General features: G+C 56.5%; 337 protein-coding genes, 3 tRNA genes, 2 pseudogenes and 1 riboswitch (1 of these 343 only partly in view). Of the genes and pseudogenes, 186 read left to right on the plus strand and 156 right to left on the minus strand.

Features of this window, described 5'->3' with window-relative positions:
* Nucleotides 1-95: 95 nt before the first annotated feature.
* Both AB1L30_RS23190 and AB1L30_RS23195 read right to left on the minus strand, forming a co-directional pair.
* Entirely contained in the window at nucleotides 96-725 is a 630-nt protein-coding gene (locus AB1L30_RS23190; RefSeq protein WP_367016476.1) for a hypothetical protein, read from the minus strand.
* Nucleotides 726-737: 12 nt separating this feature from the next.
* On the minus strand, nucleotides 738-1166 hold the full coding sequence (locus tag AB1L30_RS23195; protein ID WP_367017902.1) for a hypothetical protein: 429 nt from the start codon (nucleotides 1164-1166) through the stop codon (nucleotides 738-740).
* Here AB1L30_RS23195 and AB1L30_RS23200 point away from each other — a divergent pair.
* Nucleotides 1126-1230: a type I restriction enzyme endonuclease domain-containing protein gene (locus AB1L30_RS23200; RefSeq protein WP_367017871.1), complete on the plus strand. Its 105-nt coding sequence runs from the start codon at nucleotides 1126-1128 to the stop codon at nucleotides 1228-1230. The two genes, AB1L30_RS23195 and AB1L30_RS23200, sit on opposite strands and share 41 nt — an antisense overlap.
* A 431-nt stretch (nucleotides 1231-1661) precedes the next feature.
* Here AB1L30_RS23200 and AB1L30_RS23205 read toward each other — a convergent pair whose 3' ends face one another.
* The 6 genes and pseudogenes from AB1L30_RS23205 to AB1L30_RS23230 all read right to left on the minus strand — a co-directional run.
* Nucleotides 1662-2327, minus strand: coding sequence for a hypothetical protein (locus AB1L30_RS23205; protein ID WP_367016478.1), 666 nt, complete (start codon nucleotides 2325-2327; stop codon nucleotides 1662-1664).
* A 383-nt stretch (nucleotides 2328-2710) separates the two neighbouring features.
* A complete protein-coding gene (locus tag AB1L30_RS23210; protein WP_367016480.1) occupies nucleotides 2711-3319 on the minus strand; it encodes a transposase in 609 nt (202 codons plus the stop codon).
* Nucleotides 3320-3491: 172 nt separating this feature from the next.
* Nucleotides 3492-4187 carry a hypothetical protein gene (locus AB1L30_RS23215; protein ID WP_367016482.1) on the minus strand — a complete coding sequence of 232 codons (696 nt, stop codon included), beginning with the start codon at nucleotides 4185-4187 and terminating at the stop codon, nucleotides 3492-3494.
* Nucleotides 4187-5428, minus strand: coding sequence for an RHS repeat-associated core domain-containing protein (locus AB1L30_RS23220; protein ID WP_367016484.1), 1242 nt, complete (start codon nucleotides 5426-5428; stop codon nucleotides 4187-4189). Before AB1L30_RS23220 ends, AB1L30_RS23215 begins: the two co-directional genes overlap by 1 nt.
* A 3-nt stretch (nucleotides 5429-5431) precedes the next feature.
* On the minus strand, nucleotides 5432-5773 hold the full coding sequence (locus tag AB1L30_RS23225; RefSeq protein ID WP_367016486.1) for a hypothetical protein: 342 nt from the start codon (nucleotides 5771-5773) through the stop codon (nucleotides 5432-5434).
* 222 nt (nucleotides 5774-5995) lie between these two features.
* Nucleotides 5996-6094: pseudogene (locus AB1L30_RS23230) on the minus strand (RHS repeat domain-containing protein); the annotation flags it as partial.
* 1261 nt (nucleotides 6095-7355) lie between these two features.
* On the opposite strand from AB1L30_RS23230, the gene AB1L30_RS23235 reads away from it, so the two are divergent.
* From AB1L30_RS23235 to AB1L30_RS23250, 4 genes are all read left to right on the plus strand, one after another.
* Nucleotides 7356-8171 (plus strand): AraC family transcriptional regulator, encoded by an 816-nt coding sequence (locus AB1L30_RS23235; protein ID WP_367016488.1) that lies wholly within the window; start codon nucleotides 7356-7358, stop codon nucleotides 8169-8171.
* 312 nt (nucleotides 8172-8483) lie between these two features.
* A complete protein-coding gene (locus tag AB1L30_RS23240) occupies nucleotides 8484-9509 on the plus strand; it encodes a DUF1559 domain-containing protein (protein ID WP_367016490.1) in 1026 nt (341 codons plus the stop codon).
* 196 nt (nucleotides 9510-9705) lie between these two features.
* A complete protein-coding gene (locus tag AB1L30_RS23245) occupies nucleotides 9706-10023 on the plus strand; it encodes a hypothetical protein (protein ID WP_367016492.1) in 318 nt (105 codons plus the stop codon).
* Between the two features lie 172 nt (nucleotides 10024-10195).
* Nucleotides 10196-11710 carry a thioredoxin fold domain-containing protein gene (locus AB1L30_RS23250; protein ID WP_367016494.1) on the plus strand — a complete coding sequence of 505 codons (1515 nt, stop codon included), beginning with the start codon at nucleotides 10196-10198 and terminating at the stop codon, nucleotides 11708-11710.
* 804 nt (nucleotides 11711-12514) lie between these two features.
* On the opposite strand, the gene AB1L30_RS23255 is transcribed toward AB1L30_RS23250, so the two are convergent.
* Nucleotides 12515-12588: transfer RNA gene (locus tag AB1L30_RS23255), tRNA-Met, on the minus strand.
* Nucleotides 12589-12884: 296 nt separating this feature from the next.
* Here AB1L30_RS23255 and AB1L30_RS23260 point away from each other — a divergent pair.
* Nucleotides 12885-15032, plus strand: coding sequence for a hypothetical protein (locus tag AB1L30_RS23260; protein WP_367016496.1), 2148 nt, complete (start codon nucleotides 12885-12887; stop codon nucleotides 15030-15032).
* 89 nt (nucleotides 15033-15121) lie between these two features.
* On the opposite strand, the gene AB1L30_RS23265 is transcribed toward AB1L30_RS23260, so the two are convergent.
* From AB1L30_RS23265 to AB1L30_RS23275, 3 genes are all read right to left on the minus strand, one after another.
* On the minus strand, nucleotides 15122-15310 hold the full coding sequence (locus AB1L30_RS23265; RefSeq protein WP_367016498.1) for a YqaE/Pmp3 family membrane protein: 189 nt from the start codon (nucleotides 15308-15310) through the stop codon (nucleotides 15122-15124).
* A 65-nt stretch (nucleotides 15311-15375) separates the two neighbouring features.
* The gene (locus tag AB1L30_RS23270; RefSeq protein WP_367016500.1) at nucleotides 15376-15846 is read right to left on the minus strand and encodes a PA2169 family four-helix-bundle protein; all 471 of its coding nucleotides are present in this window, start codon (nucleotides 15844-15846) and stop codon (nucleotides 15376-15378) included.
* Between the two features lie 308 nt (nucleotides 15847-16154).
* On the minus strand, nucleotides 16155-16481 hold the full coding sequence (locus AB1L30_RS23275) for a hypothetical protein (protein WP_367016501.1): 327 nt from the start codon (nucleotides 16479-16481) through the stop codon (nucleotides 16155-16157).
* A 375-nt stretch (nucleotides 16482-16856) separates the two neighbouring features.
* Here AB1L30_RS23275 and AB1L30_RS23280 point away from each other — a divergent pair, with 375 nt between their 5' ends.
* The 4 genes from AB1L30_RS23280 (at nucleotide 16857) to AB1L30_RS23295 (ending at nucleotide 21565) form a co-directional block, all read left to right on the plus strand.
* Complete coding sequence (locus AB1L30_RS23280) at nucleotides 16857-17012, plus strand: DUF3309 domain-containing protein (protein WP_367016503.1); 156 nt, start codon at nucleotides 16857-16859, stop codon at nucleotides 17010-17012.
* Nucleotides 17013-17194: 182 nt separating this feature from the next.
* Complete coding sequence (locus tag AB1L30_RS23285; RefSeq protein WP_367016505.1) at nucleotides 17195-20464, plus strand: response regulator; 3270 nt, start codon at nucleotides 17195-17197, stop codon at nucleotides 20462-20464.
* 260 nt (nucleotides 20465-20724) lie between these two features.
* Nucleotides 20725-20895 carry a DUF1328 domain-containing protein gene (locus AB1L30_RS23290; protein ID WP_345092941.1) on the plus strand — a complete coding sequence of 57 codons (171 nt, stop codon included), beginning with the start codon at nucleotides 20725-20727 and terminating at the stop codon, nucleotides 20893-20895.
* Between the two features lie 169 nt (nucleotides 20896-21064).
* Nucleotides 21065-21565, plus strand: coding sequence for a hypothetical protein (locus AB1L30_RS23295; protein WP_367016507.1), 501 nt, complete (start codon nucleotides 21065-21067; stop codon nucleotides 21563-21565).
* A 31-nt stretch (nucleotides 21566-21596) separates the two neighbouring features.
* Here the strand turns inward: AB1L30_RS23295 and AB1L30_RS23300 are convergent, their stop codons facing one another.
* A complete protein-coding gene (locus AB1L30_RS23300; protein WP_367016509.1) occupies nucleotides 21597-23063 on the minus strand; it encodes a sigma-54 dependent transcriptional regulator in 1467 nt (488 codons plus the stop codon).
* A gap of 447 nt (nucleotides 23064-23510) precedes the next feature.
* Between AB1L30_RS23300 and dps the strand changes: the two genes are divergently transcribed.
* Together dps and AB1L30_RS23310 are read left to right on the plus strand one after the other, a co-directional pair.
* On the plus strand, nucleotides 23511-23987 hold the full coding sequence (gene dps, locus AB1L30_RS23305) for a DNA starvation/stationary phase protection protein Dps (RefSeq protein WP_367016511.1): 477 nt from the start codon (nucleotides 23511-23513) through the stop codon (nucleotides 23985-23987).
* A 267-nt stretch (nucleotides 23988-24254) separates the two neighbouring features.
* Nucleotides 24255-26810 carry a protein kinase family protein gene (locus tag AB1L30_RS23310; RefSeq protein WP_367016513.1) on the plus strand — a complete coding sequence of 852 codons (2556 nt, stop codon included), beginning with the start codon at nucleotides 24255-24257 and terminating at the stop codon, nucleotides 26808-26810.
* On the opposite strand, the gene AB1L30_RS23315 is transcribed toward AB1L30_RS23310, so the two are convergent.
* Complete coding sequence (locus AB1L30_RS23315) at nucleotides 26807-28816, minus strand: VWA domain-containing protein (RefSeq protein WP_367016515.1); 2010 nt, start codon at nucleotides 28814-28816, stop codon at nucleotides 26807-26809. The two genes, AB1L30_RS23310 and AB1L30_RS23315, sit on opposite strands and share 4 nt — an antisense overlap.
* A gap of 190 nt (nucleotides 28817-29006) precedes the next feature.
* Between AB1L30_RS23315 and AB1L30_RS23320 the strand changes: the two genes are divergently transcribed.
* Nucleotides 29007-32636, plus strand: a complete 3630-nt coding sequence (locus AB1L30_RS23320; protein WP_367016517.1) for a caspase family protein — start codon at nucleotides 29007-29009, stop codon at nucleotides 32634-32636.
* Between the two features lie 159 nt (nucleotides 32637-32795).
* On the plus strand, nucleotides 32796-33002 hold the full coding sequence (locus AB1L30_RS23325) for a hypothetical protein (RefSeq protein WP_367016519.1): 207 nt from the start codon (nucleotides 32796-32798) through the stop codon (nucleotides 33000-33002).
* Between the two features lie 6 nt (nucleotides 33003-33008).
* On the opposite strand, the gene recQ is transcribed toward AB1L30_RS23325, so the two are convergent.
* Entirely contained in the window at nucleotides 33009-35195 is a 2187-nt protein-coding gene (gene recQ / locus AB1L30_RS23330) for a DNA helicase RecQ (RefSeq protein WP_367016521.1), read from the minus strand.
* Nucleotides 35196-35362: 167 nt separating this feature from the next.
* On the minus strand, nucleotides 35363-36523 hold the full coding sequence (locus AB1L30_RS23335) for a DNA-binding transcriptional regulator (RefSeq protein WP_367016523.1): 1161 nt from the start codon (nucleotides 36521-36523) through the stop codon (nucleotides 35363-35365).
* Between the two features lie 216 nt (nucleotides 36524-36739).
* On the opposite strand from AB1L30_RS23335, the gene AB1L30_RS23340 reads away from it, so the two are divergent.
* The gene (locus AB1L30_RS23340; RefSeq protein WP_367016525.1) at nucleotides 36740-37888 is read left to right on the plus strand and encodes a Gfo/Idh/MocA family oxidoreductase; all 1149 of its coding nucleotides are present in this window, start codon (nucleotides 36740-36742) and stop codon (nucleotides 37886-37888) included.
* 202 nt (nucleotides 37889-38090) lie between these two features.
* Here the strand turns inward: AB1L30_RS23340 and AB1L30_RS23345 are convergent, their stop codons facing one another.
* A complete protein-coding gene (locus AB1L30_RS23345; protein WP_367016527.1) occupies nucleotides 38091-38282 on the minus strand; it encodes a hypothetical protein in 192 nt (63 codons plus the stop codon).
* Between the two features lie 218 nt (nucleotides 38283-38500).
* Between AB1L30_RS23345 and AB1L30_RS23350 the strand changes: the two genes are divergently transcribed.
* The 4 genes from AB1L30_RS23350 (at nucleotide 38501) to AB1L30_RS23365 (ending at nucleotide 43847) form a co-directional block, all read left to right on the plus strand.
* Nucleotides 38501-39022, plus strand: a complete 522-nt coding sequence (locus tag AB1L30_RS23350) for a shikimate kinase (protein ID WP_367016528.1) — start codon at nucleotides 38501-38503, stop codon at nucleotides 39020-39022.
* 369 nt (nucleotides 39023-39391) lie between these two features.
* A complete protein-coding gene (locus tag AB1L30_RS23355) occupies nucleotides 39392-40720 on the plus strand; it encodes a DUF5690 family protein (protein ID WP_367016530.1) in 1329 nt (442 codons plus the stop codon).
* A 17-nt stretch (nucleotides 40721-40737) separates the two neighbouring features.
* Nucleotides 40738-41901, plus strand: coding sequence for a TIGR03364 family FAD-dependent oxidoreductase (locus AB1L30_RS23360; RefSeq protein WP_367016532.1), 1164 nt, complete (start codon nucleotides 40738-40740; stop codon nucleotides 41899-41901).
* A 65-nt stretch (nucleotides 41902-41966) separates the two neighbouring features.
* On the plus strand, nucleotides 41967-43847 hold the full coding sequence (locus AB1L30_RS23365; RefSeq protein ID WP_367016534.1) for a LamG-like jellyroll fold domain-containing protein: 1881 nt from the start codon (nucleotides 41967-41969) through the stop codon (nucleotides 43845-43847).
* Here the strand turns inward: AB1L30_RS23365 and AB1L30_RS23370 are convergent.
* The 3 genes from AB1L30_RS23370 to AB1L30_RS23380 are packed head-to-tail and all read right to left on the minus strand — an operon-like array spanning nucleotide 43838 to nucleotide 49052.
* Complete coding sequence (locus AB1L30_RS23370) at nucleotides 43838-47005, minus strand: efflux RND transporter permease subunit (RefSeq protein ID WP_367016536.1); 3168 nt, start codon at nucleotides 47003-47005, stop codon at nucleotides 43838-43840. The two genes, AB1L30_RS23365 and AB1L30_RS23370, sit on opposite strands and share 10 nt — an antisense overlap.
* Nucleotides 47006-47026: 21 nt before the next feature.
* Nucleotides 47027-48349, minus strand: coding sequence for an efflux RND transporter periplasmic adaptor subunit (locus AB1L30_RS23375; protein WP_367016538.1), 1323 nt, complete (start codon nucleotides 48347-48349; stop codon nucleotides 47027-47029).
* On the minus strand, nucleotides 48318-49052 hold the full coding sequence (locus tag AB1L30_RS23380) for a TetR/AcrR family transcriptional regulator (protein ID WP_367016539.1): 735 nt from the start codon (nucleotides 49050-49052) through the stop codon (nucleotides 48318-48320). The genes AB1L30_RS23375 and AB1L30_RS23380 overlap by 32 nt, the downstream gene beginning before the upstream one ends.
* A gap of 318 nt (nucleotides 49053-49370) precedes the next feature.
* Between AB1L30_RS23380 and AB1L30_RS23385 the strand changes: the two genes are divergently transcribed.
* A complete protein-coding gene (locus AB1L30_RS23385; RefSeq protein ID WP_367016541.1) occupies nucleotides 49371-51365 on the plus strand; it encodes an SHD1 domain-containing protein in 1995 nt (664 codons plus the stop codon).
* 19 nt (nucleotides 51366-51384) lie between these two features.
* Here the strand turns inward: AB1L30_RS23385 and AB1L30_RS23390 are convergent, their stop codons facing one another.
* Complete coding sequence (locus AB1L30_RS23390) at nucleotides 51385-52122, minus strand: AraC family transcriptional regulator (RefSeq protein WP_367016543.1); 738 nt, start codon at nucleotides 52120-52122, stop codon at nucleotides 51385-51387.
* Between the two features lie 134 nt (nucleotides 52123-52256).
* Between AB1L30_RS23390 and AB1L30_RS23395 the strand changes: the two genes are divergently transcribed.
* The 18 genes from AB1L30_RS23395 to AB1L30_RS23480 all read left to right on the plus strand — a co-directional run bounded on the left by AB1L30_RS23395 (nucleotide 52257) and on the right by AB1L30_RS23480 (nucleotide 86065).
* On the plus strand, nucleotides 52257-53204 hold the full coding sequence (locus AB1L30_RS23395; protein WP_367016545.1) for a dihydrodipicolinate synthase family protein: 948 nt from the start codon (nucleotides 52257-52259) through the stop codon (nucleotides 53202-53204).
* 40 nt (nucleotides 53205-53244) lie between these two features.
* A complete protein-coding gene (locus AB1L30_RS23400) occupies nucleotides 53245-54507 on the plus strand; it encodes an FAD-dependent oxidoreductase (RefSeq protein ID WP_367016547.1) in 1263 nt (420 codons plus the stop codon).
* A 174-nt stretch (nucleotides 54508-54681) separates the two neighbouring features.
* Nucleotides 54682-56190, plus strand: coding sequence for a sulfatase (locus tag AB1L30_RS23405; RefSeq protein WP_367017873.1), 1509 nt, complete (start codon nucleotides 54682-54684; stop codon nucleotides 56188-56190).
* A 183-nt stretch (nucleotides 56191-56373) separates the two neighbouring features.
* Entirely contained in the window at nucleotides 56374-58962 is a 2589-nt protein-coding gene (locus AB1L30_RS23410; protein WP_367016549.1) for a sodium/solute symporter, read from the plus strand.
* A gap of 91 nt (nucleotides 58963-59053) precedes the next feature.
* Nucleotides 59054-59773, plus strand: a complete 720-nt coding sequence (locus tag AB1L30_RS23415) for an AraC family transcriptional regulator (RefSeq protein WP_367016551.1) — start codon at nucleotides 59054-59056, stop codon at nucleotides 59771-59773.
* Nucleotides 59774-59927: 154 nt separating this feature from the next.
* Nucleotides 59928-63452 (plus strand): bifunctional proline dehydrogenase/L-glutamate gamma-semialdehyde dehydrogenase, encoded by a 3525-nt coding sequence (locus AB1L30_RS23420; protein ID WP_367016553.1) that lies wholly within the window; start codon nucleotides 59928-59930, stop codon nucleotides 63450-63452.
* Nucleotides 63453-63551: 99 nt separating this feature from the next.
* A complete protein-coding gene (locus AB1L30_RS23425; RefSeq protein ID WP_367016555.1) occupies nucleotides 63552-65000 on the plus strand; it encodes a sulfatase in 1449 nt (482 codons plus the stop codon).
* A gap of 103 nt (nucleotides 65001-65103) precedes the next feature.
* Nucleotides 65104-65673 (plus strand): sigma-70 family RNA polymerase sigma factor, encoded by a 570-nt coding sequence (locus AB1L30_RS23430; RefSeq protein WP_367016556.1) that lies wholly within the window; start codon nucleotides 65104-65106, stop codon nucleotides 65671-65673.
* Complete coding sequence (locus AB1L30_RS23435; RefSeq protein ID WP_367016558.1) at nucleotides 65670-67097, plus strand: DNRLRE domain-containing protein; 1428 nt, start codon at nucleotides 65670-65672, stop codon at nucleotides 67095-67097. The genes AB1L30_RS23430 and AB1L30_RS23435 overlap by 4 nt, the downstream gene beginning before the upstream one ends.
* Before the next feature lie 40 nt (nucleotides 67098-67137).
* Nucleotides 67138-69615, plus strand: a complete 2478-nt coding sequence (locus AB1L30_RS23440; RefSeq protein WP_367016560.1) for a hypothetical protein — start codon at nucleotides 67138-67140, stop codon at nucleotides 69613-69615.
* Between the two features lie 148 nt (nucleotides 69616-69763).
* Nucleotides 69764-71206, plus strand: a complete 1443-nt coding sequence (locus AB1L30_RS23445; RefSeq protein WP_367016562.1) for an SWIM zinc finger family protein — start codon at nucleotides 69764-69766, stop codon at nucleotides 71204-71206.
* 36 nt (nucleotides 71207-71242) lie between these two features.
* On the plus strand, nucleotides 71243-73069 hold the full coding sequence (locus AB1L30_RS23450; RefSeq protein ID WP_367016564.1) for a hypothetical protein: 1827 nt from the start codon (nucleotides 71243-71245) through the stop codon (nucleotides 73067-73069).
* A 62-nt stretch (nucleotides 73070-73131) separates the two neighbouring features.
* Entirely contained in the window at nucleotides 73132-74256 is a 1125-nt protein-coding gene (locus AB1L30_RS23455) for an AAA family ATPase (RefSeq protein ID WP_367016566.1), read from the plus strand.
* On the plus strand, nucleotides 74253-76586 hold the full coding sequence (locus AB1L30_RS23460) for a DUF5682 family protein (RefSeq protein WP_367016568.1): 2334 nt from the start codon (nucleotides 74253-74255) through the stop codon (nucleotides 76584-76586). Before AB1L30_RS23455 ends, AB1L30_RS23460 begins: the two co-directional genes overlap by 4 nt.
* 14 nt (nucleotides 76587-76600) lie before the next feature.
* The gene (locus AB1L30_RS23465) at nucleotides 76601-77806 is read left to right on the plus strand and encodes a VWA domain-containing protein (RefSeq protein WP_367016569.1); all 1206 of its coding nucleotides are present in this window, start codon (nucleotides 76601-76603) and stop codon (nucleotides 77804-77806) included.
* Nucleotides 77807-77995: 189 nt separating this feature from the next.
* Complete coding sequence (locus AB1L30_RS23470) at nucleotides 77996-80743, plus strand: response regulator (RefSeq protein WP_367016571.1); 2748 nt, start codon at nucleotides 77996-77998, stop codon at nucleotides 80741-80743.
* A gap of 248 nt (nucleotides 80744-80991) precedes the next feature.
* On the plus strand, nucleotides 80992-83733 hold the full coding sequence (locus tag AB1L30_RS23475; protein WP_367016573.1) for a glucosidase: 2742 nt from the start codon (nucleotides 80992-80994) through the stop codon (nucleotides 83731-83733).
* 370 nt (nucleotides 83734-84103) lie between these two features.
* On the plus strand, nucleotides 84104-86065 hold the full coding sequence (locus AB1L30_RS23480) for an MBL fold metallo-hydrolase (RefSeq protein ID WP_367016575.1): 1962 nt from the start codon (nucleotides 84104-84106) through the stop codon (nucleotides 86063-86065).
* A gap of 65 nt (nucleotides 86066-86130) precedes the next feature.
* Here the strand turns inward: AB1L30_RS23480 and AB1L30_RS23485 are convergent, their stop codons facing one another.
* The 3 genes from AB1L30_RS23485 to AB1L30_RS23495 form a co-directional block, all read right to left on the minus strand.
* Entirely contained in the window at nucleotides 86131-88029 is a 1899-nt protein-coding gene (locus tag AB1L30_RS23485; protein WP_367016577.1) for a CotH kinase family protein, read from the minus strand.
* 56 nt (nucleotides 88030-88085) lie between these two features.
* Entirely contained in the window at nucleotides 88086-88784 is a 699-nt protein-coding gene (locus tag AB1L30_RS23490) for a DUF4956 domain-containing protein (RefSeq protein WP_367016579.1), read from the minus strand.
* A 502-nt stretch (nucleotides 88785-89286) separates the two neighbouring features.
* Nucleotides 89287-89360 (minus strand) — tRNA-Met (locus tag AB1L30_RS23495).
* Nucleotides 89361-89615: 255 nt separating this feature from the next.
* On the opposite strand from AB1L30_RS23495, the gene AB1L30_RS23500 reads away from it, so the two are divergent.
* Nucleotides 89616-92144, plus strand: a complete 2529-nt coding sequence (locus AB1L30_RS23500; protein ID WP_367016580.1) for a cytochrome c3 family protein — start codon at nucleotides 89616-89618, stop codon at nucleotides 92142-92144.
* 40 nt (nucleotides 92145-92184) lie between these two features.
* Here the strand turns inward: AB1L30_RS23500 and AB1L30_RS23505 are convergent, their stop codons facing one another.
* Complete coding sequence (locus AB1L30_RS23505; RefSeq protein WP_367016582.1) at nucleotides 92185-92685, minus strand: DinB family protein; 501 nt, start codon at nucleotides 92683-92685, stop codon at nucleotides 92185-92187.
* A 205-nt stretch (nucleotides 92686-92890) separates the two neighbouring features.
* Between AB1L30_RS23505 and AB1L30_RS23510 the strand changes: the two genes are divergently transcribed.
* The 4 genes from AB1L30_RS23510 (at nucleotide 92891) to AB1L30_RS23525 (ending at nucleotide 97499) form a co-directional block, all read left to right on the plus strand.
* Nucleotides 92891-93994 carry a glucose 1-dehydrogenase gene (locus AB1L30_RS23510; protein ID WP_367016584.1) on the plus strand — a complete coding sequence of 368 codons (1104 nt, stop codon included), beginning with the start codon at nucleotides 92891-92893 and terminating at the stop codon, nucleotides 93992-93994.
* A 219-nt stretch (nucleotides 93995-94213) separates the two neighbouring features.
* The gene (locus tag AB1L30_RS23515; RefSeq protein WP_367016586.1) at nucleotides 94214-96397 is read left to right on the plus strand and encodes an FdhF/YdeP family oxidoreductase; all 2184 of its coding nucleotides are present in this window, start codon (nucleotides 94214-94216) and stop codon (nucleotides 96395-96397) included.
* Nucleotides 96398-96509: 112 nt separating this feature from the next.
* The gene (locus AB1L30_RS23520) at nucleotides 96510-96956 is read left to right on the plus strand and encodes a MarR family transcriptional regulator (RefSeq protein WP_367016588.1); all 447 of its coding nucleotides are present in this window, start codon (nucleotides 96510-96512) and stop codon (nucleotides 96954-96956) included.
* A gap of 24 nt (nucleotides 96957-96980) precedes the next feature.
* On the plus strand, nucleotides 96981-97499 hold the full coding sequence (locus AB1L30_RS23525) for a DinB family protein (protein WP_367016590.1): 519 nt from the start codon (nucleotides 96981-96983) through the stop codon (nucleotides 97497-97499).
* Here the strand turns inward: AB1L30_RS23525 and AB1L30_RS23530 are convergent.
* The 7 genes from AB1L30_RS23530 to map all read right to left on the minus strand — a co-directional run bounded on the left by AB1L30_RS23530 (nucleotide 97496) and on the right by map (nucleotide 105666).
* Nucleotides 97496-98158, minus strand: a complete 663-nt coding sequence (locus tag AB1L30_RS23530) for a metal-dependent transcriptional regulator (RefSeq protein WP_345093080.1) — start codon at nucleotides 98156-98158, stop codon at nucleotides 97496-97498. The genes AB1L30_RS23525 and AB1L30_RS23530 overlap by 4 nt on opposite strands.
* Nucleotides 98159-98209: 51 nt before the next feature.
* A complete protein-coding gene (locus AB1L30_RS23535) occupies nucleotides 98210-99409 on the minus strand; it encodes a glycosyltransferase family 61 protein (RefSeq protein ID WP_367016592.1) in 1200 nt (399 codons plus the stop codon).
* Nucleotides 99410-99591: 182 nt separating this feature from the next.
* Nucleotides 99592-101523 (minus strand): sulfate adenylyltransferase subunit CysN, encoded by a 1932-nt coding sequence (cysN, locus tag AB1L30_RS23540; protein ID WP_367016594.1) that lies wholly within the window; start codon nucleotides 101521-101523, stop codon nucleotides 99592-99594.
* Nucleotides 101524-101573: 50 nt separating this feature from the next.
* Nucleotides 101574-102482: a sulfate adenylyltransferase subunit CysD gene (gene cysD / locus AB1L30_RS23545; RefSeq protein WP_367016595.1), complete on the minus strand. Its 909-nt coding sequence runs from the start codon at nucleotides 102480-102482 to the stop codon at nucleotides 101574-101576.
* 170 nt (nucleotides 102483-102652) lie between these two features.
* Nucleotides 102653-103339 (minus strand): 16S rRNA (guanine(527)-N(7))-methyltransferase RsmG, encoded by a 687-nt coding sequence (rsmG, locus tag AB1L30_RS23550; RefSeq protein ID WP_367016597.1) that lies wholly within the window; start codon nucleotides 103337-103339, stop codon nucleotides 102653-102655.
* A 111-nt stretch (nucleotides 103340-103450) separates the two neighbouring features.
* Entirely contained in the window at nucleotides 103451-104767 is a 1317-nt protein-coding gene (locus AB1L30_RS23555) for a hypothetical protein (RefSeq protein WP_367016598.1), read from the minus strand.
* A gap of 101 nt (nucleotides 104768-104868) precedes the next feature.
* On the minus strand, nucleotides 104869-105666 hold the full coding sequence (map, locus tag AB1L30_RS23560; RefSeq protein ID WP_367016600.1) for a type I methionyl aminopeptidase: 798 nt from the start codon (nucleotides 105664-105666) through the stop codon (nucleotides 104869-104871).
* A gap of 321 nt (nucleotides 105667-105987) precedes the next feature.
* Here map and leuS point away from each other — a divergent pair, with 321 nt between their 5' ends.
* From leuS to AB1L30_RS23575, 3 genes are all read left to right on the plus strand, one after another.
* Nucleotides 105988-108819 (plus strand): leucine--tRNA ligase, encoded by a 2832-nt coding sequence (gene leuS / locus AB1L30_RS23565; protein WP_367016602.1) that lies wholly within the window; start codon nucleotides 105988-105990, stop codon nucleotides 108817-108819.
* A gap of 168 nt (nucleotides 108820-108987) precedes the next feature.
* Nucleotides 108988-109536, plus strand: a complete 549-nt coding sequence (locus AB1L30_RS23570; protein WP_144973769.1) for an inorganic diphosphatase — start codon at nucleotides 108988-108990, stop codon at nucleotides 109534-109536.
* 165 nt (nucleotides 109537-109701) lie between these two features.
* Nucleotides 109702-110994, plus strand: a complete 1293-nt coding sequence (locus AB1L30_RS23575; RefSeq protein ID WP_367016604.1) for a glucose-1-phosphate adenylyltransferase — start codon at nucleotides 109702-109704, stop codon at nucleotides 110992-110994.
* Between the two features lie 92 nt (nucleotides 110995-111086).
* Here AB1L30_RS23575 and AB1L30_RS23580 read toward each other — a convergent pair whose 3' ends face one another.
* The 8 genes from AB1L30_RS23580 to rpsD form a co-directional block, all read right to left on the minus strand.
* The gene (locus AB1L30_RS23580; protein ID WP_367016606.1) at nucleotides 111087-113543 is read right to left on the minus strand and encodes a WD40 repeat domain-containing protein; all 2457 of its coding nucleotides are present in this window, start codon (nucleotides 113541-113543) and stop codon (nucleotides 111087-111089) included.
* Between the two features lie 125 nt (nucleotides 113544-113668).
* Nucleotides 113669-114076: a hypothetical protein gene (locus AB1L30_RS23585; protein ID WP_367016608.1), complete on the minus strand. Its 408-nt coding sequence runs from the start codon at nucleotides 114074-114076 to the stop codon at nucleotides 113669-113671.
* A gap of 63 nt (nucleotides 114077-114139) precedes the next feature.
* Nucleotides 114140-116218, minus strand: coding sequence for a zinc-ribbon domain-containing protein (locus tag AB1L30_RS23590; protein WP_367016610.1), 2079 nt, complete (start codon nucleotides 116216-116218; stop codon nucleotides 114140-114142).
* A gap of 449 nt (nucleotides 116219-116667) precedes the next feature.
* Complete coding sequence (locus tag AB1L30_RS23595; RefSeq protein ID WP_367016612.1) at nucleotides 116668-117072, minus strand: hypothetical protein; 405 nt, start codon at nucleotides 117070-117072, stop codon at nucleotides 116668-116670.
* 137 nt (nucleotides 117073-117209) lie between these two features.
* Nucleotides 117210-118592, minus strand: coding sequence for a dihydrolipoamide acetyltransferase family protein (locus AB1L30_RS23600; RefSeq protein ID WP_367016614.1), 1383 nt, complete (start codon nucleotides 118590-118592; stop codon nucleotides 117210-117212).
* Between the two features lie 84 nt (nucleotides 118593-118676).
* The gene (gene aceE / locus AB1L30_RS23605) at nucleotides 118677-121394 is read right to left on the minus strand and encodes a pyruvate dehydrogenase (acetyl-transferring), homodimeric type (RefSeq protein ID WP_367016615.1); all 2718 of its coding nucleotides are present in this window, start codon (nucleotides 121392-121394) and stop codon (nucleotides 118677-118679) included.
* Between the two features lie 273 nt (nucleotides 121395-121667).
* Nucleotides 121668-123098 (minus strand): dihydrolipoyl dehydrogenase, encoded by a 1431-nt coding sequence (lpdA, locus tag AB1L30_RS23610; RefSeq protein WP_367016617.1) that lies wholly within the window; start codon nucleotides 123096-123098, stop codon nucleotides 121668-121670.
* Between the two features lie 199 nt (nucleotides 123099-123297).
* Nucleotides 123298-123906, minus strand: a complete 609-nt coding sequence (rpsD, locus tag AB1L30_RS23615) for a 30S ribosomal protein S4 (protein ID WP_345093133.1) — start codon at nucleotides 123904-123906, stop codon at nucleotides 123298-123300.
* Nucleotides 123907-124292: 386 nt separating this feature from the next.
* Between rpsD and AB1L30_RS23620 the strand changes: the two genes are divergently transcribed.
* Nucleotides 124293-125594, plus strand: a complete 1302-nt coding sequence (locus AB1L30_RS23620) for a Gfo/Idh/MocA family oxidoreductase (RefSeq protein ID WP_367016619.1) — start codon at nucleotides 124293-124295, stop codon at nucleotides 125592-125594.
* A 148-nt stretch (nucleotides 125595-125742) separates the two neighbouring features.
* Here the strand turns inward: AB1L30_RS23620 and AB1L30_RS23625 are convergent, their stop codons facing one another.
* Nucleotides 125743-126144 (minus strand): VOC family protein, encoded by a 402-nt coding sequence (locus AB1L30_RS23625; RefSeq protein WP_367016621.1) that lies wholly within the window; start codon nucleotides 126142-126144, stop codon nucleotides 125743-125745.
* A 256-nt stretch (nucleotides 126145-126400) separates the two neighbouring features.
* Here AB1L30_RS23625 and tdh point away from each other — a divergent pair, with 256 nt between their 5' ends.
* The 5 genes from tdh (at nucleotide 126401) to AB1L30_RS23650 (ending at nucleotide 133479) form a co-directional block, all read left to right on the plus strand.
* Nucleotides 126401-127435 (plus strand): L-threonine 3-dehydrogenase, encoded by a 1035-nt coding sequence (gene tdh / locus AB1L30_RS23630; protein WP_367016622.1) that lies wholly within the window; start codon nucleotides 126401-126403, stop codon nucleotides 127433-127435.
* Between the two features lie 111 nt (nucleotides 127436-127546).
* Nucleotides 127547-128734 carry a glycine C-acetyltransferase gene (locus AB1L30_RS23635; RefSeq protein WP_367016624.1) on the plus strand — a complete coding sequence of 396 codons (1188 nt, stop codon included), beginning with the start codon at nucleotides 127547-127549 and terminating at the stop codon, nucleotides 128732-128734.
* Nucleotides 128735-128954: 220 nt separating this feature from the next.
* Nucleotides 128955-130262 carry a homoserine dehydrogenase gene (locus AB1L30_RS23640; protein WP_367016626.1) on the plus strand — a complete coding sequence of 436 codons (1308 nt, stop codon included), beginning with the start codon at nucleotides 128955-128957 and terminating at the stop codon, nucleotides 130260-130262.
* Between the two features lie 161 nt (nucleotides 130263-130423).
* Complete coding sequence (locus AB1L30_RS23645) at nucleotides 130424-131626, plus strand: cofactor-independent phosphoglycerate mutase (RefSeq protein ID WP_367016627.1); 1203 nt, start codon at nucleotides 130424-130426, stop codon at nucleotides 131624-131626.
* A gap of 71 nt (nucleotides 131627-131697) precedes the next feature.
* A complete protein-coding gene (locus AB1L30_RS23650) occupies nucleotides 131698-133479 on the plus strand; it encodes an aspartate kinase (RefSeq protein ID WP_367016629.1) in 1782 nt (593 codons plus the stop codon).
* Nucleotides 133480-133558: 79 nt separating this feature from the next.
* Here AB1L30_RS23650 and AB1L30_RS23655 read toward each other — a convergent pair whose 3' ends face one another.
* The 5 genes from AB1L30_RS23655 to truB form a co-directional block, all read right to left on the minus strand.
* Nucleotides 133559-133960 carry a bifunctional nuclease family protein gene (locus AB1L30_RS23655; RefSeq protein WP_345093156.1) on the minus strand — a complete coding sequence of 134 codons (402 nt, stop codon included), beginning with the start codon at nucleotides 133958-133960 and terminating at the stop codon, nucleotides 133559-133561.
* 149 nt (nucleotides 133961-134109) lie between these two features.
* A complete protein-coding gene (locus AB1L30_RS23660) occupies nucleotides 134110-137268 on the minus strand; it encodes a valine--tRNA ligase (RefSeq protein ID WP_367017875.1) in 3159 nt (1052 codons plus the stop codon).
* A 95-nt stretch (nucleotides 137269-137363) separates the two neighbouring features.
* The gene (cimA, locus tag AB1L30_RS23665; RefSeq protein WP_367016631.1) at nucleotides 137364-138986 is read right to left on the minus strand and encodes a citramalate synthase; all 1623 of its coding nucleotides are present in this window, start codon (nucleotides 138984-138986) and stop codon (nucleotides 137364-137366) included.
* Between the two features lie 329 nt (nucleotides 138987-139315).
* Nucleotides 139316-142156, minus strand: coding sequence for a DNA translocase FtsK (locus AB1L30_RS23670; RefSeq protein ID WP_367016633.1), 2841 nt, complete (start codon nucleotides 142154-142156; stop codon nucleotides 139316-139318).
* A gap of 180 nt (nucleotides 142157-142336) precedes the next feature.
* The gene (gene truB, locus AB1L30_RS23675; protein ID WP_367016634.1) at nucleotides 142337-143227 is read right to left on the minus strand and encodes a tRNA pseudouridine(55) synthase TruB; all 891 of its coding nucleotides are present in this window, start codon (nucleotides 143225-143227) and stop codon (nucleotides 142337-142339) included.
* Between the two features lie 286 nt (nucleotides 143228-143513).
* On the opposite strand from truB, the gene AB1L30_RS23680 reads away from it, so the two are divergent.
* Nucleotides 143514-144968 carry a catalase gene (locus tag AB1L30_RS23680; RefSeq protein WP_367016636.1) on the plus strand — a complete coding sequence of 485 codons (1455 nt, stop codon included), beginning with the start codon at nucleotides 143514-143516 and terminating at the stop codon, nucleotides 144966-144968.
* Nucleotides 144969-145069: 101 nt separating this feature from the next.
* On the opposite strand, the gene AB1L30_RS23685 is transcribed toward AB1L30_RS23680, so the two are convergent.
* The 4 genes from AB1L30_RS23685 to AB1L30_RS23700 all read right to left on the minus strand — a co-directional run bounded on the left by AB1L30_RS23685 (nucleotide 145070) and on the right by AB1L30_RS23700 (nucleotide 150222).
* Entirely contained in the window at nucleotides 145070-145483 is a 414-nt protein-coding gene (locus tag AB1L30_RS23685; RefSeq protein WP_367016638.1) for a carboxypeptidase-like regulatory domain-containing protein, read from the minus strand.
* 43 nt (nucleotides 145484-145526) lie between these two features.
* A complete protein-coding gene (locus tag AB1L30_RS23690) occupies nucleotides 145527-146495 on the minus strand; it encodes a DUF1559 domain-containing protein (RefSeq protein ID WP_367016640.1) in 969 nt (322 codons plus the stop codon).
* 391 nt (nucleotides 146496-146886) lie between these two features.
* Complete coding sequence (locus AB1L30_RS23695) at nucleotides 146887-148851, minus strand: hypothetical protein (RefSeq protein ID WP_367016642.1); 1965 nt, start codon at nucleotides 148849-148851, stop codon at nucleotides 146887-146889.
* Nucleotides 148852-149124: 273 nt separating this feature from the next.
* Nucleotides 149125-150222: an alkene reductase gene (locus AB1L30_RS23700; protein WP_367016644.1), complete on the minus strand. Its 1098-nt coding sequence runs from the start codon at nucleotides 150220-150222 to the stop codon at nucleotides 149125-149127.
* A gap of 420 nt (nucleotides 150223-150642) precedes the next feature.
* Between AB1L30_RS23700 and AB1L30_RS23705 the strand changes: the two genes are divergently transcribed.
* On the plus strand, nucleotides 150643-151011 hold the full coding sequence (locus tag AB1L30_RS23705) for a hypothetical protein (protein ID WP_367016646.1): 369 nt from the start codon (nucleotides 150643-150645) through the stop codon (nucleotides 151009-151011).
* Between the two features lie 159 nt (nucleotides 151012-151170).
* The gene (hemL, locus tag AB1L30_RS23710) at nucleotides 151171-152454 is read left to right on the plus strand and encodes a glutamate-1-semialdehyde 2,1-aminomutase (RefSeq protein WP_367016648.1); all 1284 of its coding nucleotides are present in this window, start codon (nucleotides 151171-151173) and stop codon (nucleotides 152452-152454) included.
* Between the two features lie 72 nt (nucleotides 152455-152526).
* On the opposite strand, the gene tsaB is transcribed toward hemL, so the two are convergent.
* Nucleotides 152527-153207, minus strand: a complete 681-nt coding sequence (tsaB, locus tag AB1L30_RS23715; protein ID WP_367016650.1) for a tRNA (adenosine(37)-N6)-threonylcarbamoyltransferase complex dimerization subunit type 1 TsaB — start codon at nucleotides 153205-153207, stop codon at nucleotides 152527-152529.
* 326 nt (nucleotides 153208-153533) lie between these two features.
* Here tsaB and AB1L30_RS23720 point away from each other — a divergent pair, with 326 nt between their 5' ends.
* From AB1L30_RS23720 to AB1L30_RS23830, 23 genes are all read left to right on the plus strand, one after another.
* Nucleotides 153534-154286 (plus strand): metallophosphoesterase, encoded by a 753-nt coding sequence (locus AB1L30_RS23720; protein ID WP_345093190.1) that lies wholly within the window; start codon nucleotides 153534-153536, stop codon nucleotides 154284-154286.
* Between the two features lie 51 nt (nucleotides 154287-154337).
* A complete protein-coding gene (locus AB1L30_RS23725; protein WP_367016652.1) occupies nucleotides 154338-155087 on the plus strand; it encodes a metallophosphoesterase family protein in 750 nt (249 codons plus the stop codon).
* 237 nt (nucleotides 155088-155324) lie between these two features.
* Nucleotides 155325-156428 carry a DUF1559 domain-containing protein gene (locus AB1L30_RS23730; protein ID WP_367016654.1) on the plus strand — a complete coding sequence of 368 codons (1104 nt, stop codon included), beginning with the start codon at nucleotides 155325-155327 and terminating at the stop codon, nucleotides 156426-156428.
* A 79-nt stretch (nucleotides 156429-156507) separates the two neighbouring features.
* Complete coding sequence (locus AB1L30_RS23735; RefSeq protein ID WP_367016656.1) at nucleotides 156508-156966, plus strand: hypothetical protein; 459 nt, start codon at nucleotides 156508-156510, stop codon at nucleotides 156964-156966.
* 43 nt (nucleotides 156967-157009) lie between these two features.
* Nucleotides 157010-157522: a sigma-70 family RNA polymerase sigma factor gene (locus AB1L30_RS23740; protein ID WP_367016658.1), complete on the plus strand. Its 513-nt coding sequence runs from the start codon at nucleotides 157010-157012 to the stop codon at nucleotides 157520-157522.
* Nucleotides 157523-157525: 3 nt separating this feature from the next.
* On the plus strand, nucleotides 157526-159208 hold the full coding sequence (locus AB1L30_RS23745) for a LamG-like jellyroll fold domain-containing protein (protein WP_367016660.1): 1683 nt from the start codon (nucleotides 157526-157528) through the stop codon (nucleotides 159206-159208).
* 300 nt (nucleotides 159209-159508) lie between these two features.
* Nucleotides 159509-160345: a glycerophosphodiester phosphodiesterase gene (locus AB1L30_RS23750; protein WP_367016662.1), complete on the plus strand. Its 837-nt coding sequence runs from the start codon at nucleotides 159509-159511 to the stop codon at nucleotides 160343-160345.
* 195 nt (nucleotides 160346-160540) lie between these two features.
* A complete protein-coding gene (locus AB1L30_RS23755; protein ID WP_367016664.1) occupies nucleotides 160541-161425 on the plus strand; it encodes a hypothetical protein in 885 nt (294 codons plus the stop codon).
* 245 nt (nucleotides 161426-161670) lie between these two features.
* Nucleotides 161671-162078, plus strand: coding sequence for a carboxypeptidase regulatory-like domain-containing protein (locus AB1L30_RS23760; protein WP_367016666.1), 408 nt, complete (start codon nucleotides 161671-161673; stop codon nucleotides 162076-162078).
* A gap of 181 nt (nucleotides 162079-162259) precedes the next feature.
* The gene (locus AB1L30_RS23765; protein ID WP_367016667.1) at nucleotides 162260-163240 is read left to right on the plus strand and encodes a DUF1559 domain-containing protein; all 981 of its coding nucleotides are present in this window, start codon (nucleotides 162260-162262) and stop codon (nucleotides 163238-163240) included.
* A gap of 419 nt (nucleotides 163241-163659) precedes the next feature.
* Nucleotides 163660-165972, plus strand: coding sequence for a YidC/Oxa1 family insertase periplasmic-domain containing protein (locus AB1L30_RS23770; RefSeq protein ID WP_367016669.1), 2313 nt, complete (start codon nucleotides 163660-163662; stop codon nucleotides 165970-165972).
* 32 nt (nucleotides 165973-166004) lie between these two features.
* Nucleotides 166005-167363, plus strand: a complete 1359-nt coding sequence (locus AB1L30_RS23775) for a GTPase (RefSeq protein WP_367016671.1) — start codon at nucleotides 166005-166007, stop codon at nucleotides 167361-167363.
* A 269-nt stretch (nucleotides 167364-167632) separates the two neighbouring features.
* Nucleotides 167633-168985, plus strand: coding sequence for a Gfo/Idh/MocA family oxidoreductase (locus AB1L30_RS23780; RefSeq protein ID WP_367016672.1), 1353 nt, complete (start codon nucleotides 167633-167635; stop codon nucleotides 168983-168985).
* 188 nt (nucleotides 168986-169173) lie between these two features.
* Nucleotides 169174-169827, plus strand: coding sequence for a sigma-70 family RNA polymerase sigma factor (locus AB1L30_RS23785; RefSeq protein ID WP_367016674.1), 654 nt, complete (start codon nucleotides 169174-169176; stop codon nucleotides 169825-169827).
* Nucleotides 169820-174070 (plus strand): PQQ-binding-like beta-propeller repeat protein, encoded by a 4251-nt coding sequence (locus tag AB1L30_RS23790; RefSeq protein ID WP_367016676.1) that lies wholly within the window; start codon nucleotides 169820-169822, stop codon nucleotides 174068-174070. Before AB1L30_RS23785 ends, AB1L30_RS23790 begins: the two co-directional genes overlap by 8 nt.
* 199 nt (nucleotides 174071-174269) lie before the next feature.
* Nucleotides 174270-175412, plus strand: a complete 1143-nt coding sequence (locus tag AB1L30_RS23795; RefSeq protein WP_367016677.1) for a squalene--hopene cyclase — start codon at nucleotides 174270-174272, stop codon at nucleotides 175410-175412.
* A 27-nt stretch (nucleotides 175413-175439) separates the two neighbouring features.
* Nucleotides 175440-177863 (plus strand): BatA domain-containing protein, encoded by a 2424-nt coding sequence (locus AB1L30_RS23800; protein ID WP_367016678.1) that lies wholly within the window; start codon nucleotides 175440-175442, stop codon nucleotides 177861-177863.
* Between the two features lie 13 nt (nucleotides 177864-177876).
* On the plus strand, nucleotides 177877-180351 hold the full coding sequence (locus AB1L30_RS23805; RefSeq protein ID WP_367016680.1) for a hypothetical protein: 2475 nt from the start codon (nucleotides 177877-177879) through the stop codon (nucleotides 180349-180351).
* Nucleotides 180348-182021 carry a hypothetical protein gene (locus tag AB1L30_RS23810; RefSeq protein ID WP_367016682.1) on the plus strand — a complete coding sequence of 558 codons (1674 nt, stop codon included), beginning with the start codon at nucleotides 180348-180350 and terminating at the stop codon, nucleotides 182019-182021. Before AB1L30_RS23805 ends, AB1L30_RS23810 begins: the two co-directional genes overlap by 4 nt.
* Entirely contained in the window at nucleotides 182018-185713 is a 3696-nt protein-coding gene (locus tag AB1L30_RS23815; protein ID WP_367016684.1) for a hypothetical protein, read from the plus strand. Before AB1L30_RS23810 ends, AB1L30_RS23815 begins: the two co-directional genes overlap by 4 nt.
* A gap of 57 nt (nucleotides 185714-185770) precedes the next feature.
* Nucleotides 185771-186802, plus strand: a complete 1032-nt coding sequence (locus AB1L30_RS23820) for a MoxR family ATPase (RefSeq protein ID WP_367016686.1) — start codon at nucleotides 185771-185773, stop codon at nucleotides 186800-186802.
* A gap of 29 nt (nucleotides 186803-186831) precedes the next feature.
* Nucleotides 186832-187740: a DUF58 domain-containing protein gene (locus AB1L30_RS23825; RefSeq protein WP_367016688.1), complete on the plus strand. Its 909-nt coding sequence runs from the start codon at nucleotides 186832-186834 to the stop codon at nucleotides 187738-187740.
* 297 nt (nucleotides 187741-188037) lie between these two features.
* A complete protein-coding gene (locus AB1L30_RS23830) occupies nucleotides 188038-189213 on the plus strand; it encodes a helix-turn-helix transcriptional regulator (protein WP_367016690.1) in 1176 nt (391 codons plus the stop codon).
* 86 nt (nucleotides 189214-189299) lie between these two features.
* On the opposite strand, the gene AB1L30_RS23835 is transcribed toward AB1L30_RS23830, so the two are convergent.
* From AB1L30_RS23835 to AB1L30_RS23845, 3 genes are all read right to left on the minus strand, one after another.
* The gene (locus AB1L30_RS23835) at nucleotides 189300-190022 is read right to left on the minus strand and encodes a DUF1080 domain-containing protein (protein ID WP_367016692.1); all 723 of its coding nucleotides are present in this window, start codon (nucleotides 190020-190022) and stop codon (nucleotides 189300-189302) included.
* Nucleotides 190023-190080: 58 nt separating this feature from the next.
* Nucleotides 190081-191436 (minus strand): Gfo/Idh/MocA family oxidoreductase, encoded by a 1356-nt coding sequence (locus AB1L30_RS23840; RefSeq protein WP_367016694.1) that lies wholly within the window; start codon nucleotides 191434-191436, stop codon nucleotides 190081-190083.
* Between the two features lie 236 nt (nucleotides 191437-191672).
* Nucleotides 191673-193115: an aldehyde dehydrogenase family protein gene (locus AB1L30_RS23845; RefSeq protein ID WP_367016696.1), complete on the minus strand. Its 1443-nt coding sequence runs from the start codon at nucleotides 193113-193115 to the stop codon at nucleotides 191673-191675.
* A gap of 336 nt (nucleotides 193116-193451) precedes the next feature.
* Here AB1L30_RS23845 and AB1L30_RS23850 point away from each other — a divergent pair, with 336 nt between their 5' ends.
* Nucleotides 193452-194564, plus strand: a complete 1113-nt coding sequence (locus tag AB1L30_RS23850; protein ID WP_367016698.1) for a hypothetical protein — start codon at nucleotides 193452-193454, stop codon at nucleotides 194562-194564.
* Between the two features lie 126 nt (nucleotides 194565-194690).
* Here AB1L30_RS23850 and AB1L30_RS23855 read toward each other — a convergent pair whose 3' ends face one another.
* Nucleotides 194691-194942 (minus strand): hypothetical protein, encoded by a 252-nt coding sequence (locus AB1L30_RS23855; RefSeq protein WP_367016700.1) that lies wholly within the window; start codon nucleotides 194940-194942, stop codon nucleotides 194691-194693.
* Between the two features lie 2 nt (nucleotides 194943-194944).
* Nucleotides 194945-195565, minus strand: a complete 621-nt coding sequence (locus tag AB1L30_RS23860; RefSeq protein WP_367016702.1) for a sigma-70 family RNA polymerase sigma factor — start codon at nucleotides 195563-195565, stop codon at nucleotides 194945-194947.
* Between the two features lie 190 nt (nucleotides 195566-195755).
* On the opposite strand from AB1L30_RS23860, the gene AB1L30_RS23865 reads away from it, so the two are divergent.
* A complete protein-coding gene (locus AB1L30_RS23865) occupies nucleotides 195756-197189 on the plus strand; it encodes a hypothetical protein (protein WP_367016704.1) in 1434 nt (477 codons plus the stop codon).
* 3 nt (nucleotides 197190-197192) lie between these two features.
* Here the strand turns inward: AB1L30_RS23865 and AB1L30_RS23870 are convergent, their stop codons facing one another.
* The 16 genes from AB1L30_RS23870 to AB1L30_RS23945 all read right to left on the minus strand — a co-directional run bounded on the left by AB1L30_RS23870 (nucleotide 197193) and on the right by AB1L30_RS23945 (nucleotide 218123).
* On the minus strand, nucleotides 197193-198242 hold the full coding sequence (locus AB1L30_RS23870) for a tetratricopeptide repeat protein (protein ID WP_367016706.1): 1050 nt from the start codon (nucleotides 198240-198242) through the stop codon (nucleotides 197193-197195).
* 215 nt (nucleotides 198243-198457) lie between these two features.
* Nucleotides 198458-198988 carry a hypothetical protein gene (locus tag AB1L30_RS23875; RefSeq protein ID WP_367016708.1) on the minus strand — a complete coding sequence of 177 codons (531 nt, stop codon included), beginning with the start codon at nucleotides 198986-198988 and terminating at the stop codon, nucleotides 198458-198460.
* A 160-nt stretch (nucleotides 198989-199148) separates the two neighbouring features.
* Nucleotides 199149-200117 (minus strand): type II secretion system F family protein, encoded by a 969-nt coding sequence (locus AB1L30_RS23880; protein ID WP_367016710.1) that lies wholly within the window; start codon nucleotides 200115-200117, stop codon nucleotides 199149-199151.
* Between the two features lie 7 nt (nucleotides 200118-200124).
* Nucleotides 200125-201090 carry a type II secretion system F family protein gene (locus AB1L30_RS23885; protein WP_345093283.1) on the minus strand — a complete coding sequence of 322 codons (966 nt, stop codon included), beginning with the start codon at nucleotides 201088-201090 and terminating at the stop codon, nucleotides 200125-200127.
* Nucleotides 201091-201116: 26 nt separating this feature from the next.
* Nucleotides 201117-202436 (minus strand): CpaF family protein, encoded by a 1320-nt coding sequence (locus tag AB1L30_RS23890; protein WP_345093286.1) that lies wholly within the window; start codon nucleotides 202434-202436, stop codon nucleotides 201117-201119.
* 312 nt (nucleotides 202437-202748) lie between these two features.
* The gene (locus AB1L30_RS23895) at nucleotides 202749-203996 is read right to left on the minus strand and encodes an AAA family ATPase (protein WP_367016712.1); all 1248 of its coding nucleotides are present in this window, start codon (nucleotides 203994-203996) and stop codon (nucleotides 202749-202751) included.
* 96 nt (nucleotides 203997-204092) lie between these two features.
* The gene (locus AB1L30_RS23900; protein ID WP_367016714.1) at nucleotides 204093-205736 is read right to left on the minus strand and encodes a pilus assembly protein N-terminal domain-containing protein; all 1644 of its coding nucleotides are present in this window, start codon (nucleotides 205734-205736) and stop codon (nucleotides 204093-204095) included.
* Nucleotides 205737-205795: 59 nt separating this feature from the next.
* Nucleotides 205796-207013, minus strand: coding sequence for a Flp pilus assembly protein CpaB (gene cpaB / locus AB1L30_RS23905; RefSeq protein ID WP_367016716.1), 1218 nt, complete (start codon nucleotides 207011-207013; stop codon nucleotides 205796-205798).
* Between the two features lie 187 nt (nucleotides 207014-207200).
* Nucleotides 207201-207719, minus strand: coding sequence for a TadE/TadG family type IV pilus assembly protein (locus AB1L30_RS23910; protein ID WP_367016718.1), 519 nt, complete (start codon nucleotides 207717-207719; stop codon nucleotides 207201-207203).
* Entirely contained in the window at nucleotides 207716-208282 is a 567-nt protein-coding gene (locus AB1L30_RS23915) for a prepilin peptidase (protein WP_345093300.1), read from the minus strand. The genes AB1L30_RS23910 and AB1L30_RS23915 overlap by 4 nt, the downstream gene beginning before the upstream one ends.
* Before the next feature lie 339 nt (nucleotides 208283-208621).
* Nucleotides 208622-208822 (minus strand): Flp family type IVb pilin, encoded by a 201-nt coding sequence (locus AB1L30_RS23920; RefSeq protein ID WP_105332387.1) that lies wholly within the window; start codon nucleotides 208820-208822, stop codon nucleotides 208622-208624.
* A gap of 180 nt (nucleotides 208823-209002) precedes the next feature.
* Nucleotides 209003-209080, minus strand: a riboswitch (cyclic di-GMP riboswitch).
* Nucleotides 209081-209417: 337 nt separating this feature from the next.
* Nucleotides 209418-210719 carry a nucleoside permease gene (locus AB1L30_RS23925; protein WP_367016720.1) on the minus strand — a complete coding sequence of 434 codons (1302 nt, stop codon included), beginning with the start codon at nucleotides 210717-210719 and terminating at the stop codon, nucleotides 209418-209420.
* 108 nt (nucleotides 210720-210827) lie between these two features.
* Complete coding sequence (locus AB1L30_RS23930; protein ID WP_367016722.1) at nucleotides 210828-212282, minus strand: sulfatase; 1455 nt, start codon at nucleotides 212280-212282, stop codon at nucleotides 210828-210830.
* A 120-nt stretch (nucleotides 212283-212402) separates the two neighbouring features.
* Complete coding sequence (gene pckA / locus AB1L30_RS23935) at nucleotides 212403-213989, minus strand: phosphoenolpyruvate carboxykinase (ATP) (protein ID WP_367016724.1); 1587 nt, start codon at nucleotides 213987-213989, stop codon at nucleotides 212403-212405.
* Between the two features lie 188 nt (nucleotides 213990-214177).
* Nucleotides 214178-215653, minus strand: a complete 1476-nt coding sequence (locus AB1L30_RS23940; protein ID WP_367016726.1) for a DUF1501 domain-containing protein — start codon at nucleotides 215651-215653, stop codon at nucleotides 214178-214180.
* A gap of 73 nt (nucleotides 215654-215726) precedes the next feature.
* Nucleotides 215727-218123 (minus strand): PSD1 and planctomycete cytochrome C domain-containing protein, encoded by a 2397-nt coding sequence (locus AB1L30_RS23945; protein WP_367016728.1) that lies wholly within the window; start codon nucleotides 218121-218123, stop codon nucleotides 215727-215729.
* A gap of 462 nt (nucleotides 218124-218585) precedes the next feature.
* Between AB1L30_RS23945 and AB1L30_RS23950 the strand changes: the two genes are divergently transcribed.
* From AB1L30_RS23950 to AB1L30_RS23965, 4 genes are all read left to right on the plus strand, one after another.
* Nucleotides 218586-219740 (plus strand): DNA-binding transcriptional regulator, encoded by a 1155-nt coding sequence (locus AB1L30_RS23950; RefSeq protein ID WP_345093329.1) that lies wholly within the window; start codon nucleotides 218586-218588, stop codon nucleotides 219738-219740.
* A gap of 191 nt (nucleotides 219741-219931) precedes the next feature.
* A complete protein-coding gene (locus AB1L30_RS23955; RefSeq protein ID WP_367016730.1) occupies nucleotides 219932-220636 on the plus strand; it encodes a methyltransferase domain-containing protein in 705 nt (234 codons plus the stop codon).
* A gap of 277 nt (nucleotides 220637-220913) precedes the next feature.
* Nucleotides 220914-221933, plus strand: a complete 1020-nt coding sequence (locus AB1L30_RS23960; protein WP_367016732.1) for a DUF1559 domain-containing protein — start codon at nucleotides 220914-220916, stop codon at nucleotides 221931-221933.
* A gap of 56 nt (nucleotides 221934-221989) precedes the next feature.
* The gene (locus AB1L30_RS23965) at nucleotides 221990-222307 is read left to right on the plus strand and encodes a hypothetical protein (RefSeq protein WP_367016734.1); all 318 of its coding nucleotides are present in this window, start codon (nucleotides 221990-221992) and stop codon (nucleotides 222305-222307) included.
* A gap of 96 nt (nucleotides 222308-222403) precedes the next feature.
* On the opposite strand, the gene AB1L30_RS23970 is transcribed toward AB1L30_RS23965, so the two are convergent.
* On the minus strand, nucleotides 222404-223402 hold the full coding sequence (locus tag AB1L30_RS23970; RefSeq protein WP_367016736.1) for a methyltransferase: 999 nt from the start codon (nucleotides 223400-223402) through the stop codon (nucleotides 222404-222406).
* Between the two features lie 315 nt (nucleotides 223403-223717).
* Here AB1L30_RS23970 and AB1L30_RS23975 point away from each other — a divergent pair, with 315 nt between their 5' ends.
* The 4 genes from AB1L30_RS23975 to AB1L30_RS23990 all read left to right on the plus strand — a co-directional run bounded on the left by AB1L30_RS23975 (nucleotide 223718) and on the right by AB1L30_RS23990 (nucleotide 226525).
* On the plus strand, nucleotides 223718-224368 hold the full coding sequence (locus AB1L30_RS23975) for a hypothetical protein (protein WP_367016737.1): 651 nt from the start codon (nucleotides 223718-223720) through the stop codon (nucleotides 224366-224368).
* A gap of 433 nt (nucleotides 224369-224801) precedes the next feature.
* Nucleotides 224802-225890 carry a DUF1559 domain-containing protein gene (locus AB1L30_RS23980; protein ID WP_367016739.1) on the plus strand — a complete coding sequence of 363 codons (1089 nt, stop codon included), beginning with the start codon at nucleotides 224802-224804 and terminating at the stop codon, nucleotides 225888-225890.
* A 50-nt stretch (nucleotides 225891-225940) separates the two neighbouring features.
* Complete coding sequence (locus tag AB1L30_RS23985; protein WP_367016740.1) at nucleotides 225941-226336, plus strand: carboxypeptidase regulatory-like domain-containing protein; 396 nt, start codon at nucleotides 225941-225943, stop codon at nucleotides 226334-226336.
* A gap of 117 nt (nucleotides 226337-226453) precedes the next feature.
* Nucleotides 226454-226525 (plus strand) — tRNA-Cys (locus AB1L30_RS23990).
* A gap of 82 nt (nucleotides 226526-226607) precedes the next feature.
* On the opposite strand, the gene AB1L30_RS23995 is transcribed toward AB1L30_RS23990, so the two are convergent.
* The gene (locus tag AB1L30_RS23995) at nucleotides 226608-227102 is read right to left on the minus strand and encodes a VanZ family protein (protein ID WP_367016742.1); all 495 of its coding nucleotides are present in this window, start codon (nucleotides 227100-227102) and stop codon (nucleotides 226608-226610) included.
* A 115-nt stretch (nucleotides 227103-227217) separates the two neighbouring features.
* Between AB1L30_RS23995 and AB1L30_RS24000 the strand changes: the two genes are divergently transcribed.
* A complete protein-coding gene (locus AB1L30_RS24000) occupies nucleotides 227218-227961 on the plus strand; it encodes an SGNH/GDSL hydrolase family protein (RefSeq protein WP_367016744.1) in 744 nt (247 codons plus the stop codon).
* A gap of 21 nt (nucleotides 227962-227982) precedes the next feature.
* On the opposite strand, the gene AB1L30_RS24005 is transcribed toward AB1L30_RS24000, so the two are convergent.
* Entirely contained in the window at nucleotides 227983-228741 is a 759-nt protein-coding gene (locus AB1L30_RS24005; RefSeq protein WP_367016746.1) for a hypothetical protein, read from the minus strand.
* 284 nt (nucleotides 228742-229025) lie between these two features.
* Between AB1L30_RS24005 and AB1L30_RS24010 the strand changes: the two genes are divergently transcribed.
* Nucleotides 229026-229799, plus strand: a complete 774-nt coding sequence (locus tag AB1L30_RS24010) for a helix-turn-helix domain-containing protein (RefSeq protein WP_367016749.1) — start codon at nucleotides 229026-229028, stop codon at nucleotides 229797-229799.
* Here AB1L30_RS24010 and AB1L30_RS24015 read toward each other — a convergent pair whose 3' ends face one another.
* The 5 genes from AB1L30_RS24015 to nrfH form a co-directional block, all read right to left on the minus strand.
* A complete protein-coding gene (locus AB1L30_RS24015; protein WP_367016751.1) occupies nucleotides 229800-230906 on the minus strand; it encodes a vWA domain-containing protein in 1107 nt (368 codons plus the stop codon).
* Nucleotides 230907-231247: 341 nt separating this feature from the next.
* Entirely contained in the window at nucleotides 231248-232975 is a 1728-nt protein-coding gene (locus tag AB1L30_RS24020) for a methyl-accepting chemotaxis protein (RefSeq protein WP_367016753.1), read from the minus strand.
* 375 nt (nucleotides 232976-233350) lie between these two features.
* Nucleotides 233351-234058 carry a hypothetical protein gene (locus AB1L30_RS24025; protein ID WP_367016755.1) on the minus strand — a complete coding sequence of 236 codons (708 nt, stop codon included), beginning with the start codon at nucleotides 234056-234058 and terminating at the stop codon, nucleotides 233351-233353.
* Nucleotides 234059-234314: 256 nt separating this feature from the next.
* Nucleotides 234315-235910 carry an ammonia-forming cytochrome c nitrite reductase subunit c552 gene (locus tag AB1L30_RS24030; protein WP_367016757.1) on the minus strand — a complete coding sequence of 532 codons (1596 nt, stop codon included), beginning with the start codon at nucleotides 235908-235910 and terminating at the stop codon, nucleotides 234315-234317.
* Nucleotides 235911-235922: 12 nt separating this feature from the next.
* Nucleotides 235923-236405 carry a cytochrome c nitrite reductase small subunit gene (gene nrfH / locus AB1L30_RS24035; RefSeq protein ID WP_367016758.1) on the minus strand — a complete coding sequence of 161 codons (483 nt, stop codon included), beginning with the start codon at nucleotides 236403-236405 and terminating at the stop codon, nucleotides 235923-235925.
* Between the two features lie 451 nt (nucleotides 236406-236856).
* On the opposite strand from nrfH, the gene amt reads away from it, so the two are divergent.
* From amt to AB1L30_RS24070, 7 genes are all read left to right on the plus strand, one after another.
* Nucleotides 236857-239181 carry an ammonium transporter gene (gene amt / locus AB1L30_RS24040; RefSeq protein ID WP_367016760.1) on the plus strand — a complete coding sequence of 775 codons (2325 nt, stop codon included), beginning with the start codon at nucleotides 236857-236859 and terminating at the stop codon, nucleotides 239179-239181.
* 168 nt (nucleotides 239182-239349) lie between these two features.
* Nucleotides 239350-239856 carry a MarR family transcriptional regulator gene (locus tag AB1L30_RS24045; protein ID WP_367016762.1) on the plus strand — a complete coding sequence of 169 codons (507 nt, stop codon included), beginning with the start codon at nucleotides 239350-239352 and terminating at the stop codon, nucleotides 239854-239856.
* Between the two features lie 45 nt (nucleotides 239857-239901).
* Nucleotides 239902-241143: an NAD(P)/FAD-dependent oxidoreductase gene (locus tag AB1L30_RS24050; protein ID WP_367016764.1), complete on the plus strand. Its 1242-nt coding sequence runs from the start codon at nucleotides 239902-239904 to the stop codon at nucleotides 241141-241143.
* A gap of 206 nt (nucleotides 241144-241349) precedes the next feature.
* The gene (locus AB1L30_RS24055; RefSeq protein WP_367016766.1) at nucleotides 241350-242354 is read left to right on the plus strand and encodes an alpha/beta hydrolase-fold protein; all 1005 of its coding nucleotides are present in this window, start codon (nucleotides 241350-241352) and stop codon (nucleotides 242352-242354) included.
* 245 nt (nucleotides 242355-242599) lie between these two features.
* The gene (locus AB1L30_RS24060) at nucleotides 242600-244012 is read left to right on the plus strand and encodes a sulfatase-like hydrolase/transferase (RefSeq protein ID WP_367016768.1); all 1413 of its coding nucleotides are present in this window, start codon (nucleotides 242600-242602) and stop codon (nucleotides 244010-244012) included.
* A gap of 143 nt (nucleotides 244013-244155) precedes the next feature.
* Nucleotides 244156-244488: a rhodanese-like domain-containing protein gene (locus tag AB1L30_RS24065; RefSeq protein ID WP_367016770.1), complete on the plus strand. Its 333-nt coding sequence runs from the start codon at nucleotides 244156-244158 to the stop codon at nucleotides 244486-244488.
* A gap of 236 nt (nucleotides 244489-244724) precedes the next feature.
* On the plus strand, nucleotides 244725-245294 hold the full coding sequence (locus AB1L30_RS24070; RefSeq protein ID WP_367016772.1) for a hypothetical protein: 570 nt from the start codon (nucleotides 244725-244727) through the stop codon (nucleotides 245292-245294).
* Here the strand turns inward: AB1L30_RS24070 and AB1L30_RS24075 are convergent.
* A complete protein-coding gene (locus tag AB1L30_RS24075; RefSeq protein ID WP_367016774.1) occupies nucleotides 245275-251421 on the minus strand; it encodes an MG2 domain-containing protein in 6147 nt (2048 codons plus the stop codon). The genes AB1L30_RS24070 and AB1L30_RS24075 overlap by 20 nt on opposite strands.
* A 535-nt stretch (nucleotides 251422-251956) precedes the next feature.
* Between AB1L30_RS24075 and AB1L30_RS24080 the strand changes: the two genes are divergently transcribed.
* The 6 genes from AB1L30_RS24080 (at nucleotide 251957) to aroA (ending at nucleotide 262046) form a co-directional block, all read left to right on the plus strand.
* Nucleotides 251957-254344: a hypothetical protein gene (locus tag AB1L30_RS24080; protein ID WP_367016776.1), complete on the plus strand. Its 2388-nt coding sequence runs from the start codon at nucleotides 251957-251959 to the stop codon at nucleotides 254342-254344.
* Nucleotides 254345-254574: 230 nt separating this feature from the next.
* The gene (locus tag AB1L30_RS24085; protein WP_367016778.1) at nucleotides 254575-256548 is read left to right on the plus strand and encodes a multiheme c-type cytochrome; all 1974 of its coding nucleotides are present in this window, start codon (nucleotides 254575-254577) and stop codon (nucleotides 256546-256548) included.
* Nucleotides 256549-256559: 11 nt separating this feature from the next.
* On the plus strand, nucleotides 256560-258203 hold the full coding sequence (locus AB1L30_RS24090) for a hypothetical protein (RefSeq protein WP_367016780.1): 1644 nt from the start codon (nucleotides 256560-256562) through the stop codon (nucleotides 258201-258203).
* Nucleotides 258204-258337: 134 nt separating this feature from the next.
* Nucleotides 258338-259480, plus strand: a complete 1143-nt coding sequence (locus AB1L30_RS24095) for a hypothetical protein (RefSeq protein ID WP_367016782.1) — start codon at nucleotides 258338-258340, stop codon at nucleotides 259478-259480.
* 26 nt (nucleotides 259481-259506) lie between these two features.
* Nucleotides 259507-260721: a PQQ-binding-like beta-propeller repeat protein gene (locus tag AB1L30_RS24100; protein ID WP_367016784.1), complete on the plus strand. Its 1215-nt coding sequence runs from the start codon at nucleotides 259507-259509 to the stop codon at nucleotides 260719-260721.
* 44 nt (nucleotides 260722-260765) lie between these two features.
* Nucleotides 260766-262046, plus strand: coding sequence for a 3-phosphoshikimate 1-carboxyvinyltransferase (gene aroA, locus AB1L30_RS24105; RefSeq protein ID WP_367016786.1), 1281 nt, complete (start codon nucleotides 260766-260768; stop codon nucleotides 262044-262046).
* Between the two features lie 131 nt (nucleotides 262047-262177).
* Here aroA and AB1L30_RS24110 read toward each other — a convergent pair whose 3' ends face one another.
* The gene (locus tag AB1L30_RS24110) at nucleotides 262178-262423 is read right to left on the minus strand and encodes a hypothetical protein (RefSeq protein WP_367016788.1); all 246 of its coding nucleotides are present in this window, start codon (nucleotides 262421-262423) and stop codon (nucleotides 262178-262180) included.
* A 376-nt stretch (nucleotides 262424-262799) separates the two neighbouring features.
* On the opposite strand from AB1L30_RS24110, the gene AB1L30_RS24115 reads away from it, so the two are divergent.
* Entirely contained in the window at nucleotides 262800-263453 is a 654-nt protein-coding gene (locus AB1L30_RS24115; RefSeq protein WP_367016790.1) for a hypothetical protein, read from the plus strand.
* On the opposite strand, the gene AB1L30_RS24120 is transcribed toward AB1L30_RS24115, so the two are convergent.
* The 4 genes from AB1L30_RS24120 to AB1L30_RS24135 all read right to left on the minus strand — a co-directional run bounded on the left by AB1L30_RS24120 (nucleotide 263430) and on the right by AB1L30_RS24135 (nucleotide 267980).
* Nucleotides 263430-264152 (minus strand): peptidylprolyl isomerase, encoded by a 723-nt coding sequence (locus AB1L30_RS24120; protein WP_367016791.1) that lies wholly within the window; start codon nucleotides 264150-264152, stop codon nucleotides 263430-263432. The genes AB1L30_RS24115 and AB1L30_RS24120 overlap by 24 nt on opposite strands.
* A gap of 179 nt (nucleotides 264153-264331) precedes the next feature.
* A complete protein-coding gene (locus tag AB1L30_RS24125) occupies nucleotides 264332-265927 on the minus strand; it encodes a hypothetical protein (protein ID WP_367016793.1) in 1596 nt (531 codons plus the stop codon).
* Nucleotides 265914-266882 (minus strand): glycosyltransferase family 2 protein, encoded by a 969-nt coding sequence (locus tag AB1L30_RS24130; protein ID WP_367016795.1) that lies wholly within the window; start codon nucleotides 266880-266882, stop codon nucleotides 265914-265916. Before AB1L30_RS24130 ends, AB1L30_RS24125 begins: the two co-directional genes overlap by 14 nt.
* A 27-nt stretch (nucleotides 266883-266909) precedes the next feature.
* A complete protein-coding gene (locus AB1L30_RS24135; RefSeq protein WP_367016797.1) occupies nucleotides 266910-267980 on the minus strand; it encodes a lysylphosphatidylglycerol synthase transmembrane domain-containing protein in 1071 nt (356 codons plus the stop codon).
* Between the two features lie 248 nt (nucleotides 267981-268228).
* Here AB1L30_RS24135 and AB1L30_RS24140 point away from each other — a divergent pair, with 248 nt between their 5' ends.
* A complete protein-coding gene (locus AB1L30_RS24140) occupies nucleotides 268229-269893 on the plus strand; it encodes a hypothetical protein (protein WP_367016799.1) in 1665 nt (554 codons plus the stop codon).
* A gap of 127 nt (nucleotides 269894-270020) precedes the next feature.
* Here the strand turns inward: AB1L30_RS24140 and AB1L30_RS24145 are convergent, their stop codons facing one another.
* The 4 genes from AB1L30_RS24145 to topA all read right to left on the minus strand — a co-directional run bounded on the left by AB1L30_RS24145 (nucleotide 270021) and on the right by topA (nucleotide 275022).
* Nucleotides 270021-270794 (minus strand): hypothetical protein, encoded by a 774-nt coding sequence (locus AB1L30_RS24145; protein WP_367016800.1) that lies wholly within the window; start codon nucleotides 270792-270794, stop codon nucleotides 270021-270023.
* A gap of 86 nt (nucleotides 270795-270880) precedes the next feature.
* Nucleotides 270881-271687, minus strand: coding sequence for a hypothetical protein (locus AB1L30_RS24150; RefSeq protein ID WP_367016802.1), 807 nt, complete (start codon nucleotides 271685-271687; stop codon nucleotides 270881-270883).
* A gap of 100 nt (nucleotides 271688-271787) precedes the next feature.
* Complete coding sequence (locus AB1L30_RS24155) at nucleotides 271788-272105, minus strand: hypothetical protein (RefSeq protein WP_367016804.1); 318 nt, start codon at nucleotides 272103-272105, stop codon at nucleotides 271788-271790.
* A gap of 148 nt (nucleotides 272106-272253) precedes the next feature.
* Complete coding sequence (gene topA / locus AB1L30_RS24160) at nucleotides 272254-275022, minus strand: type I DNA topoisomerase (RefSeq protein WP_367016805.1); 2769 nt, start codon at nucleotides 275020-275022, stop codon at nucleotides 272254-272256.
* A 429-nt stretch (nucleotides 275023-275451) separates the two neighbouring features.
* Here topA and AB1L30_RS24165 point away from each other — a divergent pair, with 429 nt between their 5' ends.
* Nucleotides 275452-277911: a hypothetical protein gene (locus AB1L30_RS24165; RefSeq protein ID WP_367016807.1), complete on the plus strand. Its 2460-nt coding sequence runs from the start codon at nucleotides 275452-275454 to the stop codon at nucleotides 277909-277911.
* Nucleotides 277912-278311: 400 nt separating this feature from the next.
* Entirely contained in the window at nucleotides 278312-278968 is a 657-nt protein-coding gene (locus AB1L30_RS24170) for a hypothetical protein (protein WP_367016809.1), read from the plus strand.
* Nucleotides 278969-279040: 72 nt separating this feature from the next.
* On the opposite strand, the gene glgB is transcribed toward AB1L30_RS24170, so the two are convergent.
* Nucleotides 279041-281149 carry a 1,4-alpha-glucan branching protein GlgB gene (glgB, locus tag AB1L30_RS24175; RefSeq protein WP_367016811.1) on the minus strand — a complete coding sequence of 703 codons (2109 nt, stop codon included), beginning with the start codon at nucleotides 281147-281149 and terminating at the stop codon, nucleotides 279041-279043.
* Between the two features lie 189 nt (nucleotides 281150-281338).
* Nucleotides 281339-281863: a hypothetical protein gene (locus tag AB1L30_RS24180; protein ID WP_367016812.1), complete on the minus strand. Its 525-nt coding sequence runs from the start codon at nucleotides 281861-281863 to the stop codon at nucleotides 281339-281341.
* A 345-nt stretch (nucleotides 281864-282208) separates the two neighbouring features.
* On the opposite strand from AB1L30_RS24180, the gene AB1L30_RS24185 reads away from it, so the two are divergent.
* The 4 genes from AB1L30_RS24185 to AB1L30_RS24200 all read left to right on the plus strand — a co-directional run bounded on the left by AB1L30_RS24185 (nucleotide 282209) and on the right by AB1L30_RS24200 (nucleotide 284951).
* Nucleotides 282209-282460, plus strand: a complete 252-nt coding sequence (locus AB1L30_RS24185) for an acyl carrier protein (RefSeq protein ID WP_367016814.1) — start codon at nucleotides 282209-282211, stop codon at nucleotides 282458-282460.
* A 27-nt stretch (nucleotides 282461-282487) separates the two neighbouring features.
* A complete protein-coding gene (locus AB1L30_RS24190) occupies nucleotides 282488-283075 on the plus strand; it encodes a DJ-1/PfpI family protein (protein WP_367016816.1) in 588 nt (195 codons plus the stop codon).
* Nucleotides 283076-283667: 592 nt separating this feature from the next.
* Nucleotides 283668-283973 (plus strand): hypothetical protein, encoded by a 306-nt coding sequence (locus tag AB1L30_RS24195; protein WP_367016818.1) that lies wholly within the window; start codon nucleotides 283668-283670, stop codon nucleotides 283971-283973.
* Between the two features lie 78 nt (nucleotides 283974-284051).
* A complete protein-coding gene (locus AB1L30_RS24200; RefSeq protein ID WP_367016820.1) occupies nucleotides 284052-284951 on the plus strand; it encodes a DUF1559 domain-containing protein in 900 nt (299 codons plus the stop codon).
* A gap of 117 nt (nucleotides 284952-285068) precedes the next feature.
* On the opposite strand, the gene AB1L30_RS24205 is transcribed toward AB1L30_RS24200, so the two are convergent.
* The gene (locus AB1L30_RS24205) at nucleotides 285069-286298 is read right to left on the minus strand and encodes an anhydro-N-acetylmuramic acid kinase (protein ID WP_367016822.1); all 1230 of its coding nucleotides are present in this window, start codon (nucleotides 286296-286298) and stop codon (nucleotides 285069-285071) included.
* A 133-nt stretch (nucleotides 286299-286431) separates the two neighbouring features.
* On the minus strand, nucleotides 286432-287211 hold the full coding sequence (locus tag AB1L30_RS24210) for a gamma-glutamyl-gamma-aminobutyrate hydrolase family protein (protein WP_367016824.1): 780 nt from the start codon (nucleotides 287209-287211) through the stop codon (nucleotides 286432-286434).
* A 511-nt stretch (nucleotides 287212-287722) separates the two neighbouring features.
* Between AB1L30_RS24210 and AB1L30_RS24215 the strand changes: the two genes are divergently transcribed.
* The gene (locus AB1L30_RS24215) at nucleotides 287723-288841 is read left to right on the plus strand and encodes a 3-oxoacyl-ACP synthase III (protein ID WP_367016825.1); all 1119 of its coding nucleotides are present in this window, start codon (nucleotides 287723-287725) and stop codon (nucleotides 288839-288841) included.
* A gap of 21 nt (nucleotides 288842-288862) precedes the next feature.
* Here the strand turns inward: AB1L30_RS24215 and AB1L30_RS24220 are convergent, their stop codons facing one another.
* Nucleotides 288863-290224: an MATE family efflux transporter gene (locus tag AB1L30_RS24220; protein WP_367016827.1), complete on the minus strand. Its 1362-nt coding sequence runs from the start codon at nucleotides 290222-290224 to the stop codon at nucleotides 288863-288865.
* A gap of 236 nt (nucleotides 290225-290460) precedes the next feature.
* The gene (locus AB1L30_RS24225) at nucleotides 290461-290748 is read right to left on the minus strand and encodes a PAAR domain-containing protein (RefSeq protein ID WP_367016829.1); all 288 of its coding nucleotides are present in this window, start codon (nucleotides 290746-290748) and stop codon (nucleotides 290461-290463) included.
* Nucleotides 290749-291145: 397 nt separating this feature from the next.
* Here AB1L30_RS24225 and AB1L30_RS24230 point away from each other — a divergent pair, with 397 nt between their 5' ends.
* The 4 genes from AB1L30_RS24230 (at nucleotide 291146) to AB1L30_RS24245 (ending at nucleotide 294580) form a co-directional block, all read left to right on the plus strand.
* Nucleotides 291146-291661, plus strand: coding sequence for a hypothetical protein (locus AB1L30_RS24230; RefSeq protein ID WP_367016831.1), 516 nt, complete (start codon nucleotides 291146-291148; stop codon nucleotides 291659-291661).
* A 249-nt stretch (nucleotides 291662-291910) separates the two neighbouring features.
* Entirely contained in the window at nucleotides 291911-293662 is a 1752-nt protein-coding gene (locus AB1L30_RS24235) for a hypothetical protein (protein WP_367016832.1), read from the plus strand.
* A gap of 89 nt (nucleotides 293663-293751) precedes the next feature.
* The gene (locus tag AB1L30_RS24240; RefSeq protein WP_367016833.1) at nucleotides 293752-294366 is read left to right on the plus strand and encodes a class I SAM-dependent methyltransferase; all 615 of its coding nucleotides are present in this window, start codon (nucleotides 293752-293754) and stop codon (nucleotides 294364-294366) included.
* A 40-nt stretch (nucleotides 294367-294406) separates the two neighbouring features.
* Nucleotides 294407-294580 carry a hypothetical protein gene (locus tag AB1L30_RS24245; RefSeq protein WP_367016835.1) on the plus strand — a complete coding sequence of 58 codons (174 nt, stop codon included), beginning with the start codon at nucleotides 294407-294409 and terminating at the stop codon, nucleotides 294578-294580.
* Between the two features lie 180 nt (nucleotides 294581-294760).
* On the opposite strand, the gene AB1L30_RS24250 is transcribed toward AB1L30_RS24245, so the two are convergent.
* Both AB1L30_RS24250 and AB1L30_RS24255 read right to left on the minus strand, forming a co-directional pair.
* Nucleotides 294761-295771, minus strand: coding sequence for a hypothetical protein (locus AB1L30_RS24250; RefSeq protein ID WP_367016837.1), 1011 nt, complete (start codon nucleotides 295769-295771; stop codon nucleotides 294761-294763).
* 231 nt (nucleotides 295772-296002) lie between these two features.
* Nucleotides 296003-298486, minus strand: a complete 2484-nt coding sequence (locus AB1L30_RS24255) for a heavy metal translocating P-type ATPase (protein ID WP_367016838.1) — start codon at nucleotides 298484-298486, stop codon at nucleotides 296003-296005.
* Between the two features lie 495 nt (nucleotides 298487-298981).
* Here AB1L30_RS24255 and AB1L30_RS24260 point away from each other — a divergent pair, with 495 nt between their 5' ends.
* On the plus strand, nucleotides 298982-299350 hold the full coding sequence (locus AB1L30_RS24260; protein WP_367016840.1) for a hypothetical protein: 369 nt from the start codon (nucleotides 298982-298984) through the stop codon (nucleotides 299348-299350).
* 97 nt (nucleotides 299351-299447) lie between these two features.
* Here AB1L30_RS24260 and AB1L30_RS24265 read toward each other — a convergent pair whose 3' ends face one another.
* Entirely contained in the window at nucleotides 299448-300533 is a 1086-nt protein-coding gene (locus AB1L30_RS24265) for an alpha/beta fold hydrolase (RefSeq protein WP_367016842.1), read from the minus strand.
* Between the two features lie 656 nt (nucleotides 300534-301189).
* Between AB1L30_RS24265 and AB1L30_RS24270 the strand changes: the two genes are divergently transcribed.
* Both AB1L30_RS24270 and AB1L30_RS24275 read left to right on the plus strand, forming a co-directional pair.
* Nucleotides 301190-302572: a circularly permuted type 2 ATP-grasp protein gene (locus tag AB1L30_RS24270; protein ID WP_367017877.1), complete on the plus strand. Its 1383-nt coding sequence runs from the start codon at nucleotides 301190-301192 to the stop codon at nucleotides 302570-302572.
* 16 nt (nucleotides 302573-302588) lie between these two features.
* Nucleotides 302589-303539 (plus strand): alpha-E domain-containing protein, encoded by a 951-nt coding sequence (locus tag AB1L30_RS24275; protein WP_345093526.1) that lies wholly within the window; start codon nucleotides 302589-302591, stop codon nucleotides 303537-303539.
* A 145-nt stretch (nucleotides 303540-303684) separates the two neighbouring features.
* Here AB1L30_RS24275 and AB1L30_RS24280 read toward each other — a convergent pair whose 3' ends face one another.
* The 6 genes from AB1L30_RS24280 to AB1L30_RS24305 all read right to left on the minus strand — a co-directional run bounded on the left by AB1L30_RS24280 (nucleotide 303685) and on the right by AB1L30_RS24305 (nucleotide 315990).
* Nucleotides 303685-304626: a transglutaminase family protein gene (locus AB1L30_RS24280; protein ID WP_367016844.1), complete on the minus strand. Its 942-nt coding sequence runs from the start codon at nucleotides 304624-304626 to the stop codon at nucleotides 303685-303687.
* A gap of 17 nt (nucleotides 304627-304643) precedes the next feature.
* Nucleotides 304644-307193, minus strand: a complete 2550-nt coding sequence (locus tag AB1L30_RS24285) for a circularly permuted type 2 ATP-grasp protein (protein WP_345093531.1) — start codon at nucleotides 307191-307193, stop codon at nucleotides 304644-304646.
* 51 nt (nucleotides 307194-307244) lie between these two features.
* Nucleotides 307245-310658: a transglutaminase family protein gene (locus AB1L30_RS24290; protein WP_367016846.1), complete on the minus strand. Its 3414-nt coding sequence runs from the start codon at nucleotides 310656-310658 to the stop codon at nucleotides 307245-307247.
* 273 nt (nucleotides 310659-310931) lie between these two features.
* Nucleotides 310932-312917 (minus strand): alpha-amylase family glycosyl hydrolase, encoded by a 1986-nt coding sequence (locus tag AB1L30_RS24295; protein WP_367016848.1) that lies wholly within the window; start codon nucleotides 312915-312917, stop codon nucleotides 310932-310934.
* Nucleotides 312901-315033 carry an HAD-IIB family hydrolase gene (locus AB1L30_RS24300; protein WP_367016850.1) on the minus strand — a complete coding sequence of 711 codons (2133 nt, stop codon included), beginning with the start codon at nucleotides 315031-315033 and terminating at the stop codon, nucleotides 312901-312903. Before AB1L30_RS24300 ends, AB1L30_RS24295 begins: the two co-directional genes overlap by 17 nt.
* 60 nt (nucleotides 315034-315093) lie before the next feature.
* Entirely contained in the window at nucleotides 315094-315990 is an 897-nt protein-coding gene (locus AB1L30_RS24305; RefSeq protein ID WP_367016852.1) for a PfkB family carbohydrate kinase, read from the minus strand.
* A 98-nt stretch (nucleotides 315991-316088) separates the two neighbouring features.
* On the opposite strand from AB1L30_RS24305, the gene AB1L30_RS24310 reads away from it, so the two are divergent.
* The 3 genes from AB1L30_RS24310 (at nucleotide 316089) to AB1L30_RS24320 (ending at nucleotide 318463) form a co-directional block, all read left to right on the plus strand.
* Nucleotides 316089-316877, plus strand: a complete 789-nt coding sequence (locus AB1L30_RS24310) for an HAD-IIB family hydrolase (RefSeq protein WP_367016854.1) — start codon at nucleotides 316089-316091, stop codon at nucleotides 316875-316877.
* A gap of 118 nt (nucleotides 316878-316995) precedes the next feature.
* Nucleotides 316996-317850 carry a DUF4105 domain-containing protein gene (locus tag AB1L30_RS24315; protein ID WP_367016856.1) on the plus strand — a complete coding sequence of 285 codons (855 nt, stop codon included), beginning with the start codon at nucleotides 316996-316998 and terminating at the stop codon, nucleotides 317848-317850.
* A gap of 193 nt (nucleotides 317851-318043) precedes the next feature.
* Nucleotides 318044-318463, plus strand: a complete 420-nt coding sequence (locus AB1L30_RS24320) for a hypothetical protein (protein ID WP_367016858.1) — start codon at nucleotides 318044-318046, stop codon at nucleotides 318461-318463.
* Here AB1L30_RS24320 and AB1L30_RS24325 read toward each other — a convergent pair.
* The gene (locus tag AB1L30_RS24325) at nucleotides 318460-318936 is read right to left on the minus strand and encodes a DUF309 domain-containing protein (RefSeq protein ID WP_367016859.1); all 477 of its coding nucleotides are present in this window, start codon (nucleotides 318934-318936) and stop codon (nucleotides 318460-318462) included. The two genes, AB1L30_RS24320 and AB1L30_RS24325, sit on opposite strands and share 4 nt — an antisense overlap.
* Before the next feature lie 76 nt (nucleotides 318937-319012).
* Between AB1L30_RS24325 and AB1L30_RS24330 the strand changes: the two genes are divergently transcribed.
* From AB1L30_RS24330 to AB1L30_RS24340, 3 genes are all read left to right on the plus strand, one after another.
* Entirely contained in the window at nucleotides 319013-319699 is a 687-nt protein-coding gene (locus AB1L30_RS24330; protein WP_367016861.1) for an SDR family NAD(P)-dependent oxidoreductase, read from the plus strand.
* A 7-nt stretch (nucleotides 319700-319706) separates the two neighbouring features.
* The gene (locus tag AB1L30_RS24335; RefSeq protein WP_367016863.1) at nucleotides 319707-320222 is read left to right on the plus strand and encodes a peptide chain release factor-like protein; all 516 of its coding nucleotides are present in this window, start codon (nucleotides 319707-319709) and stop codon (nucleotides 320220-320222) included.
* An 80-nt stretch (nucleotides 320223-320302) separates the two neighbouring features.
* Nucleotides 320303-323092, plus strand: coding sequence for a hypothetical protein (locus AB1L30_RS24340; protein ID WP_367016865.1), 2790 nt, complete (start codon nucleotides 320303-320305; stop codon nucleotides 323090-323092).
* Nucleotides 323093-323101: 9 nt separating this feature from the next.
* Here AB1L30_RS24340 and nadE read toward each other — a convergent pair whose 3' ends face one another.
* Nucleotides 323102-325102, minus strand: coding sequence for an NAD(+) synthase (nadE, locus tag AB1L30_RS24345; protein WP_367016867.1), 2001 nt, complete (start codon nucleotides 325100-325102; stop codon nucleotides 323102-323104).
* 111 nt (nucleotides 325103-325213) lie between these two features.
* Nucleotides 325214-325636 carry a metallopeptidase family protein gene (locus AB1L30_RS24350; protein ID WP_367016868.1) on the minus strand — a complete coding sequence of 141 codons (423 nt, stop codon included), beginning with the start codon at nucleotides 325634-325636 and terminating at the stop codon, nucleotides 325214-325216.
* Nucleotides 325637-325792: 156 nt separating this feature from the next.
* Between AB1L30_RS24350 and AB1L30_RS24355 the strand changes: the two genes are divergently transcribed.
* The 5 genes from AB1L30_RS24355 (at nucleotide 325793) to AB1L30_RS24375 (ending at nucleotide 331543) form a co-directional block, all read left to right on the plus strand.
* Nucleotides 325793-326080, plus strand: a complete 288-nt coding sequence (locus AB1L30_RS24355) for a hypothetical protein (protein ID WP_367016869.1) — start codon at nucleotides 325793-325795, stop codon at nucleotides 326078-326080.
* Between the two features lie 3 nt (nucleotides 326081-326083).
* Complete coding sequence (locus tag AB1L30_RS24360) at nucleotides 326084-328354, plus strand: hypothetical protein (protein WP_367016871.1); 2271 nt, start codon at nucleotides 326084-326086, stop codon at nucleotides 328352-328354.
* A 3-nt stretch (nucleotides 328355-328357) separates the two neighbouring features.
* Nucleotides 328358-329305: an ABC transporter ATP-binding protein gene (locus tag AB1L30_RS24365; RefSeq protein ID WP_367016873.1), complete on the plus strand. Its 948-nt coding sequence runs from the start codon at nucleotides 328358-328360 to the stop codon at nucleotides 329303-329305.
* Nucleotides 329302-330921 (plus strand): hypothetical protein, encoded by a 1620-nt coding sequence (locus AB1L30_RS24370; protein ID WP_367016875.1) that lies wholly within the window; start codon nucleotides 329302-329304, stop codon nucleotides 330919-330921. Before AB1L30_RS24365 ends, AB1L30_RS24370 begins: the two co-directional genes overlap by 4 nt.
* A gap of 142 nt (nucleotides 330922-331063) precedes the next feature.
* Nucleotides 331064-331543, plus strand: a complete 480-nt coding sequence (locus AB1L30_RS24375) for a hypothetical protein (RefSeq protein WP_367016877.1) — start codon at nucleotides 331064-331066, stop codon at nucleotides 331541-331543.
* Here the strand turns inward: AB1L30_RS24375 and AB1L30_RS24380 are convergent.
* The 12 genes from AB1L30_RS24380 to AB1L30_RS24435 form a co-directional block, all read right to left on the minus strand.
* Nucleotides 331540-333357 (minus strand): secretin N-terminal domain-containing protein, encoded by a 1818-nt coding sequence (locus AB1L30_RS24380; RefSeq protein WP_367016879.1) that lies wholly within the window; start codon nucleotides 333355-333357, stop codon nucleotides 331540-331542. The two genes, AB1L30_RS24375 and AB1L30_RS24380, sit on opposite strands and share 4 nt — an antisense overlap.
* Nucleotides 333358-333449: 92 nt before the next feature.
* The gene (locus AB1L30_RS24385; RefSeq protein WP_367016880.1) at nucleotides 333450-334094 is read right to left on the minus strand and encodes a hypothetical protein; all 645 of its coding nucleotides are present in this window, start codon (nucleotides 334092-334094) and stop codon (nucleotides 333450-333452) included.
* Nucleotides 334081-335595 (minus strand): PilN domain-containing protein, encoded by a 1515-nt coding sequence (locus AB1L30_RS24390; RefSeq protein WP_367016881.1) that lies wholly within the window; start codon nucleotides 335593-335595, stop codon nucleotides 334081-334083. Before AB1L30_RS24390 ends, AB1L30_RS24385 begins: the two co-directional genes overlap by 14 nt.
* A gap of 7 nt (nucleotides 335596-335602) precedes the next feature.
* Nucleotides 335603-336010 (minus strand): hypothetical protein, encoded by a 408-nt coding sequence (locus AB1L30_RS24395; RefSeq protein WP_367016883.1) that lies wholly within the window; start codon nucleotides 336008-336010, stop codon nucleotides 335603-335605.
* 5 nt (nucleotides 336011-336015) lie between these two features.
* Nucleotides 336016-336531, minus strand: coding sequence for a prepilin-type N-terminal cleavage/methylation domain-containing protein (locus AB1L30_RS24400; protein ID WP_367016885.1), 516 nt, complete (start codon nucleotides 336529-336531; stop codon nucleotides 336016-336018).
* The gene (locus tag AB1L30_RS24405; protein WP_367016886.1) at nucleotides 336521-336949 is read right to left on the minus strand and encodes a hypothetical protein; all 429 of its coding nucleotides are present in this window, start codon (nucleotides 336947-336949) and stop codon (nucleotides 336521-336523) included. The genes AB1L30_RS24400 and AB1L30_RS24405 overlap by 11 nt, the downstream gene beginning before the upstream one ends.
* A gap of 148 nt (nucleotides 336950-337097) precedes the next feature.
* Nucleotides 337098-337604 carry a prepilin-type N-terminal cleavage/methylation domain-containing protein gene (locus tag AB1L30_RS24410; protein WP_367016887.1) on the minus strand — a complete coding sequence of 169 codons (507 nt, stop codon included), beginning with the start codon at nucleotides 337602-337604 and terminating at the stop codon, nucleotides 337098-337100.
* A 10-nt stretch (nucleotides 337605-337614) separates the two neighbouring features.
* Nucleotides 337615-337941 carry a prepilin-type N-terminal cleavage/methylation domain-containing protein gene (locus tag AB1L30_RS24415; protein ID WP_367016888.1) on the minus strand — a complete coding sequence of 109 codons (327 nt, stop codon included), beginning with the start codon at nucleotides 337939-337941 and terminating at the stop codon, nucleotides 337615-337617.
* Nucleotides 337942-338070: 129 nt separating this feature from the next.
* On the minus strand, nucleotides 338071-339213 hold the full coding sequence (locus tag AB1L30_RS24420; protein ID WP_367016890.1) for a type II secretion system F family protein: 1143 nt from the start codon (nucleotides 339211-339213) through the stop codon (nucleotides 338071-338073).
* A 9-nt stretch (nucleotides 339214-339222) separates the two neighbouring features.
* Nucleotides 339223-340914, minus strand: a complete 1692-nt coding sequence (locus AB1L30_RS24425; RefSeq protein WP_367016892.1) for an ATPase, T2SS/T4P/T4SS family — start codon at nucleotides 340912-340914, stop codon at nucleotides 339223-339225.
* A gap of 27 nt (nucleotides 340915-340941) precedes the next feature.
* Complete coding sequence (locus AB1L30_RS24430) at nucleotides 340942-341331, minus strand: response regulator (protein WP_367016894.1); 390 nt, start codon at nucleotides 341329-341331, stop codon at nucleotides 340942-340944.
* 157 nt (nucleotides 341332-341488) lie between these two features.
* Nucleotides 341489-343243 (minus strand): glycosyltransferase family 39 protein, encoded by a 1755-nt coding sequence (locus AB1L30_RS24435; protein ID WP_367016896.1) that lies wholly within the window; start codon nucleotides 343241-343243, stop codon nucleotides 341489-341491.
* 165 nt (nucleotides 343244-343408) lie between these two features.
* Between AB1L30_RS24435 and AB1L30_RS24440 the strand changes: the two genes are divergently transcribed.
* Together AB1L30_RS24440 and AB1L30_RS24445 are read left to right on the plus strand one after the other, a co-directional pair.
* Nucleotides 343409-344215, plus strand: a complete 807-nt coding sequence (locus AB1L30_RS24440; protein ID WP_367016898.1) for a phosphatase PAP2 family protein — start codon at nucleotides 343409-343411, stop codon at nucleotides 344213-344215.
* A gap of 90 nt (nucleotides 344216-344305) precedes the next feature.
* Nucleotides 344306-344896: a hypothetical protein gene (locus AB1L30_RS24445; protein ID WP_367016900.1), complete on the plus strand. Its 591-nt coding sequence runs from the start codon at nucleotides 344306-344308 to the stop codon at nucleotides 344894-344896.
* 61 nt (nucleotides 344897-344957) lie between these two features.
* Here AB1L30_RS24445 and AB1L30_RS24450 read toward each other — a convergent pair whose 3' ends face one another.
* Complete coding sequence (locus tag AB1L30_RS24450; protein WP_367017878.1) at nucleotides 344958-345602, minus strand: FKBP-type peptidyl-prolyl cis-trans isomerase; 645 nt, start codon at nucleotides 345600-345602, stop codon at nucleotides 344958-344960.
* A gap of 150 nt (nucleotides 345603-345752) precedes the next feature.
* Nucleotides 345753-347162 carry a DUF1570 domain-containing protein gene (locus AB1L30_RS24455; protein WP_367016902.1) on the minus strand — a complete coding sequence of 470 codons (1410 nt, stop codon included), beginning with the start codon at nucleotides 347160-347162 and terminating at the stop codon, nucleotides 345753-345755.
* A gap of 391 nt (nucleotides 347163-347553) precedes the next feature.
* On the opposite strand from AB1L30_RS24455, the gene AB1L30_RS24460 reads away from it, so the two are divergent.
* On the plus strand, nucleotides 347554-350985 hold the full coding sequence (locus AB1L30_RS24460; RefSeq protein ID WP_367016903.1) for a secretin N-terminal domain-containing protein: 3432 nt from the start codon (nucleotides 347554-347556) through the stop codon (nucleotides 350983-350985).
* A 91-nt stretch (nucleotides 350986-351076) separates the two neighbouring features.
* Here AB1L30_RS24460 and AB1L30_RS24465 read toward each other — a convergent pair whose 3' ends face one another.
* The 5 genes from AB1L30_RS24465 to AB1L30_RS24485 form a co-directional block, all read right to left on the minus strand.
* Nucleotides 351077-353569 (minus strand): response regulator, encoded by a 2493-nt coding sequence (locus tag AB1L30_RS24465; RefSeq protein WP_367016905.1) that lies wholly within the window; start codon nucleotides 353567-353569, stop codon nucleotides 351077-351079.
* Nucleotides 353570-353623: 54 nt separating this feature from the next.
* Entirely contained in the window at nucleotides 353624-354535 is a 912-nt protein-coding gene (locus AB1L30_RS24470; RefSeq protein ID WP_367016907.1) for a response regulator, read from the minus strand.
* A 242-nt stretch (nucleotides 354536-354777) separates the two neighbouring features.
* Nucleotides 354778-355473, minus strand: coding sequence for a pentapeptide repeat-containing protein (locus tag AB1L30_RS24475; RefSeq protein ID WP_367016909.1), 696 nt, complete (start codon nucleotides 355471-355473; stop codon nucleotides 354778-354780).
* Nucleotides 355474-355670: 197 nt separating this feature from the next.
* Nucleotides 355671-356633 (minus strand): hypothetical protein, encoded by a 963-nt coding sequence (locus tag AB1L30_RS24480; RefSeq protein WP_367016911.1) that lies wholly within the window; start codon nucleotides 356631-356633, stop codon nucleotides 355671-355673.
* A complete protein-coding gene (locus AB1L30_RS24485; protein WP_367016913.1) occupies nucleotides 356627-356932 on the minus strand; it encodes a hypothetical protein in 306 nt (101 codons plus the stop codon). The genes AB1L30_RS24480 and AB1L30_RS24485 overlap by 7 nt, the downstream gene beginning before the upstream one ends.
* Before the next feature lie 476 nt (nucleotides 356933-357408).
* Between AB1L30_RS24485 and AB1L30_RS24490 the strand changes: the two genes are divergently transcribed.
* From AB1L30_RS24490 to AB1L30_RS24540, 11 genes are all read left to right on the plus strand, one after another.
* On the plus strand, nucleotides 357409-358107 hold the full coding sequence (locus tag AB1L30_RS24490) for a hypothetical protein (protein ID WP_367016915.1): 699 nt from the start codon (nucleotides 357409-357411) through the stop codon (nucleotides 358105-358107).
* Between the two features lie 276 nt (nucleotides 358108-358383).
* Entirely contained in the window at nucleotides 358384-360105 is a 1722-nt protein-coding gene (locus tag AB1L30_RS24495; protein WP_367016916.1) for an ATPase, T2SS/T4P/T4SS family, read from the plus strand.
* A 40-nt stretch (nucleotides 360106-360145) separates the two neighbouring features.
* On the plus strand, nucleotides 360146-361351 hold the full coding sequence (locus AB1L30_RS24500; protein WP_367016918.1) for a type II secretion system F family protein: 1206 nt from the start codon (nucleotides 360146-360148) through the stop codon (nucleotides 361349-361351).
* A gap of 65 nt (nucleotides 361352-361416) precedes the next feature.
* Nucleotides 361417-361827 carry a type II secretion system major pseudopilin GspG gene (gspG, locus tag AB1L30_RS24505; protein WP_367016920.1) on the plus strand — a complete coding sequence of 137 codons (411 nt, stop codon included), beginning with the start codon at nucleotides 361417-361419 and terminating at the stop codon, nucleotides 361825-361827.
* A gap of 123 nt (nucleotides 361828-361950) precedes the next feature.
* Nucleotides 361951-362610, plus strand: a complete 660-nt coding sequence (locus AB1L30_RS24510; RefSeq protein ID WP_367016921.1) for a prepilin-type N-terminal cleavage/methylation domain-containing protein — start codon at nucleotides 361951-361953, stop codon at nucleotides 362608-362610.
* A gap of 3 nt (nucleotides 362611-362613) precedes the next feature.
* The gene (locus AB1L30_RS24515) at nucleotides 362614-363096 is read left to right on the plus strand and encodes a hypothetical protein (protein ID WP_367016923.1); all 483 of its coding nucleotides are present in this window, start codon (nucleotides 362614-362616) and stop codon (nucleotides 363094-363096) included.
* Complete coding sequence (locus AB1L30_RS24520) at nucleotides 363096-364085, plus strand: hypothetical protein (protein WP_367016924.1); 990 nt, start codon at nucleotides 363096-363098, stop codon at nucleotides 364083-364085. Before AB1L30_RS24515 ends, AB1L30_RS24520 begins: the two co-directional genes overlap by 1 nt.
* Complete coding sequence (locus AB1L30_RS24525) at nucleotides 364082-365659, plus strand: hypothetical protein (RefSeq protein WP_367016925.1); 1578 nt, start codon at nucleotides 364082-364084, stop codon at nucleotides 365657-365659. The genes AB1L30_RS24520 and AB1L30_RS24525 overlap by 4 nt, the downstream gene beginning before the upstream one ends.
* Before the next feature lie 61 nt (nucleotides 365660-365720).
* Nucleotides 365721-367439, plus strand: coding sequence for a hypothetical protein (locus tag AB1L30_RS24530; RefSeq protein ID WP_367016927.1), 1719 nt, complete (start codon nucleotides 365721-365723; stop codon nucleotides 367437-367439).
* Nucleotides 367436-368632 (plus strand): hypothetical protein, encoded by a 1197-nt coding sequence (locus AB1L30_RS24535; protein ID WP_367016929.1) that lies wholly within the window; start codon nucleotides 367436-367438, stop codon nucleotides 368630-368632. Before AB1L30_RS24530 ends, AB1L30_RS24535 begins: the two co-directional genes overlap by 4 nt.
* A 269-nt stretch (nucleotides 368633-368901) precedes the next feature.
* On the plus strand, nucleotides 368902-372618 hold the full coding sequence (locus AB1L30_RS24540; protein ID WP_367016931.1) for a secretin N-terminal domain-containing protein: 3717 nt from the start codon (nucleotides 368902-368904) through the stop codon (nucleotides 372616-372618).
* A gap of 982 nt (nucleotides 372619-373600) precedes the next feature.
* On the opposite strand, the gene AB1L30_RS24545 is transcribed toward AB1L30_RS24540, so the two are convergent.
* On the minus strand, nucleotides 373601-374026 hold the full coding sequence (locus AB1L30_RS24545) for a BON domain-containing protein (protein WP_367017880.1): 426 nt from the start codon (nucleotides 374024-374026) through the stop codon (nucleotides 373601-373603).
* On the opposite strand from AB1L30_RS24545, the gene AB1L30_RS24550 reads away from it, so the two are divergent.
* Nucleotides 373911-374252: a hypothetical protein gene (locus tag AB1L30_RS24550; protein WP_367017903.1), complete on the plus strand. Its 342-nt coding sequence runs from the start codon at nucleotides 373911-373913 to the stop codon at nucleotides 374250-374252. The two genes, AB1L30_RS24545 and AB1L30_RS24550, sit on opposite strands and share 116 nt — an antisense overlap.
* A 461-nt stretch (nucleotides 374253-374713) precedes the next feature.
* On the plus strand, nucleotides 374714-376510 hold the full coding sequence (locus tag AB1L30_RS24555; protein WP_367016933.1) for a hypothetical protein: 1797 nt from the start codon (nucleotides 374714-374716) through the stop codon (nucleotides 376508-376510).
* Nucleotides 376511-376591: 81 nt separating this feature from the next.
* On the opposite strand, the gene AB1L30_RS24560 is transcribed toward AB1L30_RS24555, so the two are convergent.
* Nucleotides 376592-377152, minus strand: a complete 561-nt coding sequence (locus tag AB1L30_RS24560) for a dihydrofolate reductase family protein (protein WP_367016935.1) — start codon at nucleotides 377150-377152, stop codon at nucleotides 376592-376594.
* A gap of 235 nt (nucleotides 377153-377387) precedes the next feature.
* Between AB1L30_RS24560 and AB1L30_RS24565 the strand changes: the two genes are divergently transcribed.
* Both AB1L30_RS24565 and AB1L30_RS24570 read left to right on the plus strand, forming a co-directional pair.
* Nucleotides 377388-378383 carry an alpha/beta hydrolase gene (locus AB1L30_RS24565; protein ID WP_367016937.1) on the plus strand — a complete coding sequence of 332 codons (996 nt, stop codon included), beginning with the start codon at nucleotides 377388-377390 and terminating at the stop codon, nucleotides 378381-378383.
* Nucleotides 378384-378472: 89 nt separating this feature from the next.
* Nucleotides 378473-379162 carry a DUF2461 domain-containing protein gene (locus AB1L30_RS24570; protein WP_367016938.1) on the plus strand — a complete coding sequence of 230 codons (690 nt, stop codon included), beginning with the start codon at nucleotides 378473-378475 and terminating at the stop codon, nucleotides 379160-379162.
* 79 nt (nucleotides 379163-379241) lie between these two features.
* On the opposite strand, the gene AB1L30_RS24575 is transcribed toward AB1L30_RS24570, so the two are convergent.
* Complete coding sequence (locus AB1L30_RS24575) at nucleotides 379242-380573, minus strand: hypothetical protein (RefSeq protein WP_367016940.1); 1332 nt, start codon at nucleotides 380571-380573, stop codon at nucleotides 379242-379244.
* Between the two features lie 252 nt (nucleotides 380574-380825).
* On the opposite strand from AB1L30_RS24575, the gene AB1L30_RS24580 reads away from it, so the two are divergent.
* The 12 genes from AB1L30_RS24580 to AB1L30_RS24635 all read left to right on the plus strand — a co-directional run bounded on the left by AB1L30_RS24580 (nucleotide 380826) and on the right by AB1L30_RS24635 (nucleotide 392291).
* Nucleotides 380826-381680, plus strand: a complete 855-nt coding sequence (locus tag AB1L30_RS24580) for a hypothetical protein (RefSeq protein WP_367016942.1) — start codon at nucleotides 380826-380828, stop codon at nucleotides 381678-381680.
* 43 nt (nucleotides 381681-381723) lie between these two features.
* Nucleotides 381724-382485 (plus strand): DUF1080 domain-containing protein, encoded by a 762-nt coding sequence (locus AB1L30_RS24585; RefSeq protein ID WP_367016944.1) that lies wholly within the window; start codon nucleotides 381724-381726, stop codon nucleotides 382483-382485.
* Nucleotides 382486-382525: 40 nt separating this feature from the next.
* Complete coding sequence (locus AB1L30_RS24590) at nucleotides 382526-383077, plus strand: hypothetical protein (RefSeq protein ID WP_367016946.1); 552 nt, start codon at nucleotides 382526-382528, stop codon at nucleotides 383075-383077.
* A gap of 265 nt (nucleotides 383078-383342) precedes the next feature.
* The gene (locus AB1L30_RS24595) at nucleotides 383343-383732 is read left to right on the plus strand and encodes a response regulator (RefSeq protein ID WP_345093661.1); all 390 of its coding nucleotides are present in this window, start codon (nucleotides 383343-383345) and stop codon (nucleotides 383730-383732) included.
* Between the two features lie 15 nt (nucleotides 383733-383747).
* Nucleotides 383748-384272, plus strand: a complete 525-nt coding sequence (locus AB1L30_RS24600) for a hypothetical protein (RefSeq protein WP_367016948.1) — start codon at nucleotides 383748-383750, stop codon at nucleotides 384270-384272.
* Nucleotides 384273-384898: 626 nt separating this feature from the next.
* Nucleotides 384899-386953, plus strand: a complete 2055-nt coding sequence (locus AB1L30_RS24605; RefSeq protein WP_367016950.1) for a serine protein kinase — start codon at nucleotides 384899-384901, stop codon at nucleotides 386951-386953.
* A gap of 369 nt (nucleotides 386954-387322) precedes the next feature.
* Nucleotides 387323-388426 (plus strand): DUF444 family protein, encoded by a 1104-nt coding sequence (locus AB1L30_RS24610; protein ID WP_367016952.1) that lies wholly within the window; start codon nucleotides 387323-387325, stop codon nucleotides 388424-388426.
* Between the two features lie 25 nt (nucleotides 388427-388451).
* Nucleotides 388452-388655: a hypothetical protein gene (locus AB1L30_RS24615; RefSeq protein ID WP_345093669.1), complete on the plus strand. Its 204-nt coding sequence runs from the start codon at nucleotides 388452-388454 to the stop codon at nucleotides 388653-388655.
* Nucleotides 388656-388684: 29 nt separating this feature from the next.
* Complete coding sequence (locus AB1L30_RS24620; protein WP_367016954.1) at nucleotides 388685-390211, plus strand: SpoVR family protein; 1527 nt, start codon at nucleotides 388685-388687, stop codon at nucleotides 390209-390211.
* A gap of 110 nt (nucleotides 390212-390321) precedes the next feature.
* Nucleotides 390322-390795, plus strand: coding sequence for a hypothetical protein (locus AB1L30_RS24625; protein ID WP_367016956.1), 474 nt, complete (start codon nucleotides 390322-390324; stop codon nucleotides 390793-390795).
* Between the two features lie 173 nt (nucleotides 390796-390968).
* Entirely contained in the window at nucleotides 390969-391814 is an 846-nt protein-coding gene (hemQ, locus tag AB1L30_RS24630; RefSeq protein ID WP_367016958.1) for a hydrogen peroxide-dependent heme synthase, read from the plus strand.
* A 27-nt stretch (nucleotides 391815-391841) separates the two neighbouring features.
* Nucleotides 391842-392291 (plus strand): hypothetical protein, encoded by a 450-nt coding sequence (locus tag AB1L30_RS24635; protein ID WP_367016960.1) that lies wholly within the window; start codon nucleotides 391842-391844, stop codon nucleotides 392289-392291.
* Here the strand turns inward: AB1L30_RS24635 and AB1L30_RS24640 are convergent.
* A complete protein-coding gene (locus tag AB1L30_RS24640; protein WP_367016962.1) occupies nucleotides 392271-393206 on the minus strand; it encodes a YdjY domain-containing protein in 936 nt (311 codons plus the stop codon). The genes AB1L30_RS24635 and AB1L30_RS24640 overlap by 21 nt on opposite strands.
* Nucleotides 393207-393350: 144 nt before the next feature.
* Between AB1L30_RS24640 and AB1L30_RS24645 the strand changes: the two genes are divergently transcribed.
* From AB1L30_RS24645 to AB1L30_RS24665, 5 genes are all read left to right on the plus strand, one after another.
* Nucleotides 393351-395153 (plus strand): hypothetical protein, encoded by a 1803-nt coding sequence (locus AB1L30_RS24645; RefSeq protein WP_367016964.1) that lies wholly within the window; start codon nucleotides 393351-393353, stop codon nucleotides 395151-395153.
* A 15-nt stretch (nucleotides 395154-395168) separates the two neighbouring features.
* A complete protein-coding gene (locus AB1L30_RS24650) occupies nucleotides 395169-395870 on the plus strand; it encodes a YggS family pyridoxal phosphate-dependent enzyme (RefSeq protein WP_367016965.1) in 702 nt (233 codons plus the stop codon).
* Nucleotides 395857-396165, plus strand: coding sequence for a DUF167 domain-containing protein (locus AB1L30_RS24655; RefSeq protein WP_367016967.1), 309 nt, complete (start codon nucleotides 395857-395859; stop codon nucleotides 396163-396165). Before AB1L30_RS24650 ends, AB1L30_RS24655 begins: the two co-directional genes overlap by 14 nt.
* 152 nt (nucleotides 396166-396317) lie before the next feature.
* On the plus strand, nucleotides 396318-397655 hold the full coding sequence (locus AB1L30_RS24660) for an efflux RND transporter periplasmic adaptor subunit (protein WP_367016969.1): 1338 nt from the start codon (nucleotides 396318-396320) through the stop codon (nucleotides 397653-397655).
* Between the two features lie 18 nt (nucleotides 397656-397673).
* Nucleotides 397674-400892, plus strand: a complete 3219-nt coding sequence (locus tag AB1L30_RS24665; RefSeq protein WP_367016970.1) for an efflux RND transporter permease subunit — start codon at nucleotides 397674-397676, stop codon at nucleotides 400890-400892.
* Nucleotides 400893-400979: 87 nt separating this feature from the next.
* Here AB1L30_RS24665 and AB1L30_RS24670 read toward each other — a convergent pair whose 3' ends face one another.
* The 6 genes and pseudogenes from AB1L30_RS24670 to dnaG all read right to left on the minus strand — a co-directional run bounded on the left by AB1L30_RS24670 (nucleotide 400980) and on the right by dnaG (nucleotide 408086).
* Nucleotides 400980-401711, minus strand: coding sequence for a hypothetical protein (locus AB1L30_RS24670; protein WP_367017905.1), 732 nt, complete (start codon nucleotides 401709-401711; stop codon nucleotides 400980-400982).
* A 143-nt stretch (nucleotides 401712-401854) separates the two neighbouring features.
* A pseudogene (locus AB1L30_RS24675) lies at nucleotides 401855-402754 on the minus strand (PmoA family protein); the annotation flags it as partial.
* 135 nt (nucleotides 402755-402889) lie between these two features.
* Complete coding sequence (gene greA / locus AB1L30_RS24680) at nucleotides 402890-403375, minus strand: transcription elongation factor GreA (RefSeq protein WP_367017881.1); 486 nt, start codon at nucleotides 403373-403375, stop codon at nucleotides 402890-402892.
* 191 nt (nucleotides 403376-403566) lie between these two features.
* The gene (locus AB1L30_RS24685) at nucleotides 403567-404280 is read right to left on the minus strand and encodes a phospholipase (RefSeq protein WP_367016972.1); all 714 of its coding nucleotides are present in this window, start codon (nucleotides 404278-404280) and stop codon (nucleotides 403567-403569) included.
* A 173-nt stretch (nucleotides 404281-404453) separates the two neighbouring features.
* Entirely contained in the window at nucleotides 404454-406127 is a 1674-nt protein-coding gene (locus AB1L30_RS24690) for a sigma-70 family RNA polymerase sigma factor (RefSeq protein WP_367016974.1), read from the minus strand.
* Between the two features lie 102 nt (nucleotides 406128-406229).
* A complete protein-coding gene (gene dnaG / locus AB1L30_RS24695; protein WP_367016975.1) occupies nucleotides 406230-408086 on the minus strand; it encodes a DNA primase in 1857 nt (618 codons plus the stop codon).
* 298 nt (nucleotides 408087-408384) lie between these two features.
* Between dnaG and aat the strand changes: the two genes are divergently transcribed.
* Entirely contained in the window at nucleotides 408385-409071 is a 687-nt protein-coding gene (gene aat / locus AB1L30_RS24700; RefSeq protein ID WP_367016977.1) for a leucyl/phenylalanyl-tRNA--protein transferase, read from the plus strand.
* Here aat and AB1L30_RS24705 read toward each other — a convergent pair.
* Nucleotides 409068-410255, minus strand: a complete 1188-nt coding sequence (locus AB1L30_RS24705; protein ID WP_367016979.1) for a CinA family nicotinamide mononucleotide deamidase-related protein — start codon at nucleotides 410253-410255, stop codon at nucleotides 409068-409070. The genes aat and AB1L30_RS24705 overlap by 4 nt on opposite strands.
* Before the next feature lie 286 nt (nucleotides 410256-410541).
* On the opposite strand from AB1L30_RS24705, the gene AB1L30_RS24710 reads away from it, so the two are divergent.
* The 3 genes from AB1L30_RS24710 (at nucleotide 410542) to AB1L30_RS24720 (ending at nucleotide 413521) form a co-directional block, all read left to right on the plus strand.
* A complete protein-coding gene (locus AB1L30_RS24710; protein ID WP_367016981.1) occupies nucleotides 410542-411336 on the plus strand; it encodes a YkgJ family cysteine cluster protein in 795 nt (264 codons plus the stop codon).
* A gap of 160 nt (nucleotides 411337-411496) precedes the next feature.
* Nucleotides 411497-412375, plus strand: a complete 879-nt coding sequence (gene murB / locus AB1L30_RS24715; RefSeq protein WP_367016982.1) for a UDP-N-acetylmuramate dehydrogenase — start codon at nucleotides 411497-411499, stop codon at nucleotides 412373-412375.
* 258 nt (nucleotides 412376-412633) lie between these two features.
* Entirely contained in the window at nucleotides 412634-413521 is an 888-nt protein-coding gene (locus AB1L30_RS24720) for a hypothetical protein (RefSeq protein ID WP_367016984.1), read from the plus strand.
* A gap of 10 nt (nucleotides 413522-413531) precedes the next feature.
* Here the strand turns inward: AB1L30_RS24720 and AB1L30_RS24725 are convergent, their stop codons facing one another.
* The 6 genes from AB1L30_RS24725 to AB1L30_RS24750 form a co-directional block, all read right to left on the minus strand.
* A complete protein-coding gene (locus tag AB1L30_RS24725) occupies nucleotides 413532-413762 on the minus strand; it encodes a carbon storage regulator (RefSeq protein WP_367016986.1) in 231 nt (76 codons plus the stop codon).
* A 255-nt stretch (nucleotides 413763-414017) separates the two neighbouring features.
* On the minus strand, nucleotides 414018-415487 hold the full coding sequence (locus tag AB1L30_RS24730; protein ID WP_367016988.1) for a hypothetical protein: 1470 nt from the start codon (nucleotides 415485-415487) through the stop codon (nucleotides 414018-414020).
* 51 nt (nucleotides 415488-415538) lie between these two features.
* A complete protein-coding gene (locus AB1L30_RS24735) occupies nucleotides 415539-418103 on the minus strand; it encodes a c-type cytochrome (protein ID WP_367016990.1) in 2565 nt (854 codons plus the stop codon).
* Nucleotides 418104-418496: 393 nt separating this feature from the next.
* Nucleotides 418497-420743 (minus strand): ATP-binding protein, encoded by a 2247-nt coding sequence (locus AB1L30_RS24740; protein WP_367016992.1) that lies wholly within the window; start codon nucleotides 420741-420743, stop codon nucleotides 418497-418499.
* 22 nt (nucleotides 420744-420765) lie between these two features.
* Complete coding sequence (locus AB1L30_RS24745; protein WP_367016994.1) at nucleotides 420766-422253, minus strand: sigma-54 dependent transcriptional regulator; 1488 nt, start codon at nucleotides 422251-422253, stop codon at nucleotides 420766-420768.
* Nucleotides 422254-422536: 283 nt separating this feature from the next.
* On the minus strand, nucleotides 422537-424117 hold the full coding sequence (locus tag AB1L30_RS24750; protein ID WP_367016996.1) for an alginate export family protein: 1581 nt from the start codon (nucleotides 424115-424117) through the stop codon (nucleotides 422537-422539).
* Between the two features lie 458 nt (nucleotides 424118-424575).
* On the opposite strand from AB1L30_RS24750, the gene AB1L30_RS24755 reads away from it, so the two are divergent.
* The 11 genes from AB1L30_RS24755 (at nucleotide 424576) to AB1L30_RS24805 (ending at nucleotide 439360) form a co-directional block, all read left to right on the plus strand.
* Nucleotides 424576-426075, plus strand: a complete 1500-nt coding sequence (locus AB1L30_RS24755) for a CmpA/NrtA family ABC transporter substrate-binding protein (protein ID WP_367016998.1) — start codon at nucleotides 424576-424578, stop codon at nucleotides 426073-426075.
* Nucleotides 426076-426177: 102 nt separating this feature from the next.
* Nucleotides 426178-427881 (plus strand): ABC transporter permease subunit, encoded by a 1704-nt coding sequence (locus tag AB1L30_RS24760; RefSeq protein ID WP_367017000.1) that lies wholly within the window; start codon nucleotides 426178-426180, stop codon nucleotides 427879-427881.
* 40 nt (nucleotides 427882-427921) lie between these two features.
* A complete protein-coding gene (locus AB1L30_RS24765) occupies nucleotides 427922-428767 on the plus strand; it encodes an ABC transporter ATP-binding protein (RefSeq protein ID WP_367017002.1) in 846 nt (281 codons plus the stop codon).
* Nucleotides 428768-428787: 20 nt separating this feature from the next.
* On the plus strand, nucleotides 428788-429693 hold the full coding sequence (locus tag AB1L30_RS24770) for an ABC transporter ATP-binding protein (protein ID WP_367017004.1): 906 nt from the start codon (nucleotides 428788-428790) through the stop codon (nucleotides 429691-429693).
* Between the two features lie 23 nt (nucleotides 429694-429716).
* On the plus strand, nucleotides 429717-430580 hold the full coding sequence (locus AB1L30_RS24775; RefSeq protein ID WP_367017006.1) for a hypothetical protein: 864 nt from the start codon (nucleotides 429717-429719) through the stop codon (nucleotides 430578-430580).
* 14 nt (nucleotides 430581-430594) lie between these two features.
* Nucleotides 430595-432205, plus strand: coding sequence for a DmsC/YnfH family molybdoenzyme membrane anchor subunit (locus tag AB1L30_RS24780; protein ID WP_367017007.1), 1611 nt, complete (start codon nucleotides 430595-430597; stop codon nucleotides 432203-432205).
* A gap of 10 nt (nucleotides 432206-432215) precedes the next feature.
* Nucleotides 432216-434444, plus strand: coding sequence for a molybdopterin-dependent oxidoreductase (locus tag AB1L30_RS24785; RefSeq protein WP_367017009.1), 2229 nt, complete (start codon nucleotides 432216-432218; stop codon nucleotides 434442-434444).
* A gap of 237 nt (nucleotides 434445-434681) precedes the next feature.
* Nucleotides 434682-436682, plus strand: a complete 2001-nt coding sequence (locus tag AB1L30_RS24790) for an FAD-dependent oxidoreductase (protein WP_367017011.1) — start codon at nucleotides 434682-434684, stop codon at nucleotides 436680-436682.
* 3 nt (nucleotides 436683-436685) lie between these two features.
* Entirely contained in the window at nucleotides 436686-438038 is a 1353-nt protein-coding gene (locus AB1L30_RS24795; protein ID WP_367017013.1) for a cytochrome c3 family protein, read from the plus strand.
* A gap of 69 nt (nucleotides 438039-438107) precedes the next feature.
* On the plus strand, nucleotides 438108-438716 hold the full coding sequence (locus AB1L30_RS24800; RefSeq protein ID WP_367017014.1) for a DUF3365 domain-containing protein: 609 nt from the start codon (nucleotides 438108-438110) through the stop codon (nucleotides 438714-438716).
* A 158-nt stretch (nucleotides 438717-438874) separates the two neighbouring features.
* The gene (locus AB1L30_RS24805; RefSeq protein ID WP_367017015.1) at nucleotides 438875-439360 is read left to right on the plus strand and encodes a hypothetical protein; all 486 of its coding nucleotides are present in this window, start codon (nucleotides 438875-438877) and stop codon (nucleotides 439358-439360) included.
* A gap of 22 nt (nucleotides 439361-439382) precedes the next feature.
* Here the strand turns inward: AB1L30_RS24805 and AB1L30_RS24810 are convergent, their stop codons facing one another.
* A complete protein-coding gene (locus AB1L30_RS24810; protein ID WP_367017017.1) occupies nucleotides 439383-440798 on the minus strand; it encodes a hypothetical protein in 1416 nt (471 codons plus the stop codon).
* Nucleotides 440799-441111: 313 nt separating this feature from the next.
* Complete coding sequence (locus tag AB1L30_RS24815) at nucleotides 441112-442401, minus strand: DUF6666 family protein (protein WP_367017018.1); 1290 nt, start codon at nucleotides 442399-442401, stop codon at nucleotides 441112-441114.
* Nucleotides 442402-442755: 354 nt separating this feature from the next.
* Here AB1L30_RS24815 and AB1L30_RS24820 point away from each other — a divergent pair, with 354 nt between their 5' ends.
* Nucleotides 442756-443325, plus strand: a complete 570-nt coding sequence (locus AB1L30_RS24820) for a hypothetical protein (protein WP_367017019.1) — start codon at nucleotides 442756-442758, stop codon at nucleotides 443323-443325.
* A 102-nt stretch (nucleotides 443326-443427) separates the two neighbouring features.
* Here the strand turns inward: AB1L30_RS24820 and AB1L30_RS24825 are convergent, their stop codons facing one another.
* Both AB1L30_RS24825 and AB1L30_RS24830 read right to left on the minus strand, forming a co-directional pair.
* The gene (locus tag AB1L30_RS24825) at nucleotides 443428-444573 is read right to left on the minus strand and encodes a PLP-dependent aspartate aminotransferase family protein (RefSeq protein WP_367017021.1); all 1146 of its coding nucleotides are present in this window, start codon (nucleotides 444571-444573) and stop codon (nucleotides 443428-443430) included.
* A 147-nt stretch (nucleotides 444574-444720) separates the two neighbouring features.
* Nucleotides 444721-445920 carry an aminotransferase class I/II-fold pyridoxal phosphate-dependent enzyme gene (locus tag AB1L30_RS24830; protein ID WP_367017023.1) on the minus strand — a complete coding sequence of 400 codons (1200 nt, stop codon included), beginning with the start codon at nucleotides 445918-445920 and terminating at the stop codon, nucleotides 444721-444723.
* Between the two features lie 510 nt (nucleotides 445921-446430).
* Here AB1L30_RS24830 and AB1L30_RS24835 point away from each other — a divergent pair.
* Nucleotides 446431-446973 carry a CAP domain-containing protein gene (locus tag AB1L30_RS24835; protein WP_367017025.1) on the plus strand — a complete coding sequence of 181 codons (543 nt, stop codon included), beginning with the start codon at nucleotides 446431-446433 and terminating at the stop codon, nucleotides 446971-446973.
* Nucleotides 446974-447073: 100 nt separating this feature from the next.
* Here the strand turns inward: AB1L30_RS24835 and AB1L30_RS24840 are convergent, their stop codons facing one another.
* From AB1L30_RS24840 to AB1L30_RS24850, 3 genes are all read right to left on the minus strand, one after another.
* A complete protein-coding gene (locus AB1L30_RS24840) occupies nucleotides 447074-447433 on the minus strand; it encodes a hypothetical protein (protein WP_367017026.1) in 360 nt (119 codons plus the stop codon).
* Nucleotides 447434-447496: 63 nt separating this feature from the next.
* Nucleotides 447497-447979, minus strand: a complete 483-nt coding sequence (locus AB1L30_RS24845) for a carboxypeptidase-like regulatory domain-containing protein (RefSeq protein ID WP_367017028.1) — start codon at nucleotides 447977-447979, stop codon at nucleotides 447497-447499.
* A gap of 29 nt (nucleotides 447980-448008) precedes the next feature.
* Nucleotides 448009-449040: a DUF1559 domain-containing protein gene (locus AB1L30_RS24850; RefSeq protein WP_367017029.1), complete on the minus strand. Its 1032-nt coding sequence runs from the start codon at nucleotides 449038-449040 to the stop codon at nucleotides 448009-448011.
* A 265-nt stretch (nucleotides 449041-449305) separates the two neighbouring features.
* Here AB1L30_RS24850 and AB1L30_RS24855 point away from each other — a divergent pair, with 265 nt between their 5' ends.
* From AB1L30_RS24855 to AB1L30_RS24865, 3 genes are all read left to right on the plus strand, one after another.
* Nucleotides 449306-450142 (plus strand): hypothetical protein, encoded by an 837-nt coding sequence (locus AB1L30_RS24855; protein ID WP_367017030.1) that lies wholly within the window; start codon nucleotides 449306-449308, stop codon nucleotides 450140-450142.
* 201 nt (nucleotides 450143-450343) lie between these two features.
* Entirely contained in the window at nucleotides 450344-450649 is a 306-nt protein-coding gene (locus tag AB1L30_RS24860; protein WP_367017032.1) for a hypothetical protein, read from the plus strand.
* Between the two features lie 7 nt (nucleotides 450650-450656).
* The gene (locus AB1L30_RS24865; RefSeq protein ID WP_367017034.1) at nucleotides 450657-451388 is read left to right on the plus strand and encodes a family 16 glycoside hydrolase; all 732 of its coding nucleotides are present in this window, start codon (nucleotides 450657-450659) and stop codon (nucleotides 451386-451388) included.
* Between the two features lie 16 nt (nucleotides 451389-451404).
* Here the strand turns inward: AB1L30_RS24865 and AB1L30_RS24870 are convergent, their stop codons facing one another.
* From AB1L30_RS24870 to AB1L30_RS24880, 3 genes are all read right to left on the minus strand, one after another.
* A complete protein-coding gene (locus AB1L30_RS24870) occupies nucleotides 451405-452070 on the minus strand; it encodes a DUF2293 domain-containing protein (protein WP_367017036.1) in 666 nt (221 codons plus the stop codon).
* A 56-nt stretch (nucleotides 452071-452126) separates the two neighbouring features.
* Nucleotides 452127-453533: an AI-2E family transporter gene (locus tag AB1L30_RS24875; protein ID WP_367017037.1), complete on the minus strand. Its 1407-nt coding sequence runs from the start codon at nucleotides 453531-453533 to the stop codon at nucleotides 452127-452129.
* A 93-nt stretch (nucleotides 453534-453626) separates the two neighbouring features.
* On the minus strand, nucleotides 453627-455501 hold the full coding sequence (locus AB1L30_RS24880; protein ID WP_367017039.1) for a sulfatase-like hydrolase/transferase: 1875 nt from the start codon (nucleotides 455499-455501) through the stop codon (nucleotides 453627-453629).
* A gap of 188 nt (nucleotides 455502-455689) precedes the next feature.
* Between AB1L30_RS24880 and AB1L30_RS24885 the strand changes: the two genes are divergently transcribed.
* Nucleotides 455690-456592: an amidohydrolase family protein gene (locus tag AB1L30_RS24885; RefSeq protein ID WP_367017041.1), complete on the plus strand. Its 903-nt coding sequence runs from the start codon at nucleotides 455690-455692 to the stop codon at nucleotides 456590-456592.
* 91 nt (nucleotides 456593-456683) lie between these two features.
* Here AB1L30_RS24885 and AB1L30_RS24890 read toward each other — a convergent pair whose 3' ends face one another.
* On the minus strand, nucleotides 456684-460472 hold the full coding sequence (locus tag AB1L30_RS24890) for an Ig-like domain-containing protein (RefSeq protein WP_367017043.1): 3789 nt from the start codon (nucleotides 460470-460472) through the stop codon (nucleotides 456684-456686).
* A 690-nt stretch (nucleotides 460473-461162) separates the two neighbouring features.
* Nucleotides 461163-461373 carry the 3' end of an SDR family oxidoreductase gene (locus tag AB1L30_RS24895; protein ID WP_367017044.1) on the minus strand. 599 nt of this gene lie beyond the right edge of the window, so the window shows 211 of its 810 coding nt (coding positions 600-810); the start codon falls outside the window, past its right edge; it ends in the stop codon at nucleotides 461163-461165.

The following is a 461373-nucleotide window of genomic DNA, read 5'->3' on the forward strand; positions in this document are numbered from 1 at the left end:
CGTGCGAGTAGGGCCGCATAAATTTGCCCGCCAGCTTCATGCTGAGGCGAGCCACGGCGATCAGGTTGTTTTGCTTCGTGCTCATGCCTGATAATCTAACGCTGGGGAATTGAAAACGGAAGATTGGTTTTCAACAGGGCATAATAGTTTGAAAATGACTCAAGATCGCACTCGGGCTTTTCCTTGATGGGATACCCGTAGCCTTGGTTATGAATCGCATCGATTGTTATCAAATGGATCTTCGGATTGCCTCCAAGAGTTTTAATTTCTTCTGCTAAATCTCCTGCCAGGTCCGTTGCAGCGCCACCACCATAGCTATGGCCCACCACGATGATGGTTATATCCAGCGACTTATTTCGCTTCTTCAAAGACTCTATTTGCCGTTTTATCTCACCCTTCAACTGCTGCAATTCGTTTCCTTTAGCGGCAAGTTCGTATATGTCTGCCGAATGCTTCTTACAGTCATTAAGGATTTGATTGATGCCTGACTTTGGGTTTCCAGGGGGAGTGTTTCGACCTGGAATCCCTATAATGACTACGCCGGTATTTGGGTTTTGATCTTTGATGATGTCGATGTCATCGCCATCTACTACGCTTGTCGGTTCATTTTCGTCTTCACTGCCCCAGGTGAGCCCCGTGGGATCAATGAAGTTCGTCGCCTGATTCCCCACATACCGATAAAGATTCCCATCCCCCGCCTCAAACTCAATCGGGTCCTGGCTCATCCACCTTCCCAGTTAGGCGTTGTACCACCGGTTGGTATTGTACTGCAGACCGGTGGCTTCGTCGAAGTAGCGGGCGGTGTAGCCTAGAGGGAGGGTATCGAGCGAACTGTCGGTTTCGCTCAAGACGTTGCCGAAGCTGTCGTAGGCGATGTGGTTGACGACGCTGGTCGTGTCGGTCGCTTCGTCGTATTCGATCCAGTCGCGGACCGTGTTCAGGTGATCGGTCAACGCCCACAGCACATCGCCGCTGGCGTTCTCGTCAGCCAGAAGCTGGTCGACACTTGGCCCCCACAACAGGCGGTGATCGACGTCTCCGCTATCGTCCAACTCTAGCAAGATCTGATTGCCGTCGTAAATGAAGGTGCCTGACTCGTCGACGGTCACCGAAGTCCGCAGCAGCGTGACGATCGACTGGCAGCACCGCGAAAACGCCCGAGCCAAGATCCGCATCCTCGTCCGCCGAGTCCTCCGAAAGCACGGCTATCCGCCTGATTTGGAAGCGTAAGCGACGAAACTGGTTTTGGAGCAGGGGGAGGCTTTGTTCTCTAGGCGGAGTTCCTCTTCAAGGTGAAGCCTGATTGCAATGCTACTCGCGATATGGCTTCGTTGTTTGACGCGAAGCGAAGCTTCCGCGATGCAAACATCTCGCTGCACAGGCTCAGCCTAACCCGTGTGATCGACCTCCTGCAAGAAGCAATGCGCGAACGACTATCAGGCCACTGCCACACGGACCTCGACTTCGTAGCCTGCCTGAAAACCGACGAATCACATCCGCATCACACGCCAGCAGAGCCGCAACTACCTAAAGAGAAAGCAACCGCTCTGTTGCGGCTTCCCCACCATAAAGAACGCCATTGACACGCTAATCGCTTAAGCGAGAGAGGTCTTGCAGAAGCATTACCGGCCTAGATCGCATCCATTCGTAAAACATGGTCGCTACTTTTCCTCGTTGCTATCTATGCTATGGCAGATTGCCCGCACCATGTCCATATTTAGCCCGTTACTGCTATTGGTGTTATATAACAGTGTGATATACCGCGTTGAACCAATAGCATGCCATTGAAAGGTTGCCCGACATCCTTCAACAACCAAAAGTCCTTCCCCCTGGTGCGACCGATAGACTTCGACAAAGTCTCCAGCATGCCCCAATCTTAATGAAGCACAAAACGAGTGCCAAGCAACGTCGTCCGCCGACATGCTCCAAGAAAAATCTCGCAACTGGACTTCGTAAAGTTCCTTCCGGAAATCAATCCATGACAGCGGGCTCTCGTGGGGGTACAAGTTTTTTGCTATGGATAACACCGGAGTATTGTCAACGTCAATTGTCTGGGATTCCATTACTCCAATCATTAACGGCTGTGATTCGAAGATTGTAACGGAATCAGAACGTTTGACAGCAACTTGGTCAAACATCGCAGGTGGAAGCCTAAAGCTGATATGGCCCGTGGTAGCCTCGACCCACTCTTCCGGACAGGTTACCACCGGCATCGAAGTAACAGGAATGTCTCGTTCCGAGTCAGCGTCAATCTGTGGCTCATAATAGAGCTTCCACATTAAATGCTGACGATAGGAGTAGGTCATTGCCAATGCGGCAACAGCCATGACCCCTGCGGTAAGCAGTCCAAGCCTCCAGTGTTTAAATTTTCTCAATTGGCAAAGCTCCAGGCAAGGTGCTCTCAAATGGCATTCAAAAATACATTTGCATGGCGTTCAGTTAATTCCAAGTCATTAAATATCATTTTTATAGTGCTTTTCGGCATAGTCCATTGCTTGAGATCTGATCGCGGCAATATCCTCTGGTGTCAATTCGAAAAGCGATAAAAACCCGAGGTTTGCACTTATCCCGGAGGCGGCTGGCTTCCAGTCGAGTGATTTATAGTCAACCTCGATCCAGTCGGCTGGGTGGCACTGCTAATCCAGTCATTTGTCAAGCTTCAGGGTGTGCCACTGCTGCCCTCAGCAGTGTGAACCTGCCAATCGGCCCATCAACTGTTTTCCTTCTGAACCCCGAAACCGTTCCACCAACTTGGATCCGGTAGTGTCAGTCTCGGCCACTCAGGCCTTGTGGTTCTCTCTTCGTAGAACTTGGCACTGGACCATTTCCAGTCGACGGGTCTACGGCAAAGGCCTCGTTTGACTGGGTTGTTATGAATGTACTCGATACTGGCGGCGACGGCTTCGGGGCTGTACAGGTTTCGGTCGAAGCCGCCTCCCTCTTGCCAGAATCGGAAGGTCTGTTGGCCTGGGCGTTGTTGGATGGTTAACTTGGCCAACAGGGGTGACTGGTGCTGGAGCAGTAGTTGCTTGATCCCTACCGACGATTGACGCTTGGTCCAGGCCAGTAGCTTGCTGACGGTTGCCGAGGATTCGGTCGGGTCAACCAGCAAGTGAACATGCTCGGGCATGAACACGAATGCAAACAAGTGAAACCGAGCCAGTTCACAGCCGGAATCGAGTCTTGCCGCCACGATCCTCCGCCAGGGATCACTCGTCAGCAAAGGAAACCTTCGGTAGGTGGAAAAGGTCAACTCATGCAGGTGACTTGAGCCTTTGTAGCGCCTGACCTGTTTCCGATGGGCGGATGAACGTTTCATGGGCTCATCGTAACGAGTCGGAAGAGGGAAGAGGGAAGAGAATGTTCTGCTGGTGAATTGAGTCGATTGGCACTTCACACTGCTGAGGGCAGCAATCATTCCGTAAGGTCAAACACGATTGCCGCGAGATTGGCCAAGTTATCGCGACGCAAGAGGACGGCAGCGATGACTCCTAATCGTTTACATGATATTGTTTCAATGTGATTTCGCGGTTCGGCAAGCTTTCCTCGGCCCCTGTATGTTCGACGAGAACCCTTGTTGGTGTGTATTCAGATAACCACCACATCTCGCCATCGGCAAATACTGCTAAGATACCATCAGGAGACATGTCACCAACAACTGATCCCTTTGTTAAGCGTTGAAACTCTTTTAAGTCGTCTGCCAGGTACCATTTTGATGACAAACTGGACGACCCAATAAGTGTCATCCGATTAATATTTCTTGACGGCCTATGATCATCGGTAGGCCATACCCCAATAAAAGTCATCCTGGAGTCTTCCGAAGTAGTTCCGAGCATGGCATCCTCAACCAAGTCAGAAAACCGTTGACAATCCACTTCTTGCTGTGAGGCGATAGAGTCTAGTATATCACTCGCAGGTCCTCCCTTAGGCTCAATTGACGCCGCCATTTCCATTTGCCAGCCTATACGGTCTCCGCACGAAGATGTGCCAATGCAGTATGGGGGAAAGTGCGCGTGCCGGAAACGATAAGACTCGACGAATATCATAGCATTGCGGCAGTCCAGCATTATGCGATTGCGCTCTGCCTGTTGCACGGCATTATTCGTTGCCATTGCAATCAGAGTAACTGATGCTATTGCGGCCATCGCTAATCCGGAAAGCAATAATAACCTGGGAGCCTTTATCATTACTCTAGCTCCTCAAGGCATATGTTGTCAGCTGGGCCCTGCGGGCCTTCGCCAGCCGATACGACGAAGTAAACGACATAAACTGCATTTTGCCAGCTCCAGCCTGGCGTCGGGCCAGTAAGTGGGTCATAGTAGACGCCACCAAATATATTGGCCGCGTGAATCAAATGTCCCTCCGGAGAGATAATTACTGGTTTTCCTTGGCGTCCATTTATGACAGTGATGCTATCGGTAGCGCCAAACCATAGGTTGCGTTCAGGATCGTAATACTGAAAATCGTAACGCCGACCGGGAGCTGCGGTGTCGATAGAAACGGTCCCATCTGCGCGAATATGAATCGCTGGCTGAGTCGTCTCTGTGACTTTGTATCCTGGAAATGTTAAGCTGATAATCTCAAATGTCGCCGATGGATTATCCCTCTCAAGCTTCATTTTTGCGGCCATTGCCCTGCCAAATGTCGGATATCCATATTTGCCTTGAAGTGGGTATCTCAGCACTTCTTGTTGAGTGCGATTAATACCAAGTCCAGTGACGCCAAAGCATCCAAGTTCAGTCTGTGTCTTCCACGCGTTATTCGCTGGAGCCAAAAACACGGAAGTTGACGATGAGCTCGGATAACCATCCTTAGCAATTAAAGGAAACACATCCCGGTGCGCTTCAGCCCAGCTAAAGGTGGATTCTTTTCCAAGGGCTTTTACCAACTGCCACCCGGGCTTCTTTAAAGATACAAACTCGGCATCTGAGTATCCATTAAAGAGTGGTGGCTTATTTATGAAATCGATTCTTTCGAAGGACATGCCCAGGTCATTAAATGTTACTCGTTTTATTTTAAGGATCTTCAATCCACTCGGATCCGAATGGGCCAGGGGATTAGCAAAAACATAGCGACTCAGGTTTACGTCACCCGCCCCAAACCCAATCGGGTCTTCGCTAATCCACTTGCCAACTGCGGCGTCGTAGTACCTTGCCCGATTGTACTGCAAATCATTCTCTTCATCTCGTTCCCGCCCAGTAAACGCGAACAAGAAGTCAACGGCTGAACTCGTCTCAGAGACAATATTCCCGAACGAATTATACGCCAAATGATTCTGAACCGTGGTTGTATCGGTTCCAGCATTGTAATCGACAAGGTCACGAACCGTTCCTAAATGGTCCGTCAATGCCCACAGAACATCCCCAGCGGAGGAGGTACTGGTTACCTCTTCGCTGGCTAGGATCTGATCAACGTTCGGGCCGTACATGAATCAGTCGGTCAGGTCGTCGTTTTCGTCGAATGCGAGCAAAATGTGGTCACCGGCGTTACCCATTTCTTCTCGTAGACCGTCGTAAATGTAGGTTTCCTCGGTGGCGGTTCCGCTACCAGCTCCGTCGGAATCGATTGTTTTGACGATGCGGCGATTGAAGACATCGTAGGTGTACTCGACTTCATGGGTGACCGTACCGCCGCTGGTATTCGTGGTGATTCCAACCAGGCGGTTACGGTAGTCCCAGGTATACTCGATCACTTCACCGGTGCTGATGTTCGTCTTGGTGAGGCGGTTTCCTTCGTCATCGTACATATAGTTGTAGGTGCCGTCTGACAGCAACCGATTGTTGGCTCCGGTGCTGTACCCGCCGCCGGTGCGGTTGCCGTTATAGTCGTAGTTGTATTCTTCATCATTTGCGGTGCCGGCTCGGTGGGCATCGGTAAGCTGATCCGCGGCGTCGTAAAAGTAGTTCGCATCTTCATTGGCATGGCCATAGACCGTGAAAGAGGTCAGGTGATAGACGGAATCGTAGCCGAACGTGTAGCCGGCAAGCGTTGTGCTGCTTGCGTCGGCATGTGTCAGGCTCGTCAGGTTATCATTCGCGTCATAGGCGTACTCCGTTTCACCACCTTCGGCATCGGTCTTCTTAATCAGGCGAACCTGGTTGTCGTACGCATAGCTGGTCGGTTTCTTTCGTCATCGACACGATCGACTATGGTGATCTCTTACTGCCGGTAAACGTCTCTGGCGTTTCTCCCTATGGTGTGTGGGGAGCATTGGGATCTAAGTCGGGCGGTGAAACGGCCAACCTACCGTAGTCTCACGCTCACAGAAAAGTGCACTCGTCTCCGGAAACGTCCGATCCGGGGACGGCGATAACCGATGTCCAAGGCCACGTGGAGATGGGGACCGTCATGCCTGGTGACGGTGTCCTTCCCAGTAAATACTCAGTCACCGTCAGCAAGTCGATCGATGATCCAAAATTGAAGAATCGGAGGAAGCCCCGACGGGACGCTATTACTCAATCCCGCAGCTCTACCACGTGCCCAAGAAATACCTCGACCCAAAATCCTCTGGCTTGACGGCAACCGTTCAGAAAGGCGAAACAAATACCGTGCAACTCGATCTCAAGAACCAGTAACAAAACAGTTCGCCGGGGTTTCCAGATCAGCTTCTGGTAGAAGTACTACCGGATGTATGACGCTTGGTTGTTTTTTCCCCAAGGGCTGAATAGCACTGGCCACTCCCACTCACCTAGCCCATGACGAACGGGAGCAGTCACATTAGGTGACCAACGTGCTGGATGGTTGCTCGATCCTTGCTAGATCGTCGGGCCGACGCGTCCACCTTGATTCAGAAAATGAGTGTAAGTCACGGTGGTGTGAACGCCCTACTGGCCCAGCCGGATCAATTGATGCCATCCCGCCAATGGGCTTAGCCCGGGTTGAGCCATCGAACTTCAAATACGCTCAGGTCGAACCACCTTCGGTCAATCCGATTCGGCATCTGATGCTTATCCAAGAATCTCTGCCTAATTGTATTGGAGCGTGCTGACGTCGATTCGACGAACAGAAGCTGCGAATTGTGAAACAGCTTCTTTGTCGCGCTATGCTGCAAAAGTTGATGGCAATGGTTTGAGCTTACGCACAACTACCTTCGGTTGCTTAGAGCACCCATCTAGGAAAAGTCTCAGTTGAGCGGAAAAAAACGGACTTACCATGGAGTGGACTTCAGGTAACACTGTAATGGAGTCAGTTTCGTTTTCGTGAGTATGGGGAAAAGCGACGATCGCACCATGGATGCAGCTCAGTTTGTCCAGATCCGAGACCAGCTAAGAATGAGTCCAGGGAGCTGGAGCAAGATTAGCGATAGTTCTCAAGCAGTGGTCGAACGATTCGTAGGGCTCCATCGTATTTCTCACATGTCACGACGCTGGGAGTTTTCCGAGCAGTTGATGTCGGAAGCGTTCCTGGCAAAGTCCTCGCCCAACGATGATTTCTTCCTCTCCCTCGTCGCGACTAGCCGGCAATCGGGGGGCGTAGAACACGACTTCGGTGCGGGCGCCTTCGTGCGCCCACACATGCGGGGAAGCATGACGTTCGGGGACGAGCGATACGAACATCGCTGTCAGGGTAGTGGTCCGATCCACTCCTATCTCATGTTTTGGCGTAGGGATTGGGCCCTGGAACGGATTCGAGATATTACGCAGGGAAATCCTTTCTCATTGGAAATATTGCACTCGAAGACCATTCGAGATGAAGGTCTGGAAATCTTGATGCGGAAAATGGCGACCAAAGCCAAGTTGGCTGTTTCCCAAGATGACATTCTGGAGCTTGATGAAATTCAAGACATGATTTTCACGCGTCTTCTCTCGATTGCCCAGACAAAACTCCCTCAGCGTTCGATGGCCACTCCTCGTAATTCGCGTATGTTTAGCGCGATTATCGACTACATCCAGGCCAATTTGAGCGGCTCGTTGACCCTCGAGGAATTAGCCGCGGTGGCTGGCGTAAGTCGCAGTCAATTCACCAAGATATTTCGCCAGACCATGCAGATGTCGGTCCGGCAATACATTCTTTACGTGCGAAGCGAACGAGCCAAACAACTTCTTCGACATTCGGCAGACGATCTTCAGACGATCGCCAAAGCATGTGGCTACCATGATCACCCCCACTTTTGTCGAGAGTTCATCAAACACGTCGGGGTGAGCCCCAACACATTCCGGCAGCAATGCTAAAGCCGTTCGCGCTGGCGGCTTCTCCCTTGGCCAGCTTCTATGCCTAGTTTCGCAGCACTCTCTCTGGGCACGACGCCAGCGCTGTGGCCGAATTTACAAGCCCCGCAGCATCACAGCGATTCTCGAACGCGGCTTGTCATTCTCAGGCTGTCTCTCTGATTGCCGTAAATAAAAGGTCATCAATAACTTACGGACTTCACCGGAAGAACTACCGGAATCGATCTGAATCTGAGTTGGCATATCGATTGCGATTGTTGCATCGCAAATCGGCGTCCCCAATTCCATCCTTTCTCGCATTATTTTGAGGTACGTATGAAACGCCCTGCTTTTACTCTCGTGGAACTCTTAGTCGTCATTGCTATTATCGGTGTCCTCATCGCTTTGCTACTGCCAGCCGTACAGCAAGCTCGCGAAGCCGCTCGGCGTATGAGTTGCAGCAACAACTTGAAGCAACTCGGTCTGGCCTGCCACAACTACAACGATACCTTCAAAGTGTATCCTAACGCGTCGATCGATCAGGAATGCGGCATTACTCGTGGCAACTACCAATCGGCGCCCTTCCCCGGTGGTGGCACATCGCAATGGTCTTGGGGAGCGACGCTTCTTCCTTTCATGGAGATGTCGGGCCTATACGAGACCCTGCAACCTGGAAACAATCGTCTGGCCGATCTACTGGATGACCAGACCGCATTGGGCATCATGCAGCAGCACTACCCGCAATTCCGCTGCCCTTCCGATACGGCTCCTGATACGAATGAGAACCGCACGCTGATGAGCCGTAGCGGAAAAGAAGTCGCCACGTCCGTGTCGAACTATATCGCCGGCAATTGTTCGTTTGACTACAGTCTCTTTCGCGGAGATGTTGCGAGCAACGTCGATTGGCCGAATGGGGTTTTTAACTGGGGGCTATATGCCAATGGAGCGATGCCATCGCACGGAAACAACCGGACTGCGGAAATGACCGATGGCCTGTCGAACTCTGCCTTATTCAGTGAGCGAACCTGGACGATGAATCATCCTGCATCCAGTACGACGCTCATTCCCACCAACGCCGCAGTTCTATTTGGCAACAACGTGTCAACCGGCAGCTATGGCCTGCGAAGCCAATTGGCAGCCGTTATCTTCGGAGCCAGCTATGGAGTCAATGACCCGATCTACGGGAAATATGGCGGTGTCAGCAGCCAACATCCCGGTGGCGCGATGATGGCACTCTGCGATGGATCAATTCGTTTTATTCCCGAAACCATCGAACTGACCACGGGCGATCTGAACTTTACTAACAGTGCCTACGAGCAACTCGTGGGAGTCAATGATGGACAAGTACTGAGCGATTTTTAAATCCCCCGACGAGCAAGTGTAGTCGTCCGTTATCCACTGCCTTCCGCAAAACACAAGAACAATGATATCAATTTGTTATTCAAACGTTCGGTTTGGTGTCCTGCTGCTAGGATTTCTTCTGGTAATCGGCGGGTGCTCGCAACCACCCGTAGAGTTGGGATATGTCTCTGGTTTCATCACGGTGGATGGTGAACCAATGGACAACGTAAACATCTCGTTTCGCCCTATGGATGGAGGTCGTCCTTCGTTTGGACTGACCGATTCGAAAGGTTACTACACGCTGTATCACACCAGCAAGTTTCAAGGGGCAGAACTGGGAGAACACAAAGTTGAAATCGACCTAATGCCCAACTCCTCGTTCTATGCCAAGACGAAGTTGACACCCAAGATGGGGCCGCAGCTTGGCGATGGCTCAGGGGTCTCTTTAGGCAAAGAGATGTCGAAGAAGATGGTCGAGTCTGGCTCGCAGACCTACGATTTCGAACTTAGCCAGTCGCAGCTTCCTAAACCATAGTCTTGGAACGTGATCGTCAACTTCTAGTTAACTTCAGCTCGCCGCTACGATCCGATCCGCGGTGAGCCCCAGGCTCGGATAGTTTTTCAATCTTGGTTCCAGCCGCAACCGGGCTTCGATAGTGGGAGCCTGTGCGTGCCAAGTATGCCTCGCGTTCGCTGAAAGTCTATTTATGTTTCGGTTTTACCAATCCATCTGCCTGTCGCTCACCCTACTGTTGGCTGCTAATGCTCCTTGCTTGTCCGGCGAAGAATCGGATTCGGCTATCCACTGGCGGACCGACTTTGCCACCGCCCAAGAGGAAGCAAAACAGAACAGCAAGGCAATTCTTTTGTTTTTTACGGGATCCGACTGGTGCGTTTACTGCAAGAAACTGGAACAGGCTGCTTTCCACGACGAGACATTCATTCAATCGATCGAGGCAAGTTTCATTCCAGTTATGCTCGACTTTCCCACCGGATTTGAACTGGAAGAAAAGCTCACCCAGCAAAACGAGCAACTGCGGGATCGGTACGGAATCCAAACCTATCCGACGTTGCTTTTCACAGACGCCGATGGCCGGGTCTTCGGTTTGAAGCTTGGGTTCAATGGAGAGAAGGAAGAGTTGTTGGCGAACCTTGAGCAGATGGATTCCGCCGGTCAAATACTGAGCAAAATCGCTCAGGGTGGTGGTCCCGACAACGTGGAAGATCCGCAACTGCTGGCTGACTTTCTGGGGCAACTCTCCCGAAGCGTCGTGGGTCAACATTGGCAGGACGTCCTGGAGAAAGCAATTGAATTGTCCGCTTCGTCCAACCCAGACTTGCATCAGAAGCTGGAGCAAGAGAAAGATGCAATTGCCAAACAGGTTGCCGTCGACGCCACAAGCAAGAAGATCCAGGAGATGTTCAGGTCGGGAACCTCTGCGGAAGAGCAAGTGAAGATCCTTGAGACAATGTTGCCGGCAGCCGAGCAGAATGACGAGATGAAAAAGCTCGTCTATCTGCAATACAGCGCTATGCTCTCGCATAGTGGGCAACACGAAAAGTCGCTCGCCTGGGCCAAGAAGGTGGCCGATGCTCCCTGGGCTGGCCGGCGAGAGAGATTTCTGGCATTCGACTTTCAAGTAAAGCAGTATTTTCGTCTGGGCCAATTGGATGAAGGCATGCAACTGATTCCACACATGTGGGATGAGTATCCTGGAAAGCCTTCCTCGCCCAAAGAAGTCTGGATTGCGGAAACCGCTACCCAGGAGTTATTCTTCGCGGGTAAGCATGACAAGTGCCTAGACCAGGTTGAACTACTTCTGCGGAAAGCGGAGCCTGGCAGCTCTGAACAAGCCAAAGCGTACCTATTTGGTAGTCGCAGTTTGGCTGCCCTGGGAACCAATTTTCCCCTGCGGGCCGCTTATCTGGAAAAGCTTGCACCCAGTCAACGATCCAACATTGATAGGGCCTTCACCTGGGCCGAAGCCGCTGTTTGTTATCGAATAGGCGGTAACGAAGAGAAATCGCGTCAGCTGATCGAGTCGATCGACGAAGACCTCCTGGCCAATGCTGACCAGACGCAACAAGCGAAATGGAAACGTGCTCAGAAAGCGGCTCTCGGAACGCCAATCGACGCCGTGCGATACTTGATGACGCTGCCCGGTGCCCCTAAGCAGAAGTTAGGAGCTCGGATTGAACAGCTGAAGTCTGGCTCAAGTTGAACGAATGATGAAAACAATCAGGTGAACCTGGGTTCCGTCCATTTGTCAATCTAGCTTGTTCGCGTGCTATGTTGTAGAGATTGTTTTCAATTCCCTAAGAGTGTCTTCTCGCCTAAAGCAATAATCATTTCGCAGACATGTTCTCTTGTCCGCGGTCCTATTTTCCGATTGAGTTGAGATCCACAAGGTTTCTTCAGTTTGCTGGGCGAAAGCAGGAACTTCTGTCGTTTGATGATTGTGTCAATCTCATGAACAATCTTTCCAAGCTTCGCGCCGAACTTAGCGAGTCAGTTTCTATCATGAGCGGTCGGCTCCTGATCCGCTTGGCCAATCTGGACCGGGTATTTCATTTTTGGTTTTCAAGATTTGACCTACCGTCCCGTACCAATACATTGAGTGCTGGAAGACTTCCCTAGAGGCCCGAGTCGAGCCATATTTCGAATCCCCCTTCTTGCCCTAGGAAGAACCATCATGCGTCGGCAACGGCTACGGATAATGCGACGTGAACACAAGCAGCTTATACACAGGTTTGCGTCTGCCTCACTCTAAAGAGCCCAACACCCTATTAACCCGGCGGTAGTGTCTCTGCAAAATTGGTGAGACAAAGGCCAAATTCAGCCTCTGAGTGCTCATGTTCAGAACTGCCGGGTTATGTCTCTCTTAGACAGAGACAACCACGTAAAGAAAACGCGTCCACGCAACTCGTTGCGTGTTCACGGGATAAAACGACGAACTTCCATCCCTGCCTCAGCGAAGGCACGAAAAAACCCTGGTTGAGCGTTATTCGCTAAACCAGGGTTTAAGTGGCGGGGGCCGGATTTGAACCGACGACCTCGAGGTTATGAGCCTCGCGAGCTACCTAGCTGCTCCACCCCGCGTCAATGAGTACACACGAGTCAGGTACTCGTTCGTTGAGTTGTTGAATTTTAGGTAAAGGGCATTCTTTGTCCAGGGGGCCTACGGGTCTTTTTGGTCGAGAATCGATTTACTGCGGCACTTCTCTGGCTTTCACTCTGGAATTTCTGGCACAATCGTTAATTCCGGTCCCTTCAGTCATGTGTTGCTGGTCGTTAAGGGATATCATTGCTTTGGCGCCGCCGAATTCGGCACCTAGATTCTCCTAAGCGCTACGATTGCAAAGGATTGCGGATTTTTTTAGGGAGTTCACGAGTACGTGACCGGAGATGATCAAGCTTCGCCAGGGGGTTCGCAGGACGATGCGAACTCGCGCGAAGGCAAAGGGCCGGCCAACGATGGCCCCAAGAAGGCACCGATTTCATTCGGCGGTACTCCTGCGAGCGCAGATGCATGGAATGTGGTTCCGACGTCCACTGCCCCGTCGGCCAACCCGCATGCTCAGCCGCTGAAGATGCCGCCGGCGAAGAAGGCGGACAAGGCACCTCTTTCTCCCACGACGCCACCTCCAGCTCAGTCGTCGCCAGAACCAAGTCCTTCCCAACCTTCCGCACCGGAACCTCCCAGCGCGAAGCAGGCACCTCAACCGGTCGAAGAATCCAAGCAGCCCACTAAGCCTGAACCGGCGGCCCGGAAGCCGGCAAAAGAAAAGCCAAAGTCGAAGAAAGCTGCTCCTCAGGAACAACCTTCGGCCGAAAAGACCGTCAAGCCGCCCCCCTCGCCTCCGCCGAAGCGAGAGAAAAAGCCCGCCACAACCAAGTCGCAGGCCGAGAAGCCCAAGCCCGCCCAGCCGAACGAGAAGCCATCGACAACGTCCGCTGCCCAACAGGTCGAGCCACCGAAACAGAATCCCCCTAAGCGACCTTCCGCGGCGCCCGATTCCAGCGATATTCCCCCGAAAACGAAGCGACGCCATCCTGATATTCCGATCGTCGAAAAACAGGACCCACCTCCTTCCTTGGTCGATGCTGAGAAAGAAGAGGAGGCCTTAGTCGAAAAAGTTCGCGGGATCGCAATTCATCAAACGCCTGCTTGGCTGGTCAGCTTGATCATTCACTTCGCGGCGGTGATCTTGCTCGCCTTGTTCACAGTCGTCTCGTATCAGAACGAGCCGATGACCGTTGAAGCGACCTATTCCGAGCAACTGGGCGAACAGCTCGAGTTCGAGATCATGGTGCTCGATACACAGGAATTCGAAATCGATGCCAACTCCGGCGCTCTCGAGAGTCTGACCAATTCGCAAGAGCTTCCGATTCCTCGGTCGTTGACACAGATCGATTTAATCGGAACCGAAGCAGCTCGGCTCGAAGAACAGGAAACTCCAGGCGTCGATCTTCAAGCACGTGGCGAAGGGGCGACCCGCCGGGCCATGCTCAAGGCCTATGGTGGTAACGCAACCACCGAACAGGCCGTCGCTGCCGCACTCGAGTGGCTGAAGCGAAACCAGATGAAAGATGGTTCGTGGAGCCTCAAAGGAGATTACACAGATGGATCAGGCGTCGAGAATACCATCTCGGCAACCGCGATGGCGCTGCTTGCCTTTCAGGGAGCTGGCCATACCGATCGCAGTGGTACCCATGCCAAGACGGTGGCAAAAGGTTGGAACTACCTTTTGCGTCAACTGGATGCCGACGGAAGCTTCATAGAACGAGCTGCCATCCCGAATCAGCATCGCCCTTACACCCAAGCCCAGGCCACCATCGCACTGTGCGAGCTTTATGCGATGACCGGGGATGAAGAGCTTCGCCCGAAAGCACAAGCGGCGATCGACTTTGCGATTGAATGGCAGGCCCCGGAAGGTGGCTGGCGGTATCAACCGCAAGTTGAATCAGATCTTTCGGTGACTGGCTGGTTCCTGATGGCACTGCAAAGTGCACGGATGGGCAACCTGGATGTTCCCGACAAGGTTTTCGCGAACGTCGATGGCTTCCTGGAAACCGTGGCGACAAAGCCCGAGTCCGAGCAATCGTTCGCAGTAGGAAGCCGCTATCAATATCGAGACTCTCGCGCTGAAAAAGCGACGCCCACGATGACGGCAGAGGGCTTGCTTTGCCGGCAATACCTCGGTTGGAACCAGAACGACCCACGACTTGTCGCTGGGATGGGCTACCTGCTCGACAATCCCATCAACTGGAACGAGCCCAACGTCTATTACTGGTATTACGCCACCCAGGTCGCCCATCACATGGAAGGTGATGCCTGGCGGAACTGGAACAAAGACATGCGTCAGATCATCCCTGAGAATCAGGTTCAAGGGGGACGCGAGAAAGGAAGCTGGAGTCCAGCACGTGATGACAACGGGGTGAAAGCAGGCCGTTTGTTCATGACCTGTTTGTGCACGTACATGTTGGAAGTCTATTACCGCCACTTGCCTCTCTACAGCAAGCATCAATTGATCGGCGGTTGACCATCGAGATGATGGTCAAGAAAAAGAGAACGCCCGGGCCTTCCTGCCGGTGCAGGCAAGCCCGAGCGTTACTCTCTCGTTGGAATTTCTTACTTCCGCAGAATAATCCAGACCGCGTGGATGATACCGGGGACGTAACCAAACAACGTCAACAGAATATTCAGCCAGAAGTGCAGACCAATACCGACCTCGAAGAACACACCTACCGGTGGCAGGATGATGGACAAGAGGATTCGCAGGACGTCAGCAGTTCCTTCGTTTTTAGCGACCGTGGTCATTGCTATTGCTCCTAAAATGCAAGTGATATTTCAAACCGAGATCAAAGGGATCGGGTGTTACCCGATTAATTGGCACGTCGATGAGCATCACGGATCGCACGTACGCGATCGTGAGCGACTCGAACGCCGCCATATTGTCGATGAAGAATATCGCTGACCGCCGAGCCAGGGTCACGGGTCAGGATCTCCTCGTATTTCTTTTGAATCTTGTCTTCCGCACTCTCTGCTTCGTCGAGCATGGCGGTCGTCCCGGCACCGAGCGTTGATCGAAGACTGATTAAGATTCGATGACAAGCCGCGGCGAACGTACCAGTCTCATTTGGCTTCGCCTGATTGCTGTTAAGCAGGGCTTCCAACTCGGCAACGTTACGATTGCGTTCACTGGCGAGCTCGCGAAACATAATGGCAACCGAAGCATTTGTCGTGCCATCGGCGAGTTCCTGAAACGTATCGCGACTATCGACATTGATGTGGATCAATTCTTGAAGGCTTGCGAGCGTGGCGTCCGAGAGCTTCGTTTTCGTTTCGAGAGTCATTGGTTTCCTCCACCACTGGGCTTGAGTTATTTCCCGCTATTCGACGGTCCCTCAAGCTTCTTGGGCTTCTTGGGATGTTGCTAACTAAATAACGCAAGCGGCATGCCACAGCGTAAAGTTCTCAATATTGAAGCATTCTGGACGAAGTGGTTGGCTTCTAAGCGATCGACCAGCGCTTTCGAAACTCACCTCTTTGGCGAGTGATCCATTGCCATCAAGAAACAACAAAGGCCTGCCTCGAGTAATCAAGGCAAGCCTTCGCTTGAAACCTGGTCCCCACGATCCTAGATGGATCATGTCAGGAGTAATTATTCCGGCGAACCCGTTTCAGGTTCGGCGGTTCGATCAGGGTTGGGGACTGGGGTGATTGTGTCCGAATTGTCGTCTGGCGTTACTTCTTCAACACCCTCTTCGATCGATTCGGCTGACTTGTTAATAAACTCTTCGGTCGCTTTCACTGCCTTGTCGGTATCTTCCTTGAGCTCTGTCTTGTTGATCTCAATGGTGCTCTTGTCAGGAGAGTCGCTCATCTCGACCCAGCCCATGCTCAGACCAATACCAGCAAACAGCAGAACCAGAACAGCGATCGTGGCGAGGAGACCAGCGACGGCCCCACCTTTTCGTGAATTTTTCATCGTTACATTCCTTCTTTAGCGGTTGATAGTGCGTCGATCGAAACCAGTTTGGCCGAGGGCGACGCGGTGTCTCGCAAGGTGGTAATGCAGGTGGTATGCCAAACGCGATCTTTCGCCGACTTTCCCTTGCGTATTCGGGTTACGGCGAGGTTTACCCACCAGCGGGTCGAAGGCAGGTCACCTTGACCGTATTTCGCTCATCCCGTCAGGACTGGGTTGGGCTCAAAGCTCTCAATTCGCCCCGTTATGGGTGGTGGCGTTACGGGATACCGAGCTCCACTTCAGCTCCGGCACGCAAGTTGCTGACTTGACGTAATGCTAATTCAGCAACCAACAACTTGAGCCAATACCGCTAAAGGCGGAGGAGATGAAAAGATGGGTATCTTAGAATTACTGCTACTGATCGTGCTGATCATGGTGCTGCTGGGTGCCCTTCCCGCCTGGCCCCATAGCCGTTCGTGGGGCTACGCCCCGAGTGGTGGCGTTGCGACAATCCTTGTGATCGTGCTGCTATTAATTCTGCTGTTCTGATCGCCCCAAACTCGCGAGACCACGCAGCCTGGTTTTCTTGGGTGCGTGGTTTCATTTCAGCGCGAAAATGGTAAGGTCATTCGGCTAAGGATGATGTGATTTCGTGGTCTCCCTGAAACCGATCGCGAGTCGCAGGCTAATCACCATCATGTGATGCAATAAGAGATAGGCAAACCTCGCTGATGTCGTCTAATACGCCCACCGGAAAACTTTGGGACGCAAGGTTACGGTCTATTCTTGACGCATCGCCTGACGCCATCATCGCTATTGACGAATCGGGCGACATCGTCGACTGGAACAAGCAGGCAAACACCACGTTCCAGTGGCCGCAACAGGTTTCTCGACTGCGCCTCTCCGACCTCTTTAAAACAGAGGATCTGCACGAGATCATTTCGAGCATCATGACGCTGACCGATGCCGAAGCGAGCGGTCAACGCATCGAACTGGTCGCCCGCCGAGCCGATGGTAACCTTCTGCCGGTTGAGCTTTCCATCGGTCGCGTCGCGATCTCTGGCAAGACTTACTTCAACGCCTTCGTACGTGATATTACGGAATGGCGGCAAGAGGAAGAACTGCACAGCCGCAAGTTGCTGGAAGCCGAACTGGTCACCCAGGCCACCACCCACGCAGCCACCGCTCAGACGTTCACCGAATCGCTGCAGAAGCTTTTGAACATTGTCTGCACGCAGATCAACTGGCCGTTCGGTCATGTCTGGATGCCGTACGATTCTGGCTTGATGCTCGCCTCGTCGCACATCTGGTATCAAAACTCGGATCTCGACATCTCTGAGTTCATTGAAAAAACGCAAAGCACACAGTTCCGCTACGGTGAGGGCCTGCCTGGCATCATCTGGAAACGGCGAGAGCCCGTTTGGATGAACGAGTCCGATATCAGCAACATGGTTCGGATGAGTTCGTATCAGGGTACCCCCATTCGATCCGCATTCGGTTTCCCTGTAATCGCGGACGGCGACGTGGTGACGATCCTCGAGTTCTTCCACACCGAATGCGTCGAACAGGACCAGGCTCTGCTCGATATTGTCCGCCGAGTCGGCGAAGAGATCGGCAAGATCGCCCAATCGCGACGATTTGAACAACAACGAGCCCGCTTGGCAGCCATCGTCGATTCTTCGTACGACGCCATCATTGGCAAGACGCTCGATGGTCGTATTTCTAGCTGGAATTACGGTGCCGAGCTTGTTTACGGGTACAAGCAAGAAGAAGCCCTGGGACGTACAACGAACTTCCTGCTACCAGAACAACAGGAAACAGAAGAGCCAGAACTGCTGGAGGCGATGCGGAGCGGCGAACGACTCGAAGAGTTCGAGACCGTCCGAGTCCGCAAAGATGGCCAGACGATTCCGGTCAGCGTGACCCTTTCCCCTGTCGTCGATTCTTCCGGTCAGATTGTCGGGTCTTCGACGATCGAGCGCGACATCACCGAACGTCGCCGGGCAGAAGAAGAACTGCAGCGGGCACGCGACTCCGCCATCCGTGCCAGTCGAACGCGAGCGGAGTTTCTAGCGAACGTCAGCCACGAACTTCGCACGCCAATGAACGCCATCATTGGTATGACGTCGATGGCCTTAGACGAGCAACTTTCGCCTCAGCTCCGCGACTATTTGACGACCGCCAAAGACTCGGCCCACTCGCTGTTAACGCTCCTGAACGACATCCTCGATTTCTCAAAGCTGGAATCGGGCAAGTTCTCGATCGTCAAAGAGCATTTTATTCTGGCGGACGTGGTCGAAGAATCGATCAAAACGCTTTCCAATCAGGCCTTCGCGAAAGGTTTGGAATTGGTTTGTCGCATTCCGCGGAATCTCCCTCGCGAAGTGATCGGAGATGGCATTCGGCTTCGCCAGGTGCTGACGAACCTGATCAGCAACGCCATCAAATTCACCGACCAGGGAGAAATCGTTGTCGCAATCGAAGTGGTGCGAATCTGGCCAGATGAAGCCCGGTTCCGCTTCTCGGTTACCGATACTGGGATTGGAATTCCGGCGGAAGAACAGCAGCGGATCCTGGAACCTTTCACCCAGGTCGACTCGTCCTCGACTCGCGTGCATGGCGGGACAGGTCTTGGCCTGGCCATCAGCTCTGAGCTTCTCCGCATGATGGGTGGGCGGCTTTCGCTGGTAAGCGAAGTGGGACAAGGAAGTAACTTCTCGTTCCGTCTCTCCTTTGAACTGCCTACGGTTCAAGGAACCGACACAATCGACTCACTGCCGTTCGACAAACTGGATGGCCTGCCCGTTCTGGTGGTCGACGATAACGCGACCAACCGAAAGATCATCGCTGAAACCCTGACGATGTGGGGGATGAAGCCGCTGACCGCCAACGATGCACCTCAGGCCATCGGCATCTTGCAGCAGAACCTAGAGAACAACATGTCATTCCCATTGGTCATCGTCGACGCACTGATGCCAGGGATGGATGGTTACGAGCTGTCGAAAGAGATTGGCAAGCTTCGTCCCGAATCGGAATCGCCTGTGATTCTGATGGTGTCTTCGGCCGATCGTCGTGAATTCCGCGATAACGAAAGCAACGTCAATATCTCTGCGTTCGTCCAGAAACCGGTCACGCAAACCGATTTAATTCGCTCGATTTTGCGGGCCCTGCGACTCTCGCCTCCTTCCCAGTCGTTGCCGGTCAACAGCAGCATCGGGGTGCCCTTGGCTTCGCTATCGGTCTTGCTGGCCGAAGATACCCCGGCCAATCAGAAGGTGGTGACCACCATGCTGAAGAAGCGCGGGCACTCGGTCACAGTCGCTCAGAATGGACGCGAAGCAGTCGAACTGTTCAAAAAGCAACGATTCGACGTTGTGCTGATGGACGTGCAGATGCCGATTCTCGACGGCTTTCAGGCAACGAGCGTCATCCGAGCTTTGGAACGAGGATCGAACACGAACACGCCAATCATCGCCATGACCGCACATGCTATGCGAGGCGACCGCGAAAAGTGCCTGGAAGCAGGGATGGACGCGTACGTTGCCAAGCCGCTTGATGTGAAGCAGCTGCTGGGCCTGGTCGAGAGCGTGGCGGAAGATCACCAGCCCGCCACTTCCGAAAGCCCCGAGAACGGCGGTTCTGCGAAAGCGATGGGAGAACCATCGACGCCGGTGGTCGATTACGCAGGGGCGATGACAAGGCTTGGCAACGATGCCGAGTTGTTCAGCGAGTTCATTATTTACTACGACGAAGACTCGAAACAACTCATCGAAGAGATCGCCAACGCGATCCAAACCCAGGCGACTGGGGACCTTCATCGCGCCGCCCATAATCTCAAGGGTTTGGCCTCGAATCTTGGCGCACAACGCGTTGTTAATGCCGCCTATCGCCTGGAACGCCTCGGGAAGAATGGCGAGCTCTCGCAAGCCCCTGCGGCTCTGGAAGACTTGCGCACCGAAATGGCGCGTCTGAATAAGGCCCTGGAAAACTATCGCGATTAGGTCAACCTGACGCGACTGGTTCTTCGCAGACCACTTCTTTGCTGTTTTGGACTGACAGCGACCACTTTGCTATCAGCAACAATGGCTAAAGAGCGAATCCAGGCCGTTTTTACCCCGGTTTCTCGATTCGTCTCCACCTTAGTTATGAATTGGCACGCCATCTGCGATTAGTTCTTTCCAGAATCAACTGGCTAGTCCAACCCAAGGATGGCCAGTCACTTACGCAAACGACTTCTGAATTTCAAATAAGGAATGAAGCCATGTTGAGTTGGGCTATTATGTTTCTGGTTATCGCACTGATCGCTGCTGCTCTTGGTTTTGGTGGTGTCGCTGGTGCGGCGACCGGTATCGCCAAGATCTTGTTCTTCGTGTTCCTGGTCTTGTTCCTGATCAGCTTGCTGTCGGGTGCAATCCGTCGACCAGTTTCCTAAGCGACTTAGCGGCGTTGCCAGGAGGGTCGCTACAAGACCCTCCTTTCCGAGCACGTTGAGGCCCGCAAGGGTACACGAAATCCAGCCAAGGAGTTTCGATTTAAACCATCACGCATCAGCCCATTCAGGTTGATGCGTTTCGTAATTGTTGAGGCAGCAGACAATTCCCATGGACGCTCCATCCCATCCCAAGCCGGAAGTCCAAAATCTAGTCGCAGAAATCGTGGAAGGTCTTCGCGAGTACCAATCCGTTCTCGTGGATTCGGCAGGTAAAGTAACAGACTCCGACGTCGCCAAGAAGCTTTACGCGTTGGCAGGCGAGCATGCAGAGATGGAAGGCCAACTCCGCTACTTCGGCGGACAGAACATTTCCACAACCGCTCGCTCAAACTCACCATTTCTGAATCAAATCCGATCGCTCGTTCAACGGCTTCGGCGGTTCGGCGACTTCTCGAAATCGCAGCTTCTTCTCTGCGAAATCATACAGACGGAAGACCGGATGATCCGCCGATTTAACGCGTTGATCGATCAGATCTCAGATTTGAAATGGCGCAGAAGGCTGACGGTTCAACTGAATCAACTATTGAACATGCGCGACGGGCTCGGAAGAATGAGCCAAGCCAAGCGGGCTGAACGCCCAGCGCCCGGCAACCATTTGTCACCGGGCTAAAGTCGCGTTCTCAACGGAACGAACTCGGACTCTATTCGTCCGAATTGATCACGTGGTCGATCGAAATATTTAGCGATCGAATCTTATTTCTCAGGCTGCCACGGGTAATCCCCAGCTTCTCGGCTGCCTTGGACTGATTGCCTTCGGTGGCCGTCAGAACGCGCGTCAACAGTTGGCGTTCCATCCACTCTAGGGCCTCAGCGTACATGTCGGAGGAGTTCGCCGATTCCAATTGCAGCAAAAAGCTTTGAAAATCAGCACCCGTTCCGCCATTGCTAACGACCGGAGCCTCTCCGATCGGAGCCGCCACCGGGCTGACGGGTGTATCGCCTTCATGCAGCTCGCCGGGGAAGAATTCCGGAACCAAGACGGGGCCCACCGCCATCAACATGGCTTTTCGCAACACGCCTTGCAGCTCGCGGATATTGCCCGGCCAGGCATAGTCCAGCAACAGCCGAACCGCATCGTCCGAAATACCAGAGATCTGCTTGTTGAGTGACTTGTTGAACCGCGACAGGAAATGCTCCAGCAGCAAACGCACGTCCTCGCCACGTTCACGCAGCGGCGGCAAATTGATTTGGAACGTGTTCAAGCGGTGATAAAGGTCCAGGCGGAACTCGCCATCCTCGATCATCTGTTCCAGATCGCGATTGGTAGCCGAGATGATGCGAACATTCGTCTCGATCGTTTCAGTGCCACCAACCCGCTCGAACTTTTGTTCTTGCAGCAGTCGCAGTACCTTGCTCTGAGTGGAAGGAGACATATCCCCGATTTCGTCGAGGAAGATCGTTCCGCCATTGCACTGCTCGAACTTGCCGATGTGGCGACGATCGGCGCCGGTGAAGGCCCCTTTCTCGTGGCCGAACAACTCGCTTTCCAGCAGGGTGTCCGACAACGCCGCACAGTTGATCGCCATGAAGCACTCGTTGCGGCGCGAGCTGTGGTGATAAATAGCCCGGGCGATCAGTTCTTTACCCGTTCCACTTTCGCCGAGAATCAGCACGGCGACATCTTGCGGTGCGACACGCCCAATTTTCTTGTAGACGTCCAGCATGCCCTGACTGCGACCGACCAGCAGGTCCCCCTTTTCGGTACTGGGGGCAGCTTCCTGCATATGCACCGGCGACTGCATCAGGCGGCGGGTATCGAAGGCCCGATCGACCAGGTCTTGAACTTCCTGCTTGTTGAGTGGCTTCAGCAGGTAGTCGTACGCCCCCCGCGACATCGCCTGGATGGCTGTATCGCTATCGTTCATCGCGGTGATGAAGATAATAGGCAGCTTCGGGTCGAGATGGCGAATCTGCGTCGCCAATTCCAATCCGTTCGCTTCGTGCAGCATGATGTCCAGAAGGAGGGCATCGGGCGATTCTCGTCGAATCAAATCGATCCCTTCTTCCGCGACGCTACACGTAAGAACCGAGACATCGGTCTCTTCAAACGTCTTCTCCACCAAACGGTGGACGGTTCGATCGTCATCGATCACTAACAATTTGGGCATAGAGGGCTCCTGGCCTGGGCTTTGCCTAATTGTAGATAAATGCCGAAGTGTCTGAAATGGGCAGAACTCGAAGGAGCGTCAAAAACTCGTTCGGCAAACCACTTTAGGAACAACTTCCAACAAACAACTCAATCAAACAAGGGTCGCTTCCCTGCCACTGCGATCGATTTTGGATCAGCCCCCTCGTCTTGCCCTCGAGGATTAGCCGTCTGCGTCGATCCGCAACTTATCAATCTATAGATGCCATAGACCCTTATGTTACCGGTCTCTAGCAGCTTTCAATATCGCCTAAAAGGCCACCAAATTTCAATCGCTAATCGTGAAGTCCGAAGGTCCGGCATCGTTTTGGGCAGCTTGGCACGAGATTTTCTTATCTCCTGGTCAACGCCCCCTGGTATTGGAAATACCAAGGCACCGTTCCCTGAATCAACAACCAGGAGCCTGATCATGACCATGGAATTCAAACGACACGTTCTCCCTGAAGGCAAAGCCAAGCCAACCGCCGAGCATCTCCAGAAAAACTTGATTGCGCTAATCGACCTTTCACTGGTCTTAAAGCAAGCGCACTGGAATGTCGTCGGCAAGAACTTCCGAGCCGTCCATCTGCAACTCGACGAGATCCTGCTGACTACGCGAGAAGCGACAGACACCGTCGCCGAACGCATTGTGATGATTGGCTTCTCGCCAGATGGCCGCTCAAGCACGGTTGCCAAAGAGACACCCCTCTCGGAATATGCCACCGGCTTTGTTGGCGTCGACGAGACCGTCAAGGCAGTTGCCGACGCGCTGCAAAAGACGATCTCCGAGCTTCGCGACTCCATTGAAGTCCTCGACGACTTGGACCTGGTGAGCCAGGATCTGCTGATCGCGACTTCCAGCGAACTGGAAAAGCATCTCTGGATGGTTCAGGCTCAAGAGCTCTAAACGATCAAGGCTAGTCCAAAGCCTCGAGCACGCCGGCGTAATTTGTCTCCCTCGCTTCCGCCGGCGTGCTTATTTTCTTGATCCACTGCCGACGAACGGCTTCTCTTGCGAACCTCTCAAACTCTCCAGGTTCCGGTAAATCTCGCGAAATCCCCTTGCCTCGCCGCCCCTGTTCGGTCGAAACTTCAACCTATGCTAGTAGTGCCTGGTAACGATCAGGCTCGCTTGTTCAGGAGCTGACTCGTCTAACCAAACCAGGAATCTGGAATGTTCAATCAGGGAGATAAGCCGATCGCCGGATATCGGCTGGAGCGATTTCTCGGCCGTGGTCAATTCGGCGAAGTCTGGGCAACCGAGGGCCCCGGCGGATCGCTTGTCGCCTTGAAGTTCATTGCCCTTCAGCAGAAGACTGGCATCCGCGAGTTAAAATCGATCCAGGCCGTAAAACGCATCAAACATGCAAACTTGTGCAGCGTAAATGCAATGTGGTTGGTCGGGCACGATGGCACTGTGCTGGATGACTACGAAATTGATCTGCTAATCCGCAATCAATCACGAGAAGCTCCCAATCAGACACTGGTGATCCAGCAGACCCAGGTTCTGCACAATCCGCAGTATCTGGTCGTCAGTATGACCTTGGCCGAAGGAAGTCTGGACGAACGCCGGGAAAGCTACGGAACCGGAGGTATTCCGCGCGAAGAATTGATGGATTACATGCTTCAAGCCGCGCGTGGCATCGACTATTTGAACTCGCCGGTCCATCAAGTTGCGGGCGAAGTGGTCGGCATCCAACACCGCGATATCAAGCCTGCCAACTTGCTTTACGCTGGCGACTCGGTCCTGGTGGGCGACTTTGGCGTCGCCTCGGCATTTGGTGAATACGACACCGAAGCCACCAGCGTCGTCGGGAGCCTTTGCTATATGGCTCCGGAGTCGATCAAGAAGACTCCTTCGCATAACTCCGACCAATATGCGCTGGCAATTACCTATTACCAACTACGAACGGCTGCCCTGCCCTTCGAGCCGACCGTTTCGTTTGCCGAACTGGTCGAAATCCATGTCCGCGGCAAGCTGCAATTTCCCCTGGTGACCGACGTCGAAAGAGCTGCCCTCGCCCGGGCAACCTCAACCGACCCCAAACAACGTTTCCGGAGCTGTGTCGAGTTCGTCCGGGCCCTTGATGAAAATACTCAACAAACAGCGGCCGCCAACCCAGCCGCCGCCGGACTGCCGCTGGGTGCGATCATCGGAAGTGCGATCACAACCGTCGTGCTGATCGTCCTGCTCGTCTGGTCTGCCTTTGGAAGAGGCGCAGCCGAAGGGACCACGACACCTCCAGCCGGAACTTCGCCAGAACCGCATACCCTGGTCTTCGCACCTGAACAAACGGAATATGAAATCACCATCGTTCCACTAAAGCCAAGGGAACACTTGCAGACCAAAGGAAAGGGGGCGGCGACCCTCGATTTGTTGCCGACCGACAAGCTGCATATCGTTGCCAGCAGCAAAAACCCGCTCTATCAGTCGTACGATCAAGAGATCAGCTTCGACGATCTGGTACGTGACGACTGGAAGCTGCAGCTTAAGCCGCTTCCCGCTGATGAGATGCTGAAACAGATCACAAAGCTGGCGGCCAACGATCAGTGGAACGAAGCCGCCCAGTTGTTTGCGAAAGCGGTCGCCATCCATCCCGATATTCAGTCCGACCTCTCTCCTGAATCGGTCGAACTGCGGGGAACGCCGGCCGCCATTGGCCAATCGCACGCCCACCAACGTCTGGCGACCGCGATCAGTGGTGATGCTTCGAGTTCGCTCGGAATCCTACCGCTCAACCAGCCCGTCGAAGCGGCCCAGGAAGTCGCGATCACTGGGATTCCGTACCAGATCCATCTTCCGTCGAAAGCCCCATGCGCCGTGCTGATGCAAGATAGTGTCGCTTCGGTCGTCTCGCTTGGCCCCTTCGACGAACCGTACGAAATCAACCTCGGAACCGACCAGCCGACCGACATCGCCTATCGCCAGATCACGTCGTCGGCGCTGTCTCCTCAGGCCGAAGCGATCGTCGTTGGGCACGATGCCAACAAGGTTTCGCTGCTGACGATTGGCAACGGAGATCGCCCCGTGCAGAAGTCGGCTGAAGCTTCTTTCCCGTCGCGCGTCGACGCCGTCGCGTTCGATCCTGCGGGCAAGTACTGCTTCGCTATTAGCCAAGAAGGGGAAGGACGCCGTTGGCCGTTGACAGACTTTAGCGACGCGTCGGCCAACGCATTCCATGTCGATGGACTCGACGAAGAAGTCTTAGCAATCCATCCGGTTTCGGAATATCGCTTCTTTGCGTTTACCGAAACACGTCTGCTCTCGATTACACTGCAAGACGACGGAAAGACTGCGGTCGAGCCCGTCACCGACATGCGTGCCACTTTGATGGTGAGCCGCCTGACGAACGACCACAAGCATCTGGTATTCTCGACGCAAAGCGAGGCCCAGCCCCTTTCGATCGTGCCGGCCGATAAGCAGGAAGCGGCCAGTGCCAAACCGCCGGTAATTCGGGGGATGATCGAAGACTTCGATATCTCGGCCGATAGCCGCTGGCTGATCTACGTCGATTCCGACGGAGCGATCTTTGGAATCGACCTCCATGCGCAATCACACGAGCCGAAAATGCTCCTCGCTTCGCAAGGGGAGCGTATCAAATACATTCGCCTCTCGTCGAGCGGAATGGATGTGGTAACGCTCTCGGAAGATGGCACGACCACCTGGTGGAACCTTGCCCAGTTAATCCTGACCGCCGGAATGATCGACGGCGAGTCGACGTCCAACTAGTTGGATGTCAGCAGCAGTTCCCCTTCTTTGGGGAAGTAAGGCGTTCCGGTCTTGCCGTCTTGCGCATCCCATCGCATGTATTTGCGAATGACCTGCGCCTCTTCCGATTCGGGCCAGAACGCAAGGATGTGAATCAAATGCTCGCGGGCCTGTGCCGGATCTGGCTGAAAATCGGTCGCGGCACTGGCTCCCCAATCACCACACTGCAGCCCTGCCAGCATCCAGTGCGACCGGAGCGACATCTTCAGCTTCGACGCCTCGCTGAACTCGGCGATCTCTTGATAACGCCGCACTGCAGCCAGAAAGTCCTTTCGCACCAACAGAGCGTAGTCCGCTTCGATTTCTGCCTGTAACAGGCGATCGTTCAAACTTCGCCGCGCGTCGTAGGCCTTGCTCAAATAGGCGATCGCTTTCTGCATTTGGATCCGCGCCGCGTCGACGTCCCCTTCTTCTTCCTGAGTCTTGGCCAGGTTGTAGTTGGCGCTGGCCAGCAAGGCAAAGGTGAAGCCATTCGCTTTCGGATCGTTGGCCATCGGCGTCAACAGGTCGGTCGCCATATCGAGGTTCTTCACCCGCAATTGCGGATCGACCGAGATGTCGACCGACTTCTCGATCATATCCATTGCGGAGACCAATTCCGCTTGTTGCTTGGGTGACAGTTGGCCCAGAATCCCAGGCCAGAAATCCCGCAGGTCGGTCCCCTGCTCACTTCCTGCAGCCTTCGCCAACTGAGCAATCGCGGCGTCTTGCGGTTGCGTTTGCGAGATCGCTTTCAGGTACGAAGCGATCAAGATGTCGTCTTTACCACTCGCCGAAAACGACGCAACCGGCTTCGGCGAATTTGGCACATAGACTTCCGACTGAACGTCTTCCAACTCGCGATTCGCCCGCAGGTCACCAACAATCAAAATGTCGGCTCGCAGGCGAAGGCAGAGTGCTTGCGGCCACTGAGCAGGATCGACTGGCCCTGCCTTAAGCCGCAGGAACTCTTGCTCGATCTGACGACTGGAAATCGCTTTGATGTTCGGCAAGCGTCCCAGCGAATAGCGAAGCTGCGTGGCGAATCGGACGCCTGGGTCTTCGTGATAGAAGGTCATCGCGTTCCACGGCACGTGCGGCATCACCGCGACGCGAAGCGTTTTCTCAGGGCCGAACTTCTCGCTGGCGATCTGCCTGGCGGCATGGATATCTTCTTCAGTGATCGCCCCCACGAAGGTGAAGTCGGCCCGCGGACGTCGCGCGGCATCGACTACCTTCTGTTTAATCTGCGAGAACGACAGGTCCAGCATTAAGCCGCCAGTCCGCGAAGTCATCTGGCCCATAAAGTTTCGGGTTTTGTCGACGACTGCCGTAAACGCATCGAGTTCTTCCGGGCGGCTTTCGCAAAGCAGCCCATGCACGTTAATCCCTCGCTGATTGGCCAGATTCACCAACGCGTCAGTTTCGTACCAGCGGCGCGACTGCGTGGTCGCTTCTTCAAACGAAGAATCGTACGGGGGCGCATCGGTGATCAACATCAGCCAACGGGTCGCCTTCGGATCATCCGACCATTTCAAGTCTTGAATCGTCTTGAACAATGCCAGATCGACCGCCTCTGGAAAGTAAGGACGCCCAGATTGAGGCTGCAGCGATGCGATCATCTTCGCAACGCTCTTGTCGTCGGCCGAGAATCCCTGCGAGATCCCCACCAACGGTTTATTGCTTTGACCACTATCGGCGAACGAGATCACAGCGACTTCCACTTTCGCGCCGCTGGCTCGCTTCAAGTCGGCGATGACCTGGGGGATTTTCTCGCGAATCCCAGCAAGCTGATGTGCCATGCTCTCGGTGGTATCGACCAGAAAGGCAACCTGAATCGCAGGCGTCTCTGGCCGGATCGCGTCGAGAAAGCTTCCCTGGAAGATGCCCATGCTCTTTGCTTCAGGAGCGGTGCGAACGTTGAATATCGAATCGAGTGCGGCGGCGGCAGTCGGCTGATTCTCTTGAGCCTGAAGGGTGGAAACCACCCAGACATTCACAATTAGTACGCAACCCAACAGTCCAGCGATCGATAATCGAGAGCGTCGAAACGATTCAGTGAGACGCACGTTACGTACCTCGTGTTGCTTAACGTGGCAAAATTGGCTGGCCTTGGTTTCGCCGGTCATTGTAAACTGCCTCACGTGGGCCTGGGAACGGTTAATCCGAAAGTGCATCATGTTACGACTCCTCCAAGCAAATCTGATCGCCTTGCTGGTGGTTATCGCTACGAACCCCCTGGCGGTTGCTCAAGAAATCTTGCCGGCGGAAAGTATTTTGCCCGGGCAAGCCGATCGGCCGAAGTTTCCGCCCGAGATGCTTCCCGCCGAGTCGGTCGTACCCGGCCTTCCGGTGAAGTCGAACTCGCCACAGCCGATGCCGAAGGAAGACCCCTCCCCGAGCGATGCGAATGCGCTGCCGGGCGAAGACCAGCTTCCCAACGTGAAAACGGTGCAACAGGTAATCTTGCCGGAAGATCCTCCGTGGCTGCGACTGAACCTGGATGGCCCCACCGCGCCGGTCCAATCGGTGGCGTTCTCGCAGGATGGGCAACATTTGCTGGCAGGCGGTAACGATAAAATGCTGCATAGCTGGCTCGCCGCGCCGGCCATGGCAGGTCAGGCCCCACGCTGGATTTACGAGAATCCGATTCGCTGGCAAGTGCAAAGGGCGACACGTGGCGACATTCATGCGCTCGCCGCACTCGATGGTAAGCTCGCCTTCGCGGGAATCGGCGCTTCGGCACTGACCGGCGAGATCGTGCTTGCCGATCAAGGACGCATGGCGTTCGAGCGGACCTTGTTCGACGTTCAGAAAGGCCCTCGCTCGCAGATCCTCGACCTGGCAGCCACATCGACCGGGCTCTTTTCGCTCGACTCGGAAGGAAACGTGCAGTACTGGTCCGCTGATCCGATGACCGGCAAATGGTCGTTCCGCCCTGGGACCTCGCCCAAACCGGCCGTGCCGTTCGACGCCGCTCAGCTTCGTTCGTGGCGACTTCGCGGTAGCCGTGTCGCCTCGACCGATGATCGAACGCTTTTCTTCCCCGTCCTGGTTCGCGATGACCGCGGCATCCCCTTCTGGCGAATCGCTCGGTGGAAATCAGATGGCCAGAACGCCGCTCTTTTACCGCAACTAACGCACGAGTTCCCAGGCGGAATCGGAGCGATGGCGTGCAGCCGAGACGGCCAACGGATTGTCGCGGCCGATATCAGCGACTCCGGCACGCTTCTGCTGGTCGACCTCAGCGAACCCCAAAGTACGCTGGCCATTCCCGCTGCTGCGAATGTGCGCGATGTTGCCATGTCGGCCGATGGCACGAAGGTCGCAGCGGTCGTCGCGCGTTCATCCCAGGGACCATTCGAGCTGCGGATTTGGTCGTGGCCCGTCGGACAGAAGCCTGCGCCGGTCGCGACGCTTCCTTTATCGACGATTGCCACCGGCTGTGCCATGCGAAGAGATGGCCGCTTGCTGGCAGTCACGCAGGAATCGAGTCTTGTTGTCTATGACTTGAACGACTTGAACAGCCCCCTTCGATTAACGACACCAATTGTGACACCGACGAAAGTCGCGTTCACCCTCGCTGCCGACTATCAATTGCTGATCGATCAGAGCTCCACAGGAAACGCACCGGCCAATTCGGCCATTCTGTTCGATACCGCCAGGCGGGGTTATTCCACTGTTGATCAGCGACCGGCGGTGGTCCCCTCGAATCCCTGGCAAGGGAAATGGTCACTTGCCCAAAGAGCGGTCGACCGAGGTACCCGTCTCGTCTACGACCTCACCCAAGATGGCAAGCCGTACGCCACCATTCCCGAAACCATCTTGAACGGCTCGCGCGTCGTTTCGGTCTGCTGGCTGGCGATGGGAGAAGACCGCGACGCTCCGACGCACATCGCCGTCGGGACAGTCGGCCGCAACCATGCCTATCTGCTCGACATTCGCAATCCCGAGAAAATCACGGTCGTGCGTGAGTATCGCGGACACGCGTCGGCGATTCGTGCCATTGGCGTTTCTGCCGATCAGAAGTACCTGACAACCGGCAGCGACGACGGGCTGGTCAACATCTGGAAGCTAACTGAAGAGCAGCCATCGACGGCGCTGCAAAACCAATGGGGTGCCAATTTCCAGCAGATCGGCGAGCAGTTGGTGGTAGCCGAAATCATTCCGGATGGTCCGCTTTACTATCACGGGGTCCGCAATGGCGATGTCGTTCAATCGGTCGCCATCCGTGAGGACGCCAATCCCGACGCACCGCTGGACGATCAAGCCGCCAGTGAGAAGTTGATCGCTGACGTTGCCGCGCTGCAGAAAGTCCTCCGTGAAACGCGTGGCGACACGATGCTTCGTTTCCAGATCGTTCGCAACGGTGCCCAACAAAAACCGTTCTACCTTCACCCGGCCTGGCAGCCGCTTGCTTCGCTGGTAGCCACCAACGATCGCGAGTGGGCCTACTGGACGCCTTATGGTTATTACGATGCCTCGTTCAATGGGCACAAGATGTTCGGCTGGCAGATCAACCGTGGCATCGATCAGGCCCCCGACTTCTTCCTGGCTGCGGAACTAAAGCAACAACTCGAAAAGCCGCGTGTGATGGAAAAGCTGTTGAAAGCAGGCAGCCTGAGCGAAGCGATGCGCGTCGCGAAGGCGGAGGTTCCTTTCAATTTACACAATCGTCTAGAGGCCCTGGCTTCGCTGCGACCTCAGATCACGATCGATTCCCCCACGGCAGAGAGTGACCTCGCAGGCGGCGAAGTGATCGTCGAAGCCACGATCGAGGTGCCAGCCGGTTCGCAACTGCTGACGCCGAAAGTCTTCGCCAACGGAGTTCCGGCCGTGGGAACGTTGGATCATGAAGTCGGGCCCGGACCAGCGCAGGCGAAACAACATAAGCTGCGCTGGCGTGTCGCGTTGCCGCCAGACCCGCGCGTTCGCCTGGAAGTCATCGCCGCCACCGCCGATGGAATCACCGCGAATCAGTCGCTGACGGTAGCTCAGTCGACACCTGACCGAGTCATTCCGCCTCGGATCTTCGTGATCGCGGCCGGCGTGAGCCAATATGCGGACCAGCAGATTCCACAGCTCGACTTCGCGGCCCAGAACGCCAAAGCGTTTACCTCCGCTATCCAGCAGCACGCGCAACAGTCGAATGTCGAAGCAATCGTGTTAACCGACTCCAACGTAACGCAGCCGCTCTGGAACGTTGCCGCCGATACCATCTGGCAGCAACTTGCCGAGTCGGCTCGGCCGCAAGACGTGGTGCTGTTCTTTCTGTCGGGGCATGGCATCCGCGACGTTGAATCTCAGCGGTACTTCTTCCTGACGAGCGATAGCCAGTTTAACGATGTCGCTGGAAGGCGGTACGAGCGTTGCCTTTCATCAGAAGACTTCCAGCGGTACTTCGCCGGAATCCCATGCCGCAAGGTCGCGATCCTCGATACCTGCCACAGTGGTGCGATCCAGCCTCTGCGGCAAGACGATTTGAAGGTGATGCTGCGAGCCCTGGAAGAAGACGTTGTCTTCACGATCACCGCCAGCGAAGGGAATGAAGAAGCCTTTGAATCGCGCGATCGGCAATTGGGGCGGTTCACGGCCCGGCTTGTCGAAGCGATCTCCGGCGGCGCCGATCAATCGCAATATGCGGGCAATGGCGACGGCCAGATCAGCCTTAGCGAAGTGGCCGCGTACGTTCAGGCAACTGTCCCTCAGGATGCGGCCGCTGCCGGGCAATCGCAGCACCCGACCATCTTTCCCCGCGACCTGTTTCCACTGATCGACGTCACCCTTTCCCGCAGCGAGACAAAATAGCTTGCTCACCACAACGACTCGTGGCTGGTTCGTTCGCTTCACGAAACCTCGTTTATCGTGGTTACACCCGAACCTGGCCCCGCCTGGGGGCGTCTACTCGGAAGCTTATCGACACATTGTTTCGACGATCCTGTTTCACACTCGGTTAAGGAATACGCCATGTCGTGTGACTGGAAGCAATTTTTGCAGCGAGAACTTGCCCTACTCAGCGATCCCCGCGAATCGGCTTCGCTGGGACCAGGTCTGAGTCCGGCCTTATCTACCAACAGCTTCCGCAAGCAACGACATAATCCGGTGCAATCGCCACCACCCTGGCTTTGTCGCCGCATGAAACGTCCCGCCCAGCGCGGCGGACCGCGGGTTTAGTCGGCGTCAATCGCGGTTTTGCAGACATGCGATCACAATCCGAATTTCCTCGTACGAAACGTCCCCACCCAGATGCTCGTGGATGGGGCGTAGCGCACGCTGACCGCACTCGTGCACGGCGTCTTCGATACGTCGTGCCGTGGCGCCAGTTACCCACGCGGTCGGATCTTCCAGCTTCTGTTCGCGGACGAACTGTTCTAAGTAGCCCTGCACCGTCGAGTTCGCTCGGCCAATGATCGAGGCAACTTCGTCGACTGTCTTGCCTTTGGCAAACAGCGTGAACGCATCTTTTAAGGCCGGGGCCTGATTCTTAGGAGGCTCGCGCCGAGGGGCCGCGATCACTTCCGTCTCCATGGCGTCGACTTCCAGGCCTTCTTGCTGACAATAGCTTTGGATGTGCTGCGTGAAGTCGGCTCCATAGTCAACGCACTTCTTTTCGCCCACCCCTTTGATCAAGCGGAAGCTTTCCAGAGTGGAAGGGCGATGGCGAGCCATCTCGCGGAGGGCACTGTCGCCGAAGACGATGTAGGCCGGAATGCCTGCTTCCTCGGCTTTCTCGCGTCGCAAGCTTCGCAACGACTCGAACAAGCCGCGATCGACTCCTTCCCAGTCGTCGCCACGTCGCTGCTTGCGCGGTCGCTCGTCTCGTTCGCCGTCTGGCTTGGTTAGCTTCGGGATCACTTCGCCACGAAGAAGTTCGCGTCCGCTGGCGGTCAACTTTAAGACATTGAACTCGCCGGTTTTGCTGAGGAATCGCTGTCCTACCAGTTGTTCGATCCAGGTACGCACCGCGCGGATGCTTTGATCTTGCAGCAGCCCGTAGGTACTTAGATCGTCGTGCCCAAGTTCCAAAATCCGCTTGTCTTTCGAGCCGCAAAGTACCTTCGCGTTATGATCCGCGCCGAAGCGTTCGCCGGTGCGGATGATGCACGATAAGATCTTCTGACCGAGTATCAAACTGTCTTCGACCAGATCGACGGTGCCGAGGCAGACATCACATGCCTCGCATTCTTCCTCTTCCAATTCTTGCCCGAAATAGCTCACCAGCATTCGGTGGCGGCATTCAGTTCCGATGCAGAAATGATCGAGTGCTTCCAGCGAACTGAAGGCGGCCTGTTGCGCGGTATCAGGCAAGTCGCCGAGCATTCGTTTCCAGGTCACGAGGTCGCCGCTGGAATAAAGCAGCACGCATTCCGCTTCCAAGCCATCTCGGCCAGCTCGACCACTTTCCTGCTGATAGCTTTCCAGGCTCTTGGGCATGCCGGCATGCACCACGTAACGGACGTTCGACTTATCGATCCCCATCCCAAACGCCACCGTCGCCACAATGACGTCAACGCGTTCCTGGATGAAATCGTCTTGATGGGACTGTCGTTGTTCGTCGCTTAGCCCAGCATGATATGGCAACGCCTTAATGCCGCTTTCGTTGAGTTGTTCTGCAATCGATTCAACATCCGCGCGGCGAATACAATAGACCACGCCCGACTCGTTGGGATGGCGAGCGACCACTTCGCGGATCTGCTCGAAGCGGTCTTTGCGGCGTTCAACCCGATAGACCAGGTTTGGTCGATCGAACGAGCCGACCAGAAACTCCGGCCGGACCAGGCCAAGCTGGGAAGCGATATCGTCACGAACGCGCGGAGTTGCTGTGGCGGTATAGGCGTGGATGCCAACGCCTGGGAAGCGATCTTTCAGCATCCGCATCATGCGATACTCAGGGCGGAAGTCGTGCCCCCATTCGCTGATACAGTGCGATTCGTCGATCGCGAAGAACGAGACGTCGACGCTGGCCAGAAAGTCGAGCGTTCGATCGGAAAGCAACCGTTCCGGAGCGAGGTAAAGCAGTTTGGTCTCGCCACTGCGAATATCGGCGGCGATCGCCCTTCGCCCTGCGGGACTGACGGTGCTGTTGATGCATGCGGCCTTGATGCCGCACGCATTGAGGGCGTCGACTTGATCTTTCATCAACGAGATCAACGGCGAGGCGATCACAGCCAGGCCCGGTTTGCAGAGGGCGGGTACCTGGTAGCAAAGCGATTTACCGCCACCGGTCGGCATGACGACGACCGAATCGCGATCGTCGAGCACCGACTGCATCGCCTCTTGCTGAAGCGGACGGAAGCCGCCATAGCCCCAATACTGCTGCATCGTCGCCAGCAAATTCTCGCTGGTTACCGGCGAAGAAGAATCCATGGGGGCAGCCTAATCCTATCGTTGCGTCGACCTCGAACCTCGCCCCCGGCACATCCACTGCGATACCGCAGGCAAGGCCATTCAGTGTAGAGATGTCCACGCAAAGTGACAACCGCTTGACCTTTTTGGCGGTTGCCTTGAGAACCTTGCCGTCGGCTGTCAAACGCTTAGTTTGGCTGAACTTTGCGGCGATAAGCGGTCGGTGAAAGTCCCGTTTTTTTGCGGAACGTGGCGCTCATGTACTCGACATGCTCGAACCCGGCCCGATCGGCGATGTCACCAATGCTGAGGTCGGTGTCGTGCAGAAGCTGACGCACCTTGTCTAGGCGTTGATGGACGATCGCTTCGTGCGGGGTCTGCCCGGTAATCTGCTTGAAGCGGTACTCGAGAATTCGACGGGTACTGTCGACCGCCTTCAGAACGTCACCCACATTGATCCCATCACAGGCATGCTCGCGAATGAACTGCATCGCCATACCCACCAGCGGATCCTCGGTCGCCAACACATCGGTCGATCGACGAGTCGCGACCCCCAGCGGTGGAATCAACTTCTTATGATGCTGCGGCGATAGCCCCTTCATCATTTGATCGAGCAGCTTGGCCGCCTCGAAACCGGTGCGGCGACTGTCAGGGATCACGCTCGACAAGGGTGGCGAACAAAGGTCGCACAGCAATCGGTCGTTGTCGACGCCAATCACCGCGACTTGACGCGGAACGTCGATTTCAAGTTCGCGACATGCTTCCAGCAGCAGTTGCCCGCGGATATCGAAGCAAGCCATGATACCGATCGGCTGCGGCAAACGTTCGATCCAGCGGTCGAGCTTCTGGACATTCTTCGGCGTCGAGTTCTTACCATCTTCGCCGGTCGGCATATCGAGCACATGACAAACATGACCATGCTCGGCCAATGCTTCCACGAAATACTTTTCGCGAAGCTTGCTCCAAGCAAACGACGAATCGCCGCAGAACGCGAAGTTCGAGAAGCCACGCTGCAGAAGATGTTCTACCGCCATCTGCGCGATCGCCTGGTCGTCCGTTTCGACCCAAGGCAACTCTGGCAACAACCGCGCCGCGCTGACGTCAACAATCGGAATATCGAGAGGTTTCAAAGCGGCGGCGATCTCGGGATTCTCGACCCGGGCAATGATGCCATCCCCTCTCCACTGCTTTAACCACTTAGGCGGCTTGGCTCCGCGTCCTTGCTCCGGAAGAAAGATCGACCAACGCTGGTACTCTTCCATGTAACGCACGACTCCGTCCAAGAGCCCACGTGCGTACTCGTTGGAGGTCTCGATCAATAACGCGACCTCTTTGCGAGGTTGGATCATGGTCGTCCTCTGGGTTGTAAATCAAAGTGCGGACAATTGGGAAAAGGGGACGGAGAGTCATTATGATAGCCAATTTACGGCGGAAAATCCCCCTCATGTGTGAAATACCTCTTATAGAGTGCAAGTTTTCTCATGGCTATTCGTGAGAAGGTTTGTACTCTAAGTACATAAGCTTCTGCCTATCACCTCGTCTTCCTACCCCCACCAGGTACCAAAATGAGCGAAAGAACCATTAACGTTGCGATGATCGGTTTGGGATTCGGAGCAGAGTTCATTCCGATTTACCAGGCTCACCCCAACGCAAACGTCATCGCCATTTGCCGCCGCGACGAAGCTTCCTTGCAGAAGACCGGCGACATGTTCGGAATCGAAAAGCGATATACCGAGTACGACGACGTTTTGGCGGACCCAGACGTCGACTTTGTGCATATCAATTCGCCGATTCCGGATCATGCCTGGATGTCGCTGCGTGCCCTCGACGCCGGCAAGCACGTGATGTGTACCGTTCCGATGGCCACCACGATTGACGAATGCCGCCAGATCGTCGAGAAAGTCGCTGAAACCGGCTTGAAATACATGATGGCCGAAACGGTCGTCTACAGCCGCGAATACCTCTATATCAAGCAGCTTTACGAATCGGGCGAATTGGGCAAGGTTCAGTACATGCAGGCCTCGCACCCGCAAGACATGCAGGGCTGGCCAGAATATTGGGAACGCATGATCCCAATGCACTACGCGACCCACGTCGTCAGCCCCGTTCTCGGCCTGGTGGATGGACTGGCCGAGTACGTGAGCTGCTTCGGTTCTGGTTCGATCAACAATGAACTGGCCAAGAAGTCGGGCAATCCGTACGCCGTCGAATCTTGCCATATCAAGATCAAAGACAGCGACACGGCCGCTCACATCTGGCGATTTCTGTTTGATACGGCTCGTCAGTACCGCGAAAGCTTCGATGTCTACGGCACGAAGAAGAGCTTCGAATGGTCGCTGGTCGAAGGGGAACCGCACGTTCTGCACACCGCGAAGCTGCCCGAGCACGAAATCGCCTCGCACGTCGAGATCCCTGATTTCGCTCACTTGCTGCCAGAACCAATCCAGAAGTTCACCCAGTCGATCGAAGACGCCGGGCATCTCTCGTTCATCCAGGGCGGCGGCCATGGTGGCTCGCACCCTCACCTGGTGCACGAGATGATCAGCTCGCTGCTGGAAGACCGCGATCCGCTGCCAAACGCGGTGACTTCGGCCAACTGGACCTGTGTTGGCATTTGTGCCCACGAGTCGACCATGAAGGGTGGCGAACTGGTTCGTTTGCCAGAATTCACCCTGCAGAAACCACAAGTTCGCAAGACGGTGGGTGCTTCGTAAGCGAAGCATTCAACCTCGAACGAATCGTTCTTACGGAACGGGAAGACCTGCCTCGGTTATCCCGTTCCGTTTTTTTATGCGCCGATACTCGGCTTCGAAATGCAAGACGCTCGGGATGCCAGAACCTGGCGCGCCGAGCGTCCAATCTTGGGATGGGGTACCGAACCGAGTTCGGTTCCGGGGTGCCTGAAGGCCATTCGGCCTACAGGGCTTTGCCGATCACGAGTGCTTGTCGCTTGTAGCATTCGCTACGACGCATGAACTTGGCCTTGGCTGGTTGGCTTTTGGTCAAGTCGGCCAGGTGGCGATACTTCGCACAGAGGGCCTGTTTAACAGCAAGTTTGTTTTCGATCTCGGTCTTTGTCGTCATATAGAACGATGCCTCTAGGGACATATGGATGGATTCACGCGAATCCGAACCGGCTGATTCTACCTCCAGGGTGCCCTAATTACCTATCCCTGTTTGCCTGTCAGGAACCAAATTCGGGAAGTCCCAGAAAACTGCTTCTTTTCCGCGCGATTTTGGACATTCGTCCCTTGGCAATCGCCCCTGGTTTAAGCGATATAGAAAGGAGTGATTCCACGCAAACGTTCCCCCCTTTCAGAGATCCTATGACGGCTGCAGCAGGTTCGAATGTCACGCTGATCGGTATGCCAGGCTCCGGCAAAAGCACCATCGGTGTTGTGCTGGCCAAACGCATGAACCTACAGTTCGTCGATACCGACCTGATCATTCAAACGACGCAGCAGCGGACGCTTCAGCAGATCATGGATGCCGACGGCTTCGACAAGTTCTGCCAGATTGAAGAGTCGGCCGTGCTCACCCTCGACGTCGAAAAACATGTGATCGCGACCGGGGGCAGTGTTTGCTATGGCCCGGACGGGATGGCCCACCTCAAGTCGCTTGGCAAAGTGGTCTTCCTGAAGACGAGCCTGCAAACGCTGGAGAAGCGACTTTCGAACATGGCAACCCGGGGCATCGCCCTGAAACCAGGTCAGACGCTCGAAGGACTCTTCCACGAACGCAACGCACTCTATACCCAATACGCTGACCTCACCATCGATTGCGATGGCCTGAACGTCGAACGAATTAGCGAGCAAATCGAGGCAGGCCTCGCGCCCCCTTCCACTTAGGCGGTTTCAGCTTGCTCTTCACGCTTAACGCATGCCATCGCGTCTGGATCGTAATGATCGCAGGGTGTACCGGCGCTGCTACCGACCACGTAACCCTTTCTCTCACAGCACCTTAGGACATCACCCGTTTCTATCGAGGCACTTATCCGGCAGCAGATTGCTGTTAAGGCGTGATGAAGCCCGCCGGGGGAACTCTCAATAAAGTCAGCGCAAAACGTCATCGGCGTGGGCAGGTCGTTTTCGGATAATAGAGTCCGAGCATGCATGTTGTTCGCCCGTGTCTTTGGGGCCGATAACGCCGCTCGATCGTGACGGACAACGAACCTCGCCGAACCATTGCTGGCCCTGATTCGCCGCTGAAATTCAACCGTGAATTCCGCCCACTCCGCCCCTGAGACCGACTCGAATCCTTCTCGCTGGCGCGTCATTTTGACGGCGGCAGCGGCTGGCTTTCTGACCTACTTCGCGATGTACGCCTTTCGCAAGCCGTTCACCGCGGCTCAATATTCAGGCGAAAGCTTGTGGGGAAGTGGCGTCGAATTGAAGACGTCGTTCGTCATCGCCCAGATCATCGGCTATGCGGTCTCGAAGTATCTGGGGATCGACCTTTGTACGCGGATCCCAGATCGTTTTCGGGCGGTCGCATTGATCGGACTGATCGGGATCGCCGAACTTGCCCTGGTGCTGTTCGCCGTCGTGCCGGTTCACTGGAAGGTACTCGCAATCTTTCTCAACGGCTTACCGCTGGGCATGGTCTGGGGCCTGGTGGTGCGTTACTTGGAAGGACGCCGCGCGAGCGATTTGCTGCTGGCTTGCCTTTGCTGCTCGTTCATTGTTTCCAGCGGCGTGGTGAAAGATGTCGGTCGCGGCTGGATCGATTCAGGCGTCGATCCTTACTGGATGCCGGCCGTCACCGGTCTTTGCTTCGTGCCAATGTTTTTGATCGCCCTGGCGATGCTGGCTTGGTTGCCCGCCCCGGATGCGTCCGATATCAAGGCCCGGTCGAAGCGCGGCGAAATGAGCACGACCGACCGTTGGCAATTTGTTCGCAGCCAATGGAACACCCTGTGGCCGCTGCTGCTGTTCTATACCGGCCTGACCGCCTATCGCGATTTCCGTGACAACTATTCGGTCGAGATCCTCAATAACCTTGGCTACGCTGAAGCCCCGGCGATCTTCTCGCGGATGGAACTTCCGGTCGCGTTGGTCGTGACGTTGGGGCTCGGACTGTTGATTCTGGTGCAAAACCATCGTCACGGTTTGGTGGCGATTTATAGTTCGATGTTGGCTGGTATGCTGCTGGTCGGTATCGGCACGGCTTTGATTTTCTCAGGAGCAATCTCTGGCCTGACCTGGATGATCCTGGTTGGTGTCGGCAGCTACCTGGCCTACGTTCCCTTCAACGCGGTGCTCTTCGAGCGGCTGGTTGCCCTGCGGGGAACTGGCAGTGCTGTGTTTGGCATCTACCTGGCCGATGCCCTCGGCTATACCGGAAGCATCGGTGTGCAACTTTATAAAGACCTGGGAGCCGACTCGATCGATCGATTGACCTTCTTCCAGAACTATTCGCTGATCCTGGCCGTCGCAGGCTTCTGCTGCCTTTTGATCAGCGGTTCAGCAATCTTGATCGGCAACTGGCAAGACTCGGCCGTGACGATTGCTCCACACCAGTCCGCTGCCGACGCGGCTTCTTCCTAGCAGTGAAACGAGAGAATATGCATTACGATTTAATCGTCATCGGTGCCGGCATTGCTGGTCTTGGACATGCGTGGGCCGCGGCCAAACAGGGACTTTCGGTCGCGGTCTTCGAAACGAACGCTCGGGCCGAAGGTGCCAGCATTCGCAACTTTGGCATGGTGTGGCCAGTCGGTCAGCCTGCAGGTCCTCAACGAGCCTTGGCCCTGCGAAGTCGAACTTTGTGGCGTGAACTTGGCGCAGCCGCTGGCTTTCCGGTCCATACCTGCGGATCGATCCACCTGGCCCACCACGACGACGAACTCGCCGTGCTGCAAGAGTTCGCTCATTCGTCAGCCGCCGATGGTCTGGATATCGAACTGGTGACGCCAGAACAAATCGCCAGGCTGACCCCCGCCGTGAACCCAACTGGTTTGAAAGGTGGACTCTACAGCCATACCGAACTTCGCGTGACCCCGCCGATCGCTGTCAGTTCAATTGCCGCGCATCTGGCGGATGCCCACAACGTTCAGCTCCATTTCAATACGCCGATCACCAAGGTTGAATCGGGCCTGGTGCTTTCCGCGCAAGGCGAAAGCTGGACGGCCGATCGGATCGTGATCGCGTCGGGCGCGTATTTTCAGCATCTATTCCCCGAGATCCACCGCGAAGAACGTTTGCTCCTATGCAAACTGCAGATGCTGCTTACCGAGCCGCAGCCAGCCGACTGGCAACTTGGTCCTCATATTGCCAGTGGCTTGACGCTGCGGCATTACCCTTCCTTCCGCGATTGCCCTTCGCTGTCGGCCGTGAAGGAACGCTTCGCGAAAGACTCGCCCCGACTCGATCGCTTTGGCATCCATGTCATGGCCTCGCAGGCCGACGGCGGTGGCTTGATCCTGGGTGACTCGCACGAATATGGCGACGACATCGAGCCCACCGACAAATCCGAGATCGACGCACTGATGCTCGCAGAATTGCAAAAGATCATGCAGGTTCCCAACTGGAACATCGCCCGGCGCTGGCATGGTCTCTACGCGAAGCATCCCAGCAAGATGTGCTTCGTCCGCGAAGTTTGTCCTGAAGTGCTGGTCGTGAATGGCTTCGGCGGCAACGGCATGACGCTTTCGCTGGCCTTCTCGGAATCGATCATCCATCACTGGAAGAACTCGGCGCAGTGGGAAGTGTTGCACGGCACGAACTAGCCCTGCCACCCGCACCTTCCTTTCCCCTTGCTGGACCGCACCTGACCAATTGAAGAGGCAACTCGATGAAAACTACCGTTCTCCCGATCCTGGGACTACTTACACTACTTGCGACAACCGCTTTCGCCCACGAAGGACCCGATCCGCTGGCGCGGTGGCGGTTCGATTCCGATGCGATTTCGCAGCAAGGCGATCAGACCAAGATCCTTCCACGGCGCGGCCCGACCGGTGTGCTCATTGGCAAGTTCGAGATGCTCGGCGAAAAACACGATGAGACCCTCTTCTTAAGCGGCAATCAGTCGGCAGTCATCATTGCTGAAGACCACAACGAGGCCAGCAAGTACCTGCCGACCGAAGCATTGACGGTCTCCACCGTCGTGTCGATCTCGCAGCCGGAACAATGGGGTGGACTGATCGGCGCGATTGAAGACAACGGTTCGCAGGAATCAGGCTGGCTGGTCGGCTACGACGAGAAAACTTTTACCTTCGCCCTGCGTGGGAAAGAAGGCACTGGCCGTCTGACCTACCTGAAAGGAAAGACACCTTACGAAGCAGGCAAGTTATATCACGTGGTGGCGGTCTACGACGGCGAGACGATGCAGTTGTACATCAACGGCAAGCTCGAGGCGGAAAGCAAAGAACAATCGGGGTCGATTCAGTACCCTGCCAAGACGCCGTACATGCTTGGTGCCTATCGCGATAGTGATGAGTTCCAATCGCTCAAAGGACGACTCCGCGAAATCGTGCTGTACGATCTCGCCGCGAAGAAAGAGTGGGTCGACCACGACTTCGAACACAATGCCAGTCTCGCAGCACTTCCTGCGATGGAGTCGAACGATCCGCTCGACTTTGTGATCGAGCCTTACCTGCAGTTCGGTACGCAGAACAGCATGACGGTCATGTGGCGAACCAATCGCAGGGCTCTCGGCACGCTGTACTTTGGCGAGTCGGCCGAATGTCCGAATCGCATCGACATTCCGGAAGGGAAAGAGATTCATGAGATCACGATCGAGGGGCTCGAGCCGGAGACGCAGTACTTCTATCGCACCGAATCACGCTTGAAGCCTGACGCCGAACCGTTGGTCAGCACGCCGGCCACCTTTCAGACGGCCGTGAACCGCGACACGCCGTTCGCGTTTGCGGTGATCAGTGACACGCAAGGCAACCCGGCCGTGAGTGGCAAGCTGGCTCAGTTTGCCTGGGGTCAGCGTCCCAGCTTCCTGCTTCACCCAGGCGATCTGGTGGAAGTTGGTCCGCGCGATTCGCATTGGACGCAGCATTTCTTTCCGAGCATGAACCCGCTGATTCGCCACGTTCCGTTCTTTCCGGTGCTGGGCAACCACGAACGGAATGCTCAACACTTCTACGACTACGTTTCCTTGCCGAAGCCGGAATACTTCTACCAGTTTCGATTTGGCAATGCCCATTTCTTCATGATCGACTCCAATCGCAACCTGGATCCCGATTCCGAGCAGTACCAATGGCTCGAAAAGCATCTTTCCGAATCGGATGCAACCTGGAAGTTTGTTTGCCATCACCACCCGCCTTATTCGTCCGACGAAAACGACTACGGCAATTTGTGGAAGACAAACAAGGGAACGCGTGGCGATCAGAATGCCCGTCAGTTAGTGCCGCTGTACGAGAAGTACCACGTCGACATCGTTTGGAACGGGCACATTCATTCGTACGAACGTACCTGGCCGATCCGCGAAAATCGGGCGGTGAAAGAAGGTGCTCCAATTTACATGATCACCGGTGGCGGTGGCGGTCCGCTGGAAACGCCCGGGCCGATCCGTCCGTTCTTCATGAACACGGTTCGCCGCGGGCACCATTACTCGATGGTTCGCATCAACGATACGAAGCTTGAGTTTCAAGCATACGACCTCGAGAACCGTCTGTTCGATCAGATGACGATCTCGAAGCAGACGGCTGCCGCTCACGAATAGAGCGGCAAGCCTTCTTCCTGCAAGTGGTCGCCTGACTCTGGCTCTGGCGACCGTTCGCGGGAACGCTTGCTTGGCCAGCGAATCCGCAACACAGCAGGGTTCACCATCACCATGTGCATTGTTGGCACAAAGGTCAACGCAAGCATCGTGGCTCCGATCACGCCGCCAGCGATCGAAATTGCCAGTGGTGGCCAGAAGCCTCCCCCGGCCAGAACCAGCGGTAAGAATCCGACCACGGTGGTTGCCGTCGTGGCGATCACGTGGCGGGTTCCTCGCATTACCACATCACGCACCGCAACCGGATCACCGACGCGGGCCTTCTCATCTTCGCGAAGCGCGGCCAACACAACGATCGAGTCGTTAATCGCCACACCGATCAAGCCCATCGTTCCAACGATCGCCATAAAGCCGAATGGGAAACCAAACAGCCACAGTGCGATCAGCCCCAAACCAACGGAAAAGAATCCGACCGCGCCAATCAAGATTGCCGCACGGAACGAACTGAACGAAAGCACCAGCGTCGCTACCATCAGCACCATCAGCACGCCGACGCTCGACATCAAGTTGCCGACCGCCTGATCGCGACCGTCCGCTTCACCACCGAGCTTCATTTTGTAACCCACTGGGAACTCGAATCCTGCCGCTTTCATCCGTTCGTCCAGCTTGCTGATCACCACCGAAGGTAACACGCCTGCTTTGACGTACGCTTTTACTTCGTTCATTCGCAAGTTGTTCAGCCGCGTGACCGCAGAGATCTCAGGCTTCAACTCCAACGATCCAATCGCCGAGAACGGAATCGTTGCCAGCCGGCGATCGCTTCCTGCTTGCGACGTCACCAGGTCGAGCGAAGCGATATCGGAAAGTTCGGCCCGCTGCGACTCTGGCAGACGCACTCGCACCGGAAGTTCTTCGGTCTCTTCGAGCACGGTGCCACCCAATGCCCCTTCGGTCGAAGCGGCCAGCTGTTGTGCGATCTGCATGCGATTCAGCCCGGTCAGCCGAACCTTCTCTTCGTCTAGCACCAAGGCAAACTTCGGCAAGTCGTCCCCCAAGTCGCTCCGCGTGTGGGTGACTTCCGGAATCTGGGCCAGTTCGGCGCGGACTTGTTCACCAAGCGAACGCAGCACGTTCAAATCGGGACCAAAGATCCGGAGCTCAACAGGGGCATCGAAAGGAGGCCCCTGTTCGAGCTGCCGGGCCAGAATGCGAGCCTCAGGGACTTCGCGATCAAACTCCACTTGAAGTTGATTGATCACGTCCGCCGTCCCTTCGGCCGACTTCAGTTCAACGATTGCCTGGCCATAGGGTGCGTTGTTTTCGCGACGACGCACAATGTTGTAATAGAACGAAGGTACGCTCTCGCCCAGGATCCAGTCGATCCCGGTCACTTCCGGATGGCGTTTGGCAATCTCGCTCACCTTCCGCGCGGTCGCTTCGGTATGGAAGATCGACGCTTGCGGCGGCAATTCCAACTCAATCTGAAACTGATTGCGATCGGCCGGTGGAAAGAACTGCTCTGGCAGATGCCTTGCCTGCACGAAACCAACGATCGGCAACACAATCGAAATTGCGATGCTGAGGATCGGTCGAGCCAGTAGGAAGTCGACCACGTTCTGCCATGCCAGCGCTAGCTTCGGACTTTGAAAGCCACCACGCCACCAATGCTCGCCCGGGCGATGATCTGGGTCGGCAAACAACGCCGCCAAGGCAGGTGTCACCGTCATGGCCAACAGGAACGAACTGGTGATCGCCAGCATCACACTGATGGCGATCGAACCGACGAACTCGCCGGCTGGGCCAGGCATCAACGCGATCGGCGCGAAGGCTAGCCCCGTGGTTAGAGTGCTGCCGAAAAGCGGAATCGCCAGATGGCGTGTCGCCGCCGCGACCGAGTGGCCAGCCGAGTCCCCTTCTTCCATGCGGACCTTCACTTCGTCGACCATCACGATCGCATTGTCGATCAGCAGCCCCAGGGCGATAATCAACCCAGTGATCGACATCTGATGCATCGGAATTTCCAGCATCCGCATGCCGGCCAATACCATGAACGCCGACAACGGCAAAGCGGCCCCGACCACGATCGAGCTTCGCCAGCCCATCAAGAAGAAGATCACCGCGACAACCGCCGCCCCACCGATCGCCAGGTTCCATAGCAGATTGTTGAGCCGAGCTTCGACGTAAGGGCTTTGCTCGAACAAACGCTCCAGTTCGACGCCGCGTGGCAGTTGCGATTCAAATTCAGAGATCGACTCCTGAGCCGAAGCATTCCACAGATCAAGGCGATAATCACTACGGACCAGCGTCCCAATGGTGACCGCCATGCGATCGTCGATAATCGCCATGCTCCGCGGAGGCTGCACGATTCCTTTATGGACTTCAGCGATATCTCCGAGTCGGACGAACTTGCCATCAGTTCCGTAGCGAATCGGTGTGGCCGAGATACGGTCGATCGAATCGAGTTCGCTGTCGACTTCCATCAGAAAATCGGACTCTCGGGAACGAATCAGACCAGCGGAAAGCTTCGCGTCACTCGCCGATAGCTGCTGGGCGACGTCGGCAGCGGTCAATCCAATACTGGCAAGCTGTGCCGGTTGAACTTCCACGGCGATCTCTTCTTGCGGATCGCCAAACATCTCGACATCTTCGGTGCCTGGTACACTGCGCAGACGATCTTCCAACTGCTCGGCCAGACGAAGCAAGATGGCATAGCTTGGCTTTTCGTCCTGGGTCCACTTCAGTGCCAGGATCGAAGCGTATGCTTTTGTCGTGATAAGTTCGATGTCAGGCTCGCCGACTCCGTCGGGGAATTCGGCCTGAGCGTCGTCGATCTTATCGCGGATCCGCGACCAGATTTCTCCCACCTCGTAGACGTCGTCGCGCAGCTCGACCACCATCACCGAAGCACCGGCTCGGCTGGTCGAGCGAATTTCTTTGATCTCTTCGACCTCTTGCAGCTCTTCTTCCATGCGGTCGGTGACCAGCACTTCCACGCGATCGCCACGGGCCCCAGGGAACAGCGTAGTGACGATGGCAAAGCGTGGTGTCAGCGTCGGGTCTTCCAGCCGCGGCAACACGAAATAAGAGGACAACCCCGCCACAATGATGACGGCGATACTTAGCATCAAGAGTCGCTTGTCGCGATAGAATGCGTCGAACATCGCAGGTGCCTTCGAGCCGATTTATTCGGAAAGTGGTTGGGTATGAACCTGAACGCCAGGAACCAAACGATTGATTCCCGAGGCAACGATTTGATCGCCATCGACGATCGTTCCGCGGACGAAGCTCCGCTGGCTATCGCTGTAGATCACTTCAACTTCGCGGCGGCCAATGGTGCTATCCGCCTCGACCACATACAGCGACCAAAGCCCACGCGATCCTTGCAAGAGCGATGCATTGGGAACCCAGAAACCGGTGGCCTGGCGGGTCGTACCGATTTCCAGACGAGCGACCTGGGCAGGCACCCATTTTCGCGAAGCTTCCGGGCTGAGGGTAAACACGACCGTCTGAGTACGAGTCGTCGAATCGAGTTCCGGGATGATGCCGCTAACCGAGGCGACTTGCGTTTGCCCATCCACGACGATCGGATGCTGCTGACCGACTTCCAGCGACGCGGCCGTTTCGGGAGGCAAGCCGAACCAGGCCTCGAGCGGTTCATGCTCGACCAGCCGAAAGACCGACTGGCCAGGGCTGACGACCGTTCCTTCGTCGATCGAACGACGAGCAATCTTGCCAGAAAATGGCGCCACGAGTTGCGTATCTTCTTTCTCGTGCATCAAGTCGGCCAGGTCTGCTTCCAATCCGGCAACGACCGCCTTCTGAGCTTCGATTTGCTCCGGACGTGTTCCTTCACGTAGTTCCTCCAGCCGGCTTTCGGCGGCCTGAAATCTTCCCTGGGCCGCTTGCGTTCCGTAGATGGCATCTTCCAGGGTCTCTTGCGAAATGGCACTCCGCTTGATCAGTTGCTCGCGACGACCTCGGTTGGCCTCTTGCAGTTTCAGTTCTGCCGAGAGTTGACGCACTTCGGCTTCGGCCGCCTCGATCACTTCGCGACGCGGGCCGGCGATCAGTTCCCGCAGAATGGCCGCTTGCTGGTCCCGCTGCGCCTCGGTCTTGCGGATCCGCGCCGCTAAATGGCGATCGTCGAGCGTGGCCAGTGTTTGACCTTGCTTGACGGTATCCCCTTCGTCGACCGTCAGGCGAATGACTTTGCCAGCCAGCTCGAACGAAAGTTCGCTGGTTCGTGCCGCGACCAAGACACCGGTGTAGGTTCGCCGCGCAGCATAGGTTGGCTGCGACTTGGCCGCGAACACTTCAACCGGAGTCGGTTCCGCTGTGGGTGGAGGTAACGGAACCGACTCGGCAGAAGTGAACTTCCAAGTCATCAGCGCCGCGAGGACGGCGACACCGACGACTCCGAAGAAACGCAGGGTCCAAAGTTGACGCTTCGTCCACTTTCGTGCAAAAAAGGACTCACGACTGGACGAGGAGCTGCTGATATTCATCGGCAAAGGTCTCCGTAAGGGCCTTATGAAAGACTGCTTCGTAGTCGTGGTCGGTGGACAACGCTTGCCATCCGAAACCATCGAGCATGTGATTCAGGCAATTTCGAATTGCCAAAGGTGGATTGACGATCCCAATCTCGCTCAGTGAATTGCTGGTCGACATCAGTGTGAACGATCCGAAGTTGATCGCCCACATTCCGAAGACCATATCTTCCGGTGTCATTTCACCCGGAAGGGTCACGTCGCCTTGAGCGATCGCATCGCGGACGATTCCCGCCACGATTCCCATGCAGGCCTGTTCGCAGGTATGCATGATATTCTGACGTTTCTCCGAGGTCTTTTCCCAAATCGACGAGAGCCGAACCACTTGTTCAACATGGAAATGACTCGGATAAAGACGTACGAACAACTCGCACGCCACTGCGATGGCTGTCAGCCGTTCGCGGGACTTGCCCTTGAACAGCGACGCTCTTTGAAACAAAGCGGTTCGCTTCTTCTGAGTCTCGACCGCCAGTGCGAGGATGATGTCCTCTTTGTTGGGGAAGTGACGGTAAACGGTTCCTTTGCCGTATTCGACGGCTTCGGCAATGCGATCCATGCTTAAACCGAGGTACCCATCGCGCTGCAACATTTCTCGTGCAACCGACAGAATTTGGGCTTCACGCTCCAGGATCTCACGCTGTTTACGGCTTAGTGGGTTCATCAGGGACTATTTTGGACGCTTCGTCCACTTTTTGCAAGCGATGATTCGGTAAAGATTTTCTCTCCTACAACCCCAATTTACCTCCATTGGGTGAAACGCAGACGACTGAATCGACAGTCGCAGGTCGATTTCTTACATTTATGGCAACATTTCTCTAGGCTCGCCATCCCTCGATCCCCTCAGCCCCCTAAACATGGTTGCACCATGCCACTTGGCGGTGTCTACTTGGGGCGATTATTGGCAATCAAGCAGAAACTCCATCGGCTGGTTGCCAGGCCATGCTTTCATCATCCCTCAGGTAACTGGTAATTGTTTCTCATGTTTCATCCTCGAGCGCTCCGCGGGCAACGCTTTTGGCTTGCATCTCTCTTCCTTTGTGCCATTCCGCTGCCGACGTTTGCTGGCGAACCAACGGGGGCGCTCGTTAAGTTCGCTGAAAGCCGAACCTGGAGCGACGACTCTGGCAAGTTTCAGATTGGTGGCAGTCTGAAGCTGGCGACCGAAAACGAAGTCCAAATATTGAAATCGGACGGTCTCGTCGTCACGGTGCCGCTGAATAAGCTGAGCGCGAACGATCAGAAGTTCATCGCCGACTTTTTAAAAGCCGAAGCCGCCCAGAACGATCCCTCGAATCCTTTCGCCGGGGGTGCCCCGTCCAACCCGTTCTCTGGTGGCAAACCAGCCGCCGCGATGCCTGCCACAGCAACACAGCCCCCTGCGGCGAATGGTAATTTGCCAAAAGTCAGCGCGGCGACCGCCGGCGCGCGTCCTTTGAACATCACCGCAGGCCGGGCCTTCTGGTCGGTAAAGCCTCCGATCGCACTGCCAAAGGTAGAGTCCCAAGACTCGGTTTTGCCGATTTCGTTTCTGAAGCCACGCCGTGGCAAGATGGTCGCCGCGGCGGCGGGTCGTTCGCCGACAATCTTCTTGAATGTCTACGAGGAAGGACGCCGCGCCGACGAGAACTATGGACGCTTCGCTTTGGTTGATCCCAAGTCAGGCCAGACATCGCCCGTGACCGACTTCCCGCAGGCCTGGAAGATGCTGTGCGTTGCCCCCAATGGCAAGATGATCGCGGCCGTGGAAATAAAGGGCTTCGACAAAGGGAACGAACTGGGCATCTTCAAAGTGGAAGGGACCACCGTGATTCCGGTGGTTCAGTTCACTGCCGGTGGTGGCGACTGGGCCGAAATTCAACAGGCTAACTTCCTGCCGAACGATCGTATTGTGGTCATCGATCAGAAGAAGAAGCTTACCGTCTGGGATATCTCGAATCCAAACGCCGTGCGAGCCCTCGTTCAGGGCGAACTGCAATCGACGAACGTCAAGTCCACCCCGGCCGGCGAACTGATGATCGTGCCGATGAAAAACAACATCGCCGTTGTCGATACCAACACCTTTGAGGTCGCTGGCGTGATCAATGTGGGCGAAGATATCTCGCACCTTGGCGTCTCGGCCGATGGTAAACGCCTGGCAGCGAAGCAGTGGAATAACCTCGTAATTTGCAGCATGGAAGATGGCTCGGTCATCAAAACAATTCCTGCCGACAGCGGCTCGCATTTCGCTGTCGAATGGGTGGGAGACTACGTAAAGGTGGGCGAGGTCCTCTACGACGTGAACCTTGGAATTCCTTACTGGAAGTACGATAACTGGGCGATGGCCAAGGTGCTGTACGATAACGTTCTTTTCTCTTTGTTCGATGAACGCGACGGCACCGTTATGGCGATCAACACGCTGCCCCACAAGACGGCCATTCAATCGGGTGAAGGGATCGATCCGAAATCGGTTTTCGCAATGACGCCTGGCAGCAAAGTTCGCGTGGTCACCAAGACCGATTCGATCTCGGCGGAAGAGCAGCAGAAGCTCCAGGAGGCGATCGCGGCATGTATCACCAAAGCAGGCTGGACGCGTGACGACTCATCTTCGATCGTGATGGAATTCTCGATCCAGCAAGGCGAAGAAAAGGAAGAAGAGTACGTCACCCAGAAAAACCGCTTCGGTCCTGGCATGATTCCTCCTCCCTTCATGGGTGGCCGACCTTCCGGCCCGACCGAAAAGGTGAAGTTCCGACCCTGGAATCATTCGGTGGAAGTCAAAGAGAATCAGTCGGTGCTCTACCGCAACAACTACCAGGTCGGTGCCCCGAGCCGCTTCCAATCGGAAGAAGGGGAATCGACCCAGCAAGCCGTGCTGAAGCTGATTAAGCCGCGTCCGAGTTGGTTTGAAGGGGTGAACATCCCTTCGCACTTGATGAAGGCAGGCAACCAGTCTGGGCTTGGCAAGTCGTCGATCACCGCGACCGGTTTGAAATAACTTCGACCGCCTCGGTTCATTACGTCGCGCGACGGGCACTTCGATAGTCGCGCGGCGACATGCCGGTCGCTCTTCGAAACTGCCGGGTAAACGCACTCTGGTCGGCGTAGCCTGCTTCCATGGCAATGCTCGAAATCGAATCTTCGGTCATCCGTAGCCGACGCTGCGCCAGGTCGATCCGAAGTTTCAACAGCCACTGTCCGGTCGTCAGTCCGAAGACCCGCCGCATACGACGATCCAACTGGTAAGGCGACATTTCGGCAATCTCGGCCAACTGGGCCACGCTGGGTGGGTTCTCGAGGTTGGCTTCCGCGTAGTTGATCGCGTTGATCACATGCTGGTATTCATCGGTCGCCAGATCAGGCAATCGCAAGTCTTGCGACACCCCCACCAGCCCTACGACTTCGGCTGCCTTGTTGCGAAGTGGTAATTTGCTGGTAAGGCACCACCCCACGTCGCGCGAAGCGTAGAAGTGAAGTTCGAGCTGACCAATCAGCGGTTGGCCTGTTGCCAGAACTTTCCGGTCCTGGTCTTCAAAACTTTGCGCAAGTGGAGGACGCAGGACTTCGCCAGGCGTCTTGCCCAGCAGATCCGATTTCGCTTTGACACCGCATCGCTGGACCAACGTATTGTTGACCACCAGGTACTGCCCCATCGTGTTTTTGATGAAAAATACGATGTCTGGTAGGTGGTCAAACAACATCTCGCCGGTGAAGGGCTGGTCGAGCTGCGTCAGGATATCTTCGATTTGTGCCATGGAATTCTCTTTCGGAACTATGCGCAAATTCAAGTCGCGATTGACGCCTTTGTCAAGACATTCCAGGTCAAATGTGGCTATGATCAAGGAACCTTGAACAAACTCACTTTGTCCTCCCTCAGCAGAGAAGTGGCGTGACCGACAAATCTGACGTGTTTCGTGGCTGTATTCCAGCCTTGATGACCCCCTGCCATGCCGATGGTACGCCTAATTTCGAGGCCCTGGTCGCGAAAGGGAAAGAACTGATCGAAGTCGGCATGACCGCGGTCGTCTATTGCGGTTCGATGGGGGATTGGCCTCTGCTGACCGACGAACAACGGCAGGAGGGGGTTCGTCTCTTGTGCGAAGCTGGTGTGCCGGTGGTCGTTGGAACCGGAGCCCAAAACCCAAAGCTGGCCGCCGCCCATGCCGCTCATGCTCAAAGTGTGGGTGCTGCCGGCCTGATGGTAATCCCCCGCGTCTTGTCGCGAGGCACCTCGAAGATTGCCCAGAAGAATCACTTCTCGGCGATCCTGTCGGCGGGCAACGAACTGCCGTCGGTGATCTACAACAGCCCTTATTACGGCTTTGAAACCAAGGCCGACTTGTTCTTCGAGCTACGGAACGAGTTCTCGAATCTGGTCGGCTTCAAAGAATTCGGCGGGGCGACCTCGCTGACCTATGCCGCGGAACACATCACCGGCACCAATCCCGACCTGGTCCTGATGGTTGGCGTCGATACCCAGGTTTACCACGGCTTCCTCCGCTGCAACGCCAAGGGTGCGATCACCGGCGTGGGCAATGCGTTGCCAAAAGAAATTCTGCGGCTGATCGACTTGTGCGAGAAAGGTGCCGCCGGCTGTGCCGAGTCGCGTCGCCTGGCTTGGGAACTGAACGAAGCGTTGACCGTGTTGTCGACCTTCGACGAAGGCCCCGACCTGGTGCTGCACTACAAGTACCTGATGGTGCTGGAAGGTAACCCAGAGTACGAGCATCACTTCAACGAGAGCGACAAGCTGAGCAGCAGCCAGCGTGAATACCTGAAGGCCCAGTGGGAACTGTTCCGCAAGTGGTGGGATTCGTGGCCAGGCTCGAAGGCTTAAGTTCGATTCTCTATCACTTTGCAACCTGGGAACACGCTCGATGATTTCGGCATCGCGTCCTGAACATGTGCTGATTGTTGGCTCTGGCATCGTAGGTATCGCCTGTGCGCATTACCTCAGCAAACAGGGCTTGAAGGTGACGGTGATCGATCGTTCGACCATCGCCGGCGCGTGTTCCCATGGCAATTGCGGCTACATCTGCCCTAGCCACGTTCTTCCCTTGACTGAGCCCGAAGCCCTCGGCACGGCGTTCAAGTCGCTGTTTCAGCCGAACGCTCCGTTCCGAGTCAAACCTCGCTTCAGCCCTGCGATGTGGAACTGGATGTGGCAGTTCGCTCGGCGCTGCAATCATCGTCAGATGCTGACCGCTGGCGTGGCCTTGAAAGCGATCCTGGACTCCGCCATGAGCGAGTATCGCGAATTGCTCAAGAGCGAGCCAATCGAGTGCGAATGGAAAGAGACCGGACTGCTTTACGTCCTGCAAACGGCCAAGGGGATGCGCGCATTCGCCGAAACTGACCGGATGCTGACCGATCACTTCGGAGTCTCGGCGCGGCGGATTGATGGCAGTGAACTTGCCAACTTCGAGCCCGCCCTGAAAGATAATCTTGCCGGAGCGTTTCATTATGAAGGAGACGCTTCGGTTCGACCTGACTTGCTCAATTCGCAGTGGGCGGAACTCTTGAAACAGCGCGGCGTGACGTTCCTCGAAAACTGCGAACTGAAGCATATCGAGAAAGCAGGCGGGCGAATCGTTCGCCTCCATACATCACACGGCGAGCTCGAGGCGGATCGTTTTGTGATTGCGACCGGTGCCTGGAGCACGCGGCTTGGCAGAGTCTTAGAGTGCCGGATTCCGATCGAGCCTGGCAAGGGCTATTCGGTCACGATGTCACGTCCCGATCCTTGCCCACGTTATCCGATGCTTCTACCAGAGCACAAGGTAGGCGTCTCGCCGTTCGACGGGGGCTATCGCCTTGGATCGATGATGGAGTTTTGTGGATATGACGAATCGATTCCGGAAAACCGGATCGCGCAGCTTCGTTCGTCCGCCGAGCCCTACTTGCGATCCCCTTCCACGAACGAAACCCAGCAAACCTGGTATGGCTGGCGACCGATGACCTGGGACAGCCTGCCGATCATCGGCCGCACACCGCGTCTCGAGAATGCATTTCTGGCAACCGGGCATAACATGCTGGGGCTGAGCATGGCCACGGCGACCGGCAAACTGGTCGCCGAGCTGGTGACGCATGTTTCGCCGCATATCGATCCTCTCCCCTATTCGCCGGCCCGGTTCGTCTAGTCACGTTCGGCAATTCAGGTGCGGAGTTTTTACCCAAATCACCACTGCAATGGGTGGTTATTTGGGTTAAGATGGACGTGCTTTCCTCAAATCCCCCTGCCCTGAACGCTCTATTCGACGAGGTGCTCCTTGAATCGCACGCCCCAATCGCTTGCGCGACATCTCTTTTTGTTGATGTTGGTTTTTCTTCCTACGGCTGCCTGTCTGGGCGCGGAAGATGCCAAGCGGCCTGATCGCAATGTTATCTTCTTCATCACCGACGATGAGAGCCCCACGCTCGGCTGCTATGGCGATCCGGTCGCCAAGACACCGAACATCGACAAGCTGGCCGCCGACGGAACCGTGTTCCTTAACGCGTTCGCCACCACGGCCAGTTGCAGCGCCAGTCGCTCGGTGGTGATGACCGGTCTGCACAATCACATGAATGGGCAGTATGGGCACACACATCACTTCCACAAGTTCTCGTCGTACCACGACGTGGTGAGCCTGGCCCTTCCCCGTTTGATGGCCGACGCCGGATATCGCACGGCGCGCTGTGGCAAATATCACGTCGCCCCGGAAGCGGTCTTTCATTTCGAGAAAACCATTCCAGCCAACGAACGTTCGACGGTCGAGATGGCGGAAAACTGCCGCGAGTTCATCACGGAGAATAGCGAACAACCATTCTTCCTTTACTTCGCCACCAGCGATCCACATCGTGGCGGAGGCGTCGACAAGACTTCGACGCTGGAACTGAAGCCAAACCTGTTTGGGAACAAGCCGAACAAGAAGGCTTACCCTGGCGTCGATGAAGTGTTCTACGATCCTGCCGAAGTGCCGATCCCCGAATTCCTTCCTGACACGCCAGACACACGCGAAGAACTGGCGCAATATTACCAATCGGTCTCGCGTATCGACCAGGGCCTAGGACGATTGGTCGAGATTCTGAAAGAGAATGGTCTGTACGATAAGACGATGATCGTTTTCACCGCAGACCATGGCATGGCGTTCTCCGGCGGTAAGACCACCGTTTACGAAGGAGGCTTGCGGGTTCCTTTCGTGGTGCGTAACCCGTACGAAAAGAATCGCGGCATCAAAACCGAAGCGATGATCAGCCACGTCGACATCACTCCATCGCTACTCGACTTTGCCGGTGCCCTTGATCGAGAAGCCCACCGTCCTAAGAACCCGATTAACGCGAATGCGTTCTGGAAGCAACGCGGTGAAGCGTTGCAGGAAAACCGTAGCGGTGGCAACAAGTTCAACGAGTACCACGGCCGCTCGTGGATTCCGCTGCTGGGCGATCCAGAAGCAACGACGCACGATTCGATTTTCGCGTCGCATACCTTCCACGAAATCCAGATGTATTACCCCATGCGAGTCTATCGCGATAAGCGATTCAAGTTGATCTGGAACATCGCGCACAAGCTCGACTATCCCTTCGCTTCGGACCTGTGGGCTGCTTCCAGTTGGCAGGCTCAATACCAAAAAGGAGAAGACGCACCATACGGTACGCGAACCGTTGGCGAGTACATTCATCGCCCGGAATTCGAGCTCTTCAACATGGAAACCGACCCGCACGAATCGCTGAACCTGGCCAACGATCCAGCCTATGCCGAAGTGCTCGAGCAGTACAAAGCGAAGCTGAAAGCCAAGCAGAAAGAGCTGGATGATCCTTGGATCATGAAGTGGGATTACCAGTAATTTATCTTTCTGCCGACGACCCTGAAGGCCCTTTTGCCCGAGCGAGAGGGCCTTTTTCATGCGCTCGCGCAGACAGAAATATATTCGGCCGATTGAGTTTTTCTCGGTAGTTTGCCAGTATGGTTTGGCACCCTTCGCTTCCCCTCTTGGATTACCCCACTCGTCACGCCAAGAAAGCCTTCGATGCCCCACCGACGCCCACCCTGGCTAGAGCTTGCTGCTGGCCTGCTTCTATTATTATGCCCTTACGTTTGCCAGGCAGAAACGCAACTTCAGTGGGAAGAGCTCCCAGCCCTGCCGAGCGATTTGGGTGTGGCAGGGCCAATGGCAGGCGTTCACAACGACTGCTTGATTGTCGGCGGCGGAGCGAATTTTCCGCGACCGGTCTGGGAATCGGCCAAGCAGTGGGTCGACGACGTCTACGTTCTTTCGCGGACAGAAGATGCCTACCAATGGCATAACGCCGGCAAGCTTCCTCGTCCGATCGCTTATGGCGCCGCGGTCTCGACAGCGCAAGGCGTATTGTGCATCGGTGGGTCGGATGCGGAGTCCGTTTATGCAGACTGCTACTTCCTGAGTTGGTCGAACGACAAGCTTTCGACTACCGAGGTTGCTCCCCTCCCACAGCCAATGGCTTATGGTCAGGCTTCACGACTTGGCGATAAGGTCTACGTAGCATGTGGGCAGTCAGAGACTGGGCTTTCCAGCGCGACGAACAAGCTGTGGTCGCTCGACCTTACTCAGTCTGGCCAGCCGAAAGTCTGGAAGTGGAACGAGCTGCCCGCGCTGCCTGGTCCAACCCGGGCCTTCAACCTGGTGGCCGCCCAGCACGATGGCTTCGACGCGTCGCTCTACGTGATTGGTGGCCGGCGCGAAGAAGCCGGCCAGGTCGAGTTCCTTCAAGATGTCTGGCAATATAATCCTCGCACCAACGTCTGGAAGCAGCGCACAGATGCTCCCCGCGTGATGATGGCGGGCGAAGCAGCCGCCGTCGGGCAGAGCCATATCTTCGTGCTGGGCAGTGCCGACGAGAGCAACTGGGATCGCGTTGACCAGCTGAAGGACGATCACCCAGGCTTCCCGCGCGAGGCGTTCGCTTACCATGCCATCACCGATACCTGGAACCGCTTGGGGGAAACGCCGGAGAACCTGGTTACGACCATTGCTGTTCCCTGGGGTGATTCGATCATCTTGCCCAGTGGCGAAGTCCGTCCCCGTGTTCGGTCGCCCCATATCTGGAAGATCACGCCACACACCACAGGCAAAAGCTTCGGCGTGGTCAACTACATCGTGCTGTTTGGTTACTTGCTGGCGATGGTCGGGGTTGGGGTGTACTTCACGCAGAAGAACAAGAACACCGACGACTACTTTCGTGGCGGGAAGCAAATCCCATGGTGGGCGGCTGGATGCAGCATCTTCGCCACGATGCTCAGCTCGCTGACTTTTACCGGATTGCCCTCCAAGGCGTTTGCCCAAGATTGGGTCTACGCGCTGGGCAACTTCACGATTCCGATCGTCGCGATTTTGGCCGTTTATGTTGCCCTCCCCTTCTATCGCCGAATCGACGCGACCAGTGCTTACGAATACCTCCATAAGCGTTTCGGTTATGGCACGCGAATTCTGGCCAGTACCAGCTTCGTGTCGTTTCATTTATTTCGCATGGCGATTGTGATGTCGCTTACCGCGTTGGCGTTGGCCGTGGCGACGCCTCTTTCGCCGGTGCAGTCAGTCTTGCTGATGGGTGTCCTCAGCATCGCCTACTGCACGATGGGTGGCATTGAAGCAGTCATCTGGACCGATACCATCCAAACCTTTGTGCTGCTGGGCGGGGCGATCCTGGCGATTGCGTTGCTGATTGCCGGCGTCGACGGCGGGATAGCAGGGTTCTGGGATATCTCGCAATCGGCCGACAAGTTCAACCTGGCTAACTGGAATCTCGAAGTCGGCACGGCCCAGGTCGCCTTCTGGGTGATTGTCTTGGGGGCGGTCGCCCAGAACATCTCTTCATATACTGCCGATCAAGCAGTCGTGCAGCGTTACGTGACGACCCCGACCGAAAAGCTCGCCGCCCGATCAATCTGGATCAGTGCCGTATTGACCATACCGGCGACGCTGCTGTTCTTTGGAATCGGGACGGCGCTCTATGCGTTCTATCACAGCAATCCGGAACGACTCGACGCACTGATCACAACCGATCAGATCTTTCCGCTATTCATTGCTCGGGAAATTCCGATTGGTCTGGCCGGTTTGATCGTGGCAGGCGTTTTCGCCGCGGCCCAGTCGACGATCTCGACCAGTATGAACTCGTCGGCGACGACCATCATTGTCGACTTCCTTCGTCCCAATAACTTCTGCCAATCGGAACGAGCTTATCTGAACGCTGCCCGGGCATGCACCTTTCTGGTCGGTGCGATCGGCACGATGCTCGGGTTGCTGTTTGTTGATCCGGCGATTCGATCTCTATTCGACTCGTTCATCTTGATTGTCGGGATCTTCATGGGAATTCTGGGCGGCCTCTTCCTGCTCGGAGCATTCACCCGCCGCACCAATCAGGCGGGAGCCTTGGCCGGGGCGATCGTCGGTGCGGCGGCCATGGTCTGCTTGTGGAAATTCTCCAGCTTCAACAGCTTTGTCTTTCCCGTTGCCGGTTTGACCGTTTGCTTCGTGGTTGGCTACGTCGCTAGCTACGTCTTCGGTCCTGCCCCGAAAGACCTCGCAGGGCTCACCGTTTACGACTTCCCCCCTTCCGAGAGCGAAACTGCCAGCACGTAGTTCGCTAGAGCGGTGCTGGTAGAAAATGGATCCACGCGATAACAATAGACGATTCGAAAACTGTGCCCTCTCGAATTGAAGCTGGATGCCGATGAATCGCGAGTTCCAAGATGGCCTGGTCGATCAACTATTTGATTGCCTGGGTGACGTCGTCTATTGCGTGAAGGATACCGCAGGACGTTATACCTTCGTGAATCATGCGTTCGCCGAACGCCTGGGTGTCTCGGACCCGGACGAACTGATCGGGAAGACTGCGTCCGACTATTTCCCGGCCGAACTTGCCAAGGTCTACGACGACCAGGATCGCGAAGTCCTCCGCACTGGTCAGCCGCTACGTGACCAACTCGAATTGATCTCGAACGTCGACGGAACGCTCGGCTGGTATCTCTCGAATAAGTTCCCCATCCTGACCGACGATGGCGAGACCACCGGCCTGGTCGGGGTATCGCAGGACCTGAAGCACCCCAACGACAGCGATTTGGAGCTGGCCGACCTGCGGGTAACCGTCGATTACATCCGAACGCATATTTCGGAACCGCTCAAAACGGAAGAGCTGGCCGAGCAAGTCGGCCTTTCCACAACGCAGCTCGATCGACGGATGCGACGTGTGTTTCGGCTTTCGACAAAGAAGTTCGTGATGAAGGTCCGCCTCGACCTGGCGACGCAACTGCTGACCTCGACCGAACAGTCCTTGTCAGAGATCGCTTTAGCCTGTGGTTTTAGCGACCAGAGTGCCTTCACGCGGCACTTTGGCGCAGCGGCAAACCAAACGCCATTGGCGTACCGAAAGTCCCACCAGAAGCCGGGTTAGGGAAATTGGAGCCTTTTCTCCGTTTCGTTTTTTGGCGGAAACGGGCGTCGATGACATTCAAAATGTTCAATACTGCGCAGAGCCCTTCTTTCTAGAATCTAGGAAATGGATTTCTTCCCAGGCTCACTCGCAGTTGTTACTCGTGTCGACAGTAATGCATCCCGAACAAACGTTGAATGGTTTCGATCTTGATCAGCTTGCTCGCGAGGCTGTTCAACTCGCCGCCGAGATCCTTCAGGCATCCAAGGCTCGCGAAACCGCGGAGGACCGCGCCAACCTCGCCAAGGTCGCTGGTCTGATTGAAGATCACGAAGGCAAAGAACTGACCGTCGCCATGGCGGACCAGGTGCTGCGGATCAAGAACCCGCGGCGCTCGGCTCACCAGCTCAAGGCACTCGTGCAGCAGCATGGCCTGCCGAAGTACTTCAGCCCGATGGATCGCATCCTGCTGCAGCTAGGCGTCTGGGCGGCCCTGGTTGCACCCGGCATTGTAATGCCACTGATCCGTAAACGAATCCAGACTGATTCGTCGCACGTGATCATCTCGGCCGAGCCAAACTCGTTCGCCAACTATCTGCAACAGCGCAAGAAGGATGGCATCCGCATCAACTTAAACCAGTTGGGCGAAGCGGTTCTGGGTGCGCAGGAAGCAGAACGCCGGTTGGAATCGTACCTCAAGCGTCTGGAAGACCCTTCGATTCGCTACGTCTCGGTGAAGCTCTCGTCGGTCGCCGCCCATATCAGCTTGATCGGCTACGAAGCGACACTGAAAGAGATCAAGGATCGCCTTCGTATTCTGTATCGTGCCGCACTGGCCGATCGAGAAAATCCGCGATTCATCAATCTTGATATGGAAGAATACCGCGACCTCTATCTGACGGTCGACGTCTTCCGCGCTGTGCTCGACGAACCAGAGTTCGCCCGACTGCCAGCCGGCATCGTGCTTCAGGCCTACCTGCCAGACTCGTTTGAAGTCTTACAGTCGCTGACCCAGTGGGCCAAAGATCGCGTTGCTAACGGTGGCGCCGAGATCAAAATTCGCCTGGTCAAAGGGGCGAACCTGGCGATGGAACAGGTCGAAGCTTCACTGAACGGCTGGCCACAAGCTCCTTATCACACCAAGACTGAAACCGACGCCAACTATAAGCGGATGGTCGAGTTCGCCTTCCGGCCGGAAAACATGACCGCTGTGCGGATCGGTCTGGCGAGTCACAACTTGTTCGATGTCGCCTTCGCCCTGCGAATGGCCCAGCAGCGCGAGGTGACAGCGCGGGTCGAGTTCGAGATGCTCGAAGGAATGGCCAACGCCCAGGCCCGCGAGATGCGCGATCGCACCGGCGACCTGTTGGTTTACGCCCCCGTTTGTTACGACGCCGACTTCGATTCGGCGGTGGCGTATCTGGTCCGTCGCTTTGACGAGAACACCCAGCCAGGTAGCTTCCTTGGCTCGTTGTTCGGCCTGGAAGTCAGCTCGGAAGCGTGGAACACGCAAAGCAAGTTGTTCCTCGATGCTTGCCGCTTGGTTCAGTCCGATCAATTGAACGCGAAGCCAAATCGTATCCAAAATCGCGCGGAGGAAGATCATCAACCAACGCAGGCAGACCAACCGTTCGACAACGCTCCGAATACCGACTTCTCGATTCCAGCCAATCGCAAGTGGATCGCCGAGTTGGTTAGCGAATGGAAGAACAGGACCTTCGGGATCGTGCCGCTGCAAGTCGCCGGCGTGGAGGCAACGACTGAGATCGTTTCGGAAGGGCACGATCCTTCGCGCCCAGGACTGAAGCTATATCAATACGCCAACGGATCTCTGGAGCATGTCGAGTCGGCCTTAAGCTCCGCCGTGCAGAGTCAGACCACATGGGAACAGCTGGGCACTGTCAAACGTGCCGAGATCCTGCGCAACTTCGCCGCCGTGGCCGCCCAACAGCGTGGCGACATGATTGGGGTGATGATGGCCGACGCCGGCAAAGCAGTCACCGAGAGCGATGCCGAAATCAGCGAAGCGATCGACTTTGCCGAGTACTACAGCCGCTCGCTCGCCACGGCTGGTTGGGACGATGGAACCACTTCGACTCCCGTAGGCGTAGTGGTCGTGACGCCGCCCTGGAACTTCCCTTATGCCATCCCGGCGGGTGGCTGCCTGGCCGCGTTGATGGCCGGGAACAGTGTCATTTTGAAGCCCGCTCCGGAAACCGTTCTGACGGCATGGCATCTGGCTTGCCAACTATGGGAAGCAGGTGTTCCTCGCGACGTGCTGCAGTTTCTGCCGGTCGAAGATGGTCCTGTCGGTCAATCGCTGCTCAGCGATCCTCGTGTGGCGGTGGTTGTGCTGACCGGAGCCTATGCGACGGCCCAGCTATTTCAGTCGTGGCGTCCAGAACTGCGACTCTATGCCGAAACGAGCGGCAAGAATAGTATGATTATTTCGTCAGCGGCTGACCTCGATCTGGCCGTGAAAGACCTGGTGCGAGGAGCGTTCGGCCATGCGGGGCAGAAGTGCTCGGCCACGAGCCTGGCGATTGTGCAGCGCGATGTTTACGAGAGCCCGCAGTTCCGCAATCAGCTTCGGGACGCGGCAGCCAGTCTGCATGTCGCTCCGGCGTGGGATCTTTCGGTCGACGTGACGCCGATCATTCGACCACCACACGACGAGCTGAAGCGCGGCCTAACTCAGCTTGATGAAGGGGAAGAATGGCTGCTTGAGCCGCAGATGCTCGAGGGCAATCCTTGCCTCTGGAGCCCTGGCATTCGTCTCGGCGTGAAGCCTGGCAGTTGGTATCACCGCACCGAATGCTTCGGCCCAGTGCTCGGTATCATTCCTGTCGATACCTTCGAAGACGCGATTCAGATCCAAAACAACAGCGAGTTCGCCCTGACTGGTGGACTCTATTCGTTGGACGTGACGGAAATCGAAACCTGGCGAAGCAAAGTCGAAGTCGGCAATGGCTACATCAATCGCACCACGACGGGGGCAATTGTCCAGCGCCAACCGTTTGGTGGCTGGAAGAACTCGTCGGTTGGTCCTGGTGCCAAGGCTGGTGGTCCGAACTACGTCGCCGCCTTCCGCAACTGGACCCAGGTCGCGTTGCCAGCGACAACGTCGAAGGGAGATGCCCTTCCGGCCCAATTGCTGGAACTGCTGCCAACCGAACGTGATCGGGTCGAACTTCAAACAGCCGCTGCCAGCTATCGCTACTGGTGGAACGAGATGTTCTCGAAACAGCACGATCCGTCGCAGCTTCATGGCGAAACGAACGACTTCCGCTATCGTCCCTTGCCACAGCATGTGGTCCGGGTCGAATCGGACGATGTTCGCTTGCTCGACGTGCTGAAGAGCCACGTCATTTGCCAGATGGGCAACGTGCCATGGAAACTGAGCGTCGCCCCAGGCGTATCTCTATTCAACAAGGCTCCATCGAAGGTTCAGTCACAGATTCAAGCGGAATCGACGCAGGCCTTCCTCGAACAGCTTCGCCGCAACACGCCTGGCAGTGTCCGCGTGCTGGGTGCCGCTCCGGAAGTTGCTTTGAAGGCAAAGGGCTTCGGACATCGGGTTCTCGCTGGTGAAGCGATGGCCAACGGTCGCCTCGAATGGCTCGGTTACCTGCGGGAACAATCGATCACCGAGATCGTTCACCGCCACGGCAATACGACCTCACGAGCACCTCGCCGGTAAAAGCACGACATCGGCCGGAATCGATGGTAGGATAAGGGGCAACCGGAAACGTCAGGTTTCCTTGCCCCATCCCCTGCCCCATGCAATTCGATCCCAGTCATGCCTTTGCTCTTCCTGAAATCTCTGCGCGCCATTGCCGTGGTAGTTGTCCTTTTCGCCGCTGCCCAACCAGCGATTGCCGAAGACCGCCCGAACATCGTTTGGATCATCGCCGACGATCTGGGACCGGAACTGGCCTGCTACGGATACGAGGGTGTCAGCACGCCTCAGATCGATCGGATTGCAACGGAAGGGCAACTCTTCCGCCGGGCTTTTTCCACCGCGCCAGTTTGCTCGTCGTCCCGATCGGCATTTATCACCGGCGTCTATCAGACCCGGACCGGTACGCATCAGCATCGGACCGAAGTCAAACGCCCGCTGCCGGCGCCTGTCGTGCCGATCACCAAGCTTCTACGTGACGCCGGCTACTTCGTCACGAACTCGAACTCCACCTTCAAACGCCCTGGAAAAGAAGACTACAACTTCACCCACGATGGCAAACTGTTTGACGGGACCGATTGGTCGAAGCGAGCCAAAGGGCAGCCGTTCTTCGCACAGATTCAAATCCACGAACCGCATCGCGACTTCGTCAAGACAGACGACATCCATCGCGCCGACAACGTCAAGATTCCTTCATATTATCCAGAACATCCGGTCATTCGCGCTGACTGGGCCGAATACCTCGCCACGATCGAAGTGCTCGACCAGCATGTTGGCGAGGTGCTGGCCAAACTGGAAAAGGAAGGCGATCTCAACAACACGATCGTCTTCTTCTTCGGCGATCATGGACGCCCGCACTACCGCGGCAAGCAGTGGCTGTACGAAGGTGGTTTGCACACGCCTCTGATCGTTCGTTTGCCCAACAAGCATCACGCCGGGCAAACTCGCCAGGAACTGGTCAGCTTGCTCGATGTCTCGGCCGCGACCGTTGCGGCGGCTGGTCTAACGGTGCCAGAATGGATGGACGGTCAGAACCTTCTTGCGAACGACTTCGCCGGGCGAGAGATCATCTTCGGCGCCCGAGACCGCTGCGGCGACGCGGTCGATCGAATTCGTTCGGCACGCACCGACCAGTTCAAATACATTGTGAATGACTTCCCGGAACTCCCTTACTCGCAGCGAAGCGGTTACAAGGAACTGCAGTACCCGGGTATGACGGTTGCCCGAGTCTTGAAACAGCGGGGTGAATTGACTGGCCCCCCGGCGTTGTTCTGGGAAGAGACCCGTCCAGCGGAAGAACTGTACGACTTAAACGCAGACCCAGAAGAAATCAACAATCTCGCCGACAACCCAGCGTATGCCAAGCAACTGAAGCAGCTGCGAGCCGAAGTCGAAGCCTGGCGTGCGGAAACACGCGACCAAGGTCTGCTGCCAGAACCTCGTTTGAAAGAGACCCTTGAGGCAAGTCGACGCTGGGCAGACAACGTGCTGGAGCGGCGGGGGCTCGCGCCGGAGATCTCGCCCGAAGAATACTTAAAGTGGTGGGAGCAGGAATTAGGGGTCGAGTAGTTCACCTTATTAGGCCAAATCAGTCGACTAATGTGAATTCCGGTTTTTTGAAAGAATCCATGTCCAATTCCGTTCGGGTTGGCTCTTCTTTATTGGAGTCCACATGATGCCAAATTCCGAACAGCCGACGCCCAGCACTTCCTCGGAAGCGAGTTCCGAGCGTGATGCCCGTTTCGTCCAGCTCTTCGCCCAGAACCAGCAACGGATTGCGATCTATCTGAAGACGTTGGTCCCTGATCAGAGTGCGGCCGACGACATCTTTCAGGAAACGATGCTCGTGCTGTGGCGCGAGTTCGATCGCTTCGAGCACGGCACGAACTTTGTCGCTTGGAGCTGCACGGTTGCCCTCAATCAGGTACGAGCATGGCGGAAGAAACAGCAGCGGGATCGCCTGCAGTTCTCGGACGAGTTCCTTGAAGCGTTGGCCCATGATCTGGATGCCCAGGAAGAGCAGTTGCATCACCGCTATCAACTGCTGAACGATTGTCTGGCTGATCTGCCCGACCATCATCGGCAATTGATCGCGTATCGCTATTCTGCGGGACAAGCGGTCGACGAGATCGCAAAGCAAACTCAACGGAGCATCGACGCAGTCTATCGCCTGCTCAGCCGAGTGAGAAACACACTTCAGCAATGCGTCGATAAGAAACTGATTGCGGAGGAAACCGCATGAGCGACGGTTCCCTGGAACTCCGACGTCTGAGCGATAAGCTCTTCGACGGTCAGATCACGGCCGAAGAACTTTCGCGACTGGAAACGCTCTGCCTGGCCTCGCCGGAACTACGTCGGCAGTTTATCGAGCTTTCGCACTTGAATGCCTCTCTCCAGCATCTGGGAACGTCGGTAGAGACTCCATCGACTGCACGCCGCTCGCAAGGCTCTTCATCCGTCGCCGATCGTCGTCCGACTTCCACTTTGATTTCAGGCGTCTCCGTGGCGGTCGCCGCCCTTGCCTTGTCGCTGCTGCTTTTGTTTCAGCTTCTGCCCGGCGAAAGCGCTTCGTCAACCTTCGCCGCGATTTCGACCACCCCTGGAAGTCACTGGGTGTCGGCTTCGATCCCTACCTGGAACGAATCCCGCATCGGCGCTGGCCATGTTCAGCTTGCCGACGGCATCGCTCGGTTCGCTTTCGACAACGGCGCGACCGTCGAGATCGAAGGCCCTGCTGAGCTCGAGATTCTCGACGCAATGCATTGCCGACTCGTTCACGGCAAGCTGGTGGCAACCATTACGCCAGAGTCACAAGGCTTTCGGGTCGACACTCCGGACGCGGTGCTGATCGATCAGGGAACGAGTTTCGGCGTGAATGTCTCGGACGAAGGTCTTTCCAGCATGCAGGTCTTCGAGGGGCTGGTCGATGTCGAGCATCGTGCATCCGGCACGCGTCTTTCTGTCAAACAATCGGAAACCGCGACGATCTCGGCTGATGGTGTGGCGAAGTTTGCCGACGTTAACGAAGCCTTTCTCACCAGCGATTCCGCACCCCCTGCCCCGAAGCCGCAAGTCCAAGTCACGACAGCAACCGGCGGCGGGAAAGATCAATGGATCATCCGCGACGCCGAGCTGCGTTATGGCCCCGAAGATCTGCTGATGATCAAGCTCGCCAAAGAAGGGTTCTCTGGCTTTGACCGCAAGATCTACCTGCAGTTCGATCTCACCGAAATCGATCTTTCGCAAGTGAGTGAAGCCACCTTCGACATTACCGCGGCCCCCACCGGCATTGGCTTTGCCTCGCGCATGCCTGATGCCACTTTCGCGGTTTATGTCCTCACGGGCGATCAGCTCGACGACTGGCAGCCGGAGACGCTGACCTGGGAGAATGCCCCGGCCAATATCGACGCTGGCAATCAGCTTGCCGCGGAAGCTGCCCGCCTGGTTGGCCAGTTCACGATTCCTCGCGGACAGAAGCAAGGTACGTTCCGTATCGACTCGAACGATCTTGCGGAAACGATCCGTTCTGATACGGACGGTCGCGTGACGATCGTCCTCGTCCCCCAGACGCGCGAAGCCATCAGCGGTGCGCTGGTGCATGGCTTTGCCGGCTCGCTTCACCCCACTTTACCACCTCCGACGCTGCGATTGATTTTAAGCGATTAGTCGTCGCGACTTGTCCCCTACCCCCATGGATGCCCAACCCATGCAAAAGATGCATATCGCTACGACGCTCGCTGTCGTGGCACTAGTTTGTGCGGCTGTTTGCCCTGGTCCAGCTTCAGCGCAACCACCGCGAAGTATCAGCGGAATCTACCCGAACCTGGCTTACTGGAATAACCTTGGCGAGTGTGGCACTGGCGCGGTCGTTCCGTGGGCAGGCAAGTTGTGGGTGATCACCTACAGTCCTCATTCACCCAAGGGATCTTCCGACAAGTTGTACTCGGTGACAAAGGATATGCAGCTCGAGCCGTTCGCCGATAGCGTCGGTGGTACGCCTGCCAATCGGATGATTCACCGCGAAACAAATCAACTGCTGATTGGTCCGTACGTGATCAGCCATGAAGGCAACGTTCGTGTACTGACGCCAGAAGCGATTCCAGGTCGTCTCACCGGCAACGCGCGCCACCTGTTCGACCCGGCGAATAAGGTCTATTACGCGACCATGGAAGAAGGGCTCTATGAAGTCGACATGAACTCGCTGGAGGTGACTCCGCTGTTTCAAGACGATCAGTCGCACGGCAGCAAACTGGGCCCCGATCCCACCGCTTACGAAGTTCCCTTCGCTGCGCTACCCGGCTATCACGGCAAAGGGCTTTACTCAGGCCAAGGGCGTTTGATCTATGCCAACAACGGCGAATACTCGAAACAAGCTCAGTCCCGCCCCGACGTTCCTTCCGGCTGTCTCGCCGAATGGGATGGCAAGAGCAAGACCTGGAATGTCGTGCGAAGAAACCAATTCACCGACGTTCGCGGTCCTGGCGATCTGCTTGGCAACCCGAATCCGGAAACCGACCCGGTCTGGGCGATTGGCTGGGATCATCGTTCGCTCATCTTGATGCTGCTGGACGACGGCGAGTGGGTCAGCTATCGCTTGCCAAAAGCTTCGCACTGCTACGACGGAGCCCACGGCTGGAACACCGAGTGGCCACGAATTCATGACATCGGCGAAGAGGACTTTGCCATGACGATGCATGGCATGTTCTGGCGATTTCCTAAAACGTTTACCAAAGCGAACTCGGCTGGCATCGCGCCACGATCGACCTACTTGAAGGTAATTGGCGATTATTGCCGTTGGAATGATCAACTGGTTTTCGGCTGCGACGACGCCGCGCAGAGCGAATTTCTGAACACGCGAAAAGTGAAAGGGAAAGTCGCCGGGCCTGGCCAATCGCACTCGAACCTTTGGTTCACTTCGCCTGACATCCTCGATCAGTTGGGGGCACCGCTGGGCCGTGGCAGCGTCTGGGCCGCCGATCCAGTCCAGGCCAACGACCCTTCCGATCCTTTCCTGTTTTCCGGCTTTCAGCATCGCTCGCTCTGTCTGCTGCATGGCAACAAGCAGCCGGTGACCTTTACGCTGCAAGTCGACCGAGAAGGCAATGACCAGTGGTCGGAGCTGACGCAGATCACGGTGCCCGCAGGCGAAACGGTCTGGCACGCGTTAGACGCGAAGGAACCAGGCGTCTGGTTGCGAGTCGTCGCCGATCAGGCCTGCGACCAAGCCACCGCGCAATTCCAATATCGCAACGACGATATTCGGAACCCAGCCGACGCTGCGATCTTCAATGGTGTTCGCACCGGCGATTCGGTCAATTATAGCGAAGGACTCGTCCGGGTACGTGGCGACCGCCTGCAAACCCTCGGTTTCGCGGCAATGCAAGTCGAAGATGGTAAGGTCGTCCATGAAGGGATGTACGAACTGGACGGCGATTTGAAGCTGGTCGACATCAAGGACGCAACAGCCTTGAAGTGGACGCGTGACAACATCGCCATTCCCGAAAACGTGCTGACGATCGACGATGCTTCGATCTTGTACATCGACGACAACGGCAATCGCTGGCGGCTCCCCAAGCAGAAGACTTCGGCCGCGAAGTCCGGCGACTTTGGGCCAGTCCGTATCTCACGAGAAGTCGCGACCGAGCGTGACTTGCTTCACTGCGGCGGCAGCTTTTACGAACTGCCGGCCCGAAACGCCGGGGGAATCGCCAAGGTTCGTCCGATTTGCAGCCATCCTTTCGCTATCCACGACTATTGCAGCTACCGCGGCATGATGGTTTTGACCGGGGTTGATACCAACGCCGAAAGCGAGCACATCATTCGCTCGGAAGATGGACGCGTGGCGGTCTGGGCCGGGGTGATCGACGACCTTTGGAAGCTGGGCAAGCCGGTCGGCCAAGGTGGCCCCTGGAAGGAGACCGCCGTAGAGGCAGGCGTCGCTTCGGATCCTTACCTGCTGACTGGCTACGACCAGCGTGCGCTGACAGCAAGCAGCGACAAGGCAACCGACCTTCAACTGGAAGTCGACATCGACGGGACCGGCAACTGGCAAACGTTCGAGACGCTTTCGCTGGAAGCGAACCAGCCGCAGACCTACGAGATTCCTTCGCAGGTCCAAGGCTATTGGATCCGTTTCACGTCGACCAACGATGCCACTATGTCGGCGCAGTTGACGTACGAATAACAGATTTTGTCTGACAACCTGAAGGGGTGAACGTTTGGTAAAGTTTGACCAAACCTTCACCCCTAACTTGATTCCTGTACACCACCCGGCCAAAATGCGTTCGTCTTGGATGGACGTCTTTTCTTATCGATGGCGTGGGATGGATGGAATGATATCGATCGACGAAGATTTCATCGCTGCCGCAGCCCCCAACGCGGCGGCTGCCAATAACGGTCGTGGTCTTGTTTTGAAGAATAAGTTCGTTGCCCTGCATCACTCCGACGACAACACGTTGTTGTTCGGCGAATGCCAGGGAAGCGGCAAGACTCCTTATCACTGCTCTGCCGACTTCACGAATCCTGCCGCGGTAACCTATCGCTGCAGTTGTCCGAGTCGACAGTTTCCCTGCAAGCACTCGCTTGGCCTGCTTTACGCCTATGTCGATGGCAAATCGTTCACGCCGGCGGAAGTCCCAGAATCGCTCGCCAGCAAACGCGAGAAAGCCGCTGTCCGGGCCGAGAAAAAGAAGGTCGACGCCGACAAGCCCCGCAAGGTCAACAAGTCGGCACTCGCGAAGAAGATCAAAGCCCAACTCGAAGGACTCGATCTGCTCGAGAAACTGACGCTGGATCTGGTTCGCCTTGGCATTGGCAACATGAACGCCAAGTCGGCCCGTGATATTGAGAAGCAAGCAAAGCGTCTGGGGGATTCTTATCTGCCCGGGGCCCAAACGGCCCTGCACCATTACACGAAGCTGTTCTTCAACGACGACGAAGCGAAGAGTTCTGCCCAGCAGGAACGCATCTACAGCGAAGCCCTCGACCAACTTGGCCGCTTGCACTCGCTTGTCAAACAAGGTCGCAACTATCTGAACTCGCGCCTGGATGATCCGGAACTCGCCCCAGAGATCGAATCGGCCATTGCCGCCTGGCTGGGCCACGCGTGGCAACTACGCGAGTTAAAAGACGCCGGCCTGGTGCAAACCGATGTCGAACTGGTTCAGCTATCGTTCAACAGCTACGACGATGTCGCCCGTCGCGAATGGGTCGATACCGGTACGTGGATGAACCTGAAAACGGGAGCGATCCAGCTCACCCAAAACTTCCGCCCCTATTCCGCCGCGAAGTACATCAAGGAAGAAGACAGCTTCTTTCAGGTGGCCCAGGTCAGCGAACTTTGCGTTTACCCGGGCGACGAGAACCCGCGTGTTCGTTGGGAAACGATGACAATGCGGCCCTTAGCCGGTGGAGATTTCCCGAAGATCCAAAGCTTCGGCCATGCCAGCTTTGCCGACGTGATCAAGAAAGTGAAGACGCAACTGAAGTCCCCGCTCGCCGATCGCCTTCCAGTCTATGCCCTCAATTATCAGCAGATTGGTCAGATCGGCGACAAGCTGGTGGCCGTCGATGCCAAGGGAGAACGCCTGGTGTTGACCGAACAAGGTTTGGATGAAGAGCCTAATACGTGCAGTCTGCTGCCGATGCTTCCGCCGCCTTTGCTTCAACAGCAAACGCTGATCGCTCGCTTCCGTCACGACCTCGATTCCCGCAAGCTCGAGATCAAACCTCTCTCGATCGTCAGCCGCGACGCTATTCATCGCTTGACGTACTAACTTCGTTTTCCGCATTGGTTTGTAGGAGTCCAACCGATGAGTATCGCCGTGCTCGGCCAGGTCTATAACGAAGTCCGACGCCTTTCCATCGCCGGAAGTAGCGTCGCCAGTGGTGACTTCCGACTGCAGAAATTGATTGCTCCGCTTGAGAAGTCAGGCGAGAAGGCCCCCGTCTTTAAGAAGGTCGCCGAGGCGGTCACGCGGTTAGTCGAAAGCACCGAGAAGACATCCGCCGAAGCACTGCTCGACCTTAGCACATTAGTCAACGCGATCCTTTACACGCAAGGCCAAACCGGTCTAGAAGGCGAGCTTGAGCCCGTGACCCTAGTCGGCACCGGCATCCTGCCAAAAAGGACACCATCGAGCATCTTGAAAACGTTAAACATCGCACTCACGCAAGCAGGCTCGGGTCGGTTGGAGGTAATCCAAGAGTCGCTTCGGCGCGAACCTTTCCCAGATCCTCGCTTGCTGGAATCAGCGATCGACGCCCTCGATGGCACTTACCACGAAGTGAGCGATCTGGTCGAAGAGAAGATCTTACCGCAATATGGCATGGCGATCATTCCGCTGCTGCGCGAGAAATACGACCTGAAAGGCAAAGCGGCCGATGCCCGTCGGCTGTCGGTCTTGCATCGCGTCGATCCGGAAGGGACCAAGCCCCTGATTCATGAGGCGCTGGAAGATGGCTCTAAAGAAGTCAAGATCGAAGCGATCTCGAAACTGCGTGAGCCGACCGATCTTCCGTTTTTGATTGAACAATCCAAGGCCAAGGCTGCCGCTGTCCGTGACGCCGCTTTTACCGCACTTGCGGAGATCGAAAGCCCCGAAGCGGCCGAGGTCATCGTGCAAGGGCTCACCGGCAAAGCGTCGCTAAACCATGTCCGTGGCGGGCTGACCAGTCGCCATCCGCATGTCCTGGAAACGATCATCTCCGAGATTCGCAAGTCGAGCCAAAAGATCACCACGGCATCTCCGGCCGACCGCAAGTTAAAGCCGCATGTCAACGAATGCGAGCGACTATGCGGTTTGATCGATGCATTGGCCGAGCGAACCGATCCCCAAACCGAAGCGTTACTTATCGAGCTTTTCAGTCAGCGCGACCAAATTACGAAGGCAGAAAGCAAAGACACCGTCTATCGCAGCGAGCCGAAGATCTTGCAGCGGATGAATGAATGCACCGACCAGACCCGTGAACTGTTGATTCAGGAACACGCAAGCCTCGACGAAACAGGCCTCCAACTCGCCGTAATGGCCGCGATGCAGGTCGACAATCCAAAGCGCTTTTATGACTTGTTTCATGGCTACATCGAGAACGGCAAGTCGGCTTCCACCAAGAAACGCGATGCTCGTAATAAAGCAGACCTAATCGCAACCACTATTCGCAACCACGTCGAATATGGGCATCGCTATTGGCATACCGATCGGACTTCCGAGAATCAAATCGCCACGCGACGCGATGCGATCGACCCGCGTTGGCTCGATCTGGCGCTCAAGCATGACGAGATGGTCCTTCTGATTCCACTGGCACGCCCTGGGCATAAGAAATCGCACGATCGCCTTGCGGCCGAGATGAAGAAGATGCTGAAATCCGCCAAGCGACCGGACTATCAAATCGGCGACGTCTTGTCGGCCATATTGCGGTCCGATCACCCGCAAAAGGTTGACCTGGTGATCGAAACGATTCACGCGATGGTCAAGTGGGGCCACGCCTACTACTTCTACATGATCTCTGATCTGATCCCGCGATTGTCGAAATCGGAGGCTCCTCGCTTCGAGGCGTTGTTGGCCGAACTGCCGGACGCGATGGCAGATCGCCTGATTCAAAGCATCGCGGAACTCAAAAACAAATCCGAAGCAAGCTAACTGGCTTATCCGCTTCGACCTGAACGCATCAACCGAACTCTTCCAGACGCAAGGACCCGCCCATGGCGAAAAAGTCAACGGCGAAAGCAACATCTCCTTCCGATTCCAACAGCGACCTTCGGGCCCCGGCCGAGCAAATGTATGCCGAGGAAATCGAAGCGCTCATTCAGGAAGACAAGCACGATAAGCCACCCGGCTGGAAAATGTCGGCCCGCGCGGTGCATACGTACATCTGCGGCGGCAAGGCAGGCAAGCTGACCATCACCCCGAAGTATATCGGGCACAATCGCCTGGTCGAGATCGCGATTGCCACGCTCGTTACCGATCGTGCATTGCTCTTGATCGGCGAACCAGGGACCGCCAAAAGCTGGCTATCGGAACACCTTGCCGCCGCGATCAATGGCGACTCGACCAAGGTGGTTCAAGGCACCGCAGGCACGACCGAAGAACAGGTCCGCTATACCTGGAATTACGCCATGCTGATCGCACATGGCCCCAGTCGCGAAGCGTTGATTAAAAGTCCAATCTTCCGCGCGATGGAATCAGGCACGCTCGCCCGCTTCGAGGAAATCACCCGTTGTGCGTCCGAAGTTCAAGACGCCATGATCTCGCTCCTTTCCGAAAAGCGGCTTTCCGTTCCCGAACTGGCAGTCGAAGTCCCGGCGCAAAAGGGCTTTTCGATCATCGCTACCGCCAATACTCGGGACCGCGGCGTGAACGATATGTCGGCGGCCCTCAAACGGCGTTTCAACATCATCGTGCTGCCGACGCCAAGTTCGATTGAAACCGAGATCGAGATCGTCGGGAAACGTGTTCAAGAGTTGGCCTCGAACCTGGCCCTGAAGTCCGAACTTCCCGCCGCGGATGCGATCGAACACGTCGTCACCATCTTCCGTGAACTCCGCAGCGGCCAGACACTCGATGGCAAGAACAAGCTGAAGTCCCCGTCCGGCGTCCTTTCCACGGCCGAGGCCATTTCGGTGCTGGCCAACAGCATGGCTTTGGCCGCCAGCTTCGGCACCGGGACCGTTTCGGCCGAAGACGTCGCCGCAGGTTTGCAAGGGGCGGTCGTCAAAGACGAAGAGAAAGACCGCATCGCCTGGCAAGAGTATCTTAGCAATGTCCTGAAGAAGCGAGGCACGACCTGGCGTCCGCTGTACAACGCCTGTTCGGAGCACAACGCGTGAGTTGGAAGATCCACGTCTTCGGCGTGCGTCATCTCTCCCCCATGGGAGCGTGGCAGTTGCGTCATTACCTTGACGAGATCCGACCCGATGTCGTCCTCGTGGAAGGTATCGACGACGCGACTCCGTTGATCGAAGACATGACGCGTAAGAATACGCGCCCTCCGATTGCGATCCTTTCGTATACCGATTCACTACCGGTCCGGACGATCGTGACGCCGTTTGCCCGCTACAGCCCGGAGTATCAAGCGATCTTGTGGGCGAAGGAGAACGGCGCGGAGGCTCAGTTTTTCGATCTCCCTTCGGCATGCTTTCTCGGACTGCTCGACGCCGAGTACGACCTGCGCGATAAAGAACGCCGCGAAGCCCTTGAAAGAGAATCGAAGGAATCCGAAACGCCGGAGCCAGTCGATCTTGCCGAGCCAGAGCCCAAGCTTTCCCTCTACCAACAAGTTGCCCAACAGGCAGGCGAAAGCGATTTCGATACCTATTGGGAACGCTACTTCGAGCACAACACGGCCCAGGGAAGTTACCAAGGATCCTCGTTTGAGTTCGGTCAGGCCGTCCGTGACCTAGAAGAAGACCAACCACGTTGGCGGGCCGAGAACCTCGTTCGTGAAGCGTACATGCGGCGTCGAATCGAAGAGACAATCGCGGCCGGAACGCCTCCGGAAAAGATCGTCGCCGTAGTAGGGGCCTTTCACGCACCGGTACTGCATGGCGACTTGCCCGCCATGACCGACGACGAGCTGGCATCGCTGCGTCGGCGATCGAGCAAGTTGACCTTGATGCCTTACTCTTATTTCAAGCTTTCTTCTCAATCGGGCTATGGAGCAGGCAACAGGGCCCCTGCCTACTTCGAACTCCTCTGGAGTTCGCTGAACGAAGGGAACGTCAGGGGGCTTTCGCATCGCTACCTATCGCAGGTCGCAACACATCTTCGCGCCGGCGGAACGCATCGCTCGACGGCCGAGGTGATCGAAGGGGTTCGCCTCGCCGAGACATTGTCCGCTTTGTACGAAGGTCAGGCGCCGACTCTTTCCGACCTGCGAGACGCGGCCGTCACCTTGCTGGGTCATGGTGAACTGGTCACGGTCAAAGATGCCCTGGTTCGCGTCGATGTCGGTACCGAGATTGGCGAGTTGCCAGAAGGAGTCAGCCAAACTTCGATCCAGGCCGACTTCGAGCGTGAGCTAAAGCGGCTGAAGCTCAACAAGTACAAGACGGCCGTTCCGCAGCCACTCGACCTCGACCTTCGCGAGAATCGCCAGGTCAACAGCGAAGAGGCAGCGTTCCTCGATTTGAATCGCTCGTCACTGCTGCATCGCTTGCTGATGCTGGATATTCCTTTCGCCTCGCTGCAACCAAGTCGACAGTCGGCGACTACCTGGTCCGAAAAGTGGGAGATTCAGTGGACGCCCGAAAGCGAAATCGCCCTGGTCGAAGCGGTGCTCGAAGGGGAGACGATTCTGCTGGCGACCGCCTTCCGCTTCAACACGCTGCTCGATCGCTGCACGACGATCGCCCACGCTGCTGTCCTGGTCAACAAAGCTTGCCAATGCGGAATGATGGAAGCGATGGATCAGGCTCGCCGTCGTTTGCAGGAACTGGCCGCCGGGACGTCCGATCTTGTAGCGTTGGCTCGAGCCATGTACGAACTGTCGCTGGTCGTTCGCTACGGCAGCGTACGTCAATTCGATCCGCAGCCGCTGATTCCGTTGATCGAAGAGCTATTCGTTCAAGCGTCATTGGCGCTGTTTGCTTCGTGCGGATGCGACGATTCCGCGGCGGTCGAAGTGCGGCACGCAATCGACCTGATCAATCAGGTCTCGCTCGAGTTTTCCGAGCACGTCGACGAAGCAATGTGGGTCGACAAGCTGCGGTTGCTTTCGGACGCCGACGATCGAAACCCGCAACTTTCGGGATATGCCTGCGCAATCTTGCTGGAACGGGGACTGATTCCGAACGAAGCCCTTTCGCGAGAAGTCTCGCGGCGGCTTTCTCCCGGTGTCCCTTCCGACCTGGGCGCTGGCTGGTTTGAAGGTCTCGCTCAGCGGAATCGCTATGCACTGCTGGCTCGACAAACCTTGTGGGAGCAGTTGGCCGAATATGTTACATCGCTGGACGACGACCAATTTGTCCGCGCGTTGGTCTTTCTGCGGAGGGCTTTCTGCACGTTCCTTCCGCGGGAACGACGCCAGATTTGCGAGAACCTGGGCGAGCACTGGGGCTTGAATAAAGATCAAGCGGCCGAGCTGCTCGAGGCACCTCTTTCGGAAGAAGAGGAAGCCAAGCTCGATGAACTGAACGATTTCGATTTCGACGACCTGTAAAGAGCGAACTGACTATGGATGCCGAACAACTCGCTCGCTGGCGACTGATCCTGGGTGCTGCCTCGCAAGAGACGCTGGGGAACATGGGTGGTGGCTGCACGCTTTCTTCGACGCAGATGGAAATGGATGCGGCCCTGGCCGAGATCTACGGCGGTGGTGACGAAGAGCTCTCGCAGGAAGAGTGGGCCGAGGGGGACAAGTCGAGTATGCCTTCGAGCATCAAAGGACGCGTCACGCCGAAGGTAGCCAAGTGGCTCGACCAGGTCCGAAACTTCTTTCCGACTGATGTCGTGACGCTAATCCAGCATGATGCGATCGAGCGACGTGGCATGAAAGAGCTGCTCTTCGAGCCAGAGATTTTGTCGAAGGTGGAACCATCGCTTGATCTGGCCAGCACCGTTCTGCAGCTCAAGAACCTGGTGCCCGAGAAAGCCAAGGACGCCGCACGCGAGCTGGTGCGTACCGTCGTGGAAGATATCCGCAAGCGGCTGGAACAACGCTTCGTGCAAGCCGTTCGCGGAGCCTTGAATCGCAACCGCCACTCGCCGTTTCGTAGCCTGCCAAATCTCGACTGGCCGCGGACAATCCGCCAGAACATCAAGAACTACAACCCAACCGTCAAGACGATCATTCCTGAGCAGATCTCGTTCTTCAGTCGCCAGCAGCGGCAAAACGACTGGAACATTATCATCGCGATGGACCAGTCAGGCTCAATGCACTCGTCGCTGATTTTCGGCGGCATCATGGGGGCGATCCTGGCGAGCATGCCTGCGGTGGAAACGCATGTCGTTGCATTCAATCATGAGGAAGTGGTCGACCTGACCGAGCTTTGTCACGATCCGGTTGACCTGCTGTTTGGTGTCCAGCTTAGTGGTGCTGAGGACTATTGGATGGCGACATCCTACTGCGAGCGTTTCATGCACACGCCCGACAAAACGCTGTATATCGTCCTGGGCGATCTGTACGACACGAGCCCCAACGAGAACCGTTTCGTCCGGAAGATGGAAGCGCTGCTGGAAGGTGGTTTGCACGCGATCGGCCTGCTGGCGATTTCGGACCATGGGAAACCGTCGTTCAACGAAAACCTGGCGAACAAGTTGGCCAAGCTGGGGATGCCTTGTTTTGCCTGCACACCCAACCGATTGCCCGACATGCTGGAAGCAGTCTTGCGGCACCAAGACCTCCATAAGTTCGCCGAGACCGCCGCGACGAAGGAATAATAGGACCTTTGCGGCGACTTTCACGCCGAAAGAATCTCACCAATCCCTTTCCGGCGTCATGGTTCCACCTAAAATAGAAGTGGTAGCCCTGGCCTTTTCCCATTCGGCTGTTGGCTTTCCGCCTCAAACCCCACAACCTCATGCCGCTTCCTGGGACGCGCCTCTGCCCAGGGAAGGACGTATTGGCTTATGCCCCCATCGATACGGATCCTTCTGATTGAAGATTCTTCCGACGAAGCTGGTCAGATCCAGCAGTTTCTCAGCGAAACGGAGGAACAATTCTCGCTCGCCCACGTCGAGCGTCTCGAGGATGGTCTGTCTCATCTGCGGCAAGGGGAAGTCGATGTTGTGCTGCTCGATCTCGATCTGCCCGATAGCGCCGGGGTCGCCACAATCCAGTCGGTTCACAGCCAGTTCCCCCGTGTTCCGATGGTGGTGCTGGCGAACCGTTCCGACCGGGAACTTGCTTCGCGGGCGATCCAGGAAGGTGCCCAGGACTGCCTTCCCAAAGAACAAATCGATTCCGGATCACTGACGCGATCGATCCGCTACGCCATCGAACGAACGCACCGGCAGTTGGCCGAATCGACCCTCGAAAATTCCGAAGCACGCTATCGCGGGCTGGTCGATACGCTGCCGGTATGCGTACTGCAAAAGGATCTCGACGGCCGGTTCATCTTCGCCAACCAGGCCTACAGCGAGTTCACCGGACATGTCGTCGCCGATATCCTCGGCAAAACGGACTTCGATCTTTCGCCCCATGATGTCGCCGAGAAGTTTCGCGAAGACGACCGCAAAGTCGCCGAATCAGGTCAACAGTTTCGCGACATTGAAGAGAACACCACCGATGGCCACACGACCTGGGTCGAGGTCATCAAGTCCCCTATTCGCGACGCCCAGGGAACCATCGTCGGCACCCAAGCGATCTTCTGGGACGTGACCCAGCGCCAAATGGCGATCGAAACCTTGCGAAACGCCAAGGAAGCCGCCGAAGAGGCGAACCGGGCCAAGAGCGAATTTCTGGCAAACATGAGCCACGAGATCCGTACGCCGCTGAATGCTGTGATCGGCATGGCCGAACTGCTTCTAGATACGTCGCTCACCCAGACGCAGCGGGACTATCTGAAGATGGTCCACGAGTCGGGTGAGTCGCTTTTGTCAGTCATCAACGACATCCTCGACTTCTCGAAGATCGAAGCCGGCAAGCTCGATTTGATCTCGAAGCCGTTCGACATTCGCGAAACGGTTGGCGATATGATGAAGCCGCTCGGGATCCGAGCCGGCAGCAACGGGCTGGAATTGACCTGCCATTTTGCCCCAGAAGTTCCTGCGGTGATCGAGGGAGATTCACATCGATTACGTCAGATTGTGGTGAACCTGGTTGGCAATGCGATCAAGTTCACCGAACAGGGCGAAATCGACTTCGACGTCTCGGTCGAATCGACCGATGGCGATAACGTGTTGCTTCACTTCCAGGTTCGCGATACCGGCATCGGTGTACCGGAAGACAAACTGAGCACCATCTTCGAGGCATTTGAACAAGCCGATTCCGGATCGACCCGGCACTATGGCGGTACCGGTCTGGGACTGGCGATCTGTGCTCGGCTCGTCGATTTGATGCGCGGCGAGATCTGGGTCGAGAGCGAGGTTGGCACTGGAAGCACATTCCACTTTAAAGCTCCCTTCCCGATCAATCGCGTTAGCCCAATCGGTCAGCCGCGATCGGCGGCACGCATCCAAGGCACGCATGTGCTGATCGTCGACGACAACGCCACCAATCGAACCATCCTCGACGAAATCGTTCGCAGTTGGGGAATGCGGGCCCAGTCAGCCGCGAACGCGGAACAGGGTCTGACCATGCTGAAGGAAGCCAAGTCAATCAACGATCCTTACGCGATCCTGCTGACCGATGTCGAAATGCCGGGACGCGATGGGCTCGATCTGATTACCTCGATGCGGGCGATCCCCAGTTTGGAGAAAACGCTGGCGATCGTGCTCAGTTCCTCTGATCGACCTTCGACGCGTGGCCGCGGCGAGAACCTCGACATCAGTGCCTTCCTGATGAAACCGGTGAAACAGTCTGAACTGTTCGACGCGATCATTGTCGCTTTGGGCGTCGCCGCGCCCGAGGACGATCACGAAGGATCGACCGCAAGTCGACTGCCTCGGATTCGTCCGTTGAATGTCCTGCTGGCCGAAGACAACCGAGCCAATCAAAGGCTGGCCATCGCGCTTCTGGAAAAATGGGGGCATACGGTCACCCTTGCCACCACCGGTAAAGAAGCGGTCCAGATGTGGGAAGCCAATACGTACGACTTGATCGTGATGGACGTACAAATGCCTGAAATGGACGGCCTTCAGGCGACGCAGACCATCCGCCAACACGAACAAACTCGGGGGGGACACATTCCGATCATTGCGATGACTGCTCATGCGCTGTCGGGCGATCGTGAGAAATGCCTTGCCGCCGGAATGGATGGCTATACGTCGAAGCCACTACGAATCCAGGAACTGCACGACGCTATTTCGCAGTTCTTTGCTTCTTCAGAGCCAGCCGCGGTGTCGCCGCCCGCCGCCAAGAGGCCGAGTTCGATGGATTGGTCGCATGCACTTCGGGCTTGCGATGGCGACAAAGACCTGTTATTCGACTTGTTGCATCTGTTTTTGGAAGAAACGCCAGAACTGCTCAGTCAGCTCGACCAGGCGATCGCCGGCAGGCAAAAGGACTCGATCTATCGAGCAGCCCACACAATTGTGGGCTCGCTGCGGATTATCGGGCCAACCGAAGCAGGCCAGATTGCAGTCGAGATCGAGAAACGTGCCCGCAGCGAGAACATCGAAGGAGTCGAAAAGCTTTCGCAAGAGTTGCGAGGTAGCCTGGACCACCTGCTATCATTGGCTGTCAACGTCGTTGAGGGCCGCGAGACGTTACCCTAAACCGCTACTGTAGGGGGATGCATGCGGCTGAACACGCATGTGTGCCAGTTATGACGTTTCCGCAATCTGTGCGGCCCCAAATTCAGGATCCACTTTCGCGAATGGGAATAAGATTCGCATAGATTGGGATCTACATTTCCTGGACGTGTTACAACCGTGAGGAACACGGAAACACGCTAGATTAGCGCGCACGATTAGCATCTTTTGTGGGCATCCCACGGGGACCCGCAGAATAAGACGGGAGAAGTATGCCAGAAGCGGAATGGGAACGGTTGTCCTCGGAAGCCCAGAGGGAAAAGGGTGCCAACTGGAGGCGTTGGGGACCCTACCTGGCGGAGCGTCAGTGGGGCACCGTTCGTGAGAGCACGGCCGAAAGCGATCCATGGTTGAATTTCACCCACGAGGAAGCCACCTGGCGAACCTATCGATGGGGCGAAGACGGCCTGTTGGGCATGTGCGACCGCCAGTGTCGCCTCTGCTTTGGCCTGGCCTTATGGAACGAGAACGATCCGATCTTGAAGGAACGTCTGTTCGGGCTGACCGGTCCGGAAGGGAACCACGGGGAAGACGTCAAGGAAGCGTATTACTACCTCGATTCGACTCCCACCCATTCGTACATGCGGGCCCTGTATAAGTACCCGCAAGCCGAGTTCCCTTACCAGCATCTTCGCGAAGAGAACGCCCGTCGATCGCGCCAAGAGCCAGAGTACGAGCTGACCGATACCGGCATCTTTGACGAGAAACGCTACTTCGACGTCCAAGCGGAGTACGCCAAAGCGACCGCTGAAGATGTCCTCATTCGCATCACCATTTCGAACCGTGGTCCGGAAGACGCCCCGCTGCATTTCCTACCCACCTGGTGGTTCCGCAATACTTGGGCCTGGGGACCAACGCTCGAGAAGCCAGAAAAGAAACCATCTCTCACCCTGGTCGGTCCAGACGAAGTTGAAGTCAAGCACGAGACCCTCGGACAATACCGCATCTACGTCGACGCCGGGCCCGATGGCGAGCAGCCAACATGGATGTTCACTGAAAACGAAACGAACACCTGGCGGTTTGAAGATCCCAACAGCCGGCGTCCTTCCTGCAAAGATGCTTTCCACCTGTCGGTGGTTGAAGAAGTCGATGGAGTCGTCAATCCAACACCATCCGGCACCAAGGCCGCTCCGCACTTCAAGTGTGTCGTTCCAGCCGGTCAGGCGGTGCAGTTCCGCTTACGTTTGGCTCCGATCGATGATCTGCCGGTGCAGCCATTCGGTGCCAGCTTCGATGATGCCTTCGATCAACGTATCGACGAAGCCAACCGCTACGCCAAGTCGCGTGTCGCACCAGGGCTTTCGGTCGAGGAACAAATGATCCTTCGCCAGGCCGATGCCGGTTTGCTGTGGACCAAGCAGTTTTATCACTACGTGATCCCGCGTTGGCTAGAAAGCAAAAACAATCCCAAGAAAGACCAGGCACATCCAATGCCAGGGCAACCAAGCCCTCGCAACGCGGACTGGGGGCACTTGTACAACCGCAACATCATCTCGATGCCGGACAAGTGGGAATATCCCTGGTATGCCGCGTGGGATTCGGCGTTCCACTTGATTCCGTTCGCCAAGATCGATCCGTTCTTCGCCAAGGATCAGGCCATTCTCTTTCTGCGAGAATGGTACATGCATCCCAACGGGCAACTGCCGGCGTACGAATGGAACTTCAGCGACGTCAATCCGCCGGTTCACGCTTGGGCCTGCTGGCGGGTCTATCAGATGACCGCCGCTGAAGGAATGCCAGACCGTGTCTTCCTGGAACGGGTCTTCCAGAAGCTGCTACTGAACTTCACCTGGTGGGTGAACCGCAAAGATATCCGTGGCAAGCATGTCTTTAGCGGTGGGTTCCTCGGGCTCGATAACATTGGGATCTTCGACCGCTCGAAACCGCTGCCGACGGGTGGCCACCTCGAACAAGCCGACGGTACGGCCTGGATGGCGTATTTCTGCAGCAGCATGCTGTCGATCGCCTTCGAGCTGGCCGATGGCAACCCTGCCTACGAAGATATGGCGTCCAAGTTCTTCGAGCACTACGTCTCGATCGCGGAAGCGATGAACTCGCTTGACGGTACCGGACTGTGGGACGAAGAAGATGGCTTCTATTACGATCACTTGCACCTCAACGGTCGCAGCATTCCGCTGAAGATTCGCTCGATCGTCGGGCTGATTCCTCTGCTAACGGTCGACGTGCTGTTCGATCGCACGATGGAGAAGCTACCTGAGTTCCGCAAGCGTATGGAATGGTTCCTGAAGTTCCGTCCTGAATTGGCCAAGTTCATGACCTACATGGAACACGAACCGAACGGCTCGGACGAAGGTCGCCGCCTACTCGCAATTCCAACGAAGGAACGCTTGCTGCGAATGCTGCGTTACCTTTTGGACGAAGACGAATTTCTCTCGGCGTACGGAATTCGCTCGCTGTCGAAATACCACGAGCAGCATCCGTTTGAATACGAACTCAACGGCGAGAAGCTGTGCGTCCAGTATCAGCCGGCTGAATCGGACAGCGGTTTGTTCGGGGGCAACTCGAACTGGCGTGGCCCGATCTGGTTCCCACTGAACTACCTGATCATCGAAGCACTCGAACGTTATCACCAGTTCTATGGCAACACGATGCGTGTCGAATGCCCTGCTCGCTCAGGCAAGTACATGAATCTGCAAGAGGTTGCCGACGAAATTCGGAAGCGTCTATCGAAGTTGTTCCTGGCCAATGCCGAAGGGGATCGACCGAGCTACTGCCGCAGCGATGTCCTGTTGAGCGATCCGAACTGGCGTGACCTGGTGTTGTTCTACGAGTACTTCGATGCCGAAACGGGCAAGGGTCTCGGGGCAAGCCACCAGACCGGTTGGACCGCGCTGATTTCGCCGATCCTCGATACGCTCGCCACGCGGCGTCATCACAACAAGACACCAAAGCAGCCTGTCGAACAGCCGATGCCGACCGAAGAGCACGTTTGAACCTCGTAGTCAGCATCAGAAACACCTTTCGGGGCAGGCCTTTGGTCTGCCCCGTTTTTTTGTGGATGTCGACGAAACGCTTTCCCACCGCATTCCCCTGAATCTAGTCGCCGCTCTGGTGGGAAGGAACAGGGCGATCAACGATCCCAATTTCACGATTACTACAGTCAACTTGACCAGCGCCAGTCGCGTTCGCTTCAGCTCGACCATCTCGGCATCTCTCCGCATTGGTTTCGATTTTCGCCTCTCTCGCGAACCCGCAACTACGCCGTCTGCAATCCCTGAGACCTCAAAACGTTTTGCATTGCCCGAATTGCGAGAGTAGATTGAACGCCAACTGCCTGAAGCCTTTCCCTTTGCGAGCCACGCCATGCGAAACTGGATCGGGATCTTTCTGCCGTCGTTTTGCCTCGCTTTCGTATCGATCGCCACCGCTGCACCAGCGGAACTGACTCGCCCGCTGCCAGATCGCTTTCCTAACCTTTATGCCTGGCGAGATACCTGCAATGTTTACGTCTGGAAGCATCAAGATGAAGCCTTGCTGGTCAACATCGGCGCTGGCTCCGTCGTTGATCAGTTGCCCAAGATTGGCGTGAAGAAGGTGACCTGTCTGCTGGTAAATAATCACCATCGAGAGAACCTGCAAGGAATCGGCCGGCTCGATCTGGAAACCGTTCAGGTCGTTGCTTCGCAGATCGAGGCCGAGATCCTGGCTTCGCCGACCACGTTCCGCAAATGGCATCCGAAGCTTGGCGACAAGTATTCGGTCTATGGCGCCAGTTATGTTCGTCCACCCAACACTCCGGTGGAATTCGATCAAGTTCAAACGGCTGACTCGCAGATAACCTGGTACGACTTGACGTTCGATTGCCTCGCGACGCCAGGCCATTCCCCAGGCGAGATGACCTACGTGATTCGCCAGCACGACCAAGCCGTCGCCTTCAGTGGTGGGCTGATGCACGATGGTGCCCGGCTTACCAACTGGTTCGATTCTGAATGGGACTACGGCTTTGCCGCCGGCATCGATGCGCTGCTCACGTCCGTCGAGCAGCTAACCAATCGCAAGATCGACGTCATTCTTCCAGTCCAAGGGCCCCCGATCCATAACGCCACGCAGCAACTGGAAGCCTATCGTCAGCGGTTGCAGCAGTTTCGAGCGGCTTACGTACGCGGGTACCCGGTCTTCGACAAAGATCCCGCTAAACGGGACCGTATCTCCGTTCCGACCAAGGTGCCCCATCTGAACCAGATCACGCCTCACCTCTACAAGCTGAGTCATGATTTTCAGGGGCGTAATTTCGCGATGCTGATCTCCGATAAAGGGCACGGGCTGATCCTTGACTGTGGCCTGATTCCCGCCCAGGTCCTCGACGAAATCATCGTTGGGGCGCGGCAACACTTGGGACTGACGAAGATCGATGCTTTCTGGATCTCGCACATGCATGGCGATCACTTCCTGCTGGGGCCCATGCTGAAGGAGAAGTACGGGGCTGAGGCGTGGACGCTCGACAAGATCGTCGACCGCTGCGAGAATCCGGGCCGATACGACTACGCGGCGCTGGTGAACACCTACGGCGATGGTTTCGACGGAATGAAGATCGACAAAGGCTTTCGTGCCGGCGAGCGAATCGACTGGCAGGGCTACCAGATCCAGGTCGACTGGCTGCCGGGCCAAACCGAGTTTGGTTGTTGCTTGTGGCTCGACATCGATGGCAAACGCATTGCGTTCACCGGCGACAATCTCTTCGGCGATCCAACCGATGAAAACCAAACCGCCCACGACTGCGTCGTCTGCCGCAACAGCGCCATTCTGGAAGAAGGGCACATTCTAGGGAGCCAATATTTGCTCGACCTGAAACCCGATATCGTGATGGCCGCCCACTCGTACGTGATGCCGGAGCCGGAAGGCATCTTGCGGCGATACCATGCCTGGTCGAAGCAGATGGCACAGCTCTATCGCGACATGCTACCGGAAACGAACTACGAATACCTTTTCGATCCGTACTGGGTCTCAGCCTATCCCTACCGAGTCGACCTAAGCGATGGTCAGCCAAAGAAGGTCGAGGTGACGGTTCGCAATTTCCGCGATTCCCCACAACAACATCGCATCGAACTGGTTCTTCCGCCTGGCATCACGGCCAGGCCTGTGGTGCTCGAAGGAACCGTTCCGCCTCGAAGCCGGCAAAAGTTTTCGATCGAGTTGCAAGCCAGCGACGAGCTTTCCCGGCCAGGCATTCAGATTATTCCGTTCGACATCGAACTCGACGGAAAGCATTACGGCCAATGGTTCGATATCATCGCTCGAACCGAAAAGAGTTCGCCCGCACAATGATCGGGCGGGAAGGGAACAGTGGCGCGAGGCGGATTCGCGTCGAGCCACTGTTCGATCTCCAAGACCTAGGGTCGGGCTGAACCGGGGTCTTTGTAATCCAGCAGGAACTGACGTCGTTCCTGGAAGAACTTCTTCAGCGACGATCCCTGGCTTTCGCGACCTGATCCGTCGACCGTGGTCACTTGTTGGAAGCCTTCGAGCGAACCAAGTTTCCGCGTGTCGGAGGCGACATCCGCTTCAATCAACTTGGCGTGCTGCTTGATCACTGGCTCGATCTCGCCGGGGGCCATCGACTTTTCGGCGATCTCGCGGACGTACTCTAAATACTTCTTTCGCAGGCTTGGCACCGCCAGAAGCTTGCTGCGAAGAGGCATCCGTGGATTATCGATCGACACGAGCGGATCGAGTTCGACACCACCATGACCGGGGCCGCCAGGGCCGCCCATGCCACCTCGCCCGCCAGGACCACCTGGGCCTCCGCGGCGGAAACCACGTTCGTTCGGCTCGCCACCCGGAGGGCCGAACCCTTGCGGTGGATTATTGCCCGGCTGGGCCTCACCACGATTACCTTCGCGATTGGGTGGCCCCTGGAACCCGCCTGGTCCCATGCCTGGAGGTGGACCTTCGGCACCACCCCGTCCCATTCCCATCGGAGGTCCTTCACCACCACGGAACATGCCGCGCGGTGGACCGCCCGGCCCACCGGGACCACCGGGACCACCGGGACCACCGGGACCACCGGGACCACGACCGCCGCCGCGACCATCTGCGAACGCTTCGTTCATATCGTGAGGGATCAGGTGAAAGCGTTTGTCGCTATCGAGGAACAGGTAGTAGTCGCTCGCTCGCGTCCAATAGCCGTCGCTGTTGACCAAGGCCACGTCCAACGCAAGGAACTTCAACGTTTCGTCGATGTCGAGCAGCGGCTCCAGTTCGCGTTCCAGCTTTTCAGGTGGGGTTTCTTCCAGCGTGCGGCAAAGTCGAATGAGAGCCGCCCATGCCTTCTTGCCATCGTTCGACTTCATGTCGTAGCGGCGTTCGTACTCTTCAGTCGATTCGCCCATGTAACGCAGACCACCGTCACCATTGGGACTTCCGCTGACCTTCCAACGGGTCCCCTTCGAAGGATCGAAGTGTTCGGAAATGAAGGTCTTATCGAACTGCTGAACGTTCGCATAAACGCCCCAGCTTTCGCCATTGATGACCACGCGAACGTGATTCGCTTTCGGAACCGGGATGTATTGACTGGCGATGTGCGAATAAAGCACCGTGCTGAGCAGCGATTCATCGCCGGCACAGTTGAGCAGGTTCAGCGTTTTGTATCCAAGGAGTTCCTGATCTTCATCAGCCAGGTCAAGCTTGACGTTGAACGATCGCTTGTAGCCGGTCGGCACCATGCCGTACGAGGACATCCCTCGAAATCGCATTCCGACGTTCGGATAGACTTTGCCATCGACCGTCAGCTTCGCAGGCACCTCGACATCGGTTCCGTGGAAGTCTTCCAATTCCTTTTCCCAATCTTCGTTCTCAAACTCGAAGAAGAGGGTGCGTAAGGCAGTTGGATCGTATAGCCCCGCATCGGAATAAGTTTTGACGTCTGCCGGAGCAAGCTTCGGGCCTGGGCTCGGGGCGGGTCGATTCCCACCTCCACGACGGCCGCCACCACCTTCCGATTTGACCTCTTCACGGGCTTTCGCGCGTTCGGCTCGATCGAGCCAACCGTTCTCGTCCAGGTCGAACTCTTTGACCAGCTTGCGATCTTCACGACCACCCCCAAAACCAAATCCCCCGCCAAAACCGCCGGGACCTCGGAATCCCCCTTGGCGACCACCGGGTCCGCCAGGGCCACCCTGATCGCCGGGGCCACCAGGGCCTCCAACACCAGGAGGTCCTTGGGCAACGGAAGTTGTTGTGAAGAGGGATACCAACAGGAGTAATCCCAGCGAAATGATCGAACGTTTCATAAGGTAAACTCTCGAGTCTTGATGCCGAAGGTGCAACTTCGTAGCGGCCTTGGCCGTTAAGCTTGATTCTCTGGATTCGGGCCGGATGGCTTCACCCAGATAGTGAGCGTGGCTTTGTTTTGGGGTAGATCGATCGTTTTGATTTCGACTTGAACGACATCCAGGCCCGTTCTCTGTCGTAAGTCATTCAACAGCATTTCTCGATGGTCATCTCCCAACCACTCGAGGCGGTCGTATTCGATGCTGTACTTGGGAAGCTTGTCCTTCTTATTTGCCTTGCCGTTGCCGTTGGTGGGTTCCTTTTCGCTGCCTGTGGTGGGCTTCACCTTTTCCGGATCCGCTCCTACCAAGGTCTCCTTCAGCAGCATCGAAGCAAAAATCACCGAGTTCACCACGGCGACTTCGGTGTAGCTGGTCTTCTTATTCGCCAAAGAGTTGATGACTGCGATCCCAATCACGATGAACAAGTACGTCATCTCTTTGGGCCGAATCGAATCGGTTCGATACCGCAACACGCCGAACACCGCGAACAGCCCCAGCGCGAGGCCGAGGTCAAGCTCGAGCTTCTTCATCGTGAAGCAGATGAAGAACACCACGATGTTCAACATCACCGCCGTGAAAGCGAACTCTCGCTGCCGCTGACTGGGATAGATCCCAAACACAACAATCAGCGAAAGAAAAAACAGGTTGATCAGGAACCGGACCAGCAACTTGAACAGGTCGGCATCGAAGAGAGGGACTTCCAGGAATTCCATAAGCGCACGTAAAGGTCTGTTTCGGATCGAGTGATTCGACCGACGGAAATCGGCTGAAGACAGGCGGTCATCGTTCCACGTGGCGAGAAGATGTGCCAGAAAGGCCAAGGGCTGGTGGATAACGAACCGCGATAGAATGTTAAACCTGCGTTAAGATCGCAAGTTCCGGCCAGCAGGAAAGAAAAGTCCGGTTTTTACCGTTGATTGGGCCAAACGTTCCCTTGAAGGAGCAAATAACCCCCGCGCATTCCGTTGCATGGTCCCCTGCCTGAAAAGGGTTCGTCACGATGGCCATCGGCGAAGGGGAACCTCGCAGTCGGCCGAACGCGGACGGCAGTGGCTCCACCTTGGAGCTAGCACTCGACAAGCCATCCAACCCCAGTCCACTCTTGGAACGCGCACCCGGGGTCGAGTTTCTTTACGGAACCGCGCAACAAAAAAACCGGACTGGCAATTACCAGACCGGTTTGATGTAAGTTGAGGCTGTCAAACAGCTTAAAAGTAGCGGCAGAGGGACTCGAACCCCCGACACGCGGATTATGATTCCGCTGCTCTAACCAGCTGAGCTATGCCGCCTTAGGAACTCTAGAAGTTAATTTTTCCGGTCTAGTTCGTCAACGGGGTGCCGTCCTCTTGCTAAACAAAGTTGTCTGCGGGGCGGCTCACCATTGGAAAATGCGGAATAGATCGACCGTTTGCTCCAGTCGCGCGGCTGTTTTGCGGAATTGATGCCTGGGCGTCATGCAGTTGGTTTCCTATTGTCGCGGCTGTCCGTAATAATGGAATGTTTCCCGCCGCGCTAATCCCTTTGCCTACTTCTCTTAGCACTCCATGGCATCTCGCAAGCAAAAACGCAAGCAGTCCCCTGCCCCTTCCCAAACGATGCCGCGCTGGATGTTGGCAGCCGGGGGTAGTCTTCTTCTGATCCTGGTTCTGGGATCGCTCGTCACCGCCGATTGGTACTACGCGATGCCCGCCGACACGAAGGTCACTTATGTGGGGGCGAATACCTGCATCAAGTGTCACGAGAAAGAACACGCCGAGTGGGCCGGGTCCGACCACGATCTGGCGATGGACCTGGCAACCGACGAAACGGTGCTGGCCGACTTCAACAACGCGGAACTTCCGCATCACGACCTGACATCCAAGATGTTCCGTCGCGATGGCAAGTTCATGATCAACACCGAAGGCCCTGACGGCCAGATGCACGACTACGAAATCAAGTATGTCTTCGGCGTGCATCCGCTGCAGCAATACATGGTCGAAATGGAGCCGCCGACGCCTGGTTCGCCTCCCGGTTCGATTGGTCGCGTGCAAGTCTTGCGCGAATCTTGGGACACGGTTCTAAAAAAGTGGTTCTATCTTTCGCCTCCGGATGTGAAAGAGAAGCTCGCCGTCGACGATCCGTTGCACTGGACCGGTCGCACACAGAACTGGAACCACTACTGTGCCGACTGCCACTCGACCAATCTGCAGAAGAACTTTGATCTGGCCACAAACAGTTATCACACGACCTTCACCGATATCGATGTCAACTGCGAGACCTGCCACGGTCCTGGCAGCGCGCACGTGGAACTGGCCAACGCGACCAGCTTGTTCTGGGATCGTAACCTTGGCTATGGTCTCCGCAAGCTGAAGGGGGATTCGACCGAAGCGCAACTTACCCAGGTCGAAACCTGTGGAACGTGTCACTCGCGCCGCCAAGTGATCTGCCCGAGCTATCAACTGGGCGATAACTACTACGATCAGTACAACAACGAACTGATCGCCCCGCAGACCTATTACTGCGACGGTCAGATCATGGAAGAAGACTATGTATACGGCTCGTTCCTGCAGAGCAAGATGTTCCACAAAGGGATCCGCTGCACCGACTGCCACGATCCACACACAACCAAGCTGAAGTTCGAAGGCAACTTGCTGTGCACTTCGTGCCATCAGCATCCCGCCGGTAAGTACGATACGCCAGCCCATCATTTCCATAAGACCGGCTCGACAGGGACCTCGTGCGTCGAGTGTCACATGCCAGAGACGACTTATATGGAAGTCGACCCACGACGCGATCACAGCATTCGTATCCCGCGTCCCGATCTGTCGGTTGAACTGGGAACCCCGAACGCGTGCACCAAGTGCCACCTCGACAAAGCCGATCTACCGCGCGAAGAGCATCCCGATGTTACCCGTTACGATCAGTGGCTGGCCCTTGCTCGGGCCGGTGACGAAGACGTGAAGGCCGGCTTGGCAGGCGTGGATCGATGGGCATTGGATGCTGTGAACCAGTGGTATGGCGACACGTCGAAGATCCCGAAAGAAGAACATTACGCTCATAAGCTGTCCCGAGCCTGGAGCAACGAACCGACCGCTGGCGAAGGCCTGGTCGAGATGGTTCGTGATACAAAGCTGCCAGGGATCGTTCGCGCCAGTGGCATGATGTACCTGGCGAATTATCTGAATGAAGACTCGGTTCAAGCCGCCCTTCGCTTTATGTCGGATGAAGATCCTCAGGTTCGTATCGCAGCGATCGAAACGCTGCGGGACGTTCCGCCTCTTTCGCCGAACCTGCAAGCCAAAGTGCTCGATGCCTTGCTAATCCGGCTTAACGACGAGGATCGTTCAGTCCGTACCGCCGCGGCCTGGTCGCTGGCGAATGAGGATTCGCGGGCACTCGAACTTCGCGGCGAGAGCGAAGCATTCGTGAAAGCACTGTCCGAGGCAATGGACGCGATTCAGCGCGACAACGATCAACCCGCTTCGCATCTTTCGATGGGTGTGCTGTACGAGCGGATGGGCAAGATCCCGGAAGCGGAGAAGGCATATCGCACCGCCATTCGCCTCGATCCTGGCTTCACCGGGCCGCGTTCGAATCTTGTGACGTTGCTTCAGCAGCGCCAAGATTCTGAAGAACAGCAAATGCGGCAACTGGTGATCCAGGGCCAGCGACCCGCCGCCGAAGCGATGGCGGAAGACCTCGGCAAACGGGCCGTGGAAATCGCCCGGCTTCGCATCGAGGAATTGAGGAACATCGAACGGGACGTCAGCCAACAACCGAACTTCGCCCCGCTGCAGTACCAGTATGGCTCGGCGCTGTATATGGCGGCGAAGCATACCTCTCCGGAAACAGCGGAGCCGTTCTTCAACGAAGCGTTCGATGCGTACAAGAAGGCCAAAGAGCTCGACCCGAACAATGCTCAGTACGCACTGATGTATGTATTAATCTCGCAGTACCTCGAACGCTGGGACGAAGCCGATCAGGCGATCGCCAACCTGATGGAGCTGGTTCCCAACAACCCAGAGTTCATGCAGTTGAAACGCGAAATCGATGCCCGCGTTTCGCCACGCCAACAACAACAGCGGCAACGCTAAGCAGGCTGCCGCTGTTCTGAAGGCGACTTCTCCGAGAGGACTAACCTCCGCCAGCCAGTCGCTGCTGAATGATCGCCGCATGATGACGGACGTGGCCGACCGAGCAGCGCCCCAGGTTGCGGACGGTCCACTGATATCCGGCCGCGGTCCCTTCCAGGTCGAGCGCACCTTCTGGAAGGGTGCGGAACAGTTCCATCGTCGACTGGCGAATCAGGTAGAGCTCTTGCAGAAGTTGATGATACGGGCGGTCATTGAAGTTAGAGTTCGCCATGAACAAATCCTGATCGAACCCTGGTAGCTGCGTCGTGTCTCCCCGAGCGAAGCGGAGTGCTCGATACGAAAAGACCCGCTCGGTATCGCTCAGATGGCCAATCACCTCTTTGATGGTCCACGCGTACGGCGGGTGTACGATGCTGGCCTCTTCTTCCGAGACAAGCTTCAGTCGCGGAAATTCTTCTTCGAATTGCCGGGCCAGCGTTTCGACGCAATCAGCTTCGGGGGCAAGGTCGAGATATCGCTGGAAAGGTGGAAGATCGGTCATCTTTTCCTCATACCTGGTAAGTGCTGGCTCATTACGAATCACATCGATAAGAGCATGTTGGCGGGCTGAATGTTCGTGAAACTTCCTTGATTCTCGTGCTATCTCCCGATTCCTCCAAATGGGTCATTATGTTAAATTGTCCTGCTTTAACGCAAAACGTGCGTCCACCAACTTACACTCCCTCATTCTGACGAGTCGGCTCCCTATGAAGGCGATTGCGGTTAAACCCGGGACACCTAACAGCGTTCACCTGCGTGACATTCCTGAACCCACCCTCGATCAGTTCCCCAACGGCAAGGGTGTGCTGGTGAAGGTTCTGAAGGTGGGCGTCGATGCCACGGACAAGGAAATCAACGAAGCCCTCTACGGCAACGCCCCTCCCGGGGACGACTTCATGGTGATCGGTCACGAATCGTTCGGCATCGTCGAAGCCGTCGGCGAGAACGTCACCCGCTTCAAGCCAGGCGATTACGTCACCGCGACGGTCCGTCGTCCCGGTGGCTCGATCTACGACAAGATCGGCACCTACGACATGACCAGCGAAGAAACCTACTACGAACGCGGTATCAACCTGCTGCATGGTTACCTGACCGAAAAGTTCGTCGACGAAGAAGACTACATCATTCGCGTGCCAGAAGGTCTGACCCACCTGCACGTGCTGATGGAACCAATGAGCTGTGCCGCCAAGGCCGTTCATCAGGCTTACGAAGTTCAGCGTCGCATGAAGGTCTGGAGCCCCAAGGTGGCCTGGGTCATGGGTGCCGGCCAGATCGGCTTGCTGACAACCCTGGCTCTGCGTCTGCGTGGCCTTCAGGTTTGCACGATTGCCCGCTCGGCTGGTCCTCACCTGAAGTCGGAAATCGTCGAAGGCATGGAAGCAACCTACGTTGCCACCAAAGACACCGACCTCGACGAACTGGTCAAGAAGACAGGCCGCCCGGATATCATCGTCGACGCGACCGGTAGCAGCATCATCGCCTTCGAGAGCATGAAGTACCTCGGCTTGAACGGCGTGCTGGTCTTCACCAGTGTCACCGGCGACAGCGACAAGCACGAGTTGCCAACCTCGAAGATCAACCTGGAATGGGTTTTGGGCAACAAGCTGCTGTTGGGTAGCGTGAACGCCAACCGCGATCACTTCGAGATGGGTATCCGCGATCTCGCATTGGGCGAAATGATGTACCCCGGCGTGACCGAAAAGATTCTGACCAACCCAGTCGACGGCCTGGAAAACTACGCCGAAATGATGCGACTGCTGGTCGAAGACAACTCGGCCTTGAAGGTCTACGTCAACGTCGCCTCCGAATAGTCGCGACCTGACCTCGTAAACTTTGGCAGGGTCCGCGGTGCGGCTCAGCAGCTTGACGAAATCGAACATAAGATTTCGATAGGCATCTGATCCTTACCGCGGACCCTCCTTATGCGCGGATGGATTTCCTGGAGTGCCCGATTTGCTAGAATGACTCCAGCGAGGGAAATCTCGGACGATCACCCTTTTGGCCCCACCCGAACAACAGGACGACCCGATATGAAAAAGCCATCCAGTGGCGGCGGCTGGCAAGCGATTCGGTACACGTTTCAAAAAGCGCGTGAAGCGGGCGGGTACTGGAAGTTCTGGAAAGCAATGCGGAGCAAGAATGCGTGCAAAACGTGTGCGCTCGGCATGGGTGGCCAGAAAGGGGGCATGGTCAACGAACGTGGCACCTTCCCCGAAGTCTGTAAGAAGTCGATGCAGGCCATGGCGGCCGACATGCAGGGAGCCATTCCAGCCGAGTTCTGGCAAACCTACAGCATCCCGCAGCTGAAGAAGTTCACTCCCTACCAGATGGAGCATGCCGGTCGGTTGACCGAGCCGATGCTATGGGAGGCCGAAACGCAGCACTATCGTCCGATCTCGTGGGACGAAGCACTTGGCCGCGTGATTGGCAAGCTGAAGCAACTTTCCGCCGACGAGACTTTCTGGTACTTCAGCGGTCGCAGTAGCATGGAGGCAGGCTTCCTGCTGCAGTTGTTCGCTCGCTTGTACGGTACGAACAACGTCAACAATTGCAGTTACTATTGCCACCAGGCAAGCGGCGTCGGCCTGGCCACTACCATCGGCAGTGGCACCGCGACGATTGTGCTCGAGGATGTCGAGCACGCTGACCTGGTTTTCGTGATCGGTGGCAACCCTGCCAGCAATCACCCGCGACTGATGTCGACGCTGAAGCATGTCCGTCGTCGCGGCGGCGAAGTGATTGTGATCAATCCGGTAGTCGAAACGGGTCTGGTGAACTTTCGCATCCCGAGCGATCCGATCAGCATGCTGTTCGGCACCAAGATCGCCACGCTCTACGTCCAGCCCGACATCGGCGGCGACCTGGCACTGCTGTGCGGGATCGCCAAGCGCGTCCTCGAAGTGGGAGGCCAGGACCAGGACTTCCTGGATAACCATTGCGAAAACTCCGAGGCGTGGCTGGCCTACCTGCGTGACCTCTCGTGGGACGAGATCGAAACGAAGTCGGGCGTCGGCAAGCTGAAAATCGAAGACATAGCACAGCGATATATCCAGGCCGAACGGGTCATCTTCAGCTGGACCATGGGCATCACCCATCATGCCCATGGTGTGAACAATGTCCAAGCGATCGCGGCATTGGCAGCCCTGCGAGGCATGGTTGGCAAGCCGGGCTGCGGCCTGATGCCGATCCGTGGTCATTCCAACGTGCAAGGCATTGGCTCGGTCGGTGTGACCCCAACGCTGAAGCAGGCGATTTTCGACGGGCTGGAAAAAGAATACGGCGTGCAACTGCCCACGACGCCGGGGCTCGATACGCTTGGCTGCATGGAAGATGCTCACTCTGGCAAGCTGAAGATGGGCTTCTGCCTGGGGGGCAATCTATATGGATCGAACCCTGACCTGGCGTTCGCGGCAGAGTCGATTCAGCAGCTCGATACGATGGTGTACTTAAGCACGACGCTCAATACCGGCCACGCGCATGGGCTGGCGAAGGAAACGATCATCCTGCCGGTGCTGGCTCGCGATGAAGAGCCTTACCAGACCACCCAGGAATCGATGTTCAACTACGTTCGAATGTCGGAAGGTGGACCACGTCGGCTGGCTGGCCCGCGCGGCGAAGTCGACGTGATCGCTTCAATTGCTCAAGGTGTGCTCGAAGACCGCACGCCGATCGACTGGCAATCGATGCAAGACACCAACAAAATTCGCGCCGCCCTGGCAAAGGTGGTTCCGGGCTTCGAAAAGATCGCCTCGATCGACAAGACCAAAGAAGAGTTTCAGATCGACGGGCGAACGTTCCACACGCCCAAGTTCCCCACGCCAAGTGGCCGCTTGATTCTGCACACGCACGAGATCCCTGACCTGAAGGGGACCGGCGAAAATGAACTTCGCCTGATGACGGTGCGTAGTGAGGGTCAGTTCAACACGGTGGTTTACGAAGAGTATGACATCTATCGCGGAATCGACCGCCGTGATGTGATTGTGATGCATCCCGACGACTGCCAGCGTCTGGGAATTTCGGCCGGGCAGAAGGTGTCGATCCAATCGAACATCGGCAAGATCGATGGCTTCACTGTCCATGTCTTCCCTGACATCAAACCAGGCAACGCCCTGATGTATTACCCCGAAGCCAATACCTTGGTGTCCCGTACGGCCGACCCCCAATCGAAAACCCCCGCTTTTAAGGGCGTAGTCGTTACGGTTCGCCCCGTTTAGCCTTTAACTTCCCACCCCAGTCCTGCCAGCCCCACCACGACTGTGTTCCCTTCCTGGCGTGCCTTGTAGAATAACGGTGCGCGGCCTGTTACTCGATCGAAATTGTTCCCACATGACCTGGAAAAAGGACGACCTGCTCTGCTTTCACCTAGGTGTAGCGATGCGAAAAATTTCGCGAATCTATACCGAAGGCTTGGCATCTTATGATGTAACTCCGGCGCAGCTGTTCATGCTCTCGTGCCTTCATTCGTGCGACGGTCAAAAGCCGAGCGAACTGGCCGATCAGGTTCACCTGGATGCGAGCAGCATGACCGGTTTGCTGGATCGAACCGAGAAGGCGAAGCTGATTCGCCGCATGCGGGACCCTGCCGATCGTCGCGCCTTGCGGATCTATTTGACCGATCTCGGCTTGACGACGATCGAGGAGTTGAAACCGGTGATCGCTCAACTACAAGAGCGAGTCCGTCATACTTTTTTCGAGGGATACAGCGACGAGCAAATTGCGAGCTTCATGGAGATCCTTCGCAATGCAGGCCAGTCGTCTGACCGACCTCTATGATTTGCTTCCCAGGAGCTTCTTTTCATGTCGATGATCGAACGCCTGCAACATCAGCTTCAATCGGCTCGTGGGTTTACATGCCGCATTCTGGGCGATTTTCAAAAGCCGGAAGACTGGGTCGCCCAGGTCTGCAATCAGAGCAATCACGCGCTTTGGTTCATCGGGCACATGGCGACGACCGACAATTTCTTCATTTCGCTGCTGGCCCCAGAAAAGCAACTCGCGAAGGACGATTATCAAGAGATGTTCGGGCTCGGCTCGACCCCGTCGCCGAAGCTGGAAGATTACCCGCCGATCGAAGAAGTGCGGGCCTACATGGACGATCGTCGGCAGGTGCTGCTCGAAATCCTGGGAGGTCTCAGCGATGACGATCTCAGCACGAAGACTCCCGACGGAACGCCTGATTTCCTGGCCGACTATGGTCAGGTCTTTGAAACGGCGATCTGGCACGAAGGTCTGCACAGCGGTCAGCTGACCATGGTCCGGCGTTCGCTCGGACATTTGCCCACGACGCCGCCCCCAGGCTCGCAGCAAGGGGTTTAAGAGACCGCGGTTACCATCAACTTCTCGGCCGCTTCCAAACCGAGTGCGGTCACCCGGCCTTCGATGTCGATGGTTACGATGCCTGCTTCGGCGCGGCAGGAAATCAGCTTCGCTTCGCATCCCGGCTGAAGCGATTCTTCGCTGAGATAGCGCAGAAAGTCCGAGCTCTGCTCCATCACGCGCACCAGGCGGAATGGCTTACCCGGTTCCCACTGCGTGAGCTTCACCCCTTGTTCGGTGCGAATCTTACCGTCAGCAGTCGGGATTGGATCGCCGTGCGGGTCGGACGAGGGATAGCCCAGATATTGATCGATGCGATCGACCAGGAAGTCGCTGACGGCGTGCTCCATGTTCTCGGCCTCTTCGTGGACTTCATCCCAAGCTAGATCGAGCGTGTGCACCAGAAACAATTCAATCAGACGATGACGCCGCAAGACGCGCAAGGCAAGCTTCCGACCGCTGTCGGTCAGGCGAACCCCTTCGTACTTGGTATACGAGGCCAGACCCGTTTCGCTGAGGGTCTTCATCATGCTGGTGACCGTGCCGGGCGAGACTTCCAGGGCAGTCGATATCTCACCGGTCGACGCTGCTTTTTCCGGTGCCTGTAAAGAGATCTGATAGATCGCTTTAACGTAGTTCTCGATCGTCAAGCTAGGCATGAGGGAAGGCTCCGGATGGGTTGAGGCACCGGAATTTTAAACGGTTCCCCCCTAAGCGGCAATCTGACGTCGCTTCGTTTTGTCGGGCCCTGATGGCGCCGCCGTGGGGCCAACGACGATCTCGTGCTGATGCAGAAAGTCGATCAGATTATCGGCGTCGACCCACAAGTTCGACTCTTCCGTATCGATGTTCCCTTCGATCGGCTTGGCCACGTGCCAGTAGAACGAATGACCGCAGGCCGCGGCCAGCTCTGCGAAGCAATCGTAAGGACGATAAGGCGTTCCCAGTTCAATAACCTTCGCCCCAGGAGGCGCGAAGACCATGTTCGCCAGGCCGGCACCATGGGGTCCCATGATCACGTCGGCCTGTTGGAACAATTCGATCTGCTCGCGGACCGACATTGTTTCGAGAAAGTGCCGCTCGAAGCCTAGTCGCTCAAGCTTCGGCATGAACTCGTCTTCGTTCAAACAGTTGCGCAGCTTCATGCGGCCCCGCGAAACATAGACCAACTTGCGAGGCTCTTGCTTTACCTTCGACCAGGGCAAGCTGGCAGCGGTCTCGAAAAGAAACTGCGTCTCTTCTTCGCGAACTGGATGCTGATCGTTGGGAACGCAGACCATGTCGGCTTGAACATGCGCGTGGTAGCTTTCCGGAATGACTTTCTTCGTATCGACGCCGAAGAGAGCGAGCATCTCGCGATGATACGGGCGGCTCATCGGAGCATACAGCTTGTCGTAGGTGACGCCCGCCTTGGCAAACAAACGCAGCTTTGGAATCGCTTCGGTGAGGAAGTGAAAGTAGTTGTTGCTGGACCAGCCGAAGGAAATCACACCGAGCGTTCCGGAAACCTTCTTCAGTCGCGGCAGGTAACCTTGATGCAAATATTGCGGAATCGTGCCGTGGTCGCTCATCCCAGGGAAACGGATCATCCCGAAATCGGGCAGATGGCAATTGTCGTTGGTGATCACGGCAACGCCGCGCGAAGCGACGCGGGCCTGCTTTAAGCTCGTGAGCGAGGCCCCTTCCAGATTTCGCTGGACTGGACCGTAGATATAGTTCGAGAAAGTCGCGTGTTTCGCTCCCCTGGTTTGATCGAGAACCGGTTCAATCGCTTCGAGGGTACCACCCATCGTTCGCGGCGGGCCGACCACTTCTCGGGCAGGCTCGAGATCTGCCACCGAACCACTAGCGCAATTCTTTTCCACCCACGACTTCGACAGATCGAAGTGAGTTGGGGGTGGTGTCCCCACAAGACGGTTCCAGGCAGTTCGAGTTCGACGGCGCAGCTCGTGCCGCGCGCGAATAAGCGACTTCACTTCCAGCATCCTCAAATGGCGATCAATCAATGGCGGCTGAAAGTATCGAAATTCTTTAGGAATGAGGCAATAGATATTATCTTGCCACCAACCCCACCCAGTGGGCGGGGTCGTTCCTAGTCGATGATGCCTCGCTGTTGAAGCAGTTCATAGATTTTATCGACACACTCGTCGACACCCAACTCGTGCGTTGGCAACACCAAATCGGCGTTTTCCGGGACTTCGTAGTCGTAACTGACACCTGGAAAATTGGTGATCTCGCCGCTGTCGGCCTTTTCGTAGATGCCCGAGTCATCACGCTTGCGGCAAACATCGACCGGGGCCGACAGGTAAACCGTCAGGAACTGGTCAGCACCGATCGCATCGGCTGCCTTCTGACGAACTTCGGCATTCGGTGCCAGGAAGGCTGCGATACACAGCACGCCCGAGTCGTTCAGCATGCGAGCGATCTCGCTGCCGCGACGCAAGTTCTCGCTCCGCTGCTCGGCGGTGTAGCCCAGATCTTTGCTGATACCACGGCGGAGGTTCTGCCCGTCGAGGACGATGCTGGTCTTGCCTTCGTCGAACAAGCGACGCTCCAGGGCATAGGCGATCGTCGTCTTGCCGGCACCGGTCAAACCGGTCAGCAGCAATGTGGCAGGCTTCTGACCGAAGCGAGCGGCTCGTTCTTCGACCGAGACATTGCCCTTCGACGACTGCAAGGTTTCGTCACCTTCGACGTCCCACAATTCGTCCTGGTCGCTGGAATCGCGATCGATGATCATACCGGCACCGACGGTGCGGTTGGTCATGTAATCGATCAGAATGAAAGCGCCGGTCGTCTTGTTCTTGGCGTAAGCATCGTAGCAAACCGGTTGGTTCAGCTTGACCGAGCAGCGGCCGATTTCGTTCAACTTCAAGGCTGGCGAATCGGCACGATGCAGCGTGTTGACATCGACGTTGTAACGGACGCGCGAAATGCTTCCGGTCATCGTCTTGGTCGCGTGCTTAACGAAGTACTGCTTGCCTGGCACGAGCGGTTCTTCCGACATCCAAACAACCATCGCGTCGAACTGACTGTCGACCTTCGGACGGTTGCCAGGACGGACAATGATATCGCCGCGGCTACAGTCGATCTCGTCCTCGAAGGTCATGGTGACCGACATAGGCGGGTAGGCTTCTTCGACATCGCCATCCATCGTGACAATGCTTTTGACCTTGGTTGTCTTCTTGGATGGCAACACCATCACTTCTTCGCCGGGACGAATGGTGCCCGAGGCAACAGTTCCGCAGAAACCGCGGAAGTTCAAGTCGGGACGATTCACCAATTGAACCGGGAAGCGGAAGTCTTGCAGATTGCGATCGGAACCGATGTAAAGGTTCTCGAGCATGTGCATCAGCGTGGCACCTTCGTACCACGGCATCTTCTCGCTCTTCTCGACCAGGTTGTCCCCCTTCAACGCCGAAAGTGGCAGGAAGTGGACGTCATCGGCCGACATCTTGGCGGCGAAGTCGATGTAATCTTGCTTAATCTTCTCGTAGACTTCCTGGCTGTAATCAACCAGGTCCATCTTGTTGATCGCGACCAGAATATGACGAATGCCCAGCAGCGACGTGATGAAGCTGTGACGTTTGGTTTGGGTGAGCACACCATGACGGGCGTCGATCAGAATGATCGCGAGGTCGGCGGTCGAAGCACCGGTCGCCATGTTTCGCGTGTACTGCTCGTGCCCGGGCGTGTCCGCGACGATGAACTTACGCTTGGCAGTCGAGAAGTAGCGATAGGCCACGTCGATCGTGATGCCTTGTTCGCGTTCTTCTTTGAGCCCGTCCATGAAGAGGGCCGGGTCGATCTCGCCCCCCACGGTACCGTGCGTGGCCGAGTCTTTCTCGATCGCAGCGAGTTGATCTTCGTAGGCCGCCTTCGATTCCATCAGCAGCTTGCCAAGCAGCGTGCTCTTACCGTCGTCGACGCTTCCGCACGTGATGAACCGCAGCAGTTCCTTCTTCTCGTGCTGGGCGAGATAGGCGTGAATGTCGGTGGCGATCAGGTCAGATTTGTGAGACATGGTTCTTCGTATTCAATGATTCGTGGCGAGGAAGGTCGTCCAGTTCGCGATTAGAAGTAGCCTTCTTCCTTCTTCTTCTGCATCGAGGCTCCCTGATCCTTGTCGATGGCTCGACCTTGACGTTCCGACGTCGTGGTCAGCAGCATCTCTTGGATGATATCGGGGAGCGTGACCGCTTCCGATTCGACCGCACCGGTCAACGGATAGCAGCCCAACGTGCGGAAGCGAACCATCTTCTCTTCCACTTTTTCGCCTGGCTCGAGCTTAATTCGATCGTCGTCGACCATGATCCACATGTCGTTACGCCACACGACAGGACGCTTGGCCGAGTAGTACAGCGGAACGATCGGGATGTTTTCGAGGTGGATGTATTGCCAGACGTCCAGCTCGGTCCAGTTCGACAAAGGGAACACGCGGATGCTTTCCCCTTTGTTGACCTTGGTGTTGTACAGATTCCACAGTTCGGGACGCTGGTTCTTCGGATCCCAGCGGTGACTGCGGTCGCGGAACGAAAAGACACGTTCCTTCGCACGCGACTTTTCTTCGTCACGGCGAGCACCACCGAAAGCGGCGTCGAACTTGTATTTGTCCAGGGCCTGCTTCAGCGAGACCGTCTTCATCAAGTCGGTATGGCGAACGCTGTCCTCGAACGGATCGATTCCCAGCTTCTTGCCTTCTTCGTTGATATGCACGATCAGATCGAGCCCCAGTTCGTTGCGAGCGTAGTCTTCGCGGAACTGAATCATTTCCTTGAACTTCCACGTCGTGTCGACGTGCATCAAAGGAAACGGCGGCTTGGCAGGATAAAACGCCTTCATGGCCAGGTGGACCATGACCGACGAGTCTTTGCCAACCGAATACAACATCACTGGGTTCTCAAACTCGGCCGCAACTTCGCGGATGATATGGATGCTTTCTGCTTCCAACTGTTTGAGATGCGTAATCTGATAACCGGACATCGATCAATCGCTGTGGGTTTAAGTTAGGCAGGTTGGTCGGCACGCAGGGTGCCCTCTGCCGGCAAGTGCGGTTCTCTAAGCCTGTCAGGAAAACCAGGAGAGAATCGCCTGATTATAGGGGTCGTAACTAATATCAACAACGACACTAATCGGCCGTAAGTTGAATCAACTCAAGGCTCTTTGCGACCTTTCGGCCAAACTTTCAAGATCACACTAGGGTGATCGTTGCCGGGAGTCTCGTACTCGTGGACGTTTCGGATCTCCACGTTTTTGGTCATATTGTGGTGCCGAGCTTCTTTGACTTCCTCGACCCAGCGGCCACCCTTGATGGTCAGCAGGCGACCGGCAGCCAACCAGTGCTTCTCGAGCCAAAGCAGTAGCTTACGCACCGGAGCGACCGCGCGGCAGACGACTGCGTCGAAGCTGAGATCTTCCAGGATCTCTTCGGCACGATTGTGATAGACCGGGACTTCCAGCTCGAGCCTCTCGACGATGGCTTGCATCGCGTGGGCTTTCTTACCCACCGAGTCACACAGAGTGACACGTACATCGGGACGCAGGATCGCGATCACGATGCCAGGCACCCCGCCGCCGCTTCCCATGTCCAGGATTTCTTCGTTTGGTTTCAGTTGCCCGGCCAATGCCAGGCTGTCGATCAAGTCGCGAGAAACGAACTTGTCGTAGTCGGTATGACGCGTCAGATTCAGCGACTGGTTGATTTCCCACAGGATATCGACGTAACGCTGCAATTGGTCACGGATCTCGGCAGGAACCGGAGCTCCGTACTTCGTCAAAGCCTCTTGCAGCGTGCTGCTAGGTGGGCCAGATTCTGGAGTTGGCGAAATGTCTTCGCTCATGCTGACTTTCGGTGAGAACCTTCTGAATGCACAGGCCAGGACAGGTCGGCCTTTTGATTCCCACCATTTGACCATTCTTGGCCCGTTTGGGCCATGACACGTCGGCGTTCGCTACTGCTTTTCGTGTCGCGAGAGGACCACAATGCGGTGGGCCGTAAGATGGGGCTTGGTTAGCTGCCCCAGCGGGGAAATCTGGCCGTAGATGCCCACTTCCATCCGAGAATAGCGTCGCAAGTTGAGCCCTGGTGAAGGGCTAACGAACTGCAGCACGTTCCCCTGAGAGTCGGTCAGGGCGAACGGTGGCGTGTACTGATTTGGATCTCGGGTAGCCGAGGCCCGCGTAATGACGGGCATAAGCCAACCTTTTCCGTCGTAACGCGGATCAAAGCCATCTGCCTTGAACGAGGCGGCAGGGTCGTCCGACGGCTTCATCTCGTCCAGCACAACCGAATCGATCGGGGGGGATCGTAGCGGCCCAGTGCCAGGGACAAACGCCTTCTTGGCGGCCAGCTTGCGCTCAGACAGATCGTTGAACTCCTCGATTTTTTCCTGCACCAGACGGGCTTTGCCACGTTCCAGCGGACTTTCCCCTTCGTCGACCAATCGCTTGGCCTGGCTGAGTAATGGCTTGAAGTTCCATTCGTCGGCCGGCTTGATGCACTCTTGGCTGACCTTCAGCTCCAGTTCGCTCAGCGTGAGCTTGATCGACGGATCGAATGCTTCGGCCGCAGGCTTTTCAACCGGCAGCGGATTGCCCGTAAGTCTTGCGGCAGCAGTCGTTTCCGACTCGGCATCGTACGACACGGGACGCACGGTGCCGGCGTTGTTCTGGGCTTTCTTCCAGAACTCGGCCTCCTCGATCGCCTCTTTCGTGGCGATTTTATCTTGCTGCGGTCGTGGTGGCGCCGCGACTGGCTCAGGGTAAAGAGCCTCGACGAAATGCTTGTTAATCCAGCGGAATTCGCCCGCTGGGGGTGCGATGCGGTAGAACGCTTCCTTCTTGCCGGTCTGCTGATCGCGAAGTTCGACGATCCCCAGCACTTCGACCGGTTCGTTTTGATCGAGCTTCACATGGACGACATGGTGCAGATCGCTGATCTGGCTGCCAATGTAAGAAGGGGCGTCCTCGACTTGAACCGTCGCGAAACGTCGGTCGTCCCCGTACGAGAGGGCTTTGACTGGCAGCAGGCTGAATTCGTTCTCGGTCGGACGGATGGCCATCCACCCGCCATCATCTTCGCGGTAGACCTCGACGATCGTATTTTTCTCGAGGTAAGCGGTCGGATAGTAGTTCTGACCAGGTCCGCTGCGGGTAAAAACCTGAGCGGTCGTCACGCGGGCTTTGTACGGTTCGGCTCCTGAGACCTCGGCGCAAATACCAATGGCGACAGTAGATAGGAGCAAACAGAGCAGTCGGTGACACATCATGGCCGGATTCCTCAGGCAAGAACTTGAGTTCGATGCCGGAGGAAATACCGAATTCTGCGGTAGCACACAAGATTGATTTCAGTGCTATCAGCCCGCAGCGTTTAGAACTTGTGACCCTTTTGCGGGCCATCTTTCGTCAGCGAAAGGATCTCTGGACCGTTCTCGGTCATCAGAATCGTGTGCTCGAATTGAGCGCTCAAGCTGCGATCGCGGGTACGAACCGTCCAGCCGTCGCTCGGATCGAGCTGCGTGCTCGGGCCACCGACGTTGATCATCGGTTCGATCGTGAAGCAAACGCCTGGCATCAAGCGGACCGAGTGAGCGGCTCGCGTTGGGACGTGTGGGATGGAAGGATCTTGGTGGAAGCGACGTCCCAGGCCGTGTCCGACGAATTCTTCAACGACGCCGAAGTTGTACTTCTTCGCTTCTTCGACAATGACGCGGCCGATTTCCGAGACGCGGCATTCAGGATAGATCGCACCGATTGCCAGGTACAAGCAATCGAACGCGCACTGCGTGACTTGCTTCGCTTCTGGGCTGACTTCACCGATCAGGAATGTTTCCGACTGATCGCCATGCCATCCGTCAACAATCGAGGTGACGTCGACGTTGACGATATCCCCTTCTTTCAGCTCGTACTTGCCCGGGATTCCGTGGCAAATCACTTCGTTCACGCTCGTGCAGCTACTTTTCGGGAAGCCCTGATAGTTCAAGCAGGCCGGCGTATGACCATGGTCGAGCGTGTACTCGTGGATCATCCGATCGAGTGCCTCGGTGGTGATGCCTGCTTTGACGTGAGGGCGAACGAAGTCCATCAGTTGCGCATTGAACTGACAGGCAATTCGCATGGCGTCGCGTTCAGAGTCCACGAGTTGCAGATGACGTCGTCCGTGAAGCATATCGATTCGAGGGGTGAAGTTTCGGGGTATCTAAAAGGGAAACACGCAGTCTATCAGGGTAATCGACTCGGCAACATGCAATTCTCGCAAAATCCTTGGACAGAATTTATCCACAAGGTTGGTTTTGCGCGAACGTTCCGATGAAGGGGATGCCTCCTATGAATTGTCAGCACCCCAAGGCACCATTAGAATCGTTACCTTCTAAAGCATGCGGGAAAGCCCTATGGGCAAACATTTTGCGGCGATCCCCACGCTATCGAGCCCTGACAGCCCCCATTGCGGGAGCGGCAACGCCGCCAAACATCCCTACGGATATCACCAATGCCTCGCTATAACCCGGCCGAAATTGAACCGAAGTGGCAACAATATTGGGAGCAGAACAAGACCTTCAAAAGTCCTGAACTGCCGACCGGGGAAAAGATGTATGTGCTGGACATGTTCCCATATCCCAGCGGAGCCGGGCTGCACGTGGGCCACCCAGAAGGCTACACCGCGACCGACATCGTTTGCCGATTGGCGCGCATGCAAGGCAAGAGCGTCCTCCACCCGATGGGCTTCGATTCTTTCGGATTGCCGGCGGAAGAGTATGCCATCCGCACAAACACGCATCCACGCGTCACCACCGAAAAAAACATTACCGAGTTCGTCCGTCAGTTGAAGATGATTGGCTTCAGCTACGACTGGGATCGCCAGATCGCTACGACCGATGTCGAGTACTTTCGTTGGACGCAATGGATCTTTCTGTTGTTGTTTGATACTTGGTACGACGCCGATGCCGGCAAAGGCCGACCTATTTCGGAGTTGCCAATACCAGCCGATGTGACAGCGGAAGGGGAAGATGCCGTACGCAAGTATCAAGACGAACATCGTCTCGCCTACGTGAGCGAAGCTCCGGTCAACTGGTGCCCTGCCCTGGGTACCGTGCTTGCCAACGAAGAAGTGATCGACGGCAAGAGCGAACGTGGTAATCACCCGGTTCAGCGTCTTCCGCTGCGGCAGTGGATGCTTCGCATTACTTCGTACGCGGAACGCTTGGAGTCCGACCTCGACTCGCTCGACTGGTCCGACAGCATCAAGCAGCTTCAGCGAAACTGGATTGGTCGTTCGACCGGTGCGGAAGTCGACTTCTTCCTGGGTACCGAAAAGGAGTTCACGCCCTGGGAAATCGAACGCAAGACCGCAGGCTATCCGCGAAAGCCGGGCACCGATGTCCTTCGCGTTTACACCACGCGTCCTGACACGCTCTACGGTGCGACCTACATGGTGATCGCGCCGGAACATCCGTTGGTCGAACAGTTGACCACTGCCGATCAATCGGCCGCGGTGAAGAAGTACTGCGAGCAAGCCGCGTTCAAATCCGACCTCGAACGTACCGAGTTGGCCAAAGATAAGACGGGCGTATTCTCCGGTTCGTATGCCATCAATCCTGTGAACGGCAAGCCGGTACCGATCTGGATCGCCGACTACGTTTTGGCGAGCTACGGCACCGGGGCGATCATGGCGGTGCCAGCGCACGACGATCGCGACTTCGAGTTCGCTCAGAAGTTTGGCATCCCTGTGATAGCTGTCGTCGATCCTGGCACGAAGTCCGATATCGATCGCGACGCGGTTCTCGCAGGCACCGCATGCGCTACGTTCGATGGTGTCGCCATCAACTCGGGCAAGTACGACGGCATGAAGACCGCCGACGTGAAGTCGCAGATCGCTCTCGATTTGGAACAAGCTGGCCTGGGCAAAGAAGCCACCAACTTCAAGCTTCGCGACTGGTTGTTCAGCCGTCAGCGATTCTGGGGCGAACCATTCCCCATCTTGAAAGAGCTCGACGAAAACGGCGAGCCAAACGGCAAGATCCGCGCGGTGCCGATCGATCAGCTTCCGGTCGACTTGCCGCAGATCGAAGACTACAAACCGATTGGCCGCCCAGAACCGCCACTCGAAAAGGCGGACGGGTCGTGGTTGTATCCGGTGATCGATGGTGTCCGCTACAAGCGCGAAACCAACACCATGCCGCAGTGGGCTGGATCGTGCTGGTACTATCTCCGCTTCATCGATCCGAAGAACGATCAGGTCTTCGTCGATCGTGAAAAAGAGAAGGCTTGGATGCCTGTCGATCTTTACATCGGTGGTGCGGAGCATGCCGTGCTGCACCTGTTGTATGCCCGCTTCTGGCACAAGGTACTTTACGATCGCGGCTACGTCTCGACCAAAGAGCCATTCCAGCGCCTCGTGAACCAGGGCATGATCCTGGGCGAGATCGAGTACACCGGCTATCAGCTTGAAGGTGGCAAGTGGATTGGCAGCAACCAGATCGTCCGCGAAGACGATGCGATCCATGATGGCAAAGGCAACAAGGTCACGGCGGTCAAACTGACTGAAGAACAGATCGTGAAGAAGGGTGACGGCTTCGTCCTTGCCGACGACAACAACGTCCGCATCGACGCGCGAGCCCACAAGATGTCGAAGAGCCGCGGCAACGTGGTCAATCCCGACGTCGTGGTCGACGACTTTGGTGCCGACAGTCTTCGCTTGTACGAGATGTTCATGGGACCTCTCGAAGCAACCAAGCCATGGGCCATGGATGGTGTGAAGGGGGTTCGAGGCTTCCTCGATCGGGCGTGGCGCATGATCGTCGATCACAACGCCGAGACGCTCGAGTTGAACGCGGCCGTGCAAGACGTCGAGCCGACCGAGGAACAAAATAAGACGATCCACCGTACGTTGAAGAGCGTGACCCAAGACTTGGGCAACCTCAGCTTCAACACGGCGATCGCGCGTTTGATGGAGTTCACCAACTTCTTCACCAAAGAGTCGACGCGGCCGAAACAAGCGATGGAAACCTTCGCTTTGATGCTCTCGCCGCTGGCACCACACCTGGCAGAAGAATTCTGGCAGCTTTTGGGGCACGAAAAAACTTTGGCGTACGAATCGTGGCCACAATACGTCGATTCGTTCACCGTTGATAACGAAGTCGAAGTTCCCGTTCAGATTATGGGGAAAGTTCGCGGCCGTATCACGGTTCCAGCCGACATTAAGAAGGACGATCTTGAAGCACTGGCAAAAGCCGATCCTCGTGTGCAGGAGCTTCTCGAAGGAAAGCAAATCGTGAAATCGATTGTTGTTCCTGGTCGTCTCGTAAATTTCGTCGTGAAATGAAGTTAGCAACACCTTAAACCGGTTGACGCCAAGTGTTTTAAGACGGATGCTACAGGCAAAGGTTCACGTTTACTTCGGGTGTGCCTGACAGGGAAGCGGGACCGAAATGGCAATTTGGTTAACCATCGGAGTTGGGGCAGCCCCGACCCACAAGGAAGATTCGCATCCATGACGCACGCTTGGCACGACGTGACCCCCGGTGAGGACATTCCAAGGGAATTCTGTGCGGTCATCGAGATCCCCACTGGATCGAGCATCAAGTACGAGTTGGACAAAGACACCGGCCTGCTGCGGATGGACCGCATGCTCTACTCGGCCGTTCACTATCCAGCGAACTACGGATTTGTTCCGCAGACGCTCGCCGAAGATGACGACCCGCTCGACGTCCTGGTTCTCTGCCAGGAACCTGTCGCTCCGCTGACGCTGATCACGGCTCGCGCGGTTGGCTTAATGACGATGGTCGACAGTGGCAAACTGGACCACAAAATCATCGCTGTCGCAGTGACCGATCCGGAGTACTCGTCTTACAACGAGGCGATCGATCTACCGAATCATCGTCGAAACATGTTGCGACGCTTCTTCCAAGACTACAAGATGTTGGAAGGGAAGTCGGTCGAAGTCGATGAAATCCTGCCATCCGAATTGGCGCTGCCAATCATCAACGAAGCGTTGGAACGCTACAGCGAACAGCGCCGTCGCGGGTTTTATCGAAAGTAATCGTCTTGCCCTTTAAGGCGCACGACTTGCACAAAGTTGCGCTAATAAATCGGTGGTGGAGTGCGCGCTCACTTGCGTGCACCTGGGGTTGCCCGTTATCGTTTGGGCGCACCGATCAATACTCACCCAATGCTTTGCTTTTCCTTGACGGAGAGAAGGTGACCCATGCGTAATGTCATCTGCCTGGTACTCGGCGGAGGCCGCGGAACTCGGCTCTACCCATTGACCAAATACCGCTCGAAGCCAGCTGTTCCGCTGGCGGGCAAATATCGCCTGATCGATATTCCCCTCTCCAACTGCCTGAACAGCCAGATGAACCGCATCTATGTGCTGACGCAGTTCATGTCGGTGAGTCTCCATCGCCACATTCGACAAACGTACCGCTTCGATCACTTCAACGGCGGTTTCGTCGAGCTATTGGCTGCACAGCAGACCGCCGGCGAAGGTTCCGACTGGTACCAAGGTACCGCCGACGCCGTCCGTAAGAACCTGCGATACATTCAGCAGCACGGTATCGAGTACGTCTTGATCCTCTCCGGCGACCAGTTGTACCGCATGGACTACCGCGAGATGCTCGACTCGCACATTGCTTCCGGAGCCGACGTTTCGATCGCCGGGCTGCCAGTCCACTCGAAGGACGCTGGTGGTTTGGGCATCATGAAGATCGACGAAACTGGCCGCGTTCAGGGCTTCGTCGAAAAGCCGAAGACTCCGGAAGAACTCGCGCACGTTCGCACCGATCCAGCTTGGATCGACGCCCGTGGCATCGATTCCCAGGGTCGCGACTGCCTGGCCAGCATGGGTAATTACCTGTTCAACCGCGATACTCTGGTCGAACTGCTGGAAAAGACCGACTACCAGGACTTCGGCAAAGAAATCTTCCCTGCGGCCATTCGTGCCAAGCGGGTTCAGATGCACATGTTCGACAGCTACTGGGAAGACATCGGTACGATCAAGGCTTTCTACGAAGCCAACATCGCCACGCTGGCCCACAAGCCACCCTTCGAGTTTGTCGAAGAAGAAGCTCCGATCTTTACCCGTGCTCGCTTCCTGCCGCCAAGCATGCTGATGGACAGCACCGTCAGCAACGCAATGATCGCCGATGGTTGCCAGATCGCGAAGGGCTGCACCATCAAGAACAGCGTGATCGGATTGCGTAGCGTCATCGAAGAAAACGTCACCATCGAAGACTCGGTGTTGATGGGCTGCGATTACTACCCAACCAAAACCGAAAACGAAGCGGACGACAACTGTGGTCGCCCTTGCATGAAAATCGGTGCTGGCAGCGTGATCAAAGGTGCCATCGTCGACAAGAACTGCCACATCGGCAAGAACGTCCGCGTGATCAAGACGGACGACATGCCCGACAAGGAATACCCAGAAGGCGTGACCATCGTCGACGGCATTCCATGTATCGAAAAGGGTGCTTACCTGCCAGACGGCTGGACCCTTTCGTAAGTCGGGCGATCAGCGAAACAACTTCGCTTCGCACTGCGAACCAACTCAAAAGCCCATCGCCAGGAAAACTTGCGATGGGCTTTTTTCGTGAGTTATTTCGCCTCTGGGCGTTTCCATTGGTAAAGCTGCACATAGCCTCGATGGTCTGCCGGAACGATCTTCCCATCCTCGCTGCTGGCCAATCGCCACACTTCGGCATCGACTTTCGCGACCGCCAGACGTTTACCACTCTCGAGATCCCAGAACTCCAGCCAGCCATCACCTTCGAGCGCGACAAGCGTTTTCCCTTCGTCGCAAAGAGCCATGTCGCGCAGGTAAGTCGACCGGATCTCCATCGAGCGGATCACGTTCCCCGATTCGATATCGATGATCTGCAAGTCCTGTTTCAAATAGGCCTCGCTCACATTCGCTGCCACCAGCGACTTGCCATCCGCTAGAAAGAACTGCGGTCCCACCAGGTGGGGCACTTCCACAGTTTGCTTGAGTTTACCGGAAGTGACTTCATAGATGCGAACCTTGCCTTCACTCACCGATGCACACGCCACGAGGGAGCTATCTGGGCTGAAGGTTATCTGATCGACGAACGCTCCCTCCTCGACGTCTTTGAAGGAGTGGACTTTCTCTCCCTCAGGCATCTTCCAGATTGAAGCCTCTTCCATTCCGCCAAGTGCGATGATCTTGCCATCCGGCGAATAGGCGACCATCGATAAACCGGACGGGCCGAAGTTGCCCTGCACGCTAGGTCCATCGAGCTTCCCCTCCCGGAGTGCCTCGGGCAGTTTGACCAGCACCGCTTGCGGCTGACCAAAGGTAAACGCCATCTGCTTTCCATTGGGCGAAAACACAATCCGATCGATGGTCTCTGCCGGAAACGGTTCGTGAATGACATCGTTCTGCCGCCCGGTCGCTGCATCCCAGATAATCGCATCGGCGTTGCCGCCGCCGGTGGCCATCAACTTGCCATCGCTGGTAATGGCCGTCGTCACGATGCGATTGATCTGCCACTGCTGCGGCTGCGTCACTTCCTTGGCGTACAGATCCCAGACGGCAATCATGCCATCGCCACCACCGCTGACCAGCAGATGACTATCCGGCGAGAACGCCAGACAAGCGATGCTGCCGGTATGCGTGATTTGCAGCGGAGCGAACTGCTCGGTTTCGACATTCCAGACCTGGGCCGATCCTTTATCGTTGCCGACCGCGATGTACTTGCCGTCAGGTGATACCGCCAGCGAGACCACCCGAAAGCCATCCACTTTAAAAGACTTAAGCACCTTGGAGGTGGCGATGTCGCGAATCTCGACTTCCGGATCGTGCCAGCCTGCGGCGATCGCAACTCGTTTGCCATCCGCAAATAAAGCGAACACTTCGACGCCACGTGGAAGTGGTCCAACTTCCTGAGCGACTTCGCCACTTGCCACATCGATGAAAGGAAGCTTTTCGGAAGTCGCGTTGGTCGCGAGCCATTTGCCATCGGGCGAAAAGGCGACGACACGTGCGTTGTTCCCATCGATCTTGATCGACCGTTTCTCACCAGTCTCGACATCCCAAAGAAAGACGGGCTCTTCGTCATCTGCCCCTGCACGGTCTTTCCCGATCAAGACCGTTTTGCCATCGGGAGAAAACGCGACACTTTGCGGGCCACCTGTTTTCATGACAGGCAAACTCTTGAGCACTTCGCCGCTCGACGTATCCCACAGCACAACCGATTTCCTGAAGTTGCCTGCCGATACCAGCCACTTGCCATCGGGCGAGAACGCGACGCCTGCCAGACTGCCGAGGTGCATCCGCTCCCCTTCCCACAACAGCTTGCCAGTCGAGAGCTCGAACATTTTCACAAGACCATTGTTGGAATCAATCGCGGCCAGCGCTGTTCCATCCGGCGAGATCGCCACGCCTACCAGCCGATCGAGGCTTTCGTCGAAAGCGAACCGCTGCAGTAAGTTTCCGCCAACCTGATTCGGTGGCAAAAACATCGGCAGGAAAGCCTGCTGTCCCAGTGCTGGAGCCAGCATCGCGTTGATCTGCAGATCGTTCACCGAACGGGTATGGGCATAGATCGTTTGCCACAAGAGCTGCGGCTCTTCTTCGAGCGTCCCAGCCCCAAGCTTCATCGCTGCGACCAGCAGTTGGGCACTGCGTGACGAATCGGCCTCTAAAATCTGCTGACTGGCTGGGTGAATACCATCCTTCCGAACCTGCTCGAGCAGTGTTTCGTAGTTCCACCACCACTGCGCGGGATCCGCCGACGCGGCATCTTCTGCAGTTAAGGGGGGTAATAACTGGAGCGAAGGTTGGTCGTATTCCAACTGGATCTCGAAGTCGTCCTCTTCCTTCGGCTTTTCGACCGCTGGCGTGTCGATCGGCTTTTCAGCCTTCGGCGATGGAGCAACGTTTGCCGATTCTTCTGTTTTTGGTTGCTCTGGCGGCGGCTCAGGCACTGGCTCTTTCGTTTCGCAGCCCACCAGAAGAAGCATGTTGACCAGCAAGGCCCCCATTCCCCATGCTCGAACCGAAAGTGGCTGAGGAACGATCGCGAAAGAAGTCATGATATTTGAGGGGGTTAACGGCAGGAAACGTCGTCGGAATCGCCTTCCAACACCACCCCCATCCTACCGCAGACCGGCCCCCAGTCAGAGCAATTTGTGCCGGTTAGAAAGTCAGACACTCGCATTTATTCGGCGGCTTCGACTGGTGGCTTTCGGCGAGCCAGAGCGAACCAGATGGCCAAGGGCATCACGATGAAGTTTCCGATCTCGAACCAGATTGGATAAGGTGCCATCCACTGGTTGAAGCCGACCGCGACCAACAGCAGCAAGGCTACCGGAATCGCGGCTCCCCAATTGCCGATCCAGTTCGCCACCTTCACCCCCAGAAAAGCGAGCAGTCCCCACATCGGGATCACGGTCGCCAGGACCCACGCTGGATAACGCTCAACATGCAGGCATACCTCTTCCATGCTGCCGTCGAAGTCTTCGGGAAAAGGATGCACGACGGCACTATAGCCTTCCACCGCGATCACCAGCACAAAGGCCACGACCATGCCTGCGATGAATCCGCCGATCGCTTTCAGGAACGCCATCGATACTCTCTCAACTCGGAAGCAAATGAAATGGTTCTATGACCAACGCAGGGATATGGCGAACTACTTAATGCGAATGAGTCGTTCGTTGGGCACGACTTCTTCGACTTCTCCCAAATTGAAATCATTGGCGAACTGCTGGATGTCACCCTCGTAAGTCAGCATATAGATAAATTTGCCTGTCTTGCTGTCGGTCGAGCCAAAGGCAGCGCGGGGACGATATTGCTTGATGATGCCTCGACGCATGTTTGAATCGGTAGCAGACATTTCCAGGCGGATAACGTTCTGCGCCCCATGCTCTTGAATAAACTCCTCGAACGATCTTGGTCCCCGATGTCCACCAGGAGGGCCACCTCCCATGTTGGGCCTTCCTCCACCAGGTCCAAACCCAGGTCCGGCCGGTCCAGGTCGATTCATACCTGGCGGCTGGGAACCACCACCATTCATCGCAATTGGACGCCCATCGATGAAGTGTCTGCCTTGGAAGTGTGTCGCCAGTTCAGCTCGATCTGGCTCTCCTTCTCGCTTCAGCTCTTGACCAATGGCATCGGTGAACGGCATCGCAATCACTTGCACTCCCTCGACTTCCCGAGGATGCAAAGGCTCGCCACTCGTGAGCGCCGCAGGGATGGTTTCGCCACTGTTGAGTGGTCGCCAGATGACAAACGCCCTTCGCGTATCCATCCCGTACCACTGGTCGTTGAAGTTGCCGTCGAGCCAGTTCGTCAGTTCTGGCAGGAATAAGCGATCAATCACCATCACCACGAACGGGCTCGATCCCATCTGCTGCTGGTACTTGTTGTGCTGCTCCGCAAGACGCGTCAGTTCGTCGATCCCAAAGTTCAGATAGGAAGGACCGATTTCCTGAGCGTCTTCCATCAATGGCAAATTAGCACCGATGTAATTCCAGACCTCGCGATTGGCGTTCGATTGTTCTAGGGCAAGATCCGCTGCCTCTTTACTGTCCGCGGGAATGTCGGTGTCAAGATAGTCCAGCAACAAGTATTGGCACTTCGCTTGGGCATTTTTGATCAGCGTGCCATTCTGTGACGTGGCAATATACGCATCCGTTCCCGTTCCCAGGAAAAAGGGAATCTCGCGGTATTCGGTGCCGATCGCATGAATCTCACGTTGGAGGCGAGCGACCTGTTCCAAGTCGACCTTCGGAAAGGGCGAGTCTGGCAAACGCTTAGTTACCTCAATGAGCTCGTCGTATTTTTTCAGCGCCGTTCGATAGAGATTACGCGGCATGTTCGTCGGCTGCGACGCCTGAACTTGCTGCTTTTGGCTTCTTTCCAATAACGCGGCTTGTTCTTCGGGTGGCCGTTCGTTGGCGACGTTCATCGCATTGACCACTTGCCCGAGCGAGGTGTAATAGAGGGAAATGGCATTAGCGACTCCGGCATCCTGGCGATATTCCGCCAGCTTTTGCCCCGCCGCTTTGATCCGTTTTTCCTGCTCGCTGGCCATCTTCTTGACGTCCTGCTCCATCTGCGAATGGAGATGTTTGGGCAAAGCGGGAAGCCCTTCGGCCTCTCGCTTGAGGGCGTCGAGCTTCTTAGTCTCTTGCTGCACCGCGTAGACGAACTGCGGATAGTCGTCCTTGCTCTGGATCGATTCGAGCGCCTCGATAAATCGCAACGTGCTCTCGAACTGCTTCTCCATGATCGCCAAGTGGGCCCCGTAGGCGATCTCCTCGTTGTTGGCTTGCTTCTCCATCGCTTGCCACGCGGAACTGGCAAACGAGTAGGTCATCATCCCAATCACGATTAATGCGACGAGGCCCACGCCGCCGAAAATCAGCGGGAGAAATTGCTTTAGATCCGGGCCCTTGCCGCTCTTCTTTCGCGAAACGGACGCCAATGGCGCATGCGTGCTCGAAGGGGCCGAAGTGGAAGAAGGAAAGTCGCCAAACAGATCGTTGCCGCCTCCCAGCGGGTCGCCTCCGAATAAATCGTCCCCTGGCATTCCAGACGACGAATCAGGCTCAGGCGTTTTCGCCGGGGCTGGCTTGGCCTGCATTACCTTGGCGACAAACTTTTGACCGCACTTCTGACACGAAACGTTCTTGCCGGAGACTTTGGCATCGGCAACGGCATATTTGGCGCTACAGTTGGGACATACGATGAGAAGTTTCGACATGGGGCTGGCTCTGAGGGGGTACCAAGTTCAGGCCGGATTATAGCCCCTCGCATTAGCCGTTTCCATAAGATCGATTGGCGGTCCACCAATCCAGTTCGCCTAAGAACCGACGGAATTCGAAGCCCACAGCTTGAGGGCGCGCAGATAGCGCCGCTTCGGCTTAAACCATTCACTCGCTAAGAGCTCTAACACTCTTTCGGCCACAGGCTGCCCAGGTTGAATGGGCGGATCGCTTTCGATCAGTTGGCCAACGACATGCAGCGCCAAACTTTGGTGACGCTGACAGTCGCGGTTCATTAAGTCCAGTAGCAATTTGTCATCTGGCTGCGATCGCGCGATCCACTGGGCGACATCTTGGGGCCAACGCTTTCGCTGCTGAAAGTCGTAAAGCACCTCTTGCAGGCCTACCGGTTCCTGGCGGCCGCGATTCTGCTGGGAAGGTTCCACGGCTAAACGTTATTGAGAAGGGCCTGGTAACCTTGGTATTCGCTCTTCCAATCGCCGTAGACCCCTGAGAGGCCACACGCGACGCATTTGCAGCCCAGGTAGAACCAGCGAACGTCGTCGCTGTCGTCGTAGAGCGAGACGCCTGCCATGACCTGGAAGTGAGTCCCATCGCAGGTGCAGATCATGTCGAAGATTTCTTCGACTTCGTCGACGTAACTGTCGCTATCGCCGATGCCATGCTCGGTATCGCACTTCTCGCAAACGCGACAAGCAATGCCTTCCTCTTCGTTCATCAGCACTTCGAAGACGTCGCCGCTACAAACATCGCACTTCGCCGTAGCGAACTGCGTCGCTTCGTACTCGTTCTCGATACTGTATTCGATGATTTGTGATTTGAGCGTTTCCATGCGGGAAGCCTGACGTAAGTGTTGATGGGAAGAGGTCTGGGTGGAAAGCAAAAAGCCCCTCGCATCGTGGATGCCAAGGGGCTTTCGATATTCGTTTTGACGTCACGGGCCGTTGCCCGCTGGAATGGTACCGCGAGTTACGGGGCCATCAGCAGCTTGCTTGGGTTTTCCAGCAAGCTCTTGACGTCGTTCAGGAATCGCTGGGCCGTCGCACCGTCGACCAGGCGATGGTCGTACGACAGGCTCATTGGCATCATCAAGCGAGCGACGATCTGGTCTTTGACCACAACCGGCATCTTACGCGAGCGACCGACCAACAAGATGGCGACTTCTGGAACATTGATGATTGGCGTGCTGTAAGTACCGCCGATCGCGCCAAGGTTGCTGATGGTGAACGTGCCACCTTGCAGCACCGACATCTCGAACGAGTTCCCACGAATGTCGCTGGCGGTTTGCTGCAGGTTGCGAGCAATGTCCGGAATCGACATGCGATCGGTGTTCTTCATGTTCGGCACGACCAGACCACGTTCCGAATCGACAGCGATGCCGACGTTAACATAGTCTTTGTAGATGACCTGTTCGTTTTCCATGTCGATCGTGGCGTTCAGCTCTGGATGCTCACGCAGAGCAACCGCGACTGCCTTGATCAGAAATGGCATGGTGGTCAGCTTGACGCCTGCTTCGGCGTAGTCGTCTTTGCTTTGCTGACGCAGCTCTTCCAATGCGGTGATGTCGGCATCGTCGAAGTTGGTCACGCGTGGTGCGGTCGTCCAGCTCTTGGTCATCTGAGCGGCGGTCACCTTGCGGATCTTCTTCATCTTTTCGATGCGAACCGGACCGTACTTGTCTTCATGAGCTTCGCCGGTCAGCGATGGCAGAGCACCGGTTGCGGCCGGAGCGGAACCACCCGACTTCGCACTGGAACCGCCACCTTGATTCAGGTCACGCACGGTACGCAGAACGTCTTCGCGTTCGATACGACCATTTGGGCCGGAACCTTGAACGTTACGCAGGTCGACGCCCACTTCACGAGCGAACCGACGAACGGCAGGACCGGCCGGAACGCTTTCGTCGGCACTTGGAGCTTCGCTAACCGGAGCTGGCGGAGGCGTGACCGGACGCGGAGCAGCAACCGGGGCCGGAGCTGGCTTCGGTGCGGCAGGAGCAGCCGGGGCTGGCTTTTCTTCAGCGGCTTCGGGTTCCGCAGCAGCCGGAGCGGCTGGTTCCGGAGCTTTTTCTTCCGCGGCCGGGGCAGCCGGAGCAGGTGCCGAGCTTCCGCCGCCAGCGCCGTCGATCGTGACGATCGGAGCGTGAACCGCGACGGTGTCGCCGGTCTTCACGAAGACCTTGGTGACCTTGCCACCTTCGGTGCTAGGAACGTCGACCGTTGCCTTATCGGTTTCGATTTCGATCAGAGTCTGACCCTTTTCAACCGAGTCACCGACCGAAACGTGAACGGCCAGCACATCACCCGATTCAATTCCATCACCCAGGTCAGGAAGTTGTACGTCTATTGCCATGGTGAATAACCTTGCTTGGAATGCTTATCTTCAGTCGCTACGAAAAGCCAGCGTGGGCTCGGCAATCGAACCCACGGTTCGCCGTTAGGCGAAGTATGGGTTGGGCTTTTCAGCGTCGTAGTTCAAATCCTTGATGGCCTGAGCCACTTCGGTCCGTTCGATCTTGCCGGTGCGTGCCAGTTCGTACAGCGTGGCAATGACGATCGATTCGGCGTCGACCTCGAAGTGACGACGCAGGGCTTCGCGAGTTTCGCTGCGGCCCATACCGTCGGTGCCCAGGGCAACCATGTTGCCCGGCAGATAAGGACGAACCTGTTCCGCCCAGGCACGAACGTTGTCCGATGCCGAGATGAACGGCCCTTCCACACCTTCCATAATCGTCTCGATGTACGACTTCTTGGGCTCTTCGGTCGGATGGAACATGTTCCAGCGTTCGACATCTTGCGAGTCACGACGCAGCTCGGTGTAGCTGGTCACGGCCCAGACGTCGCTGGCGATGTTGTACTTTTCCGCCAGGATCTGAGCGGCGTCGATCACACAGCGGGTGATCGTGCCACTACCCATGAGCTGAACCGTGGCCCGGGCCTTGTCGGCTGGCTGGTTCTTCAGCTTGTAGATACCGCGGATGATGCCTTCTTCGGCACCTTCGGGCATCTCGGGCATGGCGTAGTTTTCGTTACCGACGGTGACGTAGTAGATCGCCGTGTCGCCTTCTTCATACAGCTTCTTCATGCCGTCGAGCACGATGACAGCCGTTTCGTAGGCGTAGCACACGTCGTACGAACGAACCGTTGGGAAGGCGATCGCGTTCAGGTGGCTATGACCATCCTGGTGCTGCAGACCTTCGCCGTTGAGGGTCGTACGACCGGCGGTACCACCGATCAGGAAGCCCTTGGCACGCGTATCGGCAGCACACCAGACGAGGTCGCCGATGCGCTGGAAGCCGAACATGCTGTAATAGATGAAGAACGGAATCATGTTGATGCCGTGCTGCGAGTAGGCGTTTCCTGCCGCAATGAACGACGACATCGAGCCTGCTTCGGTGATCCCTTCTTCCAGGATCTGACCGTCTTTGGCTTCCTTGTAGTACATCAGCTGATCGGAGTCGACCGGTTCGTACAACTGCCCCGAGTGGGCGTAGATACCAACCTGGCGGAACATACCTTCCATACCGAAGGTACGCGATTCGTCGGGGACAATCGGCACGATCTGCTTGCCGATGTTCTCGTCCTTGCACAGCTTGGAAAGCAGGCGGACGAAGCCCATCGTGGTCGACATTTCCTTCCCCTTGCTGCCGCCAAGGAATTCCTTGTAGGCTTCGAGGGTTGGAATGGTCGAGACTGGATAGTTCTTCGGACGCGAAGGGACGTAACCGCCCAGCGATTCGCGACGCTTCTGCAGGTAACGCATTTCAGCGCTATCTTCCGGCGGACGGTAGAACGGAGCCTTGACGACTTCTTCGTCCGAAATCGGAATGCTGAATCGCGTACGGAATTCTCGCAGCTCTTCTTCGTTGAGCTTCTTCTGGTTGTGGGTGACGTTTCGGCCTTCGCCTGCTTCGCCCAAACCATAACCCTTGATCGTCTTGGCGATGACGACGGTTGGCTTGCCCTTGCATTCGGTCGCAGCCTTGTAAGCGGCGTAGACCTTTTCTGGATCGTGACCACCGCGAGTCAGCTTCTGCAGCTTTTCGTCGGAGTAGTTCTTGACCAGCTCGAGCAGTTCTGGGTACTTGCCGAAAAAGTGCTTACGGATGTAATCACCCGATTCGACGACGTACTTCTGGTACTGACCGTCGACCACTTCTTCCATTCGCTTGACCAGAAGGCCGCTCTTGTCGGCTTCCAACAGCGGATCCCAGTCGCTACCCCAGACAACCTTAATGACATTCCAGCCAGCACCACGGAAGACCGCTTCCAGTTCCTGGATGATCTTGCCGTTACCACGGACTGGGCCGTCGAGACGTTGCAGGTTGCAGTTAATCACCCAAGTCAGGTTGTCCAGCTGCTCACGCGAAGCGAGGCTGATGGCACCCAGGGTTTCTGGTTCGTCGCATTCGCCGTCGCCCAGGAACGCCCAGACGCGAGTCTTGCTGGTGTCCTTCAAACCACGGTCGTGCAAGTAGCGGTTGAAGCGTGCCTGGTAGATCGAGCAGATCGGACCAAGACCCATCGAGACCGTGGGGAATTCCCAGAAGTCTGGCATCAACCATGGATGCGGATAGGACGACAGGCCCATTTCAGGCTGCAGTTCGCGACGGAAGTTCTCGAGGTTCTTTTCGGTCAAACGACCTTCGACGAACGCTCGCGAATAAATCCCTGGTGAAGCGTGGCCCTGGAAATAAACCTGGTCACCTTCGAAGCCGCTGCCACGACCACGCAGGAAGTGATTGAAAGCGACTTCCACCAGCGTCGCGCTGGAAGCGAACGTGCTGATGTGACCGCCGAGGCCTTCAAAATTCTTGTTGGCCCGAGTCACCATCGCCATCGCATTCCAGCGGATGATGCTCTTGATGCGGCGTTCAAACTCGCGGTTGCCCGGATAGGCTGGCTGATCCGAAGAATGGATCGTGTTGATATACGGCGTGTTGGCGGCGAAAGGAATATCGACACCACGTGCATGAGCACGATTTTCCAGAGCCGAAAGAAGGAAGCGAACCCGGTCGTCTCCTTTGCCTTCCAAAACGTAGTCGAGAGAATCCAGCCATTCCTGAGTTTCGGCTGGATCCACATCGGCAGCGAAGGTCGCCGGATTGTTCCGCATCAAATTCTCTTCGGCCGGCATCATTTTGGCGTTCGCCATGCAACTTCCCTTTTATTCAGTCCGTTGCTTAACGCCAGTCAGTTCATACGGATTCGCCGCGTAGTCATTGCGCGGCTTCGTCTGGCGAAGCAACCCTCGATTAACTTATCTCAAAGATCAATCTCGGTTTAGGCCCGAGGCAGGCTTCGAGCATGAATTCTACCGCGCTCGCTGCGTTTGTCAGCGAGTCGCGGACGAACCCTCTCCCTGTTCTGCAACCCGCAGAATCACCATAAGCCTTAACATTTACGCAAACTATTACCAGAGAAAGCCTTACGACTTCTTCTTTGGCTTGTAAATTTCCGTGGCTGTGCCGAAAAATACCTCGCCCGCGTTCATAACCGTCTCGCTCAGAGTCGGATGCGGGTGGACAGTCGAGGTCAAATCAAAGACTTCAGCACGCATTTCCAGAGCCAAAACGGCTTCCGAAATCATCTCGCCGGCACCTGGGCCAACGATACCACAGCCCAGGACGCGCTGCGTTTCGGGGTCGATGACCCATTTAGTCAAACCATCAGTGCGGCCCAGTGCCTGAGCACGACCACTGGCAGCCCATGGGTAAAGGGCGACTTCGACCTTTTTGCCCATCGTCTTCGCTTCTTCTTCCATCAGGCCAGCCCAGGCAATTTCTGGGTCGGTGAAGATGACGGCTGGAATCGCAGCCGGCTCGAAGGAGACAGGATGTCCGAGGATCGCTTCCACAGCGGTACGACCTTCGTGGGTCGCCTTGTGAGCCAGCATGGGATTGCCGGTGACGTCGCCAATGGCCGAGATCTTCGGATCAGCAGTACGCAGCTGCTTGTCGACGCCGATGAAGCCACGCTTGTCGACGACGACCTGGGTGTTTTCCAGACCGATACCCTTGGTGTTCGGCCAACGGCCGATCGAGACCAGGACGCGGTCGTACTTGAACGTTCCGAACTTACCGGGGCCTTCGAATGCGACTTCAACCTTGTCGTCGCGATCGCCCAGCGAACCAACCTTGGTATTGGTGAAGATGCGGCCCTCGAACAGTTCGTCGAGCTTCTTGGCCAATGGCTTGACCAGGTTGCGGTCAGCACCTGGCAGCAGACCGTCGGTCAATTCGACGACGCTAACCTTCGTACCCAGATGGGCGTACACCGTGCCCATTTCCAGACCGATGTAACCACCACCGATGACCAGCATGGTTTCTGGGATGTCTTGCAGCTCAAGAGCCCCCGTCGAGTCCATCACGCGGGGCGAGTCGATTTGGAAAGCTGGAGGAACCGCCGCGACCGAGCCCGTAGCGACGATCGCGTGATCGAACGTCAGCTTGCCACCTTCAGGAATCGAAGGGTCGTCCCCTTCCAACTGGATGGTGCTGGAATCGATGAAGCTGCCCTTCGCCTTGATGACGGTGACGTTACGCTTCTTGGCCAATTGCCCGAGGCCAGTCGTCAGCGACTTGATCACGCCTTCTTTACGGGCGCGAAGCTTATCCAAGTCGATCTGAGGCTCACCGAAAGTAACACCCCAGTCCTTGTTCATCTCGTGGACTTCGTCGATCACCTTGGCCACATGTAGAAGGGCCTTCGACGGGATACAACCGCGGAGCAAACAGGTACCGCCCAGACGAGTATCCTTCTCGATCAGCGTGACTTCCATTCCTTCGTCAGCAGCCAGAAACGCCGCTGCGTAGCCCCCGGGACCACCTCCGATGACCGCCAATTGGGTATGAGCCATGATGTCTCTCTAGCAAATTTTCTAAGGCAATAAGGTGAGTTACTTCACTGAGATGCGATTGTGGGGCTCCACGTCTCAGTATTCACGGTAACAGGGCACATTGAACCAAAAAAAAAGGGATTCCGCGACGGGCCATCGTGCCGGAATCCCTTTGAAATCTACGAATTGTTGCGAATTGCCGAAAATGAACTTTCGGAAATTAACGCGACATAAATTCGACCACCATATTCACGTCGACCGGCAGGCTGATATCTTCCGGGCCTGGCACGGCGTCGAAGGTCGCCGAAAGGGTTTCCGGGTCAGCCGACAGGAACGCGGCTGGTTCACCCGAAGCGTCCGAGTGGATGCTGCGATACATGATCTGCAGCTTCTCGCGACCGCGGACGTTGATGACGTCTCCAGGGCGAAGCTGGTACGATGGCTTGTCCACCTTCTGGCCATTGACCAGGAAGTGACCGTGCACGATGCCCTGACGGGCCTGGCAGCGGGTCAAAGCCAAACCAGCACGACGGACCACGTTGTCCAAGCGACGTTCACAGAGGGTCAGCAGGTTTTCACCCGTGTTGCCCTTGCTGTGCTTGGCGTGGTCGAAGTAGCGGCGGAGCTGTTTCTCACCGATACCGTAATAGTGCTTGATTTTTTGCTTTTCCATCAAAGCAGCACCGTAGTTCGACGGCCGCTTCGGACGGTTGTGCATACCTGGGGGAGAAGGCCGGCGGTCGGCGGCGCGCATGGCACCACGGCTTTCGTAAATGACAGCTCCGAGACGACGATTAACTTTGGCCTTCGGACCGGTGTAATGGCCCATGAACGATTAACTCCTACACTACTTTCCCAGGAATCCACCAACTGTGATCGCAGCGGGAATGACGATTCCTACATCCACGATTGTTCCCCTGACGACAAAGAGAGTCAGGGTGGAAACCACACATTGTGCCGAAGCACACCTCCTTTGACAAGGGGGCACCGCTAGCCCTACGGCGAAAATTCGTTATCGCCCGATTATGCTCAAGTTTTCCCCCTCTATCCTCCTTAGCCTCTCTTTTGCCTAGGACAAAGTTGGAGAGTTATTCGTTATTAATAGGCCCTGCCAGCGATCTAACTTTGCAGATCGGGGAAAACTCGGTGATAATCAAACCCTCACACCCCTTCTCTACCCTCGCCTCACAATCAACTCTCGAAGGAATCTTGCCCATGCGACAGCCGTCTCTCAGTCGTCGTTCCTTTCTCCGCACCTCTGCCGCAGCCGCTATGGTTGCTGGCACTGGCTTTCACTCGCTGGCATCCGCAGCCGAATCGAAGTCGCCCAACGAACTTCTCGATATCGCGTGTATCGGTGTTGCTAATCGTGCCGCCGAGAACGTCAGAGGGGTCAGTGGCCAAAACCTCGTGGCCATGTGCGATATCGACGACAACTACCTGAATCAGGCCCTCAAGCAGTACTCCGATAAGAAATCGAATCGCTACAACGATTTCCGAGTCCTACTCGACAAGGAGAAGTCGATCGACGCCGTAGTGGTCAGCACGCCAGACCATACCCACGCTCCGGCTTCGATGTGGGCCATGCAGTTGGGCAAGCATTGCTACTGCGAAAAGCCACTGACGCACACAGTACACGAAGCCCGCGAGATGACGAACTACGCTGTCAAACACAAGCTGGCGACGCAGATGGGAACGCAGATCCATGCCGGCGACAACTACCGCCGCGTGGTCGAAGCGATCCAGGCCGGCGCTGTCGGCGACGTCACGCACGTCGATGTGTGGGTCGGTAAAGGCTGGGGCGGCGGTACGATCCCGACCGATCCACCACCGGTCCCCAAGAACGTTCACTGGGACCTTTGGCTCGGCCCAGCAGCCGAACGAGCTTACTCGCCAGTCTACATGCCAGCCCAATGGCGTCGCTGGTGGGACTTCGGTGGCGGTACGCTTGGTGACATGGGCTGCCACTACATCGACCTGGTGTTCTGGGCTTTGAAACTGAAGTACCCAACCACGATCGAAGCGGAAGGTCCTTCGCCAGATCCGAACACCGCGCCGCTCGGCCTGACGGTGAACTACACGTTCCCGAAGACCGACGTCGCACCGGCCGTCACCATGAAGTGGCGTGACGGCGATCATTGCCCACGCGAGATCAACGGGCAAGCGGTTCCTGGCAGTGGCGTGGTCTTCCACGGTACCAAGGGAATGATGATCGCGACCTACGGCGACTTCAAACTGCTGCCGGAAGATAAGTTCACCGACTGGAAAGCTCCAGAGCAAACCATTCCGCGGTCGATTGGCCACTACGAAGAATGGATCAAGGCTTGCAAAGAAGGTACGCCAACGACCTGTAGCTTCGACTACAGCGGTCCGTTGACCGAAACCGTCTTGCTGGGAAACGTCGCCTTCCGCACCGGCGGTCCAATTGAATGGGACGCCAAGTCGTTGAAGGTCACCAATAACGATTCCGCCAACCAGTACATCGAGCGGAAGTACCGCGAAGGCTGGCGAATCTAAGTCGATCGATTTCCGAATGAAGCAGCCCTGGGACGTCCAACGATGCCCCAGGGCTTTTTTGTTTCTTGACCTTCAACTCGAACGTCCTTCAACAACGATCCGATTCAAATCGGCCTAGCGTTCAGATGAAGCAACTTGCCTTCATCCGCTAGTCGATGAACGGCGGATCGGCCGGGTAGACGGCCACTTCAATCGAGTGCCCGTCCGGGTCTTGGAAGAACGTTTGATGGATGTTGCCTGCGTTGACGCGTTGGATGAACGGGATGCCATGTTCGTTCAAGATCTCAACCAGCGTGGCACTATCGTCCATGGCAAACGCGTAGTGATCGGCGCGCGAGTTGGGGCCTTCGCCGAACTGACCGAGGTGCTCGGTTTCCAGGATATGAATCTGAATTCCATAGCCCACCAGCCAGGCCCCTGGGAAATCGAAAGGAGGTCGTTGCACCTCGCGAAAACCAAGGACATCGCGGTAGAAGTCGCGGCTTACCGCGGTGTCGCGAACGGCCAGGGCCAAGTGATTTAGTCCCTTCAACGGGAGTGGTCGTGTCATGCTTGCATTCCTTCGAGCGAACGTTTTTCGATGTGCCTTCAGGATACTTTCAGCACAACCCCCTGTCGCCATGGGTACAGTTGCGACTGTCACCAAACGGTTGTTTAGCTGTTAGCGATTTTCCTTAAACAACCCTCAACTTTGTTGCCTTTCCGCGGCTTCCCGCCCATTCGCGAGACGTAGTGGGCTGCTTACAATCAAGCGAATGGGCCCCATGTTTAACTTCGCGCAGAGCACTCGCTAGGACCACCATTCAATGAAAGCGCTCGTCAAGCGTCATGCGGAAAAAGGGTTGTGGCTGGAAGACGTCCCGGAACCAACCATTGGTATTAACGACGTTCTGATCAAGACCTTGAAGACCGGCATCTGCGGTACCGACGTCCACATCTACAAGTGGGATGCCTGGGCTCAGAAAACCATTCCGGTTCCGATGGTCGTCGGTCACGAGTTCGTTGGCGAGATTGTCGAAGTTGGCTCGAACGTTCATATCTTCGAGCCGGGCCAGATCGTCAGTGGCGAAGGTCACGTCGTCTGTGGCAAGTGCCGCAACTGCATGGCCGGTCGTCGTCACCTGTGTGCGGAAACGGTCGGCATCGGCGTGAATCGCCCAGGGGCTTTCGCGGAATACATTTCGATTCCGATGACCAACGTCTGGCATCATGCCGATGGCATTCCGCTCGACGTCGCTTCGATCTTCGATCCGTTCGGCAACGCCGTGCACACCGCCCTCACCTTCCCGGTTCTGGGCGAAGACGTCCTGATCACCGGGGCTGGTCCCATCGGCTGCATGGCCGCTGCGGTCTGTCAGTATGCCGGGGCTCGCTACGTGGTGGTGACCGACGTCAATCCATGGCGTTTGGAACTGGCTAAGAAGCTGGGTGCGACTCGTGTCGTCGACGTTCGTAAAGAAAAGCTGAGCGACGTCCAAAAAGAACTGGGCATGGTCGAGGGCTTTGACGTTGGCTTGGAAATGTCGGGCAACGCGATCGCCTTCCGCGACATGATTGCCAACATGAGCCATGGCGGCAAGATCGCGATGCTCGGCATTCCGCCAGATGAAATCTCGATCGACTGGAATGATGTGATCTTCAACATGCTGACGATCAAAGGCATCTACGGCCGTCAGATGTACGAGACCTGGTACCAGATGACGGTGCTGCTGCAGGGCGGCTTGGACATCAGCCCGGTCATCACGCACCATCTGCCATTCACCGAATATGAAGCAGGCTTCGAGGCGATGTTCTCAGGCCAGTCTGGCAAAGTCGTTCTCGACTGGGCCGAACTTACGTAAGACACCATCCGCGGCGCGAACGTACCTCGCGTCACCCTCGACTCCGGTCCTCAGGGCATTTCTTTCGCCTGAGGACTTGGGGACACGACTCGATGAGGAGCGAAGACAATCATGTGGAATTCGGACATTCAATCGCGTTACGCCGGCATCTTGAGCGAGATCCAAGAGGCAGGCCTGTACAAGAACGAGCGAACGATCCTGTCGCCGCAGAAGTCGAAGATCGACCTGCCGCAGCAGCAATCGGTGCTGAACATGTGCGCGAACAACTATCTCGGCCTGTCGGACAATGCCGAGATTATCGCCGCCGCTAAAGAAGGGCTGGAACGCTGGGGCTACGGCCTGTCGTCGGTTCGCTTCATTTGTGGCACGCAGCAATCGCACCAGTCGCTGGAACACGAACTGACGAAGTTCCTGGGGATGGAAGACACCATCCTCTATTCGTCGTGCTTCGATGCCAACGGCGGCTTGTTCGAGACGATCCTCGGCCCGGAAGATGCCATCATCTCGGACGAGTTGAACCACGCCAGCATCATCGACGGCGTTCGTCTCTGTAAGGCGAAGCGGTTCCGTTACAAAAACAACGACATGAGCGACCTGGAAGCCAAGCTGAAGGAAGCATCGGATGCTCGCGTTAAATTGATTGCCACGGACGGCGTCTTCAGCATGGACGGCTACATCTGCAATCTTCCGGACCTGTGCGATTTGGCCGACAAGTACGGCGCGATGGTCATGGTCGACGACTCGCACGCGGTCGGTTTCATGGGTAAGCATGGGCGAGGCACGCACGAGCATCACGACGTGATCGATCGCATCGACATCATCACCGGTACCCTCGGCAAGGCGCTGGGTGGTGCCTCAGGCGGTTACACCAGCGGCCGAAAAGAAATCATCGACCTACTGCGTCAGCGATCGCGACCTTACCTCTTCTCGAACACCTTGGCCCCGCCAATCGTGGCAGGCTCGCTGAAGGCGCTGGAGCTGATCCAAGCTTCGACCGCTTTGCGTGACAAGCTGGAGACGAACACCAAGTTCTTCCGGGAAGAGATCGCCAAATTGGGGCTCGATGTGCTGCCAGGCGAACACCCCATTGTGCCGGTGATGTTCTACGATGCCAAAGTGGCCGCCGATTTCTCTGAACGTTTGCTCAAACGGGGTGTCTACGTGATTGGGTTCTCCTACCCGGTGGTGCCTCAGGGTAAGGCTCGAATCCGTACCCAGGTCTCGGCTGGTCATTCCCTGGAAGAGCTGAAGTTTGCCGTGGAACAGTTCGCAGCCGTCAAAGCGGAACTGGGCCTGTAACAGTTATTCATGGTGCGAGTGGCCAGGAGAGTGTGCTTCTCCTGGCCACGATGACCCGGCGGTTTGTCCGGGCCTCTACTCTGCGCTAAATCGCGTAGTTCGTCGCCCAACCTCTTAGCGGGCAACAACTTTAGCCCAGTTGACTACTCGCCCCACGGCAACCTAGGATGATCCCTTTCACCATCGAATTAGTTCATCCTCCTACCGTTCGTTCGTACCCATGCACAAAACGAAGGTCGCCATTGTCGGCGTAGGAACCGTCGGAGCCGGCGTCGCCAAAATCCTGCTTGATCACGGTGATCGTACCGCGCGTAACGCCGGAACCACGCTGTGGTTAGAGAAAGCAGTCGTCCGCGATCTGAGCCGGGCTCGCGATTGCGAATTGCCCGAAGGCGTGCTGACGGACGACCTGAACGAAGTCACCAACGACCCAGATATTAAGGTCGTCGCGCAGCTGATTGGGGGGATCGAACCGGCCCGCACCATCATGCTGAAGCTGCTGGAAAGTGGCAAAGATATTGTCACTGCCAATAAAGCGCTGATTGCGGAACATGGTGCCGAACTGTTCGCTCGGGCCCGCGAACTGGGGCGCTGCATCGCATTCGACGCGGCGGTCGCCGGTGGGATTCCGATCATCACCAATCTCAGCCAGTGCCTGACCGCTAACCGGGTCACCTCCCTCAGCGGCATCTTGAACGGCACCTCGAACTTCATTGCTTCGGCGATGGAAGAACAAGAGGCCAGCTATAAGTGGGCCGTCAAAGAAGCCCAGCGACTTGGCTATGCCGAAGCTGACCCAACGATGGACGTCGACGGCACCGATGCCGCTCAAAAGCTGGCGATCCTGGCCCACATCGCGTTTGGCGTGAAGATCGACTGGAAGAGCATCCCACGCGAAGGGATCGACAAACTTCAGCCGGTCGATATTCGCTTTGCAAAAGAGCTGGGCTACCGCATCAAACTGCTGGCCTCGGCCCAATTGAGTGACGATGGCCTGGAAGTCCATGTTTCTCCGACGCTGATCCGCGAAGGGGAACCTTTGGCGGAAGTTCGTGGCCCGTTCAATGCCATCAGTGTCGTTGGCGATCAGGTCGGTCCGCTCTTCTTCCATGGCCAAGGTGCCGGGCAGAAGCCAACCGCATCGTCGGTGGCCGCCGACATGATCGACATGGCAGTCGGACGCACCGCGTTGACCTTCCGTACGCTGAAGCTGTTCACCGAAACGCACAGCGATATTCAGGTCTGCACGTCCGACAAGATCCGCGGTCGCCATTACTTCCGCTTCAGCGTCGAAGACCAGCCAGGCGTGTTGGCCGACATCGCTCGAGTTCTGGGAGACCAGGGAATCTCGATCGCGTCGGTGATTCAGCACGAGCCAGAACATCTCGACGGCGACACCAAAACGTACGTTCCGCTGGTCATCATGACCCATGTGGCAACCCAAGGCCAGGCAGGCAAAGCGTTGGAAATCATCGCGAAAATGCCTTCGGTCAAACCGGGTGCCCGCAAGATGCTGGTCCAAGACTAAGCACGCGGCCTTGGCTGAAGCTGAGAAACGGACTTGCTCTGCGGCGATCGTTTCTTCATCCAAAGCCTCACCGGCGCGAAATGCCACGGAGGTTCGCGCCAGTAAGCTCACTCTGCCTACATTCCATTTACGTCGGTTTTCACGAAGGAGATTCGGGAACTATGAAATACGCGATTGTCATTCCCGACGGCTGCGCTGATGAACCGCAAGAGTCGCTCGGTGGTAAGACCCCACTGGAAGCCGCCAACATCCCGAACATGGACGCCGTCGCGAAAGCTGGCGTTGTCGGCCGTGCGGACAACGTTCCAAGCCATCTGCCGGCCGGAAGCGACGTCGCCAACCTCAGCCTTCTTGGTTACAGCCCTCTGGAATACTTCACCGGCCGCGCTCCGCTGGAAGCCGCCGCCCAAGGCATTCAACTCGGTGCCGACGACTGGGCTGTCCGCTGCAACCTGGTGACGATCCAAGACCAGATCATGAAGAGCTTCACGGCGGGACAAATCTCGACCGAAGAAGCCAAGGCACTGCTCGAATCCGCTCAGCAGGAGCTGGCCGGCGAAGGAGTCGAGTTCCATCCGGGCGTCAGCTACCGCAACCTGCTGATCTATCGTGGCGAAGGGCGTCCGGCTCCGTTCACGATGGATACCCGCACCACGCCACCGCACGACCTAAGCGACAAGTCGGTCGCCGACAGCTATCCGCGAGGCCTGGGCAGTGACTGGCTTGCCGACATGATGAGCCGCAGCGTCGAGCTGTTCGCCAACCATCCGGTCAATCAAAAGCGCATCGCCGAAGGCAAGCCGCCAGCGACCAACGTCTGGCTATGGGGTCTGGGTCGTCGCCCTGCCCTGACGCCGTTTGCGGACCTGTATGGCAAAACCGGCAAGATGATCACCGCCGTCGACTTGCTGCGAGGCCTGGCCGCGCTGATCGGTTGGGATCGCATCGAAGTCCCAGGAGCAACCGGCTACCTCGACACCGACTACGCCGCGAAGGGCCAGTATGCGATCGACGCGTTGGACTCGACCGACGTGATCTGTGTACATGTCGAAGCCACCGACGAAGCCTCGCATGAAGGTAGCGTCGAAGAAAAGATTAAGGCCCTGGAAGCGATCGACGGAAAGATCGTCGGCCCACTGCATGAAGCCCTGAAGAAGCATGGCGAATATCGTTTGATCGTGTTGCCCGATCATCCGACTTTCTGCCGTACCAAAACCCACAGCCATGGCTTCGTGCCACTTGCCATGTGTGGCAGTGACATCGAAGCAGACTCGTTTGAAACCTACAACGAGCGCAACGCCGACGCTTCGTCGCTAAGCTTCGATGAAGGTTGGAAGATGATGCCTCACTTCCTCGGCGTGTAATTTTCAGGCCGCGGCGGTTGCCCGGCCAGTCTCTTTGCCCAGTGTTACCTTATTACGGATGACACCATTCCATGTCATTGATTGTTCAAAAGTTCGGGGGAACCAGCGTCGCTGATTGCGAGAAGATTGTCGCCGCCGCGCGAAAAGCGATTCGCGCGCAGCGTGAAGGTCACCAGGTGGTGATGGTCGTCAGTGCGATGGGTAAAAATACCGACGTGCTGGTCGATCTCGCGCAGCAAGTGAGCGACAATCCCCCTGCCCGCGAAATGGACATGTTGCTGTCGACTGGCGAACAGGTCAGCGTCGCGTTGATGGCGATGGCGATCGACGCCCTCGGCTCGAAAGCGGTCAGCTTGACCGGTGCCCAGATCGGTATCCGCACCGACAGTACTCACACCAAAGCACGTATCCGTTCGATCGAAACGTCGCGCGTCAAAGAGTTGCTTGACGAAGGCAACATCGTGATCGCTGCCGGTTTCCAGGGTATCGACGAGAACTACAACATCACGACCCTCGGTCGCGGCGGTAGCGACACGACCGCCGTGGCTTTGGCCGCCGTGCTGGATGCCGACGCGTGTGAAATCTACACCGATGTCGACGGCGTCTATACGACCGATCCACGCGTTCTGCCAGAAGCCCGTCGCGTTCCGCAAATCGCTTACGACGAAATGCTGGAACTGGCGAGCCTGGGTGCCGGCGTGATGCACAGCCGTTCGATCGAGTTCGCCAAGAAGTTCGGTGTGCCGATCCATGTGCGAAGCAGCTTCACCGATATCCCTGGCACGTTGATCGTTCAGGACCCGGAATCGAAGACCCGCCCTGTCAGCGGCGCTGCGATCACCAAGAACGAGGCCCGAATCACGCTGGAAGGCATTCCGGACGAACCAGGCGTCTCGCTGGAACTGTTCCGCCGAATTGCCGCGAAGGCGATTTCGGTCGACATGATCGTCCAGAACATCAGTTCGGACGGCAAGGCGAACATCTCCTTCACCGTTCCCAAGAACGAATTGAAGGTCACGCTCGACGCCGTTAAACAGGCCTCGGAACTGCTTCGCCCAGAAAACGTCACCTACGACGAACATGTCTCGAAGGTCTCGGTCGTCGGCCTCCAAATGGCGAACGTCCCTGGTGTCGCCGACAAGATGTTCCGCGTTCTGTCGAGCGAAGGCATCAACATCCAGGCCATCTCGACCTCGGAAATCAAGATCTCGGTCCTGGTCGCCCAGTCCGATGCCCAGAAGGCTCTGCAGATCGTCCACAATGGCTTCGAGCTTGATGTGACGCCAGAAGATTCGCCACTGGAAGTGAGTGCCGTCCGCGTTCGCGACGTGACCGATCCAGCCGTTGTCGTGCAGCGTCTGCGTGAGATGGAAGACCTGGCGATCGACGATATCCAACTCGATCGCAGCCAGGCCCTGCTGGCCGTTCGCCGTGTGCCCGATCGCCCTGGCATCGCCGCTCAGATCTTTGAATCGGTCGCGTCGAAGGGGATCAACATCGACGTGATCATCCAGAACGTCGGCCGCGATGGATGTGCCAACGTCAGCTTTACCTGCCCTGCCTCCGACTACGAAAAGGCTTACGCAGCCTTGGAGGAGGTCGTGAAAGAGCTAGGGGACGGCGAAGTTCAAGGCAACCGCGAAGCTGCCAAGCTATCGGTCAGCGGGATTGGCTTGCGAAGCCACACCGGTGTCGGCGTCCGCATGTTCAAGGCTTTGAGCAGTGCCGGCATCAACGTCGATCTGCTCAGTACTTCGGAAGTTCGTGTCAACGTGATCGTCGACGAGCACGAAGGCGAGCCAGGCCTGAAGGCATTAGAAGAAGCATTCAAAGATGTTTTGATCGATACCTAATCGATCGGGCTATTCCTCGAATCAACGAAGAAGGCCACCTGCGGGTGGCCTTTTTTTGTGGAATGACTGACCGGAACGCTTAGACTTCCGACTCTTCCAGCACGTGTTCTTCCACGTAGATCGGCAGGTGGGGCTGACTGGTGACCGCAACGGCAATCGCGTCCGAAGGCCGGGCATCGATCGAGACCAGTTCGCCATCGACCTTCACGCGCAGATTGGCGTAATAGGTCCCTTCCTTCAGATCGGTGACCACCACGCTGTCGAGTTCGCCTCCCAGGCGTTCCACGATACTGACGATCAAATCATGCGTCAGCGGTCGAGGCGGGATGAAGTCCTTCACGCGACGATGAATGCTCGTCGCCTCGAAGATGCCAATCATGATCGGAAATTGGCGATCTCCGTCGACTTCTTTCAGATAGATAACCTGCTGGTCGTTTATCTCGCTGATGATGATCCGCGAGAGCTCCATTTGGATTGGCATGAGGGTGATCAGTCTTCCACAGTGATTCTCGTTCAACTGACTCGATTATATCCCTGGGAAAAGCCGTGGGAACAGTCCTTCGGCATGGAACTGTCCACTGCGAGACAAGGGCGAATCGGTCGCTGCTTGTCGAAATCGCAAGAAGCGGCCTATTTGGCGGCCGATTCCCGCAGACGAGCCAAAGCGGCCTCGGTGCGTTCCAGTTCCTGCTTGGCCTGATCCAGGCTTTCCCGTTCTCGAGCCACAATATCGGCGGGAGCGCGGCTGACGAAACTTTCGTTCCCCAGCTTCTTTTCCTTGCTCACCACCAATTGCTGCAACTTGGACAGTTGCTTCTCGTTGCGGTCGATTTCGGCTTCGACGTCGATGAAATCCTTCAGGTCAACGAAGATCTCCATGCTGCCGACCGTCATCGTCGCGTTGGTTTCTGGCACTTCCACCTGCTGGCCCAGGCCGCTGGTCTTGGCGTTGGCCATCGACAGGAAGTACGGCGACATCGTTTCCAACAGCTTGGCGGTTGGTTCATCGCAGCGAATAACGAACTCGATGGTGTCTTTCGGCGCGATGTTCTGCCGGCTGCGGATTTCGCGAAGGCTTCCCAGCGTTTCCTCGAATACGGCGAACTGACGCTCGATCGACTGGTCTTCCCACTTGCTGTCGATTTCTGGCCAGGTCGACAACATGATGCTCTCGGTCGCGTCGGTCAGCGATTCGAGACCACGCGTCGGAGCAATCTTGCCTAGGGTCTGCCAGATCTCTTCGGTGATGAATGGAATGATCGGGTGCAGCAGCCGCAACATGCAGTCGAGCACGTACGTGATCACGCGATGCGCGAAGGGACGCTGCTTTTCGTCCTGGAAGCGTTCCTTCAGCATTTCGACGTAGAAGCTGCAGAACTCGTCCCAGGCGAAGTCGTACGTCGCACGAGCCGCGTCGGCATAGCCGTAGCTCTCGTAACAGCGCGTCACTTCCTGAGTGACCGTGTACAGTCGCGACAAGATCCAGCGATCTTCCAACTGCAGTTCGTCTGCCGAAACCGTGCCAGGCTCGAAGCCTTCCAGGTTCATCATCGTGAAACGAGCGGCGTTCCACAGCTTGTTGCAGAAGTTACGTCCCAGCTCGAAGCGTTCGCTGACGATCGCTCCGCGCGGCAGTGCCTTGTCTTCAGCACTTTCAGCCCACTGGGTGCTGAATGGCTTGCCACACTTCTTGCACTCGATGCGCGGCTGCTGACGATTCTTCTTCGTTTGATCGATGAGGAACTGGCAGTGCGGGCACTCGAACTGCACCGGCATGCGGACGTCTTGCGTTTCGGTGGTCAGATAGGCCAGACCGAATCGCAACGAGTCGGCACCGAACTTCTCGATCACGTCCAGCGGATCGACGCCATTCCCCTTCGATTTGCTCATACGTTCGCCCAGACCATCGAGAATGGTCGGGTGAATGAACACTTCACGGAATGGGATTTCGCCCATGTTGTTGATACCGGCCAGCACCATACGGGCCACCCACAGGGTGATGATGTCGCGGCTGGTGATCAGCGTGCTGGTTGGGTAATAGTATTCCAGCTCTGGCGTCTTGTTCGGCCAACCCAAGGTCGAGTGCGGCCACAGCGCCGAGCTGAACCAGGTATCGAGCACGTCTTCTTCCCGCACGAAGCCCATCGCTTCATAGCGAGTTGCCAGGGCGGCATCTTCTTCGGCGATGCAGACGTGAATCTGGCTGTAAGGCATCGTGACGCGGGCAGCACCCTGGATGGTGCCGATCTTTTCGGCCGCTTCCAGCTCTTCGTCCCGTTCGACCTGGAACTTGACCTTCCCGCTCTTGATATCGGGATCCGATTCGAGCTTGGCGACCATCTTGTCGTGGTCTTCTTTGTAGGCACATTCCTGCGACCAGATCGGAATCTGATGGCCCCACCACAACTGGCGGCTGACGGGCCAATCACGCTTTTCGCTCAGCCAGTCGATGTAGCCGTTGGCGTAACGAGATGGGAAGATCTTCACGCGGCCATCTTTGACAGCGTCCATCGCGCTCTGGGCTAGTTCGTCCATTTTGATGAACCACTGGTCGGCCAGGTAAGGCTCGATCGGCGTCTTGCTGCGGTCTGAGTAAGCGAGTTCGATCTTGCGGTCTTCGATCTTGTCGAGCAGATTCAACTTTTCGAGATCTTCGATCACCATCTTGCGGGCCTGAGGAATCGTCAGGCCGATGTATTCCCCGGTCGCCTCGTTCATCGTGCCATCGGGGTTCAAGATGTTGATCATCGGCAGATCCTGGCGACGACCCACTTCATAGTCGTTCGGGTCGTGCGCTGGAGTGATCTTCACGCAGCCGGAACCGAGCTCTGGCTTGGCCCACTGATCGGCAACCAGCGGGATTTCGCGATCGACCAGCGGGAGCATCAGCTTTCGACCGGCGAGTGCCATATCACGCAGCTTGATCAACTGTGGCAGCATCGACTCGCGACGCGCTTGGATCTCTTCGATCTGGGTCTGAATGCCTGCCTTTTCTTTGCCCGGGGCTTCCTTGAGCTTCTCTTTCTGCTCGGCTTCGATCGTGTTGAGGGCCTTTTCCGGATCGGGGTGAACCGCCACGGCCGTATCGCCCAGCATCGTTTCCGGACGCGTGGTGGCGATGGTCACGTACTTTGGTTCGCCTGGCTTCGGATCGATGACCGGATATTTGAAGTGCCAGAAGTTGCCATCGGTCGTTTCGTGGAAGACTTCGTCGTCGCTGACCGCGGTCTGCAGGAACGTGTCCCAGTTGACCAGGCGCTTGCCTTTGTAGATCCACTTTTTGGCGAACAGATCGAAGAAGGTCCGACGCACCGCGCGGGCACACGTTTCGTCGAGCGTGAAGCGGGTCCGATCCCAGTCGCAACTACTGCCAAGCCGTTTGAGCTGGCCCAGAATGCGAGCTTCGTACTGATCTTTCCAGTCCCAGATTCGCTTGACCAGCTCTTCGCGGCCCAGATCGTGACGGCTCTTCTTTTCCTGCTCGAAGATTCGACGTTCCACCACGGCCTGGGTGGCGATCCCGGCATGATCGGTGCCCGGGATCCACAGGGTATTGAAGCCCTTCAGACGCTTGTAGCGAATCAGGACGTCTTGCAGCGTATTGTTCAGCGCGTGCCCCAAATGGAGGGCACCAGTCACGTTTGGCGGTGGAATGACAATCGTGAACGGCTCGCGACTGGGATCTGGTTCGCTGTGAAAAAATCCCTGCGATTCCCAATACTCGTATATTTTGGGCGAGATCGAAAAATCGAAACGATTGGGAATGTCCTGAGCGGAAAACGCCACCAGTATGACTCGCTATGATTTGTAAAAGATGTTCAGGTCTACAATCCAGTATCCAGCAAGCGGAGTCCTTGCCCAGTACCTTACCCGCTTTTTGACTTCTAATTCGCGGCCGCGACCTCGTCAGGCATCCCCTGCTTGCTGGCAGCTTCGTCCTTGTGAAGTTTGTATTCAACGGCATCGACCAGTGCATTCCAACTGGCCTGAATGACGTTTTCGCTGACGCCAATGGTACCCCAGACGTCACTTTCGTCGCTGCACTCGATCTGCACGCGGGTTCGAGCGGCGGTACCCGCTTCGCTGTTTACCACGCGAACCTTATAGTCGACCAGTTTCATCCGCTTCAGGTTCGGGAATACCCCGTCCAGTGCCTTGCGGAGAGCCGCACTAAGGGCATCGATCGGGCCGTCCCCTTCGCCGACTTCGTGTCGCAATTGATCGCCGACCTGCAGCTTGATCGTTGCTTCTGTGGTCAATTCCATATCTTGCTGGTGGACGAAGTCTTCGACCTCGACATGATACTTCATGGTCTTGAAGTGCGGGGTGAAGGTTCCCAGCGTCTTGCGGACCAGCAGTTCAAAGGAGGCCTCGGCGGCCTCGAACTGGAAGCCTTTATTCTCGAGATCGACCACGCGGGCCAGGATTTCGTCCATCACCTTGCGGTCTTGCTCGATGTTCATCTTGGTGGTCAAAGCCATGATGTTCGATCGGCCTGACAGCTCGCTCACCAGTACGCGGCGTTCGTTGCCGACCAGCTCTGGCGAGATGTGTTCGTAACTGGACGACGCACGGTTGACGGCGTGGACATGCATCCCACCTTTGTGGGCGAAGGCACTCTGGCCGACGAAGGCCTGATTGTTTCGGCGATTGACATTGGCCGTGTCGTAGACGAATCGCGAGAGCTCGGTCAGGTGTTCGAGGCCGTCTCCACCGAGCACCTCGTAACCTTTCTTTTTCAGGGCCAGGTTCGCCACGCACGAGATCAGGTCAGCATTGCCGCAACGTTCGCCAAAGCCGTTGATCGTGCCCTGAATCTGCTGGGCACCTGCATCCACGGCCGACAGCGCATTGGCCACTGCCAGGTCGCCATCGTTATGGGTATGAATGCCGACAGGGACACCAAATGGCTCAAGAGCTTCGATCGCGGCTCGGGTCAGCATGGCGATCTCTTCCGGCAAGCTGCCGCCGTTGGTATCGCACAGCACCACCATGCGGGCACCAGCTTTGGCCGCGGTTTGGATCGTTTGAGCAGCGTAATCGGGGTTGGCTTTCCAGCCATCAAAGAAATGCTCGGCGTCGTAGATTGCTTCGCGGCCCTTTTCGACCATGATGCCGATCGAGTCCGCGATCATCGATAGGTTCTCTTCCAGGCTAACCCTCAGCACATCGGTCACGTGAAAATCGTGGGTCTTCCCAACGATCGTGACGACGGGGGCCCCAGAGTCGAGCAGCGCGTTCATGCCGGGATCTTCGGCCGCGGTCATCCCTTTGCGGCGCGTCATTCCGAAGGCGCAGACCTTGATATTCTTCAGGTCCATCTCTTGAACGCGGCGGAAGTACTCCGAATCTTTCTCGTTGGATGCAGGGTAGCCACCTTCGATGTAATCGACCCCAATTTCATCCAGACGTTCGGTGATTGCGAGCTTGTCCTGCAACGAGAAGCTGACGCCTTCTCCCTGGGCACCGTCACGCAAGGTCGTGTCGTAAATCTCGATCTTCTTCATGGGGCGATCCGCATACTTTTCACGACCCGAGGGGGACTTAACCGGGTCAGGTCGGTTCAACAAAAAAGCCCTGAAACCTTTGTGGCGTCAGGGCTTACCTTTGAATCATTCGTGTTCGCAGTCCCTACGCCGAAATGGTGGGTTCTCCCACAATAGTAATTACAGTGATCTGGATGATGGGCTGCAACATGGTAAACGCAAGGGGCATTTTCTAGGTGTATTTAAGCCGTAAGTTTAGGTGTGGTAATAAGAACTGTCAAGTTAGGAGACCTGTCAGGGGAAATTGTCGAAGAAGCCTGAAACAGGCGGCCTCCCCTGGCAGCTAGCGGCTAGGCACTCTCTTCGTAGTACTCTTCCTCGTCGTCTTCGTCGGACTCCTCGTACTCTTCTTCCTCGTATTCCCCTTCTTCCTCTTCGTACTCAGCCTCTTCCTCTTCTTCGTACTCGTATTCCTCGTCTTCCGCCTCGGCGTCTTCCTCGGTTTCGTACTCTTCTTCTTCGAGCTCGTCTTCGACCTCTTCGTCGATTTCCTCTTCTTCCTCCTCATCTTCGACAACATGAGGTCGGATTTTGTTCGAGCGTTTCGCTTTCGGGGCTGGGGCCTCTTTGATCTCCAGTTCCGGTTCGGTCGAGGCGGCCTGGCCCGACTTCATAAGTTCCCAGTCTTCTGGGCTAATGATCACTTCCCGGGCTTGCGAACCGTTATACGGCCCTACGATGCCATCTTCCGCCATGAAGTCGATCAGTCGGGCACCACGGCCATACCCTACGCCCAACGCTCGCTGCAGCAGCGACACACTGCCGCGCTGCTCAGCGACAATCACGTCGACGGCCGCTTCGTACAGTTCGTCTCGCTTCTTCATCTTGGCTGGATCGGCGGTGGCGCCATCTTCGACCTTCAGCTGGACGAGTTCCTTGACAAAGTCTTGCTCGCCAGTGCTGACGAACTCGACGACACGGTTGATCTCTTCGTCAGAGAGGTAGGTACCCTGACCACGCATCAGCGTACTGGTACCTGGCCATAGGAAGAGCATGTCACCGTTACCCAGCAGCTTATCGGCCCCCATTTCGTCGAGAACGACGCGGCTGTCGGTTCGGCTGGCGACCTGGAACGAAATACGAGCTGGCAAGTTCGACTTAATCAGACCGGTAATAACGTCGACCGTTGGCTTCTGCGTGGCAAGGATCAGGTGGATACCGACCGCTCGCGACTTCTGGGCCAAACGAATGATGTGCTGTTCGACTTCCTTCCCGGCGGTCATCATCATGTCGGCGATTTCGTCCGCCACGATCACGATGTACGGCAGGTTGGTGACGGCGTTGTTTCGTTCCCCTTCGTCTTCCAGTCCCAGCTTGTCCCAGATTGCTTCTTTGCCGAGAGCATTGAACGCACTCAAGTGACGCACGCCCACTTCGGCCAGCAACTGGTAACGCTCTTCCATCTTGTCGACCGCCCAAGCCAGGATCGCTTCGGCCTTCTTCATGTCGGTCACGACCGGATGCATCAAATGCGGCAGCGTGCGGTAGCAGCTCAATTCGACCATCTTCGGGTCGATCATCAGCATGCGGACTTCGTCGGGACGACGCGTCATTAAGATCGACGTGATCAGCGCGTTCAAACAGACCGACTTACCGGTACCCGTTCGACCGGCGATCAAAAGGTGAGGCATGGCCGCCAGGTCGACCGCCAGCGAATTCCCCGAAACGTCTTTCCCCAGGAAGATCGGCACCTTCATCTTGTTGATGCGGCCGCTCGCTTCTTCCATCACTTCGCGCAGGCGAACCATCTGGCGTTCGTCGTTGGGGACTTCGATACCGACGGTGTTCTTGCCAGGGATCGGAGCGACAATACGCACACTTGGCACGCGGAGGGCAATCGCCAGATCGTCGGCCAGACCGGTGATCTTCGACAAACGAAGGCCTGCTTCCAGTTCGACTTCGTACTGAGCGATAACCGGGCCGGTTTCGATTTCGACCACCTTCACATTGAACCCGAAGTTCAAGAAGGTCTTTTCGAGGGTCTTTGCCTTCTTGCGGACTTCGCGTTCCTGTTCGTCGAACGAGAAGTCGTCGCTCTCGATCAGCAGTTCGATCGGAGGCAGTTCGTAGTTCTTCGGGTTTTCCAGACCATTGGCAGCACTGTCGAGCTCGCTCATGACATGCTTGCGAGCGTCGTCCTGCGGCTTCTTGCTGTTGCGGTTCTTTACCGCCAACGGCGCAGGCTCTGGCTTGTCGACACGGGTAATCGGAACTTCGTCTTCGACTTCTTCCTCTTCCAGTTCTTCTTCGACTTCTTCGTCGATTTCCTCTTCTTCTTCGAGCTCTTCTTCCTCTTCGACTTCCTCGTCACCGCTGGCGGCTTCTTCCTCGAAGACCTCTTCGCCATCTTCGAACGGAATCTCTTCGTCGACGTCGGTCTTGATCTGGCGTCCGCCGATCTTGATGCGTACGCCCTTTTCGTCGTACTCATCCTCGGTGGCGACTTCTCCGTCTTCACCATCCAAGCCAAACTCGGCCCGGAGCTTCGCACGGCGTTCTTCGGCCAGGCGTTCGCGGCGAGTCTTCCAGGCAGCGGCACCGGCTTGGGTCTTTTCTTTCGCCTTCACAAGGCCCCAGACAGTCAGGCGAACCAGTTCGTATTCGGTGCAAAGCAGCAACCCACAAGCGGTCGCGGCCAGACATAAGATGATCGAGCCGGTCGTGGCGAAGTGTTCACTGAGGAACTGTTGCCCCACCAGGCCCAATCGTCCGCCAGAACTGCTGATCGGTCCTGGCGATGCCCCCGGAGCGACGATCGTGACCAGCGTCGTAATACCGGTCAGGGTCACCAGCCAGCCGATCAATCGGGCGGCAGGCGAGGTAATTTCTTTCCGCATCAACAGGAAGAAATCGAGAGTCCCCAGGCTGAATACGGCAAAGTAGGCTCCGATACCAAGGCTCACCAACAGAAAGTCCGAGACCAGAGCTCCCATGCCACCGCACAGGTTATGGACCTGGTTCGGCTGGGGAAAGCTGACCTGATCGGGCTGATAGATATTACTGAATGGTGGCGGAAGCTCGCCAATGGCGTCATCGGCACGATACGACAACAGCGATAGCGCCAAGAAGATTGTCAGGGCAGACAATCCAATCGCGATCATATCTCGCTGGATGCTTCGCTCTTCGAACATTCGACGCTGCTGGGAAAACGGGGAGTATGAGCGAGGCTGCCCCCAGACGGGTGACTGGGACCTGACGCTCCACTTTCCTCCTTCGGCTCTGCTAGCGATCAAGCCGTAATGCGATTTCTTCGCACGGGCGCGATTCGCCAGTTCGCAGATCCGCCAACGCCGACAGATTCGACACGACCGTTACAGGTAGTCGTTGGCGAAGTTCTTCACCGATCGCCAACCCGATTCTTTCCCCGGCTGCAGCACCGCGACCAGTTCGCCCTCGCTGGTCATTGCCGCGACTTCGTTCCCACCTGCTTGACCACTGGCGGAAGGCTTCACGTCGATCAGCTTCCCTTGGGCGAGCCGAACAATCTGCTCCGCATCGACCACCACCGATGGCAAGGCTTGAACAGCGCGGCAAGTCGATTGCAGCGACTGCTCGATCTTCTCGCGATCGAAGCTATCGAGTGGATTGAGTGCTTCCTCAATGCGAAAGTCGCCAATCGCCGTGCGAACTAACTCGGACATGATAGCCTCGGTGCCAAGACTTCGCGCGAGGTCTCTTCCCAGCGAACGCACGTAGGTTCCGCTGCCACATTCAATCCGCATCGAGAGTCGTGGGTATTGATACTGCAGGATCTCCAGCTGATAGACCTCGATCTCGCGACTGGCAAGCTTCACTTCTTTTCCCTGGCGGGCCAGGTCGTAGGCGCGCTTGCCGTCGACTTTCAGCGCCGAGTAAGCCGGCGGCATCTGCGAGATTGTTCCGAGAAACTGCGGCAACTGCGTTTCGATCTCAGCGAGTGTTGGCTGCGGCGGACTTTCCAACTCGATCACCGCGCCTTCGATGTCTTCCGTATCGCTGTGACGCCCCAGCAGAAAGACCGCTTCGTAGGTTTTCGGCAATCGCTGAATGTATTCAATCAGCTTCGTGCCATGCCCTACCGGGCAAACCAGGACGCCGGTCGCCAGCGGATCGAGTGTGCCGGCGTGCCCTGTCTTGGCGGGGCGAACCTGTCGCTGCACAATGTTCACAATATCGCGAGACGTTTTGCCAGCCGGTTTGTTGATATTCAGAATGCCGTGCATTGCCGCCCAAACGCCGAAAGACGTCTTCCTGTCGATTCACAAATTCGATGCGCAATCCCTTGTCTTAACGGTTTCAGCGAGATCCGACAACGCCTGCCCCAGCTTGCCTTGTCAAGCCAAATGACGCGTTGTCCTAGAGATCACATTGTGGTTCCGCCAATTTGTTTGACGGGCGTTTGAGATCTCTACAATGAAACTAAAGGAAGGCGTGACCCGCATGGCGTCCTACGCCAGACGCTTCCTTACACAACCATCCAAGCCTCTACTGCCAGGGAGATTTCGATTGATGTCCGACAATAAGCCCAAGCCGACCACAACTGATGCCGGCATTCCCGTCCCCAGTGACGAGCATTCGTTAACCGTCGGTCGCGATGGCCCGATTGTGCTGCACGATCATTATCTCATCGAGCAGATGGCGAACTTCAATCGCGAACGAATCGCTGAACGTCAGCCACATGCGAAGGGCTCTGGGGCGTTTGGTACCTTCGAGGTTACTCATGATGTGAGTGCCTTCACGAAGGCAGCCGTCTTCCAGCCGGGCACCAAGACCGACACCCTGATTCGTTTCTCGACCGTGGCGGGCGAACGTGGCAGTCCCGATACCTGGCGAGACCCGCGCGGGTTCGCGCTGAAGTTCTATACGACCGAGGGCAACTACGACATGGTGGGGAACAACACGCCGGTGTTCTTCATCCGCGATCCTTTGAAGTTCCAGCACTTCATTCGCTCGCAGAAGCGACGTGCTGACAATGGCCTGCGGGATCATGACATGCAGTGGGACTTCTGGACCCTCTCGCCCGAGTCGGCTCACCAGGTCACGTGGCTGATGGGTGACCGCGGAATTCCCAAAAACTGGCGACACATGAATGGCTATTCCAGTCATACCTACATGTGGGTGAACGCCAAGGGTGAGCGTTTCTGGGTGAAGTACCACTTCAAAACCGACCAGGGAAATGACTTCCTGACCCAGAAGGAAGCGGAAAAGATCGCCGGCGAAGACTCCGACTATCACCGCCGCGATCTGTTCAACGCGATCAAGGAAGGTAACTTCCCGAGTTGGACGCTCAAGATGCAGATCATGCCGTTTGAGGAAGCGGAATCGTATCGGTTCAATCCGTTCGATCTGACGAAAGTCTGGCCGCACGCCGATTATCCGCTGCACGAGGTGGGTAAGCTGACGTTGAATCGAAACCCGACCGACTTCCACACCGAGATCGAACAGGCCGCCTTCGAGCCGAACAATCTGGTGCCTGGTATCGGTGCGAGCCCTGACAAGATGCTGCTGGGTCGCATGTTCGCCTATGCCGACGCTCACCGAGCCCGCATGGGAGTGAACTACAAACAGATTCCGGTGAATCGCCCCAAGTGTCCCGTACACAGCTATAGCAAAGATGGCGCGATGCGGGTCGATAACGTTACCGATCCAGTCTACGCACCAAACTCAAAGGGAGGTCCTCAGGCCGACCCGAGTTTGAATCCGGTCCACGATGTGTGGGGAGCCCAAGGCGACTTCGTCCGCGAAGCCTACACGCTGCGGAAGGATGACGACGATTGGGGTCAGGCCGGCACGTTGGTTCGCGAAGTGCTGGACGACGCAGCCCGGGATCGCCTGGTTTCGAATGTGGTTGGTCACTTGAGCCAGGACGTTTCCGACCCGGTCCTGGAACGCGCCTTCACCTATTGGCGAAATATCGATCCGGAAATTGGCGACCGCATCGCGAAGGGCGTGAAGGGGAAGTAACCGTTTTCCCTCGCCCAAATGCAGACGTTCAAAATAGAAAGAGTCCGTCGACCATTCATCGACGGGCTCTCTTTTTTTGGCTGGTCTGGAATGTGTGGATGCTATTCCGACAGTTCCAGGTCCACTTCGTTCGTTCCGGCCTCGAGGACCGTCAGCAATGTGCTCGTCTGAGCACTTTGGTACTTCTTCGGAACATTTGGCATGTCCTTCGGTTTCATCGCGGGTGGCGAGTTCGGTCCGAGCGAGACTTCGACTTCTGGAGGCAGGATGATGACCTGGTAGTCACCTGGGTCCATCCCACCGGCAGCACGAATTTCGTACTTGCCTTCTTCGTCCAAGACATCGCTGGCACTGTCACCAGTCTTCTGATTGCGAAACGACACGGTCGCTTCGGCGACCGGTTGGCCCTTAAATGTCACGACACCCTTTACGGTACCAAGCGGTTCCGATTTGCTGCAGCCGCAGATGACCACGGCAGCCAGGGCGAGCGAAAACAGTTTCCAATTCAGCATCATCTTAAAGTTCTCAACGATTAGAACGTGATTGAAATCGATTGCGTTACGGGATCGTCAGCACGTTGCCGTCATCGCGATCGACCAGGTTCTTCCAAGTCTGCACGTCGAGGGTTTCCGCCAGGAAGTTCACGTGACCGTCCAAGCCCAACGCCATCACGCCGCCTGGGTGCGCGGAGATAAGTGGCGAGTTGCACTTCTCGTTGCCCATCGTGGCGGCATCGTAAGTACGGGTACCCAGACCACGAATAACCGTGGTTTCGTTCCAGCAGCGATAGGCGGCTCCGGTGACACTGCCGGCCCCTTTGACCTCTTGCATCGGACTGGTACCGTGCCAGCCACCATCCTGCCACGAAGCACGGATGTCGTACTTGGTGCCGGACGAGTCGACGACGTAGTCCCCCTGTTCGGCGACGATGATTGTGTTCGAGGTACCGTCGGTGCAAGCCGACATGTTCAAGGCACGGATACGGATAATCATGCCACCTGCCGAGATCGGCGAGTTGCCGCTATTCACGTCGGTATCGGTCGACGAGTGATTGTTCGAGCCCGAGATCGCCACGTAAGAAGGCTCGATCTGCTCGGTCGCTCCGGCGCTGTTCGATTCGGTCCAGAACAGTTCCATCGGTGACGAAGGACAAACCATGTAAGGAGGCGCGATTCGATTCAGGACGTCCTTATTGTTGAGCGAAGCGGTGTCGCCACCACCCATCCAGAACCCACCCTGGTTCACCAGCAAGCGATCGTACAGATTGCCTTGTTCGCAGAACGGCAGGATGTGAACCCACCAGTTGGCGCTGTGACTTCCCTTGGCCGCCTGAGGTGGCAGCACGTTATGGGTGTCGTGATAGTTGTGCAGGGACAAACCGACCTGCTTCATGTTGTTCGAGCAACTCATACGTCGAGCTGCTTCGCGAGCCTGTTGGACAGCGGGCAACAGCAGTGCGATCAACACACCGATGATGGCAATGACCACCAGCAACTCGACGAGCGTAAAGCCACGAGACTTTTTCATGGGGGTGCACTTTCCTAGGTAGGACGGAGGGGGGAAATCGAAACGGAATGAATACGGGGGTTCGCACCAGGCACGTAGAAGCGCATGAATCCCGATCAACAAGATTCGACGCTTCGGCCTGGCTTGAAATTGGGTAGGTAAGAAATGCCAGCGCGTCCGGAAGGTGGGTGATGGAGGTTGGGCGCGTTAGATTTTCTATCTCTGTTCTGGCAAAATTCTAGTGACCCCGCTTCTGGGACTCAATAGAAACACCAACTCCACTAAGAGAACTTACGGGTTAGAACGCGAATATAATTCGATTTTTGAACCTATTTTTTATAACACTCCACCAGCTTAACCACTTTGGGGGGAGGCGAACCATAGCCCGGCCGCGGTAAGCACCGCAGTCTTCCTAAGTCTCGTCTTCTGCGACCACCACCAGGCGGTCTTCTGGCCCGAGCGTCCAGCGGGTGTTCTTCTCTGGGATTAACTTCACCCCGAAGTTCTGCTGCATGTCGGTCTCCATTGCCTGGATTTTGACACCGATACAGACTTCGTTGCGCTGCTGTGCGATCGCCATCATATCGGCGAACGAGACCTCGATCGGGAACGAGGTGAAGTAAAGCCGAGCCGGCTTCAGGTAGATCTCGGAACCATCTTCGGAGAACAAGTCATCGTAGACCGCTTTGATACTCGCTTCTTCGCTGATCTGGGCGAGGATTGTACTGACAAACCGATTGGAAATGATGAAGTCGTGCACGCCGGCCCGGGCCACCAGTTCCTGGTTATCAGAGTCCATCACCTCGGTGATGATTTTGGTCTTGGTGATGTCGATGTCGGGCCCGGCTTCTGAAAAGATTCGCCGGAGCAGGATCAGAATGACAATTGTTTCCGAATCGGACGTCTCGGAATCCGCTTCCTGATCGCCAGAGCTGAGGATAATGATATTGTCGTAGTGAAACGGCTGCAGCGCTGTCAGCGATGGAATATCGGTCGGGTTCGACTCGATCAACTGAATCGTCAGGTTCTCGAGCGATTCGTTCAACTGAGCGATCGTCTGCCGAACGTAATCGGTTGGCTCACGCAGCATGATGTCGATCTGCGAGCCGGCTTGGACATAGTCGGCATACTCGCGGACGATCATCGGAACCTTCTCGTTCCAACCGATGAGAAGCTCGCGTTCGATCGATGGCTCGCTCTTGCGTCCCTCGGCCAGCGGTAATGTTTGCGGTACCGCGACCGGCTCGGATCGAAATTCGATCGTCGAATCATCCTCGGCCAGAATCAGAATGTCGTCATCCTTCTGCAGCGTCAGGCTGCTTTCAGGATTGATCACCACGGTTCCATCCACATGCCGCAAGCCAATCGGGACGCCATCAGGAAAGTGATAGATCGCCTTGCCGAACGCGATTCCGCTCCAATCGGCCTGGTGAAAGTAAAGTTCACATCCGTCAAACGACAGCACCTCGGCATACACCACGCTTAGACCGAGGGAACGACTGGTTTGCACCAACAGCTTCGCCAAGATCTCTTGCCCGTCTATCGCAGTCACTTCCGGCGAGATTTCCTCGGCAATCTCGCGGCTGCGTTGTTGGAAAAGTTCGACGACGATGTTGAGCTCAGTACCCTCTTCCTTCGAGGCAACCACTCCGAGAATCGTCTTTATCGTGCGGATATCGCTGGCTGCTTTCTCCGCTTCGTTGGCCGACTCGCCGCACGATGCCAGGATGACGACGCTTTTGCTCGTCGGTAGCGAAACGATTTCCAGGTTATGCTTGGCGGAAGGCTTCCCCGAACGGGTTACGATGCGAGTCGTTTGCCTTTCCGGCACATTGACCTTCAAATAGTCGTCCATCTCTTCCTTGGGAAGATCGGCGAGAATCACCACGCAGGCATCGTCTTCACTTTCGTTGGCAATGATCAACTCGCGAAGGATCTCTGGTACGCGATGATTCCAGCCCAGGATCAACGTATGATCCGACTCGATCACGCGTGAGAACCCTTTCCGCAGCTCGGACAATTTTTGATCGAGAGCGGTCGTGATGAACGCGATCAGCATCGACAAGATGATCACCCCAGCCAGGCCGGCCAGCACGCCAGAGACCTTAAATAGCGGCGAAGCGAACTTGTCCTGGTTCATGTTCCCAGGGTCGGTCAGTTCCAAAAAGATGATGTAGGACTGCCCCAAAAACGAATCGTGCGTTTCGTGCGAGACCCCCTTCGGATGCATCAACATGCTCACGCCGCGCAGGCCAGCCAGCAGCCCGAACAGCACCAGAAACACCACCACCAGGCTGAAGAAGATCGATCGCCCTCCTTTGGAGATGAACGTATCGAACTTGTACCTCAGGCGTTCACGCAAAGTGGGTGTAGGCACGGCGATTCCTCACAAGAGCAAGACGTTTCAGCTGGTGCGGCAACGAGGTTGCGAGACAAGATCGACGCGCGAAAGATGCCTTTCCGCGATCCGCTCGACTGGCAGTCTTATAACCGACTGCTGATGTCGAAACCAGCATTTTCCTGCGGGAATTGTCAGAGTCTTGCGGCGCGAGAATTTGGCGGTTTTCGCCTTGTTTTCCGTTGGCTAGCCGCATGAAGATTGGGCGTTTCCAGCCACTGCCGGAAACGCCTTGATTTCGCCGAGACCGCGTTAATCGGCCGACTCCAAAGTTGGATAGTCGGTATAGCCAACCGGACCTGGCGTGTAGTAAGTGTCGGGATTAGGCTCGTTCAGCGAGGCATCCTGCATCAACCGTTCTGGCAAGTCAGGATTGGCAATGAACTTCTGCCCGAACGCGATCGCGTCGGCTTCACCCCGCTCCAAACAGTCAATTGCCGTGTCTCGGTCGTAGCCACCATTGGCGATGAAGACGCCGTCGTACAACTTACGAATCTCAGGCGTGACTCGCGGTGCATCCGGATTGTAGATCCGACCTGGGCGAATCGATTCCGCCACATGCAAGTAAGCGAGCCCCAGCGGATTCAAAACTCCCGCGACGTAGCGAAACAGCGTAATCGGATCGCTGTCGAACATGCCGGTTCCATTCATCGTCGGGCTGATGCGCAGGCCAGTTCGATCGGCCGACCAGGCATCGGTCACCGCTTCGATCACTTCCAGCAGAAACCGAGTCCGGTTCTCTTTCGATCCGCCATACTCGTCGGTGCGTTGATTGGAACCGTCACGCAGAAACTCGTCGATCAAGTAACCGTTGGCACCATGGATCTCGACTCCATCGAAGCCAGCATCTCGGGCACGTCGTGTTGCCGCGGCGTAGTCCTCGACAATCGCACGAATCTCGGGCTTGGTCAGTTCGTGAGGCACAACGTACGGCTTCTTTCCAGTCGGCGTATGAGCTTCGCCGGCGGCCAGAATTGGACTCGGTCCAACTGGCAGCTTGCCATCTTGATAGTCAGGATGCGAAACACGCCCCATGTGCCAAAGCTGCACGACGATGCGTCCGCCGGCGTTGTGCACCGCATCGGTAACCTTCCGCCAACCGGCGACCTGTTCGTCGGAGTAGATCGCCGGAGCACCATGCCATCCGAAACCTTGCGGGCTGATCGCCGTCGCTTCCGAGATAATCAGCGCCGCACTGGCCCGCTGGGTGTAGTACTCGGCCATCAGATCATTCGGAATCCGATCGGTGGCCCGGGCACGCGTGAGAGGAGACATCAGAATCCGATGAGGCATCTGAAACGCCCCGGCCTGAATCGGTTGAAACAGGACGTCATCATCGTGGGTCGACATCGGCAGCGTCTCCAGTGTAGAGATGGAAAGACCAAGCGAAGCCGAATTCTAGGCAGCATCCCACAAGTCGGCCACCCCTTGCGATGTCTCGTGTCGACCCTACACGCGTTTGGCCTTCTAAAGTGCGAAACATTCACTTCGAAAATGAGAACCTTTCCGCCGGCAAGCCAACCTTCACGAAACCTTCTCGGTTGGCGTTGTTCCTTTTTGAACGAATGACCTGCATCGAAACGAAATCGATCCAGCTCATCGAGCGGGATCGATTGCCTTGTCTTCAATGGCGATGACGCTCGTGCTTAGACGATCGACAACCACTTAGCAGTCACGATGCTGAGTGCCGAGCTCATGGATGAAGACATATCGATCTAAGCAACATCCGATGCCGTCTCTACCCGTACCACGATCTCGAACAACACGGTCATGCACGCGGCTTCAGACACCATCACTCGCGCTATCGATTTCGAATTGCGAGAAACGACCACGGATATCAACTTCCCAGACAACACGGTCGATGTCGGATTCCTGGTTAGTGGGACCCGGTTCTTAGTGGAAGACTCGGCGACTGCGAACGTGCGAATGCTGAATACCACGATCGACAGCTTCTTCTCCATCGAGACGACCGCGAGCAATCTCAACTACGAGGTATTCAACGGCCAATCGGTTCCAGCGCCGCTCTCTACGGCCGATGCTTCCGGCCAGAACACTATCGGTGGAATCTTCTCGATCACTACTGGGTCTGGAACAAGCAACACTCGCGTGGCACCCAACAGCCTTCCGATCCCAGAATAGCTAGTCGGCGGGACCGGCAAGGGGGCGAAAACGTGCCTGACGTGGGGTAGCTGCCGAACTGCTTAATTTCGGCAGGCCCCGGTTAGAGTCGGAACTGGTTGTCCGCTATAACATAAGGACCAGTTTCCCCCACGAATCTTGCCCTGAGGAACCGCCCTTATGTCGCGCACGAAAAGTCACGAGATTTTTGCCCGAGCCAAGCATTTGATGCCAGGCGGGGTCAATAGTCCGGCCCGTGCTTTCGGGGCGGTCGGTGGCGAACCCATCGTGTTCGAGCGTGGCGAAGGGGCCTATCTCTACGACGTCGATGGCAATCGCTATATCGACTACATCGGATCGTGGGGGCCAATGATCCTGGGGCATCTCCATCCGGTCGTAAAAGAGGCCCTGCATGCCGCCGTCGATCAAGGGACCAGCTTTGGTGCTCCGACCGAACGCGAGAACACCCTCGCCGAGTTGATCATCGATATCGTTCCTTCGGTCGAACAGGTCCGTCTAGTGAATAGCGGCACCGAGGCGACCATGAGCGCCATCCGCCTGGCACGGGGCTTCACCGGTCGTCATAAGATCGTGAAGTTCGCCGGCAACTACCATGGCCACGTCGATAGCCTGCTGGTGGCGGCGGGAAGTGCGGCAGCCACGCTTGGCGTACCGAACTCGCCTGGCGTTACCCCTGGCACGGCTCAAGACACGATCGTTCTTCCCTACAACGATATCCAGGCCCTGACTCAGCTATTCGAGACCCACAAAGAAGACATCGCCGGCGTGATCTTCGAGCCCGTCGTCGGCAACATGGGCTGCGTGCCACCGGCCAAGGGTTTTCTGGAAACCATGCGTGAGCTGTGCACCCACTACGGTGCCGTCATGATCATGGACGAAGTGATGACCGGTTTCCGTGTGGCGATGGGTGGTGCGCAACAACTATTTGGGGTCACGCCCGATCTGACCACGATGGGCAAGATCGTCGGCGGTGGTCTGCCGATCGGTGCCTATGGCGGTCGAGCCGATATCATGGGGCACATTCTACCCGCCGGCGAAGTCTTCCAGGCCGGAACCTTGAGCGGCAACCCTCTGGCCACCGCGGCCGGCATCGCCACGCTCAAGACGTTGAAAGAAACGAATCCTTATCCCGAGCTCGACGCGAAAACGAAGCGTCTGGAAGAAGGCCTCATGGCGGCTGCCAGCGCGGCAGGAATTCCAACCGTGTCTGGACGGGTCGGCAGCATGTTGACGATCTTCTTCCACAACGAACCCGTTCTGAACTGGGACATCGCCGCCCAGTGTGATACCGCAGCCTACGGTCGGTTCTTCTGGCAACTGATCGAACGAGGCGTCTATTTCCCCTGCAGCCAGTACGAAGCACTATTCGTTTCGGCAGCCCATACCGACGAAGATATCACCGCCACGATCGACGCCGCGAAAGAAGCGTTCAAGGCGTTGTAGAAGTCGCCCGCGCGGCATTGCGAAAGCAAGCAGGGAAACGAGCGTGTTTCCCTGCGGGAGAGTGGGGCCAGCTTACGCTTCGGCCTCGAGCTTTTCTTCGGCGGCACTCTTGCGATAGTACTTTGGATTCAAGCTCCAGAAGTCATCCGACCGGCCTGCCAGGAAGTCGGAGATTCCCACGCGTCCCACCGCTTCTCCGGTGGGTGCCCAGTAGTTCTCGTCCACAACGCGAACACCTTCCGGCACCAACTGATGCTTGTTGCGGAGCCCTGGGCCGGTGATCGATTCGCCAGCGACCAACGACTTCATCAGGGCTTCCTTATCGATGATCTCGGTTTCAAGTACTTCCAGGCACTTGCCCTGGTCGTTGCATTCGTAGATCGCGTGGAAGAACTGGTTCCGCTGAGCATCCATGACCACGTGCAGCCGCGAGACCTGTTCGTTGCAGCGCGCTGCGATCGCGCGAAGCGAGTTGACACCGACCGTCGTTGCACCAGCCACGTACGCAATCGTCTTGGCGGTCATCACGCCGATTCGAAGACCGGTGAACGAGCCTGGCCCCTGAGAAACGATCACCAATTGCAAATCGGTTGGTTTCCAACCGACCTCGGCGACCATATCCCGCAGCAGGGGTGTTATGGCCTGCGTAGTCGGCATGTTCGGATCGAGCCACTGGGCGAGCAGCAGTTCGGAGCCTTGAAAAAGAGCCAACGAACTTTGCCGAGTCGATGTATCGAGTGCAAGCGTCTTCAAGAATTCGATTCCTGGACACGAACAATGGGGTGAGGAGAGTCGCCTACCCCCATAACGGAAGTAGTGACAGACGCACGATTTGGCCGATCTTACCCGAACTCAGCGTTCCGTTCGAGTTGGCAGGCACCGCGTCTGCCCCAAGATGCCCAATGTCATTGTTTTTGGGTTATCTTGACCGTGGGGTTCCTTCAACCTAAATTTATATCCTATATCAGGTTGCGACGGCTTCCCTTGATACGGACCCGCGGCGTGACGAAAGTGCCAGTCTTTCGTTCGTGTGCTGCGAGATCGACCCCAGACCCATAGACTCGGAAAGGTAGTCGGGCGTGAAACGTGCCCTAATCAGCGACATCCACGGAAACTTGGAAGCCTTAAACGCGGTCTTGGACGACATTCGACAGCAAGGGATCAGCGAGATCTATTGCTTGGGCGACGTCATCGGCTACGGGCCGAACCCGGTCGAATGCCTCGACATGGTGCGACGCAAATGTGCCATGTGCCTGTTGGGGAACCACGATCAAGCCGCTCTGTTTGATCCTGAAGGCTTCAATCCGGTAGCTTTCCGAGCCATTCTTTGGACCCGCGACCAGATCGACAATTCGACCGGCGGTGCTGCAGCCGTGAACGAACGTTGGGACTTCCTGGGGGAACTGCCTCGCACGCACGTCGAACCGACGCGTCTGTTTGTGCATGGTTCGCCTCGAGATCCAACCAACGAATACGTTTTCCCGGAAGATGTCTATAATCAACGGAAGATGGAAAACCTTTTCGACCGCGTCGAGAAGTTCAGCTTCCAGGGTCACACGCATATTCCTGGTGTTTTCACGCCAAGTCTCGAGTTCTTTGGCCCGGACGAGTGCGACCACGAATACCGATTTGGCGACGAGAAAGCGTTGTTCAACGTCGGTAGCGTTGGCCAGCCTCGCGATGGCGATCCTCGCGCTTGCTACGTGATCCTGACCGACGAGTCGGTCGTGTTCCGTCGCGTCGACTACGATTCGAGCGTTACTGCCAAGAAGATTTACGACACACCTCAGCTAGATAACATGCTGGGTGACCGTCTGCGGGATGGTCGTTAACAACCACGCCGCGGCTATCCGCCTCCCGCACTGCAAGAGATCGAGCCCACGATGAAAACGGCTGTTGTCAGCGACATTCACGGCAACCTGGAAGCACTCACCGCGGTGCTGGCCGATATCGAGTCGCAACAGGTCGATCGGATTTATTGCCTGGGCGATGTCGTCGGGTATGGTCCGAATCCTCGCGAATGCGTCGACATCGTTCGCAACTTCGATCTCTGCATCCTGGGCAATCACGATCAAGCAGCCCTCTTCGACCCCGAAGGTTTCAGCCAAGGTGCAGAACAGGCAATCTTCTGGACCCGTCGCCAATTGGAAACCGGCGGAACGCAGGAAGAGGCACTCAGCCGCTGGCATTTCCTCTGCGGACTGCCTCGCACCCATCAGGAAGAACGACGCTTGTTCGTCCATGGCTCGGCCCGCAATCCGCTGAGCGAGTATGTCTTCCCGGAAGATATCTACAATCCGAAGAAGCTCGAGAAGATCTTCTCGCTGATTCCGAACGTCTGCTTCCAGGGACACACCCACGTTCCAGGCGTGTTTTACGAATCGGCCCAGTTTGTCAGCCCGAAAGACTTCGAGGACTCGACCTATTATTTCAATGGCGAGAAAGCGATGATCAACGTTGGCAGTGTTGGCCAGCCACGCGATGGCGACCCACGCAGCTGTTATGTAATCGTCGACGAGAAGTCGGTCACGTTCCGCCGCGTTGATTACGATCAAAATATCACGGCCGACAAAATTCGAGGCATCGACGACCTAGACGACGGCCAGGGCGAGCGACTCTTTGAAGGGCACTAAGGCCGCTTCCCCTCCCTAAACATTGCTCTCGCCACAACTCTTGCCGGAGGTTCTTCCCTCCGACCTTAACGCCGCCTCTAAGGTAATCCTTGGCTCGGCGAAGATTTTCGCGGATTCCTGGCAAAATTCCGTAACCCCTTGGCGGCGATCGCTATTCGCCCATACCTCAAGCCTCTTTTCCTAGCGTTTTTCCACCTCAGGAAACGCGTTACTTCTCTCGAGAAGGAGTCCTCATCCATGCATACGTTCAAGCGTTTGCGACCCAATCGTTTTGGTTTTACGTTGGTCGAGCTACTGGTGGTGATCGCCATCATTGGTGTGTTGATCGCCCTGCTCTTGCCCGCCGTTCAGCAAGCGCGCGAAGCTGCTCGCCGCATGCAGTGCACCAACCAATTGAAGCAGCTAGGCCTCGCCTGCCATAACTTCCACGATACCTTTGGCAAGTTTCCTGGCGGATCGCACCAAGATGCCTTCGCCGATCGAACTCGTACCAATCCAGACGAATATCACCACGACGACCGTGGCCGCTGGAGCTACCTGACCGTATTGCTTCCGTTCATCGAACAACAAGCCATGTACGATCAATTGACGTCGACGCACGTCGGGTCGGAGTATCCCTGGAACGGCACCACGCTGCTGCGAAACCAGATTCCAACCATTCTCTGCCCATCCGATGGCAACGGCAGCAAAGGGGCCAACGACCAAGGCCGCAACAGCTACCACGTCAATCGTGGTGACTATTGGAACAACTGGGATTGGTGGGAATGTCGCGGCGTGTTTGGCAACCAGTACCGCGTGACCAAAAAGTTCAGCAGCCTGACCGATGGCTCGAGCAACACGATGATGATCTCGGAGATGCGAATCGGCGTGCCGAACAGCACCAAGATCGGCCAAAACGTTGCTAACAGTGTCGGTCACAGCAACGGTGCCGCCCCAAGTGTGTGTGCTGCCCGCAAAGGTCCCAACGGCTCGCTGACTGGTTCGGTCTATACCCGTGGCGATAACGAACTGCCCGGCTGGCGTTGGTCGGATGCCCATACGGTCTTCACCCAGTGGCACGTCGTCCTTCCGCCGAACTCTCCTTCGTGCTCCAACGACAGCGGCGGAACGATCGATCACGAACTGATGACCGCCAGCAGCTACCACCCAGGCGGCGTGAACGTCGTCTTTGCCGATGGTGCGGTGAAGTTCATTCCCGAAACGATCGACACCGGCAATCTGACCGCAGCCGAGTCGGACATTCTTTCCTCGAATCCGCAGGCCTACGCTGGTGCTTCGCTTCGTGGTGTCTGGGGTGCCCTTGGAACGAGCTCCGGTGGTGAAGTTGCCAAAATCCCTTAGTTCATAACCTGCCAGTTTATCCTCGCCTCGGCAGGGGAGCCGAGGCGATCCTACCTCTCCCTCAACCCATGGTGCGCACATGTCTCGATACCTTCTTCGCACGAGTCTTCTGGTTCTGCTCGCCGGCCTGGTCGGCTGTGGCAGTAGCAATAACCTCAACACACAACTGGTCGAAGGGGTCGTTACCCTGGATGGTCAAACGGTCGACGGGGCCACCGTCGAGTTCATTCCCGCCGAGAATGGCGAGGGCCTGGCAGCCTCTGGATTTACGGACAATGCCGGAAAGTTTAACCTCACAGTGTTAAATCCCCCGGAAGAAAACCAGGTCGAAGTCGGCAGCGGAACGACGCCCGGACAGTACCAGGTCACGGTACGGAAAGCGATTGTCGCCCCCACGCCCGAGTCTTCGTCGCGACAAACAATGGGCAAGAAGACCTATGTCGTTCCGCAGAAGTACGAAACGGTTCGCACGTCAGGTCTAACCGCGACGGTGACCGAGGGCAGCAACAACATCCAGCTCGACCTTCAATCCAAGTAAGCGATTTGATCCTTCGAATGCCGGCCCAAGTGCAGGAATCGCCATGACCGATTCCGCGGAATTTATTCAGCTCCTGACTTCGCACCAAAGCCGCCTATACGCATACATCCTCTCGCTGGTCTTCGACCGCAACGAAGCAGACGATGTGTTGCAGCAGACGAACGTGGTTTTGTGGCGAAGCGCCAACGAATTCGACCTGGGGACGAACTTCGTCGCCTGGTCGTTTCGTATTGCCTATTATCAGGTTTTGGCCCATCGCAAACGGCAGCAGCGAGAAAAATTGATCTTCGACGACGACATGTTGTCCGAGATCGCCCATGTCGCGTCGGAAAGTGATCAGACGTTTCTCGTGCGGCAACGCCTGATGCGGGACTGCATTCAGAAGTTGAACGAACGACAACGAGATGTGATTCAACGGCGCTACCGCCGAGGTGCCACACTGGAATTGATCGCGGAAGAAACGCAGCGAAAAGTAAACGCTGTCAAACAGATTCTTTTTCGAGCTCGTGAGAATCTGATTCGTTGCGTCCGAGCTGGTTTATCGGAGAATGCCTAAGCCATGGATTCGCAGAAGCAACAAGAACTAACCGATCTGATCAATCTGCTACTCGACGATCACCTCTCGGATTCCCAGCGAGATCGCCTGACTGAACTGCTGCGCGACGATCGCGATGCGCAACAGCTTTACGCCGAGTATTGCCAGGCCCACGCCATGCTGGCCTGGGAACATGGCGTACTGCCGGAGGTTGACTTCGATCCGATGCTTTCCGAACAGCTTCCCACGGAACAAAACACCAATCGGCTTCAAGCACTTCGCTGGTGGCAACGCTTTGCCTTGGCGGCGAGTGTGTTGTGCATGCTGACGTTGGGCTCGAGCGTTTACCTGGCCCTACGGCAACAAGCAACAGTCGTCCAAGTCGAACCATCGACGCCTGACGTTCCTGATGCGATCCAGCCGCCACGAGTTCCCTGGACCGAGCGCACAATCTTCGCCACGTTTGTTACCGGTCGCGGAGCACGGCTCTTTGCGGAGGACTTGCCGACCAATCTTCGCCAGGGTGATTCACTTCGCAGCGGACATTACCGCTTGAGTGATGGCTTCGCGGAAGTAAAGTTTCGCAACAATGTCGAAGTGCTGATCGAGTCGCCGGCCGATTTTGAAATCGTAAGCGACATGAAAATGATCATGCATCGCGGGCGTTTGTCGGCGAGTGTCTCGCCCGAAGGGATTGGCTTTTCGGTCGAGACCCCTTCGATCGATTTGACCGACTTCGGAACCGAGTTCGCCGTCGATGTGCTGCCCAACCAGACCAGCGAAGTCCACGTCTTCAGCGGCGAGGTGAAAGTGGCTCCGAAACTAGCCCCAGTCGATCAGGAACGAGTGCAACTGAATGCCAACCAGGCAACACGGGTCCTCGGGACTAGCGGTATTCCGGAAGGCATCGACATTGCGATGGATCGTTTCTTCCGGCACCTCAACGAGACGCCTGAAGGTGATGAGGCCTATCAACAATTGATTGACAAATTGAACCCGGTCTCGCTGTATCGCATGGCTCCTTCGGTAGATGGTGTGATTCTCGCCGATCAAGGCCCGAACCAATCGGACGGCATTCTGTTGGCCGATCACATGATCAATCCTCCTTTCAAACCAGGCCGCATCGGCAGCTCGCTTTACCTGGAGGGACCTTACGCCGGCGCCTATGCCAAGGTGCCACGTTACGTGCCGGTCGAAAAAGGGGCGATCACCGTGTGCGCGTGGGTGAAAGCCAACAGCCGACCACGCTGGGCTGCGATTGCCAAGCATTGGTCCATTGAATTCGACGAGAACAACAACCCTTACGGCATCGGCGGACAGTTTCACTTCGGTCTGCACGACTACACCGGTGACCTCGAAGTCCAAGTTCGTGATAAAGATGCCAACGTCATCAAGTTGCGCGAGTACCAACCGCTGCCCCTGGGGCAATGGCAGCATGTGGCGTTCGTGGCGGATGGCCAGAACGTGCGGCTCTATCGCAATGCGTTCGAAGTCGCCTCGGCTCGCTGCGATGGGCTGGCAACCAATGGGCCTCCGTCGATGGCGATTGGTGCCAAGCTGAGCCACGACTGCAGTCAGCCCGACGATCGCAACCCTGGCTATTGGCATGGCCGAATCGATGAACTCGCGATCTTCGATCGGGCTTTAACCCCCGACGAACTCTCGCAATTGTTCGAGAACGTCCCGGCCGTAGCACCGACGAAGTAAGGCGTGCAATCGAGTCGCCTAGCGACAATTAACACGAACTTTACGACGCTCCTCTCCGGTCGAAGAGTGACTTTAGCTATAGGTTTTTCCAGACCTGTGAGGTACGCCAGTCATCGCTCCGACCGTCATTTCTCTCTTCTCCGCAAAATGAATCTTCTTGAAGCGCACGTCGATCGAGGGCTCGCGATCTTCCCTGCGCAAACTTGAAGCCGGTGTCTGGCAAACGGCCGGGGAAGTTTCTACGATAACCGCGAAAGCAACAAAGTTGCCTCCCCCTCCCTTCCGATTGCAGGATGAATCATGCCCCACCAACGCTTCCCTCTCGCGGTACTGCTGTTCGCTGCCTGCTGTTTGACCAGCATCACCTCGCTGTCGGCCGCCGACCAAGGCCCCATCATTGTTGCCCATCGTGGCGGTGCCTACGAATACGAAGAGAACACCATGGAAGGTTTCCGTGCGTGTTACGAGCGCGGTATTCGTGGCTACGAAACGGACATTCGCATGACCAAAGATGGCGTGCTGGTCGTGCTGCATGATGACAGCCTCGATCGCACTCACCAGGCCACCGGCCCCGTCGAAGAGAAGACCGTTGCCGAACTGGCAGAAGTCGTGACCAAGAAAGGCCAAAAGCTGCTGTACCTCGACGAGTTGCTCGAGTTCTTCGCCGATAAGCCAGACGTTTACCTCGAACTGGAAATGAAGACCAAGAATAAGAAGCTGTATCCAGACGGCCGAATCGCCGAGTATTGCCAGAAGCTTCACAAGGCAGCGACGGCTCAGCAGCCCGCCGACTCGACCTATGTCTTCACCTCGTTCGACGAACGCCCCTTGAAGGCGATCCACGAGATCGATGCGAAAGCTCCTTTCATGTTGATCGCCAGTAAGCCTTGCTCGACCGAGTTCATCGAACGTGCCAAAGAGCTGGGTACCAATCGCATGGCCTGCCGGATCGAAGGGACATCGCGTGCCGCCATCGAAGAGGCCCACAAGAACGGCATGATCGTCAGCTGCTGGCCCGGCCGCGGCGTGAACGACTACTACATGGCCCTTGGCTTGGGGATCGAAGTTCACTGCACCGATATCCCGACGGTCATCCAGAGCGTGAAAGAGCAACTGCCAGAAGTCGCCGCGAAGTGATCGCTTCGAGTACCCAACTCTGGTTACAAACCACAGGCCTGCGGATCGCTTCCGTGGGCCTTTCGTCGTGAATTAGCTATCTTCCTGCTTGCCATCGGCCTGGCAACTTCTCGCAGAATCTACGCAACCATGGTTTCCCCATGGCGATAACCCCAGCAGCAAGGCAACCGCATCATGCACAAGGGGAACGCCGCGATGGCACCATATTTGAAGAAGCCGGCACTTGATCCGGTTTGGCCACCCAAAGGGTATCAAAAGAAGGTCGAAGTGACCGATGCCGACGATTGGTGGATCTTGGCCGCTGTCCATGGACGCTCGGACCCCTGGGATCTAATTGTCTACAACTTCCAGACCCGCAATGCGGACGAAGTGAACTGGTGCCTTCATCATTTGGTCGGATGCCGCCGCACGACCAAAGACGGCAAGAACTACGACTTCGGCAAGCCCTGTACGCAGAAGCAATACGTCTATATTCCGCCAGCATCGTGGACGCCGCCTACTTCCGAGGACGAAGATGCCTGGCTGCTGGTGAGCCGGACGCTCAATTCATCCTCCGTCAAAGGCATGCATGTCTCCTTGGCTGGCCTCGGGCTGTCGATGAGCGCGCATGACTTCGCCAAGATTGGCTACCTGGTGAACGTCCGCCGGATCGATGTTCGCCTCCAACGAAGTCATCCCCATGCTGCGGAATATGTCCCGGAAACCGACACGATGATTCTTTCGACGCTCGGCGAAAGTGCCGTCGACCGAAGCATGATCGTGCATGAAGCGGTCCACGCCAGCTTCGACTACCGGCGCAGCCAAGGTGTTTACACCGGCATGATCCAAGAGGAATGCTTCGCCTACGTCGTGCAGATGGTCTATCTGCAGAAAGTACGCGGCAGCACCTGGCCCAGCAGTTGGAAAGACTTCGACGCCCACGATACCTGGAAGGCGGCCTGGGTCATCGCCAGTAAGATCCGAACCAACGCCCAGGTCACCAAGGAAGACATCGACAACCTTCGCGCCGCCTACCAAGACTCGTCTGCCGGCCGAGGCATCAGCCCAGACCGCCGCACCAATCACAACGGGATCTATTAACGACCTGCCCGATCTGACATGGCAGGTAGTGATCACCCACGCTCTGCACGCACCTCTAAAGGGGCACATGTAAGGCAATATGTGCCCTTTACCGCCTATGGGCCGTACTAAACTGCCAAGATTTTGGTAGATATTGGCGAAATCCCCCCTTCGGAAAGGTTTACAAGTGGAATTCGCCTCCTTATCCTTCGCAATAGTAAAGCTTATCTATTAAATTTGAATTTTTCGTTCCTCTAGGTGCCCCCATGCGTTCGCCTCGCCTTGCCTCCCTCCTGATGACTTTCGTTGGAATTCTAGCCGTTTCCGGCTGTAACTCCGCTCCTTCCGACTTGCCGGAACTCGCCCCAGTCACCGGCACGGTCACCCTCGACGGCAAACCGTTGGCAAATGCGTCGGTTTCGTTCGAGTCGTCCAACGGACAGGTCGCCTTTGGTCAGACCGATGCGGAAGGGCACTATGAACTTAACTTTCGTGACGGAGCCAAGGGCGCCGAAGTGGGCGAAAACAAAGTCCGCATCGAAACGGTTCTCGAAGGTCCACCAGCACCGAACTACCGCGATCCGATTCCAGCCAAATACAACAGCAAGACGACCCTGACCCGAAATGTCAGCAAGGACAACCCAGTCCAGAACTTCGAACTGACCTCGAAGTAATTTCCAAGTCATGCCCCACTGCATGCCAGAAATTTCGGTCGCCCCAGGCCGGAATTTCTTATCGCATGTGGTTTGAAAACTCGAAACAACACCCACGCAGCTAATTTAAGCTCAGCTCCTTCGGGGCTGGCCTACCTCTCTTTTCATCAAAATCTATTTTCCCTTTTCTAAGGACCGTTCCATGTCGCTTCGGAACCAAAAGACCGCTGGCGATCGCCACGGCTTCACGTTGGTGGAGTTGTTGGTCGTGATCGCGATTATTGGCGTCCTGATCGCACTGCTACTTCCCGCCGTGCAACAGGCCCGCGAAGCTGCCCGCCGCATGAGCTGCTCGAACAACATGAAGCAGATCGGCCTGGCGATGCACAACTATCACGACACCTTTAACGTCTTCCCTCCTGGCCTGGTCGATACCGATCCGGCGTTCATCGATGGCAACTCGCAAACGGCCGCTCAGAATGCCAATGGTTTGGCGTGGTCTGCTTTGATCTTGCCTTTCGTCGAGCAGAATGCCCTCTACGACTCCGTCCAAACGCAGACCGGCAACTTCGGTCATCACTGGATGGATAAGAACCATGATGGGTCGGCGAACGACCCGATCGACGCCTCGAAGATCGCGATCAATGCCTACGCCTGCCCGTCTGATCCTCTTCCGATGATCAACAACAAGCGTGGTGGTTACGCCAAATGCAACTATAAAGGCAACGCCGGTACCTACGCAGCGAATGACAAGAAGGGGGTCTTCTGGACCTCTTCGGAAATTCATATGCGAGATATCACCGACGGGACCACCAATACAATCCTCGTCGCCGAAAGTGGTGGCAAGGAAGATTCCGCCAGCCAATTAAACTGCGGCGGATCGGTCTGCAATTTCAAAGCCGGCATCTGGATCGGTGGTCGCTACGTGGGGAACGCCGCAAGTTGGCACTCCGGCGTGTATGGTCACGACGTGCTATCCTTCGGCGGCGGTTCGGCAACATACCTGATTGGTCGCTCGTCGGCAAACTGGGGACACGACTGGATCAACAACAGCACCCACCCCGGCGGGATCATGATCTCGATGTCGGATGCTTCAGTGCGCTTCCTGCCAGAAACGATTGACATCAACATCTACCGTCGGATATCCGATCGCTCGGACGGCCAGGTGGTCGGCGAGTTCTAAGCCGCAGCCAGCCCCGCGCCGACGAAATGAGCTCATTCAAGGCACCTGACCTCCGAATATCTGGCGGTCAGGTGCCTTTTTTCGTGCCGGGAACGTATCCGGCCGCAGGGTTCGGTTTGTGGGAAATTTGGGGCCAGTACCTTCCGGAGAGGCGTTTGAACGCGTAACATTCCGCGATAAATTGCCTAACTCTCCCGATTTCTGGCAAATATGGTCGTTATCCTCTCGAAGAAGAGTTGTGGCGTTTCCAAACTCGGCCTCAAAGGTGAGAATGGGGCGGATTGATTCGCTTCCCCCAATCCATGGGTAATAGAAGCGGCCGGCCGCCTGGCAGGTGTCTGGGCGACAGTGCCACAATCTGGCGGCATGCCCGGCCATGTTTACCCCGCAAATTATCGATTTCCCAAGGACCTTCGCTCGTGGAACGGCGCCACATTACGTTTCTTCTGCTTGCCGCTTCGCTGCTGCTGACGTTCAACCTTTTTAATCGAATGAATCCTCCGGAACCGAAACCGGAGCTCGATCAAGAAGAGATCGTCGAGTTCGACGAAAAAGCGAACACGCCTGCCGACAACAAACCAGGCGAAGGTGCCGAGGATGTGGAAGAAGATAAGGTCGTCTACGACCGAACCTTCGCCACGCTCGGCTCGATCGATCCCGAATCGGGCTATCGCATGCTGGTGACGGTCGATTCACGCGGGGGCTCGATTCACCGAGTCGAACTGAGCAATCCCAGCTTCCAAAGCTACGAACACGATGACGATGGCGGCTATCTCGGCCAGCTCGCCTTCGACGAAACCGATGGCAAGGGTGTCAAAATCCATGTCGTGGGGCCTGGCACTCCCGCTGCCGAAGCAACCTCGAAGACCGAAGGTGTAGCCAATGGCCTGAAGCCTGGCGATCAGATTGTTTCGGTCGAAGGCAACTCGGTCACCGATATCGCTACCTTCCGCGAAGCGCTGAAGAAGACGCGACCTGGTCAAGAGATCGAAGTCGTTGTCGATCGTCCTGGTGACGGGGATGCGGCCGCGACGAAAGTAACCTTTGCGATCCAGTTGCGAAAGCATCCGATCGAAGTGATCAAGCCCGATACCTCCACCATCGATGGCCCCGACGGGCTGCCGAAGGTTGTCGATCATCCGCCCGCATTCTTGACCTCGCTGGCTCAGGTCGGTGCTCTGTCGTCGCGCGATGGACTGAAGGAAATCAAAGGCCTTCCTTCGCTGATCGACAGCAACTGGAAGGTGACCCAGGTCTCGGAAAGCGAAGTCCACCTTGAGATGACGCTGTTCCCCAGCGACTTGAAGCAGTTGGGCGAAAACCGCAAGCTGCGTCTGGTGAAGAAGTTCTCGTTACCGAAAGTAACCGAAGAACAGAAGTCGGTTGAAGGCTTCGATATTCAGTACCAGTTGGAACTGCACAACGAATCGGAAGACAGCCTTCCGGTTGCTTACCGTCAGTTCGGTCCGACCGGCTTGCCGCTGGAAGGCTGGTGGTACGCCCACAAGATCAGCCGAGGCTGGGGTACCGCAGGTATCCGTGACGTGACTTGGGAATCGCTCGACACGGGCAAATTTACCCTCTTCACCGTGCACAGCCTTGTCGATCAGGCCCAAAAAGAAGGTGCCGATCCTTGGACACCGCTGATGGCTGCGGGCAGCACCGACAAGACCAAGTACGCCGGTGTCGACGCTCAATACTTCAACTGCTCGCTGCTGCTCGATTACGAAGGAAGCGATCCGAAGTTCCAGATGTCGAAGGCTGCCGGGGCACCGATCGCTCCGATCAACGAAGCTTACGAACCGAAGACCGACTGTTCGTTCCTGCTGCAAAGCCAGGCCTATCCACTGGGTGCCGGCCAAACGGTTACGCAGAAGTTCCGCATCTTCGCCGGTCCTAAAGAGACCAGCGTGCTGCAGCACTACGGTCTGGGCAATGTCGAATACTACGGCTGGTTCAGTGCCGTATCGTGGCTGCTGCTACAGGTTCTGCACGGTCTTTACGCGGTGCTGGGCAACTATGGCCTGGCGATCATCGTGCTGACATTGGCCGTGCGTGGTGCGATGCATCCGATTAGTCGCAAGCAAGCCAAGAACATGCAGATTCAGGCCGCCTTGGCTCCTGAAATCAAGCGCATCAGCGACCAGTACAAGGACGATCCAGAAGGCCGATTGAAGGCTCAGCAGGATCTGTTCAAGAAGCATAACTTCAACCCAGTTGGCGGCTGCTTGATGATGTTCATCCAGTTGCCAATCTTCCTGGGGCTGTACCGTGCGTTGGCGGTCGACTTCCAATTGCGACAAGCACCGCTGATCCCTGGGATCTCGTGGTGCTCGAACCTGGCTGCGCCGGACCAGTTGCTTTACTGGGGCGATTGGATGCCCGAATTCATTTCGCGTCCAACCGGCTTCCTGAGCCTCGGTCCTTACTTGAACATTCTGCCGCTGGTAACTGTGGCGTTGTTCCTGGTGCAGCAGAAGTTGTTCATGCCGCCACCACAGGACGAACAACAAGAGGTCCAGCAGCGAATCATGACGTTCATGATGATCTTCATGGGGATCATGTTCTTCAAGGTTCCCTCCGGACTCTGTATCTACTTCATCACCTCCAGCATCTGGGGCATCGTCGAGCGGAAGCTGTTGCCGAAGCCGAAGAACATTCCAACGGTGATCGAAGCGAAGAAAGAGGACATCAAGCAGCCTCGCATTCGGCAAAGCAAGAAGAAGCGCTAAGCCGGGTCTGACCGAGGAGTTCTCTCCGGCACATGGCATTCGATTTAGAGCAAACGATTGTCGCGATCTCGTCCGCACCTGGTATTGGGGCGAGATCGATCGTGCGGTTGAGCGGGCCTGATTCCGTGCAACTCGCCATGAGCGTCACCACGACGCCCGACGCCACCGAGATCGTTCGGGCCCAAGTCGTCACGCAAGAAGTCTACTTGCCAGAAGGCCGAACGATGCCGGCCGACTTCTGGATCTGGCCCACGTCGCGAAGCTATACCCGGCAACCGCAGGTCGAAATGCACTTGCCTGGCAGCCGTCCGATTGCGGACGAAATTTTACGGCAGCTACGTGCCGCAGGCGCTCGATTGGCCCAGCCAGGCGAATTCACGATGCGGGCCTTTCTGGCAGGGCGACTCGATCTTACCCAGGCCGAAGCGGTGCTCGGCGTGATCGACGCCCAGGGAGAACAGCGTTTCCAATCGGCGTTGAAGCAGCTCTCCGGTGGATTGTCAGGTCCCCTGCAATCGGCGCGGGACGAACTGATTGAACTGCTCGCCTTGCTCGAGGCAGGGCTCGACTTCGTGGAAGAAGATATCGAATTCATCACCCACGAAGAGCTCCATCAGCGGGTGACGTCGATCTATGATTCGCTCAGCCAACTCCGGGATCAGATTCAAAACCGAACCTTCGGGCAAGCAGTCTCCAAGGTTGTTTTGCTGGGGCTACCTAACGCCGGCAAGAGTAGTCTGTTCAATGCGTTGACCGAAAGCGACGACGCGATTATCTCGCCGGTGGCAGGCACGACTCGCGATTTCATCTCGAAACGGGTGCATTGGCATGGAATCGACCTGGAGTTGATCGATACGGCAGGCCACGAAACAGTCGCCGATAGCGATCTGCTGGGAAAATTTATGGAGGCCCAAACCCGATTTGCCACTGACGATTGCGACCTCGGTTTACTTTGTGTAGACGTAACTTCGGGGCTCTCGGAGGCGGCGCGTCAGCTTCAATTGCGAATGACGGCTGATCGGCTGCTGGTGGTCGCCACGAAGGGGGATTCTATTCCCGATGCCGACGCTTCATTCGCGGCGCTAACGACCAGCGCAATAACTCTCAGCGGCGTGAAATCCCTACAAATTGCCATCTTAGAACGATTGGCCGACTTGGAAGTCAGCAGTAGTGAGCTGGTCCCGGCGACGGCGGTCCGCTGCTTAAGTGCCATCGAAGCGACCTTGGGGGCTCTCACCACCTCCTTGAATGGTATCTCGGGATATCATTCCGAGGAACTGATCGCCTCTGAGATTCGTTTCGCTATCTCGCAACTGGCCGAAGTGGTCGGTGCGGTCTATACAGATGACCTTCTGGACGTGATATTCTCCCGATTTTGCATTGGAAAATAGGCGGATTATCCTGAATTTTTGCGTCGGGATTGATTGCATAAGGCCCGCCTAACCGCTAAGTTGAAACCTTAGGCGGCTTATAAGGGGCCTGTTCTATCAGAACCGGCGTAGTCGATTTTGACTGCTTCCTGCCGTCACCCGTCCCCATCTCGCCCATCCCTATTTCGCTTAACAATACCTCTCGGTGCCCTCTCGCTTTGTATTTCTTTATTGAGCTATCAGGCCCGAAATAAGGTACGCGTTTGCAAATCAACGAGGAGATTTTGTACATGAGTTCTCGCGAGAATCGTCGTAACTTCATGAAGCTGACCGCTGCCGCGGGTGCTGGCTTCTGGGCAACCGCTGGTGTTCAAGCCCAAGAAACGAAGTCGCCGAATGAAAAGATCAACTTTGCCAGTATCGGTGTCGGCGGTAAGGGTTCGAGTGACTCGAACGACGCTGCTCGCGCAGGCAACATGGTCGCCATCTGTGATATCGACCGCGATCGCCTCGAATCGGCTGGCGCCCGTTACTCGGACGCGAAGCAGTACACTGACTACCGAGAAATGCTCAACGAAATGGGCGACAAGATCGACGCGGTTACCGTCAGCACGCCTGACCACTCGCACGCTCCGGCCACCGCCATGGCCATGAAGATGGGCAAGCACTGCTTCACGCAGAAGCCTTTGACCCACAGCATCTGGGAAGCACGTCGCCTGGGCGAAATCGCCAAGGAGAACAAGGTCGTGACCCAGATGGGCAACCAGGGTACGGCAGAACGTGGCGTTCGTCGCGCTGCTGAAATCATCCAGGGTGGCGGCATTGGTACCGTGAATGAAGTTCACGTTTGGACCAACCGTCCTGTCTGGCCACAAGGTGTGGCCAAGCCAGAACCACAACCAGTTCCAGAAACCCTGGATTGGGAAATGTTCATCGGCCCAGCCCCTTACCGTGAATACGCCGACGCCTATCACCCGTTCAAGTGGCGTGGTTGGTGGGACTTCGGTACCGGTGCCTTGGGCGATATGGCTTGCCATACGTTCAACATGGCCTACATGGCATTGAACCTACGTGACCCATCGTCGGTCGAAGCCGAATCGTCCGGCCACAACGGTCAGACCTATCCAAAGTGGTCGGTGATCAAGTTCGAGTTCCCAGAACTCGCCGGTCGCGCCCCAGTCACCATGTACTGGTACGACGGCGGCAAGTTGCCACCACCGGAACTGACCAAAGACCTGCCACTGAACGACGGCAAGCTGTCGACCAGCGGTAGCCTGTTGATCGGTGACGGCGGCAAAATCTACTCGCCAAACGATTACGGTGCCAAGTTCAGCTTGCTGCCAGAAGACAAGTTCAAAGACTACAAGGGTCCAGAGGAAAGCATTCCGCGCTCCCCAGGTCACTTCAAGGAATTTGTCGACGGTATCAACGGCGGTCCAGAACCGATGTCGAACTTCCCGAACTACGCCGGTCCGCTGACCGAAACCATCCTGCTGGGTAACCTGTCGGTTTGGACTACGGGCGAATCGGGCAAGGGTAAGGTCATCGAATGGGATGCCAAGAACCTGAAGGCCACCAACGCTCCAGAAGTGGCTGACATTATCAAGCCGAAGTACCGCGAAGGTTGGGCCGACCTGGTCTAATCGCTTAGGCGACTTGATAGCTGCAAACAGCGAAGCGGAGTCACCCACTGGGGTGACTCCGTTTTTTTATGCCCAGACTGCCAAGGAAGAATTCGGCGATTCATTTGCGGAATTTGGCACCCTTCTTATATCATTAGGTGCGATCGGTACTTCGGTCTTCGCCTGCACTTTTCCCACCGAGCTCCGCAATGGCCTTACCCCCTTCCGCAACAAAGACGGCAACCGACGCACAAGAAGTCGCGTCGCATGCTCAATCCGCCTTTGTCGAATACGACCGACGGCAGGCCGCGGAAGAAGATGCTTTGCTGATTCAAGCTTTGCAGTCGAACGACCGTGAAGCGCTCGGCGCGTTTGTGCAGCGGCAACAAGGGTTCGTCTTCGGTTACCTGCGTTCCCGGATGGTCGACCCGACCGACGCCGACGATCTTTGCCAGGAAGTCTTTCTTCGCTGCCTGGCGGGTAAGGTCCGTTTTCGTGGCGATGTGCCGGTACGCCCCTGGCTGCTCGGCGTGGCCCGGAATGTTCTGCGCGAACACATCCGCCGCAACCGTCGCCGGAAAGAAGTCGAATGGACGGAACTTTGCCTCGAGCTCGATTCGCTGACCCAGGACGACAGCTCTGACTATCGCATCGTCCATGGTTGGCTTCATTCCTGCATGGACTCGCTGGGGCACTCGGCCCACGAAGCGTTGAAGATGCACTACTTCGCCCGACTTCGGATGGCCCAGATCGCCGAGAAAATGCGACGCAGCGAAGGCGCTGTCAAACTGCTGGTCTTCCGAGCTCGTCAGGCTCTCAAAGAATGCGTTACCCGAAAGTCGCGGATCGCCTCGGATGAATGACACGCAACTGATCGAGCTAATTCAAGAAAGCCCGATCGAGGAACTCACCTTAGAGCAAATCCAAACCCTGCGCGCTCGCTTATCCGAGTCGGCGCCGCTGCGTGATGCGCTCGCCGAGCGTCTGCAGATGGAGCATCACCTGGTCGACGTCCTGGGTGCCTCTGGCGATACGCCAGACCAGTTCGTGCAGAAGGTGTTGGCCCGTAAGCAGCATCAGGCATCGACCTCGCGATGGGGCCTCGGGTTCGGACTGGCACTCGCTTTATTGTTGGTGATTAGCCTCGCTGCTTTCTATCCGTGGAACCGGGGTACGACGGTTCCCGACACCGCGCAAAACACGCCGGAGCCCACCAAACCGGAAGCTTCCACAGAAGAACCGACCGACACCAAAGCGAAACCGGAACCTTCTCAGCCCCCGACGCCTGCTGCCCCGGCATCTTCCCAAGAGCCGATGCCCAATAACGCCGCCGCGACCGAGCCTTCGGCTCCGATGGACGTCGCCGACGCCGATGGCAGCGACGAACTCGTAACCCTAACGCCGCGCGACGTCGAACCAATTAGCTTCGCCCATCTGACCGCCCTGCCCGATTCCGATCGGCGCGACTCGCTGAATCGCACCCAGTTTGAAACCTGGTTCACCAAGGCCTCGGACAAACTCCCTTCCAACATCGAAGAATTCCGCGATGGTGATCGTCCCCAGCTACGCATGAAAGGCTGGTTTCGCCTGCGAGGCACGTTGCCCGAATCGTCGGCCCTTCGTTTCCAGCTTTCCGATCTGCATCGTGTCCGCTTCCACTTCTACGCCGGCGACACTGGCGTAACGATCGTCAAACATCAGCACGATTACTCCCCTTGGTACGCCTATGCCATGCAGGCAGGCGAAGATGGGATCCAGCCGATCAATCTGCTGCTGCAAGCGAACGATGGCTATCGCGAACACCGCGGTCCGGCCCGGCACTTCGGTCCGGTCGCCTTCTACTTTGACGACTCCACTAAAGAATTAGTTTTCTACAAAGGAGACGTCGAAGTCATCCGTACGCCCCTGCCCTATTCCCCAGATCGGATTTATTTCGAGGGGGAATCGATAGTTCGGCAGATGAATCTCTGGCCGGTCGGCGATCTTCCCCGGGTCGCAGCCGACTATCCGATCCAATACGAAACCGATCGACCGGCTGATTTGCCATGGCAATCGAAGCTGGCCGAAGGGACGACGCTGGAAAAGAACGGCGACGGTTCGGTATCGCTGGTCGCCAACAATCCCCAGAACCATAGCTGGGCAACCCTGCCGCTCCCAGGTCACGGCCTGCGGATGGTCGACCTGAAGCTGTCGAACCTCGATCACGCCGCCAGCGTGTTTCTCGCTCAGCCTGCCAAACCGCCAGAGGAAGGCAAAGAAGCGGAAGTCCCGCAGCCGCAAGATGGCGTCGTCTTCAGCCGAAATCGTCGGACCGGTAAACGCTTCGCGCGGTTCTCGTACGTCTTCGATAGCAACCACGAAGTCGACCGCAATCCCCTGGAACACCCTTCGACCGAAGTCGCCGACAACGTCTGGGTACGACTGCTGGTGGGTGGCAGCCAGATCCGTGGTTGGATCAGTCTCGATGGCCTCCATTGGGCTTTGATGTCAAGCGAAGACAACGATACCAAAGGCGTCTACAACCAGGTAGGTTTCTCGGTGGCGAAGGTCGATGGCGAACATCGTCCGACCCTGCAGAAGCTGGTCGTTCGCGAACTTCCTGGCCTCAACCACTTGTTCTCTCCGGAGCATTGGAAGCAGGTCGATCAGATTCCCTGGAAACAACTCGGCGAGTCTCCGTATCCAGAGGAACCGTTCACGCTGGAAGATGGCACGAAGGTTCCGGCCGACCTGGCAACGCGTCTGCGTCGTTATAGCGGCACCAGCGCTTCGCTCGATCACATGACCGACCTTTGTGAGGAAGCCTTGGCCGCCGCGACGTCGACGAGCCAGAAGAAGCAGATCCTGGCCGAGATGCTTTTGCTGACGCGTACCTGGCCGCTCGATTATCACGAGAAGCGTTTCATCACATGGTGTACCGATCGGCTCGATGAACTGTTCGCCCAGCAGCTCTTCACCGAAGATCGCCAAGACTACGCCGCATTCCGCCGTGAACTGCTGAACCTGCCTTCGATGAATCGCGATCCGATGGGCTACTTCGCCCAGGACTGCTTCAATGCCGAGATCTTGGCCGCGATCCAGCAACAACGCTGGGACGACATTCTGAACGACAGCGAAACGCTGCGACACTATTACAGCTACGAGCCAGCCAAGGTTCGCCGCGATTTCCCAATCATCAACTGGGGTGGTGGGATCGCGTCGCGTTACTCAGGCCGCTCCGGGATCGCCCAGGAATACCTGACCGAAGGGCGCTCGACTTCGATGCTGGTCGAAGACCTCAGCAAAGAGGCCTACAACATCAGTGCCGAATTGAACGCCGCCCTGGAAAGCGGAGCGATTGCCGACGCGTGTCGCTTGATCACGCAAATTCCGGAGTCGGCTGCGGAAGGGTTGGCACCTTCTGGCAGCGACCCCAACCACCTCTTCTCGGTTCCGGCGGCCATTCAAATGGCGGTGCAAAACCACCAGCCGCTTCGCGAACAGATGGAGAAAGAGAACGCCGACCTCGCGCAGCTTCGCGTCAACTCGGCCATCCAGCGTGGCGATCGCCAGGTGGTCGAACTGGTCACGCTCCAGTTCTTCGACACCCAAGCCGCCGCCCAGGCACATCTCTGGCTCGGCGATCAAGCGACCGCCGCTGGTGACTTCGCCACCTCGCTGCAGCATTACATGAAGGCTGGTCGTTCGGCTCAGGGCTCGCTCAAAGGGGAAATCGATGCCCGGCTGCTGATGCTGGGGCATGCCCCGATTGATGCTTCGACCGAACCGCAAGGCGAAGTGGTGCTCGGTTCCTCGAAACTGTCCGCCACGACGCTGGTGGACGAAACGAGCATGCTTCGTGTTTCGGCGCAGTCTGACAACCAACCGACACCGACGGCCACCAAGTCGCCGGAAGCTGGTCCGTGGAAGGCATCTGGCACGCTGCGGGACACCCCGATTGTGTTGCGAGCCCAGTGGGGTCGAGAAAAAGAAAAGCCTCCAACATCGATTCGCGATCGCAAAGTTGATTGGCGGGCCCGTTACCTCAGCTTCACCTTGGATGGCAACTTCGCCCTGGTCAGCAACCGGTTCGAGTTATGGAAGCTTGATCTGGCGAATGGCAAAGAGGTTTGGAAGCAATCGGAAAAAGACAAGGACCGTGGCAAGGCGCATGACTTCCCGTTCACGCAAACTAAGCCAATGATTGTGGGCGATCTGATCGTCTGTCGCATGCTGCATGAAAAAGGTTTCGCGCTGTATGGTCTCGATCGCTACACAGGCGAACAGCGTTGGGCAACCAACCTCGACGGCCAACTGGTACTGGCCACCGATCCTGTTTCGGTGCAAGGTCGGGCACTACTGGTCACGCTGAAGGAAGTTTCTCAGTCGACCTACGCGGTTCGTTTATCCCGTGTCGATTTGACCACCGGCGAGATTCTCGACAGCCATCCGCTGTTCCGCATTCGTGATACCTGGTTTGATCGGGGTGTGGGCAACATTGTGCTGCACCGCGAACAGTTGCTGGTCGACCTGGGCGGCGTGCTTGCTTCGTGCGATATCTCCGGCCACCTTCAGTGGGTTCGCAAGCAGTTGACGTTCCCGCAAAAGATCGACGATCGCTGGGCGAAGCAGCGGCTCAGCGATATCGTCGTCGTGGGTGACCAAGCGGCCGCGTTCCATGCGGGCATCTTGCGGATGGAATGCTTCGACATCGCGACCGGGGACTTGAACTGGACTTATCCTGCGTCCGATGTGCGGTCCGTTCGGCGGACGCTCGACAATCAACTGCTGGTTGAAACCCCCGATCGCTGGGTCGTATTGTCGATGCAATCAGGAGAACCGCTCCACGAGGTCCTGCGTCCTGATGGCGTGCTGTCGTGGCACCTCATCCCGGATGGGATTGTCAGCCTGGTCTACGTCGAGCCAACGGCCAAAGATGCCCCGGCATCAGTCCAGGTCATCCAGACCAACCTGACCAGCGGCGAGGAGACCGCGTTGCAAACGTACGAGGTCCCGTCCAAAGAGGATCCGGCCGCCGGACCTCTGTTCTACGCCGACGGCAAATGGTACCTCTGGGCCATGGAAAACCGTGAAAAGGACGAGCGCAAGCTAATGGTCTTGGAATAAGCCTTTTCACGATTCTTTCGATCGGAAAACGCCGGAAATCACTTTTCCGATCAAAAATGCCAGTTGAGCTTTTTTTCGTGTAACGAACCGGCCTTGCCGGGGCATAGGCTGGTAGAGATGACGCTTGGTACGGCTAATTTCCATTGGTAACGGCCAACGTTTGTTCCTACTGCCAAACCCTAACTTTTCGTACCCGGCCATGCACTTTTCTCGTTGGACCATCTGTCTGCTGCTATTGCCACTTTCGTGGGCGTATGCCTCGAATGCCTTGGCAGAAGGCGAGTGGGAAGTCACTCCCGAGAGTGAAAAAGCATTACAACGTGGGCTTACCTGGTTGGCAGAAAATCAGGGGCCCAACGGTGACTGGGAATCGGACGATCTCGGCCTGGTTGGCATGGGGGCCTTGGCCTTCATGGCGGATGGTCACGCCCCTGGTCGGGGCGAATTCGGACAACCTCTGGAACGTGCTCTCAACAAGATCCTTTCCAGTCCCCGCCCTTCTGGTTTATTGAATGTCGCCGATGCGCAGCGCGACATGTATAACCATGGCCTGACGACGTTCGTTCTGGGGCAAGCCCATGGAATGACCAACGATGGCCGCATCAACCAGGTTCTCGACCGCGCGTTAAAACTAATCGCCTTCACTCAGGCTGAAGATGGTGGCTGGGACTATCGCGCTGTTCGTCGTGATTCTGGACACGACCTAAGCCTCGCTGTGATGCAGGCCAAAGCGCTGCGAAGTGCGATGGATACCGGCATTGAAGTCGCTCCGGAAGTCGTCGACCTGGCAATCGGTAGTGTTCGCGAACATTACAGTCCCGAGGGCGTCTCGCGCGATGCTTCCGAAGCCGAGCAGATGAAATACCCTGGCCAGTTCACCTACACGCGTCATGGCGGCAAAGCGTCGCTGGCAATGGCGGCGGCCGGGGTCGTTTGCCTGCAAGAGTTCGGCCAATACGACGACTGGCGAATTGCCAAGAACATGGAAGTCATCCATGCCGAGATCGCCAAGTTGAAAGAGAAAACCAACAAGAATAACGGCCGTCTGCCGTTCGATGCCTATACCCTCTACTATGTCGGTCAGGCACTCTATCAATCCGGTGGCGAAGACTGGAAGCGATCGTACCCGACGCTTCGTGATGCGGTGGTCGCTTCACAAGTCGTGCGACCTGAAAACCCTCGCGAACATGGTCACTGGCACGCCGGAGCGCATGTCGGTGGCAAGCCAGGCGACCTGTATGGAACGGCGGTCGGCTGCTTCATTCTGGCGATGCCGAATCGCTATCTTCCGATCTTGCAGGAAGGTCGAATCGAATCGTTTCAGCAAGATGGTGTTCGATAACCCTTTCGGAATATAGACGTCAGCAGCATGTTTCCTGTCTTTGTAGCCTCTGGTTTTGCGATCGCCGGCGCCGTCATGATGGCTGGGCCTGCGTTGATTCACTTGATGAATCGCAATCGCTACCGCACCATTCACTGGGCGGCGATGGACTTCCTGTTGGAAGCGATGCAGTCCAATCGGCGGCTTCTGCGAATCCGCGATATGTTGCTGATGCTGCTTCGCGCCCTCGCTTTGTTGCTGTTCGGTCTCGCCCTGGCACGACCTTACTTTTCAGCCTCCAGCGACACCGCATTACCAGGCACCTCGAAGCCGCCTCATGCGATTCTGGTGATCGACAACAGCATGAGCAACTCGCTCGAGTCGATCTCAGGTTCAACACTCGACGCCTCGAAAACTCAGGCCCGCGACTTCCTCGACAAGCTCCCTGCCTCCAGCCAGATCTCCGTCTTGGCTCTCTGCGGAAGCCAGTCGCGCCGCTTGACCGATCCTTTCACTTCGCGAACCGACGCCGCCGACGCGCTCGACAAGATCACGGCGACCGACGCCCCAGGGCAGTTGGCGCATGCCTTGAATCAAGCCCGTCGCCTCGCCGAGCAAACACCTTCGCTCTCCCCTTACGTGGTGATCTTTGGCGACCAGCAGGCGGCCCAGTGGCAACGACTTGCCCGGGGCAATCCGCCGGAAGAAGAGATGCCGGTGATCCTGGTCGGCAACGAAACGCCAGCCCCCGACAATGCTTGGGTGGAAGAATTCGGTCTGCCTGATGGCCTGGCCGAGATTGGGATGCCTTCGCGGCTGGTCGCCAGGGTCCGTTATCGTGGGGCTCAACCGCGAGCCAACGTCGCCGTTACCTTTCAGGTTCGCGACAATGAAGTCGAAACGAAGTTCATCGATTTCCCAGAAGGGGACTCGGTCCGCACGTTGGCCTTTGACTATGTCTTCGATCCGATGGAAGTCGACCCTACGCGAGCCTCGTCGATTCCGCTTTCGGTTCATCTAACAGGCGATGCGTTGCCAGCGGACGACTCGCGTTGGCTGGTTGTGCCTTTGGTCGCGTCGACTCCGGTCGTCTTCATCGACCAGTGGAGCGATGCCGAAGAATCGCCTGCCCTCGGCCGCATTGGCGAGACTTGGATCTTGCGGCAGCTTCTCTGCCCGCAAACCGATTCGCAGCGGAACGAACCACACCTGATTCAACCAATCCACCTTTCGCAGCGAGAGGCCACTGGCGAAGCACTACGCGCCGCATTGCGAGATGCCCGGCTGACTGTGGTCGCTGGAATCGAAGCCCCGTCGGTCGAACTGGTCACGATGCTTCGCTCGTACGTCGATCAGGGCGGGCAACTGGCGATTGCCGCCGGTGGCAGCTTTGACCCTCAGGCCTGGAACGATGTGGCCTGGCTGCAGGGCGAAGGCATCTTGCCGAAGCCTTTGGCCGCCGACCCGATCGGTCAAAGCTTGAACAACGTGACCGATGACCTTCAGCCCTTCCGGATTTCCTCGAAAGGCCTGCTCGACCATTCCTACTTCCGCCTGGCCGACTTGGAAGAAACCCAGTTGATCGATCTCTATACCGATGCTCTCTTCTTCAAGACGATCGTCCCAACCGATCCGAACGAAACGGAGCAAGCCAACAAGACAAATGCTCCGGCACTTCCCGCCGAAGAAAAGTGGCTGACCTGGACGCCTCCGGTCGCGACGATCACCGCCAGTGAAAGCGGCGAAACGCTGGCGGCCACCGCGATGCCTGCCAGTACGATCGCTCAGTTTGACAACGGTGTCGACTTCGTCGTCGAGCGTCGCATCGGTTCCGGGCGGATTGCTTTCTTTAGCTCTGGCGTCAGTCCGCAGTGGTCGACCTTGCCCAGTACCAATGCCGTGCTGATTTTTGACCGCGTGCTGCGAAACCAACTGGCATCGACGTTCCAGCGATTCAACTTCGATGTCGGCGAGAACGCACTGCTACCTCTACCCCCTGGCGTGGGCGATTCCAACATTCACCTGGAAGCCCCAGACAGTGGCCTCGTCAGTTCCGTTTCGCCTCGCTTCCTGAATGAAGAGACGCGTGGCGTGCTGATCGACAACCTCGAATCGGCTGGCGTCTATTGGCTGTCGGATCGCCGTGCCTCGGATCCTGCTAGCGATATGGCTGATGCGAACGCTACCTTCCAGATTCCGATCAGCGCGACACCAACCGCCTGGGAATCGCAACTCGAACGACTTGACGAAGCAAGCTTCACTGCGTTGAACCTGCCACCCCAGTATCAGTGGAAGGCAGGCCAAACGCTCGCCGCAGGTTCCGCCCTGCCCGGCTCTGGCCATGCGTGGTGGCAATGGTTGATCATCGTGGTAATTGTGCTGTTGATTGTGGAAATGACCGTCGCCGCGATGCCATCGTGGCTGGCATGGATTGTCGACCGCCGCTCGGAGTCGGCCGGAGCCGCTTCGTAACGATAGGACTATCATGATTTCGCAACTTTTAGGTTGGCTTCTCGGGATCAGCGACGTCGAATCGGTCGACGGCGTCAGCTTCTCGTTAGCTGCCCCTTGGGCGGCTGATCCCACCTGGCTGATCGTCGGCTGTGCGGCCGCGGTCGGCTTTGCGATCTGGTACTACACCCGCATTCAATCAGGTCTTAGCACCCTACCCGCCGCCGCATTGGCCGCCACGCGAGCCATCATCCTGACGATGCTCATCGTTACGCTGGCCGATCCAACGGTTCGCCTCACAGCCAATCGGTTGCTGCAACCGGTCCTGTACATGGTGATCGACGGCACCGAAAGCATGAGCATTCGCGATAACTTCACGCCTGACCAATTGGCCGAACTCAGCGAAGCGGTCGGCAATGACGGCACCGGCAGCGAAGCCGCTCCCCCTGCCCTGACTCGGCAGCAATGGGTGAAGGCGTATCTCGAACGCGAGCAAGATAACCTGGTCGAAAAGCTGCAAGCGAAGCACGACGTCCAGCTGGAGTATTTCGTCTTCGACGGCGAATCAACCAGCATTGCTCGTCGGCTTGGGGGTGGCACCGAAAAAGAAACGGTCACGCCGGAAGTGATCGCCTCGGAACTGACCACCAACGGTAAGGTCACGGCCTTGGGCGAGCTGGTTACCGATCTCGGAAATCAATCGTCGCGACGACTGGGCGGCGTGGTGATGTTCAGCGACTTCGCCCACAACTCGGGCATGGCACCACTCGGTTCCAGTGGCCCGAACGAACCAACCCCCTTGCAGCGACTCGGCGTTCCTCTTTACAGCATCGGAATCGGTGCGGTCTCGACGCGTGACCTGCAAGTCGAGATCCAGCCTCCTTTGAAAATGAAGAAGGCGGAACGCTCTACCATCACCGTCCGCGTCAGCCAATCGGGCGTGCAAGGCGAGTCGGCCCAGGTCACCGTCACCGCGCACCCGATGCAAGGCGACGCGGTCGTCGAAGGTTCGCAGCTTCAAGACATCGTCGTTGGCACGCAAACGGTCACGTTTGACTCGTCGATTCAGTATCTCGAGTTCCCCTTCATCCCACAGCAGTCAGGGAGATTCCTGATATCGGCTTCGGTGGAAGTGCTGCCAGGAGAAGTCAGCGAAGAGAACAACCAGTCTTCCCGGGCTGTGAATATCGTCGACGACTACATTCGTTTGACTTTCATCGAAAACGAACCGACCTGGGAATGGCGATTCGTCAAAGAAGTGTTTCACCGCGACCGGTTAGTGGGGATGGAAGGCTTCCGCACGTTTCTGCGATCGGCCGACCCCAAAGTCCGCCAGGCGAACGAGATGTTTCTGCCGACGCTCACACCTCCACGGAGCGAGTTCTTCGCCAACGATGTGATCTTCCTGGGAGACATTCCGTCGGAAGCCCTCAACGAACGCTTCTCGCGAATGCTCAAACAATTCGTCGGCCAATTCGGCGGCGGTCTGGTCGTAGTATCCGGTCCGAACAACGGTCCTTCCGAGCTGATCGATACCGAGATCGCCGACATGTTGCCGGTCAAACTCGATCGTTCGCAGTCGATTCGCTCGGCCCAGCCGTTCGAGATGCAGATCACGCCCCTCGGCAAGCAAGCCGACCTTATGCAACTTGGCGATGGCCTCGGTGGCGATCCCCTTCAGCCATGGCAAAGCCTTGGCAAGCTGCCGTGGTACCAACCGGTGCTCGGGGTGCATTCGCAAGCCAATGTCCTCGCTCAGCATCCGACCGATCTGTGTGCCGACGGCAAAACGCCTCAGCCACTGATTGCCACACGCCGCTACGGCAATGGCGAAGTGATTTACATCGGGTTCAACGAAATGTGGCGACTGCGACGCATCCATGGCGAACGCTACTATCGCCAGTTCTGGTCGCAGATCATTTCTCGTCTCGCCTTGAGCCATGCCCTGGGAAGCCAGAAGCGTTTTGTCTTGGCGATGGACCAGCCAGAATACCAGGTCGACGATCGGGCACTGCTCTCGGTCGAAGCCTATGACGAAAACTTCGATCCGCTCACGCTCGACGATTTGCCGGCCGATGGTCTTCAGGCTCAAGTCTTCCTTGGTGATACGCCAGGGTCGCAGCCGCAGATGGTGAAGCTGAGCGAAACCCGCCCCGGTCGCTTTGAAGTCCGAGTCCCCGTCTTCGAGGCGGGGCGCTACACGGCTCGCGTGAACGATCCAATCACAGGCTCGCCGAGTGAAGTTCGCTTTGACGTGGTGGGGGCCTCGGCCGAGCAGCGGAACCCGGCTCGGAATCTGGCCCTGCAATCGACGATGGCCACTTCGACCGGCGGCAAGTCGTACGAACTGCCCACCGCCGACCAACTGGTCGACGATTTGAAACTGGAACCGGTCGTCGAAGAGATTTCACGCAGCTTCCCGATTTGGGGAACTCCCCTTTGGTTCATCCTGGTCGTGACCCTATTGATGGCGGAATGGATCGCCCGAAAGCGAGCGAACCTGGCATGAGCACTTCCAAGCTTAGTAGTCTGAAATCGCAGCTCACGCAGTTGCGAAATGCCCGTGATGGCGTTCGCCTGGCAACGGCGCTGACCAGTTCGTTTTTCTGGTTGGCAGGCACGCTGGTGGTTTGGTTCGTGCTGGACTACAGCCTGAATCTCAGCCCGCTTCATCGCGGACTGGTCATGGCCGCCAGCATGCCTGTTTTGGTGTATGGCATCTCGCAAGCGTTCTCGGCCATGAAAGGCTGGGGCGCGTCGCTGATCGATACGGCCATCTCGGTCGAGCATCGCCATGGAATCGATGGCGATCTGGTCGCGGCCATTCAGTTCGAGCAAGGTCAGGCCGTCGGTTCTGCCGAACTTCGCTCCGCTGTCGTCGACTACGTGGCCGAGCTGAAAAATGAGATCAACATCTTCGAAGGGTTCGATTCCAAACCTACCCGGAATCGTTTCCTGGGGGTCGGCCTGATTGTCGTGCTGGCGATTGGGTTCTGTTTTCTCGCCCCACGGCATGTTTCGGCGTTCTTCCAGCGGCTGGCGTTTTATCACGTCAACTATCCAACCAAGACGCAGATCACCAGCATTCAGATCAACGGCCAGCCGGTCGACCTCAGCAATCCTTCGCAGCCGGTGACCGTTGGTTACGGAAGTGCTCTGGAGCTTCAAATTGCCTGCGATGGCGTCGTCCCGAAGAACTGCCGTGTCGCTTTGCGTGACGAAAAAGGGGAACAGACCGAAGCGCAGCTTCCGCAAGATGCCGACGCCGATAGTCAGTTTACCTATGCCCTCGATCGCCTGATTCAGCCGATTCAGTACCAGGTCTTCGCCGGTGACACGCAAACGCCAGAGCTTTCGATCGAGATCATTCCCCTGCCTGCCTTGAAGGTCGAACTGGCCGCGACGCCGCCTGACTACGCGAAAGGCATTCAGCTATCGGCCGGCAATTCGTCGACGCACATGGCAGTGCTTGCTGGCAGCAATGTTTCGCTGAAGGCGATTGCCGATCGCGAGCTTAATCCACCCTCGCTCATTTTGCGGCATGGGGCGGAAGAGGCGACCTATTCGCTGTCGGCCGATACGAAACAGAACAATACCTGGCAGCTCGATACCAGCAGCGGTCCGTTGAACAACGTGCAAGAGACAATTGCCTACGAACTGACCGCGATCGACCAGCATGGTCTTCAGTCAGCCTCGCCCATCCGCGGGACGATTCGCGTCGTTCCTGATCGGGTCCCGAATGCTTCACTGCAAACGATTCACCACATCGTTTTGCCGACCGCTTCGCCCGTGCTGCGGTACCGCGCCACGGATGACTTCGGTCTGGCCGACCTCGTGCTGCGGCTCGACATTCGTCGCCCTGGTTCGGCAAGTCGCGTCGTCGAAGTCCCGATGAAGAGCTTTGCCGACGCCGAGCCAGCCCAGACTTCGGTCGAAGGTGAATACGCTCTCGCCTTTTCCCAGGCGGCCCTGGAAGTGGGCGATCTGGTTCAAGTCACCTTACAGGTCACCGACTTCCGAGGTGGTGCTGGCGAAATGATTGGCATGAGCGATCCGGTCCATTTAGAGATCGGCGACGAAAGTACGGTCCTCGCGGCGATTGCCGAAGCGGACAAACAGTCGGAACAAATGCTAAGCGAGTTGATCCAACAACAATTGGGATTGGGAGAAAGCCGATGATGCGCTCGATTTTCCTGAGTCTGATCTTTCTCGCCCCTGCCGTTACCATGCCGGCCTTCACGCCGCTGGTCAGCGATGCTCAAGAGATCGATTCGGCGGCTCTTCGCCGGAAGCAATATACGCAGCAGCAAGCCCAGGCCCTCACCCGCCGGCTGGTCTCGCAGGTGCTCGACCTTCAGGCCGCCCAGCTTCGTCAGAATGGCCTGGTGGAAGTTCCGATCTACAACGACATCTTGCAGATGCGAGAGAACCTCGACGAGTTGATCGGCAACGAGATGCAAGGGGTCGTGCAGAAGCTGGTCGAAGCCCAGGAAGTCGACGGCCAACAACGAATCAACGCCATTACCCAAGCCCAGGACGAAGTCCGCAAGGTCTTGCTGACCTTGATGGCTGAACGTCAGCGACTGTATCGCCGCATGCGGCTGGCCCGTCTCCACGCTCAGGTTCGTGAACTGATTACCGTTCAGGAAAAGGTCTCGACGCAGACCCGCGAGTTACCGCAACTGCCGATGCAATCGCGTGATGAAGCTGCCCTGGCAAATCTTTCCCGTCAGACCGATGCCGTGATGATGTTCCATCACTTGGAAGAAGCCCTGCTCGACATGCGAAGCTGGGGTGGATCGCTGGCAACCTCGGCGATCACCGGTCAGCAGGTTCTGAAAGACAATCATGCGTCCGAAGAAGTGCAGCAAGCGTTGGCCAGTATCCGCGAAGGCCGATTCTCTGGGGCTAGTGTCCATCAAGACGCCTTCGTCGCGGCACTCTACAAGATTCTTGAAGACCTGCAGAAAGCTCAAGGTCTCGCCGACAACAGCCTCGAATCGGCGATGAACGAAATCGAGAAGCTCAAGGATCAACAGCAAGAGCTCAAAGAAGAAACCAGCAAATCGGAACTGACGCCTGAGAAAGCGGACCAACTTTCGCAGCAGCAGGAATCGATTCAAAAGAAGCTGGAAGAGCTGGCCAAGTCGATGACACGGCAACCAGAGAACGCGGAAGCCCTGGAAGAAGCGAGCCAGGCCGCTGCCGACGCGGTCGCCGAACTGTTTGAAGCCGACCAGGAAGAGGCGATCGAGAAACAGGAAGATGTTCTCGCGAAACTCGACACGCTGAAAGAACAACTGCTGGAACAAGCCGTTCCACCGAATGTTGCCAGTGCCGACCAACGCGAACAGCAAATCGCCGCTCTGGAGAACGCGCAGCAAGATCTGCAACAAGCATTGGAAACGCAGACCAAGGCGGAAGAGCAATTCGAGAAGGCACCGCAGAACGCCGAAGCGGTCGCTCAGATGGAACGGGAAGCAGGCCAGCAGCTCGACTCCGCCGCCCAGGCCGAGAATCTTCCCGAGGCGGTCAAGCCAATGATCGCCGAAGCCAAGGCCCAAGCGAACGAAGCCGCCGCCGCTGCCGAGCAAGCCAACTCCGACAATCAAGCGTCGACCGAAGCAGCACTCGAGCAAGCAACCGATGCCACGCGGCAAGCACTTGAGAACGTTTCTTCTGAATTGGCCGACGCTAAACGTCAGCAACTGGCAACTAAGATCGGCGAGTTGGCCCGAGCTGCCGAAGCGCTCGACCGCGCCGCCGCCGCCCAACAAGAGATCTCACGCGACGCCGCCAAGATCGCCAACGATCCGCAGCAAAGCCAGAATCAGGACATGGAAGTATTGGCCCAAACGCAAAGCGACATCGCTGCCGTGGCAAACCGTGTGGCGGAAGGGACGAAGAACACCGCTCCCCAGGCCGCCGAAGCCATTGCTGAGGCCCAGCAGCAAGTAGCCGAGGCCAGCAAGGCTGCCCAGCAGATGGCCAAGCCGCAGCAGTCGGCCGAAGCGACCGGCAAGCAGGCCCAGCAGCTTCAAGCCGATTCGCGTGAAGCCCAGCAGCAGTTGAACCAGGCCGCCAATGCGCTGCGTCAGGCAGCGAAAGAAGCAGCTCAGCAGCTGGCACAAACGGCCGGTGATCAGCTCGACCAGATCGATTCGGTCGATGAAGCACTCGGCTCGATGCCATCGCAACAAGACATGGCGGCGGCCCAAGCTCAGATGGAATCGCTGGCGAACGAAGCAGGGATGATCTCGCCCGAGGCGGCCGCTCGCCTGCGTCAACAACCAGAAGATAACGCCGCCAACAATCCCATGGGGGGCGCGGACGACGCCAACAATCCAGCCGACGCAGCCAACGGCGAAATGGCCAACGACAACGCTGGCAACCCTTCGTCGGCCGAAGCAGGCATGCCGGAAGGTTCCGAAGCCGGTCCGGCAGAAGGCTCTGACCCGCAAAGTGGGCAGTCAGAGGGAAACGCCGCGGAGGGTGATTCGGCAGAAGGTAGCGACGCGGAAGGCTCCTCTTCCGGAGAATCGGCCGAAGGGGCTGCCCCGATGGAAGAAGGGAGCGGAGCGATGGAAGCTCAGCCGATGAACGCTTCCAATACGTCGAACACCCCGGAAGGGATGTCGGCCGAGCAGATGCAGAATCAGGTACAACAAGCCCGAGCCGAGCTGGCAGGTCGCCGGCAGCCGATCGCCGCCGACAAGAAGGCAGCGGAAGCGATCGCGGACTTACTCGAAAACGTCTCTGGATCGAGCGAAAAGATCCAAGAGCTCTCGCAGCAATTGATGGAGAGCAACGGCGGCGAAGGCAACGACTCACCGATGGGTGAAGGAGACGAAGCTGTCGAGGGCTCGCCCGAAGGGGATGAGGGAGCCCAGCCTATGGAATCGGGTGAAGGAAACGAAGGCCCGATGGAAGGCAGCGAAGGCGAAGGAGCCGACGGGGAACCCGCCGCCGAGAATCCAATCGCGTCGCAGCTTGCTCAATCGATGATGCAGTTCGCCCAGTCGCAGCGTAAGGCTACCCAGTTGGCGGCGAACGCGGCCCAGCAGGGTCAGATCGCCAATCAGCCCGTTCGCGAGGCACTTCAAACGGCATCGCGACTACCAACGCCGATGCTGCAGCCAGGACCGGCTCCCGATACGTCCGCCGGTGAAACGATGCCTGGCGAGGCATCTGCGGAAGCTGGCGAAGCGTCTGGCGAACCAGCCGAAGGCAGCCCATCGGAAGGTTCTCCTAGCGAAGGATCGCCGATGGGTGGCAACCAGGGCGAACCCGCCAATGGTTCACCGCAAATGGCTTCGCAGCAGTCGCCTGGCAACCAGCCAGCCGCATCGCAGCCAAGCGCCGACATGGGCAACTCGATGGTTTCTCCCACCCCTCAGGTAACCGCCCAGGCCCTCGCCGGATCGGATGCTTTGGAATCGCTGTGGGACCAAATGCCAGAACTTTTCGCCGATGGTCGCTCCGAATCGAACGAAGTCGCGACGATCGATCCGATGGGGATGGCAGCACCAGCCTCGGCAATGCTGGACGAACCGCAATCTTCGCAGTCGCAAAATCCGACCGATGCCATGGCTCAGAATGCCATGCAGGGGCAACCGACCAACAGCCAACAATCGAACTCGCCACCGACCAGTTCGACCGAAGCGATGGCAGGCAGCGAAAGCCAACCGGAAGAAGCTCCAGGGGCTGGCGGTAGCAGCGACTCGAACCCCGCTTCGCGAGCCTTTGAAAAAGAACCTTGGTTCACGAAGCTTCCGCCAGGCGTGCAGCAATCGATTCGGGCCAGCGTCCGGCGATCGCCACCGCCAGGCTATGAAGAACGGCTTCGCCGCTACTTCGAGAACATCGACTAAACGAACTTCAACACAACGAACATACCGATAGACCTTCGATTTTGAGGCACCTGAGAAATGGCATCTGATCCGATTTCCCCAAGTGACGTCGCCGCCGTGCAGGAATGCGAAAATGCCTATGGCAAACTGCGCGACGAGTTGGCCAAAGTCATCGTCGGCCAGTCCGAAGTGATCGAGCAAACCCTGGTCGCGATGTTCGCTCGCGGACATGCACTATTGGAAGGTGTGCCAGGTTTGGCGAAGACGCTGCTGGTCAGTTCGTTGGCAGAATCGCTGCACTTGAGCTTCAAGCGAATTCAGTTCACGCCGGACTTGATGCCAAGTGATATCACCGGCACTGAGATCATTCAGGAAGATCTCGAAACGAAGAAGCGTCGTTACGAATTCCTGGAAGGTCCGATCTTCGCGAACCTGATCCTGGCAGACGAAATCAATCGTACGCCTCCTAAGACTCAGGCCGCCATGCTCGAAGCCATGCAGGAACGCCAGGTGAGTGCCGGCGGGACGGTGCGGAAGCTGCCTAGTCCCTTCTTTGTGCTCGCAACGCAAAACCCGCTAGAGCAAGAGGGTACCTACCCAATGCCGGAAGCACAGCTTGACCGCTTCCTGCTGCATATCCGCGTCGACTATCCGACCGGTGCCGAAGAATGGGAGATCGCTCGCCGCGTGACCTCTGGCGCGGAAGAGAAGATCGCGGCCTGCATGACCGGCGAACAGATCGTGCAGTTCCAAGACCTGGTGAAACGTGTTCCGGTTAGCGATCAAGTGCTGGGCTACGCCTGGGCTTTGATTCGTGCGACCCGTCCTGGCACCGCCGAAGCACCTTCGTTCGTCAATCAATGGGTGGCCTGGGGTGCTGGTCCGCGTGGCCTGCTGACGCTGGTTACTTGTGCCAAAGCACGTGCCATTCTGTATGGTCGTTACCATGCGAGCATCGGTGACGTGCAAGCGATGGTGAAGCCCGCTCTGCGTCATCGTCTGGCGGCGAACTATTCGGCTCAAGCCAACGGCTATACCAGCGACAAGTTGATCGACATGTTGCTGGAAGAAATCTCGTCGGAAAAGACCTACGCTTGTCCGGCTGCCTAAGCCTTGGCGATTGAACAGAAGGTGTGCAAGTGAATAGCGGCGTCCTTTCGCGATATCTCGATTACGAATTCCTGCGACAGATCTCGGGGAGACCACTCGAACCTCGAGGCCTGGTGAGTGGCAATTTGGCTGGCTCGCACAAGTCGCCGGCGTCGGGCTTTGCGGTCGAATTCTCCGGCCATCGCGAATATGTCCCTGGCGACGATCCCAAGCACATCGACTGGCGTGTCTTCTTCACGCGCGACAAGTACTTCATCAAGCAGTATGAAATGGAGACGAACTTCGTCTGCCATTTAATGCTCGATGTCAGCAAGTCGATGCGCTACGGCGACGAAGCGAGCCAGAAGATGTTGTTCGGTTCGCGGCTGGCAGTCAGCCTGGCCCACAGCATCGTGCGTCAGGGGGACAAGGTTTCGTTCACCACGTTCGATACCAAGATCCGTGGCCACATTCCAGCCAGTAACGCACTTCCGCAGATCATTCGCATGTCGCAGCATCTCGACGAGATGGATGCCGACGACACCACCGATCTGAACGCTTGCCTTTCAGAATTCAGCCAGCGTATGGCTCGCCGCGAGATCGTGATGATCTTCAGCGACTTCTTCGGAGACCTCCAGTCACTCGAGAACGCGATTCAGCGGATTCGCTTCAACAAGCACGACGTGGTACTCGTGCAGCTCATCCACGACCACGAACTGCACTTCAACCTGGACGGCATGACGCGGTTCGTCGGTCTGGAGGTCGATGCCGAGCGCATCACCCAACCGGCCGACATCCGAGCCGCCTATCTGAAGGCGGTGGGCCGCTTCAACGAGCAGCTCGCTTCGCTGGCCAATCGCAACAATTGCGACCATGTGCTGGCCTGCACCAAAGAGAACCCCGGCTCGATCTTCTGGGAATATCTCAATCAGCGAAGCCTCCAGAATCGCCGCATCTGACCACAATTGCAAGAACCTGCCGTTTTTCTCTTTACCTCGGACAGGTGATTTCCCGGCCAATTAAGCCTTACGACGCATTCTGTCCGTATCGCGGGGTCAGATTTACCCGTTTTTTGCCTAAGGGTGCCGAAAGTCACGTTGACATCAAAGGTAAGATAGTCATCATTAAGAGCAGTGCGATATTCGCCATCGCAGGGAAGCTCGAAGGGACTGCCCTCAAAAGCACGAGTCCTGGGGAAGATTCCACCCTGTTAGGTTCAAGATTAGGTAGAGCAAAAAAACGCTCGGAGAATCACGATGAAATTCTCGTTTCGCCTTGCAGAATTGCTGAATCACTCGCCAGATCCTAAAAAGCGTCCTGGCACCATTAAAGCAATTTGCGACTTCACCGGTTTGGATCGCCACCAGGTCTCTTCTCTGCTGAAAAACGAAGCGAAGTACATTCCGCTATCAGCCTTGGCTCAGGTCTGCGACTTTCTGATCAAACATGGCTACGCCGAAGCCAACCAATTGCCTGGTGCACTGTTCGCCGTCGAACCAGAGAACTTCTGGGAACTGCTCGCACGTCGCAAGCGTGTTGAAATGTGCCTCGGAATTCGAGCTGACGAAAACTGGGCGGAAGGTGCCTGGGTGGTTGCTTCCGATACGATCTTGCAAGGACAACTGCTGACCGGTATCTCGACGCTGGGCGGCACCGCCAAGTATCGTCAAACCGACTTGCCACGCGACATGATGTCTCTGGGTGGCGACGGTTACATCTCACGCGACACACCAATCCCGCAGCCGGAAGACCTTTTCCAGACGCTGGTCTGGGCACCCGGTCAGGCAGAAGAAGAAGAAGTTCAGCGCCGCGCTCACGAAGTCTACACCCACTTCCAGGCCGTCGATGGCGACAAGGCTTTCATCAGCCTGGGTAGTATTCGCAGCAATCCGGTCATCGAACTGAGCCTCGCTTCGGCTTTCAATACCGAGCCGTTCATCAGCCAGGACGAAGTCGAAGATCCGAGCCAGCGTGCGATTCCGATTTACCTGCGACATCGTGAAAAGAACGTTTCGTTCCCAGGTTCCTGCTGCGGTGGCGATCAGTTGTCGAAGAGCTATTCGCCGGATACGCCGGGCTTCTATTACGAAAAAGAAGATGGTAGCTGGGGCTGTGCCAAGTGGGACGAAACCACTTACGAACCAGCTTACTTGATCTATGTCTACCACGAATCGCAGGGCCGCCTCGAGATGATGCTCGGCGGTTACTCTGGTCGTGGTACTCGCTTGTTGGCCAAGACATTGTCGAGCCGTCCAGAAGAATTCTGGCCACCGGTTTACACTGGCAACGGAACGCAGATTGGCGCGTATGTCATTCAGTACGAACTGAAGAAGCAGAAGAAAGCCCGCAGCGTGCTGGTCGCCGATTACTCGGCCACCACCAAGATCATTCCGATCGACCCGAAAGCGATCCAACGCCGCATGACGGTCTAGTCGGCTGCGGCCATCGATTCCAAAGAAAAGGCGTCCGTTCGTTATCGAGCGGACGCCTTTTTCATTTCGAAGTGTCAGCGAATCGCTTACGGCAGTTCGCGAATCTTGAGGCCTCGGAACTCAATCGGCGAGCCTTCCGATTCCAGGCACAAGTAACCGGTCGCTGGCGAGCAGCCGGTACCACCGGAGACCTCTTCACCATTCACCCACAAGCGAACTTCGCCATTGATCGCGCGAACGTAGTAGTGGTTCCATTCGCCGGTTCCCTTGCTCAGCTCTTTGCTGGGGAAGCTACGCTGCTTGTTCGGAGCGGTTGGGGGGAAAGGCGTCATCTTGGCGGCTCCGACAGGGAAGACGTCGCCGTGACAGGTAAACCAATCCGCCTTGCGTTTGCCACCGTCTTCGTAAGCGGCTTTGTAACCGAGGTCGAGCACTTGCACCTCGATCCCTTGCGGCAGGCCTGGCTCTGTCAGCTTTTCGAGCGACGAAGGGATCGTCCAGACAAAGATGCCGCTGTTGCCGGCGTTCTTCAAATGACGCCACTGGCAGACGAGCTCGAAATTGGTGTACTGCTTCACGCTACGGGTCACGCTGACCGGGTTGCCGGTGCATTCGATCAAGCCGTCATCGTGGAAGGTCCACGTGTCGTCGTTGCTGTTCACTTTGGTGAAGTCATCTTGGCCGAGTTGAACCCAGCCAGGGCCTTCGCCATTGATCAGAGCCTTCGACACTGGCTCTTCCGCCAGAGAAAACGATGCCAGGGCCATCACCGCCAAAGCGGATGTTAGACCAATCCAAGTTGCTTTCATCAATTGAGATCCTCACAGGAAGTTATCGTAGTTCGAATTGAGTGTTCTTCGTCGAAGGCTAAACGGTCCAGCCTTCGCGATAGGTCTTTGTCAGCAAGGCGTTCGCCTCGGGCACGTTGGTGATCTTTCCGCTGGCTGCATCGTATGTCAGCTTCTTGCCGACGCGATGAGCAACATTGCCCAGCAGATTGTGCTCGATGAGTGCGCCGGAGTACTCGAAGTTGCAGAGCGACTTACCGCCGCTCTTGACTGCCTGGATCCACTCGGCGTAATGCCCAGGGCTGGGGGCGATGCGATCTTTCGGCTGCGGATAGTCTTGGAACTTGTCACCAGGTGAAAGAATTAGTTTGCCGTAATCCGCGACCAGGGTGCCCTGTTCCCCCACGAACGCCACGCCGATTCCCCACTTGGAGAGATCGGTGTCGTTGCCAACCAGCGGCTGAAGCCGTTCGCTTCGTCGACGCATCCCTTCCGGGCCGTGATACCAAATCACCTTCGTATCGGTCCGCCAGGCGGCATTGCCATCGCGCGGTGCATGTTCCCACGTCGCGACTTGCCAGGCCGGGCAAGCGATCTCGTCCGCTTCCGGACCTTCGGACTCAATCGTCAACGGATGCTCCAGATTCAACGCCCAGTACGGCAAATCGATCAGGTGGCTCCCCATGTCTCCCAGAACGCCGTTGCCGAATTCCCAGCGACGGTTCCAGTTCAAGTTGCCTCCCTGCCAATAGCCTCCGCTGTAAGGACGCATCTCGGCAGGCCCAATCCAGACATCCCAGTTGAAGCCTTCCGGAATCGGTTGCTCTGGCAGGACGGCTGGCTCGACCGGGTTGATCGTGCGGCTACACCAGACGTGGGCTTCCTTGACGGGGCCAATCGCTCCGGCGGAAATTAGTTCGACGACGCGGCGATAGTTTTCGGTCGCGTGAATCTGCGTTCCCATTTGCGTCGCCAGCTTACCGGAGTTCTCGGCGGCGACTTGCTGCATCAAGCGAGCTTCGTGAACGGTGTGCGCTAGTGGCTTTTCGCAGTAGACGTGCTTGCCGGCTCGCATCGCGGCCAACGATGCCAGGGCGTGATGATGGTCGGCCGTGCTGATCACGACGGCATCGATACTTTTGTCGTCGATCAGCTCGCGCCAGTCGCTGCAGGTCGTCGCGTTTGGAAATCGCGACTTTGCCTGCGCGAGGACGTGCGGGTTCGTATCGCACAGAGCGTAGATGTTTTCGCCAGCGACGCCGCCGGTGTTGGCGGCACCGCGATTGCCGGCCCCAATGATGCCGATGTTCAACTTCTCGGTCGCCGGCGTTTCCGCTCCAGAAGCGAACAGAACGGGCCCTAAGGCCGTGGCGGCAGTCGATAGAGCAGATGTCGTCTGCAGAAATCGTCGCCGAGATACGTGGCTCTGGGACATCCTAGAGACTCCTGGTGGTGGGAGGTGCGCGGTTCCGATCGAACGTCGGAAAGGAAGGAGTTGCTTGAGCGGCGGGACTTACTCGGGATATCGCCCGTCTTGGGCATCATACCGAGTACCTCCCGATTCTAATAGCAAATGGGCGCCGAATCCCAGCAAGATTTTCGGCTTGGCGCCCATTTTGGTTTCATTTAGCGCCGGCTACACCACCAGAAAGAGCCATGCGATGCCCTGAATCAAGAGACTTCCGGAACGCTGCGAATCACAAGATTCCGAATTTCTGACATCTCGTGCATCGCAAACCGGACTCCTTCGCGGCCGATGCCACTTTCTTTCATGCCGCCGTAAGGCATATGGTCGACGCGCCACGAAGGGACATCGCCGATGATCACCCCGCCGACATCCATCGTGTCCCACGCCTTCATGATCTTCTGAATGTCGCGGGTGAAGATACCGACCTGGAGCCCGAAGTCGCTATCGTTGGCTTGCTCGAGTGCTTCGTCGAAGGTGTTGAACTTGCTGATCACGGCCAATGGACCGAAGACTTCTTTCGCACAGACAGGCTGGTCCTTTGGCACGTCCGCCAACAAGGTCGGCTCGACGAAGATGCCATCTCGTTTACCGCCAGCCAGCAATTTGGCACCGGCCGAGATCGCCGACTCGGTCCACTCGGCGATACGTTCGGCATCGGCCGGGGAGATGATCGGCCCCACGAACGTTTCCTCGTCGCGAGGATCGCCGGTCTTGAGCGTCGCCACCTTCTGGCAAAGCAGTTCGACCATCTTGTCGTAGACCTTGGTGTGAATCAGGATTCGCTGCACGCTCACACAGCTTTGCCCCGATTGGTAGAACGCCCCGAAGACGATTCGCTGCACGGCATCTTCCAGGTTCGTATCTTCGTCAACGATACAGGCCGCGTTGCCCCCCAGTTCCAGCGTGACTTTCTTCTTGCCGGCCCGAGCCTTCAACTTCCAGCCAACATCCTGCGACCCGGTAAAACTAAGCTTTTTCAGCCGATCGTCGGTCACCAACAGGTCAGCTGCTTCGCGATTGGCTGGCAGGATCGAGAACGCCCCTTCCGGCAAATCGGTCTCGGCCAAGACTTCGCCGACCAGCAAAGCTCCGATCGGCGTTTTGCTGGCTGGCTTCAGCACGAAAGGGCAACCGACCGCCAGCGCCGGGGCGACCTTATGAGCCACCAGGTTCAGTGGAAAATTGAACGGCGTGATAAAAGCACATGGTCCAATGGGCACTCGCTTCCACATGCCGCGGTAGCCGGCGGCACGGGAACTGATATCGAGCGGCATGACCTCGCCCACCATCCGCGTCGCTTCTTCCGCCGCGACGCGAAAGGTATCGATCAAGCGCGTCACTTCGCCGCGGCTATCGCGGATGGGCTTGCCAGCTTCCACGCACAATGCCTCGGCGAGTTCCTCCGATCGCTCTTCAAATCGAGCGACGCAGTGCTGGAGCACTTCCTGCCGTTTGTAGGACGGAAGCTGAGCCATCGGCCCGGCAGCTTGCGAGGCGGCTTCAATCGCCTTGTCCATCGCGGCGGCATCGGCCAAGGGGACCTTGGTGGCTTCCTTTTGCAGGTATTTGTCTTCGACCGAAAGATCGGTGTTGGCTTGGTACGGCTTGTTGGCAAGATAGGCGGAATAAGTTGGTTGAATTGTCATGTCGCGTCCTCTCGATCGAATCCTCAGGCGAACAGAAAACCTGGCGATGTCATCCTACGCCAGATGTATCGTCGAGGAAGCTTGAGGAATGAAGAAACACGCAATCTGGAGGGCTTTTGTATTTGACCTTCGGGGGTGTCCGGCGTTATGATCGTGACACCCCTATCGGGCTATAGATCAAGGTTCGCTGTATTGATATCGCGAGCCCCTGCAGCAACAACACCACTAAGTGGCCCGATAAGCGTAGTGTTTTCTCTGGTTTTATCCTATACAGTGGCGCCGCGCACTGACTTTGCGACGGCGAGTTGAAGCGTCACCCAAGACGGGAGCTCATCCATGTCCGCCAGCCGATTTGCAGCGAGCCTGCTGCTCGTAGGATTGGTCGTATCATTTCTGAACGCCGCTGAAGTTCGCACTTGGACGAACAACAAAGGCCAAACCCTGACGGGCTCCCTTGTCGAAGTGACCGATGATGGCCACGTGAAGATTGATTGCGATGGCAAGGTTTATACGCTCGCCGTCGATGTTTTCACCGACGTCGATCAAGAGTACATCAAGAACCACAAGGACGACGATGCCTCTTCTTCGTCGTCGTCACGAACACGTCGTAGAAGCGACCTGACTTCGTTCCGTACCTGGACCAGTTCGACCGGGATGGAAATCCGCGCGAAGTTCGTTCGTATCCACGAAGGCAAGATTATCTTGCTGCAAGGTCGCAAGTCGCACCACGTGACGTTCTATGAACTGAGCGAAGAAGACCAGAAGTACCTGAAAGAAGAGATGGAGGCCCGTGGCGAGTCCGACCTGCTGGCCACGACGATGGTGCAGACCAATGGCGGTGGCGCCTCCGGTCCTGGCGGCGAATCGAACCCAATTGCCAGTGGTGGCGGCATGAGTCCTCCCGGCATGATGGGCAACCAGGGTCCTCCGTCGATCTACGCTCCGCCAAAGAGCGACGACTTCGCCAAGATGCAGCAAGAGATGCATGAGAAGAATCGGCAAGAGATCGCTCGGGTCGAAGAAGAGAATCGTCGTCGGGCAGAAGAAGCTCAGCGTCAACAACAAGAACAAGCCCGTCAGCAGCAGGAAGCGGCAACTCGTCGCCAGCAGGAACGTGAACGCGCCGCCCAAGAGCAAGTTGCTCGGCAAGAACAGCGCATGCAAGAGATGATGCGCGGACCAGAGCTGGTCGAGTACAAGTACTGCACCAACTGTAACGCAACGCTGCCAGACAACGTTGGCGCTGGCGACAACTGTCCCAGCTGCGGTGTTTACTTTGCTGGCGAACAAGATCGGTTCGGCAACACCACCAAAACGGCTCCGTCGTCCTCTTCCTTCAGTGGTGGCAGCTTCCGTTTTCGTCCTGGCGTGCTGTTCAGCATCATCGGTGCGATCATCGGCGGAATCGTGGGTGCGGTTCGCTGGATGTTCAGCAGCAACAACAACTAAGCAAGCGGGAAAGCCGAGCGGAAAGTGGGCAGAGAATAGAGACTCTGCCTGCGGGACCTTCGTCCAAGAGACGCCAATCGGCAACCAACAGAAACCAACCTGGCGGGGTGACGGAAACGTGCCCCGCTATTTCTTTTTACGAGCCTCGAGAATGGCTTGAATCAACGGCTCGGGCACGGACGCCGGGACTTCGTCCTCGGCAAACTCTTTGCAGCACGACACCCCCAGACGGATCGCCGTGCGGTAGTTTTCCAGGTAGTGCTCACAACACGGACAGCGCGTGAGGTGCGTTTTCATCACGCACATCACGTCGTCAGGCAAATTACCTTCGAGGTAATCGCCCATGAATTCGTAGAGTTCCTTGCAGGTCAATTTCATCGTTAGTATCCGTCATTCATGTGCGGATCCAACAGCGTTTTAAGGGCTTGGCGGGCACGGTGCAGCCGCGTCTTGACGGCTGAGACACTCATATTCAATCGCGACGCGGTTTCATCGGTACTTAATTGTTCGATGTCGCGAAGCAGCAAAACGGTTCGATAAGTTTCAGGTAATTGTTCAATTTGCTCACGAACCAGGTCGCGGGTTTCCCGACTTTGCACGGCCGTATCAAAAGTGACCGCCCAGGCAGGCTCTACCCGATCGCGGTGTCCGTCGTTGACAAAGTGAGGTAACAAGTCCTCGACCGGCTTTTCGGGTTTCCGCTTTCGCGTTCGCAGTTTCATCAGACAGGCATTCACCACAATCCGATGTAACCAGGTCGACAGTTTCGAGTTTCCCTCGAAATCGGCAATTGCTTTAAAAGCCGACAGGAACGCGTCTTGAACCGCGTCCTGAGCATCTTGGTCTTGCCCCAAGAATCGTTTCGCGACGACAAGCATGCGACCACTGTACGCTCGAACGAGGTATTCGTACGCGTCGTCGTCCTGGCGGCGAAGAGCATCGATAAGATCCTCTTCGGTTTTCCAGGCACTTGTCGGCAGTTCTGATCCAGTGCTGTCCATAATCGCCAAAATTACCAGATGCGGTGCACGTCGTCTACGAGCGATTATTGTTGCCACATTCCGCGCAACACGCGACCCCGGACACCCGTCGGGACTTGAATTGTTCCAACCAGGGTGCCACCATGAATGAAAAGTCGGGCATGGCAAACAGAGGGAACGATTTGCTCACTCCAGGGGGTGTCATCAAACAGTGCGATTTCTTACATCGGTATTTGCCATAGCCCTGGCTCTCTTCGCTCCCAGCGCTGCCCGCCTGGTGATGGCTGCTAATCTGCAGTTTTCGATCGGCCATGCCGACATCACCCCAGTCGTCGAGGGACGTCCAGCCGTCTGGATGGCTGGCTATTATCACGGCCGCGCCGCCACGGGGGTCCACGATCCGCTCTTCGCTCGTGCCATGATGTTGTCGGACGGCAAACAGAAGATTGCCCTGGTCAGCCTGGATGTCGTTGGATGGTCGTATCCCTCCACGGTGAAAATCCGTGAGCAGTTGCCGGAAATCGACTATGTAATCATCTGCAGCACGCACAACCACGAAGGCCCCGACACGATTGGCATCTGGGGCGAATCCCCCATCAAGCGTGGTTCCGACGATCGCTACAACGCGCGGATCGAGTCGACCGTGGTCGGACTTGTCCAGCAGCTCAACACCCAACTTCAACCAGTCACCGCCGAGTACGCCAAGATCGATCGGCCCGACCTGATTCAAGACAACCGCTTGCCAGAAGTGCTCGATCCTACGCTTCGGGTGCTTCGCTTCCGCTCGACCATCGATCACTCGTATGTCGGCCTGCTGGTTCAAGGAACGAGCCATCCTGAATCGCTCGGCCCGAAGAACACGTTGATCACGGCCGACTTTCCTGGCTATACGATCCAGCGACTGGAAGAGCACTTCGATTGCCCGACCGTCTACGTCAGTGGTGCGATTGGTGGCTTGCTCGCTCCGCCAGAAGAAGGCGTCTTCAATCGCCAGGGCGTCGCCGAAGAACTCGGTACGTTCGCTTACGCGCAAACCTACGGCCAGATGATCGCCGATGCGTTGGCCACCGCGCTGGAAAGCAGCCAGCCGATTGAACTGGCTCCCTTCGACATCGTGCGGCAAGAGATCGCGATCCCGATCGACAACCCGCTCTATCGGCTCGCACGGTCGTTGAACGTGATTCGACGCGTCAGCTACGAGTGGACTGGTCGACCTGAATCGTGGGGACAGCAAGTCACACGCGAGTATCGCCCCGAACGTGCCGCGGCAATCACGGAAGTCGCCGTCATTCGCTTGGGCGAGTTGTATCTGCTTTCGATTCCGGGCGAGCTTTACCCGGAACTGGTGACCGGACAAATACCGAATCCGGCGGAAGAACACGCCGACTTCCCCGACGCCCCCATCGAGCCGCACATCGCGGCCATGGTAAACGAAAAGCCCTACATACTGCTGGGCCTATCGAATGACGAGATCGGCTATATCTTGCCGAAGCGGCAATGGGATCGAGATCCCCCGTACGCCTATGGTCGGGGGCTGCCACAATATGGCGAGATCAACAGCTGCAGCCCTGATGTTGGGCCGATCATCATGGGGACCTTGGCACGCTTATGGAAGCAAGCCGAGGCCGCCCAGGCCAAGCCCTAGTCGCTAGTTCACTGGTGGCAACAAGCGAGGTGGTTCCAATTCCGGAGCCGGTGGAATCTTCGAAGATTCGTTAGGCGTCGAAACCGGCGACGTCCGATTCATCGGCTGATCGCTGATGAACATCGTGTTCGGCGATTGCTGAGGCCCCCGAGCCGGGACAGCGGCTGGCATCTGCGAAGCATTTTGAATCCGGGCCAGCATATCTTCGGCCTGCTTCAGCTTTGGGTCGATCTGCAGGGCGGCTTGAAACTGCTGAGCGGCTCCCTGTTGATCTCCCTTGCGGAACAACAAATAACCCAAGTTGTAGTGCCCAGCCGATTTGCCATGGGCATACACCAACTGCGACAACGCTTCATCGGTTCGGCCCGCATCGACCAGCACCATTGCCAGGTTGTTGCGATACCGAGGATCTTCCGGAGCGAGCGTGGTCGCTTTATGGAAGTGAGCCATCGCGTCGTCCTTTTGCCCCATGCGTGCCAGGCACAGCCCAAGGTCGTTCTGAACGACGGCGTCTTTCGGATGCTCTTTTTCGGCCTTCTGGTACATCACCAGGGCGTCCTTCAATCGCTGGTTGCGATGCAGCAGGCGAGCATAGCTCACCAGTGCCAGGCGATTGCTGGGGAACTTTTCCAGACAAAGCTTGTACTGGCGTTCAGCTCCTTCAAAGTTGCCCGAGTTTTCCATCATGCGGGCACCGCTGAGATAGACGTCGGCACCAATTTCCGAAGGCATGTTGGACAGACGAATCGGATCGTCGTCTGCGCTTGGCTCCCGTGGCTCAGAGCTGAAGAAACCGGAGATCGAATCTCCTGCCTTCTTGAAAGCAGAGCTGATCCCACCACTTTCTTCTTTTTCGCCCGTGAATTGAATCAGACGGAGCTCACTCGATTCCGAGTTGCTCGCCGCGACAGCCTTCATCTGGTTGATGGGCTTTGGCCGATCGGCAGCATCCAGCACGATTGGTGCCAGAAGCAAGCCCTGGATGGCCAGGCCGGTGCAGATCAGTTCGCGGCTGTATTGGACGAATGCGCGTTTTAGGGTCAGGTTTTGCATCGATCCCTTGCAGGGCCCCGCAGGGCCATTGCCTCCATGCACTGGTTTGGGTTCGGCCGCCGGCCCCTCCGCTAGCAAAAGAGGAGCCCGCAATGAATAGTATTTCCTATCATTGCATCGGCATTTTTCGCAGGCCACTCAAGCGTTTTGCGCGAACCATTCGCGCAACCCTCCTTCAGGGCCTGGTCGAACTTGGCTATCAGCAGGGAACCGAACTATTGATCGGTGAATGCTGGCAGACGTGGAGCTGGGATCGACGAGCGTTCGCGACGGTAGATTTCGTCGATGTATTCAGCCGAACGACCGACGGGCTGCTGCGGGCTGACGTAGACCTCGGTGACATCCGGCGTACCAAACATGTTGGTCAGGCTGGCCTGGACCGTCTTGATACGGGCTTCCGTTTCTTCCTGGCTCAAACCCTGCATGACGTAGACAGCACGGCGGCCTTCCGGGCCCATGACAATCTGGCGAACCTTCAGCTTTCCGGAAGACGTCAAATCGCCGGTGCTGGCGTCAAAGTAGTGATCGCTCAGCGTGTTCTGCAAGCGGATGCCAGCAGCGGTCATCGCCGAGTAATAATTGTTGACCGAAGCACGGTCGGCTTCCACGAACGGAGATGGCCAGCACTTGTTGCGAGCGTAGTCGAGGTGGACTCGATCCCAAAAATCGTTCCATCCTGCCTGGCTAACCGAGCAGAACAACAGGGTTGCCAGAATAGATTGTGTAAAGAGGGTGCCGATCTTCATGCGTGGCCGCCTTCCATGGGATTATCGCAAGTCCGTGCGCCGGTGCTGACCTGTGGCGCGGTGTATCGTTCAGAGCTTGCATCGGCCATCGTTCGGCCAGGTCAACAGTAACGAGGACCTGGCCGTTACGACACGTAGAACCGGTAAACTTTCCACAATCTTACGAGTTGGCAGCCATCATTGGCAGCATCTCGCGGACCACCGTGATAGCAGCCGGTCCGACCAGCACCACGAAGATGCCAGGGAAGATGAAGAACACCAGCGGGAAGATCATTTTCACCGCGGTCTTGGCGGCCTTTTCTTCGGCGATCTGACGGCGACGGGTACGCATGGCATCGCTCTGCACGCGAAGTGCCTGGGCGATACTCGAACCGAACTTGTCGGCCTGAATCAGAATCGCGGCGAGCGATCGCAGGTCTTCGACACCGGTACGCGAACCAAGTTCGTGCAGCACGTCAACGCGAGCACGGCCCATCTGCAACTGGAAGTTACACATGCCGAACTCTTCAGCGATGACGCGATAGGTCTTCTTCATTTCTTCCGCCACGCGACGCATCGCCTGGTCGAGACCAAGACCTGCTTCGACACAGACGACCATCAAGTCGAGAGCGTCTGGCAGACCGCGGAAGATCTGTTCTTTTCGGCTCTTGCCGAGGTACCACAGCCCGATGTCTGGCAGATAGAAGAACCCGCCCAGCACGATCGCTGCCTTCAAGATACCGAACAACGAGAAGTCGCCCAGCACAAAGAAGGTACCACCACCCAAGAGCAAGCCGAGCATCAGACCGGCAAACTTCAGACCGAGGAACGTCGTTGGAGCGGTCTCGCCACGGAAGCCGGCGTGCGAAAGCTTGTCTTTCAGCGCGTTGGCATCTTTGGCGTTGGTTGGTTGCAGTGGCTTGGCCAACGCAGGCGAGGCCTTTTCCAGGACCTTACCCAGCGCGGTGGTTTTACCACCTTTCTCGCCACGACCGCTGCGTTGGTAAGGATCTTTGATCCCGTCCAAGCGGTCTTCAGCGCGGCTTTTGTCTTTGAGGAAAATGTCGGCCAGAAAATAGATTCCAGCTGCGAACAAGCCAAAGACGGCGACGGCGATGATCAATACGCCATTAGTTCCAGATTCAAACATGGCTCGGTTACACCTTGATATCGATAATCTTTTGAATCACCCAGGCCCCAATCAACTGCATGACAATCGCACCGGCCAACATCTTCTGGCCCAGAGGGTCGGTGAACAGCGTCATCACGTAGTTGGCATTCAGGTACCACATCACGGCGAACAATGCTGGAGGCATACCCAACAGCACGATACCCGAGATACGGCCTTCCCCGGTGAGGGCCTGAATCTGACCGAACAATTCCATGCGCTGACGCACCAGTCGGCCAATCTTGTCGAGAATTTCGGCGAGGTCACCACCCGTCTGTCGTTGCAGAATCACGGCGGTACCGAAGAACTTAAGGTCGAGGTTCGGGACGCGATCGGTCATATCGAGGATCGCTTCTTCCAGCGGCACACCCAGGTTCTGCGACTCGAACACCTTGCGGAACTCGCCGCCGATCGGATCGAGCATTTCTTCGCTCACCAGGTGAAAACCAGCACCCAGACTATGACCCGCACGCAAAGCACGTGCGATCAATTCCAGGGCGTCCGGCAATTGCTGACCAAACTTATTGAGTCGCTTGTTGCGAACCCACCAGACATAGAGAAACGGAATCGCCGCACAGATGACCGCCAGGACAGGTCCAACGTAAAATGGCATTCCCAGCAAAAATGGGATCACCGCGGCACCGCCTGCCAGGCCGGCAGTCAGCATGATGAAGTTCGAGACCGACGTATCCATGGCGGCCTGATCGAGCAACAATCGCAGATTGATGTAACGTGCGATGTACTCTTCCAGAGCACCACTATCTGCGTCGACATTGCGGCTGAGGATGCCTCCCTGCTGCTCTCCTTTGCCCGGCTCGTTTTTGCTTTTGCCGGTCAGGATTTCGAGACGATTCTCGATATCGGGATTCGAGTCTCCACGAAACAGAATCGCTACGGCGCCTACCAGGGTGGCAACACCTACGAATACCGTAATGAGTACTACTAGCGTCAACATGATCGCTTCTCTAAGTGGATTAGTTTCTAGTCATCAAGCATCACACGTTCACGGAACGCACTCGCTGGCAGACGAACACCAGCCGATTCCAGTCGTTCCATGAAGTTCGGACGAACACCGGTCGAAATGAATCGACCACGAGCGCGTCCGGTTTCGTCGATACCCGATTGTTCGTATCGATAGACGTCCTGCATCACGACCGTTTCCTGCTCCATCCCGATCACTTCGGTGATGTGCGTGACACGGCGAGGACCACCTTGCAGACGGTTGGCCTGGATGATCAAGTCGACAGCACTCGAAATCTGCTGACGCATGGCCTTCACAGGCAGGTCAAACCCCGACATCGAAATCAGGGTTTCAATACGCGAGATAGCGTCGCGTGGTGTATTGGAGTGGATCGTGGTCATCGAACCTTCGTGACCGGTGTTCATGGCCTGAAGCATGTCGAGCGTTTCGGCACCACGACACTCACCGATGATGATTCGTTCCGGACGCATACGCAGGGCATTCTTCACCAGGTCGGTCGCGGTCACGCCACCCTTCCCTTCCACGTTCGGTGGACGGGTTTCGAGGCGGACAACGTGTTCCTGTTGCAGTTGAAGTTCCGCCGCGTCTTCGATCGTGACGATACGTTCAGCACCGCTGATGAAGCTCGAGAGTGTATTGAGCAGCGTCGTCTTACCAGAACCGGTACCGCCCGAGATGATGATGTTCAAGCGGGCTTTGATCGCACCTTCGAGCAGCATCACCATTTCAGGCGTGAAGGCTTTGTAGTTCAGCAGGTCTTCCAGTTTCAGCGGGTTCGAGCCAAAACGACGAATGGAAACTGCGGCACCGTCGAGAGCTAACGGCGGAATGATGGCATTGAAACGCGAGCCGTCTGGCAGGCGGGCATCGACCATCGGACAGGTTTCGTCCACACGGCGGCCCACCTTGGATACGATACGGTCGATGATTTGCAGCAAGTGTTCGTTGTCGCGGAACTTGACGCTACTCAGTTCCAGCTTGCCACCCTTTTCGCAATAGATCTGATGAGGACCGTTGATCAGAATATCGCTGATCCCATGGTCCTTCAGCAGAAGCTCGAGTGGGCCCAGGCCAAACGTTTCGTCGAGAACTTCTTCAATCAGACGTTCACGTTCGGTTCGATTGAGGAGAGTTTCTTCCGTATCGCACAGATGTTCCACCACCAGGCGGATCTCGCGACGCAGGACTTCCCCTTCCAGCTCACCAATCTTGGACAGGTCGAGCTTATCCACGAGCTTGCCGTGGATCTTCCGCTTAAGATTTTCGAATTCCGCTTGTTTCGAGTTGCTCGCTTTGGGATCCGTTGCCGCCGTCCGCATGTTTCGATTCCTTCGCAAACTGAAGTGCTGCCGTTGACGCCCTTTTGACCGTTTCGTGTCACGTCAGGTAGCTAGTGCAACCGGTATGGTCCCACCGCGCGAAGAGCTTGGCGGCGCATTGGTTGGACGGAGCTACCCAAGGAGACAGGAACCGTGCCGATTAAGGGCTTTGGAACGGTCCCCCAAAACATAGCTCACGTAGAGTTGCGCGAGAGGAAGGAAGTTTCGAAATTGGCAAACCGCACGGAATGTGCGGTCGCTACAACCTTCGCGGATTGAACTAGATAATCCACGAGCTTTGATGCGGCGGCTTTAAGCGTCCGCCGATGCTTCCGATTCTTCGGCTTTTCCGGCCTTGTCTGCCTTTGACGACAAGAAGCCAAACCAGCGTCCCAAGCCTGACTTGCCGCCGGCATTCTTCTTCGAGCCATCGCCCGAGAGTGCTTCGGCCAAACCGACCAGGGCTTGCGTGATGCCGGCGCGTGGGGCCTGTTCGATCAACGGAACGCCGTTGTTACGAACTTCGACCATGATTCGGTATTCGTTCGGGATCTGCCAATAGATCTCGCTGCCGATCGTTTCCTGAGCTTTCTTCAGGCTGATCTCGCCGTTGTCGAGGCCGACGCGATTCACGATCACGCGGGTCTTTTCTTTCAGCCCGTCGATCTCGCTGAAGCTCATCATCAGACGCACCACGTTACGCAAACATGGCAAGTCGAGCTGAATCGTCATCAGGTTGACGTTTGCTTCTTTCATCGCCAGCATGTCGAGCGCCGAGTATGCCTTCGACGTATCGATGATCAAGTGCGTGAAGGTCGCCTTCATCAAACCGATCACGCGGGACAAGTCGTCCGGGCTAATCGGAGCTTCTTCCTGCAATTGAACCGGGCGAGGAAGCAGATACAAGCCACTGCTGTGCCGCGTCAGCGACCGCTTCAACAGATTGAAGTCGAGACGCTTGATGTTCTGGGCAACGTCCAGCAGGGTGTAATCAGGAATCGTATCGAGGAAGACATCGCTGTCTCCCAGCGCCAGATCGAGGTCGATCAGCGCGACGTTGTTTTGTTCTTGGGCGGCCAGAATGCATCCGAGATTGACCGCGAGGCTGGTCGAACCAACACCACCGGTCGCACCGCAGACGGTGATCACCTTGCAGCCGCGGCTCTTCGAGTCCCCTTTGCCGAAGCGATGATGACCGATACGCTCCAGAGCGCTGACCAGGTCTTCGATCACCAGCGGTTGGGTTAGAAATTCTTTGGCACCTGCCCGCATCGCTTTGAGGATCAACTGACCATCGGTCGAACCACTGATGACCAGGATGCTGCATTCAGGCGTGCTCTCGTTGACTTCACGAATCAGGCGAATCGCCTTTTCTGGATCGGAGTCAATCGCGACGATGCCGATGTCTGGGTTGGTCTGACCAACGACATCAGCGAAGAACTCGTATCGCGAGCACTCCGCTTCCAGCCAGACAATGTCCATGCCTAGCAGTGTCGATTTTAACGATTCTCGCGATGAGTCTTTCGGATCGACCAGGGCGACTCGTAATACATTGCTCATAGCGATTCGTACTTTCCTAACTCGACAGATGACACCTGGATAAGAATTCCCCTATTGGGTTTAGGGGAATTCTAGTACGCAAATGTCGGCCCCGTTTTAAAAATCGAGCGTATCGTAGCCCGAAGGTCCGATCATGGCCGGCATTGGTCCCGAAGAAGCGACCGGAGCAGGCTTTTGTACCGACGAGGGGCGGACGCCGGGATTGGTTTGAATCGAGACGGGCTGCATTCGCGGCCCAGAAGGGGTATGCACGCCCTTCATCTCGGTGCTGGTTTCAAAGGCTGGGCCTTGATTCATGGCCGGCGTTGGAACTTCCATCAGAGGAGCACCCTGTTCGATGACTTCCCCTTCGATGATCGAAGGACCGCTTGGACCGATCATGCCACCGCCGTAAGCACCGCCTGGGACGCAGTTCGGCACTTCCATGTAACCTCGCCAGTACAGCTCGGTATCATTGAGCGGACCGGAAGCGGTACCAGGCTTTTCGCATGGCTCTTCGTCGGCGTTCAGCGGAGCAACCAGTTCTGGCGTGACCACGAACAACAGTTCCACTTCGTTGCGTCGGTCTTGGACGCGACGGAAAGCGGCACCAGCCCAAGGAATGTCAGCCAGGTAAGGAATACCGCGGTTTTCCGTTTCGATCTTGTCCTGGATCAGACCAGCCAGAGCGAACGTTTGACCTGCCTGCATTTCGACGGCCGTATCGACCCAGCGAGTACGGAAACCTGGCGTGCCGTTGACCGAAACGCTGGAGTCGACTTCGCTGACCAGTGGGCGAACTTCCAGGCGGATGTTGCCGTTGCCCAGGACGATTGGCACAACGTCGACGCGGGTACCGAACTCTTTGAATTCGATCGACGTGGTACCGAGACCGGACGAAACCTGGATCGGAACTTCACCACCAGACAGGAAGCTGGCAGGACGACCGCTCATGGCGTTCAAAGTTGGTTCCGAAAGCAACTTGGCCAGGTTGTTCTGACGCAGAGCTTCGATGAATCCGAAGAATGCCGTGTTGTTGCCCACCACACCGAAGGTAACCGTGTCGGCACCCGTCGTGGCGATCGTCTGGCTCGACTGGGTGACGCTGTTGATGATACCGCTGACGCTCGAGACAACGAAGTCGTTGCCGCTGAAGGCTGCGAAGTCAAAGCCAACCGTACGCAGCTTGGTACGCGAGACTTCGTAGACCTTCACCTTCAGCATGACCTGCTGGACACCACCGACCGTGATGTTGTTGATCACTTTCGGGTAGTAGTCTTGAGCCATTTCCACGATGCGGCTGATCGCGTCTGGGCGATCGACGAAACCAGACAGCACCACGCTGCTCGCCAGGGGACGAACCTTAATGGTGGCGTTCGGGAATTCGCTTTCCAGAAGCATCTGTAGTTCGCGACCGTCGCCAATGACGACGACGTCGACCGTGAAGATGCTGCCGTCATCGGCCCACAGATTGACCTGGGTAACACCCGGCTTCAGGGCCGAGACCTGAATTTTGTTGGGGGCCAACGGCGTCAACCGAAGGAGGTCAGGGTTGTTGACCTGAGCCTTCGGAATCTTGTTGTCCAGGGTAAAGATGCGGCTCGAATTGACGATCATCTCCAACCGCTGATTCGGTGCGGCTACCTGGAAGTTGACGCCTGGGGCCTCGTTTTGAGCTTGAACGGCTCCGCACCAGGCGGTCAGCGCGATCATAGCTGCAGTCGTGACAAGTTGTCGCGCGAAGCGGTACTTGGTAATCATCCGTGATCTTCCTTGCGCCGAAATTATGACTTCCCAATCCGTGGAAAATCTAAATTGGGTTAGGCGTCGTCCTGTCCAAAATTTGAATCCGACCCCGCTGGCATGGAGTCGTCGGTTGACGTGTTGGCATCGTCGACTGGCGTCTTGTTAGTGTCAGCGTTCGATCCCATGGGGGTTTGTCCGGTCGTTCCTGGAGGAAAGCTGGGCGTGTTGCTTCCAGCCGATGGTGTGTTGGTCGAAGTTGGCATGGTCTGCTGACGCGATGTCATCGAACCAGGAGCCACTTCCTGGGGCAGCTCGTCGGCATGTCCCCACTCAAATCGTCGCACGCCATCTGGGCTGAGCAGGTCCATCGACCATTCGACTTCGTCTTCCACTGCTGTGGCTGCCGAGGTCGCTGTTTTGGAAAACTTCTGTTCAGCGTTCTTCAGGAAATCGAGGAAACCACCACCCGACGACGGCTGGCTGCCGCTTTGGGTCATTTTGTTCTGTGGCTGCGGCGGAGCATTGTTGTTCATGTCCGGGTCAGCGTTTTCGGTAATATCCAAAAGTTCCGCGATCGTCGCGTCGTCGGTCGTCGCCGCAACGTCATCTGGCGTTTCATCTGGCGGACGGAGCGACAAGCTGAGCTTGCCGAGCTGTCCGGCGAGCACCAGGATCTCGACCTGCTTCGGTGTCACCAGCAGCGACACCGTCTTGGCGTTGATCGAATTGCCCTGGGCATCGGTTTCGCGATGAATCTGTTCGTTCACCGCGAAGACGCGGCAGTTGGTCAGAATGGTGCGGGTCATCTGACGTTTTGTACGGTTCTTGTCGAGCTGGTTGACGACTTGCAGGTAAACCAGCACGTCGACACGGTCGCCAGGCAAAATCAGACCCGAAGCGGCACTTTCCGCAGTCACCTTGATCGAGTGAACTCGGTAACCCTTCGGAATCAGCTTCGAGGCACCCTGGTCTTCGTCCGACCCAAACAGCTTGCCTTCCAGGATCACTTCGCCGGCGAACAGTCGCGAACGTGGTCGACGTCCTTCGACGTTTTCCAGCTCGCGAATAGCCCCTTCCGGAATCTTGTCCGCAGGCCACGGTTCCAGCTTGATCATCTCCGGAGCGATTGGCTCGTTGATGTCGATGTCCTCGAGGGCGACGAAGATGTTCTCCATTTCGACCTGAGGTACCGGCTGGGCGGTCTGCTGCTCGAGTACCTGGCTGATGCCGATCGAGGCGACCAGCCCACACCCGAGAGCGATAATGATCAGGATTAGTGATTTCGGACGCATTTGCTTTTCCTTAGTTCAGCTAGCCTCCATGCCCGCACCTAGCTAGCTCCTCAGGCCCCTTTAATCGCGAGTGCGATGTAGGGGAATCATCGGGCCTCCGAGACGAGAAGGTCAAAACAAACGTCTCGAGTCGGACGACCATTGCGTTTCGCAATTTCCGGACAACCGGAATATTTTGCATCAACGGCTATTGAACGGTTTCTCTCCGCATTGTTGTTTTCGCTTCCAAGGTGGTGGCCCCTAAGTACATAGGAGACGGCAACCAACTGACTTCGGCGAAAGGAACGCGAACGGTAACGCTTACCGCTCCGCCAAATCCGGCATTTTCAGGCGGATCCGGGGAAAGGATAACTTGTGCACCACTGCTATCGACGGCTGCTGAGTCGAGAAAGCCATTCACCGCCGAAATCACTTCGGCGGTGGTTGCTCCGTCCAGGACGGCTCGGCGAGCACCTTCGCGGGAAGCGTTGGTAATCACCTGCTGCACCATGACCATGCGACCGTACTCAATCATTCCGAAAATCAGCAGGAAGAAGAGCGGCGCCACAATGGCAAATTCAACAACCGCTGCCCCTGACCGTTTCAATCGGAATAATCGGCATCTCTTATCAAGGCCGAAATGTCGGGAACGCAAAGTCCCCGTCATCTCACCCAAGTTAACACGGTCGCTTGCGCGGTCTGTGCATGCAGACGATATCAGGCTCATACCAGCAGTCCCATCCAGAAGAAGTAGCCAATGGTTCCGATGGCGATCGGAATACCATAAGGGAGCAGTAGCATCGTTGGCTTACGCTCCGCAGCGATGCTCGACAACTGATTCGGATCACGAATGGTCATGATCTCGTTCAGGATGATGCGAGCGTTGTCCGAGTGTTTCTTCCAAGCTTTGCGGAAGGCGACCATACCGACAGCCAGGACGGCACCGACGATGGCCGAGATGCAGAATGCATAGAAGGTGTGCGTGCCATACATCCAGGCACCAACACCGGCTAGCAACTTAACGTCGCCAGCGCCCATGCCGCCAATCGAGTAGGCTGGCAGCAACAGGGCCAGGCCGACCACGGTGCCCAACAGGCTCCAGCCAAGGCCTTCAAAGCCAAACGCACAGAAGCTGTAGACCCAGCCGCTGGCGACGAAAGGGAACGTGATCCAGTTCGGGACCTTCAACTCGAAGCCGTCAATCACAGCGGCCAGAATCAAGGTGAACGTGACGACCCACACGGGCCAATTTTGTGCGATTGCTTCCGACAGGCTTACAAACAGATCCATGACTTTCTCCTCACCTCGCGCGTCTCATGCGAGGCCGACCACTAAATGCGCAACAACAGGGATACCACCACTGGTTTCCGGACGTGTCTTCACAAAAATTCCGGCACAAAACAGTAGCTCACCCAGGCAACCGTGCGGCCAAAATAGACCGCTTTTTCCCCGATTTCTGCCTATTCGGAATAAGTTGCCGTGGTGCGGTGTTTCGTTAATCCCGCCAAAGTCGGATCAACCGGAAAAAAAGAAAAGCCCCGAGTACCCCGTGTTAGGGTGCCCGGGGCTTTCCAGTGTTTTCACGAAAAAAAACGCGTGAGCCCGAAGGCACACGCGTTTGCTGGCGGCTTAGAGAGCACCACCAGTGGTGTTAGCGGTCTGCATGTCCGTACCGATCTTGGTGAACGTGGCGTTCGCCTGGGTACCGATCGCCTGGATGGCGGTCAGACATACGATGACGATCAGAGCCAGCATCACGGCGTATTCAACCGCGGTGGGACCGTCTTCCGATACGAGGAAATTCTGTACCTTCTGGATGAGACCTTGCATGAGAATTCTCCAACGTTGCCTAAATTCGGCAAAAACTAAAGATGCTTACTACCGCCGTTCAACCGTTGCGATTCCATCACGCTGGTCTGCAAAACTTGGTTGAATGCGGTCCTCTTGGTTAAAGCCTCAGTCCCATACATAGCCATCAGGAAGTGGACGTCATACGTCCGGAGTCAACCCTTCGGCAGCCTGGCCGCCACGGTTAAGTGGTCCTAAGCTTTGCGTCCTGACCTCGCGATCAGTTTGCCTTTGTCGGGGGACATTGGCGGCAGACCATTGCCCGTACACCGGAAGCCTCGATTTCGATGAGTTTCAGATGAGACGAGCATTAGTCCGGCAACTTGTCCTGTTGCCATTCAGTTCTGTGCGATGCACTTCCCTGAACACCTGAAACCTATGTCACGTCCGGCCTATGTCAAATTGCGAGCTTTAGAAAAACTTGGCGATTCCGGGACATTTTTCCGAGAGAGCACCTAAAACGATTGTATTAAAGGACTTAAGTGTCCCAAAATCTCATCTCAGCGCATGAAAAACGCCGCGAAGTGTTCGTTTCGCGGCGTTTTCTTCATTATTTATATCGCTCGAATCACACGTTTTAGTGCGATGGTTCGGTCGCCGGAGCCTCGTCGGTACCGTATCCGGTCTCGTCGTCGGCGGCATCCACCTTATCGTTGAATAGCAGACCGAACAGAATCATCACGACCCCGGCCATGATACAAGGCATCAGCCAGATCATCTGCCAGTTCGAGACTCCTTCTTCGTTGGTGAATGCAGCGGCAATCGCCCCCATCACCTGGGCACCGATCCCCAAACCAAGACCCTGGGTCACGAAGACCAGGAAGCCTTGGGCCTGACCACGCAGCTCCTTGCCGCATTTCTTGTCGGTGTAAATAAACCCGGTGACAAAGAAGAAGTCGTAGCAGATACCATGCAGCAAAATGCCCAGCACCACCATCCACTGCACGTTGTCAACATCGGCACCAGCAAACAGACCGTAGCGAACAACCCAGGCAGCCATACCGGCGAACAGCATCCACTTCACACCCAGACGGCTGAAGAAGAGTGGCATCAGCAGCATGAACACGATTTCCGAGCCCTGCCCGATCGACATGACCGTCGCCTTTTGCTCGAAACCGACCTTGCCCACGAATGTGGAGGCATAGGCGTAATAAGCGGACAGCGGAATACAGATCAGAAACGAGCCGATGATGAACACGCTGAACGAGCGTTCTTTCATCAGTGCCAAGGTATCTGCCCCAATGATTTCGCGAAATGAGATCGCCTTGCCGGCCGACGGAGGTGGCGTGTGCGGGAGTACGAAGCTGAACAACGCGAGCGCTAACCCTGCGAACCCAGCCACGTAGAACTGCATGTCGGTGGTATCCGCCTCCAGCAAAGAGCTGACCGTAACATTCGCCGCGATCCAGCCGATCGTCCCGAATACGCGAATGATCGGAAAGAGTCGTTCCTGATCGTCAATGTTCGAAAAAGCCAGGGTGTTGGTAAGCCCCAGCGTCGGCATATAGCACAGCATGTGCAGAAACACGATCACCACCAATGCGGTCGCGCTCTGCTCGGCGGCGAAAGGTGCGGCGAACATGGCCAACGCACCGAGCAAATGCATCGCGAACAAAACCCGTTCCGAGGCAAAAAAGCGGTCGGCTACAAATCCGAGAAAGAAAGGGGAAATGATCGCCGCGATCGGCCCCACTGTGTACGCCCACGAAATCATGTCGAACATTTCGTGCTTGGCCATATAAGGCCCCAGCGTCACATACCATGCCCCCCAAATAAAGAATTGGAGAAACATCATCACCGAAAGCCCGATCAACTTCGGATTCTCGATCATCTCAACCACGATCGAGAGAATGTAGCGACTGATGAACTTCTTCACCATCAACCAGGTTCCTTTTGTGTTATTTCACAGCGAGAGGCAAATTTTGGCGGGGCGTTCGGGGTCCGATTGTAGCCGAGCTAGCAAACTTCAAAAACCAGGGACCATGTCCTATTTCGCGCCGCCGCGATAGTTCGGGTTCGGCTGAGGCATCTTGGCGTTCATCTCTTTCTGCCATGTGCGTAGCTTCTCGCGAAGCTGGGTCGTCTTTTCTGGCATCAAGGCACTCAGGTCGTGCTGCTCGTTTGGGTCCTTGCTCAGGTCGTAGAGTTCGACCGTGTCGTATTCATAAAACTCGATCAGCTTCCAATCCCCATCGCGGATCGACGCACCTGGCTTCCAGGCAGAACCATGGTAGTGGGGGTAGTGCCAATAAAGAGTCCGATCTTCTGCCTGCTTCTCCCCCTTCAGCAGCCCCACCAGCGACTCGCCGTCGTTGTGAACGTTCGGTTGCAGCGGCAAACCGGCCAATTCGAGGAAGGTTGGAAAGAAGTCCATGCTCACGACCGGGGCTTCCGATTCGGTGCCTGGCTGTGTCACGCCAGGAGCTTTGACGATCATCGGACTTCGCACGCCCCCTTCGTAGAGCCAACCCTTGCCGCTCCGAAGTGGAAGATTCGAGGTTGGTCCGACCCGTTTGCCACCTAAGGTGCACAGACCGCCATTGTCTGAGAAGAAGCAAACGACTGTGTTTTCGTCTAATTTCAGTTCGTCGAGCTTCGCGACAATTTCTCCCACGCTTTGATCGACCGCCGCGATCATCGACGCATAAGCCGCATTGTCTTGGCGAGCCCGGGAATTCCCTTCGTGCTCTTTGAGCGTGGGCGTTTCACCTTCAAAGGTCGCTTCCGCTTTCTCTTCGAAGTGCTCGATCCGCTTCTTATAAGGAGTGATTGGCGTGTGGACGTTGTAATAACACAGATAAAGCAGAAACGGCTTTGCCTGGTCGCGGGCCTCCAGGAAGTGAATCGACTCCTCCGTCAAACGCTCGGTGAGGTACTCCCCTTCCCGCCTCGCTTCGAGAACGGGATTCTTCCAAGGAGCATAATACCCCCCGGGCGGCGACCCGGCGTGGTGACCGCCGATGTTCGTTTCGAACCCTTGATCGTTCGGCCAATGTCCCTTCTCACCCAGATGCCACTTGCCGGCGAAGAAGGTTTGATATCCCTCTTCCTTCAGGGCCTCCGCCATGGTGACTTCTTCGAGAGCCAGGTTGTCACGGTCGTCGACGTGCAGAAACTTGCCGATCGTGCCGTTGCCAGGGATCCAGTCGGTCACGTCGACACGCACCGGATGACGTCCAGTGACGATCGAAGCTCGGGTCGGCGAGCAGACCGGGCAAGCCGTGTAGGCCTGGTTGAACTTCATGCCGCTCTTGGCGAGGGCATCGATATTCGGAGACTCGTTGAAGGTGCTGCCGTAGCACGAAAGATCGGCCCAACCGAGGTCGTCGACCAGGAAGAAGACGAAGTTAGGTCGCTTCGTCTCGGCGGCCTCGACTGAGTAGGCACCCCACACGAGGAAGGCTAATGCCACGACGAAACCAGGAAAGATACGGTGGAACATGCCGTCTCAACTCCAACCAGTTTGCTCAATACAACAAGGCCTGCACGGTTTAATCCATGCAGGCCGATGTTTGAGCATACTCGGAATCGAGACCAGATTCACCCAGTCCCCACCAAAGCGCTAGGCGACCGGGCCCGCCTTGCGCACTTCTTCGCTGACGCCAGAGCTGTACTTCTGGAAGTTCTCGATGAAGAGCGAAGCAAGCTTCGAGGCAGACTTGTCGTAGTCGGCTGGGTTCTTCCAGGTCGACTTCGGCGTCAAGATCTCGTTCGGAACGTTCTGGCACTCCTGAATCACATGCACGCCGAAGACCGGATCGACGGCGGTCGGTGCGTTGGCCAGCGTGCCATCGTGAATGGCGTCGATGATCGCACGGGTATACTTCAGCTTGATGCGCTGCCCTTCCCCGTACGCTCCACCAGTCCAACCGGTGTTCACCAGCCAGACATTCGCATTGTGCTTTTCGAGCTTCTCGGCCAGCAGTTCGGCATACTTGCCAGGATGCCAGACGAGGAACGGTCCGCCGAAGCAAGGGCTGAAGGTCGCTTGCGGCTCGGTGATACCAACTTCGGTGCCGGCGATCTTGGCGGTGTAACCACTGATGAAGTGATACATGGCCTGAGCCGAGGTCAACTTGCTGACCGGTGGCAACACGCCGAACGCATCGCAGGTCAGGAAGATCACATCGCTCGGATGGCCAGCCACGCAAGGAATCTTGGCGTTGCCGATGAACTCGATCGGATACGCACCGCGGGTATTCTGCGTGATGCTGGTGTCGGTGAAGTCGACGTGATGGTCTTCTTTGTCGTAGACCACGTTCTCGAGCACGGCACCAAAACGAAGCGCCTGGAAGATCTCCGGCTCGTTGTCTGGCGTCAGGTCGATCGCCTTCGCGTAGCAACCCCCTTCAATATTGAAGATGCCGTCATCGCTCCAGCAATGTTCGTCGTCTCCGATCAACATCCGCTTCGGGTCGGCCGAAAGGGTCGTTTTGCCCGTTCCCGAGAGGCCGAACAAGATGCTGCTGCGGTCCGAGTCAGGTGCGCAGGTCGCACTGCAGTGCATCGACAACACACCCTGTTTGGGCATGTAATAATTCATCATTGTGAAGACCCCCTTCTTCATCTCACCGGCGTATTCCGTGCCGAGGATGACCATTTCGCGGTCTTCAAGATTGACGTCGACGCTCGTTTTCGAGGTCATGCCAGGCGTGTGGCGGTTGGCCGGAAAACGCCCAGCGTTGTAGATCACCACGTCCGGATCGCCGAAATCCTTCAACTCTTCCGGAGTCGGCCGGATCAGCATGGTGTGCATGAACAAGGCGTGGTACGGACGCGAGCAAATCACCCGGATCTTCAGGCGATACTTCGGATCCCAGCCGGCGAAGGCGTCGACCACGTACAGCTTCTTGCGGGTATTCAGATAGTCTTTGGCCCGCTCGAGGTTGATTCGATAGATTCGATCTTCAATCGGAATATTGATCGGTCCCCACCAGACATCGTCCTTCGAGTGGACCGATTCGACGACACGCTTGTCCTTCGGCGAGCGGCCCGTCTTTTCGCCGCTGTAGGCGATCAAAGCGCCCGAATCGGCGACGGCGGCATCTTCTTCGTCGCGAATGGCTTCTTCATAGAGGGTCGAAGGGGCCATATTACGGCGGATGTCTTCGACTTCGATTTCCAATCCCTTTAAATCGATTTTACTCATCTCAGCACCACATCATTGGAGAGAAAAGACCCTGCGATCACTGCATTCACGCATTCTACTCCCTTTCTCTAAACCCGCGTACCCGACTACGCGGCGCGCAAAAAAAGCGTCTTCCCCAGCCGAAGGGAAGACGCTGTTCAGGATTCTTCGAATTGTCTTGAGGCGGTCGGTTTCTTGACCAGGACAGCCTAAGAAATGATTTCGTGGATCGGTTCGACGTGTTCGACGCCGACCAATTTTTGATCCAAACCGCTGTAGAAATAGCTCAAAGCGTTTGGATCGAGACCCAACTGGTTCAGGATCGTGGCGTGGATCCGCTTCACATGGAGTGGGTTTTCCACCGCTTCGGCACCCAGCTCGTCGGTGGCACCGTACGAAACGCCACCCTTGATACCGCCACCAGCCATCCACATGGTGAAACCATACGAATTGTGGTCACGGCCGGTCCCCTTTTCGTATTCGGCAGTCGGCTGACGACCAAACTCACCACCCCAAATAATCAGGGTGTCGTCCAACATACCCTTTCGCTTCAGGTCCTTGATCAGACCAGCGATTGGCAAATCGGTACGACCAGCATGGTAGTTGTGATTCTTTTCCAGGTCGCCGTGGGCGTCCCAGTTGTTGTCGTTATGGTGACCGCCCGAGTAAAGCTGAACGAAACGAACGCCACGTTCGACCAGACGGCGAGCCAGCAAGCAGCGACGGCCGAATTCTTCCGTCTGTGGGTTGTCGATACCGTATAGCTTCTTGGTTTCTTCCGTTTCATCGGCCAGGTCAACTGCTTCCGGAGCATGTTCCTGCATGCGGTAAGCCAGTTCATAGCTATGAATTCGAGCGGCCAACTCTGAGTTGTCCGGCCGATCTTCCAGGTGGTGCTGATTGGCTTCCTTCATCGCATCGAGGATACGACGTTGAGCCGCCCGCGACATTCCTTCTGGGGTCGCCAGATCGATGATCGGGGCACCCTTGCTGCGGAACATCGTGCCCTGGTAGTTGGCCGGCATGAAACCGCACGTCCAGTTCTTGGCACCGCTGATCGGACCACCGGAAGGGTCAAGCATCACGACGTAGCCTGGCAGGTTCTGATTGACCGTGCCCAGACCATAAGTGATCCACGAACCGAGGGTGGGGAAACCGCTGAGAATACGGCCCGAGTTCATCATCAACATGGCCGAACCATGGATCGGCGAATCGGCCTGGCACGACTTCAAGAACGAAATGTCGTCAACGCAGGTCGCCAGGTTTGGGAACAGTTCCGAGACCCACTGCCCCGACTGGCCATACTGCTTGAAGTTCCATTTAGGCCCGACAACGCGACCTTCGTTCTTTTCGCCACCACGCCCCTTAGTCTTCACGGGGACGGTCTTGCCGTCGAGATCGTACAGCTTTGGCTTGTAATCGAACGTGTCGACGTGGCTCGGACCGCCATACATGAACAGGAAGATGACATTCTTCGCCTTGCCTTCAAACATCGGCTGACGGGCAGCCAACGGGTTATCGAAGGCCGAAACGCCGTCAGCAGCGACGGCCTGATTCGCCAGGAAGCCATCCTTGGCCAGCATGTAGGTCAATGCGAGACCTGGGAACTTGGCCCCAGCGTTCCACAAAAACTCGCGCCGAGTGTTACCACAATAGGTTGATTTCGGCATTTCCGAGTTCGACATGATTCACCTTCCTCTTACATATGGATTCTTACACTGAACCGATCACGACATTCCAGCAATGCGGAATGACGCTTTAGTCCAGGAAGAAGAATTCGTTCAAGTTGATCAGCATCAGGCAGTACAAGTCGAATGACCGTTCGGCATCTAGACCATGGTCCTTCTGCAGGTCATTCATCAGCGAGATACCAACCTTCACGTCGCGGTCGTTGGCTTCGCGGGCCATCGTAAATTCGATCGCTTCGCGAATCTTATCTTCTGGCGTGGTCGCTCCGGTTTCACGAACTCGCTTGGCCAGTTCTTCGGCCTGCTGATTCGCAAAGAAACCATTGATCATCCCCAAGGCCTGAGCGGGCTGCGTGGTCACAAACCGTTCTTCGCAAGGGGCGTCTGTATCTGGGAAGTCGAACGTCGACAACAGTGGCGTTACCAGCGATCGCTTCACGTGGATGTAGACCGCACGACGAGCCTGTTCTTCGTACGACGAGTTGCCCCAGCCGTCACCAGGCTTCGACTGGCCAGCCATCACTTCGTCCGAAATCTTCGGGTAGAAGCCATGTCCGTACATCTTGTCGTTCAGGCGACCGTTGACCAGCAGGATCGAGTCGCGGACCTCTTCGGCCGTTAGACGACGCGAATTGAATCGCCACATCAGGTCGTTGCCGGGGTCCTGGGCCAAACCCTTTTCCGCACCGTCGGACGACATCTGATAGGTCGCCGAGAGCATCATCAGCTTCTGCATATGCTTGATGTCCCAGCCACTTTCCACGAACTCGGTAGCCAGCCAGTCCAGCAGTTCTGGATGGGTCGGAGGGGTACCGAGCTGACCGAAGTTGCTCGAGGTTCGCACGATGCCGCGGCCGAACTGGAATTGCCATATACGGTTCACCATCACACGAGCGGTCATCATGTTCTTATCCGAGGCAATCCACTTGGCGAGCACCAGACGGCGACCTGAGGTTTCCTGGCCATCCTTTGGTTCGGGAATCTCAGGCTTCGGTTCGTTGAAGAACTTCGGGAAGCCTGGTTCGACGACGTCTCCAGGAACGTGGGGATTGCCACGCATCATGATGGTGGTTGGCTCTGGCTTCTTGTCACTTTGATTCACAGCCAGGGCGAATTCGCGAGCTGGCAGATACTTTTCCTTCTCGCGAAGACCATCCATCTGCTTCTTCAGTTCGCGATACTCGGAAGCGTCGTTCGGGACGAGATCGGCGATCCGTTCGTCCATCTTTTCGCGCCGACGGTTGCGATCGCGTTCCTTACGGATCTCTTTGCGTTCTTCTTCAGGAAGCTGTTCGATCGCCGCCCGCACGATCTGGTTCATTCGGTCTTCGACGGCGCGCACTTCCCGATGGTGATTCTCGTGAGCCGAAATGATTTCTGAGCCCGAGATTTCTTTCTGGCTGAAGGCGACACTGCCACGCGTACCGTACGGTTTCATTCCCTTGAAGAAGGATAGGAATTCGTAGTAGTTCGCCTGAGTGATCGGGTCGATCTTGTGGTCGTGGCAACGTGCACAGTTGACCGTGACCGCCAGGAACGCCTTCCCGGTGGTGGTAATCAGGTCGTCGTATTGATCGTAAATATGCAGCAGCGGATCGGCTGGTTCGTCGTCCCACACACCTAGGCGATAATAGCCGGTAGCGATGATCGTTTCTGGCGTGGGGTTTTCGATTTCATCGCCAGCCAACTGCTCGAGAACGAACTGGTCGTAAGGCTTGTTTTCGTTGAAAGCACGGATCACGTAGTCACGATACTTCCAGGCATTCGGCTTAACGCCGTCTCGTTCGTAGCTGTTAGTCTCAGCGAAACGAACCAGATCGAGCCAATGTCGGCCCCACTTTTCACCGTAATGCTCCGAGGCGAGCAATCGATCGATCAGCTTGCCATAAGCGTCTGGCGATTGATCGGCTTCAAATGCTTCGATCTCTTCCTTGGTCGGCGGCAGGCCGGTCAAGTTGTAGTATGCCCGGCGGATGAGGGTCCGCTTCGAGGCCTTCGGGTTTGGCTCGAGACCCGCTTCTTCCAACCGAGCCAGAATGAATTGGTCGATTGGGTTCAGGGCCCAACCTTCATGTTCGGGTTTGGGTGGCTCTGGATCGGCGACCGGTTCAAAGGCCCAGTGCCCTTGATACTTGGCCCCTTCGTTGATCCAGGTCTTAATCACTTCCAACTCCTCCGGCTTGAGGGGATCACCTTCGGGGGGCATGCGTTCGAATTCGTCTTCCGAAAGAATGCGGCGAATGAGTTCGCTTTCTTCCACCTTGCCGGGCACGATGGCGATTTCGCCTGAGTCGGTTTCCCCCGTTGCGACCTCGCGATCGTCCAAACGAAGCCCACCCTCCTGAGATCCAGGACCATGGCATGCAAAGCACTTTTTCGCCAGAATTGGCTTGACATCGCGATTGAATTTAACGGTGGCTTCCGGCTCGTCTTGAGCCTGGGCCAGACCGGTGCAAACAGCGAACATGGTGCATACCATGATCAACATCGACGACCGGGAAATGCGCGATAAATAGAGCATTGGCAACAACTTAAGGCGGATTTAAGGTGGGATAAGGTGCCCGACATCACGAGTGCTGTTGGTAGGGCACACTCTGTATCGAAAGAGATCTTCCTACATTACACCGACAATTCTTGTACTTAAGGCGCTCAGAATCAATGAGATTTACCGAAAACCTTTTGAGAGCCTTTTCCTGTGGAGAATCCTGACACCATATGAGGGCGGGAATCCAATTTAAAATCCTTTGCCGAGCCCACTTGAGCCGCAATTCTCTCGAACGTAACCCAGGAATAAAAATCGGGGAAAATTTCCCCGGAAATTTGGCACACGATTGCTTTTGAGAATCGTTTCGGCTCATAATGAGGTCCTCCCTTGATAAGCATCCTCATCAAATACTGAGTCTCTTTTCCAATGCAACGACGCCGTGTCATGCTCATCGTGGAGACCTCGCTGGTTTACGGTCGCGAGGTCCTTCGTGGAATCAATCGCTATGTGGTGGCTAATGAACCTTGGTCGATGTTCGTTGATCTGCGCGAACTCGCATACCGTCCACCTGCTTGGTTAGAGAACTGGGACGGGGATGGCATCATCACCCGGAGTACCACTCCGAGCCTTGCCGAGCAATTGAAGGCGTGGAATATTCCCACAGTCGACCTGACCGATATCTATGGGGATCAAGGTTTGCCCCATATCGGCACCGATCACGAAGCGGTCGGTCGAATGGGCGCGGCCCACCTGCTGGAACGAGGATTCCGTCACTTCGCCTTCTGCGGATTCAGTGGCCACAATTGGTCCACACGACGCTATCACGGTTTCAAAGACGCCATCGAAAAGGCGAGCGGCCCGGTCGAACTGTTGGAAGGTCCTTGGGATTCTTCGTCGGCCCTGACCTGGGAGCAACAGCAAGCCCAGCTTTGTGATTGGCTGCGGGGGCTTCCTCGCCCAATCGGAATCATGGCCTGTAACGACATGCGTGGCCAGCACGTGCTCGACGCCTGCCGCCGGATCAACGCTGCCGTCCCGGAAGAAGTCGCCGTGATCGGTGTCGACAACGACGAACTGGTTTGCGAACTCTGTGATCCCCCCCTTTCCAGCGTGATGCCGAATCCGCAGCGCATCGGTTTTGAAGCTGCTGCCCTGCTCGACCGCCTCATGAAGGGGGAAGAGCCAACGCAGATGAGCAAGCTGGTCGAACCGCTGGGGATTGTGACCCGGCAGTCAACCGACGTTCTGGCGATCGAAGATCCGCTGGTCGCTTCGGCAGTGAAGTACATCCGCCAGCATGCCTGCGATGGTATCTCGGTGGTCGACGTGCTGCAGCATGTGCCGGTCTCGCGAAGCATTCTGGAACGTCGCTTCCGGAAGTTTATCGGTCGCAGCCCGCAGGCCGAAATTCGCAACGTGCAGCTGAAACGAGTGAAACAACTACTACGCGAAACCGACCTCCCGCTCGAACGAATCGCCGGCCTCTCGGGCTACGATCACCCGGAATATATGAGCGTGGTCTTCAAACGTGAACTGGGCCAAACACCAGGCCAGTACCGCACCCAGAATGTGAAAGGTGCCTCGCGGCGGTTCCGCTAAGCATCGCAAATCTAGAAATAGTCCACGGCCAGTTCTTGCCGAACTGGCCGTTTTGATTTCGAATCGCATCTTCTTCCAATTACCTGCGGCTCCGCACCACGACGTTGACCATAGGCCAGCGGATTACTAGATTTGTCGGTACGCCAATGCCTGGTGATCGTGGCGCATCTACCACCCTGAAGGTTCGTACCATGCCTCGCTTGTTCCTGCTTGCCATCGCTGCCCTCTTGTCTCTTGCAGGCTGGTCCCAGGCTCAAGAGAAGCCAGCAACCACCAGCGTGAAGCCGGGCATCAACGACTCTTTCCTCGATCCCAATCTCGACGTCGAGCAATGGGTGAATCGCTTCGAGGTCGAAAGCCGCGAAGTCTTTCTCGCCAAGGACGAAATCGTCGAACGCTTAAAGCTGAGCCCTGGCGACCGGATCGCCGACATCGGCACCGGAACCGGTCTGTTCGTCGAACCGTTCTCGAAAGCAGTCGGCGACCAGGGCTGGGTCTATGCCCTCGACATCGCCCCCAAGTTTGTCGAACGTGTCGAGAAGCTGGCCGAAGCGCGGAAGCTCACGAACATCACGCCCGTCTTATGTGGTCAGAACGACATTCGCCTTGCCCCAGGCTCCATCAACGTTGCCTTCATTTGCGACGTCTATCATCATTTCGAGTACCCGGCCGCATCGCTCGCTTCGATCCATAAAGCCATGAGCCCCGGTGGCAAGCTGGTTGTCATCGACTTCAATCGCATTCCTGGCGAATCACGAGAATGGACTTTGAACCACGTCCGCGCCGGCAAAGAGGTCTTTCGAGAAGAGATCGAAAAAGCAGGCTTCCGTTTCATGGGCGAAGTCGAAGTCCCGTCGTTCAAGGAAAACTATTTCCTTCAATTCGAACGCCGATAGCCCTCATCCGAGACTCGCAGACGGCAAACGCGACCTCTTCGCAATTGCCCCAGAAAGGGTCTTTTCGTTACGTAACAGCACGGCCCCCTCTCTATGGGAAGCCTGACACTTCCCCACGTGTTTCCCCACTAAAAGGCATGTTTTGCTGCTTAACGGGGGACTCTTGCTCGCTGGACAATCGTCCAGGCGTGCCCTTGTATAATTTAAATTCCGGAAATAAAATCCCTTCTCCTTTCCTTCCTCGTTTTCATTCCTAAATCTCCCCCGGATCCCCCAAATGTCCCAGCCCCAGCGCTCGGGGTTCACCTTGGTTGAACTCCTGGTCGTCATTGCCATTATTGGTGTCTTGATTGCTCTCCTGTTGCCTGCCGTGCAGCAAGCCCGCGAAGCCGCTCGTCGCATGAGCTGCTCGAACAACTTCAAGCAACTAGGCTTGGCGTTCCACAACTATCACGATACGTACCAAACATTTCCCACCTACGTTATTCGTGCAGGTGACCCTGCGGCTTCGCATTGGAAAGGCTACAGCGGCCTGACTTCAATCCTGCCTTTCATCGAGCAGGACAATCTTCGTGAACAAATCCGTTCGGCGTCCAACAACTTCTACTTGTCGAACGAAGACAATGCCGTCCATCCTCGTCATCGCCTAACGCGTGTTAACGCGTTCCTTTGTCCTTCCGACAGCGACTTCCCCGACACCAACTTCCAGGGCAACACCAACTACGCGATGTCGGCTGGCTCGAACCTTGGCTGGGACGTCTCGGTGGATCAGCAGAACGGTGCCTTCCGTCGTGACCAAGCCACGAACTTCGCCAGCATGACCGACGGCACGTCGAACACGATCATGCTGGGCGAGATCCTCAAGGGCAACAACAGCAGCTCGTCCTACAAATACGATCAGGTCGTGGTGCGAGGCCAAAGCTGGGGCGGTTCGTTCCTGTCGACTTCCCAGGGTGCCATCACCCAAGCAACCGTCGATGGCTACGGTTCGACCTGTGCCTCGAACAACAGTTCGCTTTCGGTCATCCCAGGCCGCGAGTGGATTCGTGGTGTGAACTACATGGCAGTCTTTACCACGTTGGCTCCACCCAACTGGAAGTATCCCGCATGCCAGGCCTGCTCGGTCTGTGGTGCCAGCGACAGCCGCGGGGTGTTCCCAGCTCGTAGCCGTCATCCAGGTGGAGCAATGCACGGGCTGTGCGATGGTTCGGTCAGCTTCATTGCTGAAACCACGGACTACACCACCTACCACGCGCTTGGCTCACGAAGTGGTGGCGAAACGGTCACGCTTCCTTAATTGGTGCCCGTTCGCGTCATTCTCACTTCCAGCCCTTCACTTTGAAGACACTCGCCATGAAGTTTATGCCTTGTATCGTTATTACGCTGGGATTGGCAGGCATCGGCTTGGTCGGCTGCTCGGAGAATGCTCCGGTTACCGTGACGCCGCCGCCAGCAATCAAGACACTCGAAGTTGCCTTAGACGAGATCAATAAGGCTGGGGAGATGGGCAGCATCGCTGACGAACTGCCTCGCCTGGTGGAAGAGATCAAAGCGGCCGATCCCGATAAAGGTTCGGCTCTCCAGAAAGATCTCGATGAATTGTTGGCTGCACGCGGCAGCGCTGCAGTTCGAGCGAAGGCAAAAGCGATGTCGACCACGCTGACGAAGTGACGCCTGCGTTTCGCCAAGTTACGATCGCTAAAACAAAAGCCCGACTGAAGTGGATCGCTTGAGTCGGGCTCTTTGGTTTCGAATGTCGAGAAGCGGCTAGACCTTCGATGCTTCCACGATGCTGATTTCGGAATCGGTTGGGATGACTCGCTCGAGTCGGAAGCCTGCTTTGGCAAGGAGTTCCTGGTATTCGGCCTCGGTTCGTTCTTTGCCCCCTGGGATCAGCATCATCACGATATCGAGCAGCTTGCCGCCGAAGGGCTCGTTGCCGGCCGGGATGACACTTTCGACGATCAGCAACTTGGCGTCGTCCGGCATGGCGGCATGGCAACACTGAAGGATCGTCAAGCAGCTTTCGTCATCCCAGTCGTGAATGATGTGCCGCATGATATAGGCATCAGCCCCCGCAGGTACCGACTCGAAGAAGTTGCCCCCCACGCGCTGACAGCGATCGGCCAGGTCAGCGTCGGTGAAGAGCGATTCGGCCCGCTCGATGACGTGAGGTAGATCGAACAGAATCCCTTTCATGTCAGGCGAGTGCTTCAGAATCGCTCGAATCTGCGAACCATTCCCGCCGCCAATATCGGCCAGCAAGCCGAACTGCGAGAAGTCGTAAACGTTCAACAACGCATCCACTTCCCGGCCATGGATACCGACCATCGCGGCGTCAAAGATCTTCGCCTTGCTGGGGTTCTCGCTTAGATATTGAAAGAAAGGCTTGCCGTAGACCTGGTCGAAAGCGGTCTTGCCGGTTCGCACGCTGTACTCGATTTCAGTCCAAGTCCGAAACTGTTCGTCGCCCGTCATTAAGGCCAAGGCATACTTAGATCCCGGCACATCTTTACGTAGCGGTTCTGCCGAGGGTGTTAACGCGAAGTGCCGCGGATCGGTTTCTGCGAAGATCCCAACACTCGCCAGTCCTCGCAGCGCACGGTAGAGCGCATCGGCATTCGCGGAACTTGCTTCCGCCAGATCTTCCACCGAACGGGGACCATCTTTCAGCAGGTCGGCGATCTCGAGTCGAGCGGCGACATAGATCAACTGCGAGACCCAATAGCCGGTAATCAAACGATCCAATTGCAATTCGTGCGACATAATGCCCTTGCTGTGCCGGAACATACCTCTGGGGGAAATTCCGCTGCCCGAACGAGCGGGCACGGATAAGTCCGAATTTTGGCAAATCGATCGGCATATTCAATCTGGCTAGCAGGTGTTTTCGTCGATTTTCTTTCTGCAGATCTTCGCCTACAACGCCCCCGTTTAAACGGCGACGAAGCAACCTTTCAGTAAGTCGACTTTTCCCCGCAGAACCGCGGCATTTCGTTTCGCCCCTGCGGTTAGCTCCAATAAACTGAAGGCAGACATTATGCCCCGTTCCCTCATGCTTTCCTTTTGACTTCAGCTCTACCGATGATCACCTACGCTTCGATCACTGCTCGTTGGGTCGCGATCTTCACCACGGTTGTCGTGATGACCGGCTGTGCCCAGTTCCAACATCCCTTGTCTCCCTTGGAGGAAGCCAAGGTCGACCCCGATTTGCTCGGAACCTGGGTGGTCCAATACCAAGATGAGAATGGCGTCGAACTGGAAGCCTACATCCACATCGGCGAAGCCGGCGTACTCGATCCTGACGACAAAGACAGGAACGTTCGTATCGAGAACCGGCAAGATCGCCAGGCACCATTCCCCTATAAAGGTCTGACGCGGATCGTGTGCGTTTCTTACGAAGCCGAGGGCAAGCTGAAATCGGAAAGCTGGCTCGCCTTTCCAACCACGATTGGCAAACAACGGTTCGCGAGTGTCCCGATGTCTCAAGATGGCAAGGTGGTCTCGTACTATTTCTGGCGCTACGAGGTTAGCAACGATCAGTTGAAGATCTGGACCGATACAGTCGACGAGAAAGTCGACTCCCTGCTCGAGAAGCAACGCCTGACGCGAACTGACTCACTGATTACGAACGACACGGCGAGTTTACGAAAATTATTGGAAGAAAACGGCGGCGACATCCTCTTTGCCGAAGCTCCTTCTAACACCCTCAAGCGGCTGAAGAAATCGAACTAGCGGCATGGTTATTTCGGCCGAAGCTGCCCAGCAAGTTCGCATTTTTTCAAAGCCTGCCTAGGCGGCGCGCCGCGACGTGCCACTGGACTGGACAGCTCCGCTTTCGTGAGCAAAGCGTGACCGCATAAGTTATTGGCATTTGCTAGAGATTTCTTGCAGCACTCCCCTCGCATGCCAAGTTGTAACATTCGGTTTTTGTCATATTTCGGCAAACCTTTTAGTGATTGAGTCCTAACTCAAATGCATCGCGATCGCTTGCGCCGCTGTGCTTAAACGAGCACCGGTAAGGCGGCATGCTGGTTGCCTCTCTTTCGACGAAACCGGAAAGGCTTGCTCTGCCTCTTGAGCGAGTTCTTTCTTCCGTGCGGCATTGTCTCCTCTTCATCGCCGCACACTCGTCATTCGATTCGCACTTTCGTTGGGAGCCTGATGAATGCAGAACGAAATCCGAACAGACCACGCGCGTCGGTCTGGTTTTACCCTCGTCGAACTGTTGGTGGTCATTGCGATCATCGGCGTACTGATCGCCTTACTCTTGCCAGCGGTGCAACAAGCACGCGAAGCAGCGCGGCGTATGTCTTGCACGAACAACCTGAAGCAGCTTGGCTTGGCCGTGCACAACTATCACGACAGCTTCGGTAGCTTTCCGCCGGGAGGTATGACTTACTTTAACTCTGGCGGCAATGGCGACGGCAACGCCTCGGGCTGGGCGCTCCATTTGTTCCCTTTCCTCGAGCAAGACAACCTCTACGAAGCCCTGAAACCAGGGACCATTCGCCTCGACGAAGCGGTTACCGAAGGCAGCAGCGTCAACGGTGCCAGCGGTCGCCAATTGATTGACCTGATGCGTAATCCACTATCGGCGATGGTCTGCCCATCCGATGCTGGCGACGAAATCTTGCAGCCCATCCAAGGGAACGTTGGCCTGCTGAACGACACCAGTGGATCGGCAACGAACAACCCTAATAACAACCCGGCCAAAGGGAACTACGCCGCAGTCGCAGGGTCGCAGCGCTACACCTGGACAGCGTACTGGGCACCGCCGATTGGTGGTGGCGGCAAGACCAACTTCAATGGTGTGTTTGGCTTGGATGCGGTCGTGAAATTTGCTGACATCACCGATGGCACCAGCAATACGCTGATGATCGGCGAACGGGTTACCTGGCTGAAGGAGCCAGATGGGTACGACGCCCCCGACGACGACGACTCGACCCCAGGCGGAAAATGCCCCTGCGTGGGAACGAACCCGTATGGCTTTTCGTACGACGGCGGTTATTTGTGGGACTCGGCCAACGTGCTTGGTTCGGTCGCCTATCCGCTGAATAGCCCCCTCTACACGTTCTGGTGCCGCTCCGGTTTCAACAGCCATCATCCAGGCGGCGTTCAATTCGTTTACTGCGACGGTTCGGTCCACTTCATTCCTGACACCGTCGATCACAAGCCAGACGAAGTGCACGACAACACGGTGCTCGAAAACCTGGCCAACCGTTCCGACGGCTTCATCCCAAGAGCATCGTTCTAGGCCAGCTTTTCAAACGCAAAGGAATTTCCAGATTCAGGGACATGATGATCATGCGAAATCTTAGTTACGGGCTGATACTCGCGGCCATGATGCTTGGCAGCGGGTGCACTAGCTCGGTCCCCAGCAACGTCGCAGAGGTTACTGGGTTGGTCACGGTCGATGGCAAGCCAGCGGCAGAAGCGATGGTCAGCTTCTCGCCGACTGGCGGAGGCCGCACGTCGTTTGGCTTGACCGATGACAAGGGGCAGTACCGATTGATCTATACCAACGATATCCGCGGGGCGATCATCGGTGACCATATGGTCTCGATCAGCAACACGCCTCCGCCCGGCAAGCCAAGTCCGGCCGTTCTGGTCCCCGCCAAGTTTGGCAAGCCAGGCAGCCTGACAGCCAACGTCGAACAAGGCAGCCGAAACGAAATCAACTTCGAACTTGTTTCCAAATGAGGCAGGTATCTCCCTACCTCCAAAGCACCGGGTCTATCTGTTCTGGATAGGTCTGGTGTTTTGGTTTTTCACGTTCGCAGCGCGAACCTTATCAGCGACAGCTTCCTCTACCCTTACGACGCTGATGCCGACCGGCCAGGCGGTTGCCTGCAAAGCAACTTCAAGTGGGTTCGACTCCCACCGACGTTTCTGACCGATCAACTGCCAGCTCGGACTACATCTTACTAGGGTTGAGTTTCCGTCTGAGTGTATCCCTCGTTGATCGATCTTTTTACGTGGCTTCGGCTGCCAGTGCTTTTGTTCTTCGTGAAGCACGCCACCCAAGAATGCCACCGGCAAAGAAGACTCCCAGCGAGTCAATCAGTACGTCGGTGACGGTGCCATAACGATCGGGCACAAACGTTTGATGCCACTCGTCTCCGGCGGCGTACAGAATGCAAACGATCATGGCTGCGTTGATCGCAATGCGAGTCGATAGCCAGCCAGTGGCCCGAAACGCCCAGCTAACCAGCCAGGTTAAGACTGCGAATTCGGTGAAGTGCCATCCTTTCACGATCGTGAACCACCAGATTCCCCAGAAAACACGAAACTCGTACATCGCTGCCGTGTCGAGATTCAGAAACTCTTGGATCCGCCGAAAGAACTCCTCAGGCCGGATGACATAGCACGACGTCGCAAAGATTGCCGCCGCCCAGAACAGGGCCAGCAGCAAGATCAGCCGTGTCCCCAGCGACCACTTTGGGCTGGCATTTGGTTCACTTTCCATCCGGCCCGGTCCCTTTCTCAACGCGAGGATGGCACTGCGTGCATCTGTGTTGGGGATCGACTATCATCATGCGTAGTCCTTCCCTACCCTGCACTCCTGCTCGAGTATACTCATCATGAAAATGATCGCCCTGACGATTGCCTTGGCTCTGCTAACCTCGACGAGCCTCGTCGGCCAAGAGATTTCTAAACCGACAAATAAAAAGCTGGGGCAATGGGCCGAGACGCCTGATCCGAAGCTCCCCAACGTGTTGATCCTGGGCGATTCGATTTCGATTGGTTACACGCTGAAGGTTCGCGAACTGCTGGAGGGCAAAGCGAACGTCTTCCGCCCCCACACCGCCGACGGCAAGAAGGCAGAGAACTGCAGCGGCACCACGAAAGGTGTTGAGTCGATCGATCGCTGGCTGGGCGATCGCAAATGGGACGTCATCCACTTCAACTGGGGACTACACGACTTAAAGCACGTGACCGAGCCAGGCGGCAACACCGTTTCGAGCAATCCTAAAGATCCTGTTCAGGCAACCGTGGACCAGTACGCGGCCAATCTCGAAAAGATTGTGGCCCGGCTTAAGAAAACCGACGCCAAGTTGATCTTCGCGACGACCACCCCGGTCGTGCCCGGCACCAAGGGTCCCCTGCGCGAACCAGAATCGCCCGGCAAGTACAACGCCGCCGCCTTGAAGATCATGGAGGCCAACGATATCGAGATCGACGACCTTTATGCCTTCTGCCAGCCACGCCTGGACGAGATTCAATTGCCCAAGAACGTCCACTTCTCGGACAAAGGTTCGCAGGCCCTGGCAGAACAAGTGGCATCGGTCATCGAGAAGGCACTTGCCGCGAAGCCTTCCAACTAGTGCGACTTATCAAGTGGTCGCCTAGCGAACCTGTCGCAAGGTGACCACAACTTCCCCCGAACCTTTGCCAGGCCGGACCTTATTGATTCGGCTCTCGCGGCTCAGTTCTCCGACATGGGTTCGGTTGGCACCTGCCACCACAAAGACTGTGATGTAGTACTCGCGGTCTTTCCGTGGCTGGAAATCCTTGCCAAGCCCAAACGGCACGCTCTTTTCTTTGCCAGCAGCGTGCGAAAAGTCGTCGATCACGACCTCATCGATCAGGTCCGCCGATACGTCCGCGAGCAATGGATCGTACTCGAAAAGTTTGATCTCCAGCGCTTGCCGCTCAAAACCGGGCAGGTCCTTGCCGATCACAATCTTGCCATGCACGGCCGAAGTATTCATCGGCTGCCCATTGATCGTCTTCACCCCGTCGCGATCGACAGCGACCATTCGATAGCCGAAGCCCGGACCAGCCATTCGGGTCCCACCAACGACGTACTTCAGGTTGCCGTCGGCTTCCAGCTTCGGATTCAGCATCACCAGATTCGGCCCGTCGACGGTTCCGACGAGCACCAGCTTCTTTTCGAAGTCGATGTCTGGCAACGCTTCCTCGCCACGAAAAGCCTTCCACAACTTCTCGAACGTGGCCTGATCGGTCACGATGCCTGATTTGGGCACCTGCTTCAAAGCGTCGTTGTTCTGGATCTTGCCAGAAGCCACGTTCTCTGGCTCGGCAGCCGAAAGAGCCGACACCATTACCAACAGAAAGCCAAGCGTCAAAAGTACGAGCCGCATAGGAATCTCCTCGAAGGGAATTGAGCATGTTTTTCACTCATCGAGACGATTCTCAGCGGCGAATGGTTTTCTGCCTGGGGCTCGATTTTGCGGAAACCGTGGCGGCATGCCCAGAAAAGGAAGGTGCCCCTTCCTCAGGCCACCTGAAAAGGTTGGATCGTCGAGGCTGACGGAGGCATATTCATGGTTAGCGGGCCTGTTTCTTCCGGTTTCAAATCTTTACGCTGGTAGGGTTGGCGATCGACGCCTTTCCGGAACGAACATCCAGTATCTCGGCCATTGCGATGAATGTGGACTTTCAGAAACAGTTCTTTGCGCAGATGGGGTCACGGCACCAGATGCAGTTTCTGTACGATGCCGTCCCGGACGTGTTCTTCTTCACGAAGGATCGCGACAGCCGCATGGTCTGGGCGAATCGTCAGTTGATCAAACGGTTGGGTGCCACGCGCGAAGAAGATGTCGTTGGCGCTCACGACTCGAAGTTCTTTCCGATGGAAGTCGCCAAGAAGTATCGTGCCGACGACTGCTACGTGATGGAGACCGCCCAGCCGATCAACAACCGTGTCGAGGTATTCTATAACGAAACAAAGATTCTCGACTGGTACATTACGAGCAAGATTCCGGTCTTCAACGAATCGGGCAGCGAGGTCATCGGCGTCGCCGGCGTCATTCGCAGTTACAAGGCCGGCAAACGCTGGGCCGCGCCGGCTTCCGAGATTGAAGAAATCGTCGAGTACATGCGAACGCCGGAAGGCTCGCTGGCGACGGTGGAAGAACTGGCCGACCGGGCTCACATTTCTTCGCGGCAACTCAATCGCAAGTTCCAGGCGGTGTTCGGAATGAGCGTTCGTGATTTCAAGATCCGCACGAGGCTCAATTCTGCGGCGGACGATCTTAGCAACACCGATCACTCGATCTGCCAAATCGCGACCGATCATGACTTCTCGGATCAAAGTACCTTCAGTCGTCTCTTCCGCAAGCATATGGGGATGACACCGCTCGAATATCGACGGAGCTATCACAATCCGCTTGGGAATGGCTCGGAAAGCGATGCCTGACTAGCCGCCCGGTAGCTTCACGCCCCAGACACCATTTCGGCGGCGATTGCTGGGAATGGGGCCATTCGACTGAAGCCGTTTGCGTCCCTCTTCGGTGATACCAACATCTTTGTAAGTGCCCCCGTGCGCGGTAGCGATCGCCGAGAAACGTCCGCGATCCTTCGGCAAAACCTGCATGCCGAGCGTGTGAATCGTGATCCCTTCCAGCTTGGTTTTGGCCAGTTCGACGTCGGCATTGTCGGTGAATGCACCATCCCCCAAGATGTAGATCAGGTCTGGCTCAAGCTGTAGCGCCAACGTGATCGCGTCGCGGCCGTCGGTCAGCAGACACATCTGCACGGTATCGAGCCACTGGGCCACCTTCTTCTTGTTCTTATCGTTGGCGTGGACCATCTTCTTTTCGACCGAGGGATAGAAAAGGGGGTAGGCGGTATCGCTGTAGAAGATGATGTAGAACTCCTGCTTCGGCGTGAGACCTTCGATTGTCTTGCGAAGCTCGATCAGGGCGGTCTCCATGCGGCCGCCACCCATGCTGATCGAGTTGTCGACCAGAAACAGGATCTTCTTTCCTTTTGCTCCGGTTCCGAAGAACTTGGTCATCTTGCCGATGTCGTCCCCCAGACCGTCGATTTCGGAAAGGAGCCCGTCCGGGTTCATTCCGGCGAAGTCGATCGTTTGCGTCGGCATCAGTTCTTCGACCGAGAGCGCTTCGCTCATCATCACCGGGTCCGGGGCAGCGGTCAGCGATTCAAGTGATTCCGACATGAGCTGCGGCGCTGCCATCGCCAGTTCCACCTCTTCTTCGATCTGCGGTTCGATCTCCAGCACCATCTGCTCCAGTTCTTCGCTCTCAGGCTGATCGGTCGCGACCAGGTTCAATGTTTGCGGCAGCGGTGGCGGGGCGAGGGTCGCCAGCAAAAGCGTCGTCACACCGAGACAGTGAACAATGAGGCTGATCAACCAGGCCGGCATGCTCCAGATGGCAGCCTTGAACCACCATCGATTTTGAACGGGGGCATCGCCTTGGTCTGGATGCTGGTCGTGACGACTTTCGGAAGTCGATTCGCGACGGAACGAAGTTGACGATGAATAGGCATGACTGGACATGGCGATGGTAACTCCTGACCAACCGAGTGTTCGGTCGAGGTGATTCGAGCGGTGAGAAGAGACTGGCGAATCTAGCTACCTCTTGCTTTTCGTACTTCGTGTAGTCTGCCTTGAAATATTCCGCAGCTCAACACATTGGTCGAAAATGCCCCGAAAGCAGGAGATTCGTGCGCAAGGCCTCACCGGCAACACACCCTCTACGGTAAGCATTTCGGTCATCAACGTTGCGTCAACCAGCGACGCATATTTGTCTGCCGATGCCAGCAGCCACAAAAAAATCCCTGCGTAGCCAACACCACGCAGGGATAAAGTGATTCGTCAGATCGATGCGGAGCGAAAACTTACACCACGCGGAACTTCGACATCAACGCTTGCAGGTCATCGGCGACGCGGTTCAGTTCGACGCTCGTTTCCGAGGCCGTTGTCGCTCCGTGCGACGTTTCGCGAGCTGCCATGTCAACGGCCAGCATGCTGGAACGAATTTCTTCGCTGGCGGCGGCCGACTCGGCCACACCTCCGCTGATTTTGGTCACGGCGGAATTGGTTTGCGAAATATGCTCAGCGATCGACTGTGTCGTGTAGTTTTGTTCCTGGATCGCAGCGGCAATCATGTTAGACACTTCGTGCACTTGAGCGACGTGCACACCGATGTCACCGATCGAACGGGTCGTCTTTTCGGTTGCGTTTTGAATAGCGCCAATGCGGTGGCGAATGTCTTCCGTGGCGGAAGCTGCCTGCCGGGCGAGTTCCTTCACTTCATTCGCCACAATGCTGAACCCCTTTCCAGCTTCGCCAGCACGGGCCGCTTCGATGGTCGCATTGAGCGCCAAGAGATTGGTTTGTTCCGAGATGTCTTCGATCGTTTCAATCACTCGGCTGATCTCTTGGGCCGCGGACGAAAGTTCGGCGATATTAGCGTTGCTCTGCTCTAGCTCCTCGGCAGCCAGCCCGGCAACCGACGACGCCTTCTCGGTATTGGTCGAGATATCGTTGATGCATGCCGCAAGTTCTTCGATTGCGTTGGCAACCGTGCTGACACTGACCTGCATCGACTGGGTCGAGTTAGCGGCTTCGCCCATGCGGGTCGCCATTTGATTGGCTGCGTGGGAAACGACGGCCGAACGCTTCGTGGTATCGTCGGCACGATCGGTCAGAGAGCCCGCCGTGGCGGAAAGCTCGGACGACGATTGAGCCAGGACCGAAGCACTGCCACCGACGCGGATGATGACATCCTGCAACTGATCGACAAACTTATTGAACCACATCGAGAGTTCGCCGACTTCGTCGTTGCCATCAACCGGCAACCGGCGGGTAAGGTCCCCTTCGGCCTGGGCGATATCGGCGAGTAGACGCGAAACCTTGCGGATCGGCTTCAAGATCCACAGCACGATGAATGGACAAGGCACCAGGGCAATCACCGTACCGATGATCATTGCCATCCGCGAATTGCTGGCGACTTCTTCCGAAGTTTCGATGCGCTGCGTGAACAGCTCGGTCGCGGCGTCGGCAACCTGATCGATCCCTTCTTCCAGATCATGAATTGGCACCTTAAACGGAACCATCATACGGTTGGCTTCTTGCGGTGGTAGTTCGGCGTCTGCGATCGCTTTGTCCGCCACCTGCAGCACGCCACTCATGTAGGTATTGTGCAATTCTGGCAGCCGGGCGGCGATCTGTTTGATCTCAGGACTGAAGCGAGGATCTTCCGCGATGACTCGTTCCATCTTCGTGAGGAGCGCCTGAATCTCGGCCTGCTTCTCTTTAAGCTTCGGCAGATACTTTTCGACCTGGCTGTCACGGTTACCGATATTGAGGAACAAGTCCTTCTCGTACCGGCGGTGCTGGAGCATCAGGTTCTTGATGGCCTGGGCGTCGCCGAAGATTTGCTTGTCGGCCGCGATGTAGTCCAGTTCCGACTGCAGCGAACTGAGCCCGCGGTCGCCAATAAAACAGGCCGTCGCGGCGAGAATCAACACCAGCGCGAACCCACCGATCAACTTCGTGCTGAGACGGATAGAGTTCAAACGATTACGAAAGCTGCCTGGTGCACTGTTAGTCTGCTGACTCATCTTCGGCCCTTTGATTTCACTCGATTGCCTAGCCAAATGGCATCTGGTTACTGTTGAAATCTAGGGCAGAAGCGGTGTTGCAAATCAATTGCCGACAACGCGCTAAGAGAATTGCTCAGCTCGAATCGATACGTTCGGCAAATCTAATCCATCTCGCAATCGGATGGGACCGCTCCCACACAACCTAAGTATCTTCAAGAACTAGAGTTAGGCCTTAACCCGCATTTCACAAATGGCTTTTTTATGGGAATTCAAACTGCGAGAATCCACATTGGCCAATTTTGGCTCACATGCCTTGTTTTTCCCGCGAGGGGGATGGTAATCGCCGATGCTGACGGCATTGATCCGGCGGATAAGCTAGATTCTGTTCGCGACCTATGCAGCCCGGCTCCGAGACTCTACCTGCTGGGTCAACATTTCAAACTCGCTCAAAATCTGCGTCTGCAGCTTGCGTTCTAAAGCACATAGAATGTCGGCCACTTCTTTACCATCCATGACGCGATGATCGTACGCGATGGTGACGTTGCAACGCCCCTGATCATCCAGCGGACCGTAAGTCAGCGTCGTGGTGACCGGTGCCTTGGGATCGACGATGGTCACCCCTTGGCCGGCGAGTGTCGTCAGAGCAAAGGTTCCCAGACGTTTCACACGTTTCTTCGGGGTGAAATGAAAGCGTAACCACCACATCACGCGGCGAAGCATGTCAGGATAGTTGGCAAAGCGGACCTGATTCTTGAAAGCCGTTTCGACCGGAGCCGTCTGGTAGCGTTCCAAAAGCCCCTGAAGTTGAAGCAGCGGCATGGTGTGGGCTTCGTCCATCGGCGCGAAGAAGAGCCATTGCTCTCCGTCGACCACACGCGAAATGGCCAGATTGCCAATAGGATGGGGGTGCTCGTAAAGATGTGGCCAGGGCCACTCCATAAAAGTCTGCCGTAAACTGGCCGTTTCAGCCGAGAGCAGAGCGTAGGCCCGAAGAACCGCAATCGACCACGAGATCCGAATGGGGCATTTCGAGCGTGCGTCCGCGAGTCCTTGAAGATCGAAGGTCTTTACCTGCGACACCGTCGGCATCGTTCGATGCATGCGCATCAAGTCCGACACGATCGCCCGATGAGGTGGCAATCCACCGGGAATCCAACGCTTTCCGCGGGCTTTGGGGGCCTGGGAAGTGGAAGAAGAAACAGGTAAGTCAGACATCCGTTGAGAATAGCACGAATCAGAGTCTTGGCACTCCCCTAGCGCCCGTAGACTCATGACCCAGACGCATGGCCACTTAGATAGCGGACGACTGGGCTTTAAAGCAAGCCCAGTTCCCCTATTCGTACCGGTTGATGCTTGGCTAGTTCACTGGTGCTTTATCGTCGGGGGTGATGCCTTCGACTTCGATCACTTCCCCGGTTGGCTCGGGCGCCTCTGGGGCTCGAAGCTTCAGCGCCTCGATTTCGGCCTGGCGACAATAATCGATCGACTCGCCCAAGATACGAGCCGCTTCCTGATCGGCGTGAAAGCCTTTCGAATTCTCGCTGCTGATGAAATCGAGCCGCCACATCCCCTTCTTTTGCAGTTCCAGGATCGGTGCCATCTGCTCGTCGGTAGCGCCGGCGGCCTGGGCGGCCCGCATGGCATCCAGCATCGACGTCATCGCCACCGCGGCCCGTTCGGTCAGGGCCTTGGTTCGCTCCTGGATGATATGCACTCGATCGACTAGTTCCTGAGCGTTCACGTTATGGCAAGTCTGGCACGACTTGTCGGCCGTCAGCAAAGGACTTCCGACCCAGTGGCTACTGACTTTCATCGCCCCTTTACGTTCGTAGGGCATATGGCAGTCGGCGCAGCTCACGCCACTGCGGGCATGAATCCCCTGGCTCCAGAGCTCAAACTCGGGATGCTGAGCCTTGTAGATCTTCGCGCCCGTTTCTCCATGCTTGTAGTCGATGAAGTCGCTGCCGTCAGGGAACTTGTGGTTGTCGTACAGCTCTTCGATTTGCTCGACCTTCAGACCGTTGCCCCAGGGGAAGAACAATGTCTCTTTGGTCGCACAATAGTACTCAACATGACACTGGGCACAGACGAACGTCCGCATTTCCTGCCGCGTCGCGTCGCGATTGGGATCGTAGTCGCGATCCTTCTTGCCGTTTCGCCATCGCTGAATACTTGGCAGATGAGGAACCGGGTCGTCACTTTTCGCCAGCGCGGCGATACCGTTCACGAAGCCTGGCCGAGTCACGCGGATCGCCATCGATTCGGGATCGTGGCAATCGATGCAGCTCACCGGGTGTGCCTTGCCAGATGCCGTGGTTCCATCGGGGGTCATTTCAATCTCGGCATGGGCGTCGGGATAGTCCATCGTGCTCATCTTCTCGAAGCCCTTCATCACGGCGGGCCAGTTGAAGTCGTGCGCCAGTTCCAACTCGGTAACATCCATTTCGCCTTGTTCAATCAAACCAAGACGTCGGTAAGTCGGCACCACCGACGCATGGCAATGCAGGCAGGCCCCGCCCTGCTTTCGCTCGGTCACCCGTTTGGTTTTCTCTTGATCGCTGAGCATGTAAGCGTGCCCGCGTGCTTCGCGGTAGTCCAGACTGAAGGCATAGCCGGCGAATAAACGCTTCAGCCAGGGATCCGCCTCGAGCTTGCTGGCGGTCATCCCGTCGGAACCACCGTAATCGCTCTCTTCCATGTCGACCGTACGCAGGTACGAGTCGTACTGGTGCGGCCAATTCACGCCCCACGGTGCCGGATCAGTCGAAACTTCGTCGACCTCTTCCAAACGCACGAACGGAATCCGCGCTTCCTGCTTCTTTTCGAAGATATTCATCAACAGCGCTACGACGGCGAAGGTGATCACCGCGAACAACAGCATCAACCCAACCAGGGCGAAGAAGGAATTTCCGCGGGCTCCCTTCGAGGGGGACGTGGATGGTTCAGAACTCATGATCAAATCCTGCTATCGTGAGTTGGGTTCCAAGGTGGGATAGACGCGAGCGTGCAGCGCGTGCCCGACGTCGGCGTGACAATGCACGCACGACATCGTCTCTTCCTGATGATTCGCCGGAAGCATGCTATGGACGAAGTCGGCGTGGCAATGCAGGCAGGCATGCTGCGTGACCTGGCGATTGCGAGGCTTGATTCGCAGCGGCTCTGGGTAGTCGTTCAGTGTGAACGCCAGCGAGTGAAAGAAACCGTTATCGGCCTTGGTTACCCACTTGCCAATCGGGTCGTGAGAGAGATGGCAGTCGTTACAAACGGCAACATTGTGATGGCTCGACTTCTGCCATGTGTCATACGGCTCTTGCATGACATGACAATTGATACATGTCTGGGGGTCGTTGCTCAGGTAGCTGGCCCCTTTTCCATAACCAAACGTGAACGTACCCAGGCCGAGCACAATCCCCAGCAGGATCGCGAAGCAAGACGAAAAGAGCCCCACGTAGACGCGGGCCCTTGAAGATCGCTTCCATGAATACTGGCGACGAGAGGTGTTTGAGCTCCCGTTTTCCATACATCCCAGCCTTCCGTTAGCTAATCAAACCCCGGCTTTCAGGCCGGATTCGATCGCGGGCGTAGTGGTTGGACCATCTGGGTGCCCAAGATAGCGTTCTGGGGGGAACGCTTCAAAGCATTTTCCCTAAATTCGTCACAAGTTTCTTACACCATCCAGCCCGCACTCACTTTGCGGGGGATCCAGCGGTCCATTGGGAATAAGTTTCGCTTCTATCGACCTCAGAACCACCCATTGAGAGGACAATAAATTTTCAACAAAGGAAGCAACTTTTTCACATTGCGGTTTCTACGAACAACCTATCGTTGGGGGAATCTTCAATTCGATTCATTGTTTTTTAGAGGCGGAAAATCTACGAAACACTGGAAGAAGTAAACGTATGCCCTCACGTCGAAATCTCTATCTAATCGTATCTCTCCTTACTGTTGGCTCGCTGGTCGTCGGTGGATCGCAGGCCTTTGCCCAGGCCGATCTGGCGGCACCGGTCGCAGCCGTGGAAGCCGCCCCTGCGGTAGATGCCACTGCCGACGGCCACGCGTTGATTGACTATGCGTGGGTGATCTTTGCCGCCGCCCTGGTCATGCTGATGCAAGCCGGTTTCATGTGCCTGGAGTCAGGTCTGGCTCGGGCCAAGAACTCGATTAATGTCGCCGTGAAAAACATGGCCGACTTCGTCCTTTCCGTCGCCGGCTTCTGGTTCATCGGCTTTGGGCTGATGTTCGGAACCACCTACTATGGCCTGTTCGGCACGACCGACTTCTGCGTCTCTTTTGAGAACTCTCCTTGGCTGGCCGTCTTCTTCGTCTTTCAAGCTACGTTCTGCGGAACCGCAGCGACGATCGACTCGGGCGCCGTCGCCGAACGTTCCCGCTTTGTGACTTACCTGTTTATCTCGCTGATCACATCGGCACTCATCTATCCGGTGTTCGGTCACTGGGCGTGGGGCAGCTTGTATCACAGCGACTCCAGCGGCTGGCTGGAAGACATGGGCTTCATCGACTTCGCTGGCTCGACCGTGGTGCACTCGGTGGGTGCCTGGGTGGCGTTGGCATCGGTCATCATTATTGGGCCACGTCTGGGACGCTTTAACGAAGACGGCACGGCGAACCGGTTCCATCCCCACAACTTGCCGTTGATGTACCTCGGTACGTTCATCCTGGTGTTTGGCTGGTTTGGCTTTAACTGCGGCAGTACCCTGGCCGTCGATGCTGAAGTCGGTCCGATCGCCATGACGACACTGCTTTCCGCCTGTTTCGGCGGGCTTAGCTCGACTTTGATTAGCTGGTCGCTCGGAAGTGCCAAACTGCCTCAAGCCGAAGACATCGCCAATGGCGTGCTGGGTGGCCTGGTCGGGATCACCGCCGGCTGTGCCAGTGTTTCGGCGACGGGTGCCGTGCTGATCGGTCTGGTCAGTGGCGTGTTGGTCTTCCTCGGTATGATCTTGATGGAGAAGGTTTTGAAACTGGACGACGTCGTCGGTGCGATTCCAGTGCATGGCTTCTGCGGTGCCTGGGGTACGATCGCGGTCGGCTTCTTCGCTCGAGAAGACGTTCTTACCGGCGCCAGTATGACCCGCTGGGATTTGATCGGTGTTCAAGCGATCGGTGTCGCGGCTTGCTTCGTGTGGACCTTCTGCACGGGGTTTGCCCTGGTCTATCTGCTAAAGTGCGTCACGCATGTCCGTGTTAGTGAAGAAGATGAAATCATGGGCCTGAACGTTTCCGAACATGGTGCTAAGAGCACGCTGTTCGACCTGGCCGCTACCATGCAGCAGGCCGCCCATGCCGAGCACATCGATCGCCGGTTCCTGGTCGAACCGGAAATCGGTACCGAAGCGGGCGACCTGGCTCAGGCGTTTAATCGTTTGATCGAAGCGATCGACTCGGAACGGCACCGCACGCGTGACGCCGTGCAATCGCTGGAACGCCAGAAATCACTCGCCCAGGCAGGCCTCGCCAGGTACAAGCACCAAGTCGAGTCGAGCCTAGAGTCGATCGACGAACAACGCAACTCGCTTCAGTCGGTGGTCGAGACCTCTTCAACCAACGCCCAGAGGCTCGTCAGTTCAGTTCAGCAGATCTTCGCTCGCATCGATACGATGGTCCGCTCGCTGGGGGATATTTCGCAGCAGATGCAAAAGACTGCGTCGCTGGCCGAACGAGGCGTGGCGACTGCCAGCAGCAGCGGCGCGACGATGAGCCAGTTGAATGAATCGTCGACCGAGATCGAATCGGTGCTCGACATGGTTCGCGAAGTGGCCGAGCAGACCAACCTGCTTGCATTGAACGCCACGATCGAAGCTGCCCGGGCCGGTGCCGCTGGCAAGGGCTTCGCCGTGGTCGCCACCGAGGTGAAACAACTGTCTCGTGCTTCGGCCGAATCGACCCAGCAAATTAGTGGACAGATTTCTCGCATTCGCAGCGATACCCGGGAAGTGGCCTCGAACCTGAGCGAGACGGCAAACGTCATCGGCCAGGTCTGTGCTATGAATGACGAAATGAACCGCTTCCTGCAGAACACATCGACCGACCAACGGGCCTCGGCCGAACAGGTCCGTCAGATCGGTAGCGAGATTGAACAAATGGTCGAGCAAATGCTGAAAGGAATGCAGGAAATTCGTGTTTCCAGCGAAACGATCGGCCACCGCGTGCGGAATTCGTATCAGGAATTCACCACCGTGCTGGATCAAGCCGGCCTCGCCTAGTCCGCGAGTGCCGATGACTGGCTGGTTCGCCCCACGATCCAGCTTGCAGTGCCCCCACTTATTCGGGACTCACCCCGAGTTTTTGGGGGCATTGTTCTTTTCGAGATCAATACCTGGAAGTGAGACTGTTGTCTTGACGTTTATTGTAATGACGCCTATCCTGGGGGGATGGCTGTATCTTCACAGAAATCTCGAACGCGTCCTCCTGGCGGAAAGTTTGACTCCCTGGAACAGGAAGTCTTCCTGAACCTTTGGCGCACCTACGATCGCCTGAAAACGATCGAGGAAGAAGTATTCGGCAAAGTCGGCTTGTCGGCTCAGCAGTACAACACACTTCGCTTGCTAAAGTCCGTGCATCCTGCTTCGATGCCAACGCTGGTGCTAGGCTCGCGACTGATTTCTCGTGCGCCGGACATGACTCGTCTGTTAGATAAGCTCGAACAACGCGGTTTACTAACACGAGAGCGGCGTCCCGAGAATCGACGGGTGGTGGAAGTCACCATCTCGCCGGCGGGGCTTCAACTGCTGGAGCAGCTTGCCGAACAGGTCGAACAATGCCATGCACGGCAATTGGGTCACCTCTCCCCTGCCCAGTTGAAGCAGTTGGCCGGGCTGCTTCGCGATGCTCGTGCCCCGCACGAAGATGCCACGAACCTCTCGCTGGTTGACGATTGATATAACGCGGCTGCCATGCCGCCTGAAACGATAGGCCAAAGGACGATGATCGATACCCCGAAGACGACTCAGGTAGTGGTAATTGGTGGCGGTCCCGCAGGAGCCACGGTCAGCACCATTCTGGCCCAACAAGGCGTTCGCGTTGAGCTGTTCGAGCGCGAGAAATTTCCACGCTTCCACATCGGCGAATCGCTGATCCCGGAAACCTACTGGGTGCTGAAGCGTCTGAACATGATCCCGAAGCTGCGCGAGAGCGCCTTCATTAAGAAGTACAGCGTGCAGTTCGTCAGCGACTCGGGGAAAGAGTCGGCACCGTTCTACTTTCACGATAATAAAGACCACGACTGCTCGCAGACCTGGCAGGTCCGCCGAAGCGAGTTCGACGAAATGATGCTGCGCAATGCCGAAGAGCATGGCGTAAGAACGCACGAAGGCACGCGCGTCCTCGATGTCCTATTCGAAGGAGATCGCGCGATTGGTATCCAGGTGATGGGCGAAGACGGCGAGAAACGCGAAGTGCGAGCCGACGTGGTGGTCGACGCCAGCGGCCAGAGCTCGATGCTGCTGAACAAGCTGAAGCTTCGTGTCCCTGATCCGACGCTCAACAAGGGTTCGATCTGGACCTATTACAAAGGTGCCTACCGCGGCGAAGGTCGCGACGAAGGTGCCACGACGGTCCTGCAGGTCGAGGACAAGAAGGGGTGGTTCTGGTACATCCCCCTGCACGACGACATGGTCAGCATCGGCGTCGTTGGCGATTTCGATTACTTGTTCAAGGGGCGTGGCTCGCACGAGCAAGTCTTCGCCGAAGAGTTGGAACGTTGCCCTGCCGCCAAGATGCGTGTCGAAAACGCTGAGCAGGTCACCAAGATCTTCGCCACCAAAGACTTCACCTACAAGTCGAAGCAGGCCGCCGGCGATGGCTGGGTTTTGATCGGCGATGCCCTCGGTTTCCTGGATCCGCTGTACTCATCCGGCGTACTGCTCGCTTTGAAGTCGGGCGAACTGGCTGCCGACGCAATTGCCGAAGGCTTGATCAAGGGAGACACCTCCCGGGCTCAACTCAGCAATTGGGAAGCGGACTACATGGTCGGCATGGAACGCATGCGGAAGCTCGTCTGCGAATACTACGACGGTTTCAACTTCGGTCACTTCGTCCGTCGGTTCCCGAATCATCGCGGCGACATCACCGACCTGCTGATTGGCGACCTATTCAAAGAAAGCCTCGATCAGGTCTTCATCTCGATCGATTCGCTTAAGGCGGAAGCAGCGGCGATGACGAAATAGCTGCCAACCATTGCACATAGTTACAGAACGGTTGCCTTCGCTTAGATGGCAACCGTTTTTTTATTCAATGTGTTGGCGGTGTGGGTATCAGCGATAATTCCCGCCAGGCGTTGAAATCTCACAAAATAACTGGCATGGCCCTACCCAATGCCTAGCATAGTAAGTACGCCCCAAACTGAACGCCCCCGAACACAATGGCTGACGCTATGAGAACAACGACCTCTTTCCTGCTGCTGGCTCTGATTACCGTTCTGACAACGAATTCGTCGGTATCTGCCCAGGAAGCGCCGCCTGAGAAAGGCTCTTCCGCCAAGCCGGAGGGGGCCGAGCAAGATCGCGAGATTCAACGTCGCATCCGCTCCTTTGGCCGTATCGAACTGGGGCCTGACGATGTCGCGGTTTACGAGGCTCCACCGGAAGGCTTCAAGTCGGAACGAACCGATATCCCTCACGGCAAACTCGAGATGGTCACTTACGACTCGAAGACCGTCGGGACCGAGCGGAAGATGCTGGTCTACACGCCACCAGGTTACGACCCCGAAAAGAAGTACCCGGTGCTTTATCTGCTGCATGGCATCGGAGGTGATGAAACCGAATGGAACCGTTTCGCTAATCCGCAGCCCATGCTGGATGGCTTGATTGCCGATGGCAAGGCAGTGCCAATGATCGTTGTGATGCCGAACGGCCGAGCCCAGAAGAACGACCGTGCCGAAGGGAACATCATGGCCAGCGCACCAGCGTTCGCCGTGTTCGAGCGTGATTTGCTGGACGATGTGATTCCTGCGATTGAAAAGAAGTACTCGGTCGATACCGACCGAACTCAGCGAGCGATCGCCGGCCTCTCAATGGGAGGCGGACAGTCGTTCAATTTTGGCTTGCAGAATCTGGATACGTTCGCCTGGGTCGCCCCCTTCTCAGCAGCCCCTAATACCAAAGCTCCCGAAGAATTGATCCCGGACGTTGATCGTGCGAAGGAAAAACTGAAACTGCTGTGGATCTCGTGCGGCAATCAGGACGGCTTGATTTCGATCAGCCAGCGGATGCATCGCTTCCTTAAGGAGAACGATATCCCACATGTGTGGCATGTCGACGGCCATGGTCACGATGCGGCCCACTGGAGCAGCAGTTTGTATTGGTTCGCTCAAAGCGTCTTCCAGGAAGATCCGTACGCTCTGCCGAAGAAAGCTCACGGCCAGAAGTCTGGTAGTTAACGCCTTCACTGTTTCGCCAATTTGCGTGCACGGAAACCAGCGATGCCATGCACGCAGATTCTCGCCGACACAAAAGAGAAAGGTCGATTTGATTTCTCTTTCTGATCGATGCACAACCCTGGGGGCCTGCGCCGCTGTTTTCGAGCTCGATTACCCACGCATGGTTTGACTTGCGTTGACCCACCTGCGGCAGCCATTAATACTGAAGTCGCCCATCCGAAAGCCTTTTCCGCAACGAGGCCCTCATGCGACTTCTGCAACTATCGTTATCGCTGCTGCTTCTATTCACGCTCTCAGCAACCAGTTTCGCCGCCGATTCGCCACCCAATGTGATCATGGTCTTCATCGACGACATGGGCTGGGGAGACTTCTCTTGCTTTGGGAACGAAGCGGCGACCACAGAGCATTGCGATCGTCTCGCCGCCGAAGGAATTCGCTTCACGCAGTTTTATGTGAACTCGCCCATTTGCTCGCCATCGCGCACGGCGATCTCGACCGGGCAGTATCCGCAGCGTTGGAAGATTTCTTCGTACCTGGCCGATCGCCAGATGAACCATCGGCGTGGCATGGCCCAGTGGCTCGATCCTGCCGCTCCAATGCTGGCTCGCCAACTGCACCAAGCTGGCTATGCCACCGGGCACTTCGGCAAGTGGCATATGGGTGGCCAACGCGATGTGGGCGAAGCACCGCTGATCACCGAATATGGTTTCGATGCGTCACTGACCAACTTCGAAGGCCTCGGAGACCGCGTGCTGCCTCTGCTAGATGCCTACAACGGCAAGAAACCTCGTCGGTATGCCTTGGGGAGCGACAACCTCGGCCGCGGCAAGATTACCTGGCAAGACCGGAGCCAAGTCACCCAGTCGTTTGTCGACGCCGCTGTCGATTTTATTCGCAAAGCCCAAGCCGACCAGAAGCCGTTCTACGTGAACGTTTGGCCTGACGACGTTCACTCACCTTTCTTTCCACCGAAGGCTCGTCGCGGCGACGATTCGAAGCGTCAGTTGTATCTCGGTGTGCTGGAAACGATGGATGAACAGCTCGGCACGCTTTTCGATCTGGTTCGGAATGATCCTAAGCTTCGCGACAACACGCTGATTGTGATGTGCTCGGACAATGGACCCGAGTTCGGCGCTGGCTCGGCTGGTCCTCTGCGAGGGCACAAGACAACGCTGTACGAAGGAGGCATTCGCTCGCCACTGGTGGTCTGGGGTCCTGGTTTGATCGCCTCCCAAGACAGTGGTCAGGTTAACGAGAGTTCGGTCTTCGCCGCCTTCGACCTGGTGCCTAGCTTGCTGCAAATCTGCCAGGCCGATTTCACCGGGATCGAGTTCGACGGTCAGCCACTTCCCGATGTGCTGCTGGGGAAATCGAAGGCATCGCGCGAGAAGCCACTCTTCTTCCGCCGACCTCCCGATCGTCCGGCGATTAACAAAGAGCAACTGCCCGACCTCGCTGTGCGGGATGGCAACTGGAAACTGCTTTGCAGTTACGATGGTTCCGAAGTCCAGCTATTTAATCTGCTTGATGATATCGGCGAGACCACGAACGTTGCCGCGGGCCATCCGGAAGAAGTTGCTCGCCTGAAGGGCAAACTGATGCAATGGAATGCCTCGATACCGGCCGACAACGGAGCCGATTGGGAACCGAAGCCATAGCATCCGACTTGCGGTGCGAGCATCCAGGTTGGTAGCTCGCCACCCAGCTATTCGCCTCAACCTGCCCTATTCGGGGAACTGGAACAGAGCTTGCACCAACCTTACTGGGGGACAACTTTTTGGACCTTAGTAAGGAGAAAGCCATGCATTCCATTAATGCAAGTGAATTGAAGACCCGTCAGAATCAGGGCGAACGACTTACGTTGATCAATACCTTGAACCAGGACAACTTCGAGAAGACGAAGATACCTGGATCCATCAACATCCCGAAGACGGCGCCCGATTTCGAGTCGCGTGTCGAACAAACCATTGGCGGGAAGAATCAGCCCGTGGTCTTATATTGTGCCAGCGAAGAATGTCCTTCGTCGACCGAAGCGGCGCAGAGACTCGAAGATGCCGGCTTTTCGGAAGTGTACGACTTCGAAGGAGGTGCGAAGCAGTGGCAAGAGAGCGGAGGCGTCTTAGCCTCGGCTTGATCTTGGCCAAACTCGCTTCGCCAGCTTAGTGTTGGCTGATCGTTCTTGAATGAAACGACTTATGGCGTTGTACTACTTAAGTGCAACGCCTTTTTTTGTCTCACCAAGTTATCACACGCGATGCGTTTTGAACTTTTCATGAAGTCGATAACGGCATCCGCGCAAAACTTGCCCCACCTGGGCGGAATCGACATAGGCTTTCAAGAACTAGCCAACCTCGTTCTAAAGGGGTATCTATGCCCTCCCATTACGCCGGTCCCGACGCGCGTCGCTGGAAGTCGTTCGAAAACCTGACCACAATCATCGGGGGCATCATCATTGGATTTGCCGCTCTGAATGCCGTGATGTGGGTTCTTGCCAGCCAAGATAACTTTATCCAAGAAGTGGCCCGCAAGGATTCCCGGATCAGTTTGACCGAGGCGCGCCAGGGGGCCCAAGACTTGATCCATGAATCGCGAATCTACGCGATCGCCTATTCCATCATGGGAACCGGAATCATCGGTCTTGGAATCATGATGATGGTTAGCACCCGGCCGCTACCCACCGTCGCGATTCTGCTGGGCGGCTTTATCGGGGCGTTCGCTTTGATGAAAGGCTGGGGAGCCTTTCAAGCATTTCAAGAAGGCGAGACGTGGTTCATCGTCCGCAACCTGGTCGCCATGATGTTCCTGGGCAGCTATGCGATGCAGGGCATTTCGCTTGGCATCGCGGAAGAGCATCCACCAACAGAAACCGCCGCGGAGGAATCACTTCCCGACGCGGCGGCAGGTTTCAAGTTTCACTCGACTAGTTATCGAGATCTTTAATTCCGATCTTCATCTCGTCGGAGTTGCCAACCAGTTCTGGTGCATACATGGCCTGGGCGATCGCTGGCAATGCACTGAACTTACCGGGGATTTCGGCCCGCATGCGATAGGTCAGCGTGTGTTTGCCGCGTGGCAGTTCTCGCACGAAGAAGTTGACCTTCTCGTCGCGAAGTTCCATGTAAGCCCCCAGCGAGTTGCCGTTGTATCCGCTTTGCAGATCAACCGGCTCGAACCCGGCGGCCTTCTGGTCCTCGAACATCAAGTACTCGTAGTCGTTCTTGCTTTCGATCACCAGGTCGATCTCGACCAGGTCGCCGCTTGTGATCTGCGACTCGTTCTCAAGCAAGGTTCGCGTGTACTTGACCACTTTCTCGTTCAAGGCCTGACCGCGAGCACCCACCGCCTTGGCAGTGGCATCTTCGTCTCGATCAAGTCGATAGAAGCGACGTTCGATCTTCACTTCGAGGCCTGCCTTGGTGATGAAGTTCTCCAGCGTGAAGTTCGTCAAGTAAGCACTGAAGTAGACCGGGCCTTTGCCTTTGCGGCTTAGCTCGACCTTGTGCTTGCCATCGGTCACTTGCAGACCGGTCAGTTCCACCGTGTTATCGACCGTGAACAAGTTCTCTTTGGTGAACTCGGTTTCGGCCTTCTTTTCGCCGTCGATTAGGATTTCAACCGTCATCTCGGGATTCATTTCGTCGGTGGCCCGCAGGTAATCGGCCATTGCCTCGACGCACAAGGCGGTGTCGCGAGTCGACTTCCAGTAGGTGGCATGCTTCCGATTGTTCAGCAGGTACTTCACCAATCGGCGAGCCGTCACGTTCTGGGCGTCGGTCGCAGACAACAGCTTCAGGTAGTAGGCATTGGCTTCGATTGCGTCGCCATACCAATACCACCAGTGGTTGTCGGCTGGCATCTTCAGGTAAGCCGTTTCGTTTTCCTCGTCCGAAACCAGGTACTGATCGAGGTTACGACGCAGCATCGTCAGCTTTTCAGCGTCCTTCACCTGGTGCGTGGCCAGAGCGAAGACCGACAAGCCGTAGACCGAAAGGTGCGTGCGATCGCGATAGATGAACTCTCGCATCTCCGCATTGTCGTGCCCCAGTTCAACCAGCGTGGCATAGACGATCGCGTCCAGGTTGCCGGCGTTTGGTTTCCAAGGCTTCTTCTCTTGCGGCTTGGCTTGCAGCTTCTGCAGCTCTTCGTTCTGATAGTTGATCAGCCACTGGCGACCGCGAGCGATCACGTCTGGCACGACTGCGGCGTCATTACGCTGAGCAATCATCAGGCCTCGCACCACGACCGCGGTCGTATGAGGATAGCTACGTTCGCCATAGCCTGAGAACCATCCCCAGCCGCCATCGCTGTTCTGCATCTCGGTCAAACGCTGGACACCAGCTTTGACCATTTTCTGCAGCTCCGCTTCGTCGAAGACAGGGTTGTGTCCCACGTGCCAGCGTTTGTTGCGTTCTTCCGGATCGCCAAGTTCCTGAGCGTTCAGGTTATTCTGATGCTCGGCAATCGACTTCAAATCGATACCCATTTCGCTCAGCACCTTCCGCGTGATCACGGTCGGCACGAAGCGGTTCAAGGTCTGCTCGGTGCAGCCATACGGATAATCGCTGAGGTAAGGCAACGCTTCGACCATGGCAGCTGCCAGGCTAGGCGAGTACCGCACGATCAGACGCGAATCCTTGGGACGACGGTCCTGTGGAACGTTGATCGTGAAACCGTTGGCATCTTGCTCTGGCTGAACCGTGCCAGCCCAGGCTTCCGTCTTCAACATACCATGCACGAAGACCGGGAAGCTTTGCGACATGGCGTCCGATTCTTCATCGGTCAGCGCCTTCATCGTGATGGCCGCTTCCCCTTCGCCGGTGACCTTCACGGTCCAATCGACACGCACTTCGCCGCCAGCCGGAATGGTTACCTTCTGGGTCAGTGGCGAGTCGCTCGACATCAGTTCGCTCGGCACATCGAGCGAGACCATCGCGGTCTTTTCGGTTTCGAGGTAGTTATGCACGTTGGCCGACAGGACCACTTCATCTGTTTGCACGAAGAAGCGAGGAGCCTGAAGCCGAACGATCAGATTCTTTCGAGTCACCACGTCTGTTTCCGCGGACCCAACTTTGGTTCCCTGGCCCATGGCCCACGTGCGAATCTTCCAGGTCGTCAGGTTCTCAGGCATATCGAGCTTGAACTCGGCCTCCCCCTTCTCGTTCGTTTCGACGCTTCCGACCCACAAAGCGGTGTCGGCGAAGTTCGAGCGAACGGTTGGCTCGACCAGGTTGGCTTGCTCACCACCCCCCATTTCCTCTCCGGCAACTTCGAGCACGGCATCGGCAACCGGAGCTGCCGCCATCGGCGCGGCACTCTTGGCCATAGCCCGCGACTGCATCATCATGCCGCCACGCCCCATGCCAGCGCCCTCCATTCCTCCGAAGCCCATGGCATCGTTTTCCATAACCATCTGATTGTTGAACTCGTCGGCTACGCTATTGCCGAAAGCTCCCAGGAACTGCAAAGCCCGCTGCCCCTTCGGAGTCAGATTGTGGCTATACAAGCTGAGGCTATCTTCCGTATTGGGATGATGGTGGCGACGCCACTTCCAGAAGAACTCTTTGATGTCGGTGACGTTGGAACCACCACTGATATACTCGACCGCTTTGTCGTAGACCGTCAGCACGGTCGACCCAACGAAAGGTTCGCCCGTCAGGTCGGTCAACTTCAGCTTGATCGTTCCCTGGCTACCCGGCAGGTATTCGGTCGCGTCGGTTTCGACTTGCAAGTCGAGGACGCGCGATTCTGGCGGCACCACGATATCTTTCGCTTCGTTGTGCACTTTGGCGTCGGCAATCGTCAACGCTTCGACAAAGAAGTTCGGCATGTCCTTCTTCAGGACTGCGATCTCGTGAACGGTGCTCTTACCGGTCAGGCGAACAATCTTCGGTGGCAGATACACACTGTTGGAAGGTCGCACGAAGAGCAGCACCGTGCTTCCGACGCGGTTGGTGTTGATCTGAAGCTTGACGGTATCGCCAGCTTCGTATTGCTTCTTGTCGGGAATCAGTTCCAGGTCGTTGAAGCGATACTCCGAGCCGTCGAAGCCTTGGCCCCGAACGGTGAAGATGTAGCCACCTTCTTCGGTGTGACCGGCGTCGTCGGTGACGGTGAGGCTCAAACGATACTGACCGGCAGCCGACGCTTTCATCGACTGCGTTTTCGAGCCTTCGCCATTAAGCTCGACGTCCCAGGCCTGAACTTCCGTTTCAATGGGCTGCTTCTTATCGTCGTACGTGATCTTCAGCAGCTTCAGCTTGCCTTTGCCAGCGACATCGCGGGAATCGAGCGTTTGAGCCAGGAACTGTGCTTCAATCGTGTCGCCCACATCATAGTAGCCACGATCGACCCAGGTATAAACCTTGAATGGCTGACGAGCGACCAGCACCTTGCCGGTACCGACAATCGTGCGACGCGACTCGTCACGCACTTCCGCGGTGATGGTGTACTGATGGTCTTCGTTGCCATGCATTGCCTTGGCGATCGCCGTGTCGATTTCGACATCGACGGTGCCATCTTCGCCGATCTTCACTTCCTGTTCAGCGACCAGTTCCGGTGGATTGTGAGACCAACCGATCCATGGCGGAATCGGACGAACACAGCCGACCCAGCGATTGAAGCCAGGGTACCAGGAATAGTCGTAAGCAAACCACCAATAACCCTTGCCGTAGCACCAATCCCATGGTGCGGAAGGATACCAGCGTTCGTTGTAAGGCGAACGTTCGACTTTGTACTTCACCGTGGCATTGGTCACTGGCGAACCGAAGTAATACTTGGCGTTGATCTTAGCCGTGATTTTCTCGCCTAGCTCAACCGACTTGGAAGGAGCGTCGACGGTGACTTCAAACTCAGGCTTCTTGTACTCTTCGATACGGAACTGAACGTTGCCCCGATCGGTGTACAAGTTGTATTGCCCCAGCTTCACATCGGAAGGGATATCCCAGGTTCCTTCCACGCCACCGTAAGCATCGGCGGTCAGGGTCTTATGGAAGATCTTGTTTCCCTGCGGATCGTGCAAACGGACCGAAATCTGCTGGCCAGCGAACTGGCTGTTATCGGGCATGTCGTACTGCGATCGGCGTGTCCAGAATTTGAACTTCATCGATTGATCCGGACGATAGACCGGTCGATCGGTGATGCCGTAAGCACGAATCTGGGTGTAGTCGCTGTTATAAGATTGACCATACCAGACATGCTGGAAGCCCATGAACGCGAAGCGTCCCTGGTCAGTGCGAGCCATGGTCAGCCATTGATAACGCTCGGCCATCTGGTCCGATCCCAAAGTCACCTGGCCATCGGCATCAGTGAACTCGGCGAAGTTCTTCACGTCGACGTGGAACTCGTTCCGGTTGCGGACGTTTTCCATCTTGTAGCCAAAGAACTCGACGTTGGCCTTGGCGATTGGCTGACCGCTGACGGCATCGGCGACGAAGTAGTACTTCTTCTGATCGAGCTGCTTGCTGACAATGACCGTATCGACCACCCAAACCACGATTTTGCAAACGTTGCCATCCGCCATCTTGGCCGTCACCATGTAGGCACCGGCGTTGTTCAGCGGAGCATGCACGTCGACGCGACGATCGAGATGGTCCGGGCGAGGCTCGAGTTCCATCGACCACTTGGCGACCTGTTCTTTCAGATAGCCTTCGCCACCTTGAAAGAGAATCCGTTCGCCAACCTGCTGGAACTGCAGCTTCTGATATTCAACCTGCTTAGGATTGGACTTCAGATACGCCTTGACGTCCGCCAAAAGCTTTTCGACGTCGATCTTGTGGGCAGTGAAGCTGACTCCCTTGCCGTTGCGGAACAAGTACTGCAGCGTCGCTCCTTGCCCAGCGGCATTGACCTGGCCCCCTTGGAATTGACCCAGGTTGCCCACAATCTGCTGCAGTCGATCATCGCGATACTTGTTCGAACCAGGCCCGACATCGGCGATTGCCTGCTTCCAGACTTCGGCGGCCCGCGGGTATTGGCGACGGTTCTCGAAGATCGAAGCCAACTGGTCGTAGGCCTGCGAACGTTGTGCGCTCTTGTCGCTGATCAGTTTCTGCCAGACCTTGATGTGGTTAAATTCGTCTGGCAGATCGAAGCGTTTGATGCCAGTCGCCAGCCGCGCGATCGTTTCGTTTTCCTTCAGGGTGCCAAGCGAAAGGAGGTGCGTCGTTTCGTCGTCGGCATCGGGACTGGCCGGTGCGAAGAACCATTGGAACTGACGAAGGGTTTGCACCCCAAACTGCGAGTTCAGAAAGTTCGCCCAGCTCAGTTGCACATCGCCAACCTTCTTGGCGTTGTACTCGCCGACCTGTTCCATGGCCCAGCGCATCCGCTCGCCATCGTTCTTGGCGGCGTCCCAGCTTTTGGGGACGTAGTAATAGATCGGGTTCCCCTCCGCATCAACCGGAGCCCCCTGATTCGAGCCACCGTAGTTGTAGCTTTCTTCGTAGCCGGGCAGCACGCTGATATCGGTCAGATATTGCAGTTGCCAAGCAGCGCGGCCGTAACCACCGCTCAAGAAGAACTGGGCCACTTCCTGATACAGATCGCCCATGTCAGGATCGGCGTTCTGCGTCTTGGCCATGTTCATCGCTTCGACATAAAGCTGAAGCGATCGGGTACGGTCGCGGTCAATGCTATTCACCCGCTTGCCGCCGCCCCGGACCGGACCGCGTTCAAACTTATTGTCGTTTATCACGCCCCAGTGATTCAGCCGTGCGTATTGTTGAGCACATGCCTGCAACACGCGCCACTGCCCTTTTTGAGCAGTCGCGGTCATTTCCAGAAAGTCGTCCACCTCGGCATAGCGCCCTAAACGCTGCAAGGCGTTGATCGGCAGATTGATCGTGCGAGCGAGCTGCTTGGGATCTTGTTTCGGATCGGCAAACAGCTTCTCGGCGGCTTCGTAGGCTTCTTTGAAATTGCCTTGCTTGAAGAGCTCTTCCATTTGCGTCACGGTCGGGGCATTTCCTTCTGCTGCATGATTCAGCGGGCCAATCCATACCGACATAAGCGCGGCACAGCATAGCAGCAGTGCCAAAGGAATCATGCGGACGAGGGGGTAATTTGTCATGGGGCGTCCTTGATGCGATCTATTTCTGATTCGACGGGGTTCATAGTACCGCCGGCCTGTCGAAGTCTAGACGAACCTAACCTGAGTTCCGATTTCCATAAATGGCTGATTCACGAAGAGTTTTGCGTCTGACATTTTTCGCAATTTTTACGGATAAATCCCTTTCACAAAAGAAGTTTGGAGGAATCTCCCACTTCCCGGGACTATCTCGGTAAGATGACCGCGAATAGGACTAGGAGGCATCCGCCGCCAACTTGTAAGATGGCCTGGATCATACCCACCAGGCGATGCCCTACCCCCCCATCATTGCCGATATAACCGATTGTCGAAACAAAATCGGTCGCTTCCTCGTCGTATAAGCAGAGGCGAATGGCAATCCCAGTCCGGCAGCCGTCGTAAATGGCGACTAGCCTTGAGATAAACCTTACCTAGTGCGAGTGTTCGAGGAATGACTCAAACCACTAACCCATACCAAACCTGGTTGGGTCTGAATGTAGCAGGACGACCTGATTGTTACACCCTTTTGGGGCTTCCGATGTACGAAGCCGACCAGGGGAAGATCATGGTTGCCGCTCAGAATGCGATGGCGCGCGCCTCCATTCCGATGGCGCCTGCCGACGAGCCACTTCGTCAGATGCTGGTTTCTGAGATCCAACTCGCCCAGAATTGCCTGCTCGATCCGACCCAGAAGCAGTCGTACGATCAGCAGTTGCACGCTTACTTTAGCAGCCAAAACACGCCTGCGGCCCCTGTCGCGACGCCGGTTCAAGCAAGTGCTCCTGTGCAAGCCGCGCCGGCTGCAGTCGCAGCACCCGCCTCGATGCCGATGGGATCGAAGCCATCTGATTCTTCCGGCGACATCAATTTGAAGTCGAAAAAGTCGTCGGCCGCTTCGAGCGCGAAGAACCGGGCTCGCAAATCGTCGTTCGCCCTTTATGCCGGTGGCGGCTCGATCTTGCTGTTGGCTGCCATTGCTGGGGGTGCCTATTACGCACTGAAAGAACCAACGCCGGAACCAGTCGCACAGCTCGACCCTGCTCCGGTCACCCCGGTGGAACAAGAGCCGGAACCGTCCGACGAAGAAACGGTAGATCCACGCGGCACCCGCAAACCGCCACGCCCTCCGAAGGGTGATCGCCCGACTTCGCAGGACCTGGCGAACTCGATCCCAGGCCTCGGCAACCCGGAAGAAACCATGGCGGGCATGCCGGAGATGAGTGCCAAGCCACCGGAACCAAAGGTGACTCCGCAAGACGAAGCCGCCCTGAAAACGGCCCTGATGAACGCTTGGACCGGCATCGCGTCGCGCGACTTCGCGAAGGCATCGATCGCCCTCGACGAAGTTCGTAAGACTCCGAAAACTCCGGCGGGAACCGCCGATTTCGAACGCGTCGATCAGTTCGTCCAAGACCTGATGGCTTACACGCGTGCCCTTAACGAAGGGACCTCCGGACTTCGCGAAAACGAAGAGCTGACGGTCGGCAGCACCAGCTTTACCGTGACCACGCTCGACGGTAATCGCGTCGTGATCCGCTACGCCGGTCATAACCGCGGCTACGATCGTAACGAACTGCCGGAAGGCTTTTTGCGGGCAATCGCTAAAAGCCGCTTGAAGGGTGACGACGCCCAGAAGAAGCGGATCGAAGCTTCGCACCTGCTTCTCTCGCCGAAGGCTGACATCGAATATGTCCGCAACTTGTGGATGCAATCGGGTGCCGACGGCGGTGCCTTAACTGCCTTGGAAGCCGAGAAGAAGAAATACATGCCCGGCGAAATGGTGGCTACGGCTCCGAAGCCAGATATGTCGACCGAAATGACGTCGACGCCCAATGATGAACCGACAATGCCGGCAGCCGCAGACCCACCGATGGAAATGGCGGGTGGCGACATCGCTTCCGCCGAAATGCTGACCAACCTGATGAATGAGGCCCGAACGCAGCTTGTCGAACGCAATCCTGCCGCGGCCGCGCAAGCGATCGCCCAGGCCGAGCCTCTGGCAACAATCCCGGCCCACCAAAAGAAGGTGGCTCAGCTGAAGCAACTAGTCGACCTCAATCAGAAGTTCTGGCAGGCCGTTTCCGGTCGTCTGGCGAAGTTGCCTCCGGACGAAGATCTCGACGTGAATGGAAAGATCGTTCGCGTGGTCGAATCGGACGCCAACCGCCTGGTGATTCGCGTCGATGGCGAGAACAAACGCTATACGCTCAGTGACTTGCCAGCCGGTCTGGCTAAATTTCTGGCGGAGACCGAACTGCCAACCTCCGCCGATTCCAAGAAGATTGTCGGTGCCTTCCTCCTGGTGACTCCGGAAGGTGGCGCCGAGAAGGCCCGCGAAACCTGGGCCACCGCATTTCTGTCAGACGAAGAGATGGATGCCCTGATCGGGGCAATGGGAACGCCGTTGAACCTGGCGAATGATCTGATTAAACAGGTCCCGGTTCCTCCGGAATCGGAAATCGCGGCGCCGGCAGCCAAGTTCCTCGAGAAATGGAGCGCCCAGATCCAGTCGGCGATGCGACTCGACGACCATGCCAAGGTCGGCCGCGACATGGCAGCAGATGCCAAGAGCCTGCCCAACGGCTCACCGGGGCAGTTCGCTGGCTTCCGCTATGCCTTGGCAGAAACAGCCCGAGGGGGTGACTTCGAAGCTTGCAATGAAATCATCACCGATTGGTCGGTTCGATTTGCCATCGAACCGGGCGAATGGCACCTCAAAGCGATGCAGCTAGCAGCAACTTCGAGCACGTCGTCGAAGGTGCATGCAGCTATCGCCCAGCACGCCATCGATCAGGTGCCGCAGTTCAAAGCTGCCGGCCAAGGTCAGGTCGCCTCTCAAATGGTGAAACTTGCCGAAGAATCGGCCTCGAAGTCGCGCGACAAAGCGATTGTCGACGCCGTTAAGCAGCTTGGCGCATCCCAGTAACGGGGAGTGCGCAACTTTGACGATTTTCTAGAGTTTTCTGCTCTGGCAATTTGAAGCACCGGATCGCGGGATTCCGATTATTCCAATGAATAGTGTGATCGTTTGTCGGCTAACTCTTGTCACAAACGACCGCCGATGAATCCCACCAGAGGATGAGTTACCCGCCATCCTTCATTGTCTTGGCCACGGATCGGCAGAGACAGACTCGAGAGACGGGAAGGACGCCCCGAATGCCAGCTGCCAGAAAACTGACCTCCCAATTGGCGGTCGTGACCATCGGTCTCACGGTGATTGCTGCGCTATGGTTCTGGGGTATCGCTCCGACGCCAGTCGCGGCGATCCCGCATGTGATCTCGCAGCCACATCCTTACGATCCCGACTGGCCCGAGATCTATCTGATCTTGTCGCAGAAATGTTCTGGCTGTCACCGTCCTGATTCCAAACGCGTCGATCTTTCTTCCTACGAAGCCTTGCTAGCAGGCAAGGCGGGCAAAGATCCGCTGATCGTACCTGGCGATCCCGATAAGTCGGCGTTGTTTCTGTACGTCGAATGGGACGAGCACGCCAAGCCATTGTCCGGCGTTTCGCGCACGCCCGAGATGCCACCGAACAAGCTGGAATGGCTTTCGCCTGGTCAGCTCGAAACGATGAAGCGTTGGATTACCAATGGCGCCCTCGAATACTGCCTGCCCGAGAACTGCAACATCGCACCGCTGACCGAGATGGAATTTCCATCGGCCAAGCAGTGCCAGGCCTGCCATCCGAAGCAGTACGACGAATGGTCGCGTTCGATGCATGCCTATGCCCAGCACAGCCCGGTGTTCGAGGCCTTCAACCTGACGTTGATGGAACGGACCAACGGCACCCAGGGAACCTTCTGCACCCGTTGCCATACACCGGTCGGCACCGCCCTGGGCGAGAACGGCAACCGCCGTAACATTCATCGCTCGCGTATCTCGATGGAAGGGGTGACCTGTGTCACCTGCCACCGCCGTAACGCCAAACATTACAAGTCGAGCGGTCGCGTCGGGATCGAGCCTGGCAAGATGCTCGATACTTGCATGTACGGTCCATTCGACGACGCTTCGGCCAGCCAGGCGATGGGGGCTCACCCTTCGGCCGGCCAAGAGTATTTGAAGTCGTCGCAGTTCTGTGGTGAGTGCCACGACGTGACCAATCCGCAAGGCGTGCGTCTAGAAGAAGCTTTCAGCGAATGGCAGAACAGCCCCGCCGCCAAGCAAGGCATCACCTGTCAGCAGTGCCATATGGGACCAGTGCAAGGCGTCCCCTTCAAAGATTGCGAACGTCCGCTAGGGCGAGCCGCCGTCGTGCCCGGCGTGCCGGAAGATCAGCTCCCACTCCGTCGGTTGAGTGATCATACCTTCGCCGGACCCGACTACTCGCTGCTGCCCGATACCGAGTTTCCTCAACGGTTAGACTGGATGTACGAAGTCGACTACCGCGACTTCGATTCACTCACGCCCTACCAGAAAGAAACGCTAACCGAACTGCGAAAGCAGAATCGTTATCACCTGCGACTGGCGGCTGAGAAGCGGTACGAAGTCCTCTCGCAAGCAGCAGACCTGCATGTTCAAGCACCCGAGGTAGCTCGACCAGGTCAGAAGGTCCAAGTCAATGTCGAAGTCGAAAGCTTAATGTCGGGGCATAGCTTCCCAACCGGCTTCACCGCCGAACGGCAGGCCTGGGTCTCGACGATTGTTCGCGATCAGCAAGGCCGTGTTGTCTTCAAGTCTGGTGACTTGGACGAGAATGGCGACCTCCGCGACGACCACAGCCATGCCGTCCTCGCCGGTCAGGTACCTTACGATCAGTACCTGCTCAACTTCCAGAACAAGTTCGTCGCTTTGACCTCCGAAGGAACCGACCGTACCGTCATCTTGTCGGTCAACCGGAACCTGTCGCCGCTCAGCTTCGTGCGACCTGCGACAGGCGTTTCGGCCTCGTTCGGTCGGCCCGAAACCTTCCGAATCGCCAAGGGAAGTCTCGCGCCTCTCTCGAAACAACGTCAGAGCTATCCAGTTCGCTTGCCGAACGAGCCTGGCACCTACCACGTGACGGTTCGTTTGAACTTCCGTCATCTTCCCCCAACGCTGTTGGATCGAATCGGTACGCCACACCTGAAGCATCTGCTTGAGGTCGTCGTGCTACGAGAATGGTGCGGCACCATTGAGGTCGCTCCATGACGCAGACCTTAATGACGAAACTCCGACGAGCCATGGCTTCGGCATGGTGTGCGTTGGTGTTTGCCTGCGTCTCGCCGTTGTCGGCCGACGAAGGCATCTTCGCCCCACCACCACTGCCAGGGCAGACCGATCCTCCACCGCAGTTGCCCGTCGACAAGCATCAGCTGGTCAAGTTTGGTCGCCCGAACCCTACCGGTGTTTTGCCGCCACCGCTCGAGACGCTACAAAAGTCGTTCGACGAACCGGTCCTGCTTCCGCCAACGAAGTCCGACTTCGGCGATCAAAACCGACCTTGGAAAGATGAGCCACTTCCGCCACTGGATGAAGAACTGTGGCAACATGGCGGTTCGTATATCTACACGGCGGAAGGAGATCGTCTGGGCTGGCCGGACGACGATGCCCACGCCCAAGATTCGCTGCTGCGACTTCCAGAAGATTACGTCGATCCAGAACCGCTGACCCTCTTCGCCCAGTTCGAAGGGGAAGAGCCGATCAAGAATTCGATCTTCCATTGGTTCGGACCAGGCGCCTACGACTGGGAGCCCCGCTTTGTCGGCTACGGAGCCTACCAGGCCAGCGCGATTGCCTACAAGCAAGGTAACACGCGGAGTGACGGACTGGGGCATCAGTTGCTGCTGGAACTTGACCTGCGTCTTACCGGGACGGAACGTTTCCATGTGCAGTTTCGCCCATTGGGTGAAGGGAACACGGGCGGTTCGTATTACCGCTTCAGTGATCCGGCCGGCTACATCGACAACAGCACCGGCGTACCTCAACGATTTTGGTTCGAAGGCGAACTGCACAGCATCTTCTCAGGCTTCCTCGATCCGTTCGCCGTTCGCGACGTGCACATGGTCGCGGGTAAGTTCCCGTTTCAGTTGCACAACCAACTGCTGATGAATGACGAGATCCTCGGTCTCGCGGTCAACAAGAACACGATCTTCCTGGGCAACACCAGCAACATCAACGTGCAAGGGATTTACGCTGCCAGCGACGTCGACAACGTGGCAGATGCCAACAGCGCGATGTACGGCACCAACATCAGTATCGACTACAAGCGAGTCTTCTACGAAGCCTCGTACTTGTATGTCAACACGCCCGACGCCCCCGGCCGCGACCAGCACTTCGCCGCGATCAGCCGCACGCAGTTTCATGGCAAGTTCAACTATGCCGGCCGCGCACTGTTCAAGTTCGGCGACGAAGCAGGCACCGGCAGTGGCGAATTGTTTGTGCTGGAAACGAACTACACGCATCACATGCCGGCCCATCCACTCGGCATCGAGTTCGGCGTTGCCTATTGCAACTTGTTCTATTCCTCGGCAGGATGGAACTCAGCCGCCGGGGGCAACTTCAATCGCCTTCGCTCGGCATTCGATGTCAATCCGCTGGTAGCCATCTCGTCGGGCACTCAGTTGGGCGAGACCTATGGCGCTTCGCTCGGGATGCAGTTCTTCCGCCATCATGAAGACGAGTCGATCGCCCCGGAAATCGCCTTCCAAAGCCCTAACGGCGACCTGGTTTATGGCCTGGGCCTGCGATATCAACGCAAGACCGGCAAACGTACCTTCTTAGAAGTGCTGGGCCTGTGGAACATTTCCGACAACGAAGCCCTCCGCCGCGACGGTGTCTTCGTCTCGGAAACGATCCTCTTCTAAACGCCCCACATCTGGCACCGGGTTCGAATAGCCCGTTGGTTAATATTTCCGGGCAGCGCTTCCTTGCCGATCTGCATGGTTTACAATCGGGCGAACTGATCTGACGTTCTCCCCTTCCGGAATTGAGCCTGGTTATGACGCGTACACCTTGGCTATCGCTGGCTGGAATCTTCCTGGCCACGTTTACTTCGACCTTGCCGGCAGCCAATGTCGAGCAGCTCACGCAGACCATCAACGGCATCGGCGCCAACGCCGACGGTTACCCAGCGGCAGTCGACGCTGTCGAGTCCCTCAGCAAACTACCCGCCGACACGATTCCTCAAATCCTGGAAGCGGTCGACGACCGAAAGCCAGTCGCGGCAAATTGGCTGCGAGGTGCGGTCGAAGCGATCGCCGATCAGGGTCGTCGGTCAGGCAAGCCGATTGCCAACGAAACGCTGATCGCCTTCATCAACGATACCGAGCACTCGGCCAAAGCGCGCACCATCGCTTACTCGCTGCTGAAAGATCAAGACGAAGCCGCGGCGACCGATTTGATTCCGACTTTCGAGAACGATGCTTCGCTTGAACTCCGCCTACTGGCCGTTCAGAAGCTGATCGATGATGCCGCCGCTAAGGTCGAGGCCGATCAGAAGGAAGCCGCGATCGCGACCTATCGCCAGGCTTTGACCGCGACCCGCAACGCGTCCCAGGCCACCGCCATTTCCGATTCCCTGAAGAAGCTGGACGTCGAGGTCGACACGACCGAGCACTTTGGCTTTCTCAAGTCTTGGCACGTGATGGCGGCGTTTGAGTTCGACAAAGGCAACGGTTTCGACACCGCTTATCCACCCGAAGAAGCGATCGACCTGGAAGCGACTTACCCTGGCAAGCTGGTCGAAGAAATACCAGGTCCGGCCAAGTGGCTGCCGCTGGAAGTCCCCGCTGGCGAGAAGCGGGTCGATTTCAATAAAGCCTTTGCACCGGTCAAAGAAGTCGTTGGCTACGCGGTCACTACGTTCGATAGCCCAACCGAGCAACAGGTCGAACTTCGCTGGGGTTCCCCGAACGCAACCAAGGTTTGGGTAAATGGCAAGTTGATCGCCTCGAACAAGGTGTATCATGCTGGCGACAACTTCGATCAATACATGGCCCCGGCCACGCTGAAGGCTGGCGAGAACACCATTCTGGTGAAGCTCGTTCAGAACGAGCAAACGCAGTCGTGGACCAACGTCTGGCAGTTTGATCTGCGTGTCTGCGATTCGCTCGGCACCGCCATCCGCGACGCCAAACCATAAACCAATCTCACGCGAAAGAATGAACGATGCGTACCCTGCTCTGCCTGCTTTGCCTTGGCCTGGTTACCACTGCCGCGCGTGCTGACTGGAAACAATTTCGCGGTGACGATACCACCGGCGCGGTTGATAAGTGCCCGGTTCCTGATAAGTGGTCGGTCGATGGCGAGAACATTGCCTGGTCGGTCGAACTTCCTGGTCGAGGTCCTTCGAGCCCGATCATTGTGGGCAACAAAGTCATTCTGACGACGGCCGATGGCGCCGATCTGCAGCGACTGCATGTGCTGTGCTATTCGACCACCGACGGAAAGCTGCTCTGGCATCGCAACTTCTGGGCAACGGGTCGTACGTTCTGCCATCCGCAAACCACGCCTGCCGCCCCCACGCCGGTCAGCGACGGCAAGTCGGTCTATGCCTTCTTCGGTTCGAGCGACCTGGTCTGCCTTGATCTCGACGGCAACTTGAAGTGGTATCGCGGTCTGGGGCACGAGCATCCCAAGGCAGGCAACGATGTCGGGATGGCGAGCTCGCCGATCGTAGTCGATGGAACGGTGATCGTTCAGATCGAAAACCAGGGCGATTCGTTCGCCGCTGGGATCAACGCCGAGAATGGTCAGACCCGTTGGTTTCTTCCGCGAGCTGAACGAGCCAACTGGGCTTCTCCCATTTCGCTAAGCGTTGCCCAGCCCGATGGTCAGCATGTGGCGCTGCTGCAAAGTGGCGACGGCATCACGGCCGTGTCAGCGAAAGAAGGGGAAGTGCTGTGGGAACTGGGGGGTGGTGCGTCGACGATCTCGACTTCGCTGACCACCGACAATCGAGCTTTCATCGTGTCGAACGGCCTGACGGTTCTCGACATCGAAGATCCGAGTCAGAAGCCAGAGATCGTCTGGGAAGCCAACAAGCTAAACCCATCCTCGATGAGCCCGATTCTGCACAACGGCAAGGTCTATACGATCAACGGCGCTGGCGTGCTGAACTGCGGCGACGCGGCCACCGGCGATCTGGAATGGGCCGTGCGTCTGAAAGGGAAGTTCTGGGCCACGCCCGTGATCGTGGGCGACAAGATGTATGCCTTCAATTTCGACGGTCTCGGCATGGTGATCGATCTTTCAGGGAAGAAGGCTCAAATCGTCGAGGAAATCGACATGGGCGAGAACATTCAAGCGACGCCTGCCTTGGGCTCTGACGGCATGTATGTCAAAGGAGAACACCACCTGTGGAAGATCGCCTCCAAGCAGTAAAATGGGGTATCCCATCCATGATCCCTCGTGCTTGAAGTTGCCCTGTGGTAAGCGAAATTGAAATCACGCCGTGCGGTCCGATCTTCGGATCGATCCGCCCTCCTGGTTCGAAAAGCCTGACCAACCGTGCCTTGATCATCGCCGCATTGGCTCAAGGGCGTTCGCTGCTGACCGGGGCGCTCGCCAGTGAAGATACCGAGGTAATGATTGAAAGCTTGCGAGCCATCGGCGTCGCGATCGATGTCGACGAGATCAACCACACGCTACGCGTCGAAGGCAACGGAGGGCAATTCCAAGGCGAGAACACCGAGATGTTCATCGCCAACTCTGGCACCTCGATGCGATTTCTCACGGCGCTGGCAACTCTCGGCCAAGGCACGTTTCGCCTGGATGGCATCAAGCGAATGCGCGAGCGGCCCATTGGCGACTTGATCAAGGCTCTGCAGCAACTCGGCGCCGACATTCAAACCGAAAGCGACAACGGTTGCCCGCCGGTATTGGTTCGCGCGAAAGGCCTGCCAGGCGGCAAGGCGACCATCGCCGGGAACATCAGCAGCCAATACCTCAGCGGCCTGCTGATGGCGGCACCGTATGCCCGAAGCGAAGTTCAACTGGAAGTCGACGGCGAACTGGTATCGCAGCCTTACGTCCGCATGACGACCCAGATCATGCGTGACTTTGGCGTCACCGTCGAAGAGAACGACTGTCGCCGCTTCGTGATCGCTGGCCAGCAGCAGTACCAGGCCCGTCCATATGCGATCGAGCCTGACGCTTCGGCGGCGAGCTACTTCTGGGGCGCGGCCGCAGTCAGCGGCGGCAAGGTATGCGTCGAAGGGCTCACCAAGGATGCCCTGCAAGGGGATGTTGGTTTCGTCGAAGCGCTGCGGCAAATGGGCTGTGAAGTCGAATATGGTAAGGACTCGATCACCGTGACCGGCGGCAAGCTGAAGGGGATCGATATCGACATGGGCGAGATCAGCGACACGGTTCAAACCTTGGCCGCGGTTGCTCTGTTTGCCGAAGGCCCAACCCGGGTGACCGGCGTGGCCCATAACCGCCACAAAGAAACCGACCGCATCGGCGACCTGGCCTGTGAACTTCGAAAGTTGGGTGCCGCGGTCGAAGAGTTGGAAGACGGCATGGTGATCACACCGGGGACGCTTCAGCCCGCTCGCATCGAAACGTACAACGACCACCGCATGGCAATGAGCCTCGCGTTGGTGGGCCTGCGTCAGCCAGGAGTCGTCATTACGAATCCGGCATGCACCAGCAAGACCTACCCACTCTTCTTTGAAGACCTGGCCGCGATCTGCCAGGGAGATTAGGCAACGCTTCCCCCATTGCCGGGGCGAAGCCGCAACAAGAAATGAGAAAAGCCGCCTCAACAGGCGGCTGTTTTCGTTCTGGTCGATCCCCGGGTCAATGGAATAAGCCATTGCCGAGGGACCTCGCCGATTTAATTGGTTCCGAACGTCGCCGGGAAGTGCGACGTGGGCATCCCTTTGCCTAAGTAGGCATCGGCCCGATGAAGAGCATCTTCGATCGGATTCACCATCGGAGCGGCCAGAATCGTCGGGTCTTGGGAAGTGAACTTGGCGCCGCAATGTTGGCAGGAAACCTCGAGTCCTAAGTACTCGACCTTCACCTGCAACTTGCGACCGCAAGTCGGACAAGGCTGGACGAAGTAAGTGATTTTGCACACAACGGCATCTCCTACTACCGCGACCAAGAGATAAGCATCACCAGGTGACGACAACCCGGCAACGTTCCCGCAGTATAAGAAATGGGCCTAAGAAATCAACCGAAATCCGCGACGAATGCATATCAATACCACGTTATGGGTATCGCTAGGGGAATTAATACCAACTTACCCGTTTAATACGATTTCCTGCTTGCACCCCTGATTAGTACGGTAAATCGAATCGATATCGCGGGAATTTGCGGTAATGCCGCGATCTGCGGATAAACACACCCCCATGCTAAGTTTTGTCCTATCTTTAAGTTGTAAGGACTACTTTTTTTGCCATTTCAGGCGATTACCCCCTGCCTAATTTGTGCAACCGGACTCTGGAACACTTATGCGACCGTCCCCTCGCTACTGCCTGGTACTGACTTGCTTAATGATGCTGACCGGTGTGGTCGCAAGCGTTTCGCCGGTGCGTGCAGATACTCCTTCGCCTGATTTCAGCACGTTGGAGAAGCTCGTCCAGCAATATTTCCTGCATGCGAGAACGCGGTCGACGCCGATCCTGCTCACCCAAAGCAAGGTGCATGACCTGCTGGAAGAGTTGCGCGGAATGCGAATCTACATTCCGGGACGCGGACAGATTGTCCGGAGCTTTCCGCACGATAAAGAATTCTTCGCTCGGTTCGTGCTCAGCGAGCTCAGCCAGGAACCTGCCCGTAGCTATCCCGAAGATCCAACGTTTCTGCTTCAGCGTATCGATGCGATGTGCTCTTCGTACGATACGATCCGGCATCTCAATCGTATTGCCGGACGAGGCGAAGCGTTCTCGGAAGACTGGACGGGAACCGACGCGATGTTCCCGCAGATCGATGATGCCGCCCTGGAAGATATCTTGAACGATCTAGGCGTGCGAAGCGCCGCCGACGCCCAACCGCGACGGCGGAACTACACCATCGATCACTTGCTGGAAGTGCTCAAAACGGCCTACGAGCCAGAGACGCCGCCAGCCACGAAGACCGTCTCACTTGACGCGCTCGGCCGATAGAATCTGCACTGGCTGACGAGGCAGATTGGCGAAACCATCGTTGGTTTCTACTTCGACCTGCGAGATCGCGTCGGCCACTTCCATTCCATCGATCACTTCGCCGAAGACGCAATAGCCGTAGCTACTCGAATCGTCGTTGCCGATATGATCGAATGCTTCGTTGTCAGCACAGTTGATAAAGAACTGACACGTCGAGCTATGAATGAAGTTCGGATCGCGCGACATGGCGATCGTGCCTCGCTTGTTCTTCAGCCCATTGGTTGCTTCGTTCTGGATTTCGCTCCGCACGTCACGCGGGCTCATATTCGAGTCGAACAGCCCTCCCAACACCATGCGGTCGGCATGGACGTAGTGGAAGATGGTTCCGTCGTAATGCTTGGTGGCGACGTAATTGGTCAGAAAGTTATCGACTGTCGCCGGAGCTTTCTTGGCATCCAAACGCAGACGAATCTTACCCATCGTGGTGGTCAGCACCACCTCCGGAAATTCTTCGCCACGGAAGTCCGACTGCTGAAGTTCGGAAATTGACATTTCCGTCGTCATTGTTGGTGCGTCACCGCTCAGCGCGTTGGCACCAGGATCACCAATACTTGCTGCCGGGGGAGTCGCGGCGTCGGAACCACCACAACCGGTAATCAACAGAATAAAGCCGAAAGCCAACCCAAGCTGGGTTGCCCAAGATAAGTGCGGGGATTTCATCAAGCACGCCTCCTTGCGCTGCGCCTGAATTTGGATCGAACGGGTCAGGTTCGGGTCGGGAATTGCCGGTATTGTCGAGATTTCGCCAAACGATGCAACACGAGTTTCGCCAGCACGGATAGCATCGAATTCTAAATACCAGCATTCATCCCAGGCAGTGTAAGGCTTGCTCGCGGATATTACTCGAGCCAGCCAAGATACCCCAAATAGGTGTAGATCCACGGATGAACCCACGGGTTTAGCGCTGAATAGCTGGCCGACGCCGCACTCAAAAGCAGAAGCAAAGCGAATATTCGTTGCCCCCACACAAAGTTCTTCCACCGATCCAGGACCGGAATCATCGCGGTTAACCACATTGGGATTAACCAGAAAGCCCAGCGAAAGCCAGACGTCATCCCGCCGTAGTTGCGGTCTTTCAACGGCCGGAAAATATAGAACAAAAGGCAGACCGCCGTCAGCAAGACAATAAAAATGGCGACCTGGCGGAACGCTCCTTTTTCACCCAGCCATAAGCCCAACCCCAAGATCGAGAGCAACCAGACCGGCGTCAGCGACAACACGCCGTGATGCCCAATCAGCACATGGAACGCGTACAACGGGATCGAGGCCTCTCCTTTGTCGACTCCCTGCTTCACGCCTGGTTTCCAGTAACTGGTGTCGTAGTCGTACCAGTTGTCCCAGTCGCGAAGCTCGATTGCATCCTCGGTCCGCTGCAGGGCATAGCGGCGATCGATCCCGCGATCGAGCAGCACCCAGCGGGAACCTGTTTCACGCGTGATGACTTCGGCCTGATCGCTGAGCTGAACGTTGTGTTCCGCCAGAATATCGTTCACTTCGGCCGGCACTTCGTTCTTATCGAACGCGCCGTGCATCTTCTCTTCGACCGTTCCCAATACCGGACCGTCGGCCCGATGAGCATAAGGGGGACGCCAAGATTGATGGGCGATGTAGTTGGAACCGATCGAAAGGACCAGCACGATCACCGCGGCTGGCAGCCCGCACAAAAGCGTTGGAATGGGGCGACGGATTAGCATCGCCAGCCCCAGGAATGCCAGGAAGCTGAAGGCTGGCAAATCGTTCACCGCCACCGAAGCCGCAAAGAAGCCAGCCCCGAGCAGATAGCGAGCCTCGCTTCGCCCGTCGCACCAGACGCGAAGCCCGCAGTACAAGGCGATCGCCACGCTGGTTGCCGCCACCAGGTGATTATTGATTGTCACGGCGTAGGTCGTCAGGAAAGTTCCGAAGGCGACCGTTGCCACGATCCCGATCCGGGCAAAGTCAGACCGGGCATAGCGTTCGACAATCAAGATCGTCGGCCATAACAGTCCCAAAAGCAGCAGCCCGTTGGTGACGATCAGAATGATTCGCCCCACGTAATAAGGATGCTCCGAGATCTCGATTCCGACCGTGTTTTTAATCAGCCAATACTCGCCCGCCAGCACGCAGGCCATCAGTGGAGGTTTACTGCTGTAATAGTGATACCGGCCATCGGGGCCAAGGTGATACACCTTGTCGATCGAATCCCAGTATCGATCCTGAATGACTTCGTCGATGGCGAAGGTCTGATGATCGACCAGCGAGCGCACCGTCGCCCAGCGACTACGATCGTTCGCACTCAAAAAGGGATGACGATTGTGATTCGCCGTGACGGCATAAATCCGTCCGATCGCTCCGCCGAGACAGATCGCCAGCAGCAACCAATAAACGGCCCATCGCAAGCGATCGGCATCGGTCATCTGGTCGTCTCGCTTCCGAGAAACTCTAGTTGGTTTCATCGCGCGAGCCTACCTTTTGCGAGATGAAGTACGACTTCGTTTGGGGAGCCATCGCCGAACGAATGATCTCGGCCAGCAAACCGACCGTGACAAACTGCGTGCCGAGCAGCAGCGAGACGATCGAGTAATAGAACACCGCGCGCTTGTGCAGTTCAATCGGTTCTTCCACGCCGATCAACCGATCGATCACCCACCAGCCTGAAAGCCCGAACAATCCGACGAAGCCGAGCGCGAAGAATAAAAGGCCAATCCCGCCGAGCAAATGCTGCGGCCGCTGACCATAACCGGTAATAAAAGCCACCGTGGTCAGGTCGAGGAAGCCTTTCAGGAATCTTCGGACGCCGTACTTCGAATGCCCAAACTGGCGTGCCCGGTGGTTGATGACGATCTCGCCCACCTTCCAACCGTGAGCCGCGGCCAGGACCGGGACGAATCGGTGGAGCTCGCCATACAGACGAACTTCATTGAAGATCTCGCCGCGGTAACACTTCATGCCGCAGTTGTGGTCATGCAGCGTCACGCCGGTCAGCGTACTGACCATCCAGTTGAACACGCGTGACGGACCGACCTTATGCCATGGGTCGTGACGCACTTTCTTCCAGCCGCTGACGACATCGTTGCCGGCGTCCAGTTGTTCGAGGAACCGTGGGATCTCGTTCGGATCGTCCTGCAGGTCGGCATCCATCGTGATGATGACGTCGCCGGTTGCTTCCTGAAAGCCTGCATCCAGCGCGGCGGCTTTGCCAAAGTTCCGGCGGAACTTGAGCGCACGAATCCGCGAGTCCTTTTCGGTCAACCGCGAGATGACCTGCCACGAATCATCCTTCGAACCGTCGTCGATAAACAGAATTTCGACATCATAGTTGTTCGCTGTCACGACCGCGCAGATCTCTTCGTGCAGCTTGTCGAGACTTTCGTCTTCGTTATAGACCGGGATCACTAAAGACAGCTTCATGGGCTCTTACTCTTCCAAGCATATTCGTTATGCAGGACGTTGGGCGGGATCGGTGTTGGAACTCTCTTCCGAGGGGGAAGGCTCGCTGGGGGAGCCATCGGTTTGAGGTGCCCGGGCGGGAATAGCATATAGGATAGTCGCCAGAGCCACTTCCGCCAAAAGCCACGATACTCGCAACAAGACGGCCGAAACGACCGCGACCACGGGCCCGAATACCGGAGCCATCATTTCCATGATGACATACTCGCGAACCCCCATCCCGCCAGGAATTGGGGTCACGAAACCAACCACCATCGCCAAACAAACCGTGGCAGCCAGTAGTGGGAACATCTTCATTCCGCCTGCCATATGTGCGTCGGCGTCGGGAATACTGGCCATCGTTGCGAACAGACTGCCCCCCAGCAGCGTCCATCCAATAATATTCGCGCACCAGCCCCAGGCCATCACGCGGTAATTCAGCCCGGCCAGATTCTGCTCGATCTCTGGGTTGATCTTCGAGACCTTCAGCAGCAGCACGATCTTGCGAAAGACCGGCGGCAACGTCACGAACCCAGCAGCCAGGCCAATGCCCACGGCGATCAGTAGTAATAGATGATGATGGGAAAACCAGATGGCGATCAGAGCCGCGGCGTAAACCGCCCCGACCGAAACCATGGTCAGTGTTTCTGCAAAGACTGCGGTTGCGACGACGGAGCGCTGTAGGCCGGTACCTTGCACCAGCGAAGTACGCAGTACGACCACCAGCGCCTTGCCGGGCACATACTTTCCGAGATGCCCAATGAAGAAGGCCCGAATCGCACTCCAGAACGTGGGGTGCTGCTTCATGGCGGTCATCAAGCGGTACCAGAAGATCCCCATCGGCAACGAGCCCAACAGGTACAAGAGACCTGCGGCGATCACCCAATCCCAGCGAAGTTGGCCAAAAGAAAAATTATTTTGGTGAACTTGATCGATTGCTTTTTGGATATTCTGCCAAACACCCCAGACCACCAAACCCACCACAATCAACTGAACCGCAGTCATCGCGCGCGACTTCCACAGCTTCGCTTGGCTGACTGGGCGACCATCCGGGCAATCTGGGCTTACTGGAGAATCCAACGAAGGTGCTTCTAGCGGTGTGACAGCTTATGTGGATAACTTGGCGATGGTAGTCTATCGCAAAGCCGCTGCGAACCCCAAGGGGCATCATGCCGTAATGCTTTACCGAAACCGAGATAGGGAATTCTCCTCGCGGCGGTGCTGGCGGCAAGAATGCTGGCAAATGTCGCTTTCCTGTTTCCAGGATAATAGTTAGGATTAGCGGCACAAGTTGCATGATGCACGTGCTGTGCGAGGAGTATGAGACTGTGTACGCCGCCTGCTTAATCATTACGTCCGCCGTTCTCGGGGTTGATTTCGGCTATCAAACGACCGATCAGGGACAACTCGAATGTGTTGTTCAGATCGAGCCGGAAGCTCTGGAACGCCTGAAAGCTGGCGAAGCTATCCAGGTTGGGATCCCTCCGCAAATTGACCGGATTCAGGTCTTTCGGATCCAAGTCGGCTCGGATGCGCTGAATCTTCCGGTCACTTACGAAAAGCCAGTCAGCGATCGCAGCAACGATGTTGGCCTTATCCCCACCGAGGCTCCCAAGTTGACTTCTCCGCCGGAAGTCGCCTCGGAAGCGGACATCAAACCGTCGTTGGGTGACGAGTTGGCACAGTATATCCCGCGATCGACGAGCGAGCTTCCTTACGCGGCCACGCAGCCGGCGACTGGTGCTTCCTCGCGTAACACCACCAACCCCGGATCGACCACGGCCACGAACTTGCCGCCAATTCCTGGCGCCGACGAACGGTACGGCAATACGGCCAGCAACGGTTCGCGTTTCTCGGTTCCGAACACGCCTGGCAGTCCTTACAACGCGGTTCAAACCAGCGGCACGACTCCGATCACGCCAAGCGGCGGTACCGGCACCACAGCCGGGAGCACGCCCACCAGCGGCAATCAGTACAGCACCACTGGCTCGCCAACCGGCGGAGCAGCGAACAACAGCGCCGCAGTTACCGGCACAGAAAATCGCTGGAACACTTCCTCGGGTACCAACACCGGCAGCACGACCGGAACGCAAACCGGCGGAACGACTGCTGGTACCACAGGTGCGACCAATCCCTATCGCTTCAATCAGTCAACGACCGGTACCAATAACAACACCGGCGTCGTCTCGCCATCCGATTCTTGGACAAGCCAGCTAGGAACCAATACCGGAACTGGCACGAACACCGGTACCACGCAGAACGGAACCAACAACGGCAACATGGCTCCACCGCTGAACAACTCGTCAGGTGGGTACAACTACGGCACCGGTTCCCAGCAACAGCAGCAGCAACAACCTCAGCAGCCGAACAATAACAACAACACAACTCCGAACAACGGTGTGCCGAACTTCGATAACTCGTGGTTGACCGGCGCGTTCGGTAACAACAACCAACAGACGGGTGGCAACACGGCACCTTACAGCCCACTGCCGAACACCAATCAGCAGCAGCAAGGCAACGGCCAGGTGGCTCAGCAGCCACCGTACGGGCAGCAGTACCCGAACAACAACTACAACAGCCAGCAGCAGATGCCGCCTCAGCAGCAGTATGGCCCGTATCCCAACAACAACTACGCCAGCCAGGTGCCCTACAACCAGTACGGTAGCCAGCCGAACTACGGTTACAACGTCCCGGCTTCGTACCAGCAGCCTTACATGCAGCCACCCGTTCAACAGGTAGCTTCGCTTCCTCCGCCTGCCTCGTCGCCAACTCAGACGACCGGCACCACGACTGGCGATGCCAAGGAAACCGAAAAGGAAATTGTCTACGAGAAGGTTACCGAGCTCCCGACCTGGTGGCCGCTGCTTGCCTTCGGTGCGTTGATTTCGTTCGGTGCGAACTTCTACATGTTCACCACCTCGCAAGAGTTCCGCCGCAAGTATCAAGACTTGCTGGAAGACGTCCGCGACCTGCGAACGCTATCGAACGATTAAGCGAAAAGAGATCAAGCCAAAGGCTATCCTGGTCGTTACCGGGATGGCCTTTTTTCGTTTCGAAGCAAAGCCGCAGCCAGGCTCCCCTTCGCGACGGCTGCGACATCAATCTCGATCCGATGCCGATTCACTTTTCCTCAACCGCAGGGATCATTTTCAATAGTTCCCACTTGCCATCTTCGCTGTAATAGATGGCGATGCCTTTTTCCGTCACGACATACATGTCGACGTTATCACGTTTGAAGAAGGGTTCCATGGAGCCGTCACGCGTGATCACCGCTTTGATCTTACCTTGAATCTTGATCGGCTCTTCAATGGCTTGCCCATGCTGGGGCACCACGTCGGGTAGCTTCACCTCCAGCCCAGGAACCACGGTAGAGTCTCGCCACGAGGCCTCGATCGCTTCGGCCGTTTGCACGAAGCAACCCAGGTGATAGAACTCGCTGAACTTCTGCGTTTCTTTCACCCAGTCTTCGTTGTATCGCAGCCCTAGATGGAATCTTGGGCCCTCGATCTCGAAGTCGTCACGCACCAGGAACAGGTGCAATCCATTGATCTCCTTCAGCACAACGCCATCTTCCCCGGGAACTTCCTGGACCTCGCGGAAATTGAATTCTCGCATTCGGTCGTAAGCCAATTTCAGGTTCGCCACGAACGCCTTATTCAGCCCGTCCACTTCCGCACAGCGATAGCCAGCATAACCACAGAACACAAATGGAGAGGTATCCTGCAGAGAGTAATCAACCACATAGGGTGCCGACTGTTCCTCCAGGTTTTTGAGCGTCTCTGCCGTCAGCGTGACGTGAAAGAATGCGTCGCCTGGCAAAAAGTAACTATTGGTGGCCATTGCCGGCGGCGTCATCCACAGTAAGGCGAGCAGTCCATAGGCTAGACGCATCATCGCCGGTTCCCTTTTCTACGGTGCACAATGGAAGTGGGGGGAGAGTTGAATTTTCACCCAATGGAACGATTCACGACGACCGTTTTTTACAGCCCCCAGTAACGCAGCGTTTCTTTCGCGGCCTCTTGAACAAACAGGCCCCGCTCCTCTTGCCGCTGGCCGTCGTTGGTCCGCACTTGAATCGATTCGCTGGGGTCATTCAGCAAAGAGCGGACACGCTGGATGTTCTCTTCCGTCTTGAAGTATCGCAGCGCTTCGGCTCCCTGGGCACGCTGCCGGGCGTTGCCGGTCACCCACTGCTGGGCAAGTTGTTCCAGGTGCGGATCGACCGGCAAGTTGAGACGGATATGGCCTCCGGTTCGATAGTATTTCGCCCATTGGGTGTCGGCAACAACTTCCTCTGCAACCAGCACCTCAAAAGCTTGTCGCCGAATGATTCCGACGGAATCCTGGGCAATTTCACGCACAGCGGTGATCAATTCAGCAGGGCTACGAATAACTCGCAAGTCAGCAGTCAAGACCTCGACCTGCTGATTCTCTCCCAAGGGAATCGCCACCTGAGAGTTCCCCTTCCCTCCATCGATCACCAAAACCGAAGTTCCCTCGGCATGCGACTTCAAGAGCGACTCGGTCAGATAGTGCGCCGGCAATTGTCGAGTTGCCTGGAAGGGTCCTTTGATCGACTCATCGACCTGGAAAACTAATTCCCCCCAACCACTGCGGGAAGGGTCAGGATCGATATTGGAGATCGTAGCAAGATAGATCAGGCGAGCGTTACTTACCCGCAGTTCCAGACTATCAACCTGGGCCGTCAGCGGCTGGGCCTCTGCGGACGAAGTGATCACCACGCTAAGAACGGCAGCGATCAGAACGACAAGGGAACCAGCACACATGATCTTTTCCTGATTACGTCGCGAATTCGCTTTCAGGATAAGAAGGAAGTTTCAGGCCGTCAATTTTTAGGTGGACTCAAGGACAAGATCTGGCCCCTCCCTATTCGATCCAGGCATGGAACTCACTGAACACAACGCTCCCGTCAGCCTCCGCTTCCTCGATACATGCTTGGGCATCTTCGTCGCCTGGAAACTCCCAATCGAATTCGTCGATCGCGACGCACCATCGCACGGCGACGAGTTCGAGGCGTTGCTCCTTCAACGCTTCCTTCACTCGGGCAATCGCCGTTTCAACGTCGAATTCCCGCACATAGCAGCGAACGACCGCCCCCTTCGTCTCGCCGTCATCGAGAAACGATCCCTTGCCGGGGCGCAGCTCGAGAAGCAAGCAAAACATATCGTCGCTGGAAGTGATCATAAAAAACCTGATTCTGCGAGTGGGATCGATGTCTCGTTGAGATCAACTTCAAACGCCGCTCTTCACCAAACGAGATTCCCATAAAGAAGGCCATCCAAGATAACCTCTTGGATGGCCTCACTAAAGATTCGTACGTTCTAAGGATTGTTTAGAACGGTGCTTCGTCGCTCGACGATTCCGCAGGCTCAGCCGCCTTCTTTTTGGTGGCTTTCTTAGTGGCTGCTTTTTTCGTCGTGGTCTTTTTGGCCGTCTTCTTCGTAGCGGTCTTTTTCTTGGCCGCTTTCTTCTTGGTGGTCTTCGTGGTCGTCGTTTTCTTGGCGGTCTTTTTCTTCGCCTTCTTTTTGGTACCCCCCTTAGCGGCCCGATCGGCGAGAAGTGCCAGAGCGACTTCCATCGTCAGTTCGTCAGGCGAAGCTCCCTTCGGCAGCGAAGCGTTCGTTTCGCCGTCGGTCACGTACGGACCGTAGCGGCCGTCCATGATCTTGATCACTTCTTCGGTGACCGGCGACTTGTCGAGCGTCTTGAGCGGCTCTTTCGGAGCACCACGGCGACCGCGTGTCTTTGGCTGGGCCAGCAGTTCCAGCGACTTCTCCATATCGATATCGATTGGCGAAATCTCGGCTGGCAACGAACGGGTCTCGTCGTTCCACTTGATGTACGGTCCAAAGCGACCGTTGTAAGCAACGATCGGCTTCTTATCTTCGGGATGCAAACCAACTTCGCGTGGCAACGAAAGCAGTTTGATTGCCGTTTCGAGATTCACGTCGCCGGCGTTCATCCCCTTCATCAGGGAAGCATTCTTCGGCTTCTCGTCGTCATCGGACGAACCCATCTGAACGTACGGTCCGAAACGACCGGTCTTCAGATAGATTGGCTTGCCTGTTTCTGGATGCTCGCCGAGCGGTTCTTCACCCTTTTCGGCTTGCTCCAGCAGGTCCATGGCCTTCGGCAAATCGATTTCGTCGGGCGGAAGTTCATCCGGGATCGAACCGCGACGTTCGCCTTGTTCGACGTAGGGCCCATAGCGACCGACACGCACGAAGACTTCTTCGCGGTGCTCCCCTTCTTCCGGAGCTCCGAGCGGAATCGAGTTCACGCTACGGGCATCGACGTCTTTAATACGTTCTTCGACGACCTGTTTCAGGCCCGAATCTTCCACGCCGAAGTAGAACTTGCTCAGGTAATCGCTGGCGTCTGCCTCGCCGCGGCTGATGCTGTCGAGGTCGTCTTCCATCTTCGCGGTGAAGTCGTAGTCGACCAGCTTCGACAAGTGAGCTTCCAGCAAGCCCACCACAGCAAACGATGTCCAAGTCGGGACGAGTGCGTTCCCCTTCTTGAAGACGTATTCGCGACGCAGAATCGTATCGATAATCGAAGCGTACGTACTCGGACGACCAATACCCATTTCTTCCAAACTGCGGGTCAGCGATGCTTCGCTGAATCGAGCAGGTGGCTGCGTGGTATGGCTCTTCGGGTCGAACTCTTTCTGCTGCACACCCTGCCCGACGGTCACGGCTGGCAGCAGCGTTTCACGGTCGGCGAGTTCGGCCTGCGGATCGTCCGATCCTTCGACGTATGCACGCAAGAAGCCGGGGAAGTCGATCGTCTTGCCACTGACATAGAAGACCGCGTTTCCACCCTTGATATTGATCGAGATCCGGTGACCGCGAGCATCTTCCATCTGGCAGGCGATCGTTCGCTTCCAGATCAACTCGAACAGCTTGAATTGCTCGTCGCTCAATTCTTTTCGCAGCGATTCCGGCTTGCGGAACTCGTCGCCGGCAGGACGAATCGCTTCGTGAGCTTCCTGGGCGTTTTTCACCTTCGAGGCGTAAAAGCGTGGCTTCTCTGGCAGGTATTCCTTGCCATACTCACTTTCGACCAACTTACGCGAGGCATCGATCGCGACCTGAGCCAGGTTGGTCGAGTCGGTACGCATGTAAGTGATGTAACCGTTTTCGTACAGGCTCTGAGCGACCTGCATCGTTCGCCGAGCGGTGAAACCAAGCTTACGGTTTGCTTCCTGCTGCAGCGTACTGGTCGTGAACGGTGCGGCTGGTTTGCTGGTATACGGCTTGTTCTCGAGGTTACCCACCGAGAAGTCGGCGTTACGAATTCGCTCGAGCAGGTCGTTCGCGCCCGCTTCGTCCAGCAGCAACAGACCTTCCTTATTGACCTTACCGGTCGAAGGATCGAAGTCACGGCTGGCTGGAACGCGTTTGCCATCCGCTTCGATCAGGGTCGCATCGAAGGTCTGGCCATTGGTTTCAAAGGTAGCGACCAGGTCCCAGTAGGTAGCCGAATGGAACGCCATCCGTTCGCGTTCGCGCTGGACGATCAAGCGAACCGCGACGCTCTGCACGCGACCGGCCGACAGTTTCGGCTTGATCTTTCGCCACAGCAGCGGCGAAACTTCATAACCGTAAAGACGGTCGAGGATTCGACGCGTTTCCTGGGCGCGAACCAGTCCATCGTCGATGGCCCGTGGATGCTCGAGCGCCCCTTTAATGGCGGACTCTGTAATTTCGTGAAACACGAGCCGATGGACTGGGACTTTCGGCTTCAATATCTCTTGCAGGTGCCAGCTGATCGCTTCCCCTTCGCGGTCTTCGTCCGTCGCGAGGTAAAGTTCGTCCGACTCCTTCAGTAGCTTCTTAAGCTTGGTGACCTGCTGTTTTTTGTCGCTGGGGATGATGTAGACCGGATCGAACCGATCGTTGACGTTCACCCCCAGGTAGGCCCAGTCTTGGTCCTTGTACTCCTGCGGGATCTCTTTCGCACCCTGCGGCAAGTCACGAACGTGACCGATCGATGCTTCGACAAGGTAGTTCTTGCCCAGAAACTTCGAGATCGTGCGAGCCTTTGCCGGTGATTCGACGATCACCAACGCCTTCTTGCTGTTACCCGATTCCGCCATGAATGATCCAATTCAATCTACTGTTGCGATTCCGCCGTTGAAGTTTGGCCTGTGGCAAAGGAGACGAGGTTACCAAGCCGTAGTTTTCTTATCCGTTGTCGGGGGCCTTTGAATTTAACGCATCGCCTTAAGGTTTCCGCCTGCGGAAAAATCGTTGCCGCCGGCAGCTAATTTTTGAAAACTTGACTTGGCTACCAAAAATCGATGAAGCTTTCGCAAGTCTCGCAAATTTTTCCGCAATCTGCCCTAAAGGACGACCGCTGCTGCGTTTGCGGGTCTTGATTGGGATTGTACAAACCACGAATGCCCCTACAATCGTTGAAATTGTGCATCCCCCGCCCAGCATCAATAGTGCCACTTGAATCAATATGTCAAGGGGGCGGGACATTTTAACAACCCACCGGCGGTTCCATTTTTCGATAGGCGACAATGGCCACTCCGTTCAAAGTCTTCCGCGATAACCAGAAAATCTTGATGGTTGTTTTTGGCGCCCTGCTGATGGTCGCCTTCATTATTCTGCCGCCAGTTCTGCAGTATGGATTTCAGACCCAGACGGTTGATAACGAACGCGGCGATGTCGTGGTGGAAGTCGACGACGAAGGTCTCTACCGCGTCGACGTCGACAACTTGCGCGATAAATACAACCTGGTTGCTCGCGTCATGGCCGAAGCCATTGGCCAGTCGCTGATCCTGAAGGGTTCGCCGCAGCCGCCGATGCCACCGATTCCAGGTTTGGCTATCCGCCCCGCAACGGCTCAAACTCCTAGCCTACCTGAATTCCGCCCGATCGGTGCTGAAGAAGCGGTCCTTTATTATGCCTGGGTTAAGAAGGCAGACGAAATCGGAATGGTCGTCGACGACGCTTCGGTTCGTGAATTCATGCGAGAGACAGCTGGTGGACAGCTTAGCGATTACGACTACAACGCCATCCTGATGACCGTTACCGGTGGCGAACGCAGTGGCATTACTTACGACCATTTCTTTGAAATGCTGCGTGGCGTGCTGATGGCCCAGAAGCTTCAGGCTCTGGTTTTCCGTGACGGCCGCGTGGTTACCCCAGGTACTGCCTGGGTTGCTTACCGCAACTTGAATCGTTCGCTCTCGACCGAGATGTTCCCCGTTTCGGCTAGCGAATTCATGAGCAAGGTGGGCGAGCCGACGAGTGCTCAGATCACCGAAATGTTCGAGAAGTTCAAGCACCAGCCAGCCAATCCAGCCATGAACCAGACCGGCTTCATGCAGATGGACAAGATCGCCCTGGCCTATATCAAGGGCGACATCAACGACTTCCTGGAAGCCGCCAAGACCGAGATCACCGACGCAGAGATCGCGGCTCACTACGAAGCCAACAAAGATTCCTACCGCAAGCCACAGTTGCCTTCGGCAGAGCCAGACACTCCAGCCAAAACCGAAGAGAAGCCGGCTGAAGAAACGCCTGCCGAAGAATCGAAGCCTGCCACCGAAGAAGCAGCTCCGATGGAAACACCGGAAGCTCCGGCAGAAGAAATGAAGAAGGAAGAGGCACCGGCTGAACCGGCCAAGACCGAAGAGGAAGCCAAGCCAGCCGATGATGCCAAGCCGATGGAAGAGCCAAAGCAGGAACCTGCCGCGGAAGAGAAACCGGCGGAAGAACCAAAAACCGAAGAGCCCAAGTCGGAAGAATCGAAGCCAGAAGAAGCCAAGGCGGAAGATTCGTCGATGACTGCTCGCGACGGTGGCGTGCAGTTGGTCAGCTTCCTGCAGGAAGAAGGCGAAGAACCTGCCAAGACCCAAGAAGCACCCGCCGAAGAAAAGCCAGCGGAAACCCCTGCTGAGGAAACTCCAGCCGCCGAAGCACCGATGGACACCGCGGCTCCTGCCACGGACGCTCCTGCGGAAGAAGCTCCGGTTGAGTACAAGCCACTGGCCGAAGTTCAAGATCAGATCCGTACTCGTCTCGCTCAGCCCAAGGCTCAAGCGAAGATGCAGGCCGCCTTGGCGGAAATTCGTCACGAGTTGCAAGGCAAGTACGAAGATCACCGTAGCCAAGAGAACGCCGACGACACCAAGTCGCCTTACGACTCGAACAACCTCGAGAAGCTGGCCAAGCACCTGGGGCTCTCGTTCGGTGCCATGCCGCTGTCGGATTACTTTGAAGCTTCGCAGACCGCCTTTGCCCAAGACGCGATTCACTTCGACTTCGTCTTCGAGCCAACCGGTCCACGTACGCTGAATCGTTCGCTCGTTGCCGAAGCTTTCGAGTCGAACAACCCAATGTTCCAGCCACGTGCGTTCCCTGGCGATTCGCAGACTCGCCGCTTTAGCGAACCGGAAGTCCAGTACCTTTACTGGAAGACCGACGCCAAACAGGGTTATGCTCCGAAGCTGGAAGACGTCAAAGACCTGGTGATTAAAGCCTGGAAAGAACAGGAAGCTGCCAAGCTGGCCAAGGAACATGCCGAGAAGCTGGCCGAGCAGATCAAGACCAAGGAAGAACTGGCCAAGGCTGCCACCGAAGCAGGTGCCACGGTGATCGTCGCCGAAAACATCACCTACTTCAATCAGCTCTCGGGCAATCAGAACCTGTCGCTGGGCACCATCCCTGGCGTGGAAGACGTAGCTCAGACCACCATGGAAGCCTTGTTCAGCACGCCAGTCGGTTCGACCACGGTTGCTCCGAACTCGAAGGACAACGTTTACTACGTCGCCCTGATCACCGGTGAAGGGGAAACCAACGAACAGCTTCGCGACAATCTGCTGGCCGCCATCCAAGGCGCGTTGCCAGCCAGCGTTTCGATGTACGCTTCGCAGGAAGAAAACATGGTCACCCGAGCGATCCTGGTCGACTTCTTCGATCCAACGCGGATCGACTGGAAGATCGACCCAACCGATCTCGACTCGAACTCGTAGTCGACTTCAATTCAAGGAAAGGGCCGGCAGCTTTGCCGGCCCTTTTTTGTTTCTTGCCTAGAAACTTGACACGCCTCTTCGGACCGCCTGACAATGTGCCCCACCACTTGTCCCGCCTCCTCGCTTCTCCTCGTTCCGTTCCAGTGACCACTCATGGCTAAGATCTCCAGCGGCAAACTCCACCAAAGTTACGACTCCAGCATGGGCTTTGGCATTGCGATCGGAGACATGATCAGTCGCATCCGAAGCGACATGCCCTCCATACCCAAATTTAAACGAGCCGACCTCATTACCACCGGTACATTGCATGCGCTGGCCAAGGTCATGAAAGGAGAACCGAAGTCGGCTTACCTGACGAAGCTTTACAAGCCGGAAGTCGAAGAATGGCAAGCGACGCTGAATGCCTGGTTCAAACGGGTACGCTCGAAGTACACGCCAGAGGCTGCCGAGCAGGTTCAAAAGAACCTCGACGCCCGACTTCCAGACGCTGCTGAAGTATGCCAAGGACAAAGACGAACGATACTGGCGAGCCGAGTCGCAAGAGACCTTCCTGAAGATCCGCTTCAAGACTCACGAAGAGAAGGAAGCCGCCGAAGCCGCGGCCGAGCGGTTGCATCCCGTCAAGCTGGGACATGCATTGTCGAAGTATCTCGAGCGATGCATCAGCGATCTGCATGGCGACACGCCGGCGAGTCCCTCCCCTGCCCCGGACGGCGAGCCATGGGAACCGCTGCGACTTTCGTTGGGTTGGTCGACCGATAGCGACGATCAGACCGAGAGCACTCACCTGACGATCGACAGCTTTGCACGTTTCGCGATCGATCCGGATGGCGATACCGAGATCACGGCGTATGACATCGAGGACGCCGTGATCAATTATCTGAAGAAGCATGATCGAAGCCTGCTGAAGACGTTGGACTTCGACTGCGAGAGTTCTTTGTTCTGGGTCGGATCGACGGAGCCATCGTCGCTGGCGACTGTTGCCGAGATCTTGCTAAGGTTTTCGCGCGATCTTCAATTATTCGAGAGCTATTGGAAGCCCAAGAAAAAGAAATAGCCGCAAGGCCTGGGAAGCAAGCGAGGCCTGCTTCCCGAAGCGATTTGCGGCTTATCTCTTAGCTTGATTCGACTATCGAACCGGCTTGATCACCACGGTTGCCATCGGAGGCAAACGGAACTGGATCGAGTTCTCGCGACCGTTCCAACCGATGTTGTCGGATTGGATATCGTCGGTATTGATCACGTCGCTACCAGCGTAACGCGAGTTGTCCGAGTTGAAGATCTCGCGGTAGGCTCCGGCAACTGGCACACCCATGCGGTAATCATCCCGCGAGCTTGGGGTGAAATTGCAGACCACGGCGACAAAGTCTTCTGGGTTCTTACCCTTACGGATGTAGCTGATCACGCTGTTTTCCCAGTCGTTGCATTCGATCCACTCGAAGCCACTGCCGTCGAAGTCGACTTCGTGCAGGGCTGGCTCGTGAACCAGCATCGCGTTGAGGTCCGAGATCAGCTTCTGGATACCCTGGTGCGATTCCCATTCCAGCAGATCCCACTGGAGGCCTGCTTCCAGGTTCCATTCGTTCCACTGGCCGATTTCGTCACCCATGAAGATCAACTTCTTGCCAGGGTGCGTCCACATGTACGAGTACAACAATCGCAGGTTCGCGAATCGCTGCCACATATCGCCAGGCATCTGATCCAGCAGCGAGCCCTTACCGTGCACCACTTCGTCGTGCGAAAGCGGCAGCACGAAGTTTTCGGTGAACGCGTAGATCAAGCTGAAGGTCAGTTCGCCATGGTGATGCTTGCGATAAACCGGGTCTTTTCGCATGAATCGCAGCGTGTCGTTCATCCAGCCCATGTTCCATTTCAGGCTGAAGCCGAGACCGCCGTCGAAGGTCGGACGCGAAACGCCACCCCAGGCAGTCGATTCCTCGGCGATCGTCATTACGCCAGGATGCTGCAGGTGAGACTGTTCGTTGAATTCCTTCAGGAACGAGATCGCGTCCAAGTTCTCGCGACCACCGAACTCGTTCGGAATCCATTGATCATGTTCGCGGCTGTAGTCGAGGTACAGCATCGAAGCGACCGCGTCGACTCGCAGGCCATCGATGTGGTACTTGTCGAACAGGAACAGGGCGTTCGAGATCAGGAAGTTACGGACTTCGTTACGGCCGTAGTTGAAGATCAGCGTGCCCCAGTCTGGGTGTTCGCCACGACGTGGATCTTCGTGTTCGTACAAAGCCGTACCGTCGAAGCGACGCAGGCCGTGATCGTCTTTCGGGAAGTGAGCCGGCACCCAGTCGAGAATCACCGACAGACCATGCTGATGGCAGTAATCGACGAAGTACATGAAGTCTTCTGGCGTTCCGTAACGGCTGGTCACGGCGAAGTAACCGACCGTCTGGTAGCCCCAGCTTCCGGTGAACGGATGCTCGGAGATTGGCATCAGTTCGATATGGGTATGGTTCTGCTGCTGGCAGTACTTCACCAATTCGTGTGCCAGGTAGCGGTAGTTGAACCAGCCATGCTCTTCTTCCGCATTGCGGGCCCAGCTACCGAGATGGACTTCGTAGACCGACATCGGCTTGGAAAGCTGATCTTCCTGGCCACGCTTGTCCATCCAAACCTGATCGTTCCACTTGTAGGAATTCAAGTCGGCGACGATCGAAGCGGTGCGAGGTGGCATTTCGGCAGCGAAGCCGTAAGGATCGCACTTGTCGACGGCTCGGTCGGCCTGACGGACGCGATACTTATACTTTTCGCCGGCGGCCATGTCTGGGATGAACAGTTCCCAGACACCGCTGGTGCCAACACGATTCATCTGGTGGCTGCGGGCATCCCAATCATTGAAATCACCGACGACCGAAACCGCCTTGGCATTCGGAGCCCAAACGGCGAAGTTCACGCCGCTGACACCATTCACCGTTCGCAGGTGAGCGCCCAGCTTGTCGTAGGATTGCCAATGCTTGCCTTCACCCAACAGGTGGAGGTCAAAGCCGGTGAAGAAGGAAGGAAACGCGTAGGGGTCATGCATGGTTTTCATTTGGCCACTTCCGCCATCGATTCGAAGTTGATACTGGCCCTTTTCCGTAACCCCATCCATGGGACACATGGCTTCAAACAATCCCGCCGGATGAATCATCTTCATCGGCGTGTTTTTCCCGTGTCCCGGATGGAACAGCCAGGCTTGTTCTTTTCCCGGCAGGTAGGCTCGAACCGCCGCGGATTTCATGCCCGAGGCTTCCACTGGGTGCGGACCCAGAAAGCTACTCGGATTGTCGGAACAACCGTCAATAAGATCCGTTATTTTACCCAAACCACCAATAGTATGCACGTCCTGCTCCTTGCCGATGCTGCGGCCTTGCCGGGTTTTCAGTTGGGGGAGATTTTCCGAAATGCTGCTCACGAAATCCACTTTCCGTTAGGCACACGCTGCCAGATCTTCAAGGGATCCGTAATGTTCCACTTCACGCTGTGCTTTCTGCAGTGCGAAGTGAATGTCTTCGCCCATCGAGGCGAATTGAGGCCACGGCTCGGTCCGCCCCGAGTCGGTCAGCGATGATTCGCTGTATTTGGCCGTCAGGCGGTGAAACTGGCGAGCTTGAGCCACCCGGCCCCACAAGTCGTGGTTGCGTACGGTCGAGCGGCGGCCCATGCGTTCCACCTTGAATCCTTGGTCTTCCCAGGCACGAAGGCCATGCCGAATTCCATTGAGGATGTATCGCGAAGGTGTCAGCAGCAAAACTCGGCTTGGTTCTGGAATCGCTTCCAGACCGCGAACCACTGCCAACAATGCCACCCGATCGCCGAAGTGATTCATCTCGAAATCGGACTCAGCAATCTCGAATTTGCGGTCAGCTCGACGCAAAACAAACTGCCAACGTCCACCTTCGATGTCGCTTCGCGAGCCGGTGGCGAGGAGATATAGGGGAGTACTCTCTCTCATCGGTTCTCTTCAGGGGGGAAAGAACATTCGTCATAACTGGTCGTTGCCGCACCAGAGTGCTAGCAAAACTGGCTGTCACGCCTTGCTTATCGGCAGTGGTAACCTAGCCGCAACACTCTATCCAAACGTTTTTCCTTACCTTTTTTGCCTGTCTTGTAAGTCGAGCTCGTATAAACCGACCTGCGCAAGGAAAGTTGCGACTCGAAACTGGTATCAAGGTTTTGCTAAAATCATGCCGACCACTAGCGAAAAGCATGTTGTCGCAATCGCTGGCCAGGCAATTGCGACGAAACGACCTCCACCCTGAGCGAATCCCTACTCGCCTGGACAGAAGGACCAATCGCCGTGCATGACCAAGAAGTGTTTCAGTGGCTGCAGACGAAGATCGCGACAACGCGACAGATTCGTCCCGAAGTGGTCCAACTGGATAGCTCGTTGGCGGAGGATCTCGTACCTGATTCTTTCGAGTTGATTGAATTGGTGTGCGAGATCGAGAAAAAATTCGGCTTCTCTGTCGACTTCGACGAGTTCGCCGGCATCCAATCGGTACGGGATGTCGTGCAGTTCATTCAACAGCGCAGCCAAGCCCCCCACTGATTTACCCCTGAGGAGATGAAGCCCTAGATGGCCGCAAAAAATATTTTGATGCTCGTTGGCGACTTCGTGGAAGACTACGAAGTGATGGTTCCTTTTCAGATGCTGCTGATGGTCGGACACAACGTTTCGGCCGTCTGCCCCGGCAAGAAAGCAGGCGAGAAAGTCGCCACCGCGATTCACGATTTTGAAGGGCATCAAACTTACAGCGAAAAGCCGGGACATAATTTCGGTCTGAACGCGACATTTGATGAGATCGCCCCTGAAACCTTCGATGCGTTGGTCATCCCTGGCGGACGCGCACCGGAGTACCTGAGGCTTAACGAGAAGGTATTGGACATCGTGCGACACTTCGCCGATGCCGATAAACCAATTGCCGCCATTTGCCATGGTCCCCAGATCCTGGCAGCTGCTGGTGTGCTGAAAGGCAAATCGGTTTGCCCTTACCCTGCTGTCGGTCCGGAAGTCACCATCGGCGGTGGCGAGAACATTGCTCCGAGCGATGGCTTTGACAACGCCCATGTCGATGGCAAGCTGGTCACTGGCCCTGCGTGGCCGGCTCATCCAGCGTGGATCCGATCGTTCCTGGAAGTGCTGGGCACCAAGATCGAACCGTAGGCTTGGCGATTCGATCGGCGATCGAACGCCCGATCAGGCTTTCTTTCTGTCCCTCTGGCATCTCGGCCAGAGGGATGCGGCGAATTCTCTTCTCGACGCACCTTTCCGGCAGTGCACTCTTACCCGATGCCGACAGTTCCTCGGCCGACAATTCCCCACTTTTGGCCATGGACGCCCAAATCTGCAGACCCGCACTGCACCACCTTCAGGGGTGCGTCTGCCTCTAAATAATCCCTTAGCGTGGGGGAACTGCCCCTTGAAAAAACTAATTTCACTTTATAATTGTTGCACTACTCAAATTGAGGCATCTAACGCCAGCTTACTCATCGATGCGTGAAGTGCGGAATGGGCAATTGTTCGCGCACTCGCCTTTTCACCTGCAAGAGTCTTGGGATTGTTCGGCCAATGGGCTGAAGTGCGGCATCCCAGGGGAACTGTTTGTTCTTTTCATTGTGAGTCGCCTATGCATTGTTTCATCTTATCGCGTTCGATCTCTGCTTTGGTTTGCCTTGCCGCAATCGCCATGGTTGGCTGTTCGGGCAAAGCCAAAGGGCCGGAAGTTTCAGGAACAGTTCAGTTCGACGGGAAGCCTTTGTCGAAAGGGTTGATCCACTTCGAGCCAGAAGGTTCCCAGGGACGAAGCGCCGCTCGTGTAATTACCGACGGCAAGTATTCGTTCCCACCAGGCGACAACTTGACGCCAGGTACCTATAAGGTCTCGATTCGCATGACCGAGCCAGACAACGGTCAAGACGCGGATGCCGCCATGAAAGAGGGCGTGAACGGAAGTTCCTTCAAGAACCCGATTCCCGCCCAGTACAACGACCGCAGCGAACTGAAAGTCGAAGTCACGGCGGAAGGCCCGAATGAGTTCCCCTTCGATCTCAAAGCCAAATAGCCAGCCTTCCTGAGCCGGCTGCCTATTGATCGATTACTCCCTTTTCTCATCCATCCAATTCTGTGAGTCTATTTCGTTATGTCTAAGAAACGCTTCGGTTTCACCCTGGTCGAACTGCTTGTGGTCATCGCCATCATTGGCGTATTGATCGCATTGCTTCTGCCTGCCGTGCAGCAAGCTCGTGAAGCAGCTCGACGTTCGTCCTGCCAGAATCAGCTCAAGCAAATGGGCCTGGCTCTGCACAACTATCACGACATCTATAACTCGCTTTGCTACGGCTACACCAGCTCGGTCCCTGCCGGTTCCGACCCAGGTGTTTCCGGCAATGGCTGGTGCAAGGCGTTGCTGCCTTACATCGAACAAAACAACCTGGTCGAAAAGTGGGACTACACCAAGACCTACCATCACAGCACCACCAACCTGCTGTTGATTCGGCAGGAAATCTCGCTGTATCTCTGCCCTAGCGATACCGCCACTAAAACCTGGAACAGCGTGCCGAACTACAACTATGCCGCGAACTATGGCACAACCGATCGCGTTCGTACCAATCCGCTCAACGGTGTTACATTCCAGGCCTCTCCGTTCGAGGCGTTCAACAACATCTACAAGTTCGCGTCGATCACCGATGGTCTCTCGAACACGATGATGCTGGCGGAAGTTCGTCAGGGTCAGGTCGACGGCGACCTGCGTGGCCTGGTTTGGTATGGCTATCACTCCGGTTTCACCACGCACTACGCTCCGAACACCAGTTCGCCAGACCAGTTGGCGTCGGGCTTCTGCAAGAACGCCGCGATGGAACCCCTGGGAATGCCATGCATCAGCGGTACCAGCTTGTTCTCCGCCCGTAGCCGTCACCCTGGTGGCGTCCAAGCAGTGCTAGGCGATGGCTCGGTGCGATTCATTCCAGAGACAATCAACATCGACACCTGGCGTGCTTTGTCGGGCATGCGAGACGGCCTGGTGCTCGGCCAGTTCTAGTCAGTAGCACCCTGCCCCACTTGCAGCCAACACCCCATCTAGACCTGCGAAACACTCCTTCGGGATCTGTCTTCGCAGGTCTTTTTTCATTCTTGAAATTGAGAGCTTGCGAGAGCGTTAGACCGCTTCGCGCAGCGTCATCGTTTGCCGAGCGGCAACTTCGAGTTGGCTTAGAACGCCACGCCAGTTGCCGGGACTGCCAGGCGTGATTCGCCCGAGAATCCTAGCAGCGGTCGCCCCGGTGAGATCGGGAAGATTGCCGCTGACTTGATCGATATGCAGAGTAGCGAAGATCGCGGCGATCGATGCCCCAGCCGATCCAGAGATCCAGCCTCGCGAGACCTCTGTCGAAACCGGAATCCCGGCAAACTTGTCGGCCAATTGCTTCACGAACATCTCGCGCCGGGCACCTCGTCCCAGCACGACGATCTCGGCAACCTCAGGGGTTGGTGGGAAGTGCTCTTCGATCTGGTGATGAATCTCGCCAGCCCAGTAGTTTTCGAGCGTTTGATTCAACGTCGTGCTCGATTGAATCAACTCCGGAACCTGATCGACGATTGATTCGATCAGTGTTGAAAGCTGGGTTTCGGAATCGGCGGCGATATCGTAAGCGTCCGCTTTAAGCATCGTCTGCCGTAGCGGCTCGACCAGCGACTTCCCGGCAGGTAACTGATGATCGCATATCGTCTGCAGTCGCTGGAGCAAAGCAAAGCCAGGTCCCATGCGGCGATAGGCAACGCCCGGGATCGGTCGGTTCTTGCGGCGAGCGGGTAGATAGAACAGTTCAATTGCCTGATCGAGTCGTACAACGACCAGCGGCCGAGCACTGATCGAATCGACGGGCCGCGTCAGAAGTAGCCACATCGGCAAGACATCGATCCCGGTGGCCGATCCACCTTTGGCGATGTCACGCTGCTCGAAGTGATCGATCACGGTCACGCCAGTCGATTCGGCGAGAATCGTGGGATCGCCAACGACAATCGCCGAACCAGTTTGTTTCCAGAACTCTCTGCCGAAAGCTGGCCCGCGCTGGCCGATCGCGGTGACTTTTTCGGCCGAGATCCCACACGAGTTCAACAGTCGTTCGACGTTGACGACTTGCAGTTCGACCACCAAACGCGAAGCCATGCCAGGTAGTTGCGTTCCCGAGGCCAGACCGGTGCCGCCTTGTTCAAGCAGTGTGCGGACATCGGGTGGGGTGCGAACGTTGAGTTGGTGAATGATGTCGAAGTCGGCGTTCAGGCCGCGACCGTCGACTTTCAAAATGGAGGCACTCATAAAGCGCAGACAGGGAGTCATCGCGGTGCCAACAAAGTAGCGCCGCGCATGTTCCGCGAAACTCGACATTCCGAGTGTCTTGGCGGGCATCCGTGTCCCAGCGGGTTAGAGTGTGCGCAGTAAGAAGCGAGAAAAAGAGGGGGAAGCAGGAACCAATGGCCTGCGGTTCCTGCTTACCCCATGCTGAACGTGCGAGCTGAACTCACGAAGCGGCAGCAACGCGAACGCCACCGGCTTTACCAGCCGCGACGCCTTCGACGAACTCTTCAAAAATACGCTGATCGAGGGCGGAAGCCGACTCGGCTTCTGGATGGAACTGGGTTCCAATCGCAAACCAATCTTCGTGAATCGATTCGATCGCTTCGATCACACCGTCTGGGCTACGTGCCGAGGCGATGAAACCTGGGGCCAATTCGTCGATCGCCATGTGATGGCTGCTGTTCACGCGAACTTCGCCATCGCCGAAGATCTTTTCCATCAGCGTACCAGGGACCACATCCAGTCCATGGCGGTGATGTTTGTCAATCGTGTCGTGATGCGGCAAGGCACCCGGCAGGTCTTCCGGAATGTGCATGAACAAATTGCCGCCCATGGCGACGTTGATCAATTGCATACCGACGCCAATACCGAATACCGGCAGACGCATCTGAGCGATCAATTTCATCATTGATCGGTCGGCATCTTCACGACGCGGCTCCATCATGCGGATGGAAGCGTGACGCATGAAACCGTCCCGATTAGGATCCAAATCCGGACCACCAATCAGCACCACTCCGTCCAGCCGGCTCAAAACGGCCTGCTGATCTTCGGGGCTGCTCACTGGGGGAAGGACCACAGGAATCCCACCTGCTGCAATCACTGCATCGTAGTAACCAGCAGAAATGAAGGAGAATGCAGGCCGGTCGTGGGTTGCATTCCGAAAGTTGGCATTCAAACCGATAACAGGTTTTGAAAACATCTGGGGACTCCTCGGGCGCTTCATGCGCTGAAAAAACGAAGATCCTCCCAAGGCCTAATAGATCGCTCGACTTCGGCTTGATCCAGAAAGAAGAATTTGCGATTAAGAGCTAACGATGAAAAACCAAGTTCGTCCAAAACTTTTCTTCATCTATGGCCGATAACTTTGGATGTGTAGTCCGACACACCTATGGCTATGGCTCACTAGCAATCGCAGAGACCCGTCCTGGGTTATGGCTAAAGCGATGACCTCCCTATCATTGAGCCTTGATCAGATCGCACCGTTCCGTGCGTTCCCAGATCAATCACAAGATGCGAAGAGTCTACCGATCCGTTAAAGCTTGCCAAGCTTTTTCCATATCTTGTGCTCAAACTGGGCTGGCGTGGCCATATCTTCCAGCTAGCGATGCCACCAGGCACACTTTCTCGTGGGGATTGGCCAATCGATTCACGCCTGCTGGTCGGTTCTCTTGAGCCCTCAAAACCGATAGAATAACGGCTTTACGGGTTCCTCTTTTCCGCTGTCCAGAGTCGGCATGAAATATCAGAACGTCTGCATCGAAGGGCTGGGCTACTGCCTACCGGATGAAATCGTCACTTCGAGCGAGATCGAGCGGCGTCTTGCCCCCCTTTACGAGCGGCTTCGCCTGCCTGAGGGTCGCCTCGAGCTGATGACCGGCATTTCGCAGCGGCGATTTTTCCCTGAAGCGGTCAAGCCAGGCGACGTCAGTATTCACTCGGCTCGCAACGCGATGGCCTCGACCGGCATCGATCCGAATGACGTCGGCGCCCTGATCCATGGCTCGGTCTGCCGGGATTTCATCGAACCAGCGACCGCGTGCCGCGTCCATCATGCCTTGGGGCTTCCGCAGGACTGCGTCGTTTACGACGTCTCGAATGCCTGCCTGGGGATCCTGAATGGGGCGATCCAAATCGCCAACATGATCGAACTGGGCCAGATCAAAGCTGGGATCGTGGTTGGTACCGAAAGTGGCCGTCACCTGGTCGACAACACGATCGCCACGCTCAACGAAAGCGAAAACCTCAGCCGGAACGACATCAAGTTGGCCGTCGCTTCGCTGACAATTGGTTCGGCAAGCTGCGCGATGGTGCTGTGCCACAAAGAACTGAGCCGCACCGGCAACCAGTTAATCGCCGCCAGCGCCCGAGCCCACACCCAGCATCACGATCTTTGCCACAGCATCTCGGGCAAAAACGAAACCGGCGTCGGCAATCCTTTGATGCAGACCGATTCCGAAAAGCTGATGGCCGAAGGGATCGCCACCGGCGCGGCCACCTTCGCCGACTTCCTTTCGGAAACCGGCTGGTCGCCTGAGAACATCGACCGTTCAATTTGCCATCAGGTGGGCCTCACCCATCGTCGCCTTGTGCTGGAGAAGCTTCAGCTTCCGGTCGACAACGACTTCGCCACTGTGCAGTGGCTGGGCAACACTGGAGCCGCCGCCCTTCCGACGACACTCGCCCTGGCAGCCCAGACGCAGTTTATCGAAGCAGGTCAGAACGTGGCCCTGCTCGGCATCGGCTCAGGCATCAACTGCGTGATGATCGGTGCTCACTGGCAAACAACGCTCGTGAGCGGCACCGGTGACATGCCGCTGGGCATGCAGCGTGGCGGTGCACTTCAGGCCGGCTAAACGAACGCGGGCCAAGACTTCTTAGCGGAGACCATCTTCGACGATGGTCTCTTCGGTGACCTTTCGTATCTGGCGGTCTTCGTCGGTGAGGCGAGTTTCTTTCCAGCCGCCATGCATGAACCACCCCATGGCCACAATCGCCATAACGATGTGCATCACTGGGAACGACCACCAGATTCCGTTCGCTTCCAATGGCGTATGCTTCGACAGAATGTACGCCAGCGGAAATTGAAGCACCCACTGCGACAATAGGGCAATCACCATCGAGATCAGCAGATTGCCTGAGGCGCGGAACGTGGCGACCATGCAAAGCTGGATCCCCAATCCACCCCACGCCAGGCACATCACCCGGATGAACTCGGCACCGTGTGCGATTACTTCGGGATCGTCCGGCACGAAGAACGCTACGATCTGCGGTGCAATGAAATACGCGATCACGCCCACCGCAGATAAAATCGCACAGCCCCAAGCAGCCCCGAGGATCGCAATCTTCTGCGCTCGTGCGGCGTTGCCAGCGCCGATGTTTTGACCGACCAACGTCGAGACCGCCATCGACAAACCCATTGCCGGAATCATTACAAACTGCAGCACATTCGCGCCGACGCCATACGACGCGATCGTTACCGTACCGAAGCTCGCCACCAGAAACGAAAGTACAATCAAGCCCAGTGCCCGAGTCGAAAGTTCGACCGAACCAGGTGCCCCCAGCAGGAACGCCCGCTTGATGTAAGGGAAGTCAGGCTTGAAATCCCGCAGTTGCAGCTTGATTCCGTTCTGCCCGCGGACGAACACCCACATTCCGAGCAGCGCCGCAATACCTTGCGTGCTGAGTGTCGCCAGCGCTGCCCCGCGCACGCCTTGCTCGGCAATCGGTCCCCACCCAAAGATGAACAGCGGATCGAGTACGATGTTCAGCAGCACCGTTCCCAGCACAATGAACAGTGGTACGGTCGTCTGACCAATTCCACGCATCAAGGCCTGAAACATGGCGAACAGAAACACGAAAATAATGCCGACGAACGAGACACGCATGAACGCGAGCGCGTCGCGATAGACATTTCCATCGCCCCCCATCCAGTGCAACAAATGAGGGGCGATCATATAGCCGGCTGTCCCCAGCACCACCGAAGTGAGAAAAACCATCAGCATGGTCTGGGCGGCGACATGGTTTACCATCTCTTGCTTGCCCGCCCCCATGTACTGAGCAGAGAGGGTCGCTCCGGCAATCCCGAGCCCCGATCCCATGGCGATCACCAGGAACGTCACCGGAAAGCTGATCGAAACAGCCGCGACCGCCGACGCCCCCAGTCGCCCGACCCAGAAGGCGTCGGTCAGCTGGTAAGCCGTTTGCAGAACGTTGGCCAGAATGATCGGGACGGCCAAACGAAAGAGCGCCGTGCCGATCGGCCCCTCGAGGAATAGCTTTTGTCGAGCGTGTTGCTGCATGGAAAGGTAAGAGGGACTCGCGGTCAATCAACGGAGAGATATGGGCATTATTCTACGCGTTGCAGGTCAGTCCACCCACCACCGAGAGGGCGGGTCCAAGATCTTCACCCAACTGCGGCTTGCCACCCCCGACTGCGGCAATTGCCTTCCAGAAGTAGTGCCAGGAAGGTAAGTTAGCCACCAATCATCACATTGGGGCAGCCCATCACGACCGTTCCTCCATGGGCGGTGGAATCGCCCACCCGTGCTGCCGGCATAAAGCCAATGAAGACAGTTGACGAGCCCATCGCAATTACGTCGGGTGGCCCCACACACGCGGCGATATCTCCGACTCGGGCTGCCGGCATAAAGCTGATCAACACCTGGGGACAGCCCATCGATACCGGGCCGCCTACATGCGGCTTCGGACCGTCACACATCGGACAGGCATGCATATCTCCGATTCGGGCTGCAGGAGGCATCACAGGGCTCTCTATTGGAAGTCAAACACATGCGTACTGATCGGTGCCCATTATCAGGCACCTTTCATCACCACCTCTTGATTATCTACGAACTTGCGACAGGGTTGCCAACTTTTTCAAGCTTTCCTTCCCGACGTAGCTTCCGGCCAGTTCGCAAGGTGTGCGCAATCCAGCCCCCATTTTTGCCGGTTTCAAGCAGCACCTGTTTGACGCTTTACAGAGACACCCCTATAACACCCACATACATCTCATATATATCCATCTACGTTCACTAATATTACTTTGATCGCAGCGCATTTTCGTTCACTCTCTTCATAACGCACTATCAGAGCGAATTAAACGCTGTACTTGCATTCGCGTGTTTGTCTTTTGACTTGAGCGATATAAGGAACGATCTATGAACGTCTTGATTGGGAATGGAAAGAGCATTTCAGGCCATGGCTGGTTGAAATCGGCCCTAAAACTGGGGCTTTTGGCCATAATGGTTGGCGCGGTCACCACTGCTTGGACCGGTGAAGCACTCGCACAATCGGGTTCGCCGACCCCGGAAACGCGATTCCTGGATCCTCGTGATCCGCTGGCCGGCAACAACCCGCCACAAACTGTCTATATCAACCCAAATAATAATTATGTCACGGTTCAGGTACGACTGGTACAGCTTTACAACTCGTACTGGGATCCAAATGCCAAAGTGGCGGTCTACAACAAGCAAGTCTCGATTTACATCCCCGGTGTTGTCGCCCAGACGGTATACACCGACGGCCAAGGTGTCGCGTCGCTTTACGTGAATAACCTGCCCCTTGGAACGCAGCAATTTACCTGCTATGTCTCCTTTGCCGGGGGCGGCTACAACGGCACGATTTTGAACCCAGCGTCGGCGTCGTTTGCCATCATTCGGCAGTCTCCTTTCTAACGAGTCCCCATTGACGATCTGAAGTCGAAGATTGCCCTGGAGGCATTCATTTCGCACCCCACCCACCAACCATCGCAAGCCGAGGGAATCTGCGTCTAACGGCGAACGCAGGTTCCCTTGCTTCTTTCTTGCCAACCCTCTGCCAACGGGCCGCAAAGCCTAACCAATAACTGGCTTGGCCCTGCTCTTTCAAGTTACGATGGCATCCGATCACGATCGAACTTTTCCTCTGGTGAAAGGTGCCCTGCAATGTCCCGCCGTTACTTGATTCTCCTGATGCTGCTCTTCCCTGCGACTTCACTAGCGGAGATGCCTTCTCCCATCTTGAATCAGGCAAAACTTCGACAGGGAAGCGAACGCTTTCCTCGAATTTCCATCGAAGAGAACTGGGCGCCGACCTACCAGGTAAAAGCACAAACCCTGCAGGTACGCGGACACGAAATCATCGACGTGTCATCAGACGACATCAGCCAGCACCGGGCCGCCGCAGTTGATCCATCCTTACGACTTCGCTGGATCGGCGAAACTCAAGGCATTGCTTTATTGGCGGTCGAGCGAGAACGCGAAGATTGGACGGGCAAGTACATCCGTCACAAGTATGCCCAACTGAATCTTGCGACCATGAAGTGGTTAGCTGAAATGACCTTGCCGGAGCCGAAAGGAATTGACGACTCTTTCGGTGTGGCTGCTGAACAGCCTCTCGAGATTCGTCCCCAAGCCGCGTTGGTTCTACCCCAGGTAATGGTGGTCTTTTCCAAGGAAGTCATCTCTCGTGAGTCTTCCTTCGAGGAAGCCATTCGCTATTGGCTCTGCGCGTACCGTCCCGATCAATCTGAACCCGTTTGGATACAAGCGTTCCCAGTGAGCGAATACGCGGAACGTTATCAAACGGTCGACTGGCGACAGCACGAGGATCGAATTGTGCATCTCACAAATTTCGGTGCGACGTTGATCGTGTGTCCAAGCCCTTTGTCTCCGCTGATCCTAATCGATGTCGAGACAGGCCAATCGTACCACCAGATTCCTGCAATTTGGGAGTACGATCGAGCGTTCATGGGACCAACCGCTTCACTCTATTACTTTTCGCGGTTCGGGCTGGATTATGAGGTGGATGAAGTCGTCGACAATCCTATTGTGTGGGAAGATGAAGGCCCCCTTTCCCAGGAAGTCCTCCAAAGACGCATTGATGACCGGCTTGCTGGAGAACGTCGATTGCATCAAGGTCGCGAACTATTTTATGCCAAGTACGAGGCCTATATTTCGGCCGGGCCGTTTCTCGTGACTTGGCCCGAGTCTGACGAATCCCGGCTATTGGTCGCCGTTTCGCGTTCCGCTAAATGTGACCCGGGAAGCTATGGCCAGCCTGAGGAATGCCTTCTTTACGAGGTCGATTTAGACAGCAGCCTCTCACTTTCAAGCATGACACGCTTACCACGCATGGTGAACGGATCCCCCTGTTTCCCAATGAAAGAGAGTGCCCTACTCGGCTGTGAGATGGGAGCGTTGGTCAGAGTTCGACGCTACGAAGACGTCGTTGATGGGGAAGGCTTTGGTACGGCATTAGAAGACCTGGCACTGCCAGTCGAATGGTTTCGAGAATACATCCCGCGTGCTCCCAAGGCCTGGCACCATGCATTGCCGAAACAAGATGTCTTTGCGAAGGATCGCCAATTCCTCTTTCGCCCTTCAATCGCTTACCTGATCGAACGCAACGATCGGCTGTTGCACCTCCAGATCAACATCGTGGACCTTCAATCAGGACTCGACCAGAACCTGACACTCGACTTGCCGCTAACCTCCCCCCTGCCTGAACCAACGGTCGGCATTAAATATACTTCGCCAGATGGATCGGCCAGTTATGTGCGGACGTCGCAGCCTTTTGGTTTTTGGATCGATCAACTTGAGGTCACGGACAACACGCTTACGGTCGTCCTTGGCAGCGATCGCGAGCGGAATTCTGTATCGTTTGATATTTCCAGCCTCTACCCCCAGAAGGAATGAACTAGCTGGTAACACTTTGTGCTAACGAGCATCGAAGGCTGGGGCGACTTGTCGCTTGGTTACCTCTCGCTCGATACCGCCAGGAAAGTATGATGGATACGCAATCTTTTTGGAACGAACGATTTGGCCAGTCGGAGTACATCTATGGCAAAGAGCCCAACGCGTTCCTGAAGGCCTCGGCGTTCTATTTTCCTCCAGGCGGGAAGGTGCTTTGCCTGGCGGAAGGGGAAGGTCGCAACGGTTTGTTCCTGGCACAAGAAGGGCATCAGGTCAGCGCCGTCGATCTTTCCACCGAAGGGAAACGAAAGGCCGAGCAACTGGCGGCCGAGAATAACGTGACGATTGATTACACCATCAGCGATCTAAACGACTTCGATTACGGCGTCGAATGTTGGGACGCGATCGTTTCGATCTACGCTCATATCGATTCCGCTTCTCGCAGGATCCTCTATCCGCGGCTCGTCGAAGCCCTCAAACCAGGCGGGATCTTTCTGCTCGAGGCCTATCATCCGCGACAGCTTGAATATGGAACCGGCGGGCCGAAGGATGCTGACATGCTGGTCACGCTCGAAAGTCTCCGTCCCTGCTTCCAGGGAATGCAAATCCCGCATCAAGCGGAGTTAGAACGAAATGTCACGGAAGGGACGTTTCATACCGGCAATGCTTTTGTAACGCAGTTTGTTGCGTCAAAACCGGCTCGCTAGACGTTATCGCCCCCTCGGAACGGGGAAACAAACAGGGGCAATGATCCGTTCGCACACGGTCTACATCTGCGGCGAAGACCGTGATGAAGAGAACCCCGACGTGATCCTCGTAAAAGAGTATCTACCGAAGCGCTACTACGAAGGGACCGAGCTTTCGTACGATGTCACTTCGTGGGGAACTTCAGAGGCGAGCTTCGAGCTCTCCAGCAAGTAAACTCGAACGAGATCGCAAGAAATAAAAAGAAGCCGTGTCCTGAGCTTGGCATGCAAGCCTTAGGATTACGGCTTCTTTCGTTTCCTGGTGGCCTTCGATGGAATCGTTCGGCCGGGAGGTTGGCGGCGGAGATTCGTACTTAACCGGCGTCCAATTGACGCCGGTGGTTTACTGCGATGTTTAGAATCGCAAGATCATGTCGGCCGTCAGACGACCTTCAGTGATATCTTTGAAATCGGTCAGTGGGAATTCGTAGGCAATACCGGTTTCCAAGTGACCAGTTGGCTTGAAGCGGAAACCAACGTTCTGCGTGACCAGGTCTTTACCGGCAACGTCGGTGCTGGAAAGGTTGAACAGGTCAGCACCCGAAACGCCCAGGGGCAGGCCGTTCGAGGCATCACCGGTCCAATGCCACCAGGCAACTTCGGTGAACATGTAGATACGATCGGTCAATTTCACGTCGAAGTGGTTCGACCACTGGATGGCTTGCGACTGAACGCTGGTGTCGGTTGGCAAACGGTAACCAACGCTCGACAGAATGTGAGCATTGCCGTCCCACAGACGCTGACCACCGGTCAGGAAGAAGTAAAACTCGCCATCACCTTGAGCCTGAAGTGCCTGACGGCTTCCGACCGGCATTTCGTAGGTGAAACCAGCCGACAAGATACGACCTTCGCTAGGATCACGCAGCAAGGTGTACTTCAAACCAGCTGAGACGTCGGCCCAGCCATCGTCCAGCAGCGTACCGAGCGTGCCTTCGGTGTTGTCGACGATGTAGCCATCTTTGGTGGCGATCACGCTCAAGCGATCGGTCAAAGCAACACGGAACTGCAACGCGTAAAGCTGAACGGTACCGCCGGCAGGAATGTTGTTGCCGATGGTGCTGGGAACCCAGTGGTTCACGAAGATCGGACGCAGTTCTGAAACATTACGAGGATCTTCGAAGAAGACGAAGTTGATCATCGGGCTGATGAAGTCGTCGAAGCAGTGGTCGCTTGGCTTCACCAGGTTCAACAGGCTCAGGTCGCCACATTCGCAACCGCTGTCGCAGGCACAGCAAGACTCGTAACCGTCATAAACGGTCATGTCGCTTGGTTCGTACAATTCGCCTGCATTGACCGTATGCAGACTGACGCTTGTGCCTAGGATGGCTGCTAAGCCTAACACCATCCGTCCAATTGAGACTCGCATGATACTCCGCCTTAAGTGACTTCCCCTGAACGTGAGGCTACCCCTCCGTGGAATATCGCCTCCTGCAATCACTTTCGGACCGTTGTTTACTTAGCGAGAGACAAATTTGTAAGCGGCCTCACAGATTAACGCGCGTTCATCCTTTGCTAGTAACTCCAGGGGGCAATCGATACAAACGACACCCCACTTCGTTCGGGTTGCCGTACTTCGCACGCGGCATTCGATGTGAAATTACTCAGTCAGATGCGTGGCACGCAGACGCAACGCGTTGCCAATCACACTCACCGAACTGAAACTCATCGCAGCCGCGGCGAACATCGGATTCAAAAGCGCGTGCATGCCAAAGATTGGCACCAACACGCCAGCCGCGATAGGAACGCCAAGACCGTTATAGATTAACGCGAAGAACAGGTTCTGCCGGATATTCCGCATCACGTTTCGACTTAAGCGGAATGCTTTGACCACACCGTTCAGGTCACCCCCCATCAATGTGATCGCGGCACTTTCAATCGCGACATCGGTGCCGGTTCCCATTGCGATACCAACGTCAGCAGCCGCCAACGCCGGAGCATCGTTGATCCCGTCGCCTGCCATGGCAACCACGGCGCCTTCTTTCCGCAGCTTCTCGATGCGGTCGTGCTTGTCCTGCGGAGAAAGGTCAGCTTGAAAATCGTCAATCTTCAATTTCTTCGCAATTGCCTCAGCGACACGAGGATTGTCGCCGGTCATCATGATCACTCGAATCCCCATCTCGTGCAGGGCATCGATCGCCGACTGCGTCGTCGCTTTCAGTGGGTCACTCACGATCAACGCTCCGGCGTATTTACCTCCGACAGCGAGATAGACTTTGGTTCCTTCGGCAGATGGCGTCGCGTCGAAGTGGATCCCCTGCTCTTTCAATAGTGATGGCTTTCCACAAACAACCTTTTGCCCGTCGACCTGGGCAACAACCCCCTGCCCGGTTACCGAGTCGAACTCGTTGGCTGCAGGCAGTGCGACCTCACGCTCCTTCGCCGCTTGAACAATGGCATGTCCAATCGGATGCTCGCTGTTCTGTTCGACGGCGCCGGCAAACTTGAGCAACGCTTCCTCGTCGAAACCCTCTTCTGGCTCCAAACTCGTGAGCGAGGGCTTGCCTTCAGTTAAGGTCCCGGTCTTGTCGACGACGACGGTGTCGACCTTTTGTAATGTCTCGAGTCCCGCGGCCTCTTTGACCAGCACACCTTCCTTCGCCCCACGACCAACGCCGACCATGATCGACATCGGGGTCGCCAACCCTAAGGCACATGGACAAGCCACAATCAACACCGCCACCGCATTGAGCAAGGCATATGCCAGACGCGGCTCGGCCGGCGACCAGATTGCCCAGACCACGAAGGTCACGATGGCCGACAAGACAATCGCCGGGACAAAGTATCCTGAAACGGTATCGGCCAGCCGCTGAATCGGGGCGCGACTTCGCTGGGCCTGACCAACCATCTGCACGATCTGCGAGAGCACCGAGTCTTCGCCCACCTTCGTCGCCCTTAGACGCAACGTGCCACCTTGGTTCACGGTACCACCGATGACCTGGTCTCCCTTTTGCTTCGTGACCGGGTCGGCTTCGCCGGTCAGCATCGATTCGTCGACGGTCGATTTACCGTCGATCACTTCGCCATCGACCGGAATCTTTTCGCCTGGGACCACTTTCAGTTCGGCCCCTTCATGAACCCGGCTAAGCGGGACCTCGCGTTCTTCGCCACTCTCGACAATACGAGCTGTTGGAGGCGCGAGATTCATCAGCTCGCGAATCGCACTACCGGTTCGTTTACGGGCTCGCAGTTCGATGACCTGGCCCAAGAGGACGAGCGCCACAATCATAGCGGCCGCCTCGAAATAGACCGGCACTTCGCCCCCGTGCTTGAATTCATCGGGGATCACATCAGGGAAGACCGTCGCCACAAAGCTGAACAAGTAAGCCGCTGCCACACCCAACGAGATCAGCGTGAACATGTTCAGGTTCATCGTCATGATCGACCTCGCCCCGCGCACGAAGAATGGCCACCCACACCAAACCACCACCGGCGTGGCCAGGGCCAACTGAATCCAGCGCGAGACATCGGCAGGGATTCCGAGTTCAACACCAACCATCGGCAGCATCGCCATGGCGAAGACAGGAATGGTCAGCGCGGCCGCGACCCAAAAACGGATCGTCATCCAGGTCAGTTCTGGATCTGGCTCGTCCTCGTCACTGGTGACCGTCTCTGGCTCGAGATCCATGCCACATTTGGGGCAACTGCCGGGATGATCCTGGCGAACCTCCGGATGCATCGGACAGGTATAGATGGTCTTGGTCTGCGGGCCGGCGGGCTGATTGCGTTCCAGGGCCATGCCACATTTGGGGCAATCGCCGGGCGTATCACTTTCGACACCTTCGCACATGGGACAGATATATTTGGCGGACGACTTCGATCGGCCTCGCTTCCCCGCATGATGACCATGCTGATGACCATCGGGGCCACAAGATGAATGTCCTGAATCGCCGCCGCAACAACTCTTCTTGGCCGGGGCCTCGCCAAGCGTGACAAGCTCGGCCGGACCATCCAACTTGCCTCCTTGCGCTTGGAACTTATTCAGACATCCTTCGCAGCAAAAGTAGAACGTTTGCTCATCTTGTGTCGTTTTCCAAGGTGTCGACTCTGCGACTGTCATGCCGCAGATAGGATCGGTTGCCATGATTGTTGCCTTTCCATATCGGCAGCGCATTTTCCGCAGCTACTGCCCTTAACCCGCATTCATTTGTGTACGGGATCAAACTGCAAATTCTATTCCTGCAATACGTTAATTTCGATGCCGCCTGACTGGCGAAAGATTCGTATCGCGGAGGATTCTTCCTTGGTGAAGACTTTGGTCACAAACGAGATTGATTTTGTGCCCCTTTTTTCAGGGGGAATAAGCGGCCATCCTGATAGCGAGGAATCCTCTTTCCCGGGGGAATTTCTTTGCCCCGCAATGAAATGCTTTGCTACACTTCCCAATGAGGGCCACGGAGGGAAACCTTCGTGGAGACAATTGCTAACAACGGGACAGCTCGGTAGGCTTTGCCATCCGCCGGTTCGGTTCAGCTGCAGACGATGGCTGGCGACCGGAATTTTCTTTTCCCCATCTCGATCGTCACCCAGCTAGAGTTTGCAAGCGACTCGCCATGGGTGGTGCGGAGGAATATGACCCATGTTGAAGCGGTTTGGATTCTTCGAGGAGAGCAGCCCTCGTGTGGCTCTCCAAGATCTGCGTGAATTGCAGATGATGGGACCTCTCGATGAAGAGGACCTGGTACTCCAGTACTTGAGCGAAGGCACCATGTTGTTCGAGGCAGGTGGATCGGCATACGATCGATTTACCGACGGCTCGTTGCCGATTGGTCCGCCCGATGTTTACAGCGACGGCGAGTGGTGCTGGTCTGGCGATGTGATCTATTACATCCGCAATTATCACATCGCCGTAGAGTCGCAGTTTTTTGATTGGATGATGAAACACAATTGGAAATGCCCGCGGATCGTAAGCGCCGAGGCATTGGTACAATCGAATTGGCAAACTTAACTGCCGGAACGTTTCCCGCCTGATAACCTTCTCATCCAACATCTCTTCGTGCAGCCAGGCTTCCGCCACCGAAGGAAGCCGGGCTTGAACCGGCCAATTACTTCGCCGGACTGGCAATCTCGATCACGCTGCTGATCACACTGCCATCTTCCATCTCGGCCGTAACGAACCAAACCTTGGCATCTGCCGGTGGAAGTTCAGCCGTCACCTTCCCCGATTCGATCTTGGCAGGTTTCGTAATCCAGTCGTGGGCGTTAATGACTTTGTCGTCGACTGCCCAATGTATGGCGGCCGACTTCACCCCCGTGCCATCAATCATCACACGCACCTCTTCTTTGCCCGTAACCGGCTTGCCCAGCGTCGGCAACTTCGCCCCCTTCTTGAGTTGCTGATCCATAAACCGTCCGATCACGGGCGGGTTCCAGCCAGCGGGATGACTATGCGGCATCTTCACGGTGACTGCCAACTGCTTGAACACATTGTCTGGCACCGCACGGTAACTCTTCATATAGCTATCCAGAGGATAGGCGAAGTCGTTGGTACCATTCACAAACAGAATCGGCATCGTCACGGCAGGCAGATAGCGGCTCGGATCCCACAGCGTATGCCAACGCTGCTTTTGTTCAGGGGTCATCCGGGCAAACTGATCAAGCCACTTGCTGTTGTCGGTCAGAAAGCCGCAACCATAGACCGGCACCGCTGCATGAAATCGCGAGTCGACCCCCGCGACGATGCAGGTCAGATAACCACCCCAGCTAATGCCCGTCACGCCCGTTCGAGTTGGGTCGACCTCCGGGAAACTACGAATGAGCGAGTGGGCCAGCAGCGCGTTGGCTACTGCATGGTATTGCCACTGATTCTGCACATCGTCGCTAATTCGGCGGAACTTGTGTTCGTCTCCCTGATTCGGTCCCCCGTCGGTCAGTCGCGTTCGGTTCTGTTGCTGATGGGGATTCGTTCCTTCGTTCGGCCGTGCCCCAGCCAGGTCCATGGCGATCGCTGCGTAACCTCGCTTCGCCCATAGCTCGGCCCATTCACGAAAGGCCGTTCCACCACCGCCATGCAAACATACGATCGCGGGCAGGTCTTTATCTCGGGATTTGTCTCCCGAAACGGTTCCAGGTGTCGCATAATAAGCGAAGACGCGGGTCGGATGCCCCTCGAAGGCCTCTCCCTGATACATCAATGAACGAACAGGTCCTTCCGCGTCAATCCACTCAAACTCTGGAGCTTTGGAGAGTTTAGACAAATTCCAGGGTTGTGATTCTGGAAGATTCGGAGAAGGTGTGATCGTATCGTTCGCATTCGCGCCACGATGGACGAAGACGAGGGAAAGGATCACGAGAAGCACAAGACCAGATCGATAAAGCATGGCAGGAGCTCGGTAGGAATGAGGTTTCAAGTGGGACCGTCATTCTAACGACCGGTTCGTGCTGAAACGAGCAGATTTCGTCCCCAGGTCGAGATGGCCTAAAGGGAAAACGCATTCCCTTACCGCTGCTCATTTAATAGGCAAGCGAAAATCGCCCGAACGAAGAGGTCGCGGATGACAATTCGCCGCAAATTGCCGGGGAATAGCGACTTAGGAAGAAAATTCAAGCGGGGCAATTTTTGTATTGGCACGACAAATGCTTCTATTTGGCATCGTTCCCCATGGGAGGACCACAGGCAAAAATTCGCATCGTCCAGCCAAGACGATCTTTCCTCCCCGGCGGTAAAATCTGGCCCCACTGGATTTCTCATTAGGAGAAGAATGACGTGCAAGGGCAAACGCAGTCACAAGGGCATTCCGAGCCCAACCTCGTCGCCAATTACGACGTAGGCGAGTTTTACGACGAGATGTTCTCGCCAGGCGGTTCTCCCCGGACCAACTGTCAGTTGCTGTACCAGCATATTCAAGAGCTGACCTCGACCGACCTTCGCAAACGGAAGACGGCCGCCGAACGATCGATGATCCGACTCGGGATCACATTCAATGTTTATGGCGAGCAGGAAGGAACCGAACGCATTATCCCGTTCGACATCCTTCCCCGCATCATTCAAGGCGAACAATGGTCGTGGATCTCGAAAGGGTTGAAGCAGCGTATCGTCGCGCTCAACATGTTCATCCACGACATCTACCACGATCAAAAGATCCTGAAAGACAAAGTCATTCCGGAACACGTGGTCACCTCGGCCAGTAGCTTCCGCCCGCAGTGTGTCGGGCTCGAGCCGCCGAACGGGATCTGGTGCCACATCACCGGTACCGACCTGGTCCGTGACTCGGACGGCGAGTTCTACGTTCTGGAAGACAACCTTCGCTGCCCATCGGGCGTATCGTACGTGCTGCAGAACCGTCAATTGATGAAGCAGACGTTCCCAGGCCTTTTCGAGGCCCAGTTCGTTCGCCCGGTCGACGACTACTGCAGCCAGTTGCTCGATGCCCTCAACTACCTGGCGACCGACATTGAAAAGCCAACCGTGGCGGTCCTCAGCCCTGGCATCTACAACTCGGCCTACTTTGAACACTCGTTCCTCGCCCAGCAGATGGGTGTCGACCTGGTGGAAGGCCGTGACCTGGTCGTTCGCGATCGCAAGGTTTACTCCAAGACCACCAAGGGTCTGAAGCCGGTCGATGTGATCTACCGCCGAATCGACGACGACTTCCTCGACCCACATGTGTTCCGTAAGGATTCGATGCTGGGTGTGCCTGGAATCATCGACGCTTATCGGGCTGGCAACGTCGCCTTGGCCAACGCCCCCGGCACCGGAATCGCAGACGACAAGGTGATTTACGCCTACGTCCCCGAAATGATCAAGTATTACCTGAGCGAAGACGCGATCTTGCCGAACGTGCCTACGTACGTTTGCTGGGACGATTCTCAGCGAGATCACGTGATCAAGAACATCGCCGACATGGTGGTCAAACCGGCCAACGAGTCAGGCGGTTACGGGATGCTGATCGGCCCTCGTGCCACGAAGGAAGATCACGCCAAGTTCGTGGATCTGATTAAAGCCAATCCACGAAACTATATCGCTCAGCCGACCTTGTCCCTCTCGCGAGCACCGGTCATCATCGACGACCACCTCGAGGGTAGGCACGTCGACCTGCGACCGTTTATCATCTATGGACGAGACATCTACGTATTGCCCGGCGGACTGACTCGCGTGGCCCTGAGAAAGGGTTCGCTCGTGGTCAACTCTTCCCAGGGTGGCGGAAGCAAAGACACCTGGGTCGTGTAGGAGAGAAAGGTTCCTCATGTTAAGTCGCGTAGCCGACTCTATCTATTGGACCAGTCGATATATCGAACGAGCAGAAGCGGTCGCACGCTTCATCGCCGTCAATTTGAATATCAGCATGGACCTGTCGACCGCAGGCAATCAGCAATGGTTGCCGCTGGTTACCACCACGGGCGACGACGAAGATTTCAGCAAGACCTATGGCGAGGCGAGTAAACGGAATGTGATCGAGTTTCTGACTTTCGATCGCAACAATCCGAACTCGATCCTCACCTGTTTGATCAAAGCCCGCGAGAACGCACGAAGCATTCGCGAGCGGATCTCGGCTGAAATGTGGGAGCACATCAACCGTTTCTACCTGATGGTCAAAGACGTCGGCGATGCCGAAGGCATTCTGGATGACTTGCCCGACTTCTACGAAGCGGTTCGTAATTCAGGCCAGCAGTTCGTCGGGGTGACCGATGCCACGATGACGCATGGCGAAGGTTGGCACTTTTGCCAACTGGGACGCTTTCTGGAACGTGCCGACAAGAGTTCGCGTATCCTGGATGTGAAGTACTACATCTTACTGCCGAGCCCACAGCATGTGGGCAGCGCCTTCGACGACCTGCAATGGGGAGCGTTGTTGCGATCGGCGAGTGCGTACGAAATGTATCGTCAGCGATTTGGCCGCATCGTTCCACAGAACGTGGTCGACTTCCTGATGCTCGACAAAGAATTCCCGCGAGCGGTACTGCATTGCCTGACGCGTGCCAACGAATCGCTTCACGCGATCACCGGCAGCGACATCGAAGGCTTTACCAACTTGCCGGAACAACGGCTTGGACAACTCCGTGCGGAGTTCGCCTTTACTAGTGCTACCGATATCGTGGGTCGTGGCCTTCACGAATTCATCGACGATTTCCAGACGCGTCTGAATGCCGTCGGCGAATCGATCGGCACAACATTCTTCAGCCTGCAGACGGTTTAATCCTCTGCGGCGAAGAGCCTAGGGTAAAACAGATCGAGCCCCAACGAGGCGGCCGACCGAACGTTGCTAATTTCGGTCGCCTCGTTGGGGCTCCTTCGTTTCTTGTATCCAGGCCAAGATACCCCCTGCCAACAGCGTTCCTATCCTAGGATGCTGGGCCGCGATTCTGAGTCTGTGATTGCGATTGAATGGGGCCGTTTGCGGCTGGCGGAGCAGGCTTGGCTTCCAAAGGCATCACATCGACACCGACCTGCATTGTCCGGGTCCCGCCCCCCATAACCACGCCTTGGATTGGCGAGACATCTTCGAAGTCGCGACCATTCGCCAGCGTGATGTGGTCCGTTCCGACCATCACCTTGTTCGTTGGATCGAAGTCGATCCAGCCAAGCTCGTTTCCACAAAAGACCGAGAACCAGGCGTGCGAAGCATCAGCCCCAATTAAACGGGGCTTTCCGGGTGGTGGTTCGGTCCGCAGATAGCCACTGACGTAACGAGCCGGCAGACCGAGGGCCCTGAGCACGCCGATACCGACATGGGCAAAGTCCTGGCAAACACCATGACGTTGCCGGACGACATCTTCCAGTGGAGTGTTGATCGTCGTCGCGGTCGAATCGTATTTGTAGTCCGTGAAGATCCGTGTGGTCAGCTCCATTGCTGCTTCTACGATCGGACGATTGCGTGTGAATGCCGCTTTACCATATTCCACAAGGACCGGCAGCAGACGAATATGCCGCGAAGGAAACAGGAACTGACGGACTTCCAATGGGAATGCCCGGTTGCGTCCCTGAGCGGCAAGTTCTTCCCAGCTAGGAGAAGAGGCAATCGGCACGACGGGTCGGATGGCGACGCGACTGGTCGCCGTAATCGTCATCCCGTTGTGTGGTTCGCTCAGCGCGAAGTAGTGGACCTGGTTGCCGAAATAATCGGTACGCGTCACCACCGATCGTGGTTTGGGCTCCACAATGACGCCAAAATCTTCCACAGTCTGACGATGCGTCGTCGGAACCCGCAAGTGCAGTAGGTTGTGGGCTACCGAGGCTGGCTCGGAGTATTGATAGGTCGTCTTGTGCTGAACTTGATATCGCACGATCTACAGCGTTCCAACTAGGGGCGAATCTCGACCAGGTGGGACTGAGGCATCGCGTGAACCAAGTAGCGCTGACTCACGACGTCCGATAGTTTCGGCAGTAGCGATTCGATTTCTTGCAGCAACAAGTGCAACGATTCGCCCGCCACCAAGGCATCAGGAGCCCTTACCCTTGTCACGTCAAACATCCGCACTTCGTGCAGAAGCGACATCGCCAGACGCTGTTCCACCGTATATCCGGCATGGTTGGCGACGTTCGGCAAGTCGTTAACGTGATCGAGCAACTGGGCCAATTGCCGAGAGATCGAACGGGGATTCGTTTCGTCGGTCACCAGCAAATCGAGTACTGCCCCGAGGTGCATTTCTTCCAGGTAACGCGAGCGATAGGTAATCAAGCTATCCGAGATCTCTAGCAAGGCCTCTAAGATCGCTGTCAGATCACCGCTTGGCAAGACCAGGCAGTTCCGCATCAGCTTGGAACTTTGCGTCGCACGTTCCATCCGGCGGCCCATGTCCAGGAAATGGTAGATCTGCGTCCGTGTGATACTTTCCGAGATAATACCGCTAAACGCAGCCAGATCGAGGATCAGGTCGTCCAGCAGGGCCAAACAGTCGGACAAATCCCAGTATCCGGTCGATGGCGGCTTGAAGCTCTGATCGACCCGGTGCAGCACTCGCCAGCTATCGGCCGACACGCGGTCGCGACTGCGGGAAGTGAGCCGGAAAATCTGCGTCACGATCGAACGCAAACTCATTGGATTCTGTTCGTCGAAGATGTTCGCCGCCAGCGAGCGTTCGATCGGCGGCAACTGCATCCGCATTTCGGCGACCCCATAGCCAGTCTCGATGATTCCCATCTCGGCCATGGTTCGCATCAGGATGACCACTTCGGGCATCTCGCTCAGTTGCTCTTCGCTGGTGAGCCGCGAGATGGTGGTTCGCAAAATGCGAGCGGTCACGTCTGCTCGCTCCAGATTCCGTCCGAGCCAGTACAAATTCTCAGCGATCCGGCTCGGCAGTTCGCCGCCGGTTCGCTTCAGCTCGACCACGTGATCGGGCTGTTTCAGGAGACTAACCCGCGCAATCGGGGCGGACGATAACACCCACGCGTCCTTGCTTCGTTCGCCAACTTGCAGCGACGCTTCGAGGGGCTCCAGTTCGCCGGTCAAACGGACCAGCCCACCTGGCATCGCCTCGAATTCGTTTTGCCCCAGCACTGCGAACGAACGTAGCGCGATATGCGCCGGCCGTAGCCCCTTGCGGGAATAGACCGGGCTGGTCGACCGAACGACTTGTTCCTGGGCGATGTACATGTGCGGATCGGCCTGGATCATACGAATCAGTTTTTCGCGATCGCCATCTTGCCGCACGCGATAGATGGGCGACTTTAACCCACGGCGTCGATAGGCTGGCTTGATCACCAGGTTGTCGATGTGTTCGACCACGTACTTCAGCGCATCCGGATCCCCGCAACGCCATGTTGCCACGCCTGGCAAAATCAACGGCTCGCCCAGCAAGTGCGTGCACAACTGTGGCATGAAAGTCATGAAGATCGGCGACTCGACGATGCCTGACCCAAGTGGATTCAGCACGACGACATTTTTCATTCGGCAGACCTGAAGCAGTTCCGGAATGCCGCCGGTCGAATGACTAATCTCCAGTGGGTCGCACTGGTCACTGTTTGGACGACGCAAAATGACATCGACCGGCAGCAAGCCACCCAACGTCTTCAGCATCACGCGATTGCTGCGGACGGCCAGGTCAGCCGGTTCAACCAGCGTGTAACCAAGGTAGCGGGCGAGATAGGCGTCCTCGAAATAGTTCGGGCTCTCGGCGCCGTTGCTCAGAATGACGACCCTTGGGTTGGTCACTCGCGAGCATGCTCGCAGCACGGCTTCTTTCACCATCATGAAATAGCCGGCCAAGCGCTGGACGTTCTCTTTGTGGAAGAGACTTGGCGTCAAACGGGATTGGATAATCCGGTTTTCAAGCGCAAAGCCGCTGCCAGAAGGAGACTCGGTCCGATCCCCTTGAACCCACCAATTGCCATCGGGCGACCGAGACAGATCGGCGGAGTAGAAATACAGATAGTTATTCCCAGGGGGATTCTGTCCATGGAAACAACGATAGAAGCCTGGATGGCGAAACAACACGTCTTCCGGCAAGATGCCGCTACGAATTAGTTCCTGTGGGCCATACAGGTCCTGTAGGACAAGCTGAAGCAGCCGTCCACGCTGGCGTAAGCCGCGGGTAATTTGTTCCCATTCGGCGGCCGGCAACAAGACCGGAAGCGGATCAAGTTCCCATGGTCGGGCACGACGATCTTGTTCCGGGCTGCCGATCCCGGCACCGACATAGGCCATGCCGGTGCGTTCGAGAACTTTCTGCATTTGTTGCCAACGACGCTGGAACTCACCAGCGCCGATATCTCGCATCCCATCGACAAAGCTCTGCCAATAGGGGCGAATTTTCGATCCGTCATGTAATTCGTCGTATATGTCAGGAATTGGCTTATACGGCGCAAACAGATCGGCGGACGCATCGTTTTGTGCGGGAATTCTGGTCACCGAGACCTCGGGCTGTCCAAAATGAGGTGTTTACGCATTCCCTGCGTGGGGTTACAGATGCTTGGTTTTACCCCGTCTCAAATCGAGCGTGAAGGGGAATTCGCTCGAGGACTCGTCCGGCGGAAGTTCAACATAACCAGGTGTATGCCCCATTTTCTCGAACCGATTGCCGCGTCGCGACTCGGCCTCGAAGGCATTCACCGGGAAGGCATCTGGGTTATTCCCCCCCGGGTGCCCTACGTGGTAGCGGCAACCACCCAAACTTCGTTGGAACCAGGCATCGTACAGATCAAACGTTAACGGCTCGTCCACGGGAATCGTGGGGTGCAGGCAGCTAGGTGGCTGCCAGGCTCGATAACGAACGCCTGCTACAAATTCTTGTTCGGTACCGGTCGGATGCAGCGGAATGCGTCGGCCATTACACATTAAGTAGTGCCGGCCAGGAATTGCTCCCCGAATTTTAACCTGCATTCGCTCGAGCGACGAGTCGACGTACCGTGCCGTAAACCCTTGTCCTGCTTCTTCTCCGAGGACATACCATGGCTCAATCGCTTTTCGCAGTTCAACCTGAACCCCTCGATGAGTGAATTCCCCTACCTTGGGGAATTTGAACTCGAAGTGAGGTAAGAACCAATAAGGCTCGAGCCGGAAACCGGCGTCCTGGGTTTCCTCGATAACCTCAGCAAAGTCCTGGTAGTTGAAATGCGGCAGCATGAAGCGGTCGTGCAGACTGGTATCCCAATCGACCAGCGACGCCTTGTAGGGTTGCTCGGCGAAACGAGCCATCAAAGCCCGCAACAACAACTGCTGGGTCAGGCTCATCTGCGCGTGTGGAGGCATTTCAAAAGCCCTGAACTCCAACAAACCGCGGCGTCCGGCACTGCTATCAGGCGAAAACAACTTGTCGATGCAGAACTCGGCCCGGTGGGTGTTGCCGGTGATGTCGGTCAACAGATTGCGGAAAACCCGGTCCACCAACCAAGGCGAAAACTGCCCCTTATCGGGGATCTGCTCGAAGGCGATCTTCAATTCGTAGATTGAATCACGACGACCTTCATCGACACGCGGAGCCTGGCTGGTCGGCCCAATGAAGTTGCCACTGAACAAGTAGGACAGCGATGGATGATTGTGCCAATAGCCAATCAGGCTTCGCAAAATATCAGGTCGCTTCAGGAAAGGACTTTCCATCGGCGTAGGGCCACCCAGCACCACGTGGTTACCACCACCGGTGCCGGTATGAGTTCCATCGCGATTGAATTTCTCGGTTCCCAAACGGGTATGGTGAGCGTCGTCGTACACGCCCGTGGTGATATCGACCAATTCTTGCCAGTTATTCGCTGGATGAACGTTGACTTCGATCACGCCTGGGTCAGGCGTCACGCTCAGATGTTCCACTCGGTCGTCATGCGGTGGCAAATAACCTTCGATGCAGATCGGCGTTCCCATTTCGGTCGCGACGGCTTCGACTGCGGTGAGCAGTTCGAGGTAGCCTTCCATCCGATCGACCGGCGGCATGAAGACATGCAGACAGCCGTTGCGAGGCTCGACACACAAGGCCGTGCGAACGACCTGGTTGATCTGAGCGGTCGAACCATCGCCACCCCAGTCGTTTGGCGAGAAGAACTGATCCGAGTCGAGACTCTGACCACTCATTCCTTGCAAACGGGCCGCGGTTCGATATTCTTCACCAGCGGCAGTCTTCATCGACCAAGGCTTGCCGGAGTCGCCTCCTACCATCGCCGGTGAACGACGCGACATGAACTCAGCATAGCTTGGCAGCGGAGCCATCTCGCCCATTGGATCGAGTGGGAAGAGAGCCGCCGTTTGACCTTCTGTCTCATAGATCAGCGAGTGCAGCGGCAACCGCAGCCCCATCGCCGAGTCGCCAGGGATCAGGAACAGTTCGTCGCTACGGACGACCCATTCGCCACTTTCCCAGCAAGGCTGGGCGGCCCACCATAGGTAACGGACCGGCAGCACGCAGCCGACCGGCGATGTTAGCCCCTGCTCGAAGATCTTCGCAATCCGGAGGCGTTCTTCTTTGTTTTCCAGTTTGGAATCGTGGACGTCGACGTTGACAGGCAACCGACGTTCCATCCAGGTGTAATAGAAGGCGTCTTCATACGCGTAATTAGCGTGGTTCGGTTCAACACCCAACTGCTCGGCCAGGCGACGGGTGAACTGCATCGCGGTATCGGCATCGTGACCATAGTCGACCCCATCTTCGGCGAAGAGTGACGGGTCTTGCCAGATTGCCTCGCCGTCGCGACGCCAATAACATCGAAACGCCCAGCGTGGCAACGATTCGCCAGGGTACCATTTGCCCTGACCGTAGTGCAAAAAGCCCCCTTCACCAAATCGCTTGAACAAGCGACGCATCAATTTGTCGGCCAAACCGCGCTTCGTGGGACCGACAGCGGCCGTGTTCCACTCGTCCCCTTCCATGTCGTCGATCGAGACGAACGTGGGCTCGCCACCCATCGTCATCTTAATGCCAACACGCTTGAGGTGTTCGTCTACTTCGTGGCCAAGTGACTGGATGCTGTTCCATTCGTCGTCGGTGTACGGTTTGGTGACGCGAGGATCTTCGTGGAAGCGTGTCACCTTCATGTCGAAGTCGAATTCGACTTCACACTTTTCCAGCGTTCCCGATATCGGCGCGGCGGTGATTGGATTTGGCGTGCATGCCAGTGGAATGTGACCTTCCCCGGCAAACAATCCTGAAGTTGGGTCGAGACCAACCCAACCTGCCCCCGGAAGAAAAACTTCCGTCCAGGCATGCAAGTCGGTGAAGTCTTGCTCAGGACCGGAAGGCCCGTCCAGCGATTTGATGTCTGGCTTCAACTGGCAGATGTAGCCAGACGCAAAGCGCGAAGCCAAACCAAAGTGACGCAAGATCTGCACCATCAGCCAGGCGGAGTCACGGCACGAACCGAGTCGCTTTTCGAGCGTCTCTTCAGGCGTCTGGACGCCATGTTCCATGCGGACGGTGTATTCAATATCGTTCTGCAGCTTCTGATTCAGCGCGACCAGGAAATCGACGATACGACGCGGGGTCGTATCGATCCCCTTCAGGTATTCCGTCAGCAGCGGGCCATGCTCTTCTTCCTCCAGGAAGGGAGCCAGGTCGGTCTTCAGCGGCTCTTTATAGGTGATCGGATATTCTTCCGAGTCAGGCTCGAGAAAGAAGTCGAACGGATTGATCACCGTCATCTCGGCAATCAAGTCGACGTCGACCTGAAAATGATCGACCGTTTCCGGAAAGACAACACGGGCCGCAAAGTTGCCGTGCGGGTCTTGTTGCCAGTTCATGAAGTGAGGCTGAGGACTGATCCGCAGCGAGTAGCTGTGAATCGGCGTCCGGCAATGCGGGGCTGGACGCAAGCGGATGGTCTGTGCCCCCAGCCCGATCTTGCGGTCGTAAGTGTATTTGGTCGAGTGATGGAGCGCCGTCAGGATCGCCATAGAAGCCTCAAAGGATGTCGAATCGCGGGAGAGAAATGCCACGGGGTGCATGAAGGCAATAGTCGACCCGGGCGCTCGACAAATTCGAACAAAACAAGGTACCCAGTGCCGCCTTCCTGCATTTGGCACGATCCGCTTAACCGGATTGCAAATGACGGGCCAAATGCGTAGTGACGCCAGAAACCTACCACTTAGAACAGGTTTTGCTGACAGGTGCTAAAATTTTGTGCACATGGGGCCCAATTCCGAGCCAGCACCAGCCTAATCGCCCCGCTAGATCCGTTCTAGCCATAGAAGCCCATAAGGCTGCATGATTAGATCATCATGCGTCGCGATTTCTTCATCCGAGATTAAATCGTGGAAAAATCGACCCAATCCACCGGTCCGGATATTGTTGGCCGGAACACGCTGCGATTCTTCCGTGAAGTTTGCCAGAATGAGGGTTCGATTACCCTCGTTATGTCGCACAAAACCCAATACGTGCGGATTATCGACCGGAACGAGGTCCATCCCCTGGCCAGCCAGCGACGGAAGCTTTTTTCGTAACGAAATCAGACGCTGGATCTTGCGGAAAATTTTTCCGCGAATCGCCCCGCCGTTTTGCTCGTCGACATCCTGCTGGAAGTCTTGCAGATATTCCCACTTCATCTTGGGACGGTGGATCCAACGGGTGTCCCCCGCCTTGGCCGGATCCTTCACGAAATCATAATCATTCAGCATGCCCCACTCTTCACCCAGGTAAAGAAGCGGGATACCACCGATGCTCAGCGTGATGCCATACAGCAAACACATCCGCCGGACCGACATTTCGATCAGCTTCGGGTCGTGGAATTCGATCGCCTGCTCGAGGCCGGCCAGCGAAGCCAAGGTCCCTGAGATCCGCATATCGCCGGTGGTTGGATTGTGCTGGAAAGGCACCCCACGCGCGAATGAGCCTGGGAACTGCCCGGTATAAAACTGATTGAGGAACTGACGGTGGTCGTAGCCGTTAATTCCAAGTTGGCCGGCGTCGTCGTCGTCGAATGTCCAACCTATGTCGTCATGACAACGGAGGTAGTTCACCCACGCCGTCCCGATGGGAAGCTTATGGCGATGACTGAGCGACTTCTTTAGCAGTCGCGTATTGCGTGTTGCCAGCGATTCCCACAGCAGCGCCATCAAGGTTGGGTTGTACGAGATCTGACACTCATTCGCACCGATGTACTTCACCACCTCGTCCGGATGAACGATCGCCTCCGACTTGAAGACTAGCCCTGGCGCGGCGATGCTGGCCAGGCAGTTGAACGCTTGAATCAGCAGATGCGCTTCCGGCAGGTTCTCGCAGTTCGTGCCCATCTGCTTCCAGATGAAAGCAACCGCGTCGAGACGAAGAATGTCGACACCGGTATTGGCGATGAACAACATCTCTTCGAGCATCGCCCGGAAGACGGCAGGATTGTGATAGTTCAAATCCCATTGAAAGCTATTGAAGGTGGTCCAAACCCACTTCTGCATTCCGTCGTGCCACGTGAAGTTGCCACGACGAACTGTCGGGAAGATCTCTCGCAGCGTTCGCTCGTACTGATCGGGCATGTGGCGATCGGGGAAGCAGTAATAATACTGCTGATACTCGACATCCCCGGCTTGAGCATGCTGGGCCCAATAGTGATCGTCCGACGTATGATTGAACACGAAATCGAGACACAAACAGATTCCGGCCGCGCGCAGTTCATCCGCCAGCAGCTGCAGGTCTTCGATTGTCCCTAGCCGTGGGTCGACGCTGCGATAGTTGCTAATCGCGTAGCCACCATCGTTATCACCAGGACGTACCGCGAATAGCGGCATCAGGTGAACGTAAGTCAGCCCGAGTTCTTTGAAGTACGGAATGCACTCGCGCAGCTTGCTCAGGTTTTCCGAGAACAGATCAACATAGAGCGCACCACCCACCATCCGTTCCGACTCGAACCAGGTCGGGTCGTTCCGGCGGTGATCGTCTTGCTCGCGCAGCTCGTCGCCACGCTGCTTCCAGCCGCGTGCGGCCGTGAACAAGATTTCTTCCAGGTGATAGAAGAAATCGTACCGACCGTGGTACAGCGTGTAGAGCAACCGGAACAGACGAGGCCACTCGTGGACAAGTCGCTGCGTGAAATCACGCGCTAGTCCGTTTTGCGTCTCTTCTTCTGACCAAACCGCTTCCAACCGCGGAAGAAGCCGCTTAAGCGAGATCTCCGCTTCGGTTTGCAGCTGGTCGTGTTGTCCATTCCTACTCGTGACGATCATTGGGTATCGTGATGTTTTCTAGAAACTGGTAATAGTTGATTCCCTCCAGGATACCTCGTGCATGGTGCCCTTCGGCGAAATAGATCCGGGGCCAGTCCCTTAGTCTCTCGAGCTCAGGACTGTAATTCCCTACAACCACTCCAAGCGTTCTTCCCTTCAACATCCCTTCGTCGTTGCCACTGTCCCCGGCAACCAGCACTTTTTCGGGGGAAAAACCCCACTTATACAGCACATGTCGCACGGCCACGCCTGGCCCGCCTCGATTCGGAATAATGTCCAGATACATGTCCCTCGAAAACACGACACGAGCACGAATGCCTGCTTCGCGAAGCATTCGCTTCACCTGCGGGATGGATGGCCCAACCGATTTATCGAGATCGAAGCTGATTTTGAACTCGGACTGCTGGAAGTCTTCTTGCACGAAGATCCCTTCAACACCTTCAAACAATTCCCGAATCTTGTCCGGAGTCCAGTGCAACCCGATCTGTTTTCTCCAGGTCCGGTCGCTGGTGAGACTTTCGCCATAGTACAACTCGGTACCGACGCCGGCGCAGATCAAGTCGGGACGTGGCAGGTTCATCTCTTCGATCAGCTCCATCGCGCTGTCGAGTCGACGCCCGGTCGAGATGCCGAATCCGATGTAATCGTGCTCGCGGATCACTTCCAAAAACTCACGCAGCGATTGATCGTCGCCGGTCAACGTGTTGTCGAGATCGGTGATGATCAAGCGATCGAAGTTCGGCATCCGGCGAATCTTGGAACTGGAAGCCAGGACAGGTTCGGCGGAGTGAGCTAGAATGTCGTTGACGTCGCGCCAATACCGTTTCGCATGGTTCGCCCACGAATAATGCTTTTCGGCCCCTACCTTACCCTGCTCGCACCATTCATCCCACTGCTTCGGCTCGGTGAGCATTCGCAGTAAGGCTTTCTCGATCGCTTCGGGATCGAGGGGATCGACCAGCAGACCGTTATGACAGTTGGCGATAATATCGCGAGGGCCGCCATCGTTCGTGGCGACGATCGGCATCCCAGCAGCCGCCGCTTCCAACAACGTCAGGCCGAACGGTTCGGTCAACGCCGGATTCACAAACACACCACGGCGCTGCGTTCCCCAGCGATAAATATCGGGCACATCGCTGGGTGCGTGCATCTTCGGATAAGCGACCGATCCATACAGGTCGTAGTCGTCGATCTTGCCCAGAATGCTCTCGACAATTCGCCGCTGGGCAGGCGCCAGGTCTTTCAAGTTCTCACGCGTTCCCATCACGAGAACCAGGTTCGAGAGCTCTTGTAGACGTTTACTTTCGCCATAAACGCGAACCAGCATCTCGAGGTTCTTGCGCTCGTCTGGCCGAGCCATCGCAATCAGCGGCGGCTTGCAAGGATCGCGGAGAAAGCGTTCAATTGCCGGGCCGATCTTGTAGGTGTCTTCGGCCGCCTTTGGCGGAGCAAAATCGGTGAGGTTCACGCCCGGCGGGATCACCTCCATCCGATCCGGCACGTAGTTTTCGTACTTCTCGTACTGTTGTTCGACTTCCTGGTTGGTGCTGGCAACCACCATCGAAGCCGTTTCGAGTGCGACCTCTTCTGCTTCGATGCGCGCCGAGAGGCGGTAGCGGCGTTCGAGGTCTTCGATCGATTTTCCCTTCGCGAGAAGTCGCTCTTGCTTGACGCGACCGAGCGAGTGTCCAGTGAAGACAAAGGGAATGTGTAAGAGACGCGCCAATTGGGCCCCCGCCAGGCCAGCATCGGCGTAGTGCCCATGAATCAGGTCGGGCAGGCCGGCGCGGCGGAAGTGAGCAAGTGTTTGGTCAACGAAGAATTCGATGTAGGGCCAAAGCGATTCTTTACGGATGTAACGCTTCGGTCCAAAGGGAATACGAACGATCTTCGCGTTTTCGCAGATCGGTTCTTCCACTTGGGCATAATCGTCGGAGACCCGATCATCGATAATCTGTCGGGTCAACAGCTCGACTTCCGTTACGCCGGGCTGCTTGGCTAGTTCGGCGGCCAGTTCTAAGACGTATTTTACCTGGCCACCCGTGTCGGCATCACGTCCTAATTCTGCGTCGTTGGCGCGGATTAAGCCGTGCAAACTTATCAGAGCGATCTTCATAGAGAGTCATTCTTCGAAGGTTGTTGGTTGTTGGAAGCAAGTGTCGCACCTCGGAATCGATTACGCAAAGACGTCGTTATAGAACGACTTATCATTGCGAGTCGCCCCTTGGTTTTGACACACTTTTCCTGCGAATCGGGATGCCGCATCGCCAACCTGTCGCAAAGGGCGGCCCGAAATCAGTCCAGCAAGAAGGACCGATGCAAATCCATCCCCTGCACCGACCGTGTCGACGAGAGGATCTGGCTTAGTGACAGCAATTTCAATGCCATCACCGTCGTTTGTGGCAAGAAAGGCTCCTTTCGAGCCAGATGTGATACAGAAATTGGCGACTTTATGCGCCGTACGGACTTTATCGACTGCTCGCCGGACGTTGTCAGTCGAATCGCATGAAATTCCGGTTATTCGCTGAAGTTCCTCGTGGTTCAATTTCAGCCAATCCGCTTCATTAACGAGCACCTCGACCCACGATTCATCGAACCACGGAGGGCGTACGTTCAGGTCCACAAACCTGGGTAGACCGCTTCGTTCAATTAACGTGCGGATCGTTTCGGCCGTCTTCTCGCTGCGATAAGCGAGGCTGCCGTAATAGAGATACGAAAACTCGGAATAGTCTTCGATCACCGGTCGTTCGATATAATCCCACGCGCGGTCCTGCAAAATATCGTAGGCAGGTTCGCCTCCCTTGAGGGTCACTTCGACCGCTCCGGTTGGTTTGTCGTCGCGGGTCTGCATCTGCGAGGTTCGCATGCCCCACTCGGTCATCGCGTCGAAAACCTTCTGACCGGCATCATCTTTGCCGATGGAAGAAACCATCGTTGGCGCGAATCCCATCCCGTGCAGATTCCAGGCAACATTGAAGGGAGCGCCCCCCAAAACCTGACGACCGTCCGGAAAACAATCGAAAAGGACCTCGCCCAGGATCAGAGGCGAACGAGAAGAATTCAGTTTCGACACGTTGAATCGTCTAGCTGTTAAACTGATTGTTTAGTAATTCCGACATACTGTTGTAACACTCTCATGGGACAAACTCAAATCGACGAAGGCGACCCGACATGAGCAAGGTCTTGGCAACCGATCTGGATGGAACGTTAATCCCGCTTTCCAAAAAGCCGGAAAACGAACACGACTTGGACACATTGCGTGCCGAGTTGCAAGCAAAACAAGTCACGTTAACATTTGTCACCGGTCGGCATCTCGAGTCGGTTCAGGATGCGATCACGCAGCATCGTCTGCCATTGCCAGCCTGGATTATCTGCGATGTCGGTACGTCCGTTTACCGCCGCGACGAATCTGGCTCGATCGAACTGGCAACCGCTTACGTCGAACACCTCCGTTCGCTGGTCGGCGACTTCCCTACCAGCCGCGTCCATGAACTGTTCGCCGAAGAGACCGATCTACGGAAGCAGGAAGAAGAGAAGCAAGGCGAGTTCAAGCTCAGTTATTACTGCGACGCCGATCAGCTCCGGAAAATTATCAAGAGCGTGCGAGACACTATTACCCGCCACGAAGCCCCTTATCACGTTATTGGCAGCGTCGATCCTTTCAACGGCGATGGACTGATTGACCTTTTGCCGACCAATGTCTCGAAAGCTTACGCGTTGCAGTGGTGGACCGAGCACGCCGGGATGGACAACTCCGAGTTGGTCTTCTCGGGTGACTCCGGCAACGACCTCGCCGCGATGACGGCTGGATACCGGACGATTGTTGTCGGCAACGCAGCCTTAGACCTGGTCGAGACCGTTCGAGCTCATTACGAACACGAGCCGGCCCTGCTCTACGTCGCAGAAAAGCCAGCGACGAGCGGGGTTTTAGCCGGCTGTCGGCACTTTGGGCTGATTTAGCAGACTAAACAATTTCGCTAGCAATTCTTTCAACTGCCGTTGCGTTGCCAGCACTCGATTTCCTATAAGTTGTCGCGCGAAAGTTTGTTAATCGATTTCCCCGTGACGACGCTCCCCGGTGCCTTCGCCTTCCGCCACAAACCGACCACTTCCTTACCAGGCCTGGCTGCGACTTTGCCTGGCTGGGGGTCTATTGTGTCTGGCCTTGGTTGCGACCGGATGCAAAGCGATCAAGCCTTCCAACAATCGCACGTGGGCACCTGATCAATCGAAGCTGCCGATCGGCGACATCGTCGGCGATGAGGTCACGATCCATAACGTTCGTAACTGTCGCTACGCGTCGGCGGACGAATACATCGTGCAGTACTACGATAAGAACGTCCGACTCTCGGACGTGCAGTCGGTCGACTTCATTGTAGTCCCCTTCAAAGACTCACCCAGCGTTGCCCACACGATGCTGAGCTTCGGCATGAAGGATGGCCAGTACCTGGTTTCCTCGGTTGAAATTCGCAAAGAGTCGAACGAGGAATACTCGGCGTGGAAAGGCTTTTTCAACCAATACGAGCTGATGTACGTCATCGGTGACGAACGCGACGTGATCAACCTCAGCTCGAACTATTACAAGAGCGACGTCTATCTCTATCGCACGATCGCCTCGCCAAAACAGGCCCAGGAACTGTTTGTCGACGTGATCCAGCGGGCCAACGAACTGGCGGCTCGACCCGAGTTCTACAACACGTTGACCAACAACTGCACGACGAACATCGTCTCACACGTCAACAAGATCTCGCCCAAGAGCATTCCTTACGACATCCGCGTGATGCTGCCAGGCTACAGCGACGAATACGCCTATTCGCTTGGCCTGCTCGACACCAGCGTCCCGTTTGAAAAGCTGCGTGACGAATCGAAGATCAATCAACTGGCAGAACGCTATCGCGACGACGCGAATTTCTCGCAATACATTCGCCGCTAACGATTTGGCAATCTTTGCGGTGCCGGCCCCCAAATTTCTCGCTAGCTAGACTTCTCTGCTTTTTTCTGCGGTTTTCGGCAGACCTTCATAAATCCTGATCAATCGACATTGTGTCATCCGAAATTCGAATATAGATACACCCTACTCTGCCACAAAACTGCCCTTACACGATGGACCGTTAGGGAGGAACGATATGAGTGGTGTTACTTTTTCGGTAGCTGCCTTGTGGATGATTTTGGGGGCCTCGCCCCATACGCCAGTGGTCCAGGATCAGGTCGACCTGATCGAGGTGAACCACTACTACGATTCCCAAGGCCGATTGATCTTCGACCAGGTCATCTTCTATGAATGGTCGCAAAGCGATGCCCGTTTCAATGTCACGGCATGGCGTCTGTTGAAGAGCTCTTGGCAAGTTCCGCGGAAACGTTGGAGCGACGGAGCCTATACCACAACCTGGCGTGATGGCGATGTCATCCGCAGCGTAGTGGGACAGAACATGCGTGAGACTTGGACGCAGCACGATCCGGAACTTGTCGAGCGGGATTATCTCCCACGCGAGTACCGGCGCGGCCTGACACCGAAGATAGACTCGGTAGCGAAATCCGAGAACTAACCACGCGCTAATTCGATACGGATGTCGAACACGACGACCACGTTTTCCTGCGAATCGCAGAGGAAACGCTTGGGTGTCTGACAGACCTTTCGCACCTGCTCGGTGAGTTCACTCAGCGAAGCGAGATCAAGGTCTTCTCTCAGCTCGCTCCAGGCCAGGCAAGCTTTCTCGGCATGGGCTTGAACCCCATGCGTCGAGCCCTGCCGGGCCTTCACGCCCGACGCCGCCAGGTGGATCAACCCTTTTAGCAGATCCCCCATCGCCCCTGTTCTTCCGGCGGCAATCCAACACGCTTCCCACGCCTCGTGGGCCTCCCAATAGAAGCCGTGATGGAACAAGTCGACGCCGATCCGCAGCAGCCGCGCCGGCGACTCCCCTTCCAGCGAGGTGGTTGGCCGCGCATTGATTCCCGGAACATAGGCAGATTCCGGCAGCGGGTAGTCTGGTTCGTAGCGTGTGATTCGATTCACCATGGTTGCGTTGGGCCTCGCCTCCCATTGTAATGACGCACTGCAGCACGTTTCGACAACCATTCAGAGAGGACTTCCCATGACCGCCCGAAAAATCGTCGTCACTGGCGTGACCAAGGGCCTGGGACGTGCCATGGTCGACGGCTTTATTGCCGCTGGCCACCATGTTGCCGGCTGTGGCCGCTCGGCCGATCGAATCGAATCGCTCTGCGATACGCACGGGGCGCCACACCGCTTCGATGTCGTCGACGTGACCAACTGGCTCGATGTCCGCGACTGGGGTCAGTCGGTGATCGAATCGTTCGGTACGCCTGACCTGTTGATCAATAACGCCGCGATCATCAACGAAAGTAATCCGGTCTGGGACGTTCCGATCGACGAGTTCTCGCACATTGTCGACATCAACGTGAAGGGAGTCTTTCACGTCATCAAGGCCTTCGTGCCGACGATGGTGGCGCGTGGCGAAGGGGTGATCGTGAACTTCAGCTCTGGCTGGGGACGCTCGACTTCGCCCAACGTTGGCCCTTACTGCGCGACGAAGTACGCAATCGAAGGACTGACCAAATCGCTTTCGCAGGAACTGCCGGAAACGATGTCGGCGATTCCTCTGGGACCTGGGATGATCCATACCGAGATGCTCGAGAAGTGTTTCGCCGACGGCGCCTCGAGTGCTCCGAAGCCGGAGGCCTGGGCCGCGTATGCGGTGCCATTCATTCTGTCGCTCGGGACGGAAGAATCTGGCCAGTCGATCAGTATCGTGAAGTAAGGTCGTTATGCCTGCTGGAATCGATCATCCTGCTGCCTGGCCGGCGGACGTGTTGCTGAAGCAATGCGAGTTGAAACGTCTTCGTCGCGGCGGTCCTGGCGGTCAGCACCGCAACAAAGTCGAGACTGCCGTTGTCATTCAGCACGGGCCTTCCGGGAAATCCGCCGAGGCCAACGAACGGCGGAGCCAGGAAGCCAATCGTCAGGAAGCGATCTTTCGCCTGAGGATCGTGCTGGCGCTGACTCCGAGCGACGAATTCGATCTGTCCAGTTCCCCCAGCGAACTTTGGCGATCCCGGGTCCGTAGTGGAAAAATTGCCGTGAACCCAACTCACGACGATTTTCCCTCGCTGCTGGCCGAAGCGATCTCGGTCCTGACGCAGCACGACTGGAATGCTGCTGCCGCTGCCAGCCAACTGGGGTGTTCGTCGAGCCAGTTGGTGAAATTCTTGAAAAACGAGCCTTCGGCGTTTGCCCTGCTTAACACCAAACGCCAGCAGCTGGGACTCAAGCCCCTGAAGTAGGGTGGAAGTTCCCTTGACACATCACGCAGCCAGACAAACGATGGGTTGCAGTGAAATCCTTTGTTTTGGAGTGCCTTTCGATGTTCAGCCTGACTCAACGTATCGTCGTTTGCGGATCCTTGCTGCTGGTCGGCCTTTCCGCTCAAGGCGTTTATGCCCAGGACGTGAACGCCGTCGCAGGCGATCCGTGGAGTGTCGGCAAGATTACGGTTCCGTTCCAACGAGCCGACTTTGGCGACCCAATCGACAGTGGCGCGTTCTCGATCACCGATCAAGAAGGACGCGTCTTCTATCCGGTCTTCAAAACCAAGCGTACCCTGCCACTGCTGCAGTCCCTAATGGGGGCTGACCAGGTCACTCCTCCGCAGCATTTGGAAGTCCACTTCCTCTTCCGCGGAACCGCTCCGCTCGACGTGGTTGTCAACTCGCCGACACCACAGCGCGTTCGCGTGAATCCTCGTCCCTACCGCCAGGGTGCCTACCGCAACGCGATGCGTCAGTGGTGGCGAACCTACAACGAGGTCTTCCGCGAAAGCACCGGGACCAGTGCCCACTCGCCGGTCCTCGAAACTTATTTGTCGATGATGCTCGGCAGCCGCATGGGACTGGAAGCACCACCGCTGAGTGAGAAGATCCTCGAAGATCGTTCGGCCCTCGCACCCAGCCAGTCGCTGATGTTGCTGCTGGGAACCGAGAAGGTGCATGACGCCATGCTCCGTTCGATCATGAACAACGAGATCAGCCCAAACCAGCAGCTCGGACCGATCGCCGAGCCGATTCCGTTTGCTCCCCTGGCCGTCCCAGAACCTGCCGCCGATGTCGTGATCGAACCGATCGCCAACTACGTGCCGGCACAGTGCTTCTACGTCCGCTTCGGTTCGCTAGGCAATTACCTTTGGCTCAACAAACTGCTCGAGCGTAACGGTGGCGATCTATCCAGCATGGTGGCTAGTCGCCGGGTATCGTTCCACTTGAACAAGGTGGTGCAGCGTCAGTTGGCGCTGAAACAATCGGAATTGGCGGAAGTCTTCGGTAGCCAGGTCGTGCAAGACGTCGCCCTGATCGGCCGCGATACGTATACCCGGGAAGGTGCCGCGCTGGGCATGCTATTCCATGCGAAACAAAGCATGTTGCTGGCAAACGACATCGGCAAGAACCGTCAGAACGCGCTGCGAGAATTCAAAAAAGAAGGCGCCAAGCTCGAGACGATCAAGATCGCTGGCAAAGACGTTTCGTTCCTTTCGACGCCTGACAACACGCTTCGCTCGTTTTATGCTGCTCGTGGTGACTTCCATTTGGTAACGACATCGCGTTCGATTATCGAAGCGTTCCTTACCCTCGAAGAAACCAACGCCAGTCTCGCGCAGACGCGTGAATTCCAGTATGCCCGAACGCTGATGCCGGTGAGCCGCGACGATACGGTCTTCGCGTTCCTTTCGTCCGAGTTCTTCCGTGGGTTGTACTCGCCGCAGTATCGCGTAGAAATGCGGCGTCGCCTCCAAAGCGTGGTCGAGATGGAACTGCAGCAGATGGCATCGGCCGCGGCGACCCATGAAGGGTATCAAGACACCTCGGTCGAAGGCTTAATCGCGGCTGGTTTCCTGCCCCGCAATTTCGGCCAGCGTGCCGACGGCAGTCATACGATTATCACCGGCGACACGCTCGGCGATTCAATCCGTGGTGGACGTGGGCACTTCGTGCCAATCCCCGACATGGACATCGTGGGGATGACGGCCCAAGAGATGGCGGACTATAACGCCTTGCGTCAGTTCCACATGACGCAGTGGCGTCAGATGAATCCAATTCTGGTCGGTATCAATCGCTTTAAACTGAATGACGAAGGGTTAGAGCGGATCGCAATCGATGCCCGCGTCTCACCGTTCCAGAAATCGAACTTCAGCCAGATGCTGTCGTTCCTCGGGCCTCCCCTGCCCAACCATATCGCGACCAGCCCTCGCGACGTCGCCGCTTTCCAGGCCGTGCTCAATGGCAAGTGGAGTGGTGGGGTGACGCACTACGCCGTCGCCGTCCAGGACTTGCCATTCCCGATCGAAGAGTTCGCCAACCAAGGTTTCTTCAACACGCTGAAGATGCTGAAGGCCACTCCAGGCTATTTGACTGCCTGGCCGAAGCCGGGGCTTCTCGATAGTCTCCCGCTGATCAGTCCGCCCCCTGCCGATGCCTATGGCTATTCGCAGCTGCCGTTCGGATTGTGGCGACGAGAATGGAATGGGTTCTCGACCCTTTCGTTCTTCCCTGACATCTTGCAGGAAGTCACGCCGAATCTGGCCCTGGTCGAAGACAAGCATCCCGCTCAGGTGCGGATGCATGTCGGTGACGTTTCCAACGCTCAGATCACACCGCTGGCCAACGGCTTGGCTCAGGCCCTCTCGAAACGAGGCAGCCTTGCCAATGCGACTTTCTTCCAGGACGTTCACAATCAACTGGGTGTGCCTGCCCCGGAAGCGAAGGCGTTCGCCGAACAACTGCTGAACCTCGAATTCCTCGACCCGTTGGGCGGTACGTTTGAGTACGTTGCCGAGCCGAACGGCACGCAGCGTTGGGTTTCGACGGCCTGGAATGAGGAAGGCCAAGACTACCAGGCGAACCTGATGACCTGGTTCCGAGGGATGGACGCTCGCTTGAACGTCGACGAATCGCTGGTCGAACTGCATGCCCAGATCGACATGCAGAATGAAAAGCCAGCCCCTGGGCTCAAGCTGCCAGGCTTCAACTTGTTTGACCTGGGTGGTGCCTTCGGTGGTTCGGCGAAGGAAGCGAAGCCGAAAGAACTTCCGCCTGAAGAACCAAAGGCAGAGGAAATCCCTGCCCCGAAATCGGTTTTGACGCCGCCAGGCAAACAGTTTTAAGCGAAGCGGCTAGTCCGCTTCCAGCTCGGCAACGCGATCCCACATCACCTTCAATTCGCTCCGGAATCCGCCGGAGAGAATCGGGAAGCGGCACCAGGTCTTTGGATCGAGGTTCTCGTCATCGAGATGGAATCCAGGTGCATATCGCTCTCGCTTCCATTGATTCCGGCTCCATAGCTGGAAGAACCGTTCGACGTAACCGCCAAGTTCCTTCGCCGTGTGCCCTGGATAGCGATGCAGCAGGTGCGAAAGAACTTCGACCGCCGTCTGCTTGTCACGAATCGCCAGCCGTTCGATCGCATCGAGGATGGTGTACGGCATCAAGTCGGCTTCGTCGGTCTGCTTCTGATCTGCGGGTCGCAGTTCGGCCGTTGGCTGCTGCTTGTTGATTTTCTCAAGAGCCGACAGACAACCGATGCCTGCGGGACCATGCTCTTCCATCCAGACCAGCCACGTCCGCAGGAAGGCCTTGTCGATCCCAGAGATCGGGCAGAGACCACCGCTGGTGTCGCCATCCATCGTGGCATAGCCGACCGCCGCTTCCGATCGATTGCTGGTCGAAAGCAACAAGGCATTCTTCAGGTTCGCTACCAGCCAAATGCCAGGCGAACGGGTTCGTGCTTGAATGTTCTGCAGGGCGATGTCGTCTTGCTCCCAGGTCAGCGGGCGGCCTTCGACTTGTTCTCCCAAGGCAATGTATTTCTGCACGAGGTCATCGACGTCGACACAGTGAAAGCCAGCCCCGACGGTCTCGGCAACCGCCCTAGCCGCGTTGAGGGTCACGTCGCCGCTATTGCGCGTTGCCTGATAGACACACGTCAGCAGCTTTTGGTTGATCTCGGCGGCATCGGCCATTCCTTCCAGGCCAGCAATATAGGCAAGCTTCTTGGCGAAGCGGCTGACGCCAAGTTCTTTCAAACCAAATTGAACCATGTAGGCACAAAGCGTTGTCACAGCCGCCGAGTCGGCGCCACCCGAGAGCGAAACCACGAAGCCACGCGAGCGGCTTTTGCGCAGGTAATCGAACAGCCCCAGCGTGACCGCCCGGGTGAACTCTTCTTCTTTCAAATTGTCCGAAGCTTCCCACGCCGGCTCTTCAATCGACACAACATCAGGTTCGCAGTGCGGCAGCGCGAAGTCGGACTCGACGACCTGATCGCGGGCCGCATCGAAGTTCAAGACGAACGCATCGCTCTTGGCTCGATTCATGCGGTTCACGTCGACATCGACTACCGCTGTCGTGACCACGCTATCGAGAAAGCTGAATCGCGGAGCCTCCGCCAGCAAACGCCCTTCCGAGGCGACCATGGCCCCGCCATCGTAGATCGCTCGACCTGCTTCGTTGCCAAGCAGGTTCGCATAGACGTAAGCAGCATGAAACGCCCGGGAGCCTTCCAGTACAAAACGGCGGCGGACTTCCTGCTTGTCGAACGCGAAGTGGCTGGCACTTGGATTCAAGATCAAGTCGACGCCCAGTTCCGCGAGACGACCACCAGGGCGGCTGGCGACCCAGGCATCTTCACAAATTTCAAGACCGAGCATGATGCCATCGAAATCGAAGACCAGGTCACCCAAAGGAATCTTCAGGCCATCCTCTTCATAGAACGCCCGCTTACCGCTTGGCCAGGGCTTGAACCAGCGTGGTTCGTAATGGATGCCATCCCCTGCCAGGTTCTTCTTGGGAACCATGCCCAGCAGCTTGCCATTGGCCGCGATTGCCGCGACGTTGAAGACCAAGCCGCGGTACGAAATCGGCAGGCCGAAACAAGCAACCAGGCCTTCGGTTGCTGGCACAAGCTCTTGCAATTTGTCCCAGGCCATCCGCCGCATTCCAGCGGAGAGAAAGGCGTCCTCGCAGCCATAGCCGGTGATGCAAAGTTCTGGCAAACAAACGACCGAGGCTCCCGACTGACGTGCTTGATCGAGGGCCTGAAGAATGTTCCGGGCGTTTCCTTCCCAGTCCATAGGAGTCTGGTTCAAGACGGCGGCAGCGACTTTGACGTTCAGCACGATGTTGTTTCCCCGAAGTTGCGAGTTCCATCCATCAAGCTACCCGATGGGTTCCATCGGGTCTATCGGTCAACCGAGGGACACAGCCGCAAGGAAAAAGGCTCGCCAAATTTAGCCATATCCGATTTCGTCTAGGTCTTCTTCGGTCATGCCGAAGTGATGGCCTAGCTCGTGCAGAATGGTGATCCGAATCTGTTCGGCCAGCCCATCCGGCGTGATCGAACCATTGACGTGATGCGTCTGAGCCAGGATCCCCTCCCGGAAGATCTGAATCGCATCGGAAGGAACCGCAGGCCCTTCAATCGAACGATGCGTCAGCGGAATGCCGGTATACAAACCACACAGTTGTCGGCGATGGTGAAGACCCAGCTTTTTAAGCTGTGCGTCGGAAGGATAGTCCTCGACGATCATCGGGACGCGGTCCAAGAGCTGCGCGATATTGGGCGGCAAGTTGGCCAGAACCAACTCGAGGTAGTAATCGAAGTTGTCGCGATGAACTTTTTCCATGATCTCCCCTGCTGCGTGATCGTCCATTATCGGGAATTATTTGCTGGCGACAGTCCCCCGCCAACCCGGAAAACAAATTTCACAAACTTGGATGCCGCCGGCCCGATAAGGTCGCAGTCAAGACGAATACCCCCATATTGCAAACTGCTTGCAAACCGTTCCCCGGCAGAGACAATGGGGGGCATGAATCAACGCTTTTCGATTACCAAACTATTCGTTTTCGTGGCATTCGCCGCAGTCACCTCGCTTATCATTCGCCAGGCGTTCCTCGGGGCGGACTGGGCGAAAGCGGTTGCGATCCTGGTTTTCGGGGTCGGGCTATGGATCGGCACGCATATGGTGCTCGGTTTCCTCGCCTTGCTGACCAGCAGTTACGAAGCGAAGTCGAACCCTGTTCGAGCCCAGTCTCCATTCGCCACAGACCAGCCGGCACCTCAAGTTCTGCCACCTCGTGCCAACGAAAGTGAATAGCCGGTGCCTGCACTTCATTGGATAAGAATCACAGTAATTCTGGCTTGGCTGCTCGTCTGCCTTCCACTTTCTCATGTTGCCGCTGAAGATGGAACGAACCTTCAATTTCCGATCCCTACCCACAAACCGGTATCGGGACTGACTCTTTCCGTCGACAATCGCTGGATCGATGGCAGTGGCTACCGTCCGGTCCGCGTTACCATTTCCACTGCCGATGGCAAACCGACCCCGGCTGACCGTCGACTTCGTGTTAGCTTGCAGCCTCAGTTCACTTATTATCGAGCCGAACAGCCGTTCCCGTTGGTGACGCAAGAGATCAAGCTGCCGCAAGGGGAAAGCTCGGTCACCGAAACGGTTCTTATTCCGCAGCACTTTCGCTGGGAGTCGCTGCGGGTCAATACGTCCGAATCGGGAGCTATGCTCCCGGAGCTCTCTGGCGGCACCAGCGTTCGCTACGGTAACCAGCGAGATGCCAACTTCACTGAGGCCTTTCCAGCGACGATCGTTTTCCATCGGAACGCCCCGGACCGCAGCGACCGCGTAACGTGGGCAACTGAAATTCGCAAGCAAGTCAACGATGGGGATCTGACGGGCGACGTCCCTGATTACCGCGTGATGCTAAACGAACTCGCGTTCTTTCAAAGCCAAACACGACAACTGATGCAACCCTCGAAGTACGGAGCAATACCGCTCGGGTTTGGCAACATCACGCGACAAGACTTTCTACCACTTGGCGATGTTCCCAACGACTGGCTTGCCCTCAGTTCGGCCGACCTCATCATCTTCGAGTTGGAAGATCTAGAGACCCTCGCCAGCGAGTTCCCTGAGAAGTTCGCGGCCATCCACCAATGGCTGCGGTGCGGTGGCAACTTGCTTCTGTACGAAGGTGGCCCCGATGGCAAGAGCAAGGTCGATCGACTGCTGGGTCGCGATTTAAGCGACACAGAGGACGACTGGAAACACATCTCATTCCCTGCCAGCAGTCTGACGTCACAAGACTACTTCGAGCGACTCAAGAGTCGTGAAGACGATTACCGCGTCAACGATGAAAATCGGTACGCACCGATCGAAGTCGTTGGAGACGCGACGCGTGAAATCAACAAGGGGCAAATCCCGTCCACTTCCGGTGCCATACCGCCGCTCGCACTCGATGCCACGACGGAAGAGTTCGGAAAGATCGTCCTTTCGGAACACACGCTTTTCCCTGGCACCACGGAGACATGGAATCGCGTGCTCCGGAGCTTTGGGGAAGAACGGCTGGCCTGGTACCAGCGAAATGGCTTCTCGCGATTAAGACAGAACGATACCTTCTGGGAGTTTTTGATTCCTGGCGTCGGCAAGGCGCCTGCGTTGACGTTCGCCCTGCTGATCACCATGTTTGTCATTCTGATTGGCCCGGTAAATTACTTCATGCTTCGAATGTCAGGCCGATTGAACCTGCTACTGTTCACGATTCCCGCAGGGGCACTATTCGTCACGCTGTCGTTGATGGCTTATGCCGTTGTGATGGATGGATTTGGTACAACGGCCCGGGTTCGTACTGTTTCGCATTTGAATCAACGCGATGGAACCGGAGTCAGTTGGAGTCGCCAGGCCTATTATGCCAGCCTTGCTTTGAATTCAGGGCTTAAGTTCCCCAAGGATGCCAAGGTGACGGAGCTAGAGTACTCCCCCTTTGGCGACGGGCGAAGCAATCGTCAGATTCAATGGAACGACGATCAAACCTTTCGCGGGGCCTATTTTCCCACGCGAGTCACGGCCCAGTACGTCGTGATCCATCCATTCCAGACGGAGCAGAAGCTGGACGTTCGCACCACCGGCGAAGGCACAACGGTCACCAATCATCTCGGTACCAAGATTCGCTATTTGCTACTGGTCGACGAGAATGGAGAGTTCCTTTACGGAAATAACATCGCAGACGGCGGCGAGAAGCCGCTCGAACCTGCCACCGAAGAACTGCATCAATTCGTGCAGCGTTATATCGAAACCCAGCGTCCTCGCTTGCCCAGCAACTTTGATTCCATCGGCTATTACCAGCCACGTCGCTACACGCTGCCGACCCACGAGATGCCCGAAATCTATCTGCAAGACGCTCGTTACGAGGACTCACTTGCCGAGAGTGACTTCCGCAATTGGTTTCATGCGTTGCGAGGCCAACCGGGCATGCATCGCCGGAAGTATCTTGCAATCGTCGACAACTTCGACCAAACGCCGTTCGGTACCGAGATCAATCGCTCGCACGATTCCCTCGACGTTATTCTGGGAGAGTGGTAAGCCATGATCAGCACACGTACCCCAGTGATCGAACTGCGTCGCTTGCATCGTTTCTTCGGTTCCACGAAGGCGGTCAACGATATCTCGTTTGAAGTCTACGCCGGCCAGGTCTTCGGCTACATCGGCCCGAATGGTGCTGGCAAAACGACCAGCATGCGGATTTTGGCCACGCTTGATCTGCCGACCGCTGGTGACGCCCTGGTCGATGGCTACTCGGTGATTAACGATCCCGACCAGGTCCGGCGTCGGCTCGGTTTCATGCCTGATGCCTTCGGCGTCTACTCGAATGTCAATTGCCGCGAGTACCTCGACTTCTTTGCCCGTTCATATGGACTGAAAGGAGACGATCGCCGCAAAGCCCTGCAAGAGACGATGGCCTTCACCGGGCTCGACGTTCTATCCGAGAAACCGATCAGCGGTCTCTCGAAAGGGATGAAGCAGCGACTGTGCCTTGGCCGAGCCATGATCCATAATCCTTCGGTGCTCATCCTGGATGAACCGGCGGCCGGGCTCGATCCGCGGGCTCGTATCGAACTGCGAGAAATGATCGCCCGGTTGGCCCATGCTGGAAAGACGGTGTTAATCAGCTCGCACATCCTGACCGAGTTGGCTGAGATGTGTGACGTGGTTGGCATCATCGAACAAGGCCAACTGCTGGCAACCGGCAGTGTGGCGGATATTCAGCGAGGGCAACGCAGCAATAGCCGCGTTCGGATTCGTGTTCTCGAAAACACGCAGGGGCTGGCCGACTGGCTCACGTCCCGCGAAGTGTACGACGAGATCGTGATCGATGGCGAGCTTCTTCACTTTTCGCACCTCGGTGAACGAGCCGAAGAAGCCGTTCTGCTGAAAGAAATGATCGAGGCAGGCTTTCGCATCGCCGAATTTGGTGCCCGTCACTCGACCCTGGAAGACGTCTTCCTCAACGTAACGAAAGGGCGAGTCCAATGAGCACGGCAGACACTCCGGCTTCCGCTACCACAACTGATACCGATCCCCGCTTGTTGAAGATTGATCGGTGGGTCGAAAATACTAGCGAGTATTTCAATCCGATCCTGGTCAAAGAGACCCGTCAGGCACTCAAGAGCCGCCAGTTTGCGGTCACGTTTGCCTTGGTGCTGGTAACCAGTTGGTTATGGTCGGTGTTTGCGATCTTTATTAACTATCCGCAGATCCTGTATGCTTCGGCAGGCCCACTGCTGCTGGTTGGCTATCTCGATATCTTGCTGTTTCCCCTGGCGGTAATTATCCCGTTCAGCGCTTTTCGATCGCTGGCCGCGGAACGGGAAGATGGCACCTTTGAACTGCTTTCCATCTCGACGCTCAATCCCAGGCAAATCATCTGGGGAAAGCTGATCAGTGCCATCGTGCAGATGATGGTTTACTTCTCCGCGATTGCGCCCTGTATCGCCTTTACGTATCTGCTTCGCGGGATCGACATCATCACGATCGGGTACGCGCTGACAGTCGTGTTTCTGCTGTCGGTGGTGCTGTCGGCATCGGGACTGATGTTGGCTTGCGTTTCTCGGAAACGGCAATGGCAATCGGCGTTATCGGTGATTGTGATCATCTTGTACCTGATCGCATTCATTAGCGCCCTGACAGCCTGCTATGGCCTTATCCTGGAATCGACCGAGTGGCGGGAATACAACCACCCCGATTTCTGGATGGCGACGTTGATGCTCTGGAGCTACTCGTTCAGCATGCTTTTCCTGTTGATCGAACTGGCAGCTGCACAAATCACCTTTGAAAGTGAGAATCGAAGTGCTGGCGTGCGGCGAATGCTGTTGATACAGCACTTCGTGATTCTTGGTTGGATGATCTATTGGTGCCTGAGAGCGCCGCAAGCGAACTTCATCCTGGAAACCTGCGTCATGCTGCTTTGCTTGACCTGGGGCATCGCGGGCATCTTCATGAACGGAGAGTCGACCGTCCTCTCGCCCCGCATCAAGCGAAGCATTCCGCTTTCGGCGGTTGAAAGAGTCTGGACCAATTGGATGCTGCCTGGCCCTGGACGTGGCTATCTGTTCGTAATGACCTGCTTGTTCAACGTTGGTATCGTGTCGATCTTTGTGCTGTTCATCAACAGCCTTCAGGGTCTAAGCTATTCCGATTTCATGAAGTCGACTCGATACACGTACGGCATGCTGCTTTACCCTGCCTGCTATCTTGGACTGGGACGCGTGATGGTGGCGCTAATCTCGAAGTATTTTCGGGTCGACATTTACCTGTCCGCGTTCCTACACTTCTTCCTGCTGCTGGGCGGCATGATGCTTCCTTTGCTCTTCCAGATCATGACGCGCAATGGATACAGCAACTTCCCCCACATCACCAATCCGATGTGGTTCTACTTTCGAGGTTCCAGTAGAGGCACCTTTCTGCTCAGCGACGAAGTTACCCTCGTTCTGATTCTTGGCAGTGTGGGGATGGCTTTCTTCTTCCTGGTCAATCTGGGAATCAGTTCGAAGGAACTCGTTCCGCAGCGAGAGACCAACACCAAGTACCTGCCCGACCAGGCGGTCGACATTCCGCAGACAATCGAAGACGATGCCGATCCATTGGCTTAGCTTTTCGGTTGTAGCGATTATGCAGGTAGACGGCTCCAGTTGCTGCATGCTTCACCAGCCGCGCAGACCAGTACGCCTTATGCCCGACCTATCTTTGCGAGGACCCTAATTTCCTTGTGAAGTCGATGCCCGACCTGCTGCCATGAACCGAAGCTTACTGCCTAATCTCCGATTGCTCGCCACCCTGCCCTTGGCTTGGGCCGTGCTGGGCTGTGGATCGCAGCCAGCGGCCGTGAATGCTGTGGCTCAGCCTTCCGGAAATTTGTCGGCTACGCCTTCAGAGACCGCTCCAACCGAGGCGATCTCGCCGACGGCGGACGCGATTGCGACGTCGGTCGTCACCAACGATCCCCGCCGCCAGATCGTGCCGCGTAACCCTTTTCGTCCCCCAATGGTGACGACGCGCACCGTAGACAGCCAGCTCGAATCAAGGACATCGGACATTCGCCTGCTAGGAACGGCCCGGCGAGATTCCCAGCAGATCGCCCTCTTTGAAACAGGCGGCAAGGTAAGTCATGCCGTCGTCGGAGAGTTCGTCAACGACTGGGAAGTGACCCTGGTTGGCAAAACGGAAGCGACGCTTCGTAAGGGCCTGGAACAGATCACGCTGCGGATTGACTAGCGAACCGCTGGGAATCGCTGGATCAAATGCGACTCGCGAATTGGCATCCTGTTGTTGGGCTGCGGAATCGGTTCTTCGTACGTCATCTCTTGCGGCGGCACGCCTTCAGGTGACAACCCAGGCTGTGGCTGGCGACGTGGATCAGGACCAAACGACGTGGCACGCTTGCCGGGTGGTGGTGGGCTCATTTTCGGCCATGGGAACTCCGACGCCAACGGAATCGCGTCCAGCTTGGTGAAGCTTTCTTCGTACGCATCGGTATGGCGGCAATCGACGCCAGGGCTTGGGCATGGCAGAATCTCGGTCCGAAGGAAAACGACCAACTCGCTTTCACGGACCTCGGTACTGCGATAACGGAACAGCTTGCCGACGTACTTGATATCCTTCAAGTAAGGGATTCCGTTTTCGTTGATGATATCGGCTCGCTGCCGGAGCCCACCAATCACCAGCACCTGGCCGTCGGCGACACGAACGGTTGTCATCGTTTCACGGCGGTCGATAATCGGCTGCGGATTGGCACCATCGCTGTAGCCAGTTAAACGGCTAAACGATGGAGTGACATCCATTTCGATGGTACCGTCGTTCGAGATCCGCGGAGTTACGGTCAGCATCACGCCTGCTTCGCGAAAGGCAGTCGTACCGATGTTACCGCCAGCTGAAGTCTGCGTCAGTTGCTGGTAAGGGATTTCGGTAACGATCTGAATCATTGCCTTCTCTCGGTCGACCACCACTACGTTCGGGTCGGCCAGCAATCGCGAGTCATCCATCTGCCGAACCGCGTTCACGACCGCGGTCAGATCGATGCTACCGTTCAATGTCTGAAAAGTCATTACGCCGGTCGGATCGCCAGCCGCGACAGGAATCGACAAGGCGGAATCAATTCCGAACACATTTTGCGGCACGCCGTTGGCGTCCGGACGACCTTTGAAGATCGTCGACCAGTCGACACCCAATTGCTCGGTATCGTCAAGGTCGATGTCGTAGATCAACGCCGTGATGCGGACCTGTGGTTTCGGCACGTCGACGCGCTGCAGCATCGATTGGATCATTCGCAGGTTCTCAGGCCGATCAATCACGATTACCTGGTTTTCGGTTTCCACGATCGCGGCACGGCCGTCGGCACTGATCAGCGACTGAACCGCTTCCAGAAGGCTCTTCGCGTTGAGGTATTCGGGGCGATAGTTCAACACGTCCGTGATCACTCGGTTGCCTGCCGATGCCCCGGAATTGGCGGCGACTTGATCGATTTGCTGAACCGCGGTGCGAATCATATCGAGGTGGTTGGGGTAGTCGACCACGGCCAGACTGTTCGCCGAGGCGATGGCCTGGATCGATCCGCCGCGCGAGCGAAGCGACTCGAGCGCGGGTATGATTTCAACCGCGTTGGCATGTTTCAAAGGAAACGTCTCGGACCGGAACATGGGGTTCGAAGAACCGAGGTCAGCCAGCGGCACAATCACCAGGCTGTCGCCAACCGGGCGATAGCCATAACCGTTAAGCAGTAGAATCGAATCGAGAATGTCGTACAGTGGTGCATCGCGGAAAGTCCCATTGATGGTTCCTTCCACCTTGCTACCGATGACAACGTTGATATTCCAGACTTCCCCAATCGTCCGCAAAGCGTGCGGGAGGGTCGTTTCCCGGAGGTTCAAATCGCCCCGCTGCCTCAGTGCGGCTTCGATGCGGGGGCTGATGCCTTCCGCCTTAGCGGTGGCTGAATTAAAGAGAGAAAGCAGCAACGACAACAGCAACATCGTCACGCCCGGCAGAAACTTCCCAGGGAAGGATCGCCGCTCGGACGTGCGGTTGTTCATTATGGCGTGTCTTTTGCCATCCTGGCGTCGTGACATTCCGTTGCTTTCGCGTGGTCAGGAACGTTGGAAGGGGTCGGCCCCGGGCAAGCCGGTTACGACTTCAACGCTTCCTCTTTCGTAGGCCGTCGAATTCCAAACAGTTGGAGTGAAACTTCCAGTTGAATCTGATCTCCGTTGGCATCCAGTGCCTTTAAGTTCAACTGCTGTAAATGCATTTGAACATCCAAGGTCTCGAACTTGTCGAGGAAACTCTCGATCTGTTGCATGGTGCCGGTCAGTGTCAGCCGCATTTCGCGAACTTCCAGCCGGAAGTCGGTCTTCTTGCCTCGGTTGGCAGTCGAAACGGTTTGGACCGGGCTGTCTTCCTCGTACCACTGTCGAACCCGAACCGGCCCAACGTCAACACGACGCAGATGGCATTTCGACGAACGAGCAAATTTGACGAGCGTCTCGCGAACTCGGTGTGCAGAATCATCGTCGATGATCCGCTGATGGTGATTCTTCAACTCCTCCTGAATTTCGGCGAACCGAGCCTGGGCAGCTGCCAGTCCATCTCGATCGGTCGTCCCCTGTTTGACCAGGAACTCAACTTCCTCCGATCGTTCTTGTATTGCCGAATATTCATCGGCTGCCGGAATTAGCGTCAGAAGCGCAACAACGAAAGTTACGATTATGCCGATCATCAACGACGATGGATGGCGGATGAGTCGGATCATGGCCGTCTTAAATGCTATCATCGTTCCGACTCTCCAACTCTTCCCAGACGTCAATGTCGCAGTGAATAGTAAACTTGATCGCTGGCCCCGCTTTCGTATTACTTGGAATCGCCCCGTCGACAGTAGCTCGATCGGTGAACGAGAGCCGCTTAAGATGTTCCGCATAAGCGAACACACTTGGCTCGGTGATAGCATTGCCTTCGACGGTAATATCACCGTCACTTCCCAAGGTGATCCCGGTTAGCCAGGTATCTTCCGGAACATGCTGGCCAATATCGCGGACCCAGCTTGCCACAGGCTTTCGAGGCAGCATGGCACTTAGCTTGTTGTGCATCTGTAAGGTTTCCAGTCCGCGAGCCATGACTCCTTGCAGCAAGATTGCCTCGCGATGGACCGGCTCCAGCTCACTCGCCCTAGCTTGCTTCTGCTGCAGCTCCCAGCGCTGTGTGAACAAGTATCCCCAGACGCCTATGGCCAGTACGATTGTCGCCGCCAAAGGAGCGAATACTCGTGCCGCACGCAGCCATAGGTTTTCTTCGTGATCAGATCGAAGGCGTTCGGTCAGGTTAGGCCCCGGCGTGGCGTATTCTCGAAATGTGAGTAAACCTGCACCCGCTGCGGCGTAGTAGGCGACCGGCACAGTTCGAATCAGGTCGGAGACATCATTCCCCGAGATGGCCGTTTCCAAAATCTGGATCGGTAGTTCGACGCGATCGCCAAGCTGCTGACGAATCGCATCGACACGAAACCGTTCGCCTGACAGATAGACCGATCCGATCGAAGCCCGTAGCACACGAGCATGACGTCGGCAGTAACGCTGCAGGCGTTCCAAGTGATGGACCAGAATGTTGGCAATCTCTTCCTGCGTCTTGATACCTGCTGGACGGTAGTCGAGGTAAAGATGCCCCTGGTACGAGATCGCGATCTCGACGCCCGATTGCCCAGGACAAACCAGCAATGCCGGTGCCTGCTTATCGAGTTCCAAAGCCCCCAGCAGACGGCACAGCGAAATCACCGCCGGTTCGACCGATTTGACCTTGAGGTTGAGCGATCGGGTGACTTCCAAAATTGCTTCGATCGTTTGCCGGTGCACCACCGATACGGTCGCGTGTTGATGTTTCGGATCTTGCTGAACAATGCTCCCGGCGACCAGCTTGGGACCATGCCCCAGCGAAAGGTACAAGCTGCTACGCGATTCGATCTCGCGAACTTCGTGCGCGACGATTTCGTTCGTATCGCTCACAACGCGTGTCACGCAAAACTCGCCCGACAACGCGATGGTGACTTCGTCAATGGTTCGCGGCAATTTGCTCAGCAATCGGCGAATGGCTTGCTTGAGTCCGCTCTTCCCTTCTTCGGAAGACAATTTCAGAGAACCATCCTGCCAGTTTTCTTCCAACGGCTCGCATTCCAGAACGTTGCCACCTTCAACGCGATAGGTAACGGCGCGGATCTTCGTGTGCCCGATTTGGAAGGCAAATACAGGTCGCTTGTCGTTCTTCTTTTTCGATGTTGCTGCCATGTTGCTTTTAGCCACTCGTACTGACCGTGCATTCCAAACGTCGTGTCACGTTGCCCGCTTCCCCTTGAGCGGTGACGATCACCTGACCTGGATTTCCATCGGTCGCGGTAACGCTGTATCGATTGCCACTGCCCACGGGCAGTTCAATATTGCTGATCGTGCCTCGCCAATTGATGTCTTCCTCGAGCATCGCGACTGCATGGTGCACTCCAGCTCCGGCCAGGTACTGGGCCTTATCGTAGTCGGCCGTGTTACGATACGCTGCGAACTGAGTTGTCAGCCCGTTGCCCATGCCTGCCAGGATGATCGAAGTGACGACCATCACGATCAGTACCAACAGCAGCGCGAAACCGCCGCGACGCGGCCGCGTTCGTTTGCTTTGATAAGTCATGACCTGGCGCATGGTACTTTCCATGGTTCTTAAAAGGCCCTCACCCATGCGTGGGCCTTTAGCGACCGACTGGCCATCGACCGTTGCGGTAACGCATACGTCACCGTGATCCGAATACACTGCACGGCACTCGGATCGGTCGTTTGTGTGATCCCATCTTGTTCGTATCCAACCAGCGACAACGCGGCGATATGGTTCCCGAGCAGTTGGTCTGCCGTTGTCGTTCCGAAGTAGACGTTCGTCCCGGCATGGTCCCAGATCACTGACGAACCGTTCGGCATGAGCAGCGTCAAACTGCCAGAACTGTCTCCCGCGGCACTGATCGCGGAGACTTCCTGGCATTGGCGAATTTGTCGAACCATATGCCGCAGCACACCCACGGCCGCTTCATGTCGCAAACTGTCGCTGCGATGATCGATCCAGGTGTCGTAGTTCACGCGCATCAGCACCGACACCGCCGTAACGGCCGAGACCAGCAAGCTCATCGCGACGAGCAGTTCTAGCAGGCTAAATCCGCATTTTGTTAGAGTCTGACTAGGCACCATCTTGATAGATCTTCATGCTGGCGAGTTTCGTGGCGAAGGTCACCTCAGGCTCTCCGCTATCTTGCCCGCCATTTCCATTTTCGTCGTTCCATACCGTGACAGTCACCACCATCAGCTGGTCCGCAATTCCTCCGTATGCCGGCGAAGTCGTTCGCGTGGCCATGTACCGCACCGAAGGCAAACCGACATCGGAAAACGTTCCAGCGTACGTTCCTTCCGTGAAGTCAGGAGCGGCCGCCGCTAACTGTTCTTCCAGCTTGCCGACCGCCAACAGGTTCATGTAATTCCATGTTTCCAACTCGTGGCTGGCATGGATCGCTCCGGCCATGAAGTTCATCGCGGGGATAATTGCCAGCGCCATCAGGAATGTGGCAATCACCACTTCCAACAGGCTGTAACCTGGCCGCGACTTTTTCATGATCCCTGACTCCCGGTGCTTCTCGTCCTGATGGTTTCGGAAACCCGACGCCGTGGCAAGAATGCAACGTGCGCATCAGGACTTGTAAGAATAGGTCACCAGAAAACGTCGTCAAAAAGAGGGGAACCGGAACGCGGAAATCGTTCGCTCAAAACTGCTGGAGCAATCCCCATCCGGTGGCGGAAATGACAGTTATCCGCTCCGTGCGATCTGGGCCGGCAAACGTGATTACCGGAGCGACGGTCGCCTCACCCTGGAAGTTGAAGGTGGCGTCGCCGCCGACCTGGGTGATCGTCGTATCCGAAGACAAGGTATGCGGTCCTTCGACAATCGTCGTCGAGCCGCCGTCCCTTTCGATTTGAAAACCTGTGATCGTGCCAGAGGAGGCCAGCATCCGTAGACGATGATTGTCGCCGGTGGCAATCGCGGCCGTTCGGGCCTGGCGAAGGGCCATCAAAATCTGAAATGAATCGCTACCGGCCGCCAGGTTTCCTTTCAGCCCCGGAGAGATCCGAGTCGCGCCGATCGCTGCCAGCAAACCAAGAATGGTCACCACCGCCAGCATCTCGAGCAGGCTATAACCGTGGCGCCGCAACGCAAATGACCGCGTCACAAGTTGTGCGCGGTCATTACTGGTTTGGGTATCGATCGTCATCGGAACCAACTTAGTTGGCGCTCACACGATGCGTGGTGCCGTCGATCGTGTAGCTGAGCGAGCTATCGGTTGGCACGGTCGGCACGCCATCAGGCAGGTAGTCGATACCCAGATCACTCAGGGCACTTGGCCACGAACCGGTGTTGACGTAAAAGCGTTCCACTGCCGCATTCAGCGTGGCAATGTTGTGCTCGTTCACGCGTTGCTTCGCCAAGGCGCTCGAAGTGCTAACACGGGGCACGACGATCGCGGCGATAATCCCGAGGATCACCACCACGGCCAAAAGTTCCAACAACGAGAAACCACGACGGTTTCGATTTAGACTGGCTCGATACATTGTTCCACTGCTGCCTAACGGGTTTATCTGAATGGGGTTTCCGGATACCCTGCCCTGATTCGAGAGATTTCGTACTGTTTTCACTTGCTACGATGTCAGCCATTTAAATCTAGGTCGCCGTTGACGACGTTATCTCTCGACGAGATCTAACATGCCAAACATCGGCATATAAATCGCAAGCAGAATCCCTCCCACCAGAAAAGCCATCAGAATCGTCGTGACTGGTTCCACTACACGTACGAAGCTGTCGGTCTTCCGTTCGATATCCTTCTTCAAGTGATCACGAATTTGACGACTGGCCGGACCCAAGTTGCCGGTTTGCTCGCCCACGATCACCAACTGGCTGACCACCGGAGGAAACAAGTGCTGATGCCGATCCATTTCCCGGCTCAAGCGTTCCCCTCGACGCACAGCTTTTCCCAAAGATCCGATGGCTTCATCGACTGCCAGATTGGATACGACGCCCTGGCACTGCAGCAAGGCATCTGCCAGGTGAAAGCCACTTTGCAGCATCGTTCCCAACGCATCCATGAACTGCAGCATTGCAATATCGACCAACCAGGGACCGATCAGAGGGAGCCGCAGAATATGACTATCCATCGCAATGGCCAGGTTGTGGTTGCGTCGCAACTGACGAACGGCGATGCCGATACCGATCAGCCCTATAAATATGATCCAGCCATACGATGTCAAAAACTGGCCTGTGCTGACCAATACCTGGGTTGGCAATGGTAGCGGAATCTTCGACTTGCGGTAGGTTTCTTCAAACACCGGCAAGATGAACAAGATCATAAAGGCACACACGCCGGTGCCGGCCAGGGTAACAATCGTTGGATAGCTCAGCTTCTTATAGATGCGCGAGCGTAGATCGTTATCCGTTTCCATTTGATCGGCGATGCGGCGAAGTACTTGCGGGACGTTGCCCGAGCGTTCGCCGATGCGGATCTGCTGAATCACAATCTCGTCGAACACGCCCTCTTCGCGAGCGAGAGCCTTCGAGAAACTATCGCCGCGCTCAATCGCCGAATGCAGCGTCTGCAAAAGCGACTTCCCCCAACGCATCGACGATTCGTTCGAGATCGTCAGGATCGCTTTGGGCAGTGTCACGCCGTTTTCCAATAGCGTGGCCAGGTGCGAAAAGACTTCGCCCAGACGTCGCTTGGAAACGCCGCGAGACTTTCGCTTGGGCGTCAATTGAATCGAATGGAGCCAGCGGAATAGCCCCCCGATCCCACCGGTGCTGTTTCGAGTTCGGGCTGCGGTTGCTTTCATGGCTTTTGCTTACCCCATTGTCTTGAAGTAGGCTTCTTCCAGCGTGGTTCGGCCTGCAACGGCCATCTGCACGCCACCACTCAGCAGGTCGGTCATCCCTTCCTGAACGGCCAATTCGCGAAGCTTGCCATGCGGCATTCCCTGGTCAATCGCTTCCGCCATGCGGTGCGTGTTGACCATGATCTCGAACACCGGAACACGACCCTGGTAGCCGCTACCAAGGCACTTATTGCAGCCGCGACCATGATAGAACATCGCATCCGCCGGAATCTTACAACGGCGTGCCACCGTATCGAGCATCGCCTGATTTGGTTTGGCAGGCTCTTTGCAGTGAGGGCAGATCGTTCGTAGCAGACGCTGCGCCACGCTTCCCAGCAGCGAGCCTCCGATGCGGAAATGGTCGATTCCCAAGTCGTTCAAACGAGCGACCGAACCGACGGCATCGTTGGTGTGCAGCGTACTGATCAGCAAGTGCCCCGTCAGCGCGGCTTGCACCGCGGTGGTTGCCGTTTCATGATCACGAATTTCGCCCACCATGATCACGTCGGGGTCTTGTCGCATGATGTATTTCAACGCGTTGGCAAAGCCCAGACCGAACTCGTTGTCGGAGTGAACCTGGGTGATGCCTGGCAAGCGATACTCGACCGGGTCTTCGACCGTCACAATGTTGCGATGCACCTGGTTCAATTCCGAAAGCATCGCGTACAGCGTGGTCGATTTCCCCGAACCGGTGGGCCCGGTCACGACCAGCATGCCGTGCGGTTTGTCGATCAGTTCCTGCAGCCGCTGGCTATCGACACCACTAAAGCCCAACTGGTCCATGCGGAAGACCTTCGAGCTTTCGTCGATCAATCGCATCACCACCTTCTCACCCAACACCGTCGGGATGATGCTCACACGGAAGTTCACGTTCTTGCCACCATCTTCAATGCTGATGTGGCCATCTTGCGGTCGGCGGGTTTCGGTGGTGTCCATGTCTCCCATCACTTTGATACGGGCAATCACCGCCTCTTCAATGTGATTCGGGATGGTCATCACCTGCTGGAGCTGACCATCGACACGGTAACGCACCCGCATTTCCGGTTTGTGCGGTTCCAAGTGAATGTCGCTGGAGCCGGAGTTGATGGCCCCGGAAAGGAGCGACTTCACCAGTCGCACCACAGGAGCCGACTCTTCTTCGTTCAAAGCGGCGATCTTTTCCGCCTCGACGTCGACATCTTCGTGCTGCGCGAGTTCCTGCAGCTTCATGTCGACGATCGTCTGACGGGCGACAATCTTATCGTCGAAGCCGCGATCGAGTGTCTCTTGAATTTCGGCCGAGAAGCCGACGATCGGGTCGATCGGGTAGCCGGTGATCAATTCCGCTTCAGAAATCGTTTCGATATCGTCCGGCGCGGCCATCGCCAGTTGCAGGCGGCGCTGTCGCAAACCAACGGGAACGGTGGTGCGACTACGGGCGAATTCTTCCGGCAGCAAACGCACCAACTGTGGGTTCACTGCTTCGGGAACGATCGTTTCAAAGGGAACTTCAAATTGTTCCGAGAGGGCAGAACCAATCTGCTGACGAGTCACCAGGCCTCGGCGCAGTAGAATAGCCCCCAACATACCCAGTTCAGAACCTTGACTGCGAAGGGCCGCTTCGAGTTGTTCTTGCGTGATATGCCCGCGGGCTACCAAGATGTCGCCAAGACGTCCTGCCATGCTTATTCTCTAGTACTTGCTGGTAAATCAGGTGACCGTTTCCGGCGACAGCAATCGCTCGATCTTATGTTCGAGGACCGCAGGGTCGTACGGAGTCACCAGGTAGTCTTTTGCCCCAGCCTTGAATGCCTTCTGGACCACGTCGAGACTTGGGTCGGTCGAGAAGACCAGAATCGGCGTCTCGTGGGTCTCCTCGCCCAACTGAAGCTGGTTGATCAGTTCCAGCCCCTTCATCCCGGCCAATTCCAGGTCGACAATCACCACGTCCACATGGCTCTCTTCACACAACTCAATGGCATCTTCCGCGGTCTCGACCGTTTGCACGTCAAAACCCAAAAGCTCCAACCGAAACGCAGTGATATCGGCCAGCAGCGGATCGTCTTCAACAACCAGAATGCAGGGATTGCTCTCGCGCATGATCAAATCCTTCTGAAGGAAGCCAAAGGTGTCGCTATTCGACGCACAACCTTAGCTTTCCCTGGAAGGCAAGCAAATCTGCCAAGAGATAAAGGGGACGTGGGCAGTATAGACGTTGCAATCAATGCAACCGGAACATGTCCCCTCGCGGGTTTCCCTAGTACGAAGCGGTCTGTTTGCGCGAGGCGACTTCGACCAGTTCGGGGGTCGGACGCAAGGCAATCAAAGGATAGTCCTTCAGGAAGTAAGGCTCACGAGCTACTTCCGTCAGCATACCACGCAGTTCACTGGGAAGCTCTTCCAGTTTCTCCGGCGTGGTCAACAGAATGGTGTTCGTTCCGTGGGCGAACTCCATTTCCAGATCGGCTGGATCTTCCGGAATGAACTTCACTGGCTGCCGGGCATAATAGACCCAGCTCGCCTCGCTCACACCGAACGAGCAAAGCTGCGCATCGGGCGCGGCCTGTTCGATCTTGGCCAAAAGGTTATCGATCGCCTGATGATTGGAAACACGTTGGGCAATCACGCCGAACAGTCCCAAAACAAAAAGCATCGATGTCATCGCGAACAAGCGAAACGCTTGCTGGTAGTTCTGCTGCGACTTCCGCCACCAGGCCAGACCACCGCCGACAATCAACACCATGCCCAGCAGGGCAACCAGTTCTTCGCCGGGCAGGAACTTCGCTGCCAGAACAGCCAGGCCGGCTACCAGCACAACACCAACGGTTGTCGTAATGCCAAAGGCCAGGTCGAGCCAGCGCGTCGAAACTTCACTCCGTTTCTCGACCATGCGAGCAACATACAACCCCGCCAGCAGCGCCAGACCTGGGTACATCGGCGTGATATAGCTAGGCAACTTGGTCTGGGCGACCGAGAACGCACCGAGCCACACAACAACCCAGCAGCAGCAAAAGATGATCGCAGCTTTCTGCTTCGAGTCGCCTCGCAGTTGCTGACGAACGTCCAGCAGCATTGGCGTGAAAAAGACTGACCAGGGAAAGAACCCGATACAGATCGCCACCAGGTAATAGATCGGCGGCCCCGAGTGCCCTTCGAAGGCGGTCACCGCACGATTCAAGTTGTGCTCGAAGAAGAAGCCTTCGATCCACCGGTAATCTCGCATCGCGACCCAGATATACCAAGGCAAAGCCACCGCCAGACAGGCAACGACTGCCAGGACCGGGCGCATGAACCAGACCGTCTTTAGGAAGTGCAGCGGGTAAAAGGGCCGCAAAAGCGACAGCCCCCACTGGAACCAACTGTGGGTCGGTTCGGCAGGTGCCAGTCGCATGATCAACAGAAACATCCCGATGATTGCCGTCGGCAACACCAGGCCGACCGGGCCCTTCGACAATACGGCCAAGCCCAACGAACCATACAACAGGGCGACCTGCCACCACTGGGTTGGGTAATAAGTTCGCGGCGTTGCCGATTCCCCTTCTTCATTCGTGAAGCTGAAGAACACGTAGGTCCACAAACCAAGCGTCACGAAGAAGATCAACGGCGCGTCTGGAGTCGCCGCGCGTGAAGCCACCGTAAACATCAACGTCGTTGCCAGGCAGATGCCCGACCATAACCCAACCGACGGACTGAATAGCCGTCGTCCGATGTCGTAGGTAAGCAGAGCGGTCAGCGTTCCGAGGACGGCCGAGAAGAAACGAGCACTGAACTCGCTGATCCCGAACATCGAGTATGCCGAGATCATCAGCCAATACAGCATGACCGGCTTGTGCGTACGAAGCTCGTCGTTGAAACGAGGAACGACCCAGTCCGCGGCTTCGATCATTTCAATCGCGCAGCCGGCGTTGCGAGGTTCGTCACGATCCCACAACTTCGGTCCACCGAGATTGAAAAAGAAAACGATCAAACAGAGACCGACCAGCAGTCCCCAGTTTTGATTCACGCCGAACATGACAGCATTCCTTTGCTTGCACGCGATACAGGCTCAGGAGTTTAGCGGAACAGGGCAGGTTCCTCCAATGGCAGTTCGCAACCCCGTGAATGCCATTGGTCAAACGAGTCGAAAGAGTTAAGTTGGCGATTGCACGTTGTTTAACTTCCATCGGACTAACTGGATATGGTGAATACGGACCACGTGGAACGGGAATCTGCCGCTTCCATTTCGGACAGCCCACTCCCCTCCCCTGCGATCAATTCGCCAGCGACGATTGAAGATAAAGAACGTCGCTTCTCACCTCGCTTCTTTCTGGTACTCTCCGGAATCCTGGCAATTTGCGGCATATTGAGCTTCTTCATCGATCATTCGGTCAGCGGCCAACTGGCGGCCCCCCCGCACGAGTTCCGTTTCATCGGTGGCGATTTGAAGAAGCTGATTGCCCTGTCCGAGATCTTCGGGCATGGCACCGGTGTGATCATGGTGGTCCTGGCAGTTTTCGCCCTCGATCTCGAGAATCGCTGGCGAGTCGGCATCCTCCTGGGAACCGCCTTCGGAGCTGGGCTGACGGCCAATGTCTGCAAGTTCTTCGGTGTAGCTCGCTATCGCCCCCATGCTTTCGATTTTTCTCGCCCCATAGGGGACAGTTTTTATCAGTGGTTTCCCTTTCTTAACTGGTTTAACCAAGAGGAACTTCGCCAGGCGGCTTATCAAAGCTTTCCTTCGGGGCACTCCGCAACAGCAGCAGGCTTGTGCGTGGGGCTTTGCTTTTTGTATCCCCACGCCCGGTGGTACTTCCTGCTGGTCGCTGGGCTTGCCTGCTTTCAGCGGGTGGTCTTCCGCATGCACTTCCCCAGCGACGTCTGCCTGGGCGCGGCGTTGGGCTTGTTGATTGCGACGTTTCTGCTGACGTACGGAAGGCTGCCGGAACTGGTCGGCTGGCTCGAACAAAAGATCAAGACGCGTCGATCGAAACAGGCACCGGCCTAACCTCGATTCGTCTGCCAATCGTTGGCCAAACGACGTGAGATCTGTCAGACTCAGGGGAATCTCTTTTATGGATTGCTCAAGGAGTCTTCGATGTCGGCATGGCTTTGCCTGATCGCAGTGGTTACTGCACCACCCACAATGCCAGAACCTGCCACCACGAACGTGACCGCGCTGGAATCTATTGAGGAACAGCCACCGCTGAAACCTCACGAGATCCGCAGCGCTATCCGAGTGGCCCTACGCGATGAAGCGACCAGCGAGTCGTTTGACACCCGGCGTGACGCGATCGTGCGGATTTGCGCTCTATATGCCGAGATGATGCTGAACGAAGAGTTCGCTGAATTCGAGCAAGAGAAATGGCAAGCCAAGCTGAGTTCTCGCCTGAGATCGGTTCGCGACGACCTCGAAAAACTGCCGAAAACTTCGACTCCGTCGAACTACGTCTCGGACAGTTCCGAGAGCGAGTCATCCACCGGTGCGGCCGGCGGCGGTGCGATTGACGAGCCAGGGGCGACCGAGTTGATCGACTTGATCACCACGACCATCGATCCGGAAACTTGGGACATTCATGGCGGCCAGGGAAGCATTTTCTACTTCAGCAACTACCGGGTTTTGGTGGTTCGGCAGACGCAAGATGTGCATCAGAAACTGGGCGGCATCTTGCCGAAGCTGAAGCCATAAAAAAAGCCTGCTGACCAGCAGCAGGCTTTTCGTGTGTTGCGTACGACCGGGTAACGATCGCTTACTTGGCGATGTCCAGCAGTTCGATGTCGAACACCAGAACGGCATTCGGTGGAATGCCTGGACGACCCTGTGGGCCGTAAGCCAGTTCGGAAGGAATGACCAGCTTCCACTTGCCCCCCACCTTCATCATTTGCAGCGCCTCGGTCCACCCTTCGATGACACCATTGACGGGGAAGGTTGCTGGCTTGCCGCGTTTGTACGAGCTATCGAACTCGGTACCGTCGATCAGCGTGCCTTTGTAATGGCAAACCACCGAGTCGGTCAGCTTTGGCGTCGCACCGGTACCTGGGGTCAGCACTTCGTACTGCAGGCCGCTGTCGGTCTTCTTCACGCCTTGCTTCTTGGCGTTCTCAGCTAGAAAGGCTTGACCTTCCTTTGCGGATTCTTCCATCTTCTTCATCATCTTGGCCTGAACCAAGGTCTGGAAGGCCTGCAAAGCTTCGCCGATCTGTTCTTCGGTCAGCTTCGATTCAGCACCGCTCAAACCATCACGGAATCCAGCGACCAGAGCTTCGATATCGAAGGGAACATCAGGATTGGCAACTTCGTTCGCAATATTGCGACCAATCGCGTAGGAAGCCTTCTGTTCGGTCGTCTCCAATTTTGTCTCCTGGGCAAATGCCGCGTGAGCGACCAGCACCATCGCGATGGCACTAAGTGAACGAAACATGAATTTCCTTTCGGGCTATAGGTGGGATCCCGGGACGGGCAGTCTCGATGACCATTTCACCGAGCCATTTGGGCAATTATCGGGGTTTTCCCCAGTTGGGGAAAGAGAGGGGAACGAAAAACGCTAGTTGTTGGCCTTCAACCATTGGGTGGCAAACCGCTCCGCTGCCGAGCGGTTTGGGAAGACTTGAACGGCAGCCTGGGCACTTTGTTGGTGGGCGGCGTCTAGTTTTCGGATCTGTTCCTGCTGCCAGCGACTGGCTAGTTCTTGGTTGTGAAAGACGTTGGCCGTGCCGAAGGTTCGGTTGTTGATATTTACACGCACCGATGCGACCAAATGCGGGAACTCCTTCAAAGGATGGTCGTACGGCTGCGACTTCAGGTGAGACACCAGGCTCCGTTCGATCTCGGCCAGGTCCTCGCCAAAGTACTCTTGGAACACCTCCGAGTTGGACGTCACCTTGCCGTTGTCGCCACGTTCGATCGCCCCTTCCAGCGGCCGCAGCTCGCTGACCTTTTTCATGAACTTGTCGAACTCCAACTTCCGCCGAGTCGCCAGATAGTGGGTCAACGCCCAGGCCGAGGCATACCCGGTCGAGGTCAAGCTGCTGGCTCCGACCGTATCGTCGACCATGGTGCCGTCCGCCTGGTCGGCGTCTTTCGCCTTCAGGTAAGACTCCAGCTCGAACATCCGCATATCATTGATGTCGCCGGCCCCTTTCCATCGCATTCGCTTGCCGAAATCGGTCGGAGCGTAATACTCGGCGATTCCTTCCGAGATCCACATCGGCCAACGCGACAGACGCTGCTGCACCCCAATATTGTGCAGAATCTGGTGGGCACCTTCGTGCGAGATCGTCGAGATCGCTTGGCGATAGTAAAGCTCCCATTTGAAGGGCGTTTGCATCGGCTTTTCGTACATGACGACATGGTTTTCGAGGATGTCGTAGTACGCGACCACGCCGTCAGGCAGTTGGGCGAAGTCCTTGTATTCCCGCTCGGTCTCAAACATCAGCACCACCAGCGGTACGTCAGGCTCGTGGACGTCGATTTTCTGCCGCTTGGCATGGGCCATCACGCCTGGCAGCATCGACTCCATGATTCGCATGGTCCCCTGGGCGAACTCGTTCGAGGTGTTGTAGACGAAGATGAAGTGCCGCGAGGTGAAGGTCTTGAAACCAGGGTGCTCGGTTTGCAGCTTCTTTTCGAGCTGTTTCCGATCCATCCCCTCGAAGGTCGCGTCGGTCTTTTTGACTTCGTTGATCGGCCGCGTGACCAGGCGACCGTCGGGCTGCTCGATCACCAGGCTCCTGTCGATGGCGACCTGAATGCGGCCAACCGCTTTTTCCCCTTCTTCGGTGCGGAACTCGACATTGCCGGTCACGTTATAGAGGACCAGCCCCGGTTTGATATCGAGCCCGAAGGCCCGGGGGTCCGGGACCGTAACACGTGTTTGTGCCGATACCGCTTGGGCCCCACTAGTCACAATGAACCAGGCAAGACCGAGCCAGATGCAGGGGCGACGCTGCAGCATGCTTGTTTTCCCTCGAGATTGGATCCGAAAGCGAGAAGAGGAGAAGGCTGGTGCGTGAAATTTAGTCACGAAAAGGCGTGACTGCCCCTCCATTGTCGTGACACCTGCCATTGCAGCAAGCAATTTTCACGAACAACCCGAATCTCTGAGCTGGAAATCCAAAAAGTTTCCCGAATTCTGACACTTGGGGCGATTAGTGGGGTTTAAGTTAGATTGAGAGACCTCTTCCAAGCGTATGCCATCGCGCAGACGACCAATTCTGGGTCTCGCGGAATGAACATAACTTATTGAATCGCAGCATCTTATGCACACGATGTTTTCTAGCTTTCAACGTCCGTTTCAGGTACTTGCCCATGTGGTGCTGGTTGCCGGTCTCGGAATTTTGCCCCTAATGAGTTCGGCCCATGGTGCAGACCCGACATTTGTGGGGTCCTTGGCCGTAGCCCTGGAAGACGATGCCGTAGCCCAGCTTCAGTTGAGCGATGAAGTCCTCATGAAGCTAAAGACCTTGGCTTACGAGCGGGAAAAGAACGCGCTCGACATGGCCTTGGAGCTGAAAGGGGCTTCAGCGGAAGAAAAGCAGCAGAAGCTGGACGCTTATGTCGCCGAGTCGGAACGGCTGACGATGGAACTGCTGACCGAAGATCAGCAGGCCATGCTGAAGAAGCTGGAAATGAAGAAGGCGGGGATGACCGCCATTCTGGAACCAACCGTTGCCGGTCAGTTGAATCTGGCCGATTGGCAAAAGGCCGAACTGGCCCAGGTCTTGAAGGCTACCCAAGCGGCCGGTGCTGGCGAACGCGAGAAGAGCGAATTTGAACGCTTCGCCAATCGCCTGCTGAGCCCATCGCAGCGAGCCAAGTGGGAAGAACTGGCGGGTATCACCAACAATCCAGAAACGATCCCTGCCGATCAGGTTGTTCCTCCAAACCGTGACGGACCACAAGCACCTGCTATCGCCGCTTCCGGCGAAATGGGTCCAGCCGCACCAGGCATGCCTGCCGTTTCGCCATCGGACGCCGTTGCCGGCACCGCTGGTGCCCCTGGCATGATGGGTGGCAACACCATGAAGTTCAGCTTCCGCTACCAGCCATGGGGCGATGTCCTCGATTGGTTCGCCGAGCAAGCCGACTTGTCGCTGGTGATGGACGCTCCACCTGCAGGCACCTTTAACTACACCGACGGCAAAGCATACACGCCAGCCGAAGCGATCGACCTGCTCAACAGCATCCTGCTGACCAAGGGGTATACCCTGGTTCGCCGCGAAAAGATGTTAATCGTGGTCAACCTGGAAGATGGCATCCCGCCAAATTTGGTCACTACCGTCTCCATGGAAGAACTCGACGACCGCGGCAAGTTCGAGCTGGTCAGCGTGCTGTTCAGCCTGAAGAAGATGACCGCCTCGGAAGCGGAAGCGGAAATCACCAAGCTGATCGGTCCCCAAGGAGCCGTCGTTGCTCTGTCGCAGTCGAACCAGGTCTTCGTTACCGAAACGGCCGGTCGCCTGCGTACCATTCGCGACATGATCCAGGCCGTCGAAAACCCATTCGGCAGCGACGTGACCGTGGTCGACACCCAGAACCTGCTGGCCGACGAAATCTTGACGATCGTTCGCCAACTGATGGGGATGGAAGAAGGCTCGAACACTGCCGCCGATGGCTCGATTCGTTTCGCCACCGACACGATCGGTACCAAGATCTTCCTGACCGGGAAGAAAGACACCGTCGACAAGGTTCAGAAACTGATCGCTCAGGTCGACGTTCCAGGCGGTGGCCTGGGTGGTTCGCCTGGCGACCAGCTTCAACTGGAAGTCTATCCGCTGGGCACCCTGGAACCTGCCACCACGCTGCAAGTCATGCAGACGCTGCTAGCCGGCAACCCAGACGTTCGCCTTGCCATCGACGAGAACACCGGCAACCTGATCACGCTGGCTCGTGGCGACGAACATGCCACCGTCAAAGCAACCCTTTCGCAGATGCAGCGTGACTCGAAGCAGGTCGAAGTGATTCAACTGATCACCGTCGATCCGCAGATGGCCGTCCTTTCGATCAACAAGCTGTTTGGTGGTGCTGGCGAAAAGCCGAACCCAAACGCACCGATCATAGATGCCGACCCGCTCACTTCGCAGTTGTTGGTCCGAGGCACCGGTGAACAAGTTCGTCAGATCAAAGATCTGCTGATGAAGATGGGCGAAGATCCTGATGCTGCTTTGGCGAGCCGCGGCGATCGGGGCAATATCCGCTCGATCCCATTGTCCGGCACCGCTGCGGAACGCGTTCTCAACGAACTCGAAATGCTTTGGCCAACGGTCAGCACGAGCCGTATCCGCGTGGTGCGTCCTTCGGCTCAGCCAGCCGTTCGTGGCCTGCCACCAAACATGCCAGCCGATAGCCCGAACACGACCGGCTCGACCTACGACGAGGCAGAAGCTCCTCGCCTGCCATTCAACTCCGAAGCACGCTCTTCCCAGAAGAGCGTCTTTCAGTTTGTGGACTATCAGGAAGGTGACGCCGCGGAAGAGGAAGCCACAACGCGTCGTGCTCCGATGATCACGGCCGCCCAGGCCCCGACCACCGCGAGTGCCAAGCTTCCATCCATGACCATTCCAGCCACCCCGGCCCCGACGGGTGACCCTCTGGCTAAGAAGCCTGGCGAGATCACCGTGATGATGGGCCCGAACGGCTTGATCATCGCTTCGGAAGATCAAGAAGCCCTCGACAAATTGGAAGCCCTGATCGAAACGCTCAGCTCGCGATACTCGTCGTCGGCAGAGTACTCGGTTTATTACCTTCGCTATGTGAAGGCAGACGTCGCCGCTTCAATGCTGCAAAGTATCCTGACCGGCGTTGCCCCAAGCGACGATGGCGGTGGTTCGCTGATGGGCGACATCGCTTCCGAAATGCTCGGTGGTGGTGGCGGCCTGATGGGTTCGCTGATGGGTCTTGGCGGAAGCAGCTCCAGCACTTCGCTCTCAGGCGGATCGCTGAGCATCATTCCAGACATGCGATTGAATGCCCTGGTGGTTCAAGCCGGCATCGAAGACCTCGACAAGATCGACCAGTTGCTGAAGATCATCGATCAACCGCACAGCCCGGAACAAGTCGAAACCAAACGCACCCCACGCATGATTCCGGTTCTGTATACCAGTGCCCAGGAAATTGCGAACATCGTGCAGACCGTTTACTCCGACCGCATCGCTGCCAGTGGCCAAGGTCAGCAACAGCGTCAGCCTTCGCCGGAAGACTTCATCCGTGCCCTGCGTGGCGGCGGGCGAGGTGGTCGCGATGGTGGCGGCAACGGAGGCGGAGCCCAGAGCGAACCAGAAAAGATGACAATCGGCGTCGATACTCGCAGCAACTCGCTGGTGGTCTCGGCCCCAGACCCACTGTTCGAGGAAGTCAAATCGCTGGTCGAAGAACTCGATCAAGCGGGCGACGACACCAACCAGACGATGCAGGTCGTCAAGGTTCGCAGCTCGAATCCAGAAGCGATCCAGAAGGCATTGTCTTCGCTGACCGGCCAGCCGGTGACGGTCAATTCGCAGACGGCGAACGCCAGCAGCAACAACTCGAGCAGTTCCAACAATTCGTCGCAACCTCAGCCCAACGCGGATGAAATGCGTCAGCGTATGGAAATGTTCCAGCGTATTCGCCAGCAGATGCAAAGTGGTGGCGGCGGTGCCCCAGGCGGCGGTCGCGGCGGCAGCACCGGTGGCGGCAGCACCGGTGGTGGTGGCCGCGGTGGTAACACCGGAGGCGGCGGTCGCGGTGGCTTTGGTGGCGGCGGCTTCGGCGGCGGTGGTGGTGGCCGAGGCGGTCGCTAAACACCTTCAGCAATTCACCGTTGTTTGAAATTCACTTTTGAAGGGACTGCGTGGGCCAGGCAGTCCCTTTTCTTTTGCGCCTACGCAATCGTTAAGTCCCGACGACGAACGTGCCGCGTTGGATCCATTCCAACTCGGGTCGAATGGCCTGGAACTGATCGAGCAGAATCTGCAGATCGACCTGAGCGGCCTCGAAGTTCTCGGCCGCCCCGTGCTCTTCCATCCGCTTTGCCGCTTCCAAACCGCTGCTGGCAGAGAAGTAGCCAAACGAACCTTTCATGCTATGGGCACTTCGTTGCAGTTTCGGGCCATCGCGATCGGTCAACGCGTTTTGGAGTTCATCGAGCAGCCGGGCGCTGTCTTCCAGGAACACGCCTATCAGCGCAACCAGCAGATCGTGATCGCCACCCACGTTGGTCAGCGCCGCGGGGTAATCGACCAGCTTAAGCGTCATCGTGTCGTCCGACTCTGGCTCGTCGAATATTGGAGGTGCTGTTTCTTCCGCTTCGACAAGCTCCTCGGTCGCCGCGAGCTCAAGCGTTTGCGTTGTCATCACCCGATCGATCACCTCATACAGCACATTGGCATTGATCGGCTTGGTGAGGTAATCGTCCATGCCTGCTTCCAGGCATCGCTCGCGATCTCCTTTCATCGCATGGGCGGTCATCGCCACAATCGGAATGCGAGAGCCTTGCTCAGCCTGAAGTCGGCGGATCTCGGCCGTGGCGGCGAAGCCATCCATGATGGGCATCTGCACATCCATCAGGACCAAATCAAATGGTTGCGTTCGATAAGCATCGACGGCCTGCTTTCCATCGGCAACCACGTGCACCGTGTGGCCACACTTCTGCAGCAGCAGCGACGCCAGTTTCTGATTCACAAGGTTGTCTTCGGCCAGCAGGATGCTGTAGGTCCGCAGGCCAAACGCATGACTTTCGCCGCTGGTTTGTTCCTGGCGACGGGCCAGTTCTTCAAAGCCGAGCACCGTCACCATCGCGTCGAACAAGTCAGACTGCTTCACCGGCTTGGTGACCACGGCGTCGATCCGGCAGGGCAACTCTTGCATGGCCGCTTCGCTCATCACGCCATGCGTTAGAAGGATCGCTTTGGCATCGCCGGCCCCCAGGTCAGACTGCATCCGGCGTAGTAGTTCGATACCTTCGATCGACGGCATTTGATCGTCGACGATCAGCACCTTTTGCGAGGCCGACTTGTCGCTGTCGTTTTGCCAGAAGGCCAGCGCCGTGCCCCCATCTTGAAACGGTTTGAGAGCCAGCCCCCAGTTCCCAAGCATTTCGGAAACGACGTTCAGCGACGACTGATTATCGTCGACCAACAGTACATCGTTGGCCAATGCTTCTTGCGGGAAAGGCTGGAGCCGCGCATCGGTCAGGCCACCCTTTTTCATACGGGTGGTGAAATGAAACGAGGTTCCTTCGCCGACTGAGCTTTCGACCCAGATTCGGCCGGCCATCAATTCCACCAGTCGCGAACAGATGGAAAGCCCCAGCCCGGTACCGCCGAATTTGCGGGTCGTCGAGCCATCGGCCTGCTCGAATGCGGCGAAGATTTTTTCGAGTGACTCGGGTGGAATCCCAATCCCCGTGTCGATGACGCTGAACTGAAGTGAGACCATCTCAGGATCATCGGCTTCTGCGATGTCGACGCGCAACACGACTTCTCCGGCCTCGGTGAACTTGATCGCGTTGCCCACCAGGTTCACAATGATCTGTCGCAGGCGAACCGGATCGCCTAGCACCTCGGCCGGAACATCGGGGCGAATGTGACAAACCAGTTCCAAGCCTTTGCCATGGGCCCGGAATGCCATCGTCTTCATCAGGTCGCCCAGGACTTCGCGCAGCTGAAACGGGATCTCTTCCAGCACCAGCTTGCCTGCCTCGATCTTCGAGAAGTCGAGAATGTCGTTGATCACTCCCACCAACGCATCGGCGGAAGTCTTGATCATTTGCAGGTATTCACGTTGCGAATCGCTCAAGTCGGTCTCGAGCAGGATTTCGGTCATCCCAATGATGCCGTTCATCGGGGTGCGAATCTCGTGGCTCATATTCGCCAGGAACTGCCCCTTGGCCTGGTTTGCGGCGTCGGCCACTTCCTTCTGCTGCTGAATCATGTCGTTGGCCAACGCCAGCAAGTGCGACTGGGCCTGAATCAACATATGGACCGACATCAACCGATAATTACCATCTTCCCAACGAACCGCGATCGGTTCGTAGGCAGCATCACGCGAGCGACTCAGGGCTGCTCGGGCTGCCTCGTGAATGCCAACATCGCCTTGCAATTCGAGTGGCTTGATATTGATTGCCTCGAACAAAAGCCGGATCGGTCGCTGCGAATAGAGATCGCGCGAGAACAAGCGGCTCATGTACTCCAGGAACTTTTCGCGTGAGATCACCCCCAGCAGTTGATCTTCGACCAGGATCAAAATGCCGGGCAGGTCGTGGTTGGCGTTGAAGATCTCTTCGACCTCTTTGGTGTGCGTGCCCGCCGACACAGCGATCTCGTGGGCCGGCAATTCCGCCAGGGTCGAATTACTCAGCAGTTTGGAAAGGTCAGAATAAATCATCGGATCGCCACGGCGATTTTGGCGGTATCGAACAAAAGAGCATGTTCCGCGTTGTTAGCAGGCATCGGCGTTGAATTTGGCAATGCGAATCGTCTTCGCCGCGTCGTCGAAGGCAAACTGATCCATGAAGGCCTGCATCAAAACGAGCCCACGATTGCCAATGCGATCCAAGGCATTGGCCGCATTGGGATCGGGAATCGAAGCGGGATCGATACCGGGCCCATCGAAGGCGATTTCAAACTCCGCCTTGCTGGCCGACATCTCGGCATGGACGCGAACCTTCCGATCACGGAACGGCTCGGTCATACGACGCTCTTCAACGAGGGCCAATGCTTCCGGTTTGCCAAGCTGCAGTTGATCGATTTCATCGAGCGTTAGTTCCAGATTGCCACGATAGCATGCACTGAACAGAGCCCCTTCCAGAGCCATGCCAAGCCGGACCTGACCGCTGTCTTCGCAGACGCCGAGACTTCCGCAGATCTGCTGCAGCATCTCGACCAGGCGTTCGAAAAGGATTGGTTCGTTGTCGAGCTCGAAGGTGAACTCGGCGGTTCGCATGCAGCTTGTAAGACGTTCGTAATTCTTCTCGGCCAGTCCCAAGGCACGCACCTGTTGGACGGTCGGCACGAGTCGCTCGGCGATCAGGCCTTTCGGAACATAGCATGCCGCGCCTTGTTCCAGGGCTTGGACGGCCAGTTGCTCGCTGCCATGGGCGGTCGTCAGAATGACCGGGATCTCGGGGTAGATCGTCTGCATCCGCATGACCAACTCGAGCCCGTTCATTTCAGGCATGTTCAAGTCGGTGACGACCAGGTCGATCTCGTCGCTCATCGCGTGCAGCTTTTCGAGGGCGTCCATTCCGTTCTTGGCCTTGGTGACCGAATCGTTCGCCGGATCTTTTTTCAGAATCGCTTCGATCAGGTGCAAATCGACCGGCGTGTCGTCAACGATCAGAATGGTGGCCATGGGAAACCTCTCTTGCGATTCCGTGCATGAATGGAAAACCTGACGCGTGGGCGTCGATCAGATAGTCGAGCCTTGGCAGCGGCTTGAGTAGGCATCTGCGAACTCGAATCTGAAGAGCCGTTAACATAGCGTTCGGTTTGGGTTCGAGTTATTGGTATACCGCTACGTGAGATTCGGACCGCGTGACATTGGCTCAAATTCACGGAACCTTCATGCAGCCCTAACGGATGTGAACCGCAGCTTCATCCACTCCAAACATTCCACCACGACTTCTTCTGCGATGTGCTTTTTTTCATGGCCGCAGCACCGCCGATTCGCACATCCATGTCCGAGTTCTCAAGGATCGTGCCTCGCAGAATCGAATTGAAGAACTTCGCTCCGTTGAGCTTCGCACCTTCCAGGTTGGCGTCCGTCAGATCGGCCCCGATGAAGATCGCCCCTTCGAGGCAGGCCTTCTTGAGCGACGCTCGCCGCAGGTTCGCGCCTTTCAAATCCGATGATCGCAGGTCGGACCGGTTCAGGTTCGCTCCAGAGAAGTTCGCCCGCAGCTTGGCCATGCTTAGATCGCAATCGGAAAGTCTGGCCCCTTCGCACTGGGCTCCGTTCAAATCGGCATAGCGGAAGGTGCATTGGTGGAAGTCTCCTTCCATCAGCAATGCCGCCTTCAGCTTGGCGTTGGAGAAGTCGGCCCCGGTCGCCACGACACTGGTCAGATTGGCTGCTGCCAGGCAGGCATCTTGCAGACTGGCCCGTTCCAGGATCGCTCGGGCAAGATCGGACTCGCGAAGATCGGCGATATCGAGAATTGCGCCGGTCAGATTTTGCTCGACCAGCAGGGCACCGGACAACGGCAGACTGGAAAGCTTCGCCCCTGCCAACGACTTCAGTGGAAGCCGGCGGAGCGTCTCACCAGACGACTTGTGGCGAATCTCAATCATTCCCGCAGTTCGTCAATGTTCCACCGCCCTGCCCTGCACGCGACAACGAATGACGTGCAAAGCAACGTCGATGGACTTGGGGTTGGCTGGGATTGAAGTTGAAATTAGCGAGCCTAGATTAGGCTGTAAAACGAATTTTCAACGTTCGCCAATAGAATCAACCAACCTTAACAAACTGCGAAATAGCAGGGGAAAGACTAGCCTTTCCCCGCTTCCAGACATTCCTTCGGCGTGATCACACCGTCGTGATTCAAGTCGTAGCTATCGAATTCGGCGACCTTCGATTCACTCCATGACGAGGTGTACTCGTGCATCATGACCTGACCATCGCCATCCAGGTCGTTGCGGGTAAACCAATCTGGCAGCCCCTTCGGTAGACGCTCGGTGGCAGTGAGGAAGCGATAGGTTTCCTGCTTCGGCGAATCGCTGGAGCGGCTGCGGCCCGATGAAGATCCACGAGCGAAGCTTTCGTTCCGCTGCGTCAGTTCGTCAAGCGTGATGCGGCCGTCGCCATTCTTGTCGTACTCTTCAGCGTTACGAAGCCCGCCCCATTCGTCTTTTTCGAGTGTGCCATTGCCATTGCGATCGTTACGGCGCATTAAGCTCTCGGCGTATTCTCGGAAACGATCGTCACCACCACGGCCACGATCGTCACCTCGACGATCATCCCGGTCGCCACCGCGACTGCCGCCGCTACTACGGACCACACGTTCGCAAAGTTCTTCCATCGACAGGCGACCATCTTTGTTCTTGTCGTCCTGGGTCGGATCGTCCCGCCAACGGACTTCCTGCCATTCGGTGCCGTCCAGGTAGTGGTTCTTATTCTTGTCGTAGCGATCCATGATGCCCATCACTTGATCGACCACCGACTTACCATAGCGATCTTCCAGCGACTTGCCGTTGACCGGTGGCGGTGCATCGAAGCCCTGGGCAGGTTCGGCATCGGACGAAACACCAAAGCTCATGCTGGCCGAGTCGACCCCCTTTTCTCGCTCTTCGCGAGCTTCTTTGACTTTCTTGGAAGCATCTTCGACGTTGATGCTTTTGCTGTTTTCCAGACCAGTGCCGGTGAGGATCCGCTTCAGGAATTCTCCGCCGCGACCTTCCAGTTCTTCCCCTTCGATCTTGCCGTTTCCATCACGGTCGAAACGCTTCAGCATTTCGGCCGGATCGAAACCTCCGGGGCCACCTCGACCACCTCGGTCGCCGCCCCAACCTCCACGATCGCCACCGCGATCACCGCCTCGGTCTCCACCACGATCCCCTCCTCGGTCACCGCCGCGATCTCGACCACCACGGTCGCCTCCGCGGTCGCCGCCATCATCGCCACCGCGATCACGACGAAATCCACCACCTGGGCCACCGCCGCCCGGTCCGCCACCTTGCCAACCGCCAGGGCCGCCACCACCGGGTCCGCCGCCTGGTCCACCTCCCCCTGGTCCGCCACGCTGCCATCCACCAGGAGGTCCTTGCGCGAAAAGCGATTCCGTCGAGATGGCAATCAGCGACAGAATTACCAGTGCCAGGCCAAGATGAAAGGAAGAACGGGCGATCATGGGCATGATCCTCTTTTCCATGAAATGAAATCGCAGCGAGCAGCAAATGCTTCTAACAGTTTAATTCGCATTGCCTGCTACCGTTAAACCCCGCGAGTTGCTTTTGGGTTGTGCTCTCAAACCGGCAAACCGCGTAATTTTCAAGAATTTGGTCATGATTCAGCAAATCTCTCGAAACCTTGCCCACTTCGCATGGTTGACCTCCCTTAGGCACATGCCCCATGCGGCTTTCAGGCCCTCCTAAGGCATGTGACCTGCTAAATTGAAACTCAGACCCCTCGTTTGGGCGAGATCTCCCACTATTCTGAAAGGTGCCTCGATGAAGTTTTTTGTGGCTTTGGTTTGCGCGGGGGCAATGGCCTTCGCTACGAGTTCGGTCATGGCTCAGGGTCCCGGTGGCGGCCCCGGCGGTCGTGGTGGTTTCGGCGGTCAGGGTGGCCCTGGCGGCGGCACCGATCTGTTTGGCCTGCTGAACAACGAATCGGTCCAGAAGGAAATCGAGATCGTTCCTTCGCAGATGGACGACATCCGCGAATTGAGCCAGGAAATGCGTTCGAGTATGGGCGATATGTTCCGTGGCATGCGTGACGCTTCGGAAGAAGAACGTCAAGAAATGTTCGACAAACTGCGTACCGCTCGCGAAGAAATGGAAAAGGACCTGAGCAAGATCCTGATGCCAGCTCAGATGCAGCGTCTGAAGCAGATCCAGGTTCAGCAGCAGGCCAGCGGTCGTGGTGGCCTGTCGATCACTAACGGTCGTATCGCGGAAGAACTGGGCCTGTCGGAAGACCAGATCGCCGATCTGCGTGACAAAGCCGAAGAACTGCAGACCGAAATGCGTGAAAAGCTCGCTCAGCTCCGTAAGGACGCCGATGACGAACTGCTGAAGCTGCTGACCCCAGAACAGCAGAAGAAGTGGAAAGAAATGGTTGGCGAACCGTTTGAACTGGAGCAGCAGCGTGGCGGTTTCGGCGGTCAGGCCGGTCCTGGTGGCCAAGGTGGTCCAGGCGGACAGCGTGGCCAACGGGGTCAGCGCGGTGGCCAGCGTGGTCCAGGTGGCAACGACGGCGAAATCTAAGTCGTTGACCAGCCTGCGTTTACGCATGCAAATTGAGAATCTTTGCGACCCCTCGCCACTAGAAATGGCGAGGGGTTAATCGTTAAGATCGGAATCCCCTATGTTTGTTTTGGGAATTCGCGAAACAATTGGCGGTTGCAAAACGTTTAATACTTAGCAAGCTAAAGCCTATCTACCATTCCACTTCGAATGGTTTGCCCCGCTCAGGGGCCGGTAAATCGGTCTTGCGCGGTTCACTGATTTCCCTCCCTCTCCCTCTCTTGGTAACACGTCTTCATGGTCGATGCTGGTGAAATTCTGTTGAGTTGTGGATTGTTGACGCCGGAACAGGCCGAGATTGTCCGCAACGAACAGGAATCGAGCGCGGACTTCATCCCGAAAGCGGTTCAGCTTTCGTTCGTCGAAGAAGATGCCGCCCTGAAAGCACTCGCCACGGCGGTCGGGCTGGATTACATCGATCTCAACCATACCGAGATCGACATCTCACTGATCAAAACGATTCCGCAGCGGTTAATCTACCGCCAGTCGCTGCTGCCGGTTCGTCGTGAAAATGGAAGCATTGTGATCGCGACCAGCGATCCGTTCGATCTCTATCCCCTGGACGAAGTCGCCTCGGCCACCGGCCTGAGCGTGGTGCCGGTGGTCGCCGGTCGGGCCGAAATTGCCAAGCTGATCAAAGCCAACCTCGGTGTTGGTGGCGAGACCGTCGAAGGGATGCTCGCCCGCAAAGAGGAAGAAGAAGCAGGCGTCGAACTGCTGCAAGACCTTGATGACGAAGGGGGCGAACTCGCCGAGATCGAACAAGAGGCCTCGGTGATCCGTCTGGTGAACGAAATTTTGCTCGAAGCGATCGAATCGCGAACGAGCGACGTTCACATCGAAACCCAAGCCAACAACGCGGTGGTCATCCGATACCGTATCGACGGCATGCTGCACTCGCAGCCTGTTCCGCCGGAAATCAATTACTTCCAGGCGGCGATTATCAGCCGTTTGAAGATCATGTCGCGATTGAACATCGCGGAAAAGCGACTGCCGCAAGATGGTCGTATGAAACTGAAAGTACGCGGTCGCGAGATCGACGTTCGTGTGTCGGTGATTCCGATGATCCATGGCGAAAGCATCGTCATGCGTATTCTCGATAAGGGTTCGCTGTCGTTCGACCTGCAAAAGCTGGGGATGGATAAAGACGTCTACAGCGACTTCCAGAAGATCATTCGCCAGCCGCACGGAATCATTCTGGTCACTGGGCCAACGGGTTCTGGTAAAACGACTACGCTGTACAGCGCGTTGCTCGAAATTCGTGACGAAGCGACCAAGATCATCACCACCGAAGACCCGGTTGAATACCAGTTGGACGGGATCAACCAGATTCAGGTCCACTCGAAGATTGGTCTGACCTTCAGTGCTTCGCTGCGTAGTATCCTCCGTCACGACCCTGACGTGGTGCTGGTCGGTGAAATTCGAGACTTGGAAACGGCTGAAAACGCGATCCAAGCCTCGCTCACAGGTCACTTGGTGTTCAGTACCCTCCACACCAACGATGCCGCCGGGGCGTTTGCCCGTATGGTCGATATGGGCGTCGAACCGTTCCTGATTGCTTCGACGGTCGAAGGAGTGATGGCTCAGCGTCTGGTGCGTCGCTTGTGCCCTGAATGTAAAGCTCCGCACGAAGTCAGCCGAGCCGACTTGCCGGACGACTTCCCATGGGACGAGCTAATGTCGAAGGAAGAACATTGCTTGTACCATCCCGTTGGCTGCCGCAAGTGCCGCGGCGTCGGCTATGCCGGCCGTATGGGTATCTACGAACTGCTGGTATCGTCCGAGAACCTGCGTCAGATGGTTCACGACAACGTCAGTAGCTGGGAAATCAAGCAAGCCGCGATGAAGGAAGGCATGACCACCTTGCGTCAGTACGGCTGGCGAAAAGCGATGGGCGGCGTCACTTCGGTCGAAGAAATTCTTCGTGTGACCAAGAGTGATAATCTTCGCGGAAGTTAGTTAGAATACGGTCTCCTACCTTCAAGAGCCTACCAAGAATATGCCAGACTTCGCCTACGTCGCCCGAAACCTGCAGGGACAAAAAGTCGCTGGCAAGCTTTCTGCGCAGACAGAAGGCGAGGTGATCAATTCGCTGACGGCCAAGTCGCTCTTCCCGATCGAGGTCAAGCTCGAGAAGCAAGGGGCTCGGTTCCAGTTTGGTGGCAAGCGAGTTAGTCCGACCCAAGCCGCCACGTTCTACGCCCAGTTGGCATCGCTGGTCCGCAGTGGTGTGCCGCTGATGCGTTCGCTGAACGTGCTGCACGACCAGGCCTCGAACCAGACGCTGAAGGCCGTGTTGGACGACATTCGCAGCCGCGTCGAAGAAGGCGAACCGCTCGACTCAGCCATGGCTCGCCATCCGCGGGCATTCAGCGACATGGCCATCAACATGGTCCGTGCTGGTGCCGAAGGTGGCTTTTTGGAAGACGCCTTGGAACGTGTTGCCGCGTTCACGGAAGAACAGGAAGACCTCAAGGGCCGCACCATGAGTGCCTTGGCCTATCCGATCTTCCTGGGTGTGGTCGGCTCCGGCATCTTAACCTTCCTGCTGGTGTTCTTCGTTCCACAGTTCGACGAGATGTTCTCGCGACTTCGGGAACGAGGCCAATTACCCGCAGTTACCGACTGGTTGCTCTGGTTCAGCGGAACCTTGAACAGCTACGGGTTGTTAATACTAGCAGCGGTGGTGGGTCTGTTTTTGTACCTGCGAACGCTGTTTCAAACGGAGACTGGCAAACGCCGCTTCGACTATTTCAAAATCAAAGTTCCGATCCTCGGCGGGATCATGCTCGACCTTTCGGTCGCGCGTTTCTGCCGCGTGCTGGGAACGATGCTTAAGAATGGTGTTCCCATTTTGCGAGCCCTGGAAATCAGCCGCGAGGCTGCCGGGAACCGCATTCTGGCGACCGCCATTGCCAATGCTTCGGAAAACATTTCGTCCGGTGAATCGTTGGCTTCGCCCCTCAGTTCGTCCGGTTATTTTCCGAAAACAGTGGTCGAGATGATCTCGGTCGCTGAAGAATCCAATTCGCTCGATCGCGTTCTGGTCGAGATCGCGGATGGCCTCGAACGTCGCACGTCGCGTCGTCTCGACCTGGCTGTCCGCTTGTTAGAACCGCTGATGCTGCTGGTGATGGCCTTCATCGTGTTGATCGTCGTGATCGCCTTGCTGCTGCCAGTCTTCCGCATGAGCGGTTCGCTGTAATCAACCAAAACTCAATCGCGCTTTCGTCCATCCAAATCAATCACGTTCACAAGGAGTAATTTTCAATGATCGTTTCTCGCCGACAACGCCGCAAGGCTGCGGGTTTTACCCTGATCGAAGTTCTGCTGGTGCTGGTTATCCTCGTGATCCTTGGCTCGCTGGTCGGCGTGTCGATCTTTGGTGTCCAGAAGCAAGCCCTGGAAAAGGCCGCCAAGACCCAGGTCGAAGGTATCGAAGCCGCGATCAAGGTCTACAAACTCAACATGAACAAGCCACCAGAAACCCTCGACGGTCTGCTGTCGCAGCCTTCCGACGACAAGGGCAACAAGTGGAAGGGCCCATACCTGGACGGCGAAGCTTTGCCGTTGGATCCTTGGGACAACGAATATCAGTACGAAGTCAACGGTGCTAACTACAAGATCTGGTCGATGGGACCTGATGGCGCCAGCGGCACCGACGACGACATCGCTGGCTAATTGCCGGCCGCAGCCAATCCTTGTGGGTGCCATGCCCACGTCCGCGTGGGTGTGCGACCTTCAGGTGCTACCAACAAGGTCGTGGACATGGCACCCGGCTTATAACGATCGAGGAAACTCTTCATGCCAAATTACTCTTCGCTTTTCAGTCCACTGCGGACACCGCGGCCCTCGGTCGCCGGTGAGCGAAGAGGGTTTACCTTGCTCGAAATCTTGCTGGTCCTCGCGATCCTGGTCGTCTTGCTCGGGATGGGTGCTCCGGCGATCTTTAATTCGCTGCAAGGTCACCGCCTGACCGTTTCGGCCGAGACCGTCCGCAACGAGTTCATGCGTGCTCGGGTCGAAGCGATGGAAACGGGCCGCATCCGCATGTTCCGTTACCAGCAAGAAACCGGCAACTTCACCGTTGCCCCGTTCGTGCGAAGTAACGACGAACTCGAAAACAATATGGCCGGCACCAGCCAAGGCATTGGCGTTTCAAGCCTCGTGCAGGAATCGGCCGAACAAGAGACCCTCAATGGGCTGCTGGAAGAAGGCGTTGTCTTCGCGGGCGAAAACGTTGAGGCCGACATGCGAAGCTACAGCCTTGGCCAAGAGCAAGGTGGCGACCTGGAAATTACAGGCTGGTCGCATCCAGTCTTGTTTTACCCTGATGGAACGACCTCGGACGCGACGGTTTATCTGCGTGGCGACGGAGGCACCATGACTTCGGTGAAACTTCGCGGCTTGACCGGGATTGCCCGGATCATGGAGCCGGACCTCTCTGCTTCGGGAGGTCCCTAGCCAATGATCGTTCGACACAAATCGACTTCGCACGGCATCACCTTGATGGAGGTGCTGTTGTCGTTAACGCTGCTGGCAATGTCCCTTGCGTTTCTGGTCCAGTTGGTAGGCCTTGGCTTCCAGAATGCCCAGCAAGCTCAAGGTCTGACCGAGGCTCAGATGATCGCCGAAACGGTGATGGAAGAAATCGCCCTCGGACTGATTCCGCCAGACCCAGTCACCGATATGAACGTCTCGATGACGAGTGACCTGTCCGCCTTGGCCGTCGAACAAGACACCCCTTGGGTTTACAGCATTGCTTGGGAAACTGCGCCGGTCGATGGCTTGATCATGGTCATGGTTCAAGTGCGTCGCGCAGGCGCCCAGTCGGCCGGCGAAAATGATTCGTTTCAAGTCGTTCGCTGGATGCGTGACCCTTCCTTGGAACTGGAAGAGATCCCCGAAACCAGCGATGGAGCCCCAACCGAAGTAGGAGGTTCGATCTAATGTCGCACTCCCGTCACTCCGGTTTTACCTTGTTGGAAGTCATCCTCGCTTCGGCACTTTCGGTGCTGGTGATGATGGCGCTCGGCGGAGCGATCCAGTTCTATTTGTTCCAGGTCACCGCCAGCCAGGCCAGCATCGAGCAGGCTCAGTTGGCGCGAGCGATCATGCGTCGAATGGAGAGTGACCTGCGCAGCGCCGTCTGGAAGAACGAGATCGATTTCTCGTCAGTGGAATCGCTCGCGACCGATTCGCTGGCCAGTGGAAGCTCGGATTTGACTGATCTCGCCGCGAGTGCCGGGATCGACGCTTCGACCGCGACCGATGCATTGGCTGCCTCGAACACTACCGACCTGGCTGGTTCCAGTGTTATTCCGACCACGATTGGCCTGTATGGCAATGCGATGGAACTGCAGGTCGATATCAGTCGCATTCCTCGCATCGATGAATACGATCCGCAGTACACCAGCTTCCGAGATCGCTCGATCGCAGACATCCCCAGCGATATCAAGACGGTCACTTACTTCCTGATGCAGCCAGGCGTTTCGACCTTGGGCCATGGAACGATCGGCGATGCCTCGATCACCGAAGCTCAGTTTGGTCTGGTTCGTCGGGAACTCGATCGCGCCGTGACGCAGTACGCAATGAATAACGGCGACACACGGAACCTCGATGCGACCGCCGAGATTCTCGCTCCGGAAGTCTCGCTGCTGCAGTTCCGTTATTACGACGGATACGACTGGCTGGAAGAATGGGATTCGGAAACGATGGGTTGCCTGCCGATGGCAGTCGACGTCGTGATTGCGATTCGCGATCACGACCTGACCCAGGCCATGCTCAACGATGGTGGCACGACCATTTCGGTCGATGAGAACACCAACCAGGTTGGCCAGGTCTTCCGCCGCTTGATTCGCATTCCGATCGGCAAGCCATACGAAGAAGTCGAAGAAGAAACCACCGACTCGACCGAAACCGAGGAGGCCGCACTATGATGAGTTCGCTGCCTGCTCGTTCACGTCGCCAAGGAGCGATTCTGTTCGTGGTGTTGGTTGTCATCATGATGATCACACTGTCGGCGTACGCTTACTCTGAATTGATGTTCATCGAGAACAAAGCGGCTCACCTATCTGGTCGCCAGATTCAGGCGCGGAACGTCGCCGAGAGCGGAATCGCCATGCTGTCGGTCTTTCTGGAGCAAGAACAGGAACTGATCGACGAGCAAGGGGGCATCTACGACAATTCCGAGATCATGCGTGGCATCCTGGTTTTTCCAGGCGACACTTCCGAATCGCGGGGAAGATTTTCGGTGCTTGCCCCGGCGCTTAACACGGATGGATCGATCGAAGGAATTCGCTTCGGCCTGGAAGACGAATCGTCGCGTGTGAACTTGAACGCACTTTTGATGCTCGAAGCTCAGGCAGAAGGTTCCGGGCGAACACTTCTGATGGCTTTGCCAGGCATGACCGAAGATGTCGCCGACTGCATTCTCGACTACCTCGACGAAGATGACGAGCCACGCGAGCTTGGTGCCGAGTTCGACTACTACAACACACTCGATCCCCCATACAACCCAAAGAATGGTCCGCTGGAAACGGTGGAAGAGTTGCTGCTGGTGCAAGGCGTCACGCCGGAACTGCTGTTCGGTCGCGACTCGAATCGCAACGGCATGGTCGACGATCACGAATGGGCCCCGCCAGCCGATGGCGATCAAGCCGCGATGGAGATGCTCGATTCGGTGCCAGAACTTGGTTGGTCGTCGTACCTGACGCTGTACAGCATGGAAAAGAACTACAGCGACACCGGTCAGGCCAAGGTCTATCTGAACGAAGAAGACCTGCAGACGCTGCACGACAACATCACGGCAACCTTCCCGACCGAATACGCCGACTTCATTTGTGCCTATCGGATCTACGGTGGTTCGACCAGCAATAGCGGCACCAACAGTGGCGGTCAGTCGGCAACGTCGGTCAGCCTCGATCTGACTCAGGAAGGTTCCAACCAGATAACGAACGTGTTGTCGCTGATCGGCACCTCGGTTCAGGTTCAGCAAGGCAATTCGACCGTAACCTTGGATTCGCCATTTCAAGACGACCTGGTGGCGATGAACAGCTACCTGCCGGCGATCTTGGATGGGATGACGGTAAACCCTTCGCCGGTGATCCCAGGCCGAATCAACATTAACCAGGCTCCCTACGAGATCCTGATGGGGATTCCTGGCATGGATGAAGAGATCGCCGGTCAGATTCTGGAACAGCGACTGCCAGTCCCAGATCCCGAAGATCCAGCGACTCGTTACGAAACATGGATCCTGCTGCGTGGCATTGTTACCACGGAGCAAATGGTGGCCCTCTCCCCCTTCATTTGTGGAGGAGGCGATGTTTATCGGGCCCAAGTCGTGGGCTACTTCGAGGATGGAAGTGCCTTTAGCCGACAGGAAGTTGTCATCGATGCCACTCAGCCCCAGCCCAGCGTGATGCTCCTTCGCGACATCTCGGACCTTGGCCGTGGACACCCCTTGGAAGTGCTGGGCGTGGAACTAGGACTAGACGACGGACAAATCGATTGATTTCAAACGGCACGCATGAAATTTCCAAATCGCTGCCGAATCCGCGAAATACAATACTACTATGGCTAAGAAACTTGCAATTGAATGGGACTCGCACTCACTGCGAATGGTGGTTGGCCGCCAGCGTGGCTCGAGTCTCGTCGTCGAAAACGCCTTGCACTTCCCCCTGGCCAAGCCGGGCGAGGAAGTCGACAAGGGTACGCTCGAATCGCGACTCAGTCGACTCGTGACGGAACAAGCCAATGCCCACGGGCTTAGCAAATTGCCGACCCTGGTTGGGGTGAGTCGTTCATCGGTCGAGCTTCAGGTCTTTTCGGTTCCTCCGGTTCCGGATGACGAGCTCCCCGACATCGTCCGTTACCAGGCCATGCGTGAATTCAGCAGCCTGGGAGAAGATGGTGTTGTCGACTTCATCAAGCTGGGTGCCGATGCCGACGGCAAGCTTCGCGTACATGCCGCGGCGATCGCCTCCAAGCAGCTTAAATCGATCCAGAAGATTTGCGAAAAGGCTCAGTTGCAGCCGCAAAGCCTTTCGGTTCGCTCGTTCGGATCGGCATACTTTGCCGCCAGCCAGTCTCGCTTCGCCGACTCGACTTTTTTGCTGGTCGAAGTCCTCGACGAACGGATCGAGTTGACCGTCGTGCATCAAGGTGATGTGCTGTTCTCGCGCTCGACCCGTTTGCCTGGCGAACCAGGCTCGGAGCATCAAACGACCACCCTCCAAGGTGAAATTCGTCGTACGATGTTCGCCGCTCAGGCCAAGGGAGTTCCGACGGCCGTTTCGCAGATCGTTATCCTGGGCGAACCCCTGGCCCCGGCGATCTGGAAAAAGTTCGGCGAAGACCTGAAAGTCTCGGTCGAATTCCTGGCTCCGATGGCCGCGGAACACGTTTCCGGCTCGGTCGATGTCAGCCCGGAAATCGCCAGTCAAATGGGCGCACTCATCGGGATCTTGCTGGCCGATGCCGCATCGCTTCCCAAGATCGATTTGCTCAATCCGCGCCGTCGTCCCGATCCGCCCGATCGCAAACGACTATTCACGCTGGGTGCCTTGGCGGCCGCTTCGGTGGTGCTGTTCTTCGGGTACTTCCTTTACAGCGGTATCTCGTCCCGCGATGCTGAGATCGAAGAGCTGAAAGCGGACATCGCCCGACTGCAAAAAGAAAACAAGCCGCTCGTCGTCGAGGAAGAAAAGGTCCTCGAGATCGACAACTGGGTCGCTTCCGACGTGCAATGGCTGGACGAACTCTATCGGATGTCGAAAGAACTTCCAACCGCCGACGAAATGATCGCGACCCGCATTCACATGCAGCCAGGCAACAGCGCCGGCGGGACCACCTCGCTGGAAGGCTACGTTGCCGACCAGTCGGTGATCGGCAAGATTGAAGCTGGTTTGATCGGTGAAAACCACGCGGTTCTCGGCAAGGGAACCCAGGAACGAAGCTACGGCGATGCCTACAGCATCAGCTTCCAAGAGTACGTAACAATCACGCCGGACGGCACCGATCGCTTCGCACCGCGTGATTACTCGGAAGAGACGGAAGAAGCCGCATCGGAAGAACCTGCTGCGGACGAACCTGCCGAAGAAGAAACCCAACAACCGGAACCTGATGCCACGGAAGTCGTCGCGGAAGAAGCTCCTGCCGCAGCCGAACCGAAGGCTGAGGTGAGCACCGAAGAAGAAGTAGCACCGACCGAAGAAGCGACTCCCGAACCAACTGCGAAAGAAACTGCCGCGCAGCCCGCTGATGTCGCCAGCACCACGGGAGACGCATCATGACCCAACGCGAACGATCCCTCGCCATCCTCGTTGGCATCTGCCTGCTGAGTGTGGGTGGTTATTACTTTTGGAACCAGTACTCGTCGGCTCTGAGCACGCGTGATCGACAAATCGATACACTGCGTAAGCGGCTGGGCGATGAAGACTTCACCCAGAAGAAGGCCGAAATGGCCATCGACCGTTTGGCCGTCTATCGCCAGCATGCCTTGCCGGAAAGCATCCGCGCCAGCCAGTCGTTCTACCAGGAACGCCTTCGCGAAACGCTGGAAACGACCGGTTTCCGTGATGTAGTGATCAAGCCGCTCAACGGTCGCCGTGGTGGCAATCACTACCAGCACATGTTCACCATCAGCGGCCGGGCCAAAATGGAAGAATTGGTGCAATTCACATACGAATTTTATTCGTTCAACATTCTGCACAAGTTCACCAAGCTGACGATGATCCCGGTCAAAGAGTCGGACATGCTCGACATCTCGATGAACGTATCGGTACTGAGTATCGACGGCGCGGAAGAAGTGCCCAAGCCGGAAGACGTTCGGATCCCGCAGTTGACGCATGGCAAGCTGAAGGATTACAGCGAAACAATCGTTCGCCGAAACCTGTTCGCGCAAGCGAACAAGCCGCCGGTATTCACTTCCAAAGAAGAAGTAGAAGCGGAACTGGAACGCAGCTTCCGTCACCGTTTTAGTGCCAGCGACCCTGACCGCAAGGACCAGGTTTCGTTCTTCCTGACCGGCGATGCCCCCGAAGGTATGGAGCTGTCGGAAACCGGGTCGCTAAAGTGGACTCCTTCTGCCTTAGGCGAATACAAGATCCAGGTCGAAGCTCGCGACAATCGCAAGCCTCCGAAATCGACCAAGCAAGAACTGCTGGTAACCGTGGTCGAACCTGCTCCGGAACCGATGCGCGAGACGACTCCGCGCCGTCCCGATTTCGACGAAGCCAAGTTCACCTATCTGACCGGCACGGTCGCCGTCGGTGGCCAGCCCAAGGCGTGGCTGAACAATCGTCCTAAGAATCAGCAGCTGCGACTTGGTCCTGGCGACACCTTCACCATCGGTTCGCTGAAGGGGAAAGTGGTCGACGTGAAAGACCGTGAAGTGATTATCGAGATCGAGGGAGATTTGAAAGTCCTTACGATCGGCCAGCCACTGGCAGACGCTGCCACGATGGGCCCGGCGAGCGATCTTTAACGAATTCGCCTGACAGCACCTCGATTAACGAGAATCTCACGAGCACCGGCAGCTAGCTGTCGGTGCTTTCTCTTTTTGCGGCCCTTCTCTAGCCGTCAAAGTCTGACATCGCGCGAAGTTTTATCACTTATACGGGTTGAAATCGGTGTAGGGGTAATTCGCTGACTACCGAATATTCCATCTAGTGCGAGGTGCGCGGTAATCCAGCTTAACAGCTGCGCAAATGCAAGTGAGGACAACGGATGGTCAGCCAACACGATCAATTTTCTATGAGCCGCTTTCTGATCGGCGCGCTCCTTATCATTGCCATGGGTATCAGCCCAGCCTTCGGTCAGGGCACCAATGGCGATGGAAGCATTCAGGTCTATCAAATTGCCCCTGGCAAACTCGACAACCTGTCGGGAGTGCTACGGCAGCTCTTTGACGGCACACCTGGTGTTTCGATTCGATCCGAGTCGAAAACCAACGCGCTGATTGTTTCTGCCCCAGCTGCCACGCAGCAGCAAATCGCGAACTTCGTTCAGCGATCGGGCTACCAGGTTGCCGCCAAGCCAGCAGTCGCGGAATCGACGGAATTGCGGGTCCGCCCGCAAACGGCTCAAGCTGCACCATTCGTCGAATCGGCTGCTCCCGTCTTTCAACGCACTAAAGACCTGGGTGCCGGCCTGACCGAATTGGAAATCAAACTGAAGAACCTGCAAGGCGAAGCCCTGGAAAAGGGGCTGGTTCGACTTGTCGGTAAGCAGATTCCGGTCAGCTACACGGCGGAAGGGGCTCTGGTCATGATGACCCTCCCTACCAACACCGAGAAGAAGGTCAGCCTGCAGGTTTACCGAAACGAAGGCACAGCCATCCTCCGCGGTGAAACCGATTCGGCCAAAAGCTGGGCCGAAGTGATCCGCGCCATGGATACGCCCTCGCACAGCGACTCCTACCGCACAACGCTCGTCTCGCTTCGCAACGCCAGCCGCGACAATGTCGAGAAGGCTTTGGATCCTCTGCGTGATGCCGAGAACAGCCTGGCCAAGCGACAGGTCTTTGAATCGTTGAAGGAAGTCGCCGGCAACAAGAAACTGCGTTGGAGCGGCGATATGGCCGCCATGATCTTCCAGCCAGGTGCCGAAGAGCAGCCAGCCGAAGAAGACGACAACGCCGCCCAGATCATCGGTCAGCCGCAAAATGGTCAACCGATCGAAGTCCCAGCGGAAGCCAACCCGAACAATCCCCAGTTCACCATCAGCCCTGAAGAGGATGGCGGCCTAATCGGTCCGGTCCAGATCGAATTTCTGGAAGGCCTGGATGTGATCGTCGTTCGTGGTCATCGCCGCGACGTCGAACGCATCACCAACATCATCAATGACATCGAACGCTTGAGCGTCGAAACGCAGCCCGTCATCGAAGTTCGCGAACTGTTGCACGCCAACAGCGAAGCGGTCGCCACGATGATCAACGAGTTGTACGAAAGCCTGCTCAACGCTCGCTACGGTCAGGTCAGCATCACCGCTTTGAATCGTCCGAACGCCATTCTGCTGATCGGTCGTGCCCAAAGTGTAGAAGGCATCCTCGAACTGATCGCCAAACTCGACCAACCGGTCGGACCAGCCAGCACGCTGCGTGTCTTCCCCCTGCAGAACCTTTCTGCAGCAGAAGCCCAGACCAAGCTGACTGAGTTCTACGCCGATCCAACGGCTCTCGGAACTCGTGTCCGCCTTTCGTCCGATGTTCGCAGCAATGCCCTGATCGTTGCTGCCAGCCCTCGCGACATGGTGGAAATCGAATACCTGCTCAAGCAGATCGACGTGCCAACCAGCAAGTCGACGCTGAAGCTGGAAATCATTCAGCTTCGTAACTCGGTCGCCGAAGACCTCGCTCCGATCCTGCAGGAAGCGATCACGGGTCAATCGACTGGTACGACTCAGCAGAATCAATCGACGGCGGAAGTTCGTGCCGCAATGCTCTCGTTCATGACGCTGGATGCCGAAGGCAAGCAGATCCTGCGATCGGGTATCTTGAACGAAGTCCAGATCACGGCCGACACCCGCTCGAACGCCTTGCTCATCCGTGCTCCTGAAAACAGCATGGAACTGGTTCTCGCCCTGGTGAAGAACCTCGACTCGCAGCCATCGGCTGAATCGCAGATCAAAGTGTTCACCATCGTCAACGGCGACGCGACCCAGCTCTCGACCATGTTGAACGAACTGTTCCAGACGGTTCAGTCCGCCAACAATCAGGCCCGAGCTACCAACGCGTTCTTTACCCCGCAAGCATCGACCAGCGGCGAATCGAGCCTGATACCACTGAACTTCTCGGTTGATACCCGAACCAACAGCATCATCGCTTCCGGTTCGTCTTCCGACTTGACCGTGGTCGAAGCAATTTTACTTCGTTTGGACCAGGACGAAGTGACCGAACGTAAGAGCACCGTGATTCGTCTGCGTAACGCTCGAGCCGACCTCGTGGCCGAATCGCTGACCGCATTGCTCCAGGAGGAAAGCAGCCTCCAAACGCTCGATCCTTCGGTGGTCAGCCCGTTCCAGCAACTCGTTCGCGAAGTGATCGTGGTGCCTGAACTGTTCAGCAACAGCTTGATCATCAGTGCGACGCCACGCTACTTCGAGCAGGTCTTGCGAATCGTCGAAGAACTGGATGCTCGCCCACCAATGGTGATGCTGCAAGTGCTGATCGCCGACGTCCGCCTGGGCGACCTGGAAGAACTCGGCTTCGAGCTCGGTCTGCAAGACTCGATCTTGTTTGACCGCAGTGTGGTCTCCAGCGGTGAACTCGATCCAGGCTTCAACTGGAACAACCAGCCCCTCGGTAACAGCTCGGCCGCTTCCAGCTTGGCAACCGCCTCGGCTGTCGGTACCCAGGGCCTGACCAACTTCGCATTGGGTCGAACCAGCAGCGCCGCAGGTTACGGTGGTTTCGTCTTCTCGGCGGCCAGCGACTCGGTGAATATTCTGATCCGTGCCCTGGAACAGGAAAGCCGAGCTGAAATCCTCGCTCGTCCGCAGATCATGACCATGGACAACCAGCCTGGCTTCATCCAGGTGGGTGAACGTGTTCCTTACATCACCTCGACCCAGCAAACGGTCAACGGCACGATCAACTCGACCGAACTGATCAACACCGGGATCATCCTCAGCGTGACCCCACGTATCAGTCCTGACGGTGTGGTTGTGATGGCCCTGCAGGCCGAACGTTCGGCGGTCGGTTCGGAAGCCAACGGTATTCCGATCTCGATCAACGAAAACGGTGACGTGATTCGTTCGCCACGTATCGATACGCAAACCGCAACGGCTGTCGTGAGTGCTCGCTCGGGCCAGACGATCGTCTTCGGCGGTTTGATCAATAACTCGGTTGAAGTGGTCAACCGTAAGGTTCCGATCCTGGGCGACGTGCCACTGCTGGGACGTATGTTCCGCTACGACAGCTACGACGCGTCACGAAGCGAACTGCTGATCATCATCACACCAATCGTCGTCCGCTCGGACGAAGACGCGGCCTTGATCAAAGAACAGGAAATGTGCCGCATGAGCTGGTGCCTGGCCGACGTCGCCAAGGTGTACGGACCGGAAGCCCTGTACGGGGTAAACCAGTCGATGCCGATGGACGAAGGGATCATCACGATCAATCCAGACGCCAACCCGGCCGGCTTCCCGGAAGTGATCTCGCCAGGGTTTTACCCACAAGGCAAGTTGCCTCCACCGACGATTCAGGCATACCCACAGTCGGGCCGTTCGATCATGAACGCTCCGCAGGGCAATGTCCTGAAGCCAGCCATGATGGAGACCATCGACGTGCGTCCGGTCGACTATCAGCAGCAGCAGTTCCAGAATATGCCACAACAGCCTATGAGCCAGAAGCCGCGACCGCAACCGCAGGGCTATCCACAAGGATACGCCCCACAGGCTACGCAGGGAGCACCGCAGCAATACCAGCCGCAGTACTACTCGCCACAGCCAGCCCAGCAGCAGCCTCGCTAACTCATCGCTTGGAACAAAAGGACTTCAACCATGCAACGCATTGCAATTGCTTTCAGTCTGGTTTGCCTGTCGGTTCTGAGCAGCGGCTGCGCCTCGGTCGGCAAGATGCCGAAGATGCCGTGGGAACCCAAGGAACCGGAAACCAAGATTCCGATCAAGATGGCGGTCACGTGGAACGACGCGGTCCGCTATAACCCCAACGATCCCGCTACCCGCGGGTTCGGTGGTCGGATCCACTTCTATGACGAAACGAACAAGCCTGTTCGCGTAAAAGGCACGCTGACCATCTATGGCTACGACGATTCGCGACCCGGCGGGATGGATCCAGAACGCCCTGACCGGAAGTATGTCTTCGAGGCCGAAAACCTCGAAAGCCACTACAGCATGTCAAAGCTGGGCCACTCTTACAGCTTCTGGATTCCATGGGATCGGGCTGGTGGCGAACAGAAAGACATCACCTTGGCTCCATTCTTCCGACCGGAAGTGGGCCAGATGGTCATGAGCGAACAGAGCAAGCACATTCTGCCAGGCGTGAACTCCAAGCAGAACGAGCTTGAGAATCAGCCAAGCCCCAGCGACATGCTGTCGCCGGAAGTCGCCCAGGTTGCCTACGAGCGAGCTAACATCGCCGCCCAGGCCCAGAAGGCTGCCAATGGCCAGTTGAAGACGACGACCATCGCCTTACCAAGCTCGATGAAACAGCGTCTTCACTATGTCGAGCCAGGTGCCAACCAGCGTCAGACGCAACAGGCCTCGCCTCGCCAGGATTACCAGGGCCGAGGCTTCCAGTCGCAGCAGAACTTGCCACAACAACAGACGCAGCCGCTCATGCAACAGCAAGCGGCTCAGCTGGATGCGGGGCAGTATCAGAGCCGTGCCCCGCAATCGCTGCAACTAAAACCAGGCGTGAACCTGCAAACGTTCCGTCCGCAGTTCTCGGAATCGCGGGCGTACAGCAACTACCTCGCAAGCGGTCACCCGATTACTCATCCGCAGGCGACGGCTCTTGCAGCTGAACCTGGTTCACCACTGACGTCACCCCAACTTCAAGGGCAACAAATCGGTCAACCAATCTCAAATCATCTTCAGACTCCACAGTCCCCGACACTGTGGCCACCCGGTCTTCCACAGACACGGTAACGTCCTCGAAGCGGCTAAGCTTACGGACGCGACGGGTGATGTCAGCGCTCACTAGGCTGGAAGGCACCGTAGGGTGCTTGAACTTGACCGTCAGCTTGGTGGGCAGGCGAGGCGTTTCGTCCTGGCCAAAGCCACTCTGAAAAGCTTGTTGGTTGAACATGCTGCCGAAGGCACCGAATCGCGAAGCACTATTTCGGGCGGAATTACCCAGCCCGGTCGCACCGGTGCCAGAAGCAGCACCAAATGGGTTCAACCCGTTGCTCTGCATCAGGCTCGACGCAGCGGAAGCGTCAGCTCCCAGGCCGGAACTGGCACTGCTGCCGGTTCCGGATGAGCTCGACGCACCAGCACCAAGCGTTGCCGCCGGCAACTGGGCCGAGAACATGTTGCTGCCGGGACTGGTGATCGAGCCACCGTTGTTGATGTTCGTCCCGCCGGTTCCGAAGTTGGTCGAAGGAACCTGGGTGGTTCCCGAACTGACGGATTGCCCCTGAGCGCGAGCTTCTACGAGGCCAACGGCCAGAGCTCCGAAAACGGCAAGGCAAACAATTTGAATTTGGGTAATGCGCATGGCTAGTCTCGTCCTTGGCGAGCTGTGTCTCCGATTCACCGCGCAGAAAAAAGCTGTCAGCCCCATTATCACGAATCTTGCCAGGAAAACCAAGGGAATTTCCATCCTCGGTGTACGGATCTTCGTACCAGGCGCCTCTTAGTTACGCCGTAGTCAGGCAAGAAGGTGTGGGTGTCTGTCTTATCGGTTTTAACCACCGAGCAAGGCCCAGGGTATCGGTTTGCTCGTTACAACACGACTGGCTGCCAAGATCTTGCCACGCGCTACCGGTACCCCAGGGGGATATTTCGTAATAACCTTGAAACTTTGCCTGACCAGACGAAGTAGATCACTACAGTTGCCCAGGACACAAACGGTTTAAGATTCACCAGTTAAGGTGCCAAGATGACACTTAGGTTCCCCCCTCTACTCAGCGTTCTGCTATCACTTTTGCTGATCGGTCCCGCCGTGGCCGAGCGTCCGAATGCTGCTCGGATTATGTCGGACCAGACGATTGCCTTCCTTCGCATGGCCGACACTCAAGACTTCATCGAGAAGATGGAACAAACTTCTGTCGGTAAAGCCGCCAACGACCCCCAAATGAAGCCGTTCGTCAACGGTATCTGGCAGACGCTGAAAGATGCAGCTGCCGACGCGGAAGAGCGGAGCGGCTTGAAACTGGAAGAACTGCTAGCCATCCCTAAGGGGGAATTGGCCGCATCGGTGGTTGCCATGCAGGAAGGGAACCCTGGCGTTCTGATCTTCTGCGAACTTGGCGAAGACAGACGTGTGGTGAACCGCGTAATCGAGATCGTCGAGAACCTGGCGACCAATAACGGTGCCCTGATCGAGAACGAAAAGTACAAGGAAATCGAGATCACCCACATCATGGGGAACAACGGCCCGTTGGCGATCTGCATCCACGATGGCGTGTTGCTTCTCTCGAACCGAATTGAAGCGGTTGAAGACGTGCTCGAAAACTGGTCGGGCAAGCGGGAAGACAGTCTCGCTTCGGACGATCGTTTCAGCACGATTGTCTCGGCATCGCGTGGCACCAAAGACGAACCAGCCCAACTGCTCTGGTACGTCAATCCGATTGACGGCCTGCGAGCGTTGACCCGTAACCAGCCAGGCGGCAGCTACGTGATGGGCTTCTTGCCAGTGCTTGGCCTGGATGGTGTGAAGGCGGTCGGTGGTAGCCAGATTCTGGCGACCGAGGAATTCGATTCGATCAATCACCTGCACGTGATGCTGGAACGCCCACGAACCGGCGTGATCGAAATGATCGCCATGAAGAATGCTTCGACCGAACCGGAACGGTGGGTTCCGGAAGATGTCACCAACTACATGACCAGCAACTGGGAAGTCGAAAAGACCTACTCGGCCCTCGAAAAGCTGTACGACAGCATCTTAGGCGACGGCAAGTTGGCAGAAGACATCGATCGCCGCATCAACCAGCGAGCGAACATCGACTTCAAAAAAGAAATCATCGACAATCTGGAAGGGAAGTTCACCCTCGTTCAGTGGTACGAACCGCCTGCTCGTATCAACAGCCAGGCCACCTTTGTCGCGGCCAAGGTCAAAGATCGCGCTGCGATGCAAAAGACACTCGACAGCATTGTCGAAGCGTTGCCTCGGCTGAAGAACGTGGTCGAAAAGCGGAACTTTGGTGATGCGACGTTCTATCAAGCCAACGTGGGCAACGATGTGATTCCGGACGACGTTCCTGAAGATCGTCGTCGTCGGATGGAAGCTCGTCGGGAACTTCGCCCAGAACCTTGCTTCGGCCTGGTCGGCGACTTTCTGTTCTTCGCCGATCGCCCTGGCATCGTCGAGCACATCACCCTGACCTACGGCGGCGACGCACCTCGTCTCGCGGACGACCTCAGCTTCAAGCTGGTGCTGAACAAGCTGCTGGCACATGCGGGCGAACGCAAAGTGGCGATGGTCAGCTTTGCCCGTCCGGAAGAGAGCCTGCGTATGGTCTACGAACTGGTCCAAGCCGACACGACACGCGACTTCATTGGTCGCCGTGCCGAGCAGAACGACTTCTTCAAGAGCCTGCAAGGGAACCTCGACGCCAACCCGCTGCCTGACTTCGGCGTGATCAGCAAGTATCTGGCCCCGAGCGGCTCGATCATGATCGACGACGAAACAGGCCTCCACCTGATCGGCTTCAATCTGAAGCGTGATTCGGAATAGCGTCCAATCGAACGAGCCATTGGAAAACAGAAAACGCCCTGGGAACTTTCCCAGGGCGTTTTTTTGTTTCGACATCCGTCTCTAGCGGATCGGTACGTACCGCATGGCAACGGCCCCGGTGCTGAACTCGTGACGGCTGACCAGCTTCATGGGGATTGGCTGCGGCAGCCCGGCGAACAAGGTCGGGCCACGGCCGGCCACTACCGGATGAACGACGAACTCATATTCATCGATCAATCCGAGCTTCGCTAATGCGAGCGGAAGCGTCACGCCTCCAACGAACAGCCCAGTGCCAGGCTGCTGCTTAAGCCGGGTCACCGCTTCGCCCAGGTCGCCCTCGATGAGTTCGGCGTTCCAATCGACCTTCTTGAGGGTCGACGAAACGACATACTTCTTGGTCACATGAATCGTTCGGGCAAACGACGACATCCAATCTTCCATCCAGTCAGGACGGATGCCAGTCTCGGCCGGTTCTCGCCAAGCAGACTCCATCATTTGATAGATGATACGGCCAAACAGGAGGCCATCGGCCTCGGCCATGCGGTTGGTCCAATAGGTATGCAGTTCTGCGTTGGTGGAAGCGGCCAGATGGTCGCAGCATCCGTCCAAGGTGATGTTGATGCCATATTTAAGGGGACGCATAAATCGCTTTAATCCTGCAGGAACAGGGATGTTTGGAATCGTCAAAGCTGGCGTGCGAGGAGAAGCATAGTCGAGCCAATCAAATAAAACCATCCAACCGACTTTTTTATGACGACCCCATGGCCGCCTCGCCCCAACATGGCGGGATTGGCCCGGAAAGGTCTCTCGCTACAATCCCGCAGCATAGACTTCAGTAGCGTGTTGCCCCACACAAAGTCCAGGGAGAAGGGTTTTTATGATTCGCGGTCTTGGTTTGCTCGCCTTAGTTTTCATGTCGTCTTCATTGGCCTTCGCCCAGGAAGGAGAACTGTCGTTCGACGCGCGTCTGAGCGGCTACGACTACCCCTTCCCAGTCGAAACCTACAAGTTCCGTTCGCAGGAGCAAGATCTCGAAATGGCTTACATGTACCTTCCCCCGAAGGAAGATGACAAACCTGTGGTCACGCTGCTGCACGGCAAAAACTTCAACGGAGCCTACTGGAAAACGACTGCCCACCTGCTGCAGTCGCTCGGCTATGGCGTGCTGATGCCCGATCAGATCGGCTTCGGCAAGTCGACCAAAGCCAAGGCTTACCAGTACAGCTTTCCAGCGTTCGCCCACAACACGAAAGGCCTGCTCGACTCGTTGAAGATCGACAAGACCATCGTGGTGGGGCACTCGATGGGCGGCATGCTCGCCTCGCGGTTCGCCCTGCTTTACCCCGACGCGACCGAGAAACTGATCCTGGTCAATCCGATTGGCTTGGAGAACTATCTCCAATATGTCCAGTACAAGGACGTCGATTTCTTCTATCAGAACGAACTAAAACAAAGTCCGGAAAAAATCGTCGCGTACCAGAAAAAGAACTATTACGACGGCCAATGGAATGATGACTACGAAGCGCTGACCGTACCATTGGTGGGCTGGGTCCAAGGCCCCGACTGGAACGATATCGCGTATGTCAACGCGCTTACCTACGACATGATCTTCACGCAACCGGTGATCGAGGAGTTCAAGGACTTTCAGGTTCCGGTCACATTGATCATAGGTACCCGCGATCGAACCGGTCCTGGCCGAAACTGGATGCGGGAAGGGGTCGAGCACGAACTGGGACGTTACGACCTGCTCGGAGCTCAAGTGAAAGCTCGCAATCCCGATATCGAAGTCATCGAGCTTTCGGGCCTGGGGCATCTGCCGCAGATCGAGAGTTTCGATCTCTTTCGTGAAGCGTTCGAGATGGGCCTGAAATAGTCGCAACACGTCTGCTTGAGCCTCGCTGGGAAGAGCGACTATCCTGAGGCTTTCGTCGTCTCGTCCGTTCGCCTTTGAGGACCTGTTTCATGTCGACCTTCGGTTTCACCGATCGCTCGTTTCAAATTCTCGAAGAACTTCACGACAACAACAATCGCGAATGGTATCACGAGCACAAAGGAGAAATCCGGACGTTGCTGCAAGATCCTTTTGCGAAGATGCTGGATGTCGTGACCGATAAGCTGAAGAACGCCAAGCGGCCGATGGTGGGCAGCAAGCAAACGATGTTCCGGCTGTACCGCGACGTCCGGTTCTCGAACGACAAGCGTCCTTACAAAGAACATGTCAGCGGCCTGTTGACGCCTTCGGGCAACAAGAAGGAAGACACCGCCCTGATGTACGCGCACCTGGGCGCGGATGGCGGCTTCATTGGCTCTGGCTTCTACCGCCTTGAAACGAAGGTGCTGAACCAGTTCCGCGATCGCATCATCGCAGACGCCGTCGAATTTCGGAAAGTGATCCGCAAGATCAAGAAGGCCGGCCTCGAGTTCGCCGAGATCGAACCGCTGAAGTCGATGCCGCGTGGCTACGCCGAGTATGCCGATCACGAGCATGTCGATTTTCTGAAGATGCGGTCACTCGTCGTAACCCAGCCACAAACGCGAAAAGTGTGGCTGGATGGAACGATCGTCAAGCAGTTGCTGGCGCTGCACAAAGCGACCGTCGACTTCCTGCTGTTCGGCCTGGAAGCAGTCGGCGAAGGGGGAGCGTTTCGTTAAACTTCCCCCTAAGAAATCGGTTGGGCAGGCATCTTATGGCACCGCCCAACCTCTCCTGGCAACATTGCCGGCTTGGCATTTAGTTCGACTTCAAGCCGACGGTGTTCTCGGAAACGACCTGATAGTCGTACTGTTTTCCAGCTTCCGCGGTCTCGTCGACGAAGGTCATCTCGACCAGTGGCTGAACTGGCGTATCGCTGTACTGCAGTCCCTGGAATAGGGGGCGACCGAAAGGATTCTTCGACTTCGCAGGGACCTGGGCGATCGCTTTGCCATCGCGCAAGATCGTGAATGGAGCCAGGCCACTCTCCAGGTCAGCTTCTGCCTTCCAGGTCAACGTGTTGCCTTGCACCTCCAACGAAGTCGGAGCTGGTGGAGGCGTGCTGTCGGTGACCTTCGAGTCGTGCATGTATTGAACCCAACTGCTGGCGATCGCCTGATTGGGGAACCAGATTGACTTGGTCTTGTCGCCGTCGAACTTCTCAGCGGCAACCGGCTCGGCCACAGCTACGTCTGGTTCTGGGAACGAAGTCAGCAGGCCATCCGCTTCTTCAATCGAAACCAGCGGCTGACCAACTTCCTCTGGCAGTCGCAGCGTCAAACAGGCATCCAGCCATGGAATCGCCAGGTAACGCTGATTGCCACATTCGTGGCTGGTGAGCGGATCGACCGAAATCGAAATCAGGGCACCTTTCTCACGCATCTTCGTGGCAAACGTGTTGACTCCGGACCAAACTCCGGTGAAGCGTCCTTCTTTGACCGTGAAGCCTTCCTTCGTGCCCAGATTGCACATCGCCGGAACACTTGCGGCTGCTTCTGAGATTTCGTGTGGCGACGGACGCCCTTCTTTCTCGACGACCATCGGCACGCCTGATCGCAGCCAGGCCGCGGCGACCCGTTCCGGGTGCATCAGCAACATGCCACCGGACCAGTGACCACCGCCGCTATGTCCCCAGATCGCCCAAGGCACCGTTGCCAGTTCCGGGTGGCCCGTCTGCTTGGCCAGATCTTTCAAGCCTTGCTGGAAGGCGGCCGACGAGCCATTGCGTGGATCACACCACTTCTGACAATCGGCGGTCTCTGGCTGTTCGTAAACGGGCGAAACTAACGCACAGCCATGCTTCTTCGCCAACGCTTGCCAGTGCAGGTCGAAGGCCCCGGTCTGCCCTGATCGGCACGAACCGACGCCACAGCCATGCTGATGCACGATCACGCCGCGCAAGGTCTTTACCCCTTCGGGCAGCCAGAGCGTGTAATTCACCGGGTAGATCAGCCCCCCTTCGTCGGTCGAGGCTTCGTATCGCACGCGATAATAAGGGGCGGCAATCGGGACAGGATCGCTGTACGGGTTCTCGGCTTGTTGGGCCATTACCGACGACGAAATCAGCAACAACAGCAAGAGCGAACGCATGGAGGGTTCCTAAGGGGGAAGGATGATGGGAGGTGGGTTCGCTCTAGTGTGACTGATCGCGGAACCGAATTCCAGTCTGGCCCAATTCGTTCCGTTTCGTTTTTCTCGGTGTCTGTCGTCGATTCCCGTTTTCGAGCCTGCTACGATAGGGAACTTGCCTGATGACATTCCTGCTATTCCCTCCTCCGTCCTGCGACAGGTACCGTCATGATTCGCTGCACCTCCCTACCCTCCTCGCCGGCAATTAGCCGAATGACAGCCTTGTTGGCGTTGGCCTGCTTCACGGTGGCATCGTCGGTGCTGGCTCAAAGCGAAAGTCCGGTTCAACTGCAAAAGAAGGCGATCGCAGCGAAGCAAGAGAATTACAGCAAACTGCCGCGACTGTTCGGCACCACGAACATTCGTGAAACGCACCCACCACTGAGCGTCCTCACCGGTGGCCCTCCTTCCAATGAAGAAGTCGAAGAACGTCAGGGACGCAAGCTGCAAAAATTCTTGCTCGATGGCGATAGCCTGCGAGTGAACACGTACCTGAAAGACGACGAGATCTGGCACGCGTTCGCCTTTCACGACAACGTCTGGCAGGTTTACAAGAGGCCGGAGAAACGGTTGATCGTGACCCAAGGAGTGCGACCAGAATACGAACGCCCGTTCGATCCTCGCGATTTCGGGTTTCAAGACTGCGGCGAAACGCTGGAAACGATCGCCAACGGCGGCAAGCTGACCGCGACAACCGAAGAGAAAGATGGCGAGTTGGAGAGCTTCACCTTGAAGGTGACCCGCGATTACAGTGGCTCTGGGACGACCGACGAGTTTACGTTCACCAAGGCCAATCGTTTTCTGCTAACGCAGCGTCAGCATCTTGTCTTCAGCGACGAGATCGCGCCACGCGTGGCCTGGCAACTCGACGTGACCTATCAAAAGTTCCCCGGCGCGGATGCCCTGTTCCCCAAGCAGGCTGTCTTCACCGAGTTCACCTACGAACCACGCCCCCACTGGCTCAACAAGGCCTACTACGAAGTCGACCAGCTTCGCGTCGAACGCAACAAAAGCAATGACTTCTTCACCAAGATCGAAGTGCCGGAAGGCACCGACATCGAAAAGTAACGCCCCCCCCTTCGCAAATATGCCCCTAGTTCGAGAACACCTTATGCCTCGCATCGCCCCTTGGTTTATTGCCCCTGCCCTGCTGCTCTTTCTGACGAGTCTTCTGCTGGCGGAAGACTTTCATCCCGATCAGTCGAGCCTGCCGACGCCTCCGCCGGAAGGTGCCACTGTTTTGTTGGGCCCTGAAACGAACGAATTCCTCAGCAAGTCAGGCGGCGCGATCGACTGGCCCCTGGAAGATGGTGTGGTGACTTCGACCCGCGGTCAGAGTCGATCGAACCATATCGTCTCGAAACTTCACTTTCGCGATGCGGACATTCATGCCGAGTTTAAATTGCCGCCGAAAGGCTCTGGCAACAGTGGCATCTATATCCATGGCAACTATGAATTGCAGGTCATCAATTCGACCGGCAAAGAAAAGCTCGACCAGGGAGACATCGGAGCGGTCTACGGCTTTGCTCCAGCAAAGGTCAACGCCGGCAAGGCCCCTGGCGAGTGGCAAGTGTATGACATCCGCTATCGAGCACCACGCCGTGACGAGTCGGGCAAGATCGTCGAAAAGGGTAAGATCTCGGCGTGGCTCAACGGGCAACTGGTTCAAGATGAAACCGAAGTCGACGAACCTCGTTCGAATTATCACCCTTATCGCTACAAGACGACCGATTATTTGAAATCGATCTGGGAAAAGCAAAAGCAGACCTCGGTCGGCCCGGTCTTCCTGCAAGATCACGACAATGCGGTCCAGTTCCGCAATGTCTGGGTCAAGCCGCTGGACGACAAGGCCGTGCTGGTGGAAGGCTCGTAGCGCCGGCTGTTCGCACAACTTTCATAACGATAGGAACGCCATGTTTTCAATCGGACCAGGTACCAAGGGATGGATGTTGTTGGCATGCCTGCTGGGCGTCCTCGGCTGCCAACAGCCGCACGTCGAAATGAAGGTCGCCTGGGAAGGTTCGACGGCAGAAGACCTGGCGGAGTACGTCAACATTCACTTTCCGGAGATGGAACTGGCCGTCATCAAAGATGGCAAAGGAACTGTCTATTTCCAGCAGCCACTTACGGAAGTGGAAGCGGCGATCGCCCGGGAAGCACCGACGGCTCGTAGCGGCATGGTCTTCAGTTGCGAGGAAATGACGACCCCCATTCCGCCACTGCCGGAAGTCCACATGAAAGAGTCGCTGCACTTCCAATTGAAAGAGGAAGTCCGCGCGAAGTACGGCCTTTCGATTATCGATGTCATCGACGCGATCCGCGCGATCCCCGAGGAAGAGCTACCAAAAGTTTGGCGAAAAGTAAAAATCAGCGATCACGACGGGGGTCTGATTTCGCTCGAAGAAGTCGTCGATGCTTCGACGATCCAGTCTCCTCGCCCGCTGATTATCGACCGTCGTGAATAAAGACGACCGGATGCGACGAATTCACATCGGTGACGGTGCCAAGGCCTGTCATCAGAACCAGGCACGGAAGGACCGGATGTTCTTCCTGGCCTCCCTACCTTCTAGGTAGAAGCTACCAGTTAGGGAAACTTATCCACAATAAAAGGAGGGGCATAAATCGCTCGCCCACCGTTGCGACTGGGCGATAAATCGAGTAGTTGTATTAAATTACCGTTGAACGATTTAACCCCCTCGACAACTCTCACATCACAAAGCAGCCGCGCGCATGAGCGAACAGGAAGCCAAGACGGCCGAGGACAAGACCATTCTGCTGGTGGACGACGATACCGAGATTGTCGAAACCATGCGATTCGCCCTGGAAGCGAAAGGTTACCGCGTGCTGGTCGCTCGAGACGGCAATCAAGGCCTGGCCCTTGCCGAACGGGACGATCCCGATTTGATCGTTCTCGACATGATGATGCCGAAACGAAGTGGCTTCTTGGTTCTGGAGAAGCTGCGTCAAACGAACAAGGTACCTACCAAGATCATCATGGTTACCGGCAATGAAGGAAACCGTCACAAGGCTTACGCCGAAATGCTCGGGGTTGATGACTACATCCGCAAGCCATTCGCCATGGATCGCTTGCTGGGTGCCGTGGCCAAACTGATCGGCTAAAGGTTTAACGGAACAGTGGAGCGGATCTTCGAGGCCGATGTCTTGTTCGCTCCATTTTTCATCTACGTCCGCTGTGCGGGCGAATACTCTGACGCCGATTTTCTGGCGTTGTTCGAGGTCCGCAACTACAAGCGGAAAGCCTCGGTGAGTCACGAGTGCCAAAGTGCCGCCATCTCTTCTGTCGATGGCTGGATGATGCTGGCTGACGATTGGGGCTACACCCTTTGGAATCGGCCGGCCACGCATCGAACGATCGGCCGGCTAGCGCAGCAATACGATCTGTTCACCTGTTTTCTGGGCGACATCGACGATTCTTATCACTTCGTACTCTATCGAGACGGACGACGAATCCGCGAGTACCAATGGCTTTGCCCTGCTCTTTCTCCCCCTAGGGCCACCATCGATTACGGGATCCCTTTGCCAGGGGAAGCAGAAGCCAATCTGCAGGCCGATCACTGGAAGCGAATTGTGGAAGTTGCTGAATCGCTCGGTCTGAAAGGGCATCGCCGCGAAAGCTCGATCCGGTACTTTGCACCGTAATTCCCTGCTTTCAACAAGCATTTTCGCCGCGCGATTTCGCGGGAAGTCAGCCGTGTTGCCCTAAGGCATAGGATGCCGACGTTTCTGGACAGAATCTGCTCACTAGCACCAAAATTAAAGTTCCCAGCCGTGGCAACCTCTCGATTTTAGAAAAAATACGGGGACCCGATTATTAACGTTGCTTCACACCGAAACCCAAACAACTTGCCACGTTACAACTCGTACTATTTTTCACAGGCGGAACAGTCGGGTGATTCCCCGCAATCTTTCTATTGCTTACAGAGTGCCTTCTGTCGATACTTTGAGACGAGGGAAGGCCAAGCGATCTTGTAGCCGATCCGATGCGAAATCTTCCCCTTTGATCTTTCTTCCGCGAACGTTCTTTCTCAATCGCGCTCGGCGTCTTGCACCGTTTTCTTAGAGCTGTGTGCGCCTGCGCGAATCGAAAGAACATAAGCTGGAAAGATACGACTTGGAAGAATTCGCAAGTTTTGTCATACAAGAAGCCAACGCCTCATCCCCAATAGTTTCGTAGCCGGATTGGCTCGCGATCTAGGCTGCGGACTGTGTTCTACCACAGGTCTACCGAGTGGGACTCGGTACCGAAACGCAGGAGGGATCAGCATATGGCCGGCGGTCGAGAAATCGTCTCATTCCTGGCAGAACGCCAGAACCTGGAACAGTTTCGCAAAAAGAACTGGCAAGGCACCTTCGAGGAATACCTCGACCTGGTCGCGCAAAACCCCGCGATCACGCGCAACGCGTTCCAGCGGTGTTACGACATGATCCTCTCCTACGGCGTCGACACCTACGAAGTTTCCCGAGAGAAGAAAGTTCATTACCGGTTCTTCGACGATCCGCTCGACAACGGGAAAGACGCAATCTTCGGGCTCGAAGATTCTCAGGTCCAACTCGTCAATGCCTTGAAAAGTGCCGCCCACGGTTACGGTATCGAGAAGCGTGTTTTGCTCCTTCACGGTCCGGTCGGAAGCAGTAAGAGCACGATGGCCCGACTGCTCAAGAAGGGTTTAGAGCGCTACTCCGCGCTCGATGAAGGTGCCGTGTACTCGCTCGGCTGGATCGATCCGGCGAACCCCAGCGATAGCTCCGCCATTCATTGGTGTCCAATGAATGAAGAGCCGCTCCACTTGTTCCCGGAAGAATTCCGCCCCGATGTCGTCGCCCAGTTCCAGGAAGCGAGTGCCCTGGCAGATTACCCGCTGAGCATCTCTGGCGAGCTCTGCCCGTTCTGTCGCTTCATGTACATGGAAAGCCTCAATCGGCATGGGGGAGACTGGTCCAAGGTTGTCCAGGACGTGCACGTACGACGTGTATTGCTCAGTGAAAAGGATCGGATCGGCATCGGCACGTTCCAGCCGAAGGACGAGAAGAACCAAGACTCGACCGAACTCACTGGCGACATCAACTATCGCAAAATCGCCGAATACGGCACCGATAGCGATCCACGCGCGTTCAACTTCGATGGTGAATTCAACGTCGCTAACCGCGGAATCATCGAGTTCATCGAAGTCTTGAAACTCGATGTGGCGTTCCTGTACGACCTGCTGGGTGCCAGCCAGGAACACAAGGTGAAGCCGAAGAAGTTCGCCCAGACCGACATCGACGAAGTGATCCTCGGTCACACGAACGAGCCGGAATATCGCCGGCTGCAAAACAACGAGTTCATGGAAGCCTTGCGTGACCGAACGGTGAAAATCGACGTGCCGTACGTTACGCGGTTGTCCAACGAAGTAAAGATTTACGAGAAGGATTACAACAACGAAAAAGTCAAAGGCAAGCACATCGCCCCGCACACCATCGAGATGGCTGCGATGTGGGCTGTGCTTACGCGACTGGAAGAACCGAAGAACGCCAGCCTGACGCTTCTGCAGAAGTTGAAGTTGTACGACGGCAAATCGCTACCCGGTTTTACCGAAGAGAACATCAAAGAACTGAAATCGCAAACCAAACGAGAAGGGATGTTGGGAATTTCGCCTCGCTATGTGCAAGACAAGATTTCCAATGCCCTGGTCGCACATCCCGATGCGACTTCGATCAACCCATTCATGGTGTTGAACGAGCTCGAATCGGGACTCGGCAACCATTCCTTGATCACCAGCGAAGAGCAACGCGATCACTATCGCCAGCTCCTCGAAGTGGTCAAGGAAGAGTACGAGAACATCGTCAAGAACGAAGTTCAACGTGCGATTGCCGCCGACGAAGATGCGATGGCTCGTCTGTGTGCGAACTACATCGACAATGTCAAAGCTTATACCCAGCGGGAACGCGTCAAAAATAAGTTCACCGGCCAATACGAAGAGCCGGACGATCGCTTGATGCGGTCGATCGAAGAAAAGATCGATATCCCCGACAGCCGCAAAGATGATTTCCGTCGCGAAATCATGAACTACATCGGTGCCTTGTCGATCGACGGCAAGAAGTTCGACTATAAGACGAACGAACGTCTTTATAAGGCGCTTCAGCTGAAATTGTTTGAAGATCAGAAGGACTCGATCAAGCTCACCAGTCTCGTGTCGAGCGTTATTGACCAGGAGACCCAAGAGAAGATCGACGTCGTCAAACAGCGTCTCATCCGAGACCATGGTTACGACGATGAAAGCGCTACGGACGTACTCAGCTACGTCGCCAGCATCTTCGCACGAGGAGATGTGACCGGCTAAGCATTCACCATCAATTCGCAATCATCGGGTGCCATGCCGACGTCCGTCGTTGGCAGGCATTCGAAGAGAACACCCAGCCATTGAAGGCGCAAGAACACCAAGAGTTGCCAGCAATCGCGTACCAGGGATGGTCATGAATCCGTTGAAAGCACTTTCGCGATCCTATCGCAGGTCCGATTCGGTTCCACTGTCTGACTCCCCCCAAGCTCTTCTCGTTCTTTGCGTTTCGATCGGCATCTCTTCGAACGCCCAATCCAATCGTCGGTCACGAAGACGAACGCATGGCACCCGGTATCGGCCATCCAGGCTGCCATTGTCCCTTTCCCTGGTTTATTCACTTCGCCCGCTTCGTGCTTAAGGAGAAACATTATGGGCTTGAAGATTGATCGCGACGTACACCGATTTCGCGAAATCGTTCGTGGACGCATTCGTGATAATCTTCGTAAGTACATCACCCACGGCGAGATGATCGGCCGGAAGGGGAAGGACCTGGTCAGTATCCCCGTACCCAGCCTCGACGTGCCTCATTTCCGCTACGGAAAGAACAAAGGGGGCGTCGGTCAAGGGGATGGCGAGGTCGGCGATCCGGTTGGCAAAGGAGACGACGGCGACGGTGCCGGACAAGCAGGCAACGAAGCAGGTCGTCACATCCTGGAAGTCGACGTACCGCTCGAGGAACTTGCGACGATGCTGGGGGACGAACTGGAACTGCCCCGGATCGAGCCGAAGGGCAACTCCAATATCAACCAGTGGAAAAACAAATACGACAGCATTCGCTCGACCGGTCCTGAATCGCTACGGCATTTCCGGAGAACCTATGTAAAAGCCCTACGACGTCAGATCGCCTCGGGCATTTACAACCCGCAGAATCCCGTCATTGTTCCGGTTCGCGACGATACCCGCTACCGCAGTTGGACGAGCACGCCACAGCCCGAGGCGAATGCCGCCATCGTGTATGTGATGGATGTTTCCGGTTCGATGACCGACGACCAGAAAGAGATCGTCCGAACCGAAGCATTCTGGATCGATACCTGGCTACGCAGCCAATACAAAGGGGTCGAACGACGTTATGTCATTCACGACGCCGGGGCGAAGGAAGTGGACGAACACACCTTCTACCATACCCGCGAAAGTGGTGGCACGCGTATCAGTTCGGCCTACAAGATCGTGCAACAGATCCTGGAAAAAGAGTTCCCGTCGGCCGACTGGAACATTTACTGCTTTCAATTCTCCGACGGTGACAACTGGGGAGAAGACAACCGGGCCTGCATGCGAATGCTGCAAGAGTCGTTGATCCCCGCCTGCAACTTGTTCTGTTACGGTCAAGTCGAAAGCCCCTATGGCAGTGGCGAATACATGAAATCGCTTGTCAACCAATTCGGCAAGAACCACGACACCCTGATCTTGTCTCACATTGAAGACAAAGATGCGATCTATGGCTCCATCAAGCAATTTCTCGGAAAAGGTAAGTGAGGACATCCTACTAAGGTAACATCCTATGGCGACAGCCGATTTGAATCCCGAAATGCCACACCGTTTTCTGGTTCGCGTGGGCCATAACCAGGTCACCGTCGTATGCCAGACAGCGGCCGAAGCGATCGTTTTTGCCAAAAAGCAATTGCGTCGCGATCTCCCTCGTTTATGGGACGTGATCAGTTCGCTCTCGGAAAGCAAGTTCGAGGTTCGCGATCTCGATCAGTAGGTCGACATCATCCCACGGAGGACAACCGAATGCCCATTACGCATCGAAGCTTCGCGAATTTGCCGGAAGAGTTGGCCGAAGTGCAGGTCGAAATCGAGCAACATGCGCTCGATTACGGCTTGGACTTCTTTCCCACGATCTTCGAGTTGGTCGACGTCGACCAACTGAACGCGATTGCGGCCATGGGCGGTTTTCCGACGCGATATCCCCATTGGCGATTCGGCATGGAGTACGAACGCCTTTCCAAGGGTTATCACTATGGGCTGCAGAAGATCTATGAACTCGTCATCAACAACGATCCCTGCTACGCCTATTTGCTTTCCAGCAATCATTTCGCCGATCACAAACTGGTGATGGCGCACGTGTATGGGCACTGTGACTTTTTCAAATGTAATCAGTGGTTCAGCCAGACCGATCGCAAGATGATCGATCAGATGGCCAACCATGGAAACCGCATCCGACGCTACATGAACCGCTTTGGTGTTTCAGAGGTCGAGAATTTCATTGATGCCTGTTTGAGTATCGAAGATTTGATCGATATCCATTCGCCGTTTATCCAGCGAAGCCGCTCGGAAGATCGCTACAAGTTTCGCGCTCATACCGATGAGGAATCAACCGAAGCGGTCGACGGAGGCGACTTCCGCCTCCCCGCCAAGAGTTACATGGACAACTTCATCAATCCTCGCAAGAAGGATTCGGACGAAGACGAAACGCCGCGACCAGCCCGGGCCATTCCAGTCCCGGACGAGCCGACCAAAGATGTGATGCTGTTCCTGCTGCAGTACGCCCCGCTGCGACCTTGGCAGCTCGATGTCTTGTCGATGCTACGGGACGAAGCGTATTACTTCGCACCCCAAGGCCAGACCAAAATCATGAATGAAGGGTGGGCGACCTATTGGCACTCGACCATCATGACCCGGCACGGACTGCATGCTTCGGAAGTGATCAACTACGCCGACCATACTTCCGGAACATTGGCCAGCAGCCCGACCCGATTGAATCCGTACAAACTCGGCCTCGAGCTTCTGCGCGACATCGAAGATCGCTGGAACCGAGGCTGTTTCGGCCAGGATTACGACGACTGCGACGACTACGTCCAGCGGCAAAACTGGAACACTGATGTCGGGCTCGGTCGCGACAAGATCTTTGAAGTCCGTCAAATCCACAACGACCTGACCTTCATCGACGAGTTCTTCACGCTCGACTTTTGCCGTCGTTATAAGATGTTCCAGTTTGGCTACAACGACTCAACCGAATACTACGAAATCGAAAGTCGCGAGTTCCCCAAGGTCAAACAGCAACTTCTGTTCAGCCTGACGAACATGGGGCGTCCCGAGATCTTCGTTTCCGATGGCAACTACAAGAACCGGGGCGAGATGCTGCTGACGCATCGCCATCATGGCGTTGAATTGAAGATGGACTATGCCCGCGACACGCTGACCAACTTGTTCAACCTGTGGAAACGTCCGGTGCATATCCACACGATTCTCGACGACCAGGAAGTGATGCTCAGTTGGGACGGCACCCATCACGAATGCGTCAAGCTCGAGAGCTGATTTCACCAAACCAACAACTGCCTGACCGTTGGCCCGCAGTCATGCCAGGCGTGACGGATCAGTCGACACACCGAAATTCATCGATTCATTTTTCAAAAGGAGGCCCAACGATGACCCAGGACATAAGGCAACGCTTGGATAACCATCCGGCGCCGAACAGGAAGTTCGAGACGGCGCTAAACCAGGGAAAGGTCACAGCGACAGACCTGACGGTCGAACGCGTCGGCGTCTCGACACGTCAAATCGATTACCGTTTCAACGAGGCAAAAAGCCATGAAGGGGCGAGCGACGTCGCGGAAAACCTGGTTCGCCGTGTCGACTATCTGCTGGAACCGTTGGCGATCATCGAACGCGATCCGGCCGAAAGCCAGATTCAAATCAGGTCGCAAAAGCCAACTCAGGATGGCGACTCGCGACGCTATTACGAGATGAACGTTGACAGCAAAGGCATTTCTATTCAGCGTTACAAAACGACCGGCACAGGTCGCGAAAGCGAAGAGATTCACCTGACTCGCGAGTCGTTCGAGCGGGTCTGCCGTGATCTCGACGATGCGGCAGCCCCGAAAGGCAAGCCTCGGTCATAAATTGCCTGGCCCGCCGCAATCAGCTTTGGCTCATTCGCCGACTTGCTGGCTGCGAGGGCCATTTCTTCCGCCTTTTTGCGTGAGACCGGGCACTACTTCGTTGGTTCGTTTCGATTTGATAGACTGAGTCTTTCCAATCGAATTCCATTGAACCTTTGCGAGAAGTAGTTTTCATGAGCCACGGCCGCCCCGGTTCCGCCCCACTTCCAGAGCCCTCGATCATTCCAACCGAAGGCTGGCACTGCAGCCACTTTTATTACACCTTCGACCGAGCGCTGCTGACCGGCTTTACCCCAGAAGAACTGGCAACTGCCGCTCAGGAAATCATCGCGATCCTTAATCCGGAAGCGGAAGGCAATCCTCAACGTCTTCAGGTTTCGATTGTCAGTGGCCACAAGGCTGACTTCTCCTTGATGCTGATGGACCCTGATCCGCTGGTGATCGATTCGGTTCATCAGAAGCTGATGGCAACCCAACTGGGTGCCGCACTCCAGCCGACATACTCGTTCGTATCGATGACCGAAATCTCGGAGTACGTCCCGTCGATTGAACAATATGCCGAACGCCTGGTCCGTGAAGGGGAAGAGAAAGACTCCCCTTCGTACGAAGCCAAGGTCAACGCCTACGCCAAACGTTTGCCGATGATGAACAATCAACGGCTGACGCCTGATTTCCCTCCGTACCCTGCGACTTGCTTCTATCCGATGAACAAGAAACGGAAGGTGGGTGAAAACTGGTTCCTGATGCCATTCTCCGCTCGTAACGCGTTGATGGCCGAACATGCCCAAAGCGGGATGCAGTTCGCCGGGAAGGTTTCGCAGTTGATCACCGTCAGCGTCGGCTTGGACGACTGGGAATGGGGCGTCACTCTGTGGGCTCGCAACCCGGAGTACCTGAAAGACATCGTCTACAAAATGCGTTTCGACGAAGCGAGTGCCCGGTATGCTGAGTTTGGTCCGTTTTACACCAGCTATGTCAGCACCGCGGAAGAAATGCTGAAGCATTGCCGCATCCTGTAAGCTTTCCTTTTCCCTGGCAGGTTTCCGATGGCCAATCGCCCGTTGAAGCTCGACGACATTCGTCCACCCGATCTATCGGAAGGCGAGAACCCGTTCGCGGAAGATGTGGCCGTCGGAGAAGAAGCGGACGTTCACGCCCCAGCCGATTATCGCGGGGCGTACGAGACGGTCAGCAGATCGACCGGAATCTTGCTGATCATCATGGCATTGCTGGGCCTGACTGCCAGTGCCATGCCGATGCTCGGCTTCGTGTGGGGAGACATCGGCGTCGCGTTGGGTTTCTTTGGCTGGCTGGTCGGCTGGCTGCTTGCCTTGCCAACCTTGGTATTTGCCGCCAACGATCAGAAAGCGATTCGCCTCGGGCGAATGACCAGCCGCGGACAATGGCTGGTTCACATTTCGTTCTGGCTCGCGCTATTAACGCTGGCCATTCTGGTCGGAACCGTCGCCGGTTACTTACTCCTCGGTTTCGATTGAGAAGTCAGGCAGTTCCAGCATCGGATTCGCTGGATCCGCGGCGGGCTTCTCTTCGCCTTCCTTCTTCTCGCTTTCCGGCGTTTGTGGACCACGCTTGGTCTTCTGGGCGTTGGGGACCAGGAAGAGCCGAACCTTGGTTCCTTCAGCCGGAATGTTCTCCGTGTACGCCTTGAACCAAAGATTGTTGTTGGCGTCGGTGCTCTGAACCGGAACGTCTAGCATCGACGACTTGAAGTTGCTGACGCAGATCAGTTCGCCACCTTCCGCTGCATAGACCATCTTGCCAGGCAGCGTGTCAGGGTCGATCCCTTCTTCACGAGCCTTCTGCACCGCTTCGATTGTCACGTCTTTCCAGAAATAGCTGCCAGGAAACACCCAGTCGTAGCTCATCATCTTCTGGGTTCGTTCGTCTCGCACCCAGTCTTGAGCACGGCGTGTCATCAGCTTGCCGTCGGCATCCTTCCACTGAACGTAGACGTCGACCACTTCGCCAGAAGGTGCCTTGTAATCCGGATCGAACTGAACCGGCTTGCCTTGCTTCGCCCCAACGGCCAGCAGTGCGGCATGCACCACATAGGCATCCGCGGCCACGGCGACGATCGACTCGTGTTCCTTCGTGCCCCGCAGGCAGGCAAACATTTCCAGCGAGCCCTTTCGCAGGCAGATCTCGCCATCCATGATCACCATTTTGCGTTTGGTATCGATCCAAACCGGCATGTTGGGCATCAGCTTCCGGATAGAACCCTTCGGCTGCTCGGTGTTTTCCTTCTCCACAGTTGGTTCGGCAGGCTGAGCAGGCTCGCTTTTTTCGTCCCCGTCTTGGGCCCAAATCGCGGTTACCGGTAAGCAACCGAGCAGCAAAAAGGCCAGAAGAAACCCACAGACGTTGCGATTGGTACGGCAAGTCATATCCATGGCAAAACTCGGTGGAAAAAGGAATACGAGGGGGGCGTCAAAGTCTGCCCACATTGCTAAGATGATCTATCTCGCGTGACAGGCCCCATTGGGGGAGCGTCACGGCTGGACGACATTCTAACAAACTCTCGCTTGATGGAAGCCATGGCCACGGAAACCAGCCCGAGCAGCAAGGACGACCAAGCCACTGTCAAATCGAAACTTCCCGAATGGGCCAAGCTGGCCAAGGGAGCCGCCTACGGCGTGAGTCTCGAAGACTGGGAAGCATGGAAGGGTTACCTCAAGAAGCGAGAAACGGTCGCGCCGCTACAGACCCTGGTCTCTGGCAAGAAGACGTCTCCGCTGGCGTGGGCTTTCTTCGCCGACGACGCCATTGATGCCCGCACCTTTCCTCTGCTGGAAACGCTGGGGGAAATCGCATCGGGACGAACACGTCCAAGTGCCAAGATCTCAGGCGAACTCGAGTCGTGGCTGGAAGATCTCGATCGTCGAATTGCCGAACGGAACCTGGTGCTGGAACTGCTGGCCTGGTGCCACGCCCTGCCGAATCTCGCCGCCGTGCTGAGCGATTCGCTGTGGTGGAAGACGCTCGACGTGCTGGTTAGCCATGCCAACGATGCCGCGGCAACCAACTTTGAAAACAAGATTTTCGAGCAAGGTCTGGCAGGCGAACTGCCGCTGACCTTGGCTTACCTCTTCCCGGAACTGAAGGCCTGCCGCCAGCTTGGCAAACCTGCCACGCGGATCCTGGACGAGGGGATGCAGGCCCTGACCGATGGCGAAGGCCTGCTGAAGGTCGATCAACTGCTGCACATGCGAGCCTTGCTGGCCTGCTGGACCCGTTCGCTGGTGATGATCAAGCGAGCCGATGGTCTGCGTCTGTCGAACGATGCCTTCACGCAGTATCAGTGGATGATTCGTCACTGCCTTCGTCTGACGCGTGCCGACGGAACCTTGACGCTAAGTCACGGAATTTCGAGTGCTTACAACCGTCACTTCCTCAAGACCGCCTTGATGGAAGGGGAAGATGACGAAGACGAAGCGATCGCCGAATTCACGCTGCCGAAAGGAAAGGGCAAAGGGAACGGCTTCCACCTCCCCTTCCCTGCGTACGAGTCGGCCTGGTCGCAGTTTGCCTACCTTCGTCCCGATTGGCATCGCAGCAGTCCACGCCTGACGGTTCGTCACGATCTGGAACCGCTGATCGTCGAACTGGAGTCGCGTGAAGATCAGGTCCTCAGTGGAGCCTGGGAGACATCGATCAAAGTCGACGGCACCGAACTGGCACCGACCGGCCCATGGGAGCAAGTCGGCTGGCAGTACGACGACGACGGCGATTACCTGGAACTAGAACAAAACTGGACCGAAGACGTTCGCCTGCAACGTTTGGTGTTCCTGGGCCGCGAGGATCATTTCCTCTGGGCGATGGACACCGTCATGCTCGAAAAGCCGGCGAAGCGAATCGAGTATGAAGCGAAACTGCCGTTTCCATCGACCGCCTCTTTCGAGCAAGCGGACGAAACGAACGAAGTGCAAGTCAGCCTTCCGCAGTCGAAGATGACCATCCTGCCGGTCGGCATCAATGAGTGGAAAAGCGATTCGGTCCTTGGCAAGTTCGGTGTGGTCGATGGCAAGCTGACGCTGCGACAGAACGGCAGTGGCGTCGCCATGGTCGCTCCGCTGTTCTTTGACCTGGCCAAGAAGAGCCAAGGGAAGCCGCTTACCTGGCGTCAATTGACGGTGGCCGAAAAGCTGGTCATTCAGCCACGAGATCGCGCGGTTGCCTATCGTGTTGAAACGGGGAGTGGCCATTGGTGCTTCTATCGTTCGATGACCTCCAAGGCGAGCCGCACCTTCCTGGGTGTGAACCTGATTTCGGAATCGCTGGTCGCTCGCTTCGACGAGAATGGCGACATCGAAAAACTGCTGGAAGTGGAAGCCACTTGATCGCACGGTAACCCCATGGACACGCGACTTCGCGAAAACCTCGACCGCGTCCGAGCCGCCATTGCCGAGGCAGCCGCGGCATCGGGACGCAGCACGGCCGACATCTGCCTGATCGGCGTGACCAAGTATGTCGACCTGGAAACAACTCAGGCCCTGTTTGACCTTGGCTGTCACGACCTCGGCGAAAGTCGTCCGCAACTGCTGTGGAACAAAGCCGAAGCGATGCAGGCTCAATCGCCTCGCTGGCACATGATCGGGCATCTTCAGCGCAACAAGACCAAACGCACCATTCCGCTGCTTTCGGTTTTGCATTCCGGCGATAGCCTACGATTACTGCAAGCGGCCAACGAAGACTGGGACAAGCCAGAGCCTTTGGCGACATTGATCGAAGTCAATATTTCTGGTGACAGCGCCAAGCATGGCTTCGCCCCCGACGAGATCGAACCAGCACTGCGACAAATTGCCGCGTTGTCGAACCTGAAGATCGTTGGTTTGATGGGGATGGCTTCGCTGGAAGGTGGGCGGGATCAGGCCCAGCAAGATTTTGCGGCGCTGCGACAGCTCCGTGATCGGCTTCAGGCAAATTGCCCCGACGAGATCTCGCTCGAGCAGCTCTCGATGGGCATGAGCCACGACTTCGATCTGGCGATCCGCGAAGGAGCCACGATGGTACGTGTTGGCTCGAGCTTGTTGGAGGGTCTCGATGGTGGACATTAACCTTGTCGCCCATCCCGAAGGAAGCCTCCTCGATCTGAAGGCTCAGCCTGGCTCTCGCAAGACGGAGCTGCGTGGCTTTCAGAACGGGGCCCTGAAAGTGTGTGTGACCGAGGTTGCCGAGAAAGGGAAAGCCAACAAGGCGATTATGGCTTTTTTGCGAAAGACCTGGAGACTCAAGGGGTCTCAACTCGAGATCATTTCCGGGGAGACGGCGTCGCATAAGAAGCTCCTGATTCGCGACCTGTCTCCGGAAAATGTGTTGCAACTGTTGAGGATGTGCGGTGTCGAAGGATAATTGAATGGACAATCCGTCCAAATCACCTTGCCGCTCCCCCAGGGTTGTCATAGGATCTGATTAGCTCCCTAATCGTCGAATTTCGCGCATCGAAAGGCGTATGGCCCACCGATGGCAAATCTAATCTTTTCAATAACTTGTGCAGTAAACCCATGAAGCGACGGGTAGGTAAATTCATCGGACTTATCGTCGTCACCATCTTTGCCCTGGCTGTGATGTACGTCAGTGGTGGACGCAACGATTTTAGTAGCCAGAAGACTGAGTCCACGAGCGAATCTCCCATTCCCGAGACCTTGGCTCCGGTCACCGTTCTGCCACTGGTCAAAGAGCCGATCGAAATCCTCGACAGCTATGCCGGGACGATCGAGCCGCTCGAGAAGTTTTCGCTCGCCTTCCAACAAGCAGGCGAAATCGCCACCCTGGCGAAAAACGAACATGGTCGACCGCTGGATGTTGGTGATCGCGTTAAAGCAGGTCAGGTACTTGCCCAACTCGATACCCGGATCCTGGTAGCTCGCCGCGAGGAAGCCAACGCGAATCTCGAAAACGCCGAAACCGAATTCCAGCGGCTATCGAACCTGCAGCAGCGCAGCCCTGGTGCCGTGACGCAAACCGCCTTCCAGCAAGCCACGCAGATGCTGGCCGTCGCCAAGGCAATGCGAGACATTGCTGAGAAGAACCTTGAAAACGCTTCACTCACTTCGCCCGTCGATGGTGTCGTATCCGCTCGGATGGTCAACGCTGGCGAATCGATCAACATGCATCAGGCCGCCTTCGAACTGGTCCAGGTCGACAAAGTCCTGCTGACCGTCGGTGTGCCAGAATCACGCATCGTGGCGATGCAGAAGCGATTCAATGTAACGCGGCGGCAAAAGACTGGCGACACGACCGCCGGCATGCCCGATCCAACGAGCGACTTTCGCGTGGATGTCCGACGGTTCGATTCCTCGTCGAACATGGAACAAGGAGTCGTGCTGCATGGAAGCGTCTATCGTATTGCCGAGACCGTCAACGACCGCAACGGATTGTTTGAAGTCGAAGTGCTATTGGACAACCAAGATCACCTGCTCAAGCCAGGGATCGTCGGCAAAGCAGACTTCGTGATCCGCGAGATCGAGGGCTACCGCGTTCCGGTTGAAAGCGTCGTCTTCAACGATCGTACCGCCAACCTATTCTTCGCGGCGATCCCACCGCAAAACGGCACGACGCCAGTCGAGTTCGTCGGTACCGAAATTGCGGAAGTTCCCAACTACATCGCCCACCGGTTCGAGATTCCTTCCTACATCGAACAGGGCCGCTATTTCATCTTGCCAGAACTGCCCGGCGACATGCATTTGCTGGTCGTTCAAGGTCAGCATCGCCTGGTGGAAGGGCGTCCGCTGGAAGTCATCGGAGGGGCCGATGAAGTTAGTGAAGCGGCTTCGCCAGGCAGCGACATGGGGCCGATGACCGAGGTCTCCCGGCTTCAGACCGATCGTTCCGGAAAGTAGTGAAGGGAACTCACCACGATGAAACTTAGTGCCGGTGCGATTGAACAACCTCGTTTCGTGATCGTCTGCACGATCATCGTTCTGGTGGCCGTAGTGATGGTCGCCTTGAACATTCCGGTGCAACGAACGCCTGCGATCTCGAAGGCGGTCGTGCTGGTCGCGGTCCCCTACCCAGGTGCCCAGCCGATCGAAGTTGAAGAGCAGATCACCAGCAAGGTCGAAGACGCACTGCAGAAGCTAAAGAACGTCGACTTCATTGCCTCGACCAGCATGCGTGGTTCAAGCGTAACGCAGATCATCTTCCTTGATGGCGTCGATCCCGACCTGGCTCGCGGCGAGGTGAAGGACCTGGTCGACGAGATCCGCCGCGAACTGCCGGTGGCGCGGGAAGTTCAACCTTCGGTCACCGACATCGACTTCGAGAACACACCGTTGATGTTGGTCAACATGACCGCGCCCCCTGGCTTCGACGAAGCTTCGCTGAAAACGCTGGCCGAAGAAGTTCAAGAAGAACTCGAAACCATCCCTGGCATCTCGAACACGCAGCTCTTCGGAGGACGCGAACGAGAACTGCACGTCAACGTGAACGTCGATCTGGCGGCCGAGTATGGATTGACCCTCGGCGACTTCCGCCAGGCGCTTGCCAACTTTCATGCCGAGATGCCTGCCGGCGAACTCGATACCGGCACGTTCGACTTCCGCGTGCGTAATGAAACCCAGTTCCGTGGCGTTGAAGATATTCGTGACGCGATTGTCAGCCAGGCCAATGGCAAGGTCATCAAGATCGGCGACGTCGCCGAAGTGAACGATTCGTATCGCCGTCTGAAGAACGTTGCCCTGCTGGATGGCGAGTCGTGCGCGACGATCATCGTCAACAAAGAGGCCGACATCAACACGCTGGCCGCGGCGATCGCGGTCAAAGAGAAGATCGACGAACTTCGTCCCCAGTATCCGAATATCAAGTTTCGCGTGACGCGAGACACCTCGGCGGAAATCTCGATCATGTTCCGCGTGCTCGGTTCGAGCTTTGTCTTCGGAGCGATGCTGGTGCTGGTGATCCTGGCCTGGAGCATGGGTCTGCGAATTTCGCTGCTGGTTCTCACGGCTATTCCGCTTAGCTCGGCAGTCGGATTGATCTCGCTGTATACGATGGGAATCCCGGTCTCGAACATGGTGATCTTCGCCTTCATCCTGGTGCTGGGGATGGTGGTGGACGGAGCGATCATCGTCGCGGAAAACATTCACCGACATATCGAACGAGGCGAAGACCCGGTCGATGCCGCCAAAATCGGGATCGAGGAAGTCGGCACGCCGGTCATCATGGCCGACCTGACGACGGTCGCCGCCTTTTTGCCGATGATGCTGGTGCCTGGCATCATGGGCGACTTCATGCGTGTGATGCCGCAGGTCGTCAGCGTGTCACTGCTGGGCAGTGTGCTGGTCGATCACTTCTTCATCCCTGTTGTCGCCGCTCGCTGGTATGGACGCCGCAAGGCGAGCGAAGTCGTCCCAGATAAAACCGTTCATGAAACGCTTTCCCGTGAAGATGACGACGCCGAGATTCGCATTCGTCCGAACCTTGGCTTCTTCACCAAGATGTACATCTACGTGTTGAAGTGGAGCCTTGAGACTCGCTGGGCTGTCGTCGGCTGTACGATCCTGGCGTTGGTTTGGGCTGGCTTCATGATGGTGCACGTCGAGAAAGAGTTCTTCCCGCCCAGCGACCGTGGCCAGTTTGAAGTGAAATACGAACTTCCTCTGGGAAGCAGCATTCACCAAACGATTGCCGCGGCGGATGCCATTCAAGGACCGCTCCGCGAACTGGGCTCTCGCCCCAACAGCGAACTGGTCAACTTCGTCTCGGCCCTCGGTTCTTCCGAAGGGCTGGCAAGTCGCCTGGAAAACGACCCGGCCGTGGGACCCGAGTTCGGCACCGTGATGGTGGAACTTCTCTCGCCGCTGGACCGCGATCGACACGAACGGGTCATCCTCGCGGAATTACGGGAACGTTTCGACGAGAACGTAAAGAAGTTTCCTGGGATGACTTACACCATCAACGAAGTCGAAGAAGGCCCGCCTGGGGGAGCCAAGGTGGCGGTTCGTTTCACCGGCGACAACCTCGAACAACTTGGCTTCGTGGCGGAAACCACGACCGCCCAGATGAGTCAAATCCCTGGGGCAGTCGACGTGAAGACCGACTATCGAAATCTCAACCCTGAAATCATCGTCGAGCCCTTCCCCGAAGTGGTCGGTATGTTCGGCATGTCGGAGATGCAAGTCGCCCAGGCCATTCAAACGGCGATCAACGGCGACACGACCATCGAGCTGAACCTTGGCGACGAAGACGTCACGCTGCGTCTTCAGGCGATGGATGACTATCGCGCATCGAAGGATCAGCTCGAACGGATCATGCTCACCAGCCCCACCGGTAAAAAGGCGACGATCGGCCAACTGGCCCGGCTTGATCGAGCGACCAGTTTATTCGCCGTGAATCGTTACGACCGCAAACGAGCCGTCATGGCGAAGTGCGACGTGATCGAGAATCCCGATACCGAGAAAATCTTCACGCGGCTACGGGAAGAGATTCTGCCCGCCATGGGATTCCGTCCCGCCAACGATTCGATCAGCTTCATGGATATGGCATTCATTGGAACGGTCGGCACTCCGTCGGAAGGCCTGCGTGCCGAGTTCACTGGCGAAAGCGAAGAGACCGCGAAGAATATGAATTACCTGACCGCATCGATGGCGATCGCGGTGATCTTGATCTTTGCGATTCTGGTCTATCAATTTGGCAGCTTCCGTCAGGCAGGCATTGTCATGCTGACGGTGCCACTCAGCTTTGTCGGCGTCGTTGCTGGAATGTTCCTGTGCGACTTCCCCTTCAGCCTGGCGACGTTTATCGGGCTGGTCAGCTTGACGGGGATCGTCGTGAACGATGCGATCGTGGTGGTCGACTTCATTAATCAAGGTCGCCAGCGTGGACTTCGTGTCCGCGATGCCATTGTCGAAGCAGGCATCAATCGCCTTCGCCCCGTGATGCTGACCACCGTGACGACGATTGGTGGTCTGTTGCCTCTGCTGTTGAACCTCAGCGGCGGGGCCGAATTCTGGCAACCGTTGACCGGGGCCGTGATCTTCGGCCTGGCCTTCGCCACCATTCTGACGCTGGTCGTGATTCCAGTCGCCTATAGCCTGGCATACTTCAACGCTGATAAGAAAGCAGCGGCCGCCAGCTAATCACCCTTCAAGCATCGTTACCGCGCATAAAAGAAGGCCAGCGATTTAATATGCTGGCCTTCATTCGTTTTCGATTGGAAGCAACGCTTACATCGGTGCTTCTTCGCCTGGCATGTCGATGTTGATGTCGCCGACTTCGTCCGAGTGCCCCTTCAGGACTTCGTCGATCGCCTTCTTCAACTCGGCGGCCAGATCGATCTTGAAGTCTTCGTCTGCAATGCCCTTTTCGTCGGCCAGCTTCTTGGCAGCTTCGCTCAGGCTCAGCAGTTCTTCGTCCGATACGCTGTCGCGGAACTGAAGTTCCCCTTCCGCATCGAGATCGGCAATACGACCGTCGAGCAGGGTCTTCAGTTCGTCTTCGGTGATTTTCTTCTCGAACATGCCATGCGCGACACGCTGCAGTTCCTTCGTGGTTTCTGCCTTCTGCTCTTCGGTCAAACCGGACGGCAGAATGTATTTGCTCCGGGCGACTTCGATCGGAATGGCGGTGAACGCAGGCGACTTGGCGAGCTTCTCGCCGATCTGGCCGACCTGTTCCAGCGAGACTTCACCATCGCGGTACCCTTTGGCCACACGCGAGATCTGCTGCTTCATCTCTTGCTTCTGCCCATCCGGCAGATCCGAGCTGTCGATCAATTCGTTGGCCTGGCTCTCCATGAAGTTCGCGACCATCGTCGTGGCATTTAAGTAGACGTAATAGCCAACGCCGCACACGATGGCGGCCAGAACCAGACTGAAAACCAGACAACCGATGATGACCGTGGTACACCCACCGCCCGACTTCTTCGGCTCTTCGACGCTAAATTGATCGCTCGCCATCGATGCAAACTCCTTCTCGATAATGATTCAACATGGCCCCAACAACGATGCCACGATGAGTGCTCCCCTGATTGGGGTCGATTATCGCGGATTCTGATCCTCGGGCAATAACGGCAATTCGACGTACATCTGAAAAGCTTGCTCAATTTTTTCAAAGATGGCAGCCCCGCATGAACCCAAAGGCCATATCGCAAGGAAACCGCCTCCCCCTTTTTGAGCGTAAGTGGCTTCTCGTAAGACATCGTCGCCCCCATCCAGCCATCGTTGCGGACATGAAACGGTGCCATGAATGCTGGATTTCGGGGGTGATTCATGAGGGTGATCCCTTCGATCGTGTTCGAGTCAATCGGCCCGGAATAGTCGACCCAGCGGGCCGGTTTCCGAAAGACTTCTTTCTCGTCGACGTGTCCCTCGCTGTTGCGGATCGTCCCACCACCATCAGTCACGCCGATCGTCTTCGCCATGCGTACCCCTAATGGCCCGAACGGCGTGTCGCCGAACGTGACCTGATCGACGGTTGCCTGCAGCCGCTAATCGATCACCAGCAGCCACTGCTCCCCTTCGAGCGGGATCACCGTCATCGCGCGAACTTCCTCCAGAAGCTTTTGCTGGCTGTCGGTATCGACCCAGGCGTTGATCATCTGAAACTGGGCCTGATCGCCGTCGACGAACTTGCCAACTTTCTCGTGGCGAATCTTCCCAGGCGAGCGATCGGTCCAAAAGTTGACGCCGTTGATGTCGTGATGGGTCAGCCAGACCGAGTTGTGATGACTGTGCCCGTTGGGATCGTGCGGGTGTCCCATCCTCGTCAAGCTTCGCCCGGCCGGCCCTACGACGGGATAGATGAATGGACAATGCAAACCGGCTGCGTAGTGATATCGCAGCAACTCGCGACCGTCGCGCGTGATCGAGACTTGATCGTGCGGCAGTGGCAGGACCTGCATCGTCGGGACCGGTTTGGCCCCTGGCAGCGTTTCATCCGCTGCGGATATCGATCCAGAAAAAAGAACCAGGGCGAAACCAACAACAAGTACGCGTAGCATGAAGAGGCTCCCGGCGAGGTGGGATGAAGGGTAGGAGCCTTCAGCGTACCGGGCAGACTACGGTGACTCAAACAAAAACGGCCTCGCCGTCGAGGCAAGGCCGCTAATGTTTTGGGCTATGAATCGTTCGACCGATTATTCGTCGAAGTTGTATTCGATCTTCAGCACTTCCAGATCGTAAGTACCCTTCGGGGCGGCGATCGAGACGACGTCGCCAACCTTCTTGCCGATCAACTGTTGAGCCATCGGGCTGTCGACGAGGATCTTGTTGTTCATGAAGTCTTCTTCGCCAGAGCCAACCAGCGAGTAGACTTCTTCTTCGTCCATATCAACGTCGCGAACGGTGACCGTCGCGAAGAAGCTGACGACCGACTTGTCGACCGAAGAAGGATCAACGATATAAGCTTTGCTCAGCTTCGATTTGATCAGGTTGATCTTGGCCTGAATCATACCTTGGGTTTCGCGCGAGCCATGATACTCGGCGTTTTCTTTGAGGTCCCCTTCGGCACGTGCATTGGCCACCTTCTCAGTGATTGCTGGCATTTCGACGTCTTCGAGATGCTGCAATTCGGCCTTGAGCTTATCGTAGCCTTTGCGGGACATGGGCATTCTATCGGCCATGCTCGACATGTCAGGAACTCCCTAGCTGAAAAAAAAACGCGACCTGGGACAGGCCGCATGTCGTTCTTGTTGAATTGGTTACTTTTATTGTTATTGAAACGTGATGCGTTTGTAAAGCCAGCTTCACCCCACAGCTAGCACAATCGCGCAAGGGGGTGAAAAAGAACCATGATTAGCATCACGATTTGATCTTAGATTGTATCGATCAGGTACAACAGCGCCCCGCACGATGAGCAGAAGACCGGTCGGCCCAGCTTCAAATCGCTGACGGTTTGAATCCGAAGTTGCACATTGCACTGGGTGCAGTAATTGTTAACCACCGAAGCGAGGGCTTCTTCACCGCGAGCCTTGACCACACGCTTGTAATCTTGGCGAATATCTGGCGGAACGTCCTTCTCAACCCCTTCCAGGATCTCGAGCACGCGGGCCAGTTCGGTCTCCATGACGCCCCGTTGTTGATTGACTTCATTCTGGATTTTGGCCAGGTCCTCTTTGGCGTTCAGAACACCTTTGTCCGCCTCGGTCAATTTGACTTCCAACTGGTCGACTTTCTCGAGGGCCTCGAGAATCTCGTCCGACATCACGCTGTTGGCCATCTGGGCCGCGGCGATTTGTTCTTTGAAGATCTGGAATTCTTCGTTCGTGTTGGCGGCGTTCAGCTTTCCTTCAATCACACCGATCTTGCTTTCGCTTTCGCGAAGCTGCAGTTGCTTGCGATCGGCCGTCATTTTCGTGTTTTTGATCGACTCTTTGACGTCCACCACGACCTGTTCCGCAGCAACCACGCGGTTTTCGGCCGCTGTGATACGAATCGGACAGCGAGCCAAGCGACTTCGCAGATCGCTCAACTGGCGGTGGATTCGGTGAAGTTCCTGCAGAACTTCGCTATAGGGTCGTTGGGACATAATCAATCCATTCAGGGGACAACACGAAAAGGCTTCTCCCCACAATTTAGCAGTAGGCAAGGGTTTAGCACACGCCACCAATGCATTTTACCCCACCGGGCAAATAAAAAAGCACGGGCCTTGGTGACAAAGCCCGTGCTTTCCAGGTTCACTCAATCCACAAGTTCTGGGGGCTACGCCGCCTCGGCCGTGTGCAGGAAGCCGGCCAATTGCTGGCTGCGAACTGGATGTTGCAGCTTGCGAACCGCTTTGGCTTCGATCTGGCGGACACGTTCGCGGGTCACCTTAAAGATGCGGCCAACTTCTTCCAGGGTATAGGTGTACCCGTCCTGAAGGCCGTAACGCAGCTTGATGATTTCACGTTCGCGGTAGGTCAGCGTCTTCAGCAGGCCACCGATCTTGTCTCGCAGGATTTCGTTGGAAGCCTTGCGGATCGGGGTTTCTTCGTGGCCATCTTCGATGAACTCGCCGAACGAACTGTCTTCGCTTTCGCCGATCGGACGGTCGAGGCTGACCGGGTGACGACCGATGTCCATCACGCGGCGAACTTCTTCAACCGGGATCTCGCTATAACGCGAGATTTCTTCCATGGTTGGTTCGCGGCGAAGTTCCTGCAGCAGGCGCTTCTGGATGTTTCGCAGCTTCGACAAGACGTCGATCATGTGCACTGGAATACGGATCGTACGTGCCTGATCGGCGATGGCTCGGGTAATGGCCTGACGAATCCACCAGGTCGCATAGGTCGAGAACTTGAAGCCACGGCGATATTCGTACTTGTCGACCGCACGCATCAGGCCGGTGTTGCCTTCCTGGATCAGGTCCAAGAAGCTCAAGCCGCGGTTGCGGTACTTCTTGGCGATCGAGACCACCAGGCGGAGGTTGCCGCTGGAAAGTTCTCGCTTGACGCCTTCGTACTGATCGAACTGCTTGCGGAACTTGTTGCAGCGAGTCCGCAGGCTGCGTGGGCTTTCCAGCGTCAGCAGCATCAGGTCGCGAAGTTCTTTGCGGAGGTTGGCACGTTCGTCTTTGGCCGCTGGGATATCGCGGATGAGATCAAGACGTGCTCGGATTTCTTCCATCCGATCGGCGAAGTCTTCCAGTTGAGCCATCACGGGCTGAACGCGACGGGTACGCAGCGACAACTCTTCAACCAATTGCAGGCACTTCTGACGGCGGCGAATGAATCGCTTGCGAGCGGCGATTCGTTCTTCGCGAGGGGTGCTCTTGCGAAGCAGTCGTTGGAAGTCACGACGATTTTGTTCCAGCATGACCCGCAACGTCTTCAAGTTGTGCGGCATGCGACCTTGGATTTGTTCCTTGGTCAGGTTTTCGGTCAACGAAACCTTGATCGTACGATCGAAAGGGAGTTCGCCACGGTGGACCTTTTCCAGGATCTCAACCGTGTGCCGAAGTGCGAAGTCGCAACCCAGAACCAGGCGGCGGAACTGCTTGCGGGTGATTTCAATCTTCTTGGCCAGGGCGATTTCTTCTGCGCGGGAAAGCAGAGGAATCGAGGCCATCTGAGACAGGTACATCCGGATCGGATCGTCGCTGCTCTTGGTGATTTCTTCAGTAGTGAAGCTTTCCGATCCGCCATCTTCGTCCAAAGCTTCCGCGAATTCGCGAGCGGAAGGAGCCTTCGAGGCTGGGGCGTCGTCGAAATCATCTTCGGGAGGATCGGTAACCAGTTCGATACCGCGGTTTTCCAGTTCGGTCAGCAGCGAATCGAGTTTCTCGCTGCCTTGAGCTTCGTCGGGCAGATAGTTGTTGACTTCATCATAAGTCAACCAACCTTGCGACTTGCCTTTTTCCAAAAGTACGGCCAATTCTTGATCAGCAAATTCCATAGTGAAGACCTCCTTGCCTTCCCATAAAATTCCATTTGGTCATTTACGCCGGTGATCGAGATGCGGGTCAAACCGATCATTGGCGACGTCAAGCGGTATCCTCTACCCATCCGTGGGAAAGGAAATACCCTGGCGGTTTCGATTCTGCTCGATGATCTGTTGGAGAATGTCGAGCTCATCCTCTTTCGATAGCGATTGTTGCTGCATGGAAGCGACTTGCTGTCCTTCCATACGCTCTTCGTGTCGGCGGCGGTACGCCTCGACGATACGTTTCAGTTCCTGGTCGGCATCCCCGAATCCTCGGTTGGAAGCCGACTCGTCGAGCTCGATCAGCAGGAATCGCAACGATTCGTTGTCGATCGAGTCGAGGATCCCCGGAAACGCACAATCCAGGTGCGCTTCGCTGCGGGATCGGATGACTTTGTAGATGGCTTTGGCACCTTCGCTGATCAATTCATCCGGACCGATCTCGTCCAGGCACCATTCCACCGTTTCGGGCAACGCCAACATCAACTCGATCAGGGTGCGGTCCCAGTTGTCGAGCGTGCTGATCCGATAAATCGTGCCCGGGTTGGCCGGCATTTCTTCTTGATTTGCCGGGTAAGTTTTAGTGCTGGCCGCTTTTCGCAAAGCAGACAGCCGTGTCCGTAGCTCCGATTCAGCGACCTGAAACTGGCGAGCAATCCGTGCCAGAAACTGGTGTTCGCGAAGACGGACTTCCGACGACGCTTCCGCCGCCAGGTTGGGTGCCTTGGCCAACGTGTTCAACACGTCTTCCAGGGCATCGTTAGCACTATGCAGATCGTTGGCCAGATTGATTCCGGCGGTGGCGATCCGAATCTTGTGTTCCAGGGCGTCGACCGACTTGTCGAGGTGGCTACGAAATCCATCGGCACCATACTTCTGTACGAAGTCACAAGGGTCGAGGTTGTCGGGAAGGGTCGTAATTCGTAAGTCGACCTGCTGAGCGATGAACAGCTCGAGGACTTCGCTGGTACGCTTCTGGCCAGCTTCGTCTCCATCGAGCACCAGGTAAACGGTGTCGGCATAACGGCGAAGCAGTTGAATATGGCGTGGCCCGAGGGCAGTTCCCAGCACGGCAACGGCGTTCTTGACGCCAGCTTCGTGCAGGGCAATCACGTCCGTGTAACCTTCCACGACCACCACCTTCTTGCTGTTGGTGATGTGATCGCGAGCCAGGTCCAAAGCGTAAACGTTGTCGCTCTTCGAGAAGAGCCGTGTTTCAGGCGAGTTGACATACTTGGCCGATTTTTCGTCGGCGTATGCCGGCAGAATGCGTCCACCAAACGCGATCGGACGGCTTTGCACGTCACGAATCGGGAAAATCACGCGTCCCTTGAAACGATCGTACATACGGCCAGCTTGCGACTTGCCGATCAGTCCGACATTTTCCAGAACGGGATGGTTATAGGCACTTTGAATCGATTTGTTGCAGAGCCACTGCCAGTCGTTCGGCGAAAATCCAAGGTGAAACCGATAAATCGCTTCCTTGGTAATCCCGCGATCGTGCAAATAACGACGGGCTTCGTCCGCAATCGGATCGTTCAGCAGCAGTTCGTGGAACGTTCGCTCGGCCCAGGCCAACGCGTTGTATTGAAACTTTTTATCGTTGGGGCTTCCGGCCGGAGCGACCGGGCCGGCCGATGGCAGGGCGATATTGGCTCGTTCGGCCAGCAGTTCCAGTGCTTCGCGGAATTCGATCGATTCGCGACGCATGACAAAGCTGAAAACGTCGCCACCAATTCCACAGACCCAGCAGCGCCAAGATTGGCGTTGCGGATTGACCTGAAAGCTTGGTCGGCTATCGTCGTGCCATGGGCACAAAGCGACGTAGCCGCGTCCCTGCCGTCGCAGGTTCAAGTACGTACCGAGCACATCCACAATGTCGGATGCGACACGCACTTGTTCTTTCACGTCGTTGTCAGGGAGAAATGCCACCCGCTTGGAAATCCTTCCAGGGAAATTCGGGAACCCTTTGGCCCGAGAACAGTCGGCGTTCAGGCCGCTTCCTAGCAACCTTCACGTAACCCAACATTCGCGTTCTGGGCCGTGCCTTCCGTAGCACGTGGGAGCAATTTAGCCCATATCGCATTTTTAGGTCAAGTTCGCATTGACGTCTGCCGACAACCTTTTGGTTTCACGCTAGCAGATATCTTCTACAATATCGATTTCCAGGGATTTCGCGAAGTAGCATCCCTTTTTTTCCCTGCCTTAAAAGGCGTAGCAGAGCACAAATTTGGCTTCCCGTTTTTTTCCTCCTGCCGAACAAGCCGACGAAAACGACCTCGTTCTGGTCGGCGGCCGACTGACTTCTGAGTGGCTTTTAGATGCCTATCGCCATGGAATTTTTCCGTGGCCGATGTGGGGCGACTGGATGCCTATGACCTGGTTCTCGCTCGATCCCCGGGCAATCATCCCTCTGAATGGGTTGTATGTCAGCAGTCGATTGAAGCGGACCATCCGCAGCGGCAAATTTCAAGTCACTTGCGATAGAGCATTTCGCGACGTGATGAAGGGGTGCTCGCTGCCGAGACACGAAAAAGATGGTACCTGGATCTCGCCGGCGATGATCAAGGCGTACTGCAAGCTGCATGCAGAGGGGCACGCGCACAGCGTCGAGGTATGGCAAGAGGACCAATTGGTCGGGGGAATTTACGGCGTCGCGATCGGCGGCGTGTTTGCCGGTGAATCGATGTTCCACACGGTTCGCGACGCCTCGAAAGTCGCACTGACCGCGCTGCTGTCGCATTTGAACCAGCGCGGCTACAAGCTTTTCGACATCCAACAATGGACCGAACACACCGGCAGCATGGGGGCCATCGAGATCGATCGGAGCGATTACCTGCGACTGCTTGGCTCGGTTGTCGACTTGCCGGTGACGTTTGGCGAAGAACTTTCCGAAATCAAATATTTCGGCGACTAAGCCTTGGCGATCAGTTTCTTGCGAAGCAGATCGAGGCCCTGCTTCGCCATGCGGGGGCCCCAGATCTCAGGATGCCCCGCCAGACCGCTGGCTTTTGACTCGACACCTTCGGCACTTGCCAGGGCGACAAAGTAGTCGTCCGACGAATCCGCCTCGCAGAACGTCCCTAGGGCCAACCCGTAATCGGCCCCGGTTTGCTGACGGATTGCTGCGGCAGCCTTCTCGACTGCTTCCTGCGTGGTGAGCTCGCTGGGAGGCTTAATCTGCCCACCGATGAACACCTGTCGCTGGTCGTCGACTGCCCCCAGCCAGAAAGCGAGCAGCCCCGAGGTCGACGACTCGACCGTGGCGACCTTCTTTCCTTGAGCGAGCAAGTCACGCACGATCACGTCGTGCAGTTCCTCGTCCCCTTCTCCGAAGACCAGATCCCCGACCGCCGCATGAATTTGCTTGACCGTATCAGCAATGGCCGCCTCGCATTGGCTCGCCTCGGTCCCGGTGGCGGTGATTCGGAGCGAGATGGTGGCCTGGTGCACCGTAATCCCGACACGGGGTTCGCGTCCACGTTTGATCAAGTCAGGCAGCAGTGACTCCATGTGGCTCTCGCCAACCCCGAAGCATTTGACGACATGATGACGGATCACCTTCTTCGCGGTCCCCTGCCCTGCCAACGAAGGTGCGACGGTAGCGGTCCACATCTCCTTCATTTCTGCTGGCACACCCGGTAATGCGATAAATCGGGAGTGATGCATACCCACGCTGTAATCGAGATCGATCCCAGGGGCCGTTCCGTTGGGATTGAAGATTACGCGGCTTCCTTCCGGAAACATGGCCTGGATTTGATTCTTCGGTGGCATTTCACGCCCCCGCATCGAGAACCGACGCTGGATATGCTCGAGACTGTCGGCATCCAGCTTCAAATGGGTACTGGTCGCGTTCGCCAACGCTTGCCGTGTAAGATCGTCGTCGGTTGGGCCAAGGCCTCCGGTCGCTATCACCAGGTTAGCTCGCGAGAGGGCCGTTTTGAAAACTTGGATATTGGCTTCCAGATCGTCGCCGACCGTGGTGTGAAACAGCACCTCGATCCCCAGAGCCTCTAATTGCTGACTAAGCCACTGAGTGTTGGTGTCCAGTCGCTGTCCGCTCGTTAGTTCGTCACCGATGGCCAAGATCTCTGCGATCATTCTGGGTTTGATCCTTCCTGAGTGCGTTTGCGGCGAAGCGAGTGCTTCTTCTCTCTACGATACCCCAACATTGCCACTTCGACACGACCCCGAAACTTTGCCAATTCGATAGAGGAGTATCAAGCGTCATAGGTCGAAGTGGGGAACCGCGAATTCCCTTGAGATAACAACGAGTTACGCTTTCAGGTGCATTCATTTAGCCGATGAGCCGGAAGGGGACACCTTCCCCAACTTTGCGGTATGTTCCAATGCCGGTGTTCCTACCTCGCTCGGGCGCAACCTGATCATGCCATCAAACTCCTCCGCGACTGCCAATGCACCGACCGTTACTCAAACGTTTTATACCGCTGCGCGCGAAGCTCGTGACGTGGTCCAGCGACTTCTAAAACGGAAGCGAGAAGGTCTCGACTGGATTGATGACCTACGGGAATTGCAACAAGAGTTCATCCAGAGCTCGCCTCAAGCCTCGCAGCGAGAATGTGGAGCCGGCTGTGCCAGTTGCTGCCTCTCGGCCCAGGTCGACGTCACCGGGGTCGAAGCTATCGCTGCAAGCGAGTTCCTGCGGATGTGTGTCAGCCCAGAAGATCTGGCGAAGATCGAAACGCGTCTCAAACGGAGCACCGAAATCCGACGAGCTCAGATCAAAGGGCAACTTCCACAGCGACCGGTGGCGTGCGGCATGCTGAATTCCAAGGGACATTGCCAGATTTATGCGGCCCGACCTGTGATCTGCTCTGGCGTCTTCTCCACCGATCGTCAGGCCTGCGACGACGCCATCCATGCTGCGGAAACGGGCGATCTGTCCGGATCGGCTCCGCTGGACCTGGTATCGATCCAGGCAACCGGCGGAATCTCGGGGGGATTGCAACGTGTGCTCGTCGAAAATGGCTACGACGGCAACCTTTACGAGCTTAACTCGGCTGTCCTGACCGTGCTTCACGACACTCAAGCGCTGCAACGATTCTTTGACCGCGAAGATATCTTCCGCGATGCCATCTGCACCGAAGCCCACTCGCCCCCCAGACGAAATATGGTCGTTCGACCATATCACTTACGTCGCCGAGAGTCGCAATTGAGATAATCCTCATCCTGGGTTTGCCTATCCCAGGTTGTCAAACCGAAATCGAAGCTGGTACCGTAGAGGGAATTGCCGTCGAATGACGGATGGAGACAGGATCGACTCGCTTCCCGCTCGGCACGGTTTTGCCCGGGAATGCGAACTTTTCGGGAACGATTGACCTATGGAATTTACCGCTGGCTTCGAGCACTTCGTTCGCACGGATGAACCTTTGGCACAATACACCTGGCTGAAACTGGGTGGAAGCGCAGAATATTTCGCCGAACCTACGACCATCGAAGAACTTGCTTCCGTCGTCAAACGGTGCCGCGAAAACGATATTCCGTGTCGCGTGCTGGGTGGCGGCTCGAACTTGCTGGTCAGCGACGACGGCGTTCCGGGCATGGTGATTCACCTGAGCCATCCCGTCTTCAGCGGGATCGAAGTTGACGGCAACCGTGTCACCGTCGGCGGTGGTGCCAAGCTTTCCCATGTCGTCAGCACGTCCGTCGGAGCAGGTCTGGCCGGTCTGGAAGCTTTGGCTGGTATTCCTGGCACCGTCGGTGGTGCCCTGCATGGCAATGCCGGGGCGAATGGCGTCGACATTGGTCAGCGGACGGTCGAAGCCAAGGTGATGACCCGCACTGGCGAAGTGCAGACCCGCACCGCCAGCGATCTGCAGTTCACCTATCGCCAGAGCAGCTTGGATGAACTAGTGATTCTAAGCGCCGTGTTCGAGCTGGACCCAGCGGACTCGCAGGAACTGACCCGCCGCATGCAAAAGTTCTGGATCGTCCAGAAGGCTTCGCAGCCAGGCGGATCGGACGCGGTCGGTTACATGTTCTTCGACCCACAAGGGCTTTCTGCCAGCTCGGTGATCGAGCAATCGGGGCTGAAGGGCACCAAGGTCGGCGGGGCCGAAATCTGCGGCGAACATGCCAATTTCGTCATCGCCAGCCCAGAAGCAACCGCCAGCGATGTTCGCCGGTTAGCCGAACTCGTTCAAAGCCGTGTGAAGGAAGTCAGTGGCATGGATCTGAAGTGCCAGCTAACCATCTGGTAGCAGCGGCACCACTCTTACGAGCAACCACCAGGAAGAGCGGAACATCGGTGGGCTTTCCGCCGTAAGACAAGTTTCGCGAACCGCAATCAAGTTGCCCGTTAAGATGAGCCGATCTCGAATCATGGGCAATTGTCGATTTCCATAAAACGTGTGGAGACGCGTTTATTGGAATCGAAAGATTCATTATGCTCTTCGCCATGCTGGCCGCTTTGCCGCCGGCATGCCATGGACGGGCCAACTTTTACAAGGATGTATCCAGTGAGTCGCAGCGATCAAACCCGATCGGGTTTGTTGAGCTTGGGTTCCCCTGCCGCGCGACAGTTCTTGCTGTGCGTCGCAATCATTGCGGCCTTCGTGCTTGTGATGGTCGCCGGCTGGAATCACTATGCCGACCAGTTCGCTGCCCGGGAAGAATTCCTGCTGTCGCCAAGCGACATTCTGATCACCACGCCGCCGGCATGGATTCAGTCGAACGTCCTGTCCGACTCTGTCGAAGAAGCGTCACTGCCGGAGCAACTCGATCTTCGCGATCGCGAGCTGACCTCGAAGATTGCCGCCACCTTCACGGCCCACCCCTGGGTGCGTCAGGTGCATAAAGTCGTCAAGCAATACCCGGCCAAGGTCTTGGTCGAACTCGAATACCGTCGGCCGGTCGCCATGGTGGAAGTCGAATACGTGGAAGCTGGTACTGTTAGCCGCGGCCTGATCCCGGTCGACGTCGAAGGAACCGTATTGCCAACGGGCGACTTTCCTCGAATTCAAGCAACCGATCGCTACCCACGCATCCATATCGATCTGAAGCGACCGATGGTCGAAGCCGGGATGAAATGGGACGACCCACGCGTTGCCGAAGCGGCCTCGATCGCCAGTTTGCTGGTAGGTCACTGGAGCGAATTGAAGTTGAACCGAATCGTCGTCAAAGAAGATGGCGGTCGGCACTACGAATTAGAATCCGACACCACCCGCATCATTTGGGGAAGTCCCCCAGGCCAAGAACTGCCGCAAGAGACGCTGGCGAACCACAAAGTTCAGGTGATGCTGCAGAAAGCAGCTGAGTCGGCCATCTCCGACAACAACGCCAGCCCAGCACTCGATCTACGAACGGCAGGTCGAGCATTGACCGGCACTGGCCCGGTACGCCGCTAGAGCAAACTGCTCATCTAATACGCTGCGATGAATCGGAGGAGAGATAGCTGGTGTCGCCTGCCTTCCCATCGGGCACTTGATTCCAACTGCTGTTCTCCGGAATCTCTGTGCGTCGAATTGCCACACTCTGGGGTGCTTCAATTCCGACTCGCACCGCTTTTCCCGTGACACGCAACACGACGACCGTGATGCCGTCGCCAATCTCGATTCTTTCACCAACGCGTCGACTTAAGACTAACATAGCGTCCCTGCCCAAGACCTTAACTAAGAAATATATCAGCGAGATGAATCTCACCTCGCTTCCGGTCGTTTTCGGTTACACGATGCTAGTCAGGTTGCGGCAGAACGTCAGACAGAAACCATGTCCGTTCGTTCTAACCGCGAGTATAAAAATCTCCATGCGGTTTACTACAAACAAAATGAAATCAGGGTGACATTTTCCGCAAAATAGTCAACTTTCTGCTGCAAGCTTATTGACGAACGTTAATACAAACAGTCATTCGCTTGGTATCTGATTCATGGTGTAGTACAGCACGTCATGCCAGAGCGGCTCACCATTCTCGTTGCGAATTCCCGGGAAATGGATTTCGTGAACGTGCCCTTCCTGGACTTTATCTAAGGTGATTTTCAGCGACTTCTTATCCGGAGCGACTTCGACTTGGGTCACTGCCGGCTTGGTATGGTCGACCTCAGGGCTACCGTAGCTCGACTGATAGATATAGGTATAGGTCTCGGCGACGATCGCATCGGCGGCCGTGGCGGAGGCAGCATCGATTGGCTTCGTGAAATGGACGGTGAAGCCATCGGGATTCGCTGTTACATTCAGCAAGTCGAATGGAACGACGCCGGTCCAGTTGATCCGTTCCAACGAGAACGGCTTGCTGCCGCGTGATCCCCAACCACGGTTGGTACCACCGACAAACAGGTTGCCATCTTCGGTCATCCAGATTGGCAAGGTGCCGGAGCCGATGTCCTTCAGGAACGGAATGCACGCCCCTTGGTAGCGGCCATTCACTTCTTCCATAACGACACGCATCACGGTGCTGTGCGACTGATCGCCCACCATCATCTGGCCGGCGAATGGCCCGAACTTGCCTTCCGATCGATCGTAGTCGACACCACTGGCCGACTTCCCCATCTTGTCGTAAGGGAACAGAACAGCAGCAGGCATGTACTCAGGGATCTTCTTTGCTTCGACATGGAAGCGACTGTTGCTTTCCGGATCTTGTGGGCGATCGCCCATCTCTGGTGCGAGCTTGTACCAATCGTTGCCGCCTGGGTGACCGACGAACTTGCCGGGCACCAAATGCTTTAAACCACAGGTACCGTTCCAGGGACCTTGGTTATCGGTATAGAACACATCGCCGGCGGCGTTCATGCCGATACCACCAGGGCTACGCACACCACTCGTTGTCGCCACGGTGGTGCCGTCTTCGTTCACACGCATACACCAGCCGCGAAATGGAACCTGACTCGAGAACGAACCGGTCAAGCAAAGCGTGACCCAGATGTTCCCTCCCTGATCGAAGCGCGAACCGAAGGCGTATTCGTGATAGTCACCCGACACGCCCCAGCGATCCGAGACGATCTCGAATTCATCTGCTTCGCCATCACCGTTGGTATCGCGAATCCGCGAGACATCGGTTCGCTGCGTCACGTAGAGCCAGCCATCGCGATAAGCGAGGCCAAGCACTTCGTGCAGACCATGAGCGAACAGCGTGAACTTGGTATCGGTCTCTGGCGAACTGGCCTTCGGATTCGAGACCATGTAGATATCGCCGCGACGCGTGGCAACCGCCAACTTACCGTCCGGCATCATCTCTAGTGCGCCAACTTCCAGCACGACACCTTCCGGAATCGGAAGCGGCGTGATCTTGTAGTACTTTTCCTGCTCGCTTTCCTGGGCGAAACCCACGGTGGTACCGAGCAAAACCATCATCAGAGCAAACGTTGTATATCGAATCATGGCGATCCCCATGCAAAGGGTCAAACGGAGCAATCAGGTACCAGGGAGGTCTTACCAAACGTATTTCAGCGAGAACTGACGCGGACCGGCACCTTCCGGCACCTCGATCAACAGATCGTTTTGATCCGGTCGGACGATCCCCTTGGCTCCTTCGATTTGAACCTTGAGACCATCCCCCATCTGAAACCAGCCATCCTCCAGGGCATGAATACCGCCCCCTTGAAGTGCTCGGAAAACAAACGAACCAGTCGTCGGTGGACCTTCGACCGTGAACTCTCGAACCAATACCGGGAACTCACCCACCTTGTCGGCGTGGATGGCTTCCGCAATGGTTTGCTCGTCGAAGCGATAACGGAACGTTGGGTTGTTCGCTTCATCGAGGCGATAGCCTAAGAACTTGTAGCCAGCCTCCTTGCCCGACGTTTCCGGCCACTTGGCAGCAGCGTCTGTCAGCACTGCGAACGGTGCCTTGCCTGGCAAGTGGATGACGTTGTCACCCAGCGGAGGCTGGAAGCCCTGACCGCGACCGGTCCAGTGACGCGACGCATCGATGAACGCTCCTTGCCAGATCAAGGCCAGGTTCATGTCGTTGGCATCGAACGCAATGTTCGCCTTCTCAGGGAATCCGACCCCAATCGCACGGCTGCCCGCTCCTTCGATAAAGTTGCGATAGATCACAGCCTTGCGCCAGGCGATCAGCTCGATCGGCTGCTCACCCACACCAAACGGCTTGGCCGCTTTGTTCTGATCGCTCAGGTAGATCCAAATGGCTTCGACCTGTTGATCGGCATCGCCACTAAGAATATTCCGCATCACCGACTTGCCATTCGGCCAAGCCGTTGGCATTCGCGTTCCCTTGCGGAAGCGAGGTGGATCCATGACGTAGGCCATGAACCAGTCATGATTCAAACGGCGAGTCATCAGCGTCATGTCGATGCCCTGGACGCCAGAGGCCTTTTCACCATCGAACGTGTGGCACTTGATACAACCAAAGACCTTGTCACCCACCATGTGTCGTCCGGTCGCCTTGATGCGGCCTTCCGTTTCTGGGATCTCGATCGGTGGATGCTCCGGCAGCGTATCGAGCGTGGCGAACAATGGCTGCAACTGCCCCACATTCTGACGACCGAAATTCGGCATCACGGTCTTCATGTAAGGTCGATCCTTGGCACCTTCGCCTAGGATCTTGTTCATCCAGTTCGGCGTCAGCTTGGCACCGACACCGGTAAGCGTCGGTGGGATGCGACCTTCATCACCCATTTCGGCCTGGGTAGTGTGAAACAACGTGTCGAGCTGCGGATCGACACCGCCAATCTCGTTGCGTTGATGGCATGCATAGCAGTTGAAGGTTGCCAGGTGGCGTTGAACGCGTTGCTCTGGTTCCCAGGCCAACGTGTTGGCTTCTTTGCGATGCGAAATCGCCGACGCCAGGCTCTTGCGTTGGGCTTCTGTCAGGCGAAAGTCAGGAGCCCCTGTCGGCTCGGCGGCCAGACAGCCCTTGCTGATTTCGAGTTCCGCCAGGTTCGGGCCCTTCAAGATCGAGCGATCCGCTTTGGTTCCTTCCAGTTTGTGGCAGGTCGCACAGCCAAGCGAAACGAACTGAATCTGCCCCTTTTCTGCTCGCTGGGCATCGACCTGGAAACCAGGCGTACCGCTCGACTTTTCAGCAGGCTCGGGACTAAGCACGATAAAGTCGGCGACCGAAGCGTTTCGCATGCCGCGAGGGCCATCGAACAGCACTTCAAGCTCTTGCTCGCCGGCCCCTTCAAAGTATTCGACTCGCAGCGGGTGATACCCGGGTTCAAGTCGTACCTTACCGGAACGACGCCCTTTCGGATGAATCCCGTCGTGAATGACGACTTCCTTGCCATCGATCAGCAACCGGCTACCGTCGTCCGATTCGAGATGGAAGTTGTAATCCCCTTTCTGCGTGATGTTCAGAAAGCCCTCGAACACGAGACCGAAGTGATCTTTTCGCGGGGCAATGCCGACGTCGAACGACATCGTCTCGCCGGTATCGATGGGCTTCAGCTTCGAGAAGTCTGGTAGCTTGTCCCAGTTGCCTTCGTAGTAGGTGTACTTGATGTTCGCTGGAATCTCGACATCCAGATCCTGCAGCAAATACTGGGCGATCTTGTTGGCATCTTCCGAAGTAAGCCGCAGCGAAGGCATACGGCCAGAGGCACGCACCTTCAATGGATCTTGCAGGAACGCGGCGAGGGAAGGAACCGAGTACTTTGCTTCGAGCTGGCCCAGCGGCTTTAGTTGGCCGACCTCAGGCGGGCTGCCTTCGCGCGGACCGTGACACGCGGCACAGCCGATATCGTGGTAGAGGTTCTTCCCGTCGTTGATATCGCGACCACGCCGCCGAGCTTCCTGCAATCGACCGGTCGAAGCGAGGAAATGGGTCAAGTTCTCAATCGCTTCCGCGCGTTCTTCCGCTGGCAACCCACCCAGCACATCGGGCATCGTAGCCCCTGGCTTCAATTGGTGGGGATCGGCGAGGTAGGCTCGTAGATATTCTGGACGCACGCGCGATCCGACCGTCGACAAATCAGGAGCCGATTTCGGTGCGAGGTTGCCCAGGTCGACGTTGGACTGGGCATGACATGCCACGCAGTTCAATTCGCTCAGAAGCAATTCGCCTCCGGCGGCATCGCTAGACTGCGAATGGAAGCGTTCATATCCTGGAATGATTGGGCCAGTCTGTGCCCCTGCGGGATGGCTCTTTAGAACAACAAGAACCGACGCAACCACAAGGATGCCGAGGTGCATTCTCTTCATGCGGAAAGCCAATTATGGAACGAGGAAATAGATCGGGTGGGAGAAGTGCTAAGTTAGGCAGGGGATTGGCCTAAGGATGTGAGTTGGCCCTATTTCATAGCCAAGCGAAGGCAAAGTCAACTAATGCATCCGAATTATTCGATCGATTGTAAAATTGCTCGGTGAGTTTTCACAAACCCTATGAGTAACTTTTCGCCACGATCGGCTATCAGCAGAGTGACGCCGTTATAGAGAAGTCTTTCGTGTGGCAAGCTCGGCCAACTGATCCAGGTGCTGACGAAGATCTTCCAGCTTTTTTGGAAGTTCAGCGTGGGTAAGGTCGATATGATCGTCGTCGAACTCGCGTAGAATTTTCAGGGCGGGATTTTTTCGAGTTCCAAAGTTGGCTGCCATCCCCAGCAATCGATGGGCAGTGAACGAGAACTTTTTCGGATCACCAGCGGACAAGGCATCGATCAACAATTGATACTGGGGCTGGTAGTTTTCGCAGTACATCACCATTAGCTTGATCCGCAGGTTCTCAGGATACGACGCCAATGGATCATCGTCGACTTCGCCCTCTTCCGATTCTGCCTGGTGTATGGCTGCCGCAGGAGGCGAATTACTTTCAGATGTTCCCGCCAGAAGCTGCAGCACGGAACGCAAGCCTTCGAGCGTGACGGGCTTGGTTAGATATCCGTCCATGCCGGCTTCGACCGTCTTGCTGCGAAACTCTTCGGTCGCATGGGCCGTCAAAGCGATCACGGGAGGCCGACTCCGATCGGTTTCCAGGCAGCGTGCAATCAGCCGACTGAAGAAATCGAACCCGTCGCCATCAGGCAGTTCGAGATCCAGCAAAATCAGGTGGGGCCATTTGTTTTGCATCTTGTCGAAGCCATCTTCGATCGAAACGGCGAATTGATGTGGCACGGCCAGTTCGGAAAGCATCTCACCGACCACCAGACGGTTGGCATCGACATCTTCGACCACCAACACATGCGTTTTCGACAGTGCCGGCATCACCTCAACCGGTGCAGACTTGTCGTGCTCCCATTCGTCCCGTACCGGCGCGTCGCCGAACGAGCGAGCCATCGGAACTTCGATGATGAATGACGTTCCGACTCCTAACTGGCTGACAACACGGATCCGGCCATCCATGGCTTCCACCAGGCGATAGGCAATGCTAAGCCCGAGTCCTGCGCCGCCATGCTTGTCGCGGTCTCGTTCGGCTTGCTTGAAAGGCTCGAAGATCACCTTCTGGTCTTCGGGCGAAATCCCAGGACCAGTGTCGGTCACGCTGAACGTAAACCAGACTTCATGAGCCATATGCCGTTGAATCTCGGCATCGACCGTGACTCGACCTGAGGTTGTGAACTTTAAGGCGTTTTGGATCAAGTTGACCAGGACCTGGCGGAAGCGATTCTCGTCACCAAGCACCCATAGATCGAGCCCGTCGTCCATGTTGAGCACCAGTTCTAGCCCACGTTGCTGGGCCTGATGCTTGAACATATCGACGACCTTCTCGATCGTCTCTTTGGGATTTAATGGCGAACGTCGCAGCTTCAGGTCGGAGTCGACTTCCAGCTTCGACATATCGAGCAAATCGGTCAGTAACCCCATCAGCGAAAGGGCCGAGTCGTGAATCGTGTTGAGCAGCTTCTTCTGGTTGTCGACCAGGCGACCTCGCAGCAGCACTTCGGAAAGCCCCAGGATGGCATTCATCGGCGTGCGAAGTTCGTGGCTCATTTTGGCCAGGAAGCGCGTCTTTTCTTGATTGGCCCCTTCCGCGAGTTCCTTCGCTACCTTCAGGTCTTCGGCATTCTGCCGGAGCCGCTGAACCATCTTCTGCAGCTGATTCACTGCCGGACGAAAAACAAACAAACCTTCCAGCAGCAACACGGCAAGTGTCACGATCAGCAGACCATGTTCGGTTCGCTTCAAGTTCGAGACACGACTTTCGGCTTCCAGATCGTAGGCATACACAATCTGATCCATGCCGGAGAGAAAGCCTTCCTCGTGCTCCATAATTTGGCGCAGGGACGGCGTGATCTGGTTCAACGGAATCTCATCGTCTGGCGTCGCCAGAATTTTAGTCGCGGCCTCGCGGATCGATTGAAACTGTGGCTCAAGATCGGCATACAGTTGCGTAATTACGTCGCTGTTGCTGCCCGGCAATCCCAACTTGAGATCTCCATTTTGCAGCCCGAGATGAGACGATTCCCATAGCTCGAGAGCATCTCGCAATTCGCGGCGATCGGCCGACCGTTCAAAGGGATTCTCGGTTGTGTGCAGTTGCAGCGCAAGCTTGGTGATCTTCTGGCTCAACATCCGTTGGCGCCCAGCAATATTGATCACCGTGGAATCGCTTAACTGGCGTTCCAGGCTATGCTGAATAAGAACTTGCCCTGCGATCGTCAGCAAGGCCACGGCACTCAAAGCGAGCACATAGAGGATCGTCAGACGATTGGCGGAGGACTTTGCAGTGGGAATCAATTCCCGCTGATCGGTCATAACATTAAACCGTGCTCACGAATTCTTCGATTGCCAGCCCAAGATAATGGATCTTCTTGCGAAGGCTGGTACGCGTAATTCCTAGCATACGGGCCGCCTTGGCCTGATTGCCAGATGTCTTTCGAAGAATAATCGTCAAAACGTGGCGTTCCATTTCCATTACCGAGTCGGAGTATAAGTCGTTGGACCCCGATTCGATCTTCTCTTGAATGAAGTCTTCCCAATCGCAAACGTGCGTTGCCAGCACATGGGCATCCAGCCCTTGATCTGATCTCGGCATATCGCGAAGGGCATTGCGCAGGTAATCCCCGGCAATTACGGTTCCCCGCGACTCGATCAAAGCCCGACGTAGTACACTCCGCAGTTCCGCCACATTGCCCGGCCAAGGGTAATCGGACAGAAGTCGCAGTGCTTCAGGAGAAGTTCGCACCGCCCCCGATTGCGCAATACGTTCCACGCGACAAAACTGACCTACGAAGTGGTCGACCAATTTCGGCAAGTCGGCTCCACGTTCCCGGAGGGGTGGAATCCGAATCATGAACGCGTTCAGCAAGTAATAAAGGTCGTGACGAATCACCCCTTCTGCGGTCAAGCGTTCCGCATTCTTGCTGGATGTGAATAGCAGCGTCGTATTGACCGAAACAGGATCGTGCCCACCGACGCGTTCGAAGGTTTTGTCTTGGATGAAGCGAACCAGCTTGCTTTGCAGGGCCTGGGGAATCGCGGAGACCTCTTCCAGCATCACAGTTCCGCCATGGCACTGCTCGATCTTACCTATGCGTCGATCGACCGCACCTGGCAATGAATTGGGTTCGTGCCCGAACAGTTCGCTTTCGAGCCACTCGGAGTTGAAGTCGCTGCATACAACCTTGACGAATGGGCGATCTTTGCGGCGGCCATGCTGATAGATGGCCCGGGCCACGAGTTCTTTGCCCGTTCCGATTTCCCCTTCGATCAGCACTGGGACGTCGTGCGCTGCAGCGCGGCCAATCGCCTTGTAAACTTCCTGCATCTCGGGACATTGCCCGATCAGATGGTCCGCCCCGTCAATCATGGGATCGACCTGGGAAGGAAGTTGCACCGGCATGAGCATCAGCCGGCGGCTTTCCAGTGCTTGTTGGGTCTTCTCGGCGACCTTTTCCAACTGAAGTGGTTTCGAGAGGAAATCGAAGGCCCCCTGTCGCATCGCTTCGATGGCGAGATCGCTGGAGTTTCGAGCGGTTACGAAGAGCACCGGAAGCCGGGCATCAATTCGGTTTACCCGGCCGAGTATCTGCAGGCCTTCCCCATCCGGCAGCATATGATCCAATATGAGGACGTCGGGACGAAACTGCACAAGTTGCTGCAGACCATACGCACCCGTTTCGGCATGCTGGACCCGCACGTCTTCCTGGCTCAGTGCCGTACTGACTACCGTCGCTACGCTGGGATCGTCATCGATCACCAGCACACGACGTTCACGTTTCGTCCCGAGATAATTTTGAGTTGTCAATGTGTCGTAGCGTCAAGGTATAGAGAGAGGTTCCGCCTGTCCGACTCAACCGATGCTCGACTGCATGCAATTCATGTACCAGTACCGCTAACACCAAGGAAGGTGGTGCCCTATCCCTTGTGTATCACGTTACTTACGAAAGAAGGCGGATAAGCGCTAACCGATAATATTCAGCAATAGGCTTTTTTGCGCGCCGGAAATGCGTGCTTTTTAGGCACGAAAAAAGGGATGGCGATTCTAGCGCCATCCCTCCTGCGAGGAAATCTGTTCTGCGACCGTTTTCTTAGAACCGCAGCGTGAACTGGGTGTAGAAGAAGTCGGCATTGCCGTCGTAGATCGCTGGATTCAAGGCATTCTGATCGCGGAAGTAGGTTCCGGTGAAGAAGTGCGAGTATCCAAAGATGATGTCCGAATGCGGCGTCAGTTGGCACTTTGCCATGAAGTCGAGTTCCTGACCGAGGTACCGCGAACCAGCTGGTGTAAAGCCAGGGTATGGAACGTTGGTCACGGTATAGGGAACGTCGCTGGTGTCTTGTCGGTTGAACACGTGCCACCAGGCGATCAGTGTCCACGGCTCGCATGGTTTGGCGGTCAATTGAACGTTGAAGTCCTCGATATTGCGGCGAGCGAACAAGTCCATCCAACCCAGGTAGGCGTGCCCCAGCGGGAACAACTGATCGAAGCCGTTGCCAATGATCGAGTCACCCGAAGCCCAGTCGTAATAAACCATCACTTTTGGTTTCCAGGCCACTTCCTGGAACTGGTGACCAAGCCCGATGGTGAAGAACCCGGCGTCGTGGTCGGCGCCCTGGTATTCACCTGTCTGGTAAGCACCTTCCATTTCGTATAGCAAAAAGCCCTTTTCACCAATCACGCGGCTACCCAGAGTCTGGTAGCGGAACGGCGACGAGTTGTTTTCGTAGCCGAGCCAGTAAAGATCGATGTTCCCCAGTTCGCTCTTCTTATACGTCGAGTAGATCCCGTAAAACGACTGATCCTGGTTGGTTGAGTCCCAGTCGTACAGCGATTTGCGAATGGGTCGGGTCAGGAAGCCATCGATATCCCAGGCATCGCTGCGATAGTACAACTTCAAACCGTCGAATCGACGACGAATGTTGGCCCAGTCCAGCGGCGAAACCAAACGCTGGCTACCGTACAAAAGCTCTTGCCGGCCGAATCGACCGTACAGCGTTCCGTTGCCCGACTCCAACAGCTTGGTGTCGACAAACATGTTCTGCAATTCCCAGTAGTTTTCGTCGATCGGGCGTGGTGGCGCCGTTTCGTACTGGCTGATTGCGTGCAGCATTTCCGCGTAAACACGGATATTGTCGTTCACCTGATAGTTGGCATACAAGCGAAGGCGTTGCAGCAGAAAATCGTCGTCGACGCCGTTCAGGTACGGCTTCATGTTTTGTTCGTGGTGATATCGAGCACGGTATTCACCGCCGATATCGAGATAGCCGCAGTCGCCGACGCACATCCGCTTCAGGTCTTCGCCGAGCAGGCACCCGTCATAGCAGGGATCGCAGAGATACGAGAAGTCGTTGTCGAAGAACAGCGGCTTGTATGCATTCGCTGCCTTCTTCTTCAACTCGGCCATCTTTTTGGCGTCGCAGACGGGCGCTGCCATTTCCATGGAATTGGCGACGTCCGCATATTCCATGTTGTAACTAGTTGTTTCCGTCGGTACGGGCGGCAGCATGTCAGACGGCGATATCTCGTCGTCTGTCACGAAGGTAACTGGTGCATACTGAACCGGTACCGAGTTCGTCGGTACTAATTCCTGGGCATGCAGCACCAGTGGTGTTCCCCCGCCGAAGCAGACCGCAAGTGCAGCCAGCCACGAGGTGATCGAGTGGGTCATGAGTCGTTGTTCCTTCAACGCCTGGTCATCCGTGGGTCGGTCCAATTCGTGGGGTATTGCTGCTTTCGGTCGCCAGCAACCAGGTTCTTCAGGGGATTTGGGCAGGATACTGGAATTGCGGTTCCGGGGAGGTCTGTTGAGCGAAAGGTGACCGCATGTGGCGCGAGAATGGTCGCCATCCTGGGGATACCGCGTAAATAGTGCGCTTGCTGTTTGCCGGATCTGCTGATCTGTCTTGCAGTTCGATCGGGCCATTCTTTGACCGGTCGTCGGAACCCAAACACCTGTAAGTTGTTGCTCAAGCTCGAGTTGAGTAGTGGTCAAATATTTTTGGCACAGTCGTTGCGTTTTTAAATAACGACCGCGTCACCCTGGTGCGATGGCGCCCTCCCACGCTCTCCACCATTCATCGAAACGATTGCCCCGTTTTGGAACCACCAATCACTCAGGAATCGAGCATGAACTGGATCGGAAACTGGAAACGCCACTTTGTGGCTGCTTGCGTGATCGCCGTGGTTGCCTTTGTTGGTTGCAGCAAGGCTACCTCTTCGGGCCCCAGCCTTGACGAACTTGATCTCAGTTCGTTGGCTGCGACCGCTCCTGCCTCAGCTTCAGGAGATAACACCCAGTCGACGGAAACAAAGACCACTGAGACATTCGCTTCCACGGTGGGGGCTCCGGAAAAGGTCAACTTGAAGCTCGGCTTTATCAAGCTGACCGACTGTGCTCCGCTGGTCATTGCTCGCGAGAAAGGCTTCTTTGCCGACGAAGGTCTGCAGGTCGATGTCGAAGCCCAGCCGAACTGGAAGACACTGCTCGATCGCGTCATCAATGGCGAACTCGACGGTGCGCACATGCTTTCGGGTCAGCCAATCGCTGCCACCATTGGCATCGGGACAGAAGCCCACATCGTCACCGCCTACACCTTGGACTTGAACGGCAACGGCATCACCGTCTCGAACAACATCTGGCAACAGATGCAAGAGAACGACCCAAAGCTGAAGAGCCCAACTCCTCCGCACCCGATTTCAGCCGACTCGCTGCGTCCCGTGGTAGAAGACTATAAAGCCAGCGGAACGCCGCTGAAGATGGGCATGGTCTTTCCAGTTTCGACGCACAACTACGAAATGCGTTATTGGCTCGCTGCCTCCGGCATTCACCCCGGCATGTACACCGAGACCGACACCGTTGGCGAAACCAATGCGGACGTGCTGCTCTCGGTGACGCCCCCTCCGATGATGCCCACGGTTCTGGAAGCTGGCAACATTCAAGGTTACTGCGTCGGTGAACCTTGGAACCAGCAAGCCGTCGCCAAAGGCATTGGCGTTCCGGTCACTACCAACTACGACATCTGGAAGAACAATCCAGAAAAGGTCTTTGGCGTGACCAAATACTGGAACGATGAAAACCCCAACACGCACATCGCCGTGGTCAAAGCGTTGATCCGCGCAGGCAAGTGGCTGGACGAAACCGACGCCGATGGCAATTTCGTCAATCGTGAAGAAGCGTGCCGCATTTTGGCCAAGCCTAACTATGTCGGGGCCGACTACAACGTGATCAAGAACTCGATGACCGGCTTCTTCTACTTCCAGAAGTCGGACAAGCGTCCGATGCCCGACTTCAATGTCTTTTTCAAGTACCACTGCTCGTACCCTTGGTACAGCGACGGTGTCTGGTTTTTGACGCAGATGCGTCGCTGGGGACAAATCACCGAGCCCAAGCCGGCCGAGTGGTATCACGAGACCGCGAAGAAAATCTATCGCCCCGACATCTACCGTCAGGCCGCAACGGCCCTGGTGGCTTCCGGCCAACTGACCGAGGACGAAATTCCTTCGCCCGAGACCGATGGCTATAAGCCTCCGACGGAAAAGGGTGACTTTATCGATGGGGTCATCTACGACGGGCACGACCCGATTGGCTATCTCAACGCCCACTCGATTGGCAACAAAGACCGCTAACTCGCGTAGTGGGGTGGCCGGGGGAGGCGTAGGCGGGAGCCACCTCCGGCCCGTTTCCGCTGAGATCGGATCGCACCAAAACAAACTCACGAAAGACCTCGAATGAAATACAAAATCATCCGCATCTTGGACGTTGCCGGTCTTCGAGTATTCGAGCCCGTCGTCCTACTTTGCTATGGCGAAGAGCCTCGCGAACAACTCAAGAAGATTGGACTCTACATCGCGATTCCTGTCCTGGTGATGGTGGCCTGCGTGGTTGCTTGGGATTTGATCGGCCCACGCATCAAGACGCGGGCCGGTGAAGTTCCCACGCCAGCCCAGGTCGTCACCGCCTACGATGGCATCGCCGACTTTCACAAACGCGAATACACCAAAGTCGCCGACTACAACATCGAAGGCGAGAAACGCGAAGCTGCGTTGACCAAAACCAAAGAAGAGATCGCTGCCCTCGATACCGACTGGGAAGCGATCGGTGCCAAGTGCGAAGACCTGCTGAAGTCGTTGTTGGCCAAAGTGCCAGCTGAAGCGGAAGCCAAGAAGGCAGAAATCGAAGAAGGTTGGAACAAGCTGGTCGCCGACTTGAAGTCGGATGAAGCTTCGGCCACCGATGCTGCTCGACGTAAGTTCGCCTACGTCGAAGGAATCTCGGCTCAGTTTGTTTCGGCGAGCCTGACCAAGCTGTCGGACGCCGTGACCAAGCAGGACCAAGTCTACAAGAGCGACCAGCAAGCTCGAGCCAAAGAGCTGACCGCCATGGCTGCCAAGATTCCGGCCGACGACTACAAGCAGAAGGTCGAATACGTTCATCAAGTGAACGAACACCTGGTGCAGACCGGCAAAGAGAACGATCACATGAAGTCGCTCCGGTCCGAACTTTCGGAACGTCGTGGCAAGTCGCTCCCTCAGGTCGAAGACCTCCGCCAACAGATCAGCAAGACCGGACAAAAGTCCGAGTTCCTTGCTACGCGTGTCAATCTGCTGACCGACGGCAACCGTCAACAGAAGATCGACAAAGCCCAATCCGAGATGGAAGACCTGAAACGGAAGTATGCCGTTGCCAGTGGTCCTGAAATGTTTGCTCTGGCTCAGCAGTTGATTCAACGTGAAGAACGCATCAACACGATCGCCAGCAGCGAGTTCGCCAAGCCACCGACCTTTTTCGATCAGATCTGGACCAGCTTGAAGTGTGTCTTCACCGGCTTCTTCATTGCGACGGCCATTGCGATTCCGATTGGGGTGCTCTGCGGTATGAGCCGCGTGTTCATGGCCTCGATGACGCCGCTGATCTCGCTGTTCAAGCCGGTTTCGCCCATCGTCTGGCTGCCGATCGTGTTCTTCATTGTCGGTGCGTTTATCACCAAGCCGGACGAAGCATGGATTCAGCCATCGTTCCTCAGCTCGGCAATCACCGTGGCCCTTTGCTCGCTCTGGCCGACCCTGGTGAATACCGCTCTGGGGGTCTCGGCGATCGACCAGGACCACCTGAACGTGGCACGGGTTTTGCGTCTCGGTTTGTGGGATCGTTTAACCAAGATCATTATTCCTTCCGCCCTGCCCCTTATTTTCACTGGCTTGCGTATCTCGTTGGGGGTCGGCTGGATGGTGTTAATTGCGGCAGAGCTTCTCTCCAGTAGCCCAGGCATCGGCAAGTTCGTCTGGGACATGTTCAACAACGGCTCGTCCGCCACGTTTGCCCAAATGTTCGTCGCGTGTGGTTTTGTCGGGGTGATTGGTCTTTTGCTGGATCGCATCATGATCGTCTTCCAGCGAATGGTCAGCTTCGACGGTGCCCCGACCGGCCTGTAACCCAATGATTGCCAACGTCATACCTAAAGGAAAACGCCCTATGGCAATCCTGGAACTCGATAACGCTACGGTTGGCTTCGGTGAGTCGCATCGCCGATACACGGTGCTCGAAGGAGCCAACCTTCAAGTTCACGAAAACGAATTCGTCGCGATCATCGGCTTCTCCGGTTCGGGAAAGTCGACCCTCATCTCCCTCTTGGGCGGGCTCGTGATGCCTGATGAAGGAGCAGCCCGCTTCAAAGGGCAGCAGATGAACGGACCTGGTCCCGATCGTGGCATTGTTTTTCAGAATTATTCGCTGCTTCCCTGGCTGACCGTTCATGGCAACATCGAACTGGCCGTGAAGCAAGTCTTTCCGAAGATGTCGCGGAGCGAACGGCGGGATTACATCCAACACTACATTGATATGGTCAGCTTGACCGGCAGCGAAGGCAAACGCCCTTCAGAGCTATCGGGTGGGATGCGGCAACGCCTCTCGCTGGCACGTACTTTGTCGATGCAACCCGAGGTGCTGCTGTTGGACGAACCGCTGAGTGCGTTGGATGCCCTCACGCGGAGCGTGCTGCAAGACGAGATCATTCGCTTGTGGGAAGAAGACCGTCGCACGGTCGTGATGGTGACCAACGATGTGGACGAAGCCGTCTTGATGGCGGACCGGATCGTACCTCTCACACCAGGCCCTGCGGCCACGCTCGGCCGCGAGTTCCCGGTGACGCTCGATCGTCCTCGCGATCGAACGACCTTGAACTTCAATCCAGAGTTCAAAAAGCTGCGTAACGAAATCACGCGTTACATGATGGCGATCAACGAAGAAGCGAAGCAGTTGCGTGTCGCTTCCGAGCTGGTTCTGCCAGATGTGGAACCGATCCGAATCGGCGTCGCCTAACTCACACTGAAGGAATCCTGATGTCGCAAGAGAACCGCTTCGTCGAAATGTACCGCCTCGTTAAGGCATACCCCAATCCGTTCGGCGACGATGTGAAAGTCGTCGATGGCTTCAACCTGATCTTGAAGAAGGGAGAAGTCGTCAGCCTGATTGGTCACTCGGGATGCGGCAAGTCGACCGTGCTGACCATGGTATCGGGCCTCAATCCGATTAGCTCAGGCAGCGTGGTGGTGGCGGGCAAAGAAATCTCGGGGCCAGGTCCGGACCGAAGCGTGGTGTTTCAAGCACCATGCCTGTTGCCCTGGATGACGGCGATCCAAAACGTACGCATGGGGGTCGACCGTGTTTACCCACATGCTACGCGAAACGAACGCCGCCAGATCTGTGAGTACTACCTGAGTATCGTCGGTCTGGCCGATTCGATGGACAAGTATCCTCGCGAGATGTCGGGCGGCATGCAGCAGCGTGTCGGCATCGCTCGGGCCATCGCCTTGAAGCCGAATATGCTTCTTTTGGACGAACCGTTTGGCCGTCTCGATTCGCTCACGCGGATGGAACTGCAAGATGTCATTTTGAAAATCCTCGACAAAGAGAAGATCACCACGATGCTGGTGACGCATGACGTCGACGAAGCAATCTACATGGCCGACCGCATCTGCATGATGACCAACGGCCCAGCCGCCAAGGTGGGTCAGGTCCTGGAACTCCCTTTGCCACGCCCTCGTAACCGGGCCGAAACCTTAGAGCATCCGCTTTATTACGAACTGCGTGGTTCGCTGGTCTCGTTCCTGGAAGAGCAAGAACGGCACAAGCATCACAAAGCCAAGAAGCCAGAAGCCGAACAACCGGCCCCTGGCCTTACCGTCACGATCGCCGACGACGAAGAGACGTCGGATGTCTCCAGCAACGTCACCGCCAACGCTTAATGCTGTAAAGGATGGAACTTAGCATGACATCGACGATCGCACCTACCATCGTGGCCAACACCACAGTTTGGATCTACGACGAAACGGCCGGCGGCCTCGTTGCCTCGGCTGGTTTTCCCGATATGCCTGCGGGCGCGCTGCATCACGACTTCGTTATGGCAGCCGTCGCCGAGCGAAGAGCCATGGTTCGAAGCGTCAGCGACGATACCCTCGAAATCGCCATGCCGCTGCTACTGACCGGCGAAGCGGCCGGGGCGGTCTTGTTTACCGTGCACACGCCACCGGAATGCAAGATCGCAATCGAGATCTGGACGCGAACCGAACGCGACGAACTCGGTCTGCATCAATCGGTCTATCGCGGACTCGAGCGTTTTGAACGCATCAGTCCCTACGTCAAATTCCCTCGTGGATCCGGCCTTCCCGGCGAAACCTGGGACGATCGCAAGTCGCGAATCATCGCTCGGCTCGATCAATCCAAAGCGTTCATGCGTGCCGCTGGTGCTCGTGAAGAAGGCTTGCGTTATGGCCTGGGCATCCCGGTCATGGCAACCGAACATGAACTCGACTCGGTGCTGGTGATCTTGAGCACGGTCGACTTTCCGTTCCAACAGGCGATGGAAACCTGGGTTCCCAATGCCGACCAAACCGAACTGTCGCGGGTTCAGACTTCCTACGCGGAAGGCATCAAACCTTCCGAACGTGATCAGGTCGCTTACGGCGAAGGGCTGATTGGCCAATGCTTCGCCTCGCGGATTCCTCAGCTAACAACCAGCGCCGACGAAGACGCATCACTCGGCCCCATCTTCGACCAGGGTGCTCGATTCGCCTTGGCCCTTCCAGTTTTCAATGGTGATCGTCTGGTTCAAATCGTCACGCTGTTCGTTTAATAGAAGCGAGTCCTATGGCCATCGCCGACCAAAACTCGACATCTCAGCTCTCGTCAGGATTCGACCTGGTCGAGATGCTGCTTTCGGAACAGCAAGACCTGACGGCAGTCCAGCGATTTTCGCAGCGCCACGCTCAACATAGCGATCCCCTGCTCGCGCCGACCTATCGCGAACTGATCCCGCTCAGTGAACCAGGTGCTGGCGAGCAGTATGCGTTTGAAGTCGACCTGGACGCCTGCTCTGGCTGCAAAGCGTGTGTTGTCGCCTGCCATAACATGAACGGCCTGGAAGAGTCCGAAACATGGCGTCGCGTTGGCATGCTGCAAAGCTTGATGCCGACGTCGCCTGCCGTTCAGCATGTGACGACGGCCTGTCATCACTGCGTCGAGCCGGGGTGCATGCTCGGTTGCCCGGTGCAAGCGTACGAAAAAGATCCTCAGCTCGGTATCGTCGTTCATCTCGACGACCAATGCATCGGCTGCAAGTATTGCACTTTGATGTGCCCATACGATGTCCCGAAGTTCAGCGAATCGAAGGGGATCGTCCGTAAATGCGACATGTGTCGGCATCGACTGGCGGAAGGAGAAGCTCCGGCCTGCGTGCAGTCGTGTCCGAACGCCGCGATCAAAATCACCGTTGTTGCTCAGGATGCCATCGCCGCCGAGGCTTCTGAAGGAACGTTCCTGCGCGGAGCCGCGAACCCTCGGATCACCAAGCCAACGACCCGTTACATTGGCAAGAACCGTTTAAGCGAAGCGATGTTCTCGGCGGGCGTACAAGAGGTTCTCCCGAATCATACTCACTTGCCGTTAGTTGGCCTGCTGACTTTAACCCAAGCCGCCCTGGGCATGCTGATCGCCAGCGTTGCCGTACAGTTCTTCTTCGGTAGTGCCGTTACCAGTGCCATCTTGGCGACGATCGCCGCTGTGATTGGCCTGGCGGCTTCCGGGGCTCACCTCGGCCGACCGATGTATGGGTTCCGTGTGTTCCTAGGTTTGCGAACCTCCTGGCTCAGCCGCGAAGCGGTCTTGATGCCTGGCTTCGCCGGGCCATTGGTCGGCTATGCGGCGTCATACTTCGTACCCATGCTCGAACCGTTTCGACTGATGATGGGACTTGCCGCAATCGGCGGCGGGATGATCACGATCTTTTGTTCGGCGATGATTTACATCGTCACCCGTCGACCGTTCTGGAAAGAGTCGCTCACGTTCGCCAAGTTCGGCACCACGATCGTCCTGGGCGGGTTCGCCGCCGCGAGCCTCGAAGGAACGATCCACGCTAGTTCGTTCATCATCGGGACGATCGCAGCCACCATCCTGGTAACGATGGCCCGTCTGGCATTGGAATATCAGTTGTGCTCGCAGGTCGCAAAGCCGCTGACCGATCCGCTGGCCCGTTCGGCTTACTTGATCCTGGGGCCCTTGAAAGGACTCGGCTGGAGCCGCGTTAGTTTGTGGGCCATCGGGGGCATCGTTCTGCCGGCGATCCTAGCGCTGACCAGCGGCCCCGTTTCGATCGCGATCGCCGGGCTGTCGCTGGCAAGCCTGGTTGCGGCGGAACTGATCGATCGGGCGTTGTATTTCGCCGCGGAATCGACCCCTGCCATGCCCAATTTGCCGAAGTAGGAGAAGGCACATGATGTCGTCCGCAACTGAACCGAATCCGCTGCAGCAGTTGATCTACGCCAAGACCGGAGCGTTGACCCGCGACTTGCTGCTTCATCCTGGCGAGTTCGGACTAGGCAAAGTCCCCGCTTCGATCAAACCGGATGGCACGACCACCTCGGTCTGCGGATTCTGCTCGACGGGGTGCGGACTCGAACTCCACATGAAGGATGGCAAGGCGGTCAATCTTAGCCCGTCGGTCGACTGGCCGGTGAACCTGGGCATGGCTTGCCCGAAAGGCTGGGAGTCGCTCACGGTCCTGAAAGCGAACGACCGAGCAACGACGCCGCTGCTCAAAGGGGCCGACGGGAAACTGGCTCCTGTTTCCTGGGATGAAGCGATGAAGACGTTCTGCGAGCGTTTCCAAGACATCCAGGCCAAGCATGGCAACGATTCGGTCGCGTTCCTTTCCACCGGCCAGATTGCCACGGAAGAAATGTTCTTTCTCGGCGCGCTTGCCAAGTTTGGCATGGGCATGCTGCACGGGGACGGCAACACGCGGCAATGTATGGCCACCGCCGTGGTCGCTTACAAAGAATCGTTCGGGTTCGATGCCCCACCTTTCACCTATGCTGACTTTGAAGAGTCGGACGTGCTGGTCTTCGTGGGTTCCAATCTCTGCATCGCTCATCCGATCATGTGGGAACGCGTTCTGCGGAATCCGCATCAACCGAAGATCATCGTTATCGATCCTCGTCGCACCGAAACCGCCGTCGCCGCGACACATCACCTGCCGCTGAAGCCGAAGACCGACCTCGCCCTGCTCTATACGATCGCGAACGTGCTGATCGAAAACGATTGGATCGACACGAACTACATTGCCAATCATACGGTCGGCTTCGATGAGTTTCGGCAATACGTCGCCGAATACCGTCTGGAAGATTCGTTCGAAAACTGCGGACTTCCCTCGGCCGATGTTTTGGAAGTAGTTCAGGCAATTCACGAAGGGCAGCGTGTTTCGTTCTGGTGGACCATGGGGGTGAATCAAAGCCACCAGGGAGTTCGCACCGCCCAGGCGATCATCAATCTGGCCATGATGACCGGCAACATCGGCCGCCCTGGGACCGGAGCCAATTCGGTGACTGGTCAATGCAATGCGATGGGCTCGCGTTTGTTCAGCAATACGACAAATCTGCTCGGCGGCCACGACTTCCGCAATGCCGACCATCGACAGAAGATCGCCGACACGCTGAGCATTCCGGTCGGCAATATCCCGACCGAAAACAGTTGGTCGTACGATGGCATCATGGAAGGGATTCGCCGCGGCGATATTCGGGGCTTGTGGGTCATCGCCACGAACCCCGCTCACTCGTGGATCCATCAAGAAGAAGCACACGAGACCCTATCGAAGCTAGACTTCCTCGTCGTTCAAGACATGTACCACTCGACCGAAACGGCCGTTCGCGCCGATCTGGTTTTGCCAGCGGCTGGTTGGGGAGAGAAGGAAGGCACCTTCATCAATTCCGAACGTCGGATTGGGCTGCACAAGAAGGTCGTTCCGGCCCCAGGCCAGGCCTTGGCCGACTTCCAGATCTTCCGCCTCGTTTCCCATTACTGGGGATGCGGGTCGTTGTTTGAAAGCTGGAAAACGCCGGAAGATGTCTTTCGGGCGATGAAGCAGTGTTCGCAGGGACAACCTTGCGACATCACCGGAATCCGCGACTATCGCATGCTCGACGATGCCCGCGGAGTACAGTGGCCGACCCGCCAGGACGAAAGCACCGGCGACGACTGGATGCCTGCCCAGCAGCGACGATTGTTCGAAGATGGTCAGTACTTCCATGCCGACGGTAAGGCACGCTTCATCTTCGAACCGCCCCAAGCCCCCAACGAAGAGCCGAGCGAAGACTTCCCGCTGCGTCTGCTCACTGGTCGCGGAACGGCGGCGCAGTGGCATACGCAAACCAAGACTTCCAAATCGGCCGTCTTGCGAACGCTGTACTCGACGACGCTTCTCGTCGACATCAGTCCCGACGATGCCGCTGCCCTGCAATTGCTGCCGCATGACAAAGTGCTGGTGCAATCGGCCCGCGGAGAAATTGAGGCCCGGGTTAACATCACCGGCAGTGTCCAGCCAGGGCATGTCTTCCTGCCGATGCACAACGAGCTGACTAATCGACTGACCTTTCCGCAGTTCGATAGCTACTCGCGACAGCCGTCTTATAAGAACGCCGCCGTGCGAATCGTGAAGCCTTCTTAGCGTGCAGAATCGGCTGCCTGCTGCATAGATCGAAGGCACGATTTTGCCGTCGATGCTGGCAGTGATCACAGACTGACCACCCTTGTTTGTCGCTCTTTAATTTTAAATCGGACCACTTGGTCCTATTTGTCCACGACTTACGTCATTGACGAGCGATTCAACCGAAAAATCGGCACGTTCTTTGCAATCTCGACTCAACATCGACTCGATCTCGTTGCTCTCAGAAATGATTCCGCCGTGCATCAGTTGCATTCCGCCAACCAGACAGCCGCCGCCACGCCCAGTTCGCTCGGGCGGATGGTCGTTGTCGGCAATGGCATGGTCGGACATGCATTCTGCCAGGCCATGGTGCGGCGGGGTGGTCATGAAGCGTGGCAGATCGATGTCTTTGGCGAAGAGCCGCACGCCGCTTACGATCGTGTTCGATTGACGAAGCTGTTTCGCGAGCCAGAGTCTTCGCTGACCCTTTCGCCGCGAGAGTGGTACGAACAGGTCGGTGTGAACCTGGTGACTTCGCAAAAGATCAACCGCATCAATTGCGTCGACAAACAAGTCATTTGCCAGGATGGAAAGCGGTATCCGTACGACCGCTTGATTCTGGCCACGGGAAGTCGCCCTTTCGTGCCGCCGATTGAAGGCGTCGACCTGCCTGGGGTGTTTCTTTATCGCACGCTTGACGACTTGGAACAGATTCGCGAGTACGCTTCCCGTTGCCGGTCGGCGGCGGTGATGGGTGGTGGCCTGCTCGGCCTGGAAGCAGGCAAAGCAGTGCTCGATCTGGGATTGGAAGCACACGTCCTGGAAGTTGCCCCGAGCCTGATGCCCCGCCAACTCGATTCCGCAGGGGGGGCCCTGTTGAAGTCGCGCGTTGAAGAGCTCGGTGTTCATGTTCACTTACTTTGCCGCTGCGACCGCATCGAAGCGATCGGTCCAGGGCTGAGACTACACTTCGTCAATGGCGAGACACTTTGCGTCGACATGCTGATCATTTCGGCCGGGATCGTTCCACGCGATGAATTGGCCCGCGATGCCGACCTGACCATTGCTCCGCGCGGGGGCGTCGTCGTCAACGATCGTCTTCGCACGTCAAACGCCAACATCTTTGCCATTGGCGAATGTGCCGTGCATCGCGACAAGCATTATGGGCTGGTTGGCCCTGGCATTCAGATGGCTGAAGTCTTGGCCGCCAACTGCTGCGGCGAGGATGCCACGTTCGAGTATGGCGATCAATCGGCGAAACTCAAACTGATGGGTGTCGATGTTGCGGCTCTTGGCGATGCACTCGGCGAAACACCGAACTCGTTGATTGTGCATAGCCATACCGAGGACTCGTACCGCAAGCTCATCTTCGCCGGGAATCGTGTCGTCGGTGCCACCGCGGTTGGCGAATGGAACGAGATCGATCGTGTTCGTGATTTCATTACCCACTCGCGACGTTTATGGCCGTGGCAAATCTCGCGCTTCCGCCGAACCGGCCGGCTGTGGCCGGAAGATGCCCTGCAAAGTCCGTGGGATTGGCCTGAAGGTGCGGTGGTCTGTAGTTGCGTCGGTGTCACGAAAGGTCGAATTTGCGAAGTCGTTGCGGAAGGTGCGGCCGATGCCGAGACGGTCACTCAACTGACACGTGCTTCTTCCGTATGTGGAACGTGTCGGCCCTTGGTCCAGCAGCTTTGCGGACAACCGCCTTCCACCGATGCCTCTCATTCGTGGAAGGTTCTGCTCGGCAGCTCTGCGCTGACACTAGTATTGATCGCGTTGATGCTGACTGTCGGTCCCCTCCCCTTCTCCGATTCGGTCCAAACGACCTGGCATTCGATCGATGCGATCTGGCGTACCGAGATGCCCAAGCAAGTGACTGGTTACACGATCTTCGGTCTGACAGTGCTCGGACTCGGCTTTTCACTTCGCAAACGAATGGCTGGCTGGAGCTGGGGAGACTTCGCCTGGTGGCGCGTCGCTCACGCAGTGTTGGCCACGCTGGCGGTGGCAGGCCTGGCGCTGCATACCGGATTTCGATTTGGATCGAACTTGAACCTGGTCCTGGTCAGCGTGTTTCTGGTAGTGAATGTCACCGGAGGTATTACAGGCCTTCTCGTTTCGCTCGAGAACCGTATCTCTGGCACAGTTGGAATTTGGATTCGACGCTGGCGACCTCGCATGGTGCTGGTTCATCTGCTGCTGTTTTGGCCGCTGCCGGTATTACTGCTGTTTCATCTCATCACGGTGTATTACTTCTAAGTTATGTCTTCCTGGATTTATGCCCTGGTCTGGTTCGCGCTGTCGCTGCTGGTTGGCAGCAGTCTCGGCATGATCCTGCTGACGGAAGACCATTCCTGGAAGACGGTCTACCTGCCTGGCAAGACCACGCACGGACATTATCAAATCGAGATGAAGTGCTCGGAATGTCACGATCCCGAGTTGGGCGTGACCAGCAAGTCGTGTTTGAAGTGCCACGAAGAAGAACTGAAAGAAGCCAACGACACCCACCCCGCCAAGAAGTTCAACGACCCGGTCAATGCTGCCCGACTGTCCGTGCTGGATGCTCAGAACTGCATTACGTGCCACAAAGAGCACGCCCCTGCCGAAACGCATGCGATGGGCGTGTCGATGCCGGAAGACTTTTGTTTCCAGTGCCATCAAGAGATCGCCGATGAACGCCCGAGCCACAAAGGGATGCAGTTCAATTCGTGCCAGACCAGCGGCTGCCATAACTATCACGACAATCGCGCCCTCAACGAAAACTTCCTGCGTAAGCATCTCGACGAAATCGCCAACCTTCCGCAACAAGTCGTGCCCGAGCGTAACGCGCTGACTCGCTATCTCGCTGAACAATCCGATCCGATCAAGCCGCTGACCGCTGCGGATGCGCGGTATCACTCGAGCGTGCCTCACGATCCGCAATTGATCGACGACTGGGCCAAGTCAGTGCACGCCCAGGTTGGCATCAACTGCAACGATTGCCATACCCAGTCGAACGACAACGGCAAGTGGCAGAATGAAGTCCCGCTGGCGACCTGTCAGAAATGCCATGCTGACGAAAGCGATGGTTTCCTGCAGGGAATGCATGGTATGCGATTGGCAGCGGGGCTTTCAGCCATGACGCCTGGCATGGCCCGGTTACCGATGAAGCACGACATGTTGCACGCCGAACTTTCGTGCAGCTCTTGCCATTCGCCGCATGATACCGACGTCCGCGTTGCTGCAATGCAGGCCTGCGTGAAGTGCCACAACGATTCGCATACCAAGGCGTATGAAGACTCGCCTCACGCTCGACTTTGGCAGCAGGAACTTCACGGAGAGTTGCCGCCAGGCAGTGGCGTCTCGTGTGCGACTTGCCATATGCCACGCGAAGTCTCAGGCAGTTCCAAGTCGCCCAAGGTGACGGTGCAGCACAATCAAAATGCCAACCTCCAGCCTAACGAGACGATGGTTCGAAACGTTTGCTCGAATTGCCACGGCCTTCAATTCAGCCTGGATGCAATGCACGACCCGAAGCAGATCGAGCAAAACTTTGTCGAGACGCCAGCACACTCGGTCGAGAGCCTGGAGATGGTTCGCAAGTGGTTCGATCGCAAGAAACCATCGACGCCATAAATCACCCTATCCCTATCGTGCCACGTTGTTCGCCTTTTGCCATGCAACCCTTGAAAACGGGAGAATGAAATGAACAAGGTCCTGGGAATCGTTTGCGGTTTGATTGTCATTGGTTCGACGACCGTGGCGTTGACCGGCTGCGGAAACAGTACGCCAGCGTCGGTTCCGGCGGCTGGTGGCATCACGCCGAAACAGTTTGCCAATGCGGTCCATGCCGTGATGATGGCCGATCGTACGGTCTATGCGACGCACATCGTAACGCGCTTGAAAGAGCAAGGCAGCGAAGTCAAACCGAGCGAGTATTGGCAAGACGAAGAAGGCACGATCCCGCTGCCGGCGCAGATGTTTCGTATGGGCTCCGAGATTGTCGACAGCAATGAGGAAGCTGGCTTCACTTATGCCTTGAAGTCGCTGTGGCCGTTGAATCCCCAGAACACGCCCAAGTCTGATCAGGAAATCGAAGGCCTCAAGTTCGTGGCCGAGAACCCCGGCGAGAACTTCTATGGTGAGGAGAAGCTGGGCGACAAGACGTACTTCACCGCGGTTTATGCGGACAAGGCAGTGGCCAAGGCTTGCTGGGATTGCCACAACAATCACTCCGACCGAGGCGCCGACTACCCTGAGTTCAAAGAGGGGGACGTGATGGGTGGCGTGGTCGTTCGGATCCCCTTGGACTGAGGAAGCCAATCAGCACAACCGTCACGATCGCTTCAGTGTGATCGCTCGACAACGAGGTTTACCGCCTTGTCGGTCGGCAACGCGTTTGCCTTCCGATTCATCGAGTCTGGAAACATAAGCTTTCCAGGAACGATCTTTTCATTCCTGAGGGCAAGTTGATGTCGAAACCGGGTACTCGTGACCGACGCAGGCAGTTCTGGGTCGATCCTGAAGTTCAAGGTGGTTTGGCGATGCGAGTCGCCATGTATTGGATGATCTGCCTGTTGAGTGTCGGCGCGGTAATGATCATTGGCGCGGCACTTGGCGATCTGAATTCCCCGGTAACCGCGGCCAGCAGCGCCTTGTGGAATTACTTCATTCCCTCGGCCGTGGTTAGCTTGTTCGTGCTGCCGATCATGATTCTGGACAGCATCCGCCATAGCAATCGCTTCGTCGGAGCCATCGCGCGATTCAAGAAGGCGATGACACGTCTGGCCGACGGAGAAACAGCAAGCCCCTTGATCCTGCGCGAAGGGGATGCCTGGAAATGCCTGGCAGAGCAATACAATCGGATTGCTCTGCGTCTGGAAGAACTCGAGTCTGCTCAGAACGAGCCGACCACGGAAGCCTCTTCCACAAAGAAGGAAGAGGCACTTTCAACCTAAGCGAGTTGGTTCGGGACGCGGCCTATCGGCGGTCGCGTCCACCACCGCCACCACTTCCGCTGCCACGACGACGACGGCCATTGTTGCGACCACCTCGTTCGTGAGGGCGTGCCGGTGGAGCCGTTTCGTGACGGGTGATGTTGGCATCGACCATGGCGGAAACCGCGTCGGTCCACGAAGGAATCTTCTTGTGCTTATCCTTCGGCCGATCGTCCTGGTCGTCGTCACGGCGGCGACGCGAAGAACGCGAACGTCCACGAGCTGGTGCTTCGTCGGCGTCGTCTTCCATGTCGAGGTCTAGATCGTCATCGAAGTCGTCGTCATCGTCATCGTTGCGAGCTTCGCTTCGACGATCGCTTCGCGAATCGGTCGACGATTCACCATCGCCAGACTTACGCGAACGACGGCGGCGGCGGCGACGACGGGTTGGGCGAGGTTCATCATCGCCATCTTCCTGGTCGTCGTCACGCGAGTCGCGACTTTCGACTTCAGCGTCCGCATCGGCGTCGAAGTCGTCATCCGACGAGCTTTCGCGGGCGGTCACTTCGGAATCGTCGTCACTCGATCGCGAACGGCGACCACGGCGACGACCACGAGAGCGGCGACCACGCTTGCTCGAACGGCCTTCCGATTCTTCTTCGTCACGTGGTTCGTCTTCGACTTCCACTTCGGCGACTGGTTCTACTTCATCTTCGTCTTCGCTCGTACCTTCGTTCAGGAAGATACCATCGAAGCCTTTGAAATCTTCGTCGCTGGTCGGAACCGACTTGCCGCCGGAACGTCCCATGATCTGCGAAGCACGGTCTTCTTCTGGCGAGCGTTCCAAAGGCTTCTTGAAGGCAGCCAGATGGGGGCTCTCGAAATCTTCTTCCGCTGCTGCTGGCTTGGGCTGTGGTTCTGGTTCTGGGGCCTTCTTCACTTCCGGGGCAGCCGTTTCGAGAACGACCGGGGCCTCTTCCACAACGGCTTCTTCTTCGTCTTCGTACTCGTCTTCTTCCTCTTCAGCGGCCGACAAGCCGAGCATCGACGAGAGCGAGGCCCAGTGGCTACGCTTCTTGCTCTTCTTTTTACGTGGCTTCGGAGGTGCTTCGGCGACGACTTCTTCCGTCGCGGCGACAGGCTCTTGATGAGGAGGTTCGACGATCTCTTGATTGTCGACGGGGCCGTCAGAGACTTGCGAAAGTTCGTCTTCGACCTGGATGTTTGCTTCTTCGGTGGTCGCTTCCGCTTCCTCCGCGGCTTCTTCTTCAGCTACTTCCGCAACCGCTTCTGCTTCCTTAGCGGCCTGGGCCGCGGCTTCCGCTTCGGCGGCTGCTTGTTCGGCGGCCTGTTTGGCAGCGGCTTCAGCAGCTTCGGCTTGCGCCAATTCTTCTTGCGAAATCGCCCCGATTTGAGCGGCGAGAGAACGCCAATGTCCGGCTTTGTTAGAACTGCTCATGTACTGATACCCGGTGTCCGGGCAATGCCTTCCTGCATTTAAAAGGTGTCCCCCACGGGGTACTTGCGGGCCTACTCCAGGCTCTACGCGGTGACCTCACGCTTCTTACGACAAATTTGCGGTCACCAACCCTGACGGCGGGGATGCTTGCATATTCCTGCCATCATACCGCGGAGGGATTATTTTGGGAAGGTGATTCAGGCTCAGAAGATACGCCCGCCGTCAAGGTCCCCCCAATCGATCAAGAAATAACAACACGCCAAGTCGTCTCGCAAACGACTCGGCGTGCTGAATCCCCCTACGGATTTTTCATTTAGTTCGTTGGGTACATCGAGAAAGTACCGTTGTTCGCTACGTTAAACAGCGGACGATAGTAGTTTTTGCCGGCACTGGCCGAACTGCAGGCCCGTGGGTACCACACGAGGTTGATACCAACATTCCAGGTCTCGCAGACGCATGGATCGTCGCTTCCCTCACCACCTCGGGGGATGAGGTAGAGGAAATTGCTTTCCACAGCCAGGCATTTGGTGATCGGAACGTTCAGGTCAGCTCCGATCAGACCCATCTCGGTGTCGGTCCAACCGCCCGAGAATCGCATTTCGCCACCACAAACCTCCAGAGGAGTTCGGTAAAAGAACGCGAACATGTTGTTTGGCTGGAACGAGCCTGAGGCGGTCGATGGAACCGATGCCCCTGGCAGGGTGATCTGCTCGTCGATGTCGCTGGTCTGGTCCGAAGCGGTGAACCAGAAACCAAATTCGCCCTGGCACTGGAACTTCCAGCTCAATTCACCACGAATCTGGCTGGCGTCGATGTCGTAGTACCAGTGATCGTTCATGTGGTCGTAGACGATACCACCCTGCCAGCCCCAGTCGACGCGGCGGAAAACACCGGCGGTCAGGAAGAACTGGTCGCGATGATCGTCGGTGAAGCTCGCACCATGCAGGTTCGCATTCGAGCCATTCACACCCAACTGGACGCCCAGGCCGGTGCTTCGCGAGACCAAGGGAGCACCCCAGTTCACGCCATACAGGAAGCCAAAACTTCCATCCATGCCAGCATTCATCGGGCCTTTGAAGCCTTCGACACCGGCTCGGACCGAGAGGTTTTCCAGCGGCAAGCTGAAACAAAGGGGGAAACAGATCGTTGGGCAAGTACCACAAGTTCCGCAGTCGCCGCCACACTGCGATCCGCCCTGGCAGGACGAACAGCCAGGCGAGCCTGGAACAGTGTGGTAGGTCATCGGATCGTGGATCCCGGCGATGGCCGGACCTTCCATGATGATTTCGCCTTCCATGGGCATCGGCTCGCCTGCCGACTCACTCAAAACCGAGTAGTCGACCGGTTGGATATCGCCGGCCTGGATCTTCGACGCCACATAACTGGCGCGGGCGACGCGTTGCCGAGCAGCAAACACGCGATCTTGATCGGTAGAAAACAGACTTCGGATCGCCCGGGCGGGCGATGGCGGTCGGTTGAAATCTTCAGTAACAGTGTGTGGCAGTTTAGCTGGCTCACGAGGTTCCGCCGCGGGAGCGAGATCCGCAACGACACCACCGCAAACAGCGGTCAGCAAAGCCAGGATACAGGGGAAGACTCGCATGGTCTTACCTTCCTTCGACAAATGAAACACCGGGGGGGACGGTTCAATCAACAGCGCGGTACCTCGCTGTCCTTATCGTCATCGGCATCCGCAAACTCAGCTCTTTCGGAAAAGTTGAAATAACCCGCAAAGTTTTCCCAGATATCCTCAAATTGAATCTGCCAGCACTTAGCGGTACCTCCTAAAGCTCTCATTTGCCCACAGAACAATAATCTGGGTAATCTTGCGAGGAGTTATCGGTTGATCCGATTGTTCTGTTTTTTTGTGGTGTAGCGACTCGATAAATGATTCCGTTGACCCAACACCGCTATGATGCGTCGCTACGACGCTTCCGTACTTCGAGAAGGATCTCAGATGATGAAAACGCAACTTCTGGCCGCCGCCGTCGTGCTGGTTACCAGCGTTCAAGCATTCGGCCAATCGTGTGGATGCGATAACCACCACGTTGTGGCTCGCCCAGTCGCTAGCTGCGGCTGCGATCGCTGCTGCACGCCTTGCCACCGTCCACTGCTGGAACTGGTGGAAGGTATTGGCTGCACTCTGCACTCTACGGCCAGCACCCTGAAGAATGGCGTTCACCGCCTCTTCCACCCAATCACGTTCAACGGCTGCGGCTGCTACAAGCCAGCTCCTTCGTGTGGCTGCGATACTTGCGGCAGCGATACCCACTGGGAATCGCACGAAATGATGTCGTCGCCAAAAATGGAATACGTCGAACCATCGCACCCTTCGGTGCCAACGATCCCTGGTCCTCCGACGACTCCTTCCACCGAGCCATCGCACTTTGAAACTCCCGGCAAGTGGCAGCCGGTCGGCACGCAGGCCAAGCGTTCGTCGGCTCAGGTCAGCCACTACACCAAGCGAGTGACTCCCGCGTCCACCGCGCGTCCCGCTACCTACTATGCCCCAACGCGAAGCAAGTAGTCGCCGCTAACTTGCCTTCCAAACGGCATACCTGCCAACAAAAAAAAGAAGGGGAGTCCACGGTGACTCCCCTTCTTGTCGTTTCTTGAAGATCGCCAGGAATTAGATCGTTGCCAGCACTGCATCCAGATCGGCCATCAGGTCCTCCGGGGCTTCCAACCCAACCGAGATTCGGATCAGTTCATCTTTGATCCCATGGGCCAGGCGGTCGGCTCGGTCGTAGCTGGCATGCGACATCGATGCTGGCTGTTCTATCAGCGATTCGACCGCCCCCAGGCTGACAGCCAACTGGAAGAGCTTCGTGTCTTCGCAAACCTTCTTGGCAGCTTCATACCCGCCGACTACCTCGAAGCTCATCATCGCGCCGAAGCCACCTTCCATCTGGCGAGCTGCAATGTCGTGCCCTGGATGCGATGGCAGGCCAGGATAAAGGACCCGCGAAACCTTGCGGTGCTCGTTTAAGAACTCGGCGATCTTCTGGGCCGAGCGGCATTGCTCGCGAACACGTAGCTCCAGCGTCTTGATCCCACGCGACGCGAGGAATGACTGGAATGGATCGAGCACGGCACCGGTGGCGTTTTGAATGAAGTAAAGCCGATCGAACAGGGCCTTGTCCTTTACCACCAATGCTCCACCCAGCACATCACTGTGCCCCGCCAGGTACTTTGTCACCGAGTGCTGAACGATATCGATCCCCAGTTCCAGCGGCCGCGTTAAAACAGGCGTTGCGAACGTGCTGTCGACCCCCAGCAAGATGCCATGCTTCTTGGCGATCTCGGCACAGGCTTTCAGATCGGTGATCGACATCAGCGGGTTGCCGGGGCTTTCGACCCACATCAACTTGGTGTTGGGCTGAATGGCCGCTTCCAACTGTTCGAGGTTGGTGGAGTTGGCCAGCGTGATGCCGACGTTGTTCTTCTGCGTGATCTTGTGCAGCAGGCGATAAGTCCCGCCATAGATATCGGTGCCGGCGACGATGTGGTCGCCACTTTCCAGCAGCATCGTCGCACAGTGCGTGGCCGCCATGCCGGAAGCAAACGCCAAGGCTCCGCAGCCACCTTCGAGTTCCGCCAGCGTGGTTTCCAAGTTCTTACGCGTTGGATTCCCGCTTCGCGAGTAATCAAACTCGCCCCATTCGCCGGCCCCTGGCTGCACAAAGGTCGAAGCCACATGAATCGGTGGCACGACAGCGCCCGTTTGTGGATCCTTTTTGTTGCCAACGTGAATTGCTCGGGTACGGAACTGCATGGGTATCTTCTTTGCCACGAGGTTAGCGGGGAAAACACCGATTCTAGCCCGCTGGGCTGTCATCGGAAGTTGCCATCGAAAAAACAGCGGCCGTCGATCGAACATCGCGGCCGCTTTTGAAATATCGATAAGGTCCAAGGTAAACGACTACGCGTTGTCCAGGGCCTGCTTCAGGTCGGCGATCAAGTCGTCGGTATCTTCAATGCCGCAAGCGATGCGAATCATGTTGTCGTAGATACCAAACTTCGCACGATTCTCGGGCGTCTGCTGGTAATAGCTCATCACCAGTGGCTGCTCAATCAACGATTCGACACCACCAAGGCTCGGGGCGATCTTGAAGATCTTCGCGTTGTCGACCACGTTAGCAGTCTTACGCCAGTCGGCCCCCTTCACATTGAAGGTCACCAGACCACCAAAGCCACGCATCGTTTCTTTGGCGACCGAGTAATAAGGATGCGACTCGAGACCTGGGTAGTAAACCTTTTCGACCATCGGGTGCGACTCGAGAAAGCGTGCCACGGCCAGACCGTTGGTGTTGTGGCGTTCCATTCGCAGCGAGAACGTCTTCAGACCGCGAAGCAGCAAGTAGCAGTTGTGCGGTGCATTGATGCCACCCATCACGCCACGAAGCTGACGGACGTCGGCCAGTTGTTCTTCGCTCCCAATGATCGCACCTGCCAACAGGTCGTTATGGCCTGCCAGGTACTTGGTAGCCGAATGCAGAACGTAGTCGACACCGTATGACAGTGGCGAAAGGTTGTAAGGAGTCGCCAGCGTGGCATCGATCAGCGTTTCGACACCATGTTTCTTGCCGATCGCGGTGAACTTCTCGAGATCGACGCAACTGAGGTGCGGGTTGGTGGGCGATTCGCTGATCAGCATCTTGGTGTTGGCGTCGATCGCCTTTTCCATCGCGTCGTAGTCGCCGGTCTTCACCGTCTTGGTTTCGACACCGAAGCGGGCCAGATGTTTGCCGCAGAATTCTCGGCTGCGGTGATAACATTCGTCGAAGAAGACGACGTTGTCGCCCGAGCTGACCTTGGCCATCAGCAGCCCGACAAACGCGGCCATGCCACAGGAATAGAGGACAGCCGATTCACCACCTTCGATGGCGGCCAGCTTGGCTTCGGCGGTCTTTTCGCCAGGATTGCCGTAGCGACCATATTCTTCGCGGACCTGTTTCTCTTCGATATACCGGATGATCGAGTCGGTATCTTCAAAGGTGTAGGTCGATGCGCAGAAGATTGGGTCGGTGATCGAGTTACCCGGCTTCATCCGGGCTTCGCCACCTTGCACAGCGGTGGTCGACGTTCCTCGATTGGTATTTTGTTCAGGTGCCTTAGACATGCCGGGGTTCTCGTAAGCGATGCGGGAGAAGCAGCAGATCAAAAAGGCGAGCCTAGCCTTCAAGAACGCGGCGAATCCCAAATGTTTGATAGGGCCGCAGCATGTGATCTGTATTCAAGAATGATTGTCGCAGGGAAGCGACAACGGCACTTTAGCAGATAGGCTGCAAGCGGCCACAAATCCCTATTAAACCAGCCCTGAGTGTAACCGCCGCTTTCGAGCCCCGCAACGGGCCCCCTTTTTCTATTTTGTCATCGTCGATCTGCAAATTTGCGAGCCGGTCCGGCAAAAACCGTTGCGACAGAAGGCCCTGAAATCCTCGACCGACACGCACGATCGACCGCCTCCGACAGGGGGAGGAGTACCCTCGCAGTTTGTGTAATCGTCAAAACTTGCTACTTGAAGTGCCCATCGATTGACTCTACAACCGAGACTTCGTTTTCCATCCCAGTCACGGATTTCGGATGGAAAGACCGCTTCGTTTCCCGCCCCACGGAGGTTGTTCTCCCGATGACCCGTTTCCCCCTCGCCCTTTTGTTGACGATCGCTCTGGCCACTTCACTGCAGGCCGCTCCTGAATCGCAGGATGCCCAACCCAAGAAGGAAGCAGGCACGCAACAAGCTGCGGAAACTAAGAAGGCCGAAGACACCAAGTCGGCCGACGACGAGTTCCTTCACAAGCACCCGACCCTGGTGAAAATGTGGAAGCACTCGAACGAGATTCGCGCTCGCTACCAATTGCATGCTCAGCGAATCAGTCCCGAACTTACCAAGGCCGCCCAAGACCATGCCTGGTACATGGCTCGCACCGGTCAGTTCAGTCACTCGGTCAATGGTGGCTTCGTGGCTCGTGCCCGACGCCATTCGTACCCTGGTTCCCCGTACGGTGAAATTATTCTGTACGGCTCGAGCAACATTTCCGATTGCTTCAACGGTTGGTTGAACAGCCCCGGTCACCGGGCGATCTTGCTCAGTGGTGCTCGCGAAGTCGGTTATGGCTACGCCATCAGCCGCAACGGTACCGCCTATTGGGTTGGCGTTTTCGGTAACTAAACCAACCGACGACCCAAGACCCCGTTAAAAAAACAGAACGGCCGAAAGGGATTCCCTTGCGGCCGTTTTTCATGCAATGGAACCAACTTGCAAGGTTCCACTAATCAGTTTGCTTTTCCCAGCAGACGAACTCTTGATTGTCGGCGCTGGCCATCGCCGCGATCATCGGCCCGAAGTCGAACCCAGGCAAATGATCTCCCAGATACGAGATCAAACCGTCGGTGCCTGAAAAGGATTGCGGAATGGCAACGCGGTTGTCATCCGTTTCGAGAACAAAAAAGACATCCTCTTCAAACGGCCCTCGATCGTTGGTCTCGATCGCGACCCGCACCAGATCTCGCCAGGCAATACGAACGACACGGCGGCGTGTGAAAGCCATCGAAACGCCTTCGTCATCGCAAATAACCGCCGTCGATGGTGGCGGTGAAAAGCAAGCTTCTACCCAATCCCAAACAGTCATGGCAGTCTCCTTTTCTTGACAAGAAGGACACCGCCATGGACCGCAGGTTCGGGAAATCGTGGGCTAGTCTTTCAGAACGATTTCGCCCAGGTCGTTCGCACCGTCGGCGTTGATCGTAACTTCGATCTCCGACTTCTTGAAGTCGCTGTACTTCTTCGGCACGAGATTCTTTTCTCGCAGGCCGATTGGCTCGCGAATTTCGGTCACGATGTTGCCTTGGGCATCGACCAGTTGTACTTTGCTGATCGCGACTCGATGCGTTCCTTCGGTCAGACCATCGCCTGATTCAAAGGTCCGTGCCTCGAAATAGCCCCGAGAGTCGGTCAGTGCCGAGCCCCCTTTGCCTCCTTCGGCAGAAGTGGGCTGGAAGGTCACTACGGCGTCCGCCACCGGATTGCCCTGGTAAGTCACCGTTCCGAACGCTCGATAAACGGGCGGCCGGCCACGGGTCCATTTGTCGTCCTTCTTACTACCGCAGCCACCGATCAGCGCGACGAGCATCAAGGCAGCCAAAAGCGATTTGGCTGCTATCCATCCATTAGTCATATCTATGGTCCTTTCTGTGGTGTGACGGATTAAAGGTTGGCGTTCGTTTCGCCACCATCCTTCGATCCTAAAGCACCCCAAACGCCGAAAGGACTCTGGCCACTGGCAACCGGCGTTGCCGAGAGGTTGCCGGTATCGATTGTTTCTGGAATGAACCGCACCGAACCATCGGCAAAGACCGACATCGCACCGCCTGGGTGGCGGCTGGAAGCCGTATAGAGGCCGCCACCACCTTGCGAGCTACAGGTCGCGCTGTTGGGCGGCAACACGGTGGTTACGGCGCAGTAGCCAGGTCGACCATCTTGCCAGCGATTACCATGGCAGCGGTCCTGAGCATGCAAAGTCGCCGTTGGGTATTCGTTGCCCACCAGGTACGCACGGCATGCCAAAGCGTTGTTAGTCGAAGACCCGGCTGCTCGACCAAGTTGATTCGACGACGGAGCAATGATCGTTTCGCTCATCGCCATCGTGTTGCTCAAGCCGTCGGTGATGTCACGGAATCGGGTGTAAATGCCATAGCCAAACAAACCGCGGATTCCGGTCTCCGGATCGTTGGGACCTGGCGAACCACCCCAGCGATAGTTGTCGCCGGCATTTAGCGCGTAGTTCAGTGGAGCATACAACGCAGGTCGGTCGGTGCTGACGGGGGCATTTAAACCATCCGATGGGCACTTGAAACCGTCGATCTCGCCGACATAGCCCGAGTTCGCACTGGAAGACCACACCTGATTCTTGGCCGTATAAATCTGATCGTACCGGGCTCCCTGTTCGATGAACGGAAGCAAGTTGACGAAAGCACTATGACGCAGAGGAGGCGAATTGACCGCTGTCGCCCAGTCTGGACCGCCCTGACGAGGTGGCAAGGCCAGGTAGGTATCGTGATAGTTATGCATCGCGAGCCCCATTTGCTTCAAGTTGTTCGAGCAACTCATTCGCCGGGCAGCTTCGCGGGCCTGCTGGACTGCCGGCAGAAGCAGGGCAATCAACACGCCGATGATGGCAATCACAACCAAGAGTTCGACCAGCGTAAAGCCAGCACGACCGAGACGCACGCGGTGCATAAACGTAGACCAATAGTAATAAGGAAGAGATGGGAATGCTGAAAAGCAAAAGCCATCAAAATGCTAGAGAAATCTGGTCAGAATGTCAATTTCAAAAACCACTATGCGCATTTAACGGGGAAGCAATACACATTAAAAATCTATACCAAGCATGCGTTTTTACTTTCCGCCAGCTTCGTGTACCCCTCACTGGCGCTAGTTGCCACCGCAACGTAAAGGATCTATACCAGCGGAAGTCGTTCTCTTTTTGCTTTGGGATATGGTTATGCTTCGCCTCTTCGCTTTCGCCCTGCTTTTGACGGCCGCGACCTCGGTTTCCGCGTCCAACTATGTCGTCGTGGTCTCTCAAGAGACCCAGGCAAAACCGCAGTGGAAAGAAGTCGTCGACGCGCTGGTTACCCGGCATTCGGCTGAGGTGGTCACCTTTGAAAAGAGCCCGACCGAATCGCTGCCGTCTCTGCAAAAATCTTTCCCCCGCTATACCTGTTTCGTCGCCACGCCAGCCGAAGCAGGCCGCACGTTCGTGGCAACCGTCCATCAGCTAACCCGTAGCCTGGACGACGACCCTTATACCGATACCCGCTGGGCGATTCTCACCGGATACGAAGCCGCGAACGCCTTGAAAATCGCCACCTACGATAAGCCGCTCGTCGTGCGTAAAGTCGCGTCTGGCACCGACATCGAGCTAGAGGCCTGTGAAGAAGGGATGTGGTACGACGAGTTGGTCAAGAATCGTCATGTCCGCAAGCTTCCCGGCGGCAAGGTCGAGGAACTGAAGGGCCCCGACGACACGACAGCTAACCTGGTGGCAACCTTGAACGACTATCATGCCGACCTGTTTGTTGCTTCCGGCCACGCAACCGAACGAGACTGGCAGATCGGTTTTCGTTATCGCAATGGATATTTCCGCTGCCGTGATGGACAGTTATACGGCATCGATACCAGCGGCACCGAGCATCCGGTGGATTCGGCCAATGCCAAGATCTATATGCCGATCGGCAACTGCTTGATGGGACATATCGACGGCGAAAAGGCGATGGCGGTGGCCTGGATGAACTCGGCCGGTGTGAAGCAGATGCTGGGCTACACCGTCCCGACCTAGTTTGGTTATGGTGGCTGGGGTGTCCTCGATTACTTTGTCGAGCAGCCTGGACGCTATACCTATCAAGAAGCCTTCCTGGCAAATCATCACGCGCTCATCCATCGCCTCAACGACCCTTCCACGCCCAAGCAGGAGCTTCGCGGACTGGCCTACGACCGTGATACCGTGGCGTTCTATGGCGATCCGGCCTGGGAAGCTCGGATGTCGGACGGGCCTCAGTGGTTCGATCAAACGCTGACCCAGTCAGGCGACAGCTACACGCTGACGATCACGCCCAAAAGGGGCGAACAAAGCTTCGACACGGTCAACAAGAATGGTTCGCAGCGAGGTGGACGGCCGTTTATCGCTTACCTCCCGCAGCGTCTGACCGACATTCAGGTCACCGCCGGCAAAGAGTTCGCGCCGGTAATTACGGACGATTTTATTCTTTTCCCTCGCCCTGAAACGTGCGATCCTAAGAAGACCTATCAAATCCAATTCACTGGTCGCCCCATCGCTCAAGAGTAATCCCATCATGCGCCGCCTGCCTATCGTCTCCGCTGCCCTGCTCTATTGTCTTCCCGCATTCGCTTTTGCCGAACCTGCGGCTCCCACCAAACCGCCAGGCGAACTGCAGTTCGCCGATCAGTTCGAGCGAGACGAAACGGTTCCTGGCAAAGAGGAACTCGGAGAAGGCTGGACGACCAACAGCCCTTGGCGAGCGAAGGGACATCAGCAGGTCGATCTTGTCGAAGGCTCGATTCACATTACCCGCTACCCGGAAGCTGACCATGGCGTAGCGGTGTTCCATCCGGTTGACTTCACCGATGGCACGGTGCGGCTCAAGTTTCGCATTGGCAAGGGCGATCAGCTTGGTGTCGACTTCGCCGACAAGTCGCTGAAGACCGTCCACGCCGGGCATCTCTGCATCGCCAACATCACACTCGATAAGCTGGTGATCAACGACTCGAAAACAGGCCGCATGGATCTGCAGATTCGTGACCGAATCTTGGCGAAGGAGAAGTCGCCCGAGCTGACGCAGTTGCTCAAAGAAAAGTCGGCGGTCTTCCCGCTCAAGTTGAAGGCCGATACCTGGTACCAGCTACAGATTCAGATCACAGGCAACCAGATGACCGTTTCGATCGATGGTGCCGAGGTGGGCCGTTTAGAATCGGAAGGGATTGCTCACCCCACGAAAAAGCACATCGCCTTGGCCGTGAAGAAAGAGGCCTGGGTCGACGACGTGCAGATCTGGAAGGCCAAGTAACCTGCCGTGAGCGGTGCTACTTCAGCGCCGCTTTCAATGGGCAATTGCTGGGGATCTCGCGTCCCTGGCGATAGAGGTGCAGCAGTTCTTTCGACCGCTGAGCCAACATTCGTCGCACCTCGCGTCGCTTGCCTTTGACGCGGGGGATTGTCATCGTGTCGTAGGCGGTCGTTTGATGCCGCATCCAGGCAATCACTGCCGACTCGGCGCGGCGTTCGATTGGGATCCGCTTGGTTCGTGCTACGGTGCCGCTTCCGACTGGGGTGGCATGCGTCGTGACAGCCTTCGCGAAGCGATTGGCCAGGGCGTCGTAGTCGGGATGAAAGTCGATAAACGCGAGCACCGCGCCGTGAAAGTCTTCGACGTATTCGTTCTGGACTTTCTCTCGTCGGTCCGCGGCTGCCTTCTGCTTCTTGGCATACGCCTCAGTCGATCGCTCGGCGTCGAGTCCGGCCCGCATCTTCTCAATAGTGGCGGTCGGAGCCCAGACCCCACGCGAGAACATCTTGCGGCCCTTCTTCTCTTGCACCACCCAATGATCGCCAGCCGCTTTGACTCGGCGTGTTAGCCCTGCGTCGCCTGGGGGCAACAGCGACCATCCTTTCGGAACCGTCAGTACCATTCCGGTAACATCACGGACCGTTCCTTCCCGAGGGCCGGGGCTGAACGTGGGGCTGCTCATCGATATCCTTTCCACTCGAAAATCTTCCGTGGACTTCACGCGGATAAGCGGAAGCGTCAGATGTGATGGAGATGGTCATCTTCTTCCGGCAGAGTGCCTGCCATCAGACGACCGATCGGTTGGGTCGTTTTGAATCGCATCAGCACGATTCGCACGCTGGCAGTAATGGGTGCCGCCAGCAGCATGCCAACCGGGCCCCATAGCATGCCGAAGAATGCCAGAGCCAACAAGATGGTGGCTGGGTGAAGTTGCAGACCATCTCCCATAATCTTCGGTTCGATCACGTTCCCCATGGTCATCTGCACAGCCCCTGGCAAGGCAACCGCCAAGGTGATAGTCATCGGGGAATCGAACTGCACGATCGCGATCGGAATCGGCAACAGTGTGGCGATGATCGAACCAATCGAGGGGATGAAATTCAAACAGAAGGCAATCAGTCCAAACATCGAAGCGAACTGCATCCCAATCATCGACAGACAGCCCCACACCAACAACCCGGTCACCCCCGAGATAAAGAACTTGGTGGCGATGTATTTCCGAACGTTGCGGTCGATCTCGGCATAAAGCCCCTTCGAGATCTTGTACGGATCGCGCCCCGCCAGCAGGAAGCCGACGAAGATCGATGTCAGCACCGTGCTACTGATAATGTTCAGCAGCGTTGCCCCGGCCTGGGTGGCCAACTGGGGTGCTTCCTGGCGGATCTGATTCATGAACGAACGAAAGAGCTGCTGCGTTCGATTGACCTTCTTTTCTTCTTTACCGGACTTCTCGTCAGAGCTTTCCGTGCCGTCCTTTTCATTGGACTTGGAATCGTCGGCCGAGTCTTCTGCCGGAGCTGCCTCGTCAGTGCTGACAGGGTCAGAGTCGGCGGTCATCGGTGCGTCATCAGGCGAAGCAGATTCATCTTCGGTTGACTCTTCGGGCGATTCATCCGAGCCACTCTCGTCGGTGGGTGGTTCCTCTTCAGCCGGTTCCGCAGAACCATCGCCGGCATCTGAGTCTTCCGTTTCCTCGATCGGAACTTCCGGGATCTTAATCAGTGGAGGCGTATCGCCCCCTTCTTCAATCCCGCTGATCTTGTCCATCACGCGCGAAGCCCATTCGAGCGGGCCTTCGAGTCGATGCTCGAGCTTGGCCATGAATGCCTTGTCGTTGGCAACGGCAGTCATGTTCTGGACGACCGTCGATCCAAGAAATGCCATCAGCACCAGGACCAACACCACCATCAAAAGTGTCAACGAAACCGCAATGAAGCGACTGAACTTCAGCCGAATCATCTGGAAGTCGACGATCGGTGCCACGAGGTAGTTAAGAAATAACGCGAGCGTAAACGGCACCAGAACCGCTCGGGCATAGCTGAGCCCGAACGAAAACGCCACGAATGCCAGCACCAGAAGTGCCCCGGTCTGAAGCCACGATTGTTCTTCCGTTAGCTTCTTGACCGATAGTCCTTCCTGATTCATCGGTTCTCCCCTGTTCGCCTTTCTCTACGATGTCGGAAGGTATTATCCCCGCGACATGGGTAGGCGTGCAATGGGATGGATCGGGCGAATCGGCTACTGGCTGAGCTCTTTTGTCAGATCTTGCAGCAAGCGGGGAACATAGCTGCCCATTCGAGGTGGGGCCTGCTTCGATCCATTAGGGAGTTTTGCCAGCACCGGGGCGAGCGGCTTGGCCTTTTCGTCCATGGCATCGATGGAATTCAATGCCAGCATCGAAACATAAACGCCGTTTTCAACAGGATCGGCCAATGGCCCTAAGGTCTCGATCGCTAACTGGACATCTTCGTCGTTGCCATAGCAGCCCAACGCTTCCGCCGCGATACAGCGTACGCTGAGGGACTCATCTTCCAGTGCCGCGCGAAGCTGCGATCGGGCCTGGTCGACACCCTTTTCCTTCTGCATCAAAATCCCGAGTGCCGCCCAATAACGAACGACGTTGTCGGAGTTACTCAGCAGGTTCGTCAAACGTGGCAACTGATTCGGATCGCGTCGCGAAGCCATCGCTGCAGCGGCCATCACGTTTTTCATCTCGTACTGCTGCTCGTCGTGTCCCCATTCATATGGCGAACGATCGCCTCGCTTCTTGTGGATCTCGTCTTCCGGCAGAAAACCGATGTCGCGAATCTCGAGTTGCCACTTCGTCAACGCGGTCTTCAGTTCTTCGAGCTTCGCTTGGGCCTTCGGGTGATCGGCGATGTTATGAACCTCGTCCGGATCGTTTTGCAGGTCGTACAGTTCTTCGGTTGGCTTCTCTTCCCAGAAAGCACTCTGAGCTTCGTTCAACTTTCCTTCGTCATACATCTGCTTCCAGACTTGGGTGGTCGGCGTCTGGAACATGTAGTCGATGTGCTGACCGTAGATCTTGTGCGGCATGAAATTGCGGATGTAAACGTAACGACCATCGGTCACCGTGCGGACCATGTCGTAGCGTTCGTCCATGCGCCCGCGGAAACCAAACATGTACTTGGGCGGCTTGGTCTGAAATTCGCCCATGAACGCATCGCCTTGCATCCATGGCTTCGGCTCGACACCGGCCAGGCTCAAAACGGTTGGGGCCAGATCGATGAAACCGACCAGCCGATCCGACACACCGCCGACCTGGTATTCTTTCGGAGCCAGATCTTTGTATTTCTCAGGCACATGCACGATCATCGGCACGTGCAGCCCAGAGTCGTATGGCCAGCGTTTGCTGCGAGGCATCCCGCTTCCATGGTCGCCGTAATAAAAAATAATCGTGTCTTCTTCCAGGCCGTCTTCCTTCAATTGCTTCAATACGCGGCCGACCTGCTGATCCATCTCGGTGATCTTGTCGTAGTACTGTGCCCAGTCGCGTCGTACTTCAGGAGTGTCCGGATGATAAGCAGGCACACGAGCCTTGGCCGGATCATGCACTGGCGTATGAGGGCGTTTGCGAATCTGGCTTTCGTGACTCACCGTGAAGTTGAAGACCGAGAAGAACGGCTTCCCTTCCGGGCGATCTCGCCAATGGGCCTTGCCGCTGGAGGCATCCCAGACGAATCCATCTTTGCCGAGGTTGTAGTCTTCCTTGGAATTGTTCGTACAGTAATAGCCTGCTTCATGCAGGTAATACGGGAACATGTGGAAGTCGCTCGGCAGCACGGTGTTGCTTCGCATGTGCTCGGCACCGGTCGCCGGTGGATAGATGCCCGAAATAATCGTTGTACGAGCCGGGGCACAAACGGGTGCGTTCGACCACGCACGCTTGTAACGCATGCCCTTCGCTGCGATCGAATCGATATTCGGCGAGTCGGCATACTTGTCGCCGTAGCACCCCAGTTCCGGGCCGTTGTCTTCGCTGGTGATCCACAAAATATTGGGCAGCTTCTGAGTTGTGGCATCCTCGGCGAATGCCGAGCCAAGCGGGGCAACAAGCCAAAGCGCGACAACAAGCAAAACCATGCGCGACATGAAGGGGCTCTCTGGGGCTGGTGGGAATCGGGGGGATTGGAAGAGGTGCTGGCACCGAAGTGACCTTCATCCTACCTCGCCGGAAACCGTTTGTCATTCATTCCCTGATCCTGAATTTTCCTTGCTGGCATCGACGATCTTGTTGAAAATACGCAGACCTCAACCCCCATCTTCGTCGAAAGCCCACCATGCCCCCTTCTCTGCCCCCAATCATCGATACGCATCAGCATCTTTGGGATCCGGAACAGCTGGATCTTCCCTGGCTGAAGAACGCCGGACCGCCTCTCGCAGGTCGGCATTGGGCAGAAGAATATCGCACGGCGACCGAAGGCGTGCCGATCGCCGCTTCGATTTACATGGAAGTCGACGCCGATCCTGCGCAAAAGCTTAAAGAAGCGGACTTGGTGCTGAAGCTGATCGAATCGGATTCGAGCCCAACCAAGGGAGCCATCCTCTCGGCGAACCCAGGCGCCGATGGCTTTCGCAAATTTGTCGATCGATTTCGTAACGACGACCGGGTCAAAGGGTATCGCCAGGTCCTTCATGGCGGAACGACGCCTGCCGGTTATTGCCTCAGCGAAAAGTTCATGGCGAACTGCCGCTACCTCGGATCGCAGGGCAAGACCTTCGATCTCTGCCTGCGAACGCCGGAATTGCGGGATGCCGTCCGGTTGGCGGCGGCCTGTCCCGAGACGACGTTTGTGATCGACCACTGCGGCAACGCCGATCCGAAAGCGTTCTTCACGAAAGACGATACGCGCAACGTTCGCCCGTCGCACGATGCTCAGCGGTGGCGTGACGACATGATCGAATTGGCGCATCAGCCTAATTTACATTGCAAGATTTCGGGAATCGTTGCCCGCGTGCCCGATGAATGGTCCGCCGATGATTTGCGGCCGATTGTCGAGCATTGCCGCGAAACATTTGGTGAGTCGCGAATTGTGTTTGGCAGCGACTGGCCGGTCTGCAAGATGGGAGCGAGCTTGAAAGAATGGGTTGCCGCCCTGGCTGAAATCATCGCTCCTTGGCCACGCGATGCTCAGCAGAAACTTCTGAGCGAAAACGCTCGCAAGATCTATCACCTCGCATAGAAGCGACGCATTCGAAAAAAGAAAGCGAGGACGCCTGCTGCCGCACGACGTCCCCGCTTCCAGGGTTCACTTGTTTACCTTACCGATTGGCTTAGCCAATGTTGCAAGGATGGAACAGGTCGTCAATTTCCGACATATCTTCGGCGATGACGTCAATTCCTTCCGATTCTTCCGCTTCGCCGGTGGCGGCGGCGGAAACAGCGATCAGGATGCTATCGGCGTCGACCTTCGAGCCGCCCAGACCGGTATTACCCAGGTCGTCGGTCACGATGGTCAGCGTGGCATTCCCTTCAAAGTCGGCATTCGGCGTGTAGATCAAACCGTTGAGCAACGAGTTGATCTGATCGATCGAACCGATCAGCTTGTGACGGTCGCTCTCGAAACCGTTCGACAAGGTGAGCACACCGCTATCGACACTGACGGTCACTTCGACCAGGGCGTCCCCAGCATCGGCATCCGACACCGAGATGGCGTTGCCGTTGGCATCGTCAAAGACGATTGGGGTGACCGAATCGGTAGCCTGATCGCCAGGAACCGAGTTCACAGGGGCCGCGTTCTGATTTTCGGCACCGCTAGGAGCGGAGACGGTAATCGTCACAGTAGCATCCGAGGTCAAACCAAGGGCATCAGTCACGGTGTAGGTGAAGTTCACCACTTCCGGTTCCGCCAGGTCTTCAAAGTTGCCATTCGGATCGAAGGTCATGCTGCCATCGGCATTCAGCGTCAGCAGAGCACCCGATTCGAGTTCGATTGGCGTACCGACGTTAGCAGCGTCACCGTTGACGGCCGAGACCGACAAGACGTCGCCGTTGTCTGCATCGGTATCGTTCATCAGAACGCCCGAGACAGTCAGCGTCAGGGCCGTGTCGGACTGGGTAGCGAAGGCATCGTCACCCGCGACAGGAGCGTCGTTCACACCAGTGACGGTGATCTCGACATCGGAAGAAACCGAAGCACCTGAGCTATCGGTCGCGGTGTACGAAACCGTTTCGACCGCGGTCTCCCCTTCGGCCAGACCAGCGTACTGATCGGCTGGATCGAAGCTGAGGCTACCGTCGGCATTGATTACAACGATCGCACCCGAATCGAATTCGATGACGTTACCGACGTTCGCGGCATCGCCGTTCACTTCGGTAACCGTCAGGGCATCGCCACTGTCGTTGGTCAACACACCGCTCGCATCCACGTCCAATGGCGTGTTCGCGTCGGTACCGAAGCTATCGGCTTCAGCCGTTGGGCCCAACACAACTTCGTTCACCGTCAGGACGAACGTTTCGACCGTGGTCTCTTCGCCATCGCTCACGCTGATGGTGATGGTAGCCGAACCGGTTGCCCCAGCCAGAGGCGTGACCACCAAGGTCTTATCGGCACCGTCGCCAGTCAGAATGATACCAGTCGGATCGACCAATTCGGCATTGTCCGATTCGACACTGACGACCAGTTCTTCCACTGCCGTTTCAGCGTCACCAATGGTGAAGACGAGCGGGTCGGTGGCGGTGTCTTGATCAATCGTTTGATCGTCGACCGAGGTCACGGTTGGAACGGTGTTTTCGGCACCGACTTCACTTACGGTCAGCACGAAGGTTTCGACCGAAGTCTCTTCGCCATCGCTCACGCTGATGGTGATGGTGGCCGAACCCGTCGCACCTGCCAGCGGCGTGACGATCAAGGTCTTATCAGCACCTTCACCGGTCACGATGATCCCAGCTGGATCGACCAGTTCCGCGTTGTCCGATTCGACGGAGACCGTCAATTCTTCGGCAGCGGTTTCGGCGTCACCAATGGTGAACAGCAGTGGATCGGTCGCGGTGTCCTGATCAATCGCTTGATCTTCGACCGAGCTGATGGTTGGAGCGGTGTTGCCAACGCCCACTTCATTGACAGTCAGAACGAAGGTTTCGATCGAAGTCTCTTCACCGTCGCTCACGCTGATGGTGATCGTTGCCGAACCCGTCGCACCTGCCAGAGGCGTAACGACCAGGGTCTTTTCGGTACCGTCGCCGGTCAGAATGATGCCGGTCGGATCGACCAATTCAGCATTGTCCGACTCGACGCTGACGACTAGTTCTTCGACGGCCGTTTCGGCATCACCGATGGTGAAGACGAGCGGATCGGTAACGGTGTCCTGATCGATCGTCTGGTCATCGACCGAAGTGATCGTAGGAGCGGTGTTACCGACACCGACTTCGTTGACAGTCAGGACGAAGGTTTCGACTGAGGTTTCTTCGCCATCGCTCACGCTGATGGTGATCGTGGCCGAACCCGTCGCACCTGCCAGAGGCGTGACCACCAAGGTCTTTTCGGCACCGTCGCCGGTCAGAATGATACCGGTCGGATCGACCAGGGCGGCATTGTCCGACTCGACACTGACGACCAACTCTTCGGCAGCCGTTTCAGCATCGCTGACGGTGAAGGCCAGCGCATCGGTCGCCGAATCTTGATCGATCGTTTGATCGTCGATCGTCGTGATCACGGGCGGCGTGTTCTCGGCGACAACTTCCGAAACCGTCAACACGAACGTTTCGATCGTCGTTTCTTCGCCGTCGCTCACGCTGATCGTGATCGTGGCCGAACCGGTCGCACCTGCCAGCGGCGTGACGACCAATTCGCGATCGGCACCTTCGCCGGTGATCACCATGCTGGCCGCGTCGACCAGGTCGGTGTTGTCCGACTCAACCGAAACGGTCAGTTCTTCGGCAGCAGTTTCAGCGTCACCAATGGTGAATGCCATCGGATCTGTAGCCGTGTCCTGATCGATCGACTGGTCTTCCAGCGGCGAAATGGTAGGAACCGTGTTCGCAGCTTCCGAAATGGTCAGCACGAACGACTGAGCATCGGCCAGGCCATATTGATCGACAGCCAGAACGCGAATGATGTATTCGCCTGCTTCGACTTCCGCGCCAGGGGCGATCGAAAGCGTGGCTTCGCGACTGCCTGGTTCCTGGGTCAGAGTGACATAGTCAGGCGTTTCGACATCGAGCAGCAGGAACAGTTCGTCCCCTTCGTTCGGGTCGGTGGCGGTGATAATGAATTCATCACTCTGGCCTGCTTCCACTGCCTGGTCGGCAATTGGCAAAAGGTCTGGAGGATGATTCACCGCGATGGTGCTGGTAGCGACCGCACTTTCATATTCGCCGTCGCTTACCGAGATCTCAACCAAACGCGAGGCTGGATCCGCGTCCAGATTCGTGTTGTTGTAGGTCAGCGACTTCAGGGCGTTGGCGTAGTTTTCAGCAGTATCTTCGCCGGAGAGGATGATCGAGCCATCCGCGTATTCGACGGTGATATTGGTGCCTTCCACGTTGATCGAAAGCGACTCGGCTTCACTATCCATCGGATTGGTGAGCGTCACCTTGGCCGACTGAATCATGTCGTCGTTTTCGTCTGAGACCGTCAGATCGCTATCGACAACACTGACCGGGCCGTGACCAACCTGGAAGACGGCATCGTAATCGATTCCTTCCTGGTCTTCGCCATTGAGGTCGACAACCGGTCGGCCAACACGAACGTCGATTAGCAGCTCTTCGACGTCGGCACTGGACGGCTGGCCGTTTTCAACGGCAATGATTTTAACACTGTACAGACCTTCCTGCTCGGCAGTTGGGGTCCACTGGAAATCGCCTGAGAAAGTCATCGACATCCCTTCAGGCCGCTCGTCTCCATCGGGATCGAGCTGATACATGACCATCCTTGGCCCATCTTCCCCTTCCGTAACCGTTGCGCCCAGCTCGCTGAGATTGAAGCTCAGTGTTTCGCCTGCGAATACGGTTTGCGTGGGGACCGCTGACAAATCCAAGTCCAGCGGAGTTCCACTCAACATGCTGCGATCTTCCAATTGTTCCCCGAGAGAAGACTTGAACTTGGGGCGTTTGAATCGCATTGAGAATCTCCGTTTAATCAGATGGGCAATCGTGAGCCACGCTCCCTTGCGCAGCTGGTTCGAGTGGCATTGTGCGTTCGACTTGAGAAAGTTCCACGGTGCGAAAAGTTTTTTGGGAACTTACTTCACCGATAGCGTTGTCGAAGCTGATGAAAGAATTACGCTGCGATCGTAAATGCCTGATGAATGCACCTGCTACCAATCAGAAGCCGCTTCTTTCAGAGAGCGATTTCAAGTGCATCGTATTTGCCGTAAGTCCAGCGACAGCCCCTATTCTTGAAGACTTCGCGCGCAGTTTATCAAGAGGTCCACATCCATTGCTCATCAACATGTGGGCACCTATCTATGCATGCAGGTAGCACCCGGAAAATCTTTAGAATTCGACTCAAGTTATTGTCGCCAGTCCAAACTGTCCAACGATAGCAGCCCGCTGACTGGCAAGGGTGACCTACTCCGCTCGTGGGAGAATCACGCCCAAAACTAGCTTTTTGAAGCGAATCTTGGCGGAGAAGATGCCGCAGAAGAACGTTTGAATGAACGAATGAGCTGGTAAAACTCGCGACAACATGTCTCTTCACTGCGGAGAAACGCAATCTTCATTCGTTGCAGCAGTCGAGAAACCGCGCAAGCCCGCGCGTGAGACGCTGTCACCTTGGAAGTCAGATCGGCCGAGAGAAATTGCCGACCTCTTTATTGCTTCTCTTTCAGCACGCCGCCGATGACATCGCGATCGAAGTAGTTGATGCTCATGCCAGCATCGACAGCGATGTTCTGGGCCTGAATGCCGCTAGACCGTGGACTCAACAGAAAGACTGCCACGTCGGCGGCTTCTTGCGTGGTGAGTGCCGCCTTGCGAGGGATGACCTGTTCCGCAAACAGGTAGGCATCGACGTAGCCAGGA

It is taken from the genome of Bremerella sp. JC817 (assembly GCF_040718835.1).
GTDB lineage: Bacteria > Planctomycetota > Planctomycetia > Pirellulales > Pirellulaceae > Bremerella.

What these genes read in the sequence shown, in the direction of transcription:
- AB1L30_RS23190 (WP_367016476.1), bottom strand. Translation starts at nt 725, where the DNA reads ATGAGCCAGGACCCGATTGAGTTTGAGGCGGGGGATGGGAATCTTTAT.
- AB1L30_RS23205 (WP_367016478.1), bottom strand. Translation starts at nt 2,327, where the DNA reads ATGGCTGTTGCCGCATTGGCAATGACCTACTCCTATCGTCAGCATTTA.
- AB1L30_RS23210 (WP_367016480.1), bottom strand. Translation starts at nt 3,319, where the DNA reads ATGAAACGTTCATCCGCCCATCGGAAACAGGTCAGGCGCTACAAAGGC.
- AB1L30_RS23215 (WP_367016482.1), bottom strand. Translation starts at nt 4,187, where the DNA reads ATGATAAAGGCTCCCAGGTTATTATTGCTTTCCGGATTAGCGATGGCC.
- AB1L30_RS23220 (WP_367016484.1), bottom strand. Translation starts at nt 5,428, where the DNA reads ATGTACGGCCCGAACGTTGATCAGATCCTAGCCAGCGAAGAGGTAACC.
- AB1L30_RS23235 (WP_367016488.1), top strand. Translation starts at nt 7,356, where the DNA reads ATGTCACGACGCTGGGAGTTTTCCGAGCAGTTGATGTCGGAAGCGTTC.
- AB1L30_RS23240 (WP_367016490.1), top strand. Translation starts at nt 8,484, where the DNA reads ATGAAACGCCCTGCTTTTACTCTCGTGGAACTCTTAGTCGTCATTGCT.
- AB1L30_RS23245 (WP_367016492.1), top strand. Translation starts at nt 9,706, where the DNA reads ATGGACAACGTAAACATCTCGTTTCGCCCTATGGATGGAGGTCGTCCT.
- AB1L30_RS23250 (WP_367016494.1), top strand. Translation starts at nt 10,196, where the DNA reads ATGTTTCGGTTTTACCAATCCATCTGCCTGTCGCTCACCCTACTGTTG.
- AB1L30_RS23265 (WP_367016498.1), bottom strand. Translation starts at nt 15,310, where the DNA reads ATGACCACGGTCGCTAAAAACGAAGGAACTGCTGACGTCCTGCGAATC.
- AB1L30_RS23270 (WP_367016500.1), bottom strand. Translation starts at nt 15,846, where the DNA reads ATGACTCTCGAAACGAAAACGAAGCTCTCGGACGCCACGCTCGCAAGC.
- AB1L30_RS23275 (WP_367016501.1), bottom strand. Translation starts at nt 16,481, where the DNA reads ATGAAAAATTCACGAAAAGGTGGGGCCGTCGCTGGTCTCCTCGCCACG.
- AB1L30_RS23280 (WP_367016503.1), top strand. Translation starts at nt 16,857, where the DNA reads ATGGGTATCTTAGAATTACTGCTACTGATCGTGCTGATCATGGTGCTG.
- AB1L30_RS23285 (WP_367016505.1), top strand. Translation starts at nt 17,195, where the DNA reads ATGTCGTCTAATACGCCCACCGGAAAACTTTGGGACGCAAGGTTACGG.
- AB1L30_RS23290 (WP_345092941.1), top strand. Translation starts at nt 20,725, where the DNA reads ATGTTGAGTTGGGCTATTATGTTTCTGGTTATCGCACTGATCGCTGCT.
- AB1L30_RS23295 (WP_367016507.1), top strand. Translation starts at nt 21,065, where the DNA reads ATGGACGCTCCATCCCATCCCAAGCCGGAAGTCCAAAATCTAGTCGCA.
- AB1L30_RS23300 (WP_367016509.1), bottom strand. Translation starts at nt 23,063, where the DNA reads ATGCCCAAATTGTTAGTGATCGATGACGATCGAACCGTCCACCGTTTG.
- dps (WP_367016511.1), top strand. Translation starts at nt 23,511, where the DNA reads ATGACCATGGAATTCAAACGACACGTTCTCCCTGAAGGCAAAGCCAAG.
- AB1L30_RS23310 (WP_367016513.1), top strand. Translation starts at nt 24,255, where the DNA reads ATGTTCAATCAGGGAGATAAGCCGATCGCCGGATATCGGCTGGAGCGA.
- AB1L30_RS23320 (WP_367016517.1), top strand. Translation starts at nt 29,007, where the DNA reads ATGTTACGACTCCTCCAAGCAAATCTGATCGCCTTGCTGGTGGTTATC.
- AB1L30_RS23325 (WP_367016519.1), top strand. Translation starts at nt 32,796, where the DNA reads ATGTCGTGTGACTGGAAGCAATTTTTGCAGCGAGAACTTGCCCTACTC.
- recQ (WP_367016521.1), bottom strand. Translation starts at nt 35,195, where the DNA reads ATGGATTCTTCTTCGCCGGTAACCAGCGAGAATTTGCTGGCGACGATG.
- AB1L30_RS23335 (WP_367016523.1), bottom strand. Translation starts at nt 36,523, where the DNA reads ATGATCCAACCTCGCAAAGAGGTCGCGTTATTGATCGAGACCTCCAAC.
- AB1L30_RS23340 (WP_367016525.1), top strand. Translation starts at nt 36,740, where the DNA reads ATGAGCGAAAGAACCATTAACGTTGCGATGATCGGTTTGGGATTCGGA.
- AB1L30_RS23345 (WP_367016527.1), bottom strand. Translation starts at nt 38,282, where the DNA reads ATGTCCCTAGAGGCATCGTTCTATATGACGACAAAGACCGAGATCGAA.
- AB1L30_RS23350 (WP_367016528.1), top strand. Translation starts at nt 38,501, where the DNA reads ATGACGGCTGCAGCAGGTTCGAATGTCACGCTGATCGGTATGCCAGGC.
- AB1L30_RS23360 (WP_367016532.1), top strand. Translation starts at nt 40,738, where the DNA reads ATGCATTACGATTTAATCGTCATCGGTGCCGGCATTGCTGGTCTTGGA.
- AB1L30_RS23365 (WP_367016534.1), top strand. Translation starts at nt 41,967, where the DNA reads ATGAAAACTACCGTTCTCCCGATCCTGGGACTACTTACACTACTTGCG.
- AB1L30_RS23370 (WP_367016536.1), bottom strand. Translation starts at nt 47,005, where the DNA reads ATGTTCGACGCATTCTATCGCGACAAGCGACTCTTGATGCTAAGTATC.
- AB1L30_RS23375 (WP_367016538.1), bottom strand. Translation starts at nt 48,349, where the DNA reads ATGAATATCAGCAGCTCCTCGTCCAGTCGTGAGTCCTTTTTTGCACGA.
- AB1L30_RS23380 (WP_367016539.1), bottom strand. Translation starts at nt 49,052, where the DNA reads ATGAACCCACTAAGCCGTAAACAGCGTGAGATCCTGGAGCGTGAAGCC.
- AB1L30_RS23385 (WP_367016541.1), top strand. Translation starts at nt 49,371, where the DNA reads ATGTTTCATCCTCGAGCGCTCCGCGGGCAACGCTTTTGGCTTGCATCT.
- AB1L30_RS23390 (WP_367016543.1), bottom strand. Translation starts at nt 52,122, where the DNA reads ATGGCACAAATCGAAGATATCCTGACGCAGCTCGACCAGCCCTTCACC.
- AB1L30_RS23400 (WP_367016547.1), top strand. Translation starts at nt 53,245, where the DNA reads ATGATTTCGGCATCGCGTCCTGAACATGTGCTGATTGTTGGCTCTGGC.
- AB1L30_RS23405 (WP_367017873.1), top strand. Translation starts at nt 54,682, where the DNA reads ATGTTGGTTTTTCTTCCTACGGCTGCCTGTCTGGGCGCGGAAGATGCC.
- AB1L30_RS23410 (WP_367016549.1), top strand. Translation starts at nt 56,374, where the DNA reads ATGCCCCACCGACGCCCACCCTGGCTAGAGCTTGCTGCTGGCCTGCTT.
- AB1L30_RS23415 (WP_367016551.1), top strand. Translation starts at nt 59,054, where the DNA reads ATGAATCGCGAGTTCCAAGATGGCCTGGTCGATCAACTATTTGATTGC.
- AB1L30_RS23420 (WP_367016553.1), top strand. Translation starts at nt 59,928, where the DNA reads ATGCATCCCGAACAAACGTTGAATGGTTTCGATCTTGATCAGCTTGCT.
- AB1L30_RS23425 (WP_367016555.1), top strand. Translation starts at nt 63,552, where the DNA reads ATGCCTTTGCTCTTCCTGAAATCTCTGCGCGCCATTGCCGTGGTAGTT.
- AB1L30_RS23430 (WP_367016556.1), top strand. Translation starts at nt 65,104, where the DNA reads ATGATGCCAAATTCCGAACAGCCGACGCCCAGCACTTCCTCGGAAGCG.
- AB1L30_RS23435 (WP_367016558.1), top strand. Translation starts at nt 65,670, where the DNA reads ATGAGCGACGGTTCCCTGGAACTCCGACGTCTGAGCGATAAGCTCTTC.
- AB1L30_RS23440 (WP_367016560.1), top strand. Translation starts at nt 67,138, where the DNA reads ATGCAAAAGATGCATATCGCTACGACGCTCGCTGTCGTGGCACTAGTT.
- AB1L30_RS23445 (WP_367016562.1), top strand. Translation starts at nt 69,764, where the DNA reads ATGATATCGATCGACGAAGATTTCATCGCTGCCGCAGCCCCCAACGCG.
- AB1L30_RS23450 (WP_367016564.1), top strand. Translation starts at nt 71,243, where the DNA reads ATGAGTATCGCCGTGCTCGGCCAGGTCTATAACGAAGTCCGACGCCTT.
- AB1L30_RS23455 (WP_367016566.1), top strand. Translation starts at nt 73,132, where the DNA reads ATGGCGAAAAAGTCAACGGCGAAAGCAACATCTCCTTCCGATTCCAAC.
- AB1L30_RS23465 (WP_367016569.1), top strand. Translation starts at nt 76,601, where the DNA reads ATGGATGCCGAACAACTCGCTCGCTGGCGACTGATCCTGGGTGCTGCC.
- AB1L30_RS23470 (WP_367016571.1), top strand. Translation starts at nt 77,996, where the DNA reads ATGCCCCCATCGATACGGATCCTTCTGATTGAAGATTCTTCCGACGAA.
- AB1L30_RS23475 (WP_367016573.1), top strand. Translation starts at nt 80,992, where the DNA reads ATGCCAGAAGCGGAATGGGAACGGTTGTCCTCGGAAGCCCAGAGGGAA.
- AB1L30_RS23480 (WP_367016575.1), top strand. Translation starts at nt 84,104, where the DNA reads ATGCGAAACTGGATCGGGATCTTTCTGCCGTCGTTTTGCCTCGCTTTC.
- AB1L30_RS23485 (WP_367016577.1), bottom strand. Translation starts at nt 88,029, where the DNA reads ATGAAACGTTCGATCATTTCGCTGGGATTACTCCTGTTGGTATCCCTC.
- AB1L30_RS23490 (WP_367016579.1), bottom strand. Translation starts at nt 88,784, where the DNA reads ATGGAATTCCTGGAAGTCCCTCTCTTCGATGCCGACCTGTTCAAGTTG.
- AB1L30_RS23500 (WP_367016580.1), top strand. Translation starts at nt 89,616, where the DNA reads ATGGCATCTCGCAAGCAAAAACGCAAGCAGTCCCCTGCCCCTTCCCAA.
- AB1L30_RS23505 (WP_367016582.1), bottom strand. Translation starts at nt 92,685, where the DNA reads ATGACCGATCTTCCACCTTTCCAGCGATATCTCGACCTTGCCCCCGAA.
- AB1L30_RS23510 (WP_367016584.1), top strand. Translation starts at nt 92,891, where the DNA reads ATGAAGGCGATTGCGGTTAAACCCGGGACACCTAACAGCGTTCACCTG.
- AB1L30_RS23515 (WP_367016586.1), top strand. Translation starts at nt 94,214, where the DNA reads ATGAAAAAGCCATCCAGTGGCGGCGGCTGGCAAGCGATTCGGTACACG.
- AB1L30_RS23520 (WP_367016588.1), top strand. Translation starts at nt 96,510, where the DNA reads ATGACCTGGAAAAAGGACGACCTGCTCTGCTTTCACCTAGGTGTAGCG.
- AB1L30_RS23525 (WP_367016590.1), top strand. Translation starts at nt 96,981, where the DNA reads ATGTCGATGATCGAACGCCTGCAACATCAGCTTCAATCGGCTCGTGGG.
- AB1L30_RS23530 (WP_345093080.1), bottom strand. Translation starts at nt 98,158, where the DNA reads ATGCCTAGCTTGACGATCGAGAACTACGTTAAAGCGATCTATCAGATC.
- cysN (WP_367016594.1), bottom strand. Translation starts at nt 101,523, where the DNA reads ATGTCTCACAAATCTGACCTGATCGCCACCGACATTCACGCCTATCTC.
- cysD (WP_367016595.1), bottom strand. Translation starts at nt 102,482, where the DNA reads ATGTCCGGTTATCAGATTACGCATCTCAAACAGTTGGAAGCAGAAAGC.
- rsmG (WP_367016597.1), bottom strand. Translation starts at nt 103,339, where the DNA reads ATGAGCGAAGACATTTCGCCAACTCCAGAATCTGGCCCACCTAGCAGC.
- AB1L30_RS23555 (WP_367016598.1), bottom strand. Translation starts at nt 104,767, where the DNA reads ATGATGTGTCACCGACTGCTCTGTTTGCTCCTATCTACTGTCGCCATT.
- map (WP_367016600.1), bottom strand. Translation starts at nt 105,666, where the DNA reads ATGCTTCACGGACGACGTCATCTGCAACTCGTGGACTCTGAACGCGAC.
- leuS (WP_367016602.1), top strand. Translation starts at nt 105,988, where the DNA reads ATGCCTCGCTATAACCCGGCCGAAATTGAACCGAAGTGGCAACAATAT.
- AB1L30_RS23570 (WP_144973769.1), top strand. Translation starts at nt 108,988, where the DNA reads ATGACGCACGCTTGGCACGACGTGACCCCCGGTGAGGACATTCCAAGG.
- AB1L30_RS23575 (WP_367016604.1), top strand. Translation starts at nt 109,702, where the DNA reads ATGCGTAATGTCATCTGCCTGGTACTCGGCGGAGGCCGCGGAACTCGG.
- AB1L30_RS23580 (WP_367016606.1), bottom strand. Translation starts at nt 113,543, where the DNA reads ATGACTTCTTTCGCGATCGTTCCTCAGCCACTTTCGGTTCGAGCATGG.
- AB1L30_RS23585 (WP_367016608.1), bottom strand. Translation starts at nt 114,076, where the DNA reads ATGGCGTTCCTGAAAGCGATCGGCGGATTCATCGCAGGCATGGTCGTG.
- AB1L30_RS23590 (WP_367016610.1), bottom strand. Translation starts at nt 116,218, where the DNA reads ATGTCGAAACTTCTCATCGTATGTCCCAACTGTAGCGCCAAATATGCC.
- AB1L30_RS23595 (WP_367016612.1), bottom strand. Translation starts at nt 117,072, where the DNA reads ATGGAAACGCTCAAATCACAAATCATCGAATACAGTATCGAGAACGAG.
- AB1L30_RS23600 (WP_367016614.1), bottom strand. Translation starts at nt 118,592, where the DNA reads ATGGCAATAGACGTACAACTTCCTGACCTGGGTGATGGAATTGAATCG.
- aceE (WP_367016615.1), bottom strand. Translation starts at nt 121,394, where the DNA reads ATGGCGAACGCCAAAATGATGCCGGCCGAAGAGAATTTGATGCGGAAC.
- lpdA (WP_367016617.1), bottom strand. Translation starts at nt 123,098, where the DNA reads ATGGCTCATACCCAATTGGCGGTCATCGGAGGTGGTCCCGGGGGCTAC.
- rpsD (WP_345093133.1), bottom strand. Translation starts at nt 123,906, where the DNA reads ATGGGCCATTACACCGGTCCGAAGGCCAAAGTTAATCGTCGTCTCGGA.
- AB1L30_RS23620 (WP_367016619.1), top strand. Translation starts at nt 124,293, where the DNA reads ATGCGACAGCCGTCTCTCAGTCGTCGTTCCTTTCTCCGCACCTCTGCC.
- AB1L30_RS23625 (WP_367016621.1), bottom strand. Translation starts at nt 126,144, where the DNA reads ATGACACGACCACTCCCGTTGAAGGGACTAAATCACTTGGCCCTGGCC.
- tdh (WP_367016622.1), top strand. Translation starts at nt 126,401, where the DNA reads ATGAAAGCGCTCGTCAAGCGTCATGCGGAAAAAGGGTTGTGGCTGGAA.
- AB1L30_RS23635 (WP_367016624.1), top strand. Translation starts at nt 127,547, where the DNA reads ATGTGGAATTCGGACATTCAATCGCGTTACGCCGGCATCTTGAGCGAG.
- AB1L30_RS23640 (WP_367016626.1), top strand. Translation starts at nt 128,955, where the DNA reads ATGCACAAAACGAAGGTCGCCATTGTCGGCGTAGGAACCGTCGGAGCC.
- AB1L30_RS23645 (WP_367016627.1), top strand. Translation starts at nt 130,424, where the DNA reads ATGAAATACGCGATTGTCATTCCCGACGGCTGCGCTGATGAACCGCAA.
- AB1L30_RS23650 (WP_367016629.1), top strand. Translation starts at nt 131,698, where the DNA reads ATGTCATTGATTGTTCAAAAGTTCGGGGGAACCAGCGTCGCTGATTGC.
- AB1L30_RS23655 (WP_345093156.1), bottom strand. Translation starts at nt 133,960, where the DNA reads ATGCCAATCCAAATGGAGCTCTCGCGGATCATCATCAGCGAGATAAAC.
- cimA (WP_367016631.1), bottom strand. Translation starts at nt 138,986, where the DNA reads ATGAAGAAGATCGAGATTTACGACACGACCTTGCGTGACGGTGCCCAG.
- AB1L30_RS23670 (WP_367016633.1), bottom strand. Translation starts at nt 142,156, where the DNA reads ATGTTCGAAGAGCGAAGCATCCAGCGAGATATGATCGCGATTGGATTG.
- truB (WP_367016634.1), bottom strand. Translation starts at nt 143,227, where the DNA reads ATGCACGGCATTCTGAATATCAACAAACCGGCTGGCAAAACGTCTCGC.
- AB1L30_RS23680 (WP_367016636.1), top strand. Translation starts at nt 143,514, where the DNA reads ATGTCCGACAATAAGCCCAAGCCGACCACAACTGATGCCGGCATTCCC.
- AB1L30_RS23685 (WP_367016638.1), bottom strand. Translation starts at nt 145,483, where the DNA reads ATGATGCTGAATTGGAAACTGTTTTCGCTCGCCCTGGCTGCCGTGGTC.
- AB1L30_RS23690 (WP_367016640.1), bottom strand. Translation starts at nt 146,495, where the DNA reads ATGAAAAAGTCTCGTGGCTTTACGCTCGTCGAGTTGCTGGTGGTCATT.
- AB1L30_RS23700 (WP_367016644.1), bottom strand. Translation starts at nt 150,222, where the DNA reads ATGTCGACCCACGATGATGACGTCCTGTTTCAACCGATTCAGGCCGGG.
- AB1L30_RS23705 (WP_367016646.1), top strand. Translation starts at nt 150,643, where the DNA reads ATGCACGCGGCTTCAGACACCATCACTCGCGCTATCGATTTCGAATTG.
- hemL (WP_367016648.1), top strand. Translation starts at nt 151,171, where the DNA reads ATGTCGCGCACGAAAAGTCACGAGATTTTTGCCCGAGCCAAGCATTTG.
- AB1L30_RS23725 (WP_367016652.1), top strand. Translation starts at nt 154,338, where the DNA reads ATGAAAACGGCTGTTGTCAGCGACATTCACGGCAACCTGGAAGCACTC.
- AB1L30_RS23730 (WP_367016654.1), top strand. Translation starts at nt 155,325, where the DNA reads ATGCATACGTTCAAGCGTTTGCGACCCAATCGTTTTGGTTTTACGTTG.
- AB1L30_RS23735 (WP_367016656.1), top strand. Translation starts at nt 156,508, where the DNA reads ATGTCTCGATACCTTCTTCGCACGAGTCTTCTGGTTCTGCTCGCCGGC.
- AB1L30_RS23740 (WP_367016658.1), top strand. Translation starts at nt 157,010, where the DNA reads ATGACCGATTCCGCGGAATTTATTCAGCTCCTGACTTCGCACCAAAGC.
- AB1L30_RS23745 (WP_367016660.1), top strand. Translation starts at nt 157,526, where the DNA reads ATGGATTCGCAGAAGCAACAAGAACTAACCGATCTGATCAATCTGCTA.
- AB1L30_RS23750 (WP_367016662.1), top strand. Translation starts at nt 159,509, where the DNA reads ATGCCCCACCAACGCTTCCCTCTCGCGGTACTGCTGTTCGCTGCCTGC.
- AB1L30_RS23755 (WP_367016664.1), top strand. Translation starts at nt 160,541, where the DNA reads ATGGCACCATATTTGAAGAAGCCGGCACTTGATCCGGTTTGGCCACCC.
- AB1L30_RS23760 (WP_367016666.1), top strand. Translation starts at nt 161,671, where the DNA reads ATGCGTTCGCCTCGCCTTGCCTCCCTCCTGATGACTTTCGTTGGAATT.
- AB1L30_RS23765 (WP_367016667.1), top strand. Translation starts at nt 162,260, where the DNA reads ATGTCGCTTCGGAACCAAAAGACCGCTGGCGATCGCCACGGCTTCACG.
- AB1L30_RS23775 (WP_367016671.1), top strand. Translation starts at nt 166,005, where the DNA reads ATGGCATTCGATTTAGAGCAAACGATTGTCGCGATCTCGTCCGCACCT.
- AB1L30_RS23780 (WP_367016672.1), top strand. Translation starts at nt 167,633, where the DNA reads ATGAGTTCTCGCGAGAATCGTCGTAACTTCATGAAGCTGACCGCTGCC.
- AB1L30_RS23785 (WP_367016674.1), top strand. Translation starts at nt 169,174, where the DNA reads ATGGCCTTACCCCCTTCCGCAACAAAGACGGCAACCGACGCACAAGAA.
- AB1L30_RS23790 (WP_367016676.1), top strand. Translation starts at nt 169,820, where the DNA reads ATGAATGACACGCAACTGATCGAGCTAATTCAAGAAAGCCCGATCGAG.
- AB1L30_RS23795 (WP_367016677.1), top strand. Translation starts at nt 174,270, where the DNA reads ATGCACTTTTCTCGTTGGACCATCTGTCTGCTGCTATTGCCACTTTCG.
- AB1L30_RS23800 (WP_367016678.1), top strand. Translation starts at nt 175,440, where the DNA reads ATGTTTCCTGTCTTTGTAGCCTCTGGTTTTGCGATCGCCGGCGCCGTC.
- AB1L30_RS23805 (WP_367016680.1), top strand. Translation starts at nt 177,877, where the DNA reads ATGATTTCGCAACTTTTAGGTTGGCTTCTCGGGATCAGCGACGTCGAA.
- AB1L30_RS23810 (WP_367016682.1), top strand. Translation starts at nt 180,348, where the DNA reads ATGAGCACTTCCAAGCTTAGTAGTCTGAAATCGCAGCTCACGCAGTTG.
- AB1L30_RS23815 (WP_367016684.1), top strand. Translation starts at nt 182,018, where the DNA reads ATGATGCGCTCGATTTTCCTGAGTCTGATCTTTCTCGCCCCTGCCGTT.
- AB1L30_RS23820 (WP_367016686.1), top strand. Translation starts at nt 185,771, where the DNA reads ATGGCATCTGATCCGATTTCCCCAAGTGACGTCGCCGCCGTGCAGGAA.
- AB1L30_RS23830 (WP_367016690.1), top strand. Translation starts at nt 188,038, where the DNA reads ATGAAATTCTCGTTTCGCCTTGCAGAATTGCTGAATCACTCGCCAGAT.
- AB1L30_RS23835 (WP_367016692.1), bottom strand. Translation starts at nt 190,022, where the DNA reads ATGAAAGCAACTTGGATTGGTCTAACATCCGCTTTGGCGGTGATGGCC.
- AB1L30_RS23840 (WP_367016694.1), bottom strand. Translation starts at nt 191,436, where the DNA reads ATGTCCCAGAGCCACGTATCTCGGCGACGATTTCTGCAGACGACATCT.
- AB1L30_RS23845 (WP_367016696.1), bottom strand. Translation starts at nt 193,115, where the DNA reads ATGACAATTCAACCAACTTATTCCGCCTATCTTGCCAACAAGCCGTAC.
- AB1L30_RS23850 (WP_367016698.1), top strand. Translation starts at nt 193,452, where the DNA reads ATGTCCGCCAGCCGATTTGCAGCGAGCCTGCTGCTCGTAGGATTGGTC.
- AB1L30_RS23855 (WP_367016700.1), bottom strand. Translation starts at nt 194,942, where the DNA reads ATGAAATTGACCTGCAAGGAACTCTACGAATTCATGGGCGATTACCTC.
- AB1L30_RS23860 (WP_367016702.1), bottom strand. Translation starts at nt 195,565, where the DNA reads ATGGACAGCACTGGATCAGAACTGCCGACAAGTGCCTGGAAAACCGAA.
- AB1L30_RS23870 (WP_367016706.1), bottom strand. Translation starts at nt 198,242, where the DNA reads ATGCAAAACCTGACCCTAAAACGCGCATTCGTCCAATACAGCCGCGAA.
- AB1L30_RS23875 (WP_367016708.1), bottom strand. Translation starts at nt 198,988, where the DNA reads ATGAAGATCGGCACCCTCTTTACACAATCTATTCTGGCAACCCTGTTG.
- AB1L30_RS23880 (WP_367016710.1), bottom strand. Translation starts at nt 200,117, where the DNA reads ATGTTTGAATCTGGAACTAATGGCGTATTGATCATCGCCGTCGCCGTC.
- AB1L30_RS23885 (WP_345093283.1), bottom strand. Translation starts at nt 201,090, where the DNA reads ATGTTGACGCTAGTAGTACTCATTACGGTATTCGTAGGTGTTGCCACC.
- AB1L30_RS23890 (WP_345093286.1), bottom strand. Translation starts at nt 202,436, where the DNA reads ATGCGGACGGCGGCAACGGATCCCAAAGCGAGCAACTCGAAACAAGCG.
- AB1L30_RS23895 (WP_367016712.1), bottom strand. Translation starts at nt 203,996, where the DNA reads ATGAGCAATGTATTACGAGTCGCCCTGGTCGATCCGAAAGACTCATCG.
- AB1L30_RS23900 (WP_367016714.1), bottom strand. Translation starts at nt 205,736, where the DNA reads ATGATTACCAAGTACCGCTTCGCGCGACAACTTGTCACGACTGCAGCT.
- cpaB (WP_367016716.1), bottom strand. Translation starts at nt 207,013, where the DNA reads ATGCGTCCGAAATCACTAATCCTGATCATTATCGCTCTCGGGTGTGGG.
- AB1L30_RS23910 (WP_367016718.1), bottom strand. Translation starts at nt 207,719, where the DNA reads ATGAGCCTGATATCGTCTGCATGCACAGACCGCGCAAGCGACCGTGTT.
- AB1L30_RS23915 (WP_345093300.1), bottom strand. Translation starts at nt 208,282, where the DNA reads ATGGATCTGTTTGTAAGCCTGTCGGAAGCAATCGCACAAAATTGGCCC.
- AB1L30_RS23920 (WP_105332387.1), bottom strand. Translation starts at nt 208,822, where the DNA reads ATGCAAGGTCTCATCCAGAAGGTACAGAATTTCCTCGTATCGGAAGAC.
- AB1L30_RS23925 (WP_367016720.1), bottom strand. Translation starts at nt 210,719, where the DNA reads ATGGTGAAGAAGTTCATCAGTCGCTACATTCTCTCGATCGTGGTTGAG.
- AB1L30_RS23930 (WP_367016722.1), bottom strand. Translation starts at nt 212,282, where the DNA reads ATGTTCCACCGTATCTTTCCTGGTTTCGTCGTGGCATTAGCCTTCCTC.
- pckA (WP_367016724.1), bottom strand. Translation starts at nt 213,989, where the DNA reads ATGAGTAAAATCGATTTAAAGGGATTGGAAATCGAAGTCGAAGACATC.
- AB1L30_RS23940 (WP_367016726.1), bottom strand. Translation starts at nt 215,653, where the DNA reads ATGTCGAACTCGGAAATGCCGAAATCAACCTATTGTGGTAACACTCGG.
- AB1L30_RS23945 (WP_367016728.1), bottom strand. Translation starts at nt 218,123, where the DNA reads ATGTTCGCTGTTTGCACCGGTCTGGCCCAGGCTCAAGACGAGCCGGAA.
- AB1L30_RS23950 (WP_345093329.1), top strand. Translation starts at nt 218,586, where the DNA reads ATGCTCATCGTGGAGACCTCGCTGGTTTACGGTCGCGAGGTCCTTCGT.
- AB1L30_RS23955 (WP_367016730.1), top strand. Translation starts at nt 219,932, where the DNA reads ATGCCTCGCTTGTTCCTGCTTGCCATCGCTGCCCTCTTGTCTCTTGCA.
- AB1L30_RS23960 (WP_367016732.1), top strand. Translation starts at nt 220,914, where the DNA reads ATGTCCCAGCCCCAGCGCTCGGGGTTCACCTTGGTTGAACTCCTGGTC.
- AB1L30_RS23965 (WP_367016734.1), top strand. Translation starts at nt 221,990, where the DNA reads ATGAAGTTTATGCCTTGTATCGTTATTACGCTGGGATTGGCAGGCATC.
- AB1L30_RS23970 (WP_367016736.1), bottom strand. Translation starts at nt 223,402, where the DNA reads ATGTCGCACGAATTGCAATTGGATCGTTTGATTACCGGCTATTGGGTC.
- AB1L30_RS23975 (WP_367016737.1), top strand. Translation starts at nt 223,718, where the DNA reads ATGATCACCTACGCTTCGATCACTGCTCGTTGGGTCGCGATCTTCACC.
- AB1L30_RS23980 (WP_367016739.1), top strand. Translation starts at nt 224,802, where the DNA reads ATGCAGAACGAAATCCGAACAGACCACGCGCGTCGGTCTGGTTTTACC.
- AB1L30_RS23985 (WP_367016740.1), top strand. Translation starts at nt 225,941, where the DNA reads ATGCGAAATCTTAGTTACGGGCTGATACTCGCGGCCATGATGCTTGGC.
- AB1L30_RS23995 (WP_367016742.1), bottom strand. Translation starts at nt 227,102, where the DNA reads ATGGAAAGTGAACCAAATGCCAGCCCAAAGTGGTCGCTGGGGACACGG.
- AB1L30_RS24000 (WP_367016744.1), top strand. Translation starts at nt 227,218, where the DNA reads ATGAAAATGATCGCCCTGACGATTGCCTTGGCTCTGCTAACCTCGACG.
- AB1L30_RS24005 (WP_367016746.1), bottom strand. Translation starts at nt 228,741, where the DNA reads ATGCGGCTCGTACTTTTGACGCTTGGCTTTCTGTTGGTAATGGTGTCG.
- AB1L30_RS24010 (WP_367016749.1), top strand. Translation starts at nt 229,026, where the DNA reads ATGAATGTGGACTTTCAGAAACAGTTCTTTGCGCAGATGGGGTCACGG.
- AB1L30_RS24015 (WP_367016751.1), bottom strand. Translation starts at nt 230,906, where the DNA reads ATGTCCAGTCATGCCTATTCATCGTCAACTTCGTTCCGTCGCGAATCG.
- AB1L30_RS24020 (WP_367016753.1), bottom strand. Translation starts at nt 232,975, where the DNA reads ATGAGTCAGCAGACTAACAGTGCACCAGGCAGCTTTCGTAATCGTTTG.
- AB1L30_RS24025 (WP_367016755.1), bottom strand. Translation starts at nt 234,058, where the DNA reads ATGCATCGAACGATGCCGACGGTGTCGCAGGTAAAGACCTTCGATCTT.
- AB1L30_RS24030 (WP_367016757.1), bottom strand. Translation starts at nt 235,910, where the DNA reads ATGAGTTCTGAACCATCCACGTCCCCCTCGAAGGGAGCCCGCGGAAAT.
- amt (WP_367016760.1), top strand. Translation starts at nt 236,857, where the DNA reads ATGCCCTCACGTCGAAATCTCTATCTAATCGTATCTCTCCTTACTGTT.
- AB1L30_RS24045 (WP_367016762.1), top strand. Translation starts at nt 239,350, where the DNA reads ATGGCTGTATCTTCACAGAAATCTCGAACGCGTCCTCCTGGCGGAAAG.
- AB1L30_RS24050 (WP_367016764.1), top strand. Translation starts at nt 239,902, where the DNA reads ATGATCGATACCCCGAAGACGACTCAGGTAGTGGTAATTGGTGGCGGT.
- AB1L30_RS24055 (WP_367016766.1), top strand. Translation starts at nt 241,350, where the DNA reads ATGAGAACAACGACCTCTTTCCTGCTGCTGGCTCTGATTACCGTTCTG.
- AB1L30_RS24060 (WP_367016768.1), top strand. Translation starts at nt 242,600, where the DNA reads ATGCGACTTCTGCAACTATCGTTATCGCTGCTGCTTCTATTCACGCTC.
- AB1L30_RS24065 (WP_367016770.1), top strand. Translation starts at nt 244,156, where the DNA reads ATGCATTCCATTAATGCAAGTGAATTGAAGACCCGTCAGAATCAGGGC.
- AB1L30_RS24070 (WP_367016772.1), top strand. Translation starts at nt 244,725, where the DNA reads ATGCCCTCCCATTACGCCGGTCCCGACGCGCGTCGCTGGAAGTCGTTC.
- AB1L30_RS24075 (WP_367016774.1), bottom strand. Translation starts at nt 251,421, where the DNA reads ATGACAAATTACCCCCTCGTCCGCATGATTCCTTTGGCACTGCTGCTA.
- AB1L30_RS24080 (WP_367016776.1), top strand. Translation starts at nt 251,957, where the DNA reads ATGTACGAAGCCGACCAGGGGAAGATCATGGTTGCCGCTCAGAATGCG.
- AB1L30_RS24085 (WP_367016778.1), top strand. Translation starts at nt 254,575, where the DNA reads ATGCCAGCTGCCAGAAAACTGACCTCCCAATTGGCGGTCGTGACCATC.
- AB1L30_RS24090 (WP_367016780.1), top strand. Translation starts at nt 256,560, where the DNA reads ATGACGAAACTCCGACGAGCCATGGCTTCGGCATGGTGTGCGTTGGTG.
- AB1L30_RS24095 (WP_367016782.1), top strand. Translation starts at nt 258,338, where the DNA reads ATGACGCGTACACCTTGGCTATCGCTGGCTGGAATCTTCCTGGCCACG.
- AB1L30_RS24100 (WP_367016784.1), top strand. Translation starts at nt 259,507, where the DNA reads ATGCGTACCCTGCTCTGCCTGCTTTGCCTTGGCCTGGTTACCACTGCC.
- AB1L30_RS24115 (WP_367016790.1), top strand. Translation starts at nt 262,800, where the DNA reads ATGCGACCGTCCCCTCGCTACTGCCTGGTACTGACTTGCTTAATGATG.
- AB1L30_RS24120 (WP_367016791.1), bottom strand. Translation starts at nt 264,152, where the DNA reads ATGAAATCCCCGCACTTATCTTGGGCAACCCAGCTTGGGTTGGCTTTC.
- AB1L30_RS24125 (WP_367016793.1), bottom strand. Translation starts at nt 265,927, where the DNA reads ATGAAACCAACTAGAGTTTCTCGGAAGCGAGACGACCAGATGACCGAT.
- AB1L30_RS24130 (WP_367016795.1), bottom strand. Translation starts at nt 266,882, where the DNA reads ATGAAGCTGTCTTTAGTGATCCCGGTCTATAACGAAGACGAAAGTCTC.
- AB1L30_RS24145 (WP_367016800.1), bottom strand. Translation starts at nt 270,794, where the DNA reads ATGATGCGTCTAGCCTATGGACTGCTCGCCTTACTGTGGATGACGCCG.
- AB1L30_RS24150 (WP_367016802.1), bottom strand. Translation starts at nt 271,687, where the DNA reads ATGTGTGCTGGTTCCCTTGTCGTTCTGATCGCTGCCGTTCTTAGCGTG.
- AB1L30_RS24155 (WP_367016804.1), bottom strand. Translation starts at nt 272,105, where the DNA reads ATGATCACTTCCAGCGACGATATGTTTTGCTTGCTTCTCGAGCTGCGC.
- topA (WP_367016805.1), bottom strand. Translation starts at nt 275,022, where the DNA reads ATGGCGGAATCGGGTAACAGCAAGAAGGCGTTGGTGATCGTCGAATCA.
- AB1L30_RS24165 (WP_367016807.1), top strand. Translation starts at nt 275,452, where the DNA reads ATGGCCACTCCGTTCAAAGTCTTCCGCGATAACCAGAAAATCTTGATG.
- AB1L30_RS24170 (WP_367016809.1), top strand. Translation starts at nt 278,312, where the DNA reads ATGCCTGGTTCAAACGGGTACGCTCGAAGTACACGCCAGAGGCTGCCG.
- glgB (WP_367016811.1), bottom strand. Translation starts at nt 281,149, where the DNA reads ATGAAATCCGCGGCGGTTCGAGCCTACCTGCCGGGAAAAGAACAAGCC.
- AB1L30_RS24180 (WP_367016812.1), bottom strand. Translation starts at nt 281,863, where the DNA reads ATGAGAGAGAGTACTCCCCTATATCTCCTCGCCACCGGCTCGCGAAGC.
- AB1L30_RS24190 (WP_367016816.1), top strand. Translation starts at nt 282,488, where the DNA reads ATGGCCGCAAAAAATATTTTGATGCTCGTTGGCGACTTCGTGGAAGAC.
- AB1L30_RS24200 (WP_367016820.1), top strand. Translation starts at nt 284,052, where the DNA reads ATGTCTAAGAAACGCTTCGGTTTCACCCTGGTCGAACTGCTTGTGGTC.
- AB1L30_RS24205 (WP_367016822.1), bottom strand. Translation starts at nt 286,298, where the DNA reads ATGTCGAGTTTCGCGGAACATGCGCGGCGCTACTTTGTTGGCACCGCG.
- AB1L30_RS24210 (WP_367016824.1), bottom strand. Translation starts at nt 287,211, where the DNA reads ATGAAGCGCCCGAGGAGTCCCCAGATGTTTTCAAAACCTGTTATCGGT.
- AB1L30_RS24215 (WP_367016825.1), top strand. Translation starts at nt 287,723, where the DNA reads ATGAAATATCAGAACGTCTGCATCGAAGGGCTGGGCTACTGCCTACCG.
- AB1L30_RS24225 (WP_367016829.1), bottom strand. Translation starts at nt 290,748, where the DNA reads ATGCCTCCTGCAGCCCGAATCGGAGATATGCATGCCTGTCCGATGTGT.
- AB1L30_RS24230 (WP_367016831.1), top strand. Translation starts at nt 291,146, where the DNA reads ATGAACGTCTTGATTGGGAATGGAAAGAGCATTTCAGGCCATGGCTGG.
- AB1L30_RS24235 (WP_367016832.1), top strand. Translation starts at nt 291,911, where the DNA reads ATGTCCCGCCGTTACTTGATTCTCCTGATGCTGCTCTTCCCTGCGACT.
- AB1L30_RS24240 (WP_367016833.1), top strand. Translation starts at nt 293,752, where the DNA reads ATGATGGATACGCAATCTTTTTGGAACGAACGATTTGGCCAGTCGGAG.
- AB1L30_RS24245 (WP_367016835.1), top strand. Translation starts at nt 294,407, where the DNA reads ATGATCCGTTCGCACACGGTCTACATCTGCGGCGAAGACCGTGATGAA.
- AB1L30_RS24250 (WP_367016837.1), bottom strand. Translation starts at nt 295,771, where the DNA reads ATGCGAGTCTCAATTGGACGGATGGTGTTAGGCTTAGCAGCCATCCTA.
- AB1L30_RS24255 (WP_367016838.1), bottom strand. Translation starts at nt 298,486, where the DNA reads ATGGCAACCGATCCTATCTGCGGCATGACAGTCGCAGAGTCGACACCT.
- AB1L30_RS24260 (WP_367016840.1), top strand. Translation starts at nt 298,982, where the DNA reads ATGTTGAAGCGGTTTGGATTCTTCGAGGAGAGCAGCCCTCGTGTGGCT.
- AB1L30_RS24265 (WP_367016842.1), bottom strand. Translation starts at nt 300,533, where the DNA reads ATGTATCAGGGAGAGGCCTTCGAGGGGCATCCGACCCGCGTCTTCGCT.
- AB1L30_RS24270 (WP_367017877.1), top strand. Translation starts at nt 301,190, where the DNA reads ATGTTCTCGCCAGGCGGTTCTCCCCGGACCAACTGTCAGTTGCTGTAC.
- AB1L30_RS24275 (WP_345093526.1), top strand. Translation starts at nt 302,589, where the DNA reads ATGTTAAGTCGCGTAGCCGACTCTATCTATTGGACCAGTCGATATATC.
- AB1L30_RS24290 (WP_367016846.1), bottom strand. Translation starts at nt 310,658, where the DNA reads ATGGCGATCCTGACGGCGCTCCATCACTCGACCAAATACACTTACGAC.
- AB1L30_RS24295 (WP_367016848.1), bottom strand. Translation starts at nt 312,917, where the DNA reads ATGATCGTCACGAGTAGGAATGGACAACACGACCAGCTGCAAACCGAA.
- AB1L30_RS24300 (WP_367016850.1), bottom strand. Translation starts at nt 315,033, where the DNA reads ATGAAGATCGCTCTGATAAGTTTGCACGGCTTAATCCGCGCCAACGAC.
- AB1L30_RS24310 (WP_367016854.1), top strand. Translation starts at nt 316,089, where the DNA reads ATGAGCAAGGTCTTGGCAACCGATCTGGATGGAACGTTAATCCCGCTT.
- AB1L30_RS24320 (WP_367016858.1), top strand. Translation starts at nt 318,044, where the DNA reads ATGAGTGGTGTTACTTTTTCGGTAGCTGCCTTGTGGATGATTTTGGGG.
- AB1L30_RS24325 (WP_367016859.1), bottom strand. Translation starts at nt 318,936, where the DNA reads ATGGTGAATCGAATCACACGCTACGAACCAGACTACCCGCTGCCGGAA.
- AB1L30_RS24330 (WP_367016861.1), top strand. Translation starts at nt 319,013, where the DNA reads ATGACCGCCCGAAAAATCGTCGTCACTGGCGTGACCAAGGGCCTGGGA.
- AB1L30_RS24335 (WP_367016863.1), top strand. Translation starts at nt 319,707, where the DNA reads ATGCCTGCTGGAATCGATCATCCTGCTGCCTGGCCGGCGGACGTGTTG.
- AB1L30_RS24340 (WP_367016865.1), top strand. Translation starts at nt 320,303, where the DNA reads ATGTTCAGCCTGACTCAACGTATCGTCGTTTGCGGATCCTTGCTGCTG.
- AB1L30_RS24350 (WP_367016868.1), bottom strand. Translation starts at nt 325,636, where the DNA reads ATGGACGATCACGCAGCAGGGGAGATCATGGAAAAAGTTCATCGCGAC.
- AB1L30_RS24355 (WP_367016869.1), top strand. Translation starts at nt 325,793, where the DNA reads ATGAATCAACGCTTTTCGATTACCAAACTATTCGTTTTCGTGGCATTC.
- AB1L30_RS24365 (WP_367016873.1), top strand. Translation starts at nt 328,358, where the DNA reads ATGATCAGCACACGTACCCCAGTGATCGAACTGCGTCGCTTGCATCGT.
- AB1L30_RS24370 (WP_367016875.1), top strand. Translation starts at nt 329,302, where the DNA reads ATGAGCACGGCAGACACTCCGGCTTCCGCTACCACAACTGATACCGAT.
- AB1L30_RS24375 (WP_367016877.1), top strand. Translation starts at nt 331,064, where the DNA reads ATGAACCGAAGCTTACTGCCTAATCTCCGATTGCTCGCCACCCTGCCC.
- AB1L30_RS24380 (WP_367016879.1), bottom strand. Translation starts at nt 333,357, where the DNA reads ATGAACAACCGCACGTCCGAGCGGCGATCCTTCCCTGGGAAGTTTCTG.
- AB1L30_RS24385 (WP_367016880.1), bottom strand. Translation starts at nt 334,094, where the DNA reads ATGATAGCATTTAAGACGGCCATGATCCGACTCATCCGCCATCCATCG.
- AB1L30_RS24390 (WP_367016881.1), bottom strand. Translation starts at nt 335,595, where the DNA reads ATGGCAGCAACATCGAAAAAGAAGAACGACAAGCGACCTGTATTTGCC.
- AB1L30_RS24395 (WP_367016883.1), bottom strand. Translation starts at nt 336,010, where the DNA reads ATGGAAAGTACCATGCGCCAGGTCATGACTTATCAAAGCAAACGAACG.
- AB1L30_RS24400 (WP_367016885.1), bottom strand. Translation starts at nt 336,531, where the DNA reads ATGGTGCCTAGTCAGACTCTAACAAAATGCGGATTTAGCCTGCTAGAA.
- AB1L30_RS24405 (WP_367016886.1), bottom strand. Translation starts at nt 336,949, where the DNA reads ATGAAAAAGTCGCGGCCAGGTTACAGCCTGTTGGAAGTGGTGATTGCC.
- AB1L30_RS24410 (WP_367016887.1), bottom strand. Translation starts at nt 337,604, where the DNA reads ATGACGATCGATACCCAAACCAGTAATGACCGCGCACAACTTGTGACG.
- AB1L30_RS24415 (WP_367016888.1), bottom strand. Translation starts at nt 337,941, where the DNA reads ATGTATCGAGCCAGTCTAAATCGAAACCGTCGTGGTTTCTCGTTGTTG.
- AB1L30_RS24420 (WP_367016890.1), bottom strand. Translation starts at nt 339,213, where the DNA reads ATGAAAGCAACCGCAGCCCGAACTCGAAACAGCACCGGTGGGATCGGG.
- AB1L30_RS24425 (WP_367016892.1), bottom strand. Translation starts at nt 340,914, where the DNA reads ATGGCAGGACGTCTTGGCGACATCTTGGTAGCCCGCGGGCATATCACG.
- AB1L30_RS24430 (WP_367016894.1), bottom strand. Translation starts at nt 341,331, where the DNA reads ATGCGCGAGAGCAATCCCTGCATTCTGGTTGTTGAAGACGATCCGCTG.
- AB1L30_RS24435 (WP_367016896.1), bottom strand. Translation starts at nt 343,243, where the DNA reads ATGTTCGGCGTGAATCAAAACTGGGGACTGCTGGTCGGTCTCTGTTTG.
- AB1L30_RS24440 (WP_367016898.1), top strand. Translation starts at nt 343,409, where the DNA reads ATGGTGAATACGGACCACGTGGAACGGGAATCTGCCGCTTCCATTTCG.
- AB1L30_RS24445 (WP_367016900.1), top strand. Translation starts at nt 344,306, where the DNA reads ATGTCGGCATGGCTTTGCCTGATCGCAGTGGTTACTGCACCACCCACA.
- AB1L30_RS24450 (WP_367017878.1), bottom strand. Translation starts at nt 345,602, where the DNA reads ATGGTGCTGGTCGCTCACGCGGCATTTGCCCAGGAGACAAAATTGGAG.
- AB1L30_RS24455 (WP_367016902.1), bottom strand. Translation starts at nt 347,162, where the DNA reads ATGCTGCAGCGTCGCCCCTGCATCTGGCTCGGTCTTGCCTGGTTCATT.
- AB1L30_RS24460 (WP_367016903.1), top strand. Translation starts at nt 347,554, where the DNA reads ATGAGTTCGGCCCATGGTGCAGACCCGACATTTGTGGGGTCCTTGGCC.
- AB1L30_RS24465 (WP_367016905.1), bottom strand. Translation starts at nt 353,569, where the DNA reads ATGATTTATTCTGACCTTTCCAAACTGCTGAGTAATTCGACCCTGGCG.
- AB1L30_RS24470 (WP_367016907.1), bottom strand. Translation starts at nt 354,535, where the DNA reads ATGGCCACCATTCTGATCGTTGACGACACGCCGGTCGATTTGCACCTG.
- AB1L30_RS24475 (WP_367016909.1), bottom strand. Translation starts at nt 355,473, where the DNA reads ATGATTGAGATTCGCCACAAGTCGTCTGGTGAGACGCTCCGCCGGCTT.
- AB1L30_RS24480 (WP_367016911.1), bottom strand. Translation starts at nt 356,633, where the DNA reads ATGCTGAAGCGTTTCGACCGTGATGGAAACGGCAAGATCGAAGGGGAA.
- AB1L30_RS24490 (WP_367016915.1), top strand. Translation starts at nt 357,409, where the DNA reads ATGGCTCAGGGTCCCGGTGGCGGCCCCGGCGGTCGTGGTGGTTTCGGC.
- AB1L30_RS24495 (WP_367016916.1), top strand. Translation starts at nt 358,384, where the DNA reads ATGGTCGATGCTGGTGAAATTCTGTTGAGTTGTGGATTGTTGACGCCG.
- AB1L30_RS24500 (WP_367016918.1), top strand. Translation starts at nt 360,146, where the DNA reads ATGCCAGACTTCGCCTACGTCGCCCGAAACCTGCAGGGACAAAAAGTC.
- gspG (WP_367016920.1), top strand. Translation starts at nt 361,417, where the DNA reads ATGATCGTTTCTCGCCGACAACGCCGCAAGGCTGCGGGTTTTACCCTG.
- AB1L30_RS24510 (WP_367016921.1), top strand. Translation starts at nt 361,951, where the DNA reads ATGCCAAATTACTCTTCGCTTTTCAGTCCACTGCGGACACCGCGGCCC.
- AB1L30_RS24515 (WP_367016923.1), top strand. Translation starts at nt 362,614, where the DNA reads ATGATCGTTCGACACAAATCGACTTCGCACGGCATCACCTTGATGGAG.
- AB1L30_RS24520 (WP_367016924.1), top strand. Translation starts at nt 363,096, where the DNA reads ATGTCGCACTCCCGTCACTCCGGTTTTACCTTGTTGGAAGTCATCCTC.
- AB1L30_RS24525 (WP_367016925.1), top strand. Translation starts at nt 364,082, where the DNA reads ATGATGAGTTCGCTGCCTGCTCGTTCACGTCGCCAAGGAGCGATTCTG.
- AB1L30_RS24530 (WP_367016927.1), top strand. Translation starts at nt 365,721, where the DNA reads ATGGCTAAGAAACTTGCAATTGAATGGGACTCGCACTCACTGCGAATG.
- AB1L30_RS24535 (WP_367016929.1), top strand. Translation starts at nt 367,436, where the DNA reads ATGACCCAACGCGAACGATCCCTCGCCATCCTCGTTGGCATCTGCCTG.
- AB1L30_RS24540 (WP_367016931.1), top strand. Translation starts at nt 368,902, where the DNA reads ATGAGCCGCTTTCTGATCGGCGCGCTCCTTATCATTGCCATGGGTATC.
- AB1L30_RS24545 (WP_367017880.1), bottom strand. Translation starts at nt 374,026, where the DNA reads ATGCAGAGCAACGGGTTGAACCCATTTGGTGCTGCTTCTGGCACCGGT.
- AB1L30_RS24555 (WP_367016933.1), top strand. Translation starts at nt 374,714, where the DNA reads ATGACACTTAGGTTCCCCCCTCTACTCAGCGTTCTGCTATCACTTTTG.
- AB1L30_RS24560 (WP_367016935.1), bottom strand. Translation starts at nt 377,152, where the DNA reads ATGCGTCCCCTTAAATATGGCATCAACATCACCTTGGACGGATGCTGC.
- AB1L30_RS24565 (WP_367016937.1), top strand. Translation starts at nt 377,388, where the DNA reads ATGATTCGCGGTCTTGGTTTGCTCGCCTTAGTTTTCATGTCGTCTTCA.
- AB1L30_RS24570 (WP_367016938.1), top strand. Translation starts at nt 378,473, where the DNA reads ATGTCGACCTTCGGTTTCACCGATCGCTCGTTTCAAATTCTCGAAGAA.
- AB1L30_RS24575 (WP_367016940.1), bottom strand. Translation starts at nt 380,573, where the DNA reads ATGCGTTCGCTCTTGCTGTTGTTGCTGATTTCGTCGTCGGTAATGGCC.
- AB1L30_RS24580 (WP_367016942.1), top strand. Translation starts at nt 380,826, where the DNA reads ATGACAGCCTTGTTGGCGTTGGCCTGCTTCACGGTGGCATCGTCGGTG.
- AB1L30_RS24585 (WP_367016944.1), top strand. Translation starts at nt 381,724, where the DNA reads ATGCCTCGCATCGCCCCTTGGTTTATTGCCCCTGCCCTGCTGCTCTTT.
- AB1L30_RS24590 (WP_367016946.1), top strand. Translation starts at nt 382,526, where the DNA reads ATGTTTTCAATCGGACCAGGTACCAAGGGATGGATGTTGTTGGCATGC.
- AB1L30_RS24595 (WP_345093661.1), top strand. Translation starts at nt 383,343, where the DNA reads ATGAGCGAACAGGAAGCCAAGACGGCCGAGGACAAGACCATTCTGCTG.
- AB1L30_RS24605 (WP_367016950.1), top strand. Translation starts at nt 384,899, where the DNA reads ATGGCCGGCGGTCGAGAAATCGTCTCATTCCTGGCAGAACGCCAGAAC.
- AB1L30_RS24610 (WP_367016952.1), top strand. Translation starts at nt 387,323, where the DNA reads ATGGGCTTGAAGATTGATCGCGACGTACACCGATTTCGCGAAATCGTT.
- AB1L30_RS24615 (WP_345093669.1), top strand. Translation starts at nt 388,452, where the DNA reads ATGGCGACAGCCGATTTGAATCCCGAAATGCCACACCGTTTTCTGGTT.
- AB1L30_RS24620 (WP_367016954.1), top strand. Translation starts at nt 388,685, where the DNA reads ATGCCCATTACGCATCGAAGCTTCGCGAATTTGCCGGAAGAGTTGGCC.
- AB1L30_RS24625 (WP_367016956.1), top strand. Translation starts at nt 390,322, where the DNA reads ATGACCCAGGACATAAGGCAACGCTTGGATAACCATCCGGCGCCGAAC.
- hemQ (WP_367016958.1), top strand. Translation starts at nt 390,969, where the DNA reads ATGAGCCACGGCCGCCCCGGTTCCGCCCCACTTCCAGAGCCCTCGATC.
- AB1L30_RS24635 (WP_367016960.1), top strand. Translation starts at nt 391,842, where the DNA reads ATGGCCAATCGCCCGTTGAAGCTCGACGACATTCGTCCACCCGATCTA.
- AB1L30_RS24640 (WP_367016962.1), bottom strand. Translation starts at nt 393,206, where the DNA reads ATGGATATGACTTGCCGTACCAATCGCAACGTCTGTGGGTTTCTTCTG.
- AB1L30_RS24645 (WP_367016964.1), top strand. Translation starts at nt 393,351, where the DNA reads ATGGCCACGGAAACCAGCCCGAGCAGCAAGGACGACCAAGCCACTGTC.
- AB1L30_RS24650 (WP_367016965.1), top strand. Translation starts at nt 395,169, where the DNA reads ATGGACACGCGACTTCGCGAAAACCTCGACCGCGTCCGAGCCGCCATT.
- AB1L30_RS24655 (WP_367016967.1), top strand. Translation starts at nt 395,857, where the DNA reads ATGGTGGACATTAACCTTGTCGCCCATCCCGAAGGAAGCCTCCTCGAT.
- AB1L30_RS24660 (WP_367016969.1), top strand. Translation starts at nt 396,318, where the DNA reads ATGAAGCGACGGGTAGGTAAATTCATCGGACTTATCGTCGTCACCATC.
- AB1L30_RS24665 (WP_367016970.1), top strand. Translation starts at nt 397,674, where the DNA reads ATGAAACTTAGTGCCGGTGCGATTGAACAACCTCGTTTCGTGATCGTC.
- AB1L30_RS24670 (WP_367017905.1), bottom strand. Translation starts at nt 401,711, where the DNA reads ATGGCGAGCGATCAATTTAGCGTCGAAGAGCCGAAGAAGTCGGGCGGT.
- greA (WP_367017881.1), bottom strand. Translation starts at nt 403,375, where the DNA reads ATGGCCGATAGAATGCCCATGTCCCGCAAAGGCTACGATAAGCTCAAG.
- AB1L30_RS24685 (WP_367016972.1), bottom strand. Translation starts at nt 404,280, where the DNA reads ATGTCCCAACGACCCTATAGCGAAGTTCTGCAGGAACTTCACCGAATC.
- AB1L30_RS24690 (WP_367016974.1), bottom strand. Translation starts at nt 406,127, where the DNA reads ATGGAATTTGCTGATCAAGAATTGGCCGTACTTTTGGAAAAAGGCAAG.
- AB1L30_RS24705 (WP_367016979.1), bottom strand. Translation starts at nt 410,255, where the DNA reads ATGATCGCAGAGATCTTGGCCATCGGTGACGAACTAACGAGCGGACAG.
- AB1L30_RS24710 (WP_367016981.1), top strand. Translation starts at nt 410,542, where the DNA reads ATGCCATCAAACTCCTCCGCGACTGCCAATGCACCGACCGTTACTCAA.
- murB (WP_367016982.1), top strand. Translation starts at nt 411,497, where the DNA reads ATGGAATTTACCGCTGGCTTCGAGCACTTCGTTCGCACGGATGAACCT.
- AB1L30_RS24725 (WP_367016986.1), bottom strand. Translation starts at nt 413,762, where the DNA reads ATGTTAGTCTTAAGTCGACGCGTTGGTGAAAGAATCGAGATTGGCGAC.
- AB1L30_RS24730 (WP_367016988.1), bottom strand. Translation starts at nt 415,487, where the DNA reads ATGATTCGATATACAACGTTTGCTCTGATGATGGTTTTGCTCGGTACC.
- AB1L30_RS24750 (WP_367016996.1), bottom strand. Translation starts at nt 424,117, where the DNA reads ATGACCCACTCGATCACCTCGTGGCTGGCTGCACTTGCGGTCTGCTTC.
- AB1L30_RS24755 (WP_367016998.1), top strand. Translation starts at nt 424,576, where the DNA reads ATGAACTGGATCGGAAACTGGAAACGCCACTTTGTGGCTGCTTGCGTG.
- AB1L30_RS24760 (WP_367017000.1), top strand. Translation starts at nt 426,178, where the DNA reads ATGAAATACAAAATCATCCGCATCTTGGACGTTGCCGGTCTTCGAGTA.
- AB1L30_RS24765 (WP_367017002.1), top strand. Translation starts at nt 427,922, where the DNA reads ATGGCAATCCTGGAACTCGATAACGCTACGGTTGGCTTCGGTGAGTCG.
- AB1L30_RS24770 (WP_367017004.1), top strand. Translation starts at nt 428,788, where the DNA reads ATGTCGCAAGAGAACCGCTTCGTCGAAATGTACCGCCTCGTTAAGGCA.
- AB1L30_RS24775 (WP_367017006.1), top strand. Translation starts at nt 429,717, where the DNA reads ATGACATCGACGATCGCACCTACCATCGTGGCCAACACCACAGTTTGG.
- AB1L30_RS24780 (WP_367017007.1), top strand. Translation starts at nt 430,595, where the DNA reads ATGGCCATCGCCGACCAAAACTCGACATCTCAGCTCTCGTCAGGATTC.
- AB1L30_RS24785 (WP_367017009.1), top strand. Translation starts at nt 432,216, where the DNA reads ATGATGTCGTCCGCAACTGAACCGAATCCGCTGCAGCAGTTGATCTAC.
- AB1L30_RS24795 (WP_367017013.1), top strand. Translation starts at nt 436,686, where the DNA reads ATGTCTTCCTGGATTTATGCCCTGGTCTGGTTCGCGCTGTCGCTGCTG.
- AB1L30_RS24800 (WP_367017014.1), top strand. Translation starts at nt 438,108, where the DNA reads ATGAACAAGGTCCTGGGAATCGTTTGCGGTTTGATTGTCATTGGTTCG.
- AB1L30_RS24805 (WP_367017015.1), top strand. Translation starts at nt 438,875, where the DNA reads ATGTCGAAACCGGGTACTCGTGACCGACGCAGGCAGTTCTGGGTCGAT.
- AB1L30_RS24810 (WP_367017017.1), bottom strand. Translation starts at nt 440,798, where the DNA reads ATGAGCAGTTCTAACAAAGCCGGACATTGGCGTTCTCTCGCCGCTCAA.
- AB1L30_RS24815 (WP_367017018.1), bottom strand. Translation starts at nt 442,401, where the DNA reads ATGCGAGTCTTCCCCTGTATCCTGGCTTTGCTGACCGCTGTTTGCGGT.
- AB1L30_RS24820 (WP_367017019.1), top strand. Translation starts at nt 442,756, where the DNA reads ATGATGAAAACGCAACTTCTGGCCGCCGCCGTCGTGCTGGTTACCAGC.
- AB1L30_RS24825 (WP_367017021.1), bottom strand. Translation starts at nt 444,573, where the DNA reads ATGCAGTTCCGTACCCGAGCAATTCACGTTGGCAACAAAAAGGATCCA.
- AB1L30_RS24830 (WP_367017023.1), bottom strand. Translation starts at nt 445,920, where the DNA reads ATGTCTAAGGCACCTGAACAAAATACCAATCGAGGAACGTCGACCACC.
- AB1L30_RS24835 (WP_367017025.1), top strand. Translation starts at nt 446,431, where the DNA reads ATGACCCGTTTCCCCCTCGCCCTTTTGTTGACGATCGCTCTGGCCACT.
- AB1L30_RS24840 (WP_367017026.1), bottom strand. Translation starts at nt 447,433, where the DNA reads ATGACTGTTTGGGATTGGGTAGAAGCTTGCTTTTCACCGCCACCATCG.
- AB1L30_RS24845 (WP_367017028.1), bottom strand. Translation starts at nt 447,979, where the DNA reads ATGACTAATGGATGGATAGCAGCCAAATCGCTTTTGGCTGCCTTGATG.
- AB1L30_RS24850 (WP_367017029.1), bottom strand. Translation starts at nt 449,040, where the DNA reads ATGCACCGCGTGCGTCTCGGTCGTGCTGGCTTTACGCTGGTCGAACTC.
- AB1L30_RS24855 (WP_367017030.1), top strand. Translation starts at nt 449,306, where the DNA reads ATGCTTCGCCTCTTCGCTTTCGCCCTGCTTTTGACGGCCGCGACCTCG.
- AB1L30_RS24860 (WP_367017032.1), top strand. Translation starts at nt 450,344, where the DNA reads ATGTCGGACGGGCCTCAGTGGTTCGATCAAACGCTGACCCAGTCAGGC.
- AB1L30_RS24865 (WP_367017034.1), top strand. Translation starts at nt 450,657, where the DNA reads ATGCGCCGCCTGCCTATCGTCTCCGCTGCCCTGCTCTATTGTCTTCCC.
- AB1L30_RS24870 (WP_367017036.1), bottom strand. Translation starts at nt 452,070, where the DNA reads ATGAGCAGCCCCACGTTCAGCCCCGGCCCTCGGGAAGGAACGGTCCGT.
- AB1L30_RS24875 (WP_367017037.1), bottom strand. Translation starts at nt 453,533, where the DNA reads ATGAATCAGGAAGGACTATCGGTCAAGAAGCTAACGGAAGAACAATCG.
- AB1L30_RS24880 (WP_367017039.1), bottom strand. Translation starts at nt 455,501, where the DNA reads ATGTCGCGCATGGTTTTGCTTGTTGTCGCGCTTTGGCTTGTTGCCCCG.
- AB1L30_RS24885 (WP_367017041.1), top strand. Translation starts at nt 455,690, where the DNA reads ATGCCCCCTTCTCTGCCCCCAATCATCGATACGCATCAGCATCTTTGG.
- AB1L30_RS24890 (WP_367017043.1), bottom strand. Translation starts at nt 460,472, where the DNA reads ATGCGATTCAAACGCCCCAAGTTCAAGTCTTCTCTCGGGGAACAATTG.